Here is a 461373-nt window from a genome sequence, read left to right on the forward strand (position 1 = left end):
ACCACCCTGTTCGGCGAAGCTGCGGGCCTGGGCCACTATGGTGGCGGCCTCGTGATGGACCGCACCCGGTTGCCGGCGCGAGACCAGCTGACCGTCGTTATCGTAAGCCCGGTCAGCAAACGCTTCGAGCCAGAGCGGGACGCCGTATTGCGCAGCCAGGGCCCGGTGGTCGCCGTGCATTCGGGTTGTGGGAATCATGAGCGTCAGGCTCGGGTTGTAATCGTGAACGGCTTTCAGGACGGCCTCAAGAACGGCCGGGTCCTTCATCATGTCGTTGTTCAGCGCCCCATGGGGTTTGACGTAGGCCACCTGTTGGCCCGCCGCCCGACAGATGCCATCCAGCGCGCCGACCTGGTACCAGATCAGGGCGTGGATCTGCTCCGCCGTGTGGGGCATCGACCGACGCCCAAACCCCTGAAGGTCGGCATAGGCCGGGTGGGCACCCATCATCACACCATGGCTGGCGGCCAACCGTACCGTTTTCACCATGATGTCGGGGTCGGACGCGTGGAAACCGCAGGCAATGTTGGCCATGTCGATCAGGGGCATGACCGCCTCGTCGTTGCCCATGGTCCAGGCGCCAAAGCTTTCGCCCAGGTCGCAATTCAGTTTCAAGGTGGTCTCCTTCGGGGGTGATACAGCTTCAGGATAACAGGCCCTATGAAGGGGTAAAGCCATGTTGGCCGCAGGATTTTAACGGGCGGGGATCGTCGGGTGGGGGCAGCAAAGACGGAGATAGGAAGGAGAGTGTTGGGCGGAACACCCGCAGGTGCCCGCCCGTCTGACATCAAGCTTCCAGTTCGGCCAGGCTCTCCTCCATGATCGCCAGGCCCTCTTCGAGCACATCGTCCTCGATGGTGATGGGCATCAGCACTCGGATCGAGTTGCCCCAGAGGCCGCAGTTGAGCAGGATCAGTCCTTTTTCCTTGCACTTCTTGACCAGGGCGCCGGTCATCTCCGGCTCCGGGGTGCGCGAGGCTTTGTCCGTCACCAGCTCGAAAGCGGCCATGGGCCCGAGGTGGCGGACGTTGTCGACGTGTTTGAACTTGTCCTGCCATTGCAGGAAGCGTTTTTCCAGCTTGTTGCCCAGAACCACGCTTTTCTCGAGGATGTTTTCCTCTTCAAACACCTCCAGCACGGCCAGCGCCGACGCACAGGCCAGCGGGCTGCCGCTGTAAGTGCCGCCCAGGCTGTTGGGGCCGGAGGCGTCCATCATGCGGGCGTTGCCGACCACGGCGGAAATCGGCATGCCGTCCGCCATGCTCTTGGCCATGGTCATGATGTCCGGCTTCACGTTGCTGTGCTCGATGGCGAACATCTTGCCGGTACGGCCGAAGCCGGACTGCACTTCGTCGACGATCAGGGCGATGCCGTGATCGTCACAGATCTTGCGTAGCGCCTGCAGGAAGCTGGGCGGTGCGATGTAGAAGCCGCCTTCACCCTGGACCGCCTCAACGACAATCGCTGCGACGTCCTTGGTCGGGATGTCCGTCTTGAACAGCATGTGAAGCGCATCCAGCGCGTCTTCCTCGGTGATGCCGTGGTAGGGAATCGGGAAGGGGGCGCGGAAAACCCCGCCGGGCATGGGGCCGAAGTCGTGTTTGTAGGGCAGAACCTTACCGGTCATGGCCAGGGTCATCAGGGTCCGGCCATGGTAGCCGCCGTCAAAGCAGATGACGCCGTGGCGTCCGGTGGCGCAACGGGCAATCTTGACGGCATTCTCCAACGCTTCGGCACCGGCGTTGAACATACAGGCCTTGGCCGCATCCCCGGTCACCGGTGAAACCTTGCACAGCTTTTCGGCCAGCTGGACGTAAGGGGCGTAGGGCATGACGGTCTGGCAGGTGTGCATCACCTTATCCAGCTGCGCCTTCACGGCGTCCACGATTTTCGGGTGTCGATGGCCGATGTTGAGAACGCCGATACCCCCGGCAAAGTCGATCATTCGCTTGCCGTCCGCATCCCAGACTTCTGCATTCTTCGCCCGGTCGGCGAACTGATCGTTCGGGCTGGCAGCGCCGGCCGCAACGTACTTTTCCTTGAGGGCTTGCAGTTCAGCGTTGTTCATAGGCGTTCTCCTGATTGGCATGCCGCGACATTCCGGCACGTTCATGGAAAATGGAATGGGACTCCCCATTCCTGGGCGACTGGTCTATCTATGACAGCCTAATCCTGACCTTTCTTCATTACAGCTTATAACTTAGAGGCTAAACCCCGGGTCTTGCCACCCCCTGAGCCTAAATTTCTGTTCGTTTCCGAGTGGAATCCGGACCACTCTGATCCGTGCGATCCGGCCATTAACCGGTCATATCCCGTCGAAGCGCTGTCATATCGGGCCATAGCGGCGTTTTGGGCGTGAAGTCGATGCAGTTGCCCATATAGTGGGAAGAACAAGAAAGCGTGATCAGGATGATCCGTGACAACAACGAGATGACTTGGATTTCTTGTTGATACGAAGCCAAGAGGCTTCACGCAAAGGAGGCTCAACGATGAGCATGGCTATTAACCGGGTGATTGGTTTGACGGAAGAGCGTCAACTCGAGGCGCGTTATGGCGTGACCGACCTGCACATCAGCTGGCGGGACGATGTCGTCGGCCAGCGCCAGACCGATCCCAATGGTCAGGAGCACCTGGCCCCGCTGGTCACCTGGCGCTATCGTGGCCAGACCTACCGGTTTGTTCCCCAGCTGGCTTTCCGGATCGAATTCCGGACGCTGCCGGCTGTCCTGCGTCAATGCGGTTTGCAGGAACGTCAGTACTTTGTTGTGGATGGGCTGGCCCTGTCGCGGGAGATCGGCGGGCAGTTGGTCACTCGCGGGCGACTGCCGGATGCCGTGTCGTAACGGCCAATACGGAGAAAGAAACGGAAGCCTGCGGGCTTCCGTTTTTTGTGGATGACTATCCGTTTATTCGGTGGCCCCCAAAGCTTTTGCCCGTTGGGCCCGGTCCCGCAGGGCTTTGGTGCCCGGGCTGCGCAGGGTCCAGCCTTTCAGGTTTTCTTCGATCAGTTGCTCCAGGGCGTCGATGTGCACATCCTCGGCATTCAGCGCCGGAATGTACTGGAAGCGCTCGCCGCCGGCGTCCATGAAATAGCCCCGGTTTTCCTCATCGATCTCTTCAATCGTTTCCAGGCAGTCGGCGGAGAAGCCCGGGCAGAACACGTCGATGGATTTGACCCCCTGATCGGGCAGTGCCTTGAGGGTTTCATCCGTGTAGGGCCTGAGCCATTCCTCGCGTCCGAACCGGGACTGGAACGTCGTCATGTAATCGTGTTCGCCCAGTCCCAGTCGCTCGGCCAGTAAGCGGGAGGTTTTCAGGCACTCGCAGTGATACGGGTCGCCGTTGAGCAGGTAGCGCTTGGGAATGCCGTGATAGGACAGAATCAGTTTCTCGCCAGCGCCGTGTTGGGCGCGATGGGCCTCGATGTGACGGGCCATCGCCTCGATGTAGGGTGGATAGTCCGGATAGTGGCTGATAAAGCGGAAGTCCGGCAGCCAGCGGCGCTGACTGAAATCCTTGCTGATGGCGTCGAACGTGGACGCCGAAGTGGATGCCGAATACTGGGGGTAGAGCGGCAGAACCAGCAGTTGGCGGACACCGGCCTGTTGCAGCTGCTCCAAAACTGAAGAAACGGACGGCGAGCCATAGCGCATGGCGAAGGCTACCACCACGTTGTCGCCATAGCGCGCCTGCAGGCGCTCTCTGAGCATCTCGCACTGGTTGGCGGTATGAATCAGCAAGGGCGACCCCTCGGCGGTCCAGACCTTGCTGTAGGCTGCTGCTGACCGCTTTGGGCGAATCCGGAGAATGACCCCGTTGAGAATCAGCCACCACAGCAGGCGCGGAAATTCCACCACCCGAGGGTCCGACAGGAACTCCCTCAGGTATCGGCGCAGGGCTGGCGCCGTCGGCGCGTCCGGTGTGCCCAGGTTGGTGATCAGAATACCGGTTTTCTGGGGTTGCTGGTGTTTGAATCCGGTTGGACCCTGGTAACGCATGGTGTGTTTCCGTCAACAATCACAAGTGGATGGCAGCTGCTGGACGCAATCCGGCGGCGGACGTTCCAGATACGTCAGTGTGCGCCGGAAGGATTAGCTTTTTCGCCGGACGAGTCAATGGCGTGCGTTGATAGCGGATGTCTATCGCTCAGCGTTCGCCAGGCGTCGAAGGTGCTGAGGAACACCTCGCCGGACAGGTTTTGCAGGAACCGGGTTCGCCGCAGGCGATCCATCACCGGTCCCTTGACCTCCGACAGGTGCAGTTGTATGCCGGCGCTTTGCAGTCGGGTGTTGATGGCTTCCAGCGTTTCCAGCGCCGACGCATCGATGGTATTGATGCCGGTGCACATCAACACGAAATCCGTGGCTTCCGGGCGCCGGCTGACCAGCTCACTGACGCAGTCATCCAGGTAGCGGGCGTTGGCAAAATAGAGGGTTTCATCCACACGCAGGATCACAATCAGCGGGTGTGTTTCCACGGCGTAGCGTTGCTGGTTACGAAAGTGTTCGGTGCCCGGGATGCGGCCGACCACGGCCACGTGCGGCCGGCTGGTCCGATACAGGTACAGCATCAGTGACAGCGCGACACCGGCGAGAATGCCCGGAATGACGCCCGCCAGGAGCGTCAGCAGCAGCGTGGTCAGCAGGGCCAGGCCGTCCTGGCGGGAATAGCGCCAGGTGTCCGCAATGGCCCTGAAATCGACCAGCGTGGTCACCGCCACGATGATGATCGCGGCCAGTGTCGACTTGGGCAGGTAATGGAACAGATCGGTGAAGAAAACCGTGACCAGGGCAATGCCTATGGCGCTGAATACCCCGGCCAGCTGGGTTCGGGCGCCGGCTTCGATGTTAACGACCGAACGGGAGAAGCCGCCGGCCACAGCAAGCCCGCCCGATACGGCGGCGGCCAGGTTGGCCGCGCCCAGCCCCATCAGTTCCTGGTTGGCGTCCAGCCGCTCACCCCGGCGGGCGGCGATACGATGCGCAATCGATGTGGACTCCACAAAAATCACCAGGCTGATCAGGATGGCCGGCACCGCCAGGGCCTCCACCAGGGGCAGGTTAATCGCGGGCAGCGACAGCCCGGGCAACCCGGACGGCAGGTTGCCGATCACGCGGACGCCGGCGGTGTCGAGGTGCCGCCAGGCCGTCACGGCGGCGGTGGCGATCACCACCAGCATGGGGGCCAGGCGCGCCAGCGTTGATGCCACGCCGACAGGCAGGCCAATGGCACAGAACAGGCGCTGGCTGAATCGGCGGGCCAGCAGCAGGAACAGGACGGAGCCGATGCCGAGGATGGCCGTCGGATCATTGAACCGGCCCACGTGTTCGCCGATTGAGTGGAGTAATGCGGGTAAGGTGCTGCCTTCGGTGGGAATGCCCAGCAGGGTTCCGACCTGACTGAGGATGATGATCAGTGCCGAACCGGAGATAAAACCGGAGATCACCGGGTGGCTGATAAAGTTGGCCATGAACCCGAGGCGTGCGACACCCATAACGAAGAGGATGACGCCGCAGAGCAGGGCCAGTACCAGTGAGCTGGTGGCAAAATCGGCCAGACCCGCGGCCTGGATGTCGCCGACGGTGGTGGCGCTCATCAAGGCGATCAGCGCCACCGGGCCAACCGCCAGGGCGCTGCTGCTGGCAAACAGGGCGTAACCAATGACCGGCAGGAGACTCGCGTACAGGCCCGCCTGGGCCGGCAGGCCGGCGAGCAGGGCATAGGCCAACGACTGGGGAATCACCAGCACGGTCATGATGCACGCGGCCAGCAGATCCTGGATCAGCGTGGTGCGGTGATAGTCGCGCAGCCAGCCCAGAGGCGGCAGTACTGCGGAGAGGCGTTCTCTCATTACCGCCCGGATCCCGATCAGTCGTTGCGTTTGGCGGCGATGCGGAGCATCCGCTCACGCTGCGCGCCAAGGTCATACCCTTCCGATCGGGCGGTCTGCAGAAGCTGGTCGATGTTGTCCTGACGGGCTCGGGACAGGGCCCAGAGCGTTGAGCAGCGGGTGCCCGTGCGGCAGAAGGCGAGGATGGGCTTGGAGGCCGTTTCCAGAAGTGGCGCGAAACGAGCCACATCGTCATCGGTGATGTTGCCGGATTGCACCGGCAGGTAAACCCATTCCATGCCGTTTTCGCGGGCGGCCTGGGCGATGGCGTCCGTGGCGGGTTGGTCGTCACCCTCTCGGTCCGGTCGATTGGAGACCAGTGTCTTGAATCCGGCGCGGGCTGCTTCCGCCACGTCGTCCACCGTAATCTGCGGAGCGACCGTCAGATCGTCGTCGAGTTTGTGCAATTCCATGGCAGTCTCCTGTTGAATGGTAATCGGGCGCAGCGTCCGGTTTTATGCCGCGAGAGTAACATGAGCGGGGCGATGCTGTACGCCGCGATTTATGACCCCAAAGCCGTGTGCTGACGCTGCTCCCATGATTGGAAAACCTGAAACAGGATCATACCGGCCACCATGGCGGCGACGAAAATAACCGCCTTGGCCTGGCCGGCACCCAGAGCCACGATAGCCGGGCCCGGGCAGAAGCCGGCGAGTCCCCAGCCGGCCCCGAACAACAGGGCGCCGATCACCAGCCGGCGGTCGATGACGGTGCTGTCCGGCAGTCGCATGGGGTGTCCCAGCAGACTGGTGGTGCGCCGACGGGCTGCGGTAAAACCGAACAGACCGACCAGGATTGCGCCGACCATGACCAGCGCCAGCGAGGGGTCCCAGACTCCGGCCAGATCCAGGAAGCCAAGGACCTTGGCGGGATTCGCCATGCCCGAGACCAGCAGGCCAACACCGAAAATCAACCCCGAAATAAAGGCAAATAACAGGGTTCGCATCACACACCTCCCAGCACGTGGCGCACGATATAGACGGTGACAAAGCCCATGGCCATGAACAGCGTGGTGGCCACCAGCGAGCGAGGTGACAGGCGCGACAGGCCGCACACCCCATGGCCACTGGTGCAGCCGGATCCCATCCGGGTGCCGAAACCCACCAACAGTCCTGCAATCACCAGCAGCGGCGTCGAGGCATCGATTTCGATGGCTGGCAGGGCTGCAACGACCACCCAGATCAGGGGGGCCGACACCATTCCGAGCAGGAAGGCGACTCGCCAGGCATTCTCACCTTTTGAGGGGGTGAGCAGTCCGCCCAATATGCCGCTGATGCCGGCTATGCGTCCGTTGACGAGAATGAGTATAACGGCCGCGAGGCCGATCATTATACCGCCTGTGAGGGCGGTCATCGGTGTGAAGTGTGTCCAGTCGATCGTCATCACACGGTCTCCTCTGTACAGAACAGATCATAGAGCTGCTGAACCATCACCAACACTTTGGGATCGTCGATCCGGTAGAACACCTGCTTGCCCAGCTTGCGGGGCGCAATCAGTCCCTCCCGCCGCAAAATGCCCAACTGCTGGGACAGGGAAGGCTGGCGAATGCCGGTGGCGGCCTCCAGATCGCTGACGCCCAGCTCACCCTGGCTGAGCTGGCACAGCAGCATCAGTCGGTCGGCATTGGCAATACTGCGCAGGAACTGGCTGGCGCGGTCGGCAGAAGCCCGCATTTCATGGATGTCGATGGCCGGCTCACTCATGACCCTGAAATCTCCGATATCATTGGTTCGGAATTAAATAACATTTAAATATATTATATAACGATAGATTGACTTGGCAACGGTGAATTGAAAAAGGCAGATCCCGGGCATAAAAAAGCCCGGCACGGGAGGCCGGGCAGAGGCGTGCGAGTAGTATCCATGAAAGACTTCCAGACAAACCGGCATCAGCAGGGATACCGGTCCATTCAGTATTGTTTATATTTTGAACATCTCAAGTTTTTGAACGCTTCAGTTGAAACTATTTTCTTCTAACGAAATAACTCTTATAGCGTCCCGGAAGACCTGTGCTGGCGCGGCTTTCCAGAGGATCGTCTCATTGGGAAAGGGTTCTGGAGAGGGCCTTTTAATTCCGCTGATTTACCGGATTACGGGGCCTGATTCTGACCGGTGGATGTAATACAATGAGCTCAATATATAGGGTGCGGGAAAGGTATTGTCCCGATGATTTTCACAAACCGGCCCGCTGTTGGAGCAGGTATCTATGAGCAGTGACAACGACCAAGAGAAGGGCAACGACAACGATCAGGAACGTGATGCCCAGTTGGCGGATCGTATCAAGGGGTCGGCTCGCCAGATCTGGCTGGCGGGTCTGGGCGCCTACACCAAGGCGGAGGAAGACGCCGGCCGCTTTTTTGATCGTCTCGTCCACGAAGGTGAAGAGCTGGAAAACAAGACGCGGGGCGTCGTTGAGCGCCACGTGCGTAACGTGGAAGGCCACGTTGAGGGCGTGAAAGAGCGCGCAAGCGGCACCTGGGATCGTCTTGAAGGCCTGTTCGACCAGCGCGTCTCCGGGGCCCTGCGCCGGCTGGGCATTCATCGCCGGGAAGAGATTGAAGCGCTGGAAGCCCGCATTTCAGCGCTGGAAGCGGAGCTCAAGGCCGTGCGCAAGGACAAGGCGCGCAAGATGAGTAGCGAAGAGGAGTAACGGCCGCTCACGGCAACCTCTCTTGTCATAGCGTTTACATCAGCCTGGTGGTAACTAAAGGTAGTCCTCCGCCATCAGGCGGGCTTGCTCGGCGGTGTCTTCGGTCAGATAGGGGGTGATCAGGTTGATCATCTGGAAGACGCCGCGTCCCAGATCCACATTGTCCTTATTGTTCAGGTGTGACAGCAGCTCGAAGCTGACCCAGTAACTCAGGGTGAGCGTCAGCTGCTCACACAAGGCGTCCAGTTCGTGATCGTCGATCGCCATGACGTCCTGCTGGCGCAGGCTGCCGCACAGCGTCAGGAAGGCGCGGCGCTTGAGTTTGAGAATCGCCCGGAAACGTTTTTGCAGGGTGTCATAGCGAGACAGTACGTTGACCAGGTCCTGGTACAGGAAGCGGTAACGGGCGATGGCCTCGAACGTCAGATGCAGAAAGATGCCCAGCTGCTCCAGGCTGATATCCACATCCGATGGCACTTCCAACAGATCCAGCAACTCGGCTTCGTAGCGGCCGAACAGTTCGCCGACGATGTCGCCTTTGCTCTTGAAGTGGTAGTACAGGTTGCCGGGGCTGATCTCCATTTCATCGGAGATCAGCAGGGTGGTCACGTTGGGCTCACCCACCACGTTAAACAGAGTCAGGCTGGTGTCCAGAATCCTGTCGCGGGTCTTGACCTTCATGGCTGTTCCCTGGCCCGGCTGGCCAATCAGAGGTCGAATTCGGCCCAGATCGGGCAGTGATCCGAGGGACGCTCCATGCCACGGATGTCATAGGAAACGCCGGATGCCCGGGCCTTGGGCAGCAGCCCTTTGCTGGCCATGATCAGGTCGATGCGCAGGCCGCGGCGCGGGTCACGCTCGAACCCCTTGCTGCGATAGTCGAACCAGCTGAAGGTATCGGCTTCGTCCGGATGCAGGTGGCGGAAAACATCGGTCAGGCCCCAGCTTTCCAGCGTGCTCATCCACTCGCGCTCTTCCGGCAGGAAACTGCATTTGCCAGTGCGTAACCAGCGCTTGGCGTTATCGGCGCCGATGCCGATGTCCTCGTCCCGGGGCGAGATGTTCATGTCGCCCATCACAATCACCGGATCGTCCGGCTTGGCGATGTCGGCCAGGTAGCGGTTGAGGTCGGCGTAGAACTTTTCCTTGGCCGGGAATTTGACCGGATGATCCCGGCTTTCACCCTGCGGGAAGTAGCCGTTAATGACCGTCAGCTTCTGGCCGCCGATGTTGAAGCGGCCGGCAATCAGGCGACGCTGCGCGTCTTCTTCGTCCCAGGGGTAGCCCTTCTGGACACACTCGGGCTCGTGCCGCGTCAGCAGCGCAACGCCGTAATGGGTCTTCTGGCCGTGGAAAAACACGTCATAGCCCATGGCCCGAATATCGTCAGCCGGGAACTCCTCGTCGGTCACCTTGGTTTCCTGGAGACCGATGATATCGGGGTTATAGGCGTCGATAACGGCCTGGAGCTGATGCAGGCGGGTACGAATACTGTTGACGTTGAAAGAGACGACGATCATCGGCTGATTATCTGTCCTGTTCGGCGGGTGGATAGGCAATGACGCGAGTCTACCACAGCGTTCGGCAGGACAAAGGGTCGAACTGTCCGACCTGTGACGCCGCGCGGATCAATTCTCCCGGGGCAGGAGCGGACAGGGGATGGGCGTCTTGTCGTAGCGCAAACGCACGTTGTAGTTGCGGTCTTCGTTCTTGCGAATGTTGCCCAGCCCCAGGTAGTCGGTGAGGCGGCCCTGTTTGTCGAAGCCCAGAATAATCGGGTCGACCACCCAGCGCAGCAGGACGCCGGTCGGTCGCATATTGATCACCAGGTCGGCATCGAGCTCATCCTGGGTGGTCGGCTCGGCCACGAAACCGTAGGTTTCACCCCGGGTGGGCGCAAGAAAGCTGAATTCAATGGACTGCCCCTGTTTCAGGGCGCTCCAATGGTCACGAATGAAGTGCACGAAACCGGCATCGATGACCGTGTCCTTCTCAAGCGGGACCACGAACGTCTTTTTGTCGCCGGCGGGTGTCTGCCAGCGCAACCGGGCTTCCCGATCATCAACGTTGCGGATCATCAGGCGCTCATCGAAGGTGGGCTGGGAAAAGTCCACGGTCGGTCGCCAGGGGCTGTTGGTGTAGTCGATCTGTTTGCGGGCGAAGGAGTGGTTGAGCCGGCCCAGCGACTCGTCCAGCGCCACGTAGTCGACGGTGTGCGACTGGGGCACGAAGTGCTGGTCCCGGCAAACGCCGTTGACGTCGTGATGCTCCTCATAGAGCGGTGCATCGTCGTCGCCGTAGGCGGTTCCGGTGAATTGATATTCTGCCGGTTTATCCGCGCCCAGACACAGGAGCGGTGTCAGCAGCAGAAGCAGGGAAGCCGTATATCTCATGCCAGTGCATCCTCCCGGACTGTGTGCTGTCGAATGAACATCAGGAGCGGAAACAGGACCAGCCAGCCCAACCCGATGGCGATCAGGCCGACGAGCGGGTTCGGCAGGGTAACGGCACCCAGTTGCGTTGCGCTCCAGTAAGCGAAAGGGCCTGCCAGGGGGGGCAGCGCCACCATCAGACCACGGTGCTCGCCGAGCCAGGCCAGCGAGTGGCACAGGGTCGTCATGAACAGTACCCACAACGCCACCAGCCAGAGAGGAACCCAAAGCGGCTGGCCGTCGGGACTGACGAGTACGCCGACTCGAAACCATAAACCATCGAGCAGGACGCCCAGCAGGGTGCCGATCAGGATAAAGCGGGCTTCTCTCAACGGCGACCTGCTGACGACACCCAGGTGGACCGCCAGCACCAGCGCCGCCGCAACCACAGCGATAGGCCCCGGGTAGACCACACAAATCAGCCAGCCGGCCTGGAACATCACAAAGTTCAGGCCGTTGCGGAGCAGCCCCCGGTCAATCATGGCGTCAGCCGCGGGTCCAGCTTGTTGCCGGGTTTGGCAAACAGGATCTGGGAGACCCCGATGGCCCGCTCCGAGAAACCGGCTTCGCAGTAGCTGAAGTAGAAGTCCCAGAGCCGGATGAAGGCTTCGTCGTAGCCGAGTTCCCGAATCCGGCGACGGGCATCCATAAAGCGCTGGCGCCAGTCGTGCAGGGTGCGCGCGTAATGAAAGCCGAAGTCGTCACTCTGGACCATCACCAGATCGGTCTGGTGACGGACGGCCTCCAGGATGGCGCCGAACGACGGGATAAAGCTGCCCGGGAAGATATAGCGCTGGATAAAGTCCACATTGCGAAGCGCCCGGTCGTAACGCTGTTCCGGCATGTTGATCGCCTGGATCAGGGCCAGCCCCTCCGGTTTGAGCAGGTGGCTGATCTGGCTGAAATAGCTTTCCAGATACTGGGGACCAACCGCTTCGATCATCTCGATGGAGACGAGCTTGTCGTACTGGCCAGTCAGGTCCCGGTAGTCGTCGAACAGCAAGGTAATGCGGTCTTCCAGGCCTTCCTTCCGAATCCGTTCCTGCGCGAGATCGTGCTGTTCCCGGGAAATGGTCGTCGTGGTGACGTGGCAGCCATAGTGGCGGGCGGCGTGAAGGGCAAAGCCGCCCCAGCCCGTGCCGATCTCGATGACCCGGTCGTCTGCTCCCAGGTTCAGCTTGCGGCAGATCAGGTCCAGCTTGAACACCGCCGCTTCGTCGAGGTTGGTGGCCTCGTCGGGATAGACGGCAGACGAGTACATCATCGTCGGATCGAGGAAAATTTCGAACAGCGCGTTACCGAGATCGTAATGGGCCTCGATGTTCTTGCGGGAGCCTTCCCGGCTGTTGCGATTGAGCCAGTGCAACCCCTTGAGTGCCGGTTTCGTGATCCAGCTGAAACGGTCTTCGAACGCGTTCATGCGATCAATGTTGCGGGTAAAGAACCGCAGCAGGGTGGTCAGGTCCGGTGACGTCCAATCGCCGGCCACGTAGGCCTCCGCCGCCCCGATGCCGCCGCCGGTCAGGATGTCGCGCCAGGCGGAAGCCTCATGGATGCGGATCTCGGCGGGCGGGAACCGGGTGTCTCCATCCCCGCAGAGGGTATCGGCCCGGCCCGCTTCCTTGACCGTCAAGACGCCAGCTTCGAGTTGCTGCAGTTGCTTGAGGACAAGTCGGCGGGCCCAGTCGCTGGTCAGCGAGGCGCGGCGGGCCTCGGTTGCGGTGCTGTTCAGGTTCTCCATGAGCTTACCTTTCCTGTTCCGGGTACGGCGTTATCAACCCGTTCGCCGTGATCGGCGTGGCCCAGCCGGTAGGCCGGGTCCTGGCGGTCGAGTTTGTCGGGGTGGGTCTGGAAAACGGCCCCCTTCAACTTCAGTTTCAGGGCGTGCCAGTAGATACCGGCGGCCACTTTAAGCGTTTCCACCGGGAAGCGGCGGATGTGACTCTGTACCGTTTTACGAGTGACCGGGGTGCGTTGGACTTCCAGCGTCGCATCAAAAACCTTGGCGCCGTTCCGACGGACGTTCATGTGGATGCGCAACTCGGGGCCGCGGGCGCTGAAAACCCACTGGTACTCTTGGTCCATCGGGTTATACGGCGACACGTGGAAGCGTTTTTGAAAGCGGTATTGCTGGGTGTGCCATCCCGCCCGGCTGACTTGCAGCGGCGCGCCTTCAAGGCAGTAGACATGCCGCTCGTGCCACGGGGTGTTGGTGATCTGCGCGGCCACCACACGGGGCAGATCGCCGGTTTCCGGCCGGGCGTCTGCCGCATAGCAGCAGTAGAAGCTGACGGGGTTGAAGATGTAGCCGAGATAGCGGGGGTGGGTCACCAGTTCGATCCGCCCGTCAGGTCGCCAGCCCGTGGCGGCCTCCACCTGATCCTGCACGGCCTGCTTCAGGTCCGGTTGCTCCGGGGCCAGGTAATCGCTGCGACGCAAGGACAACCAGTTGAAACGACCGACGGAGAGCAGACGGCTGATCTCACCGATGCGGGGCCAGTCGTCCAGGTCCAGTGCCAACAGCCCGGTGCGGTACTGGAACTGGTGATTGACGGGCTGCATCCGACGGTGGCGAATGCGCCCGGCCAGCCAGGCACTGTGGAGCGGTCCGTCGGTCATCGTTATAACCCCACACCGAAGGCGTCCGTCACCCGCAGGGCGCTGCGTACGCCGTCTTCGTGGAAACCATTGAACCAGTAGGCGCCGCAGAAATGGGTGCGGTTGTGGCCTCCAATCTCGTCGTAGCGCTGTTGGGCAGCGACCGCTGCCATCGTAAACACCGGATGAGCATAATTATAACGCTCGATGATGCGATCCGGATCGATGGCATCGGACCGGTTCAGCGTGACGCAGAAGGTTTCCGGTGCCTCGTCGAAATTCTGCAGGATGTTCATGTCATAGGTGACCGAGACCGGCTCGGTCGGGTGCTCCGGAATCGTATAGTTCCAGGCGGCCCAGGCCCGTCGGCTGCGAGGCAGCAGGCTGTCGTCGGTATGCAGGACCACGTCGTTATCCTGGTATTCGATAGCGCCCAGGATTTCGGTTTCCGCCTTGGTCGGGTCGGCCAGCATCGCCAGCGCCTGGTCGCTGTGGCAGCCGAGAATCACCTGGTCGTAGGACTCAGTGTGACCGTTCACCGTCACGTCCACATGATCGTCAAACCGACGGATGGCAGTAACGGGGCTGTTCAGCCGGGTCAACGGGCCGAGCTTGTCCATCATACGGTCCACGTAGCTCGCTGAACCGCCGGAAATCACGCGCCAGGTCGGGCGATCGTCGACCGACAGCATGCCGTGGTTATTGAAGAACTGCAGGAAAAAGCGCACCGGGAACTGTTCCAGCACAATCTCCGGTGCCGACCAGATCGCGGCGCCCATGGGTACGATGTAGAAGTTGCGGAAATACCGGGAGTAACCGTTGCGGTTCAGGTATTCGCCCAGCGTTTCATCGTCACTGATCCCGCCGGAGGCCAACTCGGCGCGGGTCTGTTTGTTGAACCGCAAAATCTCCCGGATCATGTTCAGAAACGGCGGGTTGAGCAGGTTACGCCGTTGAGCGAACAGTGTGTTGAGGCTGGTGCCGTTGTATTCCAGCCCGGTGCGCTCGCAGGCCACGCTGAAGCTCATGTCACTTTCTTCCCAGGCCACGCCGAGCCGCTCCATCAGCTTGATGAAGTTCGGGTAGGTCCAGTCGTTGAACACGATAAAGCCGGTGTTGACCGGCCAGGAACGTCCGCCCAGCTCAACCGGCCGGGTGTTGGTGTGGCCGCCGGCGTAATCGGCGGCCTCGAGCAGGGTCACATCGTGATGATCGGCCAGCAGCCAGGCACTGGTCAGGCCGGCAACGCCTCCGCCGACGACGGCTATTTTCTGTCGGTCTGTCATTCAGGGTGTTCCTTGGATGATCGGGTCATTCTGGCGGCCAGCCTGTCGACCCAGCTCTGTGGTAACGCGCCCAGCAGTTTCAGCGTCAGGGTAAAACGCCGGGGAAAATGGATTTCGGAAGCCCCGCGCTGCAGCCCCTTCACGATACGATCGGCGGCTTCGGTGGCTTCGATCAGGCAGGGCATCGGGAAGTCGTTGCGATCGGTCAGCGGTGTTTTCACAAAACCGGGTGAGACCAGCGTGACCCGGATTCCCTCGGCGGCAAGATCGGCCCGCAACGAATGGGCCAGATAGGCCAGGGCGGCCTTGGAGGCGCCATACCCTTCGGCGCGTCCAAATGGGAACCACCAGGCCGAGGAGCCCACGATCACCAGTTCCGCCGGCAGGCCCTGGCGGCAGGCTTCCCTCAGGGCCGGCAGGACTGCTTCCACACTCCGGGCGGTCCCGGTAACGTTGGTGTGCAGGTTATGCTCGATCACGTCGGCGTCGAAGTGCTCGACGTCCAGGTACTCACAGGTGCCGGCATTGAGAACCGCCATTTGCAGCGGTGCCTGCTCGGCGAATGTCGCGGTCAGGCCGTTGAGGGCCCCCCGATCGGTCGTGTCGGCGGGAGCCACCGTGACCCGGTCAGGATAGGCCGCGGCCAGCGTTTCCAAAGGTTCGCGTCGCCGCCCGGTTGCGATCACGTGATGCCCCTGCGCGAGCATTGCCTGTGCCAGTGCCTCGCCGATGCCGGACGATGCGCCGGTCAGCCAGACCGTGATCGGTCGGTCCAGGGTAGACTGGCTCATGCCGCGTATTTCCGGATCAGGCGCACCGCCGAGCCCAGCACCGGCAGATGTTCGTACAGGAGTTGGCCCGCGTCGAAATAGTCGCGGTGGGCGAGGATGAGATCATCGGCGAGCTGCAGATGGCTGATGCCATCGACCTGGATCGGCGTACCCCGGCGAATACGGCGATGCTGCAGTGTCATGGTCCAGGGCAGGCAGATGGCCGGGTCCGCGCCGATCACATCGTCAAAGCGAAAGCTACAGCTGATGACATTGGTGTAGGCGCTGGAGAAATATTCCGTCAGCGCGTCCAGACCTTCGACGGTGACAAACGGATCCGTAAACCGGACGTCCGGGCTGTAAACGGACTCCAGCGCCCCTAACTGGTCCGAAGACATCTGGTTGAAAAGCCGCTGGAAGCGATCCAGACAGGTTTCCGGCATGATAGTCATGCAACATCCCTCCGGTGTTGGCGGTCAATCTCGATGGCTTCCTGACGGATATGGTCGGGCAAACGGTTGAGGTCGTAGATGATGCCCAGCTTCTCCATCAGGCACAGCAGGTAGTAGGTCACGTCAATCTCGTACCACCGGAAACCCTGCCGGGCGGAGAGCGGCCAGCGGTGGTGATTGTTGTGCCAGCCTTCGCCCAGGGTCAGCAGGGCCAGCCACACATTGTTGCGGCTGTCGTCCGTGGTTTCGAACCGCCGCCGACCCCAGACGTGGGCCAGGGAGTTGATCGACACCGTCGCGTGGAACAGGGCCACGGTCGAGATAAAGAAGCCCCAGACCACCAGTTGCAAACCGTTGGTACCCAGGCCCGGCGCCCAGCGAGCGAGGGCTTCGCCCAGCAGGTAGATCAGGGCAATGCATACGGCGGGCATCAGGGCGTCGAACCGGTTGATGAACCGCAGCTCCGGGAATTTAAGCCAGTCGCGGACCCGTTTGTCGTCCATGGCGAAGCCGGCGTCGCAGGTGAACCAGCCAATATGGGACCACCAGAAACCGCCGTGTTGCGGCGAGTGAAGATCTTCTGGCGCGTCGGAGTGCTGATGGTGGTGTCGATGGTGGGCAGCCCACCAGAGCGGCCCGCGCTGGGCAGCGCTGGCCCCGACCAGCGCAAAGACAAACTGCCAGCCCCGGCTGGTCTTGAACGTCTTGTGTGAGAAATAGCGGTGGTAGAAGCCGGTGATGGCAAACATTCTCAGGGCGAAGAAGGCGATGGCAAACCCCACCGCGAACGCGCTGAAGCCGGTAAAAAGGGCACCGAAACAGGCCAGATGCAGCGCTAGGAAGGGCATTACCCGAACCCAGTTGAAAGAGCGGGACTGCCGGTCAAGCTGATCTGAATGCGCTTCGGAGTCGAACCATCTTTGAATGCTGTAGCGCCAATGCTGTACTCGGGTCATGAAAGTGAATGCCTTCCCATTGCACGGTCTGGATAACTCGAATATCCGGGCCCGGAACGTGCCCGGAACCCGACGACGGTGACTATACGTTTAAAACCAACACTTTGGATGCACTGCCTTGCAAATAGATAGTGATTCACCCGTCAGAGATGTCATACGGACCGTTGCGATCGTTGGTTCAGGGCTGAGTGGGCTAACCGCGGCGATTTTTCTGGAAGAGGCCGGGCTTTCCGTTACGCTGATTGAGAAGAGTCGGGGACCGGGCGGTCGCCTGGCCGCAAAGCGGGTTCCGGATGGAGCGGTCGATATCGGCGCGCAGTACTTCACCATCCGCGATCCGGCGTTTCGCCGGTTTCTGGAAACCAGGGCCGGTAAAGACACGTTTGAGGAATGGCGCGGTCAGCTCCGCTTCCAGCAGGAAGACGGGCGTTGGACCGATTTTGTCGCGGGACCGCGATACGTGGGCGTTCCTCGAATGACTGCCATTTCCCGGGCTCTGGCCACGGACTTGTCGGTGGTTTACGAGACTCGCATTGCACGCATCGAGCGGGCTACTGGGGGCTGGGCGCTGATTGATACCAACGGTGCAGTGCAGGGTGATTTCGATGCCGTGCTGATCACGGCACCTCCGGTACAGGCCCGGGACCTCTTGTTGGCATCCGATACCGGTCTGGACACCTCGGCGCACGAGCTGACGGACTTTCCTCTGGATGCCTGCTGGACCGTCATGGCCCAATTTCGCGACAACCCGAGCCCCGGAACCGATGGCTTCAGTTGTCGGCATCCCGCACTGCAATGGGCGGCCAATAACAGCAGCAAGCCCGGTCGGGAAGGCGATGGCAGCTGGTGGGTTCTGCACGCGCGGGCGGACTGGTCGGAAGCGCATCAGGAGGCCGAGGCGGACTGGGTGGCCCGCCAACTGCTGGCGGCTTTCGGCACCTGCACGAACCCGTCATTGCTCCCGGAAACGGTCATGACCCATCGCTGGCTCTATGCGAAAACCCGCGAATCGGGTGAGCACCCGGGCCATCTGTGGTATCCGCAACAACGCATTGGCCTGTGTGGTGACTGGCTGGCCGGCGGTCGCGTCGAAGGAGCCTTCCAGAGTGGGCAGGCCCTGGCCGAGGCAATCCTTACAGCGCGCGAAGCCGCTCTGGACGGCGGTAGAAGTGGGTAATGGTGCCGTCCCCGAACTTTGAGAAGAAGGCGCTGACGTCGGTAATCCGCTTGAGGTGACGCCGGCGGGTGACCGGTTCGCGCATCAGCACCTTGATGCCGTTGAAATTGTCCTGAATGTTGGAGAAGCGGGCCCGCATGGTGCAAGTGACCACCTCGGACGGTGAGGTGCCGAGCATGCCGGCCAGTTCTTCGATATGGGCCTGTCGTTGCTCGGGGGTGAGGTTCTCCCGGGTGTCGAGGTGGTCGAGCTTGATCCGGTCCACGATGCACTTGGAATAACTGTTTGGCGTCTGGCGCGCCTTGCGCCGGAACGCTTCCCAGAAGAAGTTGTCCGTCAGTTCGGCAAAATAGTCCATGCGGCTCAGGCAGACATCGACCCAGTCAAAGGTCTCCGGATCCTCCAGCACCTCGTTGATGGCCTCACGCAGCAACCAGTCAAAGCCCAGGGCTGTCTTGTGGGCGTAGACCTTGCGGTACATCTGGTAACGGCTGTAGACGAAGTCTTCCAGCGCGCCCAGGCCCTTGTGGGTGATCGCCAGACCCAGCCACGGCTCCTCCACGTTCCAGCCAAAACGCAGGTTGCTCAGCAGGTGATCCAGATTGAATCCGCCGATGGTGACGGACGAGTGGAAACCATCCCGCAGCATGTAGTCGGCCCGATCCGCATCAATCTCGCCGGATACGATCGAAGACAACAGGTCCATGACCAGGCGTGGCGTGGACGTGTCCTGCAGCACGCCGGCGTGGGCGTCCGGACCGGCGATAAACGACCAGAAGGTTTCCGCGTGCCGGCAGAAAACCTCGGAGGGTGTGACGCGGGTCGTTTCCATAATGCCCAGCACATCGTTACGATGCAGCCCGGCAGGCTCCAGGTCGGTGTTTTCGAGCACGTCATAGGCGACCCGCACTGAATAATGCTCGTGCTCCAGCTCTTCCGGCGGCTCATTGTAGATGTCGCTGATGTCGATGCCGGCCCAGAGATCCCGGAAGCGGCTCGGACGACTCATCAGTTCCTTGATCCGGCGTGCCTGGGTGAATTGGTGGGAAAAACTGGAATGCCCGCTGTCGTGCAGCAGGCAGGCGAGGCGGATGATCTTGGACAGGTAATCGATGGCTTCGAGTTGCGTCAGCGTCAGGTCCACATCCCGGCTGAGCTGCTGTTCCCGCAGGTAGGCGTTGATCATCGAGCGGAACATGCGCGTGCCCACGTGCATCACGCCAATGCTGTGGAGAAACCGTGAGTGGGTCGCGCCCGGAAAAACGAGGCTCAGGATGTCGTTCTGGCAGATATTGCGCAGACGCTGGTACAGCGGGTGGTCGATCACCTGAATCTCGTGGCGATACAACGGGATACCGCCGTGGACCGGATCCATGATGAGCTTATCGTAGGCGCCCAGCAGGTCATCTATCGCTCGTGGCATGCGGGAAAGGCCTCCTCAGGCTTGTTATATGTCGCCGCCGTGCCAGAATAGCGGATAAGGCAAGCCCCTGAAATGGCCATGTGATATCCCGTTGATACAGCGGGTGTTCTCGGAGGAAGTTTAAATGGGATCGCGCACTGAGCGCATTCTGATTATTGATCCGGACCCCGCGGCGGCAAAGGAATTGGACCGCTTCCTGGAATCCCGGGGTTTTTATGTCAGTACGTACGCCAGCATCGGTAAGGCCGAAGCCGCCTTCGAAGACAAGATGCCGGATGCGATCTTCGCCGACGTCTCCGCCGACTTGATCCGCAAGCTGGTGGACCGCATGGACGATGAGGACGCGTTTGTGCCCATCATTGCCTGCCACGCCTCGGAAAGCGCCGAGGAGGTGGTGTCCGCCCTGCGGGCCGGTGCCGCCGACTTTGTGATCAAACCCTACCACGACAAGGATCTGCTGGACGACGTGCTGGCCAAGATGTTCGACCGGGTGCGGGTGTCGAGGCTGAACCAGGTCTACCGGCAGGAGCTGGAGGCCGCCAACCGTGACTTGCGGGCCGGGATTTCCGAGTTGCGCGCCGACCAGCGGGCCGGGCGCAAGGTCCAGCTCAAGATGTTGCCGGACCGGCACTTTGAGTCAACGGCGGTGTCTATTGATCATATGATCAAGCCGTCCCTCTATCTGAGTGGCGATTTTCTCGATTATTTCCCGTTGGATGAGAACCGGACGCTGGTCTACATTGCCGACGTCTCCGGTCATGGGGCCAGTTCGGCCTTTGTGACCGTATTACTGAAGAATCTGACGAACCGGTTGCAACGTAATGTAAGAAGGGGCTCCAGCGATGATATCCTGTACCCCGACCGGTTCCTGCAGCGGATCAACTCGGAACTGCTGGACACCGGGCTTGGTAAGCACCTGACGGTGTTTGCCGGCATTATCTATCATCAGGAGCGCAAGCTGGCTTATGCCGTCGGGGCGCATTTCCCGATGCCGATGGTGGGTAACGCCCAAGGCGAGTGGCATTTTCTGGAAGGTAACGGCCTGCCGGTCGGGCTGTTTGAGAGTCCCACATGGGACGTCTACGAAATGCCGCTGGAGGAAGGATTCCGCCTGATCCTGTTTTCCGACGGAATCCTGGAAGTCATCAAGGCCCGAAGCCTCGATGAAAAGGAGCGACAACTACTTGAAGTCGTTTCCGGAGGTCGTCACACTATCGCATCCTTGAGTGATGCCCTGAACCTCGATGCAATCACAGAATTGCCGGACGATATCGCTATTGTGACAGTGACGGACGTAGTGGCGAACTAAGATGTCTAGCTACAAGATACTGCAAGCTGAGCAACAAGGGATTTATCTCCTGAAGTTTATCGGCGAAATCCGGCTGAACCTGTGTTCAACGCTGGACAATCTGGTTGAGTCCATCACGAACAACCCTGAATTCCGCACGGTTGTCATTGATCTCTCCGAAACCGAGATTATCGACAGCACCACGCTGGGGCTGTTGGCGAAGATCGCCATGGCTGCCGAGAAGCGCAGTCATTTCCTGCCGACACTGATCTCCACCAATCCCGATGTGACCCGCATCATTACGTCCATGGGGTTCGACAAGATTTTCATCATCGTGCGCGAACCAGCCTCCCGGATTGAAGAGCTGGAAGAGATTCCCGTGCTCCGGGCCAGCGAACAGCAGGTCCGTGACAAGGTACTGGATGCACACCGGGTCCTGATGGGCATGAACAGCCGCAACCGCGAAGAGTTCAAGAACCTGGTAAGGGCGCTGGAGTGCGAAGAACCCTGATCGGGGAATCGCCTTCTTCCGCCTTGCCATGCTGATCCGCTTCGCCCGAACGCCGTCGCCCGCTGCCCCGCATCCCTGATTCATACACCACGGTATTTTCATGTCTGATAACAAAACAGCGACATCCGCCCGTCCATCCGCTCCAACCGGCCGGCAGGTTGCCGTACTCGGCGGTGGCAGCTTTGGAACGGCGATGACCAAGGTGCTGGCGGAAAATGGCCACACCGTCCGCTTCTGGATGCGCAGCGAGGCCCAGGTCGAAGAAGTGAAGACCGCTGGCACCAACCGCCGGTATATGCCGGATGTGGTCCTGAGCGGTGATATCCGGGCCACCACCGATTTCCGCGAAGCGGTGCATGAGGCCGAGGCCATTTTCGTCGCGATTCCCAGCAAGGCTTTCCGCACGGTGATCCGCGAGCATGCCACGGAATTTGAAGACGGGCAGGTGGTGGTCAGCCTGACCAAGGGCATCGAGAAGGAAGGGTTCCGCCTGATGAGCGAAATCCTCCAGGAAGAAATTCCACGCACCCGAATCGGCGTGCTGAGTGGCCCCAATCTGGCGCAGGAGATCGCCGGGCGAGACCTGACAGCGACCGTTATCGCCGCCAAGGATCCTGACGTCCGCAATCGTGTCCAGGAATTGCTGGGGTGCGATTATTTCCGGGTCTACGCCAACGTGGACGTGTACGGTGTAGAGCTGGCCGGGGCCCTGAAAAACATCTATGCGATTGTGGCGGGTATGGCCTCAGCGCTGTCGCTGGGCGAAAATGCCCGGGCCATGCTGATTACCCGCAGTCTGGCGGAGATGAGCCGGTTCGCCGTCAGCCTGGGGGCGAACCCCATGACGTTTATGGGGCTGGCCGGCGTAGGCGATCTGATCGTCACCTGTACCTCATCCAAGAGCCGCAATTTCCGGATCGGTTATGCGGTGGGTCAAGGGCAGGAACTGGACGACGCCGTAGCCGAGCTGGGGCAGGTGGCGGAAGGGATCCGCACGCTGCAGCTGGTCAAGGACAAGGCGGAGGACATGGGCGTGCCCATGCCGCTGGTCGGCGGGCTGCACAAGATCCTCTACAGTGACGCCACCATATACGACGTGATCAACGGACTGATGACGGCGGTGCAGAATTCAGACGTGGAGTTCATTCTCCCGCGCACCCTGTCATCCTGAAGCGGAAAGGGCGGTTGTGAAACTGATCATCATGCGCCACGGCGAGGCCGGCTGGCACAGTATCGACCAGATGCGGGAGTTGACCGAAGCCGGGCGCTTTGCCAGTGGCCGGGTGGCCAGCGAGATTGCGTCGTCCCGCTGGCGGCCGGAGCTGATCTGGTGTTCGACGCTGACCCGGGCCCAGCAGACGGCATCGATTGTTGGCGAGGTAATGAATTTGCCGATCATTGAGCGGCCCTTCCTGACGCCGGACAATGATCCCGGTGAGTGCCTGGATGTGCTGCTCACCGAAGATAATCTCCCGCAGACTCTGATGATCGTCTCGCACATGCCGCTGGTGGGCTCGCTGGCCACCTTGCTGGTGGACGGTCACCGCCGCGGCATTCCCTTCATGACCAGCCAGGCTATGGTGCTTGATCTCCCCATCGTCGGGCCTGGTTGTGGCGATCTGAAGGCGCAGTTCCTGGCCTGATTCTAGTGACCCATCGGGTTAACGAACTAACCCGATGGGTCACTAAGCGCCGATCAGCTTTCGCAAGCGATCCACCGCCTGATCCATCGCGCGTTCAGTGGTGTAGAAGTGCGGCGAGAAGCGAACGCCGCCGCCGCGGCTGGCGCAGACCACTTGCTCAGCCATCAGGGCCTTGTAAAGCTCCTGGGAATGTTGCCCTTCAACCCGGAAAGTCAGGATGCCTGAACGTCGGCGTTCATCCAGCGCGCTCAGGATAGCGACGCCGGGCACGTTTCGCAGGGCGTTCGCCAGATAATCCACTTTGGCAAACAGGTGATCCCGGACGTTATCCATGCCGTGCTCCAGGAGCAGGCCGGTGCTGGCTTCCAGGGCGTGAGCGGCCACGCTGTTGGGGCTGCCACACTCGAATCTGACCGCAGACGGCGCGACGCGCCAGCTGTGCTGATCAAAATCCCCGCGTTTATCCACCATGTGCCAGCCGTATTCGTTCAGCTTGAGCTGATCCCGCAACCCCGCACGTACATAGAAGACGCCCAGGCCTTCGGGGCCCAGCAACCACTTGTGTCCGTCGGCCATGGTGAAGTCGATCTGTGCCCGTTGGACATCCATGGGCAGGGCGCCGAGGCTCTGAATCGCGTCGACGCAAAACAGGATGTCCGCTTCTTTGCACGCTTTGCCGAGTCTTTCGAGATCTACACGCAGGCCGGTTCCGTACTGCACGGAGCTGATGGCCAGCAGGCGCGTGTTCTCTGTGAAGGCGGCGATGATATCCGCCTCGCAATCGTCTCCGTCGAGACTGACTTTGCGGACCGTAACGCCCTGGTCGGCGAGGGACTCCCACACGATGCTGTTGGATGGGAATTCCTGGTCGGAGATAATGATTTCATCGCCCGGCGACCAGCTCAGTCCGTAGGCCACGAATGACAGCGCCTCGGAGGTATTCTTGACCAGTGCGATATCCTCCGCCGAAGGTGCATTCAATAGTTGGGCGAGGTTCGTTCGCAACCGGCTTTCGACGTCCATCCAGCGGGGATAGTGCTGTGCGCCCCTTTCGGCATTCTCCCGGGCAAATCGGGCGACGGCGTCAGCAGCGCGAGTAGGCCAGGGCGCCACGGCCGCGTGATTGAGATAACTGATCTGAGGATCGAGTTTAAATTCGTTATCCAGGTCCATGATAAGATTAAATATCCTTTTTGGAGTCGGCGTCTGAATGAATCCGGGCCAGGCCCTTTGTAACGACACTACCATACAGCGGATACGAGACGGAGTTTTGAAGACCTATGTGGTCCTTTCCCATCGACTATATTGAGCCGGTATTCCGGCCGCCGAGTGAGGCGCGTTCCCTGATACTGCCGCTGACCAACGGCTGCTCCTGGAACAAGTGCACTTTCTGCGAGATGTACACCCAGCCCCAGAAGAAGTTCCGGGCGCGCAAGGACGACGAGGTGCTGGCCGATATCGAGCGGACCGCTTCGGCCTTCGATGGCCAGGTGCGCCGGGTATTTCTGGCCGATGGCGACGCCATGGTGCTGCCCACCCGGCGTCTGCTCTGGGTGCTGGAAACGCTCTACGATCGTTTTCCGGCGCTGGAGCGGGTGACCAGTTATTGTCTGCCGCGCAACCTGGCGAAGAAGTCGGTGGAGGACATGACGGCGCTGAAAGCCGCCGGTCTGCAGATGCTCTATGTGGGGATGGAATCGGGAGACGACGAGGTTCTGGCGCGGGTCAACAAGGGCGAAACGGCGGAGTCGACTCGCAGCGCGCTGCTCAAGATGCGCGAAGCGGGCATCAAAAGCTCCGTGATGGTTCTGAATGGCCTGGGCGGGAAACAACTTTCGGAGCAGCACGCCATCAACACCGCTAAGCTGTGCAATGATACCCAGCCGGATTTCCTGTCCACCCTGGTCGTCAGCTTCCCGCAGGGCGAGGAGCGTTTCCGTGCAGGGTTTGGAGACGGTTTCGAGCCGCTGGACCAGCCGGCCCTGTTCTCGGAGATCGAACAATTCCTGTCCCATCTGGAACTGGATAATACGGTGTTTCGCAGCGACCACGCCTCCAACTACCTGGTTCTGAAAGGCCGTCTGGGTCGGGATAAACAGCGCTTGCTCGGCGAAGTCCGGCTGGCGATCGAGCAGCCTGGCGCCATGCCGCTGCGACAGGAGTGGCAGCGCGGCTTGTGAATCAGGCCTGGTCGATGGGCGACTGACGCTTGAACGGGATCAACGGGAGAGAGCATGACAGACGAGACGAAGCGTATCGAAGAGCAGATCAGGGAAGCCCGCGAGGCGTTCGAGGGCCGGCCACCTTTGGATAAATGGCACCCCGATCTCTCCGGGGATATCGACATGCGCATCCTGCGGGACGGAACCTGGCTGTTCCAGGGCAAACCGCTCCAGCGGGAGGCGATCGTGAGACTGTTCGCCACCATACTGCGTCGCGAAGACGACGGTGAATATTACCTGGTGACGCCGGTCGAAAAATGGCGGTTGCAGGTCGAGGACACGCCGCTGCTGGCCCATGGTCTGGATGTGAGTGGCGAAGGGCGCGACCAGGTGCTGACTCTGACGCTGAATACCGGCGAGTCACTGGTGGTCGGTGCCGAGCATCCGCTGCGTATGGACAGCTATGACAGCGGCGAGCCACGACCACTCGTTGGGGTGGTGCAGGGGCTGGAAGCCCGCCTGGTCACAGCGGCTTACTATGAGTTGGCCGAATACGCCGTTGCCAGTCCGGACGACGAGCAGGTACTGGGGGTTTGGAGCGACGGTCAGTTTTTTGAGTTGGGCCAGGGGTAGGGGAAACGAGCGTTTCTTGAGGCGATCCAAACGCTTTTTCCAATTAATCGGTCCGGTCCCCTTGAAAAAACGGGGTGCGGTCTCAACCTCAGGTAGCGTACGCAGCAAGACGTTTGTTAAGCTGTTGCATTAAACATCTTGTTTTTTGTAGAGCCTGGCTCTCGAACGAGGATGGTTGTCGTTAGTCCCTCTGTGCAGTCCGCCTGTTCACGAACACTTTCGATTACCGAGTTACACACACTGCTTATTTTTGCGGCACGCAAGGAGATCACATGGCCCAACCTCGTGTTGTTACCATTCACTACACGCTTACCAACGAACAGGGCGAGCAGCTCGATTCTTCCCGCGAGGAAGGTCGTGAGCCGCTGACCTATCTGGAAGGCGCGCAGAACATCATCAGCGGTCTGGAATCAGCGCTGAACGAAAAAGAAGCTGGCGAGAAGCTTCAGGTCTCCGTCGAGCCGGCAGAGGGCTACGGTGAGAAGAATGAAGAGCTGGTTCAGCCGGTTCCGCGTTCCGCCTTTGAAGGCGTTGACACCATCGAGCCGGGCATGCAGTTCCAGGCACAGACTCCGGGCGGTCCGCAGATCGTTCGCGTCGTGGAAGTTGAGGAAGAAACCGTCACCATCGATGCCAACCATCCGCTGGCCGGCGAGACCCTGAACTTCGATGTGGAAGTCATCGAAACCCGCGAGCCGACTGAAGAAGAGGTAGAGCACGGCCACGTGCACTAAGCCTCAGGTAGGTTATCGAAAAGGCGGCTCATTGAGCCGCTTTTTTTGTGCCCGAAGAAAAGCGGGGCGCGAGTCCGGCTGTGTGACGATGCTTGCAATAAAAAAGGCGACCCGAAGGTCGCCTTTTTGTTCCGGCCGAACGTTATTACATGTTCGGATAGTTCGGACCACCACCGCCTTCCGGCGTGACCCAGGTGATGTTCTGGGCCGGGTCCTTGATGTCACAGGTCTTACAGTGGACACAGTTCTGGGCGTTGATCTGGAACTTCTTGCCACTGCCGTCGTCCGCTTCCACCACCTCGTACACGCCCGCCGGGCAGTAACGCTGCGCCGGCTCGTTGTACTTCGGCAGGTTTTCCTGGATCGGGATCTCCGGGTTGCTCAGCTTCAGGTGAATCGGCTGATCTTCCTCGTGGTTGGTGTTGGAAATGAACACCGAGGACAGGCGGTCGAAGGTCAGCGTGTTGTCCGGCTTCGGATAGTCGATTTTCTTCGACTGGTCAGCCGGCTTCATCGTCGCGTAATCCGGTGTGGTGTCCCGGAAGGTGATCGGCAGGCTGCGGTGCAGGATGTTCTGCTCCAGGTAGGCGATGCCGCCGCCGATGATGTTGCCGAACTTGTGCATGGCCGGGCCGAAGTTGCGCTCGTCGTACAGCTCTTTATACAGCCAGCTGTTCTCGAAACGCTCGGCGAAGCTGGTGATTTCCTCACCGGACTTGCCTTCCTTCAGAGCCTCGAAGACCGCTTCAGCGCCCAGCAGGCCGGACTTCATGGCGGTGTGGGAGCCCTTGATCTTGGAGCTGTTCAGCGTACCGGCGTCACAGCCCAGCAGCAGGCCGCCCGGGAAGCTCATCTTGGGCAGCGCGTTGTAGCCGCCCTTGGTGATGGCTCGTGCACCATAAGCCACCCGCTTGCCGCCTTCCAGGTACTTGCGAATCTCGGGATGGAGCTTCAGGCGCTGGAATTCCTCGAACGGGCTCATGTGCGGGTTGCTGTAGGACAGGTCGGTGATCAGACCGACATACACCTGACCGCCTTCCAGGTGATACAGGAAGGAACCGCCGGTGGAACCGGACTCGGTCAGCGGCCAGCCGGTGGTGTGCACGACCAGACCCGGCTCGTGCTTGTCCGGATCGATGTCCCACAGTTCCTTGATGCCGATACCGTAGTGCTGTGGATCCTTGCCTTCATCCAGGTTGAAATCCTTGATCAGGCGCTTGCCCAGGTGACCGCGGCAGCCTTCGGAGAACAGGGTGTACTTGGCGCGCAGTTCCATACCCGGCATGTAGCCGTCTTTATGGCTGCCGTCACGGGCCACGCCCATATCGCCGGTGATGATGCCCTTGACCTGGCCGTCCTCGATGATGGTCTCGGAAGCCGCGAAGCCCGGATACACTTCAACGCCCAGGCCCTCGGCCTGTTCGGCCAGCCAGCGGCACAGGTTGCCCAGGCTGATGATGTAGTTGCCGTGGTTGTGCATGTTGCGCGGCACAAACGCGTTGGGGACCTTGGTGGCCGAGTCCTGGCCGCGCAGGACGAAGATGTCGTCGCGGGTGACCGGGGTGTTCAGCGGTGCGCCTTTCTCTTTCCAGTCCGGGAAGAGCTCGTTGAGGGCAGTCGGTTCGAAGACGGTGCCCGCCATGATATGGGCGCCCACTTCCGAGCCTTTTTCGACGACGCATACGGTGAGTTCTTCGCCGGATTCCTGTGCCATCTGCATGATGCGGCAGGCCGCGGACAGCCCTGCAGGGCCCGCACCGACGATCAGAACATCAAATTCCATCGATTCGCGTTCCACGTTGGTCTCCTCAAACTTCATTGTGGATATTGGGATTTCGACGCGCATCTGAGAAGCAGCGAAGAAGAATCCGGTTCTCTCTAGTTTTTAGGGCATCCAGGCGGTCAAGGTCGTTTGTGACTCGCATGGTCCGCACAGCGGTATTGGTAAATCGCTCTGCGGAGTATATAGTACCCAAAGCCTGGGCGACAAACGAACGTGTTACCGCCCAAAGGCTTGTGTCACAGGCGCAAAGGATACAATATAATAAAAATCAAACAAACGTTTGTTTGAAAATCGCCGTGCCCCGTGGCACTGTGGCGAACCATTGGCCCCAAATGCAATCGAGCAGGAGAGGTCACTGGCTGCCGGCGGCTGTATAGTGACATCGCCAACGCGACGGCTATGACATGCCTTACCGGGCGCCATTGTAATACCGATGACGGTGCTGTGTAATGCCTGCACGACTATTGACCCCCCTGGGCTTTGTCGTCAGTATTATGGCGCTTTTAACAAGGGGCTAAATGATAAGGCTGGCCCGTTGTTCAACGTGCATTTGTGCGAATGCCGCACGCACCGTTGGTGAGAGGCCCGTTTAATAAAGAGCTGGAAAAGCCGGAACGGATGGCCTCGACGAAACCGTACGATTGGTCCCAGGACGAATCGATGCGACAGGAATCATTGGTATGGACGTGGCCTGGCCCGTCAGATACTGCATGATTGCAAGTCTTAAACCCATCGTAGAAGAACGAGGAATCTATGAAGGTTCTGGTCGCTGTTAAACGTGTAATCGACTACAACGTAAAGGTTCGCGTCAAGCCGGATAACACCGGCGTCGATCTTGCCAACGTCAAGATGGCGATGAACCCTTTCTGCGAAATCGCTGTGGAAGAAGCGGTTCGCCTGAAAGAGAAAGGGGTTGCCACTGAAATCGTTGTGGTTTCCATTGGTCCCAAGGCTGCCCAGGAGCAGATCCGTACCGCTCTGGCCCTCGGTGCCGACCGCGGTATCCACGTCGAGACCGACGAGGAAGTCCAGTCCCTGGAAGCCGCCAAGCTGCTGAAGGCCGTTGTCGAGAAGGAAGAGCCCAAGCTGGTTATCCTGGGTAAACAGTCCATCGACACCGACAACAACCAGACGGGCCAGATGCTGGCCGCGCTGACCGGTATGGGTCAGGGCACTTTCGCGTCGGAAGTGGTTGTTGAAGGCGAGAAGGTCAACGTGACCCGTGAAGTGGACGGCGGTCTGGTGACGGTATCCCTGAACCTGCCGGCTGTGGTGACCACGGACCTGCGTCTGAACGAACCGCGTTACGCTTCGCTGCCCAACATCATGAAAGCCAAGAAGAAGCCGCTCGACAGCATGAGCCCGGCCGATCTGGGCGTTGATGTGGCTCCGCGCCTGTCCACCCTGAAGGTTGAGGCTCCGGCTTCCCGTCAGGCCGGTGTGAAGGTTGCCGATGTGGCAGAACTCGTCGACAAACTGAAGAACGAAGCGAAGGTGATCTAAATGAGCATCCTTGTAATTGCTGAACATGACAACAGCAGCCTGAAGCAGGCGACCCTGAATGTCGTCGCGGCGGCCAAGGCTGTAGGTGGTGACGTCGACGTTCTGGTTGCCGGCGAGAACTGCGGCGCCGTAGGCGAAGCAGCGGCCAAGATCGAAGGCGTCAACAAGGTTCTGGTTGCGGACAACGCGGCTTACGGCCATTTCCTGGCGGAAAACCTGTCCCTGCTGGTGTCCGACCTGGGCAAGAACTACGGCCACATCTTCGCAGCTGCCGGCACCACCGGTAAGGACTTTATGCCGCGCGTTGCCGCGCTGCTGGATGTTGCTCAGATCTCCGACATCGTTCGTGTCGAGTCTGAAGACACCTTCGTGCGTCCGATCTACGCCGGTAATGCCATTGCAACCGTGAAGAGCAGCGACGGCATCAAGGTTGTGACCGTTCGTCCGACCGCGTTTGATCCCGTGGCTGGTGAAGGCGGTTCTGCATCCGTTGAGACCGTTGACGGTGCTCAGGACGCAGGCGTGTCTTCCTTCGTCAGCGAGCAGCTGGCCGAGTCCGATCGTCCGGACCTGGGCAGTGCCGGTATCGTGATCTCCGGTGGTCGCGGCATGCAGAACGGCGAAAACTTCCAGATGCTGGAAAAAGTCGCGGATCTGCTGGGTGCCGCTGTGGGTGCATCCCGTGCCGCGGTTGACGCCGGTTTCGTACCGAACGACATGCAGGTCGGTCAAACCGGTAAGATCGTGGCGCCGCAGCTGTACGTGGCCGTCGGTATCTCTGGCGCGATCCAGCACCTGGCGGGCATGTCCGACTCCAAGGTGATCGTTGCGATCAACAAGGACGAAGAAGCCCCGATCTTCCAGGTCGCGGACTATGGCTTGGTTGCGGACCTGTTCGAAGCGGTTCCGCAGCTCGAGGAAGAACTGAAGAAAGTTCTGTAAAGGACGGATTCAGTTAAAAAAGGGCGCCATAACGGCGCCCTTTTTGTTGGTGTGAAAGGGTGTCCTCTCGTCAAAGCGTGTACAAACGCCGATCGGTGACATGGAGTCGGCTGGAGATGGCCGGGCGGAAGTCCATGTAGGCCAGGATATCGCGATCCAGATCCAGCCCCGGCGCTATCTCGATCAGCTCCAGGCCGTTCTCGGTGAGCTGGAACACGCATCGCTCGGTGATGTAGAACACACGCTGCCCGCGTTCCAGGGCGTAGCGGCCATTGAAGGTCAGGTGCTCGACCTCCTTCACGAACTTGCGTCCGGTTCCGCTCTCTTCAATTCGCAGGCCGTCCTCGTCGATGGCGATGGATTGTTTGCCCGCCTCGAAAGTGCCCATGAAAAAGACCTCACGGGCATTCTGACTGATGTTGATGAAGCCCCCGGCACCCGACAGACGCGACCCGAAACGGCTTACATTGACGTTGCCGTGCCGATCCACCTGTGCCATCCCCAGATACGCCTGATCCAGACCGCCTCCATCATAGAAGTCGAACTGGGCCGGTTGGTCGATCACCGCCTCGGCATTGGCGGCGGCCCCGAAGCTCAGTCCGCCGGCCGGGCGACCGCCGATGGCGCCGGGTTCGATGGTCAGGGTGATCCGATCCAGCAAACCTTTTTCTGCTGCCACCTCAGCCACCTGTTCCGGCATGCCGATACCGAGATTGACGACAGCGCCCGGTTCCAGATGCTCGGCCGCCCGGCGGCCAATCAGCTTGCGGATACTGAGCGGGTCGCCCCCCTCCAGGGCCGGCAGCCGGATCTCGCTGGTGTAGGCCGGGTTGTAGGGCTCGGCAAACGTTTGTAGATGTTCTTCCGGCTTCGCCAGGATGATGTGATCCACGAGTATGCCGGGTATCTGCACGCGTTCGGGATGAAGCTGGTGCCGCTCCGTCAGACGCTCCACCTGCACGAACACCTTGCCGCCGGAATTGTGGACTGCCTGGGCGATGGCCAGGCTTTCCAGGGGCAGGGCCTCCTTCTCGGTGGTGATGTTGCCGCGGGCATCCGCCGTGGTGCCTCGCAGGAACGCCACATGGATCGGGAAGGTGGGATAGAACAGGTAGTCGCGACCCTTGAGGTTCATCACCTCCACCAGATCCTCCTCGGTGCGCTCGTTCATCCGCCCACCGCCGTGGCGGGGGTCGACAAACGAATGCAGGCCCACGTGGGTCAGCATGCCGGGCTTGCCGGCGGCGATGTCCCGGTAGAGCTGCGCAATCACGCCCTGGGGCAGGTTGTAGGCCTCGATGCGGTTGTTGCAGGCCAGGGCGCCCAGCTTGGGAACCAGGCCCCAGTGGCCACCGATCACCCGTTTGACGAGACCCTCGTGGGCCAGGTGGTTCAGCCCCCGGTCGCCGCCATCCCCCTGACCGGCCGCGTAGATCAGGGTCAGGTTGTGGGGTGCCTGTTCGGCCACAAAACGGTGTTCGAGGGCTCGGGCCAGGGCTTCCGGAAAGCCGATTCCAACAAACCCGCCTGTGGCCAGTGTCGCGCCTTCCGGGACGAGGGCGGCCGCCTGCTCTGCGGAAATCAGTTTGGGGTGTGACATCGAAACCTCCTACTGTCCGCTGTAGGCCTGGGCCGGTAGCCAGGTCACCAGATCAGGCCACAGGAAGATGATCGCCAGGACCGATGCCTGCAGCAGGATGAAGGGGGTCACGCCCTTGTAGAGCGTTTTCACACCAATTGATGGCGGCGCCACACCCTTGCAGTAGAACAGCGAGAAACCGACGGGCGGCGTCAGGAACGAGGTCTGCAGGCAGACCGCAAACAGCACGGTGAACCAGACAATATCGAAGCCCAGCGTGTGGATGACCGGCGCCACCAGCGGCAGGATGATCAGCGTGATCTCGATCCAGTCCAGTACGAAACCGAGCAGGAAGGTCAGCAGCAGGATGCAGATCACCACACCATGAGGACCAAATGGCAGCCCGTGGAGGGCATCGGCGATCATCTCGTCACCACCCAGCCCGCGCAGGACCAGCGAGAATGCCGTAGCGCCGATCAGCAGGGCGAAGATGAACGCGGTGGTCTGGCTGGTCTCCCGGCACACTTCGCGCATCACCTGCCTGTTCAGCCGTTTGTTGGCCAGTGCCAGCAGGGTGGCGCCGAACGCACCGACGCCCGAGGCCTCGGTTGGTGTCGCAATCCCGGCAAAGATGCTGCCCAGCACCGCGAGGATCAGGAACGCCGGCGGCAGGATGGACTTCAGGGCGTCCAGAATGATGCCAAAGTTGACCGGCTCGGCATCATTGCCTGCTGGCGCCACATCCGGTCGCATCCAGCCGCGAATCACGATATAGAGCACGAAGACAACGCCCAGCAAGGCGCTCGGGAACACCGCGCCCATAAACAGGTCGCCGACCGACATGGCCAATTGATCGGCCATCATCACCAGCATGATCGACGGCGGCATCAGGATGCCCAGCGTGCCGACGGCGCAGACCGTCCCGACCGCCAGTTCCGGCTGATACTCCCGCTTGAGCATGACCGGTACGGCCAGCAGAGTGAGAAGGGCGACGGACGCACCGACGATGCCGGTGGATGCCGCCAGAAGCAGGCCGATGATCACCACGGCGATGGCGGTACCGCCGTTGAGTCGCCCGAACAGCCGGGAGACATTGAGCATTAGCTTTTCAGCCATGCCGGAGCGGTCCAGCATCTGACCCATGAATACGAACATCGGGATCGCAACCAGCACCCAGCTGCTCATGGTGCCCCAGATCCGGTCGATGGCCAGTGAGGTGTAACTCCAATCGATGGCGATAAACGTATCGAGATAGTTATCCGACAGCATGGCAAGGCCGGTAAAGGCGATCGCGACGCCACCCAGGGCCCAGGCAATCGGGAAACCGGTAAAGATCAGCAGGATGAACGAGGCGAACATCCCGATCGCGAGCATTTCATTAATCGGCATGGCGCACCTCCGATCCGGCCAGGAAAGCGACCAAACGTGTAAACCGGGAAAACGCGGCAAGCAGAACTAACCCCAGTCCAAGTGGCAACGCACTCTTGATGATCCAGCGGTGGCTGAGCCCGCCCGGTGCGCTGGAGGCTTCGTTCATGTGCCAGGAGTCGATAACGTAGGGCACCGAGTAATACAGCAACAAGCCGATGAACGGCCCCAGCAACAGGAGCATGCCGCCGAGTTCGATCCAGGCCTGGGTGCGGAAACTGAAGCGTTCGCGGAACAGGTCAACACGGACGTGATTGTCCCGCAGCAGCGCATAGGACAGGGCGATCAGGAAGCCGGCGGAATAGATGTGCCATTGCAGTTCCTCCAGCTCGATGAAGCCCTGGGAGAAAACATAGCGGGACACCACGTTGACGATGATGACCAGCATCAGCACCGGCCACAGCCAAGCGCTGAATTCGCCGATGTGCCGGATCAGACCGTCCAGCACCCGGGAAATCGGGGTGTGAGGCAGCACCTCACCAGACAGCCCCTGCGGCGCCGGCTCAAGCTCGGGGGCAGTGGCCTCGATGGAAGCGTTCATGTGAAACTCCGGAAGACGGTAGGGGCCACCCGGGAACCCGGATGACAGAGACCGCTTATAAGTCTCCTGTCATGCCGTTGTTCACCAGGGTGACAATCGTTCCATGACGCGACCGACGGTCGCGCCATTCGGGTGGGTACCGGGATCAGAAGTCCCGCGGCAGGTAGCCGAGGTCCTGCCACTCCTGGTACTGCGCCTGGAACGCCTTCTGGCTCTTCAGGACACGGGCAAAGTCTGCGTCCTTGTCCGCTTCCTGCTTGAGTACTTTTTCGGTGACGTCTTCCAGTTCGTGCAGGACCGGGTCCGGCAGCTTGCGGGTCTCGGCACCCTTGCTCTTCATGAACTCGATGGCCTTGCCCTGGTACGCTTCGGCGCTGGCCAGGTTGCGGGTGACACTGGCCTGGCAGGTCAGGTTGATCAGCTTCTTGTCGGCGTCGCTGATGGCGTCCCATTTGTCTTTATTGACGATCAGGTGGAACGCGGCGAACGGCTGGTGCCAGCCGGGGAAGTAGTTGTACTTGGCCACTTCATAGAAGCCGAGTTTCTCGTCGACGGTGGGCAGGGAGAATTCGGAGGCGTCGATGGCGCCTTTTTCCAGGGCCTGGAAGATCTCACCGCCCGGCAGAACGGTCACGGACGCGCCCAACTCCTGCAGGATGCGCCCGCCGATGCCGGCGTAGCGGATCTTGAGGCCGTCAATGTCGTCCAGACTGTTGATTTCCTTGTTGAACCAGCCGCCGGTTTCCGGACCGGTCAGGCCGCACAGGACCGGGTGGACGTTGTTCTTCTCGTAGATCTCCTCAGCCAGTTTCTGGCCGTCGCCGTCATACCACCAGGCCATGTATTCCCAGGGTTCCATACCGAACGGCACGGCGGAGAACAGGGTGGAGGATGGAATCTTGCCCTGGTCATAGCCGATCCAGGTGTAGCCGGCTTCCAGTTTGCCGGTTCGCACGGCGTCGGTGATGTTCAGAGTCGGCACCAGCTTGTTGGGCTCGAAATGCTTGATGATGATGCGGTTGTCGGTGACTTCCCGGAGGTCGTCCAGAACACCCGGAATGGTATCGCCCAGAGCCGGGAGGTTGCTGCCATAAGCGGCCTGCATCTTCCAGCGGATCTTTTCAGCCCCCAGGGCGGGAGTGGTTGCCATGGCTCCAGCCAGGCCACAGACGGACAGGAACGCGAGGGATTGGCTCGTCTTTATCATTGTGACTTCCTTCTATTGTTGTTGTGTGCAGGGAGTTATCTGCCGTAGGGGCCTATAACAATCCTTGTGCCAACGATAGAAAGATCATTAAAAACAATGACATGTTCGGTTTTTGGTAAGGGGTTTCAGCTACGTAAAAGCCGAAGTGTCTGGAAATCCGGACACAAAATAGGGGTGACGTTACGGACTCGGTGATTCGAGGGTCTGAAGGGTGTGTCTGACATCTCAGACACTGTCTGAAAATATGGACACCCTGTTCGAACGGCCGCGATTCGGGCGACCTCGTCGGATCAAAGCCCGTATCGAGCCATCTTCTCGTAGAGACTGGCGCGGGAGATGCCGAGGATGCGTGCGGCCCGGGATCGGTTGTTCCCGGTGGCGTCCAGCGCCTTGCGAATGCCGTCACGCTCGGCCCGGGCGACCGTCTGCTGCAGGGTCTCGATACCGGCGGCGCCGGCGGACTCGTGCAGGCGGTCGGGCGCTGGTGGCAGGAAGTCTTCGGCCTGGAGGATCGGGCTCTGGGCAAAGATGAAGGTGCGCTCCAGGGTGTTCTGCAGTTCGCGAACGTTGCCGGGCCAGGCATGATCGCGCAGGTAGTCCAGGGCTGCGGCGCTGAGCCACTTGGGGGACATGCCCAGATTGTGGGCAATGCGATCGATCATGGTGTTGGCGAGCAGTTCGATGTCTTCCATCCGGTCGCGCAACGGGGGCACCTCGATGGGCAGGACATTGAGCCGATAGTAGAGATCCGCCCGGAAATCACCGGCATCCACCATGGCTTTGAGATCCTTGCTGGTGGCGGCGATGATGCGGACGTCGACCCGGATCACCTCGTTGGAACCCAGCGGTTCGAACTCCTGCTCCTGCAGGACCCGCAGCAGCTTGCTCTGCAGGCTTTGGGGCAGGTCGCCCACCTCATCCAGGAACAGCGTACCCTTGTCGGCCAGCTGGATCTTGCCTTTGCGTCCCTTACGGTCGGCGCCGGTATAGGCGCCGGGCGCCACCCCGAAGAATTCCGCCTCCATCAGGTTGTCCGGCACCGCCGCCATGTTGATGCTGACGAACGGCCGTTCGGCCCGAACGGAAGCATGATGGATAGCATGGGCCAGGACTTCCTTGCCGGTACCCGTTTCCCCAAGCAGGAGGACGGTGGTGTCCAGCTCGGCCGCCCGCCGGGCTCGTTGCAGCAGCTGCTCTACCGGTGCGCTCTGGCCAATGAAATCGGCAAAGGTGTACTTGGTGTCCCGCATATTGGCGAGTTGGCGTTCAGCGGTGCTGGGGACACCGCGCAGGCGGCCGTATTTCTCAACGAACGCCTTCAGGTAGTCCATGTCCTTGTAGAACACGAAGCCAATGCCGCCGATCACCCGGTCGGCCTGATCGCGGATGGGGATGCGTGTGACCACCATCCAGGTTTCCCGGCTGCGCAGCAGGTCCAGCAGGATGGGCTGACCACTGCGCACCACCTGGCGCATCATACTGTTGGGGATCAGCTCTTCGACGGGCTGTCCGCGGACGGCGAGATCCCGGTCGATGCCGAGGACGTCGCGATACTTGTCGCTGATCCAGAGCACATGGGCGTGGTCGTCAACGATCAGGCTGCCTTCGCAGATGTGGTCGAGAAGCGTGAGCAGGGGGCTCTCAGAGAGGTCTGAAAGATCCTCCAGGGTGAATCCGGATGCGCGTGTCATAACGGTCCCTGTCAGCCGCCCGGGGACGGACGGCCGTTAGCCGGTATTATTGTTTGAGTTCGGGAAGATTCTCAAAATACCGGAGCGCTTCGGGATTCGCCAGTGCATCCTTGTTTTTCACCGGCTCGCCGTGGACCACGTTGCGGACAGCCAATTCGACGATCTTGCCGCTAATGGTGCGGGGTATGTCGGCAACCTGCACGATCCGTGCGGGAACGTGCCGGGGTGTGGTGTTGGTGCGAATGGTTTGGCGAATCGTCTGGGCCAGATCGTCATCCAGTGTCACACCGTCGCGCAGCCGGACGAACAGCACCACACGGATATCGTCGTCCCACTGCTGGCCGATGGCGAGCGCTTCCAGAACGGCATCGACTTTTTCTACCTGCCGGTAGATTTCAGCCGTGCCGATGCGCACGCCGCCGGGATTGAGCGTGGCGTCGGAACGGCCATGAATCAGCACGCCGGTTTGCGCGGGGGTGGTGGCGGTCGCCGGATGAACGCTCAGCTCCCCGTAGTCGCCGTGGGCCCAGACGCCCGGGAAGCGGCTGAAGTAGGCGTCCTCGAAGCGGGCGTTCTCGGGATCGTTCCAGAAGCCGACCGGCATGGACGGGAAGGCGTTGCGGCAGATCAGCTCGCCTTTGCCCTCGGCCAATGGATTGCCGTCGTCGTCAACGAACGCCACGTCCATGCCCAGACTGATGCATTGCAGCTCGCCGCGATAGACCGGCAAGTTCGGGTTGCCCAATGCGAAGCAGGCGACAATGTCGGTGCCACCGGAAATACTGGAGACGCAGACGTCCGGTTTCACGTCCCGGTAAAGGTAATCGAAACTTTCGTGAGAAAGCGGGCTACCGGTGGAGAGCAGGGCGTCCAGCGCTTCCAGGTTGTGGCTTTCCCGCGGTTTCAGACCGGCTTTTTCACAGGCGGCGTAGTATTTGGCGCTGGCGCCGAACACGCGGATCTGTTCCTTCTCGGCGATGTTCCAGAGCACTTCCGGCGCGGGCGAGAACGGGGAGCCGTCAAACAGCACCAGGGTGGCTCCCAGGCTCAGGCTGCTGACCAGCCAGTTCCACATCATCCAGCCGCAGGTGGTGTAGTAGAACACCCGGTCGCCGGCGTGGACGTCGGTGTGCAGAGCGTGTTCCTTGACGTGCTGGAGCAGGGTGCCGCCAATGCCGTGAACGATGCACTTGGGAACGCCGGTGGTGCCGGACGAATAGAGAATATAGAGCGGTGCATTGAACGGCAGGCGGGTGTAGTGACATTCCCGGTCGGCTCGAAGAGCCTCGTCCCAGGTCATGCCGACGATATCGTCCGGCCAGGGACAGTCGTCGCAGTTGTCGATGCGGATCAGCCGGGCAAGGGAGGGCAGTGAATCGACAATGTCCCGGACCCGGTTGCGGGTATCGATCACCTTGCCGTTGTAGTGGTAGCCGTTGATGGCGATCAGCACCTTGGGCTCGATCTGACCGAATCGATCGATCACGCCGTTGAGTCCGAAATCCGGGGAGCAGGAGGACCACACGGCGCCCAGTTGGCTGGCGGCGAGCATGCCCACAACCGCCTCGATGCCATTGGGGACGAATCCGGCGACCCGGTCGCCTTCGCCCACACCGGCCGATTTCAGGGCTCCGGCCAGGGCCTGGGACTTGTGGCGCAGGTCGTCGAAGGTGACGATCCGCCGGCGGCCATCCTCACGGTGCTCAATGATGGCCACGCTGTCCGGATTGCCCCGGGCCAGCAGGTTTTCTGCGAAGTTGAGTCGGCTCTGGGGGAAAAAGCGCCGGCCCACGACCGGAAAACCGTCCTCCGATACCGGACCGTCCCAATCGCCGAGAACGCCGAATTCATCCACCAGGTTCTCCCAGAACCGGTCGGCGTGTTCGACACTCCAGGCGTGAAGTCCTTCGTAACCCGGCGCCATGCCCGGGTATTGCCGGCGCAATCGGTCTTCAAACTGCGTCAGGCGGGTGTGCGCGATGCGATCGTCACTGGGTTGCCAGAGCGGCGTTTTGGTCATGAATTCTACCCCGTGGTCAAATCGTCTTCGGTCAGGTGCGTTGTCAGAGCTTTGCCGGTGCGCGATGGGTTGGGGCGGTCCAGCATTTCGCAGATTTCCTGGCCCACCCGGGCAACGGCATGAAGATCGACGCCGGTTTCGAAGCCCTCTCCCTGCAGCAAGTAAAGCACATCTTCGGTGGCGACATTGCCGGTGGCGCCTTTGGCGTAGGGACAGCCGCCGAGACCGGCCACGGCGCTGTCGAAGATGCGGATGCCCCGCTCCAGGCCGGCGTAGATGTTGGCGATGGCCTGGCCGCGGGTATCGTGACAATGCAGGGCCAGGTTTTCGGTGGGCATCAGCGGCAGGGTGGCATCCAGCAGGGCGTGGATTTCACGGGGACGGGCCACGCCGATGGTGTCACCAAGAGAAACTTCGTCCGCGCCCAGTGCCAGGAGCTTCTGGACCACGTCGGCCACCTGACCCGGTGCGATCGGGCCTTCATACGGACACCCCACGACGCAGGAAACGTAGGCCCGCACCCGCTTGCCCGCGGATTTGGCGCCGCTGACTACCGGTTCGAAGCGTGCGATGCTCTCCTCGATGGAGCAGTTGATGTTCTTGCGGTTGAAGCTTTCGGATGCCGCGGTGAAGACGGCGATCACATCGGCATCGGCAGCCAGCGCCGCTTCCAGCCCCTTGCTGTTGGGCACCAGGACCTCCGCCGAGACGTCGTCCCGGCGGCGGATGGCCTGCATGACCGCATCGGTATTGGCCATCTGCGGGACCCACTTGGGGGAAACGAAGCTGCCGGCCTCGATTCGCGACAGCCCCGTATCGGCCAGCGCGTTGAACCAGCGGGCCCGGTCCTCATGGGAAACCGCCGTTGACTCGTTCTGCAGCCCGTCCCGCAGGCCCACTTCCACCAGCGTTACTTTCTCGCCCGTCATGCGTCTTCCTCCGCTTCAAAGTCCACCAGGACCTGGCCGGCACCCACACTGTCGCCCTCGGCGCAGTGCAGCGCGACGACGCGGCCCTGTGCCGGAGCTTTCAGGCTGTGCTCCATTTTCATGGCTTCCATGACGACCAGGGTCTTACCCGGTTCGACCGTCTCTCCCTCGGTGCAGTTCACCGTAATCACCCGGCCGTGCATCGGCGCGGTCAGGTGAGCGTCGCTGTCGGCGTCCTGGACCTGCTCCTCGGGGTGGTTGACCAAGGCCGTCCAGGACATGTTGCCGGCGAAGAGTCCTAGCTTTTCGCCGTGACTGGCCCAGGACAGACGGACCTGGCGACCATTCAGCTGAACGACCAGGGCCGTGTGATCGGCCGGTTGCCAGGAGAGCGTCAGCACAGGTGAATCGCCTTCCGAATGCAGTCGGGCCTGTCGATCACTGATCATCTCATAGCCCAGCGTGCTGTCCTGATCGCCAATGCGCAACTCACAGCGTTGCTGGCGGGGCCCGCCGAGGCGGAAGCTGTCCTGCATCGACCAGGGGCCGGGCGCACTTTCTGACCGGGTGTCCTGCTGCCAGGCGAGCCAGCTCAGGGCCTGCTGTTCCTCCGGTGTGAATTCCGGGGTGCGCAAGGCGTCAGCGTGGGTCTCGATGAAGTGGGTCGTCAATTCGCCGTTGGCGAAATCGGGTTCGCGCAGGACGCGGGCCACGAAATCGATGTTGAGCGTCACACCCATGACCTCGTAGCGCGCCAGCGCGTCGATCAGACGCAGGCGAGCCGTGTCCCGATCCTCGCCCCAGGTGATCACCTTGGCCAGCATGGGATCGTACCAGGGGGTGATGTCCTGACCTTCGGCGACGCCGGAATCGATCCGGACATATGGCAAATCGACAGGTTCTCGTAGATGGTGAAGCCGACCGGTAACGGGCAGGAAATCGTTATCCGGGTCCTCCGCATAGACGCGCGCTTCCATGGCATGGCCACGGCAGGTCAGTTCGTCCTGGGCCCAGGGCAGGGCTTCGCCTTTGGCGACACGGATCTGCCATTCCACCAGGTCCAGTCCGGTGATCAGCTCGGTGACCGGGTGCTCCACCTGCAGCCGCGTGTTCATTTCCATGAAATAGAAATAGCCGCCAGGCTCGTAAAGGAACTCCACCGTCCCCGCGCCCACATAGCCAATGGCTTCGCCGCAGCGCACCGCGGCCTCGCCCATGGCCTTGCGCACGGCCTCGGGAATGCCCGGTGCCGGGGCTTCCTCGATGATCTTCTGGTGGCGACGCTGGACGGAGCAGTCCCGGTCGAACAGGTACAGCCCCTTGCCGTGGCTGTCGAACATCACCTGGACTTCCACGTGGCGCGGGTTTTCCAGGTAGCGCTCCATCAACAAGTGATCGTCGCCGAAGCTGGCACTGGCCTCCCGCTGGGCGGCGGCGATGGCTTCTTCCAGTTCATCCATCCCGCGAACCACCCGCATGCCTTTGCCACCGCCCCCGGCGCTGGCCTTGATGAGCATGGGAAAGCCGGTGTTCTCCGCTTCTTCACGGAAGCGGGCGAGGCTCTGGTCGTCGCCGTGATAGCCCGGCACCAGTGGCACGCCGGCTTCGGCGATCAGCGCCTTGGCCGCGCTCTTGGAGCCCATGGCGGCGATGGCCGACGCCGGAGGCCCGATAAAGCGGATGCCTTCCGCCTGGCATTGCTCGGCCAGCGAGGTGTTTTCCGACAGGAAGCCGTAGCCGGGGTGAATGGCGTCCGCCCCGTGTTCTTTAGCGGCCGCGAGGATGCGGTCGACTTTCAGATAGCTCTCGGCGGCGGCGGCCGGGCCGATGGCGACGGCCACATCGGCCTGGCGCACGAACGGCGCGTTGCGATCGGCTTCCGAGTAGACCGCAATACAGCGAATGCCCATGGCCTGCGCCGTGCGCATCACGCGCAGGGCGATCTCGCCCCGGTTGGCGACCAGGAGGGTGCGAATGGCGTGTTCAGTCATCGGGTTACTCCTGGATCCAGGCAGGTTGGCGTTTTTCCAGGAAGGCCCGCAGACCCTCCTGACCCTCGTCACCGGTCCGCAGTCCGGCGATCAGTTCGGCGGTATAGCGGATCAGCGCCTCGTCCGGCCCGTCCATCTGGGTGCGGGCCACCAGCGACTTGCAGGCCTCGAGGGCGACCGGACCATTGCGCAGCAGACGTTCCGCGAGGGTGTTGATGGTCTCGTCGATGTCCTCGGCGGCGACGACTTCATGAACGATCCCCATTTGTACGGCGTCGTTTGCCGGGATTTCCTCGGTGGTGAGGAAATAGCGACGCGCCTGGCGCGGACCGATGGCGCGGACCACGTAGGGACCGATAGCCGCCGGCGCCAGGCCCAGACGCGCCTCGCTCAGGCAGAAGCGGGCATTGTCGGTGGCGATGGCAATGTCGCAGGCGCAGATCAGTCCCAGGGCACCGCCGAAGGCCGCGCCCTGGACGCGGGCAATGGTCGGTTTGGGTAACTGGTCCAGCGTCTGCATCAAGCCGGCGAGGGCCAGGGCATCGTCCACATTGGCCTCGTGGCTCAGTTCGGCAGTCTGTTGCATGTAGTTCAGGTCGGCGCCGGCGGAGAAGTGCTTGCCGTCGCCCTGCAGAACCACGACCCGGCAGGCGGGATCGTCGCCGGCCGCGATCAGCGCATCCCGCAAGTCGCGCATCACGCTGTCGTTAAAAGCATTACGCTTGTCCGGCCGCGCCAGGGTAATCCGGGTGACCCCGCGACCGTCGGTTTCGGTGCGTACAGCCTGTTCAGTCATGGTGATCTCCTGGTTACATCCGGAAGAGGCCGAAGCGGGTGTCTTCGGGCGGCGCATTGAGGGCGGCCGACAGGCTCAGCCCCAGCACCCGGCGGGTGTCGGCCGGGTCGATGACGCCGTCGTCCCACAACCGCGCGCTGGCGTAGTAGGGGCTCGACTGGTGCTCGAATTGGTCGATGATGGGCTGCTTGAACGCCTGTTCCTCGTCGTCGCTCCAGCTTTCGCCGCGACGCTCCTTGCCGGCGCGCTTGACGTCGGCCAGCACGCCAGCGGCCTGTTCGCCGCCCATGACCGCGATGCGGGCGTTGGGCCACATCCACAGGAAACGGGGTTTGTAGGCCCGGCCGCACATGCCGTAGTTACCGGCCCCGAAGCTGCCGCCGATGATGACCGTCAGCTTCGGCACCCGGGCGCAGGCGACGGCGGTGACCAGCTTGGCGCCGTGCTTGGCGATGCCGTCGTGTTCGGCCTGCTTGCCCACCATGAACCCGGTGATGTTCTGCAGGAAAATCAGCGGAATACCGCGCTGGCAGCACAGTTCCACGAAGTGGGCGCCTTTCTGGGCGGATTCGGAGAACAGGATGCCGTTGTTGGCGATGATGCCCACCGGCATGCCGTAGAGGTGGGCAAAGCCACAGACCAGGGTCGATCCGTAGCGGGCCTTGAATTCATCGAATTCGGAACCGTCGACGAGTCGCGCGATGACTTCATGCACGTCGTAGGGGGTTTTCAGGTCGCTCGGGACGACGCCGTACAACTCATCCGGCGAATACAGCGGTTCGGCCGGCTCGCGCAGGCGAACCGTTTCCGGCCGGCGGAAATTGAGGTTGGCGATACACTGGCGGGCCCGTTCCAGGGCTTCGGCTTCGGTGTTGGCGTAGTGATCCGCCACGCCGGAAATGCCAGTGTGCACATCCGCACCGCCCAGTTCCTCGGCGCTGACGGTTTCCCCGGTCGCGGCTTTCACCAGCGGTGGTCCGGCCAGGAAGATCGAGCTCTGTTCACGGACCATGATGCTCTCGTCCGCCATGGCGGGCACATAGGCGCCGCCGGCAGTACACAGGCCCATGACCACGGCGATCTGGGCGATCCCCTTGGCGGACATGTTGGCCTGGCGATAGAAAATGTGGCCGAAGTCCTCCTGGTCCGGGAACACTTCGTCCTGGCGCGGCAGGTTGGCGCCGCCGGAATCCACCAGGTAGATGCAGGGCAGGTGGTTTTCCTCGGCGATGGTCTGGGCCCGGATGTGTTTTTTTACCGTCAGCGGATAGTAGGTGCCGCCTTTCACGGTGGAGTCGTTGGCGACGATCATGCACTCGATGCCATGCACCTGGCCGATACCGGCGATCACGCCGGCGGCAGGCACGTCCTCACCGTAGACGTCGTCCGCGGCAAACGCGCCGATCTCCAGGAACGGCGAGCCCGGGTCCAGCAGACGGTGGATGCGCTCCCGAGGCAGCATTTTGCCGCGGTCGGTGTGGCGCTTTTGGGCCTGTTCGCCGCCGCCTTTGGCGATGGTGTCATGACGGTCCCGGCGTTCGTCGCAGAGCGCCTGCATCGCGGCCTGACGCTCGCTGAACTCCGGCGATTCGGTCTGGATCTTGGAATGGAGGATAGCCATGGGACCCCTTACCGTGATTCGTTGAACAGTTCGCGACCAATCAGCATGCGGCGGACTTCCTGGGTGCCGGCACCGATCTCATAGAGCTTGGCATCCCGCAGCAGGCGACCGGTGGGGAACTCGTTGATGTAGCCGTTGCCGCCGAGGATCTGGATGGCTTCCAGCGCCATTTTGGTAGCCCGCTCTGAAGTGTAGAGGATCACGCCGGCGGCATCCTTGCGGGTGGTTTCGCCGCGGTCGCAGGCCTGGGCCACGGAATAGAGATACGCCCGGCAGGCAGCCAGCTCGGTATACATGTCTGCCAGTTTGCCCTGGATCAGCTGGAACTCGCCGATGGGCTGGTCGAACTGCTTGCGCTCGTGGACATAGGGCACCACGTTGTCCAGGCAAGCCTGCATGATGCCGATGGGGCCGCCGGAGAGAACGACACGCTCGTAGTCCAGGCCGGACATCAGCACGCGCACGCCGCCGTTTTCCTGGCCGAGGATGTTTTCTTCCGGGACTTCCACGTCCTCGAAGATCAGTTCACAGGTGTTGGAACCGCGCATGCCCAGCTTGTCCAGCTTCTGGCCGCGGGAGAAGCCTTTCCAGTCCCGCTCGACGATAAAGGCCGTGATGCCATGGGGGCCTTTGCTGGTGTCGGTCTTGGCATAGATCACATAGGTGTTCGCGTCGGGCCCGTTGGTGATCCACATCTTGTTGCCGTTGAGGATATAGCGGTCGCCTTTCTTGTCGGCGCGCAGCTTCATGCTGACCACGTCGGAACCGGCGTTGGGTTCGCTCATGGCGAGGGCCCCGATGTGCTCACCGCTGACCAGCTTGGGCAGGTATTTGGCTTTCTGCTCGTCATTACCGTTGCGGAAAATCTGGTTCACGCACAGGTTGGAGTGGGCGCCGTAACTCAGTCCGATACTGGCGGAGGCCCGGCTGATCTCTTCCATGGCCACCGTGTGGGCGAGGTAGCCCATGCCGCTGCCGCCGTACTCTTCGCTGACGGTCATGCCGAGCAGGCCCATCTCGCCAAGCTGCGGCCAGAGTTCGTTGGGGAACAGGTTGTCCCGGTCCACGTCGGCGGCCCGGGGCGCGATGCGGTCGGTGGAAAACTGGTTGACCTGGTCCCGAAGCATGTCGACGGTCTCGCCGAGTCCGAAGTTGAGGGAAGTGTACTGGCTTTTCATGGTGGTTCTGACTCCTGCCGGTAAAATCTGTCGTTTACGTTAACGTCAACCTTGGGGCGAAGGCGATCGCAATGACCGCCCGGCATCAACCGCCGAGGTTCAATTCATCGATGCTGATTTCCCGCATCCGGAACTTCTGGATCTTGCCGGTGACGGTCATGGGGAACTCGTCCACCAGCTTGATGTATCGGGGGACTTTGTAGTGGGCGATCTTGCCCTTACAGAATTCGCGGATCTCGTCTTCCGTGGCCTGTTTGCCTTCGGCCAGCTTGATCCACGCCATCACTTCCTCGCCGAATTTCTCGTCGGGAATGCCGATCACCTGGGCGTCGGAAATGGCGTCGTGGGTGTAGAGGAATTCTTCAATCTCGCGGGGGTAGATGTTCTCACCGCCGCGGATGATCAGATCCTTGATGCGGCCGGTAATCGCAACGTAGCCGTCCTCGTCCATCGTGGCCAGGTCGCCGGTGTGCATCCATCGGGTCACGTCGATGGACTTGCGGGTGGCTTCGTCGTTGTTCCAATAACCCAACATCACGCTGTAGCCGCGGGTACAGAGTTCCCCTTTCTCGCCGCGGGGCACCAGGTCGCCGGTCGCCGGATCGACGATCTTGATCTCCAGGTGCGGGTGGATGGTGCCCACGGTGGTCACGCGTTTATCCAGCGGCGCGTCCGGCTCGGTCTGCAGACTGACCGGACTGGTCTCGGTCATGCCGTAGCAGATGGTCACATCGGTCATGTGCATCTGGTCGATCACCTTACGCATGATCTCGGCCGGGCAGTTGGAGCCGGCCATGATGCCGGTGCGCAGCGTCGACAGGTCGAAGCTCGCGAAATCCGGGTGTTCCAGCTCGGCGATGAACATCGTGGGCACGCCGTAAAGGGCCGTGGCTTTCTCCCTCTGCACCGCGGTGAGGGCGGCCACTGGTTCAAAGCCTTCGCTGGGGTAGATCATGGTGGCGCCGTGGGTAATGCAACCCAGGTTACCCATGACCATGCCGAAGCAGTGATAGAGCGGTACCGGAATGACCAGCCGGTCCTTCTCGGTGAAGTTCATCCGGCGAGCAACGAACAACCCGTTGTTGAGAATGTTGTGGTGAGAAAGCGTGGCGCCCTTGGGCGCGCCGGTGGTGCCGGACGTGTACTGAATGTTGATCGGGTCGTCGAACTGAAGTTTGGCCTGGCGGGCACGGTAGTCGGCATCTGACGTTTGCGGCGCCAGGGCGATCACCTCATCCCAGTGCCACATGCCCGGCGCCTTGTGGCTGGCGTCGAGGCAGATCACCTGCTTCAGGTCGGGCAGGGTGTCACTGTGGATGCGCTCCTGGCGGGCGTCATTCAGGGCCGGAACCAGTTCGGTCATCATGCCCACGTAATCCGACGTCTTGAACTGACCCTGCAGGATGAGCACGGAGGCGCCCGAATGCCTGAGCGCGTACTGCACTTCATGCACCCGGTAGCTGGGATTGATGTTGACCAGGATGGCGCCAATCTGGGCGGTGGCAAACTGGGTGATGCACCATTCGGCGTTGTTGGGGGACCAGATGCCCACCCGGTCGCCTTTCTCGATGCCCATGGCCATCATGGCCCGGGCGCATTCATCCACGGCAGCCTGCAGTTCACGGTAGCTGTAACGGCGATCCTGATGATGGACGATCAGCGCGTCCGTATCCGGGAAGCGACGGGCTGTGTCGTCAAATTTCTCACCGATGGTCATACCCAGCAGGGGCGTTTCGCTGACCCCGCTGACATAGCTCTTCTGCATCGTCATAACCCACCTGAAATCTTGTCTTTGTTGTGGTGTGTCTGGTTCGGGACGCGATACGGTTCAGTTGTTCAGGGCGGCCATGGCGGCCTGGCACCGTGTTTCGGCGTCGTCGAGTTCCTTCTGCATGATCTCGATGTCTGCAAGCTGCTGCTTCAAGGCGTCACGTCGCTCGTTGATTTTTTGTTGTAGGGCATTGAGCTGATGAGCATTGTCGGAAGAAGGATCGTACATCTCGATCAGCTCACGGGATTCCGCCAGGCTGAAACCGAGGCGTTTACCGCGCAGGATCAGCTTCAGTTTCACCCGGTCCTGATCAGTATAGATCCGAGTCTGGCCGTCGCGCTCCGGCGTAATCATGCCGGCTTCTTCATAGAAACGAATGGTCCGGGTGGTGATGTCGAATTCCCGGGCCAGATCGCTGATGGAGTGGGTTCGCTTGACGTTCAGATCACTCATATCGACTTGCTCACGTTGACGTTAACGTAAAGGTAATTCCGGCGACAGAGATGTGTCAACCTTTTCGATGGGGTTTCCTACCGGAGGGAGTCGATGAGACGGTTGTTCAGGTCGGTCCAGTTTTTGAGTTTGTCGGCATTGCCGATGCGTTCGGCGTCCGCACCGCCTCCTTTTTGTTGCAGCCACAAGCCTTCGCCGTTGAAGCTGTAGACCGGCTCCAGGTCGTTGCGCTCGGAGGCCGGGCGGATTTCGTTGATGAGGTTGTCGAGGATCAGCGGATCGGCATTCGGCGTCTTGTACCAGGCCAGCACCATATGGGCCTGGTTGAGCTCCAGGGCTTTGACGTAGGTGATGCGCAGTTGGTCGTCGGGCACGCCCAGAGCGCGCAGGGTGAGGTATTTTGCGATGGAGAAGTCCTCGCAGTCACCGCCGTCGGTGGCGAGCATCTCGACCGGCGTGGCCCAGTAATCCTCCATTCCCCAGTGTTCGATGTCGTTGACGAATTTGACCTGGTTGAAGAAGGAATTCACCAGCCGCAGTTGGCGTCGGACCGGGGCATGGCTGGCCAGCTTCTGCAGTTGCTGCCACTGAACCAAACGTTCCCGGGCGGCGTCGCCGAACTCATTCTGGACATAATCAAGCAGACGCGAGCTCAGCTCGATGCCAATAACGGCGGTGACCGTTAATGACAGGGCCAGGGCACAGAATTGAAATCCCTGCCTGATGCGCGTCGGACTCATCCATGGCCTCAGTTACTGTTCTGGCGCAATCGCTCCCGGAGAGCCTCCAGTCGGCGACGAATCTCTTCCCGTCTGTCGCTGGTTACCGCCGGCGCAGAACCGGGAGGTTGGACGGCGCGAGGCTGGGGCCGGGGTTCCGCCGGGGTGCTTTCCGCGGCCTGGGCCTCGTTGCCGTTACTCAAATCGATACCGCTGGTGTCTGCGGTTTCAGGAAAATAGAGGTTTTCGAGCTTGCCACTGCGTTCGATAATGACCCGGTTGGGATAGACCGAGCGCAGGGTGGCGTTGCCGGGCAATTCGTCGCCAATCAGGTAGGCTTCGGTATCGTTGTTGGCGTCTTCGATCAGGGCGCTGGCGACACTTTTTTCACCGCCGGCCATCACGCCGCGCAAATAGAGGCGCAGGTTGGTCTCGGGCAGATTCTCGGTGGACTGGGGCTGTTGTGCGGCCTGGGCGCCGGCTTTGCCGAAGAGATCAATGGCGGACAGGTTGATGTCCTGCGCACCGGCGTTGCCCGTTGGGGCCTGCCGGGTGACCACGGCCCCACCGCCGGCCTGTCGTGCCTGTTCGGCCTGGTAAAACTGCCACCCCTGCCAGCCCAGCGATGCCAGCATGGCCACCACCAGTAATAGGGCGGTAATCTGGGGTAGTCGGGAATAGATGCCGGTCATGGGTAGCCCTGATCTCCTGATAGATAGCGTAGCGGAATTACCGTCCCTGGATACGGTCTAATCTTGAGCGCTTCCGGTTCATCGGGGTTAGGCGATGCACTGGTTTCCGGAAGGACGCTACGGTGGCCGACCGCACTGTAACAGTTTAGACAAACACCCGGTAAATACTCAGCGGTCTTCGCAGACGGTGGATTATAAGGGCGGGAATTGTCATATTCGACCAAAAATGATGCAAAAATAAGCGATTAGCACCGTGACGTGCTTGACGAATGTCCCAATTTTCCCGATAACTCGTCAGAGACCACATACTCCCGGACGAGCTATGATAGCCTTTGCCTTCTTCGGTGACAGGAACAGGTGAGAACCAGCGTGGAACAAGACCTCGACATGCAGGCTCAGGACGCCCCGATCGGGCGCCTGCCTTTTACCTTCGCCAAACGTCACGGCGTCATCCTGACCCGCGGCGACAGCGGCGCCGTGAAGGTTCTCGTACGACCCGGAGCCACGCCCATGGCGCTGGCGGAAGCCAACCGTGTCAGTGGCGGGCGGGCCAAGTTCGAGCCCATCGCACCGGAAGATTTCGACGAAGCCCTCAATGCCGCTTACCAGAACGATTCCACCGAAGCCATGCAGATGGTTGAAGGCATCGGTGACGACATGGACCTGGCCAGCCTGGCGGAATCCGTACCGGAAACCGAGGACCTGCTCGAACAGGAAGACGATGCGCCGATTATCCGGCTGATCAACGCCATCCTCACCGAAGCCGTCAACACCAACGCTTCCGACGTTCACATCGAAACCTACGAGAAGCGGCTGGTCGTGCGGTTCCGGGTCGACGGCATCCTGCGTGAGGTGGTTGAGCCCAAACGGGCGCTGGCGCCGCTGCTGGTGTCTAGGATCAAGGTGATGTCCAGGCTTGATATCGCCGAGAAGCGGGTGCCCCAGGACGGCCGGATTTCACTGCGCGTGGCCGGTCGGGAAGTGGATCTGCGGGTGTCCACCATGCCGTCCTCCAACGGCGAGCGAATCGTGCTGCGTCTGCTGGACAAGCAGGCCGGCCGTTTGCGCCTTGCCTCGTTAGGGATGGCGGAGCGTGATTTCAAAGTATTGCGGGAGCTGATATTCCGGCCTTACGGCATCATCCTGGTCACCGGTCCCACCGGTTCCGGTAAGTCCACCACGCTTTACGGCGCGCTGCAGGAAATCAACGATCGCAGCCGCAACATCCTGACGGTTGAAGATCCGATCGAGTACAACCTGTCCGGCATCGGCCAGACCCAGGTTAACCCCAAGGTCGACATGACCTTTGCCCGGGGCTTGCGTGCCATCCTGCGTCAGGATCCGGACGTGGTCATGATCGGTGAGATCCGGGACCTGGAAACCGCCGAGATCGCGGTCCAGGCGAGTTTGACCGGTCACCTGGTGCTGTCCACGCTGCACACCAACACGGCCGTCGGTGCCATAGCGCGGCTGATCGATATGGGCATCGAGCCGTTCCTGATCTCCTCCAGTCTGATCGGCATCGTGGCCCAGCGGCTGGTGCGGGTGCTGTGTCCCCATTGCAAGGAATCCTATTCACCCTCGGTCGAGCATTGCGAATTCCTGCAGCTCGATCCCGAGAACCCGCCGGACATCTACCGCGCTGTCGGCTGCAACGAGTGCAATAATCTGGGTTATCGTGGACGTATGGGGATCTACGAGGTGGTGCGCGTCGATGAGGATCTGAGCACCCTGATTCACCGCCAGGCCGGCGAGCTGGAGCTGGAGAAGGTGGCCCGGCAGCATGGTCCCAGCATCCATGCCGACGGCGTGGCCAAGGTGCTGGCCGGCCGGACGACGGTTGAAGAAGTCCTGCGCGTGACGCACCGGAGCTAAGGGGCGTATGCCAGCATTCAACTACAAGGCGCTGGACGCGCGGGGCAAACAGAAGCAGGGCGTTGTCGAAGCGGACAGCGCCAGGGCAGTGCGGCAACAGCTGCGGGAACGCAAGCTGACGCCATTGTCGGTGGACACCGCGTCAGAGCGGGAAACCAAGGGTGGCGGGACGAGCCGAAAAGGTCGCGGTCTCAGCGCCTCGGACCTGGCGCTGGTGACCCGGCAGATCGCGACCCTGATCCAGTCGGGGATCCCGGTGGAGCAGGCGCTGGGGGCAGCGGCGCAACAGTCCGAGAAGCCACGCATCAAGAGCATGATGATTGCCATCCGTTCGAAGGTCATGGAAGGCCATTCGCTGGCGGACAGCCTGGGTGAGTTTCCGCGGGCTTTTCCCCGGCTGTTCCGTTCCACGGTCGCTGCGGGTGAACACGCCGGTCACCTCGACCTGGTGCTGAACCGGTTGGCGGACTATACCGAGACCCGTCAGGAATCGCGCCAGAAAATCCAGCTGGCGGCCATATACCCGATAATCCTGACCGTTGTGGCGCTGTCTATCGTGGTGTTCCTGTTGACCTACGTGGTGCCGGACATCATCGAGGTCTTCGTCAAACAGGGTCAGGAGCTGCCGGTGCTGACCCGCGGGCTGCTGGTGATGTCCGACTTCCTGATGCAGTACGGGATTTTCCTCGCCATTATCCTGGCGGCCATCTTCTTTGCGTTCCGGATGGCGTTGCGCAAGGAAGCCAACCGCTTGCGCTTTCACCGTTCGCTGCTGCACATGCCGGGGATCTCCGGCATGACGCGGGGCGTGAATACCGCGCGCTATGCCAGCACGCTGTCGATATTGACCACCAGTGGCGTACCGTTGGTGGAAGCCATGCGGATTGCTGGCGAAGTGCTGTCCAACGACTACCTGCGATTGCGGCTCAAAGAGGCGGCGCAATCGGTGAGCGAGGGGGCCAGCCTGCACAAATCGCTGGACGCGACGGGCTATTTTCCCCCGATGATGTTGCATATGATTGCCAGCGGCGAAGCCAGCGGTGAGTTGGACAGCATGCTGGAACGCACCGCCACCATGCAGGAGAACACCCTGCAGGCCAAGATCCAGACCATGGTGGGGCTGTTTGAACCGCTGATGTTGCTGGTCATGGGCGGCGTGGTGCTGATCATCGTGATGGCGATCATGCTGCCGATCCTCAACATGAGTAACCTGGTGGGCTGAACAAGTCGGTCTTAAGAAACCGGAAGCTTACCCACAATCTGGAAACAGGGACGTCCCTGAGACAATAACCGACGACGATGCAAACGAGACGGATGACGATGAAACAACTGAACAGGAATGCCGGTTTTACACTGATCGAGATCATGGTCGTGATGGTCATTCTGGGTCTGCTGGTCGCCATCGTGGCGCCCAACATCCTGGGCCGGAGTGACCAGGCCCGGGTCACCGTGGCCCAGACCCAGATGAGCAACATCGCCAATGCGCTGGATCTGTACCGGCTCGACAACGGCTCCTATCCTTCAACCCAGCAGGGCCTTCAGGCCCTGGTCAGCAAGCCCAGCGGCAGCCCCGAGCCCAAGAACTGGAACCCGGACGGCTACCTGAAGAACGTGCCGCAGGATCCGTGGGACAACGACTACCAGTACATCAGCCCGGGCGTGAATGGGCCTTACGATCTGTTCTCCTACGGCTCCGATGGCCGCGAAGGGGGTGAGGGCGACGCTGCAGACATCAGTGTTCAGGACAATCCTGACAAATAAGCGGGTGGTTCAATGAGCCGCTCGCGCGGGTTTACCCTGATCGAGATTATGGTGGTGCTGGTCCTGGTGGGCCTGCTTGCCGTCATTGCCGTGGTGAACCTGGGCGGCGGCGCCCAGCAGCGGGAGCTGGAAAATAATGCCCGCGAACTGTTCCTGTTGATGCAGACCGCCTCAGAGCAGGCGGTTCTGAATAATCAGGAACTGGGCCTGCTGATCGACGACAACGCCTATCGCTTTATGGTGTATGACGACGTCGAACAGACCTGGGAGCGCCAGAAAGAGCGTCTGTTTGCGCCGCGGCAGCTCCCGGATTGGCTGGCGGTGGCCTACCACACTGAAGACGACCTGCCTAAATTGCCGGGAACGGAAGACGACGAAGACACCCCGCGGCCGGATATCGTGTTCTATTCCTCGGGCGAAACCACTCCCTTTGACATGGAGCTGGCCGTCGGCAGCGACGAAGAGCCGGTCTACCGCATCGATACCGATGGTCTGAACGGCCTCAAGTGGCATCCGCCGGGTGAGGAGGAGCCGCTGTGACGGTGTGTTCCCCGCGCTTTCGGCAACGAGGCTTTACCCTGATCGAGGTTCTCGTCGCCGTGCTGGTCTTCGGCCTGATCGCCACTGCGGCGTCTGAAGTAGCCAGCAATTATATCGGCACCTTTGAACGGGTCCGTGACCGCACCATGGCGACCTGGATTGCCGAGAATGAGGTGGCGCAGCTGCGCCTGCAATCCGATCTTCCGCAAGTGTCCGAAGAAACCGATGACCTGGACTACGCCAACCGTCACTGGCAGGTGGAAACGGTGGTCAGTGGTACCCAGGATGAAAACGTGCGTCGGGTTGAAGTCACGGTCTTCCTCGCGCCGGAAGATGGTGACAAGCGACAACTGTCCAGTCTGGCGGGGTTCATTGGTGATTATTGATCGCACACCCATCCGGACCCGGCAGCGTGGCTTCACGCTGCTGGAAGTGCTGATTGCCGTTGGCATCACAGCTCTGATCGGCGTCGGTGTCTGGCAGATGATCAGTGGCGTGATCCAGGCCCGTGATCGAGTCAATGCTGCCGCCGAGGAGTTTGAACAGATCCAGCGAGCCATGCTGGTCATTGAGCGCGACCTGGACCAGGTGGTTAACCGGCCGATTCGCGATATCTACGGCGACGCCCGCTACGCCATGACCAGTCGCGAGGACGGGGTTGAACTGGCGTTGACCCGCCAGGGCTGGCGCAACCCCATCGGCGCCCGGCGTAGTGATCTGCAGCGGGTGAGCTACGAGTTCACCGGTGACGAGCTGCATCGGCGCTACTGGGGCACGCTGGATCTGGCGGAGGATGCCAAGGGGCGTGATCAGCTGCTGCTTTCCAATGTCGAAGATGTCAACGTGCGTTTCCTGGACGACCAGGGCACCTGGCAGGACGAGTGGCCCACCACCGATCAGGCGGCGGCTCAAACCAGTGATTCGCCGTCGGCGCTGGCATCCGTGCCCTTGCCAAAGGGCGTGGCGATCGTGATCAAACAGTCGGATTATGGCGAGCTGCAGCGGGTTTTCGTCCTGCCCGATTTCGATCCGGAATCCGCCCAGACCACGATTACCAACGCTACGGAATCGAGCGGGGAGTCTGGCAGCGAAGAAGAGGGCAGTCAGTCCGGCTCCGACTCGGGTACGTCGGAGGGCTCGGGGTCATGAGGAGCCCAAACGCATCGCGTGAGCAGCAGGGCGTGGCCCTGATCATGGTACTGTTGGCCATGGCGTTGGTGGTAACGCTGGTCGCGGGCATGACCCAGTTGCAGCAACTGCGAATCTACAAGGCGAGCCACTACCTGGCCCAGAGTCAGGGCAAGAGTATCGCCTTCGGCGCGGAAGCCTTCGCGGAGCAGATCCTGTCCAAGGATTTTGAAGACGACGAGGAGGACGGCGCCCACGTCGACAGCCCCGATGAAGTCTGGGCCAAATACTCGGCCGTGCTGCCGTATGAAGAAAACGGCGTGGTCGAAGTGCAGATCAACGATCTGGGCGGGCGCATCAACCTCAATAATCTGGTGGATGCCACCGGCGCGGTCAATGAGTTGACCCGGGACCGGTTGGCTAGACTGCTTTTGGTTCTCGATATTTCTTCGGTACACGTGGAAGCCCTGATCGACTGGATCGACGATAATGATGAAACGGTCAATGCCTACGGTGCCGAGGACGGCGTTTATCTTGGCATGGACCCACCCTACCGGGCTGCCAACCAGCCGTTCGCCAGTGTCTCGGAATTGCGACTGATCAACGGCATGACCGAAGAGGCCTATCGTAAACTGTTGCCGTATGTGGCGGCTTTGCCGGTATCGGGCACGACAATCAATGTTAATATGGCACCAGCGCCCGTATTACAGGCGCTGAACGAAAATCTTACGGCCGCGCAGGTGGAAACGGTGGTCGAACAGCGCGAGGACGAGCCGTTTGAGACCGTCCAGGATTTCCTGGCGCTGCCGGCGTTTGCCGGACTGGGGCTGAACAGCAATGGGCTGGGGGTCAGTACGAATTTTTTTGATGTCGCCTCGCGCATCACGTTCAATGATCGGGTGTTCCGGTTGGTGACGACCATTTACCGGAACCCCCAGGGCGAGATGTTCACGGTCCGCCGGGACGAAAGCCAGACGCAGCTGATCACCAAGGAGCGCTATCAGGTTTCGGGCGACAGCCAGAGCCAGGAGGCCAGGGACGCCGCCGACGCGCTCGGCCTATCTGACTGAGTCAGGCGTCTACGGCCAGCCGCTTCCGGAAAACAACAAGGAACTACGGATTCATGTCATATCGACTCTACGTTCAACCGGCTGCGCCCTTCAGTGCGTTGCATGGCGATATGGACGGCCAGCGCTTCGACTGGGCGCTGATCGATGCCAGCGGCGTGTTCCAGGCCAGCGGCCAGGATGACGACCGGTCGGTGATCGAGCAGACCCTGACCCAGAATGATCTTGAACACGTGCTGCTGGTGGGCCTGCTGCCGGGGGACGACGTGCTGTTCTGTTTTGCCGAGATACCGGCCAAACAGGCCCGCTATGTCCGTCAGGCATTGCCGTTTGCCGTGGAAGAGCAGATCGCCCAGGACATCGATTCGGTCCATCTGGCTCTGGGCAAACGCAGCGAAGAGGGCTTCCGGGTCGCGGCCATCGACCAGCAGCGCATGGCGATCTGGCACGAACTGTTCGATGCCTTCCAGGGTGCGGATCTGGAGGCGCTGTATCCGGATGCAGCGCTGCTGCCGGTGAGCGAATCCCGCTGGTGCATCTGCCTTGCGGGCGAGGACACATTGGTGGCCGGCTCCCGGGGCGAATGGTTCCGCATGAAGACCGAGAACCTGAGTATCTTCTCCTATACCCTGGCTCAGCCAGACAAAGACGAGGTGGTCGCGGAGATCCCGGTGACCCTCTATGGCCGCCAAGAAGACCTCGAACGCTACGCCGACAACATCCGACCCATCGAAACCGAAGATCGGCTGCGCGTCACCCGTGAAGTGCTGCAGATGACACCGCTGGAGTTACTGGCCCACGCTCAGCACAACGCGCTTTGCGAGCCCATCAATCTGTGTCAGGGCACCTTCGAGAACGCCGACAAGAGCGGTGGCGTCTGGCGCGTCTGGCGTCCGGCGGCCATCGTCGCCGGGCTATGGCTGGCGCTGCAGGTGGGCGTCGAACTGGGCCTGGGCTATTACCATCACCAGCAGGCCGCCGAACTCGAGAACCAGGCCATGTCGCTCTACCATGAGGTGTTTCCGCAGGACACCCGCGCGACGGCCGCCAATGTGCGTCGCGTATTGGAAGGTCGCCTTCGGGTCGCTCGTCAGCAGGGCCCGCGGGCGGATTTCCTGTCCTTGATGGCGCAGGCGGGTGCCGAATACGACAAGCTGGGCGGTGGCCAGAACCTGCAGTTCGATTCGGTCAATTACAGCCGCCAGCGGGGCGAGCTGGTGGTCGAGCTGCGTGCCGACAATTACGACCGCCTGAGCGCGTTGCGCAGCGCCATTGGCGACCGTGGGCTCGAAGCCCGGATCGGCTCGGTGGTGAACGATAGCAGCGGCGCCCGCGCGCGCCTGACCGTCAGCGGAGGGTCCTGACATGTTGAATCAGCTCAAGAAAAATCCCTCCGTGCAGAAATTGATCACCCAGTACGATCATCTGCCCCGGCGTGATCAGATGGCTCTCCAGATCCTGATGGTTGCAGTTGCGCTGTTTCTGATCTATTTCCTTATCTGGCGGCCGGCGGCGGCCTATCACGATGATGCGCTGTCCGAACGCCAGTCCGCTGCGGATCTGCTGGCCTGGATGCAACAGAATGAAGACGAGGTCCGGGGCATGGCAGCGGCTGGTGAACGGCCGGCGGGAGCCACTCAGATCACGGACGTGCGCTCGTTGATGTCCACCGTCACGGCCAGCGCGGGAAAAGCCGGTCTCTCCCTGCAGCGCTTTGAACCCAGTGGTGAAGACGGCATGCGGGTGTGGCTGGAAGACGCGCCGTTCAACCAGGTCTCGAGTTGGCTTGAGCAGCTGACCCGTGAGCACGGCATCGTCATCGATCAGGCGGCGATCGACCGGGAGGACAAGCCGGGTATCGTCAGCGTCCGGCTTTCGTTCGAAATCTGATCCGGGTGATCGCGTCGCCCGGTGTGATGCACCACACAGGGGCGAGGTGAACCATGGAGACAGCCACCGCAAGCGAGATGGATCCCCGGGCCGAGCCGACCGTCGTGCGGCTGGACCGGACCGCGGTTAATGAAGCCCGATCCATTCTCAATAAGGCCTACCGGCACGAACCCACGTTTCACTATCTGTTCGACGAGCGTAAACCGGGCTACGACCGGCGAGTCAGGGCCACGGTGCGGGAACTGATCGACCTCTACTTCGAGAAGGATCAGGACGCCATCGGACTGATGACGGACGACACCCTGGTGGCGGTGGCTTTCCTGGGCGACCCGGAAATGCGCCTGGACCTGACCCGCCAGTTATCCTGGCGCCTGCGGATGATGCTGACCGCAGGCTTCGCCTCGACCCGTCGCTACATCGATTACCACGAACAGATTCGCGCCTGTCTGCCCGGCGAGCAGATACATCAATTGCCGCTGATGGGCGTGCATCCCCAATATCAGAATCGTGGTTATGGACGTCTTCTATTGGAGGCGGTAGAACGATTGTGTGAGGATAATCCCCGCGGCCAGGGGCTGGTGCTCGACACGGGCAATAGCCGGTATCTGCCGTTCTACGAGTCCCTGGGTTTTCGCAACCTGGGCGAAGTCCGGATGGGCGACCTGACGGAGTATGTCCTATACCGGGACGTTCGCCGGAAAGCATACTGAACATCGACAGTCGAGGAGTCATTGTGTCGGAGCATTATGAGTTTGATCTGGTGGTCATCGGAGCCGGATCCGGCGGTGTCCGTCTGGCCCGTATGTCCGCCCAGCGCGGCGCTCGTGTCGCCATCGTCGAATCCCGCTATCTGGGAGGGACCTGCGTCAACGTGGGCTGTGTTCCCAAGAAACTCTTCGTCTACGGCTCCCACGTCGGTGAAGACATGGCCGATGCGGCCGGTTACGGCTGGACCATTCCCGAGGATCAGGTCAAATTCGACTGGCCAACCCTGGTGGCCAACAAGAATGCCGAGATTCACCGGCTGAACGGCATCTACCAACGGTTGCTGGAAAATGCCGGCGTGACCATCATCAACGGCAGTGCGCGCTTTGAGGATGCCCATACCCTTTCAGTCGGCGATCGCCGCATCCACGCCAGGCACATCACCGTTGCGACCGGCAGCTGGCCGGTCGTGCCGGACATTCCCGGCAAGGAACACGTGGTGACTTCCAATGACATGTTCTACCTGCCGCAGCTACCCGGCGAGGCGGTGATCTGGGGCGGCGGCTACATCGCCGTCGAGTTCGCCGGCATTCTTGCCGGACTGGGCGTCAAGACCACGCTGCTGTATCGGGGGAACCTGTTCCTGCGCGGGTTCGATGACGACATTCGCGAGTTCACCGCAGCCGAGTTGCGCAAGAAAGGCATCGATGTGCGTTTCGGCGTGAACATCGATGCGGTGACGCCGGAAGGGGCTCACTATCGTCTGGACCTGAGTGATGGTTCCCGCCTGAATACCGGGCTGGTCATGGCCGCGACCGGGCGCCGGGCGCTGGTCGATGGACTGGGGCTGGACGCACTGGGCGTGCAGCTGACCGACTCCGGACACATCGACGTCGACGAGCATTTCCAGACCGCCGTGCCGTCTGTCACGGCACTGGGCGACGTCATCGGAACGCCGCAGCTGACGCCGGTGGCCATCGGCCAGGGCATGGTGCTGTCCCGCAGGCTGTTCGGGGACGGCGAGGGTACGATGGACTATTCGGCCATCCCGACGGCGGTTTTCTGCCAGCCCAATATCGGCACGGTGGGCCCTACCGAATCCGAAGCCCGGGAGCAGTATGGCCGCCTGCGAATCTACCGCACGGAATTCCGGCCCATGAAGCACACGCTGTCCGGCCGCGATGAGCGTTGCCTGATGAAACTGATTGTCGACGATGCGTCGGACCGGGTCGTCGCGGCCCACATGGTCGGCCCCGAGGCCGGTGAAATGCTGCAGGGGATTGCGGTGGCCATCAAGGCCGGAGCGACCAAGGCGGTGTTCGACAGTACCGTGGGCATTCATCCCACGTCGGCGGAAGAGTTCGTCACCATGCGCGAGCCGGAACGCATCGTCGGATAGAGCGGTTTGACAGACCCGGTGCCGGCCAGCTTATGGCAGATCGGCACCGGTTTCCGGCAAACGGATCCAGCGATTGATCACATTGCGCAGTTTCTCCTTGCGGACCGGTTTGGCGAGATAGTCGTTCATACCGGCCGTATGGCAGGCCCGGTCGGTTCCGGGCAGGGCGTCCGCCGTCAGGGCGATGATCGGCAACGGATCGTGCCCGTGGGCCGTTTCCCAGGCCCGGATGCAGCGGGTGGCTTCATAACCGTCCATCACCGGCATCTGGCAATCCATCAGGATGATGTCGTAGGTGTGGTTACTCTCGGTCACCAGTTTGACCGCAACTTCGCCATTTTCAGCGCTGATGGTTTCAAAGCCAAATCGACGGAGAAGGGCGCAGGCCACCCGCTGATTGACCTCATTGTCTTCCACCACCAACGCCAGCGGCGCGTTCTGGCCCGGACGAACCGGCTCGACCGGCGTTTCTGGCGGGGTTGGGTTGATGGTCCGGCTGGCCGCCGGATAGTCCGTTGAACTCTCCAGTTCCGCGGCCCCGGCGCATTCGAACGGCAGCTCGAAATAGAATGCCGAGCCAGAGCCCAGGCTCGAATCCACCCGGATGTGCCCACCCATCAGTTCAATCAGGCGCTGTGTCAGCGCGAGGCCCATCCCGGTTCCGCCATAGCGGCGGGACGCGGAACTGTCCACCTGCTCGAAACTGTTGAAAATACCGGTCAGGTACTCGGAAGGAATCCCGGAACCGGAATCCCGCACCTCACAGCTCAGGTAGATGGAGTTGCCCTCCATGACCAGCCATTCGCTGCGCACGCCCACGTGCCCCTGCTCGGTAAACTTGATGGCGTTTTCCAGCAAGCCAGCGAGAACCTGCCGCAGCCGCCCGGAATCGCCGCGCACACGAGGGTGTTCCGGCCAGTCTCCGATAAACCGCAAGTCCAGTTCCAGACCTTTGCTTTCGCAGTCATGGCGGTGCGTGGCAACGCAGTTCTCGATCAGTTGACGCAGGTTAAAGCTGCGGTGCTCGAGGGTCAGGGTGCCGCGTTCCACCCGGGAATAATCCAGGATATCGCTGATAACGGTCAGTAGGTCTTCCGTGGCTCGCCGCGCGGTCTGCATATAGTCCTTCTGGCGCTCGGTCATGGGTTCCTCGGCCACCAGTTCCAGCATGCCCAGGACCCCGTTCAGCGGTGTGCGCAGCTCGTGGCTCATCATTGCCAGGAACTCGGACTTGGCGTGACTGGCCGATTCTGCCCGTTCACGGGCCTGCTCGGAGGCTTTCAGTGTCTTTTCCCGGGACGAGCGCAGATGTTCCAGATGATAGGCCAGGGCACTGAGATTCTGCTCCAGGTCCTGTATTTCGCGGGCGGCGTGAGAGGAGCGGTCGGGCTGCTCGTAGTGCCCGTCCATTAGCTTTTTGACGTTGCCGCTGAGGTTCTGGATCGGCCGGGAAATGCGATGGGCGATCTGATTGATGATCAGCAGTGTGACGATCAGGACCGAGACCGCCACGGCGAAGGACGTGAAAATGATTTCCTGGCGTTGGGCCGTCAGTCGCGAGCCGGATACGGCGACGGACACCGACCCCACCCGCAGCGCGCCGGAATTGCTGGAAAGCCCGGGTTCGAACCAGTCCAGGTCGCTTTCGCTGTCCAATTCCAGGGGCTGTTGCAGGATGTCAGCGTTGAAGACGAAGAAGTCACCGCTGTCGGGGAACACGCCTTGACCGGTCTCCAGGCCGACGACGGTGTCACCGATGTCCCGCACGCGGATCCAGGCAACGTCACTGCGGCGCAGGGTCCGTTCCAGAATTTGCTGCAACGCTTTGTGGTTACCGGAGACGACGGCGTACTCCACCGCCGGCGCCAGGTTGTCGGCGATGACCTGGGTCGAGCGGAACAGGTCCCGACGGACGTCCTCCAGGCGTACCGACGTGAAGAAAATCAGCAGCACAAGGAACATGAGTATTGCCGGTACGGTACCCAGCAACAGTAATTGGCGATTCAGCGGGCGTTGCCGGCTACTCATTACCCACTCCTGTCGATGATGACTCGAGACGCTTCAGCGCCTGCAGAACCGAATCCCGGTCGGGAAGAGGAATATTCAGGGAGCGCGCGACCTGTTCATTGAACAGCACCGCAAAATCATCCGGGTAATGGGCCCGGGGAAGCTGTCCTGAACGCACGTACTCCGAAATAATCTGCGCCGCATCTGTGACAATCGTATCGGTGGGCGCGTAAGTCGATGCCAGGGCACCGGCTTGCACGAAGGCCCGTTCCGGACCGATCAGGATGCGATTGTGGCGATAGGTGGTCAGCAGGATGTGTTTGATGGTCTGCCGGTTATAGATCTCGGGGTCGGGCGTGCCCAGCAGGAAGTCACCAAAATTGAGCGCCCGGCTTAGCGTCGATACCAGGCTCTGCGGGTTATCCACCGTAAAGACACGCAGCTCCAGTCCGTAACGGGCCAGCTCTTCGGCCAGTTCCCGGAATTGTTGCTCGTCTCCGGCTCTGGCCAACAGGGCCACCTGAGTGGCCTGAGGCAGGATCTGTTGCCCCAGCAGGCCCTGCCGTTTGAGGGGCGGATTCAGGTAGAGCGCGGTGATGGTTTGCTCTTCAATCGCCTGATACTGAGCGAACTGGCTTTCCGTCACCATCAGCGCCATGACCGGCGAGCGGGGGTTCTGCTGGACAACGTCGTTGAGGCTGGAGGCCCCGAGAGTGATGATCAGCGAGTCCGGGCTCTTGATGGCTGCGTCGGTGGTATAGCGGGCGAGCTTGATGCCTTTGGGCAGGGCGTCCTCAAGACGCTTGCGAAACACCAGGTTGAAAGAAATATTCTCGGAGCCGGCCAGGAACACGACATGGGATGGGCTGTCGCTGGCCGCGTAGAGCGACCCTTGGGCCCAGGCAGGCGAGAGCCACAGCACGGCCAGCAGCGGGCACAGTACCCGCTGGGCCACGTTCCGGAGGCGCCGGACGATGGACAGCCGTCGTCTGAAAAACATCCGATTAACTGCCGCCCCTGCGGACGGCATCCATCCCTGGTGCCATAGGCCTTTACCTGAACTGCACGGCGTCAGAATTTAACGGACGCCTCGAAAAAGAACTGGGTCTGGTTCTTATACTGGTTGTCGGGATACATGATTGGGTCGTCATGGGGATAATAGTGCATGATGGCCGCTAACTCGACCGTCGAGTGCGGTAAATAGAAGGATTTGGCGACCCTGGCATCGATCCGGTCATAGAGATACTCGCCCAGATCGGAGGCGATGTAGTATGCCGCGGATGTGGTCACGGATCGAGGAAAGCGCTGGATCCAGGCGAAGCTGCCGGAATTTTCCGCTGTTAGCCGGTTTTGCAGACGGATGTAGCGTTTTTCCTGGTTTTCACCCAAGGGAGGGGGCGGCCCGCGGTATTCCGAGTTCTGGTCCATGTAGGCGTAAGTCAGTCGGAACTGGCTTTGCTGGTATTCCAGTGAGCTTTCGATCTCGATCCCCTGTTGGTCGAGGGCGACGCAGTTGCACAGATCCCAGCTACCATCGGCGGATATGACGCCGCTGATGATGTCCCGGAGGCTGTCGTGGAAGAATTTCACCTCCGTGGAGAAGAGTCCCATTCCCATCCGATGCTGGATGAAGTAACTGATTTCGCGGGAAATGATGGTTTCTTCGTGGAGATCGCCCGGGGCCTGGAAGTCGAGCAGGCGCTGGCCCTCAAGGAATCCGTAAGCGGCCTCGGGAGTGACGTCGGTTGCGCGGTAGCCCCAATCGGCGCCCTGTTCAAAGGCATCCGGCGTTCGAACGGCCTTGGAGAAGACGAATCGCAGCGTCTGGTTTTCGGTCAACTGGAAGTTGATGGCAAACCGGGGGGAGATGAAGTCGTCATCCAGCGCGGTTGTCTGTTCCCAACTGGCGCCGGCGTTGAAGGTCACCCAGTGGATGGGGGTGTATTCGATGTTGGAGAACAGCAGCGTCTGGTAGTTGCTGCCTTCGCCATTGAAATAGGTGTCCGAGTCGAACCGGTCTTCCCGGTAGCCACCACCGTTGACGAAACGCAGGTTGTCGTTCAGGGCGAAGGTGTCCTGAATCTCGAATTCAAGCCGGTTCTCGTCGATGTCCTGGTTTGAATTGGCACAGAGCTCCAGCGGCAGCACGGTCCCGCCAACGTTGGTTCCGGCCGGGATACAACTGCGCCAGCGCTGGCGACGATTATAATCCTGGTAGCTGGCCTGGACGTGGAAGAAATGCCGGTCGCTCAGGGTGTGGGTCCACTTGGCCTGCAGATAGTAGTCGTCACCGGTCTCGGCCGGGATGCCCTGGATGCCGAATTCCTCACCGTACTGCTGGGCGTCTTCCTCGTCATAGACGTCGCTGTAACCCAGCCGGATATCGAGGGCATTGTCGGGATCGATATTCAGGATCGAATCGTAGTTGAGTGTGTTGAATCGGTAGCTGTCGTTGAAGGTCTTGCGTTCACCTTCCTTTACCGACGTATTGTCCGGATTGTAGAAACGGTAGTCGAAGCCTTCCGATTCGCGGCGGCTGTAGGACAGTCGCCAGTCATAATGGCCGACCTGGTCGCCGACTGAACCGTAGGCCTGCTTGTAACCGTGGTCACCGGCACGTACCCGCAGATTGACGCCGTGCGTGTCCTGGGGTGATTTGGTGATGATATTGATCGTGGCCAGGAACGCGTTGATGCCATAGGCGGCGGCATTCGGCCCACGGGTCACTTCGATCCGTTCAATGTTTTCCAGGGGCACGGGCATGGCGTGCCAGTCCACATCCGCCAGGTTGGGCTGGTAGGCCGTGCGGCCATCGATCTGGACCTGCAGGCGCCGCTGTTCATCGGCGACGGTGCCGTGGTAACTGACCACCGGACGGTTACTTTGCACAAAGCCTACGGTCATACCCGGGACCAGGCGGAAAACTTCCCAGATGTTGAGAATGCCCAGGTCGCGAATCAGCTCGCCCTGGATCACCGTGGTGGTGCCGGGGACCCGGGATTTCGGCTGGCGCAGCTTGGTGGTGGAAAGCACCTCCGGAATAGGCTGTTCAAGGACGAAATCGTAGCCCTGGTCGAACCCGCCGGACATACTGCTGTCTGTGGATCCGGACGGGATGGTGGAGTAGGTCGTGTTATCCTGTGCGTAGACGTTGACGGCCACGCTGGCCAAAAGGACCAGCAGGCCCTGATGCCATCTGAGTAAGGGAGATTTTGTCATCGTTAGAAATACTTTGCCGAGCGCTTGATGCTGCAGTAGGTTTCGCAGCTTTATTCTGTTTTAGATTACAAGTATTTCATGATAGTGAAGTCGGCGGCGGCTGTCTCTCGACTTCGACCAAATTTTGCCGGAGTTTGAATTTATGACGTGTTGGGAAGTCCTGGGTATTTCACCGACCAACAATCGGGAGCGCATCGAAAAGGCATACGAGTCCCAGCGCAAATTTGCCAGCGGGGAATCCCTTTCCGATCTGGATGACGCCTACCGCCAGGCCCTTCGCGAGGGAGGCTTTGCCGTGGCTGACCCCGACCCCACACCGGAACCGGAGCGTCAGTCGGCACCTGCCGTATCGGCGCCCGGCCCGACACCCGAGCTCAGTGCGCGGGACCAGCAGGTGGTGCGCGAGATCGTGATCCAGGTCGAAGCGATGCTCAATGACAGCCATCGACGCTCGGATGTCAACATCTGGCGGGCCATCCTGACCGAGCCGCCGGCCGACCGTGACGGCATACGCGAGGCCGCCAGTGAGGCGTTGTATCCTCGTCTCAAGCCCTATCTGGACGATGGCTCCCTGCCGCAGCCGGTCAGGGCGTTCCTGTCCCAATGGTTTGGTTGGAGCGAACTTGACGAAACGACGTCGAACGAGGTCCAGACGACGAACGATCCGTTCGACGACCCTCTGCATCGGGGGCCGGGTGCGGCGCCGTCCGAAGGCACGGAAGGCCGGGAAAAACAGCCATCGACGACCAGCTTCTGGCCGGCGGCGATTGGCTGGATCGCCGGGTTGATCATCCTGACCAGTCTGTTCAGCCATATCCTGGGATCCTGAAGCCCCATCCCTTCATGACATGCGGCAGCGCAAGGAGTTGGCAGGATCAGGCAACCAGCCTGCTGCCGCCGCAGGTTAGCCTCATGGTCAGTCGGTAGAGCCGGCGCTGTATCCATTGATCAATAGGAGTGTTCATGCGCGCATTCTCCGTGCTCGATCTTTCGCCCATCGCTCAAGGGAGCGATGCCGGCCGTGCCTTGCGAAATTCCCGCGATCTGGCACAGCATGCCGAGCGGCAGGGCTATAAGCGCTTCTGGATGGCCGAGCACCACAACATGACCGGTATTGCCAGCGCGGCGACCGCCGTGGCACTGGGGTTCGTAGCCGAGGGCACCCGGACGATCCGTGTCGCTGCCGGTGGGGTGATGTTGCCCAACCACGCGCCGCTGGTGATTGCCGAGCAATTCGGCACATTGGCTTCCCTGTACCCGGATCGGGTGGATCTCGGGCTCGGCCGGGCGCCTGGCACGGATGGAGCCACCATGATGGCACTTCGCCGGGACCAGATCGACGGCGCCAATCAGTTCCCGCGGGACGTCCAGGAGCTCCTGCATTATTTCCAACCCGAGCAACCCGGTCAGAAGGTAAGGGCGGTTCCCGGTATGGGGCTGAACGTGCCGGTCTGGCTGCTCGGATCCAGTCTCTACAGTGCTCAGTTGGCGGCGGCGCTGGGGCTGCCGTTTGCTTTCGCCTCCCATTTCGCCCCGGATATGCTGGGGGATGCGCTGCGAGTCTATCGTGAGCGATTCGAGCCGTCGCAATATCTGGACGCGCCGTACGCCGCCGCCGGTTTCAACGTGTTTGCCGCCGACACCGACGACGAGGGTCGTCGCCTGATGACGTCCATGGAGCAGCAATTTATCGCGCTGCGGCGAGGCACGCCCGGGCCGCTGAAGCCACCGGTGGACGATCCGGAGCAGGTGGGCAGCGTATTCGAGCGGAAACAGGTCGAGAACGCGCTGGCGGAGTCCGCGGCTGGTTCACCGGCCACCGTGGCGGCCGGTCTGGAAGCGTTTGTGGCCAGGACCGGTGTGGACGAAGTGATTGTAACCGGGCAAATCTATGATCACGCCGCCCGAGTGAAATCTTTCTCCATCGCCGCCGATGCGTTGCGGTCCCTTTGCGATCAGGAGAGATCCTGACGCGCCAGCCGGGTGAGATCCTCCGCCGCCTGCTGCTGGGGCATATCCTGCTTCAGTAGCAGGCGGATCCTGCCTTTTCCATCGAAGACGTAGATTGCGCTGCTGTGGGACACGGCGTAGTTGCCGTCGTTGTCAGCGTCCCCATAGCCGAATGTGGTGCGGTAGCGCTTGGCCAGCTTGCGCAACCTGTCTTCCGAGCCGGTCAGGCCGACGATGTGGCTGTCAAAATACGACACATAGCTCCCCAGGCGTTCCGGAGTGTCCCGCTTGGGATCCACGCTGATGAACAGGGCCGTAACATCCTGCCGGGCTTCGGCCGGCATTTTCTCCAGCACCTGATGCAGATAGGCCAGTGTGGTCGGGCAGACGTCGGGGCAGGAGGTGTAGCCAAAGAACAGGATTCGGACCTGGCCGGCTGAATCGCCCGGGGTGACGGTGTCGCCCTGCACGCTACGGAGCTCGAACTCGAGGTCCGGCATCACGCCGCTGATGTCCTTGCCGTTCCAGTGGGGCTTTTCGCCGGAGCATCCGGATAACAGCATTGCCAGGCCCAGCAGGAAAGCGGCGAGCGTTGTTGTATGCCGGGATGCGCTCATGATGCCATGCCTCCGTTGGACGAGTGTGCCAGGTCGGCCTGTTTTTGTTGTGGGCGACCGTCATTCATGATCCGTTTCAACATCAACAGAATGCCGATAATGCTCATCATGGCGGGCGGGATCCAGGTCAGCAAGCCGCCCAGCAGCTGATCCGTGCGTGGGGCAATGGGCCAGGCGCGACCGCACACGTCGTAGATGTCGTAAAGCGATTCGTGGGCGAAGACGATCACGGCTCCCAGCACCAGCTGCGGCAGGGCCACCAGGGCCATCATCAGAATACGGGTGCCGTGACCCAGCGTGCGGCCCCGGGCCGGCGTGCGAGGGTCGAGCATCAGCCACCAAAACAGCAAACCGTCAAGCAGCATGCTCCAGTTCATCGTCCAGTAGAGCTGGCGATTGAGCATCGCATCGAAATGAACGGCCGGCCATAGCCAGAAATAGATGAGACCGACGAACAACACGGCGGCGACGGCCGGTTGCTGAAGGATGCGATAGATCCCGGACAGGGGAGCAGCCAGACGCAATCCCCTTGAAGGAAGACGGTCGCGCCAGAAGCGCAGGACCGGTAAAGGATTGGACAACGCTATGAGGAAGGGGCCGACATGATGCAAGATCAGATGCTGGCCCCGATGGATGAAAAACGTGTACTGGGCGTAGTAATCGAATCGCGTCTGCATCACGGCGTAACAGGCTAAAAGGCCCACCAGGAAGGCGGTGATCCGCCAGGGGCCGGGCCGTTCGGCTTCAGGCAGACGTGGCAACGCCAGACCGTAAAGAATAAGCGCGCCCAGGTAGGCGGCAACGGTCAGCGGCGAGAAATCATAGGGCAGGAGGAATTCGAACCAGGGCATCGGGCCGGCTGTTCTCCTTGTTGTCGGGCTCGCTGGAGCGCCTTGAGGCCATACTCTTCAGCCTGTCTGAAATTCCACGTTTTGCAAGTCATGAATGGCGGGAACTCGGGGCCTTGCCCGGTCGTCAAAGCCGGAACACCAGCGACGCCACGGCGCGGCGGCAGGAATGCTATGCTTGACTGTGGGATCGGAAGGCATTTCGGATGGCGTTGACCAACCTGTTCCGCCGATGTTTTCGTATTTCCAGCTGTATGGGCTCACCCAAACTTCCTGAAGGAGGGGCAACATGTCGATTAGTGATCACGCTTTAAACGTGGATTTTCCCCAGTACAAGGAACTCATCCGCGAATTACGACAGTCAGACGCCACGTTCAAGGAAATGAGCGACCACTACGACAAGTTGGACAAGTCCATACGTGGACTTGAGTTTCGAGAGGTTCCCACCGACGACGAGCACTTCAACCAGATGAAGATGGAGCGGGCTCAGCTCAAAGACACCCTCTACGGCACACTGACAAAGCACGGCGGTTAAACGAAAAAAGGGGCGTCTTCATGACGCCCCTTTTTTTCAACCGCGGGTACCTGCCGCTCAGTTGAATCGGCATTGTCCGGGACGCAAGCATTGTTGCGTCCAATCGCTGTTGTTGGCCTGCGTCGGCCCATTGTCGCCTTGCGGGTTGCCAGAGGCCTTGGCAGGCAGGTGGCTGGGTACATTCAAACGCGCCAGCAGCGGACGAATATGCTGCCGGAAAGCAGCGATCCGATCCGCTGGCACCCGCGCGGATGTCGGAATCTTGGCGGTCAGCGGATTCACCGGATGGTGGCGGACGTGCAGCTCGAAGTGCAGGTGTGGACCGGTCACCCGGCCGGTCGCGCCGGACAGTGCAATCTTCTCGCCCCGTTTAACGGCTTCACCCCGACGGACCAGAATCTTGCTCAGGTGGAGGTAACGGGTCTTGTAGGTACCGCTGTGCTCGATTTCGACGTATTTGCCTGCGTAGGGATGGTTACCGATTCGCGAGACGATACCGTCGCCGGTGCTCATTACAGGCGTGCCTGATGGCGCGCCCAGATCCACGCCGTTATGCGGTGCCCGACGGCCCGTGATCGGGTGCAGTCGTTTGGGATTGAATGGCGACGTCACCCGATAATGGCGCTTGGTGGGCCAGCGCAGGAAGGCCGGCGTCACGCTGTCACCGGTTTCGTCGTAGTAGTTGCCGTCCGAATAAAGGAAGGCGTAATAGATTCTGGAACCCCGATGCAGCTCGATGGCTTCGATCCGGGTGTTGCCCGTGGCCTGGGAGTCGGTGTGCTCATGGCCGACGATCACCGAGAAGGTGTCGCCCGCGCGCAGGTCCCGGCGGAAGTTGAGTTTGCTCTTGAGCAGTTGGCTGACTTTGGCCACCTGCGCTTTATCCAGGCCTGCCTTGAGACCCGAGGCATAGAAACTGCCGTGGATATCACCGCTGACCCGGTTGCTTTCCCAGTGCAACGGCTTGGTGATTTCCTCGTGCTCGAAGCCGCCATCCTCAGTGCGGGAATACGACGCCGTACGGGCAACATCCAACTGCAAATCAAGCTTTTGCAGCTGGTTTTTCTCATCGAACGTGAAAGTCAGGGTCGTGCCCGGCTGGATGGTTTCCAGGGACAGGAATTCGGCATCCGCTTCCAGCAGCTTGTGCAGGGTATTGGCGGAGATGCCGTGATCCTCGAAGATTTCGCTCAGCGTATCGCCGGATTGGATCTCATAGGCCACCGGGTGAGGCTCGGTCGCCCGACTCAGTGCGCTGTTCTCCGTGTCCTTTGTTGATGCGTCAGCGGCCGCCTTCGCATCCTCGGCCGCGTCCGGTGCCGGTGGGGCCGTATTGTCAGCGCTCCGATCGGCTGGCAGCTCAACCTGCTGGATGGGGATAGAGACAGCGCTGGTGGGTTCAGACTGCCACATCAGGCCAACCGTGATACACAGGGCGGCGATGGCCAGAAGGATATGGCGGGAACGTCTGGTCAGGATCGATTTAAGCGGCATGGAGCAGTTTCAGTCAGGCGGTTACCGGATGTTCGTTGAATAGGTTCGGTCGGGGATACGGGTCCCCAAAGCGCACTAGGATACCTGTTGCGGCGTCGGGACGACAGTTAACTCCATTACACGGGCAAATAACTTCGGTTTTCACTGACCTGCCAATGAAGTCATAAAAAGACGCTGCCAGGGACCTACGCCTTACCGACCCTCATTGTCTGATCCTGCATTTTTATTGCCTTGCTCTGTAAACCGCCGTCCTGGTTCGGTTTTTTCATATTGTCAAACTCGTGTCAAATGAATAGATTGCTAATCATATTGGCAAGACACGGGACGGTCATGGCTTCCAGCGACTCCACTCCGAGACAGACACCAGAACATCCGAATCATCCAGGCAAGACGGTGCCTATCCAGCACGGCAAGGGCTTTCTCAAGGCCGATGTGTTCGTCTACATGCACGATGGGCAGCCGGTTATCTGCAAGGATTACAGTCGTTACCGCGGCAGTTGGCGGGCATTGCTTGCGCGTCTGCTGATTCGGCGCGAGGCCCGTATACTGGAATACCTGAAAGACTGGCCACACTCACCCAAAGTGGTGGGCTGTATGGGCACGCTGGCGCTGATGATGGAATACGTTCCCGGCGAGCTGCTCAGTGAGCACATGGCCGCTGGCGATCCCTTCTGTTTCGCGCAGTTGATGGGGGTCATGAAATCGCTGCACGGTATGTCGGTCACCCATAATGACGTGCGCGGGAACAACATCATCCTCAGCAGGGACCGGGTGGTGCTGATCGATTTTGCCGGCGCGGTCCGGGGGCGGGGTATTGGTCGGCTTCTGCTGTCGCCAATGCGGCGCAGCGACATGTCCCACCTTCTGAAATACAAGGTCAGGATGACCGGCGAGAAGCCCACGGCGGAGGAGCAGCGCCTCTATCAAAAACCGCGCTGGATTCAGGTGCTGCAGCGGCTCTGGAAGCAACGACTGTTGCCGTTCTTCAAGCAACACGTCGGTTGAGTGCGTCTGCTATATCAAAAGGCATATCGAAGGTGCCGAAAATCGCTATTAGAAGCTATTCACGTGTCCGGTTAAGGTGAGGGCATCTGCTTTTAATGACGGGATAACAACACTATGTCCGCTATCAAGATTGGAATCGTGGGCTTTGGCAAGATCGCACGCGACCAACATCTGCCCGCCCTCAACGCCAATCCGGCCTATGAGCTGGTGGCCGTAGCCAGCCCATCCAGCACGTCGGATTCCCTGCCGCACTTCGCGTCCATGACGGCCATGCTGGAGTCGATGCCGGAGATCGATGCCGTGGCCCTGTGTGTGCCGCCGACCGTTCGCTATTCGTTGGCCAGCGAAGCATTGGCCCGGGGCAAGCATGTCCTGCTGGAAAAGCCACCCGGTGCAACGCTGGCCGAGGTTCACGAGCTTGAACGTCAGGCCCTGGAAGCCGGTCGAACGCTGTTTGCCTCCTGGCATTCCCGTCATGCGCCGGCCGTCGAACCGGCCCGGGAGTGGCTTCAGGGGCGTCGGATCGTTGGCGTGGATATCGAATGGAAAGAGGACGTCTGCGTCTGGCATCCGGGCCAGGACTGGATCTGGCAACCCGGCGGCATGGGTGTCTTTGATCCTGGCATCAACGCGCTTTCGATCGCCACGGCCATCCTGGGCGACGCGTTTTTCTTCCGCGAAGGTGTCCTGGCGGTGCCGGACAACCGGCATTCTCCCATCGCCGCGGATTTGAGCTTTGCCAGCGCTGGCGGGTACCCGGTGAATGCGGCCTTCGACTTCCGCCAGAAAGGGCCCCAGAGCTGGGATATCCGGGTCGAAACGGAGGAGGGCACACTGATGCTTTCGAAGGGCGGAAGCCAGCTCTTTGTCGATGGCACGTTGCAGTTCGAGGCACCCGAACAGGAATACCCCGGACTTTACCGGCACTTCGCCGAATTGATCGAAAGCGGGCGTCATGATGTGGATGTCAGCCCGTTGCGGCATGTGTCGGATGCCTTCCTGCTCGGGCGTCGCGTCATCGTCGACCCGTTCCACTGGGAGGCGGACTGAACCGGCCGCGTCTTGCTGAGAGGATCAGGCCTCCTCGCGAATGATCTCCCTCAGTGTCTTCATCAGGGCCGAGGCACCCGGTGACAGGCGCTTGTCCCTCAGGCTCACGAGGCCGTAGGGCTGGACCCGGATGGGTTCGCCAAACGGCAGAATGCTGAAGCGCTGCGGGGCACAGAGCATTTCGGCCACCTGGCGGGTGGTCACCGTCAGCGTGTCGGATTTGTCGACCAGCGCCAGGGATACCAGGAAGTCCGGCGAATCGACGATGTACTTGGGCGGCTGCACGCCATAGTGCAGGAACAGGTTGTCGACACGCTGACGAAGCAGTGCGCCCGGTGGTTGCAGGGACCAGGGGTAGTCGGTCAGCGTGTCCAGCGATACCGGCGCTTCGCCCATCGCCGGGTGCCCCTCCCGGCAGACGATGCAGATATCCTCCTCGCCGATTTCCTCAAAGATGAACCGCTCCGCGGTGAAGCCTTCCGGAATCCGGCTGATCACAAAATCAAACTCGCCCTCGATCATCCGCGGAACCAGCCGCTTACTCACGTCCACATCGACGCGCACCTTGAGGCCGGGCAGGTCCCGATGAACCCGTTCCACGGCGCTGGTCAGGATGGTGACCGCCGGGGCCATTACCGCGCCGACGGCGACCATACCCGCGTTGCCTTCCCGCATGGCATTGATTTCCTCCCCCGTGTGGGTGAGCTGCGACACGATGCTGCGGGCGTGGCGCACCATGATTTCGCCATACCAGTTGGGCGTCATCCCACGCGGGTGGCGATCGAACAGCACCACGCCGATCTGGTCTTCCAGGTCATTGAGGAGTTTCGAGGCGGCGGGCTGGTTCATGGAGAGGCTTTCGGCTGCCCGATGCAGGTTGCGATGTTCATCCAGTGCGAGAAACAGTTGCAAGTGGCGCAATTTGAGTCGAGCACGCAAGAACCAATCGCTGGCGAGTGTGGCCATAAGCCGTGTCCTGTCTTGATCGATATTGGATTTGTTATTGGTTCACCCGAAAAAAGGTATTAGTCGGGTATCAATCCCTAGTCTAACGTGATGTCGGGCGTTCGCGTCCACTTTTTCAAACAACAACAATTCCGAAAGCAGGAGCTACGACATGAAATGGATGATCGCATCCGCACCCTGGGTTCTAGCCGCCGCGATCAGTGGCCCGGCCCTGGCCGCCGACAATCCGGCCTCAATGACGGACGCCGTGAAGACATCCGTCTTCGGCACCTTACCGGATGGCCGTGAGGCCCGGCTGTACCGGTTTTCCAATGCCCACGGTATCGAAATGGCCGTGACCAACTACGGCGGTATCATCGTGTCACTGCGCACCCCTGACAGTGACGGCGATGTCGATGACATCGTGCTGGGTTTTGATTCCCTGGACGGGTACCTGTCCAGGGCTTACCAGACCTCCAACCCCTATTTCGGGGCATTGATCGGCCGCTATGGCAACCGGATCGCCGGCGGTGAGTTCACCCTGGATGGCAAAACCTACACCCTGGCAAAGAACAACGGCCCCAATCACTTGCATGGGGGCAACAAGGGGTTCAACCAGGTGCTGTGGGATGCGAAGCCGTTCTCCAACGACACCGGGACGGGCGTGATTCTCAGCTACACCAGCGCGGATGGGGAGGAAGGTTATCCGGGCAAACTGGACGTCACGGTGACCTACACGCTGAGTGACCAGGACACGCTGTCGGTCGAGTACAACGCCACGACCACCAAGGCCACGCCGGTGAACCTGACCCAGCATTCCTATTTCAACCTGGAAGGCGAGGGCAGCGGCCGCATTCTGGATCATCGTCTGATGATCAATGCCGACGCGTTCACGCCCGTGGACAAGACGTTGATTCCCACGGGTGAAATCCGTCCGGTGAAAGGCACGCCGTTTGATTTTCGTGAAGCCACAGCGATCGGAAAGCGGATCAACGACGACAATACCCAACTCGAATACGGCCCCGGATATGACCACAACTTCGTGTTGAACCGCCCGGATGGCCGTGACGGCGAACTGGTCCTGGCGGCACGGGTGACCGAGCCGGACAGCGGTCGGATACTGGAGATCGCCACCACCGAACCGGGCATCCAGTTCTATTCCGGAAATTTCCTGGACGGCACCCTGACTGGCAAGTCGGGTCGGGCCTACGGCCGTCGCAATGGCTTCGCGCTGGAAACCCAGCATTTCCCGGACTCCCCGAACCAGAAAGACTTCCCGTCAACCATCCTGGAACCGGGTGACACCTACCACACGCGCACCGTGTATACCTTCTCGGCCCGTTGATGAAAAGAGGTGTTTTGAAAGGCCATCGTCGGCATCTCGCGGGCGGTGGCCTTTTTATTCCGCGCGCTGTTCTGAAGGGGCTGTGTCTGTGCGCTTATATCGATATCAAAAGTGGTATCAAAAGTAGCCAAAATTGGGATTTGTAGGATATCGCTGGTCGCCCTAAGGTGGAACTGTCTTCAGGACACAGAACGTGTGCGCAACAACAACAAACCGTGCCTTCGAGGCACTCAGGAGACATTGAATGCGATCTCTTCGTAAGCTGAAATCGCTGGCTATCAGCGCCAGTTTTGCCTGCCTCCCCCTGATGTCCGCTCATGCGGCGCAGGAGGACACCACCATTGGATTTATCGTCAAGAAGCCGGAACAGGCATGGTTCATCAATGAACAGAGCGCCGCGACCGAACTTGGCAAAAAAGACGGATTCGAAGTCGTGAAGCTGTCCGGCGTGGACGGCCAGGAAGTTCTCTCCGCGATCGACAACCTCCATTCACAGGGCGCCCAGGGCTTTGTGATCTGCCCGCCGGACGTGCGTCTGGGGCCGGTGATCAAGCGACGTGCCGAGCAGTACGATATGAAAGTCGTCACCGTCGATGACCGCTTCGTCAATTCCGATGGTGAGCCGATGAAAGACGTACCCCACCTGGGCATGTCCGGTTACAAGATCGGCCAGCAGGTGGGCAACACCATCGCCAAGCAGATCAAGGCCCGGGGTTGGGATATGGACGATGTCGCCGCGCTGCGCATCAGTAACTACGAGCTGCCGACCGCCAAGGAGCGTACGGACGGTGCGACGGACGCCCTGATGGATGCGGGTTTCAAGAAAGACAACATCTTTGACGCGCCCCAGCAGAACACCGATACCAGCAGCGCCTTTGCCGCGGCTTCCCCGGTGTTCTCCAAGCAGAGCAAGTACAAGCACTGGGTGATTTACGCGCTGAACGAAGAAAGCGTGCTGGGCGGCGTCCGCGCCAGCGAGCAGTATGGCCTGACGGCCGATGACGTGATTGGCGTTGGTATCAACGGGTCCGGCGCGGCCTTTGCCGAATTCTCCCGTGAAAAGCCCACCGGCTTTTACGGCACCATCGCGGTCAGCTCCACGATGCATGGCCGCCAGAGTGCCAAAAACCTCTATAACTGGATTACCGAAGGTGAGAAGCCGCCGGCGAATACCCAGACCACCGGCAAGCTGATGACGCGTGACAACTGGCAACAGGTCCGCGACGAGCTGGGGCTTTAAGCGGATGTCGGGTGTCCGCCGCAACCCGGGCGCCCGACCGTTCAGAGGTTTTCGGGAGTTCAATCATGTCTGACCCATATCTCCGGTTTGACGGCATCTCCGTGGAGTTTCCCGGCGTACGTGCGCTCGACGATGTGTCCTTTGGCGCACAGGCGGGTGAAGTTCACGCCCTGATGGGGGAGAACGGGGCCGGTAAATCGACCTTGCTCAAGGTGCTCAGCGGCGTCAACCGGGTCACTTCAGGCGCACTCTGGATCAACGGCGAGCGTCACGTGTTCGCTAATGAACGGGAAGCGCTGGACCAGGGCATCGCCATCATCTACCAGGAGCTGACCCTGTCGCCCAACCTGTCCGTGGCGGAAAATCTGTTGCTGGGTCAGTTGCCCGTCCGCAAGGGCTTTGTCGACCGGCGTTCGTTGCACGAGAGCGCACTGGGCGTGTTGCGGGAGCTGGGCGAGGAGGGCATCGACCCGGCCACACGAGTACGCGACCTGTCCATCGGCCAGCAACAGATGATCGAGATTGGCCGGGCCCTGTTGCGCAACGCCCGTATTATTGCCTTCGATGAGCCCACCAGCAGTCTGTCGGTCCAGGAAATTCGCAACCTCAAGCGCATTGTCAAACGGCTGCGGGATGAAGGCAAAGTCGTGCTTTATGTGACCCACCGAATGGATGAGGTCTTTGAAATGTGCGACGCCATTACGGTGTTCCGGGACGGCAAACACATCAGCACGCACCCCACGCTTGAGCATATCGACCACGACATCCTGGTCAGCGAGATGGTCGGACGCGAGATTGAGGATGTTTACGGTTACCGGGAGCGCGAACACGGCCCGGTCCAACTCGAAGTGAAAGGCCTGAAAGGGCCCGGCGTCAGCGAGCCGGCCAGCTTTGATGTCCGCCAGGGCGAGGTTTTTGGTCTCTTCGGATTGGTGGGCGCCGGCCGCAGTGAGCTGCTTCGACTGGTTTGCGGGGCCGAAAAGGCCGAGGCCGGTTCGGTGCGCTACAAAGGTCGTGACTGCCTGTTTACCAGTCCCCGGGAAGCGATCCAGTCCGGCATCGCCATGTGCCCGGAGGATCGTAAGACCCAGGGCATTTTTGCCATCGCCAGCGTCGGCGACAACATCAACATCAGCTGCCGGCGCTTTTTCTCCCGCTGGAAGCTGTTCCGCAACACCGCCCAGGAAGCCCGCAACGCCCACGACTACATCCGGCGACTGCGCATCAAGACGCCAGGCCCGGAAACCCGCATCGGCACGCTGTCCGGCGGCAACCAGCAGAAAGCCATCCTGGCCCGCTGGCTGGCCGAGGAGATCGACGTGTTCGTCATGGACGAGCCGACGCGCGGCATCGACGTGGGGGCCCGGCGAGACATTTACTCGCTGCTCTACGATCTGGCGGAGCAGGGCAAGAGTGTGGTGGTCATTTCCAGCGACCTGGCGGAGGTCAGCTCGATCTGCGATCGCATTGGTGTGATGCGGGACGGGCGCGTGATTGATGTGGTCCCGCGTGACCAGGCCACCCCCGAACGTTTGTTGGGCCTGGCGTTGCCGGCCTGAACCAAAACAAGAGAGAACAATCATGTCTACGGAAAAACTGGCTCAGGCACAGTCCACTCCAGACTTCTCGGCCAGCCGCGGCGGGCTGACCCGGATCGTGCGCAACCTGCTCGATACGTCCGGACTGATTGCCGTCTTTATCCTGCTCTTCATCGGGCTCTCCGTGATGGTGCCCGACTTCCTGACCGGCCGGAACATCGTCGGCCTGCTGTTATCCGTCACCCTGATCGGCACCATCGCCACAACCATGATGATGGTGCTGGCGCTGGGTGAAGTGGATCTGTCGGTGGCCTCCATCGTGGCCTTTACCGGCGTGGTGGCCGCGGTCATGACCTCCACCTCCGGCAGTGTCTTTATCGGTGTGATGTCCGGTGTCGCCGCCGGCGCCGCGGTTGGGGCCTTCAACGGCTTTGTGGTGGCCCAGTTCGGAGTCAATTCGCTGATCGCCACCCTGGCGGCGATGGAGTTTGTGCGCGGGCTGGCCTATATCACCTCCGGCGGTGACGCGGTCATGATCACCGTGCCGTCCTTCTTCGACCTGGGCAGCGCCTCCTTCCTGGGGCTGACGGTGCCGGTCTGGACCATGATCGTCTGTTTCCTGATCTTTGGCGTGCTGCTCAACATGACCGCCTTTGGCCGCAATGTGCTGGCCACCGGCGGCAATGCGGAAGCGGCCAACCTGGCGGGCGTCAACGTACGCCGCCTGAAAATCACCGTCTTTGCCCTGCAGGGCGTGGTAGCCGGCGTGGCCGGGGTGCTGCTGACCTCCCGCATGGGGCTGGGCGATCCCAACACGTCCCTGGGTCTTGAGCTCGCCGTGATCTCGGCCTGTGTACTGGGCGGGGTGTCCCTTTCCGGCGGCGTGGCCTCCATTACCGGCGTGCTGGTGGGCGTGCTGATTATGGGCAGCGTGCAGAACGCCATGGGCCTGCTCAACGTCCCGACCTTTTACCAATACCTCGTGCGCGGCGCCATCCTGCTGCTGGCCGTGCTGTTCGACCGTTGGAAACAGACCCGTCGCAGCCGGGCCTGACCGGTGACGTCCTGAACGAGTCCCGAATCTGTCTTTAGGAGCATTATCCGATGTCTGATAAAAAGCGTCCGCTGCGTTCGGAAGCGTGGTTCGGCACGGCCGACAAGAACGGCTTCATGTACCGAAGCTGGATGAAGAACCAGGGTTTCCCCAAGCACATGTTCGATGGCCGGCCGGTAATCGGCATCTGCAACACCTGGTCCGAACTGACCCCGTGCAACGCCCATTTCCGGCGGATCGCCGACAAGGTCCGTCAGGGCGTCCTGGAGGCCGGCGGCTTCCCGGTGGAGTTTCCGGTGTTCTCCAACGGCGAATCCAACCTTCGGCCGACGGCCATGCTGACCCGCAACCTGGCCAGCATGGATGTGGAAGAATCCCTGCGAGGCAACCCGGTAGACGGCGTCGTGCTGCTGGTCGGATGTGACAAAACCACCCCGGCATTGCTGATGGGGGCCGCGAGCTGTGATCTGCCCACCATCGTCGTCAGTGGCGGCCCGATGCTGAACGGCAAGCACAAGGGCCAGGACATCGGCTCCGGCACGGCCGTCTGGCAACTGTCCGAGCAGGTCAAGGCCGGCCAGATCTCGATCCATGATTTCATGTCGGCCGAGGCGGATATGTCCCGCTCCGCCGGCACCTGCAACACCATGGGCACTGCGTCGACCATGGCGAGCATCGCCGAATCCCTGGGCACCTCACTACCGCATAACGCGGCCATCCCGGCGGTGGATTCCCGGCGCTATGTGCTGGCTCAGATGTCCGGTAACCGGATTGTGGAGATGGTCCATGAAGACCTGCGACTGTCGAAAATCCTGACCCGGGAAGCCTTCGAGAACGCCATCCGCGTGAACGCCGCCATCGGCGGCTCGACGAACGCTGTGGTCCACCTGAAGGCCATCGCGGGTCGGATCGGTGTCGACCTGTCCATGGAAGACTGGACCCGGATCGGCCGGGGCACGCCGACCATTGTGGACTTGCAGCCCTCAGGTCGGTTCCTGATGGAAGAGTTCTACTACGCCGGCGGCCTGCCTGCAGTGCTGCGTCGTTTGGGCGAAGCCAACCGGCTGCCACATCCGGATGCGCTGACGGCAAACGGCCAGACGCTGTGGGACAACGTCAAGGACGCACCGCTTTACAACGACGAAGTGATCCGTCCGCTGGATAACCCGCTTTGCGACGATGGCGGCATTTGCGTCCTGCGCGGCAACCTGGCACCCCGTGGTGCCGTCCTGAAGCCCTCGGCGGCGACGCCGGAACTGATGAAACACCGGGGCCGGGCGGTGGTGTTCGACAACTTCGACCATTACAAGGCGCGGATCAACGATCCGGAACTGGATGTAGACGCCAACAGCGTGCTGGTCATGCGCAATTGCGGGCCCAAGGGTTATCCCGGCATGGCCGAGGTCGGCAACATGGGGCTGCCCGCCAAGCTGCTGGAGCAGGGCGTGACGGACATGGTGCGCATTTCCGATGCCCGCATGAGCGGCACGGCCTACGGGACAGTCGTCCTGCATGTCGCGCCCGAGGCTGCCGACGGTGGGCCGCTCGCGGCCGTGCGCGATGGCGACTGGATCGAACTGGATTGCGAGTCCGGTCGACTACACCTGGACATCAGCGAAGCCGAGCTGGCGGCCCGCATGGAAGACGTGCATCCCGGCACCTCCAGGGTGCTGGCCAGCGACGGCGGCTACCTGCAGCTCTACATCGACCACGTGCTGCAGGCGGACGAAGGCTGTGATTTCGACTTCCTCGTGGGGCAGCGCGGCGCCAAGGTGCCGTCCCATTCCCATTGAGCCTCTCGTTTGACGGATTGAATCAGGAGCACGTTATGCAACTTTTCCAGGCCCAGGATGAGGCGGGACGCCGGCTGGTCATTGCCGGCACCGGAGACGACAGTACAGGCCGTGTGCTGGACGGCGCCAAAAGCGTCTATGCACTGGCGCTGGAGGCGCTGCAACGGGGGACGCCACTGCAGGTACTGGTGGCCGACTGGCCCGGACAGGACCGCGTCGACCTCAATGCGCTGGCCGACGAAGGGCGGCTGCTGACGCCGATCGACCATCCGGACCCTGCTCATCTGCTGGTGAGCGGCACCGGCCTGACCCATCTTGGCAGTGCCGAAGGCCGCGACAAGATGCATCGACAGCTCGACGAGCCGGAAACCCTGACCGATTCCATGCGCATGTTCCGCATGGGGTTGGAGGGCGGCAAACCGGAATCCGGCCAGGCCGGCGTGCAGCCGGAATGGTTCTACAAGGGCGACGGCAGCATTGTGGTCGCTCCCGGCGAAGCGCTGGGGCAGCCCGGCTTTGCCCTGGATGGCGGCGAAGAACCGGAAATCGCCGGTATCTACGTGATCGATACCAACGGCACGCCTCGGCGACTGGGATTTGTGCTCGGCAATGAGTTCTCCGATCACGTGACCGAGCGCCAGAACTACCTGTATCTGGCTCATTCCAAGTTGCGGGCCTGCTCATTCGGTCCGGCACTGCGGCTGGGCGAGTTGCCATCGGACGTTCAGGGTATGTCCCGGATTCACCGCAATGGCCAGGTGCTTTGGGAAAAGCCATTCCTCTCCGGCGAGGCCAACATGTGCCACAGCATCGCCAACCTGGAAGCGCATCATTTCAAGTACCCGCAATTCCGTCGTCCGGGAGACGTTCACGTGCATTTCTTCGGCACGGCAACTCTCAGTTGCGCCGATGACGTGATCACCCGGGACGGCGACATTTTCGAGATCGAAGTGGCGGATTTTGGCCCGACGCTACGCAACCCGCTTGTCCACATCCGGGCGGAGTCCGTTGCGGTCAGCGAACTCTAGGTTGATCGCCACTTTTTAACAGGAGGAATCCAATGACGCAGATTCTTGGTCAACAGTATGTCGGCGGCCGGCGCGTTGCCGCAGGATCATCCACGATGCAGAGTCTCTCGGCTTCAACGGGTGAGGCCTCTCCCGCGACGTTCTATGAAGCGACCCCTGAAGAAGTTTCTTCAGCGGCGAAGGCCGCCGACCAGGCCTTCGGTATTTATCGGAAAACCGATCCCAACAGCCGGGCCGATTTCCTGGAGGCCATCGCCGATGAAATCGATGGTTTGGGCGACGATGTGATCGCCGAAGTCATGCGGGAGACGGCGCTGCCGGAAGCCCGCCTCAAGGGCGAGCGCTCGCGAACCAGCAACCAGTTGCGCCTGTTTGCCCGGGTCGTGCGCCGCGGCGATTTCTTCGGCGCCCGGATCGACCGGGGGCAGCCAGACGCTCAACCGCCCAAGCCGGACATCCGCCAGATGAAAACCGCGCTGGGACCGGTGGCGGTATTTGGGGCCAGCAATTTCCCGTTCGCCTTCTCGGTGGCCGGTGGTGACACCGCATCGGCGCTGGCCGCGGGCTGTCCGGTGGTGGTGAAAGCTCATCCCGGCCATATGGTGACGTCCGAATACGTGGCCAATGCCATTGAGCGTGCCGTGGAAAGCCAGGGCATGCCCAAAGGCGTGTTCAACATGATCTACGGGGATCGGGTTGGGGCTCAACTGGTGCAGGAACCGCTGATCAAGGCCGTGGGTTTCACCGGCTCCCAGAAAGGCGGCCGCGCCCTGTTCGATCTGGCCCACGCCCGGCCCGAGCCCATCCCTGTCTTTGCCGAGATGTCGAGCATCAACCCCATGTTTATGCTGGAAAGCGCGCTGGCCGGGCAGGGTGACGACATGGCCAAAGGCCTGGCGGGTTCGGTTACCCTCGGTTGCGGCCAGTTCTGCACGAATCCGGGTCTGATTCTGATGCGCCGTTCCGAAGCCTCATCCCGTTTCATTGAAAAATTGGCGTCGGCGCTGCGCGAGCAGCCGGCCCAGACGATGCTGAATGCGGGCATTCTTTCGAACTACGGCAAGGGTCTGGAACACCTGGTGAGCCTGGGCGGCATTGATGAGATCGCTGCGGGGCCATCGGAAGACGGTGAGGCGGGTGCGCGGCTGTTTACCGCCGACAAGAGTTTGCTGCTGTCAACGCAGGGCGGCGAAGCGTCACCGTTGCTGGAAGAGGTGTTCGGCCCGGCGACGGTCGTGGTCGAGGTCGACAGCGACGAGGAACTGGTTGCTGCCGCCCGCGCCCTGAACGGCCAGCTCACTGCAACGGTGTTTGCGGCCGGTGGCGCGGACCTGCGCGACCAGCGGGAGCTGCTCTCGGTGCTGGAACAGAAGGTCGGTCGGTTGCTGTTCAATGGCTATCCGACCGGGGTCGAAGTGAACGACACCATGGTCCATGGCGGTCCTTATCCGGCGACCACCGACGCCCGCGGCACGTCGGTTGGTAGCCTGGCCATCGAGCGCTACCTGCGCCCGGTCTGCTATCAGAACATGCCGGACGCAGCGCTGCCCGATGCCGTGCGGGACAGCAACCCGCTGGCGCTACTGCGGTTGGTGGACGGGGATTACTCCCGGGATGCCTTGTAGTCCGGGCTGAAACGAAAAAGGGGCGCGATTTTCGCGCCCCTTTCTGTTTGTGACAGGGATGAATAGTCATCGCCGATTCAGGGGAGTGATGTAGCCGACGCTTTAGCTTCGGAGGCGCCGCAGGTGCCCGGTTTGAGATTCGCTTGAAGTCCGAGGCCGTCCTTCGGACGGCTCCGAAGCTAAAGCGTCGGCTACATTGAGAGAGCCACCTTTAAAAACGCAGCAGCGCCGCGCCCCAGGTGAACCCGCCGCCGAAGGCCTCGAGCAGCACCACTTCATTCTTCCGGATCCGGCCATCCCGAACCGCCGCATCCAATGCCAGCGGAATCGACGCGGCGGACGTATTCCCGTGCTCGTTGACGGTGACCACCACCTGATCCATGGACATGTTCAGCTTCTTGGCCGTAGCCGAAATGATGCGCAGGTTGGCCTGATGAGGCACCAGCCAATCGATGTCCGACTTCTCCATCTGGTTGGCTTCCAACGTTTCGTCGACAATCTTGCCGAGGGTGTTGACCGCCATCTTGAAGACTTCGTTGCCCTTCATCTCGACAAAGGCGCGGCCGGCCTTGACCCGCTCGAAGTCCGACGCGATACCGCAGGGGACATGCAGCAGTTCTTCGTAACGGCCATCGGCGTGAATGTGGGTGGAGAGAATGCCGGTTTCCTCGCTCGCTTCGAGAACGACGGCGCCGGCGCCATCACCGAACAGGACGCAGGTGGCGCGATCATCCCAGTCGATGATCCGGGAGAAGATTTCCGCGCCGATCACCAGGGCTTTCTTGCTGGCGCCCGTCTTGACGAACTTGTCAGCGGTCGCCAGGGCGTAGACGAAACCGCTGCAGACCGCCTGGATATCAAATGCCGGGCAACCCTGGATGCCCAGGCGGGCCTGGAGAATGCAGGCGCTGCTGGGGAAGATCTTGTCCGGGGTGGAGGTGGCGAAAACAATGAGATCGATCTCCTGCGGATCAATCCCCGCGGCTTCAATCGCTCTCAGCGATGCCTGCTCCGCCAGGTCCACCGTGGTCTGGTGGTCCAGGGCAATGTGGCGCTGCTCGATGCCGGTCCGTTCACGAATCCACTGGTCACTGGTGTCGACCTTCTTTTCCAGGTCTTTGTTGGTAACAACATTGTCCGGCAGGTACGAACCGGTGCCAGTGATGCGAGCGTAAGTCATGTGTGATGGATTCCCGGGGCTTGCTAATTCATTGTGTCGAGCCTTATGAAAGTCATCCTACACGGCATCCCGGACTTGGGTTATTAGCGATTTGTCCTAAGATACCGGACAGGGAAAATGCCGGTGCGTTCAATCCAGCGCCCCGAGATATCAGAGAGGTAACTGTCGAATGCTGCGATTTTTCAGGATTGATAACGGGTTGATCCGGGAGATGGATGTGGCGCCGGACGAGGCGGACTCGGCGCTGGAGAAGGCCGACTGGATCGACGTGCATACGCCTGACGACGACGAGCGCAACCTGCTGCAGCGACTTTTGCACACCGATGTGCCCGAGTTCGATGAAGTGGAGGAAATCGAGGCCTCCGCCCGCTGTTTTGTGGATCAGGCCGGCATTCACGTGCACTCGCTGTTCCTGACCCAGACCGAAGGCCGCCACGACACCATTTCCGTCGCCTGCATTCTCCAGAGCAGACGCCTGATCACCATTCGCGAAGACGACGTGGCAGACTTCCGGCTGATCCGCATGCGCGCCCGGCGGGGTCAGGTTGAGGCCAACTCACCGGCGGAGCTCCTGGTGACGCTGTTCGAGCAGAAGATGGAGAACCATGCGGATTCGCTGGAAGACCTGCACCGTCAGCTGGAGGACGTCTCCTACATGGTGCTTGAAGACGAGGAAGCGGAGCTGGACGAAGCCATTGGCAAACTGGCCCGTCTGGAGGACAGCAATGGCAAGATCCGGCTGTGCCTGATGGATTCCCAACGGGACATCTCCTTTCTGCTGCGGCATTTGCGCAGCGCCTCCGAGCATGCCGATACCCTGCGTGAAATCATGCGCGACATCGAAACGCTGATGTCTCACACCACCTTCCTGTTCGACAAGATCAACTTCCTGATGGACTCCACCCAGGGCTTCATCAACATCGAGCAAAACCAGATCATCAAGATCTTCTCGATCGCCGCAGTCGTCTTCCTGCCGCCGACCCTGGTGGCCAGCATTTACGGCATGAACTTCGACGTGATGCCGGAACTGCACTGGCTGGGCGGCTATCCCTGGGCGCTGGGTCTGATGGTCATGGCCGGTATTGCCCCGTACCTGTATTTCAAGAAAAAAGGCTGGCTCTGACCGTATACCCACTGGGGGATATAGAGCCGAAATGTCCCGGCCGGTTAGGCTTGATGCAAAGTCAATCAATGTCGGGAGAAGACCATGAAAACCAGCGCGGAATGGAAAGCCCTGAGCGAGTCGGTGCCCCTGCACGGACAGGCCTTTATCGGTGGTCAATTCCAGGACGCCGTGTCCGGCGAGACCTTCCCGTCGATCAATCCGGCCACGGAAACCAGGCTGGCGGACATTGCCAGCTGTGATACGGCCGACGTGGACCTGGCCGTCGATGCGGCCCGCAAGGCGTTCGTTTCCGGCGCGTGGTCGGATCTGTCGCCGGGCGACCGCAAGCGGGCCCTGCTGCGCTTCGCGGATCTGGTTGAGCAACATGGCGACGAACTGGCGGTCCTGGACAGCCTGGACATGGGCAAGCCGATCAGCGAGATGGTGGCCATCGACGTGCCGGACTCCATCGATTGCCTGCGCTGGACCGCCGAGTCCATCGACAAGCTGTACGGCGAGATTTCACCCACCGGCAGCGACACGCTGGGTCTGATCAGCCACGAACCGGCAGGTGTGGTCGCCGCCATCACTCCCTGGAATTACCCGCTGATGATGGCCATGTGGAAGATCGCGCCAGCTCTGGCGGCGGGCAATTCGGTCATTCTCAAACCGTCGGAGAAAAGCGCCCTGAGCGTGCTGCGCCTGGCGGAACTGGCCAAAGAGGCAGGCATTCCCGACGGTGTTTTCAACGTGCTGCCCGGGTATGGCCACACGGCCGGCAAGGCGCTGGCACTGCATAACGATGTCAACGTGCTCGCATTCACCGGCTCCAGCCGGGTGGGCGGTCTGTTGATGGAATACGCCGGCCAGTCCAACCTCAAGCGGGTCTGGATCGAGGCGGGCGGCAAGTCACCGATGCTGGTGTTTGATGACTGCGAGGACATCGAGAAGGCCGCCGGCACCGCAGCAGCCGCGATCTTCTCCAACCAGGGCGAAGTCTGCATCGCCTGCTCGCGGCTTTACGTTCAGTCGTCCATCCGGGAGCGTTTCACCGAAGCCCTGTTGGAAGCGGCCAAAGCCTACCAACCCCAGGACCCGCTGGATCCGGAAACCCGTATGGGCGCGCTGGTTGATAAAACCCAGCTGGAAACCGTGGCCCGCTATGTCCAGTCGGCGATCGATGAGGGCGGCCGGGTACTGACCGGCGGCGTCCCCGAGGCGGTGCCGGGGCAGGGCTATTTCGTTCAGCCCACCATCATTGGCGATGCCCACAACGGCATGCGGTTTGTACAGGAAGAAATCTTCGGACCGGTGTTGGCCGTGGGCGAGTTCAGTGACGAGGCCGAAGCGATTCATCTGGCCAACGACAACCGCTACGGCCTGGGTGCCTCCGTCTGGACCGGCAACCTGTCCCGGGCGCACCGCGTCAGCCGGAAAATCCAGAGCGGTATGGTCTGGGTCAACGGTTGGGGTGGCGGTGACAGCACCATGCCGTTCGGCGGGATGAAGGCGTCGGGCTTCGGCCGGGACAAATCCCTGCATGCCCTCGAGAAGTACACGGACATCAAAACCGTCTGGATCAGTCTTTGATCCCGTCGCTCGGTTCCGCTAGGAATTGTCTTCCAGATGGCTCAGGTGATTGATGAACTGAGTGAAGATTTCCGCCTGGGTGGAGGTGTTCAACCGCGCATGGATGTTCTTGCGGTGCACCTTCACCGTGCCGACGCTGATGGTCAGGCGGTCGGCGATCGCCTGGGATGAAAACCCCCGCAGGATCAGGTCGGTGATCTCCCGCTCGCGCTGGGTCAGGACGCCGCTGGCGAAGGTGCGCAGGGCCCGTTTCATGGGCCCGTCCGAGCGTCCATATTGCAGGAATTCCCCGGACTGGGCCTGCCAGAACTGGCGCACCAGCGCACTGATGACCGGATAGAAATCCTGCAGGGCGTTCAGTTCGGTGCGGGAAATGCTTTCGAGCGACGCCCGGCGCCCCAGCGTAATGGCGCAGGTCACCTTGTCATCCAGGCGAATCAGCAGATTGATCTCGTCCACCAGGCCGAAGTTCTGGTAGCAGGTCTGGTAATACTCCGTGCTCTTGAAGGAATCCGGCATGATCTCGGCCAGCCGCACGATGCCGGGTGCCGCACCGTTCTTGATCGCGTGGAACAGCGGGTCGAGCACATAGGCGTGGTTGATGTACTGGCGCAGTGTGTCGCTTTGCTCTTCGGGATCGGATGGGTGGACCAGAATAGGTCGCAGGGACTTCTTGTAGGTCAGCAGCAGGATGGTGTCGAAGAAACACAGGGTCGAGAGGAAGGCCTCCAGCATCGAGGGAAAGCTGCGTAGTCTCTGGTGCTCGATGAGGACCGCCAGGTTCTTCTGCCAGCTCTCATTGGCCTGTATCTGATTAACGCGATCTCTCATCACCATCCTTTTTGTTCTTTCAGCGCACCACGGAATGTCACCCGTTGAAAGCGATGCCCAAGGATGGCTCGCTACGGCACGGGCTTCTTCGAGGATTCTATAAGGCTAAGCCAGTTGGTGGACCGGCACCAGCTCGGTCCACCGCAAGGATCATGCCGCGGACAGGTTGCTGACCCGCTCATAAGTCGTGTCCAGCGCAATACGTAAGCGATCCACCATCTCGTCAATTTCCTCGCGACGGATCACCAGAGGCGGAGAGAGCACAATCCGATTGCCGCAGGCCCGGGCGATCAGACCGGCGGCGGTGCATTCGTCGCGGCAAAGGGTGCCCACATCCTCGTCAAAGAAGGTGCGGGTCTGGCGGTCTTTCACCAGCGCGAGTCCGGCGATCAGACCGATGCCTTCGATGTGACCGCACAGCGGGTGCTCGCCAAGGACGTCCCTGAGGCGAGCCTGCAGGTAAGGGCCCGTATCGGATGCGACGGACTCCATGACACCTTCCTCACGAAGCAACCGGATGTTTTCCAGCGCTACCGCCGCCGCGGCCGGATGGCCGGAATAGGTGAATCCGTGATTGAAGTCGCCGCCGTGTTCAGTCAGAACGTCCGCAATCCGGTCGCCCACGGCGACAGCGGAAATCGGCAGGTAGCCGGAGGACAGGCCCTTGGCCATGGACATGATGTCCGGTTGGAAATCATAGGTCTGGCAACCGAACCACTGCCCCGTGCGGCCGAACCCACAGATCACTTCGTCCGCAACCAGCAGCACGTCGTACTTGCGGCAGATCCGCTGAATCTCGGGCCAGTAGGTGCGGGGCGGCACGATCACGCCGCCGGCGCCCTGGATCGGCTCGCCGATAAAGGCGGCGACGTTGTCCGGACCCACTTCCAGGATTTTTTCCTCAAGTTCTCGGGCGCGCTTCAGGCCGAATTCGTCCTCGGACAGGCCGTCTGCTTCGCCATACCAGTAAGGCTGACCAATGCGGTGAATGCCCGGCAGCATCGGGGCGCACTGACGGTGCATGTGTCCCATGCCGCCCAGGCTGGCGCCGGCCAGGGTGCTGCCGTGATAGGCGTTCTCACGGGCAATCAGCAGCTTGCGATAGCGCTTGCCCTTGAGCGTCCAGTAGTGGCGCACCATTCGGATCACCGTGTCGATGGCTTCCGAACCGGAGTTGGCGAAAAAAACGCGGTTCAGGTCACCCGGCGTGATGTCGGCGATGGCCTCGGCCAGTTGGGTGACCGGCTCGTGGGTGCTCTGGAAGAAGGTGTTGTAGTAGGGCAGCACTTGCATCTGGCTGGACGCGGCATCAATCAGCTCCTGGCGGCCGTAGCCGATATTCACGCACCACAGGCCCGCCATGCCGTCGATCAGTTGGTTGTTATCCGAATCCCAGACGTAGACGCCGTCGGCACGGGTAATCACCCGGGCTCCTTTTCGGTTCAGGGCCTGGGTATCGGTAAAGGGGTGCAGGTGGTAGCGGGCGTCCAATTCGCGCACCGCGTTTCCGGACGTTGGGTTTGTTGTTGTGTACGGCATGACAGCCTCCAGAGGGGTGAAAGTGCTCGCAGCGTTATTTCGGACGCGGCGGGGTCAGGGTCCAGGTTAACCATAGGGAATGTCGTGATTGGGGGGATATACCCCTAAGGGTATATGTGTCCGGGAGGGTAAAACGGCGGCATGAACGGCCTCACATACCCCCCGGGTGATAGATACACGCCACTGGCGATGGGATATCGTGAAGGTCTGACTTTCGAAAAAGCGTTCAAGAGTGAAGCGTATGACCATTAACAAGAATCAGGACAAGCACCGTGACCTGGACCTGTTTATTACGGACCTGAACGGCAATCTACGCGGAAAACGCATGCCCGCCAGCGGACTGAAAAAGGCGCGCAAGGAAGGGCTCAAACTGCCTCGTTCCGTGGTTGGCTTCGATTTCTGGGGGGCCGACGTGCTGGAAAACGGGCTGGTCTTTGAAACCGGCGACAGCGATGGCGTTTGCATGCCCGTCACGGAAGATCCGATACCCGTACCCTGGTCGGAAGCACCCCGGGACCAGATGCTGGCCATGATGTTCAACCCGGACGGCTCACCGTTTGAAGCCGATCCACGCCAGGTGCTCAAGCGCATGGTGGATCGCTTTGCTGAACAGGGCCTGACTCCGGTCATGGCCACCGAGCTTGAGTTTTATCTCATGGATGCTGAATCCGAAAGCACCCAGCGCCCGATTCCGCCAGCGCTGGCGGACGGTAAGGGCCGGCGCCTGTCGAACACCGAAGGCTACGCCGTTGAAGAGATGGACGGGTTCGAGGCGTTCTTCGCTGATGTCCGGGCAGCCTGCCAGGCACAGGGCATTGGCGCGGACACCATCATTGCCGAAATGGGCCCCGGCCAGTTCGAGGTGAACCTCAACCACGTAGCCGATCCGTTGAACGCCGGCGATCAGGCGATCCTGTTCAAGCGCCTGGTGCGCGGTGTGTCGCGTCGCCATGGCTATTCCGCCACCTTCATGGCGAAGCCCTATGCCGAGGAAAGCGGCAACGGTTTCCACGTGCATTTCAGCCTGCTGGACGAGGACGGCAACAACGTCTTCGACAACGGCACGGACGCGGGCAGCGAACTGCTGCGCCACGCTGTCGCCGGCCTCATGCAACTGATGCCTGAAAGCATGCTGGTATTTGCGCCACACCTGAATTCCTATCGCCGCTTCATGCCCGGCGCCTATGCCCCGACGCACGCCAGTTGGGGCTACGAGAACCGGACTGTCGCGATACGTGTACCGGAAAGCCCCAACGTCGCGCGGCGGATCGAACACCGCGTGTCGGGTGCCGATGCCAACCCGTATCTGGTGCTGGCCTCCGTGCTGGCAGGCGCACTTTACGGCATGGATAACAAGCTCGAGCCCAACGCACCGGTCGAAGGCGACGCCTACGCCGAAGAGAACCCGGAATACCCGCTGCCCTGTGAATGGCAGGACGCGACCAATCGTTTCGACCAGAGCGAGATTCTGCGCGAATACCTCGGCGAGGAATTTGTCCGCGTTTACGCGGAAGCCAAGCGCCAGGAGCGTCGTCGCTTGAACGAACGCATTTCCGATGTGGAGTACGAGGCCTACCTGGGCCTGCTCTGAATTTTTTATCCAGACAGCGCGTGCGCCTGATCCGCACGCCAGGAGTACCCAATGAGTCTGAGAATCGGCATCCTAGCCACGGGCATCACCCCGGATGACCTGCTCGAAAAGCACGGCTCCTACGCCGACATGTTCGTAAAACTGTTCGGTCAGGCCGGCTACGATTTTACCTTCACCACCTACGATGTCCGGGACGACCTTTTCCCGGGCGCCGCGGATGCGCACGACGCCTGGATCATTACCGGTTCCAAATCCAACGTGTACGAAAAAACACCGTGGATGATGCGCCTGAAAGACCTGATCCTCGAGATTTACGATACCGGCCGTCCGATGGTCGGCATCTGCTTCGGTCATCAGATTGTGGCGGAAGCGTTTGGCGCCGACGTGAACAGGTATCCGGACGGTTGGGGTGTTGGCCTGCACACCTATCAACTTGAAAAAGACGTGCCGGAGCTGGACGGTCTTGGCGGGCAATTCACATTGAGCGCCGTGCACCAGGACCAGGTGCTCAGCAAGCCCAAGCAGGCCGAGGTGATTGCCTATTCCTCCTTCTGCCCGTTTGCGGCGCTGCAGTACGACAACCGCATCCTGACGTTGCAGGCGCATCCGGAATTCAACGTCGAGTTTGAAACCCAGTTGCTGTTGTCGCGTCGCGACGACCCGATCCCGCCGAATGCGGCTGACGAGGCGCTGGTGGGGCTGAATGACGAGTCCGCCCACACCGATTCGCTTCAGGTGGCTCATTGGATGGCGTCGTTCCTTCAGCAGGGCGCCCAGCGTTAAGTCTCTTTTCAATTCATAGCTTGTCTCCACTTCGACCGGCCTTTTGGGCCGGTCTTTTTTTGTCTGCTGCATCCTGGGTCGTTCACGAATTGAATCATCTTGGGCGTCACTATCCTGGGGCCCTTCTGGGCCCTCCGAAGCTAAAGCGTCGGCTACATTGAAGCAGCCACTCGAGCATGTAGCAGATGCTTTAGCTTCTGAGGCGCCGAAGGTGCCCGTTTTTGGATGCACCTGCGTTGCCGACAGCCCCCTTCGAAGCCGAGGAAGTATTCCAAAAGTTGCCGGTTTGCACAGGGATACTCCCTCTCTCCCGCCCAGGGGAGAGAGGCTTCAAACCGCCACTACTTGCACACCCTCTCAGGCGACGTGAGCGACGGCGTCCGTTGGGCTTGGACTCAGAGAGCCTGATCGCCCGCCGCACCATAGGAATCATCCGGAACACCCTTCAGCCAGACACAAAAAAGCCGGGCGAGGCGCGAAGGCCTGGCCCGGCGATCAAGTGCGATATGTCAGGCGATGGCGTAACCCATCACCAGGAAGGACACAAACGCCAGGCTCGCGCCAATCATGGCGTACGGGATCTGTGTCAGACCGTGCTGCATCGGTGTGCATCCCGAACCGGTGGATGACAGCACCGTAGAGTCACTGAAGAAGCAGGCGTGGCTACCGAAAGCCGAGGCAGAGAGCAGGGCGCCCACGGTCAGCGGCATGGACATGTCCATGGCATGGGCCATCGGGATCACGATCGGCAGGGACACCACAAACACACCCCAGCTGGAGCCCGTGGAGAAGACAACGGCCGCCATCGTCGCGAAGACCAGGGCCGGCAGCAGTTCCGGTGACAGGTATGGCGTGATGGTGTCGATGATGTAGGTGGTCATGCCCAGCTCATCGTTGATGGCCTTGACCATAAAGCCGGCGCACACGACGGCGATCGGATGCAGCATGACCTTGAAACCGTCCAGCATGGAATCGGTCAGCTCGCCGAAGGTCATCAGGCGTTGCCAGAAGTACAGCACCATGGTGAAGATGGACGCCACCAGGGCACCCAGCAGCAGATCGATGTCGTAGTAGACGCTGGCGATGATCAGCACGGCCATCGGCAGCAGGAAATTCATCAGGCCCACAGTCGTCGAAGTGCGACGGACGTTGCTGGTATCAAAACCCAGATCTTCGACGCCATCGGGAATCGGTTGGCCTTTACTGGCGCGTTCCTCGGCCTTCTTCATCGGGCCGAAGTCCTTGAGGATGCCCATGGCGACCAGGAAAACGACGATCAAAGCGGCCCAGCCATAGGCCATGTAGGGAATCGATTCGATGTAGAGCGCCATGCCCTGGCCGTCAGCGGCCGCGCCGTTCTCTTCCAGCAGCGCGCCAAAGTAAACCGCCCAGGTGGAAATCGGAACCAGGATGCAGACCGGTGCGGCAGTGGAATCCACCAGGAACGCCAGTTTCTCACGGGAAATCTTGAAGCGGTCCGTCAGCGTCTTCATGGACGCGGACACCGCCAGGGAATTCAGGTAGTCGTCGATAAAGACCGCCAGACCCAGGAATGACGTGGTCAGCATCGTGCCGCGCTTGGTCTTGATGCGCTTGGCCAGCATGTCGCCGAAACTCAGTACGCTGCCGCCGCGCTCCAGCATGTTGATCAGCCCACCCATCATGCCGCAGACCAGCACAATCCAGGCGATGGTCTCGTTCTGGACCACGTTCATCGACAAGTCGCCCAAGCTGCTGAACAGGTTGGTGGGGTCGATCAGGAGGGAGCCGGCGATGATACCGGCGAAGATGGATTCCAGGGGGCGTTTGGTTTTGACGGCGACGAGAACAATCAACAGGGACGGCAGCAAACTCAAAACACCGTATGAATCGCCTTCGACATGCCAGGTGGACATATAAGCGAAGGCGGCCAGGATGGCGCCGTAGCCGACTATGGAATAGAACGTTTTCTGACCGGGGCTGTCCGTCAAGCCGTCATCCCCCGGTGTGATCCCGCTTTGGGTACGCATCGTGTCATCAGTCATTATATTACCCGTCTCTTGCTTTTTTATGGAGCCGCGATGAGAGCCGTCACCGCGGGGTTTATGGCAATTCGATTTCACCGGGTCAGCGCCTTTGCACCACGGTTTTTGTTATGGAGCCTCTGACGGAGTCCTGAGTGCGCAGAGACGCTTCAGGCGTTCATCAGCGGGGCCTCATCAGCAGGAGAAATCAAAAGCCGAGCTGGTCGCGCAGGTTGTAGAACCAGGCGCCCATGGCGGTCAGCGGGATTCGCATCGCCCGACCGCCGGGGAATTTGTACTGGGGCAGGCCGGCGAAAATATCGAACCGCTCCGCCTGGCCCTGGATCGCGTCACTGATCACCTTGCCCGCCAGGTGCGTGCAGGTGATGCCGTGGCCGCTGTAGCCTTGCGCGTAATAGACGTTGCTGCCGATGCGGCCGAACTGGGGCAGGCGCATCAGCGTCAACAGGAAATTGCCGGTCCAGGCGTAATCCACATTCACGTTCTTCAGCTCCGGGAACGTCTTGAGCATCTTCGGAACGATCAGGGATTCGACCTTGCCCGGCTCACGAGCACCGTAGGTGACGCCGCCGCCGTAGATCAGCCGGCCATCGCCGGACAGGCGGAAGTAGTCGAGGAGGTAGTTGCAGTCCTCGACGCAGTTGTCTTTCGGGAGCAGGCGCTTCTGGACGGCTTCCGGCAGCCGCTCCGTGGTGATGATCTGGGTGCCGCACGGAATTGCCTTGGACTCCAGCTCGGGCAGCAGACCGTTGAGGTAGGCGTTGCCGGCCACCAGCACGTAGTCGGCTTCCACACAGCCTTCCTCGGTGTGCACCACCGGCTTGTCACCCTCACGAATCCGCAGGGCCGGGGAGTTCTCGTAGATGGTGCCGCCCAGGGATTCGACGGCCGCCGCTTCGCCCAGTACCAGGTTCAACGGATGAAAATGCCCGCCGCTATGGTCAATCAGGCCGCCGGTGTAACGATCGGAGCCGATGTGCTCGCGAATGGCGTTCTGGTCCAGCAGTTCGAGTTGTTCGTGACCGTGGGCCTCCCACAGCTTTTTCTTTTCGACCAGTTCATCGAACTGTTTGCCATTGCAGGCCGCGAAAATACCGCCTTCTTTCAGGTCGCATTGAATGTTGTAGTCTTTGACGAAACGGCGCAGGATGCGGCCGCCTTCGAAGGCCATCCGGCCCATTTCCGCGCCGACTTTTTCACCGTAGTTGCGTTCGATGAAGTCGATGTCGCGGCTGTAGCTGTTGACGATCTGCCCGCCGTTGCGGCCGGAAGCGCCGAATCCGATACGGCTGCCTTCCAGCACCACCACCTTGTAGCCTTTCTCGGCCATATGCAGGGCCGTGGACATGCCGGTAAAGCCGGCGCCGATAACGCAGATGTCCGCCTTGATGTGACCCTGCAGGGTCGGGCGAACGGTCTTGTCGTTCGCGGACGCCGCGTAGTAGGAGTTGGTATGTGACGTTGTAAGCACGGTGTTGCTCCCGAAAACATCGTTGAATCTTGACCGGCTGTTCTGACGGCTCGCCGGTTCAGTGTTGGCTTGGATACAACGTTACGGAGAAGTGACAATCCCGTGATATACCCCCCTGGGTATATTTTGGGAGAGCAACGAATGCAGGAGTGAACCAGCGTGGCGCAGGGAGGTGCGTTCATGCGCAAAAGCCGTGCGCGCAAGGGCTGCCAGGGAGGTGAGCAGAGATTGAACAGGGGATGTGCCGACTGTTTTTCGGCGATGGCGTCTTGCTGGGAGGGATAAAAAAGGCCGGCGCCGAAGCGCCGGCGGAAGGATTAACTCAGGGCCGCGAAAGCCTCATCCAGGCGATCCATGCCTTCGTCAATCAGATCGTCACTGATGGTCAGTGCCGGCAGGAAACGAATAACGTTGCCGCGAATGCCGCAGGACAGCAGGATCAACCCATGCTGGCGGGCTTCGCCGATCAGGGCCTTGGTCAATTCGGCGTCGGGCTTGCTGGCATCGCCATCCACCACCAGCTCCATCGCGATCATGGCGCCCAGGTTGCGGACCTCGCCAATGCGCTGCGGGAAGCGACTCTGGAGCTGCTTCAGGCGACCGGTCATGCGTTCGCCAATGGCGACCGCACGTTCGATCAGGTTCTCTTCCTTGATCACGTCCAGCACCGCCAGGCCGGCGGCACAGCCGATGGGGGAGCCGCCGTAGGTGCCACCCAGTGCGCCTGGGCCAGGCTGATCCATGATCTCCGCCTTGCCGACGACGGCGGCGATCGGGAAGCCGCCGGCAATGCCCTTGGCCATGGTCATCAGGTCCGGTTCGATGCCGGCGTATTCCGTCGCAAACATTCGGCCGGTGCGGGCGAAGCCGGTCTGGATCTCGTCGGCAATCAGCAGGATGCCGTGCTGGTCACACAGGGTGCGCAGCGCCTGTATGAAAGCCGTCGGAGCGGCATAGAAACCGCCTTCGCCCTGGACCGGTTCAATGATGATCGCCGCAACGCGGTTCGGCTCGATATCACAAGTGAACAGGTCGTCCAGCGCCGCCAGTGAATCGGCCATCGAGATGCCGTGGTAGGCGTTCGGGTAGGGCGCATGGAAAATCTCACCCGGGAAGGGGCCGAAGCCGGCCTTGTAGGGCTTGACCTTACCGGTCAGCCCCATGGTCATGTTGGTCCGGCCGTGGAAGCCGCCATTGAAGGCGATGACGCCGGGCCGACCGGTGTAGGAACGGGCGATTTTCACGCAGTTCTCCACCGCCTCGGCGCCGGTGGTCACGAAGATGCTTTTCTTCGGCGTGTCGCCCGGCGCCGCCGCGTTGAGCTTCTCGGACAGATCCACGGCCGACTCGTAGGGCGTTACCATCAGACAGGTGTGGCTGAAGCGCTCCACCTGGGCCTGAACCGCGGCCCGGATCTTCGGGTGATTATGACCGGTATTGTTGACGGCAATACCCGCGCCGAAGTCGATGAAGCGGTTGCCTTCGACATCCCAGATTTCCGCGTTCAACGCCTTGTCGACGTAGACCGGATGCAGGGCACCCTGGCCCTGGGCCATGGCCTGGGCGCGGCGATCGTGCAGGGATTGGTTGGACATAGCGTGTGTCTCCTTCAATAACCGGGCTCAGCGGATGCCGCCCATACACAGGTATTTGATTTCTACAAAGTCATCGATGCCGTAGCGCGAACCTTCGCGGCCGATGCCGGATTCCTTGATGCCACCGAACGGTGCCAGTTCGGTGGAGATCAGCCCTTCGTTAATGCCGACCATGCCGTACTCCAGGGCTTCGGCCACGCGCCAGACCCGGCCGATGTCACGGCTGTAGAAGTAGGCCGCCAGCCCGAACGGCGTGTCGTTGGCCAGCGCCACCGCTTCGTCTTCATCGGTAAAGCGGAAAACGGTTGCCACCGGGCCAAAGATTTCTTCCTGTGCAATCCGCATGGACGGCGTGACGCCGGTCACCACGGTCGGCGGATAGAAATTCGGGTTGTCCGGGGTGTTGGGATCCTGCTGGGTGATCTTCGCGCCTGCGGAAAGGGCGTCGTCCACCAGGCCCCGGACCTTGGCAACGGCCTTGTCGTTGATCAGCGGGCCAATCGTGATGCCGTCACCAAAGCCATCACCGACTTTCAGCTGGCGAACCGCCGCGTTGAGCTTTTCAACGAACACATCGTGAATGCCGTCCTGAACCAGGATTCGATTGGTGCAGACGCAGGTTTGCCCGGCGTTGCGGAACTTGGACGCGATCAGCCCGGCAACGGCGGCGTCCGCATCGGCATCGTCAAAGACGATGAAGGGCGCGTTGCCCCCCAGCTCCAGGGACACCTTTTTGACCGTATCCGCGCACTGGCGCATCAACAGCTTGCCCACCGGGGTCGAGCCGGTGAACGACAGCTTGCGAACACGGCTGTCCTCGCACAGCACGCGGCCGACTTCCGGCGCCTGCAGCGTGGGCACGATATTGATGACTCCGGCGGGGATACCGGCCTGGTGACTCAGTTCGGCCAGGGCCAGGGCACTCAATGGCGTGTCCTCGCCCGGTTTGATGACCACCGTGCAGCCGGCGGCCAGGGCCGGCGCCACTTTGCGGGTGATCATCGCAATGGGGAAGTTCCAGGGTGTGATGGCCGCGACGATACCGATCGGCTGTTTGATGGTGACCAGTCGCTTGTCATCGCCATGGGCCGGAATGACATCGCCGTAGATGCGCTTCGCTTCCTCGGCGAACCACTCCACGAACGACGCCCCGTAGGCGACTTCACCGCGGGCTTCGGCAAACGGCTTGCCCTGCTCGGTGGTCATGATCCGGGCCAGGTCGTCCTGGTGCGCCATGATCAGATCGAACCAGCGGCGTAGGTGGGCGGCGCGTTGTTTGGCGGTCAGAGCCTGCCAGGGCTTGAGGGCGGCGTCGGCGGCATCAATGGCCGTTGTTGTCTCGACGGCGCCCAGGTCCGGCACGTCGGCGATCTTGTCGCCCGTGCTGGGGTTGAACACCGGAAACGTGTGGTTTTTGGTCGCGTTGACCCACTGGCCGTTGATGTAGGCCTGCTGGCGGAACAGGTCCTGATGATCCAGTTTCAGCGTCATAACAGTGTCCCATCGGTTTGGCGAGCTGCCTGAGCTCACGGATTTATGGCAATGGGGAGATGGTAATCCGGCGTGTTTGTGTGATAAATAAGTATGTTTCGATCTATACGTTGAGAACTGTCAAACAATGAAGAAGGATCTGAAGGTCAAGCTGGGGCAGGTCGGGGATTACGAGATCCGGCTGCTCAAGGTGTTCGAGGCGGTTGTCGAGTGCGGTGGCTTCGCGGCAGCCGAGAGCGAGCTGAGTATTGGGCGGTCGACCATCAGCATCCACATCGCCAACCTGGAGGAACGACTCGATCTCAAACTATGTCGCAGAGGGCGGGGCGGCTTTTCGCTGACCGAGGAGGGGATCGAAGTCTACGAGTTGATGAAGGGACTGTTCTCGGCCCTGGAAAGCTTCCGTTCGGGCGTCAACGCGCTGCACGTCTCGTTGACGGGCGAGCTGAGAATCATCGCCAGCGACGCCATTTGCATGGACCCGCAGTCACGCCTGCCGGAAACCATTGCCCGTTTTTCGGAGACCGCGCCGGATGTGAACGTGTTGCTGGATGTCAAAGCCCTGAACGACATCGAGCGCATGATCCTCAACGACGAAGCGGACATCGGTTTTATCCCGCTGCACCGACAGCTCTCGGGTCTGGATTATCAAACCCTGTACGTGGATCAATGCCACTTGTACTGCAGCCGTACCCACCCCCTGTTCGATGCGGCTCCGTCTCATGACCTGCTGGATCGGGTGTTGGGCAGCAAGGTGGTACACGCAGGTATTCACACCAGCCCCGAAGTGGGGGCGCAGTTGGCGGACATGAACAAGGCCGCGATTTCGTATTTCTATGAGGCGCGCCTCGCCATGATTCTCTCCGGCGCCTACATCGGGTTTATGCCGGACAGCTACGTCGAGCGACAGGTGGCGGATGGGGAGCTGCAGGCGCTGGTGCCGGACACCAAACACTATGCGCTGGAAGTGACGGCCATTACCCGGTCCCACGGCCGGGCCAATCGGGCGCGGGATCTGTTCATGGAGCTGCTGGAACGCCCCTGAGCCGGGACGTTCCAGTCTGTTTGGCGAGGGCTATTTCACGCCTGCGGGCGCTTCCTCGGTTGCTTCACTTTCAATGGCAATAGCGTTCTTGGGCGGAATAAAGCTCATGGCCCGTTCCGCCAATGCGGTAATGGTCAGGCTGGGATTGACCCCCAGGTTGGCCGAGAGCATCGAGCCGTCCACGATATACAGATTCTTGTAGTTGAACACCCGGTTCTGCGCATCGATCACGCCTTTATCCGGGCTGTCCGCCATGGCGCAACCGCCCATACAGTGGGCCGTCATAGGAACGTTGAAGCTGATTTCAGAGAACGAACTCAGGCCCACGCCGCCGGTGGCTTCGGCTGCCTTCCGGGTAAAGTCGTTGGCTTCGGGGATAAAGGTCGGGATGCGATCGCCGTGGCTGGTCAGCGTCTTGGAGAAGGGCCAGTACCAGGGCCGCTTCCAGCGCATGTTGATGTGCCCTTCGATGGTCTGCATGACCAGGAAAATCACCGTTTCACGGGAAAACCGCCAGGGCAGCAGGCTGCGGAAGCCGGCCACGGGGCGCTTGACCAACAGGCGCAGTACCGCGCCCAGCCAGTAGAGAATGCGGACCGGCCCCGGACGGCCGCCGGTCAATACCGTCAGCAGGCTGCTCAGCAGATTGGACCCGTCCGGGTAACGCACCGCCTCGATGTGGGTGTGCTGGTCGATGTAGATACCGGAGCCGATGGCGATGCCTTTGGACAGGTCTTCCTTGGTGCCGGGATAACGCACGCCGAGGATGGATTCGGAGTTGGTGCGGACCCGGTTGCCCAGATCGTCGGAGATATTCGGCAGCGAGCCTTTGTCCTTCAGCTTGAACAGCAGTTCCTGGGTGCCCAGTGACGACCCGGATACGATGACCTGTTGTGCGGTGATACGTGTTTCCGGTTTGTGGCCACGGGCGAACGTGGGCACCGTGATCACTTCGTACCCGTCCGCGCCGTCCGTGCTGCCCAGGGGTTTGACGTCCACCACCTGCGTTTCGGCGCGGACTTCAGCGCCACGACGCTCAGCCAAGTAGAGATAGTTCTTGTCCAGCGTGTTCTTGGCGTTGTAGGGACAGCCCACCATGCAGCCGCCACAGGCGATGCAGGAATTGCGGGCGGGGCCTTCGCCGCCGAAGTAGGGATCCGGATATTCGGTACCCTGGGCATCGTTGTCATCCCCGAAAAACACCCCCACGTCGGTGTAGTAGAAGCTGTCTTCCACGCCGGCGACCCGGGCCATGTCCCGGAGTTTTTCGTCTGCCAGTGCCGGGCGCCGGTTACGGGTGACGCCCAGCATTTGTTTCGCCCGGGCGTAGTGCTCCGGCATGACCTCTTCCCAGTTATCGAGACCGGCCCAATTGCCCTCGCGCCAGACCGAATTCGGCGGTACCAGCAGGGTCTGAGCGTAGGTGATGGAGCCGCCGCCTACGGCATTGCCGTGCAGGATCATGACGTGGCGGAACAGACGAAGGCTCAGGAAACCCTTGAGGCCGGCCACCGGGCGCCACAGATAATCCCAGAACTTCCAGCTGGTCTTGGGGAGGTTTTCCGGCGTCCAGCGCCGGCCCTGTTCAACCACCAGCACGCGATAGCCTTTCTCGCTCAGGCGACAGGCGCTGACGCTGCCACCGAAGCCTGACCCAATGATGATGAAGTCGTAGTCGTAGTTATTATTCATGTCTCTCTCACTGTTCTGTCAGTGGCTTACCGTGCAGGTCTGGGATACAGCTCATAATCCTGCAGGTCCAGCTTGCGGGTCATCAGTCGGTAGCTGAACGTAAAACCGGGCCAGTTGACGGTATTCTTGCCGGAGGCCGTCTTGTACCAGGAGTTGCACCCGGCCTCCCAGACACTGTGGGTCAGCGCTCTCTGGACACCCTCATTATAGGTTTGCTGACGCTGGGCTTTGACGTCCATGAAGTGTAGGCCGGGATCCTTGAGCCTGTTCACGCACTGCATCACATAATGAATCTGGGACTCGAGCATGAACACGATGGAACTGTGCGCCAGGTTCGTGTTGGGGCCATACAGCATGAACAGGTTGGGGAAACCGGCCACGCTGATGCCCTTGTAGGCTTCGGCGCCCTCTCGCCAGGCGTCGTTCAGGTCCAACCCGTCCAGACCGGTGATGGTTATGGGTGTGAGGAAGTCCGTGGCCTTGAAGCCCGTTCCGAAAATCAGGGTGTCGACCGGGTGCCGGCTGCCGTCTTTCGTGACGACCGCATCGGATTCAACGCGATCGATGGGATCCGTCATCAGCTCAAGGTGATCCTGGTCAATGGCCGGATACCAGTCGTTGGAGATCAGGATCCGTTTGCAGCCGATGGGGTAATCCGGAATCAGGTTCTTCCGCTTCTCCGGATCCCGCACCCGCCGGCGCACTTCGCGCTTTGCGAGCCATTTGAAGGCGTTCAGCAGGAAGCCGAAACGGGTAAAACCGAGGGCCCGGCTTTCATTGCGCCAATAGATCAGGTTGCGGTAGCTGCGGTCGACCAGAGGAAAGTGGCCGAAGAGCCACTGTTCAAGTCCGGTGAAGGGCCGATCCGGCTTGGGCAGGACCCAGGCGCCGGACCGCTGGAACAGTTTGAGGGAGGTCACCTTCGAGATAATTTGCGGCACGAACTGGATGGCGCTGGCGCCGGTGCCGATCACCGCGACCCGCTTGCCAGTGAGGTCGTAGTCGTGATCCCAGCGGGCCGAGTGGAAGACTTTTCCCTGAAAACGATCGATGCCTTCAATGCTCGGCATCGCCGGCTGGTTCAACTGACCGCAGGCGGTAATCAGCACCTGAGCGGAAATGGATTCGCCGCCGGCGGTTTCGATGGTCCAGGTACCGGATGTCTTGTCGAACTGTGCGTCGGTGACTTCGGTGTTAAAGCGGATATGATCCCGCAAGCCGTACTTGCTGGCGCAATGCTCGAGGTAGGCCCGGATCTCCGGCTGAAGCCCGAATTTGCGGGTCCAGTCGCTTTTGGGTTCGAAAGAAAAGGAGTACAGGTGAGATTGCACATCACATGCAGCACCGGGGTAGGTGTTGTCTCGCCAGGTGCCGCCGACGCTGCCCGCTTTTTCCAGCAGTGTCACGTTCTCGATACCGGCTTTCTTGAGTTGGATGGCCATCCCCAGGCCGCCGAATCCCGTACCGACAATCACGATATGTGGCGTGGTGTCGCCCATGCGTCTCGTTCCTCAATCTTTATTATTAGATCCTGCAAGCGTAGGTCGGTTTCATGCCGCTGACGATGGTGCAACAGGCCACAGAATCGTTTTTTTCGGTCAATGTCAGGCGGTGTCATTTCGTAGCGGTAGGAACCGCTTTCAGGTGGAGCCCAGGGGCGTGAGGCAGGTACGGGGTCGGGATTCCCGTGGGGCATGGAACTGTCGGTCGGACCCATTTGAGAACGGCCCGGTTGTTTGGAACTGAGCCGTTCCACCGATATCTATATGAAGAAATGCCGAGCGGATACGTTCAAAGGGGCGTTTGAATCGGCGCCGGTCGCCCGGTTCAGTCCTTGACGTTTTCCATGACCACGAAGGTGCTGGTCTGCAGGACATGGGGCAGGGCGGAGATCTGTTCACCCAGGACGTGGCGGTATTCGGCCATGTCCCGTGTGCGGACTTTCAACAGATAGTCAAAATTGCCGGCGATCATGTGGCATTGCTCCACCGCCGACATTTGCCGGATGGCTTCATTAAACGCCGCCAGGGATTTACTGCTGGTGTCACTCAGCGTGACCTGTGCAAAGGCGATGTGACTCTGGCCCAGTTTTGTCTGGTTGATCATCGCCGTATAGCCTGTGATGTAGCCCTGTTCTTCCAGGCGCCGCATGCGGACCTGGCAGGGCGTTTTGGACAGACCCACCCGGGAAGCCAGCTCCGTCACGGTGATCCGGGCGTTCTTTTGCAATTCGCGCATGATGGAGTGATCAATTCTGTCCAGTTCGCCCATGATGTTTCGTCCCGGTAAGATTTATGGCTAGCGAAAGTGCTAAATATAAACAAACCGGCTGCGCAATAAAACTAAATGGGTAAAGCGACTTCGAGCGATTGCCTATACTGTGGGCTATGAGTCTGCGCGGTAGGAAGCGTGTCAGGCGAGAGCGTCCACAGAGGGACGTTCGCAGCCACGCGATCTCTGCCGCACAGACGCCTGGCTTCACCCTTTATATTCACCGGCTTTCTCCGGAGATGCCTGATGACAGACAGCCGACCGCCATCCCCGAACACCCTGCTTGAACAACTCGCCGCCGCCATGGAAGACGACCGCCAGGATGCGGAAAGCTGGGCCCGATTACGGCAAATGGTCTCCGGCATGATGGCGCAGACGCGCTCCTGGGATGATGAATTCCGGAAGGGGCTGATGGACGCTTTCGGCAAAAAAATGGGCGAGTTCAACGGTACGCTCTACGCCAACGCCTTTCCGACGGGCTATCGGAACCGCTTCTCCAGCGCAGCCGCGGTTAACGATGTGGCCGAGCTCCAGTCCATCGCCGTCAGCGCCGATGTGCCGATGCGCTTCCACGCCGATCGGGATCAGGACGGCAACACCCTGTCGTTCAAACTCTACAGCAGCGGCAAGCCGGTGATTCTTTCCGACGTGGTGCCCCTGCTCGAAAACCTGGGCATGCGCGTGCTCGACGAGCATCCCTACGTGATCGAGCGTAGCGACGGAAAAGTCTTTGGTATCAGCGACTTTACTGTGGAGGTCTTGGGCGAGCCGGCGAGCGCCGGAGATGACGCCACCCGGGGCCTTCTGCAGGAGGCCTTCCGGGAAATCTGGAACGGCTTCGCCGAGAACGACACCTTTAACCGGTTGATCCTGGTGGCGGGGCTGGGGTGGCGTGAAGTGTCCGTCCTGCGGGCCTTCGCACGCTACGTCAAGCAGTTGCGCTTTGGTTTCAGTCAGCATTTCCTGGCGGAGACCCTGTGTCGTCACGTGGACATTACCGTCCAGCTGATCCGGTTGTTCCAGGTACGATTCCAGCCGGATATTGCCAAACCCAAACAGCGTGCAAAGCAGGAAGCGGAGGTGGAGCAGGCGATCCTGGCCGCCCTGGAAGGCGTTGAAAGCCTGGATGACGATCGCATCCTGCGGCGCTTCTTCGTGCTGATCAAGGCGATCTCCCGAACCAACTTCTACCAGCAGGAAGACGGGCAGTTCAAGCCATACGTGTCCTTCAAGATCGACCCCCAGACCATTCCGGATGTGCCCAAGCCCTGCCCACGATTCGAGATCTTCGTCTATTCGCCCCGGGTGGAAGGGGTGCATCTGCGGGCGGGACCGGTGGCCCGGGGCGGCCTGCGCTGGTCGGACCGCGCGGAAGACTATCGCACCGAGATTCTCGGGCTGATGAAGGCCCAGCAGGTCAAGAACTCGGTCATCGTCCCGGTGGGCGCCAAAGGCGGCTTCATCGTCAAGCAGCCGCCGGCCGATCCCTCCCGGGCGGCACTGCAGGAAGAGGGCATCGCCTGCTACCAGACCTTCATCCGCGGCCTGCTGGATCTGACCGACAATCTGGATGCCGGCACCATCGTGCCGCCGAAAGCCGTCGTGCGGCACGATGACGACGATCCCTACCTGGTAGTCGCCGCCGATAAGGGAACCGCCACCTTCTCGGACATCGCCAACCGTCTGGCGAGCGATTATGGCTTCTGGCTGGGCGACGCCTTTGCTTCCGGCGGCAGCGAGGGCTACGACCACAAGAAAATGGGGATCACCGCCCGTGGTGCCTGGGAATCGGTGAAGCGGCACTTCCTCGAGAAAGGCATCGACACCCAATCCGATCCGTTTACCGTCGTCGGCATCGGGGACATGGGCGGGGACGTTTTCGGCAATGGCATGCTGCTGTCGGACAAGATCCGACTGGTCGGCGCCTTCAATCACCTGCATATCTTTGTCGATCCGACCCCGGACGCGGCCGTTTCCTTCAAAGAACGTCAGCGCCTGTTCGAGCTGCCCGGTTCGAGTTGGGCGGACTACGACGCCGCGAAGATCAGCGAGGGCGGTGGCGTATTTTCGCGCGCCCTCAAGTCCATTCCCGTCTCCAAGCCGATGGCCAAAGCGTTGGGCATTAAAGCTGGCCGCATGGCCCCGAACGACCTGATCAGTGCGTTGCTGAAAGCCCCCGTGGACATGATCTGGAACGGTGGCATCGGCACCTATGTCAAGGCACCGGGCGAATCCCACGAGGACGTCGGCGACAAAACCAACGACCCGGTCCGGGTGGACAGCAACCAGCTGCGCTGCCGGGTTCTGGGCGAGGGCGGTAACCTGGGCTTTACCCAGCGGGCGCGTATCGACTTTGCCCGTCGTGGCGGCGCGGCGAATACGGACTTTATCGACAATGCCGGCGGCGTCGACTGCTCTGACCACGAAGTGAACATGAAAATCCTGCTCAATGCGCAGGTCCGCGACGGTGCGCTGAGCATGGACCAGCGCAACCGCCTGTTGCGCGAGATGACCCCGGAAGTGGCGCAGTTGGTTCTCAAGAACAACTACCGTCAGGCGATGGCGTTGAGTATCGCCGATGCGGGCGGTATGGCCGGCCTGGACGAGTGCGAACGCCTGATACGGCGCCTGGAATCCGATGGCCGGCTCGACCGGGCACTGGAGTTTCTGCCGGATGATGAGGCCCTGCAGGAGCGCCGCGAGCATGGCGGTGGACTGAGCCGACCGGAACTGGCCGTCCTGATTTCCTACGCCAAGCTGGAGCTGGAGCAGTCCCTGCAGGCGTCGCCCCGGGTTCTGGACGACCGGTTCCTGGATGCCCTGTTCAGCGCGTTCCCCGCCTCCATGCGCGAGACCTTCCCGGACGCGATCCACCATCACCCGCTGCGTGCGGACATTACCGCAACCCAGCTGGCCAACGACCTGATCAACCGGATGGGCATCACGTGGATCGACCGAATCCTGCACACCGCCCGAGCGGATATGGACGAAGTGGTGATCGCCTACCGCATTGCCATGCGTATCTACGGGGTAGACGCCCAATGGGCCGCAATCGAAGCGCTGGATGGCCAGATCCCGTCCAGCGTGCAACTGGAGCTGTTCCGGGATCTGATCCGGCTGGTGACACGCAGCACCACCTGGATTTTACGCAATCGGCCCGAAGGGCTCGACGCCGCCGCCTGCGAGGCGCGCTATTCGCCGTCGCTCGCCGAGGTGGTGACCTCGGTCAAAGCGCTTCAGGCGGTGATCCCGGAAAGTCGCTGGAAAGAACGCTATGCTTATTATGTAGACAAGTCCGTACCCGATAATCTGGCTGCCTACTGCGCCTCGATCGAGAGTCGCTATTGGCTGCTGGACATCATCGAGGTTGCGCGACAGTTCGATCAGCCGTTGTCCGCAGTGGCTGAAGTCTACTTCTCACTGGGTGAGGGCCTGAAACTGACGTGGCTGGATCGTCAGATGCGGGCCTTCCGTGCCAAGGGGCACTGGCAGTCACTTGCTACCAGTCATTACCGGGATGAGCTGGATCATCAGCTCCGCAACCTGACCGCCAGTGTTTTCCATACCAGTGACAAGGCGGGAACGCCTCAACAGATGCTTGCCGTCTGGCACGACGTGAAGCAAACGCAGATACAACGCTGGCAACAGATGCTGGCGGATATGCAAGCGACGAATGTCATTGATTGTGCAGTATTTTCTGTTGCTCACGGAGTCCTGCGGGAACTGGGCACTGAAGTGGCCTGACACACGATCATTGGCACGCTCTGGTATAGGTAAAGGCCACATTTCCTGTTTTTAACTTTTTGTCCAGGAAATGCAGCAATGTAGAAGGTTGAAAAAAGATAAACCGTCGCATGCAAATGGTTTTAATAGGAAAAATGACTCCGTCTCTCTCGGTAGAATGCAACGAGAGACGAACAATGACGAGGTGACAGCTATGAAACCGCAGCAATCAACGACTCCATCGCTCATTGAGAGCCGCCAGGCGATCCGCCAGTACTACCTGGCCGACGAGTATAAAGTCATCCGTGAGCTGATTGCTGACGCCCAGTTGTCCAAGGCCGAGCGTGAGGCGATTACTGCCCGCGCCGCCGATCTGGTGCGTGATGTTCGCAGCAACGCGCGCCCCACGATCATGGAGAAGTTCCTTGCCGAGTACGGTCTGACCACCAAGGAAGGCGTTGCGCTGATGTGCCTGGCGGAAGCGCTCCTGCGTGTGCCGGACAACACCACCATCCATGCGCTGATCGAAGACAAGATTACCTCCGGGAACTGGGGCGCTCACGTGGGCAAGGCCGCGTCCGGCCTGATCAACTCCACCACGCTGGCCCTGCTGATGACCAGCAACCTGCTGAAGGATTCCGAGCGCCAGACCGTGGGCGAAACCCTGCGCAAAATGGTCAAGCGCATGGGCGAACCCGTGGTGCGAACCGTGGCCGGCCAGGCCATGAAAGAGATGGGCCGCCAGTTCGTGCTGGGCCGCGATATCGAAGAAGCCCAGGACAACGGCAAGAGCTACATGGCCCGTGGCTACACCTACTCCTACGACATGCTGGGCGAAGCCGCGCGTACCGATGCGGACGCCGTTCGCTATTACAACGCCTATTCCGACGCCATCGACGCGATTGCCAAGAATTGCAAAGGCGATGTGCGGACCAATCCCGGCATCTCCGTCAAATTGTCCGCGCTGCTGGCCCGTTACGAATACGGCCAGAAAGAACGCGTCATGAACGAGCTGATGCCCCGCGCCCTGGAGCTGGCCAAGAAAGCGGCTAAAGCCAATATGGGCTTCAATATCGACGCGGAAGAGGCGGATCGCCTGGACCTGTCGCTCGACGTGATCGAAGCGATTTTGTCCGATCCGGAACTGGCCGGCTGGGACGGCTTCGGTGTGGTCGTCCAGGCCTTCGGCAAGCGGGCGTCCCACGTGCTGGACTGGCTCTATGCGCTGTCCGCCAAGCTGGACCGCCGCATCATGGTGCGCCTGGTGAAAGGCGCCTACTGGGATGCCGAGATCAAGCGCGCCCAGGTCATGGGCCTGAGCGGCTTCCCGGTCTTCACCCGCAAAGCCTGCAGTGATGTGTCCTACCTGGCGTGTACCAAACAGCTGCTGGGCATGACGGACCGCATCTATCCGCAGTTTGCGACCCACAATGCGCATTCTGTTTCCGCGGTTCTGGAGCTGGCCAAGGATGTGGATCGGGATCGCTTCGAATTCCAGCGTCTACACGGCATGGGTGAATCCCTGCACGATCAGGTGCTGAAGGACAGTGGCGTGCCTTGCCGTATTTACGCACCGGTGGGTGCCCACCAGGACTTGTTGGCCTATCTGGTACGTCGTCTTCTGGAAAACGGCGCTAACAGCTCCTTCGTGAACCAGATTGTCGACACCCGGATTACCCCGGAAGAAATCGCCAAGGACCCGATCGATACGGTCGAAGCCATGGGGGAAAACATCTCCAGTAAGGCGATCGTGCGGCCGGCCGACCTCTTCGGCAAGCAGCGCCGCAACTCCAAGGGCTGGGACATCACAGATCCAGTCACCATCGAGGAAATTGAACAGGGTCGCGCACCGTTCAAGACCCATCGCTGGAAAGGCGGTCCGATTACCGCCGGCGAACCGGTTGGCGCTGAAGTCCAGGTGGTCCGCAACCCGGCGGATCCGGAAGACTTGGTGGGCCACATCACCTATTCATCGGACGCCGATGTGGAGGTGGCCATCAACGCCTCCCAGGATGGCTTCAACAGCTGGTCGGCCAAACCGGTCGAAGAGCGCGCTGCATGCGTGCGCAAGGTCGGTGATCTGTACGAAGAGCACGCCCACGAACTGTTCGCACTGACCACCCGCGAAGCCGGTAAATCCCTGCTGGATGCCGTTGCGGAAATTCGTGAAGCCGTGGACTTCTGTCAGTTCTACGCCAATGAAGCGATCCGCTATAAAGATGCCGGCGACGCCCGCGGCACGATGGTTTGTATTTCCCCGTGGAACTTCCCGCTGGCGATCTTCACCGGTCAGATCATGGCCGCCATTGCCGCCGGTAATGCAGTCATCGCCAAGCCGGCCGAGTCCACGTCACTGCTGGCGTATCGAGCGGTCCAGCTGATGCACGAAGCCGGCATCCCGAAAGACGCACTGCAGTTGCTGCCGGGCACCGGTAGCACCGTGGGCGGGGCTATTACCTCTGACGCCCGCATTGCCGGCGTCTGCTTCACCGGCTCTACGGCAACGGCACAGAACATCAACCGCAAGATGGCCGAGAACATGGCGCCGGACGCCACGCTGATCGCCGAAACCGGCGGTCTGAACGCCATGATTGTCGATTCTACGGCGCTGCCGGAACAGGTGGTGCGTGACGTGCTGGCGTCGTCCTTCCAGAGCGCCGGCCAGCGTTGTTCGGCGCTGCGCATGCTCTATGTGCAGGAAGACATCGCCGACCACCTGCTGGAAATGCTTTACGGCGCGATGGAAGAACTGGGCATTGGCGATCCCTGGCAACTGTCCACGGACGTCGGCCCGGTTATTGATGACAATGCCCACAAGAAGATTACCGAGTACTGCGCCAAGTACGACAAGAAGGGCCAGTTGCTGAAGACGATGAACGTGCCCGAGAAAGGCCGCTTCGTGTCGCCGGCCGTGATCAAGGTCAGCGGCATCGAGGAGATGGAAGAGGAAATCTTCGGTCCGGTCCTGCACGTCGCTACGTTCCAGGCGAAGGACATCGACAAGGTCGTGGATGCGGTTAACGCCAAGGGCTACGGCCTGACGTTCGGCATTCATAGCCGTGTGGATCGCCGGGTCGAGCGTATTGCCAGCCGCATCAAAGTGGGCAACACCTACGTCAACCGCAACCAGATCGGCGCCATCGTCGGTTCCCAGCCGTTCGGTGGGGAAGGGCTGTCCGGCACCGGTCCCAAGGCAGGCGGTCCGCACTACGTGCGGCGCTTCCTCAAGAACGAGAAGATCGAGAAGCCGCTGGACAACAGCGCCAAGCGCATTGACGCCAAAGGACTGCAGAAGCTGATTGATCAGGCCGCAGGCCAGAAAGCCACCAAGCCCAAAGGGCGCGAAGAGCTGCTCAAGCCGATCTTCGGTGACGTGCCGGCGCCGCTGGATGGTCATTCCGAGGATCTGCCGGGACCGACCGGTGAGCTGAACCGCCTGACGGATTACGCCCGCGGCGTCATCCTGTGCCTGGGGCCGGACGCGGAATCCGCCCTGAAGCAGGCCGGTGTAGCACTGTCCCAAGGCAACCAGGTCGTGGTTGTGGCGCCGGACGTCGAGAAGACCGTGGCCGAAGCCGCCAAGGCTGGCCTGCCGATCGTCGGGGTGAATGGCATCCTGGAAGCGGAGGCGCTGACCAAAGCCAACGGTTTTGACGCCGTTGTCAGCGTGGCTGAAACGGCGGTCCTCCGGGACTACCGCCTGGCACTGGCCCAGCGCGACGGGGTATTGATCCCGCTGGTCACCGAGCAGAACCTGGATCAGCGCTTCGTGCTTGAGCGTCACCTGTGTGTGGATACCACCGCAGCCGGCGGTAACGCCAGCCTGATTGCCGCGTCCGAATAATTCAGCCCGGCAGTAGAAAGCCCGGATGTGTTGCATCCGGGCTTTTTTGTGGGCATCTGTTCTTTCACAAGCATCGCTAGTTATCCTGGTTGGCAACAAGTGACCGAAAGCACGGAGCCGCAAACCTGATGGAGTATCCGGCAATCGGTGTGGCGTCAGGTGACGTACCATGATCGACAACGGTCAAGCCGACGTTCCCGGCGAGCGGGGAAACGTTGGCCAACAGCCCTAACGCGACAGGAAAGGAGGCTCTGGAATGAAAGCCATGGTACTGAATGCCCCGGGCGGATTCGATCGAATCGACGCCATCGAGTCCCGGGATCCGGGCGAACCCGGTCCGGGAGAAGTCCGCGTCGCCATCAAGGCCAGTTCCCTGAACTTCCACGATCTACTGGTGGCCGCGGGAATGATTCCGTCAGACGACCAGCGGGTACTCATGTCCGATGGTGCCGGCGTGGTCGAGGCGGTGGGTGACGGCGTCACCGAGTTTGCCGTCGGAGACCACGTGGTTTCCGGTTTCTTCCCGCAATGGCTGGATGGAACACCTATCCCGTCCGTGGGTAACTTTGCGGGAACGCCGGGTGACGGTATCGATGGCTTTGCAGCCACGCACGTGGTGCGGGCGGCGACGGCCTTCACGCACTCACCCGAAGGCTGGAGCCATGCCGAATCGGCCACCATTACCACAGCAGGCCTGACCGCCTGGCGGGCTCTTGTCGTGAATGGCGGGATCAAGGCCGGGGATACTGTGCTCACGCTGGGTACTGGCGGCGTATCCATTGCGGCCATTCAGATCGCAAAGGCCATGGGAGCCACCGTCATTGCCACGTCGTCCTCGGATGACAAGCTCAAGCGGGTACAGGCATTGGGTGCCGATCACCTGATCAACTATCGCACCACGCCGGAGTGGGGCAGCGCGGTTCAGGATCTTACCGACGGACGAGGCGTCGACCACGTCGTGGAGGTGGGCGGCCCAGGGACCTTGGCCCAGTCGATCAATGCGGTTGCCGTGGGCGGTCACATCGCACTGATCGGGGTGCTGACCGGCCGTCAGGGCGACATTCCCACCGGGGCGCTGATGGCCAAACAGGCAAGGCTACAGGGCTTGATTGTAGGCAACCGCCGCCAGCAACAGGCGTATGTCGCCGCCCTGAACCAGACCGGGATTCGACCGGTGATTGACCGCACCTTCCCCTTCGAGCAACTGGCTGATGCGTTCCGCCATCAGGAAAGTGGCCAGCATTTCGGCAAGATTTGTGTTGAGTGGTAGCCGTTGAGCATAAAGACCCGCCATACGTTTCATTGGAAAAAGCGGCGGGTCTTTTTATGGGATAGTATGAACCACGACAACGTGGTCCCTGCAAAACTCCTCGTGAGGGTGTCTGACTGGCGTTCTGTGTAAGACGTGCATCGGCGTCCTTGCCGCCGCCGGAAGCTGGTTACGCAAATGCCTGCTTCAGACGAACCAGACCTTTTTGAATGGATTGGTCATTCGCCGCGAAAGAAAGTCTCATATGTCCCGGTGCATTGAACGCAGAGCCGGGGATCATGGCAATGCCCAGTTCATCCAACAGCCAATCGGCCAATTCCCGATCATCGTTAACGTCAGACAGGGATTCGATGACGGGAGAAAAGTCTGGCAGGCAGTAGAAACTGCCCTGAGCAGGAAGGCATTTGATCCGTTCTATCTTCTTCAGGCCATCGGCAACCTGGTGAGCTCTGTCGGAAAACACCTGCGTCATTTTTTTAACCTCGTCGAGCCCCCCATTTAAAGCGGCTGTCGCCGCGACTTGTGAGACAGCCGCAGTGTGGGAATTTGTCTGGCCCTGGAGCTTTTGCATCTCCTTGATAATATCTTCAGGCCCGGCCGCGAAGCCCACTCGCCACCCGGTCATGGCATAGGCCTTGGACACCCCATTGATGACCACCGTGCGATTCTTTAATGACGGGCAGACATTGACGATGTTGGTATAGGGCACGTCAGAAAACCGCAAATGTTCATAGATATCGTCAGACAGGATGACGACGTTTGGGTATTTCAAAAGCACATTACCCAATGCCGCCAGATCCTCACGGCTATACACCTGACCGGTTGGATTGTTGGGGCTGTTGAGAATGAGAACACGGGTACGGTCAGTGAGAGCCGACTCGAGCGATTCCGGAGTCAACACGAAACCGTCTTCGTAACGAGTGGTCACATTGACGATCTTAGCAGCGGCGATATCTGCAATGGCCGGGTAGGTTCCCCAATGAGGTGTCGGGATCACGATCTCGTCACCCGGTCCAAGCAGCGACAGGCACGCGTTGAAAAGACCCTGCTTGGCACCGCAGGTGTGCATGATCTGCTCATGACTGTAGTGAAGGTGGTTCTCGATCTCGAGCTTACGCTGGATAGCGTCCTTTAATTGCGGTAAGCCACCAATTTCAGTGTATCGGGTAAAGCCGTCGTCCAGGGCCTGTTTTGCCGCATCGATAATTCCTTGAGGCGTGTTGAAGTCAGGTTCGCCGGCATCCAATCTGACGATGTCGTGACCGTCATGAGTCAAGGCCTTTGCGCGAGCGCCAATGCGGAATATGGCAGATTCCGATAGATCATTGACGCGCCGGGCGAAATGATGGGTAGTCTTTTGCATACGGTTGCCCTCCCTTGATGTGCGTAACATTTGACGTTCGCGTCGCCCCGGAGCTGACAGCCTCTGGTGGCGGATCATGGCGCTCAATGTCAGTGTTTGGCCGCCAACTGTTTCAGGGACTGCTTCATCATGCGATAGGCTGACGGATCGCCCTTGATCATCGAGGCGATGAATCCCTTGGCCTGATCGAAATTGATGTGTGGGGGCAGGGGGCCGATTTCCGGATCGACGTAAGCATTGATGACGACGGGGCGGTCCGCGTTGAGGGCTTCTTCCCAGACGCGATCCACATCCTCCGGCTGAGCCATGCGCAAACCCTTGAGACCGAGCATCTCCGCGTACTGATCGTACGCAAAATCGGGAAGGTCCTGGGATGTTTCGTATTTGGGATCGCCTTCCATGATGCGTTGCTCCCAACTGACCTGATTGAGATCCTGATTGTTAAGGACCAGAACGATACAGCGGGGATCTTCCCACTCCTGCCAGTACTGTGAGATGCCGATTAGGGCCTGGTTGCCGAGCATCTGCATGGCGCCGTCACCGACCATCGCCACGCCGGGACGATCAGGGTAGGCAAACTTGGCGGAAAGGATGTAGGGGACCCCGTTACCCATCGACGCCAGTCCGCCTGACACCGATCCCATCATGTCGCTGCCAATCTTCAGGTAACGGGCATACCAGTTGGTTGCCGAACCGACATCACAGGCAAGCATGACGTTATCCGGGAGTTGTTGGTTGAGTGACCAGAACACATACTGGGGGTTGATCGGCGACGCGGAAGTCTGGGCTCGTTTGCCGAGCAATGCCCACCAATCCCGGGTTTCCTCGATGATTTTTTCTTGCCAGCTGCGATCCTCTTTTAGGGACACGCGTTCGATCAACGCCTGGACGATAGCCGCCGCATCCCCGTGTAGATTGACCTCGGTGGGATAGCGAAGTCCGAGCGCTTCGGCATCGATGTCGATCTGTATGGCTCTTGCCTGACCCTCAGGAGGCAGGAATTCTGCATAGGGGAAACGAGTGCCAACCATAAGCAACGTATCGCAGTTATCCATCAGCATCTGGCTGGGCTGTGTTCCCAGGAGCCCCATCGTACCGGTCACGAAGTCACGATCGTCCGGGACAATGACTTTGGCGAGCAAGGCCTTGGCGACCCCGGCACCGATCTTGTCGGCCAGCGCCATAACTTCGTCGACAGCATGCTTACAGCCGGCGCCGGCCAGAATCGCCACCTTTTGGCCCTCGTCGAGTATGGCGGCAGCCTCGTCGAGATCATTGGAAGCCGGCAGCCAGGCCGGCTTGCGATAGCCAACACCGGAGTAAACAGCGCCGTGGGAGGCTGACGGCATTTCCATTTCCAGATCCTGGACATCGTTGGGTACGACGATGGCGGTGACGGTTCGTCGTGCCAGGGCAATGCGGATGGCCTGGTCGATGAGATGCCGTGCCTGGACGGGATCGGACACCATGTGCACGTAATGGCCAGCAACGTCCTTGAATAACGACGTCAGGTCGATTTCCTGCTGGTAATCGGTACCCAGGCTTGCGCGAGACTGCTGGCCAACAATGGCCAGTACCGGCATATGATCTTTCTTGGCATCGTAAAGCCCATTCAGTAAATGGACCGCTCCCGGGCCGGAGGTGGAAATGCACACGCCGACTTGCCCTGTAAATTTGGCGTGGGCACTGGCCATAAAGGCCCCGATCTCCTCATGCTGGGGTTTGACTATACGAATGTCGGGCTCGGCCCGGCGTAGTGCGGCCATCATGCCGTTGATGCCATCGCCCGAGTAGCCGTAAACCCTGCCGATTCCCCAGGTCTTCAGGCGTTCGACAATAAAATCGCTTACTGTCTGTGTCATGATTCCTCCAATTGATCGGTCGGTTTGCTTAGAGGATCACAAGGCGTGATCGAAAACCGGTCTGCCGCAGGGATCGTGATCGACGCTAGAACCGGCTGGCACTGGCTTTTTCCCAATCCGCGGCGTAGTCGGGTGGTAATGCTCCGGAGAGAAAGTCGCCGGTGGCCACCCGGGGATGCATTTCCCGATACGTACAGGCCGGGCCATATTCGGGGCGGTGATAGATGTGTTCGGGACCGAGCAGGTCCGGCGAGGTCAGCCCCAGGGCTCCGGTTATATCGAGCAGGGACTGGACGGTGGCGTCGTGGAAGTTGCGCACCCTCAAGGCCTTGGATGGCACGTCCAAGGATTTTGAACGGGCCGGGTTCTGAGTCGTTACGCCGGTCGGGCATGTGTCCGTATGGCAACGCTGGGCCTGGATGCAACCGACGGCAAACATGAACGCACGGGCGGCGTTGCACATGTCCGCGCCCAGGGCGAGCTTGGTGACCATGTCGAAGCCCGTTGCGACCTTGCCACTGGCGATCACGACGATGTCATCGCGCTTGCCAATGCCCTTCAGGCAGTTGTCGACGAAGGGCAGGGCTTCGTTGATGTACGTCCCGATGAAATCCTCGAATTCCGCCGGTGCGGCCCCCGTGCCGCCCTCGGCACCGTCAATGGTTATGAAGTCCGGCTGTATCCCTGAGTCCAGCATCGCTTTACAGATGCCCATGAATTCGTCGCGTTTGCCCAGACACAACTTGAAGCCGACCGGTTTGCCGCCGCAGAGCTCCCGCAGGCGCTGCATGAATCGAAGCAGGCCGACGGGGGTATCGAACTCCGGGTGCTGGGCCGGGGAGAGGCAGTCCTTGCCTTCTTCGATTTCCCGGGTCTCGGCGATCTCCCGGTTGACCTTGACCCCGGGAAGCAGTCCGCCGTGGCCGGGTTTGGCGCCCTGGGAGACCTTGATCTCGACCATCTTCACCTGGTCGTCCGAGGCTTTCCGGGCGAACTCGTCGCTGTTGAAACGGCCGTCGCGCGTGCGGCAGCCAAAATAGCCGCTGGCAATTTCCCAGATCAGGTCACCATCGTGCACCTTGTGGTAGGGGCTGATGGCACCTTCGCCGGTATCCTGGGCGAAGTGGCCCAGTTTGGCGCCCTTGTTCATGGCCAGAACGGCGTTGCTGGACAATGAGCCAAAGCTCATGGCGGAAATGTTCAACCGCGAGGAATTATAGGGTTTTGAACACTGCGGCCCGCCTATCATGATTCGCCCGTAGGTTGGATCGACCTGCTTGGGCGCAATGGAATGCTGGGCGAAATCGGCGCCTGCTCCCTCGACATCGCGCCGGGTACCAAACGGCACCGTGTCGCTCTGCCCGTCGGCTCGTTTGTTGACGATATCCCGCTGCTCGCGATTGAACGGGCGACCGCTTTGTTCGGACTCGAAAAAATACTGCCGGAGTTCGGGGCGGACAAATTCCAAGAGGTACCGCAAGTGGCCCAGAATCGGGTAGTTGCGCAGCACATTATGTTTCGAGTGAAGATCGAAAGCGCCGACCACGGCCAGCATGGGGAGTATGGCCCAGGGGATGAGCCCGTATGGATTCCAGATTGAGAGTGCCACCCCAAGCAACAGGGTTGCCGCGACAAACAAGGTGTAGATCAATCTTGGAAAGCCAAGCATGTGCCCCTCAATATGCCTGTAGAAGCTACCAGCATGGATCATCCGGCGGTTGTCTAACAAATTCTCAGACGTTAAGGGACATGACGATAAATTCATCCCACCTCTGAGCGGCCCGGCGGCGGGCGTGGTGCCGGCGCGATGGGCTACATTCGGGCGTGGAGGTTCCAGTGTATCCCGTGTGAGCGGATCCGTACGCCGCCCACCAAGCATGAGGCGGATTAATGCGGCTTTTCTGATCATTACATCGGCGAGGCTATGGAGACTTCCGGCCTCGCCGGCACCGCAGCGTTTTCGCTTGACCCTGTAACGACTACAACCTTTATTGTTGTAAACAATGTGTATCGGACCAGGGTGTTTGGATGGATAGCTGTTGCGAGAACAAAGCAGGAGAACTGGCTGAACTGAAAGGGCGGCAGGGACGAGTGCTCTACATCGTTCTCGCCATCAACACGGCCATGTTTCTGTTCGAGTTTTTTGGCGGTTTATGGGTCGGATCCACCGCGCTGCTTGCGGACTCGCTGGATATGTTCGGCGATGCCACCGTCTACGCGTTGACCTTGTACGCCCTGCATCGCAGCGCCCGCACCCGCGCCGGCGCTGCGATGGTGAAAGGCATCTTCATGCTGCTGTTCGGCGTCATGGTTATTATCGAAGCCATCAACAAGAGCCTGCTCGGGATCGTCCCCCAAGCTGAGTGGATGGGCGCGATCGCTCTCGTTGCACTGGTCGCCAACACGGCCTGCTTCCTCTTGCTGAATGCACACCGCAGCGACGACCTGAACATGCGCTCGACCTGGCTGTGCTCACGAAACGACCTTGTCGCTAACACCAGTGTGATCGCGGCAGCTGTACTTGTCTTTTACACGGACTCCCTGTGGCCGGACGTGATCGTAGGCCTGGCGATTGCTGCACTGTTCCTGCATTCCGCCTGGAAGGTACTTACGGAAGCCTGGCAGGAATGGAATGCGTCCGGTCCGGACGGTGATACGGCGCGGACCGGAGGCGTTCAAACAAGGGGAGAATGGGCGGCAGGCGAAGCCGACGAGACCGTTTCGAATCCCGGGCCCGATGACTGTTGCGGTGAAAAGCATCGGCTCTAAGTCACGTCGGCGCACGCCCAGCCATGTTGCCGCGGCCTTATTCTTCATCAATCCTTTTTAACCGGACCGGCGAGGTAAACGTTGTCGGTGACCGGCTCATACCAATCGACGGGCTTGCCATCCAGCGCTTCCTGAACGGCCACGTGCTGCATGGCGGTTTTGTCCGTCGCGCCTTGCCAGTGGCGACGTCCGCAATGACACCGGATGATATCGCTGTGCCGATTGCCCCGCGCATGCGTCTGGTGACCGTCGCATCTCCAGAATATCTCGCGCGCTATTCCATCCCCCAGCGACCCGAGGAACTGACCAGCCACCGCTGCATCAACCTCAGGCTGCCGACTCGTGGCGGGCTGTATCCGTGGGAATTCGGCAGCGGCGACAATGAGTTTCGGGTGCGCGTCAGTGGCCCCTCATCATGAACAGCGTGCTTCAGATCCTCCAGGCCAGCCTGGAAGGCATCGGACTGGTCCAGTTGCCCGATAACCTGGTGCAGGAATATCTGGACCGAGGCGAATTGCAGGAAGTCCTGGCCGAGTGGTCCGAACCGTTCGAGGGCTACCATCTTTATTACCCAAGCCGACGCCAGCAAACGGCCGCGTTCCGCGTCGTGCTTGAGGCGCTGCGGTACCGGGGCGATTAGCTTCTGATCAGGGTGAAGGATAGCCGCAATGGTCTAATGCCGTAGGCGCTCCCTGCAGGGTTTGCTAAGGTCTGAAGACAGTACAAGGTCACATACCCATCCAGCGACCAAAGGTGCCCAACGATGAGCAAGCCCACGATTCCGGAAACGATGAAAGCCATGGTGCTCACAGGCCACGGCGACGTGGACAAGCTGGTTTACCAGGACATGGACACGCCCAAACCCGAGCGGGGGCAGGTCCTGGTGAAGGTGACGGCGACCGCCAAGAACAACACGGATCGCAAGGCCCGGGAAGGTTTGTATCCGACCAGGGATAAGGGCGATGTGACGTCCTTTGCCATGGGAGGCGAGCCGACCCTGACCTTTCCGCGAATTCAGGGGGCGGATGTGGTCGGTCGGGTCGTGGCGGTCGGTGAGGGCGTCGATGAATCGCGACTTGGCGAGCGGAGCTTGTTGGACTTCAACATCTACGCCGACGATCGTCGGGATATCAACCTGACGCCGGACTACTACGGTCACGGCGCCGACGGCGGCTACGCGGAATACATCGCGGTGCCTTCCGATCAATTCCACCACATTCCCAACCCGGATCTGGCGGATGCCGAGCTGGCATCCATGGGTATGTGCTCTTACCAGACGGCTTATCACATGATGACCTCCGCCCGCGTCAAAGCGGGGGAACGCGTTCTGGTCACCGGGGCCAGCGGTGGCGTGGGCACGGCCCTGATACAGCTCTGCCGGATTGTTGGTGCCGTACCCTATGCCTTGAGTCAGCAAAGCAAAGCCGACGAACTGAAAGCCCTGGGTGCCGAGGCGGTGCTGGACCGCTCGGACATGAGTCAGTTCGAGGAACAGGTCAAAGCGGTGACCGGCGGCGCGCCACTGGATGCCGTGATGGATCTGGCGGGCGGTGAGATGACCAATCATTTCATCGACGCCATGATTTTCGACATGAACTCGCGCCAGGATTATCCGAGGCTGAGCATTGCCGGTGCCAGCGCCGATAACGTCACGGAAATCATGTGGACACGAATCTACCTCTATCAGGTCCAGATCTTCGGCGTGTCCCACGGCACTCGCGAGGAAGCGGCGCAGTTGATGGACTGGATCCGCGGCGGGCAGCTCCAGCCGGTGCTGCATGCCGCCTTCAAATTATCGGACCTGCACGACGCGGAGCGCTATTTCGTCAATCGGGGGAGCGGCTACCTCGGTAAGATCGTGATCGTGCCGGATTCCGAGTGGGCCGAACATGGTCAACCGTTTGCACTGGCTCACTGAGACCCTGTATCGATTCGTCCACCCGATGGAGAGCAATGTGGAACACACAACCAACAAGAACATCAGCCGTTTCCCCGTACCTGAACTCGAAACACTGCCTGACGATATCCGGGAACGTATCGAGGCTGTTCAAGAGAAGTCGGGGTTCATTCCCAACGTGTTCCTGGCCCTGGCACACCGCCCGGACGAGTTTCGCGCGTTCTTTGCCTATCACGATGCCCTGATGGAAAAGCCGGGTAACCTGACCAAGGCGGAAAGGGAAATGATCGTCGTTGCCACCAGCAGCGCCAATGAATGCCAGTACTGCGTGATCGCCCACGGCGCTATTCTCCGGGTGCGGGCGAAGAACCCGTTGATCGCCGACCAGGTGGCCACCAACTACCGCAAGGCAGACATCACCGATCGCCAGAAGGCGATGCTGGATTTCGCCATGAAGGTGTCCCGCAATGCCCAGCAGGTCGACGAGAGCGATTTCGAGACGCTGAAAGCGCATGGATTTACCGAAGATGACATCTGGGATATTTCAGGTATCTCGGCCTTCTTCGGGATGTCCAATCGCATCGCCAATGTCAGCAACATGCGCCCGAACGAGGCGTTCTATTCGTTCGGGCGTTGACCGTCTGGGCGCGCCAGCCCGGGCGAACGTGCTCAATCGGGGAAGACCACGGTCCGGTTGCCGTGAAGGAATACCCGCTTTTCGATGTGGTAGCGCACGGCCCGGGCCAGGGTCTGACTCTCGATGTCCTGGCCCTTGGCCACCAGATCCTCCGGGTAGTGCCCGTGATCCACGGACTGCACGCCCTGGGTGATGATGGGGCCCTCGTCGAGGTCGTCGTTCACGTAGTGCGCGGTCGCGCCTACCAATTTCACGCCTTTCTCCCAGGCCTGGTGATACGGCTTGGCCCCCTTGAATCCCGGTAACAGGGAGTGGTGGATGTTGATGGCACGCCCATCCAGCCTGGCGGCCAGTTCCGGCGACAGGACCTGCATATAGCGGGCAAGTACGACCAGTTCGCAGTCGTGATCCTCAACCAGTTGCCAGAGCTCAGCCTCCTGTCGGGGTTTGGTGTCCGGCGTGATGGGCAGGTGAAAATAGGGGATACCGTGCCAGTCTGCCAAGGGCTTGAGATCCGGGTGGTTGGAGATGATCAGGGGGATGTCCATCGCCAGTTCGCCCTTGCGGTAGCGGTAAAGCAGGTCGTTGAGACAGTGATCGTATTTCGAGACCAGGATCGCCACGCGCGGGCGATGATCCGGTGCTTTCAGCTCCCATTGCATGTCGAAAGCCGCGGCCCGGTCCTCGAACACCTGACAAAAGCGATCCAGCGACTGCTGGCCGCCGAGCGGGCGGAGTTCGACGCGAATGCTGAAGCTTTCCGTCGCACGATCGTCGAAGGAATTCATCGCAAAGACATAGTTCTCGGTCTCGGCGAGGCTACGGGTCACCACATCGACGGTGCCCAGTCGGCTGGGGCACTGGGCCGTGAGTATCCAGAGATCTTCATGTGCGGTCATGGCGTTGATACCTTCCGGTTTTCTTCAGCAAGCCGTTGTTGTCAGCAAACCATTCACCCGGAGTCCGGCTATCTGGCGCCGCCTCCGGGTGGACGGGGTCGGTTTTCGAACCCCCGATCTACACGGTGCTGGCGTCGGCTTTCTGGCTGGCCTGGCCCCTGACGGCGGTGAGCAGTGGTCCAACATGCACCCCGTATTCACCCGCGGCATCCAGCAGCCAGCGCCAGATGTAGTCGGCGAAGCTGCGACGCACGACAAGCTCCCAGTCGCTGTCGCCCAGGCGCCGTAACGTCGCCTGGGTCTTGCCCAGGACCGTCGTCACGATCTTGCCTACGGGGAAATTACGGTCATGGACGTCGTAGGGACAGCTTTTCATCAGGACCGACCGGGCTTCGGCACCCGACAGGCGGACGATGGACTGCCCGCCGCCGACATTGATGATGGCGTAGTGACCGTCCAGGTGATTGCGAAGGTGGCTTTCCATCGTAAAGGCCTGGTCACCGGGACCCACCAGCAGCCATTCGTCCGGCGTGATCCAGCTCAGCGACCAGTCGCCTTTGGACTGGCTTTGCAGCGCCTCAGGCAGGTCCAGGCCGGTCGCCGCCTTAACCCCGTCCCGGAAGCCGGCGGACTCGGCGTTACCCCGGAGCACCAGATGGGTTTTGAGCGCCTCTTCCCAGATGAAAACGCGCGCGTTCGCGGAAGCCTGACCGGTCTGGGCGCGGGCCACGTGATGGAGCGGGCTGCGGGCCGGTACCGTGCTGTCCGGTTGCTGATCCATCAAAGCGACGCCCGGCGTAACGGCTGTGTCGACAGCCGTGTTGGTGACTTCAGACATTTTGACGCTCTCCTTTCGGGTCCAGGAAGATCGTGCCGCAGATTTCCGCCTCGACGACGCGGCCGTTTTCCAGTGGGTAGTAGACGATATCGCCTTCACGGTTGTGACCGTTGCGGATCACACCCATCGCGATCGAACGCTTCAGGTTGGCGCTGTAGTAGCTGGACGTGATGTGGCCCAGCATCCGCATCGGCTTCGGCTGGTTCGGGTCGTCCACGGCCTGGGCACCTTCCGGCAGCACGATGCCCGGGTCGAGGGTCTTCAGGCCGACCAACTGCTTGCGATCGGTCCGTACACAGTCTTCCCGCTTCATGCCGCGCTTGCCGATAAAGCTGAACGGCTTGTCTTCCTTCACGGCCCAGCTCATGCCCAGGTCGTAGGGATGCACCGAACCGTCGGTGTCCTGTCCGGCGATGATGAAGCCTTTTTCGGCCCGCAGGATGTGCATCGTCTCGGTGCCATAGGGCGTGAGGTCATACTTGGCGCCGTGTTCAAAGAGCTTTTCCCAGACGTGCAGGCCGTAATGTGCCTGGACATTGATTTCGTAGGACAGCTCACCGGTGAACGAGATGCGGAAGACCCGAGCCGGCACGCCCGCGACGGTGCCCTGGCGCCAGTCCATGAACTTGAAGGTATCCCGGTCGAGGTCTATGTCATCGGTCAGTTCCGCCAGCAGCTTGCGTGCGTTCGGTCCGGCGATGGTCATCGTGGCCCAGTGATCGGTGACGGTGTTCATGTAGACTTCCAGCTCCGGCCACTCGGTCTGGTGATAGAGCTCCAGCCATTCCAGAACACCGGCCGCACCGCCGGTGGTGGTGGTCATCAGGAAGTGGTTCTCACCGAGGCACGATGTGACCCCGTCATCGAACACCATGCCGTCCTCATGGCACATGAGGCCGTAACGGCATTTGCCGACGGCGAGCTTGGCCCAGGCGTTGGTGTAGACCCGGCCGAGGAACTCACGGGCGTCTTTGCCCTGTATGTCGATCTTGCCTAACGTTGAGGCATCGAGAATGCCGATGCTGTTGCGGGTGGCCAGGCACTCCCGGTTCAGCGCCTGCTGCATGGTTTCACCCGGCTTCGGGTAATACCACGGGCGTTTCCACTGGCCGACATCCTCGAACTTGGCACCGTGCTTGACGTGCCACTCGTGCATGGCGGTGTAGCGCTTCGGATCAAACAGGTCGTCCACATGCCGTCCGACGATGGCGCCGAAGGTTACCGGTGTGTAGTTCGGACGGAAAATGGTGGTGCCGGTTTGCGGAATCGTCTGGTTCAGCGACTTGGCGGCAATCGCCATGCCGTTGATGTTGCCCAGCTTGCCCTGATCCGTACCGAAGCCCATCGCGGTGTAGCGCTTGACGTGCTCAATGGATTCGAAGCCTTCCCGGGTGGCCAGCTCGATGGCGGCAGCGGTCACGTCGGTCTGGAAGTCCACGAACTGTTTGGGCGCACGGCTGTTGCGCTTGTGGTGTGGCACGCAGAACAGCGCCATCGGTCGTGTTTCCGGGCGGGTTTCCGCCGCAGGCACGGCTGCAGGCTCCGCGGTAAAGCCGGCATTGGTGGCCGCCAGGGCCCCGAGGCTGGCGCCTTCTTCCAGGCATTCGTTGAGGCCGAAGTGGCCAGCTACGGCACCTGCCACCAGCTGTTTCTGGACGGTTTTGCCCGGGACGAAGCCGATCACGTCATCGTCCCAGATCGGACGGCTGCCGGTATGGCAGGACAGATGCACGGCCGGGCTCCAGCCACCGGAGGTGGCGATGGTGTCGCATACCAGCACCTGATCGCTGCCGAGGGCCTGACTGCCGTCGGCACTGAGTCCGCTGACGACCGCGCCCTGAACATGCTTGCGTCCCCGGGCCTCAATCACGGCATGGCCGGTCAGGACCTTGATGCCGCGCCGGCGGGCTTCCGCTTGCCAGGCTCCGGCGGCGCCCTGGCGGGTATCGACGATCGCCACCACCTCACGCCCGGCATCCTGCCAGTCGAAGGCGGTCCGGTAGGCATTGTCGTTCGTGGTCATCAGCACCAGCCGTTGGCCCGGAACCACGGCGTAGCGGTTGATGTAGGTCGATACGGCCGACGCGAGCATGCAGCCCGGCAGATCGTTGTTGCCATACACCAGCGGCCGCTCGTGGGCGCCGGTGGCCAGGACGACCCACTGGGCGCGCACCCGATGCAGACGCTGCCGGGATTGGCCGGCCGGCGCGCGATCGCTGAGGTGATCGGTGCGCCGCTCATGGATCGTCAGGAAGTTGTGATCGTGATAGCCGTTGACGGTGGAGCGGGGCAGCAGCAAAACGTTGTCGTAGCTGGCCAGCTCTTCCAGTGTGGCCTTCAGCCATTTCGCAGCGGGCTGGCCGTCCAGGGTATCGCCGCCATCCAGCAGCGAGCCACCCATTTCAGCCTGCTCGTCGGCGAGAATGACCCGCGCGCCGGAACGGGCCGCCGAAAGGGCAGCCGCAAGGCCGGCCGGACCGGCGCCGACGACCAGGACGTCTGTGTGCTGGTTCAGGTGGTCGTAGATGTCCGCATCCGGCTCGCGGGGGGAGCGCCCCAGGCCGGCGGCCTTGCGGATGTATTTCTCATAGGTGTCCCAGGCGGCCTGCGGGAACATAAAGGTCTTGTAGTAGAAGCCCGGCGGCAGCATCCGCCCCAGGATCGTCCCCATGACCCCCATGAAGTCGAACTTGAGGTTCGGCCACCCGCTGGTGGGCTGGCTGACCAGCCCTTCAAACAGTTCCTGCTGTGTGGCCCGAACGTTGGGGGTTTGGGTCGCTTCGGTGGCGCCGATCTGGAAAACCGCATTCGGTTCCTCGGCTCCGGCGGCCACAATGCCGCGCGGGCGGCTGTACTTGAAACTGCGACCGATGACGTCGACTCCGTTAGCCAGCAGTGCGGAGGCCAGGGAGTCGCCGGCAAAGCCCTGATAGGTCTGCCCATTGAACTGGAAGGTCAGCGGGCGGCTGCGGTCGATACGGCCGCCGCGCGGGAGACGGTTGGATTGGGTCATGGTTCGCCTCTCAGGACTGCAGTTGTTCGGTGGATTGGGACAGGTTCGGCGACTCGCCGATCCGGTAGGTTTCCAGGATCTCGTAGGTCTGGGTGTCGCGCGCGATGTTGAAGAATTTGCGACAGCCTATGGCGTGGACCCAGAGCTCGTGGTACAGGCCGCGGGGATTCGAGCGGAAGTAGAGGAAATTCCCCCATTCCTCGTCGCTGCAGGCATCCGGGTCTTCCGGACGCGCCAGGTGCGCCTGGCCCTTCGCATGAAACTCTTCTTCTTCCCGGTGCTCGCCGCAATAGGGACAGTAGATATAAAACATGGAATGTCCTCCGTTAGTGGGCGACGCCTGCAGCGCCGTGTTCGTCGATCAGCGCACCGTTATGGAAGCGGAACATGGAGAAGGGCTTGGCCAGTTCGTGGGCCTTGCCTTTGGCCAGCGTGCTGGCGAAGACGTGACCGGAGCCGGGGGTTGCCTTGAAGCCGCCGGTCCCCCAGCCGCAGTTGAAGAACAGATTTTCAACCGGCGTATCGGAGATGATCGGGCAAGCATCCGGGCAGGTGTCGACGATGCCGCCCCACTGACGGTTCATGCGCACCCGGCTGAAAATCGGGAACATTTCCACGATGGCCTGGAGTGTATGCTCGATCGTCGGGTAGGACCCGCGCTGGCCGTAGCCGTTGTACCCGTCGATACCGGCCCCGATAACCAGGTCGCCCTTGTCGGACTGGGAAATATAGCCGTGGACGTGATTCGACATGACCACCGTGTCCAGGATCGGACGGATGGGTTCGGACACCAGCGCCTGCAGGGGGTGCGACTCTACCGGCAGCTCGAAACCGGCCATCTTGGCCAGCACGCCGGAGTTACCGGCCACCACGCAGCCGATCCGGTCGCCGCGCAGCACGCCGTGCTGTTTGGTGTCCACGCCGACGGCGGTGCCGTCCTCGGTGATAATGTCGGTCACTTCGCATTGCTGGATCAGATCCACGCCCATGGCGTCGGCGGCGCGGGCAAAGCCCCAGGCCACGGCGTCATGCCGGGCGACACCGGCCCGGGGCTGCCAGGAGGCGCCCAGCACCGGGTAACGCCGGTTCGCGTTGCAGTCCATGATCGGCACGATCTCCTGCACGCCCTGGGTGTCCAGCGCGACACTGTCGATGCCGTTCAGGCGGTTGGCGTTCACCCGGCGCTGGATGTCGCGCATGTCCTGCAGCGTATGGCCTAGATTCAGTACGCCCCGCTGGGAGAACATCAGGTTGTAGTTGAGGTCCTGGGAGAGGCCTTCCCAGAGCTTCATCGCGTGCTCGTAGAGCAGGGCGGCTTCGTCCCACAGGTAGTTGGAACGCACGATGGTGGTGTTCCGTGCGGTGTTGCCGCCGCCCAGGTAGCCCTTTTCAACCACCGCCACATTGGTGATGCCATGTTCCTTGGCGAGGTAATAGGCGGTTGCCAGGCCGTGACCACCACCGCCCACAATAATGACGTCGTACTTGCGCTTGGGTTTGGGGTTACGCCAGACACGCTGCCAGTTTTCGTGGTAGGTCAGGGCGTGTTTCAGCAGCCCGAATCCGGAATATTTCTGCATGACTGGCTCCTAGTAAAGACGGTGGTCAAGTCTGGCTCGCTTATTGGGAATCAGCGCCGGTTCTCTGGGCGGCCGGCCCGCGATGGCGCTGACATGTAGAAATAGTATGTGTGCGTCCGGCGGCCCATCTGCTTGACCGCGACACGACCGTGAGGATTTGCGACAGGGTGGCTGAAGATTTGAGGATGCCGGCCAGGAATGGCCGGCAATGGAGGATGGTCAGCACTCGATGACGTTGACCGCAAGACCGCCGCGGGAGGTTTCCTTGTACTTGTCGAGCATGTCGCGGCCGGTGTCCCGCATGGTGCGGATGACCTTATCGAGTGACACGAAGTGCTCACCGTTTCCGCGCAGCGCCATTACGGCGGCGTTAATGGCCTTGACGGCGCCCACCGCGTTGCGTTCGATGCACGGCACCTGGACCAGTCCCCCGATAGGATCGCAGGTGAGACCGAGGTGATGCTCCATGCCGATCTCTGCGGCGTTCTCGATCTGTCGCGGCGAACCGCCCGTCGCGGCGGCGAGCCCGGCGGCGGCCATGGCGCAGGCGGAGCCGACCTCCCCCTGACAACCCACCTCCGCACCGGAAATGGAGGCGTTTTCCTTGAACAGGATGCCGATGGCCGCGGCGGTCAGCAGGAATCGGATCACGCCGTCTTCGTCGGCTTCCGGGCACCAGTTCCAGTAGTAATGCAACACCGCCGGGATAATGCCGGCGGCGCCGTTGGTCGGCGCCGTCACCATGCGTCCACCGGCCGCGTTTTCTTCATTGACGGCAAGGGCATAGAGGTTGACCCAGTCCATGGCGCTCAGTGAGGGCGAGATGAGATCCTTCCGGTCCGCGGCCATCAGCAGGCTGTGCAGCGAGGCGGCGCGGCGTTTCACTTTGAGGCCACCGGGCAGTGTGCCTTCATTGCGGATGCCGTTCTGGACGCACTCCTGCATGACCTGCCAGATGTGCAGGATGCCTTCCCGGACTTTTGACTCCGACCGCCAGACCTGCTCGTTGGCCATCATCACGTCGGCGATGGAGAGGTTGTGGGTATCGCATTGTTCCAGCAGTTCGGCGCCGGTCTTGAAGCGATAGGGTAAGGGCGTCTGGTCCTCGACGATGCGGTCGGCTCCGGCCGCCTTCTCGTCCACGACAAACCCACCGCCTACCGAATAGTAGGTGCGTTCGCGGATCACGGCGCCCGTGTCGTCAAAGGCGGTGAACCGCATCCCGTTGGGATGATAGGGCAGCGTTTCCTTGCGGTGGTAGGTCAGGTCTTCGGCGTCATTATAGGCAATGCTGTGCTCCCCGTTCAGGCTGAGTCTTCCCTCGCTTAGAATGGTCTCAACCCGGGGCTGGAGCATCTCGGGATCGATCCGGTCGGGACGATGCCCCTCCAGCCCCATCAGGACAGCGGGCCCGGTTCCGTGGCCCTTGCCGGTGGCCCCGAGCGAACCGAATAGCTGGATGTCGACTCGAGCGACGTCGGTGAGCTGGCCACTCTTGGCCAGGCCCCGCACAAAACGTCGCGCGGCAGCCATTGGCCCGACCGTGTGGGAACTGGACGGACCAATGCCGATCTTCAACATATCGAAAAGACTGATAGCCATGGCAACGTCCTTTATGGGTGTATGAAAGGTTGCCGCTCCTATCAGTCTAGACCGATAAGAGCGGCTGATGGTCGCGCAGCGGCGCTAGCGGTACGCCGGGAAATCCCGGCACAGCTGGCTGACTTTTTCGCGCACCTCACTGATGGTCGTGGTGGCATCACCCTGCTGCATGGCGTCCAGGATGTCGGCGATCCAGCCGGCCAGCGCCCGGCAGTCTGTCTCACCCAGGCCGCGCGTGGTGACGACCGGTGAGCCGATACGCAGGCCCGAGGTCACGAACGGCGATTCCGGATCGTTCGGCACCGCATTCTTGTTCACGGTGATGTGAGCGTCGCCCAGTGCCGCGTCGGCGGCCTTGCCGGTCAGCCCCTGTTTGACAAGGCTCAGCAGGAACAGGTGGTTATCCGTTCCGCCGGATACCACGTCGTAGCCGCGCTCAATGAAGACATCGGCCATGGCCTGGGCGTTGATCACCACCTGCTGCTGATAGGCATGGAATTGCGGTTCAGCGGCTTCCTTGAAGGCGACGGCCTTCGCCGCGATCACGTGCATCAGGGGACCGCCCTGACCGGCCGGGAACACCGCCGAGTTGAATTTCTTCTCCAGGTCCGGCTGGCCCTTGCTGAGGATCAGGCCGCCGCGTGGGCCGCGCAGGGTCTTGTGGGTCGTGGTGGTGACCACATGGGCGTGGGGCAGCGGGTCGGGGTAGAAACCGGTGGCCACGAGACCGGCCACATGGGCCATGTCCACCATCAGGTAGGCGCCCACCTCGTCTGCGATCTGGCGGAAGCGGGCCCAGTCAACAACCCGCGAATAGGCCGAGAAACCGGCGACGATCATCCGCGGCTGATGCTCTTTGGCCAGCGCCTCGACCTGGTCGTAGTCGATTTCCCCGGTGGCTTCGTCCAGACCGTACTGGATCGCGTTGTACAGCTTGCCCGAAAAACTCACGTGTGCGCCGTGGGTCAGGTGCCCGCCATGGGCGAGGCTCATGCCGAGGACGGTATCGCCGGCGTTCAACAGGGCCATGTAAACAGCGGCGTTGGCCTGGGAGCCGGAATGTGGCTGGACGTTGGCATAGTCGGCGCCGAACAGGCTCTTGGCCCGATCGATGGCCAGCTGCTCGACGCGATCGACGTGCTCACAGCCGCCGTAGTAGCGCTTGGCAGGGTAGCCTTCGGCGTACTTGTTGGTCAGGCAGGAGCCCTGGGCCTGCATCACCAGCGGACTGGTGTAGTTTTCCGAAGCGATCAGCTCCAGGTGGTCTTCCTGGCGGGCGGCTTCATCCTGCATGGCGGCCCAGAGAGTTTCGTCATAGACATCAATCGTTTGGCTTTTATCGAACATGCGTCCTGAATCCTGTTGTGTGAGTAGGCACCTGATGAGCCAGGCGTGACGTGATTCGAAAATAGTAGGCCTTTGCTGAGGAGCCGATCTGCTCTGGCACGACACGAAGGCAAGGATTTGCGACAGCGCAATCAGGAGAGTGATCAAGTTGCAACTGAAAACGACAGCAGGATGGGGCGAGCGCGAGGGTCCCGGGTCAGTCGTCGCTGTCCCGATCATGATCATGGCGGGCGGCCGTCGGCGCCAGGCCGTAATAATCCCGGAAGCAGTTGCTGAAGTGGCTGCTGCTGACGAAGCCACTGGCCAGGGCGATGTCGAGGATCGTTTTGTTGGTCTGAAGCAACAGGCGTCGGGCGTGGACCAGACGAAGCTCCAGGTAATGGCGGGACGGCGTCGTATCCAGGTGGGTCTGGAACAGGCGTTCCATCTGACGCCGTGAAATCTCGGCGCATTCGGCCAGTTCCGTCAGGGACAGCGGTTCTTCAATGTTGGCCCGCATCAATGCGAGCAGGGTTTGCAGGGCGGCCGGTAAGGTCGGGTCGTCGCCCACGTTCAGTGGCATCGGCCCCACCTGTTCGGCCACCTGGTCGCAGCTCAGTATTTCCCGGACAGCCCGGACGATCTGGGCGTTGTGCAGCATCTGTCCGATCAGTTTCAGCATCATTTCCAGGGTGCTGACCGGGCCGGCGCAGGTGGCGTAGGCGCCGTCAATCACGTACGCATTCGTTGACACGCTGATGGCCGGGAAATGCTCTTTGACGTAGGCATGATTGTCCGGGTGCAGCGCGCACTCCCGACCGTTCAGCAGGCCTGCCTGGGCCAATGCGATGCCACCGTTCCACAGGCCCGCAATCCGGATGCCTTGCTGCTCGGCAGCTTTGAGGGCGTGCAGAAGGCGGGGTGTGACCTCCAGTGGACTCCGATAGCCGCCGCACACCACTAGCATATCCACCTCCTGCGCGTGGATCCGGAAATGATCCAGCGTTGTGCTGGTTGACACTTCAATGCCCAGATCGCTGAGTACCGAACCCGACGTGACCCCGACAGTGATGTGGTCGAACACGGGCTCCGGTGTGACCAGGTTGGCTGTCACCAGGGTGTCCACGGCGGCCGTGAACGCAACCATGGAAAAATGCTCGCGAAGGATAAAGGCGACGCGCAGGGGCGTGTCGATCGACGGTATGCCGGGCGAGGAGGCGGGTGGTGTACCGGACTGTTGGGTGGCCATAGGCGACATTCCATCACGGCAGTTGGAAGGGTGTGTCTGTTGCGCGATCAAAGCTGTCGCATTCAGGCATGAGCCCAATCACAGGAAACCTAGAGTAGGGGAGGAACTCTTCCACCACAACAGCCCTTATAGAAGGAAGATCAAATGACCAACAACGCATCCAACCGTGGCGTCGTCTATCAAGGCCCCGGTCACGTCACCGTCGAATCCATCGCTTTTCCCCAGCTCGCTCTCGGCAACCGCCGCTGCGATCACGGGGTCATCCTGAAGGTACTGACCACCAACATCTGCGGCTCCGACCAGCATATGGTGCGCGGACGCACCACCGCTCCCCAGGGCCTGGTCCTGGGCCATGAGATCACCGGACAGATCGTGGAATGCGGTCGCGATGTGGAGTTCCTCCGCGAGGGGGACATTGTGTCCGTGCCTTTCAACATCGCCTGTGGCCGCTGCCGCAATTGCAAGGAAGGCAAGACCGGCATCTGCCTCAACGTGAATCCGGCCCGCCCCGGCGCCGCCTACGGCTATGTCGACATGGGCGGCTGGGTTGGCGGTCAGGCGGAGTATGTGATGGTGCCGTACGCCGACTTTAACCTGCTCAAGTTCCCCGATCCGGATCAGGCCATGGAGAAGATCAAGGACCTGACGCTGCTTTCGGACATTTTCCCCACCGGATTCCATGGCTGCGTCACCGCGGGCGTGGGGCCGGGCTCCACCGTCTACATTGCCGGCGCCGGTCCGGTGGGACTGGCGGCTGCGGCCAGCGCCCGGCTGCTGGGGGCGGCCTGCGTGATCGTCGGTGACATGATCGATGAGCGACTGGCCCAGGCCCGCAGCTTCGGATGCGAGACGATCGACTTGAAGCAGGACGGCGAGCTGCCGGATATGCTCGAATCGATCGTCGGAGAGCCGGAAGTGGATTGCTTCGTCGACTGCGTGGGTTTCGAGGCGCATGCCTGTGGACACCACCATCATCACGAGCAGCCGGCGACGGTGCTGAATTCGGCCATGCAAGTCACCCGGGCTGGTGGCGAAATCGGCATTCCCGGTCTGTACGTGACGGAAGACCCGGGTGCCGCCGAAGCGGCCGCGCAGCAAGGTTCCCTGAGCATGCGATTCGGCCTGGGTTGGGCAAAATCCCACTCCTTCCACACAGGGCAGTGCCCGGTCATGAAATACCATCGCCAGCTCATGCAGGCCATCCTGTTCGATCGGGTGGCTATCGCCGATGCGGTGAACGTGCAGATGATCAGTCTGGATCAGGCGCCGAAGGGTTACGCCGACTTTGATGGCGGCGCTGCGAAGAAATTCGTGATCGACCCCCATGCTTCGGTCGCGGCCTGACGGCCCGAGGTAAACCGGAAAGAAAGCCCGCCTATCGCGCGGGCTTTTTTATGCCCGGCTGTTGGAGGCAAGCCATACCAGCTTGCGGGCGTTATCAGGAATAGGCGGCGTGTGGTGCGAACCGGTAGCGGCGCGCCAGGGATGATGCTGGCGCGCCGTCAATAAGGGCGGGCTACAGGCTGTCGTGAATCAGATTCTTCAGGACCGTCTCGGTGTACCAGTCCAGGAAGTTGATTACTCCGAATTCATAGGTTTGCGAATAGGGACCGGGCTGGTAGGCGGTCGAATTGATGCCGCGCTGGTTCTGCTCGGCCAGTTCCCTGTCCTGCTTGTTGGTCTGGTCCCAGACGTAGCGCAGTCGGCTGACGTCGTAGTCCACGCCCTCGACGGCATCTTTGTGCACCAGCCATTTGGTGGTCACCAGTGTTTTCTGCGCCGATATTGGCTGGACCATGAAGACGATCGCGTGATCGCTCTGCATGTGGTTCCAGGAATTGGGTAGGTGAAGGATGCGCATGGACCCCAGGTTCTGATTCTGGATGCGGCCCAGCTTCTTGCGACAGGCGGGCTTGCCGTCCATGGTCATGACGGCTGTGCCTTCTTTCAACGGCATGCGGACGATGCGGTTCTGCAGGCCGAATTCTACGTGCTTGTGCGGAATCCGCTCGCGGTCCCATTCCGCCGCCTGGCGGGCGTAGTACTCCTTGAACTCGGGTGTGGCTCGTGGGTCGGTGGTGTCGTCCCACTCCAGCAGGGTTCGGAGCAGCTCCGGGTGGGAGCCGGAACAGTGATAGCACTCACGGTTGTTCTCGATGACCAGCTTCCAGTTGGCATTTTCTTCCAGGGTTGATTCGGCAGCCACCTTGGCGTTTTCCATGTCGTAAGGATCCATATAGGCATCCAGCTCGCTCAGGTAGTCATCGATTTCCGGTGGCTCGCCCTCGGCCAGACAGACATAGATGAACCCACCGGCGGTTTCGCAGTGGGCGGGCTTCAGACCGAATTCGCTTTTGTCAAAGCTGTCTCCCATTTCGGTACCGGCGTAAAGCAGGTTGCCTTTCAGGTCGTATGTCCACTGGTGATACGGGCAGGTCAGGTTAGCGACCAGCCCTTTATCAGCGGTGCAGACGCGCGATCCGCGGTGGCGGCAGACATTATGGAAGGCGCGTACCTGGTTGTCCCGGTCGCGCACAATCAGCACCGGGTTCTGTCCGATTTCGACGGTGATGTAGGCGCCGGGTTTGGGCACCTCGCAGGTCATGCCGACAAACAGCCATTCCTTCATGAACACCTCTTCCATATCGATGCGGAACAGGAAGGGGTCGTTGTAAAGCGCTCGTGGCAGGGACAGCTGGCGGGAGCGCTCGTTCAGTGTCTGACTCATCTCCCGCCGGGCATCGTCGATGTTGCTGTAAGTCATGTTGAGCAGGTCTTGTTCGGTCATTGCGGAGTGTCCTCGGAATGGTGGAAGTCAGCACGTGCCGTGGTGTGCCCCCCGGCGCCGGAATGTCGGTGAATCCATTCTCGAATGGCGGTGCCCGCGTCAGTTGTCCGTTTACGACATCGTCCGTTTTCAATTCGACGCGGTCAGGGGTAAAGGCGAGGGCGCGAAGCAGAGGTTGGAGAAGTTGATCAAGTCCATGTCGTAAATGGCTAACCCGAGAGGGTGGGTTTTCCCCAGAATGGATTCGCAGCAGTCCTCGGGTGCAACTTATCGATGATGGAGACAAACCATGACCAGCATTACTGAAGCCACTGATCCCTCAGCGCAGTTCCACGCGCTCAACACCCGGGTTTGGGCCAACGGTCGACATCTGGTTCGATGCGTTCGGGTCATCCAGGAAACGTGGGATGTAAAGACGTTCTGCTTCAACGCTGAGCAATCCATCATGTTCTTTTTCAAGCCGGGGCAGTTCGTCACCCTCGAGCTTGAGATTGATGGGGAGCAGGTCATGCGCTCCTATACGATTTCGAGTTCCCCGTCGGTGCCCTACAGCTTCTCCATCACGGTAAAGCGGGTGCCGGGCGGATACGTGTCCAACTGGTTGCACGACAACCTGAAGGAAAACGACGAACTGGCCGTTCACGGGCCGGTGGGCAACTTCAATTGCATCGATCACCCCGCCGAGAAGGTCCTGCTGCTTTCGGGCGGTGTCGGCATTACGCCCATGATGTCGATGGCGCGCTGGCTCTTCGACACCAATGCCGATGTGGACATTACCTTCATCCACAGCGCCCGCACCCCGCGGGACATTATCTTCGGGCGCGAACTCGAACACATGTGTTCGCGGGTGCCCAATTTCAATCTCAGTATTATCTGCGAACGCACTGAAATCGGGCAGGCGTGGAACGGATACCGGGGGTTCCTGGACGAGCCAAAGCTCAAGCTGGCGACGCCGGATTACATGAATCGGCGGATTTTCTGCTGTGGTCCGACGCCGTACATGCGGGCGATCAAGAAGCTCCTGATCGATAACGGCTTCGACATGGACTACTACCACGAGGAGTCCTTCGGGGCGACTCCGGAAGAGGCCACACAGGATGCCCTGGAGCAGGCCGAGCTGGCCGTCAAGCAGGCCGAGGAGGTCAAGGATGCGGATACTTTCACGGTGGACTTCCGGGCATCAGGGCGAAGCATCCAGGTCCTGCCTGGCGAAACCGTCCATGCTGCAGCCAGCCGTCTGGGGCTGAATATACCGAAAGCCTGCGGGGTTGGTATCTGTGGCACCTGCAAAGTGCTGAAGACGTCCGGCGAGGTGGATATCCAGCACAATGGTGGTATTACGGAGGAGGACCTCAGCGAGGGATATATCCTGTCCTGCTGCAGTACCCCGATCTCGGATCTGAGCATCGATGGTTAGGGAGCCTCTGATGAGCTCCTTAGACCTTAGTTGAACCTTTGATGGCTCTGTCTGGCAGGACCGTCGTTGTCATTGACGGTTCTGCAACCCCCGTGTCGCTTTTAGGACACAACAGAGGGGCAATCCGACGTTTTTGAACAGTTGCGCACGCGTCACTGGCCGTAATATGTTCGCTAATCCGGCGCGGCAATCCGTCGCATAACAATAAACGGCGTTGCCGGAAGACTGGAACAGAAACTGCTAAACAGAATCGAGGCAGTGAGTGCCCGGGGTGACTGAAAAACGCCGGCCACACACTGCTCATGACCCGTACAAGATGTTAAGGAATCGCTTCAGGTGAGATGGCCCATCTTCTGGAGATCCACCAAGGCGTAAAAGGTGGTTAGTCGACCCGAGCTCAGTTCGGCCCCCGCTGACCAGAAGGACGGTATGCAACACAGATAACAGGGGTTCATCGATGAGAGAGAATGCTGTTTCCAACGAGAAAACAGTGGGTTCAGAGCCGTACCGGGTTGGTTTTCTACTGCTCAATAACTTCACCCTGGTGGCTTTGGCGTCGGCGATAGAGCCGTTGCGCATGGCCAATCAGTTAACCAGTACCGAGCTCTATACATGGCAGTTGCTGTCCCAGGATGGCGAGCCGGTGAAAGCCAGCGATGGTATTTCAATCTCTCCGGATGGATCCATCGACGACAGGAAAGTGTTTGATATCGTCATTGTGGTCGGTGGTGTCGACATCACCCGCAGCTTCGGTTCCAAAGAGGTGCACTGGCTCCAGGTTCAGGCACAGAAAAAGGTTCTGTTGGGCGCGGTGTGCACCGGCGCTTATGCATTGGCAAGTGGCGGCTTGTTGGACGGGTACAATTGCAGCGCTCACTGGGAATGTCTTGCCTCACTGCAGGAGCGGTTCCCGCGGGTCCATTGCACCAACCACCTTTATACGCTTGATCGGGATCGCATGACCTGTACCGGGGGCAGCGTTCCGATGGACATGATGCTCAGCATGATCACCCGCCAGCATGGCAAGTCCCTGACGAATGCCATCTGCGACATGTTCGTCTGTGACCGGGTCCGTCCGGACAACGAAACCCAGCGCACTCCGCTGCGGCGCCTGCTGGTCACGGCGCAGCCCAAGCTGGCCGAGGTGACCGAACTGATGGACGCCAACATCGAGGAGCCCATCGAGCTCGAGGAACTGGCCAGCTTCGTCGGCATTTCCCGTCGGCAACTGGAACGTCTGTTCCTCAAGCATTTCAACTGCACGCCTTCCCGCTATTACCTGAAACTGCGACTTGACCGTGCCCGGCAGCTGCTCAAACAGACCACGTATTCGATTATCGAAGTGGCCTCGATGTGCGGTTTCGTCTCGGCCCCGCACTTCAGTCGTTGCTACCGCAAGTACATCGGCATTTCGCCCAAGGAGGAGCGGGCTGCGGTCTGGTCGTTCAAGCGACTGGAGTCGCCCAGCCAGACCGTGGAGGCGCTGCCAAGTTCATCCAACGCTGCTTTGCGGCTGGCCCAGGCGGAACCCTCCTATGGGGCGGTCAGTTTCATGTTTGACCCGCTGCCGTTTGGCGATGCCGTCGCCGCGTCGGGCTGATTGAACGAAACGAACATCCTGGCAGGGACACAGAGGGGGCTTCGGCCCCCTTTTTTTGTCGGGCGATGCCTCACTGCCGGCGGATCCTGCCGGTCCTGTCTCTCATTCGACGTCGCTGCCGATTTTGGTGTTTGCGCTGTCGCTTCCAGTGAATTTGGCGGCACAGGCCATGGATACACTGCGTCTAGGGTCAACCAAATAGCCACCGGGGTGCCGACATGAACGCAACCGAATTGCACCAGGATGCCATCGTTATCGATGGCCTCATCATTGCGAAATGGGGTCGAGAACTGTTCGAGGACATGCACAAGGGCCAGCTGACGGCCGCCAACTGCACCGTGTCCGTCTGGGAAGATTTCCAGGCGACGGTCGATAACATCGTGGCGGTTAACGAGCTGATCGAAGACAACAGCGACCTGGTCATGAAAGTCCGGACCACAGCCGACATCCGCAAAGCCAAGGAGCTCGGCAAGACCGGCATCATCATGGGATTCCAGAACGCCCACGCGTTCGAGGACCAGCTGGGTTATATCCAGATCTTCAAGGATCTCGGCGTGGGCGTGGTGCAGATGTGCTACAACACCCAGAACCTGATCGGCACCGGTTGCTATGAGCGTGATGGCGGTCTGTCCGGCTTCGGCCGGGAAGTGGTCGCCGAGATGAATCGCGTCGGCATTCTGTGCGACCTGTCCCACGTCGGCAGCAAGACGTCCGAGGAAGTGATCCTCGAATCCAACATGCCGGTCTGCTACTCCCACTGTCTTCCGTCCGGTCTGAAAGAGCATCCCCGTAACAAGTCCGACGACGAACTGCGGTTTATTGCCGAGCGGGGCGGTTTTGTTGGCGTCACGATGTTCACGCCGTTCCTCAAGAAAGGGCCGGACGCCACCATCGACGACTACGTCGAGGCCATCGCCTACGTGATCGATATCGTCGGTGAAGATCAGGTCGGCATCGGTACCGACTTCACCCAGGGGCAGGACAAGGCCTTCTTCGACTGGCTTACCCACGACAAAGGCTATGCCCGCAGCCTGACCGAGTTCGGAAAGATCGTGAACCCGGAAGGCATCCGCACCATCGGCGAATTTCCGAATCTGACGGCAGCGCTGTTGCGCAATGATTTTTCCGAGGAGTTGACCCGGAAAATCATGGGCGAGAACTGGCTGCGCGTTCTTAACCAGGTCTGGGGAGAATAATCATGGCGACGCACGCACCTGAAATGCCCATCAACGTGGATGGCGAAACCGGCATCTGGACCACGGATGCGCTGCCCATGCTCTATGTGCCGCGGCATTTCTTCATCAACAACCATCAGGCCGTAGAAGAAGAAATCGGGCCCGAACGCTATGCCGAGATCCTCTATAAGGCGGGCTACAAATCCGCCTGGCACTGGTGCGAACGGGAAGCGGCCCTGCATTGCATTGAAGGGCGAGCGGTGTTCGATCACTACATGAAGCGCCTGTCCCAGCGCGGCTGGGGCCTGTTTACGATTGAGCATATCGATATCGCCCGCGGGGAGGCCCGGGTGCGCCTGGATCATTCGGCGTTCGTTTACCACTACGGCAAGGTCGGCCGGAAGATCGACTACATGTTTACCGGCTGGTTTGCCGGCGCCATGGATCAGATCGCGCAGGACCTCGGGTATGACGTCCGCACGGTGGCCCGGCAAACCCAGAGCGCCGCGGAAGACGGCGTCGAGTACGGGCTGTTCGAGGTGACGCCCAAGTCGACCCTCGAGACCATCAACTAGAACAGGTTTCCGGAACCGGAGACAGTCCGGCGCTGAGGCCATCCGATTTGATGCTTCGATCACGCCCGCACGCGTGATTGGGGGAGTCGGTTGGCCCACGCCTACCTCCGGACAGGACGCAGGTGAGAGATCATGTCCCAGTTTGAATCGCTTTTTCGACCGCTAAAGATCAACCAGCTGACCATTCGCAACCGGGTGGTCAGTACCGCCCACGCCGAGGTTTACGCCACCGACGGGGGCATGACCACGGATCGTTACGTCAAGTATTACGAGGAAAAGGCCAAGGGGGGATGCGGTCTCTGCATTTGCGGGGGCTCCAGCGTGGTGTCCATCGACAGTCCACAAAGCTGGTGGAGTTCGGTGAACCTGTCGACCGACCGCATCATCCCGCATTTCCAGAATCTGGCCGATGCCGTCCATAAGCACGGCGGCAAGATCATGATCCAGATTACCCACATGGGGCGGCGATCCCGCTGGGACGGCGAGAACTGGCCTAACCTGATGTCGCCGTCCGGTATCCGGGAGCCGGTTCATCGCGCGACCTGCAAGACCATCGAGGAAGAGGAAATCCGGCGGATCATCGGCGACTTCGCCCAGGCGGCCCGCCGGGCCAAAGAAGGCGGCCTGGACGGTGTTGAGCTGTCGGCCGTTCACCAGCACATGATCGACCAGTTCTGGTCACCCCGGGTCAACCGGCGGACCGATGAGTGGGGCGGTACGTTCGAGAACCGGATGCGTTTTGGCATGGAAGTGCTGAAAGCCGTCCGGGAAGAAGTGGGTCGTGATTTTGCGGTGGGCCTGCGCATCTGTGGCGACGAATTCCATCCGGATGGCCTGAACCACGACGACATGAAGCAGATTGCGAAGTACTACAACGATACCGGACTGCTGGACTTCTTCGGCGTGGTGGGCTCCGGTTGCGACACCCACAACACCCTTGCGAACGTCATTCCCAACATGTCCTTCCCGCCGGAGCCATTCCTGCACCTGGCGGCGGGCATCAAGGAAGTGGTCGATGTGCCGGTCATCCACGCCCAGAACATCAAGGATCCGAACCAGGCCGAGCGCATCCTGCAGGAAGGCTACGTCGACTTCGTCGGCATGACCCGGGCTCACATCGCCGACCCGCACCTGATTGCGAAGATCAAGATGAACCAGGTGGATCAGATTCGCCAGTGTGTCGGAGCCAACTACTGCATTGATCGTCAGTACCAGGGGCTCGATGTCCTGTGCATCCAGAATGCCGCGACATCCCGGGAGCACCTTGGTTTACCGCACATCATCGAGAAAACCGAAGGGCCGGTACGCAAGGTGCTGGTGATCGGGGGCGGGCCCGGTGGAATGGAAGCAGCCCGCGTGGCGGCCGAGCGGGGCCATGACGTCACCCTGATCGAAAAGGCCGGCGAGTTGGGTGGCCAGATCACCCTGGCCGCGAAAGCGCCCCAACGGGACCAGATTGCCGGCATCACCCGCTGGTACGCGCTGGAGCTGGACCGCCTTGGCGTGAAACTGCAATTCAATACCGCCGCGGATGCGTCAGTGGTGCGAGACTTCCAGCCCGACGTGTGCATCCTGGCCACCGGTGGCGTGCCATTCATGGAACAGAACCCCGAGTGGGGCTATGCCGACGGTCTCGTGGTGTCCTCCTGGGACATCCTGAGTGGCCAGGTGGAGCCCGGCAACAACGTCCTGGTGTACGACACCATCTGCGAATTCTCCGGCATGTCGGCCGCGGACTACCTCGCGTCGAAGGGCGCCCAGGTGGAATTGGTCACTGACGACATCAAGCCGGGCGTCGGGATCGGGGGCACCACGTTCCCGACCTACTACCGAAGCCTGTACGAGCAGGAAGTGATCATGAGCTCGGATCTGGTCCTGGAAAAGGTCTACGCCGAGGGCGACAAGAAGATCGCGGTCCTGGAGAACGAGTACACCGGCAACCGGGAAGAGCGGGTGGTCGACCAGGTGGTCATCGAGAACGGCACACGTCCCAATGAAGAGCTGTACTACGCGTTGAAACCCGGCTCGATCAACAAGGGGCAGATTGACGTGGAGGCCCTGTACGCCTGCCAGGCCCAGCCCGTCCTGGAGAACGCCGCCAGCGGCATGATCCTGTGGCGTCTGGGGGATTGCGTTTCCCAGCGCAACACCCATGCGGCGATCTACGATGCGCTCCGGCTGTGCAAGGACCTCTAGGAGCCCCGGATTCCGAGGCTCGCTAATTCAAGTTCGATCCAGTGAGGTATTCCATGCTTCCTGAATGGCTGCTTCCCGCCCTGGTGATCATGGCGTTGGGCCTGTTCGCGATCGGTGCGCTCCGGCGCATCCTGCTGTGGCGAGCGGGCCGGCCCGAACCGGTCCGGTTGATCGCCGGACTCATGGCCATGCCGCGCCGCTATCTGGTTGATCTGCACCATGTGGTGGCCCGGGACAAGGCGATGTCCAATACGCACGTCGCCACCGCGGGGGGCTTCGTGCTGTCCATGCTGCTGATCATTCCGGTGCACGTGTTCGGGCTGGACAGCCGCTGGCTGACCCTGCCACTGCTGGTGTCCACGATCATCATGTTTACCGGCGCCGTCTTCGTCTATCGCCGCCGCCGCAACCCACCGGCGCGCCTGTCGAAAGGACCGTGGATGCGTTTGCCGAAAAGCCTGCTCACGTTTTCGGCCTCGTTCTTCCTGCTGACCCTGTTGGCGTCCGACGTGCTCCCTGAAAACTTCGGCCACTGGGTGCTGACGGGCGTACTGCTGATCGGCGTGACCCTGGGTCTGGCCGAGCTGCTGTTCGGCATGGGGTGGGGCGGTCCGATGAAGCACGCCTTTGCCGGGGCCCTGCACCTGGCCTTCCATCGTCGTCCGGAACGCTTTGGCGGTGGCCGTTCAACCGGTCTCAAACCGGTCGATCTGGACGGCATGCTGGGTGTCGCCGAACCCTCGGACTTCAAGTGGAACCAGCTGCTGGGATTCGATGCCTGCGTCCAGTGTGGGCGTTGTGAAGCGGTCTGTCCCGCGTTCGCAGCGGGCCAGCCGCTGAATCCGAAGAAGCTGATCCAGGACATGGTCGTGGGCCTGGCGGGGGGCACCGATGCGCATTATGCCGGCAGCCCGTACCCGGGCCGCGATGTCGGGCAGGCTCAAGGTAGCCCCCATCAGCCGATCGTGGACGGTCTGGTTAGCGCCGAGACGCTCTGGTCCTGCACCACCTGCCGGGCCTGCGTCGAGGAGTGTCCGATGATGATCGAGCATGTCGACGCCATCGTCGATATGCGCCGCCACCTGACACTGGAGCGCGGCGAGACGCCGAACAAGGGTGCCGAGGTGCTGGATAACCTGATCGCCACGGACAACCCCGGCGGCTACGAGCCCGACAGCCGGATGAACTGGGCTGCGGATCTGGCGTTGCCGCTGATGGCCGACAAGCAGGTGGCCGATGTGCTGTTCTGGGTCAGCGATGGTTGTTTCGATATGCGCAGTCAACGCATCCTGCGCGCGTTCGTCAAGATCCTGAAAGCGGCCAATGTGGACTTTGCGGTCCTCGGCAACGAAGAGTGCGATTCGGGCGACGTGGCCCGGCGGTTAGGGGACGACGCCACGTTCCAGACCCTGGCCCGGCACAACGTCGCTACGCTGCGCAAGTACCGTTTTAGCCGGATCGTGACGACCGATCCCCACGCCTTCCATGTACTGAAGAACGAGTACGGCGATTTCGGCGGTCACTATGACGTGATGCATCACAGCACGTTCATCAACGAGCTGGTGACTCAAGGCCGTATCCAGTTGGATCGATTCAAGGGCGGCGCCGTGACCTATCACGACCCCTGCTATCTCGGTCGTTACAACGGGGAATACGAGTCCCCACGGGCGTTGCTGGCTGCGCTGGGTATCCAGGTCAGCGAAATGGAACGCTCCGGGTACCGCTCGCGCTGCTGCGGCGGTGGTGGTGGCGCGCCGATTACGGACATCCCGGGCGAACACCGCATCGCGGACATGCGGGTGGACGATGCCCGCAAGGTGGAGGCCGAGACCATTGCCGTGGCGTGCCAACAATGCACGGCCATGCTCGAAGGGGTGGTCGAGCCCCGGCCCGAGATCCGTGACCTGGCGGAACTGGTGGCCGAGGGCCTGATCGTGGATGCGGCCGGGCCGGCTTCAACGGCGACGGCCAGGCCGTCCCTGGCGGAGGAGGTTCACTGATGAGCGACACGCCAAGACGCAATCCCCGGATGGAATGGATCCTGCGGAATCGGCTGCACCCGGAACACGAGATGTTGGCAGCGGCCCGGAACGGGCCGACAAGGGGCCCCACGGGGTTGTTGCGAAAGAACCCGCACGCGGTGGGTTTTATCGGTCCCCACGGCATCAGGCGCATCGATCGCAGTGCCGGTCTGTCCGGCGGCGCTTCCGGCTCATCGTCAGGTGGCCGGGGGCGTTCCACCGGCGCCAAGGTCGAGCTTCCGTTGCACCGGGTCGATAACCCGGACTTCTATGTGGCGGTCGTGGTGGACCTGGTGGCGGGGCGTCTCAGCAGCCACGACAGGGACATCCTGGGGCAGGCCCGTTTGCTGGTCCAGGGCGCTGAGGAGCAGGGCGCCGTAGTAGCCGTGGCCCTGGGCGAAGCCCGCGAAGCAAACTTCGAACTGGCCGGGGCCGACCGGTTGGTTTCGTTGACCGAATTGAACGGCCGGCCCCTGTCGGGCTATTGCCCGGAACACAGACTGGCGGTCCTGGAAGCGGTTGAATCCCAACTGGCGCCGCGCTTCTGGCTGTTCCCGGATTCCATCCATGGCGGTGCCGACCTGGGATCGCGGCTGTCGGCGCGCCTGGGCGAACGGCCCGCGGTCCACGCCTGGAAAGTCGATGCACAACAGACCGTGTGCCGGGGCGGCACCCAACGGACCGACTGGCACCGTCCGACGGCGCGAGTCCTGCTTCTGGCTGAGGAGTGCGCGTTGCCGGTCGACGAGACGCGGCACGAAGCCAAACCGATTGAGCTCGATACCCTCCCGGACGTCAGCGCCTTGATCGAAGATCTCGGCCCGGTTGATGTGGATCCGAGCAAGATCGCCCTTGGCGAAGCGGAGTTCATCCTCTCCGCAGGTAACGGCATCCGGGATTGGGACCAGTTCCACGCGGTGGCAACGGCGTTGGGCGCCACCGAAGGTGCCAGCCGTGTGGCCGTCGATGATGGCCACATGCCCCGCGGCCGGCAGGTCGGTGCGACCGGGACCTGGGTGACCGCCCGGGTCTATGTGGCTGTGGGGATTTCCGGCGCCATCCAGCATCTGCAGGGTATTGGCCAGTGTGACAAGGTGATCGCCATCAACCTCGACGACAGCTGCGACATGATCAAACGGGCCGACCTGAGCGTTATCGGCGACAGCCAGGCGATTCTTGGCGAGCTGCTGCGCCTCGCGGCGGCGCGGCAGGACAATCCCGACACCGCATCGGATGATGCGGCCACCGACATGACAGAGGAGGCGCGTCATGTGGCCTGATCCCGACCTGAAAGTGGCGTCACTGGTATCCAACGGGCAACACCCCAAGTCGGGGCGCTCCCGGCGGGCCAGCCAGGACGCACGCGCGGTTGAGCTGGGATTGAAGATGGCGGGTGCTGCATCCCGGGTGATCCATGTGGGTGACGGTGACCGGGAGGGCGGTCTGGATCAGTATCTGGGCATGGGCCTGCCGGAAATCACGCTCCTGAACGCTGACGAACAGGCGGATGCGGTACCGGTTCTCCTCGAATACCTGAAAGGCGCCTCTTTCGACATTGTCCTGACGGGCGTCCATGCGGAGCAGGGAGAAGCGTCGGGCATGGTGCCCTACCTGCTGGCGGAGCAACTGGGCTGGCCACTGGTGTCCCACATTGCCGATATCCGGAAAGTGGAAGGCGGACGTGCCGAGGTGCTGCAGGCACTGCCGCGCGGCCAACGCCGCCTGTTGCGCGTCCCGCTGCCGTTCATTGCGACCGTCGACAGTGCGGCAGCCGACGCTCGGCAATACGCGTTCGGGGCGGCCCGACGGGGTCGGCTGGTTGATGCCATCACCGACGCACCGGTCGATCAGGCCCGCCAGGAATGGACGTGCGCTCCGGCGAAGCCCCGGCCCAAACGCTTGCACGTGGCCAAGGCCAAGTCCGCTGCCGACCGATTCAAGGCCGCTACGGCAAAACCCCAGGGCCAGGGTGGATCCGTCATCCGGGAAGGAACAGACCAGGAAAAGGCAACGGCCATCATGGAGCTGCTGGTCTCCGAAGGTGTGGTGCGCTAGTCGAGGCTCCACACCGAAAGCCGGTAAACAACGTTGCCGTTTTAAGACACGCAACCCCCCATCCATGTCGCAGCTGGGAATCTGTGCCGGTTCCCAATTCCATACCATCAGTGATACCGGAACAGATCGAATCAGCCGGACTCACGATCGCTGCGACCCGAACACCGGCCCTGCGGGCTTATTCGAGATGACCTCCGGTTCCCACAAGAACCCCATAATAACGAAACACTCTGGAGAGTCTCCTCATGACCGAACCTGTAAAACCAGCGGTCGATGTCGACAGTCCCTACGATGACGTCGACTACCAGATTGGGCAGGACAACATCCAAATTGCCGGATTCGACATCCATAATCCGGTGTTTGGTATCAGTGCCGTCCTGATCCTGATCTTCGTTATCGGTACCTTGCTGGCCCCCGAAGCCGCCAATGGCATGTTGCTCGACGCCCGAAACTGGGCGATTGCGCATTTTGACTGGCTGTTCATGGCCGGCGGCAACCTGTTCGTGGTTTTCTGCCTCGCCCTGATATTCCTGCCGGTAGGTAAAATCCGTATTGGCGGCGAGACGGCCAAGCCTGAATTTTCCACCGTGTCCTGGTTTGCGATGCTGTTCGCGGCGGGTATGGGCATTGGCCTGATGTTCTGGAGCGTTGCTGAACCGGTTGCCTATTACACCGACTGGTATGGCACTCCGCTGGGCGTTGCGGCGCTTACCGAAGAAGGGAAGTCGCTGGCCCTGGGTGCGACGATGTTCCACTGGGGCCTTCATCCCTGGGCCATGTACGGCATTGTCGGTCTGTCCCTGGCTTTCTTCGCCTACAACAAGGGGCTCCCTCTCACGGTACGGTCCGCGTTTTACCCGATTCTTGGCAGCCGGACCTGGGGCCCGATCGGCGACGCCATCGATATTGTGGCCGTACTGGCCACGATCTTCGGTCTCGCCACGTCGCTGGGGCTGGGAGCTCAGCAGGCGGCCAGTGGTTTGGCCTACCTGGGCATCGTCGAGAATGGCATCGGTACCCAGATCGCACTGATCGCCTTCATCACCTCGATTGCCATTTTTTCCGTGGTCCGGGGGCTCGAAGGCGGCGTCAAACTGCTCAGCAACATCAACATGATCATTGCGTTCATTCTGCTGGTCGCGGTGATTGCACTGGGCTCAATCACCGGCTTTTTCTCAAACCTCATCGAACTGTTCGGTTCTTACATCCGGAACATCGGCCCGCTCAGCAACTGGGTCGGACGTGACGATGAAGCCTGGTTCCATGGTTGGACGGTATTCTACTGGGCCTGGTGGATTTCCTGGTCGCCTTTCGTGGGCATGTTCATTGCCCGCGTCTCGAAGGGGCGGACCGTACGTGAATTCATGCTGGCCGTTCTGGTCGTGCCCACGATCGTCTGCGGTGTCTGGGTCACAGCCTTCGGTGGCGATGCCATCGATCAAATCCAGGCCGGTACCGGCGCCCTGACCCAGGGGCTGACTGAAGTCCCGCTGGCCATGTTCCAGATGATGGAAGGCCTGCCGATGACGTCGATGATCTCGTTCCTGGCAATCGTTCTGGTGCTGGTGTTCTTTGTGACATCCTCGGATTCCGGGTCGTTGGTGATTGACGGCATCACCGCGGGCGGCAAGGAAGACGTACCCGTCGCGCAGCGCGTGTTCTGGGCCACGATGGAAGGCCTCATTGCGGCTGCGCTGTTGTTTGGCGGCGGGTCGGAGGCGCTAAAAGCGCTGCAGGCCGGAGCGGTGACGGCGGGATTGCCGTTTGCCGTTATCCTCATACTGATGTGCATCAGCCTGTACATGGGCCTGGCACGGGATGCCAGGAAACTGGGCTACAGTAAGGCCCAGGCCTGATCGCGAAGCCGGGAGAGGCGGTCTTTGGCTCTCCCGGCTTTTATGTTCGTTTCCGGTATTATTAATTCAATGATAACAGCTATATATAAGTTATATTTAAAGTTGCTTGTTACCCTGATTGTTTCTCAGCCTTGCCGATGGCCCGGGGTGTTCTTCTCCAGTAACTGGAGACTCACGTCCTTTACCTTGTCCCCCACGGCTTCCTTGTAGGCCTTCATGTGCGGCGCCGCCATATGGGCTTTCAGATGCGCGAGTGAAGCCCACTGTTCGATGACCGTGATCGTGTTGTCCCGATGGGGCACCGGCAGGTCCACTTTCACATCGACAAGCGGTTGATACTTGCAGCATCCAGGCTCGTTCAACACCATGGGCTGAACCTTCAGCAGCTCTGACATCACCGCGTCTCGCTGACCGGGTTGCACTTCGATTGTCGCAATGACGTGAATCATATCGGTCTTCTCCTTCGACCAACGGGGGCCGAAGCCCCCGCTGTATCGTCGTGCATTAAGCCTCGGCGAGGGCTTCCAGGGTCGGGTAGTCGATGTAGCCTTCCTCACCCTGAGTGTAGAAGGTGTTCGGATCCGGCTCGTTCAATTCGGCACCGACTTTCAGGCGGGCGGGCAAGTCCGGGTTGGCCAGGAACGGCACGCCAAAGGCCACGGCATCGGCCTGACCGGCCTCAATCGCCGAACCGGCTTCCTCACCGCTGTACCCCATGTTCAGGATCAGGTTGCCCTTGTAGTGCTCGCGGAACGGGGTCACGACGTCGGCCTTTTGCTCGCCGAAGAAGTCCGCACGCATGAGGTGAACATACGCCAGGTTGGCGTCGTTCAGGCGTTTGGCCAGCCAGGTCACCAGACCCACCGGATCGCTGTCTTTCATGCTGTTGAAGCTGTTCAGCGGCGACAGACGCACGCCTACGCGGTCGCTGCCAAAGACATCGGAAGCCGCTTCGATCGCTTCGAGCAGCAAACGAGCCCGGTTCTCGATCGGGCCGCCGTAGGGGCCTTCCCGGTGATTCGATCCGTCACGCAGGAATTCGTCCAGCAGGTAGCCATTAGCCCCATGGACTTCGACGCCGTCGAAGCCGGCACGTTTGGCGTTTTCGGCGGCAGTGCGGAAACCCTCGATGATACCCGGGATTTCGTCATCGGCCAGTTCGCGCGGCACGGTATAGGCCTTCTTGCCTTCCGGGGTATGCACCTCGTCGCTCGTGATCGCAATCGGGGAGGGCGCGACCGGAACGCGTCCGTTGTTCAAAACCGGATGGCAGGACCGACCACCGTGCCAGATCTGGAGGAAGATCTTGCCGCTTTTGGCGTGAACAGCATCGGTGACTCGCTTCCAGCCAGCGACTTGCGCGTCGGAATAGATCCCCGGCTCACGCCAGAAGGCCGAGTTCCCCTCCATGGCCATGGTGGCTTCCGCGATGATCAGGCCGGCAGAGGCTCGCTGGGCGTAGTGCTCGACCATCATGTCGGTCGGTACGTGGTCGGCGTCGGCCCGGCGGCGAGTCAGCGGCGCCATCAGCACCCGATTGTTCAGGGTCAAGGCACCGAGCTGTAGTGGGGAAAAAAGATCAGTCATTTCAACCTCTCGTTAGCGGATGGAGGAATCGAGCCATCAGAGACAGATGACGTTGTGAGGCCCTTGTCCGAGAAAAGAGCGCATCCTAATCAACAGGTCGCCATGGTAGAGAAGACCATGTTATAAATTAAATGGCTTGTTTGAATAACAGAGATTCGAAAAGTGAATATCACGGTCAAAGACCTCAATCTGCTGAAGCTGTTCCAGGTGCTTTATCAGGAGAGAAGCGTCTCTGCGGCAGCCGAGCGCATGCACCTGAGCCAACCCGCGTTGAGCCATAAGCTGGCCAAGCTGAGGAATGAGTTCGACGACACGCTGTTTGCGAGGGCGCCCCGTGGACTGACGCCGACACCCCGGGCGCACCAGTTGGCGCCGATGGTGCAGCAACTGATCCGATCACTGGAGTCGTTTTACGACTATTGCGACGAACAAAGCTTTTTGATGCGCGAGGACCGCATCCGGATTTACAGCACGGATTACATCGAGCAGCTGCTGGTCCCCAAGCTGTTGCCGATCGTTCGGGATCAAGCGCCCAACCTCCAACTGGTCTTCCACAATACCCGCGGCAGACTGCCCAGGAGCGAACTGGAGACCGGGGCGTGCGACCTGGCCATTGCCGGCTTTTTCGATCAACTGCCAGAGACGTTCTACCAGCAGACGATCCATTCGGAAGGCTTTTGTGTGCTGGCGAGCCGCACCAACCAGACGTTGGATGGCAAGCTGGATCTGGAGACGTTTCTCGCCTGCGACCATCTGGTGACCACCTTGACGGGGGACCTGGACGGCATCGTCGACAAGGCGCTTGAGCAGCAGGGCCGACAACGCCATGTGGTTGCGGGGCTCTCAAGCTTCATGTCACCGGCGTTGCTGGTGGAAGGCAGTGACCTGTTGATCACCTGCCTGCAATCCGTCGCCGAGGAAGCGTGTCGGCGAATGCCGGATCTGGTCCGTTATCCCGTGCCGATCGAACTGTCGGAGGTGGACATCCTGCAAACCTGGCACCAACGGACCCACGAAGATCCGCTCAGGGCCTGGCTCCGGCAGCAGATACAGGCCACGTTGGCGGGATAACTGAGAACAGCAGGGCGAACGCCGGGGCGTCCAGGGCTCGGACTCGAAAGCCCGACGTTCACTGATTAAAGGCAAAAACAGATTAATGGCAAAAACAGAGAGCCCCCCGTAAGTTATCGGTGGCAGGCCCAGGCATGGTAGTTTTAAACCAAACGTTTCCGGCAGAAATCAGACCATCTCAGATAAGTGAGCAGACCCTATGAATGTGATCATTATTGGTGCAGGGATTATGGGCACCACCTTCGCCACGCTGGCGAAGGAATTGGCCCCCGAACTGGATGTCACCATTCTGGAAAGACTCGACGGACCCGGCGCTGGAAACTCCTGGGTTTTCAATAATGCCGGCACAGGTCATGAAGCAAATTGTGAGCTCAATTACACCCCGGTCGATGAAGAAGAGATTTCGGTAGAGAAAGCCCTGAAGATCCACGCCCAGTTCAACGTGGCCAAACAGTTCTGGGCTTACCTGATCAAGAAAGGCGCTATCAAAGATCCCCGGTCGGTCATCAACCAGACCAAACACTGCACGATTGTTTCCGAATCGTCCATTGACGAGTTGCGACTGCGGTTCAAGGAAATGTCCTCCCATCATTTCTTTGAGCAAATGCAATTTTCGGAAGATTTCGACGAAATCAAGCGCTGGATTCCGTACTTGATGGAAGGCCGCCCCCGGCAACAGAAGATGGCCGCTACGGTCATCGAGACCGGAACGGACGTCAATTTTGGGGCTTTGACGGAGCAAATGGCAGCGTACGCCGTGAATGAGTTGGGTGTGAAGATTGAATACGGCACCCACGTGAAGCGGGTGCATCGAAGTCCGTCCGGCAGCTGGCTTGTGGAGACGGAGCAGGGCGGTCGTTCGGTTCGGCACAAGGCCGATGTCCTGTTCGTGGGTGCCGGCGGTGGCGCCTTCCCGATCCTGAAGAGAAGCCATCTTCCGTTCCGGAGCCGGTTTACCGGCTTTCCCGTGGGTGGGCGCTTCCTGCAGGCGCCCATCAGCAAGGAACAGGCGGATCAATACCGCGCGAAAACCTACGGCAAGGCCAAGGTGGGCGCGCCTCCCATGTCGGTGCCGCACCTGGATCTGCGAGTGTCGAACGGACAGCACTACTTGCTGTTCGGTCCGTTCGCATCGTTCAAGCCCGTTCTTGAAAAAGGCCGCGGATTCCTGGATTACCTGCGTTCGATGCGCCTGCACGACATTCCCGGACTGCTCAACGTGGCCATCGAGCATTTTCCGCTGGTGAAGTATCTGGTGTCAGAGACCTTCAAGGGTGAGAAGAGCATGTTCGAGGAACTGGAGGAATTTGCTCCGGGCATGAGCAAGAAGTTCCAGTGGAAAGCCGTGGATGCCGGCCAGCGTGTGCAGATCATTCGGGACGGCGACTTGCAGATGGGCACTGAGATTCTGGTCTCCAGCGACAAGACCTACGGGACGCTGCTGGGCGCATCGCCGGGTGCCTCGGTGTCCCCTGAAGTGATGCTGCGCTGTCTCGAGCAAATGCTGCCCGCCGTCTTCAAGAAAGATGCGGCCCGCGAGAAATTGAAAGAGATGTTCCCGGAGGACAACCTGGAGACACTGATTACCGAGCCGGATCGTTATCGTGAAATCCGGGATTCGGTCAACGGGACTCTGGGGATCAAGTGGTCGCTGGCCGACGCTTGAACGCCGCTCCCGTGAACGTTTAAAAGTCGGGCCCATCGTGACGGGCCCGGCTTTGGTGAGCTCTCAGGATAGGGGCTCGTTTTTTTGCCTTCAGACTGTTCCGAACCGTTCCGAGCGCATTGACCCTTCACCTCGAAACACACCCTTCGTCCCATTCATAGAACATTGTGTTCAGATTCTATGACTATTGCTCACTAGCGCCTTACGCTATGTTTACTGAGATCTGTCAGAACTACTCGTCCCGGGTAAACAGACTGTGTGGAGACAGCCATGAGCAACCTCAGCGAATCGGTCACGGCCGACTGTCAAACCGATCATTCGTGCAACGCCATCGAGCTGATGATCCAGCCCAGGGACAAGGATCTCGGCGGTTTTTCTGTCCGGCGTGTCCTGCCCACCCGCGAACGCCAGATGGTCGGGCCCTGGATTTTCTTCGACCATATGGGGCCTGCCCGCTTTCCGGCCGGCTCCGGCATCAACGTTCGCCCGCATCCCCACATCAACCTGGCCACTGTGACCTATCTGTTCGAGGGTGAAATTCTGCACCGGGATTCCCTGGGCAGCGTTCAGCCGATCCGGCCGGGGGACATCAACCTCATGGTGGCCGGGAAGGGGATTGTCCACTCGGAACGGGAGCGACCGGAAGTCACCGCAACCGACCACAACCTGCATGGCCTGCAACTCTGGCTGGCGCTGCCGGAAGACAGGGAAGAGATCGAGCCGGCTTTCTATCATTACCCAAGCGCGGACATTCCCGCTCTGGATATCGAAGGTGTACCCGTCCGTGTGATTATGGGGCAGGCCTACGGTGTGACATCACGGGTGAAGACCCTCTCAGAGACGCTGTACGTGGAAGCCCACCTGCAGAAAGGCCAGTCGCTCGTCTTGCCGGAGGCTACCGAACGCGCCGTTTACGTCGCCAGCGGCTCCCTGAAGGCCAAAGAAACCGCAATTCCCCAGCATTCGATGGCCATTTTCGGCTCTCAGTCCGGTATTGAGATCACAGCGGACGAAGAATCCCGCATCGCCGTGATCGGCGGCGAGCCGTTTGCTCCGAGATTCATGGAGTGGAACTTCGTGTCCAGCCGCAAAGATCGGCTGGAGCAGGCCAAGGCCGACTGGAAAGCCGGTCGGTTCCCCCTGGTTCCGGGAGACGAAGACGAGTTCATTCCTTTGCCGGAATCCTGACGGATACCATGGCTGGCTAATTGAAAGGGAGTTGACGTGGCGCAACGCGGGCAGGGCGCTTGGCTGATACATATTGGCCATCTCCCGAGTACCTGTGCGTAGGGCGGCCATGAACCGAATCATCCCTGAAGATCGCCTTCCCTTTTTACCGGAAGAAACACAGAGCCTCTCGTTACCAGACCTCCTCAACAGCCGACAACGATTTGGCACCAACCTCATCGTTGAAACGCCCGATAGTGGCTGGCAACAGCTGCTGAAAGACACCCTGCGCGATCCGATGTTGTGGTTCCTGCTCGCCACCAGTGTGATTTTCTGGTTTACCGGTGACCATACGGAAGCCCTGGTGCTTCTGGTGGCCCTGATTCCTTTTCTCGGTATGGACGCCTACCTGCATCGCCGCACTCAAGCGTCGACTGCCGCATTGAGCGGCCAGTTGGCATCCAGGGCGACGGCATTACGGCAGGGGCAAAAAACGGTGATCGACGCCGTAGACCTGGTGCCCGGCGATTTAGTCGAGGTGCAGGCCGGCGAGCCGTTCCCCGCAGACGGCGTGGTGCTCTCGGCGGAATCCGCCCAGGTCGACGAATCCGCGTTGACCGGAGAAGCTTATCCCGTCCGCAAGGAGGCTTTTGAGACCCGTCTTCCGACCATCGGAGATGTGTCTCTGGAAGGTTGCTTCTGGGGGTTTGCGGGTACTCGGCTGCTGGCCGGCACAACGCTGGTTCGGGTTGTGTTCACCGGCGGTGACACGCTTTACGGCGAAATCGTCCGCTCAGCACTCAGTGGGAGTCATGAGCGCACCCCATTGCAACGGACGGTCACCCGACTGGTTGGCGGTCTGCTCGTCGTCGCGGTGGCATTCTGTGTTTTACTCGCCGGCGTGCGGCTATATCAGGGCCACGGCCTTCTGGATGCGGTTATCAGCGCCGTCACGCTGGCCGTGGCGGCGTTGCCGGAGGAATTCCCGGTGGTGCTCACGTTTTTCCTCGGCGTGGGTGTTTACCGCCTGGCCAAACGTCAGGCACTGGTGCGGCGATCGGTTGTTGTCGAGAACATCGGTCGCGTGACGACGATCTGTTCGGATAAAACCGGAACCCTGACCGAAGGGCGGTTACGCCTGGCGCATCAATACCCGGCCGATGAAGTCGCTCCAGAGCGGCTTGTGGACATTGCCGCCGCTGCGTCGCGCCGGGAATCCGGCGACCCACTGGATCGCGCCATACTGGACTATTCGTCCGACGGCACGGATGCCATTGTCGTCGCCAGTTTTCCATTTACAGAGGACCGTAAACGGGAAACGGCGGTGCTGAAGCGGGGGGAAGAGACGTTTGCCGTCGTCAAAGGCGCTCCGGAAACCGTCCTGGGGCTATGCCCGTTGAGCGCCGATCAACTGGAGGCGTGGCACGAGCGCGTAGAAGCCCTGGCCTCCAATGGCTTGAAAGTGGTCGCCTGTGCCTGGCGAGACGGGCTAGAGGCGTCGTCGGAGGAACCCAATGGCGGTTTTTCTTTTGCAGGCCTGCTGGCCTTCGGGGATCCGGCAAGGGAGGGCGTGCAGGACGCCCTGGCGCAATGTCGTGCCGCCCAGATCAAGGTCATTATGGTCACCGGCGATCATCCGGCCACGGCCCGCTCGATCGCTGTCGACATCGGTTTGGGCGGTGCCGCGCCCACGGTGATGACCGGAGACCAGATGGACCACTGCCTGGCAAACGGTGATGTCGAATCCATTCGGCAGATCGATGTCATTGCACGCGCCGTACCCGCCCAAAAGCTCGCGCTGGTGAAACACCTTCAGAGTCAAGGGGAGCTGGTGGCCGTCACCGGGGATGGTGTCAACGACGTGCCGGCCTTACAGGTGGCCGACGTCGGAATCGCGATGGGCGAGCGTGGCACCCGGGCCGCGCGGGAAGTCGCCGCCATTGTCTTGATGGACGACAACTTCCGGACCATCGTTGGGGCCATTGAAGAAGGGCGCCAGCTTTTTTCGAATCTGCAGTTGAGTTTCCAGTATCTGTTAATGGTCCACATACCACTGGTCCTGACCGCGGCCCTGATTCCTCTGTTGGGCTTCCCGATCCTGTACTTACCCATTCATATTGTGTGGCTGGAATTGATCATCCATCCCACCGCGCTGCTTGTCTTTCAAGCCGCCCCGGGCCTGGGTGTGCTGCAGCGGCAGCCTCCGAAAGGGCGATTAAGGTTCTTCAATACCGAGCAAACGGCCGTGATCATTGTGACCGGCGTGCTTGTGACGGCGCTGGTCTACTGGAGTTACGATCGCGCCCTTGGCAGTGGGCTGGATGTGGAACATGCCCGTGCGATGGCACTGGCTGCGCTCATTGTCGCCAACGTGGGGATCACGACGGTGCTGAGTCGACTGCGCAGCGGAACCGCGTGGCTGGTGGCGAGCCTCGCCGTGGTCTCTGCGTTCATCCTGATCCAGGTTCCCGAGATGTCGGCGCTGTTGAACCTGCATCCGTTGCATTGGGATGACGGGCTGATCGCTGTAATCGGGGGGCTATTGGTCTGTCTGCCGCTTATTTTTGAAGACACGCTGGGTCGTGCGATCACCCGGAAGCTATCGTGCTATCGATAGAACGCTGTGTTCACAAGAAATGGCTGTTACCCGTGAATGCCGTCCGTTATGTTTACGGATGAATGGGCGCGGCCGTCACTCGGATTGTCGCTTTTCTATCGTCGACGCGCCCTCCTTAAAGGCTTTGCTGGCCCAAGTCACCACCTTTGCGCATGGATTCCAATGACAAACCCGGCTTCACCGCGTCTACCTTTAAGGCACTTTGGCCTGCGTCCACTGAGCCCAAGAGATGATCAGGATACCCACCGAGCAGCGACACCACTCGAGTTGCTGTTTGATCTCGTGTCTGTCATTGCCATTGCCTCAGCCGCCGCCGGACTGCATCACGCCATTGCGGCAGGTCATGTCGGGGAGGGCGTTGTCAGCTTTCTGGCCTCGTTTTTTGCGATCTGGTGGGCCTGGATGAACTTCACCTGGTATGCGTCCGCCTACGACAACGATGACAGCCTGCACCGACTGCTGACCATGGTGATGATGGCCGGTTCACTGATCATGGCGGCAGGGATTCATCGATTTTTCGAGAGCACGCGCATCGACATGATCGTGATCGGTTTTGTGGTGATGCGCATCGCCATGGTCCTGTTCTGGCTGCGTGCTGCTTATCACGATTCCGATCGACGGAAGACGGCCTACCGGTATGCCGGCGGTATTGCGCTGGTCCAGGTGTTCTGGGTCGGGTTGATGCTTGCCCAGCCGATGCCTCCGACATTTCTGTTCAGTCTCTATGCCCTGGGGGCGGTGCTGGAGTTGTCGGTCCCCGTTTACGCCGAGAGCCATGTGACAACCCCCTGGCATCGTCATCACCTGATTGAACGCTATGGGCTGCTGAACCTGATTGTGCTTGGCGAAACCTTGCTGGCAGCCGCCATGGCGCTGCAGCACGCAGACGTCGGGCATCTGGATCTCGACTTGCTGAGCGTTGCCGGATCGGCGCTCGTTATCGTGTTTTCGTTGTGGTGGGCCTATTTTTCAAAGGAAGATCACATTGCCCAAAAACGCCTGTCCCTGGCCTTGGTCTGGGGGTATGGCCACCTGGTGATCTACATGGCCGGCGCTGCCGTGGGTGCGGGTATCGCCGCCATGGTGGATGTGCTGACCGGAGAATCCGGAACCAGCTACCGGATCGCGTTGTACGCCATATCCGTTCCTGTCAGCCTGTATCTGATGGGACTCTGGTTCGTCAGGGACCGTTTGGTACTGAGCCATGCGGGGCGCCATATCCTGCTTGGCGTGTCGGTGCTGATACTGGTGACAACGTTGTTCATGCCGTTGTGGGGGATCGCCCTGACTTTGGCTATCGGGGTCGGCGCGAGGAACATACAGGCCTGCGGCGCCAAAACAGGAGGGGAAGGGCATGCAGTTTGAGCACGTGGTGCAGGTTAATGATCTGACGGACGACCGTATCCCGAACATCACCCGGGCGCAGCTCTGGGACGGTATCGCCCTGCGAGCCACTGAACCCCACCGGTTCGTTGTCGGACTGGATGAGTTCGACCTGGAGTGGCAATCCGACACCCGACTGAAACGTCGACTGGAGCTGCCCGGCGTCGTGGTTCATGACGTCGTGACCTTCGACCGACAGCACAGCGTGCAGTACGACATTATTCCAACGGCAGACGTTGCCGGGGGCAGTCTGACGATGACGATCGAGGAGCCGGAACCCGACGCCCTGTTCGTTCGCTTTCGATACTGTGCCCGTTATGTGGAAGGTATTGGCGACGAGCTGCCTTACGACCTGTTTGTCCAGCAGGCCTACGTCACCATGGACATCGACACGATCCGGATCATCCGTGATCGCGTGACCCTCCACTAGTCGGTGGCGAATGCGGTGCCGGCCGTCTGTCTAATCGGAGTTTTGCGGAACCCTGAAATCCACATCGTCCAGAGACTCCGACAGGAAGTCCAGGAAGGTTCGGATGGCCGGCAGCAGGCCCCGGCGAGTCGGGAAGACGGCGTGGAAAATACCGCCGCGTGGTCGCCACTCCGGTAACACGCTGACCAGACGGCCCTCGATCAAGTCGCGCCCGCCAACAATCATCGGCATCTTGACGGCGCCGAGGCCAGACAGCGCCGCTTCCCGAAGGGTAAACACATCGTCGGTGACCAATCGGGGCTGATGATGAATCTGAACCGACGCGCCTTCAGGGCCGTCCAGGCACCAGACGTGCTGGCCATTCCATTGCTCAAAATCGATACTTGGCAGGCGCGCCAGATCCTCCGGCGTCGTTGGCCTGGGGTGATGCTCGAAAACGGAGGGCGCCGCCATCAGGCACTGTGGACTCTGGCTCAATACCTTCATCGTCAATCCGCTGTCCTCCAGCGGTGGATAGCGCACCCGAAGGGCCAGATCGTAGCCTTCCTTGATCACGTCCACACGCCGGCTGGTGGCATCCAGTTCAATATTCACTTCCGGATAGCGCGTCATGAACCGAACCACCAGGGGCGCCACCAGGAAATAGATCAATCCCGGAGGGCAGCTCATCCGGATGCACCCCTTGGGTTCGGATCGGGACCGATCGATGACTTCCTGGGCGGCCTCCGCTTCCACCAGCATCGCCTGACAGTGGCGATAGTATTCCTTGCCCAGCTCCGTAACGGTAAAGACCCGAGTTGACCGGTTGATCAGACGCGTATCCAGGCGATGTTCCAGTGCCGCGATACGGCGACTGAGCTTTGATTTCGGTAGCCCCAAAGCGCGTCCCGCCGGCGCGAAGCCTCCATGTTCCACCACTTTGACGAAGTAGTAGAGATCGTTCAGGTCCTGCATATATCGCCGTCCTATCTATGGAACGCTGAGTATAAGTTTTAATGCCTACTCAGCCCAGTCGTCGAGGTCTATCGTGGTTTGGACGATGTTTCCCACGACACAACGGAGGGGCCGATGAAACAGGTCAAGACCATCTACAGTCCGCCGCAGGGCCATTGGGTTGGCAACGGCTTTCCCGTGCGTTCGCTCCTCTCCTACAACCGCATGGGGGCAGAGAATATTTCCCCATTCCTGCTGCTGGACTACGCCGGGCCGGCCACGTTTTCCCGTGGTCACGAGCGCAGAGGCGTCGGGCCGCATCCGCATCGCGGTTTTGAGACGGTGACGATGGTCTATGCGGGCGAACTGGAGCACCGCGATTCGTCGGGCGCCGGTGGATTTATCGGCGCGGGCGACGTCCAGTGGATGACGGCAGGTGCCGGCATCGTGCATGAAGAGTTCCACTCCAGCGCGTTTACCGAGCAGGGCGGAACCCTGGAGATGGTTCAGCTCTGGGTCAATCTGCCGGCCCAGCACAAAAGCACGCCTGCGGCCTATCAAACGCTCTTGCATGACGAGATCCCAGTTGTATCGCTGGCAGGCCAAAGCGCACAGCTTCGCGTGATCGCAGGCGACTTCCAGGGACACCGAGGGCCCGCGAAGACGTTCACTCCCATCAATGTCTGGGATCTGTTCATTCAACCCGGAACCCACATCGAGCTGGACGTCCCGGAAGGGCATACCGCGCTGATTGTCGCCCTGAAAGGAACGATTCAGATCAATGGAGCGGATGTTCTGCGAGACGCTGAACTGGCGAGCCTGGAACGCTCCGGCTCAGGACTGACCCTCGAGGCCAACAACGAGGCGCACGTGCTTCTGCGCAGTGGCGAGCCCATCGATGAGCCGGTAGTCGGGCAGGGGCCATTCGTCATGACGTCACACCGAGAGATCCAGCAAGCCATTTCCGACTTCCAAGGCGGGAAATTCGGTGAGCTGCGCCATTAGGCCCAGGGCCCGATGGCGACCCATGCCGGTCAAACGACCGGCCAACAACATAATCAGGAAAACAAGGAGATAAATGATGGCCTTTACTTACAAGCGACTGGATAAAGACGATGTGGCCCTGTTGATGGTTGACCATCAGGCGGGGCTGCTTTCCCTGGTGAGGGATTTTTCCCCGGACGACTTCAAGAACAACGTGCTGGCGCTGGCCGACATCGCCAAGTTTTTTGGTATCCCCACCATTTTGACCACCAGCTTCGAAGACGGCCCGAATGGTCCGATGGTGCCCGAGATCAAAGAGGCGTTCCCCGATGCGCCGTATTTCCCGCGGCCCGGTCAGATCAATGCCTGGGATAACGATGATTTCGTCAACGCCGTGAAAGCAACGGGGAAGAAACAGCTGTTGATTGCCGGCGTCGTAACCGATGTCTGCGTTGCATTCCCGACGCTGTCTGCTATTGAAGAAGGGTACGATGTGTTTGTCGTCACCGATGCCTCGGGCACGTTCAACAGCGTCACCCGCGACGCGGCCTGGAGCCGTATGGAAGCCGCCGGCGCACAGATGATGAACTGGTTCAGCGTCGCCGGCGAACTGCATCGGGACTGGCGCAATGACATCGAAGGCTTTGGAGGCATTTTGGCGAGCCATCTGCCGCATTATGCGAATCTGATGCAGAGCTTCGCTTCGCAGCAGAAGTAGCCCGCTTGCGGTAACGCCCACACGGACCGTGGGCGTGTTCGTCAGAATGACTACAGAAACAAACCGTTAAGAGGTGACAAGATGAGCCTGAAACTGCAGATCATCATTTGCAGCACGCGTCCGGGACGGGTTGGGCCGGCCGTTGCGAAATGGTTTTATGAGTGGGCGGAAAAACAACAGCTCTTCCAATGCGAACTCGTCGATCTGGCGGATTTCAAGCTGCCGGTCTACGACGAGCCCAATCACCCCAAGATGCAAAAATACGAACACGACCACACCAAGGCCTGGTCCCTAAGCGTTGCCAAGGCGGATGCCTACATCTTCGTGCTCCCTGAATACAATTTCTGCCCACCGCCTTCGTTCACCAATGCACTGGATTACGTGTATTCCGAATGGAACTATAAACCCGCAGGCTTCGTCAGCTACGGCGGCGTGTCCGGCGGTTTACGGTCAGCCCAGTTGGCCAAGCAATGGGTAACGGCGGTCAAGATGATGCCGATGTTTGAAGGGGTGATGGTTCAGATGCCGTGGACACTCATTGATGACAACGGTCGCTTCCAACCGGAAAAGCCTCATGAGGAATCGGCCGAAGTGCTGCTCAAGGAACTGTTGAAGTGGGCTGAGGCATTGAAGCCGATGCGTGGGCAGGGATAGCCGCTGGTTTTAGGATTTTCGTTGAGGCGTCAGAGTAAAGTTCGGTGATGTGCTATCGATCTGAGCGGATTGAAGTGCGTTGATGCCTGCTTAAGCAAATGCCGGAGGCTCGATCAATCGTCCCCCCCGTTTCTTGCGGTTTTCCCAGTGATTGCCATTCTCATGAGACCGGAATAGGGCGCTTGGCCGGGCCATAATCCCCACCGTAAATTGACAGAACCCCAGAGGGGAAATGTCAAAATCCATCACCAGCGCGCGGTCACTTCCGTGCCCACGCCCAAAAAATCGTTTGCTCGGCTTTCATGAGCGCCCGCGGGTCACTTCCAACTCTGGATAGAGACTTTCAAACCCGGATTCAGAGCTATCTGTGGATGGGCAAGTTTCGGAAGGACGAGCGGATCTTTCCTATCACCCGCCATCCGGTCGGTGCCAACACCGACCGGCTGATCGACTGCGGGACGGGGCCGCCATTCAAGATCGATGGCCACACTTTTCGTCACAGCTTTGCAGTGCATATACTCCTGCACAGACTTCAAGTGAAGTTTGTGAGCCAGATGCTGAGACACAGAAGTGTCGAATCTACAGAGGTTTACACGAATGTGTTAACTTCGATGGATCGCATTTTTTGGAAATGCATGGAGTTTCAGTGAACGGGGCGAGCATAATCTGAAATCCTTTTAGCTGAAATCATGCCGGATCTAACCAATGTTCCTTGCTGTCGCAGAACTAACTTTGATGTGTTTCAAATATGCGGATGTAAGATCCAGACTGCCGGTGCCCCAAGCAATACTCGTCAGCTGTAATGAGAGGAAAACATGGACTTGTTTGACCGTTTACAACTTACCATTACCCTGCCTGAGAAGCGGGTGGTCAAGCTAAAAACTGGTCAGAATTCAGCGGTCCGCTTGCTTGTTCGATCGCGTAGGCTTGATGTCGAGGTAAAGAATTCGGGCGTTGGTGGCTATTTTGAGTTAGCTACAGAACTCGACCCGCCCTTAGATGTAATCTACCTCAAGAATTCTCAAGTTAGAGGACGTCGCCCAAAAGGCGTGCCGGCATTAAAAGGAAAACAGGCTTTTAATATCGCTGAGTTGTCACCGGAGATTCCCTTGGTTTGGGAAGGATTCCCTGATGAACTCGCTGGAATTTCCCCAGTTGAGATTGTCCGTTCTTGGAGCGGGCATTTCGTGTTCAAGGAAGAAGATCCGGACCAGGAAGTTCTTGGCCTCCGCCGCCCTCAGTTGGGCGCTTTGCATGCGATATCAGCATGCTTCGCTACCGACAGAGAGATAGATCCAGCAACTGTCGTTCTACCAACCGGAACAGGCAAAACCGAGACAATGCTAGCGACTATGGTCTATCAAAAATGCGAAAAGATCTTGGTTGTCGTTCCGTCTGATTCACTTCGAGCCCAAATTTCTGACAAGTTTTTGAATTTGGGTCACCTACCTGAAATGGGTGTGGTGCCGGCTAATATCAATCTACCAGCTGTAGCGACCATTAAGTCAGGAATAAGAACACTGGGAACTGCCGAACAACTTGCGGATGCATCTAACGTTATTGTTGCAACGGCAAGCGTTCTCTCAGCAGGGGAGCCGCTCGCTGTCGACCGACTTTGTGAGCGGTGCTCGCACTTATTTGTTGACGAAGCTCACCATATTTCTGCCAAGTCCTGGTTAGATATTCGAGAACGCTTTAAAGGCAGAAAAATTCTGCAATTTACAGCAACACCCTTCCGCAACGATAAGAAAGCGTTGGGTGGTCGCATTATCTATAACTACACCATGGGAGAAGCGCAACGCGCGAATTATTTTACTCATGTCGATCTCCTGCCGATTGAGGAATACTACGAGGACCGGACTGATGCTGAAATAGCCGCAATGGCGGTGGAACGCTTGCGAGAGGATCTGGCGCAAGGGTTTGATCATCTTATGATGGCTCGAACTTCAAGCAAGCCTAAAGCAGAGGCGCTGCTTTCAGTTTACGAGACTATTGCCGCTGATTTGAATCCAGTGGTCGTGCATTCTACCTACGGAAAACCAGAGATAAGAAGACGACTTGAAGGTCTTTTGTCACGGAAGTCGAAAATTGTTGTTTGCGTCGATATGCTCGGCGAGGGATATGACTTACCCAATTTGAAAGTTGCAGCATTGCATGACCACCACAAAAGTTTGGCGGTAACACTTCAGTTCATCGGTCGCTTTACGAGGGTCAGTCACAACCGGCGTCTGGGAAAAGCAAGTGTTGTGATGAATGTTGCGGACCCTAATGTGGAAGGTGATCTACAGAATCTGTATTCCCAGGGAGCGGATTGGGACAGTGTCTTGCGGCGCCTCTCCGAGAATCGTATTGAGCGCGAAGTCCGACTCCAGCAAGTTGTTGACTCGCTTAAGCAGAAAGGTGATTTACATAATCAAATATCGTTGTGGAACCTCGAACCTTCCTATACCGCCATGCTGTTTCGGACCTCATGTGAAGCCTGGGAGCCTGAGCGCTTCATTGAGACATTGCCCAAATTTGATGAGTACTGGCATGCCATCTCAAGTGACGAGAATTTACTAGTGGTCCTTGCGATTCAATCGGCGCCAGTCAAGTGGGGATCATACAAAGACCTCAGAGATACTAATTTTAAACTACTCATTGCTCATTGGGAAAAAGGGCGAAATGCCCTTTTTGTTTTCTCCAATGACTACAAAACATTTCGTGTAGAGGCTCTGGCCGAGGCGATATCTCTTGGTCAGTGCGAACTGCTTAGTGGCGATCAGGTCTTTAATGTTTTCAACGGTATTGAATACCCGTTAGCACGCAATCTCGGAACTGCACAAGAAGGCGCCATTAGCTTTACGCAATATTTTGGTCCGAATGTAACCGAGGGACTATCGCTAATTGAGTCTGAACGCTCCAGCTTGAGCAATATCGCAGCGTTGGGGTATGAGTCCGGGAACAGAGTAGTGTGGGGCTGTTCGCAGCGAAAGGGAAAGGTTTGGTCACCACAAAAGCGTGGCTCAATTGCCGATTGGTGTGATTGGGTCAAAAAGGCATGGGACAAGATCAATACCGAGCAGCCTGTCGAGCACAATCTCACTCGGAACTTCCTCAGACCTGAGCGTATGCGAACTCCGCATCAGAGTTACCCGCTGTCAGTACAGCTCGGTGAGCAGTTGTTGACCTCCTTCGAAGATAAGGTCGATGTGTACTTCGGTGGCACTCCTGTTCCACTCTACGCCGTGGATATCGAAACAGACGGTCAGGAGGAAGACGGAAGTGTTCGAATTTCCATTAGCTGTGACACGGAGAGGTCAGTTTATAAGCTCGTAATCAACGATGAGGCCACGACGAAAGGATATGATTACGAGTTGATCGAGGGACCGGAGGTCTCGGTCAGCAAAGGGGATTCGGACACCGTTTCTTTACCTGAGTACATGATGTCTGATCCCTTCACGATCCATTACGCGGATAGCGCGTTTTCCTATAACGCTCAGATTGTCCGTGTCAGTGAACGTGTGGGCTTGTACCGCAAGGATGATATAGCGCCTTTTGACTGGCGAGGGACAGATATCAGCGTTGAATCAATGGGGTATAGACAGAATGATCGCTCTATCCAATGGCGATACTTCAAACATATCTGCGATGAGTACGATGTCATTGTGAACGATGATGGCGCTGGAGAGGCTGCCGATTTGGTCGCATTAAAGATGCTGGATGACAGCATTGTTCTAACTCTAATCCATCTGAAATATTCCGGTGATGGTAAACCAGGCGCTCGTTTGAAGGACCTTTATGAGGTTTGCGGTCAAGCTCAGCGGAGCGTTCGCTGGAAGCACTTGAACTTGAATTACCTTTACCACCACATTAAACGACGGGATGAGCAGTGGCGCGCTCGCGGTTATTCCCGTTTTATAAAGGGCGGCATCAAGGATCTTTCAGCCATCCGGGATAAATCCCGAACGACTCCTCTTAAGTTTCATGTTGAAATCGTCCAGCCTGGGTTGAGCATTGAAAAGGTTACTGAAGAGGGACTGAAATTGTTGGGTAGTACTGCACTTTATATCAAGAAAACAACGATGGCGGAGCTGTCGGTAATTGGCTCTCATTGATGAGAAAGTTGAGCTAGTCCGGCAAATATTTTCTCAGTCGAGCACCAGGTACGGGTCCAGTCATGCGGTTACCTATCAGGCACAACGGGGACTACATAGTCGAATTCGATCAGTTGACTGTTCATGGTCGGGAGGCCGCTGGTGGGTACGGTCTTACCTTCGTCATGCGGGGCAATCGCCAGCCTTGTCAAAGTAAAATGGTCCTATTCGATATAAATCTTTCATTATCCCTGGCCGATCCCTCTAGGCCGTTATTGGCTTCCATTCCTTCTTCTGATCGTTTGATCAAGTGCCACGACTTCCCAAGTAGTGAGCAGATTGCTTTTGAGACGGTCCTCAATCGAGAACATATTAATGCCATGGAGGAGTACCGCCAGGAAAAAGATCTTAAATTGAATCTGGGGTTGAGGGCGTTGGTTGCATCGGGCGATGAACTGCTTTCGAGTTTTGATTGCACGGATATAGCTTTACCCAGGGAACAATGGTTGAGTGCTTTAAAAAATGCCGGCTATAGGAGCACATTGCTATTCGAGGTTCCGCTTCCAACAACCTCTGATGGTTTAGCAACTTTGATTTCAAAGGCGCAGGAGTTCATTGAAATCGGGCACTACAAAGATGCCGTTATGCAGTGTCGGCACATTGTCGAACAGGTCGAATCGCTGCGTGAAGATAAACAGGCGTCAGCCTCTGCCAACAAGATGGCGCACAGCAGCGAACGGAGGGAGATGAGCTCTATCGCCCGCCTCTTGAGCCTGCGGGAACAACTCAAGAATATTTGCCAACTGGGTGCTCATGGCACCGAAGAATTCACCCGTTCTCAGGCGAAGGCGATTCTGGGTATGACTATGGCGTTACTGGCAGAACCCACTGTGGGTTTGCGGCAGTAAAAGATCGGGTTGAGGAGCATGATTGATGGCAGTCCAGCACGGAATCTGGAAGATCGGCGATAAGCCTCAAACGCTGACTACGGTGACTCTTGAAAGCGAGTCACTCCTCGAAGAGCAGATCACCAAGAACATTTCCATCCTCAGCGATCACTGGTTATTGATTGGCCGCCAGGTGTATACGGACTTCGGCAAGTACGTTGACCTTCTGGCTATCGATGCCACTGGCTCCATCATCATTATCGAACTCAAGAAGGACAAAACGCCCCGTAATGTGGTTGCTCAAACCATTGATTACGCCTCTTGGGTCGAAAACTTGTCTTCGGAGAAGTTTGTTCGGATTTATGCGGACTTCGCAGCTAATAATGGTCTGCCAGATCGGACTTTTGATCAGGCATTTAAAGCGAAATTTGGTGTGGCGCCAGTAGAAAATGAGATCAACAGCTCTCACCAGATGGTGATCGTTGCCGCTGAACTTGATGCGAGCACCGAACGGATCATCAACTACCTCAACGATAAAGCCAGTGTCGCGGTAAATGCTGTTTTCTTTTCAGTGTTCCGTGATGGAGAGAGTCTGTATCTCAGCCGGTCATGGATGATTGACCCTGTGGAGACGGAAGAGCGGGCAGTAAACATAGGGCAACGGGGTGGATGGAATGGTGAGTTTTACGTCAGCTTCGGAACCTACCCTGATGGACGGAACTGGCAGGATGCGTCGGAATACGGGTTTATTTCTGCCGGCGGTGGACGTTGGTATAGCAGAACCGTGTTCATGCTGAAACCTGGCGATCGCGTTTGGGTAAACATACCGGGCACGGGGTATGTGGGTGTTGGTAAAGTAGCCGGCCACCCGATGGTGGCGGACGAGTTCATCACCGGCGATATGACGATGCAAGGTGGATATAACCTCGCATCAGATTACGGTGAAGATGATGCGGAGTATTTTGTGCCGGTGGACTGGACTCACAAAGTTTCGGAATCCAACGCCGTCAACGAGGTGGGCTTGTTCGGCAATCAGAACTCTGTGGCCCGGCCTCGTGCATCTAAATGGGATCACACGGTGACTCGGTTGAAGGAGCTTTGGCATATTCAAGACGCTGGGGCGTGAGCACGGGACGCGTGCCTGTCCGGTTTTGCTCATTGGGGGAGCTTCTGGTAAGCAGCTCGAATGCCAGGAGAGGACGAAAATAAAATTGGACGACCACGCAGAGTGCTAAACCTTTGAGGCTATAAATCAACAAGTTGCGGCTTAATTTGCACAAAAATTGCTAAAAACTTAAGGACATTCACCCGATTCGCTTTTCCACACAAAGCACTAAAGTTGTCGTCCGGCTCACGGGTTGTGATTTTTGCAGCTCAGAAGGGATTTAATAGGGGACCTAGATAATCTATTACGAAAAGTAGATCGGGAAGATCTAGCGAAGTAAAAAGAAGCAAAATTGAGCCCTCAGACTACCTGGTGCCGCTAATGCATCAGACTTGCCTGCTAAACTCCAAGATCATACCCAGAACAAGGGACTGTAATGAGCGATGGTCAAGAGCCAATTGTCTTCATCAACATAGGTTGGATGAAGTTTTACCAGGGTGAAACTGAAGACGACCCCCTGATTGCCAAAAATTTTGGTTACTTTAAAAATCATGAAGAAGGGCAGGCTCCCCCCGGGCATGAGCCCTGGAATTTTCTGAATGTCGATGGCGAAGTAATTGGCTACATCCCTAAAAGCCCAGGCGTGGAAATCAATAATCTCGGAGCCAAACCCTCACAAACAGAAATTGATGGGGTTCTCGTTGTCTTTGTCGCCAAAGATCCAACTGATGGCAATCTCAAGGTGGTCGGTTGGTACAAGAATGCGACCGTTAACCGAGGACCCTGCTTCAAAAGAACGTTTGACGGCCTTCTCGTAGATTCAGCCATAAAAGCCAATGCAGCAGATGCCTTTGTGGTTCCGACTAGCCGGCGCCGTGAAATAGTGCCGACCGCCAAGAGAGGTAAGAACATCGAAAAACGTGGCGGGGTTGGCCAGAGTTCCATTTGGTACGCCCATGACAGGCCCGACGTGATCAAGAGCGTTAGGAAGTTCATCGCCGGCTTTGAAGCGAAGACGACCCAAACGAAGTCTCGGGGCCGCAAGGGGTCTCCGCGGAACCCGGATCCAGAAACTCGCAAAGCGGTTGAAAATTTTGCTATGAATTTGGCAATGAAGTACTTCGAACACACTGTGGATGTGTCTTCAGAATGCAAGGGATGGGATATAGAAGCGATGGAAGGCGCTCAGACGCTCTTTGTCGAAGTGAAAGGCCTATCCGGAAAGGAAGTTAACTTCCAGCTCACTCCTAACGAATACAGCATGATGCAAGATCATAGAGACAAGTACTGTTTGTTCGTGGTAACAGGGGCTCTCACCAAGTCGCCTGTCGTTCGAATCTTTCGATACGAGCACCATGTAAGATCCTGGCGATGGCAGACTGCAACTGGCGAACCTTTAAAGCTGAAAGAGATGACAGGAGCCGTTGGCACCTGCTAAACCTTAAGCAATTTTCAGGCGGGTGAGCGACCTTCAGGAAAGAATATGATCAAAGTTGTAGTTGCGTTTATGGTCGGCCTGGCCGCTGGCTATACGGCAAATGAATTCTGGCCGTTTGGAGGTCATGAGGTATGTGTAGACACCGCAGAAGCGAGGGTGGCTTCTGAGAATCTGGATTTGGCCAGCCGTTTAACTGCTATGTTCGTCGCCAGAAAGACGTGCGATAAAAAGTACGAGACAAAGCTCGACCCAGATAACGATGAGGACCTCCGAAACTTTATGGGCATATCTTCAACGTTGAGGTTCGGTGAAGATGGATTGCACTATCTGACAGTGAAAAATAGCAATCCGAATTTCATAGTGACGAAACTGAAGTTGAAGCTGAACCTGTCGAGAGACGGCTGGAGCGATCAAACCTCTGCCAATACTGGGTACATTCGTGTGATGCCAAACTCCGAATTATCGGACATAAAGTTGAATACAAACCTCTATGGTACGGATGACCTCTCGGAGTCCAACTTCAGTTACTCAATTGCTGAAGTTTGGGGCGTTAAGGTCAGCCGTTAGATCGAAAGCTCCAATCAGCGTCGAGTGATTTCGGGACAAGGCCAGCTCTAAGAAATGTTCTGAAACTTAGCACTGCGTGTGGAGATTCTTCAGTACTTTCTATGGTCGTCCAATTCCGCCTTCAGGCCTCGGCGCTGCAAAGCAATACTGCGCATAATGTATATTATGTTAAATAGGATATTTGGATAGAAACCCATACCATCCTCCGGTCCTACCCAGCGGTGCTCCAAATAACCGCCTCTGCTACTCTCCCTCGCCCAGAGCAATAAATCGAAGAGACAGCCCGAGCTCGTCGTCGTACCTTTATTGCTTTCACACTGGGCAAGACACTTTTCAAACAAGGTATGTTCTCAGCGATGCGACACATGGCTTCCGTATTATCCGCGCTGCTTCTTCTGGCAGGATGCAGTGCCACGCGAACGGTTCCCCCGACCGGGACCGATTTTGAACTCGATGGGTGCACGCCGTTTCTCAACTGTGTATCGAGTGAGTCTTCGGTATCCCTTTATAACGTGCCTCGTATGCCTCTGACCGGACTGTTGACTGAAAATGCCTGGAAAAGGATTCTGTCTGTGGCCCTCGATCTACCCGGTGCGACGTTGGATAACGCCCGATTTGGTTACGCGCAGATCACTTGCTACAGCGATGTGTTTGGTTTTCCGGATTACCTGGAAATATTGGTGACCGAGGATGGACAGCATCTTCAGGTACGCTCCCAGTCACTGCTCGGGTTCTATGATTTGGGGGTTAACAGGGATCGGGTTGAGACCCTGCGCGTGAATTTGCAGAACGCTGGGTTGGTTCGGGAGGCGGCCCAAACGACGGCCATAAAATGAAGTCTGGCAGGCCAATCGTTTCAGATTGCTATAAATTACAACATTCATGACTTCGGTGACTGTAAAATTAAGCGCTACCCGCCTAAACTTCACTCCGTTTTGTCAGCAGCCGCCAATACGTTGACCTTTTAGGTGGCTTTGACTTTATTTTGATATTGTCGGGGTTACCCTAGGCGCGCTGGTGCTGCGTAACGCTCTGCTGTGGCAGGATCCACGCACAACCCCCTCATGTCGTTTCCATTTGTTGTATTGATTCGTTCTATTAAGACTCTGGAGTTTCCGCTTTGAAAATTTCTGTCGTCATTCCTGCCAAGGATGAAAGTGAGAATATTGACCCACTTGTGGCGGAAATCCATCGGGCGGTTGACGGCGTTGTTCCTTTTCAGGTGATTGTCGTTGACGACGGCAGCACCGATGGTACCGGCGACGTGGCACTCAAGACGGGCGAGCGTCTGGGTTGTGAGGTCAAATGCGTCCGTCACCAGCACAGTGTTGGCCAGAGTACCGCCGTCCTGACCGGAGTTCGGCATGCGGATGGTGAGTGGATCGTGACGATGGATGGCGATGGGCAGAACGATCCGGCGGATATTCCGGCGATGATCGAATGTGCCAAGACCATGAAAAACAACATTTTCTGCATTGCCGGCTACCGCAAGGCGCGCAAGGACACCCCCTGGAAACGGTTCCAGTCGAAGCTTGCCAACCGGGTTCGGGACGCCCTGCTCCATGACGGCTGTCCGGATACCGGCTGCGGTTTGAAGCTGTTCCCGCGCTCGACGTTCCTGTCTCTGCCCTATTTCGACCATATGCACCGTTTTCTCCCGGCATTGATTCGCAGCCAGGGCGGCGATGTCGAAGTGGTGGTGGTCAGTCACCGCGATCGCCAGCGTGGCCAGTCCAAATACTCTGCCTGGAACCGGGTGTGGGTGGGTATTGTCGATCTGTTCGGTGTCATGTGGCTGCAGCGGCGCGCCAAGGTGCCGGTTATTGCCCGTGTTGATGATACAAAGGCCGGTTAGCCATGCGTTTTCTGAAAAAAGTGTCCGTCATGGTGATCGTGATGGCGCTGGCTGCGTTTGTCGTGCAGCAGGACTGGCTTGTCCATATCGCCGATAGCCAATGGGTGGCGGATTACCTTGCCCACGAAGGCTGGCCCGCTTTCCTGCTCATGTCAGCGGTGGCGATTGTTTACACCGCCGCGGGCGGTCCCCGTCAGGTTCTCGCCTTTGTCTTCGGGTACGCGTTGGGCGGCTGGATCGGAATGGCGGTTTCGACGCTGCTGACAACCCTGGGGGCTATGGTGTGCTTTCTGGTCTCCCGTTTTCTGGTCGGCGATTGGGCCCGACGTCGTTTCGGCAAGCGCCTGGACAAGGTTCAGGTCATGCTGGCTGACAGGACGGCCCTGAAAGTCCTGATGATCCGGCTTCTCCCGGTGGGCAGCAACCTCATCACCAATCTCCTGGCGGGCGCGACGCACATTCGGCTACTGCCATTCCTGGCGGGCAGTTTCGTCGGCTACATCCCTCAGATGGCGGTGTTTGCGCTACTGGGCGCCGGTATCGGGGTATCCGACCACCGCAAGATGATTCTCAGCATCGTGTTGTTTATCGTCGCCTCCATCATCGGCATTTACCTTTATCGCACCCGCAGCAGCCGTCAAATCGGTGAACTGGTTACAAAGGATCTGTGAAGTCCCATGAATCGTTCTGTCTCCCTGTCCCAGCAAATCTATGAAACGCTCACCAGTGATGAATACAGCCGGGTTGTCTGGTTTCTGCTGGCCTTTGCGACTGTACTGATTTTCCTGGGCATTGGGCTCCGCTCTCCCTGGCCGGCTGACGAGCCGAGATTCGCGGAAGTCGCCCGGGAAATGGTCGATTCCGGCCAGTGGCTGATTCCCATGCGGGGCGGCGAGCCCTACCCGGACAAGCCGCCGGTTTTCATGTGGTCGATTGCCTTTTTCTACTGGCTCACCGGCAGTCTGAAAGCCGGCTTCCTGCTTCCCAACGCCATCTGCGGCCTGATCACGGCGTTCCTGGTCTTTGATCTGGGGGCTCGTCTCTGGAGCGTGCGCGTCGGTCGCAACGCGATGCTCCTGCTGCTTCTTGTGCCGCAGTTCATCGTGCAGGCCAAAAGCGCCCAGATCGACATGATGGTGGCCTGCTGGATCACCATCGGCTGTTACGGCCTGCTGCGCCACTTCCTGGCCGGGCCGGCCTGGGGTTGGTATTTCGTGGCCTGGGCGTTCATGGGGCTGGGCATCATTACCAAGGGTGTCGGGTTCCTGCCGGCACTGATGATGATCCCCGTACTTTACCTGGCGTGGCGCCGTAAAGGCTCCTTGGCCGTTTCGCCAACCTGGACCTGCCTGCTGGGACCGGTGGTCATGTTGTTGGTGGCCGCTGCCTGGCTCGTGCCGATGGTGCTGTATGTGGACGCCAGCGGCTCCGAGATGTTCATGCAGTATCGCGACAACATTCTGTTCAAGCAGACCGCTGAGCGTTATGCGCACTCCTGGGGGCACATCCAACCCTGGTATTACTTCATTGCCAACGTCATACCATCGCTCTGGTTCCCCCTCCCGTTGATGCTGCTGGCGGGGCTGGGCCGTCTTCGGGAGGCCTGGCGTAACGAGCCGGGTGTTTTCCTGATGCTGGGCTGGATTGTTCTGGTCGTTTTCTTCTTCAGCATGAGCCCGGGCAAACGAGGCGTTTATATTCTGCCGGCATTGCCGATGTTCGCCTTGTCCCTGTCGGTGATGTACACCGGGTATCCGCTCGCACGCTGGTTCCGCCCCCTGATGGGTGGCTTGCAGGCGCTGCTGGGCGTCGTGCTGATCACGGTCGGCGTGCTGGCCTGGTGCAATCTACCCAGGCTGGTCGAGAAAGCCGCGGATTACACCAAGGATCTCGGGCAGCTGCACGAGGCAGGCAGCGTGTTGATTGTGGCCGGTCTGATCTGGCTGCTCTCGTTGTTCTTCCTGCGTAAGCAACACGCCCTTTTGCGCCTGCTGGTCGCAATGTCGCTGACATGGGCGCTGCTGTCGACCTGGGGCTATTCGGTGCTCGAACCGTTCCGCACGCCCCGAAATGTGCTTGCCAATGTGGAGAGTACCGTCGCCGGTGAACCCGATGCGGAACTTGGGCTCATCGAATTTAAGGAACAGTTCATCTTGTTCTCTAAAATGGACGTGACGCAGTTTGGCTATTTCAACCCTCCCCAGGTTCAGGAACGAACCGCCTGGCAGTGGATGAAAGCTGCCGAACACCGTTATGTGCTGGTTTCAAGCCGCGAAAAACTGGACTGCTTCCGAATGCAGGACGGTCAACCCATGGGAGTGGCGCACAGTGAAACGTGGATATTGCTGTCGCGGGATGCGATGACGCCGACCTGTCCGGCGCCCAACCCGGACAAGCGTAAAGTATTCACCACACCCAACCCGGGTCGATGGCTGGACTAGCAAAGCCGCACGAACCTAGATTTTCAGACGAGGGTATTTATGGCGCGTTCCAGGCTTTTCTCGCCAACGATGACCAAGTTCCAGTTGATCCTGCTGGTTTCGGTTTTCCTGATGCTGGTTGGCAATCAGCAGTTCTTTGCCAACATTACCAAGGTTTATCCGCTGGACTGGTCCACAGCGCCGTTTCTTGCGTCGATTGCCGTCGTGTTCACCGCCGCACTGGTATTGCTGCTGTCGCTGGTCTGTTTTGGACGAAGCACCCGCCCTATTCTGATCCTGTTGTTGATGCTGTCGTCCTTTGCCGCCTATTTCATGGACAGCTACAACGTCGTGATTGATGCCGACATGCTTAATAATGTCGTGCACACCAATGTCGACGAAGCCGGCGATCTGTTTTCCTGGCGATTGGTGGCCTATGTGGTTCTGATGGGCATCCTGCCGTCCCTGTTCGTCCTGCGGGTGCGAATCGAGCCGGTGCCCTTCAAGAAGGATCTTCTGTCTTCGGCCAAGATGTTCGGCGGATCGCTGGCCCTGGCGGCCGTGTTGATTGTCAGCCTGGGCAATTATTACGCGTCATTTTTCCGCGAGCACAAGATTCTTCGTTACTACGCCAACCCCACGTTCTACATCTACTCGACGATCAAATTCGCCGGGCGCTATGTTGAAACCGCTCCCCGGGCATTTGCGTCGATTGGCGACGATGCCCACATTCCGCCGGAAGATCAGGATCGTGAGCTGGTGATCATGGTCGTGGGTGAAACGGCACGGGCCGATCATTTCTCGCTCAACGGGTACAAGAGGGACACCAATCCCTTCCTTGAGAAAGAGGAAAACCTGGTCAACTTCAGCAATTTCTGGTCTTGCGGAACGTCGACGCAGGTCTCGGTGCCCTGCATGTTTTCCGAGCTGGACAGGGATAACTACTCCGAAGAAAAGGCGGACAGCACCTCGAACGCCCTGGATGTTCTGGCCAAGTCGGGTGCTAACGTCCTGTGGCTGGACAACAACTCCAGCTCAAAAGGCGTGGCCGACCGGGTCGAATACCACAGTTATAAATCGTCCGACCTGAACCCGGAATGCAGCGGTGAGGAATGCCGGGATACCGGAATGCTGACCGGCCTGGACGACTACATCCGCAATCACCCCAAGGGCGACATTTTCATCGTGCTGCACCAGATGGGGAATCACGGGCCAGCCTATTACAAGCGGTATCCCAAGGAATTTGAGCGGTACACGCCGGTCTGTAAAACGAGCCAGCTCGAGGAATGCAGTCAGGAAGAAATCATTAATGCTTACGACAACGCCATTTTGTACACGGACTACTTTCTGGACCAGGTGATTGGCGTCCTGAAGCGTTACACGCCTGAATTTGAAACGGCCATGTTCTACCTCAGCGATCATGGTGAATCCCTGGGCGAATATGACGTTTACCTGCATGGATTGCCGTACATGATCGCACCGGATGAGCAGAAGCATGTGCCGGCCGTCATGTGGTTTGGCAGCAGCTACGACCGGGTCAAGGTAGACCGCCTGCGCAAGCATAAGGACGACCATTTCACGCAAGACAACGTCTTCCATACCATTTTGGGGCTGCTTGAGGTCCATACGGCGGTTTACAATGGCAAGATGGACATCCTTCAGCCGGCCGTCGTGCACGACGATTGGGAAGAGAAGGACAAGACATCCGTTGCGACAGAGGACGAATAAGCCGCATCGGATGCAGAGAGACACTAAAAAGGGGCGCCCGGAGGCGCCCCTTTTTTTATGCCGCTCCAAACGGCGAAGGTCACTATTTGATCCAGTGGTTGCCCCAACGCGCCACATCACGCCCCTGCTCTACGGAGAGCGCCCGTGCGCCCAGGGTCGATGATGAGTTGGCCGCATCGATTTCTTCATCGATCAGGCGCGTCGACAGGGAAAGCCAGCTGGTCACGAAGGCGACGGCATCGGCGTTGATTTCAAACGCCTCGTCATCGAGATTGGTGATGTCGTCGCAGGCAGCGTGATAGCAGGGGTCGAACGCCACATCCGCCTCGCCGCCGAATTTGTCGGCCTGCTCTTGTGTCTTCAACACTTCCGCGCCGGTGAAGAGGCCACCGAAGGCGATGTCGTTGTCGAAGTAAGCCGCATAATCAGAGCGGAAATCGATTTCCGTGCCCTCGGACGGCAGTCCGCGGAGATTGAAGTACTCCTCAAACAGGCTTTCGATGGCAGCCGATCCGGGCGGTCCCTCAAGACCAAAGTCCGAACCATCGCCGTCGTAGATGAAGTAGGCGAAGTTGGGCGAGGCGATCATGTCGAAGTTCAGGTACGCCTTGATGCGCCCTTTTTCCTCGTCCGACAGGCTGTCGACGTAGTAAGTCGACCCCACCAGACCGGCTTCTTCCGCGCCCCACCAGGCAAAGCGAACCTGGTTACGCGGATGCGCCCGCTTCATTTGCAGCGCCAGCTCCAACAACGCCGAAGACCCAGAGCCATTGTCATTGATGCCAGCGCCGTCGTAGACCGAATCCAGATGGGCACCAACCATCACGACGTTATCCGAATCACCGCGCCGGGAATTGGTCACCACGTTGTAGGTTTCGGTTTGCTCACGCACGACGTTGGCGACCATGTTCAGTTCCAGGCCGTCGGTCTGGGCCCAGGCTACGCCGTTGTCGTAAGTTGCAAAGAACACCGGAATACCGCCGGAGTAATCTTCACCCAGGGTGGCGCTGATCAGCCCGGTTCGATCTTCCGTGTCGCCCTGATTGAAGATGATTACGCCAACGGCACCGGCGTTTGCGGCGTTCTCGGCCTTGAGGCCGAAGTTGCAGGCGCCTCGTTGCACCAGCGCGATGGCCCCTGCCGGGAAGCCGGCGAAATCCGCAGGCTCGCAGCCACTGGTCGAGGCGTTCCCCGCGCCCAGGTCCAGGTCAACCGGCACGACGGGTCCGGTCACGTTGCCAGGCTCAGTCTGGGACAGGTAGTTGAAGTCCTCCTCCCACACATAACTCTCAGGCGTCGGCGCCGTTGCGGCCAGTTCGCCGTCGGCTTCGGGATAGAACGCGGTGAACGGGAACGTCTGAACGGTCACATCGTAACCCGCGCTTTCCAGCGTCGATTTCACATAGTCCACCGACGACTGGTAGCCGGGCAGACCGGCCGCCCGATTGCCGTCGTTGGCCTGGGCGATGCTGTACAGCATCTGTTCGTGATACTTGATGTTCTCCACCTGCATGCAGCGCGGCAGCCCGAACGGCGTGCTGTTCAATATGCCGGCGCGACATTCAAAGAAACCCAGGTGATCCGGGCTCCAGAAGCGGTTCAGCAGGTCGCTGGTGGAGGGTTGATCGATCGGCAGCTGAGGCGCTGCCTGCAAGTTGAAAGCAAGAAGACATGACCCCAGTCCCAGGGCCACATTCGATATAGCCAGTTTCATTTTTTTCTCCATTCCTCGGAGTTTTTATCCCGGCAAGGGCAGCGCAAGGCCTCCCTTGCCGCGCTGGCACCACTACGTCCTTCGGTGCTGTTAAAAAAGCGTAGACGCAAATGGCCGAGTGCAAAAATTAAACATTCACATGGCATCGGCTAATCAGCGTCCGAGCCCGCTGGGACGCGGCTTGAGCGACTGTGATAAGGTTCTCGAAAATTGCTTTCAAGGAAATGGTATGACCGAGTCCACTCTCGCCCTCGCCGACAAACTGCCCAAGGCGGAGCTTCATATGCACCTGGAAGGGAGTCTGGAGCCGGAGCTGATGTTCGCCCTGGCCCGCCGCAATGGTGTGAGCCTCCCCTACCCGGACGAAGCGGCGTTGCGCCAGGCCTACCAGTTCAACAACCTGCAGGAATTCCTGGATCTCTATTACAGCGGGATGTCGGTCCTGTTGACCGAACAGGATTTCTACGACCTGACCTGGGCCTATCTCGAGCACTGCCAGGCTGACAACGTGGTCCATACTGAAGTGTTCTTCGATCCTCAGGCCCACCTGGAACGGGGCATCGCCTTCGACATCCAGTTCAATGGCATCTACAAGGCACTGTGCGATGGGCGTGACAAGCTGGGGATCAGCTTTCGTCTGATCCTTTCCTTCCTGCGTCACCTGAGTGAAGACAGTGCTTTCGAGACGTTGGAGCTGGCGACCCCTTACCTCGACCGAATCGATGGCATCGGACTCGATTCCTCGGAAATGGGCCATCCGCCGGAGAAGTTCGAGCGGGTGTTCAAACGTTGCCGGGACCTGGGGCTCAAGGTCACCGCCCATGCCGGGGAGGAAGGCCCGCCCGATTACGTCTGGCAGGCCATCAAGCAACTGGAAATTCAACGCATAGACCACGGTAACCGGGCCCTCGAAGACGAACAGCTCACTGCGCTGATTGCCGAGAAAGGCCTCACGCTGACGGTCTGCCCCCTGTCCAACCTCCGGCTGTGCGTCGTCGACACGCTGGATGATCATCCCTTGCCAACCATGCTGGAAAAGGGGTTGCACGTCACGCTGAACTCAGACGATCCCGCCTACTTCGGCGGCTACGTCAACGCCAACTTCCACGCCATGATCGAGCATCTTCACCTGACGCCCGAGCAAGTCGTCCAACTGGCACGAAACAGCTTTGAAGGGAGCTGGTTGAGCGACGCCGACAAGCAGGCGGCGCTGGCCCGGGTCGAAGCCGTCTGGCAGGCCCACACCGGTCACTGAGCCTTCCACGAAGCCGGCGTCCCTGTGGTGAATATGGCATCCGGGGGCCGGCTCCTCTATAAAGGATGGGTACCACTCCAGACGATCCCGGCCAGTGAGGGTAAGGACACCATGACGACCTGGTTAATAGCCAATCCCAAGGCGGGCGACGGCCAGCGCGGTGCCGATTTCTGGTCTCCACGGCTCACCGACGCGGGCGTGACCGGATTGGAAATCTGCGACCTGGAGGATCAGGGGTGGATGCGGCGGGTGCAATCCGATGACCGGGTGCTGGCGGCCGGAGGTGATGGCTCGGTCAACCGCGCCGCCGCCCTGTGCCTGGACACCGGCGCCACCCTCGGCATCCTGCCCTCAGGAACGGCTAACGATTTCGCCCGCAATCTGGGGTTGCCCGAAGATCCGGTCGCCCTGTGTGAACTGATAGCCAGCGGTAAAACGCATTGGCTGGATGTGGCCCGTTTTGACGACCAGATTTTTCTGAATGTCGCCCACATCGGTCTGGGAACCTGGCCGGTGCGGGAATCGTCCGGCCAGACCAAGCGTCTCCTTGGGCGTTTCAGTTACGTTGCCACATTACTGCGCCGGGTAACGGACAAACGGGGTTTCCGGGCCATTATCGAGTGTGAGAACGGCACCGTCGCCGGGCGCTGGCTATCGATCGCGGTAGCAACCGGGGCGTTTTTTGGCGGCGGCAATGAGATTCCTGAAGCCTCCGCCAACGATGGCCAACTGGATATTGTCGCCGTCAAACCCCGGTCTTTGCTCCGGCTTTTGCTCACCTTCCTGAGAGTGCGTATCCTGCGCCGCTCGCCCGGGCACACCGATACGGTCGTGCACCTGAAAAGCCCCTGGTGCCGCGTGGTCACCCGCAAGCCCAAGACCGTTACGGCCGACGGTGATGTGGCCGGTAAAACACCACTGGATGTGACCTGCCAACCCGGCTGCCTGAATGTGATCTGTGAACAGGTGGTATCGACCTGAGCTTTTCACGACCGCCAATGAGATTGCGGGTTCGGTTTGGCATTTCTGACACCTTTTATGTCGAATTCGCCACTTCAACAAAACGTCGGGTCGCGCGAGCATAGCGTCTCGTACATGAGCACTTTCAACCATCGTCTGTGAGCCGGTAGGCGCCGTATAATAGAGGCGATGTCTGCAAGACAGAGAGGGAACGACGAATGAAACGCAACACGCTGTTAGGCCTGGGTTTGCTGACTGCAGGCCTGCTTACCGGATGTGCCACCACCACGACCGATGGCATCTCGGTCAAATACGCGACGGATGACCTCCAGGACCAGATCCTCGTCACTTCGGAGCTGTACGATCAGCCCTTCACCGGCTTCCCGTCGCCATCCGACTACTTCTTCGCCGCGTCTATCGATAAACAGAGCGGCCAGAAGGCCTATCAGATCAACCTGCTGGTCAATTCCGAAGACTGGAAACGTTGGGACCAGCTGCAATTCAGCCGGAACGGCGAGCCGGTGACCCTACCGCTGGCCTGGCAGGGCGCGGACATGACCTGCAATGATTACGGGTGTGCCCACACTGAATACGGCGTGGCCAACCTGGATGAATCGACGCTGCAGTATATTGCCAGTCAGAGCAGCCCGGTCGAAGTACGCATGCGGTCATCCCGCGTCGACAGTCATCTCGACGTCAAGGTGCTTCCGGATGAGGCCCGGGCATTCCTGGACAAAGCCGATCGTCTGCCGATGTAAGCCGACGCCATCAATCCAGATAGCCGCCGACAGCCTGGACGATTTCCGGGCTGTCCGGCGGCGACACCCAGACAGCCAGCGCGGTGCGCGCCTGCCCGGCCTCGGGCCTGGGTGGCAAGGTGACCGACCACGGCGACCCGCCTTCCGGATGAGTCACACCCAGCACCACGAAATCATGGGTCAGCTCACGCCCCCGGTTTTCTCCGGCTTTCACTTCGGACGTCATCCCCATCCCGAGATAGGCCACATTGAGCCGCTGTCCCGGCTGATACCCCGCGTACGCCACCGTCAGTCGCTCCTGTCCGTCCAGCGTGGCGGTCATCTTGCCTACATTGGCCGGTGTTGACTGCCAATCCCGGTGCCCCTGAAACCAGTCGCGCCATTCGTGGCTGTTAACGACGATGCCCGGCGTGTAGGCCTGGCTGACATCCCCTGCGGCCACATAATCACGCTGGCGAGCACTGAAGGCCGGATCGGCCATGCGATCCTTCCAGCCGATGTAATCCCAGTAATCCACATGGAACGCCAGCGGGATGAAGGACTGGAACACACCGGGCCTGGATTTCAGGGATGACAGCCAGCGATCTGCGGGCGGGCAGCTGCTGCAGCCCTCGGAGGTGAAGAGTTCCACGGTATCCGTCGATTCGGAACCGCTTTCCCAGCGTTTGACCGGCTCCGCGACCACGGCGCTGGAGAGACTGAAGGCAAGAACAGGAACCAGGAAACCCTGGATTAAAACGCGTCGGGACAATGGCATGGCGGTGGCCTCGAACGTTGTCATTTCTGCCGGGCGAAGCGGTGTGTACCGTATGTTTCTGGTTCGAGTCACAGAGACCGGGATGGTTCCCCGGAAACCTGCTCCGGTTTGTTTCGATGGAAAACATGAAAACAGCGGTCATGGCCTCCCTTATTGACTAGGATTATGACAACATTCGCCTTTCGCGGCGCTTGAAGGTACCCTTCGCGCATCGCGACCGGCCGGCCGTTCATGGAATGACGTTGTTCTGAATGAGAAACCTGTCTCCCGTTACCTATATCGTTAGCATCATGATGGTGCTGCTCAGCATCTTCATGGCCATTCCTGCCGTGCTGTTTCTGGGCGATGCCAGCGCCAACACGACCGCATTTACCTATCCGGCCATCGGTGTCCTCGCGGCAGCGGTCATCGGCATTCTGCTGACCCGCAACCGTTCGCATCGGCTCCAGCCCCGGTACATGTTCGTGCTGACCGTCAGCAGCTGGCTGATCATCTCTATCCTGTGCGCCCTGCCCTTGTATTACAGCAACCTGGACCTGTCGATGACAGATGCCATTTTCGAGAGTTTCTCGGGCATCACCACGACCGGCTCCACGGTGCTGAGTGGCCTGGACGCCATGTCGCCGGACATCCTGCTGTGGCGTTCGATCATCCAGTGGATCGGCGGCATCGGGATCATCGGCATGTTCGTGGCCGTCCTGCCTTTCCTGGGGATTGGTGGTATGCGCCTGTTCGCGACCGAATCGTCGGAATGGACGGAAAAAGCGCTGCCGCGGATGAAAAGCCTGAGTCGCGGCCTGCTGTTTGTCTACTGTGGCCTCACGCTGGCCTGCATCCTCATTTACTGGGCGTCCGGCATGACCCTGTTTAATGCCGTGAACCATGCCTTTACCACGATTTCGACCGGGGGCTACTCCACCTCCGATCAGTCCATGGGCCAGTTCGATTCCAACCTGATCCTGTTTGAATCCTCGATCTTCATGGCCCTCGGCAGCATGCCGTTCTTCCTGTTCGTGCGGGAGCTGCATGGCCAGCACTGGGTCCTGTTCCGGGACCAGCAAGTGCGGGCGTTCCTGGGGCTACTGGTGGTGGCGGCGCTGGTGATGACGGTTTACCGGCTCTGGATGCACGAGGAGCATCCGGTGGACCTGTTCGTGTCGGCGCTGTTCAACGTGACGTCGATCGTGACCACCACCGGCTACGCCTCGGAGGATTACCTGCAATGGGGATCATTCACCAGCGTGGCGTTCTTCTTCCTGACCTTCATCGGCGGCTGTTCCGGCTCGACCAGCGGCGGCATGAAGATCTTCCGCTTCCAGCTGTCGTTCATGGTATTGCGGGAGCAGTTCCGGCGCCTGTTGCACCCTCGCGCGGTGCTGACGCGGAACTTTAACGGGCGGGCCGTGAGTGACGAGATCATCGCGTCGATGATTGCCTACGTCTTCGTGTTCCTGATGTGTATGGCGGTGATGACGCTGTGCCTGTCGCTGATGAACGTGGACCTCACCACGGCGCTGACCGCGTCCATTACGGCGCTGACCAACGTGGGACCCGGCCTGGGCCCGGTGATCGGCCCCGCCGGGAATTTCGCGTCCCTGCCGGACGCCGCCAAGTGGATCCTCAGTGCCGGCATGATCCTGGGGCGTCTGGAGCTACTGAGCGTGATTATCCTCTTCTCGCCGGCTTTCTGGCGAACCTGACACCGCCTTGTCCGCGGATGCCTTCTCAATCGGCTGGCGACCGGTCTCGTCCGGCGCCAGCACCGAATGAAACAGCACGCCCTTGGAAATCGCCGACGCCAGCATGATCAGCAGCGCCAGGATGGTGACGCGCACAATCACCTTTTGTGGCGTCATTCTGGAACGTCGGCGAAAAAACACGGCAATCAGCCCAGGTTAAGGTGTTTGCTGAGGAACTGACCGATATCCAGGATTTCCTCCAGACAGACGCTGTGGTCCATCGGATAGGTTTCGTAGCTCACGTCGTAGCCCATGTCCTGCAGGGTCTGTACGCTCTTTTTGCCCAGGCTTTCGGGCACCATCGGATCGTGTGTGCCGTGGTAGATCCGGATGGGGATGGCTCGATTGGCCTCGGAGAGCTTGATGGACTGGGCGGTCGCGAAATAGGTGGACAGGCCCAGAATGCCTGCCAGTGGCTTGTCGTAGCTCAGCCCCACTTCATAAGCCACCGCCCCGCCCTGCGAGAAGCCGGCGATGACAATCCGCTTGCTGTCGATGCCCCGGGCGATCTCCTGCTCGATCAGCTCCACGATCGCATCGGCGGATTGACGCAGCTGCGCTTCATCGACGGTGCGATCAATGTCCATCGCCTTGATGTCGTACCAGGCCGGCATGTGCATGCCGCCGTTGATGGTCACCGGCAGGTTGGGCGCGTGAGGGAAAATAAACCGGATACCGGCGTCCTGCGGCAGCCGCAGCTCCGGCACCACCGGTTCGAAATCGTGGCCGCTGGCACCCAGGCCGTGCAGCCAGATGACGGCGGCATCGGGATTCGGCCGGGTTTCGAGTTCAATGGTCTTGAGTGTGGTCACAATTACCTCACAGCGTCTGTTTTCAGGATTGGGAATCGTCGGCAGTGTATCGAATCCAGTGCCAGGGCTCACCTGCGGTGGATTCGATCGGTGTTTCCGTCTGGCGGCTTTGCACGTGGGCAATCAGCTCGGGCATGAACTCCAGGAAATGGCGCTCCAGTTCTTCATCATGGGCCCGGATCTCTTCGATGACACCGTCAAAGCGATTGGCAAAGCGGATGCGGCCGGCAATCCGGTCCAGTGCGAACCCCACCTGCTCCAGATCCCGGTAGGCATCAAACCAGTCGTGACGAATCATCCGTCCGACAACCGTCGCCATATGGGACGGCATCAGGTGCTCACCGGCCTCCAGGTCGGCGTAGGCCCCGGCCACAAAGGCGTCGAAGTCGACCGCCGCGAAGGTGGCCCAGTGGCGAATCAGGAAGTGGTCGTACAGCACGTCCAGAGCAATGCCCGCAAAACGCCGACGGCGTGACGAGAACAGGGCCTTGGAGGCCCGGACCTCCGGATGCTGGTCGGTGTAGGCGTCCACCGTCCAGTGATTCTGCAAGCCATGACGAACCGGCGCCGACAGCGCCTCGGTATCCACACCCCGGGCGAAATCCCCCAGCAGATTGCCGACACGTGAAGGCGTTGTCGGCTGGGCCAGAAACAGGTGCGCGAGGTGGTTCATGACCGGATCAGCCGTCCGTCAGCGGCGGCGCCAGGGCTTTCAGCATACTGTTCACCGGGTTGGCGTACATCGCCAGCAGGAAGGGATGTAATGCCCGGTCCACGGCACCCAGGCGCCGCTCCAGTTCGGACCGTGCGGCTTCGATATCCGCTGGTGACCAGGCCTCTGCGGTTTCGATGGTTTCCGGGACCTGGGGTTCCGTCTGATGGCTCAACTGGTTTACCTGGCTCATGTCGTAGGCAATGAGGTTGGAGGCATGCAGGTGGTAATGGCGATGCATGTCCTCATCGATGCGCGCGGCCAGTTCTTTCGCCGAATCCGGCGAGTCGCTGATGGGCGCCCCGAAATGCACGTGCACATGGCCCTTGAATCCGGTCAGGCCCTGCACGATCTGATCGGTGTCCTCATCGGCGTGCTTCTGGTAGGAGCCGGTGCGGGCACGAGCCTCCAGCTCGCGCGCCTTGGGCACATCGCAGGGGTCGTATTCGTAGGCGATGGAAACCGGCACGATGCGAAGTCGATTCATCGATTCGGCAAAGCTGATGCCGGACTTCTTCTGGCTCATGTAGAACATCTTGATGATCGCCGGATCCGTCAGGTCCAGGCCATCCTTTGCGCGCCCTTCACGCTGGGCGATCCAGATGCTCTGGTTGTCCTCGATCGAATGATGGATGAACGCCGAGAGCGTCTGGTAGGCGTCCCGCATCTCCCGCGGGCTCGACATGTTGCGCTTGACCACGAAACTCTTGTTGAGGCGCATCATCTCGGCAAACAGCCGGTTCTGGAGCAGGTTGTCGCCGATGGCGATGCGAGTGGTCTGCTGCTTGTTCTCATGTAGCAGGTAGTTGACCACCATGGGATCGAATACAATGTCCCGATGGTTGGAAATGAACACGTAGGCCGTGTCCTTATCCAGTCCCTCAAGTCCGGAATGACTGAGCCGGGTGGTGGTTCTCTCGATCAGTTGACCTACGAGGGGGTTAAGGCGAGCCTGCAGGCTGCCAATGGAATCCACACTGCCGAACTCGCGCTTCAGCCAGCGGCTGATCCAGAAGCGGGTCACCGCGGGCGCGAGACGGGTCATGGTGGGCGCCTTGAAGCGGCCGATAAGCGTCAGGAACTCCGGGTCGTTGACCAGGCGGCTGATGGCATCCGGGGTTTCATCATCCCGGTACGGCCGAATTGCATCAAAATCCTGCATGGTGTCCTTGTTGGATATTTTTTGGGGCGATAACCGCTGGCTATGCCCATCCATGCCATGGCCTTGGGCGGGCGACGTTCAGGTCGCCGAGTCAAAGACCTGTCGGCAAGTTTAGGTGGCGCCATTCTACCGCGCCAGATCAAAGGGCGACATTGTACCGTCCCCGACGGTGAGAAAAAGGCCCTGTCTCTGGTATCCTTCTCGCCTTCCATTCATCTGCCGCCCTGAACCTTCTATGACCCTGACCGAAACGCCACCGGCCACCGATCCCGAAAGCCTCAAAGCCCGTGCCCAGACCGTGCTGCACGACACCTTCGGTTTCGAGGATTTCCGTCCGCTCCAGGGCGACGTGGTCGAGGCGTTGCTGCAGGGTGAAGACGCCCTGGTACTGATGCCCACCGGCGGCGGTAAATCGCTTTGTTATCAGGTGCCGGCCGTGGTGAGGCCGGGCGTGGGCATCGTCATATCCCCACTGATCGCGTTGATGCAGGATCAGGTGGCGGCGTTGAACCAGGCCGGAATTCGCGCCGCCTTCCTGAATTCCACCCAGTGGCCGGATGAAGCCCGGGATATCGAGAACGCGCTGGTCCAGGGAGAACTCGACCTGCTCTACTGCGCGCCGGAACGGTTGCTCCAGCCGCGCATGCAGCAGCTATTTCACCAGGCGCCACTGTCCCTGTTTGCCATTGATGAAGCGCACTGTGTGTCCCAGTGGGGTCATGACTTCCGGGAGGACTACCTGTCCCTGGACATGCTGGAGCGGGAATTTCCGGCCGTTCCCCGGATCGCCCTGACCGCCACGGCCGACGAGCGCACCCGCAAGGAAATCGCCGAGCGCCTGCATCTGACCGACGCCCGCCATTTTGTCAGCAGTTTCGATCGTCCCAACATCCAGTATCGAATTGCAGAGAAGGACAACGCCAACAAGCAGTTATTGGCGTTTATTAAAGAGGAACATCAGGGCGATTCCGGGATTGTCTATTGCCTGTCGCGTAACAAGGTGGAAGCCACCGCCAAGATGCTGAGCGACAAGGGCTATGCCGCACTGCCCTACCACGCGGGTCTGCCGGCGGATACGCGAGCGGCGCACCAGGAGCGCTTCCTGCGGGAAGACGGCATCATCATTGTCGCTACGATCGCTTTCGGCATGGGGATCGATAAACCCGACGTGCGCTTTGTCGCCCACCTCGATCTGCCCAAGAGTATCGAAGCCTATTATCAGGAAACCGGCCGCGCGGGGCGTGATGGCGCGCCCTCCAATGCCTGGATGGTCTATGGCCTGCAGGACGTGATCAAACTGCGGCAAATGCTGGAGTCGTCGCCGGGCAACGATCAGTTCAAGCGCGTCGAGCGCCAGAAGCTGGATGCGATGCTGGGGCTCTGTGAGGTGGTGGACTGCCGCCGCCAGGTTCTGCTGCGCTACTTCGGCGATGAACTGCCGGAACCTTGCGGCAACTGCGACACCTGCCTTGAGCCGCCGAAAACCTGGGACGCCACCGTGGCCGTGCAGAAAGCGCTGTCCTGCGTGTTCCGGACCGGCCAGCGATTCGGCGTCAACTACCTGATCGACGTGCTGCGCGGCGCCGATAACGAACGCATCCGCAGTATGGGACACGACAAGGTCAGCACGTTTGGCATTGGCGCCGATATGTCAGCCCGGCAATGGAAGAGCGTGTTCCGTCAATTGGTGGCCAACGGCTCGCTGCAGGCGGACGCCGAAGGCTACGGCGCGCTCAGCCTGACCGAAACCTGCCGTCCTCTTCTGCGAGGCGAAGAAACGGTCTGGCTGCGGCAGGATCCGGAACGCAAGAAAACCAGCAAAGGCAGCGCCGGTGGCAGCAAACGCCAGCTGGTGGTCAGCGATCCCGATGGCTGGGAAAAGCTCCGTGCCCGCCGCAAGGAACTGGCCGACGAACAGGGCGTCCCACCCTACGTCATCTTCCACGACGCCACCCTGCTCGCCATGCTGGATCAGAAACCCCGGGACCTTGAGGCCATGGGGGAAATCAGCGGTATCGGCGCCGCGAAGCTGGAAAAATACGGCGCGAAGTTTCTAGAGGTGCTCGGGACGCTGGACTGAGCTTTACCTGGCAATCCTGCGTGGGCTGACTGTAGGTTGGGCTGACGCAGGAAGCCCAACAATTGGTGTTCAGGCATCACAATATTTCCGGATTGCGCGCCGCTCTGAGGCACCATCCATTTCTGGCGACTGGCCACAACCGTCGGGCATATAAGCTTCGTCTTCGGGATAGCGCCTGTTGAGCTTCCTGCGTCAGCCCAACCTACGAGTGGCCAATGGCTTGCTCAAATCCTTTCTTACGTACCCGGTAATGCGCTACTGAACGGGCGACCAGCGTGCCCGCTTCGTCTTTCAATTCGCCTTCCAGCGTAAATGCGGCTCGACCGGTGGTGTCGGCGTCCGCCTGGATAGCGCTTCGCGTGGCTTCAGCCATGGTCAGTTCGATGGTGACGTCGCTGTTGGCCGGTTCCAGAAATTGAAGTGACATCTCCTTGAGGATGGGGATGTAGTCAGGCCCCAGGTCGAAGAGCGTCATCACACCGCCCGGAATTTCTGCCACCAGGAAATAGGCGCCGGCGTAGAGGCTGCCAAAGTGATTGCGATTGCCCTTGAGCGCAATGCGCGCCCGTACGTAACCCCGGCTGACCGCCTCGACACGGAACCGGTTGCGGGTGGCGAATGGAATCGATAAGCCGACCAGACGGTTCACCATCCGCATGCCGCCATGGCGTTGCAGCCAGTTCAATGGTTTTTCCAGCCCCGCTTCCGGATCCAGGCCGGCCAGCCAGTCGCCGGTCATTGCTATCAGTCGATTTCGCATGGTGTCATCCCTTTCACAGTGAACCGCAGATTCCCAAAATGGGACCCGGGATACAACATTTGTCATCATTTAATGTTTCACTGACTGCCGTCGTGGCCAAAGCCGCTACACTGACAGAAGTGGTACCGCATAGGACGTGCTGTGTTGTTACGCCGAGGATTCTCATCGGGGGCTGACCAGGCAGAGCCCCTGGCCCTTATCCGTCATATCCTGATCTCGCTTTGCCGGGGCTGCCTGGTTGCCGCATGCCTGATGCAGCCGGTTGCCGCATTCCCGTCAGACGAGCACGCCGAAGCAGAACCACCTAAACAGATTATCCTCTGGTACCGCAACTACGACAGCCCTGCGATACAAGCGCTGCTGGATCTGGCGCTGCAAAAGACTCCGGAATACGGTCCCTACACGATCGTGCGCAGCCCGGAAATGAATCAGGGACGAGCCCTGAGGGAATTGGCGAGCGACCGTTCGCGGTCCGTGCAGGTGGCCAATGTGGCGACGACGCCGGAACGGGAAGACAACCTTCTCGCCGTCACCATCCCGATTGATGGTGGCCTGCTGGGATACCGGGTGTGCGTGACGACGAAGGACATGCTACCCCGATTCAAGGGCATCACCCGGCTGGCCGACGTGCGGGAGCGCCGGATCCGCTTTGGTCAGGGGCGCCACTGGCCGGACACCAAGATCCTGGAAGCCAACGGCTTGGACGTGGTCACCCATCCCGGCTTCGAAACCCTGTTCGATATGCTGGAAGGTGGCCGTTTCGAATGCTTCGCCCGGGGTGTCAGTGAGGTGTATTACGACCTGGACTTGCAGTCGGACAAGAACCTGGTCATTGAGCCCACGTTGCTGTTCACCTACACCATGCCGAACTATTTCTTTGTGGGCCGCAGTGACCTCAACCTGGCGGTCCGGATCCAGCTGGGGCTGGAGCGTGCGATCGCCGACGGCAGCTTTGCTGACTTTATAAACACCTACTACACCAAGCCCGTCCAGGCACTGCACCTGTCCGACCGCCATGTGTTCCATCTGGGCAATCCCTGGCTGCCGGGCGGCGTGCTGGGCATTGGCAAGGATGTGCTCCAGGACATGAAGGTCCGGATACAGCTGGGCGAGGAACCGGGATCCCGGCCCTCGCCCATCGAGTGACGATTCAGTTCCGAATCAGACCTTGAAGCGTTCCACATTGTCCTGAAGGGACCGGCCGATCTCGTCGATCTTGCCGCTGTAGATGTCGTTCTCGCTGGTTGCGGCGGCCGCCTCCTGCCCCTGGTCCGCAATGCGATTGATGGAGGCGTTCAGCTCTTCGGTCACTGAGGTCTGCTCTTCAGAGGCCGTGGCGATCTGCGTGGTCATGTTGCTGATGGACGTGATGGCCTCGGCGATCCGGTTCAGTGAATCCATCGCGTCCTGGGCCTTCTCCATGCTGACGTTGGATACGGCGCGGGACTCCTGCATCACGTTGACCGCGTTATCCGCCCCCTTCTGCAGCCGCTCGATCATGGCGTTGATCTCTTCGGTGCTGTCGTGGGTGCGGCGGGCCAGGTTGCGCACTTCATCTGCCACCACCGCAAAGCCCCGGCCGGCATCACCGGCGCGGGCGGCCTCGATCGCGGCGTTCAGGGCCAGCAGGTTGGTCTGCTCGGCCACGTCCTGGATGACTTCCAGGATCGTGTTGATCTGGGTAACGTCCTTGCCGAGGGTTTCGATGACTTCAGCCGCCTGGCCAATTTCGGCAGCCAGACGCTCGACAGCGTCACGGGATGCCTTCACTGTTTCCTGCGTGGATTGGGCGTCCTGATCCGCGGTATTCGACGCATCCGCCGTTTGCTGGGCGTTCTGGGCGATTTCGTTGGCGGCCGCCGACATCTCGTTGATGGCCGTGGCCACCATATCGATCTCGGTTTGCTGGCTTTCCACGCTGTTGCGGGACGCGCCGGCGGTCTGGCGCAACGATCCAACGGCGTCGCGCAGTTCGATCGCGCCCCGCTGCACATCCCGCACGACAGTCTGCACGTTGCCGATAAACGCGTTGAAGCTCTCGGCGGTCTGGCCGAACTCGTCATGGCTATCGACGTCCAGCCGTTGGCTCAGATCCGCATCGCCGCTGGCAATGTTCTTCATCGCGTCACGCAGGTTACGGACCGGCTTCATCAGCACGCGCACACCGATGTTGAGCAGGATCAGCGTCACGATAATGCCAACAATCGCGACGATGGTGCCGGTGACCCGGGCAGATTGCACCGGCGCCATGATCTTGTCGTCATTGGCGAAGGCGCCGAGGTACCAGTCGACGCCCTGGGCGCCCTTGATCGCGTGGAAGCTCACGCGCCAGTCGGCATCCTTGATGGTGTAGGTGTGGGAGGTGCCATCCAACTGCGGCGCACCGCCAATCAACTCGTTGATTTTTTTGCCGACCAGCTTCCGGTTGGGATGATAGAGAATCACGCCCTTGTCATTGATCAGCGTGGCGTAACCGGTGTCGGCCAGGGTCACCGGGGACAGGATGTGCTCGATGGTTTCCAGGGTGATGTCACCGCCGGCCACGCCCTTGAAGGTGCCCGACTTCACCGGGGCCACCGTGGAAATAATCATGTTGCCGCTGCTGACGTCCTGGTACGGCTCTGTGAACGTGCCAGTGCCGCCGGACTGGCCCAGTTTGTACCAGGGGCGCACGCGGGGATCGTAATCGTCGGGCAGCGTGGCGTCATCGGCCGGTGTCTTCATCAGCATGTAGCCGTCTGCACGCCCGACGTATACGTTTTCAAACCCGCCACCCTGGGTGGCCGATTGCAGGATGGCCCGGGCTTCATCCTCACCGTCCACCTGGCGCAATGCGCTGGCGGCGCCTTCGGTAATCGCCAACCGGCTGTTGAGCCATTCGGCAATACTCGCCGTGCTTTGTGCGATGGAGTCGTCGATCAGCGCATTGACGTAGGTGTCTGTCGTCGACACCAGGCGGCGGTCGCCCATGACGGCGTAGATGCTTACCACAAGGATGAGAAGGATGGCGACGGCTGTCAGCAGTTTCTGGCCGAATGACATACTGCGCATGGAAGGGGTCCCCGATCTGAGCGTTGGAATATTAATTATTGCCCGTCCCTGGTTTGTAGCAGCGACTGCAAACAAGGTATCCCGTGGATCAAGGCCAGGATTCCCCATCGAGTCCAGCGCCGGCGGCGCCTTTACCTCCAATGGCGACCGCTCTTATCTAGAGATCGGCCGGCGATGTCTTAACTTTAGTTAAGTCTTCAGGGAAGCGTTAAGTATTTGGGAGTGGGCCAGGCAGAACGCACGGCCGGAGGGGAAGGATGCCGGCACCTCGTTGGGTACCGGCATGGGCCACGTCAGACGTTGAACCGTTCGACGTTGTCGTGAAGTGTCCGGCCGATGTCGTCGATCTTGCTGCTGTAGACATCGTTGTCGCTCGCCGCGCTGGCTGCTTCCTGCCCCTGCTCGGCAATGCGGGTGATGGAACTGTTCAGTTCCTCGGTGACGGAGGTCTGCTCTTCGGACGCCGTCGCAATCTGCGTCGTCATGTTACTGATGGCGGTGATGGACTCGGCAATCCGGTTCAGCGCGTCCATCGCATCCTGCGCTTTCTCCATGCTCACGTTGGAAATGGCCCGGGAGTCCTGCATCACGCTCACGGCGTTGTCTGCCCCCTTCTGCAGCCGTTCGATCATGGCATTGATCTCTTCGGTGCTGTCGTGGGTCCGGCGAGCCAGGTTGCGCACTTCATCGGCAACGACGGCAAAACCACGCCCGGCCTCACCGGCCCGGGCGGCTTCAATAGCGGCGTTCAGCGCCAGCAGATTGGTCTGCTCCGCCACGTCCTGGATGACGTCCAGAACGGTGTTGATCTGGGCAACATCCTTACCCAGGGTCTCGATCACATCCGCGGCGCTGCCGATGCCCGACGACAGGCGTTCGACGGCATCGCGGGAGGCCTTGACCGTCGTCTGGGTCTCCTGGGCGTCCTTGTCGGCGGTGCTGGAAGCATCGGCTGTCTGCTGGGCGGACTGGGCAATTTCAGAGGCCGCTGCAGACATCTCATTGATCGCGGTGGCCACCATATCGATTTCCGATTGCTGACCTTCCACGCTGTCGCGGCTGGCCCGGGCGGTCTGACGCAGCGAGCCTACGGCGTCACGCAGCTCGATGGCACCCCGCTGGACATCCCGGACGACACCCTGAACGTTCGTTATGAAGGCGTTGAAGCTCTCAGCGGTTTGACCAAATTCGTCGCCACTGTCCACGGACAGGCGCTGGGTCAGGTCGGCGTCGCCGCTGGCGATGTCCTTCATCGCATCCCGCAGACTGCGGACGGGCTTCATCAAGGCGCGCACAACCAGGTGCAGCAGGATCAGCGTGATCAGGATGCCAATCACGGCCACGATCGATCCGGCCAGTCGCGCGTCCTTCACCGGTGCCATGATCAGGTCGTCATTGGCGAACGATCCCAGGTACCAATCCACGCCGCGGGCGCCCTCGATGGGATGGAAGCTGACCCGCCAGTCGGCGCCGTCCAGGGTGTATTCGTGGGAGGAACCATCCAGCGACGGCTGGCTGCCGAGCAGCGTCTTGATGTTCTTGCCGACCAGCTTGGCGTTCGGGTGGTACAGGATCGTGCCCTTGCGGTTGATCAGCGTGGTGTAACCGGTGTCGGCCAGGGTCACTGACGACAGCAGGTGGTCGATGGTCTTCAGCGTGATGTCCCCACCGACGACGCCCTCAAAGACACCGCTTTTGACCGGCGCCGCCGCGGAAATAATAATGCCGCCGTTGGTCACGTTCACAAACGGCTCGGTAAAGGTACCCTGGCCATTCTGACGGGCCAGCTTGTACCAGGGGCGCGTGCGCGGGTCGAAGTCGTCCGGCAGCGTGGCGTCGCGGGCTTCGGTCGGCATCAGCATGGAGCCGTCAGCGCCGCCGACATACACGTCGTTGAAACCGCCGCCCTGGGTGGCCGTCTGCAGCAACGTGCGGGCCTGGGCTTCGTTTTCCACGTTGCGCAGCCCGTCGGCGGTGGCTTCCACCATGTCGAGTCGGCCATTGAGCCATTCAGCGATACTCGCCGTACTCTGGTTGATTGAATCGTCGACCATCGCCTCCACATAGGTGTCCGTGGTCTTCACAAGGCGGCGATCGCCCATGACGGCGTAAACGCTGATCACGGCGATCAGCAGGACGGCAACGGCTGTCAGCAGCTTTTGGCCGAATGACATACTGCCCATGCGGACATTCTCCTGGTTAGCACAACAGATTGAAGGCCGGCAGGCCGGTGAGGAATCCCGGGCCTGTGGATCACACGATCAGTCCGGGATTGAATGGCCAGCAGGATACCGCAAGGCCTGATGGCGATCTGTTATGCTAAACCCTTATTGATCGCCCTTTTTTGTAACCCTTTGCAACACGCTTTTACTGCCGGGAGATGCCTCGATGGCTCACGAAGAACTGCACCTCAATCTCCGTAACCTGACCGATGACGACTATCCCCAGCTCAAGGCGCTGATGGATCTTGTCTACGACGATATTGGCGGCGCCTGGCCCGAAGACACGATCAAGGAACTGGTGGAACAGTTCGCCGACGGGCAGATCTGCATCGAAGACAACGGTGAACTGATTGCCGTCGCCCTGACCGTCTGCGTCAACTACGAGCGCTTCAGTAACCCGCACACGTACGATGACCTGATCCTCAAGAACGAGCGCATCTGGCACAACGACGACGGCGACGCGCTGTACGGGCTGGATGTGTTTATCCATCCCGACTATCGGGGTTACCGCCTGGGCCGGCGTCTCTATGAGGCGCGCAAGGAACTGTGCCGCTCCCGGAACTTTCGTGCGATCCTGGCGGGCGGTCGGATCCCCAACTACTACAAGTTCTCCGATCAGTTCACCCCGGCGGAATACATTGAGCGGGTCGATCGCAAGGAAATCTACGACCCGATCCTGACCTTCCAACTCTCCAACGATTTCCAGGTCACCCGGCTGATGCACAAGTATCTTCCGGAAGACCAGAAATCAATGGGTTACGCCACACTCCTCGAGTGGAACAACATCCTGTACACGCCACCGGCGCCAGTCCTCAAGACGCGCAAGACCCAGGTGCGCATGGGCGCGGTCCAGTGGCAGATGCGGGAATTCACCTCCGTGGATGAAGTGCTCAAGCAGGTGGAATACTTCGTCGATGCGCTGTCCGACTACAAAAGCGACTTCGCCCTCTTCCCGGAGTTTTTCAACGCGCCGCTGATGGGCCTGACCGACCAGCTCGACCAGACCCGCGCGATTCGGTTTCTGGCCGGGTTCACCCAGCAGTTCCGGGACCAGATGTCGGAGATGGCGGTCAGCTACAACATCAACATCATCACCGGCTCCATGCCGTTGCTGGACAACGACCGGCTGTATAACGTGTCCTACCTGTGTCACCGGGATGGCCGCGTGGACGAGCAGCGCAAGATCCACATCACGCCGCACGAACGCCGGGACTGGGTTATTGAAGGCGGCAACCAGTTTGAAGTGTTCGAGACCGATGCCGGCCGGGTCGCCATCCTGATCTGTTACGACATCGAATTCCCCGAGCTGGGCCGGATTGCTGCGGCCCAGGGTGTCGACATCATCTGTGTGCCCTTCTGGACCGACACCAAGAACGGCTACCTGCGGGTGCGGCATTGTGCCCAGGCCCGGGCCATCGAAAACGAGTGCTATGTGGTGATTACCGGCAGTGTGGGCAACCTGCCCAAGGTCGAAAACCTGGACGTCCAGTATGCCCAGTCATCGGTCTTCTCGCCGTCGGACTTCGCTTTCCCTCACGATGCGGTGATGGCGGAGACCACGCCCAACACCGAGATGATCATGTTCTCGGATATGGACCTGGAAAAACTGACGCTGGTGCGTGACGAAGGTTCGGTCACCAACCTGAAGGATCGTCGTACGGATATGTACTCCGTGTCCAAGACCTCGGACCAGTAAAACGCCGGGCCAGCTGCAGGCGACGTGGCACAAAATGTCACAAATGGTTACCATGCGTCTGCATCTGGCCCCTTACGACACCTTGTAAACTTGAACAAGACGTCAAAAAGTTTAATGTACAAGGCTGATCACGTTGCCATATTGCCCGTCGCTGACTACAGTTTGAGCAATATTGCAGGTGAAAGGCGTCAGTCGAGGGTACGATCGAACGCAGTCGATGCCCATTGAAGGTGCCGCCGGGGAACCCCGACGGTGCGAACCTGTCTTCAACCGGTAGTAGATTTTGCCGTAACAGCGGTTTTGCCCATGGATCGAATGGATCTCACAAGCACACAGCCCCTGCCCGACCTGACGGCGCGCTTTCGTTTCAAGAAAGGCCTGTTCAGGAAGGAACTGATCGAATCCCGTATTTTCGGACTGGACGAATACGGCTGCATCCTGAAAACAGACAAAGTCTTCGAGCCCGGCGACACCCTCCAGTTCGACCTCATCATGCAAATGCCGTTCGACAACATCGAAGCGGAAGGCCTTCAGGGGCTGGTCGTTGAGGTGAGAAAGCACTGTAGCAATTTCTTCTATTCCATTGATTTTGCAGCCTCGCAGACCCGCACCGACGCGGATCTGCGCGGCAAGTTGGGTCGCATTCAGGAAGTGCTCGAGCGCAAACAGTCGTTGCGCTCAAGGCGCAGTCAGAGTGGCACCGGCGCCACGCAACTGGCCTGATCGTACAGGGATTCTGGACAAACCCGTGGCAGGTTGATGGCGCCACAGGCAATCCGGACAGACAGGGAAAGGGCGTCATACTCCCCCAATCCTGCTTTAAGATTTCAGCGCAACCGCCTGACGGGAAACGCATCGAAACACCGCAGTCATCAATAAACCAGAGCAAACGGGGAATGAACCATGGCCAAGAAAGAGAAGGCAGGTGTCGATAAACTGGTGAAGAAGGTCAACAAGGAATTCGAGAAGACCTCCACCCAGATCGAAAAACTCATTAACGACGCATTCAAGCAGTTCGACGCCCTGCAAAGTCAGGTCCAGGAACCGATTCGCAAGCTGCTGGATGAAGTGGAAAAGCTCCGTGAGCGCGAAATGAAGCGTTTCAACGAAGAGCTGGATCGTCGCCTGAACGAATTCCACGAACTGCAGCATCACCTGCTCGAGCGCGTAGGTCTCGCTTCCAAGGAAGTGAAACAGACCACCGCGAAGGTCGCCGACAAGACGCAGGAAACCGCTGCGAAGGCGACGCCGCCTGCTGCGAAAACCGCGGCTAACAAGGCTGCCAAGACCGCCAAGACGACCACCAAGAAGGCCACGACCAAGCCAGCGGCCAAGAAGCCCGCCGCCAAAGCCTCGGCGAGCAGCAAGGCATCCGCATCCAAGGCGCCCGCCGCAAAAAAAGCGGCTGCACCGAAGAAAACCGCAGCCACCAAGACGGCCACGGCCAGTAAGCCGAAAACCGTGAACGAAAACGACCTGACCAAGGTCAAGGGCATCGGTCCGGCGACTGCCAAGAAAATGCAGGCCAAAGGCATCACCTCCATCAAGCAGATCGCCGATCCGTCCGCCGAGGAAAAGGAGAAAATGAAAGAGTTCTCCACCATGCGCGGTTACGACACCTGGTCTGCCGAGGCAAAGAAGCTGCTCTCCTGATTCGAACACCGGGGGACGGTCACTGCGCCGTCCCCCAACCTTTCCCCATTGCGTTGATCCGATCCGAGCGCCGTCCGGCGGTTCTCGTCAAACGTCTGTCTGCGTATCATACGCAACCGTTTATCTTGTCTGAGGTTGAATGATGCGCTCTCCCGAGCAGCCCGTCCTGCGCGATATCGTCCTGATCGGCGGTGGCCACAGCCATGTCGGCGTGTTGCGACGGTTTGCCATGAAGCCGGTGCCAGGCGTTCGACTCACCGTGATCTGCCGCGACACCCACACCCCCTACTCCGGCATGTTGCCGGGTTATGTGGCCGGCCATTACGACTATGACGACGTGCACATTGACCTGCGTCGCCTGGCCGAATTTGCCGGCGCTCGCTTTTTCCGGGAGGAGGCCCTGGGCATCGATCGATCGTCCCAACAGGTGCTCTGCCGCAATCGACCGCCAGTGCCCTATGACCTGCTGTCGATCAATATCGGCTCCGCACCGGGACTGCGCGACGTACCCGGAGCGGATCAATACGCCGTCCCCGTCAAACCCATCCACGATTTCAACAACCGCTGGCAGGCCTTGCTTGAGCGTTGCGAGCATCATCAGGGGCCGCTGTCGATTGCCGTCGTCGGTGCCGGTGCCGGCGGCGTCGAGCTGATCCTGGCCATGCAGTATCGCCTGCGCCAGGTGTTCAAGTCCCTGAACAAGGATCCGCGCCAGTTGCGCTTCCATTTGTTCGACGCCGACAGCACCTTGGTGCCCACGCACAACGCCCGGGTTCGGGCCCGGCTGGAAAGCGTGGTCCGGGACCGCGGCATCCGCCTTCACCTGGGCGATCCCGTGGTCAAGGTGAGTGCCAACCAGATTCATACCGCCGGCGGCAGCTCGCTGGCCGTCAATGAAACCCTCTGGGTCACCCGGGCCGGCGCGCCGGACTGGTTGAAAACGACGGGACTGGCGCTCGACGAAGACGGCTTTATCCGCACCCGGAACACACTGCAAACGGAAACCGACGATCGCATCTTCGCGGCTGGCGATATCGCGCACGTCTCCGAACATCCCCGGGAAAAAGCCGGCGTGTTTGCCGTGCGCCAGGGGCCGCCTTTGGCGGATAACCTGAGACGAGTCGCACTGGGGCAAACACCCAGGCCGTTCCATCCTCAGCGCCACTGGTTGGCACTGATCAGCACCGGCGACCGCTACGCCATCGCGTCCCGGGGCGCCCTGGGATTCGGCGGGCGTTGGGTCTGGCGCTGGAAGGACTGGATCGACCGGCGCTTCATGGCCCGTTTTAATGATTTGCCCGCGATGGCGGAATCGGCGCAACAGCCCGACACCTCGGCCGCGCTGAACGACGAGGATGCCGCCCAGGCGATTTCAGCACTGGCCATGCGGTGCGGCGGTTGCGGTGCCAAGGTGGGCAGCACCGTCCTGTCCCGAGCCCTGGCCCGGATCCAGCCCGTCGAACGCGATGACATCCTGGTGGGGCTGCATTCACCCGATGACGCCGCCGTACTCACCGTCCCCGGCGGCAAGGCGGTCGTCCAGACCATCGACTTCTTTCGCGCGTTCATTGACGACCCCTATGTGTTCGGTCGTATTGCCGCCAACCACAGCCTCGGGGATGTTTTCGCCATGGGCGCCGAGGCCCAGAGCGCCACGGCCATCGCCACGGTGCCGGCGGGGATCGAGTCCAAGGTGGAAGATCTGGTGTTCCAGATGATGAAAGGCGCCGTGGATGTCCTCAACAGCGCCGGCTGCGCCCTGGTTGGCGGGCACACCGGTGAAGGGCTGGAGCTGGGATTGGGCTTTGCCGTCAACGGTCTGGTCGACCCGGATGCCATCCTGCGCAAGGATGGCCTGCGACCGGGCAACGTCCTCATCCTGACCAAGCCGCTGGGCACCGGCACCCTGTTTGCCGCCTACCCGCGGCTCAAGGCCCGCGGACGCTGGATCGACGGTGCCCTGGCGCAGATGCAGGTGTCCAACCAGAGAGCCGCCCAGTGTCTGAAAGAATTTGGAGCCACGGCCTGCACCGACGTCACCGGCTTTGGATTACTGGGGCATCTGGTGGAAATGACCCGGCCGTCTGGTGTCGATGCGGAGCTGGCCCTGCCCAGTCTGCCCCTGCTGGAAGGCGCCGAAGAGACCTTGAAAGACGGCATCCTGAGTTCGCTGCAACCCGCCAACGTGCGATTGCGGCGGGCAATTCGCAACCAGGCCGAGAAAGCGGATGATCCCCGCTACCCGATCCTGTTCGACCCGCAAACCGCTGGCGGGCTGCTCGCCGGCGTGCCAGCGGACCAGGCCGAGGAATGTCTGGCCGCCCTGAAAGAGCGGGGTTACGGGCAGGCAGCGACCATCGGAAAAATTCTCGAGGCGGGCGATGAGCTGGCGCCCATTCGCCTCGTGTAACCGCGCAGGATGCGTCAGGCGGAGTGCTTCAATCCCCTGCAGTAAGGCGGTATTCTTGCGCACCCAGAACCCAACGCCGGCGGGAAACCCCGCGAAACAGGCATCGACGGAGAAAACAACATGCTAAAACAGATTCGACGGGCGTTACTGCTGTCCCTGGCACTGGTGGCCCCGGTCATGGCGGACACCTTTGTCTTTACTGCGATTCCCGATAACGATGAAACCCGACTGCGTGAGCGTTTCCAGAGCGTCGCCGACTACCTGTCCGAACAGCTGGATGTGGACGTACGTTACGTACCGGTGAAGAGCTACGCCGCGGCCGTATCCGCCTTCCGCAACAACCAGGTGCAACTGGCTTGGTTTGGTGGCCTGTCCGGCGTCCAGGCCCGGCAGCTGGTTCCTGGCTCCGAGGCGATTGCCCAGGGCAAGGAAGACACCCAGTTCATCACCTATTTCATCGCCCACAAGAGCACCGGCCTGGAGCATTCCGACACGCTGCCCAAGGCGATCAAGGGCATGACCTTCACCTTCGGTTCCAAAGGGTCCACCTCCGGTCGCCTGATGCCGGAATACTACATTCGCCAGACCTTCGGCGAAGCTCCGGAAGACGTCTTCAGTCGCGTCGGTTTCAGTGGTAACCATTCCCGCACCATTCGTCTGGTGGAATCCGGCACCTATCAGGTGGGCGCCGTAAATTACGCCGTCTGGAACAGCGAACTGGACGCCGGCAAGATCGACACCGACGCGGTCAAAGTCATCTGGGAGACCCCGTCTTACCAGGACTACCAGTGGACCATCCGCGGCGACGTCAACGAGCGCTTCGGCGATGGCTTCAAGGATAAGGTCAAGCAGGCGCTGGTCAACATGGACGATCCCGAGCTGCTCAAGAAATTCCCGCGTTCCGCCTTTATCCCGGCGAACAACTCGGATTACGACTCCATCCGCGAAACCGCGAAACAGATCGGAATCATCGACTGATGGATGCCGTCCACCTGCGCAACCTGACGGCCGCCTACGGTGGCCAGCAGGTCCTGGGTCCCATCTCGCTGGACATCCGTCCGGGCGAGCACATTGCGCTGGTCGGCGGCAGCGGTGCGGGTAAATCAACGCTGCTCAACCTGCTGTACGAACAGGTGCGGGACCGGGCAGCGCTGGTGCCCCAGGAGCAGGGGCTGGTCCAGTCCCTTCCCGTATTCCATAACGTCTATATGGGGCAGCTGGCCGCGCACTCGCGCTGGTACAACCTGCTCAACCTGGTGTGGCCACGGCGGCGGGAGCTCCAGGCCATCGAACCCCTGTTGGAAAAACTTGGCATCCGGGAAAAACTGCGTACGCCGGTGGAGGCTCTGTCCGGCGGCCAGAAACAGCGCACGGCGATTGCCCGGGCCCTGTTCCAGAACGCCGAGATCCTGTTGGCGGACGAGCCGGTGTCCGCGCTGGACGGCCCGCTCGCTCACGTCGTCATGGGCCTGATGACCGAATCCTATGCCACCTCCGTCGTGGCGCTGCACGATATCGACCTGGCCCTGCGCTACTGCGATCGCATCATCGGCATCCAGAACGGCCAGATTGCACTGGACGACATGACCCGACGCCTCACTCCCAGCGATATCCTGCCGCTATACTAGGAGACGCCCAGCCTCGTGTTTCTATCGTCCACATCCGTCAGGATTACCGCCGCATTCGTGGCGATTGCGATCCTGTGCCTGTTTGCGGCGGATCTGGCGATCACCACCATTAATCCCTGGCAGGACCTGGCCGCCCTCTTTCTCGGCATGGTCACGCCGGATTTCTTCTCCCTGGAACACATCGGCACCGCGCTCCTGAGAACGCTGGCGTTCGCCTTTACCGGCGTGGCACTGGGCAGCATCAGCGGCTTCCTGCTCGCCCTGGTGTTCCGGTTCCGGGCGGTACGCATGTTCTGCGCGTTTATCCGCGCCATCCACGAGCTGTTCTGGGCGCTGATCTTCCTGCAGTTCTTCGGCTTCCATCCGCTGACGGGCGTGCTGGCGATCGCCATTCCCTACGCCGGCATCTTTGCCAAGGTCTATTCCGAGATCCTGGACGAAACCGATCCCACGCCGGAGCGGGTGTTGTCCCGCAAAGTCGACGTGCTGTCGTCGTTTCTCTACGCGCGGATTCCGGACGCTCTGCCGCACCTGATCACCTACACCTCCTATAGACTGGAATGCGGCCTGCGCTCCAGTGCGGTGTTAGGGTTCGTGGGGCTGCCGACGCTGGGCTATTACCTGGAATCGTCCTTTTCCCAGGGCTACTACTCCGAAGTGGGCGCCCTGCTCCTGCTGTTCTACGTCTTGATTGCCACCCTGCGGCTCTGGGCCCGACCCCGGCTGATTCCACTCTACGTGATCGCCGCTCCGTTCTTTCTGGGGGATGGGCTGCCCATCGTCTGGGGTAATGTGGTGCGGTTCTTTACTCAGGACATCGTCCCGTCACCGCTACGGGATGGCGAAGGGCTACCCGGATTGTGGCACTGGCTGTCGGATCTTGCTGTCAACCAGGCGATGCCCGGCATCTGGAACACCCTGGTGCTAACGCAGATCGCCCTGGTGCTGACCGGCCTGGTGACGCTGATGGCCTTTCCGCTGATTTCCCGCCATTTTGGTGGACCGACCCGGCGGGGGCTGGGCCATGTCGTACTGGTCATAGCGCGGTCGACGCCGGAATACGTGATCGCGTACATCCTGCTCCAACTCTGGGGGCCGTCCATGCTGCCGGCGATTGTCGCACTGGCGCTGCATAACGGCGGCATCATCGGCCACCTGATCGGTCGTCGCAGCAATGAGATCACGTTGCGCCCGGATGCCCCCAAGGGCATAGAACGCTATGGCTACGAACTGCTGCCTCGGCTTTACAGCCCGTTCCTGGCCTTCCTGTTCTACCGCTGGGAAATCATCATGCGGGAAACCGCCATCCTGGGTATTCTGGGGATCTACACGCTCGGCTTCTTTGTCGACAGCGCCATCCAGAACATCCAGTTCGACAAGGCCATGGTGCTGATCCTGGTTACCGCATTCCTCAATATCGGCGTCGACGCCATCTCCCGCCGCGTTCGTGCCCGGCTCAGACTCAAAGTATCGATGACCTGTGAAGGCCACTGACCGTCACGGACTCGCCTTTTACAAAAGATTTTGCACTCCTTCACGTCTTTGACCTGATATTTGGCAGTAACATTTAGTTACAATTCAGGCTCAACACGACCGACCAGCACGACAGGGATCGTATGACGGGATTAATCGTATCGGGTGTGGAAATCAGTCTGGCTGTCCTGCTGGCGCTGATGGCCTATCGCATGTACACACTGGCGCGTCTGCGGCCTTTTCGCTCGACGTCGGCGTTCACGCCAGCATCCGTTGAGCCGGCTTCCGCCGCAGCCTCCTTTCCAGCCGCCGAGGCCACCCGGGATGCCTACCAGCGCGTGGCCGCCGGGCAGATCCGGAAGCGCGTGCGCGCGACGGACCTGGTAACGCAACTGCACATCTTCTCGTCGATCCAGCTCACGGACGTGCGCCATCACGGGCTCACCCTGCGCGACGCCGCGCCGACGCTGAAATCGCTGGCCGTCGCCTATTTCTACGGCGCGGCCTGCGGCCTGGCGTTTGGTCACGTGAAGGAACGGGAAAAGATATTGGAAGCGGCGATCAAGGTGATCCAGCACGCACTGGACATCGGGGATATCGTGATCGAGCAGATGCTGTCGGATCTGACCACCAGCAGCAGTCTGCTGCATTGCTATCGAAACGGGCTCGAAGGCGCAGAGCACTGGCAGCAGCACCGGTTCGTGCCTGAAACCCAGTCACTCTACGCCTCACTAACGGCGAACGCCCTCCTCTGAACCCGTTCGGCCAATCAGGGGCCGGCCCGGCCAACCGGGCCTTTGGCCGCAACCCAGTCCGTGCCCAGACTCAGCGGCGCAACATCCGGATCGGCTCCTTCCGGAATCCCCCACACCACCGGCCGGCTCAGACTGCCGTCTTCCTCCCGGGTCATGCTGTCCAGGTCCACCGATTGAACCAGGTAATGGGTCTCACCGACGATCACCTGACTGCGGTGCGTCAGGCCGAAAATAAAGCGGCAATAGTCCAGTTTGAGCTGCATCAGGTCCTGCTCGGCCTTGTTGATCTTGCGCAGGAGAACCTTTTGTACACTGTCGGCGTAGTCCATAGCATCATCCGTGAAGCGAGAAAGTAAGAGCGGTATCGCTTTCACATTATTTTAACATGTCCGAACCTCGACAGCGCCTGCCGTGTAGGCCTGGAGGTGATGGAATTCACGTTCCAGGAGTGGGAATAGGATGGAGGAGCTAGGGAATGTGCCGGGGGCACGAATGGGGCACCTTCGGCGCCTCAGAAGCTAAAGCATCTGCTACATGCTCGAGCTGTATTCAAAATGTAGCCGACGCTTTAGCTTCGGAGCAGCCCGCAGGGCTGCCCTATGTTCCAGGGGCCTGACCGGCCCTCAAACCAGCAGCGTAGGTTGGGCTGACGAAGGAAGCCCAACATCCGTTATCCAATACATTCAAAATTTTGGCAGGAGCTCCCAAGAGCAAAAGGCCGGATAGAGATCGGGGCCTTCCGTAAATTGTTGGGCTTCCTTCGTCAGCCCAACCTACGTAGGGATTGCAATAAAAATGGTGTCTATTTGGCGGATACCACGTTATGGAACACCACAACCTCAGGCATCGCGACATCCGAACCACCCTGCCGCAAAGCCACCTGCCAGGTCATCTCGGGATCCACACTACAAACCGGCGCCTGACCTTGCCCCCGAAACTGGCCAGGTTCACCGGTCGGCGTCAGCACCACCGGGAAGGTCCCCATCTCCATGGAATAACCGCTCAGCACGGCCATCAACCGCTCAGATGAGGCGACGCTTTCAGGCGCAGACAGCGACAGCGTAAGGGTTGGAGGCGTGGTCTTCCCGGATAGGCTCAGGCTTATCTGCCAGTCGCCTGCCACGTTTCGCCACTGGCAGGCGCCATCATCCAGGTTGCAGGTTTCGGCCGACATCTTGGCCGCCTCATCGGTGGACCGCAGGTAACGCGGCCCAAGCACCAGCAGGGCAACCAGCCCGACGATCAATACGACAACAGACAATCCGCGCAGCAAACCCGTTCCTCCCGATCAAGCGAGCTAGCATTCTCCGGGAAAACAACGAGCAATGCCATGCTACGCCTGCGGCGGATCACGTCATGCGCTGGGTAACGGCCTTGAAGCGGGTCAGGACGCTTTCGATCCGGCTCAGGGATTCGGCCACACCGCCTTTCTGGCTGTCGACAAACTCCAGGCCAAAGATTGTCCCGCTGTCGCCGACCCGGGAATTGCGGACCACGGCCTGGGCTTGTTCCACGGTGATATCGCCCACTTCGGTGTTCAGGCGCAGGCTGAACTGGATTTTCTCGCCTTCGCGAAACTCATGGTTGCCGACAATCGCCATGCCCAGCTTGTTGAAGTCGCTGACGCTGACATCAATCCAGCGATTGGAAAACAGATTTCGCCGCACTTTCACGCGCGCATCCATCTGGATAAAAGGTAAGCGTTCCCGCCGCCGTCGTTCCTGCATCAGTCTCTCCGCTTGTCGATAGGCCGTGGTGGTCTGGCAAAAGCCAATTGAAGTTATTGTTTTCCATGACTTTATCAAATAAACACGGCAGAACCCGGTGCTGGATCACAGTTTATAAGGTGGGTTAGACGAGTTTTTGGCGTGGGTTCTGACAAAATGCCAACGGCATCTCGTCAAAGAGAGCGGTGCCGGGTGATGCGGAACGTATCGGTGATCGACTCACCGTTCCAGACATAGCGCAGGTGCGGCCCCTGCCAGGGCAGCCCCATGGTGCGGGGGCGAAAGGCCGCCAGACATTCGCCTCCGGCATGGCGCACGCTGGGATACAGCAGGCCGTGGCTGCCAGCCGCCCGGCGTTGGGCGGCGAACCCCTGGCAACGGGGATAGCTGTCGAGGTCAGGCTGCTGCAGGCTCGAATAGGCTTCCGGGCGAATATCGTCCAGCGGCAGCACCACGCGACTGATGTAGCAGCGCATGGTCAGCTCCATGGGCGGATCCTGGGTGGCCCGCAGAAAACGCTCGCGATGAAAGACCGTTTCCCGGATCGCGGTTTCCAGGGAACTGGCGGCGTAGTAAACGCCAAAATGGCCGTCGGTAAACCGGCTGGCGGCGCCGATATGGGTGAAGGCCGCCATCAGCGGCGTCGAGCCGGCCCCGAAGACGCGATCCTCCGCAGCAACGCGTTCAATGTCGCCCGTCAGATCCCGCAGCCGGTCGTTGGTCAGGCCTTCAATCTCGGCGGCAATGTCGTATTCGTCCTGGGACAGCACCGATTCGAAAATCTCGATCGGCGGGAAATGCGACGGCACGATCCGATGGGCTTCCCAGCCGGGAATGCAGGTCTCCGGTTCGGGCCATGCCGTCATCTACCAGCCCCGCTGCGCATCGAGATAGCGGCGGGTTTCCGCCAGGTGCATCATGCTGCCACGGGTCATGAACGCCAACGCGGAAACCCCGTTGAACGGCAGCGCGGCGTTGGGCGCCTTGATCCAGCGTGCGGCCAGCTCCCGCGTGGGGTAGAGAATCTGCAGGGCTTTGTAGATCCCCATGATGTAGCTGATCCGCTCCAACAGGTCCCGGTTCAGGCGTTGCGCCGGCAGACGGGCGTAATTGTTAAGCGTGGAGCGCGCAATCTCCCCCAGCAGTTTCTGGCGTTCCGCCTGGGTGCAACCCCACTCCGCGGTGATGTTAAAAAACGCCTTCAGGGCAACCTGCCCACGCCGTTCTTCGCCGTGGAGGTCGGTGGCGGTTGAAGTATCCGGTTGTGTCATCGCGCTTGCTCCCGTGGGCACCCGGCCCATTGCTGATTCCAGTCTATTCTTCTGTGCTCTTTCTGTCCATAATTGTACATCAGTGTCCTGAGCGACCATATCCGGACAAATGCAGTGTACGTAAATTCCACGACAACCCATGACATGAATCACCGAAAACAGCGGGATCCGGCGTGATTTATGGAGAATCGGGTCATGCCCGACGGCCCTGCTTTCGTATAAAATGCTCGTTTGCCCGAACGGGCACCCGATCGAATCGAACCGCGGGGAGCCTTTTTCCCGAATCGGCCAGACAGGAGCGCGCGTGCATCCCGACATCTCTGTCAAAAACCTCTATAAAACGTATGCCTCCGGGCATCAGGCCCTCAAGGACATCAATCTCGATATCCGCCGGGGTGAGATCTTCGCCCTGCTGGGCCCCAACGGCGCCGGCAAGACCACGCTGATCAGCATCATTTGTGGCATCGTCAATCACACCAGCGGTACCGTGCTGGCGGATGGTCATAACATCGCCTCGGACTACCGTGCCGCCCGCACCAAGATCGGCCTGGTACCCCAGGAGCTGAACACCGACGCCTTCGAAACCGTGTGGGACACCGTCAGTTTCAGCCGCGGTCTGTTCGGCAAGGCACCGAACCCGGCGCACATCGAGAAAGTGCTCAAATCCCTGTCGCTCTGGGACAAACGGGACTCCCGCATCATGGCCCTGTCCGGCGGCATGAAGCGGCGGGTAATGATCGCCAAGGCCCTGTCCCACGAACCGCAAATCCTGTTCCTGGACGAACCCACCGCCGGCGTCGACGTCGAGCTGCGCCGGGACATGTGGGAACTGGTCCGCCGCCTGCGGGAAAACGGCGTCACCATCATCCTCACCACGCACTACATTGAAGAAGCCGAGGAAATGGCCGATCGCATCGGCGTGATCAGCCAGGGCGAGCTGATCCTGGTGGAAGACAAGCACACGCTGATGCAGCAGCTGGGCAAGAAAGAGCTGCGTCTGCACCTGCAGGCACCGCTGGAGAGCGTCCCGGACTCCCTGTCCGACCTGCAGCTGGAGCTGTCCGACGATGGCACCGAGCTGGTCTACACCTTTGACACCAGCGAAGAGCGTACGGGCATCGCCACCCTGCTCCGTCGTCTGGCCGAACAGGGTGTCGACTTCAAGGACCTCCGAACCCGGGAAAGCTCCCTGGAAGAGATTTTCGTCAACCTGGTGAAGGCGAAGGTATGAATGTTTACGGAATCCGCGCAATCTACAAATTCGAAATGGCGCGCATGTGGCGAACGCTGATGCAGAGCGTGCTGTCGCCGGTCATCTCCACCTCGCTCTACTTCGTGGTGTTTGGCTCCGCCATCGGCTCCCGCATGGGCGATATTGATGGGGTCAGCTACGGCGCCTTCATCATCCCGGGCCTGATCATGCTCTCGCTGCTGATGCAGAGCATTTCCAACGCCTCGTTCGGCATCTATATGCCCAAGTTCTCAGGCACCATCTACGAGGTGCTGTCCGCGCCCGTGTCTTTCGTGGAAGTGGTGATTGGCTACGTGGGCGCCGCGGCGACCAAGTCGACCATTCTCGGCCTGATCATCCTGCTCACTGCGCGCCTGTTCGTGGATTACTCCATCGACCACCCGGTCTGGATGTTCCTGTTCCTGGTGCTGACGGCCATCACCTTCAGTCTGTTTGGCTTCATCATCGGGATCTGGGCGGACACCTTCGAGAAGCTGCAGATCGTCCCGCTGATGATCGTCACGCCGCTGGTCTTCCTGGGCGGCACCTTCTACTCCATCAGCATGCTGCCGCCGATCTGGCAGACCATCACCCTGTTCAACCCGGTGGTGTACCTGATCAGTGGCTTCCGCTGGGCGTTTTACGGCATCTCGGATGTGAACGTACTCCTCTGCGCCGGCATGACGTTCCTCTTCATGGTCATCTGCCTGGTGATCATCGCCATGATCTTCAAAACCGGCTACCGACTCAGAAGCTGATGCGTCGCCGAGCTCTCTTCACCGCCACGGCCATCGTGGCGGTCGTCACCGGCCTGCAGGCCTGTCGGACGCCGACCGAAGCCGCGACAAAACTCGATCAGGCGCAGCTCTGCATCGAATCCGGTAACGGCCAGAAAGCGGTGACGGCCGAACTGGCGGTCACCGATACCCAGCGCCGCAAGGGCCTGATGGGCCGCGAATCCCTGCCGCCGGACCACGGCATGCTGTTCGTCTATCAGGAATCGCGCCCGCCGGAAGCCACCTTCTGGATGTACCGCACCTTCATCCCGCTGGACATTGCCTATATCAGCGAGGCCGGCGAAATCCGCGCGATACGCAAGATGCTCCCCTGCGCCGCCGACGATCCCGATCGCTGCCCGCAATATCCGGCTGGTGTCACCTACACCACCGCCCTGGAAATGCCGCAAGGCTTCTTCCGCATCAACGGCATTCGCGTGGGCCATCAGGTCGACGTCCTGGACGCTCCAGGGGTCCATTGCCCGCAACCGGATGCCTGAACCACATCTAGCATCACGGCCGGCCTTGAGTGGATTGAAGAAGTGGAAGCCACGCTTGAGGATCTGGATAACGCGCCATAGCGCTCCGCGTTACTCAGGCTGAGTTGATTCGCCGCCGGTCACCGGCGCCGGTTCCGGCAAAACCTGGATCACCGGTGTCGGCCAGTATTCCTCGACCGCCCTGCCCTCATGCAGGCGTTTCAGCACGTCATAGCTGGTTCGCCCCATGGCTTCAAAGTCGATCGACACAAAACCCTGGATCAGCCCTTCGTCCATCAGCGAATAATCCTGCGGTCGAAGCCCGCCAGTGGCCAGGATAAACAGCTTCTCCCGGGAGCGGAGCCCATCACGAAACGGGAGCAACGCCTCACGCAACCGGTTGTAGTCCAGCAGCGGCCAGGCCCCGACCGACACAATCGCATCCGAATGCTCATAGGTGTAGGCGGTAAACACCTGCGTGACGGCCCGACTGTTGTCATCGGCGTTGTACCAGGGGCACCGCCCGGTCTCCGTCCAGCCATTCTCACCGGCCAGCAGCCCCGGCTCGTCCGGTTGGGGATCGCCGGTCAACGCCTGTCTGACGCCCATCAGGCGTTCATTCAGGTTGGTGTCGAACGGGCTGGCCGACATCAGGCACAAGGTGCCCTCATTCATAAACCGATTCACAATCCCGCCCAGCTGCTGACCGATCACCCGGTTGTCCGGCCCGACATAAGCGCTGCGCAGGACATGCAGATCCTCCGGCAAGTCGGAATCAAAGGTAATCAGGGGAATGTTTCGCTTGGTGACCTGCTTCAGACTCTGCCGCGCCAGATACGCGCCGTTGGTGACCGACAACGCAATGCCATCCACGTCCTGCTTGAGCAGCCGCCGAATGGCCAGATCCTGGCTTCGAAAATGCGCTGCCCCTTCAGGACCGACGTGAAGGCAGTGATTCCCATCCTCCGAAGCCGCCGCCTCACAGCCGCGAGCGGCTGCAATGAAGTTGGCGTCCTGAAGACTCTTGCTGACCAGCGCAAACGTCAGCCCCTGACCATAAGCGGCCGGAATCGCGAAAAGGAAAACGAAAAGAAGTGACTCAGTGACTCGCCTGCGGAAATCCATATCCAACCCCGCTGGTGCAGGAATGTGGCCACGTGCCTGTGGTCTACGGCTGCTGTGGGAAACAGTATAGCGGACGGCCCAAGGTTCGCAGGAAACAGGTGTGAAATGACAGGCGTTTTTTTGGTGCCCCGGGGCGGAGTCGAACCGCCAACATCTGATGGTCAAGAGACTTAAAATCTCCCGTGCCCATCATTTCAGGCGAACACATGAGGCAAAGGGTTAGGTGCTAAACTGACAACATGGCTGGATCAGAACCCAGCCTTGGGCGTTTTTGTCCCAACTTGCCATCCCGCCGGCAAAACCATAGTATTCCGCGCTCCTTAGAAGGATCTAAGGACACACTGGACAAGGAAGCAGTCATTATGTCCTACGAGCTCTACGTTACGGGCGGCTATGGCTTTACCGAAACCATACTGCCCAGGTTGTTGCATCCGTCTAATGCCGTGGATGTCGCCCGGGATTATTTCACCCGGGGCTATCAGGGCCACCATATCGATTTACCTCCGGATGCGGATTTTTCGCAAAGCGGCAACCTGACCGACACCCAGAAACGGAAGCTGCTGGACGACCTGCAGGACGGGCGTCTTGTGCTCGCCAACCGTTATGGGTCCGGCTTTGAGTTGTTCACGGAATCCGAGGCAAACCCCGACCTGCTGCGCAGCGACTTGCCACCAGCACTTCGGCATCGTCTCCAACAGCATTGGCCAACCGGAGCGCGTGGTGCATTCGCCCGCTCCGACTCCCTGGCACCGGCCGTCGAGCCCGCTAACCCGGCCCCAGAACCTCCCGTCGCGGAAACTCCTTCGCCGGGATCCGGCCCTTACCACGTCAAGCTGGCTTACCGCTGGCCCGACGGCACCGGCGTGGCAAATCTTCCGTTTACCCTCAGTACCGATCAGGAGACCGTCAAAGGCACTTTGGATGCCCATGGCGAGGCTCAGATCCAGGGACTGAATGGGCGCTTTGCCACCGTTCGCCTGAGTTCGGATGCCTCCGATGGTGATGTCAGCCAGCAACGCCGGGGCATCCAGGCAGCCCTGGAAGGACTGCTCAAGCAGGAAAGAAAAGAGGCCGAAGACCTCGCCCGGGAATACGAGCAACTGCCTTGGTATCGGCGCGGGCTGGTGAGCATTGGCGCCGTATCCCAAGGGTTTTCAGATGCAGGGATGGGGCTTATCCGATTTGTGGCCGGCGTGTCCGATCTGTCCTCCCCCACCCAAGCCATGCTGGATGGCCTGAAGTCCGCATGGGCGGCCAGTGAGGGAAGCTCGGATGAACACTGGTTCGAGTCCTATCAGGCGAACTATGAAGAGGCCCGTCACCGACGCTGGGTTGAGGATTTGGGGTTCGATCCCTCGGACATCTCCCGCGAAGATATCGCTGAAGCCTATGACCTCGCTAACCTGGTGATGGCGGATCCCGAACTCCGGCAAAGCGTCACCGATTTTGCGGCCGACTACGCCGCCATACAGCACCACACTGAAATCAGTTACTTTACCGGCGCCGTGGCTTTTGATGTGATCCTCACTGCCATATTGGCGGTAGCCACAGGCGGCGTCGGTGCGGCCGGCGCCGCCGGCACTCAAATTCGCCATGCGGGCCGGCTTACCCATTTGGGCAAAACCGTTAAAGCGTTTGGCGAGGCTGTCAAAAAGCAGCGTTTGAGGCGTATCTGGCGTGATGCTGACCTGAACAGTCAAACTGTCCTTGAGGATACGGCTCCGAGTCGGGTTGATGGGCTTGAACTGAAAGCAGCGAATATTGTTTCGGACAAGATTAGGTATGTCGACCTGCCTAATGATTTGGTTGCTGACTCAAAGGGAGTCTATGGCTACCTCCCTACCACTGAATCTCAATTCCATTCGAGTAAATGGCCTGTAGACTGGACAGATAAAGGACAAGTGTCCGCAGCAAGAAAGACCAGGCTTGAATACCATTCTGGGTTGGAGAAAAAGCAGGAATTGGTTAATAGCCTTCGCAAAGAAGGCCTCAGCGATGATGATATAGCCAGACAAATAGTTGAAATGAGAAATCAGGATAGGCTTTCACATTATAAGACTCCAGAAGCTTTGGAGGCCGTATATCGGCGCAATCTTACAAGGTATGGGAATAAACTTGGTCCAACGTATGAATCCCAGGTTGCCAAATATGGAACACCTTCTGAAGTGATAAATGCAGCATTAAGATCAAATGATACTATGGATGTCCTGACAGGCATATCTATACCAAAATAAGGGTAATTTATGATTTTATCTAAGCCATTTGACAGAGGTGATCTGGTTAACTTTGATCCGTCTACTGGTGCGACTAACAGCACTGTAGATGTGCCATCCAAGCCAAAAGGAAATTTCCACCAACTGGGTCAAAGATGTATCGCCATTTACTGCGAAGACAATGCTTTAATACTACAAGTGGACAGGGATAAGTGGGATTTATCCTCGATGGGAGTTAACTTAAATTATTTCCATAATTTGGATAGTAGAACAACATGCTTCGAAGTTAAATCTTCAGAAAAATCTGTTTCGCTGGAATACAAATCTTGGTGGGCTGAAATTCCTGGATTTGAACCAGTAGAACCAGAAATGGATGAGGATGAAGATTTCTTGGGATATGTTTTTGAAATTTGGAAAAACAGGAAACTTCAAGAAAGCTTGATTAGAAGCTGGACTTAGTCCTTATAGGTGCCATTTATGACTGTTGTTGCGTTTGAAAACGAGAACGGTACGGTGAAACATCATATCAATGATATATCTAGCTATGAGGGATTTGATAGTTTGGTAGCATTCTTTACCTCTATCGAATTTGGAAGTCTGCTTGATGAAAAAGAAGGTCCAGGAACAAGACTGGCTTTGATTGAGTTTGGCGGTGTAAAGATCCAACTGGTCTTCAGCGATCAGTTTGGAACTTTTTTTATGCCGCAGATGATTCTGGGCGCGCTAAAGCGAAGGCGTTGGCTGGAGCTATCGAAAAAAGGATTGAAGAAAACAACCAGTGACTTGCCCTCACTCGCATGAATCAAGTGCCTTTTCACAGTCGTTAAAAGTTCATACGCAAGATCTGTCCCCGCCCCATGCGTGGCTCTCCCGCCACCTTGATGTTCTGCCAATGACTGTATGGAAAGGAGCTCAACCCAGCTGGACATATCCACAATCGGTTTCGACATTCAAAAGATCTTGTAGTTTCTCCTCAGAAATCCTCTTATCTATACCGAGCTTAAAGCTACTGTTAGACGTATAGAATATATCTAGATGATTAAGAGGGTGAAGCCGACCGTTTTGACGTTCCGAATCATAGTCATACCGAAGGTAACCATCTTCAAATGTTAACAAGTCTTTATATAGTTCCCAGATTCCCGGGAAGTCGCTCTCCTGCTCAATGACGGGCTCAACAAATGATTGGGCACCACTGGTGTTGAACGAATCCTCATGAATAAGATCCATGACTATAGAGGTTACTCTGTTATCGACTCTCTCAATCGCCCAGTGAGAAAACTTTATTTGTCCCTCGTCTTCAGTAACGGCAAACGGAAAATGAAACGTAATGTATCTATCTTTAGCAAACGCAAAAACCCTACTCATCTTTCCCTTACACAACAAAACCCTTGGCGAACCATCGACAGAGTTAGTCTGCGGTCCTATCAGGAACTGCTTAGTTATATATATCAACCTTTCTATAAGGTCCTTTTTGGTCCTGATGGGAGCAAAAACCCTATCTTGTTGGAATTGCGTGATAGGCATCTCCCTTATTTTCACTTTCAAATCCCTCTTTGCTTTAAAACGAAGTTGATCGTTTCCTCCACTTGCTCTTTATCGAAGGATTCTTTAAGAACCGCTTGTGTAGCGTCAAAAACTTCTTGTCTAAAGATTGGAGGAACATTCAAATCGTTGAGTAATTTCTCAACAAAGTCATAGAATGACTGAGAATTTTCATCGAATTTTATTGTCGTTCTGATTGACTTAATCTCGTCGGCGCTTGGAATTTCCACGACCATGCTGCCATGATCATTGATATGTTCAATACTCTCTTTGAGACTAGGAATTATTTCTTGATTCCACTCTTCAGAGATAACGAAATAGGTCTTAATGAACGAGCGCGTCAACATCATGTAGAGAGCATTTCGGTAACTGTGGCTGTGCCTGAGATGCTTAGCTACAACTATGACAAAAGGAAATTCAAGACCCTTAACATTATTTCTATTACTTATAAATACGGAGTTCTGAGACTTTACCTTAGACTCATATGCTTTATTCACATCCCAATCAAAATTCTCCTGCACGCTGTTTTCCAACACATCGGCCATTTCATAGGTTATATTTCCGTCGTCCACGAAAATTATGCCGATGTCTTCAGCAAGAACCGTTCGGTTTTCTTCTCTAATTTTTGCTATTACATCAATTATCTGATTTTCAGAATTGACAGTAAATGGCTCGGGTGCCGTAAAAAGCTCTAGGCTCTTTATATTTTGCTTTTCAATATCTTCAAAACGCCTAAGTGGTTCGCGGCTAAGCTCTAGGTGATTATCATCCGATTCATCAAGAATATAGCCACATGCCTTCCATTCTGGCTCGGCCAACCATCGTAGCTTTCTCTGTTCGAACAACCCCATACCGAGACCATGAGCGAACATAAGAGTTCGTGGATCTGTGCGGTAACACTTGCTTAATAGAAAGTCGGGATTTATATCGCTAACAATATTTTGATCAAAAATACTCTGAAAAATATCACCAGCAACGAAAACGGTATTTTTTGTTACACGTTCACATAAATCTATAAATGGTTGCCCGAAGTCTTGGCTCTCGTCGATAAGCATAAAATCAAAAGCATAACCATACTTATCGATATCCTCATCAGTAATTTGCGAAAGGGCCAGAGTGCATGCCTTGTCGAATGACATCGCCCTGCTATATCTATTAAACGGCAACTGATACTTCGCGGTTATATATCGATAAGCCCCGGAGTGAAGGTCACTTTGGGAACCCCATGCATTCACGCACCAAAGTCGTTCGTTCCACTTTATTTGCTCCTCAACCTTCATGAAGTTGAAAAACTCAGGAATCCTTTGGCGAAGATTATGAGAGAGTATCTTGTTGTGACAAGTAAAAATTACCTTGCTTTCAGGATAGTTAACATAGATATCTCTAAGTTTGTGCAACAGGAGTTCTGTTTTACCGGTGCCTGAAAGGCCCTGTATACGGATTACAGGCTTTTCCATCGCTTGGTAGACAAATCGAGTCTGGTCTCCGTCAAATAACTGGATCTTGCTCTTAACTCTATCCAGTATATTATCGGGCACATCTTCGCCTACACGCTCGATATCATTAATACTTCCAGTTAACAGGGATATCAAAAGCTCGCACTTCTTCTGGTCTTTTTCGAGTTCAATACGCGTAAGGTCTAACAGCTCCTCTATGCTGGTTTCGAAGTTGTCGAATCGAAACTCGTCTGTTAGTTTGGACTTCCAATGGCGTGACCTACCAACGACTTGTTTATATCTAAACTTATCCGAAATCGCACTCAGGTCCTCAAGCACATCCTCAACATAATCTTCAAAATCTTCCTCGTTGTCAGAGAAGTTGATAAAGGTGATTTTGTGCTTAGGCACCAAGAGTATCAGCGCATCTTTAAAGGAGTATTTATATTTATTATCTACGAGTGGACCATCAACCAGATACATTTGTGTCTTGGTTTGTTCAGAGTAAGCCGCGACCTCATTGACGAACTGCTCGTTCTGTTGGTTCTTAGTGGCTTTGAAAAAGAAAAAGCTGTTAGACATTCGAAAACCCTTTTGTCCCTTTGACGAGGAACACCGTTAAGAAAGCTACCTTTTTCGTCAAAATTATGCTGACAAGCTTGTCAGGCCAACGCAAAGTATAGATTTTTCACGAGGTTGTTCCAACTCACCTATGAGATCGTCAGTGAGCACTAGCAGAATGGCGGGACAAAATAGCGGTAGTAACGCGTTGACCACTACAACTGCCCTGTTAACCAATACGGTGAGTCATCCAAAAGAAAGCTTTTCGGCTTGTTCGCTCAAGGGCGGTATTGGTTGACGAGGGCCTTCCGATGGGAAATCAAGCGCCCCAACAAGGCTGCGCGAAAGAGCGTATCGGATGACCAGTGGCTGGATCGCCTGAAGCAGTTAACCCAAGTCGGGGAAGCGACAGAAGCGGAAATCGCCGCATTGCCCGACGATACCGCCTATGCCTGGGAGAAGCTGAATGGTGAGGTTCACCCGCCCCCTTGGAGTTCTGTCAATAACTGTACGGTGGTTTAAGCAATTAACGGAACGATCATTCCCCAAGGTGAATGTAGTGCTTAAAATCGCTATCCCGAATGGAATCGACAAAGCTCCGCCGAGCTTTTTCCAGGCGCTGATAATAATCTCGAAACTTTGAAGATACCGAGTCCGCTGTGGCTCGTGAATTCGGAACAGGTATTTTGATTTCCTGCATTCGCTTGCCCACATCTTCGCGATTGGTCTGCATAAAAACTATGCGCTCCCACTGAGCAACGGTCTCTTTAAGGGTCAGCGCCCAAAGAAGATAAAACTGATCGAAGAGTTCAGTGTTAGTGCGAATTCCTATGATTTCCTTAGTTAAGACTGCACTCTCTTGCCCTGGCATGAGCACGCAAAACTCACCAATGTTTTTAGAGGCGCGTTCTGGTGATATCAAATCATAGGCCTGCAAGCCCGACGACAAACCGCCCCAAAACTTGTGCGCCAGAGACAACGGCACCATATTCGTCGGGTTTATATTTACGTGCCCGGCTCTCAGGTCAGAAACTTTTATGTAGGGGACCTCCCCAAGCCGCTGATCGGAACTTGGACTACCATGTCCACCAAAAATCAATATGCGCTTTTCCGAAGCCAGGTCTCCCAGGCTTTTTAAAGAGAATTCCGGATGGTTTTTGACTAGTTCCTCGATTCCTTCCAGAGTTTTGTGATCGAAGTATTTGGGTACATATACGTCACTATTAAAAACCTTCTCCGAACCACAATAAAAAATCTCTTTCCTCGAGAAATCGCCAACTCTAATAGCATCGCAACATTCGGCAAGGTCATCGTCGATTTCCGAATCCGACCGCACCCCAGTTTGAGGATTGACAATATACTGTTCATGTCCATCCTTATTGATACCACATGTTTTTGCGTTGACAATAAGGGTCTGCCCTTCTCTGAACCAGCTTGGCTTATGCACTTACTTACCTACCTTCTCGAAGATATAAAAATTTGTTTTAGCCCGGCAAAATCCTTGGAACGCCTCCATCGCTATATTCAACATCCCTTTGAGCTCAAATTTATCCTTCATCCAGTATCTCAACCATGCGTAAGAAGGCGAAAACATGTATGTTTCTGGCAAAATGATGCCGAGACGCCCACCCTCAGCCAAAAGGCTGTAACACCGCTCCAAGAAGAGAATGCCAATTTCTCTCTCTTCATGGACAGTTTTTGAAAACTCGAAGCCTCCACCATTCAGTTTTTTAGGCTTCCTAGAAATAGTGAAACCAGCAGCTTTTGAGTCGACCTTCGATACCTTTAAACCCTTTCCGAAAGGGGGGTTTGTGACGATACAAGTAAATGAGTCAGGAGTCAGGGCTGTCAACAATGGCTGGTAGTACGTTGCCCAGAGATGCTTCCTTATTGAATCACCCAAATACGTATTGGTGCTGCCGTCGCCGATTGTTAGCATTATAGCCTTAGTCAACTTTACATTAATGCGGTCTTTATCAACCCCAAACAGATGCCTATTTGCCCAGCTTTTCGTGTCACTTTCGGACATCGCAGGATGGTTTTCGATCAGCTGCCTAAAACTCTCCAAGAGAAAGCCACCGGTCCCACAAGCAGGATCCAAAACCTTATCAGAAGGCTTGATTTCCATTAACTTAACAGCGCTACGTATTACCGGGTAAGGCGTATAATACTGCCCCTCTTCAGACTTTAAGCTCGAAGTTCGAAAAATTTGGAAGGCTTCAGATATAACGCTGATGGGTGTATCTCGAAGCTTGTACCGAGAAATCTCGTATGCACACGATTGGAGAGTGTGGTCGTCAAGACTGATTTCCTTGTCGCTATCAGTGAGAAACAGATCGGAATGAGCAATCCGCATTCCCGCGAAGAGTTCCTTAATATTCTTCGCTGTTTCCGCTTCACTATCCCACACTTGAAATGGCGCAGGATCAGCCGGGGTATATTTTGCTATCTTATCGCCTTCCAACTTTGCCAGAATCACGTTACACAGATTGTTCAACTGATCGTCGCGTCTGGTACTTAATGTATCTCGACTGACAACGACATCTAGTAGACGGGAAAACGCTCTCTTCAAAACCGCGGTCGTCGGCTCTTCCAAATCGTTCCAGGTAAGCCTTGTCTCTGTCGCCTTGATCAAGCTATCGGTGGGCTTTGGTAGGGCTCCATTTTTAACAACATCGAACTTCCCATCAGGAGTACGATAGACAAGGCTGATATCACTGCCATTCGACCAAATACCAAGCGGGACATGAGGCTCCATGCCCATATAAATCTCTAGCTGATTTAGTCCCTCACTGAAGTTTGGAGCCTTCGTTTCGATGATGATTTGAAGATGCTCATATTCACCAACATGAGATGGGTGATCGAAAATCGCTATGTCAATGGGATAAGATTTGTAGCTATGCCCTTTTTCTCGCTTACTTGCTTCGCTCGGAGTCTTGGGAACTCGCCACTCAGGCTCGTACTGAATTTGATTTTTGTCCCATCCAAGTCTTATCAGCTTTTCTATAAGAGGGAGGCGTACTTCTGTGTGTTCGCTCATTTAGGATCAATAACCTTATTGTTGGGCTGTACCTTGTATCTGGCTGGAAGCTCCCCCTCTGAAGATCCAAAGCAGGCCCCGGTGGAAACCAGTTGAGCTTCAGATAGGAGCCATCTCGCAAAAAAATAGACCTGAATCGTAATTTATTTGACCGAGCTCGGAAAGCTGCGAATCAAAAGCCCTGAACACAGCTCATCAAGCCAGCCAAAGCAGATCATAGGATCGGTTTCTACGCACCGGGGGCCAAAGAATTGAAATCAAAATCCTCAGTTCCGGCCCTCTCGGTTTTAGGGGCTTAAAGTTCCGTAGGGATTTTCAGGAAGGGGCTGCACCGCGTCTACATTAGGTCTACAAAGCGATTCAAGGCTTTCGTTAGAACAATAACGACCATCGCAACCTATTGCTATTTATGGTGCCCGGGGCCGGACTCGAACCGGCACGACCTAACGGTCAAGAGATTTTAAGTCTCCAGTGTCTACCAATTTCACCACCCGGGCAGAGGGAGTGCTGGAAGGAGCGGGGATTGTATAAGCAGCTGTGGCTGATCGCAATCTTGCCCTTCAAATCGGTCAAATCTCAACCAGACCACTCCCCTATTCGGGCTTTCGAGCCACTCCGTACGTCACAAATCCCGCGATCTTCGGCGTGTTCTGGATGTACAGGCTGTCGGCCGATTCGATCTCGAAGCCGGCGGACTCGAGCAACCTTGTAATCGGTCGGTTCAGGTGGCAGCCGCCTGCGACTTTTCGCCACGCCGGGGTCAGGCGGTCCTGCCATTTGCGCACGCCCGGCTCCGGGGCGCGGCCGTGTTCGCAGAACAGGAGCTGGCCGTCCGGTTTGAGCACGCGCTTCATCTGCTGCAAGGCCTGGAACCAGTCCGGGATGGTGCAGAGGGTGAAGGTGAGCAACACGGTGTCCACGCTGTTGTCCTCCAGCGGGATGCGTTCGCCCGGCAAATCCAGCCATTTCACCTCCACCGGCGCGGCGGCCACGTTTCGCGCGGCAATCCGTCGCATGCCCTCGGACGGTTCCAGACCCCATACTGAATTGACCCTGTCGGGATTGTAGTACTGGAGGTTCACCCCGGACCCCATGCCCACTTCGAGGACATCGCCCCGGGCCTGAGGCACCAGTTGCTGGCGCAGTTTCATCACCGGTCCGATGGAGCAGGCCCGGTTGATCAGATGGGGTAAAACATGATCTTCATAAAGTGACATTTGAACACTCCGGTTCGCGCACTACTATTGTTAGAGGCATGTAGGCTATTGATTTCCGATATTGATTTCAGTCAATGCACGCGATGGCTCGACAGGTACGCTGAGCAGGATTTTCGGACTGGTCATGGATCCTCACAGTCCGTCATTCCGGATGCCGGTAACAATAAGGGGTCTTCTGGTCACCAGACAGCACCCCGCTCCTCAGATGGCATTTCGTTTTCGTTTGAGCGGCAGCTCCAGCATGACCTGGAACGCCTTTGTCTAACCTGTGCCCGGAGGTACCCGTGGATTTAGATCCCATTCTCCTCTCCCGTATCCAGTTCGCCTTCGTTGTATCGTTTCACGCGATCTTCCCGGTCTTCACGATCGGCCTGGCGTCCTATATCGCAGTCCTGGAAGGACTGTTCTTTCGCACTCAAAACCCGGCCTGGGAAAAGCTGTCGGCCTTCTGGACGAAGGTTTTCGCCGTGGTCTTCGGGATGGGTGTGGTCTCCGGTATTGTCATGTCGTTTCAGTTTGGTACGAACTGGAGCAATTTTGCACAAGCCTCGTCAAATTTTATCGGGCCATTGCTCAGCTATGAGGTGGTGACGGCCTTCTTCCTGGAGGCGGGCTTCCTCGGGGTGCTGCTGTTCGGGCGTCACAAGGTGCCGGCCGGTGTGCATCTGTTTGCCGCGCTGATGGTGGCCCTGGGCACGTTCATCTCGGCCTTCTGGATCCTGGTGGCCAACAGCTGGATGCAGACCCCGGCGGGCACTGAGATGCGCGACGGCGTGATCCACGTGCTGTCCTGGAGCGAGGCGATCTTCAACCCCTCCTTCCCGTTCCGCTTCCTCCACATGGTGATGGCGTCCTTCCTGACCGGTAGCTTCGTGGTGGCGGGCGTGAGCGCCTGGTACCTGCTGCTCGGCCGCGAGAAGGAAGCCAACCGCAAGGCGCTGTCCATGTGCCTGTGGCTGATCCTGTTCCTGGCGCCGGCGCAGGCGTTTATCGGCGACGAGCACGGTCTGAATACCCTGGAGCACCAGCCCACCAAGGTGGCGGCGATGGAAGGCAACTGGGAAACCCAGTCCGGCGTACCGCTGCTGCTGTTCGCCTGGCCGGATCAAGAAACCCAGTCCAACCTGATGGAAATCGGCATCCCGCATATGGCGAGCCTGATCCTGACCCACGACTGGAACGGTGTCGTACCGGGCCTGAAGGAGGCGTCGCCGGATGAGCAGCCGCCGGTCTCCATCGTGTTTTGGAGCTTCCGCATCATGGTTGCCATGGGCCTGTTGATGATCCTCGCCGGCGTGATCGGCGTGATCCTGCGAGCCACCGGCAAGCTGTACAGCACCGTCTGGTACCTGCAGAGCCTGCGACTGATGAGCATCGCGCCCTTCCTGGCGGTTCTCAGCGGCTGGTTCGTCACCGAAGTGGGCCGCGCGCCCTGGCTGATCTACGGCATCATGACCCAGGCGGAGGCGGTCACCCCGTCGCTGACCGGTGGTATGGCCCTGTTCACACTGATCGGCTACATCGTGGTCTACGCCATGGTGTTCACCGCCGGCGTCTACTACCTGTTCCGGGTCCTGCAGATGGGCGTGGAAGACGAAGAGCCGGTGGACGAGGAACACGATCGCGCGATGCGTCCGCTGTCGGCCGCGCACGTGACCTTCGAGGCCGGTCCCTATCCGGGACGTGATCAAGACACCCACGCCGCACCGCTGAACAAGGGAGGCCACTAATCATGCAATTGATCGATTTACCGCTTATCTGGGCTGTGATTATCGGGTTCGGCGTCATCATGTACGTCCTGATGGACGGCTTTGACCTGGGGCTGGGTATCCTCTTCCCCTTCGCGCCGGACGAACAGGCCCGGGATGTGATGATGAACTCCGTCGCTCCCATCTGGGACGGCAACGAAACCTGGCTGGTGCTCGGCGGTGCCGGGTTGCTGGCCGCGTTCCCGCTGGTCTACTCGATCTTCCTGCCGGCGCTGTACATCGGGGTGTTCCTGTTGCTGGCCGGGCTGATCTTCCGGGGCGTGGCGTTCGAGTTCCGTTTCAAGGCGCGCACGTCCCGCTATCTGTGGAACTGGGCCTTTGCGGTTGGCTCCATGATCGCCTCGTTCGCGCAGGGTTGCGTGGTCGGCGCCTACATCCAGGGCTTTGAAACCCAAAACGGCGTTTACGTCGGCGGCGCGCTGGACTGGCTGACTCCGTTCACCGTGCTCACCGGCCTGGGCCTGATGGCGGGCTATGCGCTGCTGGGCAGCACCTGGCTGATCCTGAAGTCTGAAGGCTATATCCAGGAATGGGCCTACAAGATCACCCGTCCGCTGTTGCTTGCGGTGCTGGTCGTGTTTGCCATCGTCAGCGCCTGGACGCCCTTTGTGGACGAGCTGGTGCGCGAACGCTGGTTCTCCACGATCGAAGTCATCTGGATCTTCCCGGTGCTGGCGCTGTTCTGTGCCTACCAGATTTTCCGGCACGTGGGTAAACGCACCGAAGGCATGCCGTTCGTCGCCACCATGGGGCTGTTCATCTTCAGCTACCTGGGTCTGATCGCCAGCCGCTGGCCGTACGTGGTACCGCCGAACTACACCCTGTGGGATGCGGCCTCCGCGCCGGAATCGCAGCTGTTCCTGCTGCTGGGTGTGTTGTTCGTCATCCCCATCGTGCTGGTGTACACCGCCTGGTCTTACTGGGTCTTCCGCGGCAAGGTCAAGGCAGGTGTCGGCTATCACTGAACCATCCTCCTCCACTGACGAGGCTCCCGGCGCTGACGCCGGGGGCCGTTCCTCCACCGATCGGGAAAGGCAACGGCGGGTCCGGCACTGGCTCAATGAGCTGGCCGGCCCGGCGCGGCCCCAGATTCGCCTCGCGATTGTCGGCGGCACTGCATCCGCCGTGGCCATGGTGGTCCAGCTTGGATTGACGGCCTGGCTGGTGTCCCAGGTGGTGATGGAACACGTCGAACTGTCCACGCTGACACCGCTGATTGGCGGTATTCTCGCCGCGATTCTGCTGCGCGGCGCCTTCCAGATCATGCGCGACAACGCGGCCGCGGCGTCCAGTGAAACCATCCGGCAATCCGTCCGTCGCCAACTGATCGACAGCTGGCAGGCTCAAGGCCCCACGGGGCTGTCACAGACCAGCCCGGCAACGCTGGCCAGCGAATGGCTGGAACAGGTGGAAGCCCTCCACGGTTACTTCGCGCGGTTCCTGCCACAGATGATGCTGTCTGTGATCGTGCCGCTGCTGATCCTGGTGGTGGTTTTCTGCTACGACGGGCTCGCCGCCCTCTTCCTGTTGCTCTCGGCACCGCTCATTCCGCTGTTCATGGCGTTGGTGGGTATGGGCGCCGAGAAGCTGAACCAACAGCACTTCGAAACCCTGGGCCGGTTGTCCGGTCATTTTATGGACCGGTTGCGGGGGCTCACGACCCTGCAGCTGTTCGGTCAGACGGATAAGGCCACTCGCGAGGTGGGCCAGGTCACCGACCAGTTCCGCAAGGTAAACATGAAAACGCTCAAGGTGGCGTTCCTGTCCTCGGCGGTGCTGGAGTTTTTCTCGTCGGTCGCCATTGCGGTGATCGCCATGTACATCGGCTTCGGGCTGCTGGGCTATATTCATTTCGGCGGGGCCGATGAGCTGACGCTGTTCAGCGGCCTGTTCATCCTGCTTCTGGCGCCGGAGTTCTTCCAGCCGCTGCGCCTGCTGTCCCAGCATTACCACGACCGCGCCTCTGCCATCGGCGCCGCGGATTGCCTGCTGGAACGCCTGGAGGCCGAATCCGCTCGTTCTCCAACGACCCCGACGGTTTACGACACGCCGGACACCGCCCAGGGCATTCACCTGAAGCACGTCTCGTTCGGGTTCGCCGATCGCGGCCCGCTGTTTGCCGATCTGTCGCTGACGATCGGTGCGGGCGAGATTGTCGGGCTGGAAGGGCCTTCGGGCTGCGGCAAATCCACCCTGCTGCACCTGATTGCCGGCTTCTGCCAGCCCCAGTCCGGATCGATCAGCGTGTTTGGTGAAACGCCGGGTGCCCGCCCCTTCGGCTGGCTGGGTCAGTCCCCCTTTATCCTGCAGGGCACCTGGGCGCAAAACCTGCGCCTGGTGGCGCCAGACGCCACTGACGAGCAATTGTTGGACGCCCTCGCCAAAGCCGGCCTGACGCACCTGGTGGAAACCCATCCGCAATGGCTGAACGCTCCCGTGTCCGAATCCGGCGCCGGGCTGTCCGGCGGTCAGGCGCGTCGACTGGCCCTGGCGCGTATTTTCCTGGCGGATTATCCGCTGGTGCTGCTGGATGAGCCTACGGCCGGCCTCGACGCCGAAAGCGAAGAACAGGTCATCGCCGCCCTGGACGAGCTGGTCGCAAATGGCCGGACCCTCGTGCTGGCCAGCCATCACCCGCAATTGCTGGATATGGCGGACACGGTGTACCGCGTCCGTCACGGAGGGTTGATCCATGAATGAACTCTGGCCCTGGCTGAAACTGATCCTGCAACGCCGTGGCCGCTTGGTGATCGGCGGCGTGCTGATCCTGCTGACAGTGCTGTCCGCCATTGGCCTGCTGGGCCTGTCCGGCTGGTTCCTGACTGCCTCGGCCATCACCGGCGCCCTGCTGGCCAAAGGTATCCACGCGTTTTTGGACATCTACGTGCCGGGCGGCGGCATCCGCTTCTTTGCCATCACCCGGACCGTGTCCCGCTATGTCGAGCGGGTGTTCAACCACGACACCGTGCTGCGCCTGCTCGCCGACCTGCGCGTTCGCCTGTTTTCGACCCTGGCTCACCAGCTGCCCCATGAGCACCTGTTCGCCCGGGCCTCGGATCGGCTGAGCCGTCTGGTGCAGGACATCGATGCACTCGACAACCTGTATCTGCGGCTGCTGGCGCCGCTGGGTGTGGCGATTCTGGCCATTGGCACTGTCAGCCTGCTGGCGTTGCTGGTCAGCGGTCAGCTCGCCCTGTGGGTGCTGGTCGCCCTGCTGGCGCTGACTGCCGTCATCACGCTGGGTCTGGCCCGAATGAATCGACAGCGTACCGCGCGCCGGGTCGAACGCCTGGAAGCCTTGCGGGGCCGACTGATCGAGACCCTGGAAGGCCAGGCGGAACTGCGGGCAGCGGGCCTGATCGGCGCACATTGTGACCGTCTGCTGGACGACGATCAAACCATGATGCGCCCGCAGTACGCCACGGAGCGGTCGGTTTCCACGGCGCAGGGCCTGATCACCTGGACCGTGCAGGCGGTTGCCCTGCTGGCACTGGTTATGGGCCTTGGCGGAGTCGAATCCGGTGCGGTCAGTGGCCCGGTCGCGGTGCTGATCGCGTTGGCGGTGCTGGGCCTCGGTGAAATCCTGATTGCCCTGCCCCCGGCTTACGCGGAATTCGGCGGTACCGTGGCCTCCGCCCGACGCCTGAATACCGAAGTGCACTACGAACTGATGGATGCCCCCGAGGCCGTGGACGAGCCCACGCCCGGCGAACTGGAATGGCACGATGTGGGCTTTGCCTTCGAAGATCACCACCCGCTGTTGCGCCACTTCACGCTGAAACTGGCTCCCGGAGACCGGGTTGGGTTCATCGGGGCGTCCGGCAGCGGCAAGTCCACGCTGGCCGATCTGGCCGCTGGTCTGCTGACGCCGGATACCGGCGAGATTCGCTGCCACGGCCGAACCCGCTGGCCGGCCAACGGCATCGGCGCGCAGCGGGATGTGGCCTACCTGACCCAGCGCACTCACCTGTTCAACGGCACCCTGCTGGACAACCTCAAGCTGGCGCGCCCGGACATCACCTCCGGTGAAATCTGGCACGTGCTGGAGGTCGTTCAGCTGGCAGAGGCTGTCGATAGCTGGCCTCTGGGCCTGATGACCTGGGTCGGCGAAGCGGGCCGTCAGCTGTCCGGCGGTGAAGCCCGCCGGGTCGCCCTGGCGCGCGTGCTCCTGCTGGATGCGCCGATCGTGATTCTCGACGAGCCGTTTACCGGCCTGGATCGCGACACGGCCGCGCAGCTGTCCAAGGCGCTGGAAATTGAGTTGAGCGGGAAGACGGTGGTGGGGCTGGCCCATGACGCCAGCGCCCTGCCACCGATGCACAGGACGCTGACCACGGACGATTGGAAAGCGTGAGGCGGGGCTAGCGGTTCTCGAGCAGTTCGAACCGCAGGCCCGCGTTTTTCACCAGGCGGTCGATGGCTTTCTGGCCCAGCAGGGAGGCCGGGGTCCAGAAGCCGCCGGGACGTTTTTCCGGCGTGTCGATATCAAACGCCAGGCACATGGCCGCCTCGCCCAGCATCTTGCCGGTGGAGCCGTAGCCGGGATCACGATCGCCGGTGACCTTGGTACGAATCATCTCGCCTTTTTCGGAAATACCCACAAAGCGCAGGTCGAAGAAGCCTTCCTCCTGGGCTTTGGGCGTCGGGCCTTCGCCCGGCTTGGGCAGGACAAACTTCTCCAGCGCCCAACGGGCCGGTTTGATGGTCGCAGCCACCAGGAAACCGCCCAGTCCCGCCGCCACGCCCAGCGCCGCCGCGCGTCCCTTGAGTCCCTTACCGGTCAGGACCGCCTCGTCGTAACCGAATTCCTGACCGTAGGCGGCACCCTGCAAGGCGTTGGAGCGGTGTACGACACGGGTATTGATGGCGCCCATCACGAACGGCGCCGTCCACGCCTGGAAATCCTCATCGTATTCCGCCGCTTTCACGTTGTGCTGACGACGGGCCGGCCGGAAATCCTTCGGGCAGATGGAATACGGGTTGGCCAGTTCCTTGCGCAGTGCGGGATCGGCCACCGCTTCCTTGGTCACGTTGATCATGCTGGCGACGGTACCACCGGACAATCCGCCCTTGGCTGCCTTCACCCGCATTTTCACCGTCGAGCACGGCTCACCGAACTGGGCTTTCGCCTGCTGCTGAAGGTAATAAACGCCCAGGTCCGAGGGAATCGAGTCGAAGCCGCAGCAATGCACGATGCGCGCGCCAGTCTTCTTGGCTTGCTCCTCGTAGCGCTCGATCATCTTTCGAATCCACTGCACTTCGCCAGTCAGGTCGCAGTAATCCGTACCGCTGTTCACGCACGCCTGAACCAGCGGCTCGCCGTAAAGTGCGTAGGGCCCGACCGTGGAAATGACCACGCGGGTCTGTTCGCACATCTCGGTCAGCGATGCTTCGTTGCCGGCGTCCGCGATGATGACCGGAAGATCCGCGGCCGCCTCACCCAGCCCCGACTTGAACGTCACCAACTTGGCTTCGGAACGCCCGGCGATGGCCCAGTTGACCTCGCCGCCGGCGCCGTAGCGCTCCAGCAAGTAACGAGACAGAATCTGCCCCACAAAACTGGTCGCGCCAAAAACCACAATATCGAATGGTGCCTGACTCATTCTGAGATCCCTTTTTCTGAAAGTAGCTGAAAAATATTCTTTAGGATTATGATTATTATACTTTTTTACGATCCACCATAAACGCCATGAACACCGCCAGGCCCAGGCCCCAGAAGCCGTTCAGAACCAGACCGCCCATCCAGGTCTGTGCGGTTACGGGGATTCCCTTGAGCGGGAACACCACCAGCATGGCAACAACGGTGGGCCCGAGGGCCCCCAGGACGATGGCGCTGATCCAGTGCATCAGCGGCTGCATGCGCCGGATGATGGCCCAGATGGGAATGCCCCACAATCCACCGAAGAACGCCAGCGACATCACGGCGGGCACATGGAACGGCGGAACCGGCGTCATGTTGTAGGGTGCGGCCGGCACCAGGCCCGCCAGATAAAACAGACCGAACAGCCCCTGATGAAACAGGAGCGTCGCCAGAACACCAGCGACAAAAGCCTTGAGCCATTCCATAGCGATCCCCCGGGTTGGTGCGTAAAAGAGGCAGTATAGTCAGAATTCAACGCGTTAGCGGTGATGCAGGTTTGATACGCACCCGCCCACCCTGCGGTTCAGGTCGATCAGTAGATTCGGCCCCGACGTCCCAACTGGTAGCGAACGGACTCGGGCAGCAACCCGCTGACCGACGCGATGACCTTGTTGAAGCGGCCCGGAACACAAACCGGCTTGCCAGCCAACGCGGCCCGGTAGCCTTCCTCGATGACGGCCGACACGTCCTGCCACAGAATCGACGGCAGGCGACTGACCTGCTCGCGCGTGCCCTGGACGTCGTGGAATTCAGTGTAGGTAAAGCCCGGGCACAATGCGGTCACCCGAACGCCGTGCTGACGAAATTCCATGTCGGCGCTTTCGGACACGTTGACCACGTAGTTCTTGATGCCCGTGTACAGCATGCCCGCCGGCGACGGTGCAAAGGCGGCCAGGGACGCCACGTTGATGATGTGCCCGTAGCCCCGCTTCACCATGCGCCGGCCCAGTTTGACCATGAGTTCGGTCAGCGCCGTAACCATTACCTGGATTTCCTGGTTCAGCACCGACCAATCGCTGTCCACCAGGCTGGTGCGCGCGGCAAAACCGGCGTTGTTCACCAGGAAGTCGACGTGGAGCCCCGCATCGTCGACGGTGTGGAGGATGCGTTCTACGGCACCGGCGTCACCGAGGTCTTCGGCCACGATGTGAACCGCCACCCCAAAGCGGGCCTGCAGATCCCTACCGAGCGCTTCCAGACGTTCCCGGCGGCGGGCCACCAGCACCAGGTCGTAACCCTGACTCGCGAGTTTCTCGGCGAATCCCTGGCCAATGCCGGCGGAGGCGCCGGTGACCAAAGCGGTTCTTCGGCTCATGTCATCTCCCTGTTCTGTGCGACCTTGGGTTTCCGGGCGTTTGGTATTAAAGCGGCACTTCGGCCAATCGCAAGGCCGCTGACGTCCCTCACACTATGCGGGAAAGCCTCGCAGGCCAAGTGCCTGTAGGGACGACAACGATGAAACAACCATGGTAACAGGAGTTTCCAACGTGACGGTGTTCCTCGCCTTGTGCGTGATTGGCCTGCTCATCGCCGCGATTGTGCTGTATCGCCAGCTCAAGCGTCAGGGTGAAATGCTGGAGAGCGCCCTGTCCCGGATCGAATCTTTGAACGGTGGGCGCCGTAGCGAAGAACCGCAGATGGTATTGACCGTGCGGGTACTGGATCCGATCGCCGTGGCCAAGCGGGAGTCCCGGTCCGCGCGGATTGTGGCGGATCACCTGCCCAATATGGTCTGCCGCCGGGTTTACCAGCAGGTGATGCGTGAAGTCGGTGCTGAACTGGCAGAGCGCGGCGTCGAAGCCGAAATGAAGGTGGAATATCGCTAACGGAGAAGGTCACCATGCTCTGGATATTGCTGACCGGCACAGCCGCGACCGCCTTGTTAATGGGGCTGGCCTGGCAACGTGCGTCGCACATCAGTGAGCAGTTCAAGCGACTGGAAGCCTCGCTCGCCCGAGTCGAGAATGCCGTGCGTAAACGCGAATTCGAGCGCATCGAGGCCGACAACCGGCGCCTGATGCTGCAGGATTCCGTCGACGGCGGCACCGCGGCGATTGCCGTCCTGCACCGCATGCTGAGCGACACCACCTTCCAGGCCATCGATCGCCTCTCCGGCGACGACCGGATCCGTGAAAACAGCCTCCGCGCCCGGGAAATCCATGACGACGTCTCCACCCGGGTGTATCGCTCCATCCGCGTCGCCAATCGCCAGATCCACTCCCTGGCCGACGTCATCATCCGTCTGAACCGTCGGCGCCAAAAGAACAACGGCGATAAGGACTGAGAACGCTTCTCCTTTGGCGGGCAACTGAATAAAATCCGTCACTACCCTGTTTATTTCGGAGACTCCCCGCCATGTCGTACTCCACGGATGCCTCGTCCGTGCTGGGAAGCCTGCGTCGCATCGAATCGAGCAAGCTGTTCCAGACGTCGGTTATCGCCATCATCATCCTGTCTGCGCTCGCCATCGGCGCCAAGACCTATGACCTTCCCGAGGTGGTTGAACAGTCCATCCTCTTCCTGGACGGCGCGATTACCGTGTTCTTCCTGCTGGAGATCGTCTTCCGTTTCGCGGTGTATCCGGACAAGAAACGCTTCCTGCTGGACGGCTGGAACCTGTTCGACACCATTGTGGTGGTGGGCAGCCTGATCCCGCTCGATAATTCCGAAGCCGTGCTGCTGGGCCGGCTGCTCCGGGTCTTCCGGGTGTTGCGTCTGGTCTCGGTGATCCCGGAACTGCGCTTCCTGATCAACTCGTTACTCAAAGCAATTCCCCGCATGGGCTACATCGCCCTGCTGATGTTCATCATCTTCTACATCTACGCCGCGATGGGCTCGCTGTTCTTTGCGCCGATCAACGAGGACCTGTGGGGCGACGTGGCCGTGTCGCTGCTCACGCTGTTCCGCGTGGCGACGTTCGAAGACTGGACGGACGTGATGTACGAAACCATGTCCGAATATCCGCTGAGCTGGCTGTACTACATCACCTTCATCTTCCTGACAGCGTTCGTGTTCCTGAACATGATGATCGGTGTGATCCTGGAAGTGATGAGTGCCGAGCAGAACAGCCGCGAAGCCGAACAGGCCCACCGCGAACGGGACGACATGGCCCGCAAGCTGGATGAGGTGCAGCAGCAGTTGCAGGCTTTGACGGAGATGGTGAATCACCGGTTGCCGGTGCGGGACAGCGAGAATCGCTGATAGGTATGTCCCGGGCGTAAGGTTTTGCACGGGTATGTAGCCGACGCTTCAGCTTCGGAGGGCCCGGCAGGGCCCCGGGTTTATCGGCAGGCCTGCGGCCTGCTCAGAAGCTAAAGCGTCTGCTACATTAAAAACCACTTCCGCTTACCGATGACGTTTGTGTTCCTGCACATAACGATTGGCATGATTCGGGAAGCGATGACCGCGAGATGTCGCGCCCTGGTGTAGCCGACGCTTCAGCTTCGGAGGGCCCGGCAGGGCCCGGGTTTATCGGCAGGCCCACGGCCTGCTCAGAAGCTAAAGCGTCTGCTACATTAAAAACCACTTCCGCTTACCGATGACGGTTGTGTTCCGGCACATAACGATTGGCATGATTCGGGAAGCGATGACCGCGAGATGTCGCGTCCTAATGTAGCCGACGCTTTAGCTTCGGAGGGGCCGTCAGAATCGTAGGTTGGGCTGACGCAGAAAGCCCAACAGATCTGCCCAGCGAGACCCGATGCCACACCGCCTCCTTCCATTTACTCCGGATCGCCGTATCGGATTCAGAGGCAAACCTGGACGAATGCGAAGCCAGTGTTGTTGGGCTTCCTGCGTCAGCCCAACCTACCGGGGGACCATGATAACTACTCCTCCAAAGCCGCCCGCAACCCGGACGTCCGCGTCACCCCACGACTGATCGCATCCTGGAATACCCCCTCATCCGGCAACAACAGGCTGAACCAATGCCGCGCCCGGGTGATGCCGGTATAGACCAGCTCCCGGGTCAGTACCGGATTGCGCCGGTCCGGCAGGATCAGGCACGTGTGCACGAATTCCGAGCCCTGGGATTTGTGGACGGTCATGGCATAGACCGTTTCGACCGCGTGCAGGCGACTGGGCAGCACCCACTTGATCCGGCCGCTGCCATCGTTGGCTGGGAACGCCACACGCAGGACCTGCCGGTTTGAATCGCCCGCCTCACCGGTTACCGGAATAGACAGGGTGATCCCGATATCCCCGTTCATCAGGCCCACGCTGTAGTCGTTGCGGGTGACCAGCACCGGACGACCGGCGTACCAGCCCTCGGTCGCGCCGATCAGGCCACGGGACTGGAGCGCGCCAGCAATCAGCGTATTCAGCCCTTCCACGCCCAGCGGCCCACGCCGCAAGGCACACAGGACCTGGAACTGGTTGTGGGCTTTCAGCACCGCGTTCGCCCACTGATCCAGCTCGGTCTGGTCGGCGCCCGGCGCCGGAGCGGTGTGCTTCATCACCTGCAGGTAATGGGCGTAGCCCCGGGGCGATTCGATACCGTTGCCCCGTCCCTGCCCGGCCGCCGGGAAGGCTTCGGCTCCGCCGGAAATACAGTGCTCGGCGATGACCGAGTCGCTGTCTCGCGGCAATCTTCGGCGAGCGATGTCGGGATAGCCCTTCTCAAACAACTGCGACACGTCCGCCGGATTCACCGGGGTGTCGCCCGTGCCGGCCTGGTTTACGGCCCTGGCCAACTGGCCAATGCCGCTGTGTTCGTCAAAGCGATAGCTGCGCCGCAGCAGCGTGATGCTCTGGTCCAGTGCCGAACCGTCTTCGGCGGCGAACTGGCGATCAATCCGGCAACCAGTGATCGATTCCAACCATTCCAGCGTTGACTCGCGATAACCGCCCTCACCGGCCCGCTGGCACAAATCCCCCAGCACCGCGCCGGCGTCCACGGACGCCAGCTGGTCCTTGTCCCCGAGCAGGATGATCCGGGCGTTCTCGGGCAAGGCGTCGAGCACCTGGGCCATCATTTCCACGTCCACCATGGACGCCTCGTCCACGACCAGGACATCCACCAGCAGCGGATTGTGGCGATGATGCCGGAAGCGCCGCGATCCCGGGATACTGCCCATCAGCCGGTGCAGCGTGGTGACTTCGGTCAGGATCGCCTGGCGCAGGCGCTCCCCGTCGCCAAAGGCCGCCAGGTCCAGCTTGTCCACCGCGCCGGCGATGGACTCGTTGAGTCGCGCGGCGGCTTTACCGGTAGGCGCCGCCAGACGAATCACCAGCTCACGTTTCTCTTCCGGACGATTCATGGCCACGTGCTGCAACGCCGCCAGGAGTCGCACGACGGTGGTGGTCTTGCCCGTCCCCGGACCACCGGTGATCACACTGAAACCACCCCGGGCCGCATTGGCGCAGGCGACCCGCTGCCAGTCGGTGTCGCTCTCCGGCTTGGCGGCGCCAAACAGCCGGGTCAGGGCTTCTTTCAGTAACTGGGCTTCCTGGGAACCGAGCGTCTGGATCGGCGCCGCCTGGGCCAGCCGCTGCGCGATCTGATCGGCTATGGTCTGTTCATAGCGCCAGTAGCGGCGCAGGTAGAGCCGGAGGCCGTTCCGCACCAGGGGCTGGCTGGTTTGAGTCTCTGCGTCGGCACCGTTGGCCACCAACAGCGGGTGATTCAGGGCCCGATCCCATTCGTCCACCGACACGCCGAGCAGGACTTCCGACGGCAGCAGACGCTGCTCCGGCGCCTCCTCGTTTTCCGGCGGTAGCGACAGCAATGCGTCGTAGCCCTGGCGGTTCATGGTGGCCAGATCCAGGCAGACGTGCCCGCGACCCAGTTGATGGGACGCCAGTGCCACCGCCATCAGCAGCAGCGGGTCCGGCGCCTGCCCTGCTTTGACGGCTTCGTCGTGCAGCAGCGTGACCAGTGACAGGTCGAGCGCCCGCAACCATTCCAGATCCACCCACTGGCGCAGGATCGACAAGACGGTCTCCGCATCCTTCAGCGGCGCGTCGTCGAAGGCGAACATCTGTTGTGTGGTGTCGGTGGTCATGGTGCGTCGCTCGCTGTGCCCGTCACGGATTCGCCCCGGAACAGGCGATCCAGTGTGTCGATCAATTCCCGGTCCGGCCGCTCGCAGAACACGCCCCGGCTTTCGGCCTGGTTTCCGCGCAGGAAGAGGTAGACGGCGCCGCCGATGTGGCGGTCGTAATCGTAGTCCGGTAGCCGGGATCGCAGGAGGCGATGCAGGGCCAGCAGGTACAGGCAGTACTGCAGGTCGTAGCGGTGCCCGGCGATGACCTCGGCCAGCGCGTCCGGGTGGTAGTCCGCATCGTCCGGCCCGATGTAGTTCGACTTGTAGTCCGCCACGTAGTAGCGACCGTCCTGTTCGAACACCAGGTCGATAAAGCCCTTCAACATGCCATTGAGCTGGAGTGGCGACGCCACCGGCCGCTCCCGGCCGCCCAGGGTGTGGTGGCGAACGACCGCATCGAGCTTGCGCACGTCCAGGCTCTGGCTGGCAATCCAGAACTCCATCTCCGGGACCATGCGCGGCTCGTCCGCAAAACGCAGCGTCCCGGCGGTGCCATCCGGCTGAACCGGCAGCGGCAGGTCCGCCTGGATCAGGTCGGTCAGCCAATGGCCCAATGGCTGCGCCCAGGCGTCCCAGCCGCGGATGCTGCAGCGTCGGGCGAGCCATTCCTGCATCACCTCGGGTTCCGCCACAACCCGGGCGAAGCCAGTCTCTGCGGCCCATTCCAGCACGTCGTGCAGGAAGGTGCCGGGGCCGGCGCCGCGGTAGAACCGATGCAGTCGCCGCTCGTGGCTCGAGGGCGTGCGCAGGGGCTTGAGGGCCACCGCCGCAGGCGCCTCGCTTTCTTCGGACAGGCGTTCGGCGTCCGGCGTTTCGGGTTCGCGAGCATCGGCTGGAAGCCCGCTGCCCACCTCTGTCTCGGTATCAGGCTGCTGATAGCGAATCGCCGAGTAACTGGCGATCCACCAGTGCTCGCCCGCCTGGCGAACCGGCGTCAGGGCCGGTCCGGGCTGCCGCGCCGCCTCCGGCTCATACTGGGTATCGGACGCCTCGGGCTGTTCGACGACGGCAATGGCCTCGCAATCGCCGGCCAGCTGCTGGAGGCAGGCGGCCCAATCGGTCTCACCACTGTCGTCGAAGGCACCGAGCGATGCTAGCGCGCCCAGCGGTGTCTCCTTGCGCAGGAAAGGCGCGCCGACCCAGGTGGCGTAGCGGGCCCGGGTCAGGGCGACATAAAGTTTGCGGATGTCTTCCCCGAGGCGTTCCTCGTCGGCCGTGGCCACCGCATCACCGTCCGGATTGAACGACAGCTGTCGACGGCCCTCGGCGTCGTGCCAGCGAATCGGTGACTGCTTCGGGGTGACCGGACGGGCGCCGGAGGCAAACGGAAGGAACACCAGCGGGTATTCCAGCCCCTTGGATTTGTGGACGGTCACCACCTGGACCAGATCCGCGTCGCTTTCCAGCCGCACCTGACGGGTTTCCGCGTCTGCGCCGGGGTCGGCGATCATTTCCTCAAAGTGGCGGATCAGGGCCTGTTCGCCGTCGATGTGCTGGCTGGCCTGTTGCAGCAACTCGGCGATGTGCAGCACATCGGTCAGCGCCCGTTCACCGTTGGCCTGGCTCAGCAGGCGGGCGGCCACATCGAACGTCGACAGGATGCGGCGGATCATCGCCAGCACGCCCTTGTCGCGCCAGATCTGGCCCAATTCGCGGAAGCGCTCGATCTCCGACTCCCAGGCCAGTTCGTCCTGGCGCAGGTGATCCAGCGTGTTCCAATCGAGGTCCAGTGTGGCGGTGGCCAGGGCGGCGCGGACCGGGCGCTCCCGCTCCGGCTCGGCGCAGGCTTCCAGCCACAGCAGCACGTCCGCCGCCTGCTGCGTGTCCAGCACGGAAGCACGGTCCGACAGGTAAACGCTCTTCACGCCTCTCTCTGCCAGTTCGCCCCGCACGGCGTCGGCCTCGCGGCCGGTGTTCACCAGCACCGCGATATCGCCGGCCTTCAAGGCGTCCAGTTTTCCGTGGGCATCCCGAAAACCGGCTTCGCCCCGTCGGCCCAGATTCAGCAGCCGGACGATTTCACTGGCGGACGATGCGGCGATGCTTTCCACCGTCGCGTCCTTGGTGCCGGCTTCATCGCCGTACCACAACGTCAGCGCCGGCGGCGCCTCGTTCACCACTTCAAACCGCTCCTTCCGGCCCTGGGCTTCGACGGCATGGAATGGCAACGGGTTGACCCCATCGCTGCGCCGAAAGCGGAACGCGCCCTTGCCGGAGGCGGATTCGCCCTGCAGGAAGATCTGGTTGCTGGCCGTCACCATCGCTTCAGCCGAACGGAAGTTACGGGCCAGCGTGTAGTGGCGCCCGGCCGTGGCGTTCCTGGCCTTGAGGTAGGTGTGGATGTCCGCGCCCCGGAACGCGTAGATGGCCTGCTTGGGGTCGCCGATCATGAAGAAACCGGTTTCCGGCCGGTCGTCGGGCACCCGGTACACGGCGTCGAAAATCCGGTACTGGATCGGGTCGGTGTCCTGGAATTCGTCCACCAGCGCCAGCGGGAACTGCTGCCGGATGGCCTGGGCCAGTCGTTCGCCGCCCTCGCCTTGCAACGCGCTGTCGAGCCGGGTCAGCAGGTCATCGAAGCCCATCTCGGCACGGCGTTGCTTTTCCTGTTCCAGACGCACCCGGCACCAGCCCGCGGCCTGGCGAATCAGGATCTCCCGTGGGATCTCCCGTTCGCGTTCAGCCGCCAGGTCGTCCACCGCCTTAACCAGGGCGGCGTCGGTCGGCGGCGCGCCCTTTTTCCAGCATTCGCTGACGCCGTCGGAAGTCAGTCGCTCCCACAGTTTGTCGCTCACCGAGGGCAAGGCCACGCCGTCGGTCTGCGACCACTCCAGCAGCCCGTTCAGCCAGCCTTCGAGCCAGTCGGCGCGCAGCTTGCGGCCATCCACTTCCTTGGCGGCCTTGGCCCGCTCAAAGCGTTCCCGGAAATCGGCGACGGCCTCAGGGATGGCGGGCCGCAAACGGTCGAACAGCGCCACCCGCTCGGCCATGGCCGGCTCGATCAGCGACTGGGGATCGGTCAGTTCGTCATTGGACTCCATATCCGGACTGTTCACCAGCGGGCGGATGGCGTCGTGCAGCGCGTCCGGCGAAGCAATCGCCTGCAGGTAGGTCTCCACGGCGCTTTCCGACAGCGGATTGACGAAAGTGCGCCAGTAGTCACGCACGACTTCCGCCTGCAGCTCGGAATGGTCGGTTTCCAGGGTCTGGTGAAACAGGCCGCCGCTGTCGAAGGCGTGCTCCCGCAGCATGCGGTAACACCAGCCGTGGATGGTGTGCACGGCCGCTTCGTCCATGGATTCCGCCGCCAGTTCCAGCAGGCGCGCATTGGCGGCCCAGCTCTCATCCGGGCAGGTATTGCGCAGGCGTTTGAGCGGGTCGGTTTCGTTATCGCGCTGGTTGGCATCGATCGATGCCGGATCCGACCGGAACAGGTCGGCCGCTTCCGCCAGGCGCGCCCGGATACGGTCCCGCAGTTCCTTGGTGGCCGCTTCGGTGAAGGTGACCACCAGGATATCCCTTGGCGTCAGCCCGTGGGCGTTGTCGGCGATGGGCTCGTGGCCGAGGATCGCTCGCACGTAGAGCAGCGCAATGGTGAAGGTCTTGCCCGTGCCGGCGCTGGCCTCGATCAGCCGGCTGCCGTGCAGCGGAAAGGTGATGGGGTCCAATCGGCGGTTGTCGGTATCGCTCATGCCTTGTCCTCTCCGCCGGGTTGATCCGCTTCGTTGTGTACGTTGGCCCAGATGGGCCGGTACAGGCGGTCGGTCAGCGCCGCAAACCGGCCGGTCGCCCGAAGGCTGTCAAAATCGGGATACAACCGTTGCAGGTAGGGGCTCTCCTCCACTTCACCGCTTCGTTTGAACTGGGGCTCATAGGCGCCCTGGGCCGCGCGGAGCATGCCCTCCTCCCCTTTTTTCTCGACGGACAGCCAGGCGAAGGCCGTCTTGGGCGCGACCGGGAACGGGCTCAGCAATGCGTACAGCCAGGCGTGCATCAGATCTTCCAGGGCACTCTCTGCCCGGATTCGATCCAGGGGACTGAAGGCCACATCGCCGGCCTGGCTCAACACGTGGGTGGTCACCGGCGCCGCCACAGCGTTGGCCGCCAGGTGCTGGACCCAGGGCCGAAGCAATTGGTGCCAGCGATAGCGGCGATCCGGCGTCGTGATGTTGCTGCTGCTCAGGATGATCTGGAGGGCTCGCCCGTCGTCAGCGAAGCGCAGATCCCGGACCCAGTCTTCCAGCACCAGGTGGTGATCGCCCCGTTCTATGCTGATGCGCACGGGCCTCAGCGACTCCACCTGCGGAGCGGACGCCAGCAATTCTCGATAGCGGCCGTACAGCTCGGGCAAAGGCGCGATGGCCTGACGCACCTGGAGTGAAGCGAGTCCCTCCGCCAGTGCCAGTTCCCCTCGCCCGACGGCCCGATGGGCGGCCTGCAGCAGCTTGCCGGTGAGCTGATCCGGGTCGGTTTCGTGCTGGAGCACGTCCTGCACGAGATGGTCGGTGAGCTGCCAGCGGCCGAGGCCATCCAGCACGATGGGTTCCTCGTCCTCGCTGTCCTGCGAGGCGCGCTCAAAATAGACGCCCAATCGCTGCTGGAAGAACACCGCCGACGGCTGGCGCAGGAAGCGAGCCAGTTCGGTCAGGCCCAGCGGTTGCTCGAAGACGGTTTCCGGGAGGTTTTCCGGCCAGACGTGTGCATCGGCACCCTCCTCCTGATCGCCTTCCAGCGCCGCCCGCCATTCCTTGGCAAACGTAAACAGCGGCGAATCCTCATCCGGCGACGGGAAATAGCGGGTGCTGAAGGGCTGCAACGGATGCAGCGTGGTCAACGTCTTCGTTACGGGATCGTCGCCCTCCGCGGGGCGACGGACCCGGTCGATATGATCGCGCAACTGGGCGATCAGCACCGACGGCGGCCGCTCGCTGTTGTCGTGAATGCTGCGCCCGACCCAGGACACGTAGAACTGGTCCCGCGCCGACAGGAAGGCTTCCAGGAACAGGAAGCGGTCGTCCTCCCGCCGGGAGCGATCGCCGGGTCGGTAATCCCGCGCCATCAGGTCGAAATCCATGGGCGGCTGGGTGCGCGGGTAGTCGCCGTCGTTCATGCCCAACAGGCATACCCGCCGGAACGGGATCGCCCGCATGGGCAGCAGCGTGGCGAAGTTCACCTTGCCCGCCAGGAAGCGTTGGCTGAGGCCACCCTGGTCCAGTCGCTCCAGCAGTACGTCGCGCACCACATGCAGCGGCAGCGGATCGTCCAGCCCGGCCTGCTCGCAGGCATCGAACCATTGGTCCAGCGCCGCTTCCAGCTGGCTGAACAGCAGCACGTCCTCGCCCTCGGGTTCGCCAAAGAAGTCCCGCAGCAGCTGATGCAACACGGCGACCCACTCCGCCGGCGCCCGGGATTCGCTCAGCCATTCCCAGTATTGCTGCAGCTGGCGAACGAAGGCGTCGAGCTGCCCGGCCAGACGGCTTTCCAGCCCGCCCACTTCGTCGTAGGGCTCGATGGCTTGCCACGGCTCCCCTTCCCCCGTGGCGTAGCCCAGCAGCATACGGCGAAGACCAAACAGCCAGGTGTTGCGGAACAGATCCGGCGGCAATTCCAGGGAGGCGCGATGGCGATCGTCCAGGCCCCAGCGGATATTGGCGCCCCGAATCCAGTCGTGCAGCTGGGGTAGATCGTCTTCGGTCAGGCCGAAACGGTCGCGCAATAGCGGCACGTCCAGCAGATCGAGCACATCGCTGACCGCGAGACGGGATTCCGGCAGCGACATCAACGCCTCCAGGGCCGCGACAACCGGCGATTGGTGACGCTGGCCCTGGTCCGAGATGGTGTACGGAATGTAGCGGTCGTCCTCCGGATCCAGCTGGCCAAACACGGCTTCCACGTGGGGCGTGTAGGCGTTGATGTCCGGCACCATGACGATGATGTCCTGGGGCTGCAGTTTCGGATCGGCGCTGAAGGCGGCCAGCAGCTGATCGTGCAGGATTTCCACTTCCCGCAACGGACTGTGGGCGGCGTGGAACACCAGCGACCGATCGGCGCGATCGGCCTCTGTCGCCTGGCGTTCGCTTTCATGCACCGGATTCAGGTTGAGGATGTCGTTCTGCAAATCCTGCAGCAGTGAGCGGCCGTCACTTTCCCGGAACAGGTCAACGCGGTCCAGCCAGTGGGCGTAGCTCTCCGGCACATCGTAGTGGTCCAGCAGGCGAATATAATCGCGCCCCTGCTTGCCCCACGCGGCCAGCAGCGGATTGGCGTGCAGGTGCAGGTTGTGGTCGTCCAGTTGAACGGGCATGCCCGGCTTGCGGGCCCGGCGCTGGCGTTCGGCCCGCAGCAGATCCTTGTCCTCGATAATATCCGCCCAGTGGTACTGGCAGGGATTGTGGACGCACAGGATGACCTGGCAGCAGCGGCCCAGCGCGCTTAACACGTCGAGCGTTTGCTGAGGCAAAGACGACAGGCCGAAAACCACCACCCGCCGCGGCAGATGAGCCGGTCGACTACCGCCATCAAGTTTGGCCGCGGCTTCCAGGAAACGAGTGTGGACCTCGGCGCGGCTGGTATTCGCGCCGCTGCCTTCGATATCGGCGATCAGGGCCCGCCACAGCGCTGGCTGCCAGAGCTGTTCGGCCGGTACGGCGCGCTCCTCGGAACCGCGGACATGCAACACATCCTGACCGTCAGCCCAGCTTTCCAGCCAGTCCGCCCGGTAGACCTGGTATTGGTCGAACAGGTCCGCCACCCGCTCGGCCAGTTGGTAGCGACGCCGGGCTTCCTGACCGCCACTGAGGAAACGCGCCAGGGGTTCGTAGCCGGGTTGAGTCACCAGTTCCGGAATCAGGCGCATCAGGCGCCAGGTCATGCGGTCCTTGTCGAACGGCGATTGTTCGGGAACGGCGTCTTCCCCGAGAACGGTCCGGTAAACCTGCCAGAGGAAGCGCGAAGGCAGCAGGAACTGCATGGCAGCGGCGATGCCATTGCCCGGCAGCGTCGGGTCGTCCTCGTCCCGGGCCAGCGCCAGCTTGAGCCACTGGGCGATGCCGTTGGAGTGAACCAGGAAGACGTCGTTCTCGAGCGGATCCAGCGGAAACGTGCGAATGAGTTCCACCGTCACCGCACGCAGATCTTCCAGCTTGTTGGCATGAATGACCTGAAAACCGGTCGGTAGCGCTGGCCTGTCTACTGCTCGCATTCTGGTTCCCTGGAAGGCTTTTTTCCGATGATACCGACCCGAACCGCCGGTGTCCGGGTTGACGGGCTATTTTTGGAAAACCGCCAGATTAACACAAGCTGAATAAACCATAATAAAGAAAATTTACGCTTTATATTCAGCAGCTTGCCGATTCTTTTCAAGGCGAACAAGACAGCGCTGATTTGCCCTAAACCGATGCCTGTGCAACGTTGGAAGACACGTACGGAAAGTCTGCTGGATCGCCGGCATCGACAGTCGCCGGCAGGAAGGCTCCAAAAAGGAGGATTCGTTATGTTGTATTGGGCACTGGTCTGTCTGGTCATCGCCATCATCGCCGGCGTGCTGGGCTTCGGCGGCATCGCGGGTACCGCAGCCGGGTTTGCGAAGATTCTGTTCTTTATTTTCCTGGTGCTGCTCGTGGTTTCGGTACTTGCCAACGTCTTTCGTGGCCGGGGACCGCGTCCATGACGTGACATAGCGAGTCTGGCCGGCTCCTGTTAGGGCAACCTAGAGGAGTCGGCCGCCTCTGTGACACGGTTTGTCGGGTTTGAGTTCATCATGCAGCGCTGGGAGCATTTAAGGGGTCAACTAGCCTGACGTTAAAACCGCGCTCGGTAGTTCTGGGGCAACAACTGCACATGCTGTTCAATTGCGCCAGGCAAGATGAAAAACTTCGGAGCTGTTGTGAATTCGTAAACTCGATATAGGCGGAATGCATCTGAAAAGTCATTGGAAAATGCCCGCTCGTTCTCGCTAATAAAAAACGGCAAATACTTCCCTGAGTTCGTCGCCTTAACCTCCAAAAAGCGCTCTTGATCACAGGAAGCATCAAAAGAACGAATGTCATACCCCAACCCATCGCCCCGTTTTTCACTAGACCATTCGACGTCTGCGGCTAAGTCGGGCCGACCTTCTGCGATAAGACGCTGCTTTTCCATTCGAAGAACGAATTTCTCAGCCCTCTCTCCCAACTGGCGATTTCGGCGCTCACGTTCCGAGAAATCAATACGTTTCGCCAGATAGCTAGGCTTGCTGTCGGCCACATGTGGAATGCGCTCTGGCGGTTCTGGATCGAACACCGCATCCCAGCCGCGATCATAATATTCCGGCTCATCGGCGACCTTGTCGGCAACGAGGTTTACTTCATCAATCACATTCTGATGGCCGGCAAGATAAGATAAAACGACTTGTTTGAGCTGTTGCTGATAGTTGAAAGCCGGTTTATAGCCGGGGATGTAGGGCAGCCCCAACTCCAATAAAACAGCACTGACATTCTGGTGTTTGTATTCGATCGATCCGTCGGAGCGATTATTCAAGCGCGGCTGCAACGCCCTGCGGTGTGCCGCTTTGCTGTATGCCGCACCAACGAGGTGTTTCTCCAGCATCGTCACGTAATCATTGACCAGAAACTCACACTCAAGCCAGTCCCAGCCGCCGCGTTGTGGTTGAATAAGGTCACGAATCAATTTCTCATCAAGGCTCATCAGCAGCGCTGATCTCAAAAGCTCGCGGGCAATTCGGTTACCCAGCAGTTCGAACAGCTCGTCATCCAGAAACGCATGATCGATGCAGGCATCGATGACGCCCTGCGATGTTGCCGTTGTCAGTTGTTGATATTGGGCTTGCTGACCTGGTCTGACTTTTAGATGCCAAAACCCTTCGCTCCGAAGATGGAAGAACGGTAGGTGGGGATTGTTCCGATCCGAAGGCGAAGCCAGTGCCTGAAAACGCTCGGTGAAACGGAGCTTAAGAGTATCGTTAAAACAGAAACGATTATTCGTGACCTCACCTGATTCAACCAGATCGATAACAGCCTGCAGCATGGCCACTTTGTGCGGGCTCTTATTAGCGCCGCCGCTGTTCACTCGAAGCGTTGAAAAACGCTTCTCGTAATCAAGCAAACTCACCGACCACTCCAGTAATCGGCCTTCTCAGGGATGACCCATCGCACGCCGCCACGAGGATCTTGCTGGTCGCCCGCATATCTCGGAATCAGGTGACAATGCATGTGCAAAACCGTCTGCCCTGCCGCCGTTCCACAATTCATACCAATATTGTAGCCATCGGGTTGGTAACGCTCTTCAAGCCACTGCTTGCCTTGCTCGACCAGCTCCATGATGGCTTGTTGTTCAGCAGCGGTAAGATCAAACCAATCGACGGCATGGCGATTCGGTACGATCAGCAAGTGGCCCTGGGCAACCGGAAAGCCATCCAGGCGGATATGAGCCAATTCATTGTATGGCAAAGACAGAGGTTCCAAGTTTTGAGTGACTGCGCAAAACGGACAGCTACCTTTCATCACAAACTCCCGGCCGCCACACAACTGCATTAGCGAATGCTACATGTCCGCCTGAAACATATGAATATCTTAAAGATATATCAGAAAACTCACGACTACTTTGTAGATGCAATTCGACAAAGGCTGCTGAATTTCCAAGAGAATAGCTCATGAGTGAAGCAGTCGTCGGTGGGTACACGCATGTGACCTGAATGACTGGTAGAGAGAACCTATTAAAGAAACAACTTAGGAGGTTAAGCTTGAGACCCTTAGTTAACAGTATATAAATGCAGGTTTTTCAACATATTTTCGCATCGACAAAGTGCGAAATTAACGAGGCATGTACATGACTGAAGGGTATAGAGAAAATTGGAGGCGCGGGTCGGAATCGAACCGGCGTACACGGAGTTGCAGTCCGCTGCATAACCACTCTGCCACCGCGCCGGGGAAAGCCTTGGAAACGGGCTTTTGCTCTCAGGAGGCATTGAGAGACTTGGATTGTGATTTCCAACCGGCGGAACCGGAGAGAAATTGGAGCGGGAAACGAGATTCGAACTCGCGACCCCAACCTTGGCAAGGTTGTGCTCTACCAACTGAGCTATTCCCGCCCTACTTCGTTGCAATGAATCGCTGTCATCGCTGAAGTGGCGCATATATTAATGGATCAGCCCGGGGTGTCAACCCTTTTTTTGATTCAGCCGTTCACCCTAACTGATTGATTATTCTTTAAACAGAACCTTTTACTCCCCTGCTTTGGGGAACAGATCCGGCCAGGCCGCCTTCAGGTAAAGGTACATGGACCACAGGGTCAGGATCGCGGCGACGTACAGCAGCACCTTGCCGAGAATGGCGCCTACCGTGCCGATCGGGAACGCCAGCAGCATGATGATGGACACCATCTGGGCGGTGGTCTTGATCTTGCCAATGTAGGACACCGCCACGCTGGCGCGTTTGCCCATTTCCGCCATCCATTCCCGTAAGGCCGAGATCACGATCTCGCGGCCGATGATGATGCTTGCGGGGATCGTCATCAACATGGAATGGTGCTCGTCCACCAGAACCGTCAGCGCGATGGCTACCATCAACTTGTCGGCGACCGGATCGAGGAAAGCACCAAACGGCGTGCTCTGGTTCAGGCGCCGGGCCAGGTAGCCATCGAGCCAGTCGGTGGCGCCGGCCAGGGCGAAAATGGCCGCGCTGGTCAGGAAGTGCCACTCGAATGGCAGATAAAAGATCACGACGAAGACCGGGATCATCACAATCCGCGACACCGTCAGTATGTTGGGTAGATTCATTCGCCCTACTCGTTGTGAAGTGCTGCGTAAATCGATTCGGCCAGCCCGCGGCTGATGCCCCGGACTTTGGCAATCTCCGTGACACTGGCCTTCTTGATCTCCTGGATGCCACCGAAATAACGGATCAGCTCCCGCCGGCGTTTCGCACCCACGCCCTCGATGCCTTCCAGCGTCGACTGCCGGCGCTTCTTGTCCCGCCGTGCGCGGTGGCCGGTGATGGCAAACCGGTGCGATTCGTCGCGAATGTGCTGGATCAGATGCAACGCCGGTGAATCGGAGGGTACCCGGAACGTGGCGTCCGTCAAGGCATCGATCAATTGTTCCATGCCGGCTTTACGGGTGACGCCTTTGGCCACGCCGATCAGCGTAATGTCCGAAAGACCCAGTTGTTCGAACACATCCCGGGCCACATTGAGCTGCCCTTTCCCGCCATCGACAAACACCAGATCCGGCCGTTTGCCCTCGCCGGACTTGATGCGGGTGTAGCGCCGCGTCAGGACCTGGCGCATGGCACCGTAGTCGTCACCCCCGGTCACGCCCTCGATGTTGTACAGGCGGTAGTCGCTCTTGAGCGGCCCGTTTTCGTCGAACACCACGCAGGACGCCACCGTATTCTCGCCGTGACTGTGGCTGATATCAAAGCATTCCATGCGCGACGGCGTTTCCTTGAGCTCAAGCAGGTCCCGCAACGCCAGCAGACGGCGATAGACCGTTTCCTTGCTGGCCAGGTGCGTCAGCAGGGTCTGCTGGGCGTTGGTGGCGGCCAGGTCCAGCCAGCGCCGGCGTTCGCCGCGAACATTCTTGCGAATGCGTACCTCGCGTCCGGCCGCTTCCGTGAGCGCCTGCGACAGGACGTCCTGCTCCTCGACATCCACCGGCACCAGCACCTCGCGAGGAAACTCGCGCTGGGCATCGCCGCCGAAATAGAACTGCCCCAGGAAGGCGCTCAGCAGTTCGGCGTCGGATTGCTCCAGCGAGAACCGGGGGAAATAATCCTTGGTGCCGAGTACGCGCCCGCCCCTTACGAGAATCACCACGACGCACACCACGCCCGCGTCCTGCGCCATGGCGATCACATCGGCATCGCCGCCGCTGGCTTCGATGGACTGCTGCTCCTGGACGTGACGCAGGTGGTTCACCTGGTCGCGATAGATGGCTGCTTTCTCGAACTCCAGGGCCTGACTGGCGGTTTCCATGGACTGCATCAGGTCGTCGAGGATGGCCGGGTTCTTGCCCTCCAGGAACATGGTGGCGTGGCGGATGTCGTCGGCGTAGTCCTCGGGCGAGATATAGCCCACGCACGGTGCCGTGCAGCGGTTGATCTGGTACTGCAGGCACGGGCGCGACCGGTTATTGAAATAACTGTCAGAACAGTTTCTTATGCGGAATATCTTCTGCAGCACATTAAGGCTTTCGCGCACCGCGCCAGAGCTGGGATACGGCCCGAACCAGCTGCCCTTGGCGCGCCGGGTGCGACCCCGGCGGAACGTCAGCGAGGGGTATTTGTCGTGGCCCGAGAGATAGATGTAGGGATAGGACTTGTCGTCCCGGAGCAGGATGTTATACGGCGGCCGCAGGGACTTGATGAGGTTCTGTTCCAGCAGCAAGGCCTCGGTTTCGCTGCCGGTGATGGTCACCTCGACCTGGGCGATACGGCTGACCAGGGCCTCTGTCTTGGCGGACAGCCCGCTCTTGCGGAAGTAGCTGCTGACGCGGTTCTTGAGGTTACGGGCCTTACCGACGTACAGCACCTCACCGGCCGTATCCAGCATCCGGTAGACGCCGGGACGTTCGGTGAGTCGCTTGAGAAAGGTCTTGCTGTCGAATTCGTGGGCCGTGTCAGACTTTGTCGGCATCAAGCAACCCGAGTCTGACGGCCATCAGGGCAAGCTCCACATCGCTGGAAATATCCAGCTTCTCGAATATGCGATAACGGTAGCTGTTGACCGTTTTGGGGCTGAGGCAGAGCTTGTCGGAGATGTCCTGCACTTTCTGGCAATCCACCACCATCATGGCGATTTGCAGTTCGCGCTCGGACAGCTTGTCGAAGATGGACAGCTTGTCGTCGTCCGGGCTGTCGCCGCCCAGCTGCTTGAGCGCCATTTTCTGGGCGATTTCCGGGCTGATGTAACGCTGGCCGGTGTGTGCCATGCGGATGGCTCGGACCATCTCCTTGATATCGGCGCTTTTGGTGATGTAGGCGGACGCGCCGGCCTGCATGACCCGGGTTGGGTAGGGATCGTCGGCGCAGGCAGTCACCACAATCACGCGCACCGAGTCTTCGATACGCAGGATTCGCCGTGTGGCTTCCAGTCCGCCGATGCCGGGCATCCGGATGTCCATCAACACAATATCGGGGACATCCTTGCGGACGAAGTCGACGGCCTCCTCACCGGACGCGGCCTGACCAATCACCTCGATATCCGTGTTATCTGCCAGCATCCGCGTGATGCCTGATCGAACCAGCTCGTGGTCGTCTACAACCAGGACCCTGATCAAAATCCACCCCGCACTTTATTCGCTATTCTTGATGAGCCAAACCGGTTGGCTGTTACCGCGCCCCGCTGACCGGACGTGGCCGTATGCCGAACTGGAGCCTTTTGGCGGCTCCTCGCAGAATTGTATCGTCTAAGGGGCTTGCGGGATACCCGTCAAACCAACTAATTCCGCATAGCGGACCCGGGGCCATTGCCCTGTTTCGGGCCCAGTCCGGCGGTGTTCTCGACAGGATTGAACCACACCACCAGATCCCCCTGCTTGACCGCTGTCATGACCCGGGCCTTTTCAGCCATCGGTGATTCCGTGTCGTTAACGCCGTGATAGCGGGTGCAGTACTCCTCGACCAGGCCTTCAAGCTGGTCGTCCGACAGCAGTTCGGTGTCCACGATGAAAGGCTCCTGCCGGGGATCGGCTTCCGGGGATTTCTCGGTGTCGTCAGTCATGGCGAAGCGTGCCTCTGGTGGCGGGGTTGAAAAGGGAGCGGAACGGTACAGATCCGGCGTGGACTGTACCTTACCAGAACAGTCCGATTCATTTACTATCGGCGCCCGGTTTTATAGAAGGCATTGTCCGGTGACAGATCGTTCCGTTTTCAAACTCACGCTTCCCATCCTGTTTGGCTACATTCCGTTGGGCATGGCCTTTGGCGTGCTGTTCGTGACCCAGCTCGACTACCCCTGGTGGGGCGCCACCCTGATGTCCCTGGCCATCTACGCCGGAGCCGGCCAGATTCTCGCCGTGAGCCTGCTGGCCGCCCATGCCGGTCTGCTGGAAGTGTTTGTGGCCCTGTTTGTCCTCAACGCCCGCCACCTGTTTTACGGCCTGTCTTTACTCGGCCGCTTCCGGGGCGCGCGCTGGCGCAAGGGCTACCTGATTTTCGGCCTGACGGACGAGACCTATTCCCTGCTGACCAGCCGCGACCGGACGGGCGATACCGCGGCCGAGCAGCGTCGGGACGTGCTGATCACCCTGTACAACCAGTCTTACTGGGTGATCGGCTCGACGCTGGGCGCCTGGTCGGGACGCGCGGTGAGTTTCGACAGCACCGGCATCGAATTCGCGCTGGTGGCGCTGTTCATCGTGTTGACCATCGAGCAGTACAAGGTGCTGGGGCAAATGCTGCCGATCTGGATCGGTGCGGCCGCGGCGGGCCTGAGCCTGGCCCTGCTTCCCGCGGATCAGCAGCTGATCGGCGCGGTGGTCCTCGCCACCCTGACGCTGCTGACGCACTATCGTTTCCATCGCCCGGCCGAAACCACAGGCTCACAGGAGCGCAGCCATGGATGATATGACCTACCTCCTGGCCTTTATCGCCGTCGGAACGCTTGCGACGTTTGCCACACGAGTGATTCCCTTCGCCTTTTTCTCGAGACACAGCGAGCATCCGCTGATCCAGCATCTGGGCCGATTCCTGCCGGCGGCGGTCATGTCCCTGCTGGTGGTGATTTTCCTGCTGCGCTCGGGCCACTGGTCGGCGCCGGTGCTGGGAGCGGATGCGCTGGTACCCAGTCTGATTGTGGTGGGGCTGCACCTGTGGCGCCGCAACGCCCTGCTCTCGATTATTGCGGGCACGGCCTGCTATATGGCGATCCAGCAGGCCGGTTTGAGCTGATATCCGGCAAAGTCGCCCTGACTCCGGCGGCTCGGTGACCTCAATGGCGGTTCCAGAAGTCCTGATGCACCTGCGCCGCCTCGTCCTCGAGTAGCGGCCCAATCACGATCACTTCCCGTTGACCGGCCTCAAACACGGTCCGACACGGTAAATCCAGCGTCGGGTTTTCCGGGTGGTTGCCGGTGATCGATTTCAGCTGCTTTTCGCTGACGCCGTAAACCACGCGCCCCAGTCCGGCCCAATAAGCCGCTCCCGCACACATCGCACAGGGTTCCGCCGAGACGTACATGGTGCATTGGCCCAGGAAATCCGGGCGATAGGCTTTGCTGGCGCGCGTCATCAGCACCCGTTCCGCGTGGCCGGTCATGTCCTGGTCCGGCAGGAACGCATTCACCTGCTCCATCAGCACGTCGTTGTCCGGCCCCACCAGAATCGCGGTAAACGGGTGTACACCCTCTTTTGCAATGGCTTCCGAGAGCGCGATGGCCGAGCGCAGGAATTCGAGATCGGTGTCGTTATATTCCACGTTAAAATGTATTCCTATCTTTATGATGCATATGAACTTAGCGAGGCTTATTTCTTTTTCGGGAGACTCCAGCCGAAGAAGATCTGTTGCACCCACTGTACTGACTTGAACAGGATCAGGCTGATAAAGGCCAGGAAGAACAGGCCGGCAAACGCCTGGGGAATCTTGAAGAACGACGTCGAGAACTGGATGAAGTACCCCAATCCCTCTTCCGCTGCCACGAATTCGGCCACCACCGCACCGATAATCGCCAGCGTGATGGCCACCTTGAGGCCGCTGAAGATGTGCGGGATGGCGTAGGGAATCCGGATCTGCCAGGTTTCACGGCGGATCGGTGCGTCCAGTGAGCGGCTCAGTTCGATCAGCTCCGCCGGCGTTTCGTTGATGCCCGTTGCGGTGGACACCACCAGCGGGAAGAACGTCAGCAAACAGGTAATCAGCACCCGCGACGGGTCGTCCGAGCCCATCAGCACGATGATCAGCGGCGCCACGGCCACGACCGGAGTCGACTGGATCACCACCAGCAGCGGATACAGCGTGCGGGACAGCAACTCGGATCGCATCATGGCGATGGCCAGCGGTATGCTGATGGCGATCGAGATCGCAAATCCCATCAGCGCCACGCTCAACGTAGCCCACAGGTGTTCCATCCAGCGACTGAATTCCACATTCAGGAACGCGTGAAAGATCGCGGATGGTGCCGGCAGCACGAACGTCGGCAGCTGCGCGAGGCGGCAGACCGCTTCCCACAGGACGATCAGGCCGACGAAGAACAGGCCCGGCGCAAACCGCAGTAACTGCTGTTGCAGTCTGGAATCAGGCGACGGCTTCGGGTTCATAGATGTGCTTCCTTATCCGGTCGGTCAGTTCGCTGAAACGGGGTTCCCTGATGGTGTCGGCGCTGCGCGGTCGTGGCAGGTCAATGTCGATCAGGTCGAGCACGGTGCCCGGGCGCTTGCTCATCACCAGCACCCGGTCCGCCAGCAACACCGCTTCGGAGATGGAGTGCGTGATGAACAGCACGGTCTTGGGCTGCTCGTTCCAGATCTTCAGCAGGTCGAAGCCGATTTGCTCCCGGGTCATGGCGTCGAGCGCCGAGAACGGCTCGTCCATCAGCAGGATATCGGGGTTGAGCAACAGGGCCCGGACGATCCCGACCCGCTGCTGCATACCGCCGGACAGTTCGTCCGGCATCTTGTCGCCAAAGGTTTCCAGGCCGGCGATCGCCAGCAGTTCGTCGGCGCGTTTTTCGTCCTGCCGGTTGTAACGGCCGTATTTGTGCTTCAGCGGGAACAGGACGTTCTTACGCACGCTCAGCCAGGGCAACAGCGTCGGCTTCTGGAAGACAATGCCCACGTCGTCCCGCGGACCGTCCACCTGTTTACCGAAAACGCTCACCTCGCCATGACTGGGAATCAGCAGTCCCGAGACCATCCGCAGCAGGGTCGACTTACCGCAGCCGGATGGGCCCACCACCGCCACGAATTCGTGACGGTGGATTTCCAGATTGATGTCCTGCACGGCCATGGGCGCGTCCGGCGCGGGATCGTAACGATGCCCGACGCCGTCCATCCGCACGAACGCGCGTTCGTGTTGCTGGGTCATATCACTTCGACTCCGGGGCAAAGCCACGTTTGACGCTGGTTTCCGGGTCCAGGGACGACGCCGGCAGATTGTTCGCTTCCGCGACATAGGTCCAGGTCTGGGCGATCCGCTCCGGCGTGAAGACGCCGACGCCGTCCTGCTCGGTGGCCTCGTTGAAGATCAGCTTCATGGTGTCGCGGATCTGGCCCGCGGCGACGGCGGGATCCACTTCCGGCACCATGGTGTGCAGGTCCTCGCCGGCTTTCTCCGGATTGTCGCGGGTGAAGGCCACGGACTTGGCGAAGGCTTTCAGGAAGCGCTTGGCCACCTCCGGCCGCTTCTCCAGGAACGTGTCGCTGGCCAGGATCGCGGAGCTGTAGAGTTCAAGCCCGGCTTCGGACCACGGCAATACACGGATGGCCTTGCCGGCATCGGCCGCCTGGCTCTGGAACAGCGCCACGTTGGTCACCCAGGCGATGATGGCGTCGGTGTTGCCCGTCATCAGCATGGGCCCCAGCGCCCCGGGATCGGTCTTGGTCAGCTTGATGTCGTCCGCTGACAGGCCGTTTTCTTTCAGCACGATGGGCAGGAAGGCGTTTGAGGACGTAAACGGTGAGGTGGCGACGGTCTTGCCCTTGATGTCGCCGATGCTATGGATGTCGCTACTCTCGAGTACGAAAAACGCATGCGGCGCCTGGGTAAATAGCGGATAAACGGCACTGACGGGCACGTCATCCTGCGCCTTGGCAGCCATCAGCGCGCCGATATCCGCACTGCCGATGTCGGACTGGCCGGTCGCCATCTTGGTCACCGCGTCGGTGGAACCCCGTCCGCTGGCGATACTCACTTCCAGCCCGGCATCGGCGAAGTAGCCTTCCTGAATACCCACATAGACCGGCGCCTTGTCGCCACCCGGCAGCCAATCCAACTGGAACACCACCTTGTCAGCGGCCGCCGCCAGGCTGCTCGTGCCCAGCGCGGCCGCCATCAACAGCATTCGGGAACATTTCATCATCATGGGTACTCTCCGTTTCGGTCTATGTTGCTTTCGTTATCGTTGGGTCTTGCGGCTTTGCCCGCTCACGCATGGCGGGCCGCTCAAGCCGGGCCTGACGCCAGTCCGCCAGCCCCACGAGGACAATGGCCACAGCAATCAGGAAGAAACCGGTGATGTCCGTGACGGACGGGATTTCGTTAAGGATCAGGAAGGACGCGAGGATGCCCACAGCCGGGACCGCCGCGGAATTCAGTGACAGGCTGACGGCTGGAAGCGAGCGCATCGCCGCAACCTGGGCCGCGACACACAGCCCGGAGGCGACCATGCCGCTGAACAGGATGTTCAGGCCAAACGACAGGCTCCACTGAATGTCGGCGGGGTCTTCGAGCCACAGGGCGATGGGCGCCAACGCGGTGACGGACATGCCGATCTGCCAGGGAATCAGCGACAACACATCCCCGTGCCACCGGTGGCGGCGGACGTGAATAAGACCGGCGGTCCAGACCAGCGTGGCACAGACAATCAGCGCGATGCCGGTCAGGACGTCGCTGTCCGCCAGCTCCAGCGACAGCGGGTTAATGATCGTCAGCAGCCCGGTCAGCCCTAAACCGACGCCGATGGCTTTCGACAGGTTCAGGCGCTCTCCCAGAAACAGGGCCGCCGCCGGTACCACCCAGATGGGCGTGGTATAGGCGAGAATGACGGCTCGGCCCGCCGGCAGGTACTGAAGCCCCAGTGTCGCCAGGGTAATAAAGCCCATGTTCTGCAGGATGCCGACGGACAGCACCACCGGCCAGTCGCGCTTGTGCGGCAGGCGCAGGTTGCCGGTGAGGTAGGCAATCACCAGCATTGTGGAGACGCCGAGCAGCATGCGCAGGGCGGTGTACAGCAGCGGCGGACTCTGGGCCAGCCCCAGTTTCATCACCGGAAAGTTGCACCCCCACCCCAGCGCGGTGCAGGCCAGCAACAGATAACCGAGCCCCCAGTTATACTGGGCGCCCACACTTTCTGGGCGATCGGTTCCAACCTGGCGTGTTACTGGCATGGGTTTGTCCTGGTGGTGTTCAAATCGATCGCCGATCGACCTTTCGGATCGGCTGTCTGCCCAGCTGGCCAACTTTCCAGAAACGCCTGTTACGCTTTACAACGCATCGCATGGGCGACCTGAAAATTATCCTGACCAGCTATTCAGCATTTAGCGAATGCAAACCAGGTGCCACATTGTGGATGTGGTCAAACCCGCATTTCAGCGCGCTGACGCCTCGGCCATGCACTGAAATGAGCCATTCCGATCCGATACGCACCGGTAACGGGCCAGCCCACTCCAAGGTAGCCCCAAACCAATCTCACCTCGCCCCGGATGCCAACCTGTCCAATCGGTCAGCTTTGAAGGAGGGTTTTTATATCGGCGAGGAGGTGTCGGCGGACGATCTACGAGCCCGGAACGTTGAGTTCGACATGATCCGCAACACCCGCAGAATCCGGAACCGCTTGCGGAGGCGATCATCACCTTCGCCAACAGCATTGAACGAAAGCGCCCTGTCTGAAAGCGGCCGCCTTGCGAATCCTTATAGCGGCGTTAATGTCGGCGGTCCGACGGCCTCGGGCAGCCCCGCCCGCTGCCTCAGGGGCCGGTAACCAACGTCCACAGCGCGGTCGGATAGCGTCTATCGCGGTCTGCGATCTGTTACAAAATGTATCCCCGGCCTAGAATAGGCGGTCAACTCGCTTTCTACGGAGACCGCCCAGACCCATGAGTGACCACAGGCCCGCCTACAACCTGCGCATTCGCGCTGCTACCCGCCAGTCCGACGAATCGGGCCAGGACGTCGTGGTGTATCACTGGGGACGCATTATCGGCGTGGTGCTGGTCAGCGTGATCGTATTGGCCATTCTCGGTTTTTTGCTCTGGTCCTGGGTCAGCGGACCCGATTCGGCCGACAACCAATCGCGCCTGGTCGCTGCGGGTAAAGTCGTCACCGGGGAGCCCGCCTCGCCCCAACCAACCTTGCCTACTGAACCAGAGGCGGCAGCGGACGAAAAGATGAACGGTCTGCCGGAAACGCCAAAGAACACGGAATCCCCGCAAACCGATGCGCCAGCCGGCGACACACCATCGGAATCGGCCGAGCCGGCCGCCCCGAATACCGAAGACACCCAGACCGAAACGGCGACGACCGCCGAAGGGGCGTCTGTACCGGAAACAGAGGCCGGGGCAGCGACCACTCAGGAAGAGCCGTCGGTCATTGCCGACCCCGCGCAGGCACCGGCGCCTTCGGACGATACCGGGCCAGACCCGTTCAAGATCGAGGAACCGGCACCCGCCGCCCCGACGGACGATGGCAATAGCCAGGTGACCATCAAATCCGATCACCTGCTGCGGGCGCAGCTGACCCCGGCCGTCGACGGGCACGAACCCACCACGGTGCTGCCGTCGCTGGTACACATGGGCGACAACGACCTGATCAAGGTTTACTACTTCAACGAACTCAAGGGGCTGAAGGGCCATACGGTCTACCACGACTGGTATCTGGGCGATCAGCGCGTGGCCCGGGTGTCGATCGATTCCTACCTCGACCAGATGCGGGCGTCGAGCAGCAAGAACATCAATCGCAGTATGCTGGGAGACTGGCGTGTGAAGACGGTGACCGATGAAGGCGACGTGCTGGCAACGGGCCGGTTCCGGGTGACTGAATAGAAATAGAACCGGCCAGCCTGAACGGCACCGAGTCAGAGCAACGGCTGGCGGGCGATCAGGTAGATGTCCATGATCCAGCCGTGTTGCTCTCTCAGTGCGGCCCGACGGGCCTTGATCAGCGGACTGACATCCTGCAGCGGACCGTCGATCAGGCACTGCTTGTCCATCCCTAGATAAGCCCCCCACCAGATATGAAGCCCATCAGGCGGCAGTGCATCAAAGGCACCGCCGCTATCGAGCATCACGGCGATAGAGGCCGCATCATTGGGCCAGCCCCGCTCGCGCAGACGGCGACCGGTGGTGATGTGCACCGGTTCGGCCAGTGCGTTCAGGGGAACCCGGTGGGCAGCGGTCAGCACCTGCAGGCTGGTAATACCCGGCACCACATCCACATCGACCGCACGGCCTGCACGCGTCAGACGATCGGCAATACGAAGGCTGCTGTCATACAAGGACGGGTCGCCCCAGATCAGCAGAGCCACGCGGCCCCCCTCAGGCAAGTGCTCGGCAATCTGCGCGTCCCAAACCCGGGCAATCGCCGCATGCCAATCGTCGACGGCCCCGAGATAATCGCCGCTCGCCGCTCGCTTGGGGAGATCGAATTCAACCACGCGGGCGTCGGAATCGTTCGCCAACAAGGTGTCACAGAGCAGCCGCCGCAGATCCACCAGGTCGGACTTCGCATCGCCCTTGCGGGGCAACAGGATCAGGTCCGCGTCGTTCAGGGCCCGCACCGCGGCCAGGGTGACGTGATCCGGGTTGCCGGTGCCGATGCCGATCAGGGACAGGTGAATCATTGGGGTTCGCCCTCCCCGCCGGGCCCGGTACCTGCGAAGGGTGAATCCGCCGATTGGGGGCGAAAGCGGCGATCGTATCCGACGGCGTAGAGGCTGCTTTCGGAGAAGTCCTCTGTGCCCAGCGCCGGGCCCACCAGAATCAGGGCGGTCCGGTTCATGGACGAATCCATGGCCGCCTCGATGGTCGCCAGGGTGCCTCGCAACACACGCTCATCCGGCCAACTGGCTCGCCAGACAATGGCCACCGGACAATCGGCACCGTAATACGGCGCAAGATCCTCAACCACTTTCGACAGGTTATGGATCGACAGGTGAATCGCCAGTGTGGTGCCCGTGCGAGCGAAGTTGGCGAGGGATTCACCCACCGGCATGGCACTGGCCCGGCCGGGTGTCCGGGTCAGCACCAGGGATTGCGCCACGCCCGGAAGGGTCAGCTCTTGACCCAAGGTCGCTGCGGCGGCCGCAAACGACGGCACGCCGGGCGTGATCTCGTAGGGAATATCCAGAGCCCGCAGCCGCCGTAGTTGCTCGCCCAGTGCCGACCAGACGGAGAGATCGCCTGAGTGCAGGCGCGCCACATCCAGTCCCGCGTTATGGGCCGACTGGATCTCCGCGATGATCTCATCCAGGGACAGGGGCGCCGTATTGATGATCCGCGCCTCCGGCGGGCAATGCGCCAGTATCGCCTCTGGCACCAGCGAGCCGGCATAGAGGCAAACCGGACAGGACGCGATCCGGTCCCGGCCGCGCAGGGTCAGCAGATCGGCCGCGCCGGGGCCGGCGCCGATAAAATGGACGGTCATGGTTCAACTCCTTCAGCCATGGCAGCGGTGGCCATACGGTCACTGGATATCACTCGTGGACCCAGTAAACGGCTGCCCGCGCCGGCACCGAGCAGCGCGACGGCTTCCGCCACACTGCCCACGCCTTTCGCCTGCTGACTCGCTTCCGATTGGGTCAATGTGACGACGCCGGAAAGATCCTGATCCGCGACCGGAATAACCGGAAGCGACAGGGCTCTCCCCAAAGCCTCGATTCGCGGCAGCATGGATTCCGCGGCCGCCAGGCGATCAACCGCGCCATGGCGCTCAATCAGTTGCACCAGCGCCTCCTGCAGGGCCGATACATCGGCGCCCTGGCGATACCCGAAACCCGCCACCTTCATCGGGTCACCCGCCACTGCACGATGGGATAGCTGCCCTTCCAGCCCCGGCGGGTGCCGATGGGCGCAGCGTGGCTGAGCTCCAGCCGCAGCAATTCGCCGCCCCGGGACGCTTGCCATTGTGCCAGCAGGGTTTCGGATTCCAGCGTCACCGCGTTAGCGACCAGGCGTGTGCCTGACGGAAGCCTCTCCCAGAGCGTCGCCAACAGGTTGTCCGATAGACCGCCGCCAATGAACACGGCATCCGGCTGTGGCTGATCCGACAACACCGCCGGCACGGTACCCTCAATGACGTTTAGCCAATCCACACCCAGCGCCTCAGCGTTGTGCCGGGCGCGGGCGGCCCGTTCGGGAGAACGTTCAAACGCAACCGCCTGATTCTGCGGGTGCGCCAACAACCATTCGATGGCGACCGAACCCGAGCCGGTGCCGATATCCCACAGTCGTTCGCCGGCTTTGGGTGCCAGTGCCGACAGGGTCATGGCCCGTAGGGATTGCTTGGTGATCTGGCCGTCGTGTTCAAAAAAGTGATCGGGTAAGCCCGGGGTGGACGGTATGGCCGCGCCCGTGCCGCAAATGGCCAGGCCAACGGCAACTGGATGGGCGATATCAAGTGGCAGCTCCCCGTCGGCCGCTGCCGAGCGTACCCGTTCACGCTCACCGCCCAGCGATTCGAGCAGGTGCATGGTGGTGTCCCCGAAGCCCCACTGGTTGAGCTTGTTGGCCAGTTCCGCGACGGCGTCACCATCGCGAATCAATACCAGCAAGCGACGCCCCGGCTGCACGCTCGGGCGGATCCGGTTCAGTGGTTTGGCGTGAAGCCCCAGGCAGGTGCAATCCTCCAGGGACCAGCCCAGACGGGACGCCGCCAGACAGAAGGTAGACGGCGACGGCAGCGCCTCCCATTCGTCCCGGGACAGATGCCGCGCCAGCGAGGCCCCGGCGCCGAACCAGAACGGATCTCCCGAGACCAGCATGACCACCCGCCGACTGCGTTCGGCCAATAGGAGTGGGATGCCCTCGGCAAAGGGCACCGGCCATTCGCGGACCTCGGCGTTCATCGCGGGCAATACCGACAGATGCCGGCGCGCGCCGTAGATCAAATCGGCCTCGTCCAGTGCCCGCCGGCTTGCCGCAGAGAGCCCGCTTATGCCACTCTCCCCCCAACCTATGATTGTCAGCCAGGGAGCGCGCTCAGCGTCCGTCATCGTGAAAGTCCTGATTCTTGGTGGAACCACCGAAGCCAGCGCCCTGGCCCGGGTTGTTGCCGAAAGCGGCATCCCCGCCCTGTTCAGCTATGCCGGCCGTGTGGCCAGCCCCCGACCACAACCGGTGGAAACCCGTGTGGGTGGTTTTGGTGGGGTTGATGGCCTCGCCCGTTTTCTTGCGGACAACCGCGTCACCCACCTGGTGGATGCCACTCACCCGTTTGCCAGCCAGATGAGCCACAACGCCGTGGCGGCGGCGGATCGAACCGGCGTGCGTTTGATGGGACTGACTCGCCTGCCGTGGACGCCGGTGCCGGGCGATCAGTGGCAGCACGTGCCGGATATCGAGGCTGCCGTCGATGTCGTGGCCGGGCCTGCCGAGCGGATCATGCTGGCGATCGGTCGCATGCACCTGGACGCCTTTACCCGCCAACCGCAGCATCATTACCTGTTGCGATTGGTGGACACACCTCAGGCTGCGATTCCGCTGCCCCATCACACCGTCACCGTCGATCGGGGGCCGTTTACCGTCGACGGCGATCGCGCGCTGCTTACAACCCATGGCATCGACCAGGTGGTCTGCAAGAACGCCGGTGGTACGGGGGCCGACGCCAAGCTCACCGCCGCCCGGGAACTGGGCCTTCCGGTGCTGATGATCGATCGCCCGGAACCACCGCCGCGGCAGGAAGTCCACACGGTGGACGACGTGCTGGCCTGGCTGGGTCACGACGCCGACCTGGGCGTGTAAAGCAGCGGCTGGCCCTCGCGCTCGATCAGCCGTGTCTGGCTGGACCCGACGATGACCAGCGTGCGCATGTCGGCCATGTCCGGCGTCGCGTCCTCCAGGGTGGTCACCCGCAAGCTCTCTTCGTCGGTGGACACCGCCCGGGCAAACAGAATCAACCGATCCGGACCGCACACCTCCCGCAGCAACGACAGGGCCTCGGCAAAACCGTCCGGCCTGGCTCGCGAGCGGGGATTGTAGAACGCCATCGCAAAATCGGCTTCCGCGGCCAGACACAGCCGCTTTTCAATCAGCAACCAGGGTTTGAGGTTGTCGGACAGGTTGATGCAGCAGAAGTCATGGCCGAGCGGCGCTCCGGCCCGGGCACTCGCGGCCAGCATCGCAGAAACGCCGGGCAGCACGCTGATGTCGAGATGCTTCCAGTCGGGATCACCGGATTCCAGCGCTTCGAACACCGCCGACGCCATCGCAAACACGCCCGGATCGCCGGATGACACGACGACCACGCGATGGCCATCGGCCGCCATCTGCAGGGCGTGTTCGGCCCGTCGAATCTCTTCCCGGTTGTCGGAGCCGTGACGCACCAGCCCTGGCCGGGGCGCCACACGCTCTACGTAAGGCACATACCCGACGACGTCGGTGGCTTCCGCCAGGGCAGCGGATACTTCCGGTGTGATCATCGACTCGGCGCCGGGGCCCAACCCGGCGATGGTGAGCCAACCGCTCATGGACGCCTCCCGTTTCCGTGAATCAGCAGAATGGAAAAATAAGGGGCCGTATCTCCGGCTTCACTGAAGGGAATCACCCGCTCCCCGGACATGGCCGCGTATTCGATCAACCAGGCCTCGCCCTCTCGCCCGGCGGTCGCCAGGGCCCGACGGACTTTGGCCAGGTTGCGGCCGATCTTCATCACCACCAACGCGTCGGTCTGCGCCATGCGTTCGGCGAGCGTCGCTTCCGGCAGCGTGCCCATGGCCACGGTCATAACGTCATCGCCCCAGGTAATGGGCTGGCCGGTGGCGGTCCAGGCCGCAGACATGCCGGTGATGCCGGGCACGACGTTCACCGGCACCGCGTCCAGCAGCCGGGTATAGAGGTGCATGAATGAGCCGTAGAAGAACGGATCGCCCTCGCACAGCACCACCACGTCATGCCCGGCCCGGGCAATTTCGATCAGCTGGGCGACGCTCTTTTCGTAGAAGGACGAGAGCAACGCGTTGTAGCGAGGGTCGTCAAAGGGAATCTCGGTGGTCACCGGGTATTCCATGGGCAGTTCGACCGCTTCCGGGTTCATCATCCCATCGACGATGCTGCGCGCGTGGCCGGTGCGGCCTTTCTTGCGAAAATAGGCCACGTGGGATGCCTGCCGGATCAGCCGATCGGACCTGACGCTCATCAGATCCTGGGCTCCCGGGCCGAGTCCCACGCCGTAAACGGTGCCGGTGGTCATTCGGTTCGATCCGCGATGGCGTTGATGGCGGCGACCGTGACGGCGCTACCCCCCAGTCGGCCGCGCACGATGCAGCACGGCACCGGCGCGGTGTCCCACAGGGCTTCCTTGGATTCAGCCGCCCCGACAAAACCGACCGGGCAGCCGATGATCGCCGCCGGTTTCGGGCAGTCCGGGTCTTCCAGCATGTTCAGCAGGTGGAACAGCGCCGTCGGCGCGTTGCCGATCGCCACGACCGCCCCCTGCAAATACGGCCGCCAGAGTTCCAGCGCCGCCGCTGAGCGGGTGTTGGCCATTTCCCGGGCCAGCCCGGGTACGCGCTCGTCGTGCAGCGTGCAGATCACGGGGTTGTCCGCCGGTAACCGTTTGCGGGTGATGCCTTCCGACACCATGCGGGCGTCGCAGAGGATGGGCGCGCCCTGCTCCAGCGCTGCGCGGGCCCGGTTGACGGCATCGCCGCGGAAATGGATGTGCGGCGCCAGCTCCACCAGCCCGGCCGCGTGAATCATACGGACCGCGACCGGCTCTTCCTCGGTCGAGAACCGCGCCAGTTCGGCCTCGCGCCGGATGATGGAAAAGGACTCCCGGTAGATGGCCGGGCCGTCGGTTTCATAAACGTGAGGCATCAATGCTCTCCAGGTAATCGCAAACGTCGGATGGCTCCAGGTCGGTCGCGGTGGGCAAGCCGTCTGCACGGCCATCCAGAATCAGGTCAAAGCGGCCATTGCGCCCGGTCAGGCAAATCGGGGCCGGCTGATGGGCCGCACAGCCTTTGCTGCAGCCCGATACATGCAGGCGGCCTCCGATATGGCGGCTGAGGTCGGCTGCCAGCTTCTGTGTGGCCACGCTGGCTTGCTCGCAATACGGCGCCCCCGGGCAGGCATCGACCGACAGACGCGGGTCAGCATCGTCGCTGATCAGGCCTTCTAGGGTTTCGGGCATCGCGCCTTCCAGTAACAAGCGACGCCAGGGGGTGACCCTGATCGAATCCGCATCGGAGCGTTCCAGGGCAATTTTCAGCACCGAAGCGTGGACGCGACCGAACGGCAGGCCAAAGACGTGCCCCAACGGATGGGCGCCCAGGGACAACGGCTCAATGGTGTCGGCCGGCGCGGCGGCTTCCGGGGCCCGGTCCGGCAGCGGTTGGTGGTGCCGTCGTACTCGGCCAGCGGCGTTCCCGCCACTGTCGACAAACCAGTGCGCCAGATCGATCATCAACGCCACCGCGTGTTCGACGGATGTCACCGGGGTGCCCCGGCGTCGGCCATCGGCGCGGACCAACAACCGGCCATCGGCGGTTCGTTCGAGTCGGAAATCAGCCGGGACCGCGCTCAGTTGCGGCGCGGATCCGGCGTCCATTGCGAACCCCACTTTTCCGGGAAGTTCCGGTAGCTCGCCCAGGCGAACCGTCAGCAACCGGGCTGCCCTATCGGTGGCGTCGCCCTCCTGCCAATCGGGGGCCAGGACGATATTGCGTCGGGACTCCGTAGCCGGGTCCGGATCGACCAACCCGTGAGCCGCCAAATTCGTCATCAATGCGGGCCAGGCGTCTTCAGTAATGCCCCGAAGCTGCAGGTTGGCGCGATTGGTGAGTTCAATCAGCCCCGAACCCTGCGTCTCCGCCGCCTGGCAGACGGCCAGCAGCTGTGTCCGGGTCAGGCGCCCATGATGGGGCCGGATGCGAACCAGCAGGCCATCGCCGGACGCCATCGGACGCCAGGCACCCGGGCACCAGCCTTTTACCTGCGCTTCAGCGGCCATGGGCGTCCCCTTCCGCGGCAGTAGCGGTCGGTGCCGTTTCCTGTGCCTCATCGATATCCAGCAGCAGATCCTGCAGCGCCTCGGCGTGCGCTCCTGGCGATTCCCAAAGTCCCCGTTGGGTGGCTTCCAGCAGGCGCTCCGCCATGTCTTCCAGCGCCGCCGGGTTGTGATCGCGAAGGAACTGCTGGTTGGCCGGGTCCAGCACCAGCGCGTCGGTGACCTGGGCGTACTGGTAGTCGGCCACCAGATCCGTGGTCGCGTCGTAGGCGAACAGGTAATCGACGGTGGCGGCCATCTCGAAGGCGCCCTTGTAGCCGTGCTCCCGCATGGCCTCGATCCATTTCGGATTGAGTACCCGGGAACGGATCACACGGTTGAGTTCCTGGTTCAGCGTTCGAATGTGTGGCCGCGCGGGGTTGGCGTGGTCGGCGTGGTAGATCGCCGGCGCCTGGCCACCGATCGCCCGGCTGGCGTTCGCCATGCCGCCCTGGAAGGCGTAGTAGGTGTTGGAGTCGAGGATGTCGTGCTCGCGGTTGTCCTGGTTCTGCATCACCGCGTCCAGCTCACCGAGCTGTCGTTCGAACGCCTCGCGCGCCAGGACGCCGGTTTCGTCCGACTGCCCATAAGCGTAGGCGCCGGCCTTGAGATAGGCATCGGCCAGGTCGTCGGCGGTGCGCCAGTGGCGGCCGTCGATCAGGCGATTGAGGCCGGTGCCGTACTCGCCGGGCTTGCTGCCGAAGACCCGGTAGCTGGCCTGGCGAAAGGCGTCCCCTTCATCGAGGCCTTCGGCCATCAGGGTTCGTTGGCGCGCCTGGACGGCCTCCCGAACGGTGTTGTCTTGGCCGGGCTCCTCGTAACGGGCCACGGCCTGCACCGCTGCGTCGTAAAGTCGGATCACGTTCGGGAAAGCGTCTCGGAAAAAGCCCGATACCCGAAGCGTGACGTCCACCCGCGGTCGCTGCAGCAGCATGGTGGGAATCACTTCGACATCGATCACCCGCTGCGAACCCGCCGACCAGACCGGACGAACCCCCATCAACGCGAACGCCTGGGCGATATCGTCACCGCCCGTACGCATGGTGGCCGTGCCCCAAATCGAGAGGCCCAGACGACGAGGGAAATCCCCGTTGTCCTGCAAATAACGTTCGATAAAGGCCTGGGCGGATTTCTCTCCCAACGACCAGGCCGCCGGCGATGGAATGGAGCGATTGTCGACGGTGAAAAAATTCCGTCCGGTCGGCAGCGTATCCAGGCGGCCGCGACTGGGTGCGCCACTGGGGCCCGGCGGCACGCTGCAACCGGACAGGCCGTCCAGCAGGGACTGGATTTCCAGCTCCGTACCGCGCTGCATCGACGCGAATACGGTGTCCCGGGCAAAGCGGAGTTGGATCGCCGTTAATGGATAGTCGCCGGCCAGCGCTTCGGGCTCACCGTCGCCGAGGACCGCATCGTGAACCAGTCGCTCCGCGAGTTTTTCCAGCCGCTCCCGGGTATCGGCAGCCGTTCGCCAGGGCGCTTCATCGAGACGTAACAGCGCCTCGTGCTGCGGCCCGGTCCAGGCTTCCGCGCCAGCCGCCAGGGGATCGAAATCGCCCAGCCCAAGATCGGCGGCGAGGTTATGGAGCAACCCCCGATCGGCGACGGATTCGCCTCTGGGCAGGCGCAGGATCGCGACCAGCGTGCCAGCCAGCTTGTCAGGTTCGGGTAGCGTCCCCAGCACGTGGAGCCCATGGCGGATCTGCGCTTCCTTGATGTCGCACAGATAGGTATCCAGCTCGTTGAGCAGCGCTTCATCGCAACCGACGTCGATGTCCTGCGCCAACTCCCGGTCGATGCCGGTCGCCCGCAGGTGGTCCACAATGCGACGGCGCAGCACGTCTTCCCGGCGGGGGTCCATGCCCAGGGCCTGGTAGTATTCGTCGGTCAGTGCCTCCAGTTCGGCCATCGGGCCATAGAGTTCAGCCCGGGCCAGCGGTGGCATGAGGTGATCGATGATCACGGCCTGGGAGCGACGTTTGGCCTGGGCGCCCTCGCCCGGATCGTTGACGATAAATGGATAGAAATGCGGCAGCGGCCCCAGGGCAATGTCCGGCCAGCAGTCGGCCGACAGCGCGGTGCTCTTACCCGGCAGCCACTCCAGGTTGCCGTGTTTGCCCACATGAACCACCGCATCCACCCGGTAGAACTCTCGCAGCCAAAGATAGAACGCCAGGTAGCTGTGGGGCGGGACCAGTTCGGTATCGTGGTAGCTCTGGGTCGGATCGTCGATAAAGTCCCGCTCCGGCTGGATGCCGACAAACGTCTCGCCCAGCCGGATACCCGCGATCATCAGTCGCCCCTGGCGGTACTTGGGATCGTCGGCGGGTTCGCCCCAGCGCAGGCGGACGCTGTCCTGCAACGCCTGGGGCAACGTTTGAAACCAGGCCAGATAGTCCTCGACGGCCAGGCTCTGCCAGCAGGGCCGAAGGTCGATGGACCCGGGTTGGTTGGTCACGGCGCCCTGCAGTTGTTCAATCAATGCATCGCCGTTTGCCGGGAGATCTTCGATGGGATACCCGTGAGCCGCCAACGCCTGCAGGATCCGAACCGTGGACGCCGGTGTATCCAGCCCCACGCCGTTGCCGATGCGGCCGTCCCGGTTGGGGTAATTGGCCAGCACCAGGGCTACCCGTTTGTGGGCATTCGGTTTTTCCCGCAGCGTGGTAAAGCCTCTTGCCAGTCGGGCAACGAATCGGGCCCGCTCGGGGTGCAGCACGTGGCGAATCACGGACATCTGGCAACGGTCGCTGAAATGGGCTTCCGCCTTGAAGCCGATCGCCCGGGTGATGATGCGCCCGTCCATCTCCGGCAGAACCACTTGCATCGCCACATCCCGGGATCGCAAGCCGCCACTCTGGTCGACCCAGTCCTCTTCGGTGCTGCTGGACAACATGGCCTGGAGGACCACCGGTCGCCCGGTAAAAGGACCTTCCGGCTCGGCCCCACTCGATAACACGGTATCGTCCGAGCTGCGATTGACCGAAAACCCGGTCGTGTTGACGATCAGGCCTGCGCCGGTGTGCTCAATCAGGTGATTCACGAAGGCGACACAACGTGCTTCCTTCAGCGATGCCACCGCCACAGGCAGAGGCTCCAGCCCTTCCGTCCTGAGCGCGTCGATCAGACCGTCCAGAACGGCGGTATTGGCGCCCAACAGATGACTGCGGTAGAACACCAGCAAACACACGGGGCGGTCCGGGGCGCGACCGAACTGCCATTCCCTGAGGGTCGTTTCCTGGCCGACGGTTCCAGGGGCGTACAACAATGCTTCCGGGACGGCACGGGGCTCTCGCCATTCAAGATCCAATCCCAGGCAACGCTCGCCAATGAACCGCAGAAGCTGCTCGGCGTTGTCGGCACCGCCTTCCCGGAGAAAACGCCAGACGCGATGGGCGTCCTCATAAGGAGTCGTCGACGCATCCAGCAGTGCATCGTCCGGGGCGTCGCACCCTGGTACGACGATCAGCTGCCGCCCGGCTTTCGCTTCGGCCCAGACCTGCAAGCGCTCGAAGCCATAAGGCCAATACGCGCTGCCGCCCAGCAGGGAGACGATCACCAACCGTGCCCCTTCAAGAACGCGATCCTCGTAAAGATCGTAGGCAGCGGGTTTGACCAGGTTCATCCAGTTCGCCAGCCGTACTGACGGATAGCCTTCCCCCAGACGATCGACGGCCAGCGCCAGCGCCGACAGACTGCTGTCGGCGGCGGACAGGATGACGACGTCAGCCGGGGTCTGCTGCAGATCGACGATGCCCTCATCGTCGACGAAGCCTCCGGGTTTGGCGGCGAACAGGTGCATCAGGCGGTCGCTGCGATCTCGGTTGACGCCAGCGCGGTACGAAGCGCATCGGTGTCGAGGTGTTTGCCGATCATCACCAGTTGCGTGCGACGCGGCTCATCGGCGCCCCAGAGGCGGTCAAAATGACGGTCCAGTCGCTCCCCGACGGCCTGCACCACCTGGCGCAGGGGCTTGCCCGGAATCGCCGCAAACCCTTTGGCCCGATAGATTTCGTTGTCTTTGAGCAGCTGCTGCAAGGCCCCGGCAAAGGCTTCGGCATCCACTTCGCCCAGGCTGATGACGCAGGAGTCGAAGTGGTCGTGGGCGTGGTCGTGATGGGCGCCTTCGGCGTGGTAGCGATCGTGATGGTTGTCGATGCGATCGATGTTGTTTTCACTGGCTGCACCGATGCCCATCAGGGCCTCGAGTTGCGCGGTGTCGTCGGCCAGCGTGGCCTGATCGATGAACAGCGACTTCACCGCCGGGGCCACCTGATTGCGAACCAGATCTTCCACCCGCTGCCGCTCCTCCGGGCTCAACAGGTCGGTCTTGCTGACCAGTACCAGGTCGGCAGCACCGAGCTGATCGTCCAGTAATTCCCGCAGGCTCGGGTCGTGATCCAGGTTCTCGTCGGCGCGACGCTGGGCTTCGACCTTGTCTTCATCACTGGCATAACGGCCTGCGGCCACAGCGGGACCATCCACCACGGTAATAATCGCGTCGACCGTGCAATGCTGGCGCACGTCCGGCCAGTTGAAGGCCTGAACGAGAGGCTTGGGCAGAGCCAGACCACTGGTTTCGATCAGGATGTGATCGATGTCGGCACGGCGCTCCACCAGCTTCTTCATCACCGGCAGGAACTCCTCCTCCACGGTGCAGCAAATGCAGCCATTGGCCAGTTCATAGATGCCGCTCTCTTCCCCTTCAACCGGCTGTTCGTCCTCGCAGCCCAGGGCGCAACTGCGCAACAGGTTGGAATCGATGTCCTGCTCGCCGAATTCGTTGACGATGACGGCGATGCGCTTGCCCGTCACCTGGCGCAGGATGCTGGCCAGCAGCGTGGTCTTGCCGCTGCCCAGGAAGCCGGTCACGACGGTGGCGGGAATCTTGTTCAGTTGCATCCTTGGCACTCCTCGGTTTCAACGACGGTTGCAGGCTGTGGCGCTTCGGCACCAAACAGCCGGGCAATGGCCGCCGGATTGTTCGGGAAAAAGAGGTGGAGATAGGTGGCCGTCAGCTGCCGCTGGCGAAAAATGGCTTCACCGGGGGCGGGATGACGCTGTCGGCGACCAAAGGCGATCGGCTCGGGCGTGCCTTCGGCAATGGAGCGATGATGGGCGTGGGCGCGTACCGGGCCTTCGGGCAGGTCAGCCGTCTGCATGCCCTGGCAACCGCGCCGGCTGCGCATCCAGCCATCACCGGGCAGCAGGCCCAGCATTGGGTGAGTCTGTCCGTCGTAATCGGTCAGGCTTTGCAGGCAATAGAGCAACCCGCCGCATTCCGCGAGTATCGGTTTGCCAGCCTCGTGGAAGGCTCGGATGGAAGCCGCCATGGCCTGGTTCGTCGCCAGTTGACCACCATGGAGCTCCGGGTAACCGCCCGGGAGCCACAGGGCATCGCTGACCGGCACCGCGGGGTCCGCTAACGGCGAGAAGAAGCGAAGCTCGGCGCCCATGGCTTCCAGCAGGTCCAGGTTGGCCTGATAGAGGAAGCTGAAGGCGGCGTCGCGGGCTACCGCAATCGTGCAACCCAAGAGTGACGGCAGGCTCTCTTCGTCGTCGATCACAGCGGCGTCAAAATGCACCGGAGGCTGGGCCAGCAGATACGCGGCCAGCCCTTCGGCTTCCAGGGCCCGGGCGCCCGCATCGAAACGGGTTTCCAGGTCGTCCCGGATTTCCGCCGCCTGCACCAGCCCCAGGTGCCGCTCCGGCAACGTCATCTCCGCATTGCGGGCCACGCAGGCCAGCATGGGCACCGAATCCGGGAGCGCCTGTTCGATCAGCTCGCGATGGCGTTGTGAACCGCAGTTGTTGGCGATCAGTCCCAGGATACGGACGTCCTGACGAAACCCGGCCAGGCCCGTCATCAATGCGGCAGCGGTCTGGGCCATGCCCTTGACGTCCATGACCACCATCATGGGAATGCCAAAGCGGGCGGCCAGGTCCGCACTGGAGGGCTCGCCGTCGAACAGGCCCATGGCGCCTTCCACCAGGATCAGATCCGCCTGTGTGGCAGCTTGATGGAGACGCTGGCGACAGTACGCTTCCCCGGCCATCCAGAGATCGAGCTGGTCGACCGGTTGCCCCGAGGCCTGCTCCAGAATCTGGGGATCGAGGTAGTCCGGGCCGGTCTTGAAGACCCGCACCACCTTGCCCTGGTTGCGGAGCAGTCGGGCCAGCGCGGCGGTGACCGTGGTTTTGCCCTGACCCGAGGCAGGCGCTGCAATGAAGACCGCAGGGCAACGGGCGCTGCCGGTGGCGTTGGTAGACTCCGGAGCACTCATCAGAATTCGATCCCGGCCTGGGCTTTGACACCGCCACGAAACGCATGGCGTTCGTCCTGGACCACGCTGATGGTGTCGGCGATCGCCTGCAGCGGCTGGGCCATGGTGCGCCCGGTGATAATCACGCTCTGATGGCGGGGGCGCTGTTGCAGAGCGGCCACGACCGGTTCCGCATCCAGGTAGCCGTACTTGAACATGTAACTCATCTCATCGAAGACGATGAGCTGGTAAGCCGGATCCCGGAGCAGGTCAGCCGCAATCTTCCAGGCGGCCTGGGCCGCTTCGATGTCCTGCTCCCGGTCCTGGGTTTCCCAGGTGAAGCCGTGGCCCATGATGTGCCAGTCGAGGTTGGGGTGTTCCCGGAAAAAGCGGTATTCGCCGGTTTCCCGCCGTCCCTTGATGAACTGGATAACCGCCCCTTTCTGACCATGGCCGAGAGACCGGGCCAGCGTCCCGAAAGCGGAACTGCTTTTGCCCTTGCCGTTTCCCTTGAGCAGGATCAGCACGCCCCGTTCCTCTGTCGCCCGGGCAATGCGGCCGTCCACCACGTCCTTTTTCTTTTGCATCCGGCTGGCGTGTGTTGTGTCGCTCATAAGGCCTCCATGGCGGGCAGTGTCTGGTACAGCGCGCCCAGTTGTTCAGCAATCTGCGGGCCGCGGCCTCGCTTGATGGCGGACTGTTCGGTGTCGACGACGACGCAGTCACCCAGCCTGGGTAAATCATGCAGGGGTTGGCGCGTGCGGCCGTCCGTAATCAGGTAGGTTCGGATATGCAGCCCCGGCTCGCGGCGCTGCCATTGCCGGATGAGCTGCGCCGCACGGCTCACGGCGGCGCGCAGGGGTGTTCCCCCGCCGCCATGGGTCGCATCCAGTCGGTCGGCCATGGCCTTGGGGGCGCGACGCCTCGGCAGGACCGGCTGTACGCCATCGTTTCCGAACGCCAGTACGGCGATCTGCTCGCGGGCGGCATAAGCCTGGTGGGCGACGGATTCCACCAGGCCTTTGGCCCGCCCCAGAAGGCGCTTACCCAGTGTGGATCCGGACGTGTCCAACAGCACCAGGTGCAATACGGGCTGGCCGGATCGGGCCTTGCGAAAGCGCAGTTCACGCAACGGCCAGCGTCCCCGGTTCGTCAGCAACGTGGCAAACCAGTCCGGCTTATTGTTGGTGCGTTGGGCGCGGCGCTGTCCGGCGTGATCGCCTTTGCGGGCTTTCGAGGCCGGGGTTGTCGTCCGCTGGTGGGCATTGTGCTGTGACTGTGAAGCCGGTGGCGCGCGCCAGTCGACGGCTTCGGTACGCTGGGCCTCGGGCGGCAGAGCGCCCCACTGCCCTTGTTCTTCTCGGCCATCACCCTGACGCCCCCTATTCTGACCATCGAGAGGGTCCGATCCGGATGAGCCGTCTTTGGGCGCCGGCGGTTCCGTGGGCGGTGTCGTGCGCCGGTGCGCGAGCACCCAGGGTTCGACCGCTTCGATATCGTGCAGCGAGATCGAACCATCCCCTCGCCAGGCGGCATGGGCCTGCGCCGCCCGGTGCCAGGTCACGTCCGCGCGCAGTCCTTCGACGCCCGCCGCCTCGCATTGTTCGGCGATGTGGGGATACGCCCAGTCCGGTGTCGCCACTGCGGCCAGGCTTTCCCGGGCGTGGACAATACGATTCGCGAGTGTCTGCTGCGCGTCTTCAAATTGCGCGCAGAAACGCAGTGGATCGTTTTCGAAAGCTTCCCGCTGCTGGACGATGGCCACCCGGTCCGCCCGTGGAATCGAGCGCTCCAGCTCCAGGCACAGCCCGAAACGGTCCAGCAGTTGTGGCCTCAACTCCCCTTCATCCGGGTTCATCGTGCCGATCAGGGCAAAGCGCGCTGAGTGGGTGTGGCTGATTCCGTCCCGCTCCACCACGTTGGTGCCCCGGGCCGCCGCATCCAGCAGCAAGTCCACCAGCGCGTCGGGCAACAGGTTGACTTCATCCACGTAGAGAACGCCACTGTCGGCCTTCGCCAGCAAACCGGGCTGGAATCGTACGCTCTGATCGGCCAGCACACCCTGCAGGTCGAGGCTGCCGATCAGGCGATCTTCGCTCGTGCCCAGCGGCAGGTTCACGAAGGGCGAACGTCTGCCTTCACCATCGATCGGCAGGATGTCCGCCAACGCCCGGGCCAGTGTCGACTTGGCGCTTCCCCGGGGACCGCTGATCAGTACGCCGCCGATTTTCGGGTTAATCGCGTTCAGGATCAGCGCCGTCTTCAGCGACGATTGACCGACGATGGCCGTGAACGGAAACTCAGTCGGCTGCGTTGACATGACCCAACCGCCCCTTGTCCGCCAGACGTTTCAGCACCAGGGCGCACAGCACGCCGGCCAGCAGCCAGAACCCGAGATTGGCCAGCCCGGATGCCCAGATAAATCGGTGATGCAGCTCGGTCAGCGCCAGCACCGCCTCGGGATCCGGATTGGCGAACATCGGTCCGTCATGGGCCGGCACGAAAAGCTGCGGAGCGATCAGCAACGGCACACCCAGGAGCCGCTTCCAGCCCGCGGCGAGAAACAGTAAACCGAGACCGGCGGCCGCCAACATCACAGTGACGATCCACCAGGTTTGCCGGAGTTCGAGAGCTGCGGCGCTGGCCCCGGGAATTTCAGGCGGCAGACCGATCGACGGCGCAATGAACACCGCCAGATATCCCAGTGCGCCCAGCAACAAACCCTGCTGGACTTTTGGGGTCATTCGGCCCCTTTCCCGCAGTTGGTTCATCAGGACCAGCAGGATGGCCGCGAAGCCGATACCGGCGCAGATATTGGAAACCGTGGTGTAGAACAGGCGTTCGGCGCCGTCCGCCGGGGCCCAGGCGTTATCGCCATGATGGTGGCCTGTGCTCTCGCCGTGGTCGTGATCGGCGTGATCGTGATGGTGAGCTACCGGCTCAGCGGTTTCGTATTGCTCGGCGGCAAGGATGATGGGCGACGTGCCCAATGCTTCAAAGGCCGTCATGGCCAGCCCCAGGATCAGCCCAACCAGACAGGCGCCCAGGATCAATGAACGGAACATGGTTTTCCCTCCGATGAAAACACAGAATCACGTGACGCGGTTGGCCGGTCAGCAAGTCGACCGACGAACGTCAGCGGTTGTCAGTGATGATCCGTGCTCAGTGGCAGGGAAAAACGAACGTGTGCCGGGTGTCGTGCGCGGCATTGTGCGCGGCACTCATCGGCAGGAAGCCCACCGCATAAAGGATCAGCGCGCCGAAAAGCGCAACCACACCCTGCTGGATGGCTGATGAAACGTGGGAACCAGAACGGGACGCCCGTTCCGTGGAAGGCGTGGAAACTACAGACATGTTATCTCCCCCGGTGCCCGCCGCACCGTCATTGGATGGATCGAAGTGACGGGCCGGTCTTCGGGCTCGAAGAGGAAACGGTCTGTCGACCGTCTCGTCGCCTACGCCTTCCCGGCAAATGCCAGTGGCTCGTGCAGGCTACATCTTCATTACCGATGCGGGGGCAGCGATGGAATTGGCCGTGAGGCTGCACCATACTTCCCGATTATCCTCTCTGTGAGAGGCACCCATCTTCAAGGCGTCCATCGTAATGCAACTCTTACGGCGGGCGCAACGCATCCTGGCGATTTTACGATTATTTCCGTTCAGGCCGCTCTGCCAGCCACTCCGCCAGCGGGTGCTCAGAGCCCAGCGCGCCGGACCAGCGGTCATGGTGCACCAGCTCATCCAGCGGCAACCGGGAACGCCAGCCCTTGGCCTGCAGTTCCGGCTGGTCCAGGAATTCACTCACATACCCGATACACAGGTAAGCCAACGGGTAGACGCCCTCCGGCAACTCCAGCACCTGCGCCAGCTTGTCCTGGTCCAGGATGCTGACCCAGCCCACGCCAATGCCTTCGGCCCGTGCCGCCAGCCACAGGTTCTGGACCGCCAGGCAGGTGCTGAACAGATCCGTTTCCACGATGGAATTCCGGCCCAGGACGTTCGAGCCACCGCGACTGCGGTCGCAGGTGATACAGAGGTTTAACGGACTATCGAGAATGCCCTGGAGTTTGAGGCTGCGGTACGTGGATTCGCGTTCGCCGGTGTAATTGTCCGCAGCCCGCTGGTTTTCCTGGTCGAAATTATCCAGCACACGCTGGCGAACCTCACGGCTTTCGATGACCAGAAAATCCCAGGGCTGCATGAAACCCACGGACGGCGCGTGGTGGGCGGCTTCCAGAAGGCGCCCGAGCACGTCCGGCGGCACCGGGTCCGGCAGGAATTGGGAGCGCACGTCCCGGCGCTCGAAAATGGCGCGGTACAGTCCGCTGCGTTCCTCGTCGGTAAAGGCGTTGTCGGCGGACATCAAACCGTTTCCCCGTTCAGTTTCAGTAGCCGACGCAGCAGGTCGGTATCCAGTTCTTTCTCCAGCTGATCCGCCAGTCGATCGAGCTGATGCAGGCGGTGCTGCTGATAATCGACGGCCCGGCGACTGCGCAGTCCCCAATGGGCCAGGAGCGCCGTACAGGCCTCTGCGCGATCGAAGACTCCATGCACGTAGGTGCCCATTACCTGACCGTCGTCGCTGATCGCGCCGTCCGGCCGACCGTCGAGATAAGCCAGCGGCCTGTTGAGTGCGGCCCCCGTGGTGACGCCGTTGTGAATCTCGTATCCGGTCAGCGGCACCGGGCTCTCAGGACCGTCCAGGTGGAGGCTTCCGGTAACGTTACGCAATTGCTTGCCGGAGACCATGCGCGTATTGATCGCCAGCCAGCCCAGCCCTTCGGTGTTTCCGGGCGTGCCTTCCAGTCCGTCCGGATCGGCCACCCACTCCCCCAGCATCTGGAATCCACCGCAAATCCCAAAGACATGGCCGCCATAACGCAGGTGCCGGGTGATGGCGGCCGGCCAGCCATGCGCCTTCAGCCAGCCCAGGTCCGAGCGGGTGCTTTTGCTCCCCGGCAGGATGATGACGTCGCCCGGCGGAATCGCTTCGCCCTCGCCGACGAATCGCAGATCCACTTCCGGATGCGCCCGCAAGGGATCGAAGTCGTTGTGGTTACTGATGCGCGGCAGTCTCGGCACGATAACCCGAAGCTTTCCACCCCCCTCGGCGCCGCCCAGGTTGACGCTGTCCTCGGCGTCCAGCAACAGGCCCTTGAGGTAGGACAACACGCCGACCACCGGCTTGCCCGTGCGCTCAGTGAGCCAGCTCAGACCAGAGTCCAACAGCCCCGCGTCGCCCCGGAACCGGTTGATCACGAAGCCGGCAATGCGAGCCTGCTCGCTTTCCGAGAGCAGCGCCAGCGTACCGACCAACTGGGCAAACACCCCACCCCGTTCGATGTCACCGACCAGCAACACGGGGCAATCGGCGGCTTCGGCAAAGCCCATGTTCGCGATGTCGTTCGCGCGCAGGTTGATTTCGGCCGGACTGCCCGCCCCTTCCGCCACGATCACGTCGTACCGTTCCGAAAGCGCGCGCCAGGCGGCCATCACCGATTCAGCGGCCTCGGCTTTGTAGGCGTGGTAGTCCAGCGCCCCCATGCTGCCGTGGACCTGGCCACGCAGAATGACCTGGGCGCCCGAATCCGTCTGGGGTTTGAGCAAAACCGGGTTCATGTCGCTGTGGGGTTCGATACCGCAGGCCAGCGCCTGCAACGCCGTCGACCGGCCGATTTCTCCGCCGTCGACGGTTACCGCACTGTTCAGCGCCATGTTCTGGGGTTTGAAAGGCGCAACCGAGACGCCCTGGCGAGCCAGCCAGCGACACAGGGCCGCAACGACGGTGCTCTTGCCGGCATCGGAGGTGGTGCCCTGAATCATCAAGGTGGTCATAGTCGATACAGCCTGTGGTTAAAACGCGGAAGATTGGGGATCGTCGAACGAATGGCCCGCAGAGCCCGCACCCCGAATGTCGCAAAACGCCCGCTCAAGTCGGGCCCACTCGCTCTCGACGCCGGGTAGCCCGAACCGCAATGCAGTCGGTGTCTCAAACCGACGCATCAGAATCCCGCGAGCGGCCAGTTGATCGGCCAGCGGGACGGCCTGTTCCGTCACAACGTACTGGAACAGCGCCGTGCCTCCGGCCACTGACAACCCAACCCCTGCCAACAAACCGGCCAGGCGCTCACTGTCCCGGCGCAGGCGCCCGGCGGTGTGTGTTTGCCAGCCGATATCCGTCAGCGCTTCAGTCAGGATGGCGCGAGCCGGCCCACTGACGGCCCAGGGCCCCAGATCGGACGCCAGACGATCGACAATTCCGGACTCACCGAACAGGGCGCCCGCGCGCAGCCCTGCGAGTCCGAAGAACTTGCCAATGGACTTCAGGACGAGCAACCCGGGGCGATCGGCAAACGGTGCCAGGCTGTGAGTGGTTTCATCCGGCAGCAGAAAAGCCTCATCGACCACCAGCCAGCCACCCCGGGACTGCAAGCGATCGTGCCAGTGCAACAGCGTCTCACGATCGACCCGCAATCCCGTCGGGTTATTGGGATGAATCCAGACCAGGACATCCAGCGCATCGAGCCAGTCGTCGTTGTTTTCGGACTTGGCGACCTCCACGGGCACGACGTCATGACCTGCCAACGCCCAGCAACGACCGTGCTCCTCGTAGCCCGGAGCGGGCACACCCACACGGCACCGAGCGCGGAGGCGAGGCAAACCCTGAATAGCGGCCTGGGAACCGGGCACTGGCAGGACACCTGCGCTCTCTGCGGCTTGGGCCCAGCTTTTCAGGATCCGTTCCAGTCCGTCATCGTCTTCAGGAAGTCGTTGCCAGACGCTCGCCGGCAACGACGGAATCGGCCAACCGACCGGATTGATGCCGGTGGACAGATCCAGCCACTGTTCTCTCGGAATGCGCCAGCGACGTACCGCCTCATTGAGGCGCCCGCCGTGTGCCAGGTTATTTGGAGATGCCATGGTTCCTTCCGATTTCACAGGATGACCGACAACAACACCGCCGCGATCAGCCACAATGCAACGCCCCGGTAGACGAGGCGAATCGAGGCCCGTATCGAATCGGCTGTCGCCGCAGGCCCAGCGCCCAGTACCGGACGCTGCCGCAGCCCTTCGCTGTAGGGCGCCGCACCACCCAGGGATACGCCGAGCGCGCCGGCTCCAGCTGCCATCACCGGGCCGGCATTGGGGCTTTCCCAGGATCGCCCTTGCGTCTGCCAACATTGCCAGGCCCTTCGGGTTTGGCCGACCAGTGCATAGGTCAACGCCGTCAGACGGGCCGGGATCGCGTTCATGACGTCGTCCAGGCGCGCAGCAAACCGGCCGAACCGATTGAATCGCTCGTTTCGATAACCCCACATGGCGTCCAGCGTGTTGACCATGCGATGCAGGACAACCCCGGGCAGCCCAGCAACGAGATACCAGAACAGGCTGGCGAACACCGCGTCCGCTCCGTTTTCCAGCATGGACTCCGTGGCCGCAGTGGCTACCCCGGTGTCGTCCAGTGCCTCGGTTTTGCGGCTGACGATCCGGCCGACGGCCTTCCGGGCGGCAGGCAGGTCGCCCTTTTCCAATTCAACGGCGACAGCCTGCCCGTGCTCGGCGAGGCCTCTCAGGGACATGGCCAGCCAGAGTACAATAACCTCGAGTGTCAGCCGTAACGGGTCGGGCGTTAAGTCAGTGACCAGCCAGGCAACCCCCGTGATCGGGACGGTGAGGATCATCACCCCCGCCACGCCATTGCTGATCGAACCCGGAGCCCGATTCAAGCGTTGCTCGACCCTGGACACCCACCGACCGTAGGCAACCAGCGGATGACATCGCCGGGGTTCTCCCAGCCAGTGATCCAGCAGCACGGCAAACAGACAGACACCGGCAGAAGCTAACAATTCAGGCCTTCCTCGACGTAAATGCCCGGCAATTGACCCAGGGCATGACTCCAGACAAGCGGCACAGTCTACTCGACCGACACCACCTTGACACCATACCGGCACCGTACGACTATCGTCCGCCCGCTCACCCTGCAGGAATGTGTTATGACCCTACCGGTTGCCTGGACCCACCCCCTACCCGAGCCTGATATGGCCTTCACTGAACGTGCCAGGGAGCAGCAAAACCAGCTGACCAAGCCCCCGGGCTCCCTGGGTCGACTGGAAAACGCCGCCATTGCCCTGTGTGGCCAGCAACGCCGCCAGACGCCTTCCGCGGACCGTGTTCATATCGCCGTGTTTGCCGGCGATCATGGTGTGTGCGAGGAAGGGATTTCCGCGTTTCCACAGGCGGTGACCGCCCAGATGATTGCCAATTTCGCCGGCGGTGGCGCCGCGATCAACGTGCTGGCCAAACAGCTGGGGGCTTCACTGGAGGTCGTTAATCTCGGCACCGTCGGTGAGGTGCCAGCCGACCTGCCCGGCGTAGTACAGGCGGTCATTGCGCCCTCGACCGGCAATATTGCTGTAGAGCCGGCCATGACCGGTCGCCAGCTGGCAGAGGCCCTTTCCGCCGGCGACCAGGCCGCCGCACGGGCCGCCGAAGCCAGCGCCGACCTGTTGATCGCCGGGGACATGGGCATAGGCAATACCACAGCCGCGGCCGCGATCGCCTGCGCCCTTCTGGATGAGGCGCCTGAAACGCTCGTGGGGGCCGGAACCGGGCTCGATCCGGAAGCGATCAAGCACAAGGCAACGGTCGTCGGTCGTGCCCTTGAGCGGCATGGGAAAAACCGCGATCCGCTGGCGGTCCTGCAATCGCTGGGCGGTTTCGAGATTGCGGCCATTGCCGGTGCCTACCTGGGCGCCGCAGCCCGGGGCATTCCCGTCGTGGTGGACGGTTTTATTGCCTCGGCGGCGGCTCTGGTGGCCGTTCGTCAACAACCCGCATTGAGCGCCTGGATGCACTTCGGCCACTGCTCGGCGGAACAGGGGCATCGCCGTGTACTGGCGGCGCTGGACGCGGAGCCGTTGCTTGACCTGGGCATGCGGCTGGGCGAAGGCAGTGGTGCCGCGACCGCCGTGACCCTGCTGCGCTCGGCGTGCGCGCTGCACAACCAGATGGCCAGCTTCGCCGATGCCGGCGTCAGTGACGGGAGTGACGCATGAGTGATGACGGCGCGACGCTGATCGACCTGATCCGCCACGGTGAACCCAGTGGCGGCCCCATGTTCCGGGGCAGCAAGGACGATCCCCTCAGCGAGACTGGCTGGCGGCAGATGCGCACAGCAATCTCAAGCGAAGACCGCTGGGATGTGATCGTGACCTCGCCGCTGCAACGGTGCCGCGGATTTGCTGAGTGGCTGGGAGCGGAGCATGGGCTCGATGTCGAGGTGGTCGACCGTCTGCGGGAAGTCAGTTTCGGGGATTGGGAAGGCAAAACGGCAGCGGATATTGAGGCGGCGTACGGTGATCACCTGAAACGCTTCTGGGCGGATCCGGTCGCCAATACGCCGGCAGGGGGTGAAGTGCTTACGGCCTTTTCCGAGCGGGTCCTGGGCGGCTGGACGCAGTTGAAAGCGACTTACCCCGGAAAACGGATCCTGCTTGTCTGCCACGGCGGCGTTATCCGGATGATCCTGGCCAATGTGCTGGGTATCCCGCTCAGCCAGTCGTTTTCCGGATTTGCCGTGCCCTTTGCCTGCCGCAGCCGGATCCGCGTTGACCGGACGCCACACGGGGAGTTCAGTGCCCTGCTGAGTCATACGCCGCTGGCTTCCGAACCCCACTTGCGCTGAGTGGGATCAGGCCGGCGCTTTCAGCGTCAGCGGCAGCCCGGCCACACTCATCACGACCCGATCGCAGACCCGGGCTAGCGCCTGATTCAGCCACCCCAGCTCGTCGCAGAAACGCCGGGTCAGCGGGTCCATGCCGATCGTGCCCAGCCCGACCTCGTTACTGACGATCACTACGGGCCCGTTGTGAGCGCTCAACGCATCAATGAATCGCTGTTTCTCCAGCGCCAACACCTCGTCACCGGCATGCAGCAAATTGCTCAGCCAGAGACTCATGCAATCCACCAGCAGGCAGTTTTCGGATGATTGCGAGTCCAGCACATGCGCCAACGAGATGGGCTCCTCGACCAGCCCCCACTCATCGGGACGTAATGACTGGTGCCGTTTGATCCGGCGCGCCATCTCGTCATCGCCGGCCGTCGCCGTGGCCACGTAGGTGACCGGGGCGCCGGAATCAGCCGCCATCTGTTCCGCCAACGCCGTCTTGCCGGAGCGAATCCCGCCCAGAACCAGTATGTTTTCGGCCATCCGCCGGATCTCCTAACGTTCCACCATCGTCAACCCCTGCGCAAAGGCAGCGAGGCCGCACAGGTTAACACGTCGACGCCCCTGCCCCTGTCAATTCAACCATTTCCCTTTAAAATGCGCCTTCCACCGGCAGAACGAGTTGAACGTGAGCGCACCAACGTCCCGACTGAATCAGGAATGGCAAACCTTCTGGCTGGCCGTGAGCTTCCTCACCCGGATTCCGCTGCCGGTCCGGATCGATTATTCCCAGCAGCGCATGAACAACAGCAGCATGTATTTTCCCCTCGTAGGACTGCTGTTGGGTGCCATCTACGCCGCCGTTTACGTCTCCCTGGACGCGGTTTTCAGCCCGCTCGTCAGCGTGTTGCTGGTGATGATTTTGCACCTCTGGCTGACCGGTGCCTTCCACGAGGACGGCCTCGCCGACAGCGTTGATGCCCTGGGCGGCGGATACACGGTGGAGGATCGGCTGCGGATCATGAAGGACAGCCGGATCGGCACCTACGGTGCGGCTGCCCTGATCATGGCCCTGGCGCTGAAAGCCGCATTGCTGCTGGATACCCGGCCGATCTGGCTGGCGCTGTTGCTGGCACCGGCCATCTCGCGTTTTACGCCCCTGCTGATGATGCACTACTTGCCTTACGTCACCTTGTCCGAACACAGCAAAACCAAACCGGTTGCCTCCGGCTTTCCGGCCAAACGGCTGGGTTTCGCCTTTGTCGTGACCCTGCTCATCGTTCTGACCGGCACGCTAAAGGATGATGCATTGCTGCTGATCAGTCTGCTGGCCACCGCTGGCGTCGCATTGGTCTGGGGCCGTTATCTGAAAACGCAATTGGGGGGCTATACCGGGGATGCGCTGGGAGCCAGCGTGGTTCTGTCAGAACTGGTCTTACTGATCGGGCTGGCGATCTAAACGAAATCCGGCCCCTGGAAAACTCACAGGAATCACTGAAGGTGGTGGTTTGCACCGGATCTGGTGCGGATCGTTTTGGAAACGTTCGGGGAAGCCGAGAAGAGAAGAAAAGTGGCGGTGGGCCAGGGATTCGAACCCCGGGAGGGCTACTAACCCTCGGCGGTTTTCAAGACCGCTGCATTCAGCCACTCTGCCAGCCCACCGCATTCGCTTGTTGCGAGCTGCCTTGCGACAGCGGGGAGCATGATACCGGAATCGATTGGCCTGTCAACGGCGATTCACGGGAATTTTATCGTTATCCCATGATGTTGAACCAAAAACAGACAATTCGGTCCAAGCGTTACAAATTCTTTGATAAGACGTTGAATCTTGCGTATTTGCCCTTATCATGAGGGTAGGTTGATTGAACTGTTGAAGTAGTCTAGTAGCGGTTCTGTTGCAAGCACGGTAAAGCGAATCGCCCTTCGTTCCCGTATAGATATAGAGAGGCGCCACTAGACTGCTTCGAAAGTTCCAACCTTAACGTTCCACCATCTGACTGGAGATTATGATGGACGACAGACGCTTCCAAGTTCGCAACGGCCAGGGTGCTTATGCCCAGAGCCATACCGGAAGTGCAACGACCGGTATCGACGCCAATGCGATGAAGGTGTTGCGCAATACCTATTCCCTGCTCTCGATGACGCTGTTGTTCAGCGCCATTATGGCCGGTGTGTCCATGTCAATCGGCCTCGGCCAGGGGGCCAGCCTGATCTGCAGTCTGGGTGCTCTGGCCCTGGTATGGCTGGTGCTGCCGCGGACCGCGAACAGCTCAGCCGGCATCGCCGTCGTGTTCGCCTTCACCGGCCTGCTCGGCCTGGGCCTCGGCCCGCTGCTCAACCATTACCTGGCCATGTCCAACGGCAGCGCCATCATCATGCAGGCGCTGGGCGGTACCGCCATCGTCTTCATGACCCTGTCGGCCTACGTCCTGACCACCAAGAAGGACTTCAGCTTCATGGGCGGCATGCTCATGGCCGGTCTGGTGGTGGTGCTGGTGGCCGCTCTGGGCTCCCTCGTTGCAGGCATGTTTGGCGTTGACGTCGCAGCCTTCAGCCTGGCGATCAGTGCTGCCATCGTCCTGCTGATGTCTGGCTTCATCCTGTTTGATACCAGCCGTATCATTCACGGTGGTGAGACCAACTACATCATGGCGACCACAGCGCTGTACCTGAACATCTACAACCTGTTCGTCAGCCTGCTGCACATTCTGGGCGCCCTGAACGACGACTGATATCATTCAGGTCTCCCGTACCAGAAACCCCGGTTCGCCGGGGTTTTTTCGTCTAAGCCGTTTAAGGAATGCTCATGATTGCTGAGGACGCCGCCCGCTTTACCCTCGTAATCACCGGTGCCCCCTACGCCAGTCAGGCGCCCCAGACCGCCCTGCACTTCGCCCGCGCCGCGATCTCCGGCGGTCACACCATCGCCCAGGTTTTCCTGTATGGCGATGGCGTGCACCTGGCCTCCAACCTGACCAGCCCGCCCAGCGATGAAACCGACTGGCCGGCCGAATGGCGGGCATTCCTCAACGAGCACCAGATCCCGGCCACCTGCTGCATCGCGTCCGCCTTGAGGCGCGGTTTGCTGGACGACTCCGAAGCCAGGCGCTACGAGAAGCCCGCCAGCAATGTATCGGCACCCTACCAGGTCGCCGGATTAGGCGATTGGCTGGCGGCCACCCAGGACAGCACGCGCACCCTGTATTTCAACGGAGGCCAATCATGAGCCGGCGCTACCTGTTCGTCATCGATCGAGCGCCCTACGGCGACTGGAGCGGACGCGAAACGCTGGACATGGCACTGTCGGCCGCCGCCTTCGACCAATCCGTGGCGCTGCTATTCACCGGACAGGGCGTCCACTGGCTGCGCGGCGACCAGCAGCCGAAGCGCATTGAACAAAAAACCGTTTCCCGCAATCTGTCCGCTGCCACCATCTTCGGAATTGAAGCGCTGTATGTAACTCAGGCCGAACTGGACCAACTTGGGTCCGCTGTGGATCCAGGCCTGGCGCTATCGGCGGTCGACACCGCCCGGGATCTGGAAAACCAATTCACTGACGTGGTACGTCTGTAATGAACTGCCTGCACATCCTGAACAAGGCTCCCGACGTTCCTCGATTTTCCGCTTGTCTGGCTGACCTCCGGACCGGTGACAGCCTGTTGCTGACGGAAAACGCCGTCCTGGCCACCGTCGACACGGCACTGTCATGGCCGGACGGCATTACGCTGTACGCACTGCAGCCGGACGCCGAAGCCCGCGGCGTCCCTGTGGAAACCAACCCATTTCAGGTACAGTCCATAGACTTCCCCGAATTTGTTACTCTGACGCTTCAAGCAGATAAGGTAGTGTGCTGGTAATGTCCGTTGTAATGCCCGCCCGCAACAGTGAAGGCTTTCTGGAAAATCCCGAGGCGTGGACGCCGCCGGTGGCCGAGCGCATCGCCGCCGAGTCGGACATCGCGTTGAACGACGCCCACTGGGAGATCATTCACATGCTGCGCGATTTCTACGCCGAGCATGAAATGGCCCCGCCAGCCGCCCGCTTTTTCGTGAAGGCCGTCAAGCAGCACTTTGGCGAGGAAAAAGGCAACAGCATCTACCTGATGCAGCTGTTTCCCGGAACCAGCGCCGTGAAGGTGGCCTGCCGGATTGCCGGGCTTCCCCGGCCCACCAACTGCCTGTAGGTACGCCATGTCCGACGAACACGCCTCATTGCCCGAAACCAAACCCGGCGAACATCCGTTTGCGCCCTATGTGCGCATTCTGGGCCGGGGTAAGCGCGGCTCCCGGTCGCTGAACCGGGTCGAGGCCCGCCATGCCATGGGGATGATTCTCGCCGGCGAGGTGGAAGACGTGCAGTTGGGGGCCTTCCTGATGCTGATGCGGGTCAAGGAAGAGTCACCGGAGGAACTGGCCGGCTTTGTGGACGCCGTTCGGGCCCAGGCCAATGCCCCCGAAGGACTGGCCGTCGATATTGACTGGTCGTCCTACGCCGGCAAGCGCCGGCACGCGCCCTGGTTTTTCTTTTCCCTGCTGCTGCTGGCGGAGGCCGGCTTGCGGGTTTTCGTCCACGGCGCCGAGGGGCACACACCGGAGCGGATCTATCTGACGACCGTCATGGAGGCATTCGGCTTTCCGGTCGCCCACGACTGGGAAACCGCCGCCCGCCAGCTGGATGAGACCAACCTGTCCTACATGCACCTGCGCGATGTCGCGCCTCGCCTGGCGGAAATGATCGAACTGCGACCGATTCTCGGACTGCGCTCGCCGGTGCATTCACTGTCCCGACTGATCAATCCGCTGTCTGCACCGGTAGTGATGCAAGGCATTTTCCATCCGCCCTACGCCGGCCTGCACCAGGGCGCCGGTGAACTGCTGGGTTACGAGCGTGTTGCCGTCATTCGGGGTGAAGGTGGAGAAATTGAACGCAATCCGGACAACGTGATGAAGGTCTTCCGGGCCCGCCGGGACGTTGACGGGTTCGTGACCGAAGAGGACAGCTGGTCTGCACTTTTCCCGCAACGACACGTGAAGCCGGAAAAGATCGATGTGACGGATATGGCGCGGGTCTGGCGGGGCGATCTATCGGATGAGTATGGCGAAGCCGCCGTTATCTCCACGGCCGCCCTCGCGCTTTATGAGGCCGGACGTGCCGAGAGCCAGGACGCGGCTCTGGCCCGGGCGGAAGCCCTCTGGAATGAGCGCGACCGCCAGAAATTCGACTCAGCGCTGGCCGTTAGGGGCTGAATCCGGACGGCTGTCCCGTCGCTCCGGATCGTCAAACGAGCCGAGAAAGCTGCTGAGCCCGTTCTCAACCAGGCCCGATCCAAACTTCAGGAACGTTCGGGTCGATTCCTTGAAGGTACTCTCCGGCAGATCCATCAACCCCTCCTGGACGCCTTCCTTCACACCCTGGCGCACGCGTTGCTCAACGCGGTCACCGGCCGCTTTCAGCTCTTCGACCTTGCGATCGATGTACGGCCGCAAAACGAAGCGATAGAACGCCGCCAACACCACCAGAACGGTTATCGCGGTCACCACGATGTGTACGAGAATATCTTGCCAGATCGCCATGGTGGGGATCTCCGTGTGTTGCCCTAAAAGCCGATCGAAACCGGCCAGTAATAAAGAAAACCCAGTTGTACCGCGCCAGCAATCGCGCCGAACAGGCCGCCCACCAGCATCAGGTACAGCTCCTCCTCCTTGAAGGCCGGTCGCAGGATATCCTGGAACTCGGCGGGGCCAAGCGCTTTCATTTGCTGGGCCAGAACACCGGCGACCACCGGTGCCCGCTCGCGATTGAATTCCGGATCGCAGAACACGTGCCCCGTCGCCAGGATGGCTTTGTCGTTCATGGCCTTCTTCAGCTCGGTATAGCCGCTCATTCCGACACTCAGCTGGGCGCCCAGCTTCATCAACACCGACTGATCCAACAGGGGCCGCAGGTGCTTCTGGATGATGGCGCGGGTTCGGCCGCCTTCCCGTCCGTTGATCATGGCGTCGGCTACCTTTTCCACGGTCAGCAGCTCTTCGGCGACCAGGCGACTCCAGACGTCGCTGATTTCATCCTGGCGACGCAGGAACAGTCCCTGCACCCGCCAACCCAAGATCCGCAACGGATTGAGGGGGCGAAAAATCAGGTTGATCGCCAGCCAGTTGGTGAGGAAGCCGACCACGAAACCGGTCAGTGGCAGCAACCACGGAAACGGAAAGGATATCCAGGCCGGCAGGATCGCCGCACCGAGCAGGCCACCGATCAGGGCCCCCTTGTTGATGACTGAACGCAGTTCCACGGCGCCGGCCTGCTGGAAGATGCGGTTCATCAGGTCGGGGTGACGCTTGAGTTCGCGACTCAGAAGCGCTTTCAGATCAACGATGTCACTGAGGTCGTCGCCAAAATCCTCGACCAGGGATTCAATTCGCGCGGGCAGTTGCTCCCGGGCCCACTGGTAGATCCGGTTGCGCAAAAACGTGGGCATGTTGTCCCAGAGCACCGGCTGCACGTCGTACATGATCTCATCGATGTACTCATCCAGCCGCGGCGTGACCTGGGAGACGACTTGCTGGACGATGCGTTCGGGATCCAGCTTTTCATAGACCAGGCTCAGATCACCGAATTGCTGCAGCGTGCGGTCCACACAGATGTGGGCCATCTTCTCCGACTTGCGTGGAATCACGCCCTGCCAGCCGAACCAGCGCCCCAAACCGATGAAATTCACCGGATAGAAGGACATCTGGATCGCCAACCAGTTGGTGAACCAGCCAACAAAAGCGGCCATCAACGGAATGGACCACAGCGTTGAATCGCTGAACATGGGTACCCCAGTCAATCTGTCCGGGCCTGCCGAGCCGGAACATAAACGTCATCGTCGGACCCGCCCGATAGAGAGTCCGGAACCTGTGTTGGCTATCGCGAGCCTTATTATGATAGCCATGATGGGCCAGCGGGAAGACGGTAACATTGGCCGTCCTGCCGAAAAAAAACAGACTGGAAAGTCCACGAAACGGGCGGGCACAAAAAAAGGTGCCAGCGGCACCTTTCTTGTCGAATCATGACGCTTACTGGTAGTAGGCGTTCTCCGTGTAGGAGTGATCCGTGACGTCACGCACGCCGGTCAGCTCCGGAATACGCTCAGTGAGTGTGGTCTCAACGCCCTGCTTCAGGGTCAGGCTGACCGCGCTGCAACCCTGGCAGCCGCCGCCGAAGCGAAGCACCGCGATGGAGCCATCCGCCACTTCGACCAGCGACACCTCGCCACCGTGGGACGCCAGGCCGGGATTGATCTCGGAAGCCAGGATGTAGTTGATCCGATCCGGTAATGGCGCGTTCTCGTCGATGTTCGGCACTTTGGCATTGGGCGCCTTGATGGTGAGCTGGCCGCCCATCTTGTCCTTGGAATAGTCCACGAACGCATCTTCCAGGAACGGAACGGAGTTGTGATCCAGGAACAGGGTGAACTTGTCCAGATCAACCGTTTCGTCCGTCGGCACCACCTCGTTGGGCGGACAGTAGGCCAAGCAGGTTTCCGCATGCTTCGTGCCCGGTTGGGTCACGAAAATACGGACACCCATACCCTCGACATCCTGCTTCTCGATCAGTTGCGCCAGGTAATCCCGGGCAGAATCAGTAACGGTAACCAATGCCATTTCTCTAACCTGCTTGAGAATTTGAGTTCATTTTAAGGCACCATGGGCCAACATAAAAGACCTAGTATTTTACTCAGTCTTTATAATCATCATTGATCTTGACGATGGATTTGAAGGCGGTCACGTCGATTGCAAGCCCCCTAACGACTATACGCCGCATCTTTGCTATTATTTCGCGCCCCGATTCAGATCAACACAACCCGGAAAAGTCCCTATGAGTGATCGTGAGACCCGACTGAAGCAGTTGCACAACGCCCTGAAGGAACGCATTGTTATCCTCGACGGCGGCATGGGGACCATGATCCAGAACCTGAAGCTGGACGAGGACGCTTTCCGGGCCGAGCGCTTCAAGGACTACGACCGGGATGTCCAGGGCAACAACGACCTGCTGAACCTGACCCAGCCTGCCCTGCTCCGCAATATCCACGCGGATTATCTCGCTGCCGGCGCGGACATCATCGAGACCAACACGTTCAACTCCACGCAGCTCTCCCAGAGTGACTACGGCCTGGAGTCGCTGGCCTACGAGCTCAACGTGGCCGGCGCGCAACTGGCGCGCCAGATTGCCGATGAATTTACCGGGCGTGAGCCCCATAAGCCCCGCTTTGTTGCCGGTGCCGTCGGGCCAACATCACGTACGGCCTCCATCTCGCCGGATGTGAACAACCCCGGGTATCGCAACGTCGATTTCCAGACGCTGTACGAGAACTACTACGAAGCGGTCAAGGGCCTGGTGGAAGGCGGCTCTGACTTGATCCTGATCGAGACCATCTTCGACACGCTGAACGCCAAGGCCGCCATTTACGCGACCCAGCAGTATTTCGAAGACAGCGGCATCGAGCTGCCGATCATGATCTCCGGCACGATCACCGACGCCTCCGGACGCACCCTGTCCGGTCAGACCACCGAGGCCTTCTGGAATTCCATTGCCCACGCCCGGCCGATTTCCGTGGGCCTGAATTGCGCTCTGGGCGCCGATGCGCTGCGCCCGTATATCGAGGAACTGTCCAACCGGTCCACGACCTACGTCAGCGCGCATCCCAATGCCGGTCTGCCCAACGAATTCGGCGAATATGACCAGACGCCGGAAGAGATGGCCGACATTATCGAAGCCTTCGCGCGGGACGGCTTCCTGAATATCATCGGCGGCTGCTGTGGTTCACGCCCTGACCACATCGAAGCCATTGCCAACGCCGTGGCCAAGTATCCACCCCGCCAGATTCCCGAGATCAAGCCGGCGCTGCGCCTGTCCGGCCTGGAGCCCTTCACCGGCGATGAGAACACCCTGTTCATCAACGTCGGCGAGCGCACCAACGTCACTGGCTCCAAGCGTTTCCTGCGCCTGATCAAGGAAGAGCAGTACGAGGAGGCGCTCAGCGTCGCCCGGGATCAGGTCGAGAACGGCGCCCAGATCATCGATATCAATATGGATGAGGGCATGCTCGACTCGAAGGACGTGATGGTCCGCTTCCTGAACCTGGTGGCGTCCGAGCCGGATATCGCCCGCGTCCCGATCATGATCGATTCGTCCAAATGGGAAGTGATCGAGGCCGGTCTGCGCTGTATCCAGGGCAAGGCGGTGGTGAACTCCATCAGCCTGAAAGAAGGCGAAGCCGAGTTCATCGCCCGCGCCAAATCCTGCATGCGCTACGGCGCCGCCGTCGTGGTCATGGCCTTTGACGAACAGGGCCAGGCGGACAGTTTCAAGCGCAAGACCGAAATCTGTAAGCGATCCTACGACACGCTGGTGGGCATCGGCTTCAACCCCAGCGATATCATCTTCGATCCGAACATTTTCGCCATCGCCACCGGGATCGAAGAGCACAACAACTACGCCGTCGACTTTATCGAGGCGACCGGCTGGATTCGCAAGAACCTGCCCCACGCGTCCATTTCCGGCGGCGTCAGTAACGTCTCCTTCTCGTTCCGGGGCAACGACGTGGTCCGTGAGGCGATCCACTCGGTGTTCCTGTATCACGCCATCAAGGCCGGCATGAACATGGGGATCGTCAACCCGGGTCAGCTGGTGGTCTATGACGAGATTGATCCGGAGTTGCGCGAGCTGGTCACCGACGTGGTGCTCAACCGCCGGGAGGACGGCACTGATCGCCTGCTCGAGGCGGCCGAGCGCTATCGAGGCGAAGTCGGCAAAGCCCGCGAGGAAGATCTGGCCTGGCGCGAATGGCCCGTTCAGAAACGACTGGAACATGCACTGGTCAAGGGCATCACCACCTACATCATCGAGGACACCGAAGCCTGCCGACAGGAAGCGGATCGCCCCATCGAGGTCATCGAAGGCCCGCTGATGGACGGCATGAATGTGGTGGGTGACCTGTTCGGTGACGGCAAGATGTTCCTGCCGCAGGTCGTGAAGAGCGCCCGCGTCATGAAGCAGGCGGTGGCCCACCTGATCCCCTACATCGAAGCCGAGAAAACCGAGGGACAGCAGGCCAAGGGCAAGATCCTGATGGCGACGGTGAAAGGCGATGTTCACGATATCGGCAAGAACATTGTCGGTGTGGTGCTGCAGTGCAACAACTACGAGGTGATTGATCTCGGCGTCATGGTGCCCTGCGAAAAGATCCTGGCCACCGCCAAGGAAGAGAACGTGGACATCATCGGTCTCAGCGGCCTGATCACGCCGTCGCTGGACGAAATGGTCCACGTTGCCCGGGAAATGCAGCGGCTGGAGTTCGACGTGCCGCTGATGATCGGTGGCGCCACCACCTCCAAGGCGCATACAGCGGTCAAGATCGAGCCGCAGTACAAGAACGACCTGGCACTATACGTGTCGGACGCGTCCCGCTGCGTCAATATCGCCTCACAGCTGCTGAGCCGGACTGCCAAGGAGCCGCTGGTCGAGTCCACCCGCACCGAGTACGACAAGATCCGCGAGCGTCGCAAGAATCGGGGCGAGCGGACCAAGCTCATTGACCTGTCCGCCGCCCGCGAGCGGGACACGGAGATCTCCTTCGACGGCTACCAGCCGGTCAAACCCGCGTTCACCGGCCTGAAGGTGTTCGACGACTATGACCTGAACGAGCTGGTCGATTACATCGACTGGACGCCGTTCTTTATTTCCTGGGACATGTCCGGCAAGTACCCGGCGATCTTTGACGATCCCAAGCGCGGCGATGCCGCCCGGACGCTGTTCGACGACGCCCAGGCGATCCTCAAGCGGATCCTCGAGGAAAAGCGCCTCAAGGCGCGGGCCGTGATCGGTTTCTGGCCGGCCAACCGTCGCGGTGACGATCTGGTGGTCTACACCGACGAAAGCCGCCAGGAGATCCTGACCACCCTGCACCACCTGCGTCAGCAGGATGAAAAATCACCGGGCAAACCCATGCTGGCGCTGTCCGATTATCTGCTTCCGGAAGACAGCGATCAGTGTGATTACGTGGGCGGATTTGCGGTGACTGCGGGTATTGGCGCCGATGACCTGGCCGAGGAATACAAGGCGAAAAACGACGACTACAACGCCATCATGGTGAAAGCCCTCGCGGATCGTCTGGCGGAAGCCTTTGCCGAGCGCATGCACGAGCGCGTGCGTAAGGAATTCTGGGGCTATGACCCGGAGGAAACCCTGGACAACGACGCGCTGATTCGCGAGCGTTACCGCGGTATCCGGCCCGCTCCGGGATATCCGGCCTGCCCGGACCACACCGAAAAGGCCGCCCTGTTCGACCTGCTGCAAGCCCCCGCCAATGCCGGCATGGAATTGACCGAGCATTTCGCCATGCTGCCCGCGGCGGCCGTGTCGGGTTGGTACTTTGCGCATCCCGAGGCGAAGTATTTCTCGGTCGGCAAGATTGGACAGGATCAGGTCGAGGACTACGCTAAACGGAAAGGCATCAGCAAAGCGGAGGCTGAACGCTGGCTGGCCCCGAGTCTGGCGTACGATCCGGCAGAGTAATGTCGGGCGACAACGGCGGGGCTGTCGGCCGGCCCCGCTGGAGTCACTCCATGGCAGACGACAAGACCCACGATCCTGAAAAAACGCCTCGCAAACCCGGTGTCCTCAAGGTCATGCAAGGCATTCTCGCCGGCGCCTTCGGTGTCCAGAGCGAGCGCCATCGGCACCATGATTTCAGCAGCAGCTCGCCACTGCCCTACATCATTGGCGGTATCCTGTTTCTGATCGTTTTCGTGGTTTCCGTGGCGCTGGTCGTGCGCTGGGTCCTGGCGACCCAGACCTGAAGGGCGCTACTGGCCGCTCACCCAAACCACCGCAAAAGCAACCACCAGCAAAATCAGGCAGACGGCCGCCACAGCATCCACCTGACTGTCGGTCATCGACGACTTTTTGCTCATTCTGGCACTCCTCGCCGCTTGTTTTTAATGAAGGAGGCTCAGGAGTTAAACCCGAGCCTTCCTAAGCCTAGCTGTTGTTTGGGCTCCCCGCTTTTCCGATTAAGTCCAAACCGCTCTTTTATCCAAAAAATCGATTTATTGAATCGAACAAACCGAATACGGAGACGCCGAAAATCGCAACATAAACCCCTGTTTGCAAAGGTGTTATTTCATATCGCTTTTAAGTGCGATCGGCTATTAGCATATTTTCAAATAATCATTTAGTGCATAAGGCAAAGCTGGTATCTTAGCCGCCACATTGAATTAGTGTATCCGGGAACCGTTTTATGTACGTTTACGACGAATATGATCGGCAGATCCTGAACGAGCGCGTTGCGCAGTTCCGGCATCAGACTGATCGCGCCATGGCTGGTGAACTCGCCGAGGATGAATTCCTGCCGTTGCGACTGCAGAATGGCCTGTATATCCAGCGGGTAGCGCCCATGCTGCGTATCGCCGTTCCCTACGGCATGCTGCGCGCCAAGCAGCTGCGCCGGCTGGCCCGCATTACGCGCGACTACGACAAGGGCTACGCGCACTTCACCACGCGTCAGAATGTGCAGTTGAACTGGCCGGCCGTTGAGGACGTCCCCGACATTCTCGCCGAGCTGGCCGAAGTGGAAATGCATGCCAACCAGACCAGCGGCAACTGCATCCGGAACACGACAACGGACCAGTTTGCCGGCGTCCAGTCCGACGAAGAGCTGGATCCGCGCCCTTACTGTGAACTGATCCGCCAGTGGTCAACCTACCACCCGGAATTCGCCTTCCTGCCGCGTAAGTTCAAGGTGGCCGTTAACGCCTCCGAGAATCACGACCGCGCAGCCGTGCAGGTGCATGACATTGGCCTGGAAATCGTCCGTAATGACGCTGGCGACATCGGCTTCCGCGTGTACGTCGGTGGTGGCCTGGGCCGTACCCCGGTGGTCGGCCCGGTGATCCGTGAGTTCCTGCCGGAACTGGATCTGCTGACCTACCTGGAAGCGATCCTGCGGGTCTACAACCGTTACGGCCGTCGCGACAACAAGTTCAAGGCCCGGATCAAGATCCTGGTCAAGGCCATGACGCCGGAAGTGTTTGCCGAGAAGGTCGAGGAAGAGTGGGCGCATATCAAGGACACTCCGACTCGCCTGACACCCGAAGCCATTGAACGGGTCAAGACCTTCTTTACCGAGCCGGACTACGCCGCTCTGGACGACAACCCGGACGCCCTGGTTGCCCAGCGTGCCGAAAGCAAGGCATTCGATGCCTGGGTCAAACGCAACGTCGACGCCCACAAGAAACCGGGCTACAGCATTGTGACCCTGACCCTGAAGAAAACCGGTGTACCGCCAGGTGACGTCACCGATCGTCAACTCGAGCAGATTGCCGACCTCGCCGAACAGTACAGCTTTGGCGAAGTCCGCGTGACGCACCAGCAGAACGTCGTACTGGCCGATGTGCGCCAGGACCAGCTGTTTGAACTGTGGCAGGCGATCCGCCCGATGGGCTTCGCCACCGCTAACCTGGGCACGCTGACCGACATCATCTGCTGCCCCGGCGGCGACTACTGCGCCCTGGCCAACGCCAAGTCGATTCCGGTGGCGGAGGCCATCCAGCGCCGCTTTGACGACATGGACTATGTCTACGATCTGGGCGACATCGATCTGAACATTTCCGGGTGCATGAACGCCTGTGGCCACCACCATGTGGGCAACATCGGTGTACTTGGTGTCGACAAGAAGGGCGAAGAGTTCTACCAGATTTCCCTGGGCGGCTCGTCACAGCGCGATGCGTCACTGGGCAAGATTCTGGGCCCGTCCTTTGCCCGCGAGGAAATGCCCGAAGTGATCGAAAAGATCATCAACGTCTACGTCGACAAGCGGACCGAGGAAGAAACCTTCCTGGACACCTACCGTCGCATTGGCATCGATCCCTTCAAGGAGCGTGTATATGCCTGATTTGATTCGCCACGATGGCATCCACAACGATGAATGGACCCTGGTGTCTGCCCCGGAAGAGGGTCAGGAGCTGATCCTGCCGGACGGCCCTGCCCTGTTGCCGGCCGCGGTCTGGAAAGAAAATCGCAACCACTACGCCGGCCGCAACGACATCGGCATCTGGTTCGACAGCCATGAAGAGCCGGAGCACTACTCCGACCTGATCGGCGACCTGCCGGTGATTGCCGTGAACTTCCCCAAGTTCACCGATGGCCGCGGTTACAGCATCGCCCGCCTGCTCCGTGAGCGTTATGGCTACACCGGCGAGCTGCGCGCCGTGGGCGATGTGCTGCTTGACCAGCTGTTCTATATGAAGCGTTGCGGTTTCAACGCCTATGCGCTTCGGGCAGACAAGGACATCAACCAGGCCGAGCATTGCCTGAACGTCTTCAGCAACACCTATCAGGCGGCTGCCGACATTGAGGAACCGCTGTTCCGTCGTCGTGCGTCCTGATCAGCACCTGCGTTGATACAAAAAGACGGCCCAAGGGCCGTCTTTTTTGTTTGTGGATCATTGGGAAAGATGCGCTCGCGGCCTCTGGGTGCCGCTGGCAGCCCTGCGGGCTGCTCCGAAGCTGAAGCGTCGGCTACATTCAAAAAGCCAACTCGAGTGTGTAGCAGACGCTTTAGCTTCTGAGGCGCCGATAGGCGCCCCCTGCGCATCAAACGGTCCGTTAGCCTCGACCGTGCACCAACACCAGACTGCCTGCGGATTGCCCCTTCAGAAACGCCTGCAACGCATCGTCCAGTTCATCAAACCCGATATCCCGGGCGCTGGCTTCGGTCACCGGGCAAGCCCATTCGCCAGACAGCCTGGACCAGATGGCCTGTTTATCGGCCAGAGGGATCTCCACTGAGTCCACGCCCAGCAGATTGATGCCGCGCAGGATAAATGGCAACACGGTGGTTTCCAGCTGAGGGCCGGCGACCAGGCCGCAGCAGGACACGGAACCACCCGGATTCACCTGCTTCAGGAGCTCGGCCAGCGGGCCGCCCCCAACGGTGTCCACAGCGTTGGCAAACCGCGGTTTGAGCAACGGCTTTTTCTCCGGATCCAGGGCGTCGCGCCCCATCAGCTCCTCGGCACCCAGCTTTTTGAGGGCATCCGCCTGACCAGCCTTGCCGCTGATCGCGGTAACCTTGAAACCCAGACCTGACAGGATTTCGACTGCCACGCTGCCGACCGCCCCGCTGGCCCCGGAGACGGCCACAGGGCCCTGTTCCGGCGTGGCTCCCATTTTCAGTAGCTTGGCGACACTCAGCCCGGCGGTCAGCCCGGCGGTGCCGTACACCATGGCCCGGCGCGCGTCCCAGCCCTCGGGCATCGTAACGACCCATTTGGCAGGCACCCGGATGTATTCACCAAAACCGCCGGCGGTGTTCATGCCGAGATCGTAGCCGGTCACGATAACCTGCTGCCCGACCGCTGGCGTGCCACTAGCGCTTTCCACCACCTCGCCGGCCGCATCAATGCCCGGCGTATGCGGGAAGGTGCGAGTAACGCCCTTATTACCAGATGCCGACAGCGCATCCTTGTAGTTCAGCGAGGAATGAGTGACGCGGATCAGAACCTCGCCTTCGGGGAGGTCGGCCGTATCGAGGGTTTCGACGCCCCCGACATACTGCCCGTCTTTTTCATGAACTCGCCAGGCTTTATAGGTGCTCATCTGAAATCCTTCCCTTGTTGTTGGTTTCGGGGATGACGAAACGCCAGTTCACTGCAGGTTACGGTGACGCAGCATCCCGGCCAGTTTCCAGAAACTGTGTTCGATCGCGCCGCTGGCTGCAAGCCCGAGTTTTTCCGGCAGTGTGCGCTTGCGGCGGAAGGTGACGGAAACGACTTCGGCCCGCTCACAGGCATCGATCAGGTACTCATCCGATGTCTTCAGCTCGTCGATCAGGTGAACATCGAGGGCGCGCTGGCCGAACCAGATGTCACCATTGGCCACCGCTTCAATATCCACGGCCGGACGGCGTTCGCCGACGTATTCCTTGAACAGTACGTGCGTGTCTTCCAGATCTTCCAGGAATTTCTTGCGACCCTTGTCGGTATTCTCACCAAACATGGTCAGCGTGCGTTTGTATTCGCCGGCGGTCAGGATCTCAAAGTCCACGTCATTCTTCTTGAGCAGGCGATGAAAGTTCGGCAGCTGGGCCACTACACCGATCGAGCCCAGGATGGCAAACGGCGATGCCACAATGCGATCGGCCACACAGGCCATCATGTAACCACCACTGGCCGCCACCTTGTCGACGCAGGCCGTCAGCGGAATGCCTTTGGCGCGCACACGATCCAGTTGCGCCGCCGCGAGGCCGTACGCATGAACCAGGCCGCCCGGGCTTTCCAGGCGGATGACCACTTCATCCCGCTCCGGCTCCGCCAGGCTCAGGACGGCGGTGATGGACTTGCGCAACTGGTCGTTATCGCTCGCCTTGATGTCGCCGTTGAAATCGAGCACGAACACACGTGGCCTGGTGATGTCCTCCTTGCTCTCGCCACTCTTGGCGGCCTTTTTCTCGGCTTTCGCCTCTGCCTTCTTCTGCTTCTTGCGGGCTTTTTGCCAGGCTTTGCGGTCAGAATCCCCCAGCAGCTTCTGGTGCAGGTTTTCCTTGAGGCGCTTAAACCCCTCGTTGAGGCGTTTGACGTGAAGCTCCCCGTCCGATTCGTCACCGTCCTGCTTGCGGTGGGCGGCAGAAACCACCGCGGTCACAATCACCAGCACCGCCACCACAAAAGTGACCGTCTTCGCGAGGAATAGCCCGTAATCCGTCAGAAATTCCAAATCTGTTCTCCGTTTACCCGATGCGGTTGTCGATGGTGAGCCCGATCACACCTGTCGGACCCAACAAACCCGATGATTGTAACCGAGGGTGAGTACGCCGAACGAGGCCCGTTAGATTCCTTTTTCAAACAAGCGTTCGATCGAGCTTGACAGGGTTTGGCGCGGTCCCTAAAGTCGAACTGGTTTCGCCGGAATCCTGCCCGGGCAGCACCGGCACCACGCTTTTAGACGCTCACTCAAAAGGGAAAAACAATGTCTGTAGCTCAGGTTTTTGAAAAACTGGAACAGAACTTTAACGCCGATGCCGCTGCTGGTATGGATCTGGTTTTCCAGTTCAACATCGAAGATGACAAAAACTACCACCTGGTCATCAACGACGGTACCTGCCAGCTGAACGAAGGCGATCACGACGATCCGTCCGTCACCCTGATCATGAACTCCGAAACCCTGCAGGGCATCGTTTCCGGCGAAACAGACGGCATGCAGGCATTCATGGCCGGTCAGCTGCGCGCCGAGGGCGACATGATGCTGGCGACCAAGCTGGGCGAACTGTTCAGCATGGGCTAAGTGCCCGTTCTCCGGACCGGTGCTGCGGCTTCGGTCCGGATCGCCCTTCGTCATCGTCCCGCCTGCTGATCACCCCGCCTTCGGAAACCACTCCTCCATGGCTTCACGCGCCTGTTGATTTCCGGGCAGCGCCACCAGCCCGCTACTGGAGAGCCGAACATCAAAGATCGCCCCGTCTTTGAGCGGCATGAACGTCGCGTTACCGTACACCGCTTCCACGAACGGCAAACCGAATTCCTGATCCAGCGTCCAGGCATCGAACCAGGAATCCTGTCCTAACGAATACACGGTACGCTCACCACTGCGCTCCTGCTCCAGACTGACGTATCGGCCGCTGAGGCGCTCCAGCCGGTAAGCCGGCGGTACGCCAACCCAGGCCAGTGGGCCGGCGAGCCGGATGATCCGGGCATCCACCTGCCATTGGTCGCCACGCAGGGTGACGTCCAGGGGCGGCTGCTCATCGCGCTCCAGGCGGACGCGCCAGGTCTGGGGGCCACTCTTCGTCACACCGATGGTGGCAATGGTTTCCATGCTGTCCAGGGACTGGTAATGGCGCAGATCCAGCGCCAGCAATCCAATGTAGGCGCCGGCAAGGATCAGGAGGATGGCGAAGGTCCCCTTGAGCCAGCTGAAGAACCAGCGGGGACGAATGAAGAAGGCCAGACCGAACAGGGCCAGCAGGCCGCCGACGGCAGCCAGAGTCAGCAGGGCAAAATCCTGGGGCATACAGGGCTCTCTTGTTGTCGAGGGCCGCGACGACCTTTCGGGTCATCCCCGGCTGTCAGCCAACTGCTCGCGGAGCCTCTGTGAGGCTCCTATAAACCGACATCCGCCAACGAGGATTCTGCCAGTTTGAGCAGATCCGGGTTGCGCTCGTCGCGGGTTCCAATGCTTTCGATATAGTATTCCAGAGACGTCAGTGCGTCCGCCAGTGCTTCCAACACGGTGGCCGGCGGCGGCTCACGGGCGTCCAGTAGACGGGACTGGATCGAGTCGGCAATCCGGGCCAGGACGCCCGCACCCTCTTCGTCTTCCAGCATCATGAAGCCGCCCCAGATGCTGCGCAGCGTGGCCGGCAGATTGGCCAGGTGCAGCTTGTCGTAATCGGACTCGATGAACGCGGTAATGGCCCGCTTGGCCAGGGTCAATGCCGCCCTCGCCTCGTCTGCCACAACGATGTAGGCCTCGGTCAGGTAGGTGGACTCTTCCCGGCTGGCCGGCACCACGGCCAGGGTATCGGTCTCGGTGGTAATGCCCCGCTGGACCATTTGCAAGGTGGCATCCTCGATGCTCAGCACCGCATTGGCCAGATTGTAGAGCTCGTCGTCCTCAGGCAGCCGATTCTCCGCATGCCAGCGGCGCAGCTGGGCGGCTTCCTTGCGGGACAGGTCCGCCAGCTTGTTCAGATCCAGAACGGACAGCGTCGCCGCCAGCTGGTCCAACGACCCGGCAATCGAGGCCAGTTCGTTCAGGTCCGGCTCAATGCCCCGCTCGATAATGTCCACTTTGTCCTTGAGCTGGTTGAGCTCTTCCTGCAGCGCGTTGGACAGGGATTTCAGAACATCGGTCCCCGGCCCGTAGAGACGCTTGCGATGGGACTCCAGGATGTTTTCCGGGAACTCCGTCGGCGTGATGCCATAAGCCTGAAGCACCTGGGCCACTTCCGGGTTGGCGCTCCCACTGCGATACAGGATGTAGACCAGCTCCTTGAACAGGGAGTCCGGTGCGTCCTTGGCGATGGCCACTTTGCCGATGTAGACAATTTCGCGGGTGTATTTCTCGATCCGCATGAACAGGCGTTTGCGGGATTTGCCGAAGCCCATCTCCCGGTCCTGCATGGTATCGGCCACCACCGACAACAGGCACCAGAGCTGCCCCATCGGCGCTCCGTTGCAAAGGCGCGCGAACCCTTTCGCCGCCCGCGCGATCAACTTGCGATTGACGCGTTCGTTACGCTCCCGGAGCACGCCCAGCAGACCAATCTGGTACATCAGGCGCATGCGCCGGGCGTGGATGTCGAAATCGGCCTCGTCGCCACCCAACGGATTCAACGTCAGGCTGGCACAGAAATCCGGCCGTTTACGGGCATCCACTTCAAAGAAACAGGATTCGGGGAACGGCTTCTCGCCGCGGGAAACGCGCAGGTCGTTGGTAATGGGCAGCAGCAGTTCCGGATGATCTGCACGCTGTTGCTGGTAGTACTCCACGTAGCGACGCAGGATAAACAGGGCGCTGCTGAGTGCCGCCAACAGGGTGTTCTTGTCGTCATTGGCGCCTACGGGAACGTCGTTGGCTACGGCCACCGCTTCCTGACACAGCAGCGTACCGCCGCGCAGTTCGACAAGCACGAAGATACCACGCAGCTGGTTCAGGAAATCGACACAGTTCTGGAGATCCTCGCCACTCTCACGATTCTCCTGAAAGCGTTCGAGGCTGCTCTCGGCCTGTTTGATGGTCTGTTCTATTTCATTCTTGACCAGATCAAACGACTGAGATTTCGTCGCGAGTGACGATTGAACCATAAATTGACGCTTCCCATATGCATTGCGGAGAGTACCGCTTCCCCTGCCGAGTGATCAGGTGACGACTCTGACCGGCGAACCGGCACCACCTGTGGCATTCAATGTGCGGCGAGATCAGACGCAGGCAGGCAAGCCGTCCGGAAGTCCCTGACTCGCTACGTCCTCACCCGTTTGCGTTCGTACACCCGTTATTGGAGCTTCTTTTATCCCGAACGCACGCGAAAAATAGCCGAATTAGCATTTACTTATAACACAAAACTCAAGTACCTCAAGAAAGGCCTTGTGTACTTATTTTGCTGGTTTTTGCCGTGGCGTTATTCGCCTGCCGGCTCAGCGGTTTCCGCAGCCGATATCATGCGGTTCCACAGGGCTTCACCGCCCGCCTTGGCGACCACCTCGATCAACGCATCATGCGCTTCGCTTTCTTCATTCGACGCGCGGATGACCCGGGTCTTGCGACGCTCAGCCGAGAGCCGCCGGATACCACCCACGGATTGATCACTGTCGCCTCCGTTTGCATCCAGGGACAGGGCCGTCTGACCGCCACTCAGCAGCAGGAAGACATCGGCGAGGATCTCCGCATCCAGCAAGGCGCCGTGGAGTTCCCGGTTGCTGTTGTCGATGCCGTAACGTTTGCACAAGGCATCCAGGTTGTTCTTCTGCCCCGGGTGCTTGGCGCGGGCCATGGCCAGGGAATCCACTACGCCGCAGTGGTCTTCGACTTTCCAGCCGGTCCCGAGCTGTCGGAATTCATGGTTGATGAAGCCTACGTCGAACGCGGCGTTGTGAATGACCAGCTCGGCGCCCTTGATGAATTCAAAGAACTCGGTGGCCACATCGCGGAACAGTGGCTTGTCGGCCAGGAATTCGTTGGATATCCCGTGAACGGCCAGGGCTTCGGCCTCAACTTCCCGCTCCGGGTTGATATAGACGTGGTAGTGGCGGCCGGTCAGTTGGCGCTCCATCATCTCGACACAGCCGATTTCGATAATCCGGTGGCCCTGTTCGGGATCAATACCGGTGGTTTCCGTATCCAGCACGATCTGGCGCATGGAGGACTCCCGTGGTTATAACGTCAATAAAAAGTCGATGAATCAGGCGGTTCAGGCGAGTTCTTCAACGCCGCGATTGGCCAACTGGTCGGCGCGCTCGTTACCGGGAATACCGGCGTGCCCCTTCACCCAGTGCCACTTGATGTCATGGGACCCGGTCAGTTCATCCAGGTCGCGCCAGAGGTCCGCGTTCTTGACCGGCTTACGGGCGGCGGTCTTCCAGCCGTTCTTTTTCCAGTTTTTCATCCACTCGGTGATGCCCTTGCGCACGTATTGGGAATCGGTATAGAGATCGACTTCGCAGTGACGCTTCAACGCTTTCAGGCCCTGGATTGCCGCCATCAGCTCCATGCGGTTGTTGGTGGTGTTCTTTTCGCCGCCATGGAGCTCCCGCTCCTGGTCCCCGTAACTCAGTACGGCACCCCACCCTCCGGGGCCCGGGTTTCCTTTACAGGCTCCGTCGGTATAGAGCACTACGCGTTTTGTCATGACTACTGGATTACCTTTATTGAGGTTTCTTCAGGGATCGGCGTTACTTGTCGCGTTCCTGCCGTCGGGAAACACTGGAGGATCCCATGGCGCCGGCCAGGGGAATAACCACCGGTTTGGGCTGACGCCAGCGAATCCGTTTTACCGTGCGCGCAGGCACCCGCTTCTCGGCGCGGATACAGTAATAGGCGCCAGCCGGAAGATGCAACCGCTCACCGAGTTTTTCAAGCAGGGTCAAACGCTGCAGGGCCCGCACCCGTGTAATAGGCGGCCGGAAAAAGTGCGAGGTGGTCTCTTCCACCTTGAACTGCAGCAGGCTGAGCCAGTCTTCCATTCGATTGGAGGTAATGAAACGGCCACTCCAAGGCGGATGTTGGCGACGGGAAATCAGCTTTCGCAGCCCCCACAAGCTATAGGGGTTGAAGCCAACGATGATCAGGCAGCCGCTGCTGCGCAATACCCGTGCGGCCTCGCGCACCACCTGGTGAGGCTGATCGGAAAAATCGTGGGTGTGATGCAGGATTACCAGATCCATGGAGTCACTGGGAAACGGCAGTTCATCGGCATCGCACACCACCGTCGCGTCGGGCAAATGGGACGACCAGTAAGGGGTCGTCATCATTCGGTGACTGAAATCGGTTGACGTCGCCAGCGGCAAGCGGTGGCTGATGCTGACCAGCAGCTGGTGGGCGCCGGTCAGATCCTCCGCCATGCACGCGATGTGCTCGCGCTGATCGGCCAGCAGCGCGCGGCCCAACGGGCTCTGGAACCAGGCCTCGAAAGCATCCCGTTGTGCCACATAGTCTCGTTCGATCGTTCTGGCCATGGTGTATCCAGCTGTCAATGGGTGCCGATGCCGCGATGCTCCATTTCCACCACCGCTTTGTGGATTTGGGCCATTGGCCGCAATCCCTTATCATAGCAGTCTACATCCACCGACCGCAGCCGCAGATTGCCATGTTCTCTATCGTTCCCATTCCGGCCTTCAGTGACAATTACATCTGGTGCATCGTCGATGACGCCACACGCACCGCCGCGGTTGTCGACCCCGGCCAGGCTGAACCTGTCCTCCAGTTCCTGAAAGCCCGCCAGCTGGAACTGGACGCCATCCTGATCACGCATCACCACCCCGATCATGTGGGCGGTGTCAAAGAGCTGGATGCGGCCTTCGATCCGGACATCTACGGCCCCGCCGATTCGCCCTTCAAGGGCAGCAAAGTTGCCCTTTCGGAGGGCGATACGGTGAATTGGCACGGGCTGAGATTTCAGGTCCTGACCGTACCCGGGCACACCCTGGATCACATCGCTTATCACACCGCCCAGACCGACATCGACGAAGCGCCGGCTCTCTTCTGTGGCGATACCCTGTTTGCCTGCGGCTGTGGCCGCCTGTTCGAAGGCAAGCCGGCGCAAATGCGCCACTCGCTGGCAAAACTCCGGGCCCTGCCGGCCAATACGCGGGTCTACTGCGCCCACGAATACACCCTGGCCAATCTGCGTTTCAGCCGGGACCTGCTGCCTGAAGACGATGCGCTGGAAGCGTTCGAGATCGCCTGCAAGCAGAAACGCGAGAATCAGGTGCCCACACTCCCCACCACGCTGGAGGAGGAAATCGCCCTGAATCCGTTTATGCGCTGGGACGATCCGGCTGTTGCAGCCGCCGTCGATAAACGCCGGATTGAGGTCGATCCTGCCTTACGTGGTGAGGACCGGATCTTTGCACAAGTCCGAAAAGCGAAGGACTCGTTCTGATAAAAGTCGTTACATGATCTGACGTTAACGTAATAAGCGCTGTATTGACCCTCAGAAAAGGGTTCTCATAGAATCCAGCGAAGCTTCGCCGCTTGACGGGCGCGTCACTGTTTTTCGGGGACGTTTTTTTGGTCCGTCAGCCTCTATTTCCGGACAATTTATGACTGTAGCAAGAATAACCACAGCCCTGCTGATCGCCACTGTTCTGAGTGGCTGCCAAACGTTTACCGGCCAGGGCGACAACGATTCCCTCAGCGAAAGCGAGCTGTTGGAATCCGAACACGTCTCGGTACCGGCCGGTGACGATGAACTTCAGGCCTCGGTCGAGGGCCATCCCTCCGAGGACGACACCACCGAGCTGGACGATTCCATCGAACCGTCCCTCAAATCAAAGGCCGCCAAGGCCCGCGAACGCCTGGAACAGCCCACCGAAAACAACGTCGCCAGCGAAGACGTGACCCACGATCTGTGGAGTCACCTGCGCGGGCAATTCGGCATGGACCTGACCCTGGACAACGAGCGCATTGAGCAACAGCTGCGCTGGTATGCCAGCCATCCGCGCTATATCGACCGCGTCGCCAAACGGGCCCGCCGCTACCTGTACTACATTCTCAAGCAAACCGAAGATCGTGGACTGCCGGCCGAATACGCCCTGTTGCCGGTGGTGGAAAGCGCCTACGATCCGTTCGCTTATTCCCACGGTCGCGCCGCCGGACTCTGGCAGTTCATCCCGTCCACGGGTCGGGTTTATGGCCTCAACCAGAGCTGGTGGCACGACCAGCGGCGTGATGTTATCGACGCCACAGACGGCGCGCTGGAATACCTGGACGCCCTCGCCGATCGCTTCGATGGCGACTACATGTTGGCGCTGGCCTCCTACAACAGTGGCGCCGGCACCGTCCTGCGCGCCATTCGCCACAACAAGGCCCGCGGCTTGCCGACCGACTACTGGGCTCTGGACCTGCCCCGGGAAACCCGTGCCTACGTCCCCAAGTTGATCGCCATCGCCAAGATCATCGACGATCCGCAGGCCTACGGCGTTACCCTGCCGCCGATTCCGGACAAGCCTTATTTTGAGGTGGTGGATACCGGCTCCCAAATCGACCTGGCCCAGGCCGCGAACCTGGCCGGTGTCGATATCGAGGAAATCTATCTGCTGAACCCGGCCTATAACCGCTGGGCCACGTCACCCGAGGGCCCGCACCGTCTGTTGGTCCCGGTCGATAACGCGGATCAGTTTCGCAAGGGTCTGGCCAGCCTGGATCCCTCCCAACGGGTGTCCTGGAAGAACTACAAGGTGCGCGGCGGCGATAGCCTGATCAAGATCGCCCACAACTTCGGTACCACGCCAGACGTCATCAAACAGGTCAATCACCTGCGCTCGAACCTGATTCGCGTGGATCAGCGTCTGTTGATTCCCACCTCGACCAAAGGCAACGCCAGTTACGCCCTGAGCGCCAGCGAGCGCCTGAAGGACAAGCAGGCGTCGATCAACCGCAACGCCAAAGGAACTCGCATCGAGCATACCGTTCAAAGGGGGGACACTTTCTGGGATATCGCACGTGACAATCACGTCAGCGTCCGCCAACTGGCCCGCTGGAATGGCATGGCGCCGGGCGATCCGCTGATTCCGGGCAAGCGTTTGGTGATCTGGTCCAAGGATCCCGACACACAGCAACTGGCCATGGCGGGACGCCGCAGTCCGTCCGAGATGATGCGAAAAGTCGGCTATCGCGTGCGTAAAGGCGATTCCCTGGCGCGGATTGCCAGTCGCTTCAACGTAAACGTGAAGGACATCGCAAGCTGGAACAGCCTCAACCTCAACAATTATCTCCAGCCCGGACAAAGTCTGGTACTCTACGTCGATATTCGCCGAAGTCCCTGACCGCTAACACATTGACGTGACGGTCAGTCCGAACGAAAAAGAGCGGAATCCATGATCAGATTTTCTCAGACCGTCATTACCCTGTTTCTCCTGCTGACCGGCATGGCCCTGCACGCTGCAGAGGCCGTGCACGGGCTTGCCATGCACGGTGACCCGAAATACGGTCCCGACTTCAAGCACTTCGACTACGTTAACCCGGACGCGCCCAAAGGCGGTACACTGCGGTTGAGCATCGTGGCCAACGGCTATGACTCCCTAAATCCCTTTGTATTGAAGGGTGTCTCAGCCGCCAGACTCCAGACTTATGCCTACGACAGCCTGCTGACCGAATCCGCCGACGAACCCTTCAGCATGTATGGTTTGATTGCGGAGTCGCTGGAAACCCCGGAGGATCGCTCCTACGTCATCTTCCATATTCGGCCCGAGGCGCGTTTCTCCGATGGCCAGCCGATGACCGCCGAGGATGTGGCTTATACCTTCAAACTGCTGATCGAAAAGGGCCACCCCTTCTTCCGCAGCTATTACGCGGAGGTCAAGGACGTCAAGGTACTGGACAAACTCACGGTCCGTTTTGACTTTGGCGACACCCAGAATCGCGAGCTTCCCCTGATCCTCGGACAGATGCCGATCCTGCCCAAGCATTACTGGGAAAAGCATGACTTCCAAGAATCCGGCCTGACCATTCCAGTGACCAGCGGCCCTTATACCATCGAGACATTCGACGCGGGCCGGTCGATCACCTACAAGCGGAATCCGGATTACTGGGCCCAGGATCTGCCAGTTAACGTGGGTCGCAACAACTTCGACGAAATCCGATTCGATTACTACAGCGATGACACTGTCGCTCTGGAAGCGTTCAAGGCGGGGAACTACGATTTCCGCCTGGAATCGTCGGCCAAGAACTGGGCCACCGGTTACGCGGGAGATGCCCTTTCCTCCGGCAAAATCGTCAAAGAAGCTATCCATCATAGCCGCCCCGTAGGCATGCAGGCTTTTGCCATGAACACTCGGCGCTTCCCCTTCGACAACCCCAAGGTCCGCGAAGCCCTGGCGTATGGCTTTGATTTCAACTGGGCCAACCAGAACCTGTTCTACGGTCAGTACACGCGCACCCAGAGCTTCTTTGAGAACAGCGACCTGGCGTCCTCAGGGCTGCCCAAAGGCGAGGAACTGAAGCTGCTGGAACCCTATCGCGACCAGTTGCCGCCGGAAGTATTCAACAAGGAATACCACCCGCCGTCGACGACCAACGGTACCACCCTGCGCGATAACCTACGCACGGCCATCACGCTGCTGCGCAGTGCCGGTTTTGAGATTCGCGACGGCAAGTTGGTGGAGAAATCGTCGGGTCGCCCTCTTAAATTCGAGATCATGTTGGCGCAAAAAACCTTCGAACGGGTGGTTCTGCCATTCAAGAAGAATCTGGCCAAGCTGGGCATTGAAGTTGAAGTGCGCCAGGTGGATACCAGCCAGTACATCCGGCGCCTGCGCAGTTTTGATTTCGATATGGTGGTTAGCTCGTTCCCTCAGTCCGATTCGCCGGGCAATGAGCAACGCGACTATTGGCATTCCTCGAATGCCGATGAGCCAGGCTCCCGCAACATCCCGGGCGTCAACAGTCCGGTGGTCGACGACCTGGTAGCCAAAGTGATCCAGGCGCCGGACCGGCAAGCCCTGGTGGACCGCACTCATGCGCTGGATCGGGTCCTGCTGTGGGGACACTACGTGATTCCCCAGTGGTATCTGGCCGTGGACCGGGTCGCCTACCGGAACAAACTGGCGCGACCGTCCAACACGCCAAAAAACGGTTATGACCTCAGTCGCTGGTGGGTCAAACCCTGATTCCTTCTCGCCTGCAAGAGGAAGCTGCTGACTGATGGGTGTTTACATCCTGAGGCGTCTGTTGCTGATCATTCCCACACTGGTCGGCATCATGCTGTTGAACTTCGTGATCGTCCAGGCCGCTCCGGGCGGACCCATTGAACAATTCATCGCCCAGATGCAGGGCATGGACAGCGGCGCCCTCACCCGGGCCGGCGGTGGCAGCGGCTCTGAAGTCAGCGGCGGGCAAGGTAGTGGTGATCAGCAAAGCCGCGGCGCCAAGGGCATCCCGCCAGAGTTGATTGCCGAAATGGAGAAGCAGTACGGCTTCGACAAGCCGCCGGCGGAGCGCTTCTTCAAGATGCTGAAAGACTACGCCACCTTCGACTTCGGTGACAGCTTCTTTCGGGACAGCTCCGTCATCGGCCTGATCATCGACAAGCTCCCGGTCTCCATCTCGATCGGGCTCTGGTCGACGCTGGTGATCTACCTGATATCGATTCCCCTGGGTATCCGCAAGGCGGTCATGGACGGCACCCGTTTCGATGTCTGGACCAGCTCGGCCATTATCGTCGGTTATGCGATCCCGGGCTTCCTGTTCGCCATCCTGCTGATCGTGCTGTTTGCCGGCGGCAGCTATCTGGACTGGTTCCCGCTGCGCGGCCTGACCTCTACCGACTTCGATACGATGACCTGGTACCAGAAGATCGGCGACTACTTCTGGCACCTGGCGCTGCCGGTGACGGCGAACGTCATCGGCGGTTTTGCCACCCTGACCCTGCTGACCAAGAACTCTTTCCTCGACGAGATCGGCAAGCAGTATGTGGTGACCGCCCGCGCCAAGGGGCTGGAGGATCGCCGTATCCTCTACGGTCATGTGTTCCGCAACGCCATGCTGATCGTCATTGCCAGCCTGCCGGGCCTGCTGGTGATGCTGTTCTTTACCGGGTCGCTGCTGATTGAAGTGATCTTCTCCCTCGATGGACTGGGGCTACTGGGCTTCGAAGCGGCATTGAATCGGGATTATCCGGTCATTTTCGGGACGCTCTACATTTTTACGCTGATGGGGCTGGTGCTGAAGCTGATCAGCGACCTGACCTACGTCCTGGTGGACCCGCGTATCGATTTCGAAAGTCGGGAGGGCTGATATGAAAGGCATCCCGCTGTCCCCGATCCAGCAGCGCCGACTGCGCAATTTCCGCAACAATCGCCGGGGCTACTGGTCACTCTGGATCTTCCTGGTACTGTTCACCGTCACGCTGTTCGCGGAGCTGGTGGCTAACGACAAACCGCTGGTCGTCAGCTACAAGGATTCGATCTATTTCCCGGTGGTGCAGACCATCAGCGAAGAAACCTTCGGCGGTTTCCTGCCCACCGAGGCGGATTACCGGGACCCCTACATCGCCGACGAGATCAACGCCAACGGCTGGATGATCTGGCCGCCGATCCCGTTCAGCTACGACACCATCAACTACAACCTCACCGTGCCCTCGCCCGCGCCACCCTCCGAGGTTAACTGGCTGGGCACCGACGATCAGGGTCGCGACGTCTTGGCCCGGCTGATCTACGGGTTTCGTATTTCGGTGCTGTTCGCCCTCACGCTGACGTTCTTCAGCTGCATCGTCGGGGTCATCGCCGGTGCCCTGCAAGGCTTCTATGGCGGCAAGGTGGATCTGCTGGGGCAGCGATTCGTGGAGATCTGGTCGGGACTGCCGGTGCTTTACCTGCTGATCATTCTGTCCAGCATCGTACAGCCCAACTTCTGGTGGTTGCTGGGCATTATGCTGCTGTTCAGCTGGATGGGGCTGGTCGACGTGGTCCGCGCTGAATTCCTGCGCGCCCGGAACTTCGAGTACGTGCGTGCCGCCCGGGCGCTGGGGCTGGACAACCGCACCATCATGTTCCGTCACATGCTGCCGAACGCCATGGTGGCCACCATCACGTTCGTCCCGTTCATCCTGACCGGTGCCATTACCGGCCTCACGTCCCTCGACTTCCTGGGGTTCGGACTGCCGCCGGGGTCGCCGTCACTGGGCGAGTTGATCGCCCAGGCCAAAGCCAACCTGCAGGCTCCGTGGCTGGGCCTGTCTGCCTTCGTCACGCTGTCGATCATGCTGACCCTGCTGGTGTTCATCGGGGAAGCGGTGCGTGATGCGTTCGATCCGAGGAAGAACTGATATGGCCGCGTTCCTGGACATCCGCGACCTGTCCATCGCCTTTGATGGCAAAACCATTGTCGACCGGCTGTCATTCGCCGTGCCCGCCGGCAAAACCGTGGCCCTGGTCGGCGAAAGCGGCTCCGGCAAATCGATTTCCGCCCTCTCGGTTCTGCGGTTGCTGGACGAGCGCCATGCCAGCTACCCGAGCGGCGAAATCCGGCTCGAGGGTAACGAGGATCTGTTGAAGGCCAAGCCGCAGCGCATGCGCCAGATCCGTGGTCGCCGCATCAGCATGATCTTCCAGGAACCGATGACATCGCTGAACCCCTTGCACACGGTGGAAAAGCAGATCGGCGAAACGCTCGCCATCCACCAGGGAATGCGCCCCAACCAGGCCCGTAAGCGCACCCTGGAGCTACTGGAACTGGTGGGCATCCCGGATCCGGAACACCGCCTGACGTATTATCCCCACCAGTTGTCCGGCGGCCAGAAGCAACGGGTCATGATCGCCATGGCGCTGGCGAATGAACCGGAACTGCTGATTGCCGATGAGCCAACCACCGCGCTGGACGTGACCGTGCAACGCCAGGTGCTCGAGCTGTTGCGGTCGCTCCAGGCGAAATTGGGCATGGCCGTTCTGCTGATTACCCACGACCTGTCCATTGTGCGTCGATACGCCGATGAGGTCGTCGTGATGGAAAAAGGGCGATGCGTTGAGTCCGGCACGACGGAAACCGTCTTTCAGTCACCTACACAGGCCTACACCCGGATGTTGCTCGAGTCCGAGCCGGGGACACCACCCGAGCGCCGGACGGGAGCAGCCGATGCCATTCTGGAACTGGATAGCGTCAACGTCCGTTTTCCGCTGAGCAAGAGTTTCTTCGGTCGCCCGAAATCCTGGCTCCATGCCGTGCAAGACATCAGTCTTTCGGTTCGACCCGGCGAAACCCTTGGCATCGTCGGCGAAAGCGGCAGCGGAAAAACCACGCTGGGCATGGCGTTGATCAAGCTGGTGCATAGCTCTGGCGGGATTCGCTTCCGGGGGCAATCGATCGAGAATCTTAATCAGAAGGAATTCAAACCACTACGCAAGGATATTCAAGTGGTTTTTCAGGACCCCTATGGCAGCCTGAGCCCGCGAATGTCGATTGCGGAGATCGTCGGCGAGGGTTTGATGGTCCACCTGCCCGATCGGCAGGACGAGCACGAGGCGATGATTATCCAGGCCCTGAAGGATGTGGGCCTGGACCCGGAAGCCCGGGATCGCTATCCCCACGAGTTTTCCGGCGGACAACGCCAACGGATCGCCATTGCCCGCGCCCTGGTGCTGCATCCGTCGGTGATTCTGCTGGATGAACCCACGTCGGCGCTGGATCGCTCGGTCCAGAAGCAGGTGATCGAGCTGTTGCGCTCCCTGCAGGAGCGCTACCGCTTGAGCTATCTTTTTATCAGCCACGATCTGGCCGTTGTGCGCGCGCTGGCTCATCAGGTGCTGGTCATGAAGGACGGCAAGGCTGTGGAGTACGGTGACGCCAGTCAGGTCCTAAGCGCGCCGCAAAAGGACTACACCCGCAACCTGCTGGAAGCCGCTTTCTTCTACCAGGATGCCGTGACCGGTGAAGTGCGGACTCGGTAACCGGCACGTTTGCGATATCCTTGGGCCCAGGACAGCCGCGCCAGCGGCTCTTAGACGAATAGCGAGTTAAACGACGCACGCCGATCGGTGACAATGCGTTATACCAACGAATCAGGAGATCCTCCATGGGAATTCTTAAAGGAAAACGCGCTCTCATTGTTGGGGTGGCGAGCAAGCATTCCATCGCTCACGGCATTGCGGAAGCCTTCCACCAGCAAGGCGCCGAACTCGCCTTCACCTACCAGAACGAAAAGCTTCGTTCGCGGGTCGAGGGTTTCGCCAAGGAATGGGGTAGCGAGCTGACGTTCCCCTGTGACGTCGCCGACGACGCCGAGATCGAGGCCGTGATGGAATCCCTGGGCAAACACTGGGACAGCATCGACATCATCGTTCATGCGGTCGGTTTTGCACCGGCACACGAGCTGAACGGCAACTACGTCGACGTGACCACCCGTGAGGGATTCAAGATCGCCCACGACATCAGTTCATACAGCTTCGTGGCGCTGGCCAAAGCCGCTCGCGGCATGCTCAAGGAAAACAGCGCGCTGCTGACCCTGACCTACCTGGGTGCCGAGCGCGTGCTGCCCAACTACAACGTGATGGGCCTGGCCAAGGCGTCTCTGGAAGCGAACGTACGCTACATGGCCGCCGGCCTGGGCCCGGATGGCATCCGCGTCAACGGCATTTCCGCCGGTCCGATCAAGACACTGGCTGCCTCCGGCATCAAGAGCTTCCGTCGGATGCTGCAGGAAAACGCCAACCGGGCGCCGCTCAAGCGCAATGTCACCACTGAGGAAGTGGGCAACACCGCAGCCTTCCTGAGCTCGGACATGGCCAGCGGTATTACCGGCGAAATCCTCTACGTGGATGCCGGTTTCAACATCACCGGTATGGGCGCGCTCGAAGAGTAACCCTTTGCCGGCCTTGTTGGCGCCCCACTCTGCCGGGCGCCAACCGCCTCTCCTCTCCCTGTTTGTCGAACTCCATCACTGTTCCCCCCTGTAAAGTTAAGTAACCTCGGGGCGTGCTTAATGGAGTGAATGACATGCGCCTGACCGTCCGTTTCCTGTTCCTGATCCTGCTGCTGGCTTTCGGCCTGTCCGGCTGTTCCAGCATCGGCTCTGCCATGAAGGCCAGCCCCTCGCTGGCCAACGCCACCGGCTTTGCCGATATACCCATGCCGTACCTGGAAGAACGGTATGAGAACGATCAGTCCCGCTTTATGGACGTCAACGGCTACCACATTCACTATCGCGACCAGGGCCAAGGCGACACCATCATCCTGCTGCACGGCATCTTTTCCGCCCTGCAAACCTGGGACGGCTGGGTCGACGAGCTGAGCCGCACCCATCGCGTGATCACCCTGGACATGCCGGGCTACGGAATGACCGGCGCGCCAGAAAATCCGGACGACTTCGACGAAGCCAACATCGTGAATACGTTTGCCAAGTTCGTGGAGCGGCTGGATCTGGATACCTTCACGCTGGCCGGCAATTCCCTGGGTGGTTTTGTCGCAGCCAGTTATGCGGCGCAGTACGCTAACCGGGTGGACCGGCTGATCCTGCTGGATCCCTTCGGCTACCCGCAGGATACCCCCTGGCTGCTCGACCTGGGCACCTCGTTCCCGATCCAGTTCCTGGGACAGTATGTCCAGCCGCCGGTGATCATCACCATGACGCTGCGCTGGGCCTATGGCGATCCGCGTCGCATGAAGGAGAAAGACGTGCGACGCTACGTGCAGATGTCGCAGCGCCCGGGCGCCCGGCCGATCTACATGAAAACCCTGGAGATGGTGGAGGAACGTGCCGAGAACGACGCGCCGCTGCCGTTTTACCGGATTACGGCGCCCACCCTGCTGATGTGGGGCGAGGACGATGACTGGGTGCCGCTGGAGCTCGCTCAGCGCTGGCTGGACGACCTGCCGAACGCCCGACTGGTCACTTATCCGGGCGTCGGCCATATTCCCATGGAGGAGGTGCCGGAAGATACGCTCAAGGACGCCGAGCGTTTCCTGTCACAGGGGCTCGACCCGTTCCCCAAAACACTGGCGGGCGCCCGGCACTCTTCGGAAGACGAGACGCCGGCAGGCGGTTAGTCGTCTTCCAGGACCCGGATCATGGTCTCCAGCCATTCCAGGACCGCCGTGTCATCGGACTCCAGCACCTGCAGACCGACCTGCCAGGTGCCGTCATCACCGGGGCGGCACCAGACCACCTCGACCATCAACGGATACAACGTTTCCTGACCGGCCTGCACCAACTCCACGGTGGCCGGCAGGATCGCCCCATCCGGGAACGGTTCCGACGCAACGATACGAATGCCACGGGCAGACAGGTCAGAGGTGTAGCAACGCAGGAAGCGCGGTTTGCCGCCGACATCCGGTTCCGCAGACTCCAGTTCAAGACTGATAGTGACCCGGCCGGTCAACCGGAACTCCCGCCGTTGTTCGTTTTCGGTTTCGGGCTGATTCCCGAATTCGTAGTCCATGCCACTCATCAGCGCCCCACCCTGATTCGGCCGACAACCCGTGACAGCGTGTCTTCAAACTCCGCCTCACTGCTCATGACCCGCGCCTGACCACCGGCGATGGCCTCAACCAGTGCATCGGCGACCATTTCGGTGCGATTCAGTCCCAGGCGATCGACAAACACCAGCTTGCCGGTCGCGTTCAGTCGCACCGCCAACTTCAGCTTGCGGGCCTCCTGGGACGGATCGGCCGCATCCGCCGCTACGGCGATCCAGTTACCAAGTTTGAGTGCGTCAACCTGGCGGCGCGCCATCTCCAGCCGCTCTTTCTTCAGGCGGGTCTGCTCGGCCTCTTCGCGGGCGCGTTCCTCGGCCTCTTCACGGGCTCTGGCCTCAGCTTCCTCGGCGGCGCGACGCGCTTCTTCTTCCTGGCGCTTCTGTTCAGCCATCGCGCGCTCTTCACGGACCTTGGCCGCCTGAGCCTCGGCTTTGGCGCGGGCTTCACGGCGTTTTTCCACCTGCTTTCGCAGCACCTGTTCCAGCTTGCCCACCGTGTCCGAGACCACGTCACCGAAATGATTGATCGGCGGCAAACTCTGCAGGCGCCCGCGGGCTATGCTGTCGCGGAAGTCATGCCAGCTCATCAAACCCAGTTTGACGCCTTCACCGTTGGTCCAGAGGATCTCCTGGGCTTCCTCAAGATAAGCGAAAAAGAACTGGCGCTGCTGTGCCTCATCCTCGCCTTCGACAAACCACACGCCTTCGTAGGGCCGGACTTCCGCCGAATCGATGGGCGTGGGGTTGAGCCAGCGTGGCTCGTAGGTGAAGTTGCCGACCGGTGCGAGATCCACAGGCGTGCCTCGCAGACGGGCCACCATGGTTTCCTCGATCCCCTGCAGGGCATCCGCCGGCAGCTTCTCCTGCTGCACGCGAGCCCAGACTTCATTGATCTTGTCGCTCAGTTGTTCACCGACGTGGTAGAGCTTGTCCCGCTCCTTGTCGGAGAGCTTGGGGTCGGACACCCAGATCATCCACTCCAGCAACTTGGCCGCATGGCGACCGTTGTCGCTGGCCAGGCCGTCGCTCCAGATCACCTGCCGCAACAGCGGCAGCCAATAACGCTCAACGAAGACAATCACCGCGGGCGGTAATTCACGTCGCCCCAGCGCCCGACCGACCACTGCACGAGCCATCTGCTCGGCGGCGCGTTGCCGCGCTGCACCGCGCTCAGTCTCCAGCAGGCGTTGTCGTAGCCTGTCGATGCGACCTTCCTTCTGGGTCTGCTCTTTATGCCAGTCACGGGCAAAGGCCTGAAAGGGTGCCAGATTGCGCTCTTCGAGACAGCGGTTGCCCACATCAACCAGGGCATCCAGCCAGCCCGACACCTGACGCGCGGCGCGGCCGCCTGAATCGCTCCAGCCGCGCAGGGTGTGCAGGCTATCCAGCCACCCGTGAACCGGACTGTCGGCACCGATGGCAGAGGCACCCTGCTCACTGATTTGCCAGGCGAGAATAAACCGAAGACGCGCACAACGACGCACCAGGGTCGCGTGCAGACCCGAGGTCTGGAGGAAGACATCCATGATGCGATCGGCCAGATAGGCCGCATTCACCTGACGCACCGACCAAGTCTCCCCCACGGCGGAGAGGACGTCGATAACGCGCTTGTCCTGCTGTTCGCGCCAGCAGTCGGCCAGTAAAGGCAGCCAGTCAGGAATGACATCGTCCTGCTGACGCGCCACCGGATACGGCAACTCAGGCACACGAATGCCCTTTAATATTGCCTGAACCAGTTCCGGATGCGGCTGTTGGGCACCACTGGCCTGACGGCCTGGGGGTTGAGCCATGAAAATCGGGTTTCCTGTCATTCGGTTATCGTCGGCTGGAGGAACAGTCTTGGAGGACCGACGACACAGCAGCTAAAGCAGCGGTCTATTGCAGCACGCAAGACCGGTCGAGTCCAGCACCTGAAATGAAACGCAGCAGGATATCCGGACCGTCGTGACGATAACCCCATAGGATGTCTCGATACTTGTAAGGGTAGGCCAAAAGCAGCCGATTGGATCAATAATTCACGCACCTGGCGGTGCCCGTCACAAACACCGTGCGGGCAATTGCATTGGTGTGTTTAATATCGCAGTATACTCGCCCCTCAACTCATCACAATAACGCCGGTAGTCCAGTGAGAGAGCGGGTTCCGGGTGACCGGACCGTCTGACGACCGCCCACCTCACGACGCGACACCTGACTTTAAGAAGCTGTCGCAAACTGCTGATTTTGGAGAAGACAACGTCATGTCTGACAAGCAGATCGAAAACATTAACGTCGCTGCCCAGGAGCCGCTGATCACACCGGACGCGCTCAAGCAGGAGATGCCCCTGTCAGAGAAGGCAGCGGAAACCGTCGCCGCCGGACGCGAAACCATCAACAACATCCTGGACGGCAAGGATCATCGCCTGTTTGTCGTCGTTGGCCCCTGCTCCATCCACGATGTGAAAGCGGCGCGCGAATACGCCGAAAAGCTGAAGACTCTGGCGGATGAGGTGAGCGACACCATTTACATTGTCATGCGCGTCTATTTCGAGAAACCGCGGACCACCATCGGCTGGAAAGGTCTGATCAACGATCCGCACCTGAACGACTCGTTTGATATCGAGCAGGGCCTGCACATCGGTCGCCGCCTGCTGCTGGACATCGCCGAGCTGGGCCTGCCGGCCGCCACCGAAGCGCTGGACCCCATCTCACCGCAATACCTTCAGGATACGATCTCCTGGTCTGCCATCGGCGCACGGACCACCGAGTCCCAGACTCACCGTGAAATGAGCAGCGGCCTGTCCATGCCCATCGGCTTCAAGAACGGCACCGACGGCAGCCTGGACGTGGCGATCAATGCCATGAAATCCGTCTCGCACCCGCACAGCTTCCTGGGCATCGACCAGAAGGGCCAGGTGTCCATCATCCGCACCAAGGGCAACAGCTACGGTCACGTGGTCCTGCGCGGTGGCGGCGGCAAGCCCAACTACGATTCCGTCAACGTGGCGTTGTGTGAAAAGGAACTGGAGAAATCCGGCCTGCGCAACTCACTGATGGTGGATTGCAGCCACGCCAACTCCAACAAGGATCCGGCGATCCAGCCGCTGGTCATGCAGGATGTGGCGCACCAGATCCTGGAAGGCAACCGCTCGATCCAGGGCCTGATGGTGGAAAGCCACCTGAACTGGGGCAACCAGTCCATTCCGGACAACCTGGACGACCTGAAATACGGCGTCTCGGTCACCGATGCCTGCATCGACTGGGAAACCACCGAGAAAGCCCTGCGCGACATGCGCGAGAAACTGAAGGATGTGCTGCCGAAACGCATTCAGCACTGATGCATCAGGCGGTTAACAGAAGGCGCCTGCGGAAACGCAGGCGCTTTTTTGTGGGCGACAGATTATCAAAAGAAGCGTTGATTAGCTCCGGGCAATCCAATCGAGCTTGTCCCGCAGACTCACGACGTCACCGATAATGATCAGCGTGGGCGCTTTCACCTCGCTGGCGGCCACCCTGTCCGCGATCGTATCGATCGTTCCGGTGACGACCACCTGCTCCGGCGTAGTGCCTTTTGATACCAGCGCTACCGGCATCGACGGCGCCATACCGTGGGCCATCAGCTCGCGGGCAATGATCGGCAAACCCACCAGCCCCATGTAGAACACCAGCGTCTGGTTGCTCTGAACAAAATCCCGCCAGGGCAACTCACAGGTGTCGTTCTTCAGGTGGCCGGTCACGAAGCGAACGGATTGCGCGTAATCCCGGTGAGTCAGCGGAATGCCCGCGTAGGCCGAGCAGCCCGACGCGGCCGTGATTCCGGGCACCACCTGGAATGGCACGCCCGCTTCAGCCAGCGTTTCGATCTCTTCGCCGCCGCGGCCGAAGATAAACGGATCCCCGCCCTTGAGTCGCACCACTGTGCGACCTTCCTGAGCCAGTTCGACCAGGCGTTGGTTGATCTCTTCCTGGGGCAACGTGTGCCTGGACCGTTGCTTGCCAACGTGGATCATTTCCGCGTCGGCACGCACCCGGCTCAGGATTTCCCGGGACACCAGCCGGTCGTAAAGCACCACGTCGGCCTGGGCAATCACGCGCAAGGCTTTGAGGGTCAGCAGATCCGGGTCGCCGGGACCGGCACCAACCAGGAAGACCTCACCTTGCGGGCCACGGCCTTCGGCACTGCGGAGCTCGGCATCCAGCTCGCGGTTGATGGCCTCCGCCGACATCTGATGGGCGCGACTGACCAGCGGGCTGTCCAGCAGACGGTACCAGAACCCGCGGCGTTGGTGTGGCGTGTCGAGAACCTGATTTAGATCGCCTTTGGCCAACATGGCTTGCAGGACATCGGTCAGGCCTTCCGGCAGCAGCGTATCCAGACGCTGGCGCAACCAATTGGCGACCGTCGGCCAGCGGCCTCCGGTATCGACGGTGACCCGCAGAGGGCCCCGCTGGACGGTCGCGGGGAACTGAACCCGGGCCCGGGGGTGATTCCCCGGCATCCAGACCGGCACGTCGGTGGCGATTTGCAACAACCATCGCTCATCGCGGCCCGCATCCCCGGAATCGATCAGGACCAGACCAAAGTCGTCGGATGACAGAACGGTATCGCTGGCCGGCCCAGGACGGCATTCGCTGGACGCGGGCGCCTCGTCAGGCAGGCTGTCATGACCAAGCCAGACCACGCGGGCGCCCTGATCGGCGCAATAACGGGCCTTGGCAAGCAGCCGCGGCCCACTGCCGAGACAGCCGACAACAGGTTGGTCAATGCGAAGGGAAACTGTCAGGCTCAACTCTATCTCTCCGTTCCTTGACCACCTGCGTCGGCCGATGGTCTCAAGGCTTTATGACATCCAGTCCGCCCATGTAAGGCTTCAGGACCTCGGGCACGCGAATGCTGCCATCCGCCTGCTGGTAATTTTCCATCACGGCGATCAGTGCCCGTCCCACCGCCAGACCGGACCCGTTCAGGGTATGCACCAGTTCCGGCTTGCCGGTCTCCGGATTGCGCCAGCGCGCCTGCATACGGCGAGCCTGGAAATCACGGGTGTTGCTGCAGGAGGAAATCTCCCGGTACTTGCCCTGCCCCGGCAGCCACACTTCCAGGTCGTAAGTCCGGGCGGCGGAGAAGCCGATGTCACCGCCACACAGCTCGACCACGCGATAAGGCAGTTCCAGCTTCTGCAGGATGGCCTCGGCGTGACCGGTCAGAGTCTCGAGGGCTTCCTCGGAATCCTCCGGGCGGACAATGTGGACCAGTTCCACCTTGTCGAACTGGTGTTGGCGGATCATGCCGCGCACGTCCCGGCCGTAGGAACCGGCTTCGCTGCGGAAACACGGCGTATGGCAGACCATCCGCAACGGCAGCTCTTCGGCCTTGATGATGGTGTCGCCCGCCAGGTTCGTTGCCGGTACTTCCGCGGTCGGGATCAGGTACAACGGGTTGTCGCCGTCCATGCGGAAGAGGTCTTCCTCGAACTTGGGCAGCTGCCCGGTCCCGTACAGCGTGTCGGCATTCACCAGGTACGGCAGATAGGTCTCGCTGTAGCCGTGCTCGTCCGCGTGCGTGTTGATCATGAACTGGGCCAGTGCCCGGTGCAGCCGGGCAATCGGGCCACGCATGACGGCAAAGCGGGACTGGGCCAGGCGCGCTGCGGCGTCGAAATCCAGACCACCAATGGCCTGTCCCAGGTCCACATGATCCTTCGGCTCGAAATCAAGCTCAGCGGGCGTCCCCCACTGGCGCACTTCGACGTTGTCGTCCTCGTCCTCGCCTTCCGGCACGGACGGGTCCGGCACGTTGGGAATACCGGACAGGAAGTCGTTCAGTTCGGCCTGAAGCTGGCGCAGCTCGTCTTCGGCCTCGCTACGCTGGCGCTTCAGGTCATCGACCGCTGCCAGCAGCGGCTGGATATCCTCGCCGGCGGCCTTGGCCTTGCCGATGGACTTCGATCGCTTGTTCTGCTCACTCTGAAGCTCTTCGGTCCGTACCTGAAGGGAACGGCGACGGGATTCCAGGGACTGGAAGGTCTCGACGTCGAAGGTGTAGTGGCGCACGGCAAGGCGCCGTGCAATGTCTTCAGTCTGGCTTCGAACAAGTTTGGGATCGAGCATGATCGTCCTGTTAACTTCGGGTGAATAGAACGCACCGTGCAACGCCGGCGCTGACGTTGCGCATAGTATACCTTCAGGAAATTCCTGTACCACCGGGGACACCGACTCTGTGTGCGATGACCGGTTTCAGGACGGGATCAGGACGACTTCGGGGACGGATAACGCTGCTCGGTACTCGCCTCGTTGCGGGCATCGAGTCGTTCCCGTTTTTCCCGCAGTTTGATTTCCAGTCCGCGGGGCACGGGATCGTAATAACGTACCCCATGGATCGCCTCGGGTAAATAGGCTTCACCGGCGGCAAAGGCATCGGGTTCGTCATGGGCATAACGGTATTCGGCGCCATGGCCCATTGACTTGAGCAGCGACGTCGGCGCATTGCGCAGATGGACCGGCACCTCGTAGTCCGGCTGCTGCCGGATCGCCGCCACACACTGGTTATAGGCCTTGTAAACGGCGTTACTTTTTGGCGCCAACGCCAAATAGGTGGCGGCCTGGGCCAGCGCCAACTCGCCTTCCGGTGAACCCAGCCGCTCCTGGGTATCCCAGGCATCGAGGCTCAATCGCAGGGCCCGGGGATCGGCATTGCCTATATCCTCGCTGGCAATGCGAACCAGGCGACGGGCGACGTAAATGGGATCGGCGCCGCCATCGAGCATACGGCACATCCAGTACAGCGCACCGTCCGGATCGGACCCTCGCACCGATTTGTGCAGCGCCGAGATCTGGTCGTAGAACACATCGCCGCCTTTATCGAAGCGGCGCAGGCTCGACTGCATGACCTGCTCGAGTACCGATTCGGTCAATTCGGCGACTCCTTCGTCGTTGGGCTCAGCCAGATCGGAGGCGACTTCCAGCAGGTTGAGGGCGCGTCTGGCGTCGCCGTCAGCCGCCGTGGCGATGATATCCAGGAGATCTTCGGACACCTGAAGACGATTGGCCAAGCCCGCCTCGCTGCTCAATGCCCGACGCAACAACGCTTTCAAGTCGTCGGCTTCGAGATTCTTGAGCACATAGACCCGCGTGCGCGAGAGCAAGGCGCTGTTCAGTTCGAACGAGGGATTCTCGGTGGTGGCACCAACAAAGATGACGGTGCCGTCTTCAATGTGTGGCAGGAAAGCATCCTGCTGGCTCTTGTTGAAGCGGTGGACCTCGTCCACGAACAACAGCGTGTCGCGGCCTTCCACCTGTTTCCGGTTTCGGGCCCGCTCGACCGCGTCACGGATATCCTTTACGCCGCTGAGAACGGCGGACAGGCTCTCAAACGCGATTTCGGCAGTGTCGGCCAGCAGCTTGGCAAAGGTGGTCTTGCCAACGCCGGGCGGGCCCCACAGGATCATGGAGTGCAGCTGGCCGTCCTCAACGGCGCGACGCAGCGGCTTGCCCGACCCCACCAGATGCGGCTGCCCGGCGTAGTCGGCCAGCGTGCGCGGCCGCATCCGGGATGCCAGCGGCTGGAAGCCGCGCGTCTCCTCGAACAGGCCGCTCTGCATTACTGGGCGCTCTTGATGATGTCCACGGAATCCGGGTAATCCAGGTGGAACACACTGTCATTCACGGACTGGTTCACCTTCACGTCCTGGAAGCTGAGGACGCTCACCTGATCCAGGGAATCCCGCAGGCGCATCTCGGACAGGACGTCATCCCGGAACCGCAGGCGCAGGGACAGGAACAGGGAATCCTGGCTGCGGGGCTTGAGGATGAAGTCGTCGGCGCCCGCCGTTTCCTCATCCCGGGAGACCTCATAGGCCTCTTCCAGATTGTCCACCTGGCCACTGAGCAGGAGCGCCGGTGTTGAGGACATCTGTTTGTCCATCGGCTTGACGGTGACCTGCTCCAGGTCCGGATCGTAGACTTCCACCTTCTTGCCATCGGCCACAATGGTTTGTGAGAACGGGCTCTTGGATTCCCAGAAAAACAGCCCCGGACGTTTGGCCTTCAGGTTGCCGCGGGTTTCCTGGACCTTGCTACCCGTACCGTCGACCACGACCTGGATGAAATTGGCCTGGTAGGTCCGGTATTTTTCCAGCTTGCTGGCCAGCGCCTTGGCCGCCTGGGCGTCGGCCCAAGCCGGTGATGTACTGATCAGCAGGACAGCCAGAACGGCCGACACGCGGCCCATAAACGTCTTCATGCGATTAACAACTCCTAGTCTCGCGGGGGTGGCGGTGCCAGCACTTCCCGGGCACCGTTGTGACCGGCGGCACTGACGACACCTGAAGCTTCCATGGCATCGACGAGGTTGGCCGCGCGGTTGTAGCCAATCTTGAATTTACGCTGCACGGAGGAAATGGAGACCCGACGGCCTTCGGTCACGAAGGCGACCGCTTCGTCGTAGAGCGAATCCCCCTCGCTGTCACCGCCGCCTTCGGACAGCGACGGAACCCCCGGCAGCTTCTCGCCTTCGGCGCCGTTGAGCACGTCGTCCACGTAAACGGGCTCGCCCCGGTCCTTCCAGGCGCTGACGATCCGATGCACTTCGTCATCGTCGACAAACGCACCGTGAACCCGCACGGGCAGACCGGAGCCCGGCGGCAGGTAGAGCATGTCGCCATGACCGAGCAGCTGCTCGGCGCCACCCTGGTCCAGCACCGTCCGGGAGTCGATCTTGGATTGCACCGAGAACGAAATCCGCGTCGGGATGTTGGCCTTGATCAGGCCGGTGATCACGTCCACCGACGGACGCTGTGTCGCCAGGATCAGGTGAATACCGGCTGCCCGAGCCTTCTGGGCGATCCGGGCGATCAGTTCTTCCACTTTCTTGCCGACGATCATCATCATGTCGGCGAATTCGTCGATCACCACGACGATAAAGGGCAACGGCTCGAGTGCGGGTCGATCCTCTTCGCCGTTTTCCAGATGCTCGTCCGGCTTCCACAGCGGGTCCGGAATCGGTTCGCCCGCCTCGATGGCATCCTTCACCTTGCGGTTAAAACCGGCCAAGTTCCGGACCCCGAGCGCAGCCATCAGCCGATAACGGCGTTCCATCTCGGCCACACACCAACGCAGACCGTTGGCGGCTTCCTTCATGTCGGTGACAACCGGGGCCAACAGATGGGGAATGCCGTCGTAGATGCTCAATTCCAGCATCTTCGGGTCCACCATGATGAAGCGCACTTCGTCCGGCGTGGCTTTCAGCAGCATGCTGAGAATCATGGCGTTGACGCCCACCGACTTACCGGAACCGGTGGTACCGGCCACCAGCAGATGCGGCATCTTGCCCAGGTTGGCGGTCATCGGGTTGCCGCCAATGTCGTTACCGAGCGCCAGCGTCAACGGCGAACTGGATTCCTCGAACGCGCGTGATGACAGCACCTCACGCAGGCGCACCATCTCCCGTTCTTCATTGGGGATCTCAATGCCGACCACGGACTTGCCCGGAATGACTTCCACCACCCGCACACTGATCACCGCCAGTGAGCGCGCCAGGTCCTTCGCCAGGTTGGAAATACGGCTGACCTTCACGCCCGGCGCCGGTTTGATCTCGAAGCGGGTGATGACCGGCCCCGGATTGACCTCGACCACTTCAACGCTGACCCCGAAGTCGGACAGTTTTTCCTCGAGCAGCTGGGACATGTGCTCCAGCGATTCCTTGGAATAGCCCTTCTTCTTGTGGGGATCGGCCGGGTCCAGCAGCGTGAGCGGCGGCAACGGGCTGTCGATGTCGTCGAACAGCGACGGCTGACGCTTGGCGTTCTTGTCTTTGGGCCCCTCGTCCTTCCGCTTGAACGGCGAAATCTTTACGTTGCGGGCATCAGGCGCCGGTTGTTCCGGAGCGGCTTTACGTGCGGCCGGACGCGGCGTGGGCGCAGGCTCGTCATCGGTGGCGGAAAAACCCGCTTCTGCCGGCGCGTCCAGGCGAGCCGTCGCGGCCAGGCCGTCGACACTCGGCTCAATCCGGGCCGGCAGAGGCTCGTATTCTTCGTCGTCAGACCGATTGCGGCGGAACCAACCGCGAATGCGTTGCAGCAGCGACAGCTTGTCGTCGTCTTCCCCGGCAACCCGGTCGTTGACCAGCGGCGGTTCGCGACGGGCGGGCGCCGGCTCGGGTTTCTTCGCGGGCTGCGGCGTGTCGTCGTCGGAGGGCTCGGCGTCGCTGTTGAAATTGGCTTTGATCCACTCGGCAAAACGCAGGGTGTAGTCGCCCAGCGAATCCATCAGACTGAACCAGGACAGCCCGGTAAAGACCGTCAGGGCAAACAGGAAAATGGCCACCAGTACCAGCGTTGCGGCCGGCAGGTTGAACGCGCCCACCATGGCATCGGACACCTCGACCCCGAGCACGCCACCGGCGCTGGCATCCAGCCCCATGATGGAATACAGGGACAGCAGACTGGTGGCACTCAGCAGGATCAGGATGAAGCCGCCGAAACGCAGCAGGAAAAGCGGCCAGTGCAACTCAACAGAGTCATTGCGGTGCTTGACCAGCAAAAAGGCGTAGAACGCCACCATGGCCGGAAACAGGAACGCCACCTGACCGAAGAAGTCGATCAGTAGGCTGGCGATCCAGGCACCGGTGCGCCCGGCGTAGTTGGAGACCGACACCTCGTGGCCGACACTCGCCCACCCCGGGTCGCTGGCGCTGTAGCTGACCAGCGCCATGAGCAGATAGATGCACAGCGCAATCAGGGCGATCAACGCGCCTTCGCGCCCGCCCTGGGCAAGCAATGTACGGAAGCGCTGCTGCTTCTCTGTCAGCTGGGTCTCTTGCCCGGCTTTTTTTCGTTCTGACATGGACTGGCTACGGCTCATTTCAGAGCAGGCTTCCTTCTGTTGTTAGCGCGTCAATGCGTCCAACCCTCGGGCGAAATCCGCCTTCAGGTCGTCGATGTCTTCCAGGCCCACCGACACCCGGATCAGGTTTTCGGTGATCCCGGCTTCCGCCTTGTCCTCCGGCGAAAGCCGGCCGTGTGTCGTGGTCGCCGGATGAGTGACGGTGGTACGGGTGTCGCCCAGGTTTCCAGTGATGGAAACGATCTGGGTGGCATCGATCACCTGCCAGGCTTCGGCCCGCTCGCCCTTCACGCGGAAAGACAGGACCCCGCCGTATCCCTTCTGCTGCTTGCTCGCCAGGGCATGCTGAGGGTGTGACGCCAGGCCCGCATAAAAAACACGCTCGACTGCAGGATGTTGCTCCAACCATTGCGCCAACTCTAACGCACTGGCGCAATGGGCGCGCATACGGATTGGTAACGTTTCCAACCCCTTAAGGAAAACCCAAGCGTTGAATGGACTCAGGCTCGGCCCGGCCGAGCGCATGAACCCGTACACTTCTTCCATCAGCGCATTGGAGCCAATCACGACACCGCCGATACAACGGCCCTGGCCGTCGAGGTATTTGGTGGCGGAATGGATCACGATGTCGGCGCCGTATTCGAACGGACGCTGCAGAATCGGCGTGCAGAAACAGTTATCCACCACGAACAGCGCGTCGTTGGCGTGGGCCAGATCGGCCAGCGCCTGCAGGTCGGCCACCTCACACAGCGGATTGGACGGCGTTTCCAGGAACAGCATCCTGGTTTCCGGGCGCACGGCCGCCTGCCAGGCGTCCATATCCGTCAGGCTGACAAACGTCGTCTCGACCCCGAACCGGGCCAGGTATTTCTGGAACAGCACGTTCGTCGTTCCAAAAACACCGCGGGAACAGACCACGTGGTCGCCGGACTGCAACAACGCCATGCAGGTGCTCAGGATGGCGGCCATACCGGAAGCGGTTCCAACCGCACGCTCGCCGCCTTCCATCGCCGCGATGCGGGCTTCGAAGGCTTGAACGGTGGGGTTGGTGAAACGGGAATAAATGTTCCCCGGCTCTTCCCCGCCAAACCGAGCCGCCGCCTGGGCCGCACTGCCATAGACAAAGCTTGAGGTGGGGAAAATGGCGTCACTGTGCTCCAGTTGCGCCGTGCGGATCTGCCCTGCCCTCACGGCCAGCGTATCCACGGAAACCCCTTCCAGGTCGGATTCCGGAATCAATGCGTGCTCTTCGCGGATCTTGCTCATCGCCTTCGGCCCCGTGATTCAGTCTTCGTCGTTGTGGAGATCGATAATGGCGTTGTCAGACGACATTTCCGGGTTTTTCTTCGCCTTGTTGCTCTCACCACGCTGGGTTTCCAGGTTGGCCAGATAGGCGGCGTCAATATCGCCGGTGATGTAGTTGCCGTCGAAAACGGAGCACTCCCAGGCCTCGATTTCGGGGTTCACGTCGTTGACACAGGTGATGAGATCTTCCAGATCCTGGTACACCAGCCAGTCCGCCCCGATCAGCTTCTGGATTTCCTCGACGGTACGGTCGTGGGCGATCAGCTCGCTGGCCGCCGGCATATCGATACCGTACACATTGGGGTAACGCACGGGCGGTGCCGCCGAGGCGAAGTAAACCTTGCGCGCACCGGCGTCACGGGCCATCTGCACGATTTCCTCGCAGGTGGTGCCGCGTACGATGGAATCGTCCACCAGCATGACGTTCTTGCCCTTGAACTCCAGATCGATCGGGTTCAGCTTCTGGCGAACGGACTTCTTGCGCATCTTCTGGCCCGGCATGATGAATGTCCGGCCGATATAACGGTTCTTGATGAAGCCTTCACGGAACTTCACGCCCAGCCGGTGGGCCATCTGCATGGCCGAGGTTCGGCTGGTGTCGGGAATCGGCATGACCACATCGATGTCGTGATCCGGGCGCTCACGCAGGATCTTGTCCGCGAGGGTCTCCCCCATGCGCAGGCGCGCTTTGTAGACCGACACTTTATCCAGGATGGAATCCGGGCGGGCAAAATAGACGTGCTCGAAAATGCACGGGATCAGGTGCGGCTCTCGGGCGCACTGCTGCGTGTAAATTGTGCCGTCCGTTTCAATATAGACCGCCTCGCCCGGTTCAATATCACGAACCAGCTTGAAGCCCGCCGCGTTCAGCGCGACGCTCTCGGAGGCAATCATGTATTCCTTGCCGGCTTCGGTTTCCCGCACGCCGTAGCACGCCGGACGAATGCCCCGGGGATCCCGGAAACCCACGATGCCATAACCGGTGATCATGGCAATGGCCGCATAGGCACCGCGGCAGCGCTCGTGGACGGCGCTGACGGCAGCAAAAATTTCATCCTTGGTGGGATTCAGCTTGCCCAGCTTCTGCAGCTCGTGGGCAAAAACGTTCAGCAGCACCTCGGAATCGGAATTGGTGTTGATGTGACGCAGGTCGGTGCGGAACAGGTCCCGGCTGAGGTCATCCGCATTGGTCAGGTTGCCGTTGTGGGCCAGCGTGATGCCGTATGGGCTGTTGACATAGAACGGCTGGGCTTCGGCAGAACTGGACGAACCAGCCGTCGGGTAGCGTACATGCCCGATCCCCACGTTACCCACGAGGCGGCGCATGTGCCGCGTACGAAACACGTCGCGAACCAGGCCGTTGTCTTTACGCAGGTAAAAGCGTTCGTCCTGGAAGGTTACGATGCCGGCCGCATCCTGCCCCCGGTGCTGAAGGACCGTCAACGCGTCGTAGAGCGACTGGTTGACGTTAGAGGTACTTACGATACCGACAATGCCACACATGGGTGTTTACTTCTCCAGTACAGAAATCATGGCTTCGTTGCCCGGTTGCGTCTGAACCGCCTTGGCAGGGTCGTCAGCGGGTCCGAGGAAACGTTCAAATTCATCGCCCAGCATGCGCCGGGACCACTGCTCGACCATTGCCAGACGCCCGATCATCACCGACTGTTTCCACCAGGTATCCTGGGAAAGCGGCGTGTAGCGGACAAAGGCGATGGCCACAATCACGACGAGTAGCCCGCGCAGCAAACCGAACCCCATCCCCAGCACACGATCCGTGGCGGACAGGCCGGTCGCAACGACGAGCTGACCAATCAGATTATTGATAACAGCACCCACGATCAGGGTACCAAAAAACAGGATCGCAAAGGCAGCGATTAGCCGGACCAACGGCGTTTCCACCGTACTCTCCAGCAGCATCTGCATCTGCGGATGGAACGTGCGGGCAATAATGAAGGCGGCAATCCAGGTGACGAGCGACAGCGCCTCCCTGACAAACCCGCGCTTGAGGCTGATCAGGGTCGAAACTGCAATGATGGTAATGATGACCCAGTCTATCCAGATCAGCGCGTTCATGGTCGACCCACTAACGAATTCAGGAAGCGCGGATTCTATCAGGAAACCGGGGCACACCAAACCTTGACGACCGCCGCGAAGACCGGCTGCACGCCTCTCACTGATCGCCGGACATCACCAGGCTGTTCAGTTTGAACGCCTTGTCCAGTTGAGACTTGGCGGAATTGGCTTCATCTTCACTGACAAAAGGCCCGGAGAAGACGCGGGTCAGGGTAAGATCGCCCCGCTTGACGCTCTCGGTGTAGGCGGCATACCCCTTGTCCCGGACCTCGTCACGCAGGCGCAGCGCGTTCTTCTGGTTACCGAAGCTGCCCAACTGCACCAGCCAGGCGCCCTTCATGGTCTGCTTGAATTCGGCCTCGTCGGCCGGTTCCGGCTCGCTTTGCTGTGGCGCCGTGGCCACCTGGCTGGCAGGCTCGCTGGAAGACGTGGGAGCGGGTTCCGGCGACGGCTCAGGCGCGGAGGCCGTTTGCTGCGGCTCGGTCATGGCGCCGTCCTGTTGAGGCGATGTAACCGTCGGCGCAGCAGCTTCAGGTTGCTCTTCGATGCTATAGGCCGGAGCGCTTTCCTGTGAGGCGCCCTCACTGCCGGTGGTCACCGGAGACTGGCCACCCTGGTCCTGAATATCCACCTTTGGGAAGGCCGGCTCTTCCGGCAATTTGATCTGTTGAGTGGTTCGCTCTGTGTGCGGTTCATCGAACAGCATCGGGACAAAGATAACAGCCAGTGATATCAGTACCAGGGCGCCGACAATGCGCTGCTTCAGACCATCCACAGGAAGCGTTCCTCTCTGTTTGGGGGAAGATTCTGACCGGATACTAACGCCCACGGCTACAGAACACAAAGCGAGACGCCGAGAATGACGGAAGTTTAAGGCGCGCTGGATGCATGCCTGAACCGTCCTAAAACGGCGGGAATGTTTACATCAGTCCAACAAGGCACTGCGGGCAGCAGCCACCGTAAAGAAGGAGCCAAAAACGATGATGCAGTCGTTTTCCGACGCCCCCTGACGGGCCGCCTCGATCGCCTCGGCCACACCGGCTGACTGTTCAATGAAAGCGCCTTCGCCCAATACGGGCTCTACCCGCTCGACCAGCGCCTCGATATCCAGGCCACGCGGGACGTCCAGAGGCGCCAGGAACCATCGATCGACCACCGGCGCCATCGCCGAGACGACGCCGGCCGTGTCCTTGTCAGACAGACACGCATACACGGCCCGAACCTCGCCATTGACCGCCAGGGCATCGATCCGCTCACGAAGCCAGCGGGCCGCGTGCGGGTTATGGCCCACATCGACGTAAAGTGCCGGTGATGTCAGCAAACGCTCAAAACGACCCGCCACACGGACCTCGGCCAACGCCTGGCCAATCGCTTCGGGCGGCATGTCGGGCTCGAGCCGACGAATCGCCTGGACCGCCGCCGCCAGACTGCGCTCCGGCAAACCGGTCTCGGGCAAATTGACGCGCCAGTCTTCAGTGGTCACCCGGCGTACCCCGGAAGTCTCCGATTCCAGCCGGTAGTCCACACCGAAGCGGTGAAGCTGAACCTTCTGCGCCGCGGCCTGCTGCAATACCGACCGGGGCGGGTCGTCTTCACCGTAGATGGCGTTCTGCCGATAGCGCAGGATTCCGGCTTTTTCAAAGCCGATCTGATCGCGATTGTCGCCGAGCCAGGCGGTGTGATCGAGATCGACGGAGGTGATGATGGCGAGATCCGCATCGAGCACATTGACCGCATCCAGACGGCCGCCAAGCCCGACTTCCAGGATCCAGTCCTCAATCCCCGCATCCCGGAACAGCACAAAAGCAGCGAGGGTACCGTATTCGAAATAGGTCAGACTGACCTGGCGGCGGGCCGCTTCGACGGTCTCGAAGGCGTTGACCAGCGCCACGTCCGAGACGTCCTCGCCGTTCAGGCGGACTCGTTCGTTGTAGCGCTGTAAATGCGGCGACGTATAGGCGCCGACTTTACGCCCCCGGGACAGCAGGAGTCGCTCGATGGCGGCCACCGTCGTCCCTTTCCCATTGGTGCCGCCAATGGTGATGATGCGTGCCTTCGGCTTTTGAGGGAACAGGCGGCGCAGGACCAGCAGTACCCGATCCAGGCCCAGTTCAATTTCGGTGGGATGCAGCGCTTCGAGATAGGCGAGCCACTGATCGACAGTGGCTCCGGCTTCAGGCGCTCGGGGCATCGGGGATGTCTGCTTCGTCACCGTCGGCCACGACCCGCGTCACTTCCTCGGGTTCCGGCGCTTCCTGACCCGTGAACTTGGCCAGGACGGACGCGATGCGGAAGCGCATGTCATGACGCTCCACAATCATGTCGACGGCGCCATGCTCCAGCAGGAACTCACTGCGCTGAAAGCCTTCCGGCAACTTTTCCCGAACCGTCTGTTCGATGACGCGAGGACCGGCAAAACCGATCAGCGCATAAGGTTCCGCGATATTCAGATCGCCCAGCATCGCCAGACTGGCCGACACACCGCCGAACACCGGATCGGTCAAGACCGAAATAAATGGAATGCCCGCTTGCTTCATTCGCTCCAGTGCGGCAGCCGTCTTGGCCATCTGCATCAACGACAGAATGGCTTCCTGCATACGGGCACCGCCACTGGCAGAGAAGCATACCAACGGAATGCCTTCTTTCAGGGACACGTTGACCGCCTGCACGAAGCGCTCGCCGACCACCTGCCCCATGGAGCCGCCCATGAAGTTAAACTCGAAGGCACAGGCGACCAAAGGCAGGCCCAGCGTACGGCCGCGCATAACCACCAGTGCGTCTTTTTCCCGGGTGCCTTTCTGGGCTGACGCCAGACGGTCCTTGTAGCGCTTGCTGTCCTTGAACTTGAGACGATCCCAGGGTTCCAGATCGGTGCCGATCTCCTCGCGACCGTCCTCGTCCAGGAAGATATCCAGGCGCCGGCGCGCGGTCACCCGCAGGTGGTGCTGGCACTTCGGACACACGTCGAGGTTCTTGTCGAGTTCCGGCTTGTAGAGGAAGGCACCGCACTTGGGACATTTCTTCCAAAGCCCTTCCGGCACGCTGGTTCTCTGCTTGGAATCCGAGCGAATCATGCTCGGCATGATCTTGTCCAGCCAGTTACTCATGATGTCTTCCCGTTGTTCGTTCCTGTTGGGCCTGAACCTGCCGGAAGCCCGGGTCAGGACGCCAGTTCGTCCAGGGCTTCGCGCATGGGTTTCAGGAGGTTGACCAGAGAGGACTTCAACGCCTCAATGTCGTCCTGATTTTTGGCAATTGTATCGACCAGGACACTTCCCACAATTACACCATCGGATACCCGACCCACGGCCGCGGCCGTTTCAGCATTGCGAATCCCGAACCCAACGCCCACCGGCACCGACGTCAGCGCATGGATGCGACTGACTTTCTCGGCCACATCGTCGACATCCAGTTGGGCCGATCCGGTCACGCCCTTCAATGAAACATAGTAGATGTAGCCGGAACTGTGCTGGCTGATGGCGCGAATGCGATCTTCCGTGGTGGTCGGTGCCAACAGGAAAATCGGGTCGAGGCCCCGCTCGGCAAACAGCGGCGCCACGTCTTCGGCTTCTTCTGGCGGCAGATCAACGGTCAGAACGCCGTCGACCCCGGCGGCTTTCGCCGCATCGGAAAACGCCTCGTATCCCATCGCCTCGACCGGATTCAGATAGCCCATCAAAACAATCGCGGTTTTGTCATCCCGGCTTCGGAACGTTTTGACCATCTCCAGCACCTGGCGCAGTGACGTGCCGTGTTCGAGCGCCCGCTCACAGGCGAGCTGGATCACCGGGCCATCGGCCATGGGATCCGAAAAAGGCACGCCCAGCTCAATGATGTCGGCGCCCGCTTCGACCAGCGTATGCATTAACTCAACGGTCCGGTCCGGGTGCGGATCACCGGCGGTGATGTAAGGGATCAATGCTTTTCGGCCCTGCCCCTTGAGTGCCTGCAATACAGATTGAATACGACTCATGCGTTTCCCCAGATCCTGTTAAATCTCAATACCATCGAGCTGCGCGATGGTATGGATGTCCTTGTCGCCGCGGCCGGAAACATTGATCACCACCATCTGGTCCTTGTCCATCGACGCGGCCAGCTTGGTGGCGTAAGCCACCGCATGGGCGCTTTCCAGCGCGGGCATAATGCCTTCAACGCGGGTCAGCTTGCGGAAACCGTCCAACGCTTCGTCGTCGGTAACTGAGACATACTGCGCCCGGCCGACATCCTTGAGCCAGCTGTGCTCGGGACCCACGCCCGGATAATCCAGGCCGGCGCTGACGGAATGGGTTCCGGCGATCTGGCCGTTCTCGTCTTCCATCAGATAGGTCCGGTTGCCGTGCAATACGCCTGGACGCCCCGCACAAAGCGGTGCCGCATGCTGACCCGACGACAACCCGAGCCCCCCCGCTTCAACACCGTACATCGCGACGCTTTCGTCGGTCAGGAAGGGATAGAACAGTCCAATCGCGTTAGAGCCGCCACCTACGCAGGCCACCAGCGCATCGGGCAGACGGCCCGCCTGCTCAAGCGACTGTCGGCGAGTCTCCCGACCGATCACCGCCTGGAAATCCCGCACCAGCATGGGATAAGGATGGGGGCCGGCCACGGTGCCGATAATATAGAAGGTCTCGTCGACGTTGGTGACCCAGTCGCGCATGGCTTCGTTCATGGCATCCTTGAGGGTCTTGGTACCGCTCTCGACCGCATGAACTTCCGCACCCAGCAGCTTCATGCGGTATACGTTCAATGACTGACGCTTGACGTCTTCGGAACCCATGAACACGTGGCATTCAAGGCCCAAACGGGCACAGACGGTAGCCGTGGCGACCCCGTGCTGGCCGGCGCCGGTTTCGGCGATGACCCGTTTCTTGCCGAGGAAGCTGGCCAGCAGCGCCTGACCGATGGTGTTATTCACCTTATGGGCGCCGGTGTGGTTGAGATCTTCCCGTTTGAGCCAGATCTGCGCCCCTCCGGTTTCACGGGTCAGCCGTTCGGCAAAATACAGGGGGCTGGGGCGACCGACGTAATCGGCCAGATCCTTGTCAAAGGTGGCCTGGAATTCCGGATTGTCACGCAGCTTGAGATACTCGGTCTCCAGCTGCATCAACGAGTCCATCAGCGTTTCGGATACAAAGCGACCACCGTAGGCCCCAAAATGGCCCCGGGTATCCGGCAACGCACGCAGCATCTCTTCAGTCAGCTTAACCGACACGGTTCACCTCTCTGATAAATTCAATGATCCGGGACGGGTCCTTGATCCCCTTCTCCCGTTCAACGCCCCCACTGACATCGACCGCCCATGGCCTGACGGCCTCCACGGCGCCCGCTACGTTAGCAGAGTTCAAACCACCGGCCAATATCAAGGGTTTGGGACGCTCACCGGGTATCAGCGACCAGTCGAATGTCTGACCGGTGCCGCCGAATCGCTGTGGGTCATAAGCGTCAACCAACAAGCCGGAGGCCTGGCTGTATGTGTCATACGCCGACTCGATGTCGGCCCGGGTCTGTACCCGTACCGCTTTCATCCAACGCCGCCCGAACTGCTCACAGAATGCAGGTGCTTCATCACCATGAAACTGCAGCAGCGACAGGCCTGCGTTGTCCATCACGTTACGCACAAACGAGGCATCCGGGTTAACAAACAGACCCACGGTTTCGACAAACGGCGGTAAGGCACGAACAATGGCGGCCGCCTGCGCAACGTCAATCGCCCGGGGGCTGGGTGCGTAAAACACGAATCCGATGGCGTCCGCTCCGGCCTCGACAGCCACCAAAGCGTCCTCCAGGCGTGTGATGCCACAGATCTTGACTCGGGTTCTCATTCTGACGCACTCCACTGTTTCCTGAAGACCGGCCCCTGAACCAGTGCCTGCTGTTCCGGCGTAAACCAGGGCTGCATAAACTCCGGTCCGGGCGCCTCGCCGGGAATACCCGATCCCTCGGGGTAGCCCACGCTCACCAGGTAAAGGCCGTGGGCCGGACCGGTCACGTCCGCCTGCCGACGGTCCCGCTGCTCCAGTATCTCACGGATCCATTCCACCGGCTGCTTGCCATTCCCGACGGCCATCAGGGCGCCGGCGATGTTGCGCACCATGTGATGCAGGAAGGCATTCGCCTGGATATCAATGACGACGTAATCGCCATGGCGGGTGACGCGGATAAAGTGCACGTTTCGATGCGGTGTCCGGGACTGGCAACCCGCAGCGCGGAATGACGAGAAGTCGTGCTCGCCAACGAGCGACTGCGCCGCCTGATGCATGCGCTCCTCATCCAGCGGCCGGAATGTCCAGGCCACCTGGTTGCGCAGGATGCCCGGCCGGACCGGATGGTTAAAGATGACGTAACGGTAGCGACGGCTGATGGCGCTGAAGCGGGCGTGGAAATCGTCGGCCATCTGCCCCGCCCAACGGACGGCGATGTCACCTCGCAAAGCCGTATTCACGCCCATGATCCAGGAACGGTAGCTGCGCACCGCCCGGGTTTCGAAGTGAACGACCTGGGCTGAGGCGTGAACGCCAGCATCGGTGCGACCCGCGCAGACCAGATCCACGGTTTCATTGGCCACCCGGGACACAGCTTGCTGTAACTGGCCTTCTACGGACGGCACGCCCGATTTCTGCTGCTGCCAGCCATGAAATGCGGCGCCGTCGTATTCGAACAACAAGGCGACCCGCCCATTGCCGATCGGTGCATCCTGATCAAATTCTGCGGATGTGGGTAACAACGTGGATTAAACCATTCAGGGAATAGCGGAAACAAAAACGCCGGAGGGAATCCCTCCGGCGCTCCGTAGCAGTGCTGACAGTATAACGGATCAGGCCAGGTTTTTAAGCAGGTCCTGAGCTTCCGTCTTCTGGTCGTCACTGCCTTCAATGGCCACTTCTTCGAGAATGTCGCGGGCGCCATCGGAATCGCCCATCTCGATGTAGGCCCGGGCAAGATCCAGCTTGGTAGCCGCTTCATCCGTACCGGCGAGGAAATCGAAGTCGTCTTCGTCATCCAGCGACGCTTCGTCGAAGTCCATCATGTCGCTTTCCTTGCGAGTTTCGGCCACCGGTTTTTCTTCCGATTCAGTCGACTCATCCTCGACGGACTCCTCGGCGGTCGGGATATTCTCCTCGTCATCCGCGTCGGCCAGGGAATCTTCCAGGTTCAGCTCTTCGTCCAACTCCGGAATCTCGTCATCGGCCAGCGGCTCTTCCTGATCGTCAGTGGGCGTTTCCGCGACCTCTTCCATCAGGGCCAGATCCTCGTCGGAAACATCAAGTTCCAGCTCGTCCAGAGTGTCCGCAGTTTCGGATTCAGCCGGCTCCTGGTCGGTTTCGTTGGCCACCTTTTCCAGCTCGGCATCCAGGTCGTCGAGGAACGACTCATCCAGATTGCCCTGCTCGTCGGTTGTCAGCTCGGGCTCTTCTTCAAGCGGCGGCAGCTCGTCATCACTGGTGGCACGATCGGCTTCCGCCGAACCTTCGTCTTCTAGGAGACTGTCGTCGAGTTCGAGAGATCCGAAGTCCTCTTCGCTCAGCTCCGGTTCGTCCGCCGCATCTTTGCGCTCGGTGTCTTCATCGAAATTGAAATCAAGGTCGAGATCGTCCGCAGCGGCAGCTTCCTCAGCACTGGATTCCGGCTCGGCCGACTCATCCGTGCTTGCGATGTCCTCTTCTTCAAAATCGAGATCGGAAATGTCGTACTCGATCGGAGCATCCGAATCCTTGCGCGCCTCTTCGTCGCCCTCGAAAACCGGCTCTTCATCCAGCTCAAGGGAATCGAAATCCAGGTCTTCGTCGGTCGCAGTCTCGGGCTCGCCCTGCGACGGAACTTCCGCCTCGCCGTAAGAAGACGTTTCGGACGCCTCGCCGTAAAGGCTGGCGAACGTGTCCTCAGTGGTCTCTTCGGTCGACGGGGAGCTCACTTCTGAACGCAGTTGCGATTCCAGATCGTCAATGCTGGGCGTGGATTCCGCTTCTTCAAGGCGATCATGAAGTACTTGAGCTTCGGCCATGGCCTGCTCGTCGTCCAGCGCTTCCAGTTCGCTGTACTGCTTTTCGAAAGCCGCCCGGTCTTCGTTTTCCGCGTATACGGCCAGCAGTTTCAGGCGCAGATCTGTCCGGCTCGGCTCGCGGGAGATGGCTGATTCCAGCATCTCGGCAGCCTGGTCGTGACGGCCATAGGCGATGTAGGCATCGGCCTCCGCCAGAGCGTCCTTCTCTTCGCCTTCTTCGTGATCCGATTCACCGCCCAGATCGATATGGTCATCGTCGTGGGCTGATTCTTCGTTGAGTTGCTCGTAGAAGGCCTTTTCACGATTCGCATTGCGGCGGGCCAGCAGACCGAGGAGCAACAGGACCAGTATCGCGGCACCACCACCGGCGATCTGATACAGACGGTTATTCTTGAACTCTTCAACGATGTTGCCGACGAAACCTTTGTCCTCAACCGCAGGCTCACTCGACTGGGCCGCCGGTTTGGCCGGCTCTGCGGGCTTCGGTGCTTGCTGTTCAGTTTCTGCCGGTGTAGCCGCCGTGTTCTCGGACGGCTCTTCGGACATCGCCTCTTCGTCGGCAGAAGGTGCCTGAGCTGTCGCTTCGGCTTCGCCAGAGGACGCTTCAGGCTGTTCCATCATGCCTTCGTCAGACGATGCTTCATCGCCCGCGGCCATATCACCGCCTGCCATCGCCGACTCGGACTCGCCGCCGGTCGATGCCATTTGCTCGCCTTCCAGCGCCCCCGGTTTTTCTGCGTCAGACGCTGACTCAGACCCGGTGCCCGCATCAGCTGCGCCGGCCGGAGCGGAGCTTGCGGACTCCCCTTCAGCCCCCGCTGTGGCGGTCTCACCAGATTTGCCGGCCTGGGCCTGCATTTCGGCCAGCTGAGAATTCTTCAACTCGACAAGGCGCTGCATGGTGGCCAGTTGCGCTTCGAGATCCTCAACCCGGGAGTTGAGCTCTTCGTTTTCGCGCTCGGCCTTGTCCAGTTGCTCCATCACCACTTCGGTGCTGCCTTCCTTGCCACCGGCAACACCTTCGGCTCCGCCCGAGGAAGCGCCTTTTTCCGGGCTGGTGGAGTCGTTGCCTGCACTCAGGCGCAACTCGTCACCACTTCGGGCCGGCTGCGACGACGCCTGCCCCGGTTGCTGCCCGGTTGCGTCAACCGTCTGCGCAGGCTTTTTAAGCGCCTGGTTCTGTGCAACAACCTGCTGATAGGCCTGCTGGCTGGTGCGCGATTCAATCTGCTCGGCGGTTGGAATACGCAGTACCTGGCCGCGCTTCAGACGGTTGATGTTGCCGTCCATAAAGGCATCGGGATTCTGGTCCTGCAACGCCAGCATGACTTGCTGCGGCGTATAGCTGTCATCCGGGCGCACTTGCAGCGCAATGCCCCAGAGGGTGTCCGAAGGTCCGGTGGGCCCGAAGGTCCGACCGTCAGAACGCGAAGACGGGCTGGAAGTCGGCGAGCTCGCCCGGCGCGGTTGCGATGACGCGGCCGCTCGGGAGGGCGTACTGGCCTGGCTGCGACTGGACGGCGCCTGGACAGGCTGGGCGACAGAGTCACCCACCTTCTCCGCATACACCGGCGGATCCAGCAGCATCGAGTACTCGCGCAGAAGTTTGCCGTTTGGCCAGGTGACTTCAATCAGGAAGTTCAGGTACGGCTCGCGAACCGCCTGTTTGGTGGTGACGTGGATGACCAGCTGCCCATTGGGTGCCGTGGCCACGTTGAACTTGAGATTGGTAAGGAAAAATTCACGATCGATACCGACCCGGTCAAAGACTTCCTGAGACGCCAGATTGACGTACACCTCATTCGGGCCCACACCACCTGTGTTGCGAAGCTCTATATCCGCGTCGAGGGGTTGATTAAGATAGGATTGAAGCTCCACTTCGCCGAGCCCGAGCGCGTTAGCAACGCCTGAGCCGAGCCCTCCTACCAGAGCCAGCGCAACCGCAAGTTTGCGTACCTTCATGCTTTTTCCTTACCAGTCTCCGTTATTCGTTACTGCCGTCTGTAATTCAGACTCGGACGAGGTTGGATGACTTTCGTCTTTCATTTCTTGTTGTCGAGTGTCGATCTGAGGATTACGTCTGCGAAAGTATTGTTGATAAAGCCCTCTTTATCAATCGATCAGCGATATTGTTTGTAATTGTTGTTAAACAAATGTTCGGAAGATGCTGTTCAGCTGGCGAAAATTCACTCGCCGATACCTTTTTTCACCCCGAAAACAACCGGTTCTGACCCGATTGTCCGCAATAAAGACAAATCAGTTCTGTCACCAAAAATAACAGGGGCGAAAGCCTAATGCAGCTTTCGCCCCTGACTCAACGCCCCAAAGGGGACGCAGTTAGCATTTCCACCCCGCCTTCGCGACGTGAAAATGGCGCGTTAGCGCTCCTGCAGAATCCGCAGCATCCGGCGCAGCGGTTCGGCCGCGCCCCAGAGCAGCTGGTCACCCACGGTGAACGCGGAAATGTATTCCGGACCCATGGCCAGCTTGCGGATGCGGCCGATCGGCACACTCAACGTGCCGGTGACCTTGGCCGGTGTCAGCTCTTCCATGCTGGCTTCACGATCATTGGGAACGACCTTGACCCAGTCATTGGACTTCGCCAGCAGCGATTCAATCTCGCTCACCGGGATATCCTTGCGCAGCTTGATGGTCAGCGCCTGGCTGTGACTGCGCATGGCGCCGATGCGCACGCAGATGCCGTCGATCGGGATCGGGCTGTCGCTGCGACCCAGGATCTTGTTGGTTTCACTTTGCGCTTTCCACTCTTCCTTGCTCTGCCCGCTTTCCAACTGCTTGTCGCAGTAGGGAATCAGGCTGCCGGCCAGCGGCACACCGAAGTTATCGGTCGGGAACCCGGAAGAACGCATGGTTTCAGTGACCTTGCGATCGATTTCCAGAATCGCGGAACCCGGGTCGGCCAGCTCATCGGAAACGCTGCCATGCAACTGCCCCATCTGGTTCAGGAGCTCGCGCATGTTCTGGGCACCCGCGCCGGAAGCGGCCTGATAGGTCATTGGAGAGATCCACTCGATCAGATCGTTCTCCAGCAGACCGCCCAGGGCCAGCATCATCAGGCTCACGGTACAGTTGCCACCGATGTAGTCCTTGACGCCGCGGTTCAGTGCATCGTCGATGACGTTGCGGTTGACCGGGTCCAGGACGATGACGGAATGGTCCGCCATGCGCAGCGTGGAGGCGGCATCGATCCAGTAGCCGTCCCAGCCGGATTCACGCAGCGGTCCGAAAACCTTGCTGGTGTAATCACCGCCCTGACAGGTGACGATGACGTCCATGTCCCGGAGCGCGTCCAGGTCAAAGGCGTCTTTGAGTGCCGGTACATCAGCCTTGCCCACATCGGGCGCCGGCTGACCGGCCTGGGATGTTGAGAAAAAGACCGGATTGATGTCCGCGAAGTCATTTTCTTCCTGCATGCGCTGCATGAGGACAGAGCCCACCATACCGCGCCAGCCAATAAGTCCAACTCGCTTCATGTGCGACTTTTGAACCTCGTTCTGTGCCGGCCCGCTTCCCCTTTTGCAGGGACCGGACCGGATGAATGATCCTGCGGCGGCAACATCCAGCCGTCGTCAGGTCTATGATTCATACCCGATCAAAGCGCTTCCAATACCGCGTCACCCATTTCCCGGGTGCTGACGCGGGAGGCGCCTTCGGACATGATATCCGCAGTCCGCAGGCCTTTGTCGAGCACCGCACTGACGGCGGTTTCGATGGCTTGCGCTGCTTCTTCCGCTCCCAGACTGTACCGCAGCATCATCGCGGCCGACAGAATGGTCGCCAGCGGGTTGGCAATGCCCTGACCCGCAATGTCCGGGGCGGAACCGTGGCAGGGCTCGTACATCCCCTGCTTTTCCGCATTCAGTGATGCGGACGGCAACATGCCGATGGAACCGGTCAGCATGGCCGCTTCGTCGGAAAGAATATCACCAAACATGTTGCCGGTCACAATCACATCAAACTGTTTCGGCGCCTTGACCAGCTGCATGGCCGCGTTGTCGACGTACATGTGGGACAGTTCGACATCCGGATAGTCCTTCGCCAGATCCGTCATGATCTCGCGCCAGAGTTCGGTCACTTCCAATACGTTGCACTTGTCCACGGAACACAGCTTGCCGCCGCGCTGCTGGGCGGCTTCAAAGGCGACACGGCCGATGCGGCGAATCTCGGATTCGCTGTAGACGTAGGTGTTGTAGCCCTGGCGCTCCCCGTTATCCAACTCGCGCACGCCGCGAGGCTGGCCGAAGTAGATGCCACCGGTCAGCTCGCGAACGATCAGGATGTCCAGACCGGAGACGACTTCCGGCTTCAGCGAAGAGGCCGAGGCCAGCTGCGGATACAGGATGGCCGGACGCAGGTTGGCGAACAGCTCCAGGTTCGAGCGCAGTCCCAGCAACCCCTTTTCCGGGCGAATGGCAATTTCCAGACCTTCCCACTTCGGACCGCCGACAGCGCCCAGCAGGATGGCATCGGCCTTCTGGGCCTTTTCCAGCGTGCTGTCCGGCAGAGGGACGCCGGTCGCATCAATTGCAGCGCCGCCCACGTCGGCACGGTCGAAATGAAGACCCAGGTCGAACTTTTCGTTGACCTTATGCAGGACGCGCTCGGCTTCAGCGACGATTTCCGGGCCAATGCCGTCACCCGGCAGCAGCAGAACAGACTGACTCATATCCTTGGTTTCCTGTTGTCTCTGTTATGAATGGGTGATGGCGTCAAACAGCCAGGGTGCGCTCTGGCGACGGGCCGCTTCGTAGGACTTGATGGCTTCGCTGTCTTCCAGGGTAACGCCGATGTCGTCGAGGCCGTTGACCAGGCAATGCTTGCGGAACGGATCCACGTCGAAGCTGAAACGCTCACCGGACGGGGTGACCACTTCCTGCGCCGGCAGATCCACTTCGATTTGATAGCCTTCCTTTTCGGCGACTTCAGCGAACAACCTGTCGACGATTTCTTCATCCAGAACAATCGGTAACAGACCATTCTTAAAGCAGTTATTGTAGAAGATGTCGGCAAAGCTCGGCGCAATAATCACCCGGAAGCCATAGTCATCGAGGGCCCAGGGCGCGTGCTCGCGGCTGGAGCCACAGCCAAAGTTGCGCCGGGCCAGCAGGACGCTGGCTTCCTTATAGCGCGGCTGATTGAGGAAGAAGTCCGGATTCAATGGCCGCTGGGAGCAGTCCTGATCCGGTTTGCCTTCGTCCATATAACGCAGCTCGTCGAACAGGTTCGGGCCGAAGCCGGTCCGTTTGATCGATTTCAGGAACTGCTTGGGAATGATCATGTCCGTGTCCACGTTGGAACGATCCATCGGGGCCACGACGCCTTTATGATGACTGAATGCACGCATGGTTGGGCTCCTTAGTGAACCAATTCACGAACGTCGGTGAAATGACCGGCAATCGCCGCAGCGGCTGCCATCGCCGGACTGACCAGGTGGGTCCGGCCGCCGAAGCCCTGCCGTCCCTCGAAGTTCCGGTTGGACGTGGACGCGCAATGCTCACCCTGGCCCAGCTTGTCAGCATTCATAGCCAGACACATGGAGCAGCCCGGATCCCGCCATTCCAGACCCGCCTCGATGAAGATCTTGTCCAGGCCTTCCTGCTCGGCCTGAGTCTTGACGAGTCCGGAGCCCGGTACGACCATCGCCTGCTTGAGCGACGGTGACACCTTACGGCCCTTGACCACGGCCGCCGCCTCGCGCAGATCCTCAATGCGGGAGTTGGTGCAGGAGCCGATAAACACCCGGTCCAGCTTGATCTCGGAAATCGGCATGTTCGGCTTCAGCCCCATGTACTGGAGCGCACGTACGATGCCTTCGCGCTTGATCGGATCCGCTTCCTTGTCGGGATCCGGGACCTGACCGTCAACGCCGGTGACCATCTCCGGTGACGTGCCCCAGGTGACCTGCGGCATGATGTCGGCACCGTCCAGCTCAACCACTTTATCGAACTCGGCATCCGCATCGCTGTGAAGGTTCTTCCAGGCGGCAACTGCGGCTTCCCACTGATCGCCTTTCGGCGCATAGGGACGGTCTTTGACGTAGTTGATGGTGGTGTCGTCGACCGCCACCATACCCACCCGGGCGCCGGCTTCGATGGACATGTTGCAGATGGTCATCCGCGCTTCCATGGACAGATCGCGGATTGCCTCACCGCCGAATTCGATCGCATAACCGGTACCGCCGGCGGTGCCAATCTTGCCGATGATGGCCAGCACGACGTCCTTGCCCGTCACACCGGGACCCAGCTTGCCGTTCACCTTGACCAGCATGTTCTTCATCTTCTTCTGGACCAGGCACTGGGTCGCCAGCACGTGCTCCACTTCCGACGTGCCGATGCCGTGCGCCAGCGTGCCGAATGCACCGTGGGTCGAGGTGTGGGAATCACCACACACGATGGTCATACCCGGCAACGTCGCACCCTGCTCCGGCCCGATGACGTGAACGATGCCCTGGCGCTGATCCTTGATCTTGAATTCCAGGATGCCGAACTCGTCGCAGTTCTTGTCGAGGGTTTCCACCTGGATGCGGGAGACCGGATCGACGATGCCGTCGATGCCACGGTCGCGGTCGGTGGTCGGAACGTTATGGTCCGGCGTGGCCAGGTTGGCGTCCAGACGCCAGGGGCGGCGGCCGGCAATGCGCAGACCTTCAAAGGCCTGGGGCGATGTGACTTCGTGCAGCAGATGACGATCGATATAGATCAGCGCCGAACCGTCGTCGCGCTGCTTCACCAGGTGATCGTCCCACAATTTATCGTACAAGGTCTTTCCAGCCATGGGGCCTCCCTCAACCGCGATGTAAACATCGCTTCTCATCAGGTCATCGTTATTGATGATTCATGATAACGCCGCGACTATGATAACCTCAATTCATGTTATTTATAGATCGCATTCCAGATAGGAATCCGATAACGGAAAATCGACAAAGAGGCATATCCCACCATGGATACCCAGGCGCTGTCCGCCTTCGTCGCGATCGTGGACCATCAATCCTTTTCCGAGGCGGCCGAGGCGCTCCACCTGACCCAGCCGGCCGTGAGCAAGCGCCTCGCCTCCCTGGAAAACCAGCTGGGCGCGCCGCTGGTCGAGCGAGGGCAACGCAGCTTCAGCCTGACCGAATCCGGCCGGCGATTGTTGCCCTACGCGCGCCGCATCCTGGATGAACTCCACAACGCCCGGCTCGATCTGTCAGCCACCACCGGCCGGATTGGTGGGCGGCTGCCGGTCATTGCCAGCCACCATATAGGCCTGCACCACCTCCCGGCCTGGTTGCGCCGCTTCAACCGGGACTATCCGGACGTCACCCTGGAATTGCAGTTCATGGATTCGGAAAGCGCCTTCGACCATCTGAAGCGCCGGACGTGTGAACTGGCCTTTGTCACCCTGAGCGATGCCATGGATCGTCAGTTCGACATCAAGGCGCAATGGGAGGATCCCATGGTATTCGTCGCCGGCACCACTCATCCGCTCGCGAGTATGCCGCAGCCGGAGCTGAGTGACCTGGCCCGCTACGATGCGCTGCTGCCCGATACAAAAACCGCCACCTATCGCGTCATCAGCCGATTGTTCATGGCCGAAAACCTCACGCTCCGATTGCAGATGCCCACCAACTATCTGGAAACCATCAAGATGATGAGCAGCGTGGGATTGGGCTGGAGTGTCCTGCCGCGCAGTATGGTGGATAACAGCCTGACGGTGCTGCCGATTCGGCATGAGGTGTCACGAATGCTCGGGGGCATTGGCCTGGAAGGGCGCAGCCTGAGCCCCGCGGCGGAGGCGCTGCTCGACATTGCGCGAGAGCTGCATTAGTGAGCGTCGGCATACTCAGGCGGCGATCGCAGCCAGATGGCAGCGATCATCAGCGCCATCCCGATCGCGACAGCACTTCCCCAAAACGCCAGTGCCGTTCCCTGCCATTCGACCAGCAGACCGGACAGCCAGGCGCCCACCGCGCCCCCGGCGCCGTAGGTCAGCCCACTGTAGAGGGCCTGCCCCTGACCGTGGTGCTGATGGCCGAAATAGCTGTGGATGTAGTTGACCGACACCGCGTGTAGCGCCCCGTACGAGGCCGCGTGCAGCAGTTGGGCAAACACGAGGATGGGGACATCCGCCGAATATTCGGCGATCAGCATCCAGCGCAGGCCGGTCAGGACCAGCGCGCCAATTGCGATGGTCCGTGCCGAATACCGTCGAAACACCCGATGCATCACGATGAACAGCACGATCTCGGCGGCCACCCCCAGCGACCAGAGCAGTCCGACACTGAACTTGTCGTAGCCCAGGCTTTCCAGGTGAATGCTGAAAAACGTGTAGTAGGCGCCATGAGAGACCTGCAGCAGGAAATTCATGGCGAAAAACGCGAGGACCGTCGATTGCATCACGATCGCCCGCAGGCCGCCGGGTTCCGTTTGCGGGCGGATCTGGCCCTGCCGGGACGGCACGCAGAAAGCGGCAACCGCAATCCCGAAGAACAGCGGCATCAGGATGGCCGGAAGCCATTCAAGGGGAAGATACTCGAGGATCAGCCCTACGAGAGCCACCGAGGCGATAAAGCCGACGCTCCCCCAAAGCCGGACGCGTCCGTACCGCGCCCGGTCCTTTCCCAGTCCCTGCAGGGTAATGACTTCATAAAGCGGAAGGATGGCGTTCCAGAAAAAGGTGAACGCCAGCATCACCAGCATCAGGCCGTAGAAGCCCGGCTCCAAGAATACGCCGGTAAAGCAGATGGCCCCGACCACTGACCCCAGACGAACCAGTCGCACCCGTTGACCGGTGCGGTCGCCGAGCCAGCCCCAGACGTTGGGCGCAACGATCTTGGTGAGCTGGATGGTCGCCATCAGGGCGGCAATCTGCAGGTAGCTGAATCCCCGATCTTCCAGATACAGGGACCAGTACGGCAACATTGCGCCCAACAGCGCAAAGAACCAGAAATAAAGGTTGGACAGACGCCAGTAGATAGCTGCTCCCGCCTATTTCCGTCCCGGATTCAATCCCGGCTGCGCCCTTTCTCGATATCCGGCGTATCGACACGGACATCACCGTTCTGGGCACGGTGGCGCAGATAGTGGTCCATCAGCACGATGGCCATCATGGCTTCGGCGATTGGCGTTGCGCGGATACCGACACAGGGATCGTGCCGTCCGGTGGTCACCACCTCGACCGGATCGCCGTGAACATTGATGCTCTGGCCCGGGAGCCGCAAGCTGGATGTGGGCTTGAGGGCAATGCTTGCGAGAATCGGCTGACCGGAACTGATGCCGCCCAGCACGCCGCCGGCGTTGTTGGACAGGAAGCCTTCCGGCGTGAGCTCGTCACGGTGCTCCGTGCCCTTCTGGGTCACCGAACCAAAACCGGCACCGATCTCCACGCCCTTGACGGCGTTGATGCTCATCAGCGCGTGGGCCAGATCCGCATCCAGACGGTCGAAGATCGGCTCGCCCAGCCCCGGCGGGACGCCGTCGGCCACCACGTTGATGCGGGCACCGATGGAGTTGCCTTCCTTACGGAGGGCGTCCATGTAGTCTTCCAACTCCTGGATGCGATCGGCATCCGGGCAGAAGAACGGGTTCTCGTGCACCTGGGACCAGTCCAGTTTGTCGATGACAATGGGTCCCAACTGGGACAGATACCCGCGCACGCGGATGCCCAGTCGCTCTTCCAGGAATTTACGGGCAATCGCGCCCGCCGCGACGCGCATCGCCGTTTCACGAGCCGAGGAACGGCCGCCCCCACGGTAATCCCGCACGCCATACTTGTGCATGTAGGTGTAATCGGCGTGGGCCGGGCGGAACTGATCCTTGATCTTGGAATAGTCCTTGGAGCGCTGGTCGGTGTTTTCGATCAACAGGCCAATCGGCGTGCCCGTGGTCTTGCCTTCGAACACACCGGACAGGATGCGCACCTCATCCGGCTCGCGGCGCTGCGTGGTGTGACGGGAGGTGCCCGGCTTACGCAGATCCAGATCGCGCTGCAGGTCTGCTTCTGTCAGCGACAGTCCCGGCGGACAGCCATCGACAATCGCGCCCAGCGCCTGGCCGTGACTTTCACCGAATGTGGTGACCGTGAACAGCTTTCCAAACGTATTTCCAGACATAAATCAGGTTCTTATCAGTGAATCTTCAAATAGTTTCCAGATCTTCGCGGGTCAGCACGAAGACGCCATCGCCGCCCTGCTCAAACTCGATCCAGGTAAACGGAATATCCGGCCGCGCCTGCTGCAAGGCCACCCAGCTGTTGCCCACTTCGACCACCAGCAGACCGTTCTCGGTCAGGTGATCGCGGGCTTTTTCCAGAATGCGATAGGCGATATCCAGACCGTCATCACCGGCCGCCAGGCCCAATTCCGGTTCGTACTGGAACTCGTCCGGCATATCCGCCAGATCTTCCGCGTCCACATAGGGCGGGTTGCTGACGATGAGATCGTACCGTCCTTCCACCTGATCCAGCACATCGGAGTGAACTGCCCTCACCCGATGACCCAGACCGTGCAGGTCGATGTTACTGCGGGCCACATCCAGCGCCTCTTCCGAGATATCGGCAAGATCGACCTCGGCGTCGTCAAAGACCGTCGCCGCGGCAATACCGATGCAGCCGCTGCCGGTGCACAGATCCAGAATGCGGTGTACCGGCTTGTCCGCCAGCCAGGGCTGGAATCCCTGCTGAATCAACTCGGCAATCGGCGAGCGCGGCACCAGCACCCGATTGTCCACATGAAACGGCAGGCCCATGAACCAGGCTTCCCCCAGCAGATACGCCACGGGGACCCGCTCATCAATCCGCTGTTCCATCCGCTCCAGAATCAGGGCGCGCTCTTCACGGGTCAGTCGGGCGTCCAGGAACACCGTGTTGTTTTCGAGAGGTAGGTTGACGCTGCGCAGCACGAGGTGGACGGCTTCGTCCCAGGCGTTGTCGGTACCGTGGCCGTAAAAAATATCCGATCCGGCAAACCGGGACGTGACATAACGCAGCAGGTCGCGAATCGTAAACAGTTCGTCAGCAGGCTCTTGGGACACCAGACACAGTTCCTTGGACACACATAAAATGGAAAGCCTGCATTATACGCAGGTTTGCAGGGATTTGTGGCGTCCAATACCGCTATGGAGACAGCAGACCGGAACTGGCTTCCTCGTTCTCGAAACGATCCAGCGCCTGCTCCATGCGCTCGCGCCCCAACTGAATCATCTCCGGCGCCTTGTGATAGTCGTAGGTGCGGCAGGCGTCCTTGGGAACGTTCACCAACATATCCGGTGGATAGCCGGCGATCTTGTATTGGATCAGCGCGCTCTGCATGGTTTCGATGGTCATGTTCATGATGTCGAACTTGCCGATCCCCAGCTTGTCCCAGGCGATGGTTTCGGTACCGTCCTCCATCGTGTCAGCATCGTCGGAGACTTCCTCCGCCATCTCTTCCCGGGCTTCGCCGGTCGGTTCGGCATCGGCCGATCCCTTGCCTCCGAAAGAGCGTAGGAGATCCCAGTCAAACCAGCGTGAGGCCTTCGTGCGCATGCGGTCCACCCAGTCGTCGAAATCATGCTCGCCGGTTTCGTTGTAGATGTCATCCGGCAACCGGTACGTGCTGCGATCTTCACCGGCCAGATTAACCGCAAAGATGTAGTCCGCATGGGCCGCGATGGTGGGGATAATGGGCAGCGGGTTCAGCAGGGCCCCGTCGACGAGCACCCGACCGTTCAGGACAACCGGCGTGACCACACTGGGAATGGCGATGGAGGCGCGAATGGCCTGGTGCAAAGAGCCTTCCTGGAACCAGATCTCCTTGTGCGCCAGAAGATCCGTGGCGACGGCGGTGAATGCCACGGGGAGATCTTCGATACGGGTTTCGCCAATCATATCCCGCACCACGGAAAACACCTTGTCGCCCCGAATGGCCCCCGCGGGTGACAGGGACACGTCAAGCAGCTTGAGCACGTCGAACTGTTTAAGGCCGGTGACCCAATCCTTATAGGCCTGCATCTGGCCGGCCGAATAGACGCCGCCAATCAGCGCCCCCATGGAACAGCCGGCTATCGCAATGATGTCGTAGCCGCGCTCTTCGAGAACTTCGATCGCACCGATATGGGCATAGCCACGGGCTCCACCGCTGCCCAGCACAAGGGCGCAGGTCCGGCGGGGGCGTTCGGTTTTCGGGGTCGATGGCTGCTCTGACGGCATCGGGTCTATCCTCCTGCGGATGCCACATCCTTGATTACGACAATTTCGAGGCGGTTACCGGCACTGCGGGCCGACTGGATAGCGGACTGCGCCGGGCCGGCATTGATCAGCAACTGCTGCTCGCGGGGGATGCCCAGCTTCTCCAGCAGCGCCTGCATGGTATCCGCGACCTTGGCCGACCGTTCAAGCGCCTCCTTCACGGTCTCGTTCATACCGAGTACGACGTGGCTGACAATCATGACGGTGGCACCGGGGTTGCCCGCCCAACCAACGAGTTTTTCCCGGGTCTCGGCGTCCCAGTCGAAGCGGTAGGTGACGCTGCCCGACCAGGCAACTTGCAATGGGCCCAGTATACGCCCGGCGTCCGGTGACAGATTGGCCACCTCGGACTCATCCTGGACCGCCAACTCTTCCAGCCAGACATAATCCCGCTGGTTGCCCCGGGTAATGCTGTACAGCAGCACCAGTTGCAGCTGGCCGTCATCACCCCGATAGGAATAGGCCGCGTAGCTCTGGTCCTCGTCGCGCCCGTACAGCGTGGCCTGGTGGAAAATCCGGTTGGCCCAGACGTTGCTGCGGCCACAATCGCGACCCCGGCAGGTAAACAGCGTTCGCCCGCTGCGCTGGGCCATCGCCTCCCGATAGAACTCTTCCACCCGCTCCAGCGACGAATCCGGGTCGATTTCCATCAAACGGCCGTGTCCGACCACATCCAGACGAAGCTGCCGATCGGCGCGGATCTCGTCATTGACTTCCCGGACCGGACTGAGCAACACGTGATGGTTAGGCGCCTTGATGGTGACGTCGCTTTCCACCGACGCCATCGGAAACACTTTGAGGGGGTCCGCGGTGGCCGTAGCCGACACCAGGACAGCCATAATGGCAGCCAGCCGGAACATCAGAGGCCGGATCATGATGTCAGGAACGTCTTGATGGCATCGATCACCGGCTCGACGTCGCCATCCAGATGGCAATGATGGGAGCCCGGCACAACGGCTTCCTGCAGTTGAGCAATCAGATCGATGCGTTTACGCCAGCTGTCCCGGCCGCCCAGCAGGCCCTCCTGGGCGCGGACGAACAGCGTCGGCGCTTCAATGGCCTGCAGAAACCCGGCCACCTGTGCTTCGTCGAGCCGGCTCAGCGAGGGATAGCGCAATCTGGAATCCGTACGCCACTGGTACCCGCCTTCAACCGACCGAAGATTGCGTGGCACGAGCAAGCCGGCCGCCTCCGCCGACAACGGACTGAGTCCGCCGGCCCGAATCCGGGCTGCATCGTCGACGCTGCCGTAGGTCATGGCCGCGCCAGAACCGCGGAGATGCTTACGGATCCCCTTGCGCAGTTGTTCGGGACCGCTTTCCGGCGATTGGGTCAGCGGGCCCAGACTGTCGATCATGACCAGTCGGTCGACCCGCTCCGGGAAGGTCGCGGCATAGAGCGAGCCCACGATACCACCGAGCGAATGGCCGATGATGATGACCGGCTCCTGAAAATGACGCTCAATCAGGCCGGCAACGTCCTTCACATAGTCCAGCAGCGGATAGGATTGCCCGGCACCGCGATGGTCCGAGTGCCCATGCCCAGCGAAATCGATGCCATAAAAGGGATGAAGCCGACTCAGCGCCGGGGCGATCCGGCTGAATGTCGCGGCGTTGTCCAGCCAGCCATGCAAGCCGAGGATCGGTGGAGAGGCCTTTCCGGTATCCGCCCGGGACCAGGTCAGCCCACGCAGAACCAGATCGTCCAACGGCCACTCGGCTTCCTGAGGCGCAAGGGTCTCGCTACTGCGAGAGGTCGACGGCTCGATGTCAACGGACGTGTTCATGCCGCTCACCGCCGTCACATGGTGTGCGTGGGTCGATCGGAACCCAGCGCGCCGGCCAGATAGGCCTCAATCTTGTTTTTGGCACTTTCGTCGTCGCCGTTGAACTGGACACCGATCCCCGCAGCGCGGTTACCTTGCGCGCCCTTGGGGGTAATCCAGACCACTTTCCCGGCAACCGGTATCTTCTCGGGCTCATCCATCAGGTTAAGCAGCAGGAACACTTCGTCACCCAGTTGATACTGCTTCTGGGTGGGAATAAACAGCCCGCCATCCTTGATAAAGGGCATATACGCCGCGTAGAGCACGGCCTTGTCCTTGATGGTGAGTGTCAGAATACCGCTGCGCGCGCCAAAACCTGGACCCATAAATCACCCTTGTTGCTTTGGGCTCCGCCTGCTGACAGAGCCTGAATCCCTAAATTTACCTTAATGTTAGCAGGTGGCGAAGTGTCGGAGCACCGTCCGTGCCGCTTTTTGACGACTCCGGCCTCACCGTCGCTAACTCGCCCGTCGCCTTGGCATCAGATCAAGCCAGTGCAGCAGCAGGCGCTCGGCTTCCAGCTCTGCATTCAGGTTGTACGTCAGACCTGCGCGCACTTCGGCGATGTGCGAAAGAATGTCGTGCGCCCGATGGGGCGGGTTCTGCTTGGCCAGATACCCCAGGATATCGGCCACTTCCGGATTCTCCGGTGCGCCTCCAACGCTGATCCGGGCCAGATCGGCCGCCCAGCGCTCCATCAGACCCAGCGTGGTCTCCAGCCCCAGTTTGACGAAGGGCTTGGCGGCGTCCTCGGGCGCCCGTTTGGATTTGAGGAACTGCCGGAAATCCTCCTGACACTGGTCAACCGCCTCGACATGTCCCTGCGCCAGGAACGTCAACGCACGTACCGGCGCGCCACTGGCCAGTCGCAACGCCCGCGCCTGTGTTTCGGCATCCGCTTCCTGGGCCTCGTCGCCAGCCACCTGCGACGCCAGCCAGATCTCAGCCTGTTCCTGTGACGGGCCTGCCAGCAGCACCGACTGACAACGGGAACGAATCGTCGGCAATAGCGGGCGCCCGGATTGCTGGAGGAGAATCAGCGTCACGTCCCGGTTGGGCTCCTCCAGCGTCTTGAGCAGCGCGTTGGCCGCGTTGATGTTCAGCTGGTCGGCACTGTCGAGGACGATCACCTTATGGTGCGCCACCTGGGGAGAGGCCACCGCGAACTCGCCCAGCGCCCTCACCTGATCCACCTTGATGACCTTGGAATCTTCCGGCTGGTAGGTGCGGATGTCCGGATGGGTGCCGGCGGCAACCAGCTCACATTGCTTGCAGTGCCCACAAGCCTGGATCGCCTCGCCGGCGCCTTCGCAGACCAATCGTTGCGCCAGATCCCGGGCGAACACCGCTTTGCCAATGCCGTCCGGCCCCTCCAGCAGGATTGCATGGGGCAGACGTCCGCTGAGCCAGCGCTCGGCCAGCCGGGACCAGGCATCTGTCAGCCAGGGCATGGAGGTTATCGACGAGGACAAGGCATTCTCCGACCAGTTCTGCAATAAGAGATCAACATCAGCGCCGCAACTGCCGCAACAGGAAACGCAACCGGCGCCGATCTTCGGGAGTGAATGAACCCGAGCCATAATAGTGATTGTTGACCGCCCGGGCAAAAGCCAGATGCATGCGGGCGCGTTCCGGGTCCGCTTTGGCCGCTTGTGCAGCCAGCTCAAGAGGCGTCCGGGCGGGCCGGGGCTCCATGCCCTGGCGCCTCAATAGCCGGAGCCAGTCGTTGAACAGCCGCTGCACCGGATCCGCTGATTGGCCACTGCGCTGGCGCCAGAGTGACCACGCGGCCGCCAGCAACACCGCCACGCCCACCAACCCGGCAGACAGATACCCCAGATCCCGCAGCGACAGGTTGCCCGGCAAATGGGACATCAAGTTCATCTGGGTCTGCCCCTGGTAGCCCACTACCCAGCGCTGCCACTGGTAGTTGATGGCATCCAGCTTCAGGGACATCCATTGAACCAGGGCGATATCGCCGTATTTGGCCGGTGACACCCACTCATTCTCCAGGAAGGATCCTTCATCGGCGACGGCTTCGCGCAGGCCGGACTCGATGCGCGCCGGCGAGATCGCCGCGGTAGGATCCACCCGGACCCAGCCCCGATCCGGAAGCCACGCTTCCACCCAGGCGTGGGCATCGTACTGGCGAACGATCAGATACCGGCCATCCTCGCCGGGACTGCCGCCCTGGTAGCCCATAACAATGCGCGCCGGAATGCCCGCCGCCCGCAGCAGGAACGCGGTAGCCGACGCGTAGTGCGCGCAGAAACCCCGCTTGACCTCGAACAACAGCGTATCAATGCTGTTATCCGGCATTTTGGGTGGTCTGAGCGTGTAGAAGTAGGCCTGATTTCGGAATCGCTGCAAGATGGCGTTTACGAAACGCCGATCGGAATCGTGCTCCTGACGTAACGATTGCGCCAGTGCGCGCGCTCGAGGATTACCCTTCGGCGGCAGGTGCAGGTAGCGCTGTCGATCCAGTTGGGACAGCGCTTGTACATTGGATTCCGGGTTCGTCCGCGCCAACCGATAGCGCACGGCTGTATCCGCGGGTCGACGAAAGCGGAACAATCCGTTGGCCGTCTCCTCCACGTTCCGGGAAACCGCCCGGGAATCGTCCAGCGCAAACGCCCAGCGCTGGTAGGTCGGCTCCATCAGAATGTCGTACTCATTCGGCTTGAGCGCTCCGACGCCGCCATCGGACAGCACGCGACCCGCTGGCTGACGGGCGTCCGGCTGCCACTGCTCCCACTTCCCGCCATCGAATCGGTCCAGGATCAGGGCGCGCCAATAGCGCTCCCGCGGCGGCGGCATCGCCCCGCCGAAGGTCACGCGGAAAGCCCGCTCGCTACTCTGCGCCAGACTGGAGATGCTCCCGGGCTCCATTTGATCCGAGAGGCCCGTCTTCGCCTGTCCGGACACCAAAGGCACGCTCCACAAAGGCGCCATGCGCGGGAAAAAAATGAACAACAGGACGACCAGCGGCAGCGTTTTCAGCAGCAAACCGCCAAGGCGCTTCCAGCCAGCCTTCAGGGCGTTCGGTGCCTGCGGCGCGTTAAGGACCTGCAAGCCGACGAGCAGAACAAAGGTGGCGGCCAGGTTAAGCACCGACCAGAGCACGCCCTGCTGGAACAGGAAATTCACCGCGGCCAGATAGCAGAGGATAAAGAACAGGACGTAGAAATCCCGGGGCGTCCGGGTTTCCAGCCACTTGAGGCCGACCGCCAATACAAAGAAAGACGCCGCCGTCTCGACCGTGAATCGTCCATGAACCGTGGCCACGTAGGCCCCCATCAGGCCCAGCATGATCACCAACCGTAACCACCGCCCCGGGAGGCTGAGCCGGCCGCTTTGCCCAAGCCAGCGCCAGAGCGCCAATACCGAACAGGCGGCGATCAGCCAGGGCGGCAAACGATCCCATTGCGGAATCAGCAGTAACCCGAAGCTCACCAGCAACCAGACCAGCGCCTTGGAAGGAATGGTGCTTTTTGACGATGCCTCTGTCATGCAGCGCCTCCAGCGTATTGGGCGCTGCCGGACGCACCGGAATCCACACGGGTTGCCGGGATTTCGAAGCCAAAAGTACCCAGCGCATGCAGGCATTGCTGACGGTGTACCGGTCCCGCATCCGGATCAATCTTTAGCCCCGGCAACCGCAATCCGTAGGGCTGATGGGTATGACTGCGAGCTTCCACCAGGGCGGCCAGATAACTCAGTCGCAGCTCCCGGTCCGCGCCGGGAAAAGCATCAAAATCCAGCCACACCGGATTGCCCTGCTCGCCTTCCCATTCCGCAATCACCATATCCCCGGTGCGGGCATAGCGCTTCCAGAGTACCCGTTGACTCAGATCGCCCTGACGCCAGGGGCGGATATCCGCATGGTCCGGGTCGGCGGCCTTTTTTGATGGCGCGGTGTCGCCGTCGTCATCGCCCCCAGCATCGTAAGGGGGCGTTACCGGCTTCGGATAACACAGGCCCGGACTGCGCAGACGCATCCAGGACCAGGCGGTCAGCAGCCCGAAGGGAAACCGGGTCTCCACACGGATATCCGGCAACAACACCGGACCTCTTCGACGGGCGGTGGTAGTCAACTCAAGTTCCACAGGGCCATCCGGCCCCACATCAATGCGGACAGGCGATGCCGGATCCGACTGCAAAAGAACGCTGAACGACTGCTGCTTGGCGCTGGCTCGGAGACGGAAAACGATCGGGCTGCCCGGATAGGCTTCGCCGGCGCTGACCAAAGCCAACTGAATGCACGCCAGATTGCGATGGGTCTGGTGCATGGCCGCCACGAAAATGGCCCCAAGCACGAACGTCAGCAGGTAAATCAGGCTGTTCTGATAGTTGATGCCGGTCAGCAGCATGATGACCAGCAACGCGCCGAATACCACGCCGGCACCGGAGGGCAGGATAAAGATGTTGTTCTGGGTGAACGTCTGCTCGTCCGCCCTGGGAATCCGACGATTCACCCAGCGGCGCCAGCGTTGTCGTAAACTTTTGATCATTCGCTCAGAAATCCCGGCTCCGCAGCACAAACGTGGTCACATATTCACCAAAAACCGCTTGAAAACACCCGTTACACCTCAAATACTCTACCAGAGGACGTCCTGTTTCTCCCCAGAGGAGCCCGCAATGTTGACCCGCACACTATTGGCGACCGCCGTTGCCGGCGCCGTGACGCTGCCCGCCTGGGCTGGCGTCGAGTCCATGACCTCCGACGAGATGGTGGATACGTACATCGAGGATTCCGCGATTATCGTCGTACCGCGGGCCCGGCAAAAATCCGAGGAAGAGAAACAGCGGGTGATCCGCTCGCTCACCATTTCCCCGGGCGAGCCGGCCATCCTCGAATCCGATGAACAGGCCGAAGCCTACATCATGCGCAAAACCCGTGATGAGGATGAAGAAACGGCCCTGGCCAACGCCGAGCAGGAATTTATTCGCCGCACCCTGCTCTTTCCCCTGGACCAGGTGGAAAAGACACAACCGGCACCTTACATCATTCCGTCCGTTCCGACGCTTGTTTATGGCCGCCAGGTACAGATTCCGGATGAGCCCTTCACGCAAAGCTTCCTGAACGATCAGCTCAGCCTGGGTTTCGATGGGCAGAACGTGAATTTCTCGATTGGTAACGTGCCGGGTGTGGATCAGATTCAGGTGCCGCAGTCGATTAATGAGGCGGGGATTGTGCTGACGCCGCGGGCTGGGGGTGGGTTTGATCTCTCTATTCCGGTGCCGGATGCGCAGTAGCTTTTAAACGAAACCGAGTTTTCTTACGAGCCAGTCTTCGGACTGGCTTTTTTGTGAGTATTGATTTTGCACCCGATCGTGCTCAGGGTATCGCAAATGCCCCAGAGGCGTAGGTTGGGCTGACGAAGGAAGCCCAACAATAAGTGGGCACCAGACGTTCCCGGTATCGCGCAGATAGGCTTGGAGCATGGGTTCTCGAAAACCGGATTGGCGGCTATTGGATAAAATTGGCCGCAAACCCGGCTGGCTTTTTTGTTGCTTAGCGAACTATCCGAACGTTATCCAACCAGGCGCCAGACTACATACAGGTTCCTTCTTTCACACGTAATTTTTCCTTTGCCCAAAAAAAACGCCCCGCAGAGCGGGGCGCTTTATGACTCAGGAAACGATCAACTTAGTTGTGACCGTAAACCTTCATGCTGGTGTTGCTGATGGTCAGGTTATCCAGCTGGATCGTACCGATGTTGGCGCCACCGATATTGGTTTCCGCCACGTTGATATCTGTGGTGAAGTCAGACACGTTGATGCCCAGAGCTTCGCCGCTGGTAGAACCCGCCGCAGTCGTCTTGGCGATGGTCAGAGTCGCCGCCGCGAACATACCGGCCGCATCAGTCGGCTGGCCGCTAGCTTCAACCTGCTCGAAGAACTGGCCACCCATGACCTGCATGCCGCGAACGTTCACACCCAGGAAGTCAACATCCATATCCATGTTGGTGATGTTGAACGCCACATCCGTGATCAAGGAGTCTGTTGCAGTGTCGACAGTGATGTCCAGCTTGCCCAGGTTACCGACGATGCCGATATTAGAGGCCAGCAGAGTGCTGTCCGTGTCGCCGCGCAGGCTGACTTCGTTTACAGCCACCGCGAAGTCGATGGGCACCTGACCGTTGACGTTGCCAACGTGAATGACGGCGTCGCCGTCGGCTTCAACGTCGATATCGATTTTCAAGTCGTCCAGGAGACCGTCAGTGGTGATGCCACCGTTGCCATCATCAACGATGCTACCGCCACCAATGGAGACGCCAGTCATTGCGAAGGTACCTTCGTCCTGGTAGCGGACTTCACCGATGTCGACTTTGGTCTCGAGTTCGATGGTCACACCAGCCTGACCGGTGACGTTACCCATCGCACCGTCGTCCAGAGCTTTCAGCTCGGCGTGGGCAGCGAACGGAGCGGCGGCAACTGCAGTCGCCAGTACAAGTTTCTTCAGGCCTTTCATAGTGTTCTCCTTAACGGAAAATTGTTGTTGTTCCAATGCGGATTGTTTTGTTTTGTGTCCGCACGGTTAAAGAGTAGTAGGCCAGGACTGATGAATCCGTGACCACATTCACAGTCCCAATAATCACATTGTCGGACAAATTCCGATTATTCCGCCGGCTCCTCAGTTTTATCTGTTTCCGGCAGCTTGAAGATCGAGTGCTTGGACTTCACGGTCACCGCCTTGCCAAATACCATCTTGCCGTCTTCCTTGGCGAACGGTGTGATTTCAGCAAGTGTAGGGCCAAATACGTGCTCCATTTCCGCAACAAGCACTTGTTTCGCTTCGGCTTCCTTATTCGGGTTGGCTGCGACATAAACCAGGCAAGTTGCCCCGATTTTCCCATTTTCCACCATGGCCCGAAGACTGCGCCGCATAATTTCAAGGGCGACGTCCGGTTTCATTTTCTCAGCCTCCTGCAGGCGCACGAGGCGAACATTGCCCTGCCGGTCTGTCACGACTGAGAACGCCTTGATCGGCTCGCCCTTCTCAAGCCGGGATGACGCGCTATCCATGGCGCGCTTGTACATCTGCTCAAACTGTCCCTGGACGTATTCTTTCAACTCTTTCTCAGACATACCGTTCTGGTTTTCCTGAGCGTGAGCGGCCAAAGGAACCAGGGAAGAAATCAGGAAAATCGCGATGGCTGTTTTGAAGAAAGTCTGGATCATTCGCATGCCGTACTCCATTGAATTGTTCTTTTAGCATCACCTGTGCCCGCCTGATTGCGGTATCATGCGTCTCCAATCCGCGCCGGCAATCGCAAGCTATTCAGGTTTACTGTGTCATCTTCCCCCAGATTTTTTTCCGTTTCTGCCAAACATGCGGCACTTTGGGTGAATCACTTCTCAACCCAGGCGGGCTTCTGTCACGTTGCCCGGCCGGATGGTTCTTCCTTTATATCTGCGTGTCCAATCAGGAGCTGGGTGTTGCCCCGGGATCCGAAAGCCTGGACAGACGTTGTCGGTGAAATCCGCCAAACGGAAGCCGACTTTTCCAGCGGTAAAGAACAGGAAGCTGTTACAGGCGGTTTCAGCGGCGGACTGGTTGGCGTTTTGAATTACGATGCGGGTGTTATGACCGTGCCGGGGTTTCGCGCACGACAACGGTCCGATTCTCTGCCCGATGCAGGCTGGGTGGGCTGCTACGACTGGGCGTTGAATCTCCCGGCACACACTGATGAACCGGCAACGCTGCTGATCGATCGCCAATGTTCCGCCAAGACACTTGAGCAGTTGCAACCCATTCTTGAAGGGCAATTACCTGCGAATCGGGCTGAACCCGGGTTTAAATTGAACGCGCCCTTTACCCCGCAACAGAATCCGGCAACTTACTCCAACGCGATCAAACGCATACTCGAATACATACACGCCGGTGATTGCTACCAGGTCAACTACGCGCAGCAGTTCACGGCGGCTTTTGAAGGACAACCGTTTGCGGCCTATCGAACCTTGCTGCAGGCCATTCCCGTTCCGCACGCGGCCTATATCGATACAGGGCGCTATCAGGTGCTCAGCATTTCGCCCGAGCGTTACCTGAAGATTCGCGACGGGCAGGTTGAGAGCAAGCCCATCAAGGGAACACGCCCTCGCGGAGAGTCGGCGCAGGAAGATACCCGTCACCGGGATGAATTGGCGGCCAGCAAAAAGGACCGTGCCGAGAACCTGATGATTGTCGACCTGATCCGCAACGACCTCTCCCGCTTCTGCGCGCCCCACTCCGTTCGGGTCCCGAAACTGTTTGAGATCGAAAGCTTCCGCAACGTCCATCAACTGGTCAGCACCGTCACCGGCGAATTGAAACCAGACACGCTCGCCTTCGATGCCCTGCTCTCCGCCTTCCCGGGTGGTTCCATTACCGGTGCACCCAAACGCCGTGCCATGGAAATCATCGACGAACTGGAACCGAACGCGCGCGGTCCTTATTGCGGCAGTGTGTTTTCAATCGGGAATGACGGGACGCTGGACAGCAACATTGCGATCCGCACGCTGTTGGCTGAGCCCAATGGCCGGATCAGTTGCTGGGGTGGCGGTGGGATTGTGGCTGACTCCAACCCGGCAGACGAGTTTGCGGAGTCAGTCACCAAGGTCCAGCGCCTGATGCAGACGCTGGAAAATCTCTAAGCGAACTCAGTAGCGCTCGCTCAGTTCCAGGAATTTCTCGCGCAGGTCGTCGTAGTTATGGACGGCCGGGAACTGCGGGAACTCGTCGATCACGTTCTGCGGCGCGTGGAACAGGATGCCGGCTTCCGCCTGCTTCAGCATGGTGGTGTCGTTGTAGGAATCACCGGCCGCGATCACCCGGTAGTTCAGGAGCTGGAAGGCCCGCACGGACTGGCGTTTGGGATCTTTCTGGCGCAACAGGTAATCGGTGATCCGGCCTTTGTCGTCCACTTCCAGCTTGTGACACAGCAGCGTCGGATGACCCAGCTTGGCCATCAGCGGCATGGCGAATTCATAGAAGGTGTCGGACAGGATCACCAACTGGAAACGCTCGCGCAGCCAATCGACGAATTCACGCGCTCCCGGCAGCGGATCGAGGGTGCCGATGACTTCCTGGATTTCCGGCAGGCCATAGCCATGCTGATCCAGCAGGCGCAGGCGCTGTTGCATGAGCACGTCGTAATCGGGAATGTCCCGGGTGGTCGCCTTCAGTTCTTCAATGCCGGTTTTTTCGGCGAAGGCGATCCAGATTTCGGGGATCAGCACCCCTTCAAGATCCAGGCAGGCAAGCTCCACAAGACACTCCTCTTTCAATTCGGTCATCAGCCCATCACGGGCTACGGTTAAAAACGGTTACTTCCGACGCACCTTCGTCTCATCAACATCCGGCACCAGAGCGGGCCCTATCATATGAAAATGCGACAGGAATTGCATCGCGGATATAACCTTATGAAAGCTGGTTACTTTTGATTGACCGGCCCTGGTGGTATGTTCTTGGCACATCTACTGACACGATAACTATGATGGAATCCATAAAAGAACTGAATGAGAGACTGAGCGACCAATCACCGCGCGCTATCCTGAAACACGCGCTGGGGAGCTACGATTCGATCGCCGTGTCCTTCAGCGGGGCTGAAGACGTGGTGCTGATTGAGCTGGCCAGCAAGCTGACCGATAACCTGAAGGTGTTCACGCTGGACACCGGCCGGCTCCATGCCGAGACCTATGCGTTTATCGAAAAGGTGCGCAAGCACTACAACATCGACATCGAGATCCTCTTCCCCGACGCAGCCGAAGTGGAGGAACTGGTTTCCAAGAAGGGCCTGTTCAGCTTCTACGAGGATGGCCACAAGGAATGCTGCGGCATTCGTAAGGTCAATCCGCTGCGCCGCAAGCTGGCTACAGTGGATGCCTGGATCACCGGACAGCGCAAGGACCAGAGCCCGGGCACGCGTAACGATGTACCGGTAGTGCAAATCGACGACGCATTCTCCACCCCGGAAAAACAGCTGGTCAAATTCAATCCGCTGGCCAACTGGACGTCCAAGGACGTGTGGGACTACATCCGCATGACGGAAGCGCCCTACAACGAATTGCACGAGAAAGGGTTCGTCAGCATTGGTTGCCAGCCCTGCACCCGTGCGGTGCTGCCTGGTCAGCATGAGCGCGAAGGTCGCTGGTGGTGGGAAGAAGCCACCCACAAGGAATGCGGTCTGCACGCGGGCAACCTGATTACCAGCGCCAAGTAATCGCAATCCTCCTTTTCTGGCGCGTTTAACGAAAGAAGGCGGGAATGTAACCCCGCCTTCTTTGTTTGAACCATTGCCAACGGCTAGTGCGTTGGTAGCTCAATCCCTTCGAACAACGCCTCCACATCCGCACGACTCGACTGGTGCGTCGCCTCGTCCACCATCTCCCGGGTCAGGTGCGGCGCAAAGCGCTCGATGAAATCGTACATGTACCCCCGCAGGAAGGTGCCCTTGCGGAAACCGATCTTGGTGATGCTGGGCGCAAACAGGTCCCGGGCGTCCAGGGCCACCAGGTCGCTGTCCGTTTTTTCATCGAAGGCCATGCTGGCGATGATGCCAACGCCCAGACCGAGCCGCACGTAGGTCTTGATCACATCCGCATCCGCCGCGGTGAAGACAACCTTCGGGGTCAACCCCCGCGTCTGGAAGGCTTCGTCCAGGCGCGAACGCCCGGTGAAGCCAAACACGTAGGTCACGATCGGGTATTCCGCGACCGCTTCCAGCGTCAACGGCCGGCACTGGGTCAGCGGATGGTCCCGGGGCACGATAATGCTCCGGTTCCAGCGGTAGCACGGCATCATGATCAGATCGTTGAACAGCTCCAGCGCTTCCGTGGCAATGGCAAAATCCACGGCCCCGTTGGCGGCCATTTCCGAGATCTGCATGGGCGTCCCCTGGTGCATGTGCAGGGACACTTCGGGAAAGGACTCAATAAAGCCGCGGATCACCGGCGGCAAGGCATAGCGGGCCTGGGTATGCGTGGTGGCAATACTCAGGTCGCCTTTGCGCTGGTTGCTGAACTCTTGGGCAATCTTCTTTATGCCTTCCACCCGTCGCAGGATTTCCCCGGCTTCACGGATGATGGTTTCACCGCCCGGGGTGATGCGCGTCAGGTGTTTGCCGCTGCGGGCAAAGACTTCCACGCCCAGTTCATCCTCAAGCAGACGGATCTGTTTGGAGATGCCGGGCTGTGAGGTAAACAGGCTTTGGGCCGTTGCGGACACATTCAGATCATGATGCGCCACCTCCCAGATGTAGCGCAGCTGCTGTAATTTCATCGACCGTCTCGCTCCATCGTCGTTATTATTCGCATAAAAATATAAGTAATAATTCTTTTTAAGAATAGATCCAAAGGTCTACAGTTGGAAACCTCTGGCTGCAATGGATTTACCGGCGGCGACTTTTCCCATTTATTATCGCGGTTTATTCAGGCCACCAGCGCTGCCGGTTCTGCTGGTATTTCGACGGCTCACGGATTTCAGTGTAGATCAAAATTTATGGATATCGTCTTTTATATTCTTGCGGGTGCGGGTGTCGGTCTAGCCGTCGGCCTCACCGGCGTTGGCGGCGGGTCTCTGATGACGCCCCTGCTGCTGATGTTCGGTTTCCCACCCCACATCGCGATCGGCACCGACCTCATCTACGCCGCCATTACCAAGGGCACCGGCGTCTTTACCCATCACCGGCAGAAGACCATCGAATGGTCGATCGTCCGGCGGTTGCTGCTGGGTTGTATTCCGGCTTCTCTGCTGTCGATCGTGATCCTGTCGCACTTCTTCACGAATCCGGAAGACTACCGCAACCTGCTGGTGTCCATGCTCGGGACGATGCTGATCCTGACCTCGGTGGTCCTGATTTTCCGCCCCTGGATCCTGCGCCATCGCAACATCGAAGCCGATGATAGCTTTCTGGTACGCCACCGCAACGGGCTGACGACCCTCGCAGGCATTTTCTTGGGCGTCGCCGTGACCCTGTCGTCCGTTGGCGCTGGCGCCTTCGGTACCGCCATCCTGATGATGCTCTATCCCCGACTGACCGGTGTCCGCATCGTCGGCACGGACCTCGCCTATGCGGTTCCGCTGACGTTTATTGCCGGCATGGGCCATTGGCAGTTGGGCAACATCGACTGGCAGTTGCTGGGCGCGCTGCTGATCGGCTCCATCCCGGCCATCCAGATCGGCACCCGCATTGCCCGCAAGTTGCCGAACCGGGTCCTGCAGTCCACGCTGGCCGCGATCCTGATGGCCATCGGCCTGAAATACACCTTCTTCTGAGCCCTTGCCGGAACTTGCACTCGCCCTCCGGGTCTCACCGGTCATTGAGCGCAGCGATCCGGCCCGGCAACCTCTTGACTTCCCTACGTTAGAGCCGACAATCGGTAACTCAGCCCGCCGATTGGCCGGCTCGCCGCGGACAAACGGCCGGAATGAGGTGCCTCCCCCCTCATCTACGGCCTCAAGGACGCTCATGCTTCACCAGATAATCGGACTCGCACTTACCCGATGTTGCTGACCACCAAATTCCTGAGACCCGCCGCCGACGCCCGAGCCGTTCGCCGCGAGCGCCTGCTGCAGATCCTTCAACGGCGCCCGGGAAAACGTCTGAATCTGGTTATTGGCCCTGCCGGTTTCGGGAAAACGACGCTGGTCAATCAATGGTGTGCGGATCAGACATTACCCGTCGCCTGGTTGTCGCTGGATGAAAACGACGACGACCCACGACGCTTCTGGCAATACGTCACTGGTGCCTTGATCCATGCCGGTTTTGCGGGCCTGGAATCCTGTCAAAAGGCTTTCAACACCTACGCCAGCCATGAACTGGAAGGGGCCATTACCGGCCTGATCAACGCCCTGGTGGACAGCGCCGGCGACGGACTCAACCTGGTCATCGACGACTACCATCAGATCCAGAACGCGGACATCCACCGCCAGCTGGCCTACCTGATCGGCTATTTGCCGCCCGGGATGACCATCGTATTGGCCTCCCGCACCGAACCCGATCTGCCGATTGCCAAATGGCGTGTCCGCCAGTGGGTGGACGACATCCATCCGCAACTGCTGGCCTTTTCCGAGGACGAGTGCCGACGCTTCTTTAATGAATGCATGGCGCTGGACCTGTCCCAGTCAGAAGCCCGCCGGATCTGGAAGAAAACCGAAGGCTGGGTCGCGGCCATGCAGTTGAGCGCGCTCTCTCACCGCGACGGCGTGGGTCACGAGGGCGCAGCGGCTCCGAACCCCGTGCCCGAGACGACGCGTCAAATCAACGATTACATCCTCAGCGAAATTCTCGACCAGCAACCGGAGGACGTGGGGGCGTTCCTGCTGGATACCGCTTGCTGCCTCCGGCTGACCGCGTCCCTGTGCGACACCGTCCGTGAATCGTCGGACAGCCAGGCCATGCTGGAATCGCTGAGCCAGCGCAACCTCTTCCTGATTCCCCTGGACACCCGCGATGAATGGTTCCGGTACCACGACCTGTTCCGGGAAGCCCTGTTCCAGCGCCTGCAACAGACCCAGCCCGAGCGCATCCAGACTTTACAGTCCCGGGCGGTCACCTGGTTCCTGGAGCACGACCACATTCAGGAAGCCATTGCCCAGTTGGTCCAGCTACGGGATTGGGACTGGCTCGCCAGCGTGCTCGAACAACACGGCAACAACCTGATCCACGGGGGCTTTCACCTGCCGGTGCTGGACTGGCTCGACAAACTGCCGGACGGCACCGTGGAAAACAGCCCGCGGCTGTCGATGCTCCAGATCTGGGGGCATTTCTTTGCCAATAGACTGGACGCCATCGAACCGCGGCTGGAGCGTCTGGAAGACCTGCTGGATCGCCGCGTCGCTGACTCGCATCCGGATGCCGAAGGTGCGCTGGCCCTACAGAGCGAAATTGCGTTGATCCGCTCCTACCTTGCCCGGACCCGCAGTGACCTCAAGAGCGCCGCCGACCTGACCCAGCAGGTGCTGCGGGATATCGACCACACCCAGATCCCCTTGAAGTCGGTCACCTATTACGGTTTAGGCCTGGATTATTTCGGTCGGGGCGATTTGCCGGCCGCCGAGGAAGCGCTGCAATCGGCCGTTTCCCATGGCCAGATCGAGCGCAAGCCGTCCACCGTGCTTTCCAGCGGTGGCCTACTGGCCTGGATCCAGTTCAATCGCGGCCAGATCGAACAGGCGCTGGAAAGCTGCGTCAATATCCGCAAGTGGATCGATCGCCACTACACGGATCCCAAGCAGCCCAAGCTGATCTCCTGCTGGCAGAACTGTACGCTGATCGAAATCTATCGCGAACGGGGCGAGCTGGAACTGGCGGACACCCATCTTGCGCCGCTGATGAGTCACCTGGAAAACGGCACCGAGCCGGGCCAGCACGTGATCATCCAGTACGCCCGCGCCCGGCTGGCCTTTACCCGCGGTGACTACGAGCTGGCCATCAACGCACTTGATGACGCCCAGTCCGTCCTGGAACGCCGCCGGGAGCACATTGTCTTCGAGCCACCCAACCTGGCGGCGCTCAAGGCCCGCGTCCAACTGGCTCAAGGTCAGACGGAGGCGGCCCGGGCCTGGCTGGAAACCCGCCATCCCGACCGTTTCCGCAACCCCCTGAACGCCGAACAGGACAGCATTACCGCCGCTCGCGTCCTGATTGCCCTGGGCCGGTCTGACGAGGCGACGCCCATACTGACGCCCTTGCGGCTGTCGACGGAAACCGGGCAACACCACAAGCACCTGATCGAAGTGCTGACCGTCTATGCGGATGCGCTGGCCACCGAAGGCAAGGCGCAGGAAGCCCTGTCGGTGCTGTCGGAGGCCTTGAAGCGGGCCGCCCGAGAGCAGCTCTACCGGACGTTCGTCGAGGAAAGCCCGCAGGTGCATACGCTGCTGCGGCAAGTGAGTCGACAACAGGTGGACGGCACATTCCTGGATCACCTGCTCGACCTGTTACCCGTCAGTAGGCCGGTTGCGGGCACCCATGCTGCCGTATCGTCGGGATCAGCCGGGCTGATCGAACCTTTAAGTGCACGGGAAACGGAAGTGCTGGCCTTGATCAATGAAGGGTTGGCCAACAAGGACATTGCCCTGCGCATGGATGTCGCCGGCACCACCGTCAAGGCACACATCCGCAACCTCTACGGCAAGCTCCAGGTCAAAAGCCGCACGGAGGCGCTGGCACGGGCCCGGCAGCTGGAATTGCTGGACTGAGAAGGCGGCTATTTTGTGATGTACGTCACACTTTATTTGAATTTATTCGCCTCACTACGCCCTTTGGACGATCCGCTTACGCCCCTACTCCCCCTATTATGATCTCGACGGTGAGGGAAACCTCACCTCGGAATCTGAAACTTCAGGCCTTTGGATTCCATGTTCCGTGTTGCTTAAAACTCCAGGGTCATCAAGTCAGAGCCCTGTTTCTCGAAAGGCGTTATTCCGATTGGATTAACGCCTTTTTTTTGTGGCTGGAAAACAAGGTCGAGGTCGGCCCACGCTTCCGCCCAGGCCGGCAGTCTTGAGATCAGGGGGAAATGACCCGACGGAATGGCGGCAGGGCATCCAGCAGGAGCTGGCCATAGCGGCGGGTGACGATGCGGCGATCCAGAATGGTGATGCGGCCCGTGTCCTGCTCCGTTCGCAACAGGCGGCCGGCGGCCTGTACCAGGCGGATGGAGGCATCCGGCACGGTGATTTCCATGAACGGGTTGCCACCCCGGGCCGTGACCCACTCCGCCAGGCTGGCGTCGATGGGATCGTCGGGCACGGCAAACGGCAGTCGGGTGATCACCACGTGCTGCAGGTAGTCGCCCGGCAGGTCAATCCCTTCGGCAAAGCTGGCCACACCGAACAGCACGCTGCGCTGACCGGCGTCAATGCGTTCACGGTGATGCCGCAGCACCTCCCCTTTCGCCATGTCGTCCTGGGTGGTGATGAGTTCCGGCCATTCCGGGGACAGCTTGTCCCGCACCGCGTTCATCTGGCGGCGAGAGGTGAACAATACCAACGTGGCCAGGCCGTCTTCCCAAAGCTGCGGCAGACGCTCCACCAGGGCCCCGGTGAAGGCATCCGCATCCGTGGGCAGCGCTGACATCGCCGGCACTTCTACCGAGGCCATATCCCCATAGCGGAAGGCGCTGGGCACCACCAGGTAGTTGCTGGCTTCCGGCAGTCCGGCCCGGCTGCGCAGGCGATCGAACTTGCCCAGTGCCGTCAGCGTGGCGCTGGTCAGGATGACCCCGTAAGCACGCGACCACAGCCGACCGTACAACAGGCTATCGGCCAGGACCGGGCTGCTGAAGAACGTGATGTCTTCGCTGTGATCGAAGCGCTGCCGTACCGCCCAGCGTGCCGGGGGCGGTCCCCGGTCCTCGCGTGCCGCCTGCCACGCCATCCAGAGGCGGTGCTGGTCCTCTGCCCGGCTGTGCAGGCTGCCGACGACCGGGAACCAGGCCTCGCCGGTCTGGCGGTCGACGTCATGCTCCCGCTTGTCATCGAACGCTTTCTGCATTTCGTCGGCCAGAACGCCCAGCTGCCGGGTCAGCGTCGCGCTGGCCGTACCGGCTTCAACCGCCGCCCTGGCCATATCCTCGGGAAGTTCCCCGTCCGGATAGCGCCACTGGGCGGTGTTGCGCTCGTCCTCGAACGTCCAGTCGATGGTCTTGTCCGCCAACTCAAAGACCTGCCCCAGCAACGTATCGTAATCGCGGGAGGCTTCGCTGATCCGGTCGAGCGTTTTCGAAGCGTGAGACACCGGCGCGAGATGCGGTTTCATCTTGACGATGACCTGGGACAGCTGCTTCAACCAGCTGCGGGTCCCGTTCAGGGACACCGACGCGGCAAAGTGATTGAGCGCCTTGTCAGGCAGGTGGTGGGCCTCATCGAAAATGAAGATGGCCTCTTCCGGCTTGGGCAGGATGGCCCCGCCGCCGAGCGCCAGATCCGCCAGCACCAGATCGTGGTTGGCGACGATCACATCCACCTCGTCAACGCCCTTGCGGGCCTCGAAGAAGGCGCAGGTGTCGAAGTAGCTGCAATGGCGATTGGTACACTGCCGATGGTCGGTGGTGACCTGGCGCCAGATGTCATCCGGAATCTGCTGCGGCCAGTGGTCCCGGTCGCCGTCCCAATTGCGGGAGGCGTACTGGCCCAGCATCTCCTCGAAAAATTCCCGGGTGCCCGGCTCGTCTTCCTGCTCCTTGTCCAGCAGGAACAGCGGCATGGTATCGCTGTCCTGAACGCCCTCGTCGTGCAGGCGCCCCTCCAGGCGCGACAGGCACAGGTAACGGCCCCGACCCTTGGCCAGCGTCCAGTCGAAATCAATCTGGGTGTGCTTGCGCAGGTCCGGCAGGTCCTTCTGGACGATCTGGTCCTGCAGGGCGACCGTGGCCGTGGAAATCACCAGCTTCTTGCCCAACGCCTGGGCCATGGGAATGGCGGCGAGCAGGTAGGCCAGCGTCTTGCCGGTACCGGTGCCCGCTTCCACCACGCAGGCCGACGCCGGCGAGGTGCGCTCGCCGTCACCCTCGGTGATGCCACCCAGGTAGCGGGCGATCTCCGCAATCATCAGCCGCTGGCCATAGCGGGCCTTGACGGACTTGCCGCTGAGAAGATCCCGGTAACCCTGCTGGATACGCTGTTTGACGTCGTCGTTCAGAGGCATCAGCGGGGACTGGTCCAATCGCGGACGACACCGACCCGGAAGGTCTCGCCGTAGGCACTGAGAATCACGCCGTCAGAGGTGATCGCTTCCACCCGGATGCCGGAGAAACTGTCACCCGGCCGCAGGTAGTTGCCATTGATCATGACCCGCCGGGCCGCCGGATCCGACGCGTAGATGTGACTGCTGAAATGCAGGTCCGGAATCTTGCGCTGGAACGCGATCGGTTTCTCGACCAGATGCTCCACCGGCGGCCCGTCGGCAAAATCAAAGCTGGAAGCCGGCAGGGCCGGCGTCGACGCATCGGGCTGGGACGGTACGATGAGCGTCGGCTCGTCCGAAGCGGTGGAGGCGCCAACCGCTTCCGGGTACTCCTCCTCGGCGTAGGTCGCCGCCGGCTCTTCCCGGGAGGTGGACGGCGTGATCACCGTGGGCGCCTCATCCTGCGTGTCAGCGGCCGCATGCTGTTGAGACTGCGCGGCCGGCTTCGACTCTTCCGGCGCCACGGTCTGGGTCGCCGCTTCTTTTGCACTGACCTTGGGCGTTTCATCAGCCACAGGCGACGCGGAGGCCTGCTTATCGACAGAACTGGCCAGGAAGCCACTACCCGGCCAGAAAATGGCCGCCAGAATCAGGCCATTGAAAACCAGGGCGATGGCCACCCAGCCACCGACGGGCATCGACCGGCGACGCGGTTTATGCACCATCTGCACGGATTGGGCGAGATCCGGCACCCGACCCTGCTGCCGGTCGCTCTCGGACTTGCGGAGCGCATCGAGAATGTACGACATGCGATCAGTGAACCTCCGCCGTCTGACGGCGCGCGGGTGAAAGTCGTGGGATTGAGGGATAGAGATCGGAATTCATCTGGATCAGTGTCTTGGCTCCGGCAATCCCGTCCGGTATCAGGCCATTGAGCGACTGATACCAGACGATCTGATCTTTCAGGCTGGCCGCCATCAGCTCATCCTGCTTGGTGATGTTACTCTCCAGCGTACTGATCAACTGCATCAGCTTGGCGCTCAGCCAGGCTTCCTCGCCGACGGCCTCGTCATTCGGGACCAGGCTGGACCGGTACGGCGGCAGGCGCCAGACCAGGGAATAATCCCCCAGCCAGTAGCGATCCACCAGGTCCGTGGACAATTTGAGTGTCTGCTCGCCCAGCACCAGCTTGGCTTCGCCACCCTCCAGCGCGATCAGCGTGGCGTAGCGCGGATCGCCCTTGTCATCGAACAGCTTCAGGATAACCGGTCGGTTGAGCTGTTCGATGCTGCGCCAGTTCCCCTGCCGGTGCAGACAGCTCAAACCCACGGTCTCGGCAAAGTCGCAGGCGTAATGGTACTGGCCCGCATCGTAATCGAAGCCCCAGCGCGAAAACAGCTGTGTATAGGCCTCGACCTGACTGCGGCCCGCGTCGTCAAGCAGGGACAGCCAGTTCGGAGGCACATTGCCGTCACCGTTGGCCCCGTTGGGATTGCCGGTAAACGGCTGCTCTGCCACGGCGCGGACCACTTCGCCACCGGACGAGGCAGCGGTTTCGGTGGCTTCGGCGGACTCTTCAGCCGCATCGGCGACAGCGTCGCCGTCGGCCGTTTCGGGATCCGCTACGACCTTGGCCTCAGTCGACGGCGCTATCTCCTTTTCGGGCACTTCAGCGGCCGTCGCTGTTTCCGCCACCGGTTCTGACGTGCCCGGGCTTAACGGATCAATCGCGCTCCAGCCCAGGAAAAGCACCACCATCAGACAGGCGGCGGCCGCGGCGACGTAGCGTAATTTCAGCTTATTGATCGGCAGCCTCGGGTGCGGGCGCCCCAGCACTTCCCGGGCGGCCTGGGCAATGTGGTCACGGTTAACTTCGTGTGTCCCTTCGGAATAGGCCCCCAACAACGCCCGATCACAAATCAGGTTGATAACGCGCGGAATCCCCCCGCTCAGACGATAGAGCTGGGCCATGCGGGCCGAATTAAAGAATTCACTGCGCTGCCCCGCCACGCTCAGGCGATAACGCAGGTAGGCCGGCAGTTCGCTGCGATCGATGGCATCCAGGTGGTAGCGGGCCGTAACCCGCTGGGCGAGTTGCCGCAGCTCCCTGGTCTCGAGCATTTCCTGAAGCTCGGGCTGGCCCAGCAGGACAATCTGCAACAGCTTTTTCTCGGCGGTTTCCAGATTGGTGAGCAAGCGCAGTTGCTCCAGCACATCCGCCGACAGGTTCTGGGCCTCGTCGATGATCAGTACCTGGTGCCGGCCACGGGCGTGGGCATCCAGCAGGTGCTGGTTCACCAGATCGATCAGGCGCTTGATGGTGCTGCCGGCGGGATGGCGGATGCCGAGCTCATCACAGATGCTGGACAGCAACTCGCGGGCTGACAACCGCGGATTCAGCACCAGGGCAATATCCACGTTCTCGGGCACGTTTTCGATGAAGCAGCGGCAGACGGTGGTTTTGCCGGTGCCGACTTCGCCGGTGATGACAATAAACCCGCCCTGCCCCTGAACGCCATACATCAGGTGCGCCAATGCTTCTTTGTGCCGTTCGCTCAAATAGAGATAACGGGGATCCGGCGCAATCGAGAAGGGAGGTTCCCGAAAGCCGAAAAACTCGTAGTACATGGGTGTCCAGTCTGTCACGGGATATTGCCAGGAACCCCGTATGATACCGTCCCGCTCTTATCACTGTCACCACGTGTCGTGTTCTTCGGCGTCTTTCTGTGACCCAGGCAATTCGAGCTCAACGCATGCCTTCACGTCAGGCAGGTTTCGGAATGCAACTCAGGTTTCCTGGGAAGAAACCAACCGAAGATCCCCACGTCGACTCTGCATCTGATCACGCACTCTCTGGATACAACGCTCCAGCGTCTTCGAGATCTTGGCGTGTGACCGAATCATGGAGATCTTGGGCCAGGTCGCCCGTTCCCCTTCCAGCATCATCTGGCGAATGAACGCCGGCGACGGGTTGGACAGCATCTGCGAGTAGTGGCGCCAGGAATAATGCGGCGCGATGGTGATGTCCCCGGAATAACGCTGGGCCATGATGGTATACAGGTGGCCGGCCACCTGACGGAACAGCTCCGGTTGCACCCGTTTGCGCAGGTAGTCGAACAGCCCGGTGCCGTGGAACTGCACCTCGGACTTCAGGACGTGCATGGGCAGGTTCAGCAGGCCCAGTTTTTCATCCCGGCCCCGCCGGTTCAGGAACGGCACCACATGCGGGTTGCTCTGACTGACGATCGTGTAATTGACGTCGTACAGGTGCATCAATCGTTCGACGGGCAGATCGCTGACAACCGAACCGTCGACGAACTTGAGACGGGGCATGTAAGGCAACACGGCCCCCTGCAGGTCTTTCTTCATCAAGGTCACCGGCGGGAAGATGCCCGGCACGGCCGCCGAGGCCAGCGCGGCGCTCCAGACCAGCAGATAAGGCGAGGTGTACCCGCACAGCAGCCGGGATTTCTGGTTGGCCTGTACCGGAGAAACGCTGATGTTGATCGAACGACCGGTCCGGTCGAAGGCTTCCTCAAACGTATACTCGCCCATATTCGCGCGTAAATTGGCCAGCAGCTGCTTCTGGTCCATAAAACCCTGGCCGTTGAGTCCGCGCAGCAGGCCGTTCCATTTCCAGGCCTTGAGGTGATGGGTTTCCGGATTGAACAGGTCGGGGATTTCAGCGTCGGTGTGCGTGCCCAGGATACCGGCCACGATCGCGCCCACGCTGGAGCCGGCAATCGTCTGGGGCAACAGGCCCCGCTCCCAGAGCGCCTTGATCACCCCCAGGTGAAACGTCCCCAGGGAAGCACCACCGCTCAGAAGCAGAGCGGGCCGGCCGTAGCTGGTCAGGGTGTCCTGGAAAAAGCGGAGTTTGGCCTCGGGAATGAACCCCGGGATCGGCTGGTCGCAGAGAAAATCCAGGGATTCGCAGACCTGATTGATGTAGGTCTCGATCAGGTGTTTGGTACCCACCCGCGAACGGCTGTAGAGCGCCGGGTTCCCCATATTGCCGAGATCGTGGTGCAACCCTTCGCGCAGCGCCCGCCGCAGTCGCTCGTAATCCTGGTTCTGGTGGTATTCCCGCAGGTGGGTCAGACGGTCGTAGATGAGCTCATAGTGATAGAGATCCGACGGATTCTCTTCCTTCCATTCGACATTGCCCTCGAGGTAGTCCAACTCCAGGGCCGCGGCCTTCCACATCTCGTAGTTCGGCGCCTGCGCCAGGCGCTTGCGATACTTTTCGATCTTGCCGGCTGCAATCATCATGGTCCCCTGGCGGAGCCAATGCCTTGCAATCGGCTATCGGCTTCACCTAGAAATTGTCGAGCATCACATCATTATCGTCGTTGGCAAACGGGTCACTTTCAACTTTGCCATCGTTGATCAGGAATTGCCGACGCTGGAGGTAGGCGTTCCTTACAAAAGTGTAGCTGTCGCCCGAGATAAAACTTTCTGCCGGAATCAGATCGGCCCGCTTGTCCACAATTTGCAACCCGCGCATGTAGTAATTTTCCGGGCTCTCGATGTAATCCCAGGTGCTGGGCATCACCGTCAGGTCGCCGACCAGGCCACCAAAATCACGACCGGTCGACGGCCCCAGGAACGGCAGGACCAGATAGGGCCCGCTACCCACACCCCAGTAGCCGAGGGTTTGACCGAGATCCTCGGGACGCTCAGGTAGATCAAACGCCGTGCCCACGTCAATCAGGCCGCCAAGACCAAATGTGGTGTTGTAGGTGAATCGTCCCAGTGCGACCACGGCGGACTCCCCCTTCAACTGCAGCACACTGTTGACGAAATTATTCAGCTCGCCAAGGTTTGTGAAGAAGTTGGTCACGCCCTTGTCGACAAAATCCGGCGTAATAAACCGGTAGCCCTCGGCCACCGGGCGCAGGAACCAGTCGTCGATGAACTCGTTGAACGCATAGACGTTCCGGTTCCAGCCCTCCCAGGGATCGCGCTCATCCTTGGGATCCTTACTTTGCTGAGCCAGCGCGTGATTGGCGGCGAGAAAGGTCAGCAAAACCAGTGCAACACGCCCATGGCGGGCTCCGGCGAAAGCAGTCAGGAATTTCATTTAGCAGCCTGATATTTTGACTTCAAACAAGTTTTATCGAAAATAGCCCGTCGCGCCGGATACGGTCATCCGCATATACCGCAATTGAAGCTGCCTCGAATAGCGTCTCTTGACGTTGGCGGGCAACCGGAACAACAGCTCCGATGAGGGAAACAAGCCATGTCAGAATTCGGAAATCACGTCCACTCCCTGGACATCCCCATGCGTTGGGGAGATATGGATGCCTATGGGCACGCCAACCATACGGTTTATTTCCGCTTTTTTGAAGAAGCCCGTATCACGTGGCTGGGTTCTGAGAACCTGCGCAACCTTCCGGACGGTACGGGGCCGGTCATCATCAAGACCAGCGCCACCTTCCTGAAGGAACTGAACTATCCGGCCACCGTGACCGTCAGTACCTATGCCGGCAAAGCGGGCAACAGCAGCCTGGAGACGTTCTACACGCTTCACGACAGCGCCACCGGCGACAAGTACGCCGAGGGCTACGCCAAGATCGTCTGGTTCGACCACCAAACGAGGAAGTCGACACGGCTGCCCGACAGATTACGCGCACTGGCGGCAGAATAAATGCCTGATCCTGCCGAATTTGCGGGCAATCCTCGCCCGGATTGGGTTCATCCAAGAAAAAACCCGCCTGCTCAACAGGCGGGTTTCACAACGTTCCAGACCGATCAGCGTTTCCGGATCACAACGCTGCCAATCGAATAACCCGCCCCGAAGGAACAGATCACACCCAGATCGCCGCTGACCAGGTCATCGCGATGCAGGTGGAAAGCGATGATCGAACCCGCGGAGCTTGTATTGGCGTATTCATCGAGGATCACCGGTGCTTCCTCGATGTTCGCGTCCCGGCCCAGCACGCGCCGTGCAATCAACTGGTTCATGTTGAGGTTGGCCTGGTGCAGCCACATCCGGCGCAGGTCTTCCGGCTCTAATTCCAGACTGGCCAGATGGCCCTGGATGGTCTCAGCCACCAGCGGTGAGACTTCCTTGAACACCTTGCGGCCTTGCTGGATAAAGAGCTTGTCCGGCTGGCCAATGCCCTCTTCGGCGCCCCGATTGAGGAAGCCAAAGTTGTTCCGGATGTTGTTGGAGAACTGCGTCTTCAGGCGCGTGCCCAGAATATCGAAGCCCTGTCCGTCAGCAACGCGATCTTCGCGCTCGACCAGAATTGCCGTGCAGGCATCCCCGAAGATGAAGTGGCTGTCCCGGTCGCGGAAATTCAGATGGCCGGAACAGATCTCCGGGCTGATCACCAACACGGCGTTGGCAGTACCGTTCTCGACGGCGTTCGCCGCTGCCTGCAGGCCGAAGGTGGCGGAGCTACAGGCCACGTTCACGTCATAAGCAAACCCGTCGATGCCCAGCGCCGCCTGAACCTCGATGGAAATCGCCGGGTACGGGCGCTGCATGTTCGAACAGGCGACAATCACCGCGTCCACGTCGTCTACACTGCGGCCGGCCTGCTCCAGCGCCTGCCTGGCCGCCACCACGGACATGTCACACTGAACGCTGGGCTCGTCGTTGGCACGCTCAGGAATCCGCGGACACATGCGCTCGGGATCCAGGATGCCATCCTTGTCGATCACATGGCGCCGCTTGATGCCGGAGGCCTTTTCAATAAATTCCGGTGCCGACGGCAGCAGGGCCTCGCATTCACCGCGTTCGATCTCTTCCGCATGATCCCGGTTAAAGCGTTCGACATAGGCATTGAACGCGTCGACCAGTTCTTCGTTATCGATATACGCTGGCGGGGTATACAGCCCGGTTCCGCTGATGACGGCTTTGATCACGTGACACTCCAGAATTCAGATGTAATTGCACCAAATAGTAACACACAGAGCCTGTTCTGCAGCCGCAACGACGCATCCTGGAGCACCTTGCGGAGGGACAGGCCGGCGTCAGGTGCTCACCTTTTCCCATTGCCGGTCCAGGCGCTGCACCGATACGGTTGTGGCCGTCCCCAACTGCTGCGCGAAAAACGACACCCGGTATTCTTCCAGCATCCACCGATACCGCAGCAGTTCAGGGTCACTGAGACCCTGCTTTTCGTGGGCTTCGCGACGCTTGGCGTAGCGGGACCAGAGTCCTTCGAACTCGTGCAGGAAGGTCCGCTCGCGCCCCATCTCCCGCGGCATTTTCTCCAGGCGGACCTCAACGGCGTCCAGGTAGCGCGGGAAATGCGCCAGCCATTCGCCCGGCGTGGCCACCAGGAATCCCGGATAGATCAGCTGGGACAGCTGGAATTTCACATCCGCCATGCTGTTGGCCAGCGCCAGGGGAATCTTGCCTTTGAGCTGCTTCATCAAGCCGTTGTAGGTCTTGAGAATGGCGTGCACCAATCGCGCCCGCTCTTCCAGGAACGGGATGAAGTCGCCGCGATGCGCGTCGAAAAGCGTGTCGAACGCCGCTTTATCACGTGGCAAGCTCTCGGCCAGGAAATGATCAATGACCGATGAGATCAACAGGTCGTCCCGCAGCGACTCGGCCTTGCCCACCGGCGCAAACAGCAGCGCCGCGCTCTTGAACTCGAGCAGCTTGCGTTCGATGCCGTCCAGCGTACTGCCGAACCGGTTGACGATCAGTCTCGCGACACCGCGTTCGGTGACCCGCCGACTCGTCAGCGGATCCAGGCAACGAATGGGACGCACCTGTCGACCGAGATCCTCCAGGGCTGGATAAACCCGCACACGCATGCCGCCCTTCTCGGTGTCGACCGATTCGGGCAGCGATCCGAAGGCCCAGTGTTCGGCGGGATCACTGTCTTTGGTCGGACCGGTCTCCGGCGCCTGTGACAGCGCTTCTTCCGCCCGGCCTTCCAGGCGCGACTGGATATCGGTGACGTCACGCCCCTCGGCCAGCTTGCCACCCTGGTCGTCAACGACCCGGATATTCATCTGAAGGTGGGCCGGCAGCTCGATGCCCTGCCAGGCTTCCGGATCAATACGAACACCGGTCATGCGGCGCAGCTGATCCGCCAGCTTCTCGGTCAACGGTTCGTTGGACGGTGTCATGTTGGCCAGCGCGGCATCCACAAAATCCGGGACCGGCACGAAATTCCGGCGGATAGCCTTGGGCAGCCCTTTCACCAGATGGATACATTTCTCCCGCAGCAGCCCCGGTACCAGCCAGTCGACCCGATGGGCCGGCACCTGCTTCAGGGCCATCAGGGGCACCTGCAGGGTGACGCCATCGTCCTGGCTGGTGGGCTCGAACTGGTAGCTCAACGGGTAATGGACGCCTTCCCACTGCAGCTCGTCGGGGTACTCTGTCTCCAGTCCCGCATCCGGATCGCGTTGGAGAATATCCGCTTCGGTCAGCTCAAGCGCCTTGATCTCACTGGCAGAAAGCTCTTTCCACCAGGCTTCGAAGTGTTGACCGCTCACCACCGAATCCGGCAGACGCTCGTGGTAGAAAGCCACCAGCGTTTCTTCATCGACCAGCAAATCCCGACGGCGGGACTTGCGCTCCATACCCTCGACCGTGTCCAGCATCTCCCGGTTGTGGCGAATAAACGGCGCCCGGGTGCTGTAATCGCCCTCAACCAGCGCCCGCCGGAGGAACAGCTGGCGCGCTTCCGCGGGGTCCACCTTGGCGTAGCCAATACGCCGGCGCGGTACGATGTCCAGCCCGTAAAGGCTGACTTTTTCGTAGCCCATCACCTGGGCGCGCTTGCGCTCCCAGTGGGGTTCGAAATAATGACGCTTCACCACATGCCCGGCCAACGGCTCGACCCACTCCGGTTCGATACGGGCCAGCATGCGCGCAAACACCCGGCTGGTTTCGACAATCTCCGCCGCGACAATCCATTTCGGTGTCGTCTTCGCCACCTTGGAGCCGGGGAACAGCATCACCTTTCGATTGCGGGTCGCCAGATACTCCCGCTTTTCGTACTTGGTGGCCACCTGCCCCAGCAGACCGGAAAGAATGGCCTTGTGCATTGCCTCGTAGCTGGCCGTCCTGGTGTTGACCGGCAGCTTTTGATCCCGGCACAGCAACGTCAGTTGGCGATGGACGTCCCGCCACTCCCGCATCCGCATGTAGGACAGGAACGACTTCTGGCACAGACGCCGCAACTGGTTCTGGGACAGGTCCTGGCGCTGCTCTTCGTAAACATTCCAGATATTGAGCAGGGTGACGAAATCCGATTCCTTGTCGTTGAACGGCGCGTGGGCCTGATCGGCCGCCTGCTGCTTGTCCTGCGGGCGCTCCCGCGGGTCCTGAACGCTCAAGCCGGCGATGACCACCAGCACCTCGGCCAGACTGCCCTGCTCGGCACCGGCCACCAGCATTCGCGCCAGACGCGGGTCGACCGGCAGACGTGCCATGGTCCGGCCCAGTTTGGTCAACTGACGCTTCGGGTTCACCGCCCCCAACTCTTCAAGCAATTTATAGCCGTCGTTGACCAGACGATTGTCGGGTGCTTCCAAAAACGGGAAGTTGCGGATATCACCAAGACCGGACACGGCCATCTGCAGGATGACCGAGGCCAGGTTAGTCCGCAGGATCTCGGGATCGGTGTACTCCGGGCGGCTCAGGAAATCGGCTTCGTCGTAAAGACGGAAACAGATACCCGGCGCTACCCGGCCGCAACGCCCTTTCCGCTGATTGGCGCTGGCCTGGGAAATCGGTTCGACAGGCAGGCGCTGGATTTTCGAACGCACGCTGTAACGGCTGATGCGGGCAACGCCGGTATCGATCACGTAGCGAATACCGGGTACCGTCAGCGATGTTTCCGCCACGTTGGTGGACAGCACAATACGGCGCCCGGCGTGACCCTGGAAGATCCGGTTCTGTTCACGGGCACTTAATCGGGAATACAGCGGCAGAACTTCCGTGTGGCGCAGATCCGCATGGCGCAGGGCCTTGCTCATCTCGCGGATTTCACGCTCGCCGGGCAGGAACACCAGCACGTCGCCCGGACGTTGCCCGCTGCTGCGTTCGTGGGCTTCAATCTCCTCCAGGGCTTCCACCACACCGTCGGACCAGCCCTGGTCCTTGTCGTCATCCTCGCCCACCAGCGGGCGATAGCGCACTTCCACCGGGTAAGTCCGCCCGGAGACTTCAATCACCGGCGCATCGCTGAAAAACGCGCTGAACCGGTCCACCTCGATGGTGGCCGACGTAATGATGATCTTGAGATCAGGGCGCTTCGACAACAGGTTGCGCAGGTAACCCAGCAGAAAATCGATGTTCAGGCTGCGCTCGTGGGCCTCGTCGATAATCAGCGTGTCGTAGCGGTCGAGGAAGCGATCGTGCTGGATCTCGGACAGCAGGATGCCGTCGGTCATTACCTTGATCAGCGAATCGGCGCTGGTGTTGTCGGTGAACCGGACCTGATAACCCACGCGCTGACCCACCTGCTCGCCGATTTCCTCGGCGATCCGGGATGAGACGCTGCGCGCGGCGAGACGCCGGGGTTGGGTATGGCCGATCAGGCCGCGGGTTCCGCGCCCCGCTTCGAGACAAATCTTGGGGATCTGGGTGGTTTTGCCCGACCCGGTTTCCCCGGCCACGATCACCACTTGATGGTGATCCAGGGCCTCCCGAATATCCGCTACCCGTTCAGAGACCGGAAGCTCCGGGGGATACTCGATTCGCGGGCGCAAATCGACCCGGCGTTGATAGTCCGCCTCACCCTCTTCCAGCCAGCGCAGGATCTTCGCGCGGTCCGCTTCGCCGGGACGGCCCTTGCTGCGCGCCAGCTGTTTCTTGATGCGCGCCACGTAACGCTGGGGCATCGCCGCAAAGCGGGCATCCAGAGCCGGACCTGTGGGGATATCGGTGGAGGATTCAGGGCTGATCGTCTTGCTCATTGAACCTGCTGGTTATGGATTGGAACGGGAAAATTCTGGAGAACACGATAACAGATCCGTTAAGCCATCGGTCTCACCAACAAAAAACCCTGTCGCCGGCCGGCCCGGGACAGGGTTTTCGCGCTCGCGGAGCGGTTATTCCGCGGTCGCTTCGTCGCGCAGTTCCCGACGCAGGATCTTGCCAACGTTGGTTTTCGGCAGCTCGTCCCGGAACTCAAAGAACTTGGGCACCTTGTAAGCCGTCAGGCGCTCACGACAGAACTCCTTCAGTTCGGACTCCTTCAGGTCCGGCGACTTGCTGACCAGGAAGACCTTCACGGCCTCACCGCTCTTCTCGTCGGCCACGCCCACAGCGGCGCATTCAACGACCTGCGGGTGGCTGGAGACAACGTCTTCGATTTCATTCGGGAACACGTTGAAGCCGGAGACGATGATCATGTCCTTCTTGCGGTCCACGATCCGGATATACCCGTCTTCCTGGATCAGGGCAATGTCACCACTGCGGTAGAAACCGTCTTCGGTGAACGACTTCTTGGTCTCTTCCGGACGTTGCCAGTAGCCCTTCATGACCTGCGGGCCTTTCACACACAGCTCGCCCGGCTCACCGATCGGTGTTTCGTTGCCTTCATCGTCGATGGTCTTGATCTGGGTCGAGCAGATCGGCAGGCCGATCGTGCCCAGCTGGATCGCGCTCGGCGGGTTGAAGGTCACCACCGGGGAGGTTTCGGTCATGCCGTAGCCTTCGGTGATTTCACAGCCAGTGACCTGCTTCCAGAGCTTGGCGGTGGAACTGGTCAAAGCCATACCGCCGGATGCGGTCATCTTCAGGGCGCTGAAGTCCAGGCTCTTGAACTCCTCGTTGTTGCACAGGGCAACGAACAGGGTGTTCAGCCCCAGGAACGAGGTAAACTTGTAGTTCTTGATTTCCTTGACGAAACCCGCAATGTCACGCGGGTTCGGAATCAGCACGCTGTGGGCGCCGGATTCCAGCATGATGCCGCAGTTCAGGGTGAAGGAGTAAATGTGGTAGAGCGGCAGCGGCGCAATGACAATCTCTTTGCCCTCTTCCACGTTGTCTTCCATCATCGGGCGGGTCTGCAGCAGGTTGGCGACCAGGTTGCCCTGGGTCAGCATGGCGCCCTTGGCCACACCGGTGGTGCCGCCGGTGTACTGCAGAACGGCGATATCATCACGCTTGACGGCAACCGGCGTCAGCTTGCACTTGGCGCCAGCGCTCAGCACCTTGGGCAGACCGTGTGCGTTCGGCAGGTTGTATTCCGGCACCATCTTCTTCAGGTATTTGACCGCCGCGTTCATCAGCTTGCGCTTGAGCGGTTTATGCATGTCCGCGATTTCGGTGACGATGACATGCTCGATGCCGGTATGCGGCAGGACTTTCTCGACCTTGTCCGCCATGTTGGCCAGCACCACCAATGCTTTGGCACCAGAGTCGTTGAACTGGTGCTCCATTTCCCGCTCGGTGTACAGCGGGTTGGTGTTGACGACGATCAAACCCGCGCGCATGGCGCCGAAGACCGCGACCGGATACTGGGTCACGTTCGGCATTTGCATGGCGATGCGATCGCCGGGCTTGAGATTGGTCTTGTTCTGGATCCAGGCGGCAAAATTGCGGGACTGGGTATCGAGATCCCGATAGGTCAGCGTCACACCAAGGGCACTGAACGCAGGGCGATCGGCAAATCTCTTAACGGCCGAATCAAACACGTCGAGCATGCTCTCGTATTTGTTCAGATCGATCTCGTTCTTGACCCCGGGTGGATATTTATCCTGGTAGAACTGCTCCAAATCCATCACACCATCTCCTGTGTATTGCAATTATGCTTGTAGTGACTGAGGTGTCTTATTCTTCGTGTCTGTGTTTTCGTATTCTGCCTGATCGTGGTCGTTGTGCGGTGGTGTTGCACGCTGGCTGCTCTTCTTTTTGGCTGTCGGTCCGCGGGAAGCGCGACAGATGCAGTCCAGTTCAAGCAAGGCACCCCTGAACCCTCTCGAGGGGCTATGCAGAGGTCCCTTTACCCACAAAAAGTGACGAGAGAATACCAGTTTTCAATGAAATGAGGTAGACGGCACAGACATCCACGCAAAAGCCTGTCCCCGTTGGCACGACCTCGAAAATTCGAGAGCTGGCGCACAAAATTTGGCCTCTATGCTCTATCGTTGAAATGTACACTCAGTGTATTGATTTCGATCATCCACCGTTTGCAGGAAGCCCCCGTGACCCAGCTGATCACTGCGCCCCATCCTCTCGAAACCGACACCAATCGGGTCACCACCGAAGCAGCCCGGACACCCCTGCAGGCGCCGGATGGCCATCGCATTCCTGTGTACACCTGGGAAGCCTCTGAGCCGCGAGCGGTGATTCATATTGCCCACGGCATGGCCGAGCACGCCCAGCGTTACCGGCATCTGGCCCGGGACCTGAACCGGCAGGGTTACACCGTCGTCGCCCATGACCATCGCGGACATGGCCCCGCCACGCCGGATGACGAGCTCGGGCATTATGCCGACGACAACGGATGGCAGCGGGTGATGGACGACCTGGGCCAGGTCCAGCAATGGATCCACCAAACCTATGCCAACCTGCCCTGCTATCTGCTCGGCCACAGCATGGGGTCGTTTATTGCGCAGGGTTACCTGACCCGTTCCACCGAGACGTCCTGGCCCGCGGGCCTGATCCTGTCGGGGTCCAATCGGGATTCGAGGATCAAGCTCCAGGCCCTGCGATGGATTGTGGCGCTGGCGACCCGATTCCGCGGGCCTCATGAGCGAAGTCCTCTTGTCAGGGACCTGACCTTCGGCGCCTTTGGCAAGCAGGTGCCCAACGCCAGGACCGAATTCGACTGGCTGACCACGGACGACCGTGCGGTCAAGGACTACCTGAACGACCCCTATTGCGGCTTCGACTGCACCAACCGGCTCTGGTCGGACCTGGGTGGCGGACTGGCTGCCCTGCTCCGGCGCGGTTGTCTGGAGCGAATTCCGGCCCAGTTGCCCATCCTGATCGTGTCCGGCGCGGAAGATCCCGTTGGCGAGCGTGGCAAGGGAACTCGACGGCTGGCCAAAGCCTATCGAAACTCCGGCCATACCGACGTGACCTGCCTGGTGTTCGAAGGCATGCGACATGAGCCCTTCAATGAGCAGAATCGCTCCCAGGTTGTGGACGCATTGACGACATGGCTTGCCCGGCACCGACCGACTCCGCATAATCCCACCAAGAGCCCATAACAAGAACACAATGGCGCACTGACGTATGGAACGTCATCGATCAGGGACTTCTCAGGACTGAGACACATGGAAAATCTGGAAAACATCGTCTATGACGAGCTGCATGTCGGCGATACCGCCGTCTACACCCGTTCGCTTACGGAAGAAGAGCTGGTGCTGTTTGCCGCTGTCTCCGGCGACGTGAACCCGGTCCACCTGGACCCGGCCTTTGCCGCCAACAGCATGTTCAAGGAGCGGATTGCCCACGGCATGTGGAGCGGTTCGTTGATTTCCGCAGCGCTGGCGACGGTGATGCCCGGCCCCGGCACGATCTACCTGGAGCAGAGCCTCAACTTCAAGCGCCCGGTCAAGCTCGACGATACCCTGACCGTCAAACTGACGGTTGCCAGCAAGGACCGCAGGAACCGGGTCACCATCGACTGTGTGGTGACCAACCAGCGGGGTGAGGATGTGGTTGTCGGCGAAGCGAAAGTGATCGCACCCACCGAGAAAATGTCACTGCCCAAACCCCAACTGCCACGCATCACCATCGGCTGAACGCCGCCTGATCAGGACGGCAGGAAATTGATCGGGAAGCGCACTGTACGCGTCTCGACATCCGCCGCGCCGAAATTGAACAGGCGCACACGCATGACGATTTTTTGCTCCAGCGCCGGGGCATTCAGCTCCGAGCTGACGACCCGGCAGTTGGACACGTGTCCGTCCGGCTCAACCGTGACCTCCAGCAGCACTTCACCTTCAAGTGCAGGATTCTTTCGCAACGCTCTGTTGTACAAAGAGAACAGAACCGACTTCTGCTGATCGAAGACGCGCCGTATGTTAGCCATCGAGCGTTCTGCCGGCCCCGGCTCCGGGGCGGCTTTTGGCCGGGGTTTCGAGGGCTTGGCCGACGCCGGCGCGTCGACCTGTTTGACCTGGTGCTCCGCCAGGGCCACCTGCTCGGTCGGCCCTTTCACGTCCTTAATCCCCTCGCTGCGTTGCAGCGCATCAGACTCCACCGTCTTTGTCGCGACAGAGGCTGCTTCCGTCTCGACATTCGCCGACAGACGGGGATCACGGGATTCCTTCGCCAAAGACTGCATTGCCGAGAAATCTTCGGATAACGCCATCAGGCCTGACTTTGCAGCCACGGCTCTTGCCTGCTCCGCGGTTTGTTTTGGCGGCTCTGCGGGGGCGACCGGTTTTGGCTCGGGCTTGATGACCGGCTCGGGTCTCGGCTGTGGCTTGGGTGCCGATGTGGGTTCAGGCTGAGGCTTCGCCTCTGGCTCGGGTCTGGGCTTCTCAGGCTCCGGTTTGACCACGGGTTTGGGTTCCGGCTTTTCCTGGATCAAACGAGCCAACTGCGGTGGCAGCTGCTCCTGGGTCTGACGATCCGGCTCGGGCAGTTCAATGCGCGGAATCCAGATGGCCAGCGGCACGAACACCGCGAGGAACAGCAGCAGCGATAACCCCAGTCGCAACCGCTCGCCCGGCTCCCGATCCCAGGGCAGGCGCAACGTCACGCTGCCGGCGCCGGTCGTTGCCAACGCCGCCTGATGCACATCGATCCGGCTACCCATTAGCCGCCCCTGATTCGACAGCGTCATGCTCCACCGCCAGCCGAACCCGCCGGTAATCGGCATCAACACAGGTTTGCATGATACGGCGCAGGTTGCGATAAGCCGTGCCCTGATCGGCCATCACGGTAATTTCGAGCCCCTCCGGTGGCACCGCGTCCCGGCGCTGCTTCTGGTGTTGCAGCTCATTGAACAGGCCCGCAATGCGGTCCTCCTCGTCGCCCAATGCTTCGAGGCGGGCGACTTCGCGACCCTGGACGCGGATCGAGTCACCGCTCACCTCAATCAGGAGCGCTTCTTCGCCGGGTGTCTCCGCGGTGGAGACGGGCAACGACACATCGCTTGCCTGCTGCATCACTTTCACGTCCGACGAATTCACCATCAAAAAGAATACGAGGATGGTGAAAATATCCATGAGCGACACGAGATTCAGGCCACCGGCCCGATGCATACGGCTGTAATGGCGCTGGATCCGGCGAGCCCGACGGGAAGACTTCATGGGCGGCCTCCGGTGACGTGAGAGTCGATCACAGCGCTGATCTGCAGCTCGTCCGGTGCGTCGCCCAATGACACATCCGGAAACAGCTCGGCCTCGACCGCGCTGGCCGCCACCACGGCGGGATAGGAGCGAACCGTGTCCATGGCCGTGACCAGCGTCTGGTAGTCCACGGCCTCGCCCAGACGCAGGACGATGTCGGTTTTATCCGGCATGCGCTGCTTGATCGCCTTGAGGGTGACCTTGAGACCGGCAAAGTCCTGTTGCCCCTCTTTCAAAGGCAGGTTACGTATCGTGCCTCGTTCACTGTCGGCCACCCGCATTCCGCTGGGTACCACCATGACCTCCAGGCGGAACTGATCCGGATCGGGCACCTCGCCCTTTGCCAGCCCCGGGAAATCCAGTTCGATCATCCGGATCTGGGTAAACACCATCCCCAGCAGCAGGACCGGCACCAGCACGATCATCAGATTCATGAAGGCGGTGATATCCAGCTCGGGGGTGCTGTTCAGTCGACGGTGTCTGCGTCGCATGGCCATGCGATCCCTGTCAGGAGGCCTGAGCCTGGTGTTCGGAAACGGTGTTCAGGAACTTGACGCCCGCCATTTCAAAGCTGTCCACCAGTTCATTGGTGCGGGTCTGCAACAACGCGTGGAACAGCAACAAGGGAATCGCCGCCATCAGGCCGAAGGCCGTCGTGTTCATCGCAACGGAAATACTCTGGGACAACAGCGTAGCCTTCTCGGCGGGATCGGCATTGGCGACCGCGGTAAAGGCAGCAATCAGGCCGATGATGGTGCCCAGCAGGCCCAGCAGCGTGGACACATTCGCCAGTGTGGCGAGGTACTGGGTCCGTTTTTCCAGGCGGGGCAGCACTTCCATCAACCCCTCTTCCATGGCGTACTCAATGTCTTCACGGCGCTGGTTGCCCAGCAAGCGCCCCAACCCGGCGCCGAGGATGCCGGCGATCGCGCTGCTGGAACTGTTGGCCGCCTGCATCGCCCGTTTGTAATCCCGTTTCTGCAACAGAGGCAGGATGCCCGTCTCGAACGCCCGCCGGTTGGCGCGGCGCACCATCGCCAGATAGGCAAAGCGTTCCAGCGCAATCGCCAAGCCGACGATCAGCACCAGCGCGATGGGATACATGAACGGGCCGCCGTTCTGGAAAAAGCGAATGATGGTTTCAAGCATGGGTGTGCTCCGCGGTCTACGGGTCTTGTTGTGGGCGTCCCTGAATGCCGGCGTGACTCCGTCGGCGATCAGGGGCGTCTTTATTCAGTTGAATCGGCTACCGGTGCCCCACTCCGATGGGGTCACTCAGAGGGTCCAGCGTCCGGCGAAATTCGCTGTGGCGCTTCAGCGCGTAGGGATCCACCGGATCCAGCAGGCCGTCGGGTGCCAGCCGAAGCGGCTCGCGGTTGCGCCGGGACACGGTGGGCGGCTGCCAGGGCAGGATATTCAGGACACGGGGATAGTCGTCGTCCGCCTGTACCGAAATCCCCTTCACCGTCAGCGCAACCGGGTCCTTCGACGGCGACGATGCCTTTTCAGGCGCCGCGCCAGCGCAAACCGGTACACCTGTGCCAATCGCTGCAACCCAGCATGCCAGTATTGGTGCCCGAAAAACGCGATGGATATCAAAGATCGCCATATCAGTTCACCCGTCGTTCCAGATCCGCGATCCAGCCGGCGACCTGGGCCTTGCGGTCGTCGGTCAGTGACTGGTAGGTGCGGTAGTGGTCCAGGGCCATGGGTAGATCCAGCAGATAAAGTTCCGCCAGCACCGCCAGGTTGAAGTGCAGTTGCGGTGAATCCGGGTGTTGCGCGAGCGCCGTCTGCAGCAGATCGCGGGCCTCGGTGAACTGCCCCTGCTCCTCCAGCATCAGCGCCAGGTTGTTGGCCGCCATGGATTCGGCCGGATCCAGTGCCAGCGCTGCCCGATAAGCCGCCATCGCCGACTGTGACTGCTCTTCCTGTTGCAGGATCCATCCCAGCCGTGCCGCGGCCACGGCGCTGTCCGGCCGTTCTTCGCGCAACTGCCGCAGGCGCTGTTCCGCACCCGCCAGATCACCGGCCGCACTGCGTTTGAGCGCGTCGTCCAGCAGGACGGCCTGGGCTTCTGTCAGAGGCTCGACAACCTTCGGCGTCGCCTTCGCTGGCGTTGCCCGGGAGCCGCCCCCGGAACCGGGATGGGACGCGCAACCGCTCACAAGTAGGGCCAACGCCAACAAAACGGCATGCAACCGGTATCCCGCCGGGCCATTACTGCGTATCGGCGCGGGCATAATCCACCTCCCCTCGGGTCCAGTTGATCCATTCCGCATCCCGCTTGTAACGTCCCGGGAACATTTGCCCCAGTACGTCCAGGCTGCGACGCACCCACGGGTTGTAGACGCCATCGGCGATGAGCTGGTGATTGCGCGCGTGCAGGTCGATCGCCTTCTCCTCGAACGGGTAAGCCTGCTCTTCCAGCAGGACACCGTACTGGGCCTGTTCCAGCTCGTTCAGGGTATCCGGGCGCTGGGAATCCATGATGTCCCGCGCCAATGTGCGGAACAGTTCGGCTTCGCCATACAGGGCTCGGGAGCGATCCGTGTCATCGCCCAGTTTGCGCGCCTCGTCGTATCGCCCCACGGCCGCTTCGAGCGCCCGGCGCTTGGCCTTCAGTGACTGTTTCAGCGGCAAGTCGAGCGTGATCCCATTGAAGCGCTCGGCCTCCTGATCCGCCAGCACCAGCGCCGCATCCGCCGCCCAGGCCAGGGTATCCGGTGAGTGCCACTCGCTGTCGAGTTCCTGTTCCAACAAGGCCTGGCGCATGGCCGGCGCGGACGACGACGCCGTGATGAGCTGGTGTCGCAGACGCTGCTGGCGAACATGTTCGTCGGCATCACGCGGTGTCGGCGCCTGGGCCAGGTAATCGCTGATGATCGCGTGTGCCCGGCCCGGGTCTCCGGCGTCCAGCAGCAAGTTGGCTGCTGTTAGGCGATCGTCCCAGGGTTCCGACTCGTTTTCGGCGCGCTGGAGCAGTTCATCCGCCGCCTGGGCGGGTTGCCCGGCCGACGTGTAGGCCAGCACCAGCTTACTGCTGACGCCTGCCGTTAAACCGGCATCGGGATAGTCGCGGCGAAACCCCTGCAAGGCATCGACAGCCGCGGCCCATTGATCCGACTCAAGCATCATGGTGGCGGCATCGTAGCGGGCCTTCATGGCGATGTCCGCGTCCGGCTTGACGCTCGGGATACGCTGGAGGGAGGCAATGGCCTGCGCCGTCTGGCCGTCGGCCTCCTGGGCTTCGGCCTGCCGGTAGATGGAACGAGCCAACTGGTTGCGGGTGTCGGACGCTTCCCCGGCGGACATCGGGCGACGGTCCGACGCGGCCAGGTCCAGAGCCCGCCGGTAAGCCTGTTCCGCCTCGGCGTATTGATGAGCCTGATACGCAATCTGACCCAACACCAGATAGGCCGCTCGCTGATCTTCAGCGGCTGCTTGACCGGACTCCGTCACCTGCAGCGCTTCCCGACGAGCTTCAGCGTGGTTGCCCGCCAGCAGCAGGCGATTCGAAAGATCGGCCTGCGCCGGCGTGACCCTTTGATCCGACGGGAACGCTTGCGCAAATCGGTCGACGGCGTCTGTCAGTGACGCGTCTCCCGCCGGCGACGGCTGCTTGCGATACTCCAGCACGGCGGCCCAGGCGGCATCCGCCGCATCGTCATAGCCGGGCGCCTGGTAGCCCGCCTTTTCATAAAAGGCGGTGGCCTTTGCTCCGTCACCAGCCTGGAGCCAGGCATCACCGGCCAGACGCCAGAATCGACCAGGGTCAGTCGAGGTGCCCGCCTGAGCATTCACATCGCCCAGACGACCGTAGTAGCGCCCGGCATCGGCAAATCCGCTTGATCCGCCACCGGCTTGCTGACCGGCCGCATGGTACAGCGTATCCGCCACCTGCCCGGCCAAATCCCGCCACGTGGTCTGCTCGTCGCCGGACAGTGCGGCGTAGGCGGCAGGCGTCGCGTATGCCTGCACGTAATCTTCCCGGGCCTCGCGCGCCTCCTGATCAAACCCACCGGCTTCCCAGACCGCCACAATCTGGGCCCGCATGGCGGCCGTCCGGGGATGTTCCGGATTCAGGTCGATGAAATGCCGGTTGACGGCGGCGCTGTCGGCGTAACGCTGCTTGGCCAGGTAAAAATCCGCCAGCCGGTCATATAGCAGATAATCGTAGGATCGCCCGCCTTCACGAGCGAGCATCTGGTCCAGGGTCCGGGCGCCGTCGCGCTGGGCCGCCATTAACGCCAGGATGCGGAAGGTATCGTTCACCAGATCCTCGCTTCCGCCGGCCAGGGCCGTAAAGTTGTCGGACCGGTCCCGATAGCCATCCAGCACGGTCAGGAAGGTGTGACTGGCCCGCTCCGGGGCCTGCTGCTTGTACTGGCTCCAACCGAGCATGTACAGCGCCTTCTGTTGCAGGTCAGGATGCTTGCCATCGTCGATAACCCGCTGATACGCCTGTTCGGCTTCGGCGTAGGCCCCGCGGGAGAAGGCATCCTCGGCAATCCGGAAGCGGGACTCGGTCGCCAGAGCGGACTGCGGATACAGTCCCACCAGCTGTCGAAGGCGTTTGATGGATTGCTCGTCCTCCCCGATGAAGGCATAGGCCTTGGCGGTCTGGTACAGCAGCTCATCCAGCCGGCCCTGATAGCGCCCCTCGCTGACAATCATCTCGTAGCTTTTCAGCGCTTCCCGATAGATCACCGCTTCCTGCTGCGGGGACAGTTCCAGGCTGGCGCCGGCCCGGGAATGCAGGTTGGTCAGCCGGTGCAGCGCGTCAATGCGGACTTCCGGTTCTTCCGCTTCCTCGAACAATCGCTTATAACGCCGTGCGACCTCCTTTACCGAGATGGCCGGCAACGTTTGGGACGACATCTCCAGAAAGATCGGGCGCATCTCGCCAATGGTTTCGCCGTCCTCGCCGAGATTCACCTGGAAACTGCCTTTCTCGCCGGCGCCGTAACCGCACATTGGAAACAGCAGGCACAGGAGAGCCACTCTCAACCGCCGGTTCATTGATCACCTCCGGTCTTGACGGGTGCGGCGTCATTCAGGGCCAGGTGCTCATAAAGATGGGCCAGTTGCTGTTCGCTGCGATCCAGGTGCGCATTCATTTGCGATGCCTGGTCGTCGATGAATGCCATCAGATGCTGATCCAATTCACCGCTCGCTTTTTGGCGCTGCGTTTCTACCCGGGTGAGCAGCGTCCGGGCCTGGGAGCGGGCCGCGCCCACCCGGCTCAGCAGTTTGCGGAACCGGTCCGGTGTCTGACTCAGTTCACTGTCGAAGTGCTGGTAAGCCGCCTTTGCGGCGTCGAGCGAGTGAGCAATCGAAGCAACGTGCCGCGCATGCTCCCGGCGGGCTCGGTCAAAACCCTCCTGGGCTTTCCACGTGAGCACCCCTTCGAGGCGATCCAGGCGCGCCTGCTCTTCCGGTGTCAGTTTTTTTTGCGACCGGATCTGTCGAATCTGTGCCAATTTGTCCGCGGTCTCGCCGGTTGCCAGATCCGCCACCTGGCCCTTTTCGCCGGCATCGTCCAACCGGGCCTGCAAGGCCTGGAGTCGCTGATTCAGGCGCTGTATACCCTGACCGACCTCGGCGATTTTCGCGCGACTGCCCTGGCGGGACACCTGCTTGAGTCGCCGCGTCAGCATGCCCTCGAAGACGTCCAGATCCGACAGTCGGCGCTTTAACTGCTGTTCCATGCGAGTCAATTCAGCGACGTCCCGGACGGCCTGCTGGGCCTCAGGGCGCTCCATGAACTGCATGAGATAGGCCAGGCGTGGTTGGGTCAGGGTCTTGCTGTCCGCCAGGAACCATTCCACGTCGTCCCGGCCGGCGGAGCGGACCATCGCCTCATAGCCACCCTGCTCCTGGATTTGCGTGCGCAACGTGCGCAGGGTCACCAACTCGCCTTCAAAGGCGGAGATGGCTGCCAGATAGGCTTCGCCGGCCTGCCCCAGGTAGCCGGATTCGTCGTAACCGCGGCCCATGCCCAGCCAGGCATCGGCCGCGCCGGGAAAGCCCAACGGGAATTTTCGGGCGCGGTGCCAGGACTGCATGGCGGTGCGGTAGTTGTCCTTGCGGGCCAGGGCCAGGCCATGAAGATAGAGGGCCTGCGGGGTGTAATAGCCGTTCAGGGAGACCTTGTTGAGGAAAGAGAGCGCCTTGTCCGGCTCGTCGCTGCGCAAAGCCAGGTAACCGGCCGTCACCTGGATATGCTGGAGCAGTTCGGGATAGCGGGTGGCCTCCTGATCGCCCAGCATCGCACGCGCCACCCTGAGTGCGATCAGGCTGCGCGCGGTGTCGGTGTCCTGGCGGGCGTATGCGGTCGCCAGATTCAGGTAGCCCATCGCTGCCCAATAGCCGTCCTGGCTCTTACTCAGGATCTGTCCCGCCCGATCGTAAGCCTCCGAATCGATCGCATCCTCCGCGAGGAGGTAGGCCGCCTCCTGCCCCTCGGGTCCTCTCGAACGCCGCATCAGCGTGCTCAGCGCGTCGTTGGCTGCCGGGCGATCGCCCAACTGACGCTGGCTCTTGGCCAGGGCCAATAACGCGGGATCGGACAGTGTCTGGCCGGCATTTCGTACCGCCATCAATGCGTTGCGGGCTTCGTTGGCGACACCCATGTGAGCCAACGCTTCGCCTCGTAACATGCCGGCTTCTGGCGATCCATCGTTCCAGATCTCATGCAGTGCGCGATCCGTGTCACCCACCAACAGCTCATAACGGGCCACATCACGGATTCGCTTGCTTTGACTTCCGGCGTCCGCCCAGGCCAGACCGGAGGGCAGCAAGGCGGCGACGAGCAGGAGCGACAGCGCAGATCTCATGCCGATCGGCCTCAATCCCACTGTTTGATGCGCATGGCAGGTTCGAAACTGGGCGCTCGCGCGTCGATCACCAGCTCGTATTGGGCCTTGCCGGTGGCCTTCTGAATGGTAAAGCTGGCATCCTTGCGGTAGTAATGGTCGTTCGCGCCCTGGCCATTGAACACCGCGCTCAGCTCGTGCTCGCCAGCCGCCAGATTTCCCAGATACAGCCGCTGCACCCCACCTTGCTCAAGCGCCTTGCGTTCCCTTTCGCTGTAGAGGTGAGATACCGCCGAATGGCCGTCCAGGGCCAATTCAACAGAGTCCAGCACAAAGTAATCCCGGGCGTCGAAGGACAGGTAGACCGCTACCTGAGTGTTCGCCGGATTGAGGATATCCTCTTCCAGCTGGAACAACGTGTGGTTAAGGCCGGCGACATCGGCCTTGAGTGAGGCAATATCGTCACTGAGGGGCTCGGCCGCCAGCGCACCGGTGAACAGCAGGCCGGTGATCAGCAGGATAAGGCGCATCGGTACTCTCGCGATCAGTGTCCTGAGGGTTCATCAAGCCCGATGGCAGCAGGCGCCCGGGCTTTCGGTAACAAAGCGTAACACCGGCCCGGCTGCTGAAACGGTACCTGGATCACCAAATGACAAGTCGGGCTTGTCACACCGCCCCAAACTGTCGACATCATTTACACATGCCAGGATAAAGCGCGAGGGAGAGAATGACGGTCTCGTCAAAAAATGAATTAGAGGGCTGTTTTTAATGTCTTTTTTTTAGGCTGGCAAAGCGCGTGCTTTGACCTTATTGCGGTGCAATTCTTCGATGAAGGGTAAACCGTTCGATATGCCGAGCTTCGCCGATGCGCCTCAACCGCATCGGCTTTTTTTTGCCCTGCGATGCCTGAATGCGCAAACCGACAGGTCGGTTGGCGCTGACGCAGGAAGCCCGACAGGGCAAGGCAACAGGTCGCCCCCAGCCTCGCCTGATTGTTTGTTGGGCTTCCTGCGTCAGCCCAACCTACGAAGCGGAAGCGTAACCCCAGGGTTTCCGGTGGCAACAGCGCGCCGGGGATGGGAGCCTCGGCGCGCCACTACCCGCCGGATTATTTGCTGAGGAACCGCATGGCCGATTCCAGACCGTCGATGGTCAGCGGGTACATGTGGTCCCCAACCAGTTGGCGGGTCATGCCGATAGAGCCACCGGTTCCCCAGTAGTTCTCCGGCAGCGGATTGAGCCACACCACCTTGCGGAAGTGATCCTGCAGACGCTGGAACCAGACGGCACCGGCCTCTTCGTTCCAGTGCTCGATGGAGCCGCCGGGATGGGAAATCTCGTACGGCGCCATACTGGCGTCACCGATGAAGATGACCTTATAGTCCGGCGAGTACTTGTGCAGGATGTCCCAGGTGCTGGTGGTCTCGTTGAGGCGCCGCACATTGTTCGTCCACACGCTTTCATAGATGAAGTTGTGGAAGTAGAAATACTGCATGTGCTTGAACTCAACACGCGCCGCCGAGAACAGCTCCTCGCAGACGCGGATGTGCGGATCCATGGACCCGCCCACGTCGAAGAACAGCAGCACTTTGACGGCATTGTGCCGTTCCGGGACCATTTTCAGGTCCAGATAGCCGGCGTTTCGGGCGGTGGAGCGGATCGTATCGTCCATGTCCAGCTGATCGGCGGCACCCTGTCGGGCAAATTTACGCAACCGTCTCAACGCGACCTTGATGTTGCGGATGCCCAGCGTGATGCTGTCATCCAGATCCTTGAAGCCCCGCTTTTCCCAGACCTTGACGGCCCGGCCGTGGCGCCCTTTTTCCTGCCCGATGCGGAAGCCTTCCGGGTTATAGCCGTGGGCCCCGAACGGGGACGTCCCGCCGGTGCCGATCTGGCGGTTACCGCCCTGATGCCGTTCTTTCTGGTTTTCCAGGCGATCCTTGAACGCGTCGATTAGCTCCTGCAGCCCGCCCAGCGAATCGATCCTGGCTTTGTCCTCTTCCGACAACTGTTTCTCGAACTCCTTGCGCAGCCAGTCTTCGGGAATCAGTTGCTGCATCAGGTCGTCGAGGTTCTCGATGCCGTCAAAGTAGGCGGTGAACGCCCGGTCGAACTTGTCGTAATGCCGCTCGTCCTTCACCAGGCACAGGCGCGCCAGGTAATAGAACTCCTCCATGTCGGCAAAGGCCAGACGGTGCTGTAGCGCGTCCACCAGATCGAGATACTCACGCAGACTCGCCGGCACACGGGCACGGCGCACCTCCATGAAAAAATCAATCAGCATAGTGTCCTCCTTACAGAGGCCGTCGGATCAGCTCCGGCGACGCGCCATGAAGGCCAGTTTCTGCAACAGGTGAACGTCCTGCTCGTTCTTGACCAGGGCGCCATAGAGCGGCGGCAGCGCCGAGGAGGTGTCCTTCTCCTGCAACATCTTGGCGGACAGTTCGTCGGCCATCAGCAGCTTGAGCCAGTCCACCAGTTCGGAAGTGGACGGTTTTTTCTTCAGGCCGGGCACCTTGCGCACGTCGAAGAAGACTTCCAGCGCGTCCCGGACGATCTGTTGCTGGACGTCCGGGAAATGCACGTCGACGATGCTCTTCATCGTGTCGTGATCCGGGAAGCTGATGTAGTGGAAGAAGCAGCGGCGCAGGAACGCATCCGGCAGCTCTTTCTCGTTGTTACTGGTGATCACGACGATCGGACGACGTGTGGCCTTGACCACTTTCTGGGTCTCGTAGACGTAGAACTCCATGCGGTCGAGTTCCAGCAACAGGTCGTTGGGGAATTCGATGTCGGCCTTGTCGATCTCGTCGATCAGCAGAACCACCTGCTCGTCGGCCTCGAAGGCCTCCCACAGCTTACCCTTGACGATGTAGTTGCTGATGTCGTGCACCTTGTCATCACCGAGCTGGGAATCCCGCAGGCGCGAGACCGCGTCATACTCGTACAGTCCCTGCTGGGCCTTGGTGGTGGACTTGATGTGCCAGGTGATCAGCCTTGCCCCCACGCCTTCGGCCAGTTCCTCTGCCAGCATGGTCTTGCCGGTGCCCGGCTCGCCCTTGATCAACAGCGGGCGCTGTAGGGTGATGGCCGCATTGACCGCCATCTGGAGGTCTTCGGTGGCGACGTATTTTTCGGTGCCAGTAAACTTCATGGTGTCTGTCCTTTTATTTCGGGTCGGTGCTCACATGCGCGAGGAGCCGGGGCGCCTGCCGACGTTATTCTGATTTTTTATCGTCGGTATCCCCGTTTTCCGATTCGCCTCGCTTGCGTTCCTCGTCTTCGAGGTCCGGAAGGTCATCGATATCGGAGAGATCAAAGTCTTCGAGGGAGTAATCGTCGTCTGTCTCGCTGTCCTCATCCCCCGAGTCGGACAGGATATCCTCTTCTGCCGCGGCCAGATCGGCCTCGTCCCGGCGCGCCTCTTCCAGGAACCGCTCTATGTCATCGGCGGTGTCGTCGATTTCCGGGTTTGAGGTGCCGTCTTCGTCGTCCACCGGCCAGGCTTCGTCCTTGTCGGCCGTCTCGGCAGGCTGCTCGTCCAGCGTCGGGATGTCGTCGTCGGCGTCTTCGGCAACCGGTTCGGCCGCTTCGGTGGCCACCGGTGGCTCCGGTTCAGCGACCGGCTCTTCCTCGATCACTGGCGGTAACGGTTCCTCTTCTTCAGGCGGCTCCTCCAGCGGCGTCTCTTCCACTGGAGCCTCTTCCTCCGACTCGACAACCGGTGGCACGTCGCTCTCCGGTTCGACCGGCGTTTCTTCCTCGGCGACATCGGCCTCAGCGGTCTCGTCCTCGGCGTCTGTCGCAGCGGCACCCTCGTCGTCCGGGTCTTTTTCGTCCTTTCGTCTCGCCCGGGCAATCGCAAACCCGACGGCGGCGATTGCGATGACACCGCCACCGGCTCCCCAGGCCCACCAGGGAACATCGGCCAGTAGGGAGCCTTCATCGCCGTTGTCGTCGGTTTCCGCGGGCATGGCCTCTTGCGGCGGTTCCGCAGGCTCGTCACTGGCCGGTGATGCCGGCTCGGATGGGGTTACCACCTGCGATGTGTCGATGGGCGGCGCGATCGCCGGCGCGGGTTCGACCTCCGATTCCCCGGTAACGGCCGGCTGTTGCACTTCGCTGGTTTCGGCAGCGACGTCCGGTGCGGCTTTCTCGGGCTCAGGTGCCGGCGCTTGGGCAGGCTCGACGGCTTTGTTCTCTGCCAGGGGGATGGGCGCTTTGCCTGCCTGACTGGAATCGCCTTCGTCCGCGCCAGTTACCGTCTCAGCACTCAACGAGGTATAGGCCGTCTGGTCGCCGCCTTCGCGGGGGAAGGTCGCGGTAAACGTCGGCGGTGCATAGTTCAGGGCCTGTCCGTCTGTCGTGCTGCCCTGGAAACGGACCTGGACTTCATAATCCCCGTTACCGGCTGAGGGTTTGATCACCTTGCGCCAGACACCCGCCTTTTGATCGAATGGGACCGGCTCAAAGTCGCCGTCACCACCCTGCCCCGGCGGCTGCACCCGGACACCCACCATGGCATTGCTGCGATCCAGATCCGGGTGCTCCGGACGGACTTCCAGCACATACTGACTGCCACTTCCCGAGCCTTCGCCTTCAACCGACACGCTTGCCGGCGGGCGCAAGGTGATGCGAGCGGTGAACTGACGGGCAAAGGTCTTGCCGTCTGCCGCCAGCTTGAGATCGTAGGTGCCGGGTTCGCTCAGCTTTTCAATGGTATCGCTGTAGACGCCATCCGCCGGTGGCGTGTCGCCGGACAGCATTTTGCTGCCGGATCGGCCGTCCTGGGTCGACAGGGTCAGGGACACATCGAGGACGCCCAGAAAATCCGGATTGGTGATCGGCTTGTCGTCATCGTAGAAGGAGGCATCGATCGACACCGGCTCGCCGGTGTAGAAAAAGTTCGGCACCGGCGACACCGCCATGCGCAGATCGCTGACCACCGTCACCCGGGATTGCTCGCCGAGTTCGCCGTCCACCTGCCATTCGCCTTCAGCCGGTTCGTCCACGGTGATCAGGTCGTAGGCGCCTTCCGCGTACCAGCGCACGTTGTCCGGATGCTGGTCGTGGGTGATTCGTTTGCGGTCCGGCGTCATCAGGGCCAGCGGCTGGTCATCGCCCTCATGGAATATCAACGCCGTGAATTCGTGCACGTCCTCGCTGATGCGGAAGCGCTTGTTCTCGATCGGCACTTCAGGTTGGGGGGCCGCGGTGTTCAGGGTTTCGGCGAACACCCGGTTCAGGGCATCGGCATCCGGCGCCACGGAGAACGTACCGCCGGTCTCCACGGCCAGACGCTCAAGCAGTGCGAGATCGGCATTTTTGGACAGCGCGATGGTGTGAATCGTGGCACCCCGGGACCGGATGCGCTCCACCACGTTATCAAGGATGCGATTGCGCTCGCGAGCGTTGACCGCGGCGTCCTTCGAAATATCAACGACGCCATCGGTCAGCAGGATGAAGTGGGTGTTGTCGAAGCGGCGGTCGCCGTAGAAATCGTCACTGGCGACTTCCAGGGCCTCACCGATATTGGTCCGGAGCGCGACCGAATTGATCCTTGAGGAGCGTTTGACGGCGGTGTCACGCCACTTCGGCGTCACTTCGCCGGACGGCACCAGCATGTTGACGTATTGGCCGAAGGTCCAGACGCCCCCGCGGGCATTGTCCGGCAGCATCCGGGCCAACAGCCGTACCGCGGGCTGACGCAGGTTGTCCGGATCGCTGTCCTTCATGCTGCCGGAGATGTCCACCACGATGCGGACATCCTGGGGCTCCGGCAAGGCCGGTGCCTTGGCCCCATCGGCTTCCTGGGCTATTGCCCCGGGAGCCTGGAAAACCATCAGCGCCAATAGAGAGAGAGAAAGCAGAAAGCGGGACCAGGAAGCAGTCATCATAGCGTTATTATCTGTCGCATCCGTAAACGTGTGTGACGGAGATTAGCGCACGGGGCCCCGCCCAGAAAAGCGATTTGGTCGGCCGCCATCAGGCCTCGCGGCGCCAGATCCGCACCCGGACCAGATCCAGAATCCAGACAATCAGCACGCATCCGCCAACCAGCACCATGTTCGAGAAGGCCCGAGCCGCTTCTTCCGTGTGACCGAGTATGGATTCATAACCCCCATGCAGCCAGGCCGGAATCCACCAGTTGGCCGCCTCCGTGGACTGGACCGGTGTCAGCAGCAGCGCCACGAACGCGGCCAGAATCAAGGTGCGAATCCCGTAGACCGGGATGATGCGCAGCAAACGCGACATCAGGAAAACGAAGATCAGGAAGCCGATGGCGTACACGGCCCAGAAAATCAGGTAGGCCGCCTGGGCCTGCGAGTCCATCTGAATTGGTAAATCGATCACTTAAAGTACCCAATGAATGATGTGTTCTTCCCAGTCCGCTTCCGGCACGCTGGCGTTGGAAACGGTGCGTTGGCGCACGGACACCTGAGCCCGATGGACACTGTCAGGATCACCGGAGACCAACGGATGCCAGTCCGGCAACGGCTTGTCCTCCGCCAGCAGGCGATAGGCACAGGTTTGTGGCAGCCAGTGGAAATCACCAACGCTGTCGGGTGTCAGCACGATACAATCCGGCACCTTTTCCTGGCGCCGGCTGTAGACCGTGCATTGGCAGCTGTCGCCATCCATGTATTCACAGGCCAGGTCGGTGTAGTAAACCTCGCCCGTGTCCTCATCCTCGAGCTTGGTCAGGCAGCACTTGCCACAACCGTCGCACAGCGATTCCCACTCTTCACGCGTCATCTCGTGAAAGTGCTTACGTTGCCAGAAAGGAATCGCCGCAATCATTACTCTTTCTTCAGTTTTTGCTTGAACTCAACCATGTAATCCGCCTGCTCTTCCGGCATCTGCAGATAGAAATCCTTTTCCTCGATGGCCGACAGCACCTCTTGCCCCGTGGTGCGCGCCAGCTTGCGATCCGGCGTCAGCAGCAAGTCCATGGCGTGGTGTGGTGTCCCGAAGATGCTGCGCAAGCCCTCGGGCAGATCGTCCCAGACCTGATTGCGACGGACGTACAGGTACGTATCGGCTTTCTTGCCGCTGCGGAATACGGATACAAACTGCCGGTTCATTCGCTCAATACTCTCGATACATCGTCCAGGACCGGCGCCAGCATGTCACCGCGCCAACCTTCAGTGAAAAAACGCGCCGCGTCATCGTTGCTGTCCCAGCGACGGATACAGGCCTCGATACGCTTGCGCGGGGCCACCAGTTCAACGGGAACGTCGCGGGCTTCCGCCTCACCCCGGAACAGGCGCTTGACCTGTTTGAACAGGCCCTGCTCATCCCGGGTCAGCGGCGTTTCAATTCTATCAGTAATGCCTTCGCTCGACTCGCCGCGCTCGACACACGCGAGCAAGGTGTCGCCATAACGACGCACCACCACCGGCGGCACCTCCTGCAACGCGCCCAGCGCGCCCTTACTCTCCGGCATGCGCTCGGCGATCCGGATCAACGCCGCGTCGGCCAGCACGCGGCTCCGTGGGCGATCTCGACGACGGCATTCCTGCTCGCGCCAGGCAGCCAGCTCACGCAGGACCGCCTGCTGTCGGGGATTCAGCTGCCAGCCACCGCGTATTTTCAGGTAATAGTCCTCGGGTTCGCCCTGACTGGCCAGGTCCTTGGCAAAGCGTTCGCATTCTTCGAGCCAGGCGTTATAGAAGCCCCGCTCTTGGAGCAGGACCGTCAACCGTTCGTACATCGGCTTCAGGTAGCGGATGTCCTCCAGAGCGTACCGGCACTGAACGTCGGACAGCGGGCGGGCCAACCAGTCGGAACGGGTCGCGGATTTGTCGATGGCCACATCAAACAGGGTTTCCACCAGCTTGGCATAGCCCACCGAGAAGCCCAGACCGGCCAGCGCGCTGGCCAGCTGCAGATCCAATACGGCTTGAGGTTCCAGGTCCAGCCAGTGGCGGAACAGCTCCATGTCCTCGCTCATGGCGTAGAGGAGCTTGGGCCGCTCGGTACCGGCCAGACAGTCGCGGAAGGCTTGCGAGGCTTCGGCGACCGCCGGTTCCACCAGGCGCAGATCCTCCCCGAGGCCCAATTGCACCAACCCGGGAATCGGGAAAAAGGTGCTGACCCGCTCGAACTCGGTGTCCAGGGCCAGTGGCCGATCCGGCGCCTGCGCCAGCCAGCGATCGAGTTCTTCAGGCGTGTTCAGCCAGCGCACAGTGGAAGTATCAGTCATGAAGCGTTCCAGATTGGATGGAGGCGTTTCGGTCGGAAGGAATCATTCGCTCAGGGGCTTGCGGCCGCGGAAGGCGTGGCCGAGGGTAAAGCCGTCGACGTACCCCAGTTCGCCACCCACCGGAATACCGTGGGCCAGGCGTGTGATCAAGACATTCTGACCGTCCAGCCGATCGGCGATGTAGTGGGCCGTGGCCTCGCCTTCGACGGTCGGGTTGGTGGCCAGGATCAGCTCGGTAACGCCCTCGTCCCGGATCCGCCGCAGGAGCTGTTCGATGCCGATTTCTTCCGGGCCGACGCCATCAATGGGCGACAGGTGCCCCATCAACACAAAATAGCTGCCGTCGTAATAGCCCGCCTGCTCGATGGCCAGCAGATCCGACGGGCTTTCCACAACGCACAACGTGCCGGTGCGGCGCTTGTCGTCGGCGCAGAGGTTGCACAGGTCGGTGTCGGCGAAGTTCTGGCAGGAATGGCAACGCTGGACGCCGCTCATGGCGTTCTGCAAGGCGCTGGCCAGGCGTTCACCGCCGCCCCGGCCCCGCTCCAGCAAATGGAACGCCATCCGCTGCGCGGTTTTCTGGCCAACACCCGGCAAACAACGCAACGATTCTACAAGTTCATCGACCAGCGGACTGAAAGCCATCCGGATTCCTCTACTGCTTATTCGTTATCAAGAGCGTAACGTCAGAACGGCATCTTGAAGCCGGGCGGCACACCCATGTCGGAGGCCATACCGGACATACGCTCCTTCTGATGCTCTTCGACGCGTCGTACCGCATCGTTCACAGCCGCTGCCAGCAGGTCTTCCAGGATTTCCTTGTCTTCGGTGAGCAGCGAGGGATCGATGTCCACTTTGCTCACATCGTGACGGCCGTTCATGGTGACTTTGACCAGTCCGGCGCCGGCTTCCCCGGTCACCTCGGCTTTCGCCACCTCTTCCTGGACGCGTTTGAACTCGTCCTGCATTTGCTGGGCCTGCTTCATCAGGTCGCCCATACCTTTAAACATGCGTAGCACCTCAGTACTGGATATCGGATTCGCCTGACGGCGTTGTGCGGCTTTACCGCGGGATTTCAACCCTGACCACACCGGTTTTCACGCGCCCGTCAGACATTCCTCTTGGACAGCGGCCTATTTGACCGGTTCGATACTGCCGTCCACGATCGCCCCGTCAAACCGCTGCACGATCGATTGTACGATCGGATCCCCGGCAATCGATGACTCGGCCGCCTGTTGGCGTGCAATCCGGGCGCGCTCGGCGAACGCCGCCGGCGTGGCTTCTCCGGGCTCACCTTCCTGTAACGTCACCGTGACAGACTCTCCGAAGAAGGCGCCGAGCGCTTCGGTAATCCGCGAGACGTGCCGATCATTGAGCAGCCGCGCGTGACCGCTGTCGAGGGTCAGAACGACATCGTTACCCGTTTTCGCGAACGCAGCCTGACTCGCCAGGTTGCCCGCCATGCCGCTCAGGCCCAACGCCCGGAAATCCCGTTGCCATTCAAAGTTTGCCGGATCGGCGGCTTCCATAGGCTCGTTAACTGGCCCTGAGCGCTCAACGGCGGCTGTCGGGGCCGGCTCTGGCTGGTCTTCAACAGGCGCTGCCGGAGCCGGCTGCGCTGGCGCCGATACCGGAGGCTGAGGCTCCGGTTGCAGTTCGGGCGCTGGCTGCTCTGCTACCGGCTCCGACGCGGACGGCACCTCTTCCGGCAGATCCATGTCGACCTCACCATCGGCAGAAAGCGAGGGATCGTCATAGGCGCTCAGCGGCACCGATTCTTCCTGCCGGTCCGAGGATTGCACAGGTTCCGGCTCCTCAGCCACAGCGGGTGCGGGTGCCGGTTCGGCGACCGGCGCGGGCGGAGGCTCCGACGGATCAGGTGTTGCCTCAGCGTCGGCTTGTACCGGCGAGGCAGGTTCTGGTTCTGGTTCCGCTTGCGGTTCCGGCTGTGGCTGTGGCGCGGGTTCAGGCGTCGGCGCGACTGATTCGGTGGCCGGTTGGGCAGGCGCAGGCTCGGGATCGTCGCCCGGCGTGCCGGCGTCACGGCGCTCACTGCTCTGGATCACCGGTGGATCGCGGCGATCGGTTCCCGGACGGAAGGTCAGCATCCGCAGCAATGCCATCTCAAAGCCCATGCGGGCGTCCGGAGTAATCGCCAGATCTTTGCGGCCCACAAGAGCGGCCTGATAGAACAGCTGGGCGTCTTCAGCGCTCAGCTGCCGCGCCATCGCCTTGACGTGCTCCGCATCGCCCATGGCGTTGTCGGCGCTGCCGGGCACGACCTGCTCCAGGGTCACCCGATGGAACAGCGACAACAGGTCACTGAGAATCACGCTATAGTCCGGTGCAAACTCGGCAATCCGGTGAATCTCGGAAAGCATCGCCGGACCGTCGCTGCGCACCAGGGCATCCACAATCTGATGGATGTCCCGCTGGTCGATGGTACCCAGCATAGCGCTGACGTCACTGGCCGCCAGCTTCTGGTTACCGAAGGCAATCGCCTGATCGGTCAGGCTCAGGGCGTCCCGCATACTGCCGTCGGCAGCCCGGGCCAGCAGCCAGAGAGCTGGCTCTTCGTAGGGAATGCCTTCCTCGGTCAGCACGTAATTGAGGTGACCGACGATGTGTTCCGGCGTCATCCGTTTGAGATTGAACTGCAGGCAGCGGGACAGGATGGTCACCGGCAGTTTCTGCGGGTCCGTGGTCGCAAACAGGAACTTGACGTGGTCGGGCGGCTCTTCCAGTGTTTTCAACAGGGCGTTGAAACTGGAGTTGGAAAGCATGTGGACTTCGTCGATCAGGTAGATCTTGAAGCGGCCACGGGTCGGCGCGTACTGGACGTTATCCAGCAGCTCGCGCATGTCCTCGACCTTGGTGCGGGACGCGGCGTCAATTTCGATGAGATCGACAAAACGGCCACCCAGGATCTCCTGGCAGCTGTCACACTCACCGCAGGGCGACGACGTAATCCCGGTTTCGCAGTTCAGGCAGCGGGCCAGAAGCCGGCCAATGGTGGTCTTCCCCACCCCGCGGGTTCCGGTAAATAGATAGGCATGGTGCAGGCGCTCATGGTCCAGTGCATGAACCAGTGCCTTGAGCACATGTTCCTGCCCCACCATATCCTGAAACGTCTTTGGCCGCCATTTTCGGGCCAGAACCTGATAGCTCATCGAATGCGTCACGTCCCGTTCAAACCGGGCTTAACGATAGCATGGACAGCCAGTGATAAGAAGGAAACCGCGCGCGAATACCGCACGGGCAGGCGTCATACCAATATACCGTAGCCGGCTGATTTGGCTGGATTTTAAACAAGGAGAAAATCGGGGATGTTCAACAGGGAGGAAACTGGGGGTGACTCCACCAGCGACACTCCGGCACCCAAGTCCACCGCTGCGGCTGCTCCCTTCCGGGCCTGACCGGGTTCACGGTTTATTGTTGCGGAGGCACCGGCGGAGCCACCATAACGATCCGGTATTGCCCCGGATGCGGCGCGCATCTTAGCAGGCCGCACCGGCGGCATCAACGCCTTTTTGAAGATGGATTTACAGAGCGATGCCCTGTATCGGATCCCGCCGGAACCAGCAGGCAATGCTGTAGCGGGTCCGCTGCGCGGCAAGCACTTCGTGGGGCACGTCTTCGCTGACGAAAAGAGCCACCCGACCGGCTTCCGGCAGAACCTGACCACAGACTTCATCCGGATTTTCCCGGTTGAAGATCTGCAGCAGACCGCCATCCGCCGCCTGCCAGCCTTCGTTCAGGTACAACACGAGGCTGATGATGCGTGACGAACGACCACGAAAGCTGTCCACATGGCAGCGATAGAAATCGCCCGACTCATAGGTCGCGTAATGCGCCTCGAATCGCTTCAACCCCAGGAACAGGCGCTGGTTCAAGCCGTCCTGGATGGACTGGAAAAGCGAATACAACTGACCTTGCGGCCCCGTTTCCCCGTTCAGCCAGGCGATACGGTCACGACGCACCGAGCGGTCATGGGTGTGATCCTTGCCACGCCCGACACCCGCCGTGTCCAGCGCTTCCGAGCGGTGAAGGGTCTGCACCTCACCACGCAGGTCGCCCATCAACCCGTCAGGGACGAGCGGCAGGATCGACTGGCTGGTCCAGCCGAATTCCGCCAGGTCGTCACAAACCGCATCCAGCCACGACTCAATAGCCGCCGAACCAGCAGGTTGCTGAAGTGCAAGATCAACCGCGGCCGCGGCATCGAAAGGAACAGAGGGCATGGCCATACCTCAAACAGGACTGCCAGCAGTGTACGACCAAACCCGCCCTGCTGCCCTCTTTTTTTAGCCGGACCGGATAGGGAGAGATCCCTACGCTGATTCATGATGAGGCTGGCCTATATCAGTGTAATCCGGCCTCTGTTGGGCTTCCTCCGTCAGCCCAACCTACCGGAGGTACCATTGAACTGAGGGGAAACGGCTCATGTAGGTTGGGCTGACGCAGGAAGCCCAACACAACCTTACCTTTCACCAAACGCCTCCCCGCCGAGGTCATCAATACCTGCCCAATCGGTATCCATCCAACCTCTCGCAACGTATCCATGTATTGTCGAATGCGGCCAGTCGATGGGACGCTCGACCCAGCCGTGTTTTACCGGGTTGTAGTGGATATAGTCGACATGTGTCTCCAAATCCGCCTGATCCCTGATCTGGTGTTCCCAGAAGCGGCGCTGCCATAGCCCACGTTCTCTCTTTGCCTCACGGCTGGGTGCGATACGCTCCCCTCTTTCAATCCTTCTTGAGAAGCCTGCCTTGATTAATGACCAGCGGCGCGGGTAATTGGCGTCGTTTTCCGGTAAGCGCCAGATCGCATGCAAATGTTCCGGCATGACCACCATTGCCACAAGCGAAAATGGATGCCTGGCTTTTACCTCATACATGACTGAACGGAGATCGCTAATTCGGCGAACCAAAAGGTCTGAATTGCGCTGGGCAAGATTTACCGTGAAAAAGTAAGTCGCTCCCGGAATATCGGATCGACGGTACTGCATATGATGCTGCCATCCCTTGGCTTTTGTTTATCGGTCCCACTGAAGAATTTCAAAATGATCGGCGTTCTAATGCGCCCTTTAACCTGCTTTCTGTTTGGCTTCCATTGTCAGCCCAACCTACGGCGGGTATGCACCAAGGGCTAGGCGAGACGAGAAAGCGCCGGGCAGGGTTCCATCCCTACCCGGCCGACCGGTCGTCACGGACGGGCGACTTCGCTGAGTTTGCCTTCGGAGCATTCCGCCAGGGACTTGATGGCGTCGCCGTCGAAGGCGTCCACGCGGATGACGTCGTACAGGGCGCTGAGTGCTTCGATCAGGGTGTCGCGCTCGTCTTCCCGCACCACGTTTTTCTCGATCGCCCAGTCCACCAGTTCCGAGCGCTGGTGGGCCATCAACATTTCGATGTCCTGCAGCTCGTCCGGATCGGTCTTGCGGATGGCTTCGTTGAGACGCTCACGAGCGTCCCGGCAGGCGTTGGCCATGTTGTAGGCGTGCAGCACGCGGCCCACCGGATCGTCCGGGTTCACCGGCTGGTAGACGCCGCGCACGATGCGCTCGCGGACCGGGGCATCCTTGACGATGGACAGAGCCACCTCTTCACCGAGACGGTCGTCCGGCGCTTTGAGCCAGGCGCCAATCGGGAAGACCAGCAGCTTGAGCGGCCAGCGCAGCGCCGGTACCGGGAAGTTCTCGATCAGCGCCTTCATGGCGTTCTGGAAGTCGTAGAGGCACCGCTGCAACCCCCACTCGACCACCGGACGGTTGTCCTCCGGATAGCCTTCCTCGTGCCACTGCTTGATGATCGCCGAGGCGTAATACAGCGCCACCAGACAATCCGCCATGCGCCCGGAAAGCCGCTGACGGGCCTTCAGGCCGCCGCCGATGGTCAGCAGGGTGACATCGGTGAGCACCGCAAACGCCGACGTGAATCGCGCCAGCTGGCGATAGTAACGCTGCAATCCGCCGCGACCGGGCACCGGCTCCAGCCAGCCATGACTGAGCCCCAGCACGAACGACCGCAGGGCGTTGCGGGTGGTGTGCGCCATGTGGTTGTAGAACACGTCATCAAAGGCACGAACGGCCTGTTCTTCATCCTCCATGCCGGCGGCTTCGATCTCATCGACAATGTAGGGGTGGCAACGAATGGCCCCCTGGCCGAAGATCATCAGACTGCGGGTCAGGATGTTGGCCCCTTCCACCGTGATGCCGATGGGCACCGCCTGATAGGCCCGGGCCAGGAAGTTGCGCGGACCGGTGATCACACCGCGCCCGGCCACAACGTCCATGGCGTGGTTGATGACTTTACGCATCAGGTCCGTGTTGCGGTACTTCAGCACCGCAGAGGGAACGGACGGACGTACGCCCCGATCGAGCATGCCGGAGGTCAGCAGCCGCCCGGCGTCCATCATGTAGGTGTAACCGGCGATGGGTTCAAGCGCTTCCTGAACGCCCTCGAAATGACTGATGGAACGGCCGAACTGTTCACGAATGCCGGCGTAGGCACCGGTCGTCAGACAGGCCAGTTTGCCAGCCCCCGTGCCCAGCGCCGGCAGCGAAATCGAGCGGCCGATGGACAGACACTCGAGCAGCATGGTCCAGCCCCGACCAACCATACCCTCGCCGCCGATCACCTGGCTCAGCGGGATAAAGACGTCTTCGCCCCAGGTCGGACCGTTCATAAAGACCGTGTTCATGGGCAGGTGGCGGGCACCGTGATGTACGCCTTCAAGATCGTGAGGGATCATGACGCAGGTGACGCCCAGATCTTCCTCACCGCCCATCAGGCCGTCCGGGTCGTAGACCTTGATCGCCAGACCAATGAGCGTCGCCACCGGCGCCAGCGTGATGTAGCGCTTGTTCCAGGTGACCTTGAGCCCCAGCACCTCTTCGCCTTTCCACTGACCGCGGCAGACGATGCCCTTGTCGGGAATCGCCCCGGCGTCGGAGCCGGCGACCGGCGAGGTCAGCGCGAAACACGGCACCTCCTCCCCTTTTGCCAGACGCGGCAGGTAATACTGTTTTTGCTCGTCGGTGCCGTAATGCATCAGCAGCTCACCGGGCCCCAATGAGTTGGGCACCATGACCGTGACCGCGGCCGAGACACTGCGGGTCGACACCTTCATCACGATTTCCGAGTGGGCGGTCGCGGAGAACCCCTTGCCGCCGTATTCCTCGGGAATCACCAGCCCGAAGAAGCCTTCCTTCTTGATGAACTCCCAAGCTTCCTGTGGCAGGTCATAGAGTTCGTTCGTGATCTTCCAGTCATCCAGCATGCCGCAAAGCGTTTCCACCGGGCCGTCGACAAACGCCTGCTCGGCCTGATTGAGATGGGCATGTGGCGCATCCATTAATTTGTCCCACTCCGGGCGACCGGAAAACAATTCGCCATCCCAGTCCACGCTCCCGGATTTCAGCGCTTCCGACTCGGTGTCCGACAGCGACGGCAAGCGATCGCGAACCCAGCCCAGTAATGGCCGGCTCAACCGATTGCGACGCAAACCACCGGGGAAAACGAGTATCAGCGCGAAGGCCAGCAAGACACCGCCGATCAGGATGCTGAGGACATGCCAGTCATCCTCGAACATGCCAAACAGGGTGGCGAGCGTCATGACAACGCCCGCGACGGTGCCGCCAACACCAAAATAAAGCAGGACTAACGCACTGATCAGAAGAAACAGGACACTCATGCAGGCTCCTCCATTTACCGACACGGTAGAGTGAACCGGCTCATCTCCTGACCAGCGCCCCATCTTTCAGCAAAAGGGGGCTGGTCAGGTGCCGGACGCGAACACTATGATCACAAAATCGTGGAAGACTCAAACTAAGGAACAACGCCGGTCAGTGACGACAAACCGGCCGGTTCCCCATCATATGCGTCAAAAGGACCGAACTGGATGACTTCAAGCAAATCGGATGCACTGTTTACCGCCCGGATCACCCAGGGCGACCTCGACGCGATCGAAATCAGGCATCCCCGTTTTTCGGCCCGTATCTTCCTGCAAGGCGCCCACCTCACCCACTTTGCCCCCACGGGGGAGGACAACTGGCTCTGGATGAGTCCGGATGCCACCTTCGAGCAGGGCCGCGCCATTCGCGGCGGCATCCCGGTTTGTTGGCCCTGGTTTGGCGACGCCCGGCGCAACCCGGAACCGGTCGCGAACCGGGCACAAACGGACAAAGCGCACGGCTTTGCCCGCACCCACGCGTGGACCCTGGCCGATATCCACGAATCGGAACAGGATGTGGAAATCAGCCTCATGCTGGATGCCGCCAACTGTGGCGATATCGGCAGCGCCTGGCCGCTGCGGGCCCGGATGACCTTCCGCTTCAATGCCGAGCACTGCCAGATCCTGCTGACAACGCACAACACGGGCTCAACGCCGGTGGAGTACACCGAAGCCCTGCACACCTATTTCCCGACCGCGGACGTGACTCACAGTTTCCTGAGCGGCCTGGAACAGACACACTACATCGACACCCTTCACGACTGGCAGGAAATCCTGGAATCCGGCGACGTCCGCTTTCGTGGCGAGACGGATCGAATCTACCAGCGAGGCGGCCCCATTCTGGTGCATACACCCAGGCACGTTACCCGTATTGAAACCCAGGGGAGCGAGTCGACCGTGGTCTGGAATCCCGGTCCGGAGAAGGCCAAACGGCTGTCGGACTTCCCGGATGACGCCTGGAAAACCATGCTGTGCGTCGAAACCGCCAATGCATGGCCTCACTTTATCCGTTTAATGGACGGCGAGAGCCACACCACGGAATTGGTGCTGTCACGGTGCTAGAACACCGCTCCAAAACAACAGGGGCACGTATCCTGCACTGTTACGGACAGCCGACAACGAGAATACCAACCAGGAAGCGCTGATGAGTCTGAGATCGTTCATCAAGGAAAAAGTCGTTCCGCAATCGCTGGAAGACCAGGTCAACCGGATCCGCAAGCCGCTCGGCTCGCTGGGCTACGACCCCTGGGGCTACAACAACGATTCGCTGAAGATCGGTTTCTCGCTGGCCAAGCAGATCTACGAGAAGTATTTCCGGGTGGTGGCCGATGGCGTCGACAACGTGCCGGCCGAAGGTCCGGTGCTGCTGATCGCCAACCACAGCGGGCAATTGCCGATCGACGGCCTGCTGATCGGCACCGCGGTGGCCTCGCGCGAAAGGAACCCGCGGCTGCCCAGGGCCATGATCGAGCGCTTCTTCCCGACGGTGCCCTACCTCGGCAATATCCTGAACCAGATCGGAGCCGTGCTGGGGGACCCGGTGAACTGCGCCAAAATGCTGGCCAACAACGAGGCCATCATCGTGTTCCCGGAAGGCATCCGTGGTTCGGGCAAACTCTACAGCGACCGCTACCAGCTCAAGCGCTTCGGTAACGGCTTTATGCGCTTGGCGATGCAATACAACGCCACCATCGTGCCGGTCGGTGTGGTGGGCTGTGAGGAAACCATTCCCGCCGTGGCCAACGTAAAGCCGCTGGCGAAGGCGCTTGGATTGCCTTACGTGCCCCTGGCCGTACCGTTCGTGTTTCCGGCCAAGGTTTACCTGAAGTTCGGCAAACCCATGCACTTCGACAACGCCGACATTCCGGAAGAAAAGGTCACCGAGCGGGTTGAGGTGGTCAAGGCGGAGATCAACGAGTTGATCAATCAGGGATTGAGCGAGAGGAAAAGGCTGTTCTGATGGCGAACGAACGCAAACCACAGATTCTGGTCACCGGTGCCGCCGGCGCCCTGGCCCAGCAGGTGATCAACCGCCTGCGTGACGACTACCAGCTGGTCGCCGTCGATTTCCGGGAGCAGGTCTACCTCGGCGACGACATTCCCAGCTACTGCATCGATTTCAACAAGCGGGTGTTCGAGGACTTATTCCGCCGCTTCCAATTCGAGGGCATCATTCACCTGGGCCGCATCATGTCGAGCCAGGAAACCCGCATGCGGCGATACAATGCCAACGTGCTGGGAAGCCAGAAGCTGCTGGATCTGGCGCATAAATACGGTATCCACCGGGTGATCGTGCTCTCCACCTACCACGTCTACGGGGCCAGCGCCTACAACCCGGCGTTGATCGACGAGCAGGCACCGCTCAAGGGGGCCGGCCTGAGCATGGATCTGGTCGACTCCATCGAACTGGAGAACCTGGCCAACATCTACCTGTGGCGCTATCCGGATCTCAACATCACGGTCCTGCGACCCTGCAACATCGTCGGCCCCGGCGTGCGCAACTCGATCAGTACGCTGCTGGCCAGCCGCCGCGCCCCGGTGCTGGCCGGTTTCTCGCCGATGATGCAGTTCATCCACATCGATGACATGGCAGACGCCATTGTACTCAGCTATCGCAAACCGGAACGGGGTGTCTTCAACGTCGCGCCGGATGACTGGATCGCCTACCAACACGCCCTCCAGCTCAGTGGCTGCACCCGGGTACCCATTCCCTCGATTCCGCCGGTACTGCCCCGGACCATTGCGCGCCTGCTGAATATGAAGAGCTTCCCCTCATACCTGATGAGCTTCTTCAAGTATCCGGTGGTGATTGATGGGCGGACGTTCCGCGATACCTTCGGCTTCAAACCCAAGCGGCCGCTGAAGGAGATCTTCCGCTACTATCGGGAAAACAAACATCCGGTTTAAAGCCCCTGCCGGACCCGGTGCGCAACGGCGGGGTGCGTGGAAAGCGGACTTCCCGGCACCCCAAACCACAGACTGTGTGCATCCGCGACAGAATTGCTTTTATACTGGTCGAAAAACGGGCGCGGCACCGGTGGTCGCGGCGCCCTCGTGCTTAGTCAGAGGCTCCTAAACTCACAGGACGAGTACCCATGAGCATCGACTTCAGTCTGGTGAGCCATTCCGCTGCGGCCCTGGCGTACGCGGCCCTGGCCATCCTGGTTGGTTCCAAATACCTGAGGCGCAACACGGATCGGGCGCTCATGCTGGCCGCTATGGTGTCGACCATCTGGGCCACGTCCCTCGTGGCCCAGATGATCTGGAACCAGCCCCCTTTCTTTATCCGCTACCTGTTGGAGCTGATTCGCGATGCCGCCTGGGTCGCCGTGCTGTTTGCGCTGATTCGCGACAGCAAACGCTCCGGCCACATGGCCACCACCCTGCGCCGGGTACTGGGCACTGCCATCGGCCTGCTCATCCTGACGCTACTGACCTGTGGCGCCCTGGAATACGCGCTGGGCTGGCAACTGCTGGACGGCAAGACCAAGGTCGTGGGCCAGATCGCCCTGTCGTTGCTCGGGGTTTGCCTGATTGAACAGATCTGGCGTAATTCCCTCTCCTTCGGCCGCTCGAGCATGAAGTACCTGTGCATCGGGATTGGCGGCATCTTCGCCTACGACTTCTTTATGTATTCCGACGCCCTGCTCTTCGGCCAGTTGTCGGATTCGTTCTGGAGTGCCCGGGGCGCCGCCAACGCCTTCCTGGCGCCGCTGTTTGCCGTCAACGTCATCAATACCCGCAAACAGCCGGTGGATTTCCAGCTCTCCCGCAATGCCGTGTTCCACGTGGGGGCCATTGCCTTCGCCGGCGCCTACCTGATTTTCGTGGCTATTGGCGGCTATTACGTCCGAACCCTGGGCGGAGACTGGGGCGAAGCGTTGCAGGTCCTGTTCCTGACCGTTTTCCTGGTGCTGTTTACCGCGCTGCTCAGCTCCAGCCGGTTCCGGGCACGGTTGATGATTTTCATCAGCCAGAACTTTTTTGACTACAAGTACGACTACCGGGAAGAGTGGCTGAAAATGACCCAGATTTTCGCCAACCTCACGGAAGATCCCCCATTGCCCGAGAGGGTCGTGCGGATCATGGCCGATCTGGTGGAAAGCAACGCCGGCGCGCTCTGGGTCCGGGATGAAGACGGTAACTATGTGCTGCACACCACGGTCAACCTGACGCCGCCCAGACACACCATGATCGACCGCGACGCCAACATCGTCAGCTTCTTCAATGAAAAGGAATGGATCATCGACCTGTCGGAATACCACATCGATCCGATCCGCTATGAACTGCTGGAAATACCCGACGCCATCCTCAAATTCCCCGATGGCTGGCTCGTGATCCCGCTGTACCTGGGCGATGAACTCTACGGGGTCTGCCTGGTTGGGTCGCCGTACGCCAAAGTGGAGCTCAACTGGGAAAACTTTGACTTAATCCGGGTCGTGGCACGCCAGACCTGTAACGTGTTGGCACAGGCCGATGCACAGAACCGTCTGTCCCGCGCTATGCAGTTCGAAGCCGTATCGAAGGCGTCCGCCTTCATGGTGCACGACCTTAAAACCATGATCGCCCAACTCTCATTGCTGGTAAAAAACGCGGAAAGGCACCGCGACAAACCCGAGTTCATCGACGATATGATCCGTACTACCGAGCATGCCGCCACCAAGCTGTCCGGCCTGGTGGATCATATTCGCAAACCCGCTACGAACGAGATGCCGGTGCAGCCGATCGAACTCGAATCGATGCTGGAAGAGTTGGCGCATCACCATACCCGCAGCGAACCCAAACCCGTTTACCATCCTCCCGGCGAACCGATTTGGGTCCGGGCCGATCCCGAACAGCTGCGCAGCGTCATCGGGCACTTGATCCAGAATGCGCAGGACGCCACCCCACCCACCGGCGAAGTCACCCTGAACCTGAAGAAAGGCTCCGATCACGTGGTGATTTTTATTCAGGATACCGGCGCCGGCATGAATGAAGACTTCATCAAGATGAAGCTGTTCAAGCCGTTCGAGAGCACCAAGGGACTGGCCGGCATGGGCATTGGCGCCTATCAGGCGCGGGAATACGTTCGCCAGATAGGCGGTAACATCGACGTGACCAGCGAACCGGGAGTGGGTTCCTGTTTTTCGGTCCGGCTGCCGCTGGGAAAGCCCGAAATCAAGCGGGGCAATCTCGATGAACCGCCCCAGCCGATTGCCGAGAATGCCTGACCGCAGGCCATCAACCTGCTCACAAAACGACCAACGGTTAAATGTTTGTCAAATTTTTGTTCATTCTCGATGCATCGAGTGCATTACTGTTGATTTCCGTCAAAATACAGCCAGAATCAGTGTTACAGTATGTTAACAGACGGCACCCAGAATAGCCGTCGGCAGTAAAGAAGAAAGCTCTCAAAGGTGTTCAGGGTTATATCACCCAGCGCCCAATGTCACCGATCAGAAAAAAGGATTTGGTTCTGTCGTGAATAAGCGTTTATTGATTGTCGAAGACGATCCTGGCCTGCAAAGTCAGATGCGCTGGTGCTTCACCGACGATGTCGAAGTGGTCGTCGCCGGCGATCGCGAAGCGGCCCTCACCGCCCTGCGTCGATTCGAGCCCCAGGTCGTCACCCTTGATCTGGGTCTACCCCCCGACCCGGGCGGCGCGAAAGAAGGGTTCGCCCTGCTGGACGACATTGTCCGCCTGTCCCCCAACACCAAGGTGGTCGTCGTCACCGGGCGCGAGGACCGGGAGAACGCAGTCCGTGCCATTGGCATGGGTGCCAGCGATTTCTACCAGAAACCGCTGGATCCGGACATTCTCACCTTCGTCGTCAACCGCGCCTTCCGTCTGGCCGAACTGGAACTGGAGAACCGAGAGCTCAGCCAGGGCCGTAACGGCACGTCGATCAAGGGGATCGTGGCCGCCAGCCCTCAAATGCTTTCACTGTGCAGGATGGTCGAAAAAGTGGCTCCGGCCGATGTGACCACATTGATCATCGGTGAAACCGGCACCGGCAAGGAACTGCTCGCCCGCGCCATTCACGACATGAGTCAGCGGGCGGACCATACCTTCGCGGCCATTAACTGTGCTGCCATTCCGGAAAACCTGCTGGAAAGCGAGCTGTTCGGCTTCGAGAAAGGGGCCTTCACCGGCGCCACCCAGAGCAAGAAAGGCAAGATCGAGATGGCCAACGGGGGCACGCTGTTCCTCGACGAAATCGGCGACATGCCCATGCCGCTGCAGGCCAAACTGCTGCGGTTCCTGCAGGAACGGGTCATTGACCGGGTTGGCGCCGTCAACCCGATCCATGTGGACGTGCGCGTGGTGTGTGCGACCCACCGCAACGTGGAAGACCTGGTCTCCAGCGGCGATTTCCGCGAAGACCTCTACTACCGGATCAGTGAAATCACCCTCGACGTCCCCGCCGTGCGGGAACGGGATGGCGATGCCATCGTCATCGCCCAATCGCTGCTCAAGTCGCTGGGACGGCAACTCGATCGCCCCAACCTGGGCTTCTCGGAAGATGCCATGCAGGCTATCCAGAGCTACAGTTGGCCCGGGAACGTCCGGGAAATGATCAACAAGATCAAGCGCGCCACCATCATGGCCGAAGGCAAACGCGTCACGGCCAGCGACCTGCAGCTGCGATGCGACGATTTCGTCCACGACGGCAATGTGCTCAACCTGCGTCAGGTCCGCGAGGATGCAGAACGCTCAGCCATCAACCATGCCCTGAAAACCAGCAACTTCAACATGGCTCAGGCCGCCCGGTTACTCGGCATCACCCGCCCCACGCTCTACAACCTGACAGACAAGTATAAAATCGAGACATCACCCGCCGTTTCCGGTGCCTGATCGGCACCGGCGGCACGAAGGACGCCCCGTATCTGGATGACAAGGACCTGACAATGAAGTGGAAGACGTTGTTTCGCATTACCCTGCTGGCAGTCGCCTTTACCTCTCTGCTGACCGGGTGCAGTGACGACAAGGAAGAAATGAGCCAGCAGGAGCTGCAATACCTCAGCCATCTGGATCAATCCCGTTTTTTCCAGCGTCAGGGTGAACTCAAGGCCAGTACGCTTGAAGCGCGCAGCGCCATCGACCTGAACCCACACAAGGTGGATCCCTATTTCATCATTATCGATAACCTGATCACCGCCGGCGATGCCGTGACCGCGGCGCGTCAGGTCAAGGAAATCGATAAGCAGCTCCAGGAAAAAGGCACCACCGATAACATCCAGAACCGAATCCAGCTCATCCTGGCCAAAACCTTCCTGATGCGCCAGGACAGCGATGCCGCTCTTAAGGCCCTGGACAAGCTGAAATCGCCGGATCGAACCCAGCAGGTCCGGGCTGATTTGCTGCGCGGCGACATTCAACTGGCCGCCAGGAACTACCCCAAAGCGCAATCCGCCTATCAGAAGGCATTGGATTCCGACGCCACATCGACCCTGGCACTGATTGGACTGTCCAAGGTGGCGCAGGCCCAGGGCAACACCGATCTTGCCCGGCAAAAGATCAAGCAAGCGGAAGATGTGGACGCCAACGACCCGGAACTGTGGCTCTGGAAGGCCCAACTGGCCCAGCAACAGAAGCAATGGGAAAAGTCCGAGGAAGCCTACATCCGTGCGCTGGAAGACATCGGCAAGTACGACATCATGACCTACCGGAAGTACACCACGATCTCCTCGCTGGTGAGCGTGCTTCGCGAGGAAGGCAAATCGTCGGAAGCCTTTGTCTACGAGGAAATCCTGGCCAAGTCGGCGCCCGGCACCATCAAGAGCAATTTCGACGCCGCGCAGGAAGCCTATCGTAAAGGCGACCTGGAAGGCGCCGCCCGCTACCTGAACGAAGTGCTGAAACAGGCCCCGAACCACGTCCAGAGCTCCATTATGCTGGGCATGATCCGCTTCCAGCAGGGGCGTGTTGAAGAAGCCAAGGAACTGCTTGAGCCGATCAGCCAGATCCAGGACTCCCCGGCCGCCAGTAAACTGCTGGCTGCCACCCAATTACGCCTGCAGCGTCCGGAGGAAGCCCGAAAACTGCTCGAGAATCTGGATGACAAACAGACAGACCCCGGTGTCCTGGCGCTGATCGGCATCGCCCACCTGGCCAGCGGTGATGACGAGGCCGGTCGCAAGTACATTGAGAAAGCACTGGAACTCGACCCGAACAACCACGACCTGCGTCTGCGGTACGCCAACTACCTCGTTGAACAGGGCGATACCGACACCGCCATTGCCCAGGCCGAACAGGTTATGGACGCGCAACCGGACAATGACCAGGCACGCCAACTGATCATCAATGCCTATGTCCGGGCCGGCGACACCCAGGCCGCTGAAGAATCCGCCAGTGCCTGGGTCAAGGAGCAGCCGGACAACATCACGGCACTGCTGGTCAGTGGTGGCCTGGCGGCCCGCGCCGGTGATGCGCCTCAGGCCCGACAGTACTACAACCAGGCGCTGAAACTGTCAGACAGCGACCCCCGCGCCAACAACGCACTGGGTGGCCTGGCCATGAGCCAGGACAACAAGGACGAAGCCAGCCGCCAGTTCAAGGTCGCCATCGCCAAGGCGCCGGACAACCGAGCTGCCATTCAGGGCCTGGCCCAGGTCACCTCGCCCGAGCAGCTGCAGGCTTACCTGACTCAAGTCGGCAAGGACCATCCTGATGCACTTGCACCCAAGCTGGCCCTGCTCGAACTGGCATTGCGCGCCAACAACATCAATCGGGCTGACGAACTGTCTGCCTCCCTGCTTGAGCCGGTCAGTGAGAACGAGCTGTCACCGAATACCGGCGCTGTGGCCAACGTCTACGGATCGGTCGCCGGCAATAAGCTGAAAACCGACGACAAGCAGAACGCCCTTGCGATCATGCAACGGGCACAAGTGCTGTTCCCGGACAACGAAGCCATCGCCCTGCAGACCGCACAGGTCTACTTCGAGATGGACAATGAGAAAGCCGCCCGGGATATCCTCAAGGAAGCCCGACTGAAACACCCGGATTCACCCCAGCCCTATGTCGTCGAAGCGGCGCATGAAAAGGACAAGAAGCGTTACGGCAAAGCGGCGGATCTCTATGAGCTGGCCCTGGCCAAGGACAACTCACCGCAGCTGACCCTGCTGTTCGTCGAAGCCCTCGGAGAAAGCCAGCAGGAGCTGCGGGCGATCAAGGCGCTGGAAAACGGTGTCGAGGACCATCCGGGGAACGAGGCCCTGCAAATGCGGCTTGCCATGGCCTATCAAACACGTGGTGATGCCCAGAAAGCCATGGACGCTTACCAGCAGGTCCTGAACACCTCGCCCCGGAATGTGGTGGCCCTGAACAACCTGGCGTGGCTGTACCACGAATCCGGCAAACAGGATGCCCGCCAGCTTGCCGAAAAAGCTTACAACCTCAAACCGGACTCCGCGGCGATTGCCGATACCTACGGCTGGATCCTGTTCCAGCAGGGGGATCACAGCGGGAGCCTGCCCGTACTTGAAAAAGCCTACAAGCTGTCACCGCAAACCACTGAAATCGCGCAGCATCTTGCGGAGGCCTACAAATCGACAGGACGCCAGGACGAGGCCCAGAAGATATTGTCCAAGCTCTAATGCCGTGATAAGCGACTTGTCGAACGGTTTTACAGCACCGTTCGGCAAGTCAGACGTAACCTTCTGATTTTCCTCTTCGCATAGCCCATGGCATGTAAATCGCAGCAGTTGTATTCCTCATGTAGTTGGCAGGAGGAGGCTCCGCCATGCGTATTCCGACCAATGGACTGGCACTTGCCTTGTCAATGGGAATGCTTTCTTTGGGGGCAAGTGCAACGGTCATCACAGCCACCGACATCGCCTCTGGCTATGGCGGCGGTTTAACCTTCTCCGCCACAGGCGGTGAGCTCGGCACTAAAACCGAATACGGTATAACGGCCGCCGGCGTTGGTGTCGCGGGCGATTCCGGCACCAATGAAATCGGATTGCGGGAAAGCCTGACCGCCAGTTCATCATCCGGCTTCGTGCTTGGTGGCTTCTCCCTCGCCTTTCTCTACGACGGCCCGGAATTCGGAGACGTCGAAGAGATTGCCCGGATTACCGCCACCTTCCTGGATGGCAGCTCCAGCGTTGCCGTACTGAAGAATGTCTACCTCAATCCAGGCGATGATTTCGTCTCGCTGACCATCGACGGCGATTCAAGCATGTCTCCGCTGGCGGCCAGCACCGCAGTCTTCGGCTCGCCGGGAACGGTGGATGTCGGCGCCATTTTCGGGAAGAACCTGATCGGTTCGCTGACCTTTGACGCACTCTACTCGAACACGTGCGGCACCGGTAAATGCAATAACCAGAGCGACTTCTCGATCTTCCAGATTATATCGGTACCCGAGCCCGCCAGTCTGGCGCTGTTCGCTCTCGGGCTGGGCGGCCTTCTCACGTTCCGAAGACGCCGTTAAACAGAAAGAAGACCGAAACGGCCCGCCTTGCGCGGGCCCGTCTCCCCTATTGTCCAGGCAAATATTTGCTCATCATTTAAACGAATAACATCCCTCTCTAAAGATCAAAAGATTCCTAAATCCACGTGGCAGGGCCTTTCTGCGGGAACGATACTTTGTGTAACTCACTCTCCTGACGCCAGAACTCCGTCAAGGTCACAGTGATGGGTTTAGCGTCCCTGGTGGGTTCGCCACAAGGCGCGGGACGCCGGAATGGCCATCCCCATGCCAAGTTTGTACTCGATTCGGGTGACGACTTATGCATAACGCAAAGGTTTTGCTGATAGGTAGCACCATCTTATTTATCCACGGTTGCCAGATGTGGCCCTCCCAGGTCGGCGAGCTCCCGCCACCCGCGGCCTTGCCGGCAACCAGTGAGCCAGGGAAAGTGCAGTTCAGGATCTGGACCGGAATCACCGGGTCTGATGTCTCCGACCTGACCAGCATCGACGCCTATCCCGACAACCCCAACACCACCAAAGAGTTGACGTCCCTGGACAATCCCGGAGGCCTTGGGAATTACTACGGCAGTTTGGTGCGGGGTTACATTGAGCCCCCGACCAATGGCGAATACACCTTTTATGTTTCGGGTGACGATGAGACCCAATTCTGGTTCAGCACCAACGAATCGCCTTCCAACGCTGAAATCATCGCATCAGTGCCGAACTACACCACCCCGTACAACTACACCAAGTACTCGTCCCAAACGTCTGGCACACAAGTACTCGAAGGGGGAAAGCGCTACTACTTTGAAATCCGCCACAAACAGGGTTCAGGTGGTGAGCATTTCGCCGTAGCCTGGTCTGGGCCGGGCATTTCCCAGGAAGTCATCTCCGGCGATTATCTATACAGTGAAGGCCAATCCGGTAACTATGAGAATCAATCCTCTGCCGAGGCCTATACACTCGGGTATCGGGTTGGTTATTTCGACAGCACCCAGGGGCTTTCCTTCAACCCCGAGTTCCCGCCACTTGATAACGATTCAGACGGCCTCTATGACAACTGGGAAACCGTCAATGGCCTAGATCCATCCAACTCCAACGACGCTGACACCGACCCCGACGGCGACTTCCTGACCGCCGCCGACGAGTTCCTGATCGGCACCAAGGAAAACAACGCCGACACCGACGGTGACGGCATTCCGGATGGCCAGGAGTTCGCTTATAACCTGGATCCGCTCAATGGCAGCGACGCCGGCCGGGATGCGGATGGAGACGGCTACACCAACCTCCAGGAATACCAGGCCGGTACCGACCCGAATAACAGCGACGACGTGCCGGAAGACACCGGAGGCGGATCCACCGCGCCGACAACCAGCGGCTTCGTGGGCCAATACTTCACCGGCATGGCGTTCGATGACTTCGTCGCCACCCGTCAGGACGCCACCGTCGACTTCGACTGGGGTTCCGGCTCTCCGATGAGCGGCATCGGCAACGATGGGTTCAGCGTCCGCTGGACAGGGATCTTTACCGCCCCGCACAGCAGTGGCAGTCGAGACTACGAATTCAATCTCAGCACCGATGACGGCACACGGCTCTACATCAACGGCGAACGTGTGATTAACGACTGGTCCAATCACGCTACCGAGACCTTCTCGTACACCCGCAGTATGCAGGCCGGCGAGTCGGCCAACATCAACATCGAGTACTACGAGAATTCCGGTGATGCGGTGGCTCAGTTCGCCATCGTCGATCAGTCCAATGGCAACACCGTCGCGCAGGAAAGCACGATCACCGCGCCTGATCCGGACGCCTCGAGCACCCAGGATTCCGATTCAGACGGGATCCCGGACACCTGGGAGCTCAGCTATGGCCTGAATCCCTGGATCAACGACGCTTCACAGGTCAACAACAGCAGCAGTGTTACCAACCTGGACGCCTACCAGAGCGACCTGGACCCCTGGACGCTGGAATCCACATCCGCCGGCACAGGAGGAGGTAGCACCGAGCCTGAACCGACACCACCGCCGACCACAACGGGCAACGTCACCCTGTCCTGGACTGCGCCCTCCACCCGGCTGGATGGTTCCTCCATCGCCCTGAGTGAGATTGATCACTACATCATCAATTACGGCCAGGAGTCCGGCAATCTCGGGCAGACCCAGGAGGTCGACGCCGGTACCACCAACTACACGTTCGACGGACTTTCTTCAGGCACCTGGTACTTTACGGTACAAACCGTAGACAGCAACGGCCTGATCAGTCCGCCTTCGGATGAAGTGTCCCAGGAGGTTCAATAAGCTGGCTTATTGACGCCTGAGGTACGCACCGTCGATATACGACTGCGCCCGGTCTCGAATGCCGGGCGCAATTTTATTCAGCGCCGCCTGCCCATCACAGTCGTGACAGCGAACGGCGACCACCAGAAGAGATGCATCCGTGCGCCGGTTGAAAGCCCCCGGCAATTGCGCCAGCTTGGCCTGCAGTTCACTGGTTTCCCAGCGTCCCTCGACATAATAGGCGTAAGCGATGTAAATCGGAGTGGCGTCGTTATGGGCTGAGATGGTCACACCGGACATCGTCGATTCACCCTCGGGTCCGACATCAAAGGCCTGACTCGGAAGAAACGCCTCGCCATCGTAGATGTGGTTGCCGTATTGAATCACTTCTCCGCCCTGCCTCTGGTAGTCATAGCTGTAGAGACCGACAAAGTAGTGCGGAAGCTGCTGATCCTGCCCATCGCTCTCAAGCGTTCCCCGCCGGACGTAGGTCTGCTCGAAAGAACGATCCGGTCGCTCCACGATCGGATGCCAGGCCGCAAGACCGCTACCGAACAGTGGCAGCCACTCGGTGGACTCAAACACATCCAGCCCGCGATGCTGAACGTCCGTGCTGACGTTACCCGCCCTGGACACCGTTCCCGGCCAGAACGCCATGGCCAGCAGGATCAGGGGTATGGCGGACGTCGAGAGCCCGGCCAGCGCCGAGCGCCCCGTCCCGGTAGCCCTGACGCTTTCTGGAGCGTCCTGCGGGGCCGCTGCGTCTTCACGCTTCTCCAGCCAGCGCGCAAAGACGAAGACAGGCACCAGGGTCGCCGCAAACACCCACCAACCAAACGTATCGTGATGATTGACCAGCGACGACGTCATCTTGGTGGCATAGCCGGTGTGGATGATCACAAACACCCGCACCCAGTTCGCGACCAGCGCCAGGATGGCGCCAAAACTGATCAATGCGATGCGGGCCCGGACGGTGGCAAGGTTGAGCTCGCTGTACAGAAAGGTCAGCGTCAGGCCGACCAGCAAATACCGCAGTCCCGAGCAGCCGTGGGCAATCTCAAACGCGCCAATTCCCGGGAAGTAAACAAACACGCCCTCGACAACGAAATTGATGCCCAGTTGCGAAAGAAACAACTGGTTGACCGCCACGGTGACCAGCTGCAGGTACCACGCGAGGTAGTCCCAGAAGGGAATCGCGAAAACGATCAGGCCAATGGGGATCAGGAAAGGAATCGTCTGGCGCCAGCCCCATTGCACCAACAGCCCGGAGAACAGAATGGGCAACAGCATGATCTGCTGAACCGCCTCAATTCTGAGCATCCCGCCAATGCCATACAGAACAGCCGATAGGACCAGCGGTACCAACCAGGGCCAGTAGAACCCGGCTACCGGTCGAACCCGGCGCAACTTCTGAATGGTCAGGTACAGACAAACGGCAAAAAGAATCAGGCCGTGGGAATAGGCCTCATCCCATTTCACCCACCGTTCGGCGATGCCGGCCAGTATGGGATAGGTTCCGGCGACAAAGGCCACCAGAAAAACAACCGGCGACCACACCCTGATACCTGATACCGCGTTCCCTCGATCCATGCTCCACATCCCAACCCGTTAGCGCCTGAAAGCAAGCGTAAGGAAGCCGCTTCCATGAGACTGTTTACTGTTGCGGTTTAACCCGGTAAAGCCACTTGTAGAAAGCCGACCGGACCAGCATTAACGACACCAAAGTCACGCTGTCTGTCGCAATATGCTGCTTATAATTACTGTTTTTCCCCTGCCCGGCCAACAAATCGAAACAGGCCAAGTCCGGGTCCATGAAAGCATCCTCGATGGCGTATCCGAGATGCAATGACCCGAGCGCCAGCTTACGGTGGAAACCTTCGACAAAGCCGGACTGGAGGTTGTAGGTGCACCCTTTAAACCGGACGTTATAGAGAACCGAGACGGCCTTTCCGTCAACTTCCAGCACGGAAAGCTCCGGTACGCCCCCCTCATCCGCCAGCCCATCGAGGAACCGACGGTGGAACTGCAAGCTCTCCCGTCCAAAACAGGGTGTTCCCCATCGTTCGACATGGAAGTCGTTCAGCCGCTCAAAAAAATCCGCCGGATCGCTGGTCCACGCGTTCCGGATTGAAAGGTCTCCCAGGGATTCCAGAACCTTGCGCCGGTTATAGAATCGAAGCCGGGTGCTGCTTCCCAGGCCAGCGACATAGGCCTTGAAATCACCCGATGTGCGAACCTGATAGGCGACATCGCTGGCCACCTCCCGGCTGTCGAGTCCCCGCTCCTCCGCCAGCTGCTTCAGAGCCCGATGATCGGAGCCGTCCTGGACGATGTCCCGGAAAACCGCTTCAGACCACGGCGCCTCCATCAGTGAACCATACGGACCCACGGCGCTTTCCGCAGGATCCTGGCCGGGCTCGATCAAACCGTTGTATTCCGTGCGCGGAGTCGAAAGCCGGCGGTAATTGGTGCCCACAAACTGCAGGCAGCGAATCGGGAAAATACCGCGAAACCTGTAACGATCCGTATACAGACCAGACACGCCACCCTGGCCGGGACGGACCAGGCTGAAACCGGCCGTATTCCCCCACACCGACCACCAGGCATCCTGCCATGCACGGGTTTGAAACAGCGTCATAGCAAGGCGTCATCCTTCTGCATAGAGCCGCAATCCTTGTCGAAAAAACTTACATGACTGTCGTATTTGCAGACAGAAAATGCAAGTTATCACACTGTAATCCTTACACGATCTGCCCGTTTGGCATTTTATATGCGAATCCGCCCGAGTGGAGTGTCTGATCTGTCGGGAGGTTCTGTCCAAATGAAACAATTACTCGGCACATTCGCCAAAACGCCCGGAGATAACAAGAGAGAAATCCGGCTTTGGGCCTGTATCCCATACCTGATGCGCTGGTTCCTGCTTGCGTTCATGTTGGGCCTTTCCGGCGTTGCAACGGCGGCGCCATCGCTTCTGGTCAGCTCGTTTCCCGATCGGTCATCCCCGACCAGTTTGAGCGGCATGGAACTGACGGATGACGTTTACATCTTCGCTGCTCCTATAGACGGCATTCGACGCGTCGAGTTCTATCTCGATTCACCGCCGCCCTCCACGTTATTCAAGCGGGAAAACATCGCGCCTTTCGATCTGGGTGGTACGGCCGACAATGACCTGGCACTCCCGTTCAACACCAACACAATCAACGATGGACAGCACACGCTGTATGCCCTGGTGACCTATACCAGCGGCGCCACAGAGGTGCTGTCAGCCGCATTTACGGTCAACAATGCCGTCCCCCAACTCGAATTCTCGAACGCCAGCTTCAGCTTCCTGGCCACCGAAAACGACACCCAGACCCAATCGGCGAACGTGTCGCTGGAAACCAACCAGAATGCGAACGCTGATTTCTCCATCAGCGACGACGCAAACTGGCTCAGCGTCAGCCCCTCATCTGGCACCACACCCGACGTGCTGACTCTTACCGCTTCGCCCAACGGTCTTGCTCCGGGCTCTTACACCGCCAACGTGACAGCCACAGCGAACGGCTACGCCAGTGATTCGCTGACCGTCACCCTCGAGATCGTGCCTGACGACAGCAGCCTCTATCCCATCGTCTACAGCCTGGCTGCCGATCGAAGCGGTGCGAATGGACTGCAAGGAGCCACCGTCTCAGGTGATGTGTACGTGTTCGTGCCGGACAACCAGTCCATTACGCGGGTTTACTTCTACATTAACGACCCGCTCAAGACCGGCGCGCCGGCCAAGAAGGAAAACCTGCCGCCCTACGACCTGGCCGGAACCACAGCGACGGATCTGGCCATCCCGTTCGATACCACCTCGTTACCCGAGGGCAACAACACGTTGACGGCCGTCGTCCTTGCCAAGGATGGAACGACGCATGAAACCACCGTCTTCTTCACGGTGTCCAACGACTCAGCAACGCTGAATTTCGCACAAACCAGCTTGGCCGGATCACGCCCCGTAGGCAGTACCGACATCCTGCAGCAGAACGTGAACCTGACCAGCAGCGATAATTCGGGCGCTCCGTTCGATATCACATCGAATGCCAGCTGGCTCACCTTCAGCACCAACTCAGGCACCACGCCGGCGACCATTACTGTGAAGGCCTCGCCGGATGGACTTGCTGCCGGGACCTACACCGGGAAACTGACCGCCGACGCGGACGGCTATATCGCTGGCGAGCTGGTTTACACTCTGACGATCACGGATGACCCGGATACCCTGGTTGCCAGCCCGGCCAGCCTGGTCTTTTCCGGCACTCCGGGTTCCACGATCGCGTCCCAGACGCTGAACATCACGCATTCCAACAGTGAGTCCCACGCCTTTACCGTCAGCACCAATATGCCCTGGCTGCACGCCTCGCCGACCTCCGGCAACACGCCGGATAGCGTTCAGGTGAGTGTCGACAGTGCCGGCATGGCCTCGGGCAGCTACGGCGCCACGCTGACCATTACCGCCAGCGGATTCCCCAACGTGGACGTACCGGTCACGCTCAACCTGACCAGCAACGACAAGTGCGCCCCGGTGGTCTGTACCGACGTCAGGGTGGACCTGCCCTACCAGCTCACATTCACTGAAAGCCAGGGCCACCTGATGGACAGGAACGGTCTGGGTACCGGCTTTACCTGGGTGGACCAGCCCTCAGCCGGCACCGGCTATATCCCGGACAACCTGGAGATGAACTTCCTGGATGGCGTGCTGAACCTGACCACCACATCGGGCATCCAGTACCTGTCCAACAATTCCCAGGACAACGCCCTGGGCGTGGGCTTTGCTGCCCCCAACCAGATCACCCGCATCACCACGCAGCTCAAGAACGTGCCTACGGGTACCGGCAACTATGAGCAGGCGGGCCTCTGGTTCGGCACCGACGAAGACAATTACATCAAACTGGTCATCATCGCCCGACCGGAAGGACCGCGCCTGCACTACCTGATGGAAATCGGTGGGCTGACGGCCGTTGAACGCACCGTCGCTGCCGGCGATCTGTACGGGAAGGACATCACCTTCATGATGGTCGTCAACCCGTATACCCGCACCGTCGAAGTCCACTACGCCATCGAAGGTGGAACCACCAACCAGTTGGCGACGCTGTCTCCACCGGACGAGTTCTTCAGCTTCGATGCCGCCGGTATCGATCCGGAAATCGGGACGCGCAGCTTCGCGGGTATCTTTGCCACCAGCCGGGGCAGCGCGACACCGCAGACCTACCAGTTCGATGAATTCACACTGGAAGTCGGCGGTACACCGGAGTCCCCGTCGTCCAGCCTCGATTTCGTGCGCAAGAGCTACAACGTCGATTACCCGACCTCCATGGTCTGGGGGCCCGACGATCGGCTGTACGTCGCCCAACTGTTCGGCACGGTGGAAGCGCTGACCTTCGATGACGACTTCAACATCATCGACCAGCAAACCATCACGTCCCTGCAGGATGCCATCGGCCCGCGCCTGACGCTGGGTATTACCGTCTCGCCGACCTCCACTGCCAGTAACGTCGAGCTGTGGCTCGCGCACTCCAGCCCGTCGGTCGATAACGGCGAGCCGAATTCCGGCATGGTCAGCCGTCTCTACGGCCCGAACTTCTCCCAGGTCCAACACGTGATCACCGGCCTGCCCCGGGCGAAGGCGAACCACTCCATCAACTCGATCCACTTTGGCGCGGACAACCGGCTGTACATCGCCATGGGCGGCAACACCGGTGCCGGCGCGCCCAATAACTCGAACTCCGAGTTCGGCACCATGCAGGAGCAGCCCCTGAGTGCCGCCATCCTGGTCGCCGATGTATTCGCCGCCGGTTTTGACGGCACCTGCGCCAACACCAGCAACATCTTCGGGCCACCGCCCTGCGACGTGCAGACCTACGCCACCGGCCTGCGCAACAGCTATGACTTCGTGTTCCACTCCAACGGCAAGATGTACGCCACCGACAACGGGCTTGGCGTCACCGGTACCTATCCGCCCACGCCAACACCGCCCTGCCTCGGCTTCGGCGATACGGCCAGCTATCTGAATGGTGGCGACAACCCGGGCGTCCAGCCGGACCTGCTGCACCTGGTCAACGAAGGGGACTATTTCGGGCATCCGAACCCGTACCGTGACGAGTGCGTCTTCAAGGACGGCCACTATCAAGGCGTTGCGCCGCTGCCCAACTATGTCGAGCCGTTCTTTAACCTGGGGGATCACAAATCCGCCAACGGCATCATCGAGTACAAGGGCGCCACCGGCTGCGTCGGTGATTTCCTCAACGGGCAGTTGCTGATTGCCGATTACTCCATTGGCGACGATGTCTTCCGCGTCCAGCTGAGTGAGGACGGCAACAGTGTGATCGAAGGCACGCCCCTGATTACCGGGTTCAACGATCCGCTGCCTCTCGCGCAAACGCCAAATGGCGTCATCTTCGTCGGCCAGTTCGGTGGCGACAAGCTCACGTCACTGCAGCCGGTCAGTCTGGGATGCTGGGGCAACGACGCCAACCTGCCGGTCAGCATCCTGGATGCGGCTGGTGCGGCGATCGGCGACAAGATGTACGTCGTCGGCGGCAAGAACAGCAGCGGCCACCTCACCAGCCTCTGGATCTATAACGCCAGCAGCAACAGCTGGAGCCAGGGCGCCAACCTGCCGGGCGTGGGTGTCGAGAACGCCGCCGTCGTCGCCCACAACGGCCAACTGTATGTCTTCGGCGGCTCGACCGAGCCCTTCTCCGGCGCGGTCAGTAACGCTGCCGTCTACAATCCGGGCAGCAACAGCTGGACCAGCCTGCCGAACATGCCGACCGCCCGTGGCGGCGCGACCGCTCAGGTCATCAACGGGGTCATCTATGTAGTGGGTGGCATGAACAGCAGCGGTGCATCCCTGGCCACCGTCGAGGCTTACACGCCGGCCAGCGGCAGCTGGCAGACCGTTACGCCGCTCCAGACACGGCGTGACAACCCCGGCTCCGCCGTTATCGACAACGAGCTGTATGTGTTCGGCGGCCGGATTCGCAACGCGGATGGCTCAACCACCAATCCGACGCTGGTCAGCATGGAGAAATACTCGCCGGCAACCGGCACCTGGACCGGCCAGACACCCATGCCTACCGGACGCCGCGCCATGGCCGTCGGTACCGCGAATGGCCGCATCCAGGTCATCGGCGGCGAGCAGAACCCGGACAGCCCGTCGGGCGTGTTTGAGCAGAACGAGGAATACGACCCGGCCACCCAGACCTGGCGCAGCCTGGTCAAGATCCCGAGTCCGCGCCATGGACCGGCCTCCGCCACCATCAACAACAGCGTGCACGTTGTGGGTGGCGGGCTGTCCACCGGCACCACCTTCAGTACGCTGCATGAGGTGCTGAGTTTCTAGGCACACCACCCGACCAAAAAAGGGGCTGATCGCAGGATCAGCCCCTTTTTCGTCAGTGCCGATTACTCGCATCTCAATTCACCGGACGAGCACCACGCACGAAAGCGCGAGTGCGCTATACTGCCCTTCTTTCAGGCACCTGACAGGGAAAGCAGTACATGCGTGCGAAGCGATTTGTGGCCAGTTCATTTGCACGGACGTTAGAGACCGTTATAGCCATTGTGACTGGTCTGATCATGATGCCGCTCATGATCCGGATTCTGGGAGAGGATCTTTATGGCATCTGGATCGTGATCGGTAGCATCGTCAGCTCGCTTTACCTGTTTGATATCGGGATGGCATCCAGTGTCACTCGCTTCGTGTCCTACGCGTTGGGTCAGAATGACCGCAAACGTGCCAGCCAGATTGTGTCAACGGCATTCGCTATCTATTCCGTCCTGGCCATAGTTATATTTCTGACCAGCGTCGTTATTGCCTTCGCCTCCTCCCTGATCGTCAAGAATCCCGAGAACATAGAGCTGGTCCGCATTCTGATTGTGATCGTCGGGCTCAATATCGCCATCGAATTCCCTTTCAAGAGTTACGCCGGTATTGCCGGATATCATCTCCGTCAGGACTTGATGTCCTACTCTCGAATCGCTTTCAAGATACTAAGTACACTTGTAGTCGCCTATCTCCTGTTCGCCGGCTATCAGTTAATCGCGATAGCCCTGGTCCAGTTTCTGTCGTCTTTCCTGTCAAACTTCGTGTTCCGTTATATCGCACGCTACCTGGAACCAGAGGTATCAGTTCACTTTCGAAGCGTCGATAAGGGAACACTCAAGGAAATCTTCGGGTTTAGCGCCTGGACCTTTCTTATGGACCTGGCCAGGCTGCTCAAGGAGCGGGGCGATGTCTGGCTGGTGGCCGCTTTCACGTCACCTGCCACGTTGACGGTCTATTATGTGGGCGTGCGACTGGTGGACTATGCGAACCAATTGCTCAATAAAGCGTTCGGTTTCACGCTGCCACTCTATACCGAGGCCTTTGCACAGCAGGACGACGACGCTCTCAAGCAAAAAGTTGTGATGTTCCTGCGCCTGAACACCATCGTTGCGGGTCTGATGCTGTCAGGCGGCGTACTGTTTGGGAAAGATGTCATCAGAGTCTGGATGGGATCCAAGTTCAATGCCGAGGACGCCTACCTGGTCCTTGTGATTCTCCTGACAGGCCGGATGATTGTCTTTATTACCAACCCTTTCAGTAACGTCCTGTTTGCGATGGCCAAGAATCGCTATCAAGCCCTGGTCTCTGTGATTGAAACCATCGCCTCGCTGGTGCTTATACCAATCTTTATAACCTTCATTCCGAACCCGTTGTTAGCGGCTTCCCTGGCCATATCGCTGCCCTTCACATTCACCCGAACCATCCTGCAGCCGAGCTATGTGGCCCAACACAGTCATTTGTCCTTGTCGCTCCTGTACACGACCGTGGCCAAGCCACTAGTCCCCATACTGACGCTGGCCGTTATGGGCTATATGCTGAATGAATATATGGATCTTCAAGCGAGCATCCCTCACGTACTGTTCGAAATCATCGGATTCAGTGTCATCTATTTGGGTATGCTCTGGCTGTTCGTTCTCAACGATCGGGAGAAGCAGCTTCTCTGGCAGGGTTTTCGTCGACTTGAAGGAAACAAAGGTACTTAAAGTCTTGCCCGCCTTCCCTGGCGGATTAACCCGTTTGAGGTGATCGACTACGCCATCCCGAGGCCGCAATGAGCTTCAGGAGGATGGCGTAAAATCGTTTCGAGAGCAGTGGAACGCCGCCCGCAGCCAATGCTCGCCACAGGAAATAAAGCGCGTCCCGTTTATTGCCCATACACAGCGACGTTGTTGCAAAGTGCATGGCGCATTCGGCTGCAACACGGTTTAACTCGCTCCGAGAGTCGCAGATTGTGGGACCATGGCGTTCGATGACCTTCAGCTGGCAGTCTCCCACCATGCGTACCCGGTTTCGCTTGGTCGTACTGACCGGATGTTTGCGGTAAAACTGGTAAATCTGCGGTGCATGAATAAATGGATGTTTGTACGCCAGCCGAATCCAGACCTCCCAGTCGTGCCCGGTTCGGAATTCCGGATTCCAATTATTGGCTTTAATAAAGCCAGCGGGCGCGCACAACGTATTCAATAGAACCTTCTCGACATCCGGCATGGACAGCAGATGCTTGAGATATTTCTTTCGGTCTGCCGCATGAAACGGGAGGGTTTCTTCGCCCCAGACCCGTTCTCCGTCCCTATCACGAAATCGCTTCACGCCACCGATGACGATGGAGTCAGGATGCTTTTCAAGGAGAGACAACTGATCGGTCAGTTTGCCAGCCGGCCAGATATCATCCGCATCAAGCGTGCAAATGTACTGACCTCTCGCCCGCTCAAAAGCCGTATTCCGGGCGACACAGGAGCCACTGTTAGGTTGATCGACCACGATGATCCGATCGTCGGCTTCAGAGAGCCTGTGCGCCAGACTCAACGTTCCATCCGTTGAACCATCATTGACAATAATCATCTCAAGCGCTTCAACGCCTTGCGCCTGAACACTGGCCACCGTCTCCTCCAGATACGGCTCTGCATTGAAGGCCGCTATGCAGACACTTACCACAGGACGATCCGCTGTCATTTGCCGACCTCCCCTATCCCCCAGGGATAACGTCAGTTAGGTGCGCACCATCAACTGATACATGCGTCTGGGAAGCAAAGACTTCAGCATGCCCTTAAACGCAGCCACATTGGGGCGATCGAGAAAAGATGCACAGAAAGCCCCAAAAGCCTGGCGGGATTGCGCCCGCTCATGAAATAGAATATAGCCTATCTTGAGCTGATTCTGTGATCGACAACGGCGAGCTAACTGCTTAATTCGGGACGATTTGGCGGTACGAATCACCTTTTTTGCGACCGCCGCCCTCTCACTGCATTGCTCCAACTGGCGCTGCTTTGAAACGCTGCCTTCGGAGTCCCGATATTTGTAAAACACCCGCTCCCTGTAAAGGATTGGGCCTGCCTGTGAGAGCCGGATCCACATATCCCGATCGTCGAGGTTGCGAAGTTTCTCGTCGAAGGCACCCACCAGTTCCAGCGACGAACGACGCGCGATAACGCTCGACGTACCGACAAAATTGGTTTGCAACAATACGGCTACCGCTGTTTCGCTGGGGATTTTCCAGGCATTGGGACCCGCTCGCTCACGAAGAACGGCCTGGAAAGTTGCGTAACGATCGATATTTCTGGAAATGCGAGTGGAAAGCTGGGCGTCGGTAACATCGAAGTTTCCGCAAATCATGCTAACGTCCTGATGCTGCTCCAACAGCTGTAATGTCGGCTGAACCTCATCCGTAACGACAACATCGTCGGCATCAAGGAAAAGCACATAATCGCCGGTAGTTTCAGCAATCCCTCGATTCCTTGGAGAGGCTGGTCCACCAGAATTCGATTGACGAATCAGTCGAACCGTTACCCCGTCTACATAGGGCTTGAGGACTTCGGCAAGGGCATCTGTAGACCCGTCGTCAACAATCAGCACTTCGCACTGATCACCAACAATGGGCAACACCGAATCCAGTGTTCGTTGAATGGTATTTGAGGCATTATAGGCTGGGATTACAACGGAAAGCTTCATACGCATTCCCTCTAATCCTTGCACAAGGTTCGAGCTAGAGGGTGTACAGCATGAGCGCCCTTTTGCCGACCTTATTGAAGGTATCAGCTAGACACGGTCTACTGGAATAACGCTTACTCACGGAAAGGACTTATGAGAGCCAGCGTCATCATCCCCTCCTATAATGCAGCATCGACGCTGCCTGAAACAATTGAAAGTATCTTGCCTCAGTTGACTGAACAGGATGAAATTATAATCGTTGACGATGGTTCGACAGACAATACAAAAGACCTTGTAAGTTTGTACCTAAATGACCGCATTCGCTACATCTGGCAACCAAACAGTGGTGGGCCGGCATCTCCGAGGAACAGAGGGATAGCCGCGGCAAGAGGAAAGTATATTTTTCTCTTTGATTCAGATGACATAATGCTTCCCGGAAAAATCGAGGATTCACTGGCAGCATTAAATGAGCATCCAGACTCAGGACTACTATTCACCAATTTCAAAACAATTGACGAGCATGGAAATACACTTAGAACTCGCTTCTTAGATAGCTATAGCTTCATAAAAAAAATCCAAAACAATCCAAAAAAAACTGTCTTTAGATTGCCCACACCAGAACCTTGGCTATATCTTTCAAAACAGAATTATATTGGTACATCGGGCGTAGTAATACCCAAAAACATCTTTCTTGATGTGGGTTATTTTGATGAAGAAATACAGAACGGCGATGATCGAGGAATGTGGTTTGAAATCGCAAAAAGATATAATATTATTTATCTAAGCAATGAATATCATGAATACCGAATACATCAAAACAGCATATCTAGTGGCAATGCGAAAAAACGAGCAACTAACAAAATAAAAGTATTAGAACGCCAACTCAAAAACAGTTCGACAACCAAATTCCAAGAAAGAATAAACAGGGAATTTCGATTAAATATAAGAAAACTACTATCAAAGAACTATCATGATATAGCTTGCGAACAGGTTAACAGCGGCAATCATCTATCTGCACTCAAAAGCATTTTCAGATCAATCGCACACTACCCCTCTAAAAACAGTTTATCATTATTGATGAAAATATCTTTGGGACAAAATTTACTGGGGAAAATGCGAAAAACTAAAAAGCTACTAAAAAAAAATGGATAACTACCTAACGCCCAGCATTAGTTTTCTCACCTTGGGGATTTTAGAAACAGTAACATCGACAACAACACCGAAAGCTAATGTAATTGCAATCACACATATAAAATACATATGCGGATTAGATTCAAAGAATAGAGAGCCAACTCTTCTACCAATAGCTGAACCAAACCCTTGATAAAGATATATCGTGAAAGCAAACGAGCCTAATGTGCAAAGCCCCATAACTGGCCGTCTAAAAATGAACAAAGTAGCACATCCAGCAACCGATACGATCAACCCCAAAAAAGAACGTTTAGATGCAAATTCGGCATGCCCCTCAAACCATACGTATTGCTGAATAAGAAAAGATATTAAAAACAACGCTAACCATAAATAACTACGGTTGTCTGAAAACATATCTTCACCGAATCTTGCCACTCCATAACCTAAGAAAAAAAATGGTAAGAGGTAACTTGTAGTACCCAAGGAAAAAATAGGCAAATCAATGTCAAGAAAAGGATAGAATACATATATACAGCAGCTAGAAATAAACACTCCCGCCCAAATTGAGAAGGAATTTATTATGTGTAACTTATCCAACAAACCCACAAATACAAATATTAAAAAGATCACCTGTAAAAACCAAAAATGCTCGTAAGGATAAACTATTGCATGAAACAGCTGATCAATCGAAGCTTTCTCCGTCACGCCAGGAAGAAACGATTTTGCAACAATTTCGAGGGTAACCACGGTCACGAGCGGAACAATAATTCTCCGGATCTTACCTAAAACAAAAGTCGAATAACCCCCGGAGTAAGCTGGCCTTAATCCGTACAAATAACCCGAAATCACTGTAAACAAAGGCAACCTGATATTTTGAAAAGTATATGCAAAATAATCATAAAACGATCGGGCTTGGTCCAGCGGACCATCATTCGTTATGTGCAACGCCACCACAAGAATTATGGCTATTGCTCTTAAGGTTTCTATGGCAAGATCCTTTGCTCTCATGTGATTGGTTCCAGCGCTATTTATATTCTTTCAATCTTTTTATAAGAGGAAATCTATCGAATCCCGTTGCGCTCCCTACGTCATAAATTTGCTCCCCCCCATCGCAACCACTCTTATATTTAGCAAGCTTATAGATAACCACCGAAAGCCCGCCGAAAAAATACCATTCGTAACTTTTTAAACCAAAGCTAGCCAAGCTAAATAACATATTCATCAACAGCCAAACTTGCATTGCTTGAACCGATCGATATAAAAAATCATCTTTACTAAAAGAAGATACATATTTACCTGCTTGCCTGAAATTTTTTATCATCGAAACAAGATACAATATAAACAGAACTAGACCGATCAGACCAATTTCTTGCCATACCTCAGCCCATAGGATATGCGATATCTGATCTTTGCCAGCAACATTCCAGTTTGCTTCTCTAGAGGTTCCCAGTCCGTGTCCCACAATGGGGCGGTTCATAGCAACGCGAAAATCGCGCCACCAACCATCAATACGACCTTCAGCAGACGCAGATTGCCTGGTGTCGTGACTCACCAGTGACATATATCTATCTTTTTGTATATCATTTAACGACATTGTTATAACTATAACGCCTGCAACACCAATCAAAGAAAGCAACAGCTTTCTTTTGCTTTTTACGAAGACACCAAATGCTATTATTGCAATTGCAAGAGCCCCAGAGCGGGACAAAGTTAGCCCCATAGTGTAGAGCAGAACAGGAACCAAAATTACGTACAAAAAGAACATCCTTTTATTTATTGGTGACACCACATAATGTAAAAATGGGAACACCGTCGCTATCACAAACGCTAAACCGTTGGGGTTAATGGTATCAGAGGGCGCACCCGCTAAACGACCTGCAAAATCACCATCGCCCAAATATGTCTCAGAACCCAAATAACCCATAGTAAGATTCAAAACAAGAGGTTCTATAATTCGTATTAAATTACATATAACAAACACATATACTACAACCTTTAATCTTTTTTCTGAGACGACCAAATTAACGGTAAAGAAATAGAAAATTGCTCCCTTTATAAACTCTATCAAACCACGGTTAATTACCGATCCAGGCCACTCAACAATAGGGAGTGTAACTATAGCGTATACAAATATCGCAAAAAGGTATTTCGAGGCTGAGTCTAGCTTGGGTCCAGTAGAGACCTTTGATGCAAAAATCAGGTAAGTAATTAACAATACTAATATGAAGTCGAATCGAATTAAGCCCAAAGGCGTAATTCTTTCAGGAAGATGAATAAAAAAACTTATTAAGTAAATAACGTATAACTTAAAAGGAAGCGCAGTCGCGGCCTCTAAAGCAGCTCCGACTTCAAGTGAGAAAGACTTCCCTACAAGCTTCCTAGTCATCCGGCTACCTCTCGATACATATTATGCAAGGCTTTGGCTGAAGACTCTATTTTATATTTTTCTAGTGCTTCTTTTTGATACTCTAAGAAAGGTCCCCGCCCTATTTCCAAGCACTTATCTATTCCATTAGCGAGAGACTGGTGGTCATTAACTTCGACCACTATTGCCGGAGTTCCTTCTATAACTTCCCGAAGCCCCAGGCATCTAGAGCCTACAAATGGAACGCCACTACAAAGAGCCTCCATCGGTTGAAGAGGACACGCTTCCCAAAGTGAGGGCATAGCAATTAAATCGCAACCTTTCATAACCGAAGATACATCCGACGCGAACGGAGCAAATGTAAAATTATTAGATAACATTTTATTTGCAACATAAGCCTGCTCTTCCCGAATAAAAGCGCCCGAGCCAAAACATAGAACATGAAGATTATCTAATCCTTTATATTTCAACAAATAATCGACAGCATCTACAAGGACCCTAAAACCCTTTTGCCGCATAAATCGACCAAAAAAACCTATTACAATTGTTTTTTCACCTAAACCAAATTCCTTCCTCAAATCAACAGCTTTAGATTCATAAAAATGAAGAGAATCTATTCCGTTTTTTATAACTACACTACGCTTTTTATTCAGAGAGGGGAAAAAGTTGAAAAGATTCTGTTCCGCATCATTAGAAACAGAATGTACGATCTCGCATCGACCAAGCACTTTAGAGATAAATAATCGCTTTATAGAACCCACAAACCCCGTGAACTGCGACTGATTCAAAACATCATGAGATGTTAATATCAATTTAGTGCGAGAAAATATTGAGGGCAAGAACGATACCGCAGCCGCTGTAAAACCATGCGCATGGATAATGTCTATGTCACCCTTCCTAGCGTAATGCCAAACCAACTTCGACATATTCTTTAGCTGATCTTTGTCGTCGGCTACAAGCTCACTGTTGATTATTTTATTTGATATGTCGGATTCAAGTAAACGTCCGCCTTCTGAATTTATCGTCAAAAGAGTAAATTCAATATTATTCGAGGGGAAATAATTAAACGTATACTTGAGAAACGTTCTAATTCCACCAACTGGCCAGCGCACAACTAATAGAACTTTAATTTTTGCTTCCACAGAAAGTTCCTTTCTTCCTTGTTTTCGGAGTTCGTGAGCTTAGAATTACAGATAAGACGTAGCAAAGCCGACACTCGATAGACGCTGTTGCCATAGGTTTCAATGATAGACACCCGAAAACAACTTACCATAAAAACCTTCAAACAATCACTGCTTTATTATAGAATATCACAGAAATAATAGACACTTAATAAGGAATCAAAAATGCTACGCCAGCTTGCAAAGAAATTGCCTTGGTCATTACAGCACCAGCTTAAACAATTTTATTACAGGAACCAGATTAGTAAAGGTACCTTCAAGTCTCCTGAAAAGGAATTCAATATTATCGACAGACTAATCTCCCCTGAAGACTGGGTTATGGATATAGGAGCAAATGTTGGACACTATACTAGACGCTTTTCCGACCTTACCCCTCAAGGACGGGTTATTGCTATCGAACCACACCCTATCACCTTCTCATATCTGGCGAGCAACGTTGCAGATCTGAAGAACGTTACTCTTATTAATGCCGCATTCTCCGACCATAACGGACTTGTAGGCTTTACTGTCCCAAACAATAACTTTTACCAAGCATCCATTGACTCATCTTCTGATTCGAAGGTCATCTGCATATCACCTGCTGTGCTTAATTTCGAAAATAGTATAAATTTCATAAAAATTGATGCCGAAGGGCACGAACCATTTATAATAAATTCTCTCGAAGACTTAATAACCAGAGATCGCCCAATATTAATGATAGAGCACAATACAGAGCTACTAAAAAAGTGGTGCTCTGAACACGAATATGAGTTTCATGACCTCGCCAATTCTCACAATCATATTCTTGTACCAAGTTCTAAATCAAAATACTCATAAGGAGGCTTCTTTATATAACCGGTTAGCGCCACAGATATCTTAAAAAGATTTAGTTTTAAAAAAACGCCCATTTGTATCAAAGCTTTATTATACCCTTGCAATATTGTCATTTCTAAAATTATCGCTACACTTGTAAATTACCAGCCTTATCTATTTAGGCATTCGTTAGATGAAGGGCTAATATCATGATTGCTGAGAGAAATATGGCTCATAATGCTTTGAAGAAAGGTGGTTTTTTACTCTTTGTCCTCTCAACAACCCAAGTGCTTGCTGCGCCACAAGTCAATTCAGTGACTCAGCAATCATCCGGAGGTGAGTTGCAGCTCGTTATTTCAGGGTCCGGCTTCGGAGAAAAATCCCACCCTAACCCATTGTATTATTTTGACTTTGATGAAGATTCGAAAGCGCAAAATGTTCAAGCGTCTGCCGTAAAGGATTCTTTTAGCACAAACGGCACAATATCAGCTGACTCAACTCCATATGGTTCAGGTCAAGTTCTTCGTTTTACGATAAAGCAAGACCCTTCTGCAGTAGCGATTCCTGGCATAGATTTTGATTCTGACCGTCTATACGTCTATTTCAATAGACGCTACAGCTTCTCAATCGCAGATTCATCAAATTGGGGATCTAGAGGCTTTAATTTAAAATCGAATAGAATATGGGGCGATACCGGAAATAATATTTACATTGGTTACCAAGGAAAAGAAGGGAATTCATCAGGAAGAATTTTTCCAGAATATACGGCAGAAGGTGGCGCAACCTGGGTAGGTACTAATCTTCCACAAGTTGAAGGAGAATGGACTCAAGAGGAAATAGTGTATAAAGCAAGTGATATCGGCGTTCAAAACGGAATTTTTGATTTATACCATAATGGAAATTCTGTTCATGATTCAGTGTTCCGGATGCGAACTAGTGATCGCCCAGACCGATATAGTAAATTGTATTTCGATCAAATAAGTAATGGCACAAACGAAAACAAAACCTTGTATATATATTATGATAACATATATATAGATGACACGTTCCAGAGAGTATATTTATCAAACGCGCCTACTTTTGACGAAGCAAAGGAGCGCCTCGTTCAAGTTCCTCTTAAATGGAGCGACAACTCCGTAACTGTAAAGTTGAAGTCAGGAAATTTTTCACCATCTAGTTCTTATATATACGTTGTAGATGCAAACGGCGATGTAAATAAGAACGGAGCCCGTCTCTGTCAGAGCGACTGTCCGTCACCACCTAACCCTCCAAAAGGCATTGGATTTAAATAAAGCGTCGACGTACTTTAATAAAGAACATCAAAGCGAGTCCGGCAAAACACAGAAAACCACTTCCGGGCTCGCTCACTTCGCTAACGCTTAAGTGGCTAAATTCAGAAGTTATTCCATATCGTTTACTTCCGGCATTTATCAACCCCATGCCACTTGGCCCCTTTTCTCCTAGCAGTCTAAATGGATCCGTATCGGGTTGCTTGTCCAGTATTTTCCACTCATTAGCGTAAAATGAAATTTCGTCAAGTTCGTTCACAAGCCAAATAGGCCCAAACAGCATAAATATCTCATACACGTTCGAGCTTATTTCATTAGACTCTACAGTTACAGGTTCACCCATTTCCGATGCAAATATCCAAGTCTTTGAGTTTAATTCAATAGAACAACTCAATAGCGTATCAGCGTCATCATCAAACACTGCTTGCATAGCGCCGGTGAAAGTATTGCCATTATCCAAATCAGTTATGTAGTTCTTGATGTCATATGTAATTACACTGGCATTTGAGACTGCGCTCAAGGTTCCAAATACTATTAGCAAAATCCATTTATTCATGGCGAGCCCTTCCAATCTATTTGTTTTAGTACGCTATCACCAACTTAACTGAACACAAAATATTTTTAGGAATAAGAATACTCAAAGTAACTCCACGAAATTATTAGCAACAGTCTCGACACTTTTCATACACCAGTCAAAAGGGCCAAATCCTTAATTTTATTTGAGAAATTTTTTGAATATTCTAGCTTAAAAGAAACCAGCTGTTTGCGCAATTCAGAATTCCGCTCCAATCCGATAACTATTTTTCTCGCAATATCGGCTGCACTATTACTGGTATATAAATACCCATCTTTAAAAACCTTTTTTGAAATATCTGTCTCAGATATTATACATGGAGTACCGACAGCTGCGGCCTCGTAAGCCCCGCAAACCAGACAATTCTCTCTACTTGTAAGGTCGATTAAAAGCGTAGCGTCGGAAATCAGCGCCAGATATTCTTCATGCGACACAAACCCTTCTAAGACGACATTTTTAGGCTTGCTCATCTCAAGGACATGTTTAGGAGGCTTTCCAGTGATATGTATATTAACGTCATACTCCTCGAGAATTTTTGCCGCTGAAATAACCTCCATATAAGGCTCATCGTCTGCCCAAGTACAAACCAAGACAACATAGACTTCTTCAGGAAGTTCGTTGGAACTTCTGGAGTATTTAGGAAATTTGGGTATTGGGTCGGTCAACACATATGAACTCCCCCTTCTTCTTTTTACTTCTTTTGCTAAATATTCGTTAGTAACTATGCTTAAATCTACTTTTCTTGAAAGCCAATAAGAAATCCACGACAGAATTCTATTTCTTCCTTCAAGAGGATATACACCTGCATTATGGGTATCCATAATAAGTCTAGCTTTGTGGAATGGCCTCAACAAAACCAGGAAGACCGAGAGTACAATTGAAGGATTCTGAAAAAAAATGATTTCAGGACTATATCGCTTTACGACCGTCGCGGTCTTATATAAAGAAATAATATAACGCTTAATTTTATTTCCTTTAATAATTATTTCATGCAAAGGAATTTCCAACTCTGACGCAAGTGATCTACTTCTTGTGTGACCTTCCCAAGCCAACCAAATACAGCGATTATTGCCAGCCATGACTATCTCATTTTGACATTGTTTCTTGAGTACTCGTATATATGAGACATCCCATATACGTTTTTTTCAAAGTTCTTCATATCATACTGAGCGGGATATCGTTTTATGCACCACCGATCGTCTAACGCTGGTCCATCCGGATAAGCCGCCACGGCGTATTTATATCCAGCATTGCTTATACATTCTTTTACTTCTTCATTAAAATCTTCGACCGTACCATTTGGGTAACAAAACATGTCCGCAGTCAGCCCTAGATTTTTTTTGATCATGCTTTTCGACTCCGAGAGTTCAAATATAAGTTCATTCGTTTCGAGCTTAGTTAATATTGGATGACTAACTGAATGACTTCCGATATCTAGACCGGACAAGGACATTTCCTTTAATTGTTTCCAGGTAACAGGTAGGTATTCATCTGGCACTCTTCCGGGCATTTCTACGCCAAATTCGGAATAAATATAATCAATGAATTTAATCTTATCGCGATTATTCAAGGTTAACGAATAGTCCGCTAGTTCATTCCAAAGACTGCCGGGAGAGCCTTGATTTTCCAGATTAAGTTCAAAATCATTTCGTAGCTGGTGGAGGGGTATAACTCGCATATCTACCGCAAACCGCAACTGATCCGGCCACAACCACAGGTCACCATTCACAAACCCCGTCGTAATAAACAACGTGGACGGTATCCCCTCCTCCTGCATGATCGGGAAGGCGTATTCGGCAAAGTCCGCATAACCATCATCGAACGTCACCACAACCGCATGATTGGGTACGTTCCCCTGCTCATGCGCCGCCAACAGCTCTGTCAGGTTCATCGGGTGGAAGTGGCGCTTGATCAACCGCATTTGCTTTCGGAACTGATCCACATGGATCTTGCCCGGCTCGTCTGTCGCCGAAAGCCGGTGGTACATCAGGATACGGGGATGGTGGCGCGCCAGTATGCGGGCGAGCTGCAGGCCGCCCAATGGGCGGGTGGCTTTGTAGATCAATTGGTTGAGTGTCATTCCCTGTCTCTCCCGCTCCGACTACACCCTGCGCAGGATCAGCTTGGCGAGTGACCGCCAGCCCTGCCAGTAGGAGCTGTCCCGCAGGATGCCCCGGAAGACATCGCAAAACGGTTCAATAAACGATCGTTCGGCAGCGGCGATGGACATACCGCGGCTGATGTACATATCCGCCCAGGCTCGGGACGCCAGCTCGTCCGGTACAGCGTTCGGGTTCGCCGTCAGGAACTTCTCCAGGATGCGAAACGCGTTGTCGTAGCGGCCCCGGTAGTTCTTGGACATCTGGCCGGGCCAGATCCGGTAGATGTAGGTGACGTCGCTGACGTAGCGGAATTCCCAGTCGACGGAATAGCGCAGCCACAGATCCCAGTCGATCCCCATGGGCAGGGTCTCGTCGAACGGCCCGTTCTTGTCGATGCAGGCCCGCCGGATGACCGCCGTACCAAAGGGGACGAAGTTCTTGATCACCAGGTGCTCGGTTACCGTTCCGCTGTGGCGTTCGTAGGGCTGGGCCTTGTCGATATGATCGCCTTCCTGGTCGATGTAGGAGACCTCGCTGTAGACCACCCCCACCTTGGGGTTCTCGAATTCCCGCATTTGCAGCTCAAGCTTGCGGGGTGACCAGAGATCGTCGGCGTCGCAAAAGGCAATAAATTCACCTTGCGCCTCATGCAGGCCCCGGTTCTTCGCCTGAGGCTGTCCTTTGTTCTCGGTGCGGATGTAATGGACCTTTTCGTCAGTCGCCAGCGGCGCTATCTGGTGGGCGGTGTCATCCGTGGAGCCGTCGTCAATGATCACGATTTCAAGGTTGGACCAGGTCTGCCTCAGAACCGAATTGACGGCTTCCGGCAGGTAGTGGCCCATGTTGTAGGTGGCGATCACCACGCTGACCAGGGGCTGGTTGGTTGACGTCATACCTTGCATATCGAGAACCTGTATTTGCCCGAGGCTTCCTGCGGGATCGCCTCTACATCGTTGATGGACAACGTGACGCTCTCGTCGAAGACTTCACGCAACGCGGCAATCAGCGCGGCATCCGTCTGGTCATCATAATCCTGGCCTTTCACGCGATTGATGGTCAGGGTATCCAGGGTTTCCTGGACGAGTTGCATCTGCTCAATTCCGGGGACTTTCGTCAGGGTCCGTTCCACCAGTGAAATGCCGGCGACCTGCCCGCCACTTGGCAATTTCAGGAAATCGGCGACACGGCCTTCCAGGCGCTCGAGGATGGGCAGGCCTCGCCCGCAATTGCACTGGCGGTCGGACAATACGCCGACGTCCTCCACGCGGTATCGAATCAGGGGCATGCCCTGGTTGTTCAGGTCGGTCAGGACGAGCTTGCCGGGCTGGCCCGGCGCGACTGGCCGGCCATCGTTGTCGAGACATTCCACCAGCACGTGAGGCAGGTTCAGGTGCATGCCGTTGTGCTGTTCGCACTCACAGGCGATCAGGCCCACCTCTTCACAGCCGTAGCGATTGGTGACGCGGCAACCGAAAGCGGATTCGATGAGGGCGCGCTCGTGCTCCAGCAGCATCATCGATGTCGCTACGATGCCCCGGGGCCGCAACTCCCGGATCCCTTCCCGATCCACATAACGCGCAAAGATGTAGATGGAATGGGCGTGGCCGAAGATGGCCTCGGGCTTTTCCCGCCGCCAGAGATTGACGAAATCCCCCATGGAGGCGTCATTCAGGTCCATGGTGTCCAGGTAGACGGTTCGGTCCAGGAGGTGGTGACGCAACTTCTGTTTGGTGGTCTTGGGCACCGGCGGGTTGCCCCAGACGGCGGCCTTTTTCACACCGAGGTCCCATCCGGACCAGCGATCGGCCAACAGCTGGGCGGCGTTGCGTCGTTCCTGGCAGGCTTCGTCGAAATACAGGTGCAGGGACACGCCGGTGGAGCCGCCCGTCTTGGCGGTGACCAGGTCATCCTTGGAGAACTCGTCACTGATAAACCGATCCAGGTTGTTCCGGATGCTGTGCTTGGTGGTGACGGGGATGGCCCGGAAATCCTCGATTGAGCGAATCCGGTCCGGTTTGATGCCGTGCTCTCGGAACAATCCCCGGTAGTACGGGCTGTGCCGGGCCGCGTAGCGAACCATCTCCTGCACCCGCTGCCATTGCATCGTTTCCAGTTCTGCGCGGGGCCACCACTGTTGACGCTCCAGGTTCTTCCATTCTTCCAGGCGCCGGCTGCGGTCCTTGAGATCCCAGAGTGGGTAGAAAACGTGTCGGGAGAGGTGCGTCAGCATGCCCAGGCCTCCCTGGCCATCAGCCGCTCGTAAAGCGCCACATGATGCGCCAGCATGGTATCCACCGAGTACTGACGGGTGACTTTCAACTTCCCTGCCCCACCCATTTTTCTCCTCAATTCGGGTTGTTCCGTTAACGTGGCGATGTGGCGTGCCAGTCCCTCGACATCGCCCACTTCGATGAGAAAGCCATTCTCTCCCTCTGACACGATTTCCGCATTACCGCCGGTTCGCGTGCAGATCACGGGCTTGCCGCATCGCATGTACTCGATGATCGCGTTGGAAAAGCCTTCCGACTCCGAACAGAGCACGGCAATGTCGAAGTCCCGTATAAAGTGCTCCGGTTCGGGCTGGCTGCCATGAAACGCCACGCGGCCGGCGATGCCCAGTTCACGTGCCAGCGCTTCGTAGGCGGCGCTGTCCCCGCCGCCAACCACGCTCAGTTGAACGTTACCGCCGTCTGCGGCGACCTGACCCACCGCCCGGATCAGATCATCGATCCGCTTGATTGGCCTCAGGTTCGCGACGATCCCGATGCGAACGGCATCCGAAGCGGACGCATCCGGCGGTTCCGGCGTCTCTCCCAGGTTCGGATAGCCGTTGTAAATGACGTGGAGCTTGTCTGCGGGGAGGTTTTCGGACTCACCGGTGATCCGGGCCACCGCCTGGCTGTTGCAGATCGCCGCGGAAACCCATCGGCCGGTCAATTTCAGCGCATTCAGATAGAGCGGCGAATACCAGAAGCCCATGTCGCGCCGGGAAATGATGGTGCGGATGCCGGCCAGCCGCATCATGGGCGGGCACAGCACCGAGGCATCGTTAAAAAAGACGTGAACCAAGCCGAAGCCTTCCGATTGCAGGCGACGCGCGTAGCGATAAACCGTCCACCAGCTGGCCGGGCTGGACAGGCTGCCCACGCCGAGCTCTTCAACCGGTACCGGGAAGTGGCCACTGCGCGAATAGTCCGTCCCACGCAGCACCGCAAAACGGACGTCCCAGCCCAGGTCCGTCAGCCCACGCACAAGTTTCAGCACCTGACTTTCCGTGCCGGCATGAGGATGGTTGTACTGGTCCATGATGAGGCTGATTTTCATCGTTGCGCCTGCTCGTATACGGTCATGTAGCGCTGGCACATGGCCTCGCCGGAAAAATCCCGCTCCACCCGTGATCGGGCCCAGGCCACGCGTTTGTTGCGTTCTGCCTCGTCGGACAGGCATTCGACGATGCTTTTGGCGACTGAGGCGCTTTCGGTCGCGTCCACCAGGTAGCCGCCAAAATCGTTGCCCAGTACGGCACCGATCTCGCCGACATTGGACGCCACGACCGGCAACTCCAGGGCCATGGCTTCCAGCAGCGATATCGGGAGCCCTTCTGTCCGGGAAGGCATGCACAGCACATCGCATGCGGCCATCAGGGCGGGCACGGTGTTGCAGTAGCCCGGCATGATGACCTGATGCTGCAGCCCTTCCGCCACGATCTGGTCCGTCAGGGCCTGACGTTCCCGCCCTTCCCCGATGAGCATCAAACCGATACCGGGGAAGCGGGATTTGAGCATGGACAGGGCACCCACCAATCGCTCGAACCCCTTCTCGCGGGAGAGGCGTCCGACACCCAGCAGGACCGGGTGATGATTGTCGATGAAGGTCTGCAGTTCCTCCGGTAATTCGGTGTTTGCCGACTCCCGCAGGCTTTCGGTATCCAGGCCGTTCGGGATGACGGTCAGTAACGATGACCGCGCGATACCCGGCGGTATGTCGAACCGCATGGCCTCGGAGACCACCACGATGCGGTTCAGGCGTCGCAGGATGAGCCGGTCCAATGCCTCGTACAGCCAGGCCTTGGTGTAGCGGGCGGCTTTGACGTAGCCGTGCAGCGTGGCCACCATGGGCAGCCGGCGCATGAAGGCCGGCCACATGCCCATCAAGACATTGAATTTGTAGCCGTGGGAGTGAAGCAGCTCGTAACCTTCCGTCTGCGCCCAGCGCAGAATGCGCAGCGCTTCCGAGGGGTTGAACCCGGGCCGCATCCGCCAGGGATGAACCGGCAGCCCCAGCCGACGGGCCTCAACCTCAATGGCCTTGTCGCCCACATCCAGCTCACCGGCGCTGAGGATCATGGGTGAGAGCCCCATGGCCAGCTGCTGGGAAACCAGTGTCAGTAACATCTTTTCGGCACCATAGAGCCCACCGCTATCGATGAGGTGCAGTACTTTTCCCACTAACCTTTCCTTGGATTCCAGATCACTTTCTTCTCGCCCCGCATAAAGGCGCGAGTCGCCTGGTAACAGGCCATGTTGAGAAGCATCAGGTAGTACGGCGCGGCCATGTAGAACGGCAGGTTCCGGCCGTCTCGCTCGCGTCGCTGACCCAGCCAAGCAAACAGGTACATCGCGATGAGCCCCAACAGGCAGAGCCCGTAGATGCCCCCGCGGTTCGCGAGCAATACCGCACTCACGGTCAATACGATCTGTGGCACAAACGCCAGATAGCGCAGGACCTTGTGGGACAGCAGCTGAATGGCGAATCGACCAAAGCGCAACGGATTGAGCAGCACTCGCATGTCCCGCAACGCCCACAATGCCCGCAAGGTCACGCGAACCCGCATGGAAAACTCGCTGGCTCCGTCCTGAAGGGCTTCTTCGCGCAACAGCGCCTCTGGTTCGTAGACCACACGCTGACCCTGCTCCACCACTTTCAGGGGCTGCACAAAATCCGGGAGCTGGTCGGGGCGCAGGGGCTGGTAGAGCGATCGGCGCATGGCGTCGATACCGCCGTCGACACCCACGATGGAACCCACGCGGGTTTCCTGGTGGCGTAGCCAGTTCTCATATTTCATGTAGGCGCTGCAGCCATCGCCCACCAGATGGCCCGCGTCGTTGACGTAGACCATCTTGCCGGTCACGTAACCCACCTGCGGGTCGGCAAAGTTGCGCACCAGTTTGCGCAGGGCCGCGGCATCCCATTCGGAATTGGCGTCGGAGAACGCAATGATGTCGCCCTGGGCTTCCGGCACGATGCGGTTCAAACCGGCGGTCTTGCCCTGGCGAGGCGCCTGCCGGAACAGGCGAATGGGTGAAGCGCTGTCTGCAGCCACGGCACGCACGATATCGTCCGTGCCGTCCTCGGATTCGTCGGAGACCACCAGGATTTCCAGACGGTCGACCGGATAGTCCAGGGCCAGTTTATTGCGCAGCGTGGTCTCGATGTCCTTTGCTTCGTTATAGGCGGCAATCAGGATCGAGACATGCGGCAGGTCTTCCTCATCCTGTTCGATCGTGCGGGGTTGTTGGCCCCACAGATACACCAACAGCGGATAGCCCAGGTAGATGTAGAGCAGCAGGAGTAGCGAAAGCCAAAACAGCAGGATCAGCATAATGGTTGCCCGTAAACACCGTTCCTAGTGTGACACCGCGGAGCGACCCGGCGTTGCCGCCGTTTCGGTCACCGCCGTATCGCCCTGCTCGTTGGCCGATCCGCCAGGCAGCACGCCCTGTTCGCGCAGGACCTCACTCATCGGAGCAAAGCGGAACCGGCGGAGCAGCTTCTCCAGCCGCGCTTCACAGACATCCAGGTTGTTGTAGTGCCGGAACCGCGACAGCCATTTGACCTTCAGCCGGGGCTGGCCGGGATCCACTTCCCAGGGGTGCAGGTAAAACACGAAGGGCTGCGACTGGCGATTGATCTGCCCCAGGCCCCACTGGCTGAACCAATAGGGAAACAGCCGGAAGTAACCGCCGCCGGCGATGGGCAGCGTGTAACCGGGCAACTGGAGCGTACTCAGCGGGAATTCCGCCAATTCGTGTCCGCCATCGGTCTTGAGGCGGTGCGGCCAGCGGGGCGTGCCCGGCATGCCGTAGCGATCGTGATGCACCGGGAAAATCGACGAATCCCAGGTAAAGCCTTCTTCCGCCAGGATATCGAGTGCCCAGCGGGACTCGTTGGTGATGGAATAGCTGGCTGCGCGATAGCCCGTGACCCGCTTGCCGGTAATGTCTTCCAGGATCTGCTTCGAGCGCCGGGTTTCCTCGCGGAAGACCTCGGGCGTCTGGTTGTAGATCAGTTGGTGGCTGTATCCATGGCTGGCAATCTCGTGGCCGGCAGCCTGGATGCGGCGCACCAGCGCGGGCGAGCGTTCGGCAACCCAGCCAAGGGTGAAAAACGTGGCCCGGATGCCGTGTTGCTCGAACCGCGCCAACAGACGATCCGTGTTGGCTTCCACCCGGTATTCCATGGAATCCCAGTCATCCCGCGATACGGCTTCGGCCAGGGCCGCCACCTGGAAATAGTCTTCCACGTCGACGGTGAGTGCGTTAATGGGTTGTTCGTTACGGCTGCGATCGGTCGTGTGCGTCATCGGATCTGGTACTCCAGACTGACCAGCACCCAGTTTTCGGCATACTCCCGGGAGCCCACGTCACTGTTGCGCCGGTTGTGACCAATTTTTCCGCTCAGGTCGAGATCGGACAGGAGTTGGCAACTGAGCCCGACGTCGACCCCGATGATTTCGTCCTGGGTGTCGTTGTCCTTGTAGTCGATGTAGGCAACCCGCGTGCCCGCGGTGAAGTCGATCTGGCCGGTCACCGGGCGGCGGTAGTCGGCGTTAAAGGCCACCCGGCCTTCGCGCGAGTCGGTCTTCAGGTTGTCCGAGCGGGTAGCGACGGCGCTCAGGTTGAGGGTCGAGGTATCACTGAACCGGCGGGTGTAGCCACCCCGAACGTCGCTGACTTCGACGGCCGAGGTGTCCTCGATCGTGTAGGTGACGCCGTCGAACAGGAAGTCGAACTCAGAGGTTTCGTCCGTGACCTGGCGGCTTGCCGCGACATAGAACGAGGACGCCTCGTTGATCTGTCGTTCAAGCCGCAGATCGCCTACCCAGCCATTGAACGACTGCTCGGTACTGAAAAACCGGCGTTTCAACCAGGTTCCGCCGAGTGAGCCGGAAATCGTGGTGGCCGCAAATTCCTTCGAGAAGAACAGGGTCGCGGTATTGCGATCGACCTTTTCCTTGTTGTCGTACTCGCGATGTTCGGTGGACAGGTTCAGGCCACCGGTCAGCAGCTCGGAAAACAGGTGGCTCCAAACCGCGGACCCGATTCCTGCCTCGCTGTCCCGCTCTTCCGGCTCGCTGAATTCGATGTTTTCGTACTGGGCCGACAAGCTGATGGTATCGACCGGCGTAACGCCCCAGACGTAGCGTGGCCCCGTGCTGAAGATATTGCGCCGGCTGCGGTTGTCCGGTGTGTTGGGTTCGGTGTTGTTCTGGACGACGTCCCGCGTTTCGTTGGTGACATCCCAGAAAAAGCGCTCGGCAATCTGGCAGCTGCCCAGCCAGTCGATGAAGGCGTAGGGTTCCGGATCGTAGGTATGGTTGGCGTAAATGCCATAGGCAAGATCGGCGTTAAAATCCGATATGCACCGACCCGGATCGGTTTTATGGGAAATCTTCAGTTTGATCCGATTTTCCACATCCGATTTCTCTCCCGATTCGCTGCGCTTGATGTTGTCGCTGAATCGGCTGTCAGCGCCGATGCTGAGCTTCACGGGCTCTGCATGGGCCGTTGTCGCCGAGCCCAGAAAGAGAGACCCGGCCAGGAGGACAATGCCTCGAATCATCCCTGATTCGGAAGAACTACCCATTGATAACCACTCCGGCAAATTTCTCGGGATCAAACGAATGCGCAGCCTGCTCCACCGCTGACGGCGTGGCCTTGCCATGCGGGACCACCAGCAATGAATAGTCGCAGAGATCAGAGAGAATCCGCGCGTCCGGCGAATGACTGATTGAGGCCGTATCCAGGATGATGAACCGGTCCGGATACCGCCGGCGGATCGACTGGAGGAACAGTTTGATCTGGAACGACGTGAAGAATTCAGCCGGCGATTCGCGGCGACTGCCAGCCGGCACCAGGCGCAGCCGGGGAATGCCCGTCGGGTAGATGATCTTGGCAACGTCGTAGTCCGACTCTTCCAGGAAATCCGTCAGGCCAGTGTCCGGGAACATATCCAGCATGGTGTGCAGGGACGGCTCGCGCAGGTTGCAATCTACCAACAGCGCGGTCTTGGACTGGTCGAAGGCGAAGGCCGCGGCCAGGTTCAGGGCGATAAAGGACGATCCGGCGCCATCGGTCGCACCGGTCACCACCAAGGTGAAGTTGTTGCCGCCGGAGATTTCCAGCAACTTGGTCCGCAGGCTACGGAATCGGTTGACCAGATCCCGGTTCGGCGACTCCGGATAGATAATACGGCGTTCGTCGAGATCATCGAATGTCAGCTGGCGAGGCTCCTGCATTCGTTTGATCTGGCGGCTCATGACGTAGCGGTCGACCGCGCCGGCACCCAGTTCGAGCGTGCTGGGAACCAACAGGCGAGCGTCTTCCGACTCGCTTGAGCCCGAGCCTGATTTTTCGGGCCGGTTGGAGGATTCCTCCTCCCGGCTCAGTTGGCGCTGCCGTTTCCTCAGGGCTTCCAGTTCGTTCTGCTCGTCCTTATCGGGAGAGGCATCGACATCTCTGCTCTGGCGCGTTCCGTTCATCAAATAACTCCCATCACTGAAGCAACGGCTACACCGATATAGGCGGCTATCACCAGCACGGCACAAATAACGACGGCATAGGTCACCCGCCGCTCCCGACGCATCTCAAAGGGCGTTCTCACCCGGGGGATGTCAATCAGCACCGGGATACCCACTTCATCTTCCAATTGGGACTTGGCGCGTACCCGCGGATCGATTTGCAGCAGTCCGGCGATGGTGCCCAATGGCGCTAACAGGCCCAGGAAGAGCCCCGCCATGGCAAACTGGTTAAACTGGGCCCCTTCGGGTTTGAGCGGGTAACGCGCCGTCTCGTTGATCCGATAGTTCAGGCCCTGGCCCTTGATGTCCAGGTGCATGGAAACCCGGGCCCGCTCGCGACGCTTGAGCAGATCGTTGTAGATCTGTTTGTTGACTTCCATATCGCGGGTCAGTTGCGAGTATTCCGCCTTGTTTTCCTGGATCCGCTGCATGCGATCCACCTGTTCCCCGATCAACGCCTTGATGGAGCTGATGCGGGTGTTGATCATTTCCATCTGGGTGCGGGCATCGGCCAGATCGGAACTCAAATCCTGATACAGCGGGTTGATCGTGTCTCCGGCACCAACACTGGCGTCGGAGCTGTCTCCGCTGCTGCGGGCTTTGTCACGCTGGCGTTTGAGCACCGCGATCTGCTCCTGCAAAGCCACGATATCCGGGTAGGAATCCTTGTACTTCAGGCGCAGCGTATCGAGCTGATCCTGCATGGAGTTGATGCGCTGCTGGTAGGCGTCGATGGTCTTGCCGCGGCGTATATTCTGGTTCACGTTCGAAAGCTGACCTTGCAACGAGGCCACCCGGGTTTCGGTTTCCTGCTTATCCAGCTGTGCCTGTTCCAGCTTTCCGCGCAAGTCGGACAACTTGCCGTTGGCTTCGCCTTCGGTGCCATCGACATTCTTGGACAGGAACTGCTTGAGACGTTTTTCCGACTCGGCGAGCAGGTCCTCGTAGGATTTGACCTGGTTGTCGATGAACTCGTAGGCACTGCGACTTTCCGCCTGCTTGCGGCGCGCCGACTCTTCGATAAAGGCCTGGCCCATACGCTGCGCCACCCGATACGCCTGAGAGGGGGATTCAGACATAAAGCCGATGCTGAAATAGCTGTCACCACGGGGGCGGACGCTCAGGTTGGAGCGTAACCAGTTGACACGGGATTCCAGTTTTTCCGCCTGCAGGCTGGCCGCATCCGGGCCGAAGATATCGGTATCCTTGGCGACGTTTTCCATCACGCCCCGGCTCCAGAGAAGCTCCTGGGCTGCTGATGCCCGCTCACTGATCTTGGTCGTCACCGCACTGCCCTCCATCAGAGGGCGGATGATGTTCTCATCGTCCACATAGATGACGACGTCCGACTCGTATTTGTAGGGCCAGAGAAACCCGGCAGCCAGTACGCCAAAGCTGACAATGGCGAAGGCCGCCAGCGCGAGCCACTTGCGGGTTCGGACTTCGCGGATGATTTCGCTGGGCAGTTGAATCAGTGGAAGTGCCATAGCTGTTACCTGAAACTGAAAGCTAACGTGCGATCATCTGGAAAGCCCCGACCATCGATGTCAGGGCGTCGTCCAGCGGATCAGAAACTGCGCTCGGGCACGGTCAGGATATCCCCGGGCAAAAGCCGGTAGTTGGTCGCGATGTCGCCCCGGGTCAGAATGTCGTCAAGCTTGACCGGGATCGCCACCACCTCCTTGCCCATCGGCCGGTACAGCATGGCGCTGTTCAAATCGGCGAACGGGTTGGCGCCGCCAGCAGAGAGCACCACGTCCATGACCGTCATGCCATCACGGAACGGCATGGTCATGGGGCTCTGAACGGCACCGGTCACCCGGACGCGATCGGTGAACTCATGACTGTTCATCCCGGTGACGACCACACTGACCTGGGGCTGACGGATATACTGCTCAAGTTTGTCCTGTACGTCGTCGGCCAGTTCTTCGGGAGTCAGACCGGCGGCCACGACGTCCCCCACCAGCGGCACGGAGATCCGGCCGTCGGGACGAATGGGAACGCTGACGCTGAGATCCTGATTACGCCACACCGAGACCTGGACCACGTCGTTGGGTCCCAGAATGTACTGGTCGACCGGTCCGGCGTTCTTGTTGAGCGCCGCCTCGATCTGCTGCGGCGACGAAGCCGGTTGCGAGGCACAACCTGCCAGAAGAGAAAACAGTACAACGAGCCCGATTACCATCCTTGCCATTTCACATCCTCGCTTCTTTTTTCGAAAGCCACGGTTACTGACACCCGTTCCGACCGATGACCAGCCAAACCAATGCCTAGCGCGATCCTTTCTTGAACAATATTACTTCCACTGTCTGAATAATAACCAACAAATCCAACAGTAGACTCTGATTCTTAATGTAGTACAGGTCGTAGCGAAGCTTTTCCCGGCTATCTTCCTCGTTATCGGCGTAGGCAAAGCACAGCTGCGCCCAGCCGGTAATGCCCGGCTTCACACGGTGACGTTCGTTGTAGAACGGGATCTTCTCCGCCAATTGCTCGACGAACATGGGCCGCTCGGGCCTCGGGCCCACGAACGACATTGTGCCGTTCAGCACGTTAAAGATTTGTGGAAGCTCATCGATACGCACCTTGCGGATAAAGGCCCCCACGCGCGTCACGCGGGTATCGTTCTGGCGTGCCCAGACGGCGCCATCCTTTTCAGCGTCCGTGCGCATCGACCGGAACTTGTGGACCTTGAAGACCTGGCCGCGCAGACCAACACGTTCCTGGCTGTACAACACCGGTGCGGACCATCCGTCTTCGATCTTGATCGCCAGGATGGTCAGCAGCATCAGCGGGCTGGTTGCAATCAACAAGATGCCTGACGCCAGCACATCCAGGGCCCGCTTGCCGAATCCGGACACGGAAGACACCGAGAAGCCATCCGAGAAAACGAGCCAGCCGCGCGTAATCATCTCCATGGCGACCTTGCGGGACTCGCGTTCGTAGAAGACCGCGCCGTCGACGATGCGGATGCCCTGCATCTTGCATTCCAGCAGGTCTTCCATGGGCAACCCCTTACGACGGTCTTCCACGGACACTACGATTTCCTGGACCGGACGACGGGTCACATACTCGTGCAGGCTTCCGGGGACATTGACGAGATACTGTTCCGGGACTTCGACCGGCTCATCGTTGATCGGTACAAACCCCACCAGATGGAACCCCTTGCGATTGAAGGGGGTCTGGAGGTCTTCGAGCAGTTGCCGGGCACGAAAACCTGTGCCCAGCACCAAGACCTTCCGCTTGAAGGCGTCATTGCCCACCACCGTAAAGAAGATGATGCGCGCGATGCCCAACAGGAAGAAACCAAAGACGGATGCGGACGTGATGACCCCGTCCCCACCCAGGTACCAAAGCCATTCCTGGCTCAGCAAATAGGCGGTCAGTGCAAACGGAATGCTGAGGATCAGCGCAATGAGCGTACGCAGCATCATGCCGGACAGGCCATCTTCCAGCCGGGACTGATGCACGCCCATGGCGACCATCAGCAACATATTGAGGGCGGCGAAGATAACTGCGGAAGGCAGGATGTAAGCGATGGATTCGGAGAAATAGGCAATATCACCGAAATACCGGAAGAAAACGGCGAGGCAGAAGGCCCCGACCAATACACTGAAATCAATCAGCCCCAGAATAACGAACGGGAGATGAATGTAATGCCTGAATATCCTGACGTGTGCCACGTCGACTCCTTCACGCCACCCTGCCAGACGCGTCCATGAATCCGATCGGTAGATCTCCAACTCCTTTGAAGTCTACTCCTTCCGGATTGAACTGCAATTGGGTGCAATCTCAAACAGATGGGAGGCGCATGTAAAAATTCCTGACAGCAAAAACCCCGGCAAAGCCGGGGTTTAGCAGGTTTCTAACACCGTATCTCGCCAGCTTATGCCTTGCGACGGCGCATCACGCCGATACCCGCAAGACCAAGGCCGAGGAGCGCCAGTGAACCCGGCTCCGGCACTTCGCCAACAGTCACGTTGTCGATGCCATAGCCGTCGTCCGAGGCATTGGCGTAGAAGGTAACATCACCCAGACCTTCGGAATCGAACAGCGTGATGTAAAACACGTTGCCGTTACCCAGGGCAGAACCGAAGATGTCTTCGAAGGTGAAGGTGGTGCTACCCACGGTCATCCGGCCACCCACATCGTTCGGGTCCGTGATGTAGAAACCCAGGGCGTTGAAGCCCGGCGTCAGCGAGAAAGTCATCTCTTCGCTGTCCATGCTGTCCAGCCAGTTCGCGTTGTCCGAACCGCTTGGAGTTGCGAAACGACCGCCAAACGGAGAGCTACCATCATCCAGAATGGCAACACCGCCGTTACAGGTGAATCCAAGGCTGTCGCAGTCACCGCCTGAACCCGCAACATCCTGGGTAAAGGTACCGACGCTCGTGGCGATGGCGTTGCTCTGGGAAGTCGTGCCAGCCGTGTAAGACTCGAAGCCTTCAGTCAGATAACCTGACTTCAGCTTGGCCAGGAAGTTGGTTTCGGCAGCCTGCGCAGCAGACTCGCCGGCGCTGCTGACATACAGCATGGGCGCCGCCTGTACAGACGCGACCAAACCGGATACGCCGAGTGCGATGCCCGCACTGATACTGAGAACACGTTCCTTCTTCATGCACAGCTCCTAAACCTGTTGAGGTTGTTGTTAGTCCGTGGTCACTTAGAAGCAACAAGAAGGCCAATAATATTTATTTCTTAATAATCATATCTTTAAACACCATAAAACCCAATTTCTGCCCACACCGCTGTAAAGAAAATGGACGCTTTTCTCGAACCGTCAACCCCTTAATTTTTTTTAAAAAAGTTGTAAAATCTGTCTCAGATCATAAACAACGCCATAAAGTCAGGCACCGACGTACCCTCCAGTACCTTCTGATCGATGCATCGATCGACAATGGCGTCGCACCGCCCTTTCGGATACCGCGTTTCAAGATTGGCCCGGAACTTCTCCTCAAGCAGCGGGATACCTTCCTTCCGGCGCCGACGATGGCCAATCGGATATTCCACGGCAACCTGTTCCGTTTTTGAGCCATCCTTGAAGAAGACCTGAATGGCGTTGGCGATCGAGCGCTTATCCGCTTCCAGGTATTCCCTGGTGTAGCGGGGTTCTTCCACGATCTCCATTTTGTCCCGCAGGGTGTCGATTTCGGGGTGGGCCTGGTGGAATGCGTCTTCGTAGTGATCGGCCGTCAAGGCACCAAAGATCAGCGGAACCGCCGTCATGTACTGCAGGCAGTGGTCGCGATCGGCGGCGTTCGCCAGCTTGCCGACTTTGGAGATGATGCGGATGGCGGATTCGTGGGTGGTGATGACGACCCGGTCGATCTCGTCCAGCCGGTCTTTCACCTGGGGATGCAGGGTCACAGCGGCTTCGGCGGCAGTCTGGGCGTGGAATTCGGCCGGGAACGAGATCTTGAACAGGATGTTCTCCATCACGTAAGACCCAAAGTCCTGGGGCAGCGAGAACCGTCGCTGATCTTCAGGCTTGAGTGTCTGGTCCTTGTTGGTCTTGCTGAACAGCACGTCGTAGAAGCCCCACTGGGGCGCTGTCAGCACGCCGGGAATGCCCATCTCACCGCGCATGGCGATGTCTGCGAGACGCACGGCGCGGGAGGTCGCATCGCCCGCCGCCCAGGATTTACGGGAGCCGGCGTTGGGCGCGTGGCGATAGGTGCGCAGGGCCTGCCCGTCGACCCAGGCGTGGGACAGCGCCGACAGCATCTGCTCCCGGTCCGCACCCATCAGCTTGGCGGTCACCGCCGTCGAGGCCACCTTGACCAGCACCACGTGGTCCAACCCCACACGGTTGAAGGAATTCTCCAGCGCCAGCACGCCCTGGACCTCATGGGCCATGATCATGCTTTCCAGCACGTCGCGCATGGTCAGCGGCGCCTTGCCTTCGGCCTGGCGCTTCTGCGACAGGTGATCGGCCACAGCCAGGATCCCGCCGAGATTGTCGGAGGGGTGCCCCCACTCGGCCGCCAGCCAGGTGTCGTTGTAGTCCAGCCAGCGAATGATGCAGCCGATGTCCCAGGCAGCTTTCACAGGATCCAGACGGAAAGAGGTGCCGGGTACCCGGGCACCATGAGGCACCACCGTACCCTCGACGATCGGCCCCAGATGTTTGGTGCATTCGGGGAAGCGAAGCGCCAGAAGGCCGCAGCCGAGGGTGTCCATCAGGCAGTTGCGTGCGGTATCCAGCGCTTCGAGGCTGTCGACCTGATAATTGAGAACGTAGTCCGCAATCTTCTGCAGGACGTCGTCGTAATCCGGGCGTTCGTTGAGATCGAATGTCGCTGACATGAGGCGTCTCCCTGGCCGGGAGGGTGCCGTTTGATCGATCAGCCCTGCCCCGGCCTTTCAAGAAATGATGGCGTCAGTATGGACCGGAAACCGGGCCGCTTCGAGCTGACCCGGTCTCTTCATCGAAGCAACTCAGAAGGCATCTCCCGGAATGCGGACCCAGCCTTCCATCAGGATGCGGGCGCTGCGGCTCATGATGGCTTTCTTCGCACTCCACTGGCCGTTCACCTGCTCGGCTTCGGCGCCGACTCGCAGGGTGCCTGATGGATGGCCAAACACCACGGAGGTACGATCGCCACCACCGGCGGCCAGGTTCACCAGCGTGCCGGGGATCGCGGAAGCCGTGGCGATGGCTACGGCAGCGGTACCCATCATGGCGTGATGCAGTTTACCCATCGACAACGCCCGGACGAGGACATTGATGTCGTCCGCGGCGATGGCCTTGCCGCTGGAGGCCACGTAGCCTTTGGGCGGTGCGACGAAAGCCACCTTGGGCGTATGCTGCCGGTTGGCCGCCTCGGCCACGTCGCTGATCAGCCCCATTTTGACAGCGCCGTAGGCGCGGATGGTTTCGAACAGGGTCAGGGCCTTGTCATCGTTGTTGATGGCATCCTGCAGTTCGGTGCCGTCGTAGCCGATGGCGTCGGCGTTGATGAAGATGGTCGGGATGCCGGCGTTGATCATGGTGGCTTTCAGGGTGCCGACGCCGGGCACCTCGAGATCGTCCACGACGTTGCCGGTCGGGAACATCGCGCCCTCGCCGTCCGCCGGATCCATGAATTCGACCTGGACTTCGGCGGCCGGGAAGGTCACGCCGTCCAGCTCGAAGTCGCCGGTTTCCTGCACTTCCCCGTTGGTTATGGGAATACGGGCAATGATGGTTTTCTCGATGTTCTTCTGCCAGATCCGGACCGTGGCGGTGCCGTTCTCCGGCAATTGCGCCGGGTCCACGAGGCCGTTGTTGATGGCGAACGCCCCGACGGCCGCGGTCAGGTTACCGCAGTTACCGCTCCAGTCGACGAACGGCTTGTCGATGGAGACCTGACCAAACAGATAGTCCACATCGTGATCCGGGCTCTCGCTTTTCGACAGGATGACGGTCTTGCTGGTGCTGGACGTGGCGCCGCCCATACCGTCGGTCTGCTTGCCGTAGGGATCGGGGCTGCCGATCACGCGCAGCAGCAGCTTATCGCGTGCTTCGCCCGGTACCTGGGCCACTTCCGGCAGGTCGGTCAGGTTGAAGAACACGCCCTTGCTGGTGCCGCCACGCATGTAGGTGGCGGGGATTCTGATTTGGGGTTTGTGGGTCATTTTGGTGGTTCCTGAGAATTCTGTGGACGATATCAGCCCCGTGGGGAATTACCGGCAGCCCTGCGGACTGCTCCGAAGCTGAAGCGTCGGCTACATTTACAGGCCACCCCGAGCATGTAGCAGATGCTTTAGCTTCTGAGGCACCGTCAGGTGCCCCACAAGTAGGTTGGGCTGACGCAGGAAGCCCAACACCTCAGAAGTTCGAACGGACTCTCTGAGTTCGCGTTTTACGGCACCGGTCTGATCGGACACGGACAGACATCCGGCTCGCCGCCGTCCAAATTTGTTGGGCTTCCGGCGTCAGCCCAACCTACGGGTGCTGGAGGATCATCGGCAGCGCTGTGGGCTGCTCCGAAACTGAAGCGTCGGCTACATTTTCAGGTCACCCCGAGCATGCAGCAGATGCTTTAGCTTCTGAGGCACCGTCAGGTGCCCCAGTCAGCCCCACATAAATGGCTCTTGCCTTGCAGAGACGGTTTCTCAAGCACTCGCCTTATCCGCCTCAGCCTTCAGGAAGTCCTGCGCAAAGCGCTGCAGCACGCCGCCCGCCTTGTAGATGGACACTTCTTCCTGCGTATCCAGGCGGCAAACGACCGGAACTTCCTGGCTCTCGCCGTTGGCGCGGTGAATGACCAGCGTCAGCGTTGCTCGCGGCGCCGGCTGCCCTTTCACGTCGAACGTCTCGGTGCCATCAATACCCAGCGTCTTGCGGGTGGTGCCTTCCTCGAACTGCAGCGGCATGACCCCCATGCCTACCAGGTTGGTGCGATGGATCCGCTCAAAGCCTTCGGCCACGATGGCCTCGACACCGGCGAGAGCCACGCCCTTGGCGGCCCAGTCCCGGGAAGAGCCCTGCCCGTAATCGGCGCCGGCAACGATGATCAACGGCTGCTTACGGTCCATGTAGGTCTCGATGGCTTCCCACATGCGGACCACTTTCCCTTCCGGTTCAATGCGCGCCAGGGAGCCCTGCTTCACCTCGCCGTTGTCGTCGCGAACCATTTCGTTCAGCAGTTTCGGGTTGGCGAAGGTGGCCCGCTGCGCGGTCAGGTGATCGCCGCGGTGGGTCGCGTAGGAGTTGAAGTCCTCTTCCGGCAGACCCATTTTCGCCAGGTATTCGCCAGCGGCACTGGAAGCCAGGATGGCGTTCGATGGCGACAGGTGGTCCGTGGTGATGTTGTCACCCAGGACCGCCAGCGGCCGCATGCCGGTCAGGTTCTTCTCACCGGCCAGGGCGCCTTCCCAATACGGCGGTCGGCGAATGTAGGTGCTCATCGGGCGCCACTCGTAGAGCGGGTCGGACTGTGCCTGGGCCTTGCGGGTGACGTCGAACATCGGGATGTAGGTGTCGCGGAACTGGTCCGGCTTCACCGACGATTTCACGATGGCGTCGATTTCCTCGTCTTTGGGCCAGATGTCCTTGAGCAGGATCGGGTTGCCGTCGGCGTCGTGACCCAGGGCGTCCTTCTCGATGTCGAAGCGGATGGTGCCGGCAATGGCGTAGGCGACCACCAGCGGCGGTGAGGCCAGAAACGCCTGCTTGGCGTACGGATGAATCCGGCCGTCAAAGTTGCGGTTGCCGGACAGGACCGCGGTGGAATAGAGATCCCGGTCGACCACTTCTTTCTGGATTTTCGGATCAAGCGCACCACTCATGCCGTTACAGGTGGTACAGGCAAAGGCGACCACGCCGAAGCCCAACTGCTCCAGTTCCGGCAGCAGGTTGGCTTCTTCCAGGTACATCTTGACGGTCTTGGAGCCCGGCGCCAGGGAGGACTTCACCCAGGGCTTGCGGATCAGGCCCAGCTTGTTGGCGTTGCGGGCGATCAGGCCGGCCGCCACCATGTTCCGCGGGTTAGAGGTGTTCGTACAGCTGGTGATCGCGGCGATGATGACCGCGCCGTCCGGCATTTCGCCTTCCTTCTCTTCCCACTGGCCGGCAATCCCGCGCTGCGCCAGTTCGGACGTCGGCAGGTGCGCGTGCGGGTTGGACGGCCCGGCCAGCGTACGAACCACCTTGGACAAATCAAACTTGAGGACGCGCTCGTACTCGGCGGTCTTCAGGCTGTCGGCCCACAGGCCGGTGTGCTTGGCGAAGTTTTCGACCAGAGCCACCTGATCGTCGTCGCGACCGGTCAGCTTGAGGTAGTCGATGGTCTGGTCGTCGATGTAGAACATCGCCGCGGTGGCGCCGTATTCCGGCGTCATGTTGGAAATGGTGGCGCGGTCGCCTACCGTCAGGCTGTCCGCGCCCTCGCCATAGAATTCCAGATACGCACCAACAACCCGCTCCTTACGCAGGAACTCGGTCAATGCCAGGACCATGTCTGTGCCGGTGATGCCCGGTTGCAGCTTGCCCGTCAGCTCGACGCCGACGATGTCCGGCAGGCGCATCATGGACGCGCGGCCCAGCATGACGCTTTCAGCTTCCAGACCGCCCACACCGACGGAAATCACGCCGAGGGCATCGACCATCGGCGTGTGGCTGTCGGTGCCGACACAGGTATCCGGGAACGCCACGCGGTCGCGCACCTGGACCACCGGCGACATCTTCTCCAGGTTGATCTGGTGCATGATGCCGTTGCCCGGCGGGATCACGTCCACGTTTTCGAACGCGGTCTTGGTCCAGTTGATGAAGTGGAAGCGGTCGTCGTTGCGACGATCCTCGATGGCGCGGTTCTTCTCGAACGCGTCTTTCTCGAAGCCCGGATGCTCAACAGCCAGAGAATGGTCAACGATCAACTGGGTGGGCACCACCGGGTTTACTTTCGCCGGATCACCGCCCTTCTCTGCGATGGCATCCCGCAGGCCGGCCAGGTCGACCAGCGCCGTCTGGCCCAGGATGTCGTGACACACGACGCGGGCCGGATACCAGGGAAAGTCCAGATCCCGCTTGCGCTCGATAAGCTGCTTCAGGGAATCGGTCAGCGTGGCCGGATCACAACGGCGCACCAACTGCTCCGCCAGGATGCGGGAGGTGTACGGAAGCTTGTCGTAGGCGCCGGGCTGGATGGCGTCGACAGCCTCGCGGGTATCAAAGTAGTCGTAGTCGGTGCCCGGCAGGGGCTTGCGGTATTGAGTGTTCATGGTTGACCTTTGGCGATAATGGGTCGGGTGTGGCGTTGGTCTCTCTTCATCCCCCTCTCCCCCCCCCGGCCCCTCTCCCGCCAGGGGCGAGGGGAGGCTATAACTCTAACTTGGGGGAAAAGCCTCTCTCCTGGCAGGCGAGAGGCTTGGAGAGAGGGGAACGCGTCTTAGGCGCGCTTCTCGATCGGCAGCCACTCGGCGTGTTCGGGACCGGTGTAGTCCGCACTCGGGCGGATGATCCGGTTGTTCTCACGCTGCTCTTTCACATGGGCGGTCCAGCCGGACACCCGCGACATCACGAAGATCGGCGTGAACAGCTCCGTCGGGATACCCATGAAGTGATAGGCCGAGGCATGGAAGAAGTCAGCGTTGCAGAACAGCTTCTTCTCACGCCACATCACTTCTTCGCAGCGCACGGAGACCGGGTACAGCACCTCGTCGCCCACTTCCTGCGACAGCTTTTCGGACCATTTCTTGATGATGGCGTTGCGCGGGTCGGACTCGCGATAGACCGCATGACCGAAGCCCATGATCTTTTCCTTGCGCTCCAGCATGCCCATCAGGCCCTGTTCGGCCTCGTCCGGTGTCTGGAACTTCTGGATCAGGGCCATGGCCGCTTCGTTGGCGCCGCCATGCAGCGGACCGCGCAATGTGCCGATGGCGCCCGTCACGCAGCTGTGAATGTCGGACAGCGTGGACGCACAGACCCGTGCGGTGAAGGTGGAGGCGTTGAATTCGTGCTCCGCATAGAGGATCAACGAGACGTTCATCACGCGCTCGTGCAACTCGCTGGGCTTCTTGCCGTGCAACAGCTCCAGGAAGTGCCCGCCGATGGAATCGCAGTCGCCGTCGGTCTCGATGCGCACGCCTTCATGGGCGAAGCGGTACCAGTAGGTGATGATGCTCGGGAACACTGCCAGCATGCGGTCGATCTTGTCGTCCTGCTCACTGAAGTCCTCTTCGGTTTCCAGGTTGCCCAGCATGGAGCAGCCGGTACGCATGACGTCCATCGGGTGCGCGTCCCTGGGGATCTGTTCCAGGACGGCCTTGAGCGCATCCGGGAGTGCCCGCAGGCCCTGCAGCTTGGTCTTGTAGGCGTCCAGCTCCTGCTGGTTCGGCAGCTTGCCGCGCAACAGCAGGTAGGCCACCTCTTCAAACTGGGCATTGTCTGCCAGATCCGTGATGTCATAGCCCCGGTAGGTCAGACCGGTTCCGCTCTGGCCCACGGTACAGAGTGCGGTTTCGCCTGCGACCTGGCCACGAAGGCCAGCGCCGCCCAGTTTTTTTTCAGCCATGGTTGTCACCTTGTGCGTCGTTGTTTGCGATTATTTAGCGTCTTGTGGTGTCTGGCGATCGAGTGCCTTGAGCGCGCGATCGCAAATCAGCGGCCCGTGCTACTCAGCTTTTCTGCTGCTTGAACAGGGCGTCCAGTTTCTGTTCGAACTCGTGGTAGTTGAGGAAATCGTACAGCTCCATGCGGGTCTGCATCATGTCCACCACATCTTTCTGGTCGCCCTTCTCCAGGATGTTCTGGTAGACGGTCAGCGCAGCCTTGTTCATGGCACGGAAAGCGCTCAACGGGTACAGCACCATGTCGGCGCCGGCTTCCGCAAGCTCCTTGGTGTTGTACAGCGGCGTGGCGCCGAATTCGGTGATGTTGGCCAGGATGGGCACGTCAAGCGCTTCGGAGAAGGCGCGGTAGTGTTCCAGCTCGGTCACGGCTTCGGCGAAAATGCCGTCGGCACCGGCTTCAATGCAGGCCTTGGCCCGTTCGATGGCCGGCTCCAAGCCTTCACGCTGGAAGGCGTCGGTCCGGGCCATGATGAAGAAATTCTCGTCGGTGCGTGCATCGGCGCAGGCCTTGATGCGATCGACCATCTCTTCCTGGGAAACGATTTCCTTGTTGGGGCGATGACCGCAACGCTTCTGGGCCACCTGGTCCTCAATGTGAACCGCCGCCGCGCCGGCGCGCTCCATCTCCTTGATAGTGCGGCCGATGTTGAACGCCCCACCCCAGCCGGTGTCGATATCGATCAGCAGCGGCGTATCGGTCACGGCGGTAATGCGGCGGACGTCTTCGAGCACGTCGTTCATGGTGGTCATGCCGAGGTCCGGCAGCCCGTAGGAGGCGTTGGCGACACCGCCGCCAGACAGGTAAATGGCCTGATGGCCCACCTTCTCGGCCATCATGGCGCAGTAGGCGTTGACCGTGCCGACGATCTGCAGCGGATTGTTTTCTTTAAGGGCTTTGCGGAAACGGGCCCCGGCAGTAAGTGACTGGCTCATAAACTCTCCCCATTCAGAATGTCAGGACACCTTCCTGAATCTTTTTCTCGATGTTCAGCCGCGCCGCATTGATGTGGCGCTGCATCAGAAACTGGGCCAATTCCCCATCCCGGTTGGCGATGGCGTCGGCGATACTGCGGTGTTCTCGAAGTGCCCGGTGCGGGCGGCCGGCGGACGTACTCAGCCGGTAACGGTACAGGCGCACCATGTAGTACAGGTCGCCCAGCAGCATCTGGCTGAGCTTCCGGTTGCGGCTGCCCATGGCGATGCAGTAATGAAAATCGTAATCCCCTTCATGCTGGTAATACGCCTGTCCCTGCGCTTCGTCCACCATCTGTTCATGACGATCCAGAAGGCGTTGCAGATCATCGATTTCGGCGTCCGTCATACGCTCGGCGGCCTGGCAGGCAGCCAGGCCTTCCATGGCTTCGCGGATACGATAGAGTTCGAGCAGTTCTTCGCCGTTGATGGAAACCACTTTGAAACCGGCGTGGGGACGGCGGACCAGCAGGCCGCGGGATTCCAGGCGACCCAGGGCTTCGCGCAGCGGACCGCGGGTCAGGTTGAAGCGTTCGCAGAGTTCCACCTCACCGATTTTCTCGCCCGGGGCCAGCTCGCCCTTGACGATCGCGGTTTGCAGACATTCGAAGGCTTCGTCTGCACGGGTCTGCGTTGGAGTGACGGTATCAAGCATTTTTGTCGACAATAATATCCGTGATGGCGAGAAAACTACGCCTGGATATCATTTTTGTCAACAATCCGGGAAAGCCGACTCCCGGATTGTTGACAAAGAAAGGACAGGAATCAGTAGATCTTGCGCTGATCCTTGGGTGGCGGGGTGTACTGGTAGACCCAGGTTTCGGTCAGGGGCTGATCGTCCAGCTTCAGGTAGAGGCGCAGATCGATGGGCTCTTCGGAGTCGTCCGGTACCAGGTCGAACATCGCTCGATAGCCGTTAATCTCATGCAGCGGACGCGCAGAGGTGATTTCGATGCGACCCCGGCTGCTCGTGATCACCGGGACGACCTTGGCGTTCTCGCCCAGCATATCCAGCATGCCGCCGGCAAAATCCACCGCAAAACGCCAGGAGAAGTACTCGCGCTTCTGGCCAACAACCCCACCCAGGCCGGTCCGGGTAGCGCGCACGGTGGCCAGCTCATAGGGCTTGACCGGCGCCTGCTCGCCCCAGTTCAGGCGATAGGAAAATAGGTGTTCCTGATTGGGCGCCAGCGGCTTCTCGGGATTCCAGAACGCCACGATGTTGTCGAAGGTCTCGTCCACCGTGGGAATCTCCACCAGCATGATGCTGCCCTTCCCCCAGTCTTCCTTTGGCTCGACCCAGACGCTCGGGCGCTTGTCATAGAACACGCCATCGTCCTGGTAGTGGTCGAAATCCCGATCCCGCTGGAGCAGGCCGAAGCCTCTCGGATTTTTGTCGACAAAGGTGTTGACCCGGATGCCGCGCGGGTTGACCAACGGGCGCCAGATCCACTCGCCCGCACCGCTGTGCATGGCCAGCCCGTCGGAATCGTGGATTTCAGGACGCCAGTCGTAGTCCATGCGCTGGCTGTTTTCGCCCACCTGGTACATGCTCGTCAGCGGGGCGATGCCGACCCGTTCGATGTGCTTGCGTGGATACAGGGCACAGCCGATGTCCATCACCATGTTGCGACCGGGGTACAGGTCGAACACGTAGGCGCCGGTGGTGCTGGGCGAATCCAGCAGCGCGTAGACGGTGAGCTTGGTGCTGTTGGGCTTGGGCTTTTCCAGCCAGAAGGCAGTAAACTTGGGGAATTCCTCATCGTGATCGGTGGCGGTATCGATCGCCAACCCCCGGGCGGACATGCCGTACTGCATGTCTTTGCCGACGGCACGGAAATAGCTCGCGCCCTGGAACGCCGCCAGATCCAGCTTGAAGTTGGTGTGAAACTGGATGCGGAAGCCGGCAAAGCCCAGATCTTCCGGCAGATCGCCCAACGGCTGTTTACCGGAATAGCTGAAATACGAGGGATCGTAGCCCAGCTCTTGCGCCTTGCCGTCTGTCACCTCGTAGATGTGAACCGGTGTCTTGAAGAACAGGCCAAGGTGGAACAGCTGGGCCCGGAAGGCGCTGCCCTCGTCCTGCCAGAGCGATTTTTCCGGCCGGAACTGGATGGCCTGGTAATCGTCCCACGAAATGTTCTTCAACGAGCGGGGCAATTCGCCCTCGTGGGACTCAAACGGCTTGGCGGCCAACTCCCGGGCACGCCCCTTGAGCCACGCGTAGCTGAACGCCTGCGGCTCACCAATGGGCCGCGCGTTGGCCAGAGAGCTGTTCAACAGGGCCGACAGGGGCAAGCCCTGCACTCCGGCGGCGGCGAGCATTTTCATCACTGTACGACGATCCATCCGGGTATTCCCCTCCCTTTTACCGTGGAACGATGCGGGCCGGCGCCGATCAGTCGCCCGCGGCGAGCTTATCGATACGACTGCCCCAGTAGCTGTCAGGGCGGGCGCGCCAGGCCTCGTGGTGCAATGCAGCCAGGGATTCCTGATCCCGGCACAGGTGACTCAATTCACTCCGGGTCAGGCCATCGGGACCTTCCCGCAGGCAACGCTGAACCAGATTGGACAGCACTTCCGCCCGCACGCGGCGGCGGTGACTGCCGGCGAGCGCCTGGTGCATCTGGTTCAGGTGCGGCCGCAGGACCGCTTCCTCGAAGTTCGTCAGCGGTGATTCCTCGGGTTCGGCCTCGCGACTGATCTCGGCGTCGTCAAGCAGCGGACTGGGATTGATCTCCTCGGGAATCAGCAGCAGGCGGCGGCGATGCAACCGTTCACCGATGCTCACGCGGCTCAGGTAAACACAGGTCGGTGCCGCCAAAACCAGCGGGATCGCTACGGGCAAGGACCAGAGGAAAAACAGCGGGTCCAGACTCCAGGCGAACGCCGACCAGGAGGCGCCGACGATCAGGCCCGGCAGTTGGGTCACGATGGCCTGCCGCCAGGTGGTTTCCTCCGTCCGGTTCTGCCCGGCCCAGCTGAGTGAGAAGTTCATGAAGGCCCCGAGCACATAGCGGCTGTGAGCAAGCATGCGAACCGGCGCCAACAATACGGAGATGACGATTTCGATCAGAACGCTGACGAACAGGCGCCCGAAGCCACCAAAGAACCTGGACTTGCGGTGGATCAGCGCATCGAGGATGGCCAGGAACTTGGGAATAAACAGCAGCGCCATGGTGCTCAGCGCCAGTCCCAGCGCCCACTCCGGTCGCCATTCCGGCCACAGGGGAAACAGCCCCTGGTGGCCTTCGGGGAAGTAGTCGATGGGCGACAACGCCATCTGCGCCGCCTCGACCGTGGTCAGGATCAGGAAAGCGAGCCACAGGGGCGACGCACAGTACGCCATGATTCCGTTCATGAACGCCATCCGGTGAGCGAATCGCAGCTTACGACCGAACAGCATGATCCACAGGTGCTGGATATTGCCCTTGGACCAGCGTTCATCCCGGGTCAGCTCATCGGACAGTGTGGGCGGCGATTCCTCGTAACTCTCACCCAACTCCGGCTCCAGCCAGACTTCGTAACCGGCCCGGCCCATATAGGCCGCCTCAACAAAATCGTGGCTGAGAATCGGGCCGCCAAAGATACCAAAGCCCGGCAGCTTCCTGAGGCCACAATGCTCCATGAACGCATCGACCCTCAGAATCGCGTTGTGCCCCCAGAAAGCGGCGTCACCCATCTGGATGGCCGCCAGCCCGGTGGCGAACAGTGGCGAATACACCCGGTTGGCGAACTGCTGCATGCGGGCGAACAGGGACTGCCCGTTGATCAGTGTCGGGTTGGTCTGCAGGATGCCGCATTGCGGCTCGCGCTCCATCAGCTGGACCATGCGCACCAGCGTCTGGCCGCTGACCAGACTGTCCGCATCCAGCACCACCATGTACTTGGAGCGGCGACCCCAGCGGCGCAGGTAATCCGCGACATTGCCGCTCTTGTAGTTCAGGTTCACGGTCCGGCGCCGGTAGAACATCCGGCCTTCGGCACCCAGTTCCTCGGCCATGCGCTGCCAGGTGGCCTGCTCTTCCAGCCAGACGTTCGGATCCCGGCTGTCGGAGAGAATGTAGAATTCAAAATTCTCGATCTGGCCGGCCCGCTCAATGTCCTGATAGACCGCCTTCAAGCCGCTCAGTGTGCGGTGCACGGGCTCATGGTAGATCGGCATGATTACCGCGGTTTTGCCCAGCGGCGTCTGGTCCAGCTCTTCCGCGGAATGGCGGTGCATCAAAGAACGCCGATCCCCGCCGAACAGGCGCAGCACAAAGCCCAGCATCGCCGTCCAGAAACCGACGGCAATCCAGGAATACAGCAGCGCAAACAGAATCAGCAGCCCCAGCTCGACGCCGGTACCGCCGTGGTAAGGCAGGACCCACAGCAGGTAATAACAGGCCACGGTGGTCTGCCCCAGAACAAACAGGATCAGCAGGCTGCGCCGGATAAAGGCGATGCCCCGCCAACGGTAGCGTTTGGAGGCTTTCGCCGGGATGGCGTCTTGGGTGGTTCGCTCCTGGAGCGCTTCAGACATTGGTATGGTATCCGATACTGCCGCGCATCAGCGGCGGGCTTTGCATGGGGATGGCCAGGGGTGGCAGGTCGAAGTATTCGGGAATCATGTCCATGGCCCGGGCCATGACCTCGTGGCTTCCCGCCTCGGCCAATGCCCGGTCCACCAACTGCAGCGCCTTGCGGCAGTTTTCCGACGTAATCTCCACGCCGCAGCCCCGCAGGTAGGCAATCAATCGATCCAGGGCTTGCTGACAGACCGCTCGTTTCATCGCTTGTCCTCCCTGTTGGCCTTATTCCTTCG

At 59.9% G+C, this 461373-nt stretch carries 387 protein-coding genes, 4 tRNA genes, 1 other RNA gene, 3 pseudogenes and 1 riboswitch (2 of these 396 only partly in view); of the genes and pseudogenes, 155 read left to right on the forward strand and 240 right to left on the reverse strand.

The features are described 5' to 3' along the window. Together JL474_RS03100 and gabT (JL474_RS03105) are read right to left on the reverse strand one after the other, a co-directional pair. On the reverse strand, nt 1-615 hold the 5' portion of the coding sequence (locus tag JL474_RS03100; protein WP_203140869.1) for a 5-oxoprolinase subunit PxpA. The gene continues 123 nt to the left of window position 1, outside the view; 615 of the gene's 738 nt are visible here — the first part of the coding sequence; it begins with the start codon at nt 613-615; its stop codon lies beyond the left edge, outside the window. A gap of 172 nt (nt 616-787) precedes the next feature. Then, on the reverse strand, nt 788-2068 hold the full coding sequence (gene gabT / locus JL474_RS03105) for a 4-aminobutyrate--2-oxoglutarate transaminase (RefSeq protein ID WP_123634795.1): 1281 nt from the start codon (nt 2066-2068) through the stop codon (nt 788-790). A gap of 421 nt (nt 2069-2489) precedes the next feature. On the opposite strand from gabT (JL474_RS03105), the gene JL474_RS03110 reads away from it, so the two are divergent. Next, nucleotides 2490-2843 carry a hypothetical protein gene (locus tag JL474_RS03110; protein ID WP_203140870.1) on the forward strand — a complete coding sequence of 118 codons (354 nt, stop codon included), beginning with the start codon at nt 2490-2492 and terminating at the stop codon, nt 2841-2843. A 63-nt stretch (nt 2844-2906) separates the two neighbouring features. Here JL474_RS03110 and hemH read toward each other — a convergent pair whose 3' ends face one another. From hemH to JL474_RS03140, 6 genes are all read right to left on the reverse strand, one after another. Continuing rightward, a complete protein-coding gene (gene hemH / locus JL474_RS03115; RefSeq protein ID WP_203140871.1) occupies nt 2907-3998 on the reverse strand; it encodes a ferrochelatase in 1092 nt (363 codons plus the stop codon). Nucleotides 3999-4072: 74 nt separating this feature from the next. Beyond that, nucleotides 4073-5851: a SulP family inorganic anion transporter gene (locus tag JL474_RS03120; RefSeq protein ID WP_203140872.1), complete on the reverse strand. Its 1779-nt coding sequence runs from the start codon at nt 5849-5851 to the stop codon at nt 4073-4075. Nucleotides 5852-5868: 17 nt separating this feature from the next. Further along, nucleotides 5869-6303: a TIGR01244 family sulfur transferase gene (locus JL474_RS03125; protein ID WP_203140873.1), complete on the reverse strand. Its 435-nt coding sequence runs from the start codon at nt 6301-6303 to the stop codon at nt 5869-5871. A gap of 89 nt (nt 6304-6392) precedes the next feature. Beyond that, nucleotides 6393-6836 (reverse strand): YeeE/YedE family protein, encoded by a 444-nt coding sequence (locus tag JL474_RS03130; RefSeq protein ID WP_203140874.1) that lies wholly within the window; start codon nt 6834-6836, stop codon nt 6393-6395. Then, the gene (locus JL474_RS03135) at nt 6836-7273 is read right to left on the reverse strand and encodes a YeeE/YedE family protein (protein ID WP_236011968.1); all 438 of its coding nucleotides are present in this window, start codon (nt 7271-7273) and stop codon (nt 6836-6838) included. Before JL474_RS03135 ends, JL474_RS03130 begins: the two co-directional genes overlap by 1 nt. Further along, nucleotides 7273-7593, reverse strand: coding sequence for an ArsR/SmtB family transcription factor (locus JL474_RS03140; RefSeq protein ID WP_123634788.1), 321 nt, complete (start codon nt 7591-7593; stop codon nt 7273-7275). Before JL474_RS03140 ends, JL474_RS03135 begins: the two co-directional genes overlap by 1 nt. A 502-nt stretch (nt 7594-8095) precedes the next feature. Here JL474_RS03140 and JL474_RS03145 point away from each other — a divergent pair. Continuing rightward, nucleotides 8096-8539 (forward strand): phasin family protein, encoded by a 444-nt coding sequence (locus JL474_RS03145; RefSeq protein WP_203140876.1) that lies wholly within the window; start codon nt 8096-8098, stop codon nt 8537-8539. A 54-nt stretch (nt 8540-8593) separates the two neighbouring features. On the opposite strand, the gene JL474_RS03150 is transcribed toward JL474_RS03145, so the two are convergent. The 10 genes from JL474_RS03150 to JL474_RS03195 all read right to left on the reverse strand — a co-directional run bounded on the left by JL474_RS03150 (nt 8594) and on the right by JL474_RS03195 (nt 17033). Continuing rightward, on the reverse strand, nt 8594-9220 hold the full coding sequence (locus tag JL474_RS03150) for a TetR/AcrR family transcriptional regulator (protein WP_203140877.1): 627 nt from the start codon (nt 9218-9220) through the stop codon (nt 8594-8596). Nucleotides 9221-9246: 26 nt separating this feature from the next. Continuing rightward, nucleotides 9247-10059 carry an exodeoxyribonuclease III gene (xthA, locus tag JL474_RS03155; RefSeq protein WP_123634785.1) on the reverse strand — a complete coding sequence of 271 codons (813 nt, stop codon included), beginning with the start codon at nt 10057-10059 and terminating at the stop codon, nt 9247-9249. 108 nt (nt 10060-10167) lie between these two features. Continuing rightward, complete coding sequence (locus tag JL474_RS03160) at nt 10168-10932, reverse strand: hypothetical protein (protein WP_203140878.1); 765 nt, start codon at nt 10930-10932, stop codon at nt 10168-10170. Further along, the gene (locus tag JL474_RS03165; protein ID WP_203140879.1) at nt 10929-11453 is read right to left on the reverse strand and encodes a DUF2878 domain-containing protein; all 525 of its coding nucleotides are present in this window, start codon (nt 11451-11453) and stop codon (nt 10929-10931) included. The genes JL474_RS03160 and JL474_RS03165 overlap by 4 nt, the downstream gene beginning before the upstream one ends. Next, entirely contained in the window at nt 11450-12712 is a 1263-nt protein-coding gene (locus JL474_RS03170) for an SAM-dependent methyltransferase (RefSeq protein WP_203140880.1), read from the reverse strand. The genes JL474_RS03165 and JL474_RS03170 overlap by 4 nt, the downstream gene beginning before the upstream one ends. Beyond that, nucleotides 12700-13590 (reverse strand): DUF1365 domain-containing protein, encoded by an 891-nt coding sequence (locus tag JL474_RS03175; RefSeq protein WP_203140881.1) that lies wholly within the window; start codon nt 13588-13590, stop codon nt 12700-12702. Before JL474_RS03175 ends, JL474_RS03170 begins: the two co-directional genes overlap by 13 nt. A 2-nt stretch (nt 13591-13592) precedes the next feature. Then, nucleotides 13593-14855, reverse strand: a complete 1263-nt coding sequence (locus tag JL474_RS03180) for an NAD(P)/FAD-dependent oxidoreductase (RefSeq protein WP_203140882.1) — start codon at nt 14853-14855, stop codon at nt 13593-13595. Further along, nucleotides 14852-15646 (reverse strand): SDR family NAD(P)-dependent oxidoreductase, encoded by a 795-nt coding sequence (locus tag JL474_RS03185; RefSeq protein WP_203140883.1) that lies wholly within the window; start codon nt 15644-15646, stop codon nt 14852-14854. Before JL474_RS03185 ends, JL474_RS03180 begins: the two co-directional genes overlap by 4 nt. Continuing rightward, nucleotides 15643-16077 carry a nuclear transport factor 2 family protein gene (locus tag JL474_RS03190; RefSeq protein WP_236011969.1) on the reverse strand — a complete coding sequence of 145 codons (435 nt, stop codon included), beginning with the start codon at nt 16075-16077 and terminating at the stop codon, nt 15643-15645. The genes JL474_RS03185 and JL474_RS03190 overlap by 4 nt, the downstream gene beginning before the upstream one ends. Continuing rightward, nucleotides 16074-17033: an acyl-CoA desaturase gene (locus tag JL474_RS03195; RefSeq protein WP_203140884.1), complete on the reverse strand. Its 960-nt coding sequence runs from the start codon at nt 17031-17033 to the stop codon at nt 16074-16076. Before JL474_RS03195 ends, JL474_RS03190 begins: the two co-directional genes overlap by 4 nt. A 118-nt stretch (nt 17034-17151) precedes the next feature. On the opposite strand from JL474_RS03195, the gene JL474_RS03200 reads away from it, so the two are divergent. Next, nucleotides 17152-18210, forward strand: coding sequence for an NAD(P)/FAD-dependent oxidoreductase (locus tag JL474_RS03200; protein WP_236011970.1), 1059 nt, complete (start codon nt 17152-17154; stop codon nt 18208-18210). On the opposite strand, the gene JL474_RS03205 is transcribed toward JL474_RS03200, so the two are convergent. After that, the gene (locus JL474_RS03205) at nt 18167-19633 is read right to left on the reverse strand and encodes an HD domain-containing protein (RefSeq protein ID WP_203140885.1); all 1467 of its coding nucleotides are present in this window, start codon (nt 19631-19633) and stop codon (nt 18167-18169) included. The genes JL474_RS03200 and JL474_RS03205 overlap by 44 nt on opposite strands. A gap of 124 nt (nt 19634-19757) precedes the next feature. Here JL474_RS03205 and JL474_RS03210 point away from each other — a divergent pair, with 124 nt between their 5' ends. The 4 genes from JL474_RS03210 to JL474_RS03225 all read left to right on the forward strand — a co-directional run bounded on the left by JL474_RS03210 (nt 19758) and on the right by JL474_RS03225 (nt 23075). After that, entirely contained in the window at nt 19758-20942 is a 1185-nt protein-coding gene (locus JL474_RS03210) for a PP2C family protein-serine/threonine phosphatase (RefSeq protein ID WP_203140886.1), read from the forward strand. A 1-nt stretch (nt 20943) separates the two neighbouring features. Then, nucleotides 20944-21432, forward strand: coding sequence for an STAS domain-containing protein (locus JL474_RS03215; protein WP_123634775.1), 489 nt, complete (start codon nt 20944-20946; stop codon nt 21430-21432). A gap of 100 nt (nt 21433-21532) precedes the next feature. Further along, the gene (locus JL474_RS03220) at nt 21533-22603 is read left to right on the forward strand and encodes an NAD(P)H-dependent glycerol-3-phosphate dehydrogenase (RefSeq protein ID WP_203140887.1); all 1071 of its coding nucleotides are present in this window, start codon (nt 21533-21535) and stop codon (nt 22601-22603) included. A gap of 16 nt (nt 22604-22619) precedes the next feature. Next, nucleotides 22620-23075 (forward strand): SixA phosphatase family protein, encoded by a 456-nt coding sequence (locus JL474_RS03225; protein ID WP_203140888.1) that lies wholly within the window; start codon nt 22620-22622, stop codon nt 23073-23075. Between the two features lie 42 nt (nt 23076-23117). Here the strand turns inward: JL474_RS03225 and JL474_RS03230 are convergent, their stop codons facing one another. Then, nucleotides 23118-24248 carry an aminotransferase class V-fold PLP-dependent enzyme gene (locus tag JL474_RS03230; RefSeq protein WP_203140889.1) on the reverse strand — a complete coding sequence of 377 codons (1131 nt, stop codon included), beginning with the start codon at nt 24246-24248 and terminating at the stop codon, nt 23118-23120. 107 nt (nt 24249-24355) lie between these two features. On the opposite strand from JL474_RS03230, the gene JL474_RS03235 reads away from it, so the two are divergent. The 3 genes from JL474_RS03235 to JL474_RS03245 all read left to right on the forward strand — a co-directional run bounded on the left by JL474_RS03235 (nt 24356) and on the right by JL474_RS03245 (nt 26604). Next, a complete protein-coding gene (locus tag JL474_RS03235) occupies nt 24356-25255 on the forward strand; it encodes a radical SAM protein (protein ID WP_203140890.1) in 900 nt (299 codons plus the stop codon). Between the two features lie 54 nt (nt 25256-25309). Then, nucleotides 25310-25870, forward strand: coding sequence for a DUF1285 domain-containing protein (locus tag JL474_RS03240; protein ID WP_203140891.1), 561 nt, complete (start codon nt 25310-25312; stop codon nt 25868-25870). 272 nt (nt 25871-26142) lie between these two features. Continuing rightward, nucleotides 26143-26604, forward strand: coding sequence for an FKBP-type peptidyl-prolyl cis-trans isomerase (locus JL474_RS03245; protein WP_123634769.1), 462 nt, complete (start codon nt 26143-26145; stop codon nt 26602-26604). A 145-nt stretch (nt 26605-26749) separates the two neighbouring features. Here JL474_RS03245 and JL474_RS03250 read toward each other — a convergent pair whose 3' ends face one another. Continuing rightward, on the reverse strand, nt 26750-28402 hold the full coding sequence (locus JL474_RS03250) for an electron transfer flavoprotein-ubiquinone oxidoreductase (protein WP_203140892.1): 1653 nt from the start codon (nt 28400-28402) through the stop codon (nt 26750-26752). A 738-nt stretch (nt 28403-29140) separates the two neighbouring features. Here JL474_RS03250 and JL474_RS03255 point away from each other — a divergent pair. Further along, complete coding sequence (locus JL474_RS03255) at nt 29141-29890, forward strand: electron transfer flavoprotein subunit beta/FixA family protein (RefSeq protein WP_123634767.1); 750 nt, start codon at nt 29141-29143, stop codon at nt 29888-29890. Then, a complete protein-coding gene (locus JL474_RS03260) occupies nt 29891-30832 on the forward strand; it encodes an electron transfer flavoprotein subunit alpha/FixB family protein (protein WP_203140893.1) in 942 nt (313 codons plus the stop codon). 70 nt (nt 30833-30902) lie between these two features. On the opposite strand, the gene JL474_RS03265 is transcribed toward JL474_RS03260, so the two are convergent. From JL474_RS03265 to JL474_RS03335, 15 genes are all read right to left on the reverse strand, one after another. After that, entirely contained in the window at nt 30903-32432 is a 1530-nt protein-coding gene (locus JL474_RS03265; protein ID WP_203140894.1) for an acyl CoA:acetate/3-ketoacid CoA transferase, read from the reverse strand. Between the two features lie 9 nt (nt 32433-32441). After that, nucleotides 32442-33800, reverse strand: coding sequence for a TRAP transporter large permease (locus tag JL474_RS03270; RefSeq protein ID WP_203140895.1), 1359 nt, complete (start codon nt 33798-33800; stop codon nt 32442-32444). Beyond that, nucleotides 33790-34380 carry a TRAP transporter small permease subunit gene (locus tag JL474_RS03275; protein ID WP_203140896.1) on the reverse strand — a complete coding sequence of 197 codons (591 nt, stop codon included), beginning with the start codon at nt 34378-34380 and terminating at the stop codon, nt 33790-33792. The genes JL474_RS03270 and JL474_RS03275 overlap by 11 nt, the downstream gene beginning before the upstream one ends. Nucleotides 34381-34525: 145 nt before the next feature. Continuing rightward, a complete protein-coding gene (locus JL474_RS03280; RefSeq protein WP_203140897.1) occupies nt 34526-35587 on the reverse strand; it encodes a TRAP transporter substrate-binding protein in 1062 nt (353 codons plus the stop codon). A gap of 290 nt (nt 35588-35877) precedes the next feature. Next, the gene (locus JL474_RS03285; RefSeq protein WP_131481656.1) at nt 35878-37278 is read right to left on the reverse strand and encodes a sigma-54 interaction domain-containing protein; all 1401 of its coding nucleotides are present in this window, start codon (nt 37276-37278) and stop codon (nt 35878-35880) included. Nucleotides 37279-37324: 46 nt separating this feature from the next. Beyond that, entirely contained in the window at nt 37325-39298 is a 1974-nt protein-coding gene (locus tag JL474_RS03290) for an acetoacetate--CoA ligase (RefSeq protein WP_203140898.1), read from the reverse strand. Between the two features lie 5 nt (nt 39299-39303). Further along, nucleotides 39304-40227, reverse strand: a complete 924-nt coding sequence (locus JL474_RS03295; RefSeq protein WP_203140899.1) for a hydroxymethylglutaryl-CoA lyase — start codon at nt 40225-40227, stop codon at nt 39304-39306. Next, nucleotides 40224-42218 (reverse strand): acetyl/propionyl/methylcrotonyl-CoA carboxylase subunit alpha, encoded by a 1995-nt coding sequence (locus tag JL474_RS03300; protein ID WP_203140900.1) that lies wholly within the window; start codon nt 42216-42218, stop codon nt 40224-40226. The genes JL474_RS03295 and JL474_RS03300 overlap by 4 nt, the downstream gene beginning before the upstream one ends. Nucleotides 42219-42222: 4 nt before the next feature. Next, nucleotides 42223-43014, reverse strand: a complete 792-nt coding sequence (locus JL474_RS03305; protein WP_203140901.1) for an enoyl-CoA hydratase-related protein — start codon at nt 43012-43014, stop codon at nt 42223-42225. A gap of 13 nt (nt 43015-43027) precedes the next feature. After that, complete coding sequence (locus tag JL474_RS03310) at nt 43028-44572, reverse strand: carboxyl transferase domain-containing protein (protein ID WP_407944044.1); 1545 nt, start codon at nt 44570-44572, stop codon at nt 43028-43030. A 71-nt stretch (nt 44573-44643) separates the two neighbouring features. Beyond that, entirely contained in the window at nt 44644-45813 is a 1170-nt protein-coding gene (locus JL474_RS03315; protein ID WP_123634755.1) for an isovaleryl-CoA dehydrogenase, read from the reverse strand. Between the two features lie 85 nt (nt 45814-45898). Then, entirely contained in the window at nt 45899-47584 is a 1686-nt protein-coding gene (locus JL474_RS03320; protein ID WP_203140902.1) for an AMP-binding protein, read from the reverse strand. A gap of 57 nt (nt 47585-47641) precedes the next feature. Beyond that, the gene (locus JL474_RS03325; protein ID WP_123634753.1) at nt 47642-48037 is read right to left on the reverse strand and encodes a MerR family transcriptional regulator; all 396 of its coding nucleotides are present in this window, start codon (nt 48035-48037) and stop codon (nt 47642-47644) included. Nucleotides 48038-48114: 77 nt separating this feature from the next. Further along, entirely contained in the window at nt 48115-48777 is a 663-nt protein-coding gene (locus JL474_RS03330; RefSeq protein WP_203140903.1) for a transglutaminase-like cysteine peptidase, read from the reverse strand. Nucleotides 48778-48785: 8 nt separating this feature from the next. Beyond that, on the reverse strand, nt 48786-49448 hold the full coding sequence (locus JL474_RS03335; protein ID WP_203140904.1) for a type II secretion system protein N: 663 nt from the start codon (nt 49446-49448) through the stop codon (nt 48786-48788). A gap of 387 nt (nt 49449-49835) precedes the next feature. Between JL474_RS03335 and gspE the strand changes: the two genes are divergently transcribed. From gspE to gorA, 11 genes are all read left to right on the forward strand, one after another. After that, the gene (gspE, locus tag JL474_RS03340; RefSeq protein WP_203141298.1) at nt 49836-51323 is read left to right on the forward strand and encodes a type II secretion system ATPase GspE; all 1488 of its coding nucleotides are present in this window, start codon (nt 49836-49838) and stop codon (nt 51321-51323) included. Between the two features lie 7 nt (nt 51324-51330). Continuing rightward, nucleotides 51331-52545: a type II secretion system inner membrane protein GspF gene (gene gspF, locus JL474_RS03345; protein ID WP_123634749.1), complete on the forward strand. Its 1215-nt coding sequence runs from the start codon at nt 51331-51333 to the stop codon at nt 52543-52545. Nucleotides 52546-52637: 92 nt separating this feature from the next. Next, entirely contained in the window at nt 52638-53084 is a 447-nt protein-coding gene (gene gspG / locus JL474_RS03350; protein WP_407944034.1) for a type II secretion system major pseudopilin GspG, read from the forward strand. A 12-nt stretch (nt 53085-53096) separates the two neighbouring features. Continuing rightward, nucleotides 53097-53624, forward strand: a complete 528-nt coding sequence (gspH, locus tag JL474_RS03355) for a type II secretion system minor pseudopilin GspH (protein ID WP_203140906.1) — start codon at nt 53097-53099, stop codon at nt 53622-53624. Further along, a complete protein-coding gene (gspI, locus tag JL474_RS03360; RefSeq protein ID WP_328797765.1) occupies nt 53621-54010 on the forward strand; it encodes a type II secretion system minor pseudopilin GspI in 390 nt (129 codons plus the stop codon). The genes gspH and gspI overlap by 4 nt, the downstream gene beginning before the upstream one ends. Then, nucleotides 54000-54773: a type II secretion system minor pseudopilin GspJ gene (gene gspJ, locus JL474_RS03365; protein ID WP_328797766.1), complete on the forward strand. Its 774-nt coding sequence runs from the start codon at nt 54000-54002 to the stop codon at nt 54771-54773. Before gspI ends, gspJ begins: the two co-directional genes overlap by 11 nt. Continuing rightward, nucleotides 54770-55822, forward strand: a complete 1053-nt coding sequence (gene gspK, locus JL474_RS03370) for a type II secretion system minor pseudopilin GspK (protein ID WP_203140908.1) — start codon at nt 54770-54772, stop codon at nt 55820-55822. Before gspJ ends, gspK begins: the two co-directional genes overlap by 4 nt. 53 nt (nt 55823-55875) lie before the next feature. Then, nucleotides 55876-57183, forward strand: coding sequence for a type II secretion system protein GspL (gene gspL, locus JL474_RS03375; RefSeq protein ID WP_203140909.1), 1308 nt, complete (start codon nt 55876-55878; stop codon nt 57181-57183). Nucleotide 57184: 1 nt separating this feature from the next. Beyond that, complete coding sequence (gspM, locus tag JL474_RS03380) at nt 57185-57709, forward strand: type II secretion system protein GspM (protein ID WP_203140910.1); 525 nt, start codon at nt 57185-57187, stop codon at nt 57707-57709. A 53-nt stretch (nt 57710-57762) separates the two neighbouring features. Further along, nucleotides 57763-58419 carry a GNAT family N-acetyltransferase gene (locus JL474_RS03385; protein ID WP_203140911.1) on the forward strand — a complete coding sequence of 219 codons (657 nt, stop codon included), beginning with the start codon at nt 57763-57765 and terminating at the stop codon, nt 58417-58419. 23 nt (nt 58420-58442) lie between these two features. Beyond that, a complete protein-coding gene (gene gorA, locus JL474_RS03390; protein WP_203140912.1) occupies nt 58443-59813 on the forward strand; it encodes a glutathione-disulfide reductase in 1371 nt (456 codons plus the stop codon). Between the two features lie 30 nt (nt 59814-59843). Here the strand turns inward: gorA and JL474_RS03395 are convergent, their stop codons facing one another. From JL474_RS03395 to JL474_RS03405, 3 genes are all read right to left on the reverse strand, one after another. After that, a complete protein-coding gene (locus tag JL474_RS03395) occupies nt 59844-61841 on the reverse strand; it encodes an ATP-binding protein (RefSeq protein ID WP_203140913.1) in 1998 nt (665 codons plus the stop codon). Further along, nucleotides 61834-62820 carry an ABC transporter substrate-binding protein gene (locus JL474_RS03400; protein WP_203140914.1) on the reverse strand — a complete coding sequence of 329 codons (987 nt, stop codon included), beginning with the start codon at nt 62818-62820 and terminating at the stop codon, nt 61834-61836. Before JL474_RS03400 ends, JL474_RS03395 begins: the two co-directional genes overlap by 8 nt. A gap of 71 nt (nt 62821-62891) precedes the next feature. Continuing rightward, nucleotides 62892-65039 carry a TonB-dependent receptor plug domain-containing protein gene (locus JL474_RS03405; protein WP_203140915.1) on the reverse strand — a complete coding sequence of 716 codons (2148 nt, stop codon included), beginning with the start codon at nt 65037-65039 and terminating at the stop codon, nt 62892-62894. Between the two features lie 142 nt (nt 65040-65181). Between JL474_RS03405 and JL474_RS03410 the strand changes: the two genes are divergently transcribed. Then, complete coding sequence (locus JL474_RS03410; protein ID WP_203140916.1) at nt 65182-65868, forward strand: J domain-containing protein; 687 nt, start codon at nt 65182-65184, stop codon at nt 65866-65868. A 134-nt stretch (nt 65869-66002) separates the two neighbouring features. Then, nucleotides 66003-67010 carry an LLM class flavin-dependent oxidoreductase gene (locus JL474_RS03415; protein ID WP_123634737.1) on the forward strand — a complete coding sequence of 336 codons (1008 nt, stop codon included), beginning with the start codon at nt 66003-66005 and terminating at the stop codon, nt 67008-67010. Here JL474_RS03415 and JL474_RS03420 read toward each other — a convergent pair. After that, nucleotides 66995-67606: an SCO family protein gene (locus JL474_RS03420; RefSeq protein ID WP_203140917.1), complete on the reverse strand. Its 612-nt coding sequence runs from the start codon at nt 67604-67606 to the stop codon at nt 66995-66997. The two genes, JL474_RS03415 and JL474_RS03420, sit on opposite strands and share 16 nt — an antisense overlap. Next, on the reverse strand, nt 67603-68457 hold the full coding sequence (locus JL474_RS03425; RefSeq protein ID WP_203140918.1) for a cytochrome c oxidase assembly protein: 855 nt from the start codon (nt 68455-68457) through the stop codon (nt 67603-67605). Before JL474_RS03425 ends, JL474_RS03420 begins: the two co-directional genes overlap by 4 nt. 286 nt (nt 68458-68743) lie before the next feature. On the opposite strand from JL474_RS03425, the gene JL474_RS03430 reads away from it, so the two are divergent. Beyond that, on the forward strand, nt 68744-68989 hold the full coding sequence (locus tag JL474_RS03430; RefSeq protein ID WP_123634734.1) for a YdcH family protein: 246 nt from the start codon (nt 68744-68746) through the stop codon (nt 68987-68989). Nucleotides 68990-69046: 57 nt separating this feature from the next. Here the strand turns inward: JL474_RS03430 and JL474_RS03435 are convergent, their stop codons facing one another. After that, entirely contained in the window at nt 69047-70483 is a 1437-nt protein-coding gene (locus JL474_RS03435; RefSeq protein ID WP_203140919.1) for a peptidoglycan DD-metalloendopeptidase family protein, read from the reverse strand. Nucleotides 70484-70813: 330 nt separating this feature from the next. Between JL474_RS03435 and JL474_RS03440 the strand changes: the two genes are divergently transcribed. Both JL474_RS03440 and JL474_RS03445 read left to right on the forward strand, forming a co-directional pair. Further along, a complete protein-coding gene (locus JL474_RS03440) occupies nt 70814-71488 on the forward strand; it encodes an RIO1 family regulatory kinase/ATPase domain-containing protein (RefSeq protein ID WP_203140920.1) in 675 nt (224 codons plus the stop codon). A gap of 114 nt (nt 71489-71602) precedes the next feature. Then, nucleotides 71603-72538 (forward strand): Gfo/Idh/MocA family protein, encoded by a 936-nt coding sequence (locus JL474_RS03445; RefSeq protein ID WP_203140921.1) that lies wholly within the window; start codon nt 71603-71605, stop codon nt 72536-72538. Between the two features lie 24 nt (nt 72539-72562). Here the strand turns inward: JL474_RS03445 and JL474_RS03450 are convergent, their stop codons facing one another. Further along, nucleotides 72563-73504, reverse strand: a complete 942-nt coding sequence (locus tag JL474_RS03450) for a LysR family transcriptional regulator (protein WP_203140922.1) — start codon at nt 73502-73504, stop codon at nt 72563-72565. Nucleotides 73505-73655: 151 nt separating this feature from the next. Here JL474_RS03450 and JL474_RS03455 point away from each other — a divergent pair, with 151 nt between their 5' ends. The 7 genes from JL474_RS03455 (at nt 73656) to JL474_RS03485 (ending at nt 83106) form a co-directional block, all read left to right on the forward strand. Beyond that, entirely contained in the window at nt 73656-74828 is a 1173-nt protein-coding gene (locus JL474_RS03455; protein WP_203140923.1) for an aldose epimerase family protein, read from the forward strand. A 244-nt stretch (nt 74829-75072) separates the two neighbouring features. Further along, nucleotides 75073-76068 carry an arabinose ABC transporter substrate-binding protein gene (locus JL474_RS03460; RefSeq protein WP_203140924.1) on the forward strand — a complete coding sequence of 332 codons (996 nt, stop codon included), beginning with the start codon at nt 75073-75075 and terminating at the stop codon, nt 76066-76068. A gap of 65 nt (nt 76069-76133) precedes the next feature. After that, nucleotides 76134-77627 carry an L-arabinose ABC transporter ATP-binding protein AraG gene (gene araG / locus JL474_RS03465; protein WP_203140925.1) on the forward strand — a complete coding sequence of 498 codons (1494 nt, stop codon included), beginning with the start codon at nt 76134-76136 and terminating at the stop codon, nt 77625-77627. A 22-nt stretch (nt 77628-77649) separates the two neighbouring features. After that, entirely contained in the window at nt 77650-78660 is a 1011-nt protein-coding gene (gene araH, locus JL474_RS03470; protein ID WP_123634726.1) for an L-arabinose ABC transporter permease AraH, read from the forward strand. A gap of 50 nt (nt 78661-78710) precedes the next feature. Next, entirely contained in the window at nt 78711-80453 is a 1743-nt protein-coding gene (locus JL474_RS03475; protein WP_123634725.1) for an IlvD/Edd family dehydratase, read from the forward strand. A 35-nt stretch (nt 80454-80488) separates the two neighbouring features. Further along, the gene (gene araD1, locus JL474_RS03480; protein ID WP_123634724.1) at nt 80489-81481 is read left to right on the forward strand and encodes an AraD1 family protein; all 993 of its coding nucleotides are present in this window, start codon (nt 80489-80491) and stop codon (nt 81479-81481) included. Between the two features lie 32 nt (nt 81482-81513). After that, entirely contained in the window at nt 81514-83106 is a 1593-nt protein-coding gene (locus tag JL474_RS03485) for an aldehyde dehydrogenase (NADP(+)) (RefSeq protein WP_203140926.1), read from the forward strand. Nucleotides 83107-83317: 211 nt separating this feature from the next. Here JL474_RS03485 and JL474_RS03490 read toward each other — a convergent pair whose 3' ends face one another. Continuing rightward, the gene (locus JL474_RS03490) at nt 83318-84286 is read right to left on the reverse strand and encodes a beta-ketoacyl-ACP synthase III (protein WP_123634722.1); all 969 of its coding nucleotides are present in this window, start codon (nt 84284-84286) and stop codon (nt 83318-83320) included. A 169-nt stretch (nt 84287-84455) separates the two neighbouring features. Here JL474_RS03490 and corA point away from each other — a divergent pair, with 169 nt between their 5' ends. Both corA and JL474_RS03500 read left to right on the forward strand, forming a co-directional pair. Then, a complete protein-coding gene (gene corA / locus JL474_RS03495) occupies nt 84456-85409 on the forward strand; it encodes a magnesium/cobalt transporter CorA (protein WP_203140927.1) in 954 nt (317 codons plus the stop codon). Between the two features lie 84 nt (nt 85410-85493). Continuing rightward, entirely contained in the window at nt 85494-86981 is a 1488-nt protein-coding gene (locus JL474_RS03500) for an aldehyde dehydrogenase (RefSeq protein WP_203140928.1), read from the forward strand. An 18-nt stretch (nt 86982-86999) separates the two neighbouring features. Here JL474_RS03500 and JL474_RS03505 read toward each other — a convergent pair whose 3' ends face one another. Together JL474_RS03505 and JL474_RS03510 are read right to left on the reverse strand one after the other, a co-directional pair. Further along, nucleotides 87000-87812: a response regulator transcription factor gene (locus JL474_RS03505; protein WP_123634719.1), complete on the reverse strand. Its 813-nt coding sequence runs from the start codon at nt 87810-87812 to the stop codon at nt 87000-87002. A gap of 150 nt (nt 87813-87962) precedes the next feature. Next, nucleotides 87963-89351: an aspartate aminotransferase family protein gene (locus JL474_RS03510; protein ID WP_203140929.1), complete on the reverse strand. Its 1389-nt coding sequence runs from the start codon at nt 89349-89351 to the stop codon at nt 87963-87965. 241 nt (nt 89352-89592) lie between these two features. On the opposite strand from JL474_RS03510, the gene JL474_RS03515 reads away from it, so the two are divergent. Then, the gene (locus tag JL474_RS03515; protein WP_203140930.1) at nt 89593-90942 is read left to right on the forward strand and encodes a glutamine synthetase family protein; all 1350 of its coding nucleotides are present in this window, start codon (nt 89593-89595) and stop codon (nt 90940-90942) included. Between the two features lie 51 nt (nt 90943-90993). Continuing rightward, on the forward strand, nt 90994-91725 hold the full coding sequence (locus JL474_RS03520) for a glutamine amidotransferase-related protein (RefSeq protein WP_203140931.1): 732 nt from the start codon (nt 90994-90996) through the stop codon (nt 91723-91725). Nucleotides 91726-92234: 509 nt separating this feature from the next. Here JL474_RS03520 and JL474_RS03525 read toward each other — a convergent pair. The 4 genes from JL474_RS03525 to JL474_RS03540 form a co-directional block, all read right to left on the reverse strand. After that, nucleotides 92235-93749, reverse strand: a complete 1515-nt coding sequence (locus JL474_RS03525; protein WP_236011972.1) for a Na+/H+ antiporter NhaC family protein — start codon at nt 93747-93749, stop codon at nt 92235-92237. A gap of 187 nt (nt 93750-93936) precedes the next feature. Then, nucleotides 93937-95220 (reverse strand): NAD(P)/FAD-dependent oxidoreductase, encoded by a 1284-nt coding sequence (locus JL474_RS03530; RefSeq protein ID WP_123634715.1) that lies wholly within the window; start codon nt 95218-95220, stop codon nt 93937-93939. Between the two features lie 317 nt (nt 95221-95537). Next, nucleotides 95538-96815: a 4-aminobutyrate--2-oxoglutarate transaminase gene (gene gabT / locus JL474_RS03535; protein WP_203140932.1), complete on the reverse strand. Its 1278-nt coding sequence runs from the start codon at nt 96813-96815 to the stop codon at nt 95538-95540. 27 nt (nt 96816-96842) lie between these two features. Then, complete coding sequence (locus tag JL474_RS03540; protein WP_203140933.1) at nt 96843-98306, reverse strand: NAD-dependent succinate-semialdehyde dehydrogenase; 1464 nt, start codon at nt 98304-98306, stop codon at nt 96843-96845. Nucleotides 98307-98433: 127 nt separating this feature from the next. Here JL474_RS03540 and JL474_RS03545 point away from each other — a divergent pair, with 127 nt between their 5' ends. Further along, a complete protein-coding gene (locus JL474_RS03545; RefSeq protein ID WP_203140934.1) occupies nt 98434-99351 on the forward strand; it encodes a LysR family transcriptional regulator in 918 nt (305 codons plus the stop codon). 30 nt (nt 99352-99381) lie between these two features. Here JL474_RS03545 and JL474_RS03550 read toward each other — a convergent pair whose 3' ends face one another. From JL474_RS03550 to JL474_RS03560, 3 genes are all read right to left on the reverse strand, one after another. Further along, nucleotides 99382-101043: a GMC oxidoreductase gene (locus JL474_RS03550; protein ID WP_203140935.1), complete on the reverse strand. Its 1662-nt coding sequence runs from the start codon at nt 101041-101043 to the stop codon at nt 99382-99384. A 26-nt stretch (nt 101044-101069) separates the two neighbouring features. Then, on the reverse strand, nt 101070-102542 hold the full coding sequence (locus tag JL474_RS03555; protein ID WP_203140936.1) for a flavin-containing monooxygenase: 1473 nt from the start codon (nt 102540-102542) through the stop codon (nt 101070-101072). Nucleotides 102543-102870: 328 nt separating this feature from the next. After that, on the reverse strand, nt 102871-103314 hold the full coding sequence (locus tag JL474_RS03560; protein ID WP_123636554.1) for an Lrp/AsnC ligand binding domain-containing protein: 444 nt from the start codon (nt 103312-103314) through the stop codon (nt 102871-102873). Between the two features lie 246 nt (nt 103315-103560). Between JL474_RS03560 and JL474_RS03565 the strand changes: the two genes are divergently transcribed. From JL474_RS03565 to JL474_RS03575, 3 genes are all read left to right on the forward strand, one after another. Next, complete coding sequence (locus tag JL474_RS03565; RefSeq protein ID WP_203140937.1) at nt 103561-107058, forward strand: NAD-glutamate dehydrogenase; 3498 nt, start codon at nt 103561-103563, stop codon at nt 107056-107058. Between the two features lie 193 nt (nt 107059-107251). Beyond that, entirely contained in the window at nt 107252-110881 is a 3630-nt protein-coding gene (putA, locus tag JL474_RS03570) for a bifunctional proline dehydrogenase/L-glutamate gamma-semialdehyde dehydrogenase PutA (protein ID WP_203140938.1), read from the forward strand. Between the two features lie 256 nt (nt 110882-111137). Next, a complete protein-coding gene (locus JL474_RS03575) occupies nt 111138-112151 on the forward strand; it encodes a zinc-dependent alcohol dehydrogenase family protein (RefSeq protein WP_123636557.1) in 1014 nt (337 codons plus the stop codon). Between the two features lie 169 nt (nt 112152-112320). Here JL474_RS03575 and JL474_RS03580 read toward each other — a convergent pair whose 3' ends face one another. From JL474_RS03580 to JL474_RS03590, 3 genes are all read right to left on the reverse strand, one after another. Continuing rightward, nucleotides 112321-113514 (reverse strand): pyridoxal phosphate-dependent aminotransferase, encoded by a 1194-nt coding sequence (locus tag JL474_RS03580; protein WP_203140939.1) that lies wholly within the window; start codon nt 113512-113514, stop codon nt 112321-112323. Nucleotides 113515-113603: 89 nt separating this feature from the next. Then, nucleotides 113604-115376, reverse strand: coding sequence for a thiamine pyrophosphate-requiring protein (locus tag JL474_RS03585; RefSeq protein ID WP_203140940.1), 1773 nt, complete (start codon nt 115374-115376; stop codon nt 113604-113606). A gap of 85 nt (nt 115377-115461) precedes the next feature. Then, the gene (locus JL474_RS03590; protein WP_407944045.1) at nt 115462-117045 is read right to left on the reverse strand and encodes an FMN-binding glutamate synthase family protein; all 1584 of its coding nucleotides are present in this window, start codon (nt 117043-117045) and stop codon (nt 115462-115464) included. 359 nt (nt 117046-117404) lie between these two features. Here JL474_RS03590 and JL474_RS03595 point away from each other — a divergent pair, with 359 nt between their 5' ends. The 5 genes from JL474_RS03595 to JL474_RS03615 all read left to right on the forward strand — a co-directional run bounded on the left by JL474_RS03595 (nt 117405) and on the right by JL474_RS03615 (nt 120679). Further along, on the forward strand, nt 117405-118145 hold the full coding sequence (locus JL474_RS03595) for a cation diffusion facilitator family transporter (protein ID WP_203140942.1): 741 nt from the start codon (nt 117405-117407) through the stop codon (nt 118143-118145). A 23-nt stretch (nt 118146-118168) separates the two neighbouring features. After that, nucleotides 118169-118564, forward strand: coding sequence for a type 2 periplasmic-binding domain-containing protein (locus tag JL474_RS21755; RefSeq protein ID WP_203140943.1), 396 nt, complete (start codon nt 118169-118171; stop codon nt 118562-118564). Then, nucleotides 118561-118785, forward strand: a complete 225-nt coding sequence (locus JL474_RS03605; RefSeq protein ID WP_203140944.1) for a LysR substrate-binding domain-containing protein — start codon at nt 118561-118563, stop codon at nt 118783-118785. Before JL474_RS21755 ends, JL474_RS03605 begins: the two co-directional genes overlap by 4 nt. Before the next feature lie 123 nt (nt 118786-118908). Further along, complete coding sequence (locus JL474_RS03610; protein WP_203140945.1) at nt 118909-120063, forward strand: alcohol dehydrogenase catalytic domain-containing protein; 1155 nt, start codon at nt 118909-118911, stop codon at nt 120061-120063. A 37-nt stretch (nt 120064-120100) separates the two neighbouring features. After that, nucleotides 120101-120679 carry a peroxidase-related enzyme gene (locus JL474_RS03615; protein WP_328797767.1) on the forward strand — a complete coding sequence of 193 codons (579 nt, stop codon included), beginning with the start codon at nt 120101-120103 and terminating at the stop codon, nt 120677-120679. 32 nt (nt 120680-120711) lie between these two features. On the opposite strand, the gene purU is transcribed toward JL474_RS03615, so the two are convergent. From purU to JL474_RS03655, 8 genes are all read right to left on the reverse strand, one after another. Then, nucleotides 120712-121578, reverse strand: coding sequence for a formyltetrahydrofolate deformylase (gene purU, locus JL474_RS03620; protein WP_203140946.1), 867 nt, complete (start codon nt 121576-121578; stop codon nt 120712-120714). Between the two features lie 118 nt (nt 121579-121696). After that, nucleotides 121697-122416, reverse strand: a complete 720-nt coding sequence (locus tag JL474_RS03625; protein WP_123636562.1) for a sarcosine oxidase subunit gamma — start codon at nt 122414-122416, stop codon at nt 121697-121699. After that, nucleotides 122409-125429 (reverse strand): sarcosine oxidase subunit alpha, encoded by a 3021-nt coding sequence (locus tag JL474_RS03630; protein ID WP_203140947.1) that lies wholly within the window; start codon nt 125427-125429, stop codon nt 122409-122411. Before JL474_RS03630 ends, JL474_RS03625 begins: the two co-directional genes overlap by 8 nt. Before the next feature lie 10 nt (nt 125430-125439). Continuing rightward, nucleotides 125440-125742 (reverse strand): sarcosine oxidase subunit delta, encoded by a 303-nt coding sequence (locus tag JL474_RS03635; RefSeq protein WP_123636564.1) that lies wholly within the window; start codon nt 125740-125742, stop codon nt 125440-125442. A 13-nt stretch (nt 125743-125755) separates the two neighbouring features. Further along, nucleotides 125756-127009, reverse strand: coding sequence for a sarcosine oxidase subunit beta family protein (locus JL474_RS03640; protein WP_203140948.1), 1254 nt, complete (start codon nt 127007-127009; stop codon nt 125756-125758). Between the two features lie 219 nt (nt 127010-127228). Further along, nucleotides 127229-128611: an L-serine ammonia-lyase gene (locus JL474_RS03645; RefSeq protein ID WP_203140949.1), complete on the reverse strand. Its 1383-nt coding sequence runs from the start codon at nt 128609-128611 to the stop codon at nt 127229-127231. An 84-nt stretch (nt 128612-128695) separates the two neighbouring features. Continuing rightward, a complete protein-coding gene (glyA, locus tag JL474_RS03650; RefSeq protein ID WP_203140950.1) occupies nt 128696-129958 on the reverse strand; it encodes a serine hydroxymethyltransferase in 1263 nt (420 codons plus the stop codon). Nucleotides 129959-130154: 196 nt separating this feature from the next. Further along, on the reverse strand, nt 130155-131186 hold the full coding sequence (locus JL474_RS03655; RefSeq protein ID WP_203140951.1) for a GlxA family transcriptional regulator: 1032 nt from the start codon (nt 131184-131186) through the stop codon (nt 130155-130157). A gap of 144 nt (nt 131187-131330) precedes the next feature. On the opposite strand from JL474_RS03655, the gene fdhA reads away from it, so the two are divergent. Next, nucleotides 131331-132530: a formaldehyde dehydrogenase, glutathione-independent gene (gene fdhA / locus JL474_RS03660; RefSeq protein WP_203140952.1), complete on the forward strand. Its 1200-nt coding sequence runs from the start codon at nt 131331-131333 to the stop codon at nt 132528-132530. A 172-nt stretch (nt 132531-132702) separates the two neighbouring features. Here fdhA and JL474_RS03665 read toward each other — a convergent pair whose 3' ends face one another. Continuing rightward, complete coding sequence (locus tag JL474_RS03665) at nt 132703-133950, reverse strand: aromatic ring-hydroxylating oxygenase subunit alpha (RefSeq protein ID WP_203141302.1); 1248 nt, start codon at nt 133948-133950, stop codon at nt 132703-132705. A 313-nt stretch (nt 133951-134263) separates the two neighbouring features. Between JL474_RS03665 and JL474_RS03670 the strand changes: the two genes are divergently transcribed. From JL474_RS03670 to JL474_RS03710, 9 genes are all read left to right on the forward strand, one after another. Beyond that, the gene (locus tag JL474_RS03670) at nt 134264-135391 is read left to right on the forward strand and encodes a hybrid-cluster NAD(P)-dependent oxidoreductase (protein ID WP_123634588.1); all 1128 of its coding nucleotides are present in this window, start codon (nt 134264-134266) and stop codon (nt 135389-135391) included. A 457-nt stretch (nt 135392-135848) separates the two neighbouring features. After that, on the forward strand, nt 135849-136991 hold the full coding sequence (gbdR, locus tag JL474_RS03675) for a choline metabolism transcriptional regulator GbdR (RefSeq protein WP_203140953.1): 1143 nt from the start codon (nt 135849-135851) through the stop codon (nt 136989-136991). A 218-nt stretch (nt 136992-137209) separates the two neighbouring features. Continuing rightward, complete coding sequence (locus tag JL474_RS03680) at nt 137210-138187, forward strand: dipeptidase (RefSeq protein ID WP_203140954.1); 978 nt, start codon at nt 137210-137212, stop codon at nt 138185-138187. A gap of 2 nt (nt 138188-138189) precedes the next feature. Then, complete coding sequence (locus JL474_RS03685; protein ID WP_123634585.1) at nt 138190-138741, forward strand: 4-vinyl reductase; 552 nt, start codon at nt 138190-138192, stop codon at nt 138739-138741. 132 nt (nt 138742-138873) lie between these two features. Beyond that, entirely contained in the window at nt 138874-140937 is a 2064-nt protein-coding gene (dgcA, locus tag JL474_RS03690) for a dimethylglycine demethylation protein DgcA (protein WP_203140955.1), read from the forward strand. Between the two features lie 53 nt (nt 140938-140990). Next, nucleotides 140991-142937: a (Fe-S)-binding protein gene (locus JL474_RS03695; protein ID WP_203140956.1), complete on the forward strand. Its 1947-nt coding sequence runs from the start codon at nt 140991-140993 to the stop codon at nt 142935-142937. After that, nucleotides 142937-144238, forward strand: a complete 1302-nt coding sequence (gene etfA, locus JL474_RS03700; RefSeq protein ID WP_203140957.1) for an electron transfer flavoprotein subunit alpha — start codon at nt 142937-142939, stop codon at nt 144236-144238. The genes JL474_RS03695 and etfA overlap by 1 nt, the downstream gene beginning before the upstream one ends. After that, nucleotides 144228-145013: an electron transfer flavoprotein subunit beta gene (etfB, locus tag JL474_RS03705; RefSeq protein ID WP_203140958.1), complete on the forward strand. Its 786-nt coding sequence runs from the start codon at nt 144228-144230 to the stop codon at nt 145011-145013. The genes etfA and etfB overlap by 11 nt, the downstream gene beginning before the upstream one ends. 245 nt (nt 145014-145258) lie before the next feature. Further along, nucleotides 145259-146869, forward strand: coding sequence for a BCCT family transporter (locus tag JL474_RS03710; protein WP_203140959.1), 1611 nt, complete (start codon nt 145259-145261; stop codon nt 146867-146869). Nucleotides 146870-146994: 125 nt separating this feature from the next. Here the strand turns inward: JL474_RS03710 and JL474_RS03715 are convergent, their stop codons facing one another. Together JL474_RS03715 and JL474_RS03720 are read right to left on the reverse strand one after the other, a co-directional pair. After that, nucleotides 146995-147318, reverse strand: coding sequence for a putative quinol monooxygenase (locus tag JL474_RS03715; protein WP_203140960.1), 324 nt, complete (start codon nt 147316-147318; stop codon nt 146995-146997). A 55-nt stretch (nt 147319-147373) separates the two neighbouring features. Next, nucleotides 147374-148456, reverse strand: a complete 1083-nt coding sequence (locus tag JL474_RS03720; RefSeq protein ID WP_203140961.1) for an alkene reductase — start codon at nt 148454-148456, stop codon at nt 147374-147376. Between the two features lie 162 nt (nt 148457-148618). Here JL474_RS03720 and JL474_RS03725 point away from each other — a divergent pair, with 162 nt between their 5' ends. The 6 genes from JL474_RS03725 to JL474_RS03750 all read left to right on the forward strand — a co-directional run bounded on the left by JL474_RS03725 (nt 148619) and on the right by JL474_RS03750 (nt 156790). Then, nucleotides 148619-149527 (forward strand): LysR family transcriptional regulator, encoded by a 909-nt coding sequence (locus tag JL474_RS03725; RefSeq protein WP_203140962.1) that lies wholly within the window; start codon nt 148619-148621, stop codon nt 149525-149527. Between the two features lie 199 nt (nt 149528-149726). After that, nucleotides 149727-151193, forward strand: coding sequence for a malate:quinone oxidoreductase (locus tag JL474_RS03730; RefSeq protein WP_203140963.1), 1467 nt, complete (start codon nt 149727-149729; stop codon nt 151191-151193). Nucleotides 151194-151463: 270 nt separating this feature from the next. After that, nucleotides 151464-152381 carry a pirin family protein gene (locus JL474_RS03735; RefSeq protein ID WP_203140964.1) on the forward strand — a complete coding sequence of 306 codons (918 nt, stop codon included), beginning with the start codon at nt 151464-151466 and terminating at the stop codon, nt 152379-152381. A 109-nt stretch (nt 152382-152490) separates the two neighbouring features. Further along, on the forward strand, nt 152491-154977 hold the full coding sequence (locus tag JL474_RS03740) for a cation-translocating P-type ATPase (RefSeq protein ID WP_203140965.1): 2487 nt from the start codon (nt 152491-152493) through the stop codon (nt 154975-154977). Between the two features lie 48 nt (nt 154978-155025). Further along, the gene (locus JL474_RS03745; protein WP_203140966.1) at nt 155026-156342 is read left to right on the forward strand and encodes a low temperature requirement protein A; all 1317 of its coding nucleotides are present in this window, start codon (nt 155026-155028) and stop codon (nt 156340-156342) included. Further along, nucleotides 156332-156790 carry an AtaL-like protein gene (locus tag JL474_RS03750; protein WP_203140967.1) on the forward strand — a complete coding sequence of 153 codons (459 nt, stop codon included), beginning with the start codon at nt 156332-156334 and terminating at the stop codon, nt 156788-156790. Before JL474_RS03745 ends, JL474_RS03750 begins: the two co-directional genes overlap by 11 nt. 30 nt (nt 156791-156820) lie before the next feature. On the opposite strand, the gene JL474_RS03755 is transcribed toward JL474_RS03750, so the two are convergent. Beyond that, nucleotides 156821-157744: a LysR substrate-binding domain-containing protein gene (locus tag JL474_RS03755; RefSeq protein ID WP_123634571.1), complete on the reverse strand. Its 924-nt coding sequence runs from the start codon at nt 157742-157744 to the stop codon at nt 156821-156823. Between the two features lie 114 nt (nt 157745-157858). Between JL474_RS03755 and JL474_RS03760 the strand changes: the two genes are divergently transcribed. The 14 genes from JL474_RS03760 to JL474_RS03825 all read left to right on the forward strand — a co-directional run bounded on the left by JL474_RS03760 (nt 157859) and on the right by JL474_RS03825 (nt 174155). Continuing rightward, nucleotides 157859-158728, forward strand: coding sequence for a pirin family protein (locus JL474_RS03760; RefSeq protein ID WP_203140968.1), 870 nt, complete (start codon nt 157859-157861; stop codon nt 158726-158728). Between the two features lie 76 nt (nt 158729-158804). Further along, nucleotides 158805-159425: an isochorismate family cysteine hydrolase YcaC gene (gene ycaC, locus JL474_RS03765; protein ID WP_203141303.1), complete on the forward strand. Its 621-nt coding sequence runs from the start codon at nt 158805-158807 to the stop codon at nt 159423-159425. Nucleotides 159426-159506: 81 nt separating this feature from the next. Next, entirely contained in the window at nt 159507-160079 is a 573-nt protein-coding gene (locus JL474_RS03770) for an NADPH-dependent FMN reductase (protein WP_203140969.1), read from the forward strand. Between the two features lie 371 nt (nt 160080-160450). Next, nucleotides 160451-160729 carry a tyrosine-type recombinase/integrase gene (locus tag JL474_RS03775; RefSeq protein WP_236011973.1) on the forward strand — a complete coding sequence of 93 codons (279 nt, stop codon included), beginning with the start codon at nt 160451-160453 and terminating at the stop codon, nt 160727-160729. Between the two features lie 165 nt (nt 160730-160894). After that, entirely contained in the window at nt 160895-164176 is a 3282-nt protein-coding gene (locus JL474_RS03780; RefSeq protein ID WP_203140970.1) for a DEAD/DEAH box helicase, read from the forward strand. Nucleotides 164177-164238: 62 nt separating this feature from the next. Continuing rightward, nucleotides 164239-165063, forward strand: coding sequence for a hypothetical protein (locus JL474_RS03785; protein WP_203140971.1), 825 nt, complete (start codon nt 164239-164241; stop codon nt 165061-165063). A gap of 25 nt (nt 165064-165088) precedes the next feature. Next, entirely contained in the window at nt 165089-166168 is a 1080-nt protein-coding gene (locus JL474_RS03790) for an endonuclease NucS domain-containing protein (RefSeq protein WP_203140972.1), read from the forward strand. 415 nt (nt 166169-166583) lie between these two features. After that, nucleotides 166584-167585 (forward strand): DUF3883 domain-containing protein, encoded by a 1002-nt coding sequence (locus JL474_RS03795; RefSeq protein ID WP_203140973.1) that lies wholly within the window; start codon nt 166584-166586, stop codon nt 167583-167585. A 45-nt stretch (nt 167586-167630) separates the two neighbouring features. Beyond that, nucleotides 167631-168152 (forward strand): hypothetical protein, encoded by a 522-nt coding sequence (locus tag JL474_RS03800; protein ID WP_203140974.1) that lies wholly within the window; start codon nt 167631-167633, stop codon nt 168150-168152. 365 nt (nt 168153-168517) lie between these two features. After that, nucleotides 168518-168988 (forward strand): DUF1499 domain-containing protein, encoded by a 471-nt coding sequence (locus JL474_RS03805; RefSeq protein WP_203140975.1) that lies wholly within the window; start codon nt 168518-168520, stop codon nt 168986-168988. A gap of 284 nt (nt 168989-169272) precedes the next feature. Then, the gene (locus JL474_RS03810) at nt 169273-170007 is read left to right on the forward strand and encodes a glycosyltransferase family 2 protein (protein ID WP_236011974.1); all 735 of its coding nucleotides are present in this window, start codon (nt 169273-169275) and stop codon (nt 170005-170007) included. 2 nt (nt 170008-170009) lie between these two features. After that, nucleotides 170010-170678 carry a TVP38/TMEM64 family protein gene (locus JL474_RS03815; RefSeq protein ID WP_203140976.1) on the forward strand — a complete coding sequence of 223 codons (669 nt, stop codon included), beginning with the start codon at nt 170010-170012 and terminating at the stop codon, nt 170676-170678. A 6-nt stretch (nt 170679-170684) separates the two neighbouring features. Then, nucleotides 170685-172448 carry an ArnT family glycosyltransferase gene (locus tag JL474_RS03820; RefSeq protein ID WP_203140977.1) on the forward strand — a complete coding sequence of 588 codons (1764 nt, stop codon included), beginning with the start codon at nt 170685-170687 and terminating at the stop codon, nt 172446-172448. A 39-nt stretch (nt 172449-172487) separates the two neighbouring features. Further along, on the forward strand, nt 172488-174155 hold the full coding sequence (locus JL474_RS03825; RefSeq protein WP_203140978.1) for a phosphoethanolamine transferase: 1668 nt from the start codon (nt 172488-172490) through the stop codon (nt 174153-174155). Between the two features lie 82 nt (nt 174156-174237). Here JL474_RS03825 and JL474_RS03830 read toward each other — a convergent pair whose 3' ends face one another. Beyond that, complete coding sequence (locus JL474_RS03830; RefSeq protein WP_203140979.1) at nt 174238-175869, reverse strand: M28 family metallopeptidase; 1632 nt, start codon at nt 175867-175869, stop codon at nt 174238-174240. 229 nt (nt 175870-176098) lie between these two features. Here JL474_RS03830 and JL474_RS03835 point away from each other — a divergent pair, with 229 nt between their 5' ends. From JL474_RS03835 to JL474_RS03845, 3 genes are all read left to right on the forward strand, one after another. Then, entirely contained in the window at nt 176099-177124 is a 1026-nt protein-coding gene (locus JL474_RS03835; protein WP_203140980.1) for an adenosine deaminase, read from the forward strand. Nucleotides 177125-177235: 111 nt separating this feature from the next. Further along, on the forward strand, nt 177236-178105 hold the full coding sequence (locus JL474_RS03840) for a diacylglycerol/lipid kinase family protein (RefSeq protein ID WP_203140981.1): 870 nt from the start codon (nt 177236-177238) through the stop codon (nt 178103-178105). A 197-nt stretch (nt 178106-178302) separates the two neighbouring features. Next, a complete protein-coding gene (locus JL474_RS03845) occupies nt 178303-178842 on the forward strand; it encodes a hypothetical protein (protein ID WP_203140982.1) in 540 nt (179 codons plus the stop codon). 10 nt (nt 178843-178852) lie between these two features. On the opposite strand, the gene JL474_RS03850 is transcribed toward JL474_RS03845, so the two are convergent. Continuing rightward, nucleotides 178853-179599, reverse strand: a complete 747-nt coding sequence (locus JL474_RS03850; protein ID WP_203140983.1) for a DUF1223 domain-containing protein — start codon at nt 179597-179599, stop codon at nt 178853-178855. Nucleotides 179600-179850: 251 nt separating this feature from the next. On the opposite strand from JL474_RS03850, the gene JL474_RS03855 reads away from it, so the two are divergent. Continuing rightward, complete coding sequence (locus tag JL474_RS03855) at nt 179851-181299, forward strand: TrkH family potassium uptake protein (RefSeq protein WP_236011975.1); 1449 nt, start codon at nt 179851-179853, stop codon at nt 181297-181299. Here JL474_RS03855 and JL474_RS03860 read toward each other — a convergent pair. The 4 genes from JL474_RS03860 to JL474_RS03875 are packed head-to-tail and all read right to left on the reverse strand — an operon-like array spanning nt 181252 to nt 184024. Then, a complete protein-coding gene (locus JL474_RS03860) occupies nt 181252-181455 on the reverse strand; it encodes a hypothetical protein (RefSeq protein WP_123634523.1) in 204 nt (67 codons plus the stop codon). The two genes, JL474_RS03855 and JL474_RS03860, sit on opposite strands and share 48 nt — an antisense overlap. Before the next feature lie 29 nt (nt 181456-181484). Beyond that, nucleotides 181485-182150, reverse strand: coding sequence for an alpha/beta hydrolase (locus JL474_RS03865; RefSeq protein WP_203140984.1), 666 nt, complete (start codon nt 182148-182150; stop codon nt 181485-181487). Between the two features lie 22 nt (nt 182151-182172). After that, nucleotides 182173-182823 carry an acyl carrier protein phosphodiesterase gene (locus JL474_RS03870; protein ID WP_203140985.1) on the reverse strand — a complete coding sequence of 217 codons (651 nt, stop codon included), beginning with the start codon at nt 182821-182823 and terminating at the stop codon, nt 182173-182175. 7 nt (nt 182824-182830) lie between these two features. Beyond that, nucleotides 182831-184024 (reverse strand): 1-acyl-sn-glycerol-3-phosphate acyltransferase, encoded by a 1194-nt coding sequence (locus JL474_RS03875; RefSeq protein ID WP_123634520.1) that lies wholly within the window; start codon nt 184022-184024, stop codon nt 182831-182833. A 235-nt stretch (nt 184025-184259) separates the two neighbouring features. Between JL474_RS03875 and recQ the strand changes: the two genes are divergently transcribed. Continuing rightward, nucleotides 184260-186104: a DNA helicase RecQ gene (gene recQ, locus JL474_RS03880; protein WP_203140986.1), complete on the forward strand. Its 1845-nt coding sequence runs from the start codon at nt 184260-184262 to the stop codon at nt 186102-186104. A 202-nt stretch (nt 186105-186306) separates the two neighbouring features. Here recQ and JL474_RS03885 read toward each other — a convergent pair whose 3' ends face one another. Next, complete coding sequence (locus JL474_RS03885; protein ID WP_203140987.1) at nt 186307-186864, reverse strand: DUF4442 domain-containing protein; 558 nt, start codon at nt 186862-186864, stop codon at nt 186307-186309. A 141-nt stretch (nt 186865-187005) separates the two neighbouring features. Here JL474_RS03885 and JL474_RS03890 point away from each other — a divergent pair, with 141 nt between their 5' ends. Beyond that, nucleotides 187006-188010 (forward strand): hypothetical protein, encoded by a 1005-nt coding sequence (locus JL474_RS03890; RefSeq protein ID WP_328797769.1) that lies wholly within the window; start codon nt 187006-187008, stop codon nt 188008-188010. Nucleotides 188011-188025: 15 nt separating this feature from the next. Here JL474_RS03890 and JL474_RS03895 read toward each other — a convergent pair whose 3' ends face one another. Both JL474_RS03895 and JL474_RS03900 read right to left on the reverse strand, forming a co-directional pair. Continuing rightward, complete coding sequence (locus JL474_RS03895; protein WP_203140988.1) at nt 188026-189915, reverse strand: methyl-accepting chemotaxis protein; 1890 nt, start codon at nt 189913-189915, stop codon at nt 188026-188028. 293 nt (nt 189916-190208) lie between these two features. Further along, nucleotides 190209-192098: a methyl-accepting chemotaxis protein gene (locus tag JL474_RS03900; protein ID WP_203140989.1), complete on the reverse strand. Its 1890-nt coding sequence runs from the start codon at nt 192096-192098 to the stop codon at nt 190209-190211. Nucleotides 192099-192303: 205 nt separating this feature from the next. Between JL474_RS03900 and JL474_RS03905 the strand changes: the two genes are divergently transcribed. The 8 genes from JL474_RS03905 to JL474_RS03940 all read left to right on the forward strand — a co-directional run bounded on the left by JL474_RS03905 (nt 192304) and on the right by JL474_RS03940 (nt 201752). Further along, nucleotides 192304-193833 carry a bifunctional GNAT family N-acetyltransferase/carbon-nitrogen hydrolase family protein gene (locus JL474_RS03905; RefSeq protein ID WP_203140990.1) on the forward strand — a complete coding sequence of 510 codons (1530 nt, stop codon included), beginning with the start codon at nt 192304-192306 and terminating at the stop codon, nt 193831-193833. 315 nt (nt 193834-194148) lie between these two features. Then, a complete protein-coding gene (locus JL474_RS03910) occupies nt 194149-194556 on the forward strand; it encodes a hypothetical protein (protein ID WP_328797770.1) in 408 nt (135 codons plus the stop codon). A 180-nt stretch (nt 194557-194736) separates the two neighbouring features. Further along, nucleotides 194737-195486 carry a helix-hairpin-helix domain-containing protein gene (locus JL474_RS03915; RefSeq protein WP_203140991.1) on the forward strand — a complete coding sequence of 250 codons (750 nt, stop codon included), beginning with the start codon at nt 194737-194739 and terminating at the stop codon, nt 195484-195486. A gap of 139 nt (nt 195487-195625) precedes the next feature. Then, a complete protein-coding gene (gene selD / locus JL474_RS03920; protein WP_328797771.1) occupies nt 195626-197896 on the forward strand; it encodes a selenide, water dikinase SelD in 2271 nt (756 codons plus the stop codon). Between the two features lie 120 nt (nt 197897-198016). Next, a complete protein-coding gene (locus JL474_RS03925) occupies nt 198017-198874 on the forward strand; it encodes a putative selenate ABC transporter substrate-binding protein (RefSeq protein ID WP_203140992.1) in 858 nt (285 codons plus the stop codon). After that, entirely contained in the window at nt 198874-199524 is a 651-nt protein-coding gene (locus tag JL474_RS03930) for a phosphonate ABC transporter ATP-binding protein (RefSeq protein WP_123634512.1), read from the forward strand. Before JL474_RS03925 ends, JL474_RS03930 begins: the two co-directional genes overlap by 1 nt. A gap of 15 nt (nt 199525-199539) precedes the next feature. Next, nucleotides 199540-201018, forward strand: coding sequence for a PhnE/PtxC family ABC transporter permease (locus JL474_RS03935; RefSeq protein WP_203140993.1), 1479 nt, complete (start codon nt 199540-199542; stop codon nt 201016-201018). Between the two features lie 122 nt (nt 201019-201140). Next, complete coding sequence (locus JL474_RS03940; RefSeq protein ID WP_203140994.1) at nt 201141-201752, forward strand: hypothetical protein; 612 nt, start codon at nt 201141-201143, stop codon at nt 201750-201752. 14 nt (nt 201753-201766) lie between these two features. Here JL474_RS03940 and JL474_RS03945 read toward each other — a convergent pair whose 3' ends face one another. The 5 genes from JL474_RS03945 to JL474_RS03965 form a co-directional block, all read right to left on the reverse strand. Next, on the reverse strand, nt 201767-202081 hold the full coding sequence (locus JL474_RS03945; protein ID WP_203140995.1) for a hypothetical protein: 315 nt from the start codon (nt 202079-202081) through the stop codon (nt 201767-201769). Nucleotides 202082-202554: 473 nt separating this feature from the next. Then, nucleotides 202555-203025 carry a hypothetical protein gene (locus tag JL474_RS03950; RefSeq protein WP_203140996.1) on the reverse strand — a complete coding sequence of 157 codons (471 nt, stop codon included), beginning with the start codon at nt 203023-203025 and terminating at the stop codon, nt 202555-202557. Nucleotides 203026-203101: 76 nt separating this feature from the next. Continuing rightward, nucleotides 203102-203479: a PilZ domain-containing protein gene (locus tag JL474_RS03955; RefSeq protein ID WP_203140997.1), complete on the reverse strand. Its 378-nt coding sequence runs from the start codon at nt 203477-203479 to the stop codon at nt 203102-203104. Nucleotides 203480-203652: 173 nt separating this feature from the next. Continuing rightward, on the reverse strand, nt 203653-204345 hold the full coding sequence (locus tag JL474_RS03960) for an RES family NAD+ phosphorylase (protein WP_203140998.1): 693 nt from the start codon (nt 204343-204345) through the stop codon (nt 203653-203655). Then, nucleotides 204346-204750 (reverse strand): MbcA/ParS/Xre antitoxin family protein, encoded by a 405-nt coding sequence (locus JL474_RS03965; RefSeq protein WP_203140999.1) that lies wholly within the window; start codon nt 204748-204750, stop codon nt 204346-204348. 304 nt (nt 204751-205054) lie between these two features. Here JL474_RS03965 and JL474_RS03970 point away from each other — a divergent pair, with 304 nt between their 5' ends. Genes JL474_RS03970 through JL474_RS03980 form a run of 3 tightly spaced genes read left to right on the forward strand, consistent with a single transcriptional unit; the run spans nt 205055 to nt 207257 of the window. Beyond that, nucleotides 205055-205981 carry an ABC transporter ATP-binding protein gene (locus tag JL474_RS03970; protein ID WP_203141000.1) on the forward strand — a complete coding sequence of 309 codons (927 nt, stop codon included), beginning with the start codon at nt 205055-205057 and terminating at the stop codon, nt 205979-205981. After that, entirely contained in the window at nt 205978-206739 is a 762-nt protein-coding gene (locus JL474_RS03975; protein ID WP_123634503.1) for an ABC transporter permease, read from the forward strand. Before JL474_RS03970 ends, JL474_RS03975 begins: the two co-directional genes overlap by 4 nt. Continuing rightward, the gene (locus JL474_RS03980; protein WP_203141001.1) at nt 206739-207257 is read left to right on the forward strand and encodes a DUF192 domain-containing protein; all 519 of its coding nucleotides are present in this window, start codon (nt 206739-206741) and stop codon (nt 207255-207257) included. Before JL474_RS03975 ends, JL474_RS03980 begins: the two co-directional genes overlap by 1 nt. A 90-nt stretch (nt 207258-207347) precedes the next feature. On the opposite strand, the gene JL474_RS03985 is transcribed toward JL474_RS03980, so the two are convergent. After that, entirely contained in the window at nt 207348-208361 is a 1014-nt protein-coding gene (locus JL474_RS03985; protein ID WP_203141002.1) for a substrate-binding domain-containing protein, read from the reverse strand. Between the two features lie 362 nt (nt 208362-208723). On the opposite strand from JL474_RS03985, the gene JL474_RS03990 reads away from it, so the two are divergent. From JL474_RS03990 to JL474_RS04000, 3 genes are read left to right on the forward strand one after another with little or no spacing between them, the layout of a single operon-like run. Further along, nucleotides 208724-210595 carry a hypothetical protein gene (locus tag JL474_RS03990; RefSeq protein ID WP_203141003.1) on the forward strand — a complete coding sequence of 624 codons (1872 nt, stop codon included), beginning with the start codon at nt 208724-208726 and terminating at the stop codon, nt 210593-210595. A 9-nt stretch (nt 210596-210604) separates the two neighbouring features. Next, a complete protein-coding gene (locus JL474_RS03995; RefSeq protein WP_203141004.1) occupies nt 210605-211033 on the forward strand; it encodes a hypothetical protein in 429 nt (142 codons plus the stop codon). A gap of 18 nt (nt 211034-211051) precedes the next feature. Continuing rightward, the gene (locus JL474_RS04000) at nt 211052-211375 is read left to right on the forward strand and encodes a hypothetical protein (RefSeq protein ID WP_203141005.1); all 324 of its coding nucleotides are present in this window, start codon (nt 211052-211054) and stop codon (nt 211373-211375) included. Between the two features lie 111 nt (nt 211376-211486). On the opposite strand, the gene JL474_RS04005 is transcribed toward JL474_RS04000, so the two are convergent. The 6 genes from JL474_RS04005 to JL474_RS04030 form a co-directional block, all read right to left on the reverse strand. Then, nucleotides 211487-212113, reverse strand: coding sequence for a hypothetical protein (locus JL474_RS04005; protein ID WP_203141006.1), 627 nt, complete (start codon nt 212111-212113; stop codon nt 211487-211489). A gap of 2 nt (nt 212114-212115) precedes the next feature. After that, nucleotides 212116-214134, reverse strand: coding sequence for a DEAD/DEAH box helicase (locus JL474_RS04010; protein ID WP_203141007.1), 2019 nt, complete (start codon nt 214132-214134; stop codon nt 212116-212118). A gap of 517 nt (nt 214135-214651) precedes the next feature. Beyond that, on the reverse strand, nt 214652-215560 hold the full coding sequence (locus tag JL474_RS04015) for a hypothetical protein (protein ID WP_203141008.1): 909 nt from the start codon (nt 215558-215560) through the stop codon (nt 214652-214654). Continuing rightward, the gene (locus JL474_RS04020; RefSeq protein ID WP_203141009.1) at nt 215561-217153 is read right to left on the reverse strand and encodes a restriction endonuclease subunit M; all 1593 of its coding nucleotides are present in this window, start codon (nt 217151-217153) and stop codon (nt 215561-215563) included. A 410-nt stretch (nt 217154-217563) separates the two neighbouring features. Further along, nucleotides 217564-217650, reverse strand: a tRNA-Leu gene (locus tag JL474_RS04025). Between the two features lie 96 nt (nt 217651-217746). Next, on the reverse strand, nt 217747-218370 hold the full coding sequence (locus JL474_RS04030; protein WP_123634497.1) for a class I SAM-dependent methyltransferase: 624 nt from the start codon (nt 218368-218370) through the stop codon (nt 217747-217749). Between the two features lie 284 nt (nt 218371-218654). On the opposite strand from JL474_RS04030, the gene JL474_RS04035 reads away from it, so the two are divergent. The 4 genes from JL474_RS04035 to cydC are packed head-to-tail and all read left to right on the forward strand — an operon-like array spanning nt 218655 to nt 224493. Beyond that, on the forward strand, nt 218655-220100 hold the full coding sequence (locus tag JL474_RS04035) for a cytochrome ubiquinol oxidase subunit I (protein WP_203141010.1): 1446 nt from the start codon (nt 218655-218657) through the stop codon (nt 220098-220100). 2 nt (nt 220101-220102) lie between these two features. Then, nucleotides 220103-221104, forward strand: coding sequence for a cytochrome d ubiquinol oxidase subunit II (cydB, locus tag JL474_RS04040; RefSeq protein ID WP_203141011.1), 1002 nt, complete (start codon nt 220103-220105; stop codon nt 221102-221104). Beyond that, nucleotides 221088-222839, forward strand: a complete 1752-nt coding sequence (gene cydD, locus JL474_RS04045) for a thiol reductant ABC exporter subunit CydD (protein WP_328797772.1) — start codon at nt 221088-221090, stop codon at nt 222837-222839. The genes cydB and cydD overlap by 17 nt, the downstream gene beginning before the upstream one ends. Further along, nucleotides 222832-224493, forward strand: a complete 1662-nt coding sequence (gene cydC, locus JL474_RS04050; RefSeq protein WP_203141012.1) for a thiol reductant ABC exporter subunit CydC — start codon at nt 222832-222834, stop codon at nt 224491-224493. The genes cydD and cydC overlap by 8 nt, the downstream gene beginning before the upstream one ends. Before the next feature lie 7 nt (nt 224494-224500). Here cydC and JL474_RS04055 read toward each other — a convergent pair whose 3' ends face one another. From JL474_RS04055 to JL474_RS04065, 3 genes are all read right to left on the reverse strand, one after another. Further along, the gene (locus JL474_RS04055) at nt 224501-225742 is read right to left on the reverse strand and encodes a saccharopine dehydrogenase family protein (RefSeq protein WP_203141013.1); all 1242 of its coding nucleotides are present in this window, start codon (nt 225740-225742) and stop codon (nt 224501-224503) included. A 55-nt stretch (nt 225743-225797) separates the two neighbouring features. Next, a complete protein-coding gene (locus tag JL474_RS04060; RefSeq protein ID WP_203141014.1) occupies nt 225798-226205 on the reverse strand; it encodes a hypothetical protein in 408 nt (135 codons plus the stop codon). 107 nt (nt 226206-226312) lie between these two features. Further along, the gene (locus JL474_RS04065; RefSeq protein WP_203141015.1) at nt 226313-227095 is read right to left on the reverse strand and encodes an SDR family NAD(P)-dependent oxidoreductase; all 783 of its coding nucleotides are present in this window, start codon (nt 227093-227095) and stop codon (nt 226313-226315) included. 151 nt (nt 227096-227246) lie between these two features. Between JL474_RS04065 and JL474_RS04070 the strand changes: the two genes are divergently transcribed. From JL474_RS04070 to JL474_RS04080, 3 genes are all read left to right on the forward strand, one after another. Continuing rightward, the gene (locus JL474_RS04070) at nt 227247-227606 is read left to right on the forward strand and encodes a hypothetical protein (RefSeq protein ID WP_123634490.1); all 360 of its coding nucleotides are present in this window, start codon (nt 227247-227249) and stop codon (nt 227604-227606) included. A gap of 14 nt (nt 227607-227620) precedes the next feature. Beyond that, on the forward strand, nt 227621-228064 hold the full coding sequence (locus JL474_RS04075; RefSeq protein WP_203141016.1) for a hypothetical protein: 444 nt from the start codon (nt 227621-227623) through the stop codon (nt 228062-228064). A 71-nt stretch (nt 228065-228135) separates the two neighbouring features. Continuing rightward, complete coding sequence (locus tag JL474_RS04080; RefSeq protein ID WP_203141017.1) at nt 228136-228981, forward strand: ion transporter; 846 nt, start codon at nt 228136-228138, stop codon at nt 228979-228981. Between the two features lie 626 nt (nt 228982-229607). Here JL474_RS04080 and recD read toward each other — a convergent pair. Genes recD through recC form a run of 3 tightly spaced genes read right to left on the reverse strand, consistent with a single transcriptional unit; the run spans nt 229608 to nt 239025 of the window. Next, nucleotides 229608-231782, reverse strand: a complete 2175-nt coding sequence (gene recD, locus JL474_RS04085) for an exodeoxyribonuclease V subunit alpha (RefSeq protein ID WP_203141018.1) — start codon at nt 231780-231782, stop codon at nt 229608-229610. Next, complete coding sequence (gene recB / locus JL474_RS04090; protein ID WP_203141019.1) at nt 231779-235516, reverse strand: exodeoxyribonuclease V subunit beta; 3738 nt, start codon at nt 235514-235516, stop codon at nt 231779-231781. Before recB ends, recD begins: the two co-directional genes overlap by 4 nt. Then, nucleotides 235513-239025 (reverse strand): exodeoxyribonuclease V subunit gamma, encoded by a 3513-nt coding sequence (gene recC, locus JL474_RS04095; RefSeq protein ID WP_203141020.1) that lies wholly within the window; start codon nt 239023-239025, stop codon nt 235513-235515. Before recC ends, recB begins: the two co-directional genes overlap by 4 nt. Nucleotides 239026-239316: 291 nt before the next feature. Between recC and JL474_RS04100 the strand changes: the two genes are divergently transcribed. Continuing rightward, nucleotides 239317-239493 (forward strand): DUF1328 domain-containing protein, encoded by a 177-nt coding sequence (locus JL474_RS04100; protein ID WP_123634477.1) that lies wholly within the window; start codon nt 239317-239319, stop codon nt 239491-239493. 131 nt (nt 239494-239624) lie between these two features. On the opposite strand, the gene JL474_RS04105 is transcribed toward JL474_RS04100, so the two are convergent. From JL474_RS04105 to JL474_RS04140, 8 genes are all read right to left on the reverse strand, one after another. Continuing rightward, entirely contained in the window at nt 239625-240932 is a 1308-nt protein-coding gene (locus JL474_RS04105) for a DUF3883 domain-containing protein (protein ID WP_203141021.1), read from the reverse strand. Further along, nucleotides 240929-241324, reverse strand: a complete 396-nt coding sequence (locus JL474_RS04110; protein ID WP_203141022.1) for an HIT family protein — start codon at nt 241322-241324, stop codon at nt 240929-240931. The genes JL474_RS04105 and JL474_RS04110 overlap by 4 nt, the downstream gene beginning before the upstream one ends. A gap of 349 nt (nt 241325-241673) precedes the next feature. Next, nucleotides 241674-241747 (reverse strand) — tRNA-Cys (locus JL474_RS04115). An 88-nt stretch (nt 241748-241835) separates the two neighbouring features. After that, nucleotides 241836-241911, reverse strand: a tRNA-Gly gene (locus tag JL474_RS04120). Between the two features lie 132 nt (nt 241912-242043). After that, on the reverse strand, nt 242044-242598 hold the full coding sequence (pgsA, locus tag JL474_RS04125) for a CDP-diacylglycerol--glycerol-3-phosphate 3-phosphatidyltransferase (RefSeq protein WP_123634471.1): 555 nt from the start codon (nt 242596-242598) through the stop codon (nt 242044-242046). A 5-nt stretch (nt 242599-242603) separates the two neighbouring features. Continuing rightward, entirely contained in the window at nt 242604-244454 is a 1851-nt protein-coding gene (uvrC, locus tag JL474_RS04130) for an excinuclease ABC subunit UvrC (protein ID WP_203141023.1), read from the reverse strand. Continuing rightward, nucleotides 244438-245097 carry a UvrY/SirA/GacA family response regulator transcription factor gene (gene uvrY / locus JL474_RS04135; RefSeq protein WP_123634469.1) on the reverse strand — a complete coding sequence of 220 codons (660 nt, stop codon included), beginning with the start codon at nt 245095-245097 and terminating at the stop codon, nt 244438-244440. The genes uvrC and uvrY overlap by 17 nt, the downstream gene beginning before the upstream one ends. 161 nt (nt 245098-245258) lie before the next feature. Then, nucleotides 245259-245540 carry a hypothetical protein gene (locus tag JL474_RS04140; protein ID WP_123634468.1) on the reverse strand — a complete coding sequence of 94 codons (282 nt, stop codon included), beginning with the start codon at nt 245538-245540 and terminating at the stop codon, nt 245259-245261. A gap of 130 nt (nt 245541-245670) precedes the next feature. Here JL474_RS04140 and JL474_RS04145 point away from each other — a divergent pair, with 130 nt between their 5' ends. Together JL474_RS04145 and JL474_RS04150 are read left to right on the forward strand one after the other, a co-directional pair. Then, complete coding sequence (locus JL474_RS04145) at nt 245671-246384, forward strand: AzlC family ABC transporter permease (protein ID WP_328797773.1); 714 nt, start codon at nt 245671-245673, stop codon at nt 246382-246384. Then, nucleotides 246377-246709 (forward strand): branched-chain amino acid transporter permease, encoded by a 333-nt coding sequence (locus JL474_RS04150; protein WP_123634466.1) that lies wholly within the window; start codon nt 246377-246379, stop codon nt 246707-246709. The genes JL474_RS04145 and JL474_RS04150 overlap by 8 nt, the downstream gene beginning before the upstream one ends. 40 nt (nt 246710-246749) lie before the next feature. Here JL474_RS04150 and JL474_RS04155 read toward each other — a convergent pair whose 3' ends face one another. The 5 genes from JL474_RS04155 to JL474_RS04175 are packed head-to-tail and all read right to left on the reverse strand — an operon-like array spanning nt 246750 to nt 250861. Further along, entirely contained in the window at nt 246750-247235 is a 486-nt protein-coding gene (locus tag JL474_RS04155; protein WP_203141025.1) for a nucleoside deaminase, read from the reverse strand. A 47-nt stretch (nt 247236-247282) separates the two neighbouring features. Further along, nucleotides 247283-248074 (reverse strand): ABC transporter permease, encoded by a 792-nt coding sequence (locus tag JL474_RS04160; RefSeq protein ID WP_203141026.1) that lies wholly within the window; start codon nt 248072-248074, stop codon nt 247283-247285. Further along, nucleotides 248052-248807: an ABC transporter ATP-binding protein gene (locus JL474_RS04165; protein ID WP_328797783.1), complete on the reverse strand. Its 756-nt coding sequence runs from the start codon at nt 248805-248807 to the stop codon at nt 248052-248054. Before JL474_RS04165 ends, JL474_RS04160 begins: the two co-directional genes overlap by 23 nt. Before the next feature lie 34 nt (nt 248808-248841). Then, nucleotides 248842-249837, reverse strand: coding sequence for an ABC transporter substrate-binding protein (locus JL474_RS04170; protein ID WP_236011976.1), 996 nt, complete (start codon nt 249835-249837; stop codon nt 248842-248844). Between the two features lie 19 nt (nt 249838-249856). Further along, a complete protein-coding gene (locus JL474_RS04175; RefSeq protein WP_203141028.1) occupies nt 249857-250861 on the reverse strand; it encodes a DMT family transporter in 1005 nt (334 codons plus the stop codon). A 708-nt stretch (nt 250862-251569) separates the two neighbouring features. Between JL474_RS04175 and JL474_RS04180 the strand changes: the two genes are divergently transcribed. Further along, nucleotides 251570-252514, forward strand: a complete 945-nt coding sequence (locus JL474_RS04180) for a DUF2914 domain-containing protein (protein WP_203141029.1) — start codon at nt 251570-251572, stop codon at nt 252512-252514. Nucleotides 252515-252546: 32 nt separating this feature from the next. On the opposite strand, the gene cobF is transcribed toward JL474_RS04180, so the two are convergent. From cobF to cbiE, 4 genes are read right to left on the reverse strand one after another with little or no spacing between them, the layout of a single operon-like run. Then, entirely contained in the window at nt 252547-253311 is a 765-nt protein-coding gene (gene cobF, locus JL474_RS04185) for a precorrin-6A synthase (deacetylating) (RefSeq protein ID WP_203141030.1), read from the reverse strand. Continuing rightward, complete coding sequence (cobM, locus tag JL474_RS04190) at nt 253308-254114, reverse strand: precorrin-4 C(11)-methyltransferase (RefSeq protein ID WP_203141031.1); 807 nt, start codon at nt 254112-254114, stop codon at nt 253308-253310. Before cobM ends, cobF begins: the two co-directional genes overlap by 4 nt. After that, complete coding sequence (locus JL474_RS04195; protein WP_203141032.1) at nt 254111-254476, reverse strand: cobalamin biosynthesis protein; 366 nt, start codon at nt 254474-254476, stop codon at nt 254111-254113. Before JL474_RS04195 ends, cobM begins: the two co-directional genes overlap by 4 nt. After that, nucleotides 254473-255681, reverse strand: coding sequence for a precorrin-6y C5,15-methyltransferase (decarboxylating) subunit CbiE (gene cbiE / locus JL474_RS04200; protein ID WP_203141033.1), 1209 nt, complete (start codon nt 255679-255681; stop codon nt 254473-254475). Before cbiE ends, JL474_RS04195 begins: the two co-directional genes overlap by 4 nt. Between cbiE and JL474_RS04205 the strand changes: the two genes are divergently transcribed. Then, nucleotides 255623-256429: a cobalt-precorrin-6A reductase gene (locus tag JL474_RS04205; RefSeq protein WP_236011977.1), complete on the forward strand. Its 807-nt coding sequence runs from the start codon at nt 255623-255625 to the stop codon at nt 256427-256429. The two genes, cbiE and JL474_RS04205, sit on opposite strands and share 59 nt — an antisense overlap. Here JL474_RS04205 and cobJ read toward each other — a convergent pair. The 16 genes and pseudogenes from cobJ to cbiB form a co-directional block, all read right to left on the reverse strand. Next, entirely contained in the window at nt 256405-257154 is a 750-nt protein-coding gene (gene cobJ, locus JL474_RS04210; RefSeq protein ID WP_203141035.1) for a precorrin-3B C(17)-methyltransferase, read from the reverse strand. The two genes, JL474_RS04205 and cobJ, sit on opposite strands and share 25 nt — an antisense overlap. Then, nucleotides 257151-257876 carry a precorrin-2 C(20)-methyltransferase gene (gene cobI / locus JL474_RS04215; protein ID WP_203141036.1) on the reverse strand — a complete coding sequence of 242 codons (726 nt, stop codon included), beginning with the start codon at nt 257874-257876 and terminating at the stop codon, nt 257151-257153. Before cobI ends, cobJ begins: the two co-directional genes overlap by 4 nt. Further along, nucleotides 257873-258502: a precorrin-8X methylmutase gene (locus JL474_RS04220; protein WP_123634453.1), complete on the reverse strand. Its 630-nt coding sequence runs from the start codon at nt 258500-258502 to the stop codon at nt 257873-257875. Before JL474_RS04220 ends, cobI begins: the two co-directional genes overlap by 4 nt. Further along, the gene (locus JL474_RS04225) at nt 258486-259637 is read right to left on the reverse strand and encodes a cobalamin biosynthesis protein CobG (protein WP_203141037.1); all 1152 of its coding nucleotides are present in this window, start codon (nt 259635-259637) and stop codon (nt 258486-258488) included. Before JL474_RS04225 ends, JL474_RS04220 begins: the two co-directional genes overlap by 17 nt. Then, complete coding sequence (cobN, locus tag JL474_RS04230; protein WP_203141038.1) at nt 259627-263475, reverse strand: cobaltochelatase subunit CobN; 3849 nt, start codon at nt 263473-263475, stop codon at nt 259627-259629. The genes JL474_RS04225 and cobN overlap by 11 nt, the downstream gene beginning before the upstream one ends. Then, nucleotides 263475-264575 (reverse strand): cobalamin biosynthesis protein CobW, encoded by a 1101-nt coding sequence (cobW, locus tag JL474_RS04235; RefSeq protein WP_203141039.1) that lies wholly within the window; start codon nt 264573-264575, stop codon nt 263475-263477. The genes cobN and cobW overlap by 1 nt, the downstream gene beginning before the upstream one ends. Beyond that, on the reverse strand, nt 264566-265957 hold the full coding sequence (locus JL474_RS04240) for a cobyrinate a,c-diamide synthase (protein ID WP_203141040.1): 1392 nt from the start codon (nt 265955-265957) through the stop codon (nt 264566-264568). The genes cobW and JL474_RS04240 overlap by 10 nt, the downstream gene beginning before the upstream one ends. Further along, nucleotides 265957-266550 (reverse strand): cob(I)yrinic acid a,c-diamide adenosyltransferase, encoded by a 594-nt coding sequence (gene cobO, locus JL474_RS04245; RefSeq protein WP_123634449.1) that lies wholly within the window; start codon nt 266548-266550, stop codon nt 265957-265959. The genes JL474_RS04240 and cobO overlap by 1 nt, the downstream gene beginning before the upstream one ends. Then, nucleotides 266547-267014, reverse strand: a complete 468-nt coding sequence (locus JL474_RS21450; RefSeq protein ID WP_328797784.1) for a VWA domain-containing protein — start codon at nt 267012-267014, stop codon at nt 266547-266549. Before JL474_RS21450 ends, cobO begins: the two co-directional genes overlap by 4 nt. A gap of 207 nt (nt 267015-267221) precedes the next feature. Further along, nucleotides 267222-268256: pseudogene (locus JL474_RS21455) on the reverse strand (ATP-binding protein); the annotation flags it as partial. Continuing rightward, entirely contained in the window at nt 268237-269001 is a 765-nt protein-coding gene (locus JL474_RS04255) for a CbtA family protein (protein ID WP_203141042.1), read from the reverse strand. The gene JL474_RS04255 and the pseudogene JL474_RS21455, both read right to left, overlap by 20 nt. 97 nt (nt 269002-269098) lie before the next feature. Then, complete coding sequence (locus tag JL474_RS04260) at nt 269099-269290, reverse strand: CbtB domain-containing protein (protein WP_203141043.1); 192 nt, start codon at nt 269288-269290, stop codon at nt 269099-269101. Nucleotides 269291-269324: 34 nt separating this feature from the next. Next, nucleotides 269325-269536, reverse strand: a riboswitch (cobalamin riboswitch). Nucleotides 269537-269585: 49 nt separating this feature from the next. Beyond that, the gene (bluB, locus tag JL474_RS04265) at nt 269586-270299 is read right to left on the reverse strand and encodes a 5,6-dimethylbenzimidazole synthase (RefSeq protein WP_203141044.1); all 714 of its coding nucleotides are present in this window, start codon (nt 270297-270299) and stop codon (nt 269586-269588) included. After that, entirely contained in the window at nt 270299-271771 is a 1473-nt protein-coding gene (locus tag JL474_RS04270) for a cobyric acid synthase (protein ID WP_203141045.1), read from the reverse strand. The genes bluB and JL474_RS04270 overlap by 1 nt, the downstream gene beginning before the upstream one ends. Nucleotides 271772-271789: 18 nt before the next feature. Next, on the reverse strand, nt 271790-272857 hold the full coding sequence (gene cobD / locus JL474_RS04275; protein ID WP_203141046.1) for a threonine-phosphate decarboxylase CobD: 1068 nt from the start codon (nt 272855-272857) through the stop codon (nt 271790-271792). 14 nt (nt 272858-272871) lie between these two features. Beyond that, nucleotides 272872-273783, reverse strand: a complete 912-nt coding sequence (gene cbiB / locus JL474_RS04280) for an adenosylcobinamide-phosphate synthase CbiB (protein ID WP_203141047.1) — start codon at nt 273781-273783, stop codon at nt 272872-272874. Between the two features lie 147 nt (nt 273784-273930). Here cbiB and cobT point away from each other — a divergent pair, with 147 nt between their 5' ends. Beyond that, nucleotides 273931-274992, forward strand: a complete 1062-nt coding sequence (gene cobT / locus JL474_RS04285) for a nicotinate-nucleotide--dimethylbenzimidazole phosphoribosyltransferase (RefSeq protein WP_203141048.1) — start codon at nt 273931-273933, stop codon at nt 274990-274992. Next, the gene (locus tag JL474_RS04290; protein WP_203141049.1) at nt 274989-275621 is read left to right on the forward strand and encodes a histidine phosphatase family protein; all 633 of its coding nucleotides are present in this window, start codon (nt 274989-274991) and stop codon (nt 275619-275621) included. Before cobT ends, JL474_RS04290 begins: the two co-directional genes overlap by 4 nt. A gap of 6 nt (nt 275622-275627) precedes the next feature. Here the strand turns inward: JL474_RS04290 and cobU are convergent, their stop codons facing one another. After that, on the reverse strand, nt 275628-276146 hold the full coding sequence (cobU, locus tag JL474_RS04295) for a bifunctional adenosylcobinamide kinase/adenosylcobinamide-phosphate guanylyltransferase (RefSeq protein WP_203141050.1): 519 nt from the start codon (nt 276144-276146) through the stop codon (nt 275628-275630). Nucleotides 276147-276291: 145 nt separating this feature from the next. Between cobU and cobS the strand changes: the two genes are divergently transcribed. After that, nucleotides 276292-277062 carry an adenosylcobinamide-GDP ribazoletransferase gene (cobS, locus tag JL474_RS04300; protein ID WP_203141051.1) on the forward strand — a complete coding sequence of 257 codons (771 nt, stop codon included), beginning with the start codon at nt 276292-276294 and terminating at the stop codon, nt 277060-277062. Between the two features lie 112 nt (nt 277063-277174). On the opposite strand, the gene JL474_RS04305 is transcribed toward cobS, so the two are convergent. Beyond that, a tRNA-Ser gene (locus JL474_RS04305) sits at nt 277175-277265 on the reverse strand. 347 nt (nt 277266-277612) lie between these two features. On the opposite strand from JL474_RS04305, the gene JL474_RS04310 reads away from it, so the two are divergent. The 6 genes from JL474_RS04310 to JL474_RS04335 all read left to right on the forward strand — a co-directional run bounded on the left by JL474_RS04310 (nt 277613) and on the right by JL474_RS04335 (nt 280849). Next, nucleotides 277613-278335, forward strand: coding sequence for a Bax inhibitor-1/YccA family protein (locus JL474_RS04310; protein WP_123634484.1), 723 nt, complete (start codon nt 277613-277615; stop codon nt 278333-278335). A 74-nt stretch (nt 278336-278409) separates the two neighbouring features. Next, on the forward strand, nt 278410-278829 hold the full coding sequence (gene tusD, locus JL474_RS04315) for a sulfurtransferase complex subunit TusD (protein ID WP_203141052.1): 420 nt from the start codon (nt 278410-278412) through the stop codon (nt 278827-278829). Next, nucleotides 278826-279176: a DsrE family protein gene (locus JL474_RS04320; RefSeq protein WP_123634436.1), complete on the forward strand. Its 351-nt coding sequence runs from the start codon at nt 278826-278828 to the stop codon at nt 279174-279176. The genes tusD and JL474_RS04320 overlap by 4 nt, the downstream gene beginning before the upstream one ends. Next, nucleotides 279176-279460: a sulfurtransferase complex subunit TusB gene (tusB, locus tag JL474_RS04325; protein ID WP_203141053.1), complete on the forward strand. Its 285-nt coding sequence runs from the start codon at nt 279176-279178 to the stop codon at nt 279458-279460. The genes JL474_RS04320 and tusB overlap by 1 nt, the downstream gene beginning before the upstream one ends. Then, nucleotides 279460-279786, forward strand: coding sequence for a TusE/DsrC/DsvC family sulfur relay protein (locus tag JL474_RS04330; RefSeq protein WP_123634434.1), 327 nt, complete (start codon nt 279460-279462; stop codon nt 279784-279786). Before tusB ends, JL474_RS04330 begins: the two co-directional genes overlap by 1 nt. Before the next feature lie 7 nt (nt 279787-279793). After that, nucleotides 279794-280849, forward strand: a complete 1056-nt coding sequence (locus JL474_RS04335; protein WP_203141054.1) for a glycosyl transferase family protein — start codon at nt 279794-279796, stop codon at nt 280847-280849. Here JL474_RS04335 and JL474_RS04340 read toward each other — a convergent pair. The 3 genes from JL474_RS04340 to nfuA form a co-directional block, all read right to left on the reverse strand. Further along, the gene (locus JL474_RS04340; protein ID WP_203141055.1) at nt 280826-281176 is read right to left on the reverse strand and encodes a hypothetical protein; all 351 of its coding nucleotides are present in this window, start codon (nt 281174-281176) and stop codon (nt 280826-280828) included. The genes JL474_RS04335 and JL474_RS04340 overlap by 24 nt on opposite strands. A 23-nt stretch (nt 281177-281199) precedes the next feature. Continuing rightward, nucleotides 281200-282417, reverse strand: a complete 1218-nt coding sequence (locus tag JL474_RS04345) for a DUF445 domain-containing protein (protein WP_123634431.1) — start codon at nt 282415-282417, stop codon at nt 281200-281202. Nucleotides 282418-282661: 244 nt separating this feature from the next. Beyond that, a complete protein-coding gene (gene nfuA, locus JL474_RS04350; RefSeq protein WP_123634430.1) occupies nt 282662-283249 on the reverse strand; it encodes a Fe-S biogenesis protein NfuA in 588 nt (195 codons plus the stop codon). A 214-nt stretch (nt 283250-283463) separates the two neighbouring features. Here nfuA and metH point away from each other — a divergent pair, with 214 nt between their 5' ends. The 4 genes from metH (at nt 283464) to JL474_RS04370 (ending at nt 290032) form a co-directional block, all read left to right on the forward strand. Continuing rightward, entirely contained in the window at nt 283464-287162 is a 3699-nt protein-coding gene (metH, locus tag JL474_RS04355) for a methionine synthase (RefSeq protein ID WP_203141056.1), read from the forward strand. Nucleotides 287163-287212: 50 nt separating this feature from the next. After that, nucleotides 287213-287446 carry a DUF2970 domain-containing protein gene (locus JL474_RS04360; protein ID WP_123634428.1) on the forward strand — a complete coding sequence of 78 codons (234 nt, stop codon included), beginning with the start codon at nt 287213-287215 and terminating at the stop codon, nt 287444-287446. Between the two features lie 440 nt (nt 287447-287886). After that, nucleotides 287887-289539, forward strand: a complete 1653-nt coding sequence (locus JL474_RS04365) for a nitrite/sulfite reductase (protein ID WP_203141057.1) — start codon at nt 287887-287889, stop codon at nt 289537-289539. Continuing rightward, nucleotides 289532-290032, forward strand: coding sequence for a DUF934 domain-containing protein (locus tag JL474_RS04370; protein WP_203141058.1), 501 nt, complete (start codon nt 289532-289534; stop codon nt 290030-290032). Before JL474_RS04365 ends, JL474_RS04370 begins: the two co-directional genes overlap by 8 nt. Nucleotides 290033-290252: 220 nt before the next feature. On the opposite strand, the gene JL474_RS04375 is transcribed toward JL474_RS04370, so the two are convergent. Beyond that, on the reverse strand, nt 290253-291245 hold the full coding sequence (locus JL474_RS04375; RefSeq protein WP_203141059.1) for a YhdH/YhfP family quinone oxidoreductase: 993 nt from the start codon (nt 291243-291245) through the stop codon (nt 290253-290255). Nucleotides 291246-291293: 48 nt separating this feature from the next. Continuing rightward, nucleotides 291294-292361: a protease SohB gene (gene sohB, locus JL474_RS04380; protein WP_203141060.1), complete on the reverse strand. Its 1068-nt coding sequence runs from the start codon at nt 292359-292361 to the stop codon at nt 291294-291296. Between the two features lie 252 nt (nt 292362-292613). On the opposite strand from sohB, the gene JL474_RS04385 reads away from it, so the two are divergent. Further along, the gene (locus tag JL474_RS04385) at nt 292614-292928 is read left to right on the forward strand and encodes an SCP2 sterol-binding domain-containing protein (protein ID WP_203141061.1); all 315 of its coding nucleotides are present in this window, start codon (nt 292614-292616) and stop codon (nt 292926-292928) included. Between the two features lie 69 nt (nt 292929-292997). Here JL474_RS04385 and JL474_RS04390 read toward each other — a convergent pair whose 3' ends face one another. The 5 genes from JL474_RS04390 to JL474_RS04410 form a co-directional block, all read right to left on the reverse strand. Then, nucleotides 292998-293654 (reverse strand): multidrug transporter, encoded by a 657-nt coding sequence (locus tag JL474_RS04390; protein WP_203141062.1) that lies wholly within the window; start codon nt 293652-293654, stop codon nt 292998-293000. Nucleotides 293655-293743: 89 nt separating this feature from the next. Continuing rightward, a complete protein-coding gene (locus JL474_RS04395; RefSeq protein ID WP_203141063.1) occupies nt 293744-295450 on the reverse strand; it encodes a chemotaxis protein in 1707 nt (568 codons plus the stop codon). A 314-nt stretch (nt 295451-295764) separates the two neighbouring features. Next, nucleotides 295765-296502, reverse strand: a complete 738-nt coding sequence (gene dnaQ / locus JL474_RS04400) for a DNA polymerase III subunit epsilon (protein WP_203141064.1) — start codon at nt 296500-296502, stop codon at nt 295765-295767. A 51-nt stretch (nt 296503-296553) separates the two neighbouring features. Continuing rightward, a complete protein-coding gene (rnhA, locus tag JL474_RS04405; protein WP_123634419.1) occupies nt 296554-296991 on the reverse strand; it encodes a ribonuclease HI in 438 nt (145 codons plus the stop codon). Nucleotides 296992-297034: 43 nt separating this feature from the next. After that, a complete protein-coding gene (locus JL474_RS04410; RefSeq protein ID WP_203141065.1) occupies nt 297035-297817 on the reverse strand; it encodes a class I SAM-dependent methyltransferase in 783 nt (260 codons plus the stop codon). Nucleotides 297818-297948: 131 nt separating this feature from the next. Here JL474_RS04410 and gloB point away from each other — a divergent pair, with 131 nt between their 5' ends. The 8 genes from gloB (at nt 297949) to JL474_RS04450 (ending at nt 308339) form a co-directional block, all read left to right on the forward strand. Next, entirely contained in the window at nt 297949-298743 is a 795-nt protein-coding gene (gloB, locus tag JL474_RS04415; RefSeq protein ID WP_203141066.1) for a hydroxyacylglutathione hydrolase, read from the forward strand. A 160-nt stretch (nt 298744-298903) separates the two neighbouring features. After that, the gene (locus JL474_RS04420) at nt 298904-300628 is read left to right on the forward strand and encodes a lytic transglycosylase (protein WP_203141067.1); all 1725 of its coding nucleotides are present in this window, start codon (nt 298904-298906) and stop codon (nt 300626-300628) included. Between the two features lie 51 nt (nt 300629-300679). Continuing rightward, the gene (locus JL474_RS04425) at nt 300680-302470 is read left to right on the forward strand and encodes an extracellular solute-binding protein (RefSeq protein ID WP_203141068.1); all 1791 of its coding nucleotides are present in this window, start codon (nt 300680-300682) and stop codon (nt 302468-302470) included. Nucleotides 302471-302504: 34 nt separating this feature from the next. Then, a complete protein-coding gene (locus JL474_RS04430; RefSeq protein ID WP_123634414.1) occupies nt 302505-303596 on the forward strand; it encodes a microcin C ABC transporter permease YejB in 1092 nt (363 codons plus the stop codon). A gap of 10 nt (nt 303597-303606) precedes the next feature. Next, the gene (locus tag JL474_RS04435; protein ID WP_203141310.1) at nt 303607-304626 is read left to right on the forward strand and encodes an ABC transporter permease; all 1020 of its coding nucleotides are present in this window, start codon (nt 303607-303609) and stop codon (nt 304624-304626) included. Between the two features lies 1 nt (nt 304627). Then, on the forward strand, nt 304628-306244 hold the full coding sequence (locus JL474_RS04440; protein ID WP_203141069.1) for an ABC transporter ATP-binding protein: 1617 nt from the start codon (nt 304628-304630) through the stop codon (nt 306242-306244). Between the two features lie 125 nt (nt 306245-306369). Beyond that, on the forward strand, nt 306370-307155 hold the full coding sequence (locus JL474_RS04445) for an enoyl-ACP reductase FabI (RefSeq protein WP_203141070.1): 786 nt from the start codon (nt 306370-306372) through the stop codon (nt 307153-307155). A 134-nt stretch (nt 307156-307289) separates the two neighbouring features. Then, entirely contained in the window at nt 307290-308339 is a 1050-nt protein-coding gene (locus JL474_RS04450) for an alpha/beta fold hydrolase (protein WP_203141071.1), read from the forward strand. On the opposite strand, the gene JL474_RS04455 is transcribed toward JL474_RS04450, so the two are convergent. Continuing rightward, nucleotides 308336-308740 (reverse strand): PilZ domain-containing protein, encoded by a 405-nt coding sequence (locus JL474_RS04455; protein ID WP_203141072.1) that lies wholly within the window; start codon nt 308738-308740, stop codon nt 308336-308338. The two genes, JL474_RS04450 and JL474_RS04455, sit on opposite strands and share 4 nt — an antisense overlap. Continuing rightward, on the reverse strand, nt 308740-310557 hold the full coding sequence (locus JL474_RS04460; RefSeq protein ID WP_203141073.1) for a DUF1631 family protein: 1818 nt from the start codon (nt 310555-310557) through the stop codon (nt 308740-308742). Before JL474_RS04460 ends, JL474_RS04455 begins: the two co-directional genes overlap by 1 nt. A gap of 447 nt (nt 310558-311004) precedes the next feature. On the opposite strand from JL474_RS04460, the gene JL474_RS04465 reads away from it, so the two are divergent. Further along, on the forward strand, nt 311005-312081 hold the full coding sequence (locus JL474_RS04465) for a 3-deoxy-7-phosphoheptulonate synthase (protein ID WP_203141074.1): 1077 nt from the start codon (nt 311005-311007) through the stop codon (nt 312079-312081). Nucleotides 312082-312162: 81 nt separating this feature from the next. On the opposite strand, the gene cysG is transcribed toward JL474_RS04465, so the two are convergent. The 21 genes and pseudogenes from cysG to leuC all read right to left on the reverse strand — a co-directional run bounded on the left by cysG (nt 312163) and on the right by leuC (nt 337763). Beyond that, a complete protein-coding gene (gene cysG, locus JL474_RS04470) occupies nt 312163-313533 on the reverse strand; it encodes a siroheme synthase CysG (RefSeq protein WP_236011979.1) in 1371 nt (456 codons plus the stop codon). A gap of 43 nt (nt 313534-313576) precedes the next feature. After that, nucleotides 313577-314854 carry a serine--tRNA ligase gene (gene serS, locus JL474_RS04475; protein ID WP_203141075.1) on the reverse strand — a complete coding sequence of 426 codons (1278 nt, stop codon included), beginning with the start codon at nt 314852-314854 and terminating at the stop codon, nt 313577-313579. Nucleotides 314855-314991: 137 nt separating this feature from the next. Further along, entirely contained in the window at nt 314992-316344 is a 1353-nt protein-coding gene (locus JL474_RS04480) for a replication-associated recombination protein A (RefSeq protein ID WP_203141076.1), read from the reverse strand. Next, nucleotides 316344-316985, reverse strand: a complete 642-nt coding sequence (gene lolA / locus JL474_RS04485; protein ID WP_123634403.1) for an outer membrane lipoprotein chaperone LolA — start codon at nt 316983-316985, stop codon at nt 316344-316346. Before lolA ends, JL474_RS04480 begins: the two co-directional genes overlap by 1 nt. Before the next feature lie 14 nt (nt 316986-316999). After that, nucleotides 317000-318583: pseudogene (locus tag JL474_RS21760) on the reverse strand (DNA translocase FtsK); the annotation flags it as partial. Nucleotides 318584-319054: 471 nt separating this feature from the next. Then, nucleotides 319055-319603 (reverse strand): annotated as a pseudogene (locus tag JL474_RS21765) (DNA translocase FtsK 4TM domain-containing protein); the annotation flags it as partial. Between the two features lie 24 nt (nt 319604-319627). Then, nucleotides 319628-320851, reverse strand: a complete 1224-nt coding sequence (locus tag JL474_RS04495) for an O-succinylhomoserine sulfhydrylase (RefSeq protein WP_203141078.1) — start codon at nt 320849-320851, stop codon at nt 319628-319630. A gap of 18 nt (nt 320852-320869) precedes the next feature. Next, the gene (gene purF / locus JL474_RS04500; RefSeq protein WP_203141079.1) at nt 320870-322393 is read right to left on the reverse strand and encodes an amidophosphoribosyltransferase; all 1524 of its coding nucleotides are present in this window, start codon (nt 322391-322393) and stop codon (nt 320870-320872) included. Between the two features lie 6 nt (nt 322394-322399). Further along, nucleotides 322400-322966, reverse strand: coding sequence for a CvpA family protein (locus JL474_RS04505; RefSeq protein WP_123634399.1), 567 nt, complete (start codon nt 322964-322966; stop codon nt 322400-322402). Nucleotides 322967-323063: 97 nt separating this feature from the next. Next, complete coding sequence (locus JL474_RS04510) at nt 323064-323741, reverse strand: SPOR domain-containing protein (RefSeq protein WP_203141080.1); 678 nt, start codon at nt 323739-323741, stop codon at nt 323064-323066. Between the two features lie 150 nt (nt 323742-323891). Continuing rightward, entirely contained in the window at nt 323892-325157 is a 1266-nt protein-coding gene (gene folC / locus JL474_RS04515) for a bifunctional tetrahydrofolate synthase/dihydrofolate synthase (protein ID WP_203141081.1), read from the reverse strand. After that, nucleotides 325141-326073, reverse strand: a complete 933-nt coding sequence (gene accD, locus JL474_RS04520; RefSeq protein ID WP_236011980.1) for an acetyl-CoA carboxylase, carboxyltransferase subunit beta — start codon at nt 326071-326073, stop codon at nt 325141-325143. Before accD ends, folC begins: the two co-directional genes overlap by 17 nt. Nucleotides 326074-326126: 53 nt before the next feature. Next, on the reverse strand, nt 326127-326939 hold the full coding sequence (gene trpA, locus JL474_RS04525; protein ID WP_123634395.1) for a tryptophan synthase subunit alpha: 813 nt from the start codon (nt 326937-326939) through the stop codon (nt 326127-326129). An 18-nt stretch (nt 326940-326957) separates the two neighbouring features. Further along, nucleotides 326958-328166, reverse strand: a complete 1209-nt coding sequence (gene trpB, locus JL474_RS04530; protein WP_203141312.1) for a tryptophan synthase subunit beta — start codon at nt 328164-328166, stop codon at nt 326958-326960. Nucleotide 328167: 1 nt separating this feature from the next. Beyond that, nucleotides 328168-328788, reverse strand: coding sequence for a phosphoribosylanthranilate isomerase (locus JL474_RS04535; protein WP_123634393.1), 621 nt, complete (start codon nt 328786-328788; stop codon nt 328168-328170). Then, nucleotides 328785-329690 carry a tRNA pseudouridine(38-40) synthase TruA gene (gene truA / locus JL474_RS04540; RefSeq protein WP_123634392.1) on the reverse strand — a complete coding sequence of 302 codons (906 nt, stop codon included), beginning with the start codon at nt 329688-329690 and terminating at the stop codon, nt 328785-328787. The genes JL474_RS04535 and truA overlap by 4 nt, the downstream gene beginning before the upstream one ends. Before the next feature lie 90 nt (nt 329691-329780). Further along, a complete protein-coding gene (locus tag JL474_RS04545) occupies nt 329781-332930 on the reverse strand; it encodes a FimV/HubP family polar landmark protein (protein ID WP_203141082.1) in 3150 nt (1049 codons plus the stop codon). 416 nt (nt 332931-333346) lie between these two features. After that, a complete protein-coding gene (gene asd / locus JL474_RS04550; RefSeq protein ID WP_203141083.1) occupies nt 333347-334462 on the reverse strand; it encodes an aspartate-semialdehyde dehydrogenase in 1116 nt (371 codons plus the stop codon). 119 nt (nt 334463-334581) lie between these two features. Next, nucleotides 334582-335655 carry a 3-isopropylmalate dehydrogenase gene (leuB, locus tag JL474_RS04555; RefSeq protein WP_203141084.1) on the reverse strand — a complete coding sequence of 358 codons (1074 nt, stop codon included), beginning with the start codon at nt 335653-335655 and terminating at the stop codon, nt 334582-334584. Nucleotides 335656-335679: 24 nt separating this feature from the next. Continuing rightward, nucleotides 335680-336333: a 3-isopropylmalate dehydratase small subunit gene (gene leuD / locus JL474_RS04560; RefSeq protein ID WP_203141085.1), complete on the reverse strand. Its 654-nt coding sequence runs from the start codon at nt 336331-336333 to the stop codon at nt 335680-335682. 11 nt (nt 336334-336344) lie between these two features. Continuing rightward, nucleotides 336345-337763, reverse strand: coding sequence for a 3-isopropylmalate dehydratase large subunit (leuC, locus tag JL474_RS04565; protein WP_123634387.1), 1419 nt, complete (start codon nt 337761-337763; stop codon nt 336345-336347). 165 nt (nt 337764-337928) lie between these two features. Between leuC and JL474_RS04570 the strand changes: the two genes are divergently transcribed. Beyond that, entirely contained in the window at nt 337929-338795 is an 867-nt protein-coding gene (locus JL474_RS04570) for a LysR family transcriptional regulator (protein ID WP_123634386.1), read from the forward strand. Here the strand turns inward: JL474_RS04570 and JL474_RS04575 are convergent. The 10 genes from JL474_RS04575 to JL474_RS04620 form a co-directional block, all read right to left on the reverse strand. Further along, a complete protein-coding gene (locus tag JL474_RS04575) occupies nt 338792-339943 on the reverse strand; it encodes an MFS transporter (RefSeq protein WP_123634385.1) in 1152 nt (383 codons plus the stop codon). The genes JL474_RS04570 and JL474_RS04575 overlap by 4 nt on opposite strands. Nucleotides 339944-339972: 29 nt before the next feature. After that, entirely contained in the window at nt 339973-341079 is a 1107-nt protein-coding gene (gene aroC, locus JL474_RS04580) for a chorismate synthase (RefSeq protein ID WP_203141086.1), read from the reverse strand. Between the two features lie 25 nt (nt 341080-341104). Next, complete coding sequence (gene prmB / locus JL474_RS04585; RefSeq protein ID WP_203141087.1) at nt 341105-341998, reverse strand: 50S ribosomal protein L3 N(5)-glutamine methyltransferase; 894 nt, start codon at nt 341996-341998, stop codon at nt 341105-341107. An 82-nt stretch (nt 341999-342080) separates the two neighbouring features. Then, a complete protein-coding gene (locus JL474_RS04590) occupies nt 342081-343154 on the reverse strand; it encodes a patatin-like phospholipase family protein (RefSeq protein ID WP_203141088.1) in 1074 nt (357 codons plus the stop codon). 5 nt (nt 343155-343159) lie between these two features. Continuing rightward, nucleotides 343160-344068, reverse strand: coding sequence for a DUF4892 domain-containing protein (locus tag JL474_RS04595; protein ID WP_203141089.1), 909 nt, complete (start codon nt 344066-344068; stop codon nt 343160-343162). Beyond that, a complete protein-coding gene (locus JL474_RS04600; RefSeq protein ID WP_203141090.1) occupies nt 344065-344979 on the reverse strand; it encodes an alpha/beta fold hydrolase in 915 nt (304 codons plus the stop codon). Before JL474_RS04600 ends, JL474_RS04595 begins: the two co-directional genes overlap by 4 nt. A gap of 14 nt (nt 344980-344993) precedes the next feature. Continuing rightward, nucleotides 344994-345344 carry a PilZ domain-containing protein gene (locus JL474_RS04605; protein ID WP_123634379.1) on the reverse strand — a complete coding sequence of 117 codons (351 nt, stop codon included), beginning with the start codon at nt 345342-345344 and terminating at the stop codon, nt 344994-344996. A 132-nt stretch (nt 345345-345476) separates the two neighbouring features. Beyond that, nucleotides 345477-346490 carry a DNA polymerase III subunit delta' gene (gene holB, locus JL474_RS04610; RefSeq protein ID WP_328797774.1) on the reverse strand — a complete coding sequence of 338 codons (1014 nt, stop codon included), beginning with the start codon at nt 346488-346490 and terminating at the stop codon, nt 345477-345479. A 37-nt stretch (nt 346491-346527) separates the two neighbouring features. After that, nucleotides 346528-348528 carry a transglutaminase TgpA family protein gene (locus JL474_RS04615; protein ID WP_203141091.1) on the reverse strand — a complete coding sequence of 667 codons (2001 nt, stop codon included), beginning with the start codon at nt 348526-348528 and terminating at the stop codon, nt 346528-346530. Continuing rightward, nucleotides 348525-349529, reverse strand: a complete 1005-nt coding sequence (locus JL474_RS04620; RefSeq protein WP_203141092.1) for a DUF58 domain-containing protein — start codon at nt 349527-349529, stop codon at nt 348525-348527. The genes JL474_RS04615 and JL474_RS04620 overlap by 4 nt, the downstream gene beginning before the upstream one ends. Nucleotides 349530-349656: 127 nt before the next feature. Between JL474_RS04620 and JL474_RS04625 the strand changes: the two genes are divergently transcribed. Next, nucleotides 349657-350274 (forward strand): hypothetical protein, encoded by a 618-nt coding sequence (locus JL474_RS04625; RefSeq protein ID WP_203141093.1) that lies wholly within the window; start codon nt 349657-349659, stop codon nt 350272-350274. Nucleotides 350275-350668: 394 nt separating this feature from the next. Here the strand turns inward: JL474_RS04625 and JL474_RS04630 are convergent, their stop codons facing one another. Both JL474_RS04630 and JL474_RS04635 read right to left on the reverse strand, forming a co-directional pair. Next, nucleotides 350669-351493, reverse strand: a complete 825-nt coding sequence (locus tag JL474_RS04630) for a DUF6160 family protein (protein ID WP_203141094.1) — start codon at nt 351491-351493, stop codon at nt 350669-350671. Nucleotides 351494-351639: 146 nt separating this feature from the next. Further along, on the reverse strand, nt 351640-352209 hold the full coding sequence (locus JL474_RS04635; protein WP_203141095.1) for a hypothetical protein: 570 nt from the start codon (nt 352207-352209) through the stop codon (nt 351640-351642). Between the two features lie 252 nt (nt 352210-352461). On the opposite strand from JL474_RS04635, the gene pabB reads away from it, so the two are divergent. Beyond that, nucleotides 352462-353655 (forward strand): aminodeoxychorismate synthase component I, encoded by a 1194-nt coding sequence (gene pabB, locus JL474_RS04640; protein ID WP_203141096.1) that lies wholly within the window; start codon nt 352462-352464, stop codon nt 353653-353655. Between the two features lie 6 nt (nt 353656-353661). Here pabB and thrH read toward each other — a convergent pair whose 3' ends face one another. Beyond that, nucleotides 353662-354270 (reverse strand): bifunctional phosphoserine phosphatase/homoserine phosphotransferase ThrH, encoded by a 609-nt coding sequence (gene thrH / locus JL474_RS04645; RefSeq protein WP_123634482.1) that lies wholly within the window; start codon nt 354268-354270, stop codon nt 353662-353664. 227 nt (nt 354271-354497) lie between these two features. Here thrH and JL474_RS04650 point away from each other — a divergent pair, with 227 nt between their 5' ends. Continuing rightward, nucleotides 354498-355223 (forward strand): phosphoadenylyl-sulfate reductase, encoded by a 726-nt coding sequence (locus JL474_RS04650; protein WP_123634481.1) that lies wholly within the window; start codon nt 354498-354500, stop codon nt 355221-355223. 83 nt (nt 355224-355306) lie between these two features. Here JL474_RS04650 and cysB read toward each other — a convergent pair whose 3' ends face one another. After that, complete coding sequence (gene cysB, locus JL474_RS04655; RefSeq protein ID WP_123634372.1) at nt 355307-356281, reverse strand: HTH-type transcriptional regulator CysB; 975 nt, start codon at nt 356279-356281, stop codon at nt 355307-355309. Between the two features lie 219 nt (nt 356282-356500). Between cysB and JL474_RS04660 the strand changes: the two genes are divergently transcribed. Both JL474_RS04660 and JL474_RS04665 read left to right on the forward strand, forming a co-directional pair. Further along, complete coding sequence (locus JL474_RS04660) at nt 356501-357277, forward strand: sulfite exporter TauE/SafE family protein (protein WP_203141097.1); 777 nt, start codon at nt 356501-356503, stop codon at nt 357275-357277. 228 nt (nt 357278-357505) lie between these two features. Beyond that, nucleotides 357506-360205 carry a LuxR C-terminal-related transcriptional regulator gene (locus JL474_RS04665; protein ID WP_203141098.1) on the forward strand — a complete coding sequence of 900 codons (2700 nt, stop codon included), beginning with the start codon at nt 357506-357508 and terminating at the stop codon, nt 360203-360205. 310 nt (nt 360206-360515) lie between these two features. On the opposite strand, the gene dinG is transcribed toward JL474_RS04665, so the two are convergent. From dinG to JL474_RS04690, 5 genes are all read right to left on the reverse strand, one after another. Beyond that, nucleotides 360516-362654, reverse strand: coding sequence for an ATP-dependent DNA helicase DinG (gene dinG, locus JL474_RS04670; RefSeq protein ID WP_203141099.1), 2139 nt, complete (start codon nt 362652-362654; stop codon nt 360516-360518). After that, nucleotides 362654-363442, reverse strand: a complete 789-nt coding sequence (locus JL474_RS04675; protein ID WP_203141100.1) for a general secretion pathway protein GspB — start codon at nt 363440-363442, stop codon at nt 362654-362656. The genes dinG and JL474_RS04675 overlap by 1 nt, the downstream gene beginning before the upstream one ends. A 4-nt stretch (nt 363443-363446) precedes the next feature. Next, complete coding sequence (locus JL474_RS04680) at nt 363447-365261, reverse strand: ExeA family protein (protein WP_123635487.1); 1815 nt, start codon at nt 365259-365261, stop codon at nt 363447-363449. A gap of 159 nt (nt 365262-365420) precedes the next feature. After that, entirely contained in the window at nt 365421-366905 is a 1485-nt protein-coding gene (locus JL474_RS04685) for a DUF3336 domain-containing protein (RefSeq protein WP_236011983.1), read from the reverse strand. Nucleotides 366906-366951: 46 nt separating this feature from the next. After that, nucleotides 366952-367716: an MlaA family lipoprotein gene (locus JL474_RS04690; protein WP_203141101.1), complete on the reverse strand. Its 765-nt coding sequence runs from the start codon at nt 367714-367716 to the stop codon at nt 366952-366954. A 159-nt stretch (nt 367717-367875) separates the two neighbouring features. On the opposite strand from JL474_RS04690, the gene JL474_RS04695 reads away from it, so the two are divergent. Next, nucleotides 367876-368283 (forward strand): acyl-CoA thioesterase, encoded by a 408-nt coding sequence (locus JL474_RS04695; protein WP_203141102.1) that lies wholly within the window; start codon nt 367876-367878, stop codon nt 368281-368283. Nucleotides 368284-368387: 104 nt separating this feature from the next. Here JL474_RS04695 and JL474_RS04700 read toward each other — a convergent pair whose 3' ends face one another. The 3 genes from JL474_RS04700 to JL474_RS04710 form a co-directional block, all read right to left on the reverse strand. After that, nucleotides 368388-369509, reverse strand: a complete 1122-nt coding sequence (locus JL474_RS04700; protein ID WP_203141103.1) for a beta-ketoacyl-ACP synthase III — start codon at nt 369507-369509, stop codon at nt 368388-368390. Nucleotides 369510-369617: 108 nt separating this feature from the next. After that, nucleotides 369618-373532, reverse strand: a complete 3915-nt coding sequence (gene hrpA, locus JL474_RS04705; protein ID WP_203141104.1) for an ATP-dependent RNA helicase HrpA — start codon at nt 373530-373532, stop codon at nt 369618-369620. A gap of 135 nt (nt 373533-373667) precedes the next feature. Continuing rightward, nucleotides 373668-375344 (reverse strand): AMP-binding protein, encoded by a 1677-nt coding sequence (locus JL474_RS04710; RefSeq protein WP_123635475.1) that lies wholly within the window; start codon nt 375342-375344, stop codon nt 373668-373670. A gap of 423 nt (nt 375345-375767) precedes the next feature. Between JL474_RS04710 and JL474_RS04715 the strand changes: the two genes are divergently transcribed. Together JL474_RS04715 and JL474_RS04720 are read left to right on the forward strand one after the other, a co-directional pair. Next, entirely contained in the window at nt 375768-376778 is a 1011-nt protein-coding gene (locus JL474_RS04715; protein WP_203141105.1) for an alpha/beta hydrolase, read from the forward strand. 66 nt (nt 376779-376844) lie between these two features. Further along, nucleotides 376845-377315 (forward strand): MaoC/PaaZ C-terminal domain-containing protein, encoded by a 471-nt coding sequence (locus JL474_RS04720; protein WP_123635473.1) that lies wholly within the window; start codon nt 376845-376847, stop codon nt 377313-377315. A gap of 11 nt (nt 377316-377326) precedes the next feature. Here JL474_RS04720 and JL474_RS21610 read toward each other — a convergent pair whose 3' ends face one another. The 23 genes from JL474_RS21610 to JL474_RS04835 all read right to left on the reverse strand — a co-directional run bounded on the left by JL474_RS21610 (nt 377327) and on the right by JL474_RS04835 (nt 401597). Then, nucleotides 377327-378364, reverse strand: a complete 1038-nt coding sequence (locus tag JL474_RS21610) for a TonB family protein (protein WP_268890259.1) — start codon at nt 378362-378364, stop codon at nt 377327-377329. Beyond that, complete coding sequence (locus JL474_RS04730) at nt 378330-378833, reverse strand: ExbD/TolR family protein (protein ID WP_203141106.1); 504 nt, start codon at nt 378831-378833, stop codon at nt 378330-378332. The genes JL474_RS21610 and JL474_RS04730 overlap by 35 nt, the downstream gene beginning before the upstream one ends. Next, complete coding sequence (locus tag JL474_RS04735) at nt 378830-379363, reverse strand: ExbD/TolR family protein (RefSeq protein ID WP_203141107.1); 534 nt, start codon at nt 379361-379363, stop codon at nt 378830-378832. Before JL474_RS04735 ends, JL474_RS04730 begins: the two co-directional genes overlap by 4 nt. A gap of 16 nt (nt 379364-379379) precedes the next feature. Further along, the gene (locus JL474_RS04740; RefSeq protein ID WP_123635470.1) at nt 379380-380021 is read right to left on the reverse strand and encodes a MotA/TolQ/ExbB proton channel family protein; all 642 of its coding nucleotides are present in this window, start codon (nt 380019-380021) and stop codon (nt 379380-379382) included. A gap of 97 nt (nt 380022-380118) precedes the next feature. Next, entirely contained in the window at nt 380119-380481 is a 363-nt protein-coding gene (locus tag JL474_RS04745; protein ID WP_123635469.1) for a hypothetical protein, read from the reverse strand. 1 nt (nt 380482) lies between these two features. Then, on the reverse strand, nt 380483-381115 hold the full coding sequence (locus tag JL474_RS04750) for a tetratricopeptide repeat protein (protein WP_203141108.1): 633 nt from the start codon (nt 381113-381115) through the stop codon (nt 380483-380485). Next, nucleotides 381093-383894, reverse strand: coding sequence for a tetratricopeptide repeat protein (locus tag JL474_RS04755; protein ID WP_203141109.1), 2802 nt, complete (start codon nt 383892-383894; stop codon nt 381093-381095). The genes JL474_RS04750 and JL474_RS04755 overlap by 23 nt, the downstream gene beginning before the upstream one ends. Then, a complete protein-coding gene (locus JL474_RS04760; protein WP_203141110.1) occupies nt 383891-385711 on the reverse strand; it encodes a tetratricopeptide repeat protein in 1821 nt (606 codons plus the stop codon). The genes JL474_RS04755 and JL474_RS04760 overlap by 4 nt, the downstream gene beginning before the upstream one ends. Before the next feature lie 11 nt (nt 385712-385722). After that, the gene (locus tag JL474_RS04765) at nt 385723-386220 is read right to left on the reverse strand and encodes an AraC family transcriptional regulator (protein ID WP_203141111.1); all 498 of its coding nucleotides are present in this window, start codon (nt 386218-386220) and stop codon (nt 385723-385725) included. Nucleotides 386221-386798: 578 nt separating this feature from the next. Beyond that, entirely contained in the window at nt 386799-387977 is a 1179-nt protein-coding gene (locus tag JL474_RS04770) for a vWA domain-containing protein (protein ID WP_123635464.1), read from the reverse strand. A 27-nt stretch (nt 387978-388004) separates the two neighbouring features. After that, complete coding sequence (locus JL474_RS04775) at nt 388005-388847, reverse strand: AAA family ATPase (RefSeq protein ID WP_123635463.1); 843 nt, start codon at nt 388845-388847, stop codon at nt 388005-388007. 64 nt (nt 388848-388911) lie between these two features. After that, on the reverse strand, nt 388912-391590 hold the full coding sequence (locus tag JL474_RS04780) for a VWA domain-containing protein (protein WP_203141112.1): 2679 nt from the start codon (nt 391588-391590) through the stop codon (nt 388912-388914). Nucleotides 391591-391678: 88 nt separating this feature from the next. Next, the gene (locus JL474_RS04785) at nt 391679-392047 is read right to left on the reverse strand and encodes a hypothetical protein (RefSeq protein ID WP_328797775.1); all 369 of its coding nucleotides are present in this window, start codon (nt 392045-392047) and stop codon (nt 391679-391681) included. Continuing rightward, complete coding sequence (locus JL474_RS04790) at nt 392048-392494, reverse strand: YcgN family cysteine cluster protein (protein ID WP_123635461.1); 447 nt, start codon at nt 392492-392494, stop codon at nt 392048-392050. Further along, a complete protein-coding gene (locus tag JL474_RS04795; RefSeq protein ID WP_123635460.1) occupies nt 392494-392778 on the reverse strand; it encodes a YcgL domain-containing protein in 285 nt (94 codons plus the stop codon). The genes JL474_RS04790 and JL474_RS04795 overlap by 1 nt, the downstream gene beginning before the upstream one ends. Further along, entirely contained in the window at nt 392775-393899 is a 1125-nt protein-coding gene (locus tag JL474_RS04800; RefSeq protein ID WP_203141113.1) for a ribonuclease D, read from the reverse strand. The genes JL474_RS04795 and JL474_RS04800 overlap by 4 nt, the downstream gene beginning before the upstream one ends. Before the next feature lie 42 nt (nt 393900-393941). Continuing rightward, nucleotides 393942-394544, reverse strand: coding sequence for a recombination mediator RecR (gene recR / locus JL474_RS04805; protein WP_123635458.1), 603 nt, complete (start codon nt 394542-394544; stop codon nt 393942-393944). A gap of 41 nt (nt 394545-394585) precedes the next feature. Continuing rightward, nucleotides 394586-394909 carry a YbaB/EbfC family nucleoid-associated protein gene (locus JL474_RS04810; protein WP_123635457.1) on the reverse strand — a complete coding sequence of 108 codons (324 nt, stop codon included), beginning with the start codon at nt 394907-394909 and terminating at the stop codon, nt 394586-394588. Nucleotides 394910-395032: 123 nt separating this feature from the next. Then, nucleotides 395033-397069 carry a DNA polymerase III subunit gamma/tau gene (dnaX, locus tag JL474_RS04815; protein ID WP_203141114.1) on the reverse strand — a complete coding sequence of 679 codons (2037 nt, stop codon included), beginning with the start codon at nt 397067-397069 and terminating at the stop codon, nt 395033-395035. Between the two features lie 185 nt (nt 397070-397254). Next, nucleotides 397255-397351: signal recognition particle sRNA small type (gene ffs, locus JL474_RS04820), an RNA gene on the reverse strand. Between the two features lie 90 nt (nt 397352-397441). Continuing rightward, complete coding sequence (locus JL474_RS04825; RefSeq protein WP_190294912.1) at nt 397442-398140, reverse strand: 2OG-Fe(II) oxygenase; 699 nt, start codon at nt 398138-398140, stop codon at nt 397442-397444. Between the two features lie 239 nt (nt 398141-398379). Beyond that, nucleotides 398380-398910, reverse strand: coding sequence for an REP-associated tyrosine transposase (locus tag JL474_RS04830; protein WP_123635454.1), 531 nt, complete (start codon nt 398908-398910; stop codon nt 398380-398382). 197 nt (nt 398911-399107) lie between these two features. Next, entirely contained in the window at nt 399108-401597 is a 2490-nt protein-coding gene (locus tag JL474_RS04835; protein WP_203141115.1) for an acyl-CoA dehydrogenase, read from the reverse strand. 207 nt (nt 401598-401804) lie between these two features. On the opposite strand from JL474_RS04835, the gene JL474_RS04840 reads away from it, so the two are divergent. The 8 genes from JL474_RS04840 to JL474_RS04875 all read left to right on the forward strand — a co-directional run bounded on the left by JL474_RS04840 (nt 401805) and on the right by JL474_RS04875 (nt 414328). Next, nucleotides 401805-402698: a D-hexose-6-phosphate mutarotase gene (locus JL474_RS04840; protein WP_203141116.1), complete on the forward strand. Its 894-nt coding sequence runs from the start codon at nt 401805-401807 to the stop codon at nt 402696-402698. A gap of 82 nt (nt 402699-402780) precedes the next feature. Beyond that, nucleotides 402781-403596, forward strand: a complete 816-nt coding sequence (locus JL474_RS04845; protein WP_123635451.1) for a lysophospholipid acyltransferase family protein — start codon at nt 402781-402783, stop codon at nt 403594-403596. Continuing rightward, nucleotides 403596-404543, forward strand: a complete 948-nt coding sequence (locus JL474_RS04850) for an SDR family oxidoreductase (RefSeq protein WP_123635450.1) — start codon at nt 403596-403598, stop codon at nt 404541-404543. Before JL474_RS04845 ends, JL474_RS04850 begins: the two co-directional genes overlap by 1 nt. Before the next feature lie 188 nt (nt 404544-404731). Then, the gene (gene prsK / locus JL474_RS04855) at nt 404732-406846 is read left to right on the forward strand and encodes an XrtA/PEP-CTERM system histidine kinase PrsK (protein WP_203141117.1); all 2115 of its coding nucleotides are present in this window, start codon (nt 404732-404734) and stop codon (nt 406844-406846) included. Between the two features lie 250 nt (nt 406847-407096). Beyond that, nucleotides 407097-408473 (forward strand): PEP-CTERM-box response regulator transcription factor, encoded by a 1377-nt coding sequence (gene prsR, locus JL474_RS04860; RefSeq protein ID WP_203141118.1) that lies wholly within the window; start codon nt 407097-407099, stop codon nt 408471-408473. A gap of 53 nt (nt 408474-408526) precedes the next feature. After that, nucleotides 408527-411214, forward strand: coding sequence for a tetratricopeptide repeat protein (locus JL474_RS04865; RefSeq protein ID WP_203141119.1), 2688 nt, complete (start codon nt 408527-408529; stop codon nt 411212-411214). Nucleotides 411215-411360: 146 nt separating this feature from the next. Continuing rightward, a complete protein-coding gene (locus JL474_RS04870; RefSeq protein ID WP_203141120.1) occupies nt 411361-412050 on the forward strand; it encodes a PEP-CTERM sorting domain-containing protein in 690 nt (229 codons plus the stop codon). 427 nt (nt 412051-412477) lie between these two features. Next, nucleotides 412478-414328 (forward strand): PA14 domain-containing protein, encoded by a 1851-nt coding sequence (locus JL474_RS04875; RefSeq protein WP_328797776.1) that lies wholly within the window; start codon nt 412478-412480, stop codon nt 414326-414328. A 6-nt stretch (nt 414329-414334) separates the two neighbouring features. Here the strand turns inward: JL474_RS04875 and xrt are convergent, their stop codons facing one another. Both xrt and JL474_RS04885 read right to left on the reverse strand, forming a co-directional pair. Further along, a complete protein-coding gene (gene xrt, locus JL474_RS04880; protein ID WP_203141122.1) occupies nt 414335-415897 on the reverse strand; it encodes an exosortase in 1563 nt (520 codons plus the stop codon). A 64-nt stretch (nt 415898-415961) separates the two neighbouring features. Continuing rightward, nucleotides 415962-416732, reverse strand: coding sequence for a GNAT family N-acetyltransferase (locus JL474_RS04885; protein ID WP_236011985.1), 771 nt, complete (start codon nt 416730-416732; stop codon nt 415962-415964). Nucleotides 416733-417128: 396 nt separating this feature from the next. Between JL474_RS04885 and JL474_RS04890 the strand changes: the two genes are divergently transcribed. Beyond that, the gene (locus JL474_RS04890) at nt 417129-421670 is read left to right on the forward strand and encodes a Kelch repeat-containing protein (protein WP_203141124.1); all 4542 of its coding nucleotides are present in this window, start codon (nt 417129-417131) and stop codon (nt 421668-421670) included. Nucleotides 421671-421828: 158 nt separating this feature from the next. After that, entirely contained in the window at nt 421829-423358 is a 1530-nt protein-coding gene (locus JL474_RS04895) for an oligosaccharide flippase family protein (RefSeq protein ID WP_203141125.1), read from the forward strand. Between the two features lie 25 nt (nt 423359-423383). Here JL474_RS04895 and JL474_RS04900 read toward each other — a convergent pair whose 3' ends face one another. Further along, a complete protein-coding gene (locus tag JL474_RS04900; protein ID WP_203141126.1) occupies nt 423384-424328 on the reverse strand; it encodes a glycosyltransferase family 2 protein in 945 nt (314 codons plus the stop codon). Between the two features lie 36 nt (nt 424329-424364). Continuing rightward, the gene (locus JL474_RS04905) at nt 424365-425330 is read right to left on the reverse strand and encodes a glycosyltransferase family 2 protein (RefSeq protein ID WP_203141127.1); all 966 of its coding nucleotides are present in this window, start codon (nt 425328-425330) and stop codon (nt 424365-424367) included. Nucleotides 425331-425456: 126 nt separating this feature from the next. On the opposite strand from JL474_RS04905, the gene JL474_RS04910 reads away from it, so the two are divergent. Next, nucleotides 425457-426455, forward strand: coding sequence for a glycosyltransferase family 2 protein (locus JL474_RS04910; protein WP_203141128.1), 999 nt, complete (start codon nt 425457-425459; stop codon nt 426453-426455). Here JL474_RS04910 and JL474_RS04915 read toward each other — a convergent pair whose 3' ends face one another. From JL474_RS04915 to JL474_RS21680, 3 genes are read right to left on the reverse strand one after another with little or no spacing between them, the layout of a single operon-like run. Beyond that, on the reverse strand, nt 426456-427442 hold the full coding sequence (locus JL474_RS04915; RefSeq protein ID WP_203141129.1) for an acyltransferase family protein: 987 nt from the start codon (nt 427440-427442) through the stop codon (nt 426456-426458). A gap of 16 nt (nt 427443-427458) precedes the next feature. Beyond that, a complete protein-coding gene (locus JL474_RS04920; RefSeq protein WP_203141130.1) occupies nt 427459-428820 on the reverse strand; it encodes an O-antigen ligase family protein in 1362 nt (453 codons plus the stop codon). Beyond that, entirely contained in the window at nt 428817-429941 is a 1125-nt protein-coding gene (locus JL474_RS21680) for a glycosyltransferase family 4 protein (RefSeq protein WP_203141131.1), read from the reverse strand. Before JL474_RS21680 ends, JL474_RS04920 begins: the two co-directional genes overlap by 4 nt. A 204-nt stretch (nt 429942-430145) precedes the next feature. On the opposite strand from JL474_RS21680, the gene JL474_RS04930 reads away from it, so the two are divergent. After that, nucleotides 430146-430796, forward strand: a complete 651-nt coding sequence (locus JL474_RS04930; RefSeq protein WP_203141132.1) for an FkbM family methyltransferase — start codon at nt 430146-430148, stop codon at nt 430794-430796. Nucleotides 430797-430981: 185 nt separating this feature from the next. Next, a complete protein-coding gene (locus tag JL474_RS04935) occupies nt 430982-432064 on the forward strand; it encodes a hypothetical protein (protein WP_203141133.1) in 1083 nt (360 codons plus the stop codon). On the opposite strand, the gene JL474_RS04940 is transcribed toward JL474_RS04935, so the two are convergent. From JL474_RS04940 to JL474_RS05060, 25 genes are all read right to left on the reverse strand, one after another. After that, nucleotides 432057-432617, reverse strand: a complete 561-nt coding sequence (locus JL474_RS04940) for a hypothetical protein (RefSeq protein WP_203141134.1) — start codon at nt 432615-432617, stop codon at nt 432057-432059. The two genes, JL474_RS04935 and JL474_RS04940, sit on opposite strands and share 8 nt — an antisense overlap. Nucleotides 432618-432742: 125 nt before the next feature. Then, nucleotides 432743-433714: a glycosyltransferase gene (locus tag JL474_RS04945; protein ID WP_203141135.1), complete on the reverse strand. Its 972-nt coding sequence runs from the start codon at nt 433712-433714 to the stop codon at nt 432743-432745. Nucleotides 433715-433716: 2 nt separating this feature from the next. Further along, nucleotides 433717-434715, reverse strand: a complete 999-nt coding sequence (locus JL474_RS04950) for a polysaccharide deacetylase family protein (RefSeq protein ID WP_203141136.1) — start codon at nt 434713-434715, stop codon at nt 433717-433719. A gap of 21 nt (nt 434716-434736) precedes the next feature. Continuing rightward, nucleotides 434737-435630 (reverse strand): glycosyltransferase family 2 protein, encoded by an 894-nt coding sequence (locus JL474_RS04955; RefSeq protein ID WP_203141137.1) that lies wholly within the window; start codon nt 435628-435630, stop codon nt 434737-434739. After that, on the reverse strand, nt 435627-436967 hold the full coding sequence (locus JL474_RS04960) for a phenylacetate--CoA ligase family protein (RefSeq protein WP_203141138.1): 1341 nt from the start codon (nt 436965-436967) through the stop codon (nt 435627-435629). The genes JL474_RS04955 and JL474_RS04960 overlap by 4 nt, the downstream gene beginning before the upstream one ends. Further along, nucleotides 436961-438061, reverse strand: a complete 1101-nt coding sequence (locus JL474_RS04965) for a glycosyltransferase family 4 protein (protein WP_203141139.1) — start codon at nt 438059-438061, stop codon at nt 436961-436963. Before JL474_RS04965 ends, JL474_RS04960 begins: the two co-directional genes overlap by 7 nt. Further along, nucleotides 438058-439185 carry a glycosyltransferase gene (locus JL474_RS04970; protein WP_203141140.1) on the reverse strand — a complete coding sequence of 376 codons (1128 nt, stop codon included), beginning with the start codon at nt 439183-439185 and terminating at the stop codon, nt 438058-438060. The genes JL474_RS04965 and JL474_RS04970 overlap by 4 nt, the downstream gene beginning before the upstream one ends. Next, nucleotides 439185-440339 (reverse strand): glycosyltransferase family 2 protein, encoded by a 1155-nt coding sequence (locus JL474_RS04975; protein WP_203141141.1) that lies wholly within the window; start codon nt 440337-440339, stop codon nt 439185-439187. Before JL474_RS04975 ends, JL474_RS04970 begins: the two co-directional genes overlap by 1 nt. Nucleotides 440340-440363: 24 nt before the next feature. Continuing rightward, nucleotides 440364-441320 (reverse strand): XrtA system polysaccharide deacetylase, encoded by a 957-nt coding sequence (locus tag JL474_RS04980; RefSeq protein ID WP_203141142.1) that lies wholly within the window; start codon nt 441318-441320, stop codon nt 440364-440366. Further along, nucleotides 441317-442603 carry a porin family protein gene (locus tag JL474_RS04985; protein WP_203141143.1) on the reverse strand — a complete coding sequence of 429 codons (1287 nt, stop codon included), beginning with the start codon at nt 442601-442603 and terminating at the stop codon, nt 441317-441319. The genes JL474_RS04980 and JL474_RS04985 overlap by 4 nt, the downstream gene beginning before the upstream one ends. Then, nucleotides 442596-443498 (reverse strand): P-loop NTPase family protein, encoded by a 903-nt coding sequence (locus tag JL474_RS04990; protein ID WP_223807968.1) that lies wholly within the window; start codon nt 443496-443498, stop codon nt 442596-442598. Before JL474_RS04990 ends, JL474_RS04985 begins: the two co-directional genes overlap by 8 nt. Beyond that, complete coding sequence (locus JL474_RS04995) at nt 443498-445024, reverse strand: XrtA system polysaccharide chain length determinant (protein ID WP_203141144.1); 1527 nt, start codon at nt 445022-445024, stop codon at nt 443498-443500. Before JL474_RS04995 ends, JL474_RS04990 begins: the two co-directional genes overlap by 1 nt. 80 nt (nt 445025-445104) lie before the next feature. After that, nucleotides 445105-445731 carry an XrtA/PEP-CTERM system exopolysaccharide export protein gene (locus JL474_RS05000; protein ID WP_123635421.1) on the reverse strand — a complete coding sequence of 209 codons (627 nt, stop codon included), beginning with the start codon at nt 445729-445731 and terminating at the stop codon, nt 445105-445107. A gap of 76 nt (nt 445732-445807) precedes the next feature. Beyond that, the gene (locus tag JL474_RS05005; RefSeq protein WP_203141145.1) at nt 445808-447220 is read right to left on the reverse strand and encodes a TIGR03013 family XrtA/PEP-CTERM system glycosyltransferase; all 1413 of its coding nucleotides are present in this window, start codon (nt 447218-447220) and stop codon (nt 445808-445810) included. Between the two features lie 203 nt (nt 447221-447423). Then, nucleotides 447424-448155, reverse strand: a complete 732-nt coding sequence (locus JL474_RS21480) for a PEP-CTERM sorting domain-containing protein (RefSeq protein ID WP_236011986.1) — start codon at nt 448153-448155, stop codon at nt 447424-447426. A gap of 203 nt (nt 448156-448358) precedes the next feature. After that, entirely contained in the window at nt 448359-449843 is a 1485-nt protein-coding gene (gene prpD, locus JL474_RS05015; protein WP_203141146.1) for a 2-methylcitrate dehydratase, read from the reverse strand. Nucleotides 449844-449975: 132 nt separating this feature from the next. Then, nucleotides 449976-451154 (reverse strand): 2-methylaconitate cis-trans isomerase PrpF, encoded by a 1179-nt coding sequence (prpF, locus tag JL474_RS05020; protein ID WP_203141147.1) that lies wholly within the window; start codon nt 451152-451154, stop codon nt 449976-449978. Between the two features lie 480 nt (nt 451155-451634). Next, nucleotides 451635-454241, reverse strand: coding sequence for a Fe/S-dependent 2-methylisocitrate dehydratase AcnD (gene acnD / locus JL474_RS05025; RefSeq protein ID WP_203141148.1), 2607 nt, complete (start codon nt 454239-454241; stop codon nt 451635-451637). A gap of 167 nt (nt 454242-454408) precedes the next feature. Beyond that, complete coding sequence (gene prpC / locus JL474_RS05030; RefSeq protein WP_123634923.1) at nt 454409-455536, reverse strand: bifunctional 2-methylcitrate synthase/citrate synthase; 1128 nt, start codon at nt 455534-455536, stop codon at nt 454409-454411. 103 nt (nt 455537-455639) lie between these two features. Next, on the reverse strand, nt 455640-456527 hold the full coding sequence (gene prpB, locus JL474_RS05035; protein WP_123634922.1) for a methylisocitrate lyase: 888 nt from the start codon (nt 456525-456527) through the stop codon (nt 455640-455642). A gap of 13 nt (nt 456528-456540) precedes the next feature. Continuing rightward, nucleotides 456541-457221, reverse strand: coding sequence for a GntR family transcriptional regulator (locus tag JL474_RS05040; RefSeq protein WP_123634921.1), 681 nt, complete (start codon nt 457219-457221; stop codon nt 456541-456543). Nucleotides 457222-457331: 110 nt separating this feature from the next. Continuing rightward, nucleotides 457332-458915 (reverse strand): glucan biosynthesis protein, encoded by a 1584-nt coding sequence (locus tag JL474_RS05045; RefSeq protein WP_203141149.1) that lies wholly within the window; start codon nt 458913-458915, stop codon nt 457332-457334. Nucleotides 458916-458964: 49 nt separating this feature from the next. Beyond that, nucleotides 458965-461091: a glucans biosynthesis glucosyltransferase MdoH gene (mdoH, locus tag JL474_RS05050; RefSeq protein WP_203141150.1), complete on the reverse strand. Its 2127-nt coding sequence runs from the start codon at nt 461089-461091 to the stop codon at nt 458965-458967. Continuing rightward, nucleotides 461084-461341, reverse strand: coding sequence for a hypothetical protein (locus tag JL474_RS05055; protein ID WP_123634919.1), 258 nt, complete (start codon nt 461339-461341; stop codon nt 461084-461086). Before JL474_RS05055 ends, mdoH begins: the two co-directional genes overlap by 8 nt. 21 nt (nt 461342-461362) lie before the next feature. Then, a protein-coding gene (locus JL474_RS05060; protein WP_203141151.1) for a glucan biosynthesis protein G crosses the window boundary here: on the reverse strand, nt 461363-461373 show its final stretch. 1534 nt of this gene lie beyond the right edge of the window; 11 of the gene's 1545 nt are visible here — the last part of the coding sequence; the start codon falls outside the window, past its right edge; the stop codon is at nt 461363-461365.

Source organism: Marinobacter mangrovi (genome assembly GCF_016798325.1).
In the GTDB taxonomy this organism is placed as follows: domain Bacteria; phylum Pseudomonadota; class Gammaproteobacteria; order Pseudomonadales; family Oleiphilaceae; genus Marinobacter_A; species Marinobacter_A mangrovi.

Coding starts and splice junctions, on each gene's coding strand:
- JL474_RS04720 (WP_123635473.1), top strand. CDS start 376,845: ATGGAAAATCTGGAAAACATCGTCTATGACGAGCTGCATGTCGGCGAT.
- JL474_RS04065 (WP_203141015.1), bottom strand. CDS start 227,095: ATGAGCCGAAGAACCGCTTTGGTCACCGGCGCCTCCGCCGGCATTGGC.
- leuC (WP_123634387.1), bottom strand. CDS start 337,763: ATGGCTGGAAAGACCTTGTACGATAAATTGTGGGACGATCACCTGGTG.
- uvrC (WP_203141023.1), bottom strand. CDS start 244,454: ATGCCGACAAAGTCTGACACGGCCCACGAATTCGACAGCAAGACCTTT.
- tusD (WP_203141052.1), top strand. CDS start 278,410: ATGATTGCTGAGGACGCCGCCCGCTTTACCCTCGTAATCACCGGTGCC.
- JL474_RS03860 (WP_123634523.1), bottom strand. CDS start 181,455: ATGACGCCACAAAAGGTGATTGTGCGCGTCACCATCCTGGCGCTGCTG.
- JL474_RS03730 (WP_203140963.1), top strand. CDS start 149,727: ATGAATGTGATCATTATTGGTGCAGGGATTATGGGCACCACCTTCGCC.
- JL474_RS21755 (WP_203140943.1), top strand. CDS start 118,169: ATGTTGCCGCGGCCTTATTCTTCATCAATCCTTTTTAACCGGACCGGC.
- corA (WP_203140927.1), top strand. CDS start 84,456: ATGCTGCGATTTTTCAGGATTGATAACGGGTTGATCCGGGAGATGGAT.
- JL474_RS03165 (WP_203140879.1), bottom strand. CDS start 11,453: ATGATTGACCGGGGGCTGCTCCGCAACGGCCTGAACTTTGTGATGTTC.
- JL474_RS03670 (WP_123634588.1), top strand. CDS start 134,264: ATGACCAGCATTACTGAAGCCACTGATCCCTCAGCGCAGTTCCACGCG.
- JL474_RS03130 (WP_203140874.1), bottom strand. CDS start 6,836: ATGCGAACCCTGTTATTTGCCTTTATTTCGGGGTTGATTTTCGGTGTT.
- JL474_RS03720 (WP_203140961.1), bottom strand. CDS start 148,456: ATGACTGATCTTTTTTCCCCACTACAGCTCGGTGCCTTGACCCTGAAC.
- cobF (WP_203141030.1), bottom strand. CDS start 253,311: ATGATTCACCTGTCCCTGATCGGCATCGGCACCGGCAACCCGGATCAC.
- glyA (WP_203140950.1), bottom strand. CDS start 129,958: ATGTTCGATAAAAGCCAAACGATTGATGTCTATGACGAAACTCTCTGG.
- JL474_RS03110 (WP_203140870.1), top strand. CDS start 2,490: ATGAGCATGGCTATTAACCGGGTGATTGGTTTGACGGAAGAGCGTCAA.
- JL474_RS03325 (WP_123634753.1), bottom strand. CDS start 48,037: ATGAGTGATCTGAACGTCAAGCGAACCCACTCCATCAGCGATCTGGCC.
- JL474_RS04010 (WP_203141007.1), bottom strand. CDS start 214,134: ATGTCTAACAGCTTTTTCTTTTTCAAAGCCACTAAGAACCAACAGAAC.
- JL474_RS04160 (WP_203141026.1), bottom strand. CDS start 248,074: ATGAACCCGAAGCCGTCGCCTGATTCCAGACTGCAACAGCAGTTACTG.
- JL474_RS05045 (WP_203141149.1), bottom strand. CDS start 458,915: ATGGATCGTCGTACAGTGATGAAAATGCTCGCCGCCGCCGGAGTGCAG.
- JL474_RS04740 (WP_123635470.1), bottom strand. CDS start 380,021: ATGCTTGAAACCATCATTCGCTTTTTCCAGAACGGCGGCCCGTTCATG.
- JL474_RS03635 (WP_123636564.1), bottom strand. CDS start 125,742: ATGTTTTATATCTACTGTCCCTATTGCGGCGAGCACCGGGAAGAAGAA.
- JL474_RS04420 (WP_203141067.1), top strand. CDS start 298,904: ATGACTGTAGCAAGAATAACCACAGCCCTGCTGATCGCCACTGTTCTG.
- JL474_RS04765 (WP_203141111.1), bottom strand. CDS start 386,220: ATGCGCCTTATCCTGCTGATCACCGGCCTGCTGTTCACCGGTGCGCTG.
- JL474_RS04340 (WP_203141055.1), bottom strand. CDS start 281,176: ATGGCGATCTGGCAAGATATTCTCGTACACATCGTGGTGACCGCGATA.
- JL474_RS03295 (WP_203140899.1), bottom strand. CDS start 40,227: ATGACGGGCGAGAAAGTAACGCTGGTGGAAGTGGGCCTGCGGGACGGG.
- hemH (WP_203140871.1), bottom strand. CDS start 3,998: ATGCGTTACCAGGGTCCAACCGGATTCAAACACCAGCAACCCCAGAAA.
- cobT (WP_203141048.1), top strand. CDS start 273,931: ATGACCCTACCGGTTGCCTGGACCCACCCCCTACCCGAGCCTGATATG.
- prsK (WP_203141117.1), top strand. CDS start 404,732: ATGAGCATCGACTTCAGTCTGGTGAGCCATTCCGCTGCGGCCCTGGCG.
- JL474_RS03220 (WP_203140887.1), top strand. CDS start 21,533: ATGTCTGATAACAAAACAGCGACATCCGCCCGTCCATCCGCTCCAACC.
- JL474_RS04310 (WP_123634484.1), top strand. CDS start 277,613: ATGGACGACAGACGCTTCCAAGTTCGCAACGGCCAGGGTGCTTATGCC.
- JL474_RS04330 (WP_123634434.1), top strand. CDS start 279,460: ATGTCCGTTGTAATGCCCGCCCGCAACAGTGAAGGCTTTCTGGAAAAT.
- JL474_RS03170 (WP_203140880.1), bottom strand. CDS start 12,712: ATGGAGAACCTGAACAGCACCGCAACCGAGGCCCGCCGCGCCTCGCTG.
- recQ (WP_203140986.1), top strand. CDS start 184,260: ATGACCCTGACCGAAACGCCACCGGCCACCGATCCCGAAAGCCTCAAA.
- JL474_RS03780 (WP_203140970.1), top strand. CDS start 160,895: ATGGACTTGTTTGACCGTTTACAACTTACCATTACCCTGCCTGAGAAG.
- gabT (WP_203140932.1), bottom strand. CDS start 96,815: ATGTCCAACCAATCCCTGCACGATCGCCGCGCCCAGGCCATGGCCCAG.
- cobD (WP_203141046.1), bottom strand. CDS start 272,857: ATGGCATCTCCAAATAACCTGGCACACGGCGGGCGCCTCAATGAGGCG.
- JL474_RS03240 (WP_203140891.1), top strand. CDS start 25,310: ATGACAGACGAGACGAAGCGTATCGAAGAGCAGATCAGGGAAGCCCGC.
- JL474_RS03905 (WP_203140990.1), top strand. CDS start 192,304: ATGGCTCACGAAGAACTGCACCTCAATCTCCGTAACCTGACCGATGAC.
- JL474_RS04745 (WP_123635469.1), bottom strand. CDS start 380,481: ATGGCGATCTTTGATATCCATCGCGTTTTTCGGGCACCAATACTGGCA.
- JL474_RS03205 (WP_203140885.1), bottom strand. CDS start 19,633: ATGCCACGAGCGATAGATGACCTGCTGGGCGCCTACGATAAGCTCATC.
- JL474_RS03795 (WP_203140973.1), top strand. CDS start 166,584: ATGAGCGATGGTCAAGAGCCAATTGTCTTCATCAACATAGGTTGGATG.
- JL474_RS03300 (WP_203140900.1), bottom strand. CDS start 42,218: ATGACTGAACACGCCATTCGCACCCTCCTGGTCGCCAACCGGGGCGAG.
- gspM (WP_203140910.1), top strand. CDS start 57,185: ATGTTGAATCAGCTCAAGAAAAATCCCTCCGTGCAGAAATTGATCACC.
- gspF (WP_123634749.1), top strand. CDS start 51,331: ATGCCAGCATTCAACTACAAGGCGCTGGACGCGCGGGGCAAACAGAAG.
- gbdR (WP_203140953.1), top strand. CDS start 135,849: ATGAGAGAGAATGCTGTTTCCAACGAGAAAACAGTGGGTTCAGAGCCG.
- JL474_RS03895 (WP_203140988.1), bottom strand. CDS start 189,915: ATGCGCAGTATGTCATTCGGCCAGAAACTGCTGACAGCCGTCGCCATC.
- JL474_RS04480 (WP_203141076.1), bottom strand. CDS start 316,344: ATGCAGAGCGGCCTGTTCGAGGAGACGCGCGGCTTCCAGCCGCTGGCA.
- JL474_RS03455 (WP_203140923.1), top strand. CDS start 73,656: ATGAAATGGATGATCGCATCCGCACCCTGGGTTCTAGCCGCCGCGATC.
- JL474_RS04590 (WP_203141088.1), bottom strand. CDS start 343,154: ATGCCGTCAGAGCAGCCATCGACCCCGAAAACCGAACGCCCCCGCCGG.
- JL474_RS03840 (WP_203140981.1), top strand. CDS start 177,236: ATGACGACCTGGTTAATAGCCAATCCCAAGGCGGGCGACGGCCAGCGC.
- JL474_RS04460 (WP_203141073.1), bottom strand. CDS start 310,557: ATGGCTCAACCCCCAGGCCGTCAGGCCAGTGGTGCCCAACAGCCGCAT.
- recB (WP_203141019.1), bottom strand. CDS start 235,516: ATGAGCGATACCGACAACCGCCGATTGGACCCCATCACCTTTCCGCTG.
- JL474_RS04220 (WP_123634453.1), bottom strand. CDS start 258,502: ATGCCTCACGTTTATGAAACCGACGGCCCGGCCATCTACCGGGAGTCC.
- JL474_RS04835 (WP_203141115.1), bottom strand. CDS start 401,597: ATGAGTGTCCTGTTTCTTCTGATCAGTGCGTTAGTCCTGCTTTATTTT.
- trpA (WP_123634395.1), bottom strand. CDS start 326,939: ATGAGTCGTATTCAATCTGTATTGCAGGCACTCAAGGGGCAGGGCCGA.
- JL474_RS03450 (WP_203140922.1), bottom strand. CDS start 73,504: ATGGCCACACTCGCCAGCGATTGGTTCTTGCGTGCTCGACTCAAATTG.
- JL474_RS03490 (WP_123634722.1), bottom strand. CDS start 84,286: ATGACTTACGCTCGCATCACTGGCACCGGTTCGTACCTGCCGGACAAT.
- JL474_RS03330 (WP_203140903.1), bottom strand. CDS start 48,777: ATGAGTCCGACGCGCATCAGGCAGGGATTTCAATTCTGTGCCCTGGCC.
- JL474_RS04795 (WP_123635460.1), bottom strand. CDS start 392,778: ATGAACCGGCAGTTTGTATCCGTATTCCGCAGCGGCAAGAAAGCCGAT.
- JL474_RS04900 (WP_203141126.1), bottom strand. CDS start 424,328: ATGACAGCGGATCGTCCTGTGGTAAGTGTCTGCATAGCGGCCTTCAAT.
- JL474_RS03850 (WP_203140983.1), bottom strand. CDS start 179,599: ATGCCATTGTCCCGACGCGTTTTAATCCAGGGTTTCCTGGTTCCTGTT.
- leuB (WP_203141084.1), bottom strand. CDS start 335,655: ATGAGTCAGTCTGTTCTGCTGCTGCCGGGTGACGGCATTGGCCCGGAA.
- asd (WP_203141083.1), bottom strand. CDS start 334,462: ATGAAGCGAGTTGGACTTATTGGCTGGCGCGGTATGGTGGGCTCTGTC.
- JL474_RS04205 (WP_236011977.1), top strand. CDS start 255,623: ATGCCACTCTCCCCCCAACCTATGATTGTCAGCCAGGGAGCGCGCTCA.
- JL474_RS04695 (WP_203141102.1), top strand. CDS start 367,876: ATGTCAGAATTCGGAAATCACGTCCACTCCCTGGACATCCCCATGCGT.
- JL474_RS03685 (WP_123634585.1), top strand. CDS start 138,190: ATGGCGACGCACGCACCTGAAATGCCCATCAACGTGGATGGCGAAACC.
- JL474_RS04255 (WP_203141042.1), bottom strand. CDS start 269,001: ATGTTCCGTTCATTGATCCTGGGCGCCTGTCTGGTTGGGCTGATCCTG.
- JL474_RS03825 (WP_203140978.1), top strand. CDS start 172,488: ATGGCGCGTTCCAGGCTTTTCTCGCCAACGATGACCAAGTTCCAGTTG.
- JL474_RS04790 (WP_123635461.1), bottom strand. CDS start 392,494: ATGATTGCGGCGATTCCTTTCTGGCAACGTAAGCACTTTCACGAGATG.
- JL474_RS03610 (WP_203140945.1), top strand. CDS start 118,909: ATGAGCAAGCCCACGATTCCGGAAACGATGAAAGCCATGGTGCTCACA.
- JL474_RS04980 (WP_203141142.1), bottom strand. CDS start 441,320: ATGACGCACACGACCGATCGCAGCCGTAACGAACAACCCATTAACGCA.
- JL474_RS04775 (WP_123635463.1), bottom strand. CDS start 388,847: ATGAAGTTTACTGGCACCGAAAAATACGTCGCCACCGAAGACCTCCAG.
- JL474_RS03790 (WP_203140972.1), top strand. CDS start 165,089: ATGGCAGTCCAGCACGGAATCTGGAAGATCGGCGATAAGCCTCAAACG.
- JL474_RS04800 (WP_203141113.1), bottom strand. CDS start 393,899: ATGACTGATACTTCCACTGTGCGCTGGCTGAACACGCCTGAAGAACTC.
- araD1 (WP_123634724.1), top strand. CDS start 80,489: ATGCAACTTTTCCAGGCCCAGGATGAGGCGGGACGCCGGCTGGTCATT.
- JL474_RS04730 (WP_203141106.1), bottom strand. CDS start 378,833: ATGAAGTCTTCCCGTCGGGCTCGCCGGATCCAGCGCCATTACAGCCGT.
- JL474_RS03485 (WP_203140926.1), top strand. CDS start 81,514: ATGACGCAGATTCTTGGTCAACAGTATGTCGGCGGCCGGCGCGTTGCC.
- JL474_RS04770 (WP_123635464.1), bottom strand. CDS start 387,977: ATGCTGATTGATTTTTTCATGGAGGTGCGCCGTGCCCGTGTGCCGGCG.
- recD (WP_203141018.1), bottom strand. CDS start 231,782: ATGACCACCGACACCACACAACAGATGTTCGCCTTCGACGACGCGCCG.
- JL474_RS03575 (WP_123636557.1), top strand. CDS start 111,138: ATGAAAGCCATGGTACTGAATGCCCCGGGCGGATTCGATCGAATCGAC.
- JL474_RS04140 (WP_123634468.1), bottom strand. CDS start 245,540: ATGACTGACGACACCGAGAAATCCCCGGAAGCCGATCCCCGGCAGGAG.
- mdoH (WP_203141150.1), bottom strand. CDS start 461,091: ATGTCTGAAGCGCTCCAGGAGCGAACCACCCAAGACGCCATCCCGGCG.
- JL474_RS03435 (WP_203140919.1), bottom strand. CDS start 70,483: ATGCCGCTTAAATCGATCCTGACCAGACGTTCCCGCCATATCCTTCTG.
- JL474_RS04195 (WP_203141032.1), bottom strand. CDS start 254,476: ATGAAGGTGGCGGGTTTCGGGTATCGCCAGGGCGCCGATGTATCGGCC.
- JL474_RS03180 (WP_203140882.1), bottom strand. CDS start 14,855: ATGACAGACCGACAGAAAATAGCCGTCGTCGGCGGAGGCGTTGCCGGC.
- recR (WP_123635458.1), bottom strand. CDS start 394,544: ATGGCTTTCAGTCCGCTGGTCGATGAACTTGTAGAATCGTTGCGTTGT.
- JL474_RS04495 (WP_203141078.1), bottom strand. CDS start 320,851: ATGAGCAAGATCCGCGAAGAGCACGCATTGATTCCGGAATCCGACCTG.
- JL474_RS03215 (WP_123634775.1), top strand. CDS start 20,944: ATGTCTAGCTACAAGATACTGCAAGCTGAGCAACAAGGGATTTATCTC.
- JL474_RS03230 (WP_203140889.1), bottom strand. CDS start 24,248: ATGGACCTGGATAACGAATTTAAACTCGATCCTCAGATCAGTTATCTC.
- pgsA (WP_123634471.1), bottom strand. CDS start 242,598: ATGAATCTACCCAACATACTGACGGTGTCGCGGATTGTGATGATCCCG.
- dgcA (WP_203140955.1), top strand. CDS start 138,874: ATGTCCCAGTTTGAATCGCTTTTTCGACCGCTAAAGATCAACCAGCTG.
- JL474_RS03190 (WP_236011969.1), bottom strand. CDS start 16,077: ATGACTATCATGCCGGAAACCTGTCTGGATCGCTTCCAGCGGCTTTTC.
- JL474_RS04615 (WP_203141091.1), bottom strand. CDS start 348,528: ATGACAGAGGCATCGTCAAAAAGCACCATTCCTTCCAAGGCGCTGGTC.
- JL474_RS03820 (WP_203140977.1), top strand. CDS start 170,685: ATGAATCGTTCTGTCTCCCTGTCCCAGCAAATCTATGAAACGCTCACC.
- JL474_RS03605 (WP_203140944.1), top strand. CDS start 118,561: ATGAACAGCGTGCTTCAGATCCTCCAGGCCAGCCTGGAAGGCATCGGA.
- JL474_RS04535 (WP_123634393.1), bottom strand. CDS start 328,788: ATGAGAACCCGAGTCAAGATCTGTGGCATCACACGCCTGGAGGACGCT.
- JL474_RS03440 (WP_203140920.1), top strand. CDS start 70,814: ATGGCTTCCAGCGACTCCACTCCGAGACAGACACCAGAACATCCGAAT.
- JL474_RS04055 (WP_203141013.1), bottom strand. CDS start 225,742: ATGAGTCAGGCACCATTCGATATTGTGGTTTTTGGCGCGACCAGTTTT.
- JL474_RS04605 (WP_123634379.1), bottom strand. CDS start 345,344: ATGGGTCCAGGTTTTGGCGCGCGCAGCGGTATTCTGACACTCACCATC.
- JL474_RS04370 (WP_203141058.1), top strand. CDS start 289,532: ATGCCTGATTTGATTCGCCACGATGGCATCCACAACGATGAATGGACC.
- JL474_RS04430 (WP_123634414.1), top strand. CDS start 302,505: ATGGGTGTTTACATCCTGAGGCGTCTGTTGCTGATCATTCCCACACTG.
- JL474_RS03425 (WP_203140918.1), bottom strand. CDS start 68,457: ATGCCCTGGTTCGAATTCCTCCTGCCCTATGATTTCTCGCCGCTGACC.
- JL474_RS04445 (WP_203141070.1), top strand. CDS start 306,370: ATGGGAATTCTTAAAGGAAAACGCGCTCTCATTGTTGGGGTGGCGAGC.
- JL474_RS04440 (WP_203141069.1), top strand. CDS start 304,628: ATGGCCGCGTTCCTGGACATCCGCGACCTGTCCATCGCCTTTGATGGC.
- JL474_RS05055 (WP_123634919.1), bottom strand. CDS start 461,341: ATGAAACGAGCGGTCTGTCAGCAAGCCCTGGATCGATTGATTGCCTAC.
- JL474_RS03395 (WP_203140913.1), bottom strand. CDS start 61,841: ATGAGTAGCCGGCAACGCCCGCTGAATCGCCAATTACTGTTGCTGGGT.
- JL474_RS04000 (WP_203141005.1), top strand. CDS start 211,052: ATGACTGTTGTTGCGTTTGAAAACGAGAACGGTACGGTGAAACATCAT.
- JL474_RS03505 (WP_123634719.1), bottom strand. CDS start 87,812: ATGAGAGATCGCGTTAATCAGATACAGGCCAATGAGAGCTGGCAGAAG.
- etfB (WP_203140958.1), top strand. CDS start 144,228: ATGTGGCCTGATCCCGACCTGAAAGTGGCGTCACTGGTATCCAACGGG.
- JL474_RS03560 (WP_123636554.1), bottom strand. CDS start 103,314: ATGGGCGAACTGGACAGAATTGATCACTCCATCATGCGCGAATTGCAA.
- JL474_RS03400 (WP_203140914.1), bottom strand. CDS start 62,820: ATGTTTTTCAGACGACGGCTGTCCATCGTCCGGCGCCTCCGGAACGTG.
- JL474_RS03975 (WP_123634503.1), top strand. CDS start 205,978: ATGAATGTTTACGGAATCCGCGCAATCTACAAATTCGAAATGGCGCGC.
- JL474_RS04950 (WP_203141136.1), bottom strand. CDS start 434,715: ATGACACTCAACCAATTGATCTACAAAGCCACCCGCCCATTGGGCGGC.
- JL474_RS03625 (WP_123636562.1), bottom strand. CDS start 122,416: ATGTCTGAAGTCACCAACACGGCTGTCGACACAGCCGTTACGCCGGGC.
- cobU (WP_203141050.1), bottom strand. CDS start 276,146: ATGGCCGAAAACATACTGGTTCTGGGCGGGATTCGCTCCGGCAAGACG.
- JL474_RS04365 (WP_203141057.1), top strand. CDS start 287,887: ATGTACGTTTACGACGAATATGATCGGCAGATCCTGAACGAGCGCGTT.
- xrt (WP_203141122.1), bottom strand. CDS start 415,897: ATGGATCGAGGGAACGCGGTATCAGGTATCAGGGTGTGGTCGCCGGTT.
- JL474_RS04630 (WP_203141094.1), bottom strand. CDS start 351,493: ATGAAAGGCCTGAAGAAACTTGTACTGGCGACTGCAGTTGCCGCCGCT.
- JL474_RS04395 (WP_203141063.1), bottom strand. CDS start 295,450: ATGGTTCAATCGTCACTCGCGACGAAATCTCAGTCGTTTGATCTGGTC.
- xthA (WP_123634785.1), bottom strand. CDS start 10,059: ATGATCGTCGTCTCTTTCAACGTCAACAGTATTCGTACCCGCCTGCAT.
- JL474_RS04455 (WP_203141072.1), bottom strand. CDS start 308,740: ATGAGTGGCATGGACTACGAATTCGGGAATCAGCCCGAAACCGAAAAC.
- JL474_RS04905 (WP_203141127.1), bottom strand. CDS start 425,330: ATGCGTATGAAGCTTTCCGTTGTAATCCCAGCCTATAATGCCTCAAAT.
- JL474_RS04985 (WP_203141143.1), bottom strand. CDS start 442,603: ATGGGTAGTTCTTCCGAATCAGGGATGATTCGAGGCATTGTCCTCCTG.
- JL474_RS04650 (WP_123634481.1), top strand. CDS start 354,498: ATGGAATCCATAAAAGAACTGAATGAGAGACTGAGCGACCAATCACCG.
- hrpA (WP_203141104.1), bottom strand. CDS start 373,532: ATGAGCAAGACGATCAGCCCTGAATCCTCCACCGATATCCCCACAGGT.
- JL474_RS04990 (WP_223807968.1), bottom strand. CDS start 443,498: ATGAACGGAACGCGCCAGAGCAGAGATGTCGATGCCTCTCCCGATAAG.
- JL474_RS03475 (WP_123634725.1), top strand. CDS start 78,711: ATGTCTGATAAAAAGCGTCCGCTGCGTTCGGAAGCGTGGTTCGGCACG.
- JL474_RS03855 (WP_236011975.1), top strand. CDS start 179,851: ATGAGAAACCTGTCTCCCGTTACCTATATCGTTAGCATCATGATGGTG.
- JL474_RS04175 (WP_203141028.1), bottom strand. CDS start 250,861: ATGCCAGTAACACGCCAGGTTGGAACCGATCGCCCAGAAAGTGTGGGC.
- JL474_RS04360 (WP_123634428.1), top strand. CDS start 287,213: ATGGCAGACGACAAGACCCACGATCCTGAAAAAACGCCTCGCAAACCC.
- leuD (WP_203141085.1), bottom strand. CDS start 336,333: ATGCGTGCATTCAGTCATCATAAAGGCGTCGTGGCCCCGATGGATCGT.
- JL474_RS04600 (WP_203141090.1), bottom strand. CDS start 344,979: ATGAACACGTCCGTTGACATCGAGCCGTCGACCTCTCGCAGTAGCGAG.
- JL474_RS04895 (WP_203141125.1), top strand. CDS start 421,829: ATGCGTGCGAAGCGATTTGTGGCCAGTTCATTTGCACGGACGTTAGAG.
- JL474_RS03415 (WP_123634737.1), top strand. CDS start 66,003: ATGCGCGCATTCTCCGTGCTCGATCTTTCGCCCATCGCTCAAGGGAGC.
- JL474_RS04240 (WP_203141040.1), bottom strand. CDS start 265,957: ATGAGTGCTCCGGAGTCTACCAACGCCACCGGCAGCGCCCGTTGCCCT.
- cobM (WP_203141031.1), bottom strand. CDS start 254,114: ATGACCGTCCATTTTATCGGCGCCGGCCCCGGCGCGGCCGATCTGCTG.
- JL474_RS04760 (WP_203141110.1), bottom strand. CDS start 385,711: ATGAGATCTGCGCTGTCGCTCCTGCTCGTCGCCGCCTTGCTGCCCTCC.
- JL474_RS03870 (WP_203140985.1), bottom strand. CDS start 182,823: ATGAACCACCTCGCGCACCTGTTTCTGGCCCAGCCGACAACGCCTTCA.
- JL474_RS03265 (WP_203140894.1), bottom strand. CDS start 32,432: ATGTCACACCCCAAACTGATTTCCGCAGAGCAGGCGGCCGCCCTCGTC.
- JL474_RS03260 (WP_203140893.1), top strand. CDS start 29,891: ATGAGCATCCTTGTAATTGCTGAACATGACAACAGCAGCCTGAAGCAG.
- tusB (WP_203141053.1), top strand. CDS start 279,176: ATGAACTGCCTGCACATCCTGAACAAGGCTCCCGACGTTCCTCGATTT.
- JL474_RS04390 (WP_203141062.1), bottom strand. CDS start 293,654: ATGCCCCAGGATTTTGCCCTGCTGACTCTGGCTGCCGTCGGCGGCCTG.
- JL474_RS03305 (WP_203140901.1), bottom strand. CDS start 43,014: ATGACTGAACAGGCTGTACGCACCGAAACCGACGGTCGCGGGGTCACC.
- JL474_RS04995 (WP_203141144.1), bottom strand. CDS start 445,024: ATGGCACTTCCACTGATTCAACTGCCCAGCGAAATCATCCGCGAAGTC.
- JL474_RS03995 (WP_203141004.1), top strand. CDS start 210,605: ATGATTTTATCTAAGCCATTTGACAGAGGTGATCTGGTTAACTTTGAT.
- JL474_RS03515 (WP_203140930.1), top strand. CDS start 89,593: ATGACCATTAACAAGAATCAGGACAAGCACCGTGACCTGGACCTGTTT.
- JL474_RS03955 (WP_203140997.1), bottom strand. CDS start 203,479: ATGCAGGAACGACGGCGGCGGGAACGCTTACCTTTTATCCAGATGGAT.
- JL474_RS03595 (WP_203140942.1), top strand. CDS start 117,405: ATGGATAGCTGTTGCGAGAACAAAGCAGGAGAACTGGCTGAACTGAAA.
- JL474_RS03120 (WP_203140872.1), bottom strand. CDS start 5,851: ATGAGAGAACGCCTCTCCGCAGTACTGCCGCCTCTGGGCTGGCTGCGC.
- JL474_RS04450 (WP_203141071.1), top strand. CDS start 307,290: ATGCGCCTGACCGTCCGTTTCCTGTTCCTGATCCTGCTGCTGGCTTTC.
- JL474_RS03545 (WP_203140934.1), top strand. CDS start 98,434: ATGAAGAAGGATCTGAAGGTCAAGCTGGGGCAGGTCGGGGATTACGAG.
- cobJ (WP_203141035.1), bottom strand. CDS start 257,154: ATGAGCGGTTGGCTCACCATCGCCGGGTTGGGCCCCGGCGCCGAGTCG.
- JL474_RS03980 (WP_203141001.1), top strand. CDS start 206,739: ATGCGTCGCCGAGCTCTCTTCACCGCCACGGCCATCGTGGCGGTCGTC.
- JL474_RS03405 (WP_203140915.1), bottom strand. CDS start 65,039: ATGACAAAATCTCCCTTACTCAGATGGCATCAGGGCCTGCTGGTCCTT.
- JL474_RS03150 (WP_203140877.1), bottom strand. CDS start 9,220: ATGAAGGTCAAGACCCGCGACAGGATTCTGGACACCAGCCTGACTCTG.
- JL474_RS04020 (WP_203141009.1), bottom strand. CDS start 217,153: ATGAGCGAACACACAGAAGTACGCCTCCCTCTTATAGAAAAGCTGATA.
- JL474_RS03445 (WP_203140921.1), top strand. CDS start 71,603: ATGTCCGCTATCAAGATTGGAATCGTGGGCTTTGGCAAGATCGCACGC.
- JL474_RS03965 (WP_203140999.1), bottom strand. CDS start 204,750: ATGACACAACCGGATACTTCAACCGCCACCGACCTCCACGGCGAAGAA.
- JL474_RS04545 (WP_203141082.1), bottom strand. CDS start 332,930: ATGAAGGTACGCAAACTTGCGGTTGCGCTGGCTCTGGTAGGAGGGCTC.
- gspE (WP_203141298.1), top strand. CDS start 49,836: ATGCAGGCTCAGGACGCCCCGATCGGGCGCCTGCCTTTTACCTTCGCC.
- JL474_RS04170 (WP_236011976.1), bottom strand. CDS start 249,837: ATGATGATGAAATGTTCCCGAATGCTGTTGATGGCGGCCGCGCTGGGC.
- JL474_RS04930 (WP_203141132.1), top strand. CDS start 430,146: ATGCTACGCCAGCTTGCAAAGAAATTGCCTTGGTCATTACAGCACCAG.
- JL474_RS03665 (WP_203141302.1), bottom strand. CDS start 133,950: ATGACTTACAGCAACATCGACGATGCCCGGCGGGAGATGAGTCAGACA.
- cobW (WP_203141039.1), bottom strand. CDS start 264,575: ATGCAACTGAACAAGATTCCCGCCACCGTCGTGACCGGCTTCCTGGGC.
- JL474_RS03770 (WP_203140969.1), top strand. CDS start 159,507: ATGAGCCTGAAACTGCAGATCATCATTTGCAGCACGCGTCCGGGACGG.
- rnhA (WP_123634419.1), bottom strand. CDS start 296,991: ATGACAAAACGCGTAGTGCTCTATACCGACGGAGCCTGTAAAGGAAAC.
- JL474_RS03910 (WP_328797770.1), top strand. CDS start 194,149: ATGGATCTCACAAGCACACAGCCCCTGCCCGACCTGACGGCGCGCTTT.
- JL474_RS03710 (WP_203140959.1), top strand. CDS start 145,259: ATGACCGAACCTGTAAAACCAGCGGTCGATGTCGACAGTCCCTACGAT.
- gloB (WP_203141066.1), top strand. CDS start 297,949: ATGTTCTCTATCGTTCCCATTCCGGCCTTCAGTGACAATTACATCTGG.
- JL474_RS04335 (WP_203141054.1), top strand. CDS start 279,794: ATGTCCGACGAACACGCCTCATTGCCCGAAACCAAACCCGGCGAACAT.
- cysB (WP_123634372.1), bottom strand. CDS start 356,281: ATGAAATTACAGCAGCTGCGCTACATCTGGGAGGTGGCGCATCATGAT.
- JL474_RS03745 (WP_203140966.1), top strand. CDS start 155,026: ATGTTTACGGATGAATGGGCGCGGCCGTCACTCGGATTGTCGCTTTTC.
- JL474_RS04690 (WP_203141101.1), bottom strand. CDS start 367,716: ATGAAATTCCTGACTGCTTTCGCCGGAGCCCGCCATGGGCGTGTTGCA.
- cbiE (WP_203141033.1), bottom strand. CDS start 255,681: ATGACGGACGCTGAGCGCGCTCCCTGGCTGACAATCATAGGTTGGGGG.
- JL474_RS03290 (WP_203140898.1), bottom strand. CDS start 39,298: ATGACCAAAACGCCGCTCTGGCAACCCAGTGACGATCGCATCGCGCAC.
- JL474_RS04870 (WP_203141120.1), top strand. CDS start 411,361: ATGCGTATTCCGACCAATGGACTGGCACTTGCCTTGTCAATGGGAATG.
- JL474_RS04425 (WP_203141068.1), top strand. CDS start 300,680: ATGATCAGATTTTCTCAGACCGTCATTACCCTGTTTCTCCTGCTGACC.
- JL474_RS04080 (WP_203141017.1), top strand. CDS start 228,136: ATGTCGTACTCCACGGATGCCTCGTCCGTGCTGGGAAGCCTGCGTCGC.
- JL474_RS03135 (WP_236011968.1), bottom strand. CDS start 7,273: ATGACGATCGACTGGACACACTTCACACCGATGACCGCCCTCACAGGC.
- JL474_RS03420 (WP_203140917.1), bottom strand. CDS start 67,606: ATGAGCGCATCCCGGCATACAACAACGCTCGCCGCTTTCCTGCTGGGC.
- JL474_RS04110 (WP_203141022.1), bottom strand. CDS start 241,324: ATGAAAGGTAGCTGTCCGTTTTGCGCAGTCACTCAAAACTTGGAACCT.
- JL474_RS03925 (WP_203140992.1), top strand. CDS start 198,017: ATGCTAAAACAGATTCGACGGGCGTTACTGCTGTCCCTGGCACTGGTG.
- JL474_RS04225 (WP_203141037.1), bottom strand. CDS start 259,637: ATGGCCGCTGAAGCGCAGGTAAAAGGCTGGTGCCCGGGTGCCTGGCGT.
- JL474_RS04270 (WP_203141045.1), bottom strand. CDS start 271,771: ATGACCACCTTGATGATTCAGGGCACCACCTCCGATGCCGGCAAGAGC.
- JL474_RS04320 (WP_123634436.1), top strand. CDS start 278,826: ATGAGCCGGCGCTACCTGTTCGTCATCGATCGAGCGCCCTACGGCGAC.
- JL474_RS03590 (WP_407944045.1), bottom strand. CDS start 117,045: ATGCTTGGCTTTCCAAGATTGATCTACACCTTGTTTGTCGCGGCAACC.
- araG (WP_203140925.1), top strand. CDS start 76,134: ATGTCTGACCCATATCTCCGGTTTGACGGCATCTCCGTGGAGTTTCCC.
- JL474_RS04100 (WP_123634477.1), top strand. CDS start 239,317: ATGTTGTATTGGGCACTGGTCTGTCTGGTCATCGCCATCATCGCCGGC.
- JL474_RS04840 (WP_203141116.1), top strand. CDS start 401,805: ATGACTTCAAGCAAATCGGATGCACTGTTTACCGCCCGGATCACCCAG.
- gspL (WP_203140909.1), top strand. CDS start 55,876: ATGTCATATCGACTCTACGTTCAACCGGCTGCGCCCTTCAGTGCGTTG.
- JL474_RS03875 (WP_123634520.1), bottom strand. CDS start 184,024: ATGCAGGATTTTGATGCAATTCGGCCGTACCGGGATGATGAAACCCCG.
- JL474_RS03945 (WP_203140995.1), bottom strand. CDS start 202,081: ATGGACTACGCCGACAGTGTACAAAAGGTTCTCCTGCGCAAGATCAAC.
- JL474_RS03900 (WP_203140989.1), bottom strand. CDS start 192,098: ATGGGCAGTATGTCATTCGGCCAAAAGCTGCTGACAGCCGTTGCCGTC.
- JL474_RS03990 (WP_203141003.1), top strand. CDS start 208,724: ATGTCCTACGAGCTCTACGTTACGGGCGGCTATGGCTTTACCGAAACC.
- JL474_RS04710 (WP_123635475.1), bottom strand. CDS start 375,344: ATGGATTTGGAGCAGTTCTACCAGGATAAATATCCACCCGGGGTCAAG.
- JL474_RS04060 (WP_203141014.1), bottom strand. CDS start 226,205: ATGGAATGGCTCAAGGCTTTTGTCGCTGGTGTTCTGGCGACGCTCCTG.
- JL474_RS03960 (WP_203140998.1), bottom strand. CDS start 204,345: ATGACGGCATGGCCCGAACCGGAGACCTGCATTCCCGGCTGGGAAGCC.
- prpD (WP_203141146.1), bottom strand. CDS start 449,843: ATGTCAGCGACATTCGATCTCAACGAACGCCCGGATTACGACGACGTC.
- JL474_RS03775 (WP_236011973.1), top strand. CDS start 160,451: ATGGGCAAGTTTCGGAAGGACGAGCGGATCTTTCCTATCACCCGCCAT.
- JL474_RS04660 (WP_203141097.1), top strand. CDS start 356,501: ATGGATATCGTCTTTTATATTCTTGCGGGTGCGGGTGTCGGTCTAGCC.
- prpB (WP_123634922.1), bottom strand. CDS start 456,527: ATGAGCCAGTCACTTACTGCCGGGGCCCGTTTCCGCAAAGCCCTTAAA.
- JL474_RS03655 (WP_203140951.1), bottom strand. CDS start 131,186: ATGGCCACCCAACAGTCCGGTACACCACCCGCCTCCTCGCCCGGCATA.
- JL474_RS04910 (WP_203141128.1), top strand. CDS start 425,457: ATGAGAGCCAGCGTCATCATCCCCTCCTATAATGCAGCATCGACGCTG.
- fdhA (WP_203140952.1), top strand. CDS start 131,331: ATGACCAACAACGCATCCAACCGTGGCGTCGTCTATCAAGGCCCCGGT.
- JL474_RS04620 (WP_203141092.1), bottom strand. CDS start 349,529: ATGATCAAAAGTTTACGACAACGCTGGCGCCGCTGGGTGAATCGTCGG.
- JL474_RS04635 (WP_203141095.1), bottom strand. CDS start 352,209: ATGCGAATGATCCAGACTTTCTTCAAAACAGCCATCGCGATTTTCCTG.
- JL474_RS04890 (WP_203141124.1), top strand. CDS start 417,129: ATGAAACAATTACTCGGCACATTCGCCAAAACGCCCGGAGATAACAAG.
- JL474_RS03270 (WP_203140895.1), bottom strand. CDS start 33,800: ATGCCGATTAATGAAATGCTCGCGATCGGGATGTTCGCCTCGTTCATC.
- aroC (WP_203141086.1), bottom strand. CDS start 341,079: ATGTCTGGAAATACGTTTGGAAAGCTGTTCACGGTCACCACATTCGGT.
- JL474_RS04410 (WP_203141065.1), bottom strand. CDS start 297,817: ATGGCCAGAACGATCGAACGAGACTATGTGGCACAACGGGATGCTTTC.
- JL474_RS03735 (WP_203140964.1), top strand. CDS start 151,464: ATGAGCAACCTCAGCGAATCGGTCACGGCCGACTGTCAAACCGATCAT.
- JL474_RS04810 (WP_123635457.1), bottom strand. CDS start 394,909: ATGTTTAAAGGTATGGGCGACCTGATGAAGCAGGCCCAGCAAATGCAG.
- JL474_RS04680 (WP_123635487.1), bottom strand. CDS start 365,261: ATGTACTACGAGTTTTTCGGCTTTCGGGAACCTCCCTTCTCGATTGCG.
- JL474_RS03510 (WP_203140929.1), bottom strand. CDS start 89,351: ATGCCGTACACAACAACAAACCCAACGTCCGGAAACGCGGTGCGCGAA.
- ycaC (WP_203141303.1), top strand. CDS start 158,805: ATGGCCTTTACTTACAAGCGACTGGATAAAGACGATGTGGCCCTGTTG.
- selD (WP_328797771.1), top strand. CDS start 195,626: ATGATGCGCTCTCCCGAGCAGCCCGTCCTGCGCGATATCGTCCTGATC.
- JL474_RS04150 (WP_123634466.1), top strand. CDS start 246,377: ATGGATGATATGACCTACCTCCTGGCCTTTATCGCCGTCGGAACGCTT.
- JL474_RS04935 (WP_203141133.1), top strand. CDS start 430,982: ATGATTGCTGAGAGAAATATGGCTCATAATGCTTTGAAGAAAGGTGGT.
- etfA (WP_203140957.1), top strand. CDS start 142,937: ATGAGCGACACGCCAAGACGCAATCCCCGGATGGAATGGATCCTGCGG.
- JL474_RS04345 (WP_123634431.1), bottom strand. CDS start 282,417: ATGTTCAGCGATTCAACGCTGTGGTCCATTCCGTTGATGGCCGCTTTT.
- JL474_RS03750 (WP_203140967.1), top strand. CDS start 156,332: ATGCAGTTTGAGCACGTGGTGCAGGTTAATGATCTGACGGACGACCGT.
- JL474_RS04375 (WP_203141059.1), bottom strand. CDS start 291,245: ATGAGCACCTATAAAGCCTGGCGAGTTCATGAAAAAGACGGGCAGTAT.
- JL474_RS04940 (WP_203141134.1), bottom strand. CDS start 432,617: ATGAATAAATGGATTTTGCTAATAGTATTTGGAACCTTGAGCGCAGTC.
- JL474_RS03125 (WP_203140873.1), bottom strand. CDS start 6,303: ATGGAATTGCACAAACTCGACGACGATCTGACGGTCGCTCCGCAGATT.
- JL474_RS03235 (WP_203140890.1), top strand. CDS start 24,356: ATGTGGTCCTTTCCCATCGACTATATTGAGCCGGTATTCCGGCCGCCG.
- JL474_RS04735 (WP_203141107.1), bottom strand. CDS start 379,363: ATGCGACGCAGACACCGTCGACTGAACAGCACCCCCGAGCTGGATATC.
- JL474_RS03160 (WP_203140878.1), bottom strand. CDS start 10,932: ATGAGATATACGGCTTCCCTGCTTCTGCTGCTGACACCGCTCCTGTGT.
- JL474_RS04920 (WP_203141130.1), bottom strand. CDS start 428,820: ATGACTAGGAAGCTTGTAGGGAAGTCTTTCTCACTTGAAGTCGGAGCT.
- JL474_RS03195 (WP_203140884.1), bottom strand. CDS start 17,033: ATGACCCGAGTACAGCATTGGCGCTACAGCATTCAAAGATGGTTCGAC.
- JL474_RS03310 (WP_407944044.1), bottom strand. CDS start 44,572: ATGCAGGCGCTCTGCGACGAACGCCGGGACCGTCATGACACCATCGCC.
- JL474_RS03285 (WP_131481656.1), bottom strand. CDS start 37,278: ATGACACGCGCATCCGGATTCACCCTGGAGGATCTTTCAGACCTCTCT.
- JL474_RS04825 (WP_190294912.1), bottom strand. CDS start 398,140: ATGCCCTCTGTTCCTTTCGATGCCGCGGCCGCGGTTGATCTTGCACTT.
- JL474_RS03315 (WP_123634755.1), bottom strand. CDS start 45,813: ATGAAAAGCCAGTACACTTCCCTCAACTTCGGACTCGGCGAGACCGTC.
- JL474_RS04665 (WP_203141098.1), top strand. CDS start 357,506: ATGTTGCTGACCACCAAATTCCTGAGACCCGCCGCCGACGCCCGAGCC.
- JL474_RS04075 (WP_203141016.1), top strand. CDS start 227,621: ATGCTCTGGATATTGCTGACCGGCACAGCCGCGACCGCCTTGTTAATG.
- bluB (WP_203141044.1), bottom strand. CDS start 270,299: ATGTCCGCCGACAACGCCTTTACCGACGAGGAACGCAGCGGACTGTAC.
- JL474_RS03760 (WP_203140968.1), top strand. CDS start 157,859: ATGAAACAGGTCAAGACCATCTACAGTCCGCCGCAGGGCCATTGGGTT.
- JL474_RS03385 (WP_203140911.1), top strand. CDS start 57,763: ATGGAGACAGCCACCGCAAGCGAGATGGATCCCCGGGCCGAGCCGACC.
- JL474_RS05000 (WP_123635421.1), bottom strand. CDS start 445,731: ATGGCAAGGATGGTAATCGGGCTCGTTGTACTGTTTTCTCTTCTGGCA.
- JL474_RS03845 (WP_203140982.1), top strand. CDS start 178,303: ATGAAACGCAACACGCTGTTAGGCCTGGGTTTGCTGACTGCAGGCCTG.
- JL474_RS03585 (WP_203140940.1), bottom strand. CDS start 115,376: ATGACACAGACAGTAAGCGATTTTATTGTCGAACGCCTGAAGACCTGG.
- JL474_RS05040 (WP_123634921.1), bottom strand. CDS start 457,221: ATGCTTGATACCGTCACTCCAACGCAGACCCGTGCAGACGAAGCCTTC.
- JL474_RS04030 (WP_123634497.1), bottom strand. CDS start 218,370: ATGTCACTTTATGAAGATCATGTTTTACCCCATCTGATCAACCGGGCC.
- JL474_RS03715 (WP_203140960.1), bottom strand. CDS start 147,318: ATGATTCACGTCATTGCGACAATCGAAGTGCAACCCGGTCAGCGAGAC.
- JL474_RS03550 (WP_203140935.1), bottom strand. CDS start 101,043: ATGAATAATAACTACGACTACGACTTCATCATCATTGGGTCAGGCTTC.
- JL474_RS03835 (WP_203140980.1), top strand. CDS start 176,099: ATGACCGAGTCCACTCTCGCCCTCGCCGACAAACTGCCCAAGGCGGAG.
- JL474_RS03500 (WP_203140928.1), top strand. CDS start 85,494: ATGAAAACCAGCGCGGAATGGAAAGCCCTGAGCGAGTCGGTGCCCCTG.
- gspH (WP_203140906.1), top strand. CDS start 53,097: ATGAGCCGCTCGCGCGGGTTTACCCTGATCGAGATTATGGTGGTGCTG.
- JL474_RS04070 (WP_123634490.1), top strand. CDS start 227,247: ATGGTAACAGGAGTTTCCAACGTGACGGTGTTCCTCGCCTTGTGCGTG.
- JL474_RS03540 (WP_203140933.1), bottom strand. CDS start 98,306: ATGACGCTGAAACTGGATCATCAGGACCTGTTCCGCCAGCAGGCCTAC.
- JL474_RS03915 (WP_203140991.1), top strand. CDS start 194,737: ATGGCCAAGAAAGAGAAGGCAGGTGTCGATAAACTGGTGAAGAAGGTC.
- JL474_RS04915 (WP_203141129.1), bottom strand. CDS start 427,442: ATGAGAGCAAAGGATCTTGCCATAGAAACCTTAAGAGCAATAGCCATA.
- JL474_RS03275 (WP_203140896.1), bottom strand. CDS start 34,380: ATGAACGCTTCCATCGAGGCCACTGCCCCCGAGCTTGAGCCGGCGCCG.
- JL474_RS21610 (WP_268890259.1), bottom strand. CDS start 378,364: ATGACGCTGTCGAATCAGGGGCGGCTAATGGGTAGCCGGATCGATGTG.
- JL474_RS04595 (WP_203141089.1), bottom strand. CDS start 344,068: ATGATCCGGCCTCTGATGTTCCGGCTGGCTGCCATTATGGCTGTCCTG.
- JL474_RS03630 (WP_203140947.1), bottom strand. CDS start 125,429: ATGACCCAATCCAACCGTCTCCCGCGCGGCGGCCGTATCGACCGCAGC.
- JL474_RS03805 (WP_203140975.1), top strand. CDS start 168,518: ATGGCTTCCGTATTATCCGCGCTGCTTCTTCTGGCAGGATGCAGTGCC.
- dinG (WP_203141099.1), bottom strand. CDS start 362,654: ATGCCTCTGAACGACGACGTCAAACAGCGTATCCAGCAGGGTTACCGG.
- araH (WP_123634726.1), top strand. CDS start 77,650: ATGTCTACGGAAAAACTGGCTCAGGCACAGTCCACTCCAGACTTCTCG.
- JL474_RS03335 (WP_203140904.1), bottom strand. CDS start 49,448: ATGACCGGCATCTATTCCCGACTACCCCAGATTACCGCCCTATTACTG.
- JL474_RS03985 (WP_203141002.1), bottom strand. CDS start 208,361: ATGGATTTCCGCAGGCGAGTCACTGAGTCACTTCTTTTCGTTTTCCTT.
- folC (WP_203141081.1), bottom strand. CDS start 325,157: ATGCCCCGAGCGCCTGAAGCCGGAGCCACTGTCGATCAGTGGCTCGCC.
- JL474_RS04675 (WP_203141100.1), bottom strand. CDS start 363,442: ATGTCGTACATTCTCGATGCGCTCCGCAAGTCCGAGAGCGACCGGCAG.
- prpC (WP_123634923.1), bottom strand. CDS start 455,536: ATGGCTGAAAAAAAACTGGGCGGCGCTGGCCTTCGTGGCCAGGTCGCA.
- purF (WP_203141079.1), bottom strand. CDS start 322,393: ATGTGTGGCATTGTCGGTATCGTAAGTACCTCTAACGTCAACCAGTCG.
- JL474_RS03175 (WP_203140881.1), bottom strand. CDS start 13,590: ATGACCGACGGACCGCTCCACAGTGCCTGGCTGGCCGGGCGCATTCGC.
- nfuA (WP_123634430.1), bottom strand. CDS start 283,249: ATGGCATTGGTTACCGTTACTGATTCTGCCCGGGATTACCTGGCGCAA.
- JL474_RS04570 (WP_123634386.1), top strand. CDS start 337,929: ATGGATACCCAGGCGCTGTCCGCCTTCGTCGCGATCGTGGACCATCAA.
- JL474_RS03410 (WP_203140916.1), top strand. CDS start 65,182: ATGACGTGTTGGGAAGTCCTGGGTATTTCACCGACCAACAATCGGGAG.
- JL474_RS04505 (WP_123634399.1), bottom strand. CDS start 322,966: ATGAACGCGCTGATCTGGATAGACTGGGTCATCATTACCATCATTGCA.
- JL474_RS03140 (WP_123634788.1), bottom strand. CDS start 7,593: ATGAGTGAGCCGGCCATCGACATCCATGAAATGCGGGCTTCTGCCGAC.
- JL474_RS03785 (WP_203140971.1), top strand. CDS start 164,239: ATGCGGTTACCTATCAGGCACAACGGGGACTACATAGTCGAATTCGAT.
- JL474_RS03185 (WP_203140883.1), bottom strand. CDS start 15,646: ATGAGCCAGTCTACCCTGGACCGACCGATCACGGTCTGGCTGACCGGC.
- JL474_RS03695 (WP_203140956.1), top strand. CDS start 140,991: ATGCTTCCTGAATGGCTGCTTCCCGCCCTGGTGATCATGGCGTTGGGC.
- JL474_RS04755 (WP_203141109.1), bottom strand. CDS start 383,894: ATGAACCGGCGGTTGAGAGTGGCTCTCCTGTGCCTGCTGTTTCCAATG.
- JL474_RS04865 (WP_203141119.1), top strand. CDS start 408,527: ATGAAGTGGAAGACGTTGTTTCGCATTACCCTGCTGGCAGTCGCCTTT.
- cobN (WP_203141038.1), bottom strand. CDS start 263,475: ATGCACCTGTTCGCCGCCAAACCCGGAGGCTTCGTCGACGATGAGGGC.
- JL474_RS03830 (WP_203140979.1), bottom strand. CDS start 175,869: ATGAAACTGGCTATATCGAATGTGGCCCTGGGACTGGGGTCATGTCTT.
- JL474_RS04960 (WP_203141138.1), bottom strand. CDS start 436,967: ATGCTGACGCACCTCTCCCGACACGTTTTCTACCCACTCTGGGATCTC.
- JL474_RS03930 (WP_123634512.1), top strand. CDS start 198,874: ATGGATGCCGTCCACCTGCGCAACCTGACGGCCGCCTACGGTGGCCAG.
- JL474_RS04290 (WP_203141049.1), top strand. CDS start 274,989: ATGAGTGATGACGGCGCGACGCTGATCGACCTGATCCGCCACGGTGAA.
- JL474_RS03740 (WP_203140965.1), top strand. CDS start 152,491: ATGAACCGAATCATCCCTGAAGATCGCCTTCCCTTTTTACCGGAAGAA.
- cydC (WP_203141012.1), top strand. CDS start 222,832: ATGAATGAACTCTGGCCCTGGCTGAAACTGATCCTGCAACGCCGTGGC.
- JL474_RS04685 (WP_236011983.1), bottom strand. CDS start 366,905: ATGATGATTGCAGCCGGCAAGATCGAAAAGTATCGCAAGCGCCTGGCG.
- gspG (WP_407944034.1), top strand. CDS start 52,638: ATGACGATGAAACAACTGAACAGGAATGCCGGTTTTACACTGATCGAG.
- JL474_RS04165 (WP_328797783.1), bottom strand. CDS start 248,807: ATGGACGGCGTCGGGCATCGTTACGATCCCGCGCCGGACGCGCCCATG.
- JL474_RS04945 (WP_203141135.1), bottom strand. CDS start 433,714: ATGGCTGGCAATAATCGCTGTATTTGGTTGGCTTGGGAAGGTCACACA.
- JL474_RS03800 (WP_203140974.1), top strand. CDS start 167,631: ATGATCAAAGTTGTAGTTGCGTTTATGGTCGGCCTGGCCGCTGGCTAT.
- acnD (WP_203141148.1), bottom strand. CDS start 454,241: ATGAACACTCAATACCGCAAGCCCCTGCCGGGCACCGACTACGACTAC.
- JL474_RS03940 (WP_203140994.1), top strand. CDS start 201,141: ATGACGGGATTAATCGTATCGGGTGTGGAAATCAGTCTGGCTGTCCTG.
- JL474_RS04850 (WP_123635450.1), top strand. CDS start 403,596: ATGGCGAACGAACGCAAACCACAGATTCTGGTCACCGGTGCCGCCGGC.
- JL474_RS04625 (WP_203141093.1), top strand. CDS start 349,657: ATGTTGACCCGCACACTATTGGCGACCGCCGTTGCCGGCGCCGTGACG.
- JL474_RS04385 (WP_203141061.1), top strand. CDS start 292,614: ATGTCTGTAGCTCAGGTTTTTGAAAAACTGGAACAGAACTTTAACGCC.
- JL474_RS03280 (WP_203140897.1), bottom strand. CDS start 35,587: ATGATAAAGACGAGCCAATCCCTCGCGTTCCTGTCCGTCTGTGGCCTG.
- accD (WP_236011980.1), bottom strand. CDS start 326,073: ATGAGTAACTGGCTGGACAAGATCATGCCGAGCATGATTCGCTCGGAT.
- putA (WP_203140938.1), top strand. CDS start 107,252: ATGAAACCGCAGCAATCAACGACTCCATCGCTCATTGAGAGCCGCCAG.
- JL474_RS04780 (WP_203141112.1), bottom strand. CDS start 391,590: ATGATGACTGCTTCCTGGTCCCGCTTTCTGCTTTCTCTCTCTCTATTG.
- serS (WP_203141075.1), bottom strand. CDS start 314,854: ATGCTCGATCCCAAACTTGTTCGAAGCCAGACTGAAGACATTGCACGG.
- cobI (WP_203141036.1), bottom strand. CDS start 257,876: ATGACCACCGGCACCGTTTACGGCGTGGGACTCGGCCCGGGAGCCCAG.
- JL474_RS04830 (WP_123635454.1), bottom strand. CDS start 398,910: ATGCAGTACCGTCGATCCGATATTCCGGGAGCGACTTACTTTTTCACG.
- JL474_RS03580 (WP_203140939.1), bottom strand. CDS start 113,514: ATGCAAAAGACTACCCATCATTTCGCCCGGCGCGTCAATGATCTATCG.
- JL474_RS03755 (WP_123634571.1), bottom strand. CDS start 157,744: ATGCAGGACCTGAACGATCTCTACTACTTCGTCAAAGTGGTGGAACAT.
- JL474_RS03210 (WP_203140886.1), top strand. CDS start 19,758: ATGGGATCGCGCACTGAGCGCATTCTGATTATTGATCCGGACCCCGCG.
- JL474_RS03885 (WP_203140987.1), bottom strand. CDS start 186,864: ATGCGAAATCGACTGATAGCAATGACCGGCGACTGGCTGGCCGGCCTG.
- JL474_RS03145 (WP_203140876.1), top strand. CDS start 8,096: ATGAGCAGTGACAACGACCAAGAGAAGGGCAACGACAACGATCAGGAA.
- recC (WP_203141020.1), bottom strand. CDS start 239,025: ATGCGAGCAGTAGACAGGCCAGCGCTACCGACCGGTTTTCAGGTCATT.
- JL474_RS04975 (WP_203141141.1), bottom strand. CDS start 440,339: ATGCTGATCCTGCTGTTTTGGCTTTCGCTACTCCTGCTGCTCTACATC.
- JL474_RS21480 (WP_236011986.1), bottom strand. CDS start 448,155: ATGAAGAAGGAACGTGTTCTCAGTATCAGTGCGGGCATCGCACTCGGC.
- JL474_RS03255 (WP_123634767.1), top strand. CDS start 29,141: ATGAAGGTTCTGGTCGCTGTTAAACGTGTAATCGACTACAACGTAAAG.
- JL474_RS04845 (WP_123635451.1), top strand. CDS start 402,781: ATGAGTCTGAGATCGTTCATCAAGGAAAAAGTCGTTCCGCAATCGCTG.
- JL474_RS03565 (WP_203140937.1), top strand. CDS start 103,561: ATGACAGACAGCCGACCGCCATCCCCGAACACCCTGCTTGAACAACTC.
- JL474_RS03525 (WP_236011972.1), bottom strand. CDS start 93,749: ATGACTGATGACACGATGCGTACCCAAAGCGGGATCACACCGGGGGAT.
- JL474_RS04750 (WP_203141108.1), bottom strand. CDS start 381,115: ATGCCCGCGCCGATACGCAGTAATGGCCCGGCGGGATACCGGTTGCAT.
- JL474_RS03645 (WP_203140949.1), bottom strand. CDS start 128,611: ATGGCTATCAGTCTTTTCGATATGTTGAAGATCGGCATTGGTCCGTCC.
- JL474_RS03245 (WP_123634769.1), top strand. CDS start 26,143: ATGGCCCAACCTCGTGTTGTTACCATTCACTACACGCTTACCAACGAA.
- JL474_RS04465 (WP_203141074.1), top strand. CDS start 311,005: ATGTCTGACAAGCAGATCGAAAACATTAACGTCGCTGCCCAGGAGCCG.
- gabT (WP_123634795.1), bottom strand. CDS start 2,068: ATGAACAACGCTGAACTGCAAGCCCTCAAGGAAAAGTACGTTGCGGCC.
- purU (WP_203140946.1), bottom strand. CDS start 121,578: ATGACCGCACATGAAGATCTCTGGATACTCACGGCCCAGTGCCCCAGC.
- metH (WP_203141056.1), top strand. CDS start 283,464: ATGAGTGATCGTGAGACCCGACTGAAGCAGTTGCACAACGCCCTGAAG.
- JL474_RS04965 (WP_203141139.1), bottom strand. CDS start 438,061: ATGAAAATCAGCCTCATCATGGACCAGTACAACCATCCTCATGCCGGC.
- JL474_RS03815 (WP_203140976.1), top strand. CDS start 170,010: ATGCGTTTTCTGAAAAAAGTGTCCGTCATGGTGATCGTGATGGCGCTG.
- JL474_RS04260 (WP_203141043.1), bottom strand. CDS start 269,290: ATGTCTGTAGTTTCCACGCCTTCCACGGAACGGGCGTCCCGTTCTGGT.
- JL474_RS03555 (WP_203140936.1), bottom strand. CDS start 102,542: ATGGGCGACACCACGCCACATATCGTGATTGTCGGTACGGGATTCGGC.
- JL474_RS03520 (WP_203140931.1), top strand. CDS start 90,994: ATGAGTCTGAGAATCGGCATCCTAGCCACGGGCATCACCCCGGATGAC.
- cydB (WP_203141011.1), top strand. CDS start 220,103: ATGCAATTGATCGATTTACCGCTTATCTGGGCTGTGATTATCGGGTTC.
- JL474_RS04180 (WP_203141029.1), top strand. CDS start 251,570: ATGAGTGACCACAGGCCCGCCTACAACCTGCGCATTCGCGCTGCTACC.
- cobO (WP_123634449.1), bottom strand. CDS start 266,550: ATGAGCGACACAACACACGCCAGCCGGATGCAAAAGAAAAAGGACGTG.
- JL474_RS03640 (WP_203140948.1), bottom strand. CDS start 127,009: ATGCAGAAATATTCCGGATTCGGGCTGCTGAAACACGCCCTGACCTAC.
- prpF (WP_203141147.1), bottom strand. CDS start 451,154: ATGACCCACAAACCCCAAATCAGAATCCCCGCCACCTACATGCGTGGC.
- dnaQ (WP_203141064.1), bottom strand. CDS start 296,502: ATGCGCCAGATCGTGCTGGATACGGAAACCACCGGTATTGATCCCGAA.
- JL474_RS03680 (WP_203140954.1), top strand. CDS start 137,210: ATGAACGCAACCGAATTGCACCAGGATGCCATCGTTATCGATGGCCTC.
- JL474_RS03430 (WP_123634734.1), top strand. CDS start 68,744: ATGTCGATTAGTGATCACGCTTTAAACGTGGATTTTCCCCAGTACAAG.
- JL474_RS04955 (WP_203141137.1), bottom strand. CDS start 435,630: ATGACGTCAACCAACCAGCCCCTGGTCAGCGTGGTGATCGCCACCTAC.
- dnaX (WP_203141114.1), bottom strand. CDS start 397,069: ATGAGCTATCAGGTTCTGGCCCGAAAATGGCGGCCAAAGACGTTTCAG.
- lolA (WP_123634403.1), bottom strand. CDS start 316,985: ATGAAGACGTTTATGGGCCGCGTGTCGGCCGTTCTGGCTGTCCTGCTG.
- gspK (WP_203140908.1), top strand. CDS start 54,770: ATGAGGAGCCCAAACGCATCGCGTGAGCAGCAGGGCGTGGCCCTGATC.
- JL474_RS03320 (WP_203140902.1), bottom strand. CDS start 47,584: ATGACGATGCAGAAGAGCTATGTCAGCGGGGTCAGCGAAACGCCCCTG.
- JL474_RS03460 (WP_203140924.1), top strand. CDS start 75,073: ATGCGATCTCTTCGTAAGCTGAAATCGCTGGCTATCAGCGCCAGTTTT.